The sequence below is a fragment of the Sorangium sp. So ce1036 genome (genome assembly GCF_051369805.1).
GTDB lineage: Bacteria > Myxococcota_A > Polyangia > Polyangiales > Polyangiaceae > Sorangium > Sorangium cellulosum_F.
The window spans coordinates 7,131,200-7,592,572 of record NZ_JBBMOX010000001.1 but is presented as its reverse complement, the minus strand read 5'-3'; the positions used below and the strand labels follow the sequence as shown (position 1 = coordinate 7,592,572).

The 461,373-nt window shown below is 72.6% G+C and carries 354 protein-coding genes, 3 tRNA genes and 3 pseudogenes (1 of these 360 running past the window's edge); 162 read left to right on the top strand and 198 right to left on the bottom strand.

Going from position 1 to position 461,373, the window contains the following annotated elements; genetic code table 11:
* Positions 1–206: the 5' portion of a hypothetical protein gene (locus WMF31_RS28505; protein WP_436604974.1), read on the bottom strand. The gene continues 1,432 nt to the left of window position 1, outside the view; the window shows 206 of its 1,638 coding nt (coding positions 1–206); its start codon is at positions 204–206; the stop codon falls past the left edge of the window.
* 121 nt (positions 207–327) lie between these two features.
* Between WMF31_RS28505 and WMF31_RS28500 the strand changes: the two genes are divergently transcribed.
* Together WMF31_RS28500 and WMF31_RS28495 are read left to right on the top strand one after the other, a co-directional pair.
* Positions 328–1,017: a thiamine phosphate synthase gene (locus tag WMF31_RS28500; RefSeq protein ID WP_436604973.1), complete on the top strand. Its 690-nt coding sequence runs from the start codon at positions 328–330 to the stop codon at positions 1,015–1,017.
* The gene (locus tag WMF31_RS28495) at positions 1,014–1,616 is read left to right on the top strand and encodes a hypothetical protein (protein ID WP_436604972.1); all 603 of its coding nucleotides are present in this window, start codon (positions 1,014–1,016) and stop codon (positions 1,614–1,616) included. Before WMF31_RS28500 ends, WMF31_RS28495 begins: the two co-directional genes overlap by 4 nt.
* Before the next feature lie 30 nt (positions 1,617–1,646).
* On the opposite strand, the gene WMF31_RS28490 is transcribed toward WMF31_RS28495, so the two are convergent.
* Positions 1,647–2,639, bottom strand: coding sequence for an ATP-binding protein (locus WMF31_RS28490; protein WP_436604971.1), 993 nt, complete (start codon positions 2,637–2,639; stop codon positions 1,647–1,649).
* A gap of 225 nt (positions 2,640–2,864) precedes the next feature.
* Here WMF31_RS28490 and WMF31_RS28485 point away from each other — a divergent pair, with 225 nt between their 5' ends.
* Positions 2,865–4,376, top strand: a complete 1,512-nt coding sequence (locus WMF31_RS28485) for a phenylacetate--CoA ligase family protein (protein ID WP_436604970.1) — start codon at positions 2,865–2,867, stop codon at positions 4,374–4,376.
* Here WMF31_RS28485 and WMF31_RS28480 read toward each other — a convergent pair.
* Positions 4,265–5,284 carry a toll/interleukin-1 receptor domain-containing protein gene (locus WMF31_RS28480; RefSeq protein ID WP_436606610.1) on the bottom strand — a complete coding sequence of 340 codons (1,020 nt, stop codon included), beginning with the start codon at positions 5,282–5,284 and terminating at the stop codon, positions 4,265–4,267. The two genes, WMF31_RS28485 and WMF31_RS28480, sit on opposite strands and share 112 nt — an antisense overlap.
* Before the next feature lie 190 nt (positions 5,285–5,474).
* Positions 5,475–6,860, bottom strand: coding sequence for a YecA family protein (locus WMF31_RS28475; RefSeq protein WP_436604969.1), 1,386 nt, complete (start codon positions 6,858–6,860; stop codon positions 5,475–5,477).
* Between the two features lie 301 nt (positions 6,861–7,161).
* Here WMF31_RS28475 and WMF31_RS28470 point away from each other — a divergent pair, with 301 nt between their 5' ends.
* Positions 7,162–8,043, top strand: coding sequence for an NAD-dependent epimerase/dehydratase family protein (locus WMF31_RS28470; RefSeq protein WP_436604968.1), 882 nt, complete (start codon positions 7,162–7,164; stop codon positions 8,041–8,043).
* Between the two features lie 281 nt (positions 8,044–8,324).
* Here the strand turns inward: WMF31_RS28470 and WMF31_RS28465 are convergent, their stop codons facing one another.
* Positions 8,325–9,404, bottom strand: coding sequence for an MFS transporter (locus tag WMF31_RS28465; RefSeq protein WP_436604967.1), 1,080 nt, complete (start codon positions 9,402–9,404; stop codon positions 8,325–8,327).
* Positions 9,317–9,742: pseudogene (locus WMF31_RS28460) on the bottom strand (GTP cyclohydrolase II); the annotation flags it as partial. The gene WMF31_RS28465 and the pseudogene WMF31_RS28460, both read right to left, overlap by 88 nt.
* 11 nt (positions 9,743–9,753) lie before the next feature.
* Here WMF31_RS28460 and WMF31_RS28455 point away from each other — a divergent pair.
* Complete coding sequence (locus tag WMF31_RS28455; protein WP_436604966.1) at positions 9,754–9,861, top strand: hypothetical protein; 108 nt, start codon at positions 9,754–9,756, stop codon at positions 9,859–9,861.
* A 255-nt stretch (positions 9,862–10,116) separates the two neighbouring features.
* Here the strand turns inward: WMF31_RS28455 and WMF31_RS28450 are convergent, their stop codons facing one another.
* From WMF31_RS28450 to obgE, 11 genes are all read right to left on the bottom strand, one after another.
* Complete coding sequence (locus tag WMF31_RS28450) at positions 10,117–11,097, bottom strand: PLP-dependent cysteine synthase family protein (RefSeq protein ID WP_436604965.1); 981 nt, start codon at positions 11,095–11,097, stop codon at positions 10,117–10,119.
* A complete protein-coding gene (locus tag WMF31_RS28445; RefSeq protein WP_436604964.1) occupies positions 11,094–12,278 on the bottom strand; it encodes an acyl-CoA dehydrogenase family protein in 1,185 nt (394 codons plus the stop codon). Before WMF31_RS28445 ends, WMF31_RS28450 begins: the two co-directional genes overlap by 4 nt.
* A gap of 57 nt (positions 12,279–12,335) precedes the next feature.
* The gene (locus WMF31_RS28440; protein WP_436604963.1) at positions 12,336–13,109 is read right to left on the bottom strand and encodes a thioesterase II family protein; all 774 of its coding nucleotides are present in this window, start codon (positions 13,107–13,109) and stop codon (positions 12,336–12,338) included.
* A gap of 57 nt (positions 13,110–13,166) precedes the next feature.
* Complete coding sequence (locus tag WMF31_RS28435) at positions 13,167–14,393, bottom strand: benzoate/H(+) symporter BenE family transporter (RefSeq protein ID WP_436604962.1); 1,227 nt, start codon at positions 14,391–14,393, stop codon at positions 13,167–13,169.
* A 76-nt stretch (positions 14,394–14,469) separates the two neighbouring features.
* Positions 14,470–15,912: an FkbM family methyltransferase gene (locus WMF31_RS28430; protein ID WP_436604961.1), complete on the bottom strand. Its 1,443-nt coding sequence runs from the start codon at positions 15,910–15,912 to the stop codon at positions 14,470–14,472.
* Between the two features lie 16 nt (positions 15,913–15,928).
* Positions 15,929–17,095 carry an alpha/beta fold hydrolase gene (locus WMF31_RS28425; RefSeq protein WP_436604960.1) on the bottom strand — a complete coding sequence of 389 codons (1,167 nt, stop codon included), beginning with the start codon at positions 17,093–17,095 and terminating at the stop codon, positions 15,929–15,931.
* Positions 17,096–17,171: 76 nt separating this feature from the next.
* On the bottom strand, positions 17,172–17,543 hold the full coding sequence (locus WMF31_RS28420; RefSeq protein WP_436604959.1) for a cupin domain-containing protein: 372 nt from the start codon (positions 17,541–17,543) through the stop codon (positions 17,172–17,174).
* Positions 17,540–18,529 (bottom strand): chlorinating enzyme, encoded by a 990-nt coding sequence (locus WMF31_RS28415; protein ID WP_436604958.1) that lies wholly within the window; start codon positions 18,527–18,529, stop codon positions 17,540–17,542. The genes WMF31_RS28420 and WMF31_RS28415 overlap by 4 nt, the downstream gene beginning before the upstream one ends.
* Positions 18,526–20,424: an amino acid adenylation domain-containing protein gene (locus WMF31_RS28410; RefSeq protein WP_436604957.1), complete on the bottom strand. Its 1,899-nt coding sequence runs from the start codon at positions 20,422–20,424 to the stop codon at positions 18,526–18,528. Before WMF31_RS28410 ends, WMF31_RS28415 begins: the two co-directional genes overlap by 4 nt.
* 845 nt (positions 20,425–21,269) lie before the next feature.
* Complete coding sequence (locus WMF31_RS28405; RefSeq protein ID WP_436604956.1) at positions 21,270–21,914, bottom strand: Uma2 family endonuclease; 645 nt, start codon at positions 21,912–21,914, stop codon at positions 21,270–21,272.
* 83 nt (positions 21,915–21,997) lie between these two features.
* On the bottom strand, positions 21,998–23,020 hold the full coding sequence (gene obgE, locus WMF31_RS28400; protein ID WP_436604955.1) for a GTPase ObgE: 1,023 nt from the start codon (positions 23,018–23,020) through the stop codon (positions 21,998–22,000).
* Between the two features lie 96 nt (positions 23,021–23,116).
* Here obgE and WMF31_RS28395 point away from each other — a divergent pair, with 96 nt between their 5' ends.
* Entirely contained in the window at positions 23,117–24,613 is a 1,497-nt protein-coding gene (locus WMF31_RS28395) for an ATP-binding protein (RefSeq protein ID WP_436604954.1), read from the top strand.
* A 381-nt stretch (positions 24,614–24,994) separates the two neighbouring features.
* Here the strand turns inward: WMF31_RS28395 and WMF31_RS28390 are convergent, their stop codons facing one another.
* The gene (locus tag WMF31_RS28390) at positions 24,995–25,678 is read right to left on the bottom strand and encodes a hypothetical protein (RefSeq protein ID WP_436604953.1); all 684 of its coding nucleotides are present in this window, start codon (positions 25,676–25,678) and stop codon (positions 24,995–24,997) included.
* Between the two features lie 620 nt (positions 25,679–26,298).
* Here WMF31_RS28390 and WMF31_RS28385 point away from each other — a divergent pair.
* Positions 26,299–27,297, top strand: a complete 999-nt coding sequence (locus tag WMF31_RS28385) for a diacylglycerol/lipid kinase family protein (protein ID WP_436604952.1) — start codon at positions 26,299–26,301, stop codon at positions 27,295–27,297.
* Positions 27,298–27,339: 42 nt separating this feature from the next.
* Here the strand turns inward: WMF31_RS28385 and WMF31_RS28380 are convergent, their stop codons facing one another.
* The gene (locus tag WMF31_RS28380; protein WP_436604951.1) at positions 27,340–28,653 is read right to left on the bottom strand and encodes an inositol-3-phosphate synthase; all 1,314 of its coding nucleotides are present in this window, start codon (positions 28,651–28,653) and stop codon (positions 27,340–27,342) included.
* A 376-nt stretch (positions 28,654–29,029) separates the two neighbouring features.
* Positions 29,030–30,244 carry a hypothetical protein gene (locus WMF31_RS28375; protein ID WP_436604950.1) on the bottom strand — a complete coding sequence of 405 codons (1,215 nt, stop codon included), beginning with the start codon at positions 30,242–30,244 and terminating at the stop codon, positions 29,030–29,032.
* Between the two features lie 12 nt (positions 30,245–30,256).
* On the opposite strand from WMF31_RS28375, the gene WMF31_RS28370 reads away from it, so the two are divergent.
* The 12 genes from WMF31_RS28370 to WMF31_RS28315 all read left to right on the top strand — a co-directional run bounded on the left by WMF31_RS28370 (position 30,257) and on the right by WMF31_RS28315 (position 44,347).
* Positions 30,257–31,675, top strand: a complete 1,419-nt coding sequence (locus WMF31_RS28370) for a PQQ-dependent sugar dehydrogenase (RefSeq protein ID WP_242516007.1) — start codon at positions 30,257–30,259, stop codon at positions 31,673–31,675.
* 200 nt (positions 31,676–31,875) lie between these two features.
* The gene (locus WMF31_RS28365; protein ID WP_436604949.1) at positions 31,876–32,331 is read left to right on the top strand and encodes a hypothetical protein; all 456 of its coding nucleotides are present in this window, start codon (positions 31,876–31,878) and stop codon (positions 32,329–32,331) included.
* Positions 32,328–32,945, top strand: coding sequence for a hypothetical protein (locus WMF31_RS28360; RefSeq protein ID WP_436604948.1), 618 nt, complete (start codon positions 32,328–32,330; stop codon positions 32,943–32,945). Before WMF31_RS28365 ends, WMF31_RS28360 begins: the two co-directional genes overlap by 4 nt.
* 516 nt (positions 32,946–33,461) lie before the next feature.
* Entirely contained in the window at positions 33,462–36,101 is a 2,640-nt protein-coding gene (locus tag WMF31_RS28355; RefSeq protein ID WP_436604947.1) for a HEAT repeat domain-containing protein, read from the top strand.
* Positions 36,102–36,125: 24 nt separating this feature from the next.
* Positions 36,126–37,886 carry a hypothetical protein gene (locus tag WMF31_RS28350; protein WP_436604946.1) on the top strand — a complete coding sequence of 587 codons (1,761 nt, stop codon included), beginning with the start codon at positions 36,126–36,128 and terminating at the stop codon, positions 37,884–37,886.
* 105 nt (positions 37,887–37,991) lie between these two features.
* Positions 37,992–38,318 carry a TerB family tellurite resistance protein gene (locus WMF31_RS28345; protein ID WP_436604945.1) on the top strand — a complete coding sequence of 109 codons (327 nt, stop codon included), beginning with the start codon at positions 37,992–37,994 and terminating at the stop codon, positions 38,316–38,318.
* A 115-nt stretch (positions 38,319–38,433) separates the two neighbouring features.
* Positions 38,434–38,937, top strand: coding sequence for a 5-(carboxyamino)imidazole ribonucleotide mutase (purE, locus tag WMF31_RS28340; protein WP_436606609.1), 504 nt, complete (start codon positions 38,434–38,436; stop codon positions 38,935–38,937).
* A 119-nt stretch (positions 38,938–39,056) separates the two neighbouring features.
* Positions 39,057–40,247, top strand: coding sequence for a 5-(carboxyamino)imidazole ribonucleotide synthase (gene purK / locus WMF31_RS28335; RefSeq protein WP_436604944.1), 1,191 nt, complete (start codon positions 39,057–39,059; stop codon positions 40,245–40,247).
* Between the two features lie 167 nt (positions 40,248–40,414).
* On the top strand, positions 40,415–41,131 hold the full coding sequence (locus tag WMF31_RS28330) for a hypothetical protein (RefSeq protein ID WP_436604943.1): 717 nt from the start codon (positions 40,415–40,417) through the stop codon (positions 41,129–41,131).
* A complete protein-coding gene (locus WMF31_RS28325) occupies positions 41,128–42,300 on the top strand; it encodes a hypothetical protein (RefSeq protein WP_242516009.1) in 1,173 nt (390 codons plus the stop codon). Before WMF31_RS28330 ends, WMF31_RS28325 begins: the two co-directional genes overlap by 4 nt.
* Before the next feature lie 66 nt (positions 42,301–42,366).
* Positions 42,367–43,311 carry a hypothetical protein gene (locus WMF31_RS28320; protein WP_129346563.1) on the top strand — a complete coding sequence of 315 codons (945 nt, stop codon included), beginning with the start codon at positions 42,367–42,369 and terminating at the stop codon, positions 43,309–43,311.
* 799 nt (positions 43,312–44,110) lie between these two features.
* The gene (locus WMF31_RS28315) at positions 44,111–44,347 is read left to right on the top strand and encodes a hypothetical protein (protein ID WP_436604942.1); all 237 of its coding nucleotides are present in this window, start codon (positions 44,111–44,113) and stop codon (positions 44,345–44,347) included.
* Between the two features lie 11 nt (positions 44,348–44,358).
* On the opposite strand, the gene WMF31_RS28310 is transcribed toward WMF31_RS28315, so the two are convergent.
* The 8 genes from WMF31_RS28310 to WMF31_RS28275 all read right to left on the bottom strand — a co-directional run bounded on the left by WMF31_RS28310 (position 44,359) and on the right by WMF31_RS28275 (position 51,655).
* Positions 44,359–44,655: a hypothetical protein gene (locus WMF31_RS28310; protein ID WP_436604941.1), complete on the bottom strand. Its 297-nt coding sequence runs from the start codon at positions 44,653–44,655 to the stop codon at positions 44,359–44,361.
* A complete protein-coding gene (locus tag WMF31_RS28305; protein WP_436604940.1) occupies positions 44,652–44,894 on the bottom strand; it encodes an addiction module protein in 243 nt (80 codons plus the stop codon). The genes WMF31_RS28310 and WMF31_RS28305 overlap by 4 nt, the downstream gene beginning before the upstream one ends.
* Before the next feature lie 619 nt (positions 44,895–45,513).
* A complete protein-coding gene (locus WMF31_RS28300; protein ID WP_436604939.1) occupies positions 45,514–45,780 on the bottom strand; it encodes a hypothetical protein in 267 nt (88 codons plus the stop codon).
* 118 nt (positions 45,781–45,898) lie between these two features.
* On the bottom strand, positions 45,899–46,462 hold the full coding sequence (locus WMF31_RS28295; protein WP_436604938.1) for a hypothetical protein: 564 nt from the start codon (positions 46,460–46,462) through the stop codon (positions 45,899–45,901).
* Between the two features lie 9 nt (positions 46,463–46,471).
* Positions 46,472–46,996 carry a 2'-5' RNA ligase family protein gene (locus WMF31_RS28290; RefSeq protein ID WP_436604937.1) on the bottom strand — a complete coding sequence of 175 codons (525 nt, stop codon included), beginning with the start codon at positions 46,994–46,996 and terminating at the stop codon, positions 46,472–46,474.
* 227 nt (positions 46,997–47,223) lie between these two features.
* Positions 47,224–48,492 carry an AAA family ATPase gene (locus WMF31_RS28285; protein WP_436604936.1) on the bottom strand — a complete coding sequence of 423 codons (1,269 nt, stop codon included), beginning with the start codon at positions 48,490–48,492 and terminating at the stop codon, positions 47,224–47,226.
* Positions 48,485–50,251: a hypothetical protein gene (locus WMF31_RS28280; RefSeq protein WP_436604935.1), complete on the bottom strand. Its 1,767-nt coding sequence runs from the start codon at positions 50,249–50,251 to the stop codon at positions 48,485–48,487. Before WMF31_RS28280 ends, WMF31_RS28285 begins: the two co-directional genes overlap by 8 nt.
* A gap of 615 nt (positions 50,252–50,866) precedes the next feature.
* The gene (locus WMF31_RS28275) at positions 50,867–51,655 is read right to left on the bottom strand and encodes an OmpA family protein (RefSeq protein ID WP_436604934.1); all 789 of its coding nucleotides are present in this window, start codon (positions 51,653–51,655) and stop codon (positions 50,867–50,869) included.
* Positions 51,656–51,870: 215 nt separating this feature from the next.
* On the opposite strand from WMF31_RS28275, the gene WMF31_RS28270 reads away from it, so the two are divergent.
* The 6 genes from WMF31_RS28270 to WMF31_RS28245 all read left to right on the top strand — a co-directional run bounded on the left by WMF31_RS28270 (position 51,871) and on the right by WMF31_RS28245 (position 58,276).
* Positions 51,871–53,283, top strand: coding sequence for an L-serine ammonia-lyase (locus WMF31_RS28270; protein WP_436604933.1), 1,413 nt, complete (start codon positions 51,871–51,873; stop codon positions 53,281–53,283).
* Between the two features lie 321 nt (positions 53,284–53,604).
* Complete coding sequence (locus WMF31_RS28265) at positions 53,605–54,177, top strand: hypothetical protein (protein WP_436604932.1); 573 nt, start codon at positions 53,605–53,607, stop codon at positions 54,175–54,177.
* A gap of 1 nt (position 54,178) precedes the next feature.
* Complete coding sequence (locus WMF31_RS28260) at positions 54,179–55,486, top strand: matrixin family metalloprotease (RefSeq protein WP_436604931.1); 1,308 nt, start codon at positions 54,179–54,181, stop codon at positions 55,484–55,486.
* 226 nt (positions 55,487–55,712) lie between these two features.
* Complete coding sequence (locus WMF31_RS28255; RefSeq protein WP_436604930.1) at positions 55,713–55,982, top strand: MoaD/ThiS family protein; 270 nt, start codon at positions 55,713–55,715, stop codon at positions 55,980–55,982.
* 9 nt (positions 55,983–55,991) lie between these two features.
* Positions 55,992–57,098 carry a WD40/YVTN/BNR-like repeat-containing protein gene (locus WMF31_RS28250; RefSeq protein ID WP_436604929.1) on the top strand — a complete coding sequence of 369 codons (1,107 nt, stop codon included), beginning with the start codon at positions 55,992–55,994 and terminating at the stop codon, positions 57,096–57,098.
* Between the two features lie 254 nt (positions 57,099–57,352).
* Positions 57,353–58,276 carry a Rieske 2Fe-2S domain-containing protein gene (locus WMF31_RS28245; protein ID WP_436604928.1) on the top strand — a complete coding sequence of 308 codons (924 nt, stop codon included), beginning with the start codon at positions 57,353–57,355 and terminating at the stop codon, positions 58,274–58,276.
* 117 nt (positions 58,277–58,393) lie between these two features.
* Here the strand turns inward: WMF31_RS28245 and WMF31_RS28240 are convergent, their stop codons facing one another.
* Positions 58,394–59,122 carry a hypothetical protein gene (locus tag WMF31_RS28240; RefSeq protein ID WP_436604927.1) on the bottom strand — a complete coding sequence of 243 codons (729 nt, stop codon included), beginning with the start codon at positions 59,120–59,122 and terminating at the stop codon, positions 58,394–58,396.
* A 220-nt stretch (positions 59,123–59,342) separates the two neighbouring features.
* Between WMF31_RS28240 and WMF31_RS28235 the strand changes: the two genes are divergently transcribed.
* Positions 59,343–60,020, top strand: a complete 678-nt coding sequence (locus WMF31_RS28235; RefSeq protein ID WP_436604926.1) for a DNA alkylation repair protein — start codon at positions 59,343–59,345, stop codon at positions 60,018–60,020.
* A 524-nt stretch (positions 60,021–60,544) separates the two neighbouring features.
* Here WMF31_RS28235 and WMF31_RS28230 read toward each other — a convergent pair.
* From WMF31_RS28230 to WMF31_RS28220, 3 genes are all read right to left on the bottom strand, one after another.
* Entirely contained in the window at positions 60,545–60,838 is a 294-nt protein-coding gene (locus tag WMF31_RS28230) for a type II toxin-antitoxin system RelE/ParE family toxin (protein ID WP_436604925.1), read from the bottom strand.
* Positions 60,835–61,089, bottom strand: coding sequence for an addiction module protein (locus WMF31_RS28225; RefSeq protein ID WP_436604924.1), 255 nt, complete (start codon positions 61,087–61,089; stop codon positions 60,835–60,837). The genes WMF31_RS28230 and WMF31_RS28225 overlap by 4 nt, the downstream gene beginning before the upstream one ends.
* Positions 61,090–61,820: 731 nt before the next feature.
* Entirely contained in the window at positions 61,821–62,207 is a 387-nt protein-coding gene (locus tag WMF31_RS28220) for a hypothetical protein (protein ID WP_436604923.1), read from the bottom strand.
* A gap of 36 nt (positions 62,208–62,243) precedes the next feature.
* Here WMF31_RS28220 and WMF31_RS28215 point away from each other — a divergent pair.
* A pseudogene (locus tag WMF31_RS28215) lies at positions 62,244–62,336 on the top strand (DNA alkylation repair protein); the annotation flags it as partial.
* 3 nt (positions 62,337–62,339) lie between these two features.
* Here the strand turns inward: WMF31_RS28215 and WMF31_RS28210 are convergent.
* Entirely contained in the window at positions 62,340–62,819 is a 480-nt protein-coding gene (locus WMF31_RS28210) for a hypothetical protein (protein WP_436606653.1), read from the bottom strand.
* Positions 62,820–63,201: 382 nt separating this feature from the next.
* Between WMF31_RS28210 and WMF31_RS28205 the strand changes: the two genes are divergently transcribed.
* The 8 genes from WMF31_RS28205 to WMF31_RS28170 all read left to right on the top strand — a co-directional run bounded on the left by WMF31_RS28205 (position 63,202) and on the right by WMF31_RS28170 (position 71,058).
* Positions 63,202–64,596, top strand: a complete 1,395-nt coding sequence (locus WMF31_RS28205; protein ID WP_436604922.1) for a DUF692 domain-containing protein — start codon at positions 63,202–63,204, stop codon at positions 64,594–64,596.
* Between the two features lie 3 nt (positions 64,597–64,599).
* Entirely contained in the window at positions 64,600–65,346 is a 747-nt protein-coding gene (locus WMF31_RS28200; RefSeq protein WP_436604921.1) for a nucleotidyltransferase domain-containing protein, read from the top strand.
* Complete coding sequence (locus tag WMF31_RS28195) at positions 65,343–66,431, top strand: hypothetical protein (protein WP_436604920.1); 1,089 nt, start codon at positions 65,343–65,345, stop codon at positions 66,429–66,431. The genes WMF31_RS28200 and WMF31_RS28195 overlap by 4 nt, the downstream gene beginning before the upstream one ends.
* Positions 66,415–67,899 carry a hypothetical protein gene (locus WMF31_RS28190; RefSeq protein ID WP_436604919.1) on the top strand — a complete coding sequence of 495 codons (1,485 nt, stop codon included), beginning with the start codon at positions 66,415–66,417 and terminating at the stop codon, positions 67,897–67,899. The genes WMF31_RS28195 and WMF31_RS28190 overlap by 17 nt, the downstream gene beginning before the upstream one ends.
* Entirely contained in the window at positions 67,896–68,921 is a 1,026-nt protein-coding gene (locus tag WMF31_RS28185) for a TauD/TfdA family dioxygenase (RefSeq protein WP_436604918.1), read from the top strand. Before WMF31_RS28190 ends, WMF31_RS28185 begins: the two co-directional genes overlap by 4 nt.
* A 172-nt stretch (positions 68,922–69,093) precedes the next feature.
* Complete coding sequence (locus tag WMF31_RS28180; RefSeq protein WP_436604917.1) at positions 69,094–70,449, top strand: AAA family ATPase; 1,356 nt, start codon at positions 69,094–69,096, stop codon at positions 70,447–70,449.
* Entirely contained in the window at positions 70,449–70,808 is a 360-nt protein-coding gene (locus WMF31_RS28175; RefSeq protein ID WP_436604916.1) for a hypothetical protein, read from the top strand. The genes WMF31_RS28180 and WMF31_RS28175 overlap by 1 nt, the downstream gene beginning before the upstream one ends.
* Positions 70,780–71,058: a hypothetical protein gene (locus tag WMF31_RS28170; RefSeq protein ID WP_436604915.1), complete on the top strand. Its 279-nt coding sequence runs from the start codon at positions 70,780–70,782 to the stop codon at positions 71,056–71,058. The genes WMF31_RS28175 and WMF31_RS28170 overlap by 29 nt, the downstream gene beginning before the upstream one ends.
* Before the next feature lie 208 nt (positions 71,059–71,266).
* On the opposite strand, the gene WMF31_RS28165 is transcribed toward WMF31_RS28170, so the two are convergent.
* Positions 71,267–72,103 (bottom strand): ferredoxin--NADP reductase, encoded by an 837-nt coding sequence (locus WMF31_RS28165; protein WP_436604914.1) that lies wholly within the window; start codon positions 72,101–72,103, stop codon positions 71,267–71,269.
* Positions 72,104–72,456: 353 nt separating this feature from the next.
* Between WMF31_RS28165 and WMF31_RS28160 the strand changes: the two genes are divergently transcribed.
* A complete protein-coding gene (locus tag WMF31_RS28160) occupies positions 72,457–72,669 on the top strand; it encodes a hypothetical protein (RefSeq protein ID WP_436604913.1) in 213 nt (70 codons plus the stop codon).
* Positions 72,670–72,813: 144 nt separating this feature from the next.
* On the opposite strand, the gene WMF31_RS28155 is transcribed toward WMF31_RS28160, so the two are convergent.
* Positions 72,814–73,848: an SGNH/GDSL hydrolase family protein gene (locus WMF31_RS28155; protein ID WP_436604912.1), complete on the bottom strand. Its 1,035-nt coding sequence runs from the start codon at positions 73,846–73,848 to the stop codon at positions 72,814–72,816.
* A 796-nt stretch (positions 73,849–74,644) separates the two neighbouring features.
* Here WMF31_RS28155 and WMF31_RS28150 point away from each other — a divergent pair.
* The 3 genes from WMF31_RS28150 to WMF31_RS28140 all read left to right on the top strand — a co-directional run bounded on the left by WMF31_RS28150 (position 74,645) and on the right by WMF31_RS28140 (position 78,884).
* Entirely contained in the window at positions 74,645–76,147 is a 1,503-nt protein-coding gene (locus WMF31_RS28150) for a hypothetical protein (RefSeq protein ID WP_436604911.1), read from the top strand.
* On the top strand, positions 76,147–77,331 hold the full coding sequence (locus WMF31_RS28145; protein WP_436604910.1) for an ARPP-2 domain-containing protein: 1,185 nt from the start codon (positions 76,147–76,149) through the stop codon (positions 77,329–77,331). Before WMF31_RS28150 ends, WMF31_RS28145 begins: the two co-directional genes overlap by 1 nt.
* Before the next feature lie 362 nt (positions 77,332–77,693).
* On the top strand, positions 77,694–78,884 hold the full coding sequence (locus WMF31_RS28140; RefSeq protein WP_436604909.1) for a PAS domain-containing protein: 1,191 nt from the start codon (positions 77,694–77,696) through the stop codon (positions 78,882–78,884).
* A gap of 33 nt (positions 78,885–78,917) precedes the next feature.
* Here the strand turns inward: WMF31_RS28140 and WMF31_RS28135 are convergent, their stop codons facing one another.
* The 6 genes from WMF31_RS28135 to WMF31_RS28110 form a co-directional block, all read right to left on the bottom strand.
* Complete coding sequence (locus tag WMF31_RS28135) at positions 78,918–79,652, bottom strand: hypothetical protein (protein ID WP_436604908.1); 735 nt, start codon at positions 79,650–79,652, stop codon at positions 78,918–78,920.
* 90 nt (positions 79,653–79,742) lie between these two features.
* Positions 79,743–81,224 carry a reverse transcriptase family protein gene (locus WMF31_RS28130; protein ID WP_436604907.1) on the bottom strand — a complete coding sequence of 494 codons (1,482 nt, stop codon included), beginning with the start codon at positions 81,222–81,224 and terminating at the stop codon, positions 79,743–79,745.
* Between the two features lie 408 nt (positions 81,225–81,632).
* Positions 81,633–83,510, bottom strand: a complete 1,878-nt coding sequence (locus WMF31_RS28125) for an SWIM zinc finger family protein (protein WP_436604906.1) — start codon at positions 83,508–83,510, stop codon at positions 81,633–81,635.
* Positions 83,507–90,226: a HEAT repeat domain-containing protein gene (locus tag WMF31_RS28120; protein ID WP_436604905.1), complete on the bottom strand. Its 6,720-nt coding sequence runs from the start codon at positions 90,224–90,226 to the stop codon at positions 83,507–83,509. The genes WMF31_RS28125 and WMF31_RS28120 overlap by 4 nt, the downstream gene beginning before the upstream one ends.
* Entirely contained in the window at positions 90,223–93,063 is a 2,841-nt protein-coding gene (locus tag WMF31_RS28115) for a hypothetical protein (RefSeq protein ID WP_436604904.1), read from the bottom strand. The genes WMF31_RS28120 and WMF31_RS28115 overlap by 4 nt, the downstream gene beginning before the upstream one ends.
* 199 nt (positions 93,064–93,262) lie before the next feature.
* Positions 93,263–94,162 carry a WGR domain-containing protein gene (locus tag WMF31_RS28110; RefSeq protein WP_436604903.1) on the bottom strand — a complete coding sequence of 300 codons (900 nt, stop codon included), beginning with the start codon at positions 94,160–94,162 and terminating at the stop codon, positions 93,263–93,265.
* Positions 94,163–94,383: 221 nt separating this feature from the next.
* Here WMF31_RS28110 and WMF31_RS28105 point away from each other — a divergent pair, with 221 nt between their 5' ends.
* Genes WMF31_RS28105 through WMF31_RS28090 form a run of 4 tightly spaced genes read left to right on the top strand, consistent with a single transcriptional unit; the run spans position 94,384 to position 97,498 of the window.
* Positions 94,384–95,106: a TetR/AcrR family transcriptional regulator gene (locus tag WMF31_RS28105; protein WP_436604902.1), complete on the top strand. Its 723-nt coding sequence runs from the start codon at positions 94,384–94,386 to the stop codon at positions 95,104–95,106.
* The gene (locus WMF31_RS28100) at positions 95,103–95,897 is read left to right on the top strand and encodes an ABC transporter ATP-binding protein (protein ID WP_436604901.1); all 795 of its coding nucleotides are present in this window, start codon (positions 95,103–95,105) and stop codon (positions 95,895–95,897) included. The genes WMF31_RS28105 and WMF31_RS28100 overlap by 4 nt, the downstream gene beginning before the upstream one ends.
* Positions 95,894–96,718, top strand: coding sequence for a hypothetical protein (locus tag WMF31_RS28095; RefSeq protein ID WP_436604900.1), 825 nt, complete (start codon positions 95,894–95,896; stop codon positions 96,716–96,718). The genes WMF31_RS28100 and WMF31_RS28095 overlap by 4 nt, the downstream gene beginning before the upstream one ends.
* 3 nt (positions 96,719–96,721) lie before the next feature.
* Complete coding sequence (locus WMF31_RS28090; RefSeq protein WP_436604899.1) at positions 96,722–97,498, top strand: hypothetical protein; 777 nt, start codon at positions 96,722–96,724, stop codon at positions 97,496–97,498.
* Between the two features lie 45 nt (positions 97,499–97,543).
* Here the strand turns inward: WMF31_RS28090 and WMF31_RS28085 are convergent, their stop codons facing one another.
* From WMF31_RS28085 to WMF31_RS28075, 3 genes are all read right to left on the bottom strand, one after another.
* Positions 97,544–97,840, bottom strand: coding sequence for a DUF2288 domain-containing protein (locus WMF31_RS28085; RefSeq protein WP_436604898.1), 297 nt, complete (start codon positions 97,838–97,840; stop codon positions 97,544–97,546).
* A 98-nt stretch (positions 97,841–97,938) separates the two neighbouring features.
* Positions 97,939–98,940, bottom strand: coding sequence for an alpha/beta hydrolase (locus tag WMF31_RS28080; RefSeq protein WP_436604897.1), 1,002 nt, complete (start codon positions 98,938–98,940; stop codon positions 97,939–97,941).
* A gap of 482 nt (positions 98,941–99,422) precedes the next feature.
* Positions 99,423–101,711 carry an energy transducer TonB gene (locus WMF31_RS28075; protein ID WP_436604896.1) on the bottom strand — a complete coding sequence of 763 codons (2,289 nt, stop codon included), beginning with the start codon at positions 101,709–101,711 and terminating at the stop codon, positions 99,423–99,425.
* Positions 101,712–102,263: 552 nt separating this feature from the next.
* Here WMF31_RS28075 and WMF31_RS28070 point away from each other — a divergent pair.
* The gene (locus tag WMF31_RS28070; protein ID WP_436604895.1) at positions 102,264–103,265 is read left to right on the top strand and encodes a DNA/RNA non-specific endonuclease; all 1,002 of its coding nucleotides are present in this window, start codon (positions 102,264–102,266) and stop codon (positions 103,263–103,265) included.
* 9 nt (positions 103,266–103,274) lie between these two features.
* Here the strand turns inward: WMF31_RS28070 and WMF31_RS28065 are convergent, their stop codons facing one another.
* The gene (locus WMF31_RS28065; RefSeq protein WP_436604894.1) at positions 103,275–103,688 is read right to left on the bottom strand and encodes a nuclease A inhibitor family protein; all 414 of its coding nucleotides are present in this window, start codon (positions 103,686–103,688) and stop codon (positions 103,275–103,277) included.
* A gap of 571 nt (positions 103,689–104,259) precedes the next feature.
* Between WMF31_RS28065 and fbaA the strand changes: the two genes are divergently transcribed.
* Positions 104,260–105,333, top strand: coding sequence for a class II fructose-bisphosphate aldolase (gene fbaA / locus WMF31_RS28060; protein WP_436604893.1), 1,074 nt, complete (start codon positions 104,260–104,262; stop codon positions 105,331–105,333).
* Positions 105,334–105,419: 86 nt separating this feature from the next.
* Here the strand turns inward: fbaA and WMF31_RS28055 are convergent, their stop codons facing one another.
* Positions 105,420–105,833: a hypothetical protein gene (locus tag WMF31_RS28055; RefSeq protein WP_436604892.1), complete on the bottom strand. Its 414-nt coding sequence runs from the start codon at positions 105,831–105,833 to the stop codon at positions 105,420–105,422.
* A gap of 384 nt (positions 105,834–106,217) precedes the next feature.
* The gene (locus tag WMF31_RS28050; protein ID WP_436604891.1) at positions 106,218–106,586 is read right to left on the bottom strand and encodes a hypothetical protein; all 369 of its coding nucleotides are present in this window, start codon (positions 106,584–106,586) and stop codon (positions 106,218–106,220) included.
* Positions 106,587–106,922: 336 nt separating this feature from the next.
* Here WMF31_RS28050 and WMF31_RS28045 point away from each other — a divergent pair, with 336 nt between their 5' ends.
* The 3 genes from WMF31_RS28045 (at position 106,923) to WMF31_RS28035 (ending at position 109,878) form a co-directional block, all read left to right on the top strand.
* The gene (locus WMF31_RS28045; protein WP_436604890.1) at positions 106,923–107,174 is read left to right on the top strand and encodes a hypothetical protein; all 252 of its coding nucleotides are present in this window, start codon (positions 106,923–106,925) and stop codon (positions 107,172–107,174) included.
* A gap of 347 nt (positions 107,175–107,521) precedes the next feature.
* Complete coding sequence (locus WMF31_RS28040) at positions 107,522–108,718, top strand: alpha/beta hydrolase family esterase (protein WP_436604889.1); 1,197 nt, start codon at positions 107,522–107,524, stop codon at positions 108,716–108,718.
* Between the two features lie 347 nt (positions 108,719–109,065).
* Complete coding sequence (locus WMF31_RS28035) at positions 109,066–109,878, top strand: response regulator transcription factor (RefSeq protein WP_436604888.1); 813 nt, start codon at positions 109,066–109,068, stop codon at positions 109,876–109,878.
* 324 nt (positions 109,879–110,202) lie between these two features.
* Here WMF31_RS28035 and WMF31_RS28030 read toward each other — a convergent pair whose 3' ends face one another.
* Positions 110,203–113,169, bottom strand: a complete 2,967-nt coding sequence (locus WMF31_RS28030; RefSeq protein WP_436604887.1) for a beta-propeller domain-containing protein — start codon at positions 113,167–113,169, stop codon at positions 110,203–110,205.
* Between WMF31_RS28030 and WMF31_RS28025 the strand changes: the two genes are divergently transcribed.
* Together WMF31_RS28025 and WMF31_RS28020 are read left to right on the top strand one after the other, a co-directional pair.
* Positions 113,156–113,422: a hypothetical protein gene (locus WMF31_RS28025; protein ID WP_436604886.1), complete on the top strand. Its 267-nt coding sequence runs from the start codon at positions 113,156–113,158 to the stop codon at positions 113,420–113,422. The two genes, WMF31_RS28030 and WMF31_RS28025, sit on opposite strands and share 14 nt — an antisense overlap.
* A 75-nt stretch (positions 113,423–113,497) precedes the next feature.
* Positions 113,498–113,734 carry a YdeI/OmpD-associated family protein gene (locus WMF31_RS28020; RefSeq protein WP_436604885.1) on the top strand — a complete coding sequence of 79 codons (237 nt, stop codon included), beginning with the start codon at positions 113,498–113,500 and terminating at the stop codon, positions 113,732–113,734.
* Between the two features lie 53 nt (positions 113,735–113,787).
* Here the strand turns inward: WMF31_RS28020 and WMF31_RS28015 are convergent, their stop codons facing one another.
* A complete protein-coding gene (locus WMF31_RS28015; RefSeq protein WP_436604884.1) occupies positions 113,788–114,453 on the bottom strand; it encodes a DNA-3-methyladenine glycosylase I in 666 nt (221 codons plus the stop codon).
* Between the two features lie 217 nt (positions 114,454–114,670).
* Between WMF31_RS28015 and WMF31_RS28010 the strand changes: the two genes are divergently transcribed.
* The 4 genes from WMF31_RS28010 (at position 114,671) to WMF31_RS27995 (ending at position 118,478) form a co-directional block, all read left to right on the top strand.
* Positions 114,671–115,372, top strand: a complete 702-nt coding sequence (locus WMF31_RS28010) for a helix-turn-helix transcriptional regulator (RefSeq protein WP_436604883.1) — start codon at positions 114,671–114,673, stop codon at positions 115,370–115,372.
* A gap of 129 nt (positions 115,373–115,501) precedes the next feature.
* On the top strand, positions 115,502–116,323 hold the full coding sequence (locus tag WMF31_RS28005; protein ID WP_436604882.1) for an NAD(P)H-binding protein: 822 nt from the start codon (positions 115,502–115,504) through the stop codon (positions 116,321–116,323).
* A 236-nt stretch (positions 116,324–116,559) separates the two neighbouring features.
* Entirely contained in the window at positions 116,560–117,054 is a 495-nt protein-coding gene (locus WMF31_RS28000) for an N-acetyltransferase family protein (RefSeq protein WP_436604881.1), read from the top strand.
* A gap of 635 nt (positions 117,055–117,689) precedes the next feature.
* Positions 117,690–118,478, top strand: coding sequence for a YbhB/YbcL family Raf kinase inhibitor-like protein (locus WMF31_RS27995; RefSeq protein ID WP_436604880.1), 789 nt, complete (start codon positions 117,690–117,692; stop codon positions 118,476–118,478).
* Between the two features lie 124 nt (positions 118,479–118,602).
* On the opposite strand, the gene WMF31_RS27990 is transcribed toward WMF31_RS27995, so the two are convergent.
* The 5 genes from WMF31_RS27990 to WMF31_RS27970 all read right to left on the bottom strand — a co-directional run bounded on the left by WMF31_RS27990 (position 118,603) and on the right by WMF31_RS27970 (position 123,459).
* Positions 118,603–120,684: a DUF2169 family type VI secretion system accessory protein gene (locus WMF31_RS27990; RefSeq protein WP_436604879.1), complete on the bottom strand. Its 2,082-nt coding sequence runs from the start codon at positions 120,682–120,684 to the stop codon at positions 118,603–118,605.
* A gap of 3 nt (positions 120,685–120,687) precedes the next feature.
* Positions 120,688–121,059, bottom strand: a complete 372-nt coding sequence (locus tag WMF31_RS27985; protein WP_436604878.1) for a PAAR-like domain-containing protein — start codon at positions 121,057–121,059, stop codon at positions 120,688–120,690.
* A gap of 62 nt (positions 121,060–121,121) precedes the next feature.
* On the bottom strand, positions 121,122–121,856 hold the full coding sequence (locus WMF31_RS27980) for a DUF3540 domain-containing protein (protein WP_436604877.1): 735 nt from the start codon (positions 121,854–121,856) through the stop codon (positions 121,122–121,124).
* 4 nt (positions 121,857–121,860) lie between these two features.
* A complete protein-coding gene (locus WMF31_RS27975; protein WP_436604876.1) occupies positions 121,861–122,937 on the bottom strand; it encodes a pentapeptide repeat-containing protein in 1,077 nt (358 codons plus the stop codon).
* A gap of 84 nt (positions 122,938–123,021) precedes the next feature.
* Positions 123,022–123,459: a hypothetical protein gene (locus WMF31_RS27970; protein ID WP_436604875.1), complete on the bottom strand. Its 438-nt coding sequence runs from the start codon at positions 123,457–123,459 to the stop codon at positions 123,022–123,024.
* A gap of 72 nt (positions 123,460–123,531) precedes the next feature.
* Between WMF31_RS27970 and WMF31_RS27965 the strand changes: the two genes are divergently transcribed.
* Entirely contained in the window at positions 123,532–125,475 is a 1,944-nt protein-coding gene (locus WMF31_RS27965; protein ID WP_436604874.1) for a hypothetical protein, read from the top strand.
* 74 nt (positions 125,476–125,549) lie between these two features.
* Here WMF31_RS27965 and WMF31_RS27960 read toward each other — a convergent pair whose 3' ends face one another.
* The 7 genes from WMF31_RS27960 to WMF31_RS27930 form a co-directional block, all read right to left on the bottom strand.
* The gene (locus tag WMF31_RS27960) at positions 125,550–126,995 is read right to left on the bottom strand and encodes a type VI secretion system Vgr family protein (RefSeq protein WP_436604873.1); all 1,446 of its coding nucleotides are present in this window, start codon (positions 126,993–126,995) and stop codon (positions 125,550–125,552) included.
* A gap of 78 nt (positions 126,996–127,073) precedes the next feature.
* Positions 127,074–128,750: a DUF2169 domain-containing protein gene (locus WMF31_RS27955; protein ID WP_436604872.1), complete on the bottom strand. Its 1,677-nt coding sequence runs from the start codon at positions 128,748–128,750 to the stop codon at positions 127,074–127,076.
* A 116-nt stretch (positions 128,751–128,866) separates the two neighbouring features.
* The gene (locus tag WMF31_RS27950) at positions 128,867–129,148 is read right to left on the bottom strand and encodes a transposase zinc-binding domain-containing protein (protein WP_436604871.1); all 282 of its coding nucleotides are present in this window, start codon (positions 129,146–129,148) and stop codon (positions 128,867–128,869) included.
* A gap of 268 nt (positions 129,149–129,416) precedes the next feature.
* Positions 129,417–129,686 carry a type II toxin-antitoxin system RelE family toxin gene (locus tag WMF31_RS27945; protein WP_436604870.1) on the bottom strand — a complete coding sequence of 90 codons (270 nt, stop codon included), beginning with the start codon at positions 129,684–129,686 and terminating at the stop codon, positions 129,417–129,419.
* Between the two features lie 119 nt (positions 129,687–129,805).
* Entirely contained in the window at positions 129,806–130,774 is a 969-nt protein-coding gene (locus WMF31_RS27940; protein WP_436604869.1) for an HTTM domain-containing protein, read from the bottom strand.
* Positions 130,771–131,250: a hypothetical protein gene (locus WMF31_RS27935; protein ID WP_436604868.1), complete on the bottom strand. Its 480-nt coding sequence runs from the start codon at positions 131,248–131,250 to the stop codon at positions 130,771–130,773. The genes WMF31_RS27940 and WMF31_RS27935 overlap by 4 nt, the downstream gene beginning before the upstream one ends.
* Entirely contained in the window at positions 131,247–133,751 is a 2,505-nt protein-coding gene (locus WMF31_RS27930; RefSeq protein WP_436604867.1) for a hypothetical protein, read from the bottom strand. Before WMF31_RS27930 ends, WMF31_RS27935 begins: the two co-directional genes overlap by 4 nt.
* A 278-nt stretch (positions 133,752–134,029) precedes the next feature.
* Between WMF31_RS27930 and WMF31_RS27925 the strand changes: the two genes are divergently transcribed.
* On the top strand, positions 134,030–134,737 hold the full coding sequence (locus WMF31_RS27925; protein WP_436604866.1) for a hypothetical protein: 708 nt from the start codon (positions 134,030–134,032) through the stop codon (positions 134,735–134,737).
* A gap of 138 nt (positions 134,738–134,875) precedes the next feature.
* On the opposite strand, the gene WMF31_RS27920 is transcribed toward WMF31_RS27925, so the two are convergent.
* Complete coding sequence (locus WMF31_RS27920) at positions 134,876–135,490, bottom strand: trypsin-like peptidase domain-containing protein (RefSeq protein ID WP_436604865.1); 615 nt, start codon at positions 135,488–135,490, stop codon at positions 134,876–134,878.
* Positions 135,491–136,019: 529 nt separating this feature from the next.
* Between WMF31_RS27920 and WMF31_RS27915 the strand changes: the two genes are divergently transcribed.
* The 3 genes from WMF31_RS27915 to WMF31_RS27905 all read left to right on the top strand — a co-directional run bounded on the left by WMF31_RS27915 (position 136,020) and on the right by WMF31_RS27905 (position 140,272).
* On the top strand, positions 136,020–137,498 hold the full coding sequence (locus WMF31_RS27915) for a hypothetical protein (protein ID WP_436604864.1): 1,479 nt from the start codon (positions 136,020–136,022) through the stop codon (positions 137,496–137,498).
* 358 nt (positions 137,499–137,856) lie between these two features.
* Positions 137,857–138,777, top strand: a complete 921-nt coding sequence (locus WMF31_RS27910) for a transposase (RefSeq protein ID WP_436604863.1) — start codon at positions 137,857–137,859, stop codon at positions 138,775–138,777.
* A 301-nt stretch (positions 138,778–139,078) separates the two neighbouring features.
* Entirely contained in the window at positions 139,079–140,272 is a 1,194-nt protein-coding gene (locus WMF31_RS27905; RefSeq protein ID WP_436606608.1) for an IS4 family transposase, read from the top strand.
* Between the two features lie 227 nt (positions 140,273–140,499).
* Here the strand turns inward: WMF31_RS27905 and WMF31_RS27900 are convergent, their stop codons facing one another.
* From WMF31_RS27900 to WMF31_RS27890, 3 genes are all read right to left on the bottom strand, one after another.
* Entirely contained in the window at positions 140,500–141,642 is a 1,143-nt protein-coding gene (locus WMF31_RS27900) for a response regulator (protein ID WP_436604862.1), read from the bottom strand.
* Positions 141,643–141,703: 61 nt separating this feature from the next.
* Complete coding sequence (locus tag WMF31_RS27895) at positions 141,704–144,532, bottom strand: response regulator (RefSeq protein WP_436604861.1); 2,829 nt, start codon at positions 144,530–144,532, stop codon at positions 141,704–141,706.
* A gap of 151 nt (positions 144,533–144,683) precedes the next feature.
* Positions 144,684–145,706: an ABC transporter substrate-binding protein gene (locus WMF31_RS27890; protein ID WP_436604860.1), complete on the bottom strand. Its 1,023-nt coding sequence runs from the start codon at positions 145,704–145,706 to the stop codon at positions 144,684–144,686.
* Positions 145,707–146,015: 309 nt separating this feature from the next.
* Here WMF31_RS27890 and WMF31_RS27885 point away from each other — a divergent pair, with 309 nt between their 5' ends.
* The gene (locus tag WMF31_RS27885) at positions 146,016–148,820 is read left to right on the top strand and encodes a beta-propeller fold lactonase family protein (RefSeq protein WP_436604859.1); all 2,805 of its coding nucleotides are present in this window, start codon (positions 146,016–146,018) and stop codon (positions 148,818–148,820) included.
* Between the two features lie 502 nt (positions 148,821–149,322).
* Entirely contained in the window at positions 149,323–150,807 is a 1,485-nt protein-coding gene (locus WMF31_RS27880) for a hypothetical protein (RefSeq protein WP_436604858.1), read from the top strand.
* A gap of 65 nt (positions 150,808–150,872) precedes the next feature.
* Here WMF31_RS27880 and WMF31_RS27875 read toward each other — a convergent pair whose 3' ends face one another.
* On the bottom strand, positions 150,873–151,337 hold the full coding sequence (locus tag WMF31_RS27875; protein WP_436604857.1) for a hypothetical protein: 465 nt from the start codon (positions 151,335–151,337) through the stop codon (positions 150,873–150,875).
* 174 nt (positions 151,338–151,511) lie between these two features.
* The gene (locus WMF31_RS27870; protein WP_436604856.1) at positions 151,512–152,135 is read right to left on the bottom strand and encodes an RNA 2'-phosphotransferase; all 624 of its coding nucleotides are present in this window, start codon (positions 152,133–152,135) and stop codon (positions 151,512–151,514) included.
* 160 nt (positions 152,136–152,295) lie between these two features.
* Between WMF31_RS27870 and WMF31_RS27865 the strand changes: the two genes are divergently transcribed.
* Positions 152,296–153,210 carry a LysR family transcriptional regulator gene (locus WMF31_RS27865; RefSeq protein WP_436604855.1) on the top strand — a complete coding sequence of 305 codons (915 nt, stop codon included), beginning with the start codon at positions 152,296–152,298 and terminating at the stop codon, positions 153,208–153,210.
* Positions 153,211–153,260: 50 nt separating this feature from the next.
* On the opposite strand, the gene WMF31_RS27860 is transcribed toward WMF31_RS27865, so the two are convergent.
* Positions 153,261–153,521: a hypothetical protein gene (locus tag WMF31_RS27860; protein ID WP_436604854.1), complete on the bottom strand. Its 261-nt coding sequence runs from the start codon at positions 153,519–153,521 to the stop codon at positions 153,261–153,263.
* A gap of 541 nt (positions 153,522–154,062) precedes the next feature.
* On the opposite strand from WMF31_RS27860, the gene WMF31_RS27855 reads away from it, so the two are divergent.
* Positions 154,063–155,178, top strand: coding sequence for a hypothetical protein (locus tag WMF31_RS27855; protein ID WP_436604853.1), 1,116 nt, complete (start codon positions 154,063–154,065; stop codon positions 155,176–155,178).
* Between the two features lie 271 nt (positions 155,179–155,449).
* The gene (locus WMF31_RS27850) at positions 155,450–157,417 is read left to right on the top strand and encodes a GNAT family N-acetyltransferase (protein ID WP_436604852.1); all 1,968 of its coding nucleotides are present in this window, start codon (positions 155,450–155,452) and stop codon (positions 157,415–157,417) included.
* 145 nt (positions 157,418–157,562) lie between these two features.
* Here the strand turns inward: WMF31_RS27850 and WMF31_RS27845 are convergent, their stop codons facing one another.
* Genes WMF31_RS27845 through WMF31_RS27835 form a run of 3 tightly spaced genes read right to left on the bottom strand, consistent with a single transcriptional unit; the run spans position 157,563 to position 160,691 of the window.
* Positions 157,563–158,711, bottom strand: a complete 1,149-nt coding sequence (locus WMF31_RS27845; RefSeq protein ID WP_436604851.1) for a lysylphosphatidylglycerol synthase transmembrane domain-containing protein — start codon at positions 158,709–158,711, stop codon at positions 157,563–157,565.
* Positions 158,704–159,705, bottom strand: a complete 1,002-nt coding sequence (locus WMF31_RS27840) for a glycosyltransferase family 2 protein (protein ID WP_436604850.1) — start codon at positions 159,703–159,705, stop codon at positions 158,704–158,706. Before WMF31_RS27840 ends, WMF31_RS27845 begins: the two co-directional genes overlap by 8 nt.
* Positions 159,706–159,722: 17 nt before the next feature.
* The gene (locus WMF31_RS27835) at positions 159,723–160,691 is read right to left on the bottom strand and encodes a class I SAM-dependent methyltransferase (protein ID WP_165373109.1); all 969 of its coding nucleotides are present in this window, start codon (positions 160,689–160,691) and stop codon (positions 159,723–159,725) included.
* An 85-nt stretch (positions 160,692–160,776) separates the two neighbouring features.
* Between WMF31_RS27835 and WMF31_RS27830 the strand changes: the two genes are divergently transcribed.
* Entirely contained in the window at positions 160,777–162,723 is a 1,947-nt protein-coding gene (locus tag WMF31_RS27830; protein ID WP_436604849.1) for a DUF6798 domain-containing protein, read from the top strand.
* Between the two features lie 161 nt (positions 162,724–162,884).
* Here the strand turns inward: WMF31_RS27830 and WMF31_RS27825 are convergent, their stop codons facing one another.
* Positions 162,885–163,667 carry a sulfite exporter TauE/SafE family protein gene (locus tag WMF31_RS27825; RefSeq protein ID WP_436604848.1) on the bottom strand — a complete coding sequence of 261 codons (783 nt, stop codon included), beginning with the start codon at positions 163,665–163,667 and terminating at the stop codon, positions 162,885–162,887.
* Positions 163,668–163,854: 187 nt separating this feature from the next.
* Between WMF31_RS27825 and WMF31_RS27820 the strand changes: the two genes are divergently transcribed.
* Positions 163,855–165,957 (top strand): hypothetical protein, encoded by a 2,103-nt coding sequence (locus WMF31_RS27820; RefSeq protein ID WP_436604847.1) that lies wholly within the window; start codon positions 163,855–163,857, stop codon positions 165,955–165,957.
* 750 nt (positions 165,958–166,707) lie between these two features.
* Here WMF31_RS27820 and WMF31_RS27815 read toward each other — a convergent pair.
* Complete coding sequence (locus tag WMF31_RS27815) at positions 166,708–167,133, bottom strand: hypothetical protein (RefSeq protein WP_436604846.1); 426 nt, start codon at positions 167,131–167,133, stop codon at positions 166,708–166,710.
* Positions 167,134–167,578: 445 nt separating this feature from the next.
* Between WMF31_RS27815 and WMF31_RS27810 the strand changes: the two genes are divergently transcribed.
* Entirely contained in the window at positions 167,579–169,513 is a 1,935-nt protein-coding gene (locus tag WMF31_RS27810) for a hypothetical protein (RefSeq protein WP_436604845.1), read from the top strand.
* Positions 169,514–169,545: 32 nt separating this feature from the next.
* On the opposite strand, the gene WMF31_RS27805 is transcribed toward WMF31_RS27810, so the two are convergent.
* The 7 genes from WMF31_RS27805 to WMF31_RS27775 form a co-directional block, all read right to left on the bottom strand.
* Positions 169,546–170,565 (bottom strand): S41 family peptidase, encoded by a 1,020-nt coding sequence (locus WMF31_RS27805; protein ID WP_436604844.1) that lies wholly within the window; start codon positions 170,563–170,565, stop codon positions 169,546–169,548.
* Between the two features lie 12 nt (positions 170,566–170,577).
* Positions 170,578–171,258, bottom strand: coding sequence for a DUF3540 domain-containing protein (locus WMF31_RS27800; protein WP_436604843.1), 681 nt, complete (start codon positions 171,256–171,258; stop codon positions 170,578–170,580).
* A gap of 11 nt (positions 171,259–171,269) precedes the next feature.
* Positions 171,270–173,012 (bottom strand): pentapeptide repeat-containing protein, encoded by a 1,743-nt coding sequence (locus WMF31_RS27795; protein ID WP_436604842.1) that lies wholly within the window; start codon positions 173,010–173,012, stop codon positions 171,270–171,272.
* Positions 173,009–175,435, bottom strand: a complete 2,427-nt coding sequence (locus tag WMF31_RS27790) for a DUF2169 family type VI secretion system accessory protein (protein ID WP_436604841.1) — start codon at positions 175,433–175,435, stop codon at positions 173,009–173,011. Before WMF31_RS27790 ends, WMF31_RS27795 begins: the two co-directional genes overlap by 4 nt.
* Positions 175,436–175,460: 25 nt before the next feature.
* Positions 175,461–176,570: a hypothetical protein gene (locus WMF31_RS27785; protein WP_436604840.1), complete on the bottom strand. Its 1,110-nt coding sequence runs from the start codon at positions 176,568–176,570 to the stop codon at positions 175,461–175,463.
* 39 nt (positions 176,571–176,609) lie between these two features.
* Positions 176,610–177,863 carry a hypothetical protein gene (locus WMF31_RS27780; RefSeq protein WP_436604839.1) on the bottom strand — a complete coding sequence of 418 codons (1,254 nt, stop codon included), beginning with the start codon at positions 177,861–177,863 and terminating at the stop codon, positions 176,610–176,612.
* A gap of 244 nt (positions 177,864–178,107) precedes the next feature.
* Positions 178,108–179,229: a DUF4419 domain-containing protein gene (locus tag WMF31_RS27775; RefSeq protein WP_436604838.1), complete on the bottom strand. Its 1,122-nt coding sequence runs from the start codon at positions 179,227–179,229 to the stop codon at positions 178,108–178,110.
* A gap of 459 nt (positions 179,230–179,688) precedes the next feature.
* Here WMF31_RS27775 and WMF31_RS27770 point away from each other — a divergent pair, with 459 nt between their 5' ends.
* Both WMF31_RS27770 and WMF31_RS27765 read left to right on the top strand, forming a co-directional pair.
* Positions 179,689–180,435: a Bax inhibitor-1/YccA family protein gene (locus WMF31_RS27770; RefSeq protein WP_436604837.1), complete on the top strand. Its 747-nt coding sequence runs from the start codon at positions 179,689–179,691 to the stop codon at positions 180,433–180,435.
* A 163-nt stretch (positions 180,436–180,598) separates the two neighbouring features.
* Positions 180,599–181,000: a cupredoxin domain-containing protein gene (locus WMF31_RS27765; protein WP_436604836.1), complete on the top strand. Its 402-nt coding sequence runs from the start codon at positions 180,599–180,601 to the stop codon at positions 180,998–181,000.
* A 49-nt stretch (positions 181,001–181,049) separates the two neighbouring features.
* On the opposite strand, the gene WMF31_RS27760 is transcribed toward WMF31_RS27765, so the two are convergent.
* Both WMF31_RS27760 and WMF31_RS27755 read right to left on the bottom strand, forming a co-directional pair.
* Complete coding sequence (locus WMF31_RS27760; protein ID WP_436604835.1) at positions 181,050–181,538, bottom strand: hypothetical protein; 489 nt, start codon at positions 181,536–181,538, stop codon at positions 181,050–181,052.
* Positions 181,539–181,598: 60 nt separating this feature from the next.
* The gene (locus WMF31_RS27755) at positions 181,599–182,153 is read right to left on the bottom strand and encodes a hypothetical protein (protein WP_436604834.1); all 555 of its coding nucleotides are present in this window, start codon (positions 182,151–182,153) and stop codon (positions 181,599–181,601) included.
* Between the two features lie 200 nt (positions 182,154–182,353).
* On the opposite strand from WMF31_RS27755, the gene rplC reads away from it, so the two are divergent.
* On the top strand, positions 182,354–183,055 hold the full coding sequence (gene rplC, locus WMF31_RS27750) for a 50S ribosomal protein L3 (RefSeq protein ID WP_436604833.1): 702 nt from the start codon (positions 182,354–182,356) through the stop codon (positions 183,053–183,055).
* 72 nt (positions 183,056–183,127) lie between these two features.
* Positions 183,128–183,751 (top strand): SAM-dependent methyltransferase, encoded by a 624-nt coding sequence (locus WMF31_RS27745; protein ID WP_436604832.1) that lies wholly within the window; start codon positions 183,128–183,130, stop codon positions 183,749–183,751.
* A 96-nt stretch (positions 183,752–183,847) separates the two neighbouring features.
* On the opposite strand, the gene WMF31_RS27740 is transcribed toward WMF31_RS27745, so the two are convergent.
* The 11 genes from WMF31_RS27740 to WMF31_RS27690 form a co-directional block, all read right to left on the bottom strand.
* Positions 183,848–185,032 carry an acyl-CoA dehydrogenase family protein gene (locus WMF31_RS27740; protein ID WP_436604831.1) on the bottom strand — a complete coding sequence of 395 codons (1,185 nt, stop codon included), beginning with the start codon at positions 185,030–185,032 and terminating at the stop codon, positions 183,848–183,850.
* A 124-nt stretch (positions 185,033–185,156) separates the two neighbouring features.
* On the bottom strand, positions 185,157–187,379 hold the full coding sequence (locus WMF31_RS27735; RefSeq protein ID WP_436604830.1) for a L,D-transpeptidase family protein: 2,223 nt from the start codon (positions 187,377–187,379) through the stop codon (positions 185,157–185,159).
* Between the two features lie 196 nt (positions 187,380–187,575).
* Positions 187,576–189,558, bottom strand: coding sequence for a DNRLRE domain-containing protein (locus tag WMF31_RS27730; protein ID WP_436604829.1), 1,983 nt, complete (start codon positions 189,556–189,558; stop codon positions 187,576–187,578).
* Between the two features lie 976 nt (positions 189,559–190,534).
* Positions 190,535–191,326, bottom strand: a complete 792-nt coding sequence (locus WMF31_RS27725) for a creatininase family protein (protein ID WP_436604828.1) — start codon at positions 191,324–191,326, stop codon at positions 190,535–190,537.
* Positions 191,323–193,020: a benzoate-CoA ligase family protein gene (locus WMF31_RS27720; RefSeq protein ID WP_436604827.1), complete on the bottom strand. Its 1,698-nt coding sequence runs from the start codon at positions 193,018–193,020 to the stop codon at positions 191,323–191,325. Before WMF31_RS27720 ends, WMF31_RS27725 begins: the two co-directional genes overlap by 4 nt.
* Positions 193,017–194,555 carry an NADH:flavin oxidoreductase gene (locus WMF31_RS27715; RefSeq protein WP_436604826.1) on the bottom strand — a complete coding sequence of 513 codons (1,539 nt, stop codon included), beginning with the start codon at positions 194,553–194,555 and terminating at the stop codon, positions 193,017–193,019. The genes WMF31_RS27720 and WMF31_RS27715 overlap by 4 nt, the downstream gene beginning before the upstream one ends.
* A gap of 2 nt (positions 194,556–194,557) precedes the next feature.
* Entirely contained in the window at positions 194,558–195,889 is a 1,332-nt protein-coding gene (locus WMF31_RS27710) for an acyl-CoA dehydrogenase family protein (protein WP_436604825.1), read from the bottom strand.
* Positions 195,886–196,782 carry an enoyl-CoA hydratase family protein gene (locus WMF31_RS27705; RefSeq protein ID WP_436604824.1) on the bottom strand — a complete coding sequence of 299 codons (897 nt, stop codon included), beginning with the start codon at positions 196,780–196,782 and terminating at the stop codon, positions 195,886–195,888. Before WMF31_RS27705 ends, WMF31_RS27710 begins: the two co-directional genes overlap by 4 nt.
* A gap of 33 nt (positions 196,783–196,815) precedes the next feature.
* On the bottom strand, positions 196,816–197,394 hold the full coding sequence (locus WMF31_RS27700; protein ID WP_436604823.1) for a MarR family winged helix-turn-helix transcriptional regulator: 579 nt from the start codon (positions 197,392–197,394) through the stop codon (positions 196,816–196,818).
* Complete coding sequence (locus WMF31_RS27695) at positions 197,391–197,927, bottom strand: RidA family protein (RefSeq protein ID WP_436604822.1); 537 nt, start codon at positions 197,925–197,927, stop codon at positions 197,391–197,393. Before WMF31_RS27695 ends, WMF31_RS27700 begins: the two co-directional genes overlap by 4 nt.
* On the bottom strand, positions 197,924–198,685 hold the full coding sequence (locus WMF31_RS27690) for an SDR family NAD(P)-dependent oxidoreductase (RefSeq protein ID WP_436604821.1): 762 nt from the start codon (positions 198,683–198,685) through the stop codon (positions 197,924–197,926). Before WMF31_RS27690 ends, WMF31_RS27695 begins: the two co-directional genes overlap by 4 nt.
* Before the next feature lie 108 nt (positions 198,686–198,793).
* Between WMF31_RS27690 and WMF31_RS27685 the strand changes: the two genes are divergently transcribed.
* Complete coding sequence (locus WMF31_RS27685; RefSeq protein WP_436604820.1) at positions 198,794–199,084, top strand: hypothetical protein; 291 nt, start codon at positions 198,794–198,796, stop codon at positions 199,082–199,084.
* A complete protein-coding gene (locus WMF31_RS27680; protein WP_436604819.1) occupies positions 199,081–199,863 on the top strand; it encodes a hypothetical protein in 783 nt (260 codons plus the stop codon). The genes WMF31_RS27685 and WMF31_RS27680 overlap by 4 nt, the downstream gene beginning before the upstream one ends.
* 45 nt (positions 199,864–199,908) lie before the next feature.
* Here the strand turns inward: WMF31_RS27680 and WMF31_RS27675 are convergent, their stop codons facing one another.
* From WMF31_RS27675 to WMF31_RS27665, 3 genes are all read right to left on the bottom strand, one after another.
* Entirely contained in the window at positions 199,909–200,544 is a 636-nt protein-coding gene (locus WMF31_RS27675) for a Uma2 family endonuclease (protein WP_436604818.1), read from the bottom strand.
* Positions 200,545–200,735: 191 nt separating this feature from the next.
* A complete protein-coding gene (sthA, locus tag WMF31_RS27670; protein ID WP_436604817.1) occupies positions 200,736–202,133 on the bottom strand; it encodes a Si-specific NAD(P)(+) transhydrogenase in 1,398 nt (465 codons plus the stop codon).
* A 59-nt stretch (positions 202,134–202,192) separates the two neighbouring features.
* Entirely contained in the window at positions 202,193–202,720 is a 528-nt protein-coding gene (locus WMF31_RS27665; protein ID WP_436604816.1) for a tetratricopeptide repeat protein, read from the bottom strand.
* Between the two features lie 72 nt (positions 202,721–202,792).
* Between WMF31_RS27665 and WMF31_RS27660 the strand changes: the two genes are divergently transcribed.
* From WMF31_RS27660 to WMF31_RS27650, 3 genes are all read left to right on the top strand, one after another.
* Positions 202,793–204,832: a hypothetical protein gene (locus WMF31_RS27660; protein WP_436604815.1), complete on the top strand. Its 2,040-nt coding sequence runs from the start codon at positions 202,793–202,795 to the stop codon at positions 204,830–204,832.
* Between the two features lie 189 nt (positions 204,833–205,021).
* Positions 205,022–205,792, top strand: coding sequence for an esterase/lipase family protein (locus tag WMF31_RS27655; protein WP_436604814.1), 771 nt, complete (start codon positions 205,022–205,024; stop codon positions 205,790–205,792).
* Between the two features lie 39 nt (positions 205,793–205,831).
* Positions 205,832–206,398: a hypothetical protein gene (locus WMF31_RS27650; RefSeq protein ID WP_436604813.1), complete on the top strand. Its 567-nt coding sequence runs from the start codon at positions 205,832–205,834 to the stop codon at positions 206,396–206,398.
* A gap of 369 nt (positions 206,399–206,767) precedes the next feature.
* Here WMF31_RS27650 and gcvPA read toward each other — a convergent pair whose 3' ends face one another.
* From gcvPA to WMF31_RS27605, 9 genes are all read right to left on the bottom strand, one after another.
* Positions 206,768–208,132, bottom strand: coding sequence for an aminomethyl-transferring glycine dehydrogenase subunit GcvPA (gcvPA, locus tag WMF31_RS27645; RefSeq protein ID WP_436604812.1), 1,365 nt, complete (start codon positions 208,130–208,132; stop codon positions 206,768–206,770).
* A gap of 38 nt (positions 208,133–208,170) precedes the next feature.
* Positions 208,171–208,569: a glycine cleavage system protein GcvH gene (gene gcvH, locus WMF31_RS27640; protein WP_436604811.1), complete on the bottom strand. Its 399-nt coding sequence runs from the start codon at positions 208,567–208,569 to the stop codon at positions 208,171–208,173.
* Positions 208,570–208,640: 71 nt separating this feature from the next.
* Positions 208,641–209,762 (bottom strand): glycine cleavage system aminomethyltransferase GcvT, encoded by a 1,122-nt coding sequence (gene gcvT / locus WMF31_RS27635; RefSeq protein ID WP_436604810.1) that lies wholly within the window; start codon positions 209,760–209,762, stop codon positions 208,641–208,643.
* A 114-nt stretch (positions 209,763–209,876) separates the two neighbouring features.
* Positions 209,877–210,419, bottom strand: coding sequence for a hypothetical protein (locus WMF31_RS27630; protein ID WP_436604809.1), 543 nt, complete (start codon positions 210,417–210,419; stop codon positions 209,877–209,879).
* A complete protein-coding gene (locus tag WMF31_RS27625; protein WP_436604808.1) occupies positions 210,416–214,048 on the bottom strand; it encodes a hypothetical protein in 3,633 nt (1,210 codons plus the stop codon). Before WMF31_RS27625 ends, WMF31_RS27630 begins: the two co-directional genes overlap by 4 nt.
* A gap of 23 nt (positions 214,049–214,071) precedes the next feature.
* Positions 214,072–214,752 carry a hypothetical protein gene (locus tag WMF31_RS27620; protein WP_436604807.1) on the bottom strand — a complete coding sequence of 227 codons (681 nt, stop codon included), beginning with the start codon at positions 214,750–214,752 and terminating at the stop codon, positions 214,072–214,074.
* Positions 214,746–216,134, bottom strand: a complete 1,389-nt coding sequence (locus WMF31_RS27615) for a PilW family protein (protein ID WP_436604806.1) — start codon at positions 216,132–216,134, stop codon at positions 214,746–214,748. Before WMF31_RS27615 ends, WMF31_RS27620 begins: the two co-directional genes overlap by 7 nt.
* Position 216,135: 1 nt before the next feature.
* Positions 216,136–216,729 (bottom strand): type IV pilus modification PilV family protein, encoded by a 594-nt coding sequence (locus WMF31_RS27610; RefSeq protein WP_436604805.1) that lies wholly within the window; start codon positions 216,727–216,729, stop codon positions 216,136–216,138.
* Positions 216,726–217,406 carry a pilus assembly FimT family protein gene (locus WMF31_RS27605; protein WP_436604804.1) on the bottom strand — a complete coding sequence of 227 codons (681 nt, stop codon included), beginning with the start codon at positions 217,404–217,406 and terminating at the stop codon, positions 216,726–216,728. The genes WMF31_RS27610 and WMF31_RS27605 overlap by 4 nt, the downstream gene beginning before the upstream one ends.
* Before the next feature lie 114 nt (positions 217,407–217,520).
* Between WMF31_RS27605 and WMF31_RS27600 the strand changes: the two genes are divergently transcribed.
* Complete coding sequence (locus WMF31_RS27600) at positions 217,521–218,702, top strand: DUF6599 family protein (protein ID WP_436604803.1); 1,182 nt, start codon at positions 217,521–217,523, stop codon at positions 218,700–218,702.
* A 50-nt stretch (positions 218,703–218,752) separates the two neighbouring features.
* Here WMF31_RS27600 and WMF31_RS27595 read toward each other — a convergent pair whose 3' ends face one another.
* From WMF31_RS27595 to WMF31_RS27580, 4 genes are all read right to left on the bottom strand, one after another.
* Entirely contained in the window at positions 218,753–219,469 is a 717-nt protein-coding gene (locus WMF31_RS27595; protein ID WP_436604802.1) for a peptidylprolyl isomerase, read from the bottom strand.
* Positions 219,470–219,509: 40 nt separating this feature from the next.
* Positions 219,510–220,361, bottom strand: a complete 852-nt coding sequence (locus tag WMF31_RS27590; RefSeq protein WP_436604801.1) for a MaoC/PaaZ C-terminal domain-containing protein — start codon at positions 220,359–220,361, stop codon at positions 219,510–219,512.
* A gap of 187 nt (positions 220,362–220,548) precedes the next feature.
* A complete protein-coding gene (locus WMF31_RS27585) occupies positions 220,549–221,451 on the bottom strand; it encodes a hypothetical protein (RefSeq protein WP_436604800.1) in 903 nt (300 codons plus the stop codon).
* A 10-nt stretch (positions 221,452–221,461) separates the two neighbouring features.
* The gene (locus WMF31_RS27580) at positions 221,462–223,813 is read right to left on the bottom strand and encodes a protein kinase domain-containing protein (protein ID WP_436604799.1); all 2,352 of its coding nucleotides are present in this window, start codon (positions 223,811–223,813) and stop codon (positions 221,462–221,464) included.
* A 127-nt stretch (positions 223,814–223,940) separates the two neighbouring features.
* On the opposite strand from WMF31_RS27580, the gene WMF31_RS27575 reads away from it, so the two are divergent.
* On the top strand, positions 223,941–225,422 hold the full coding sequence (locus WMF31_RS27575; RefSeq protein ID WP_436604798.1) for a segregation/condensation protein A: 1,482 nt from the start codon (positions 223,941–223,943) through the stop codon (positions 225,420–225,422).
* 22 nt (positions 225,423–225,444) lie between these two features.
* Entirely contained in the window at positions 225,445–227,067 is a 1,623-nt protein-coding gene (gene scpB / locus WMF31_RS27570; RefSeq protein WP_436604797.1) for an SMC-Scp complex subunit ScpB, read from the top strand.
* Positions 227,068–227,128: 61 nt separating this feature from the next.
* Here scpB and WMF31_RS27565 read toward each other — a convergent pair whose 3' ends face one another.
* Positions 227,129–227,473 (bottom strand): helix-turn-helix domain-containing protein, encoded by a 345-nt coding sequence (locus WMF31_RS27565; RefSeq protein ID WP_436604796.1) that lies wholly within the window; start codon positions 227,471–227,473, stop codon positions 227,129–227,131.
* 80 nt (positions 227,474–227,553) lie between these two features.
* On the opposite strand from WMF31_RS27565, the gene WMF31_RS27560 reads away from it, so the two are divergent.
* Both WMF31_RS27560 and WMF31_RS27555 read left to right on the top strand, forming a co-directional pair.
* Positions 227,554–229,152, top strand: coding sequence for a lamin tail domain-containing protein (locus tag WMF31_RS27560; RefSeq protein WP_436604795.1), 1,599 nt, complete (start codon positions 227,554–227,556; stop codon positions 229,150–229,152).
* 200 nt (positions 229,153–229,352) lie between these two features.
* Positions 229,353–229,982, top strand: a complete 630-nt coding sequence (locus WMF31_RS27555; RefSeq protein WP_129356527.1) for a helix-turn-helix domain-containing protein — start codon at positions 229,353–229,355, stop codon at positions 229,980–229,982.
* 325 nt (positions 229,983–230,307) lie between these two features.
* Here the strand turns inward: WMF31_RS27555 and WMF31_RS27550 are convergent, their stop codons facing one another.
* Both WMF31_RS27550 and WMF31_RS27545 read right to left on the bottom strand, forming a co-directional pair.
* Positions 230,308–231,648: a TldD/PmbA family protein gene (locus tag WMF31_RS27550; RefSeq protein ID WP_129356528.1), complete on the bottom strand. Its 1,341-nt coding sequence runs from the start codon at positions 231,646–231,648 to the stop codon at positions 230,308–230,310.
* 108 nt (positions 231,649–231,756) lie between these two features.
* Positions 231,757–232,506 (bottom strand): hypothetical protein, encoded by a 750-nt coding sequence (locus WMF31_RS27545; protein ID WP_436604794.1) that lies wholly within the window; start codon positions 232,504–232,506, stop codon positions 231,757–231,759.
* Between the two features lie 201 nt (positions 232,507–232,707).
* Between WMF31_RS27545 and larB the strand changes: the two genes are divergently transcribed.
* Both larB and larC read left to right on the top strand, forming a co-directional pair.
* Complete coding sequence (gene larB / locus WMF31_RS27540) at positions 232,708–233,460, top strand: nickel pincer cofactor biosynthesis protein LarB (RefSeq protein WP_436604793.1); 753 nt, start codon at positions 232,708–232,710, stop codon at positions 233,458–233,460.
* 68 nt (positions 233,461–233,528) lie between these two features.
* On the top strand, positions 233,529–234,989 hold the full coding sequence (larC, locus tag WMF31_RS27535) for a nickel pincer cofactor biosynthesis protein LarC (RefSeq protein WP_436604792.1): 1,461 nt from the start codon (positions 233,529–233,531) through the stop codon (positions 234,987–234,989).
* Between the two features lie 386 nt (positions 234,990–235,375).
* On the opposite strand, the gene trxA is transcribed toward larC, so the two are convergent.
* The 8 genes from trxA to WMF31_RS27495 all read right to left on the bottom strand — a co-directional run bounded on the left by trxA (position 235,376) and on the right by WMF31_RS27495 (position 246,384).
* On the bottom strand, positions 235,376–236,017 hold the full coding sequence (gene trxA / locus WMF31_RS27530) for a thioredoxin (protein ID WP_436604791.1): 642 nt from the start codon (positions 236,015–236,017) through the stop codon (positions 235,376–235,378).
* A gap of 361 nt (positions 236,018–236,378) precedes the next feature.
* Entirely contained in the window at positions 236,379–237,371 is a 993-nt protein-coding gene (locus WMF31_RS27525; RefSeq protein ID WP_436604790.1) for an ABC transporter permease, read from the bottom strand.
* Positions 237,368–238,900: an ABC transporter permease gene (locus WMF31_RS27520; protein WP_436604789.1), complete on the bottom strand. Its 1,533-nt coding sequence runs from the start codon at positions 238,898–238,900 to the stop codon at positions 237,368–237,370. The genes WMF31_RS27525 and WMF31_RS27520 overlap by 4 nt, the downstream gene beginning before the upstream one ends.
* Positions 238,901–238,915: 15 nt before the next feature.
* Positions 238,916–240,472, bottom strand: a complete 1,557-nt coding sequence (locus WMF31_RS27515; RefSeq protein ID WP_436606607.1) for an FHA domain-containing protein — start codon at positions 240,470–240,472, stop codon at positions 238,916–238,918.
* Entirely contained in the window at positions 240,472–241,545 is a 1,074-nt protein-coding gene (locus WMF31_RS27510; protein ID WP_436604788.1) for a S1 family peptidase, read from the bottom strand. The genes WMF31_RS27515 and WMF31_RS27510 overlap by 1 nt, the downstream gene beginning before the upstream one ends.
* A gap of 35 nt (positions 241,546–241,580) precedes the next feature.
* Positions 241,581–243,419: a Stp1/IreP family PP2C-type Ser/Thr phosphatase gene (locus WMF31_RS27505; protein ID WP_436604787.1), complete on the bottom strand. Its 1,839-nt coding sequence runs from the start codon at positions 243,417–243,419 to the stop codon at positions 241,581–241,583.
* Entirely contained in the window at positions 243,416–245,461 is a 2,046-nt protein-coding gene (locus WMF31_RS27500; RefSeq protein WP_436604786.1) for an FHA domain-containing protein, read from the bottom strand. Before WMF31_RS27500 ends, WMF31_RS27505 begins: the two co-directional genes overlap by 4 nt.
* A gap of 74 nt (positions 245,462–245,535) precedes the next feature.
* Positions 245,536–246,384 (bottom strand): hypothetical protein, encoded by an 849-nt coding sequence (locus WMF31_RS27495; RefSeq protein WP_436604785.1) that lies wholly within the window; start codon positions 246,382–246,384, stop codon positions 245,536–245,538.
* Positions 246,385–246,391: 7 nt separating this feature from the next.
* Between WMF31_RS27495 and WMF31_RS27490 the strand changes: the two genes are divergently transcribed.
* Complete coding sequence (locus WMF31_RS27490; RefSeq protein ID WP_436604784.1) at positions 246,392–247,006, top strand: hypothetical protein; 615 nt, start codon at positions 246,392–246,394, stop codon at positions 247,004–247,006.
* A gap of 57 nt (positions 247,007–247,063) precedes the next feature.
* Here the strand turns inward: WMF31_RS27490 and WMF31_RS27485 are convergent, their stop codons facing one another.
* The 4 genes from WMF31_RS27485 to WMF31_RS27470 are packed head-to-tail and all read right to left on the bottom strand — an operon-like array spanning position 247,064 to position 251,443.
* Entirely contained in the window at positions 247,064–248,173 is a 1,110-nt protein-coding gene (locus WMF31_RS27485) for a tetratricopeptide repeat protein (protein ID WP_436604783.1), read from the bottom strand.
* Positions 248,170–249,273: a threonine aldolase family protein gene (locus WMF31_RS27480; protein ID WP_436604782.1), complete on the bottom strand. Its 1,104-nt coding sequence runs from the start codon at positions 249,271–249,273 to the stop codon at positions 248,170–248,172. Before WMF31_RS27480 ends, WMF31_RS27485 begins: the two co-directional genes overlap by 4 nt.
* A 56-nt stretch (positions 249,274–249,329) precedes the next feature.
* Complete coding sequence (locus WMF31_RS27475) at positions 249,330–250,904, bottom strand: GMC family oxidoreductase N-terminal domain-containing protein (protein ID WP_436604781.1); 1,575 nt, start codon at positions 250,902–250,904, stop codon at positions 249,330–249,332.
* Entirely contained in the window at positions 250,901–251,443 is a 543-nt protein-coding gene (locus WMF31_RS27470) for a hypothetical protein (protein WP_436604780.1), read from the bottom strand. The genes WMF31_RS27475 and WMF31_RS27470 overlap by 4 nt, the downstream gene beginning before the upstream one ends.
* Positions 251,444–251,837: 394 nt before the next feature.
* On the opposite strand from WMF31_RS27470, the gene WMF31_RS27465 reads away from it, so the two are divergent.
* The 8 genes from WMF31_RS27465 to WMF31_RS27430 all read left to right on the top strand — a co-directional run bounded on the left by WMF31_RS27465 (position 251,838) and on the right by WMF31_RS27430 (position 259,064).
* Complete coding sequence (locus tag WMF31_RS27465) at positions 251,838–253,463, top strand: hypothetical protein (RefSeq protein ID WP_436604779.1); 1,626 nt, start codon at positions 251,838–251,840, stop codon at positions 253,461–253,463.
* Positions 253,464–253,700: 237 nt separating this feature from the next.
* Positions 253,701–254,246, top strand: coding sequence for a periplasmic heavy metal sensor (locus tag WMF31_RS27460; RefSeq protein ID WP_436604778.1), 546 nt, complete (start codon positions 253,701–253,703; stop codon positions 254,244–254,246).
* Positions 254,247–254,262: 16 nt separating this feature from the next.
* Positions 254,263–254,499 (top strand): hypothetical protein, encoded by a 237-nt coding sequence (locus WMF31_RS27455; protein WP_436604777.1) that lies wholly within the window; start codon positions 254,263–254,265, stop codon positions 254,497–254,499.
* Between the two features lie 55 nt (positions 254,500–254,554).
* Positions 254,555–255,241 carry a response regulator transcription factor gene (locus tag WMF31_RS27450; protein WP_129346709.1) on the top strand — a complete coding sequence of 229 codons (687 nt, stop codon included), beginning with the start codon at positions 254,555–254,557 and terminating at the stop codon, positions 255,239–255,241.
* Complete coding sequence (locus WMF31_RS27445) at positions 255,238–256,599, top strand: ATP-binding protein (RefSeq protein WP_436604776.1); 1,362 nt, start codon at positions 255,238–255,240, stop codon at positions 256,597–256,599. Before WMF31_RS27450 ends, WMF31_RS27445 begins: the two co-directional genes overlap by 4 nt.
* 70 nt (positions 256,600–256,669) lie before the next feature.
* Entirely contained in the window at positions 256,670–257,044 is a 375-nt protein-coding gene (locus WMF31_RS27440; RefSeq protein ID WP_129346711.1) for a response regulator, read from the top strand.
* A 206-nt stretch (positions 257,045–257,250) separates the two neighbouring features.
* The gene (locus WMF31_RS27435; RefSeq protein WP_436604775.1) at positions 257,251–258,381 is read left to right on the top strand and encodes a hypothetical protein; all 1,131 of its coding nucleotides are present in this window, start codon (positions 257,251–257,253) and stop codon (positions 258,379–258,381) included.
* Positions 258,382–258,587: 206 nt separating this feature from the next.
* Positions 258,588–259,064 carry a hypothetical protein gene (locus tag WMF31_RS27430; RefSeq protein WP_436604774.1) on the top strand — a complete coding sequence of 159 codons (477 nt, stop codon included), beginning with the start codon at positions 258,588–258,590 and terminating at the stop codon, positions 259,062–259,064.
* A gap of 18 nt (positions 259,065–259,082) precedes the next feature.
* Here the strand turns inward: WMF31_RS27430 and WMF31_RS27425 are convergent, their stop codons facing one another.
* From WMF31_RS27425 to WMF31_RS27400, 6 genes are all read right to left on the bottom strand, one after another.
* The gene (locus tag WMF31_RS27425; RefSeq protein ID WP_436604773.1) at positions 259,083–260,150 is read right to left on the bottom strand and encodes a hypothetical protein; all 1,068 of its coding nucleotides are present in this window, start codon (positions 260,148–260,150) and stop codon (positions 259,083–259,085) included.
* Entirely contained in the window at positions 260,147–262,789 is a 2,643-nt protein-coding gene (locus WMF31_RS27420; RefSeq protein ID WP_436604772.1) for a Kelch repeat-containing protein, read from the bottom strand. Before WMF31_RS27420 ends, WMF31_RS27425 begins: the two co-directional genes overlap by 4 nt.
* Positions 262,790–262,797: 8 nt before the next feature.
* A complete protein-coding gene (locus WMF31_RS27415; protein ID WP_436604771.1) occupies positions 262,798–264,471 on the bottom strand; it encodes a serine/threonine-protein kinase in 1,674 nt (557 codons plus the stop codon).
* Between the two features lie 184 nt (positions 264,472–264,655).
* Positions 264,656–265,684, bottom strand: coding sequence for a diacylglycerol/lipid kinase family protein (locus WMF31_RS27410; protein WP_436604770.1), 1,029 nt, complete (start codon positions 265,682–265,684; stop codon positions 264,656–264,658).
* Positions 265,685–266,860 carry a hypothetical protein gene (locus WMF31_RS27405; RefSeq protein WP_436604769.1) on the bottom strand — a complete coding sequence of 392 codons (1,176 nt, stop codon included), beginning with the start codon at positions 266,858–266,860 and terminating at the stop codon, positions 265,685–265,687. It lies immediately after the preceding gene.
* 165 nt (positions 266,861–267,025) lie between these two features.
* Positions 267,026–268,294 carry a hypothetical protein gene (locus tag WMF31_RS27400; RefSeq protein WP_129346717.1) on the bottom strand — a complete coding sequence of 423 codons (1,269 nt, stop codon included), beginning with the start codon at positions 268,292–268,294 and terminating at the stop codon, positions 267,026–267,028.
* 358 nt (positions 268,295–268,652) lie between these two features.
* Here WMF31_RS27400 and WMF31_RS27395 point away from each other — a divergent pair, with 358 nt between their 5' ends.
* The 3 genes from WMF31_RS27395 (at position 268,653) to WMF31_RS27385 (ending at position 273,379) form a co-directional block, all read left to right on the top strand.
* A complete protein-coding gene (locus WMF31_RS27395) occupies positions 268,653–270,011 on the top strand; it encodes an MFS transporter (protein ID WP_436604768.1) in 1,359 nt (452 codons plus the stop codon).
* Between the two features lie 312 nt (positions 270,012–270,323).
* The gene (locus WMF31_RS27390; protein WP_436604767.1) at positions 270,324–271,817 is read left to right on the top strand and encodes a M16 family metallopeptidase; all 1,494 of its coding nucleotides are present in this window, start codon (positions 270,324–270,326) and stop codon (positions 271,815–271,817) included.
* Positions 271,814–273,379: a M16 family metallopeptidase gene (locus tag WMF31_RS27385; RefSeq protein WP_436604766.1), complete on the top strand. Its 1,566-nt coding sequence runs from the start codon at positions 271,814–271,816 to the stop codon at positions 273,377–273,379. Before WMF31_RS27390 ends, WMF31_RS27385 begins: the two co-directional genes overlap by 4 nt.
* Positions 273,380–273,468: 89 nt before the next feature.
* Here the strand turns inward: WMF31_RS27385 and WMF31_RS27380 are convergent, their stop codons facing one another.
* From WMF31_RS27380 to WMF31_RS27370, 3 genes are all read right to left on the bottom strand, one after another.
* Positions 273,469–274,083 (bottom strand): hypothetical protein, encoded by a 615-nt coding sequence (locus tag WMF31_RS27380; RefSeq protein ID WP_436604765.1) that lies wholly within the window; start codon positions 274,081–274,083, stop codon positions 273,469–273,471.
* A 66-nt stretch (positions 274,084–274,149) separates the two neighbouring features.
* Positions 274,150–275,637: a DUF6600 domain-containing protein gene (locus WMF31_RS27375; RefSeq protein WP_436604764.1), complete on the bottom strand. Its 1,488-nt coding sequence runs from the start codon at positions 275,635–275,637 to the stop codon at positions 274,150–274,152.
* Between the two features lie 151 nt (positions 275,638–275,788).
* Positions 275,789–279,328 (bottom strand): Npt1/Npt2 family nucleotide transporter, encoded by a 3,540-nt coding sequence (locus tag WMF31_RS27370; protein WP_436604763.1) that lies wholly within the window; start codon positions 279,326–279,328, stop codon positions 275,789–275,791.
* A gap of 416 nt (positions 279,329–279,744) precedes the next feature.
* Here WMF31_RS27370 and WMF31_RS27365 point away from each other — a divergent pair, with 416 nt between their 5' ends.
* Together WMF31_RS27365 and WMF31_RS27360 are read left to right on the top strand one after the other, a co-directional pair.
* Positions 279,745–280,959, top strand: coding sequence for a hypothetical protein (locus WMF31_RS27365; protein WP_436604762.1), 1,215 nt, complete (start codon positions 279,745–279,747; stop codon positions 280,957–280,959).
* Entirely contained in the window at positions 280,956–281,759 is an 804-nt protein-coding gene (locus WMF31_RS27360; RefSeq protein ID WP_436604761.1) for an MXAN_2562 family outer membrane beta-barrel protein, read from the top strand. Before WMF31_RS27365 ends, WMF31_RS27360 begins: the two co-directional genes overlap by 4 nt.
* Positions 281,760–281,886: 127 nt before the next feature.
* Here WMF31_RS27360 and WMF31_RS27355 read toward each other — a convergent pair whose 3' ends face one another.
* Both WMF31_RS27355 and WMF31_RS27350 read right to left on the bottom strand, forming a co-directional pair.
* Positions 281,887–282,537 (bottom strand): serine protease, encoded by a 651-nt coding sequence (locus WMF31_RS27355; protein ID WP_436604760.1) that lies wholly within the window; start codon positions 282,535–282,537, stop codon positions 281,887–281,889.
* A gap of 114 nt (positions 282,538–282,651) precedes the next feature.
* A tRNA-Pro gene (locus WMF31_RS27350) sits at positions 282,652–282,725 on the bottom strand.
* A gap of 222 nt (positions 282,726–282,947) precedes the next feature.
* Here WMF31_RS27350 and WMF31_RS27345 point away from each other — a divergent pair.
* Both WMF31_RS27345 and WMF31_RS27340 read left to right on the top strand, forming a co-directional pair.
* Entirely contained in the window at positions 282,948–283,364 is a 417-nt protein-coding gene (locus WMF31_RS27345; RefSeq protein ID WP_436604759.1) for a VOC family protein, read from the top strand.
* Between the two features lie 199 nt (positions 283,365–283,563).
* Positions 283,564–283,636, top strand: a tRNA-Arg gene (locus WMF31_RS27340).
* Between the two features lie 454 nt (positions 283,637–284,090).
* Here the strand turns inward: WMF31_RS27340 and WMF31_RS27335 are convergent.
* Complete coding sequence (locus tag WMF31_RS27335) at positions 284,091–284,477, bottom strand: nucleotidyl transferase AbiEii/AbiGii toxin family protein (protein ID WP_436604758.1); 387 nt, start codon at positions 284,475–284,477, stop codon at positions 284,091–284,093.
* Positions 284,478–284,506: 29 nt separating this feature from the next.
* On the opposite strand from WMF31_RS27335, the gene WMF31_RS27330 reads away from it, so the two are divergent.
* The 4 genes from WMF31_RS27330 (at position 284,507) to WMF31_RS27315 (ending at position 288,645) form a co-directional block, all read left to right on the top strand.
* Positions 284,507–284,950, top strand: coding sequence for a hypothetical protein (locus tag WMF31_RS27330; protein WP_436604757.1), 444 nt, complete (start codon positions 284,507–284,509; stop codon positions 284,948–284,950).
* 98 nt (positions 284,951–285,048) lie between these two features.
* Entirely contained in the window at positions 285,049–285,525 is a 477-nt protein-coding gene (gene lspA / locus WMF31_RS27325; RefSeq protein WP_436604756.1) for a signal peptidase II, read from the top strand.
* 197 nt (positions 285,526–285,722) lie between these two features.
* Complete coding sequence (locus WMF31_RS27320) at positions 285,723–285,905, top strand: hypothetical protein (RefSeq protein ID WP_436604755.1); 183 nt, start codon at positions 285,723–285,725, stop codon at positions 285,903–285,905.
* 394 nt (positions 285,906–286,299) lie between these two features.
* The gene (locus WMF31_RS27315) at positions 286,300–288,645 is read left to right on the top strand and encodes a 2OG-Fe(II) oxygenase (RefSeq protein WP_436604754.1); all 2,346 of its coding nucleotides are present in this window, start codon (positions 286,300–286,302) and stop codon (positions 288,643–288,645) included.
* Positions 288,646–288,729: 84 nt separating this feature from the next.
* Here the strand turns inward: WMF31_RS27315 and WMF31_RS27310 are convergent, their stop codons facing one another.
* Positions 288,730–289,059 carry a hypothetical protein gene (locus WMF31_RS27310; RefSeq protein ID WP_436604753.1) on the bottom strand — a complete coding sequence of 110 codons (330 nt, stop codon included), beginning with the start codon at positions 289,057–289,059 and terminating at the stop codon, positions 288,730–288,732.
* 197 nt (positions 289,060–289,256) lie between these two features.
* Between WMF31_RS27310 and WMF31_RS27305 the strand changes: the two genes are divergently transcribed.
* The gene (locus WMF31_RS27305; protein WP_436604752.1) at positions 289,257–289,571 is read left to right on the top strand and encodes a hypothetical protein; all 315 of its coding nucleotides are present in this window, start codon (positions 289,257–289,259) and stop codon (positions 289,569–289,571) included.
* A gap of 79 nt (positions 289,572–289,650) precedes the next feature.
* On the opposite strand, the gene tssM is transcribed toward WMF31_RS27305, so the two are convergent.
* Positions 289,651–292,527 carry a type VI secretion system membrane subunit TssM gene (gene tssM, locus WMF31_RS27300; protein ID WP_436604751.1) on the bottom strand — a complete coding sequence of 959 codons (2,877 nt, stop codon included), beginning with the start codon at positions 292,525–292,527 and terminating at the stop codon, positions 289,651–289,653.
* 78 nt (positions 292,528–292,605) lie between these two features.
* Positions 292,606–292,971 carry a hypothetical protein gene (locus tag WMF31_RS27295; RefSeq protein ID WP_436604750.1) on the bottom strand — a complete coding sequence of 122 codons (366 nt, stop codon included), beginning with the start codon at positions 292,969–292,971 and terminating at the stop codon, positions 292,606–292,608.
* 284 nt (positions 292,972–293,255) lie between these two features.
* Between WMF31_RS27295 and WMF31_RS27290 the strand changes: the two genes are divergently transcribed.
* From WMF31_RS27290 to WMF31_RS27270, 5 genes are all read left to right on the top strand, one after another.
* Positions 293,256–293,771: a DoxX family protein gene (locus WMF31_RS27290; RefSeq protein WP_436604749.1), complete on the top strand. Its 516-nt coding sequence runs from the start codon at positions 293,256–293,258 to the stop codon at positions 293,769–293,771.
* 110 nt (positions 293,772–293,881) lie between these two features.
* Complete coding sequence (locus WMF31_RS27285; protein ID WP_436604748.1) at positions 293,882–294,307, top strand: VOC family protein; 426 nt, start codon at positions 293,882–293,884, stop codon at positions 294,305–294,307.
* Between the two features lie 195 nt (positions 294,308–294,502).
* The gene (locus tag WMF31_RS27280) at positions 294,503–295,453 is read left to right on the top strand and encodes a sigma-70 family RNA polymerase sigma factor (protein WP_436604747.1); all 951 of its coding nucleotides are present in this window, start codon (positions 294,503–294,505) and stop codon (positions 295,451–295,453) included.
* 249 nt (positions 295,454–295,702) lie between these two features.
* Positions 295,703–296,116: a VOC family protein gene (locus tag WMF31_RS27275; protein ID WP_129346740.1), complete on the top strand. Its 414-nt coding sequence runs from the start codon at positions 295,703–295,705 to the stop codon at positions 296,114–296,116.
* A gap of 185 nt (positions 296,117–296,301) precedes the next feature.
* Positions 296,302–301,293, top strand: a complete 4,992-nt coding sequence (locus WMF31_RS27270) for an AAA family ATPase (RefSeq protein ID WP_436604746.1) — start codon at positions 296,302–296,304, stop codon at positions 301,291–301,293.
* A 113-nt stretch (positions 301,294–301,406) separates the two neighbouring features.
* Here the strand turns inward: WMF31_RS27270 and WMF31_RS27265 are convergent, their stop codons facing one another.
* On the bottom strand, positions 301,407–304,202 hold the full coding sequence (locus tag WMF31_RS27265; protein ID WP_436604745.1) for a YncE family protein: 2,796 nt from the start codon (positions 304,200–304,202) through the stop codon (positions 301,407–301,409).
* 401 nt (positions 304,203–304,603) lie between these two features.
* On the opposite strand from WMF31_RS27265, the gene WMF31_RS27260 reads away from it, so the two are divergent.
* Positions 304,604–305,059 carry a helix-turn-helix domain-containing protein gene (locus tag WMF31_RS27260; RefSeq protein WP_436606606.1) on the top strand — a complete coding sequence of 152 codons (456 nt, stop codon included), beginning with the start codon at positions 304,604–304,606 and terminating at the stop codon, positions 305,057–305,059.
* Positions 305,056–307,686, top strand: coding sequence for a VIT domain-containing protein (locus tag WMF31_RS27255; RefSeq protein WP_436604744.1), 2,631 nt, complete (start codon positions 305,056–305,058; stop codon positions 307,684–307,686). Before WMF31_RS27260 ends, WMF31_RS27255 begins: the two co-directional genes overlap by 4 nt.
* A 16-nt stretch (positions 307,687–307,702) precedes the next feature.
* On the opposite strand, the gene WMF31_RS27250 is transcribed toward WMF31_RS27255, so the two are convergent.
* A complete protein-coding gene (locus WMF31_RS27250; RefSeq protein ID WP_129346744.1) occupies positions 307,703–308,365 on the bottom strand; it encodes a TetR/AcrR family transcriptional regulator in 663 nt (220 codons plus the stop codon).
* Positions 308,366–308,422: 57 nt separating this feature from the next.
* Here WMF31_RS27250 and WMF31_RS27245 point away from each other — a divergent pair, with 57 nt between their 5' ends.
* Positions 308,423–308,887, top strand: a complete 465-nt coding sequence (locus WMF31_RS27245) for a methyltransferase family protein (RefSeq protein ID WP_436604743.1) — start codon at positions 308,423–308,425, stop codon at positions 308,885–308,887.
* Positions 308,888–308,920: 33 nt separating this feature from the next.
* On the opposite strand, the gene WMF31_RS27240 is transcribed toward WMF31_RS27245, so the two are convergent.
* On the bottom strand, positions 308,921–309,886 hold the full coding sequence (locus tag WMF31_RS27240) for an OmpA/MotB family protein (RefSeq protein WP_436604742.1): 966 nt from the start codon (positions 309,884–309,886) through the stop codon (positions 308,921–308,923).
* 679 nt (positions 309,887–310,565) lie between these two features.
* Here WMF31_RS27240 and WMF31_RS27235 point away from each other — a divergent pair.
* The 9 genes from WMF31_RS27235 to WMF31_RS27195 all read left to right on the top strand — a co-directional run bounded on the left by WMF31_RS27235 (position 310,566) and on the right by WMF31_RS27195 (position 320,848).
* Positions 310,566–312,311, top strand: coding sequence for a nitrilase-related carbon-nitrogen hydrolase (locus tag WMF31_RS27235; protein WP_436604741.1), 1,746 nt, complete (start codon positions 310,566–310,568; stop codon positions 312,309–312,311).
* Positions 312,312–312,431: 120 nt separating this feature from the next.
* Positions 312,432–314,036 carry a cobyric acid synthase gene (locus tag WMF31_RS27230; protein WP_165373123.1) on the top strand — a complete coding sequence of 535 codons (1,605 nt, stop codon included), beginning with the start codon at positions 312,432–312,434 and terminating at the stop codon, positions 314,034–314,036.
* Between the two features lie 56 nt (positions 314,037–314,092).
* On the top strand, positions 314,093–315,022 hold the full coding sequence (locus WMF31_RS27225; protein WP_129346749.1) for an ABC transporter substrate-binding protein: 930 nt from the start codon (positions 314,093–314,095) through the stop codon (positions 315,020–315,022).
* On the top strand, positions 315,019–315,816 hold the full coding sequence (locus WMF31_RS27220; protein ID WP_129346750.1) for an ABC transporter ATP-binding protein: 798 nt from the start codon (positions 315,019–315,021) through the stop codon (positions 315,814–315,816). Before WMF31_RS27225 ends, WMF31_RS27220 begins: the two co-directional genes overlap by 4 nt.
* On the top strand, positions 315,813–316,775 hold the full coding sequence (locus WMF31_RS27215) for a FecCD family ABC transporter permease (RefSeq protein ID WP_242516052.1): 963 nt from the start codon (positions 315,813–315,815) through the stop codon (positions 316,773–316,775). Before WMF31_RS27220 ends, WMF31_RS27215 begins: the two co-directional genes overlap by 4 nt.
* A gap of 119 nt (positions 316,776–316,894) precedes the next feature.
* Positions 316,895–317,803: an AAA family ATPase gene (locus WMF31_RS27210; RefSeq protein ID WP_436604740.1), complete on the top strand. Its 909-nt coding sequence runs from the start codon at positions 316,895–316,897 to the stop codon at positions 317,801–317,803.
* Between the two features lie 31 nt (positions 317,804–317,834).
* Positions 317,835–319,178, top strand: a complete 1,344-nt coding sequence (locus tag WMF31_RS27205) for an MFS transporter (RefSeq protein ID WP_436606605.1) — start codon at positions 317,835–317,837, stop codon at positions 319,176–319,178.
* A 6-nt stretch (positions 319,179–319,184) separates the two neighbouring features.
* The gene (locus WMF31_RS27200) at positions 319,185–319,898 is read left to right on the top strand and encodes a phytanoyl-CoA dioxygenase family protein (RefSeq protein WP_436604739.1); all 714 of its coding nucleotides are present in this window, start codon (positions 319,185–319,187) and stop codon (positions 319,896–319,898) included.
* 2 nt (positions 319,899–319,900) lie between these two features.
* Complete coding sequence (locus tag WMF31_RS27195) at positions 319,901–320,848, top strand: aldo/keto reductase (RefSeq protein WP_436604738.1); 948 nt, start codon at positions 319,901–319,903, stop codon at positions 320,846–320,848.
* A gap of 35 nt (positions 320,849–320,883) precedes the next feature.
* Here the strand turns inward: WMF31_RS27195 and WMF31_RS27190 are convergent, their stop codons facing one another.
* Complete coding sequence (locus WMF31_RS27190; RefSeq protein ID WP_436604737.1) at positions 320,884–322,887, bottom strand: TonB-dependent receptor; 2,004 nt, start codon at positions 322,885–322,887, stop codon at positions 320,884–320,886.
* On the bottom strand, positions 322,878–323,066 hold the full coding sequence (locus WMF31_RS27185) for a hypothetical protein (RefSeq protein WP_436604736.1): 189 nt from the start codon (positions 323,064–323,066) through the stop codon (positions 322,878–322,880). The genes WMF31_RS27190 and WMF31_RS27185 overlap by 10 nt, the downstream gene beginning before the upstream one ends.
* 147 nt (positions 323,067–323,213) lie before the next feature.
* On the opposite strand from WMF31_RS27185, the gene WMF31_RS27180 reads away from it, so the two are divergent.
* Positions 323,214–325,028 (top strand): nitrilase-related carbon-nitrogen hydrolase, encoded by a 1,815-nt coding sequence (locus WMF31_RS27180; protein ID WP_436604735.1) that lies wholly within the window; start codon positions 323,214–323,216, stop codon positions 325,026–325,028.
* 172 nt (positions 325,029–325,200) lie between these two features.
* Here the strand turns inward: WMF31_RS27180 and WMF31_RS27175 are convergent, their stop codons facing one another.
* Together WMF31_RS27175 and WMF31_RS27170 are read right to left on the bottom strand one after the other, a co-directional pair.
* Positions 325,201–325,785 (bottom strand): malonic semialdehyde reductase, encoded by a 585-nt coding sequence (locus tag WMF31_RS27175; protein WP_436604734.1) that lies wholly within the window; start codon positions 325,783–325,785, stop codon positions 325,201–325,203.
* Between the two features lie 58 nt (positions 325,786–325,843).
* Positions 325,844–326,272, bottom strand: a complete 429-nt coding sequence (locus WMF31_RS27170) for a DoxX family protein (RefSeq protein WP_436604733.1) — start codon at positions 326,270–326,272, stop codon at positions 325,844–325,846.
* 77 nt (positions 326,273–326,349) lie between these two features.
* On the opposite strand from WMF31_RS27170, the gene WMF31_RS27165 reads away from it, so the two are divergent.
* Positions 326,350–327,336, top strand: a complete 987-nt coding sequence (locus WMF31_RS27165; RefSeq protein ID WP_436604732.1) for a LysR family transcriptional regulator — start codon at positions 326,350–326,352, stop codon at positions 327,334–327,336.
* A gap of 218 nt (positions 327,337–327,554) precedes the next feature.
* Here WMF31_RS27165 and WMF31_RS27160 read toward each other — a convergent pair whose 3' ends face one another.
* The 4 genes from WMF31_RS27160 to WMF31_RS27145 all read right to left on the bottom strand — a co-directional run bounded on the left by WMF31_RS27160 (position 327,555) and on the right by WMF31_RS27145 (position 330,903).
* Positions 327,555–327,965 carry a VOC family protein gene (locus WMF31_RS27160; RefSeq protein WP_436604731.1) on the bottom strand — a complete coding sequence of 137 codons (411 nt, stop codon included), beginning with the start codon at positions 327,963–327,965 and terminating at the stop codon, positions 327,555–327,557.
* Between the two features lie 129 nt (positions 327,966–328,094).
* Positions 328,095–329,216 carry an NAD(P)/FAD-dependent oxidoreductase gene (locus tag WMF31_RS27155; protein WP_436604730.1) on the bottom strand — a complete coding sequence of 374 codons (1,122 nt, stop codon included), beginning with the start codon at positions 329,214–329,216 and terminating at the stop codon, positions 328,095–328,097.
* Positions 329,213–329,812, bottom strand: coding sequence for an isoprenylcysteine carboxyl methyltransferase family protein (locus WMF31_RS27150; protein WP_436604729.1), 600 nt, complete (start codon positions 329,810–329,812; stop codon positions 329,213–329,215). Before WMF31_RS27150 ends, WMF31_RS27155 begins: the two co-directional genes overlap by 4 nt.
* Positions 329,806–330,903 carry a type III polyketide synthase gene (locus WMF31_RS27145; RefSeq protein WP_436604728.1) on the bottom strand — a complete coding sequence of 366 codons (1,098 nt, stop codon included), beginning with the start codon at positions 330,901–330,903 and terminating at the stop codon, positions 329,806–329,808. The genes WMF31_RS27150 and WMF31_RS27145 overlap by 7 nt, the downstream gene beginning before the upstream one ends.
* Positions 330,904–331,387: 484 nt before the next feature.
* Here WMF31_RS27145 and WMF31_RS27140 point away from each other — a divergent pair, with 484 nt between their 5' ends.
* The 9 genes from WMF31_RS27140 to WMF31_RS27100 all read left to right on the top strand — a co-directional run bounded on the left by WMF31_RS27140 (position 331,388) and on the right by WMF31_RS27100 (position 346,629).
* The gene (locus WMF31_RS27140) at positions 331,388–331,759 is read left to right on the top strand and encodes a DMT family transporter (RefSeq protein WP_436604727.1); all 372 of its coding nucleotides are present in this window, start codon (positions 331,388–331,390) and stop codon (positions 331,757–331,759) included.
* Positions 331,760–332,004: 245 nt separating this feature from the next.
* Positions 332,005–332,454 (top strand): DUF3574 domain-containing protein, encoded by a 450-nt coding sequence (locus tag WMF31_RS27135; RefSeq protein ID WP_436604726.1) that lies wholly within the window; start codon positions 332,005–332,007, stop codon positions 332,452–332,454.
* A 1,192-nt stretch (positions 332,455–333,646) separates the two neighbouring features.
* Positions 333,647–338,356, top strand: coding sequence for a copper oxidase (locus WMF31_RS27130; RefSeq protein ID WP_436604725.1), 4,710 nt, complete (start codon positions 333,647–333,649; stop codon positions 338,354–338,356).
* The gene (locus WMF31_RS27125; RefSeq protein WP_436604724.1) at positions 338,353–340,539 is read left to right on the top strand and encodes a YncE family protein; all 2,187 of its coding nucleotides are present in this window, start codon (positions 338,353–338,355) and stop codon (positions 340,537–340,539) included. The genes WMF31_RS27130 and WMF31_RS27125 overlap by 4 nt, the downstream gene beginning before the upstream one ends.
* Positions 340,536–341,174 (top strand): SCO family protein, encoded by a 639-nt coding sequence (locus tag WMF31_RS27120; protein WP_436604723.1) that lies wholly within the window; start codon positions 340,536–340,538, stop codon positions 341,172–341,174. The genes WMF31_RS27125 and WMF31_RS27120 overlap by 4 nt, the downstream gene beginning before the upstream one ends.
* Before the next feature lie 31 nt (positions 341,175–341,205).
* Positions 341,206–341,913 carry an SCO family protein gene (locus tag WMF31_RS27115; RefSeq protein ID WP_436604722.1) on the top strand — a complete coding sequence of 236 codons (708 nt, stop codon included), beginning with the start codon at positions 341,206–341,208 and terminating at the stop codon, positions 341,911–341,913.
* Entirely contained in the window at positions 341,906–343,600 is a 1,695-nt protein-coding gene (locus WMF31_RS27110; protein ID WP_436604721.1) for a cytochrome c/ABC transporter substrate-binding protein, read from the top strand. Before WMF31_RS27115 ends, WMF31_RS27110 begins: the two co-directional genes overlap by 8 nt.
* A 332-nt stretch (positions 343,601–343,932) precedes the next feature.
* A complete protein-coding gene (locus WMF31_RS27105) occupies positions 343,933–344,907 on the top strand; it encodes a Rieske 2Fe-2S domain-containing protein (protein ID WP_436604720.1) in 975 nt (324 codons plus the stop codon).
* A gap of 378 nt (positions 344,908–345,285) precedes the next feature.
* A complete protein-coding gene (locus WMF31_RS27100) occupies positions 345,286–346,629 on the top strand; it encodes a TCR/Tet family MFS transporter (protein WP_436604719.1) in 1,344 nt (447 codons plus the stop codon).
* Positions 346,630–346,636: 7 nt separating this feature from the next.
* Here WMF31_RS27100 and WMF31_RS27095 read toward each other — a convergent pair whose 3' ends face one another.
* The 12 genes from WMF31_RS27095 to WMF31_RS27040 form a co-directional block, all read right to left on the bottom strand.
* Positions 346,637–347,608 carry a decaprenyl-phosphate phosphoribosyltransferase gene (locus WMF31_RS27095; RefSeq protein WP_436604718.1) on the bottom strand — a complete coding sequence of 324 codons (972 nt, stop codon included), beginning with the start codon at positions 347,606–347,608 and terminating at the stop codon, positions 346,637–346,639.
* 101 nt (positions 347,609–347,709) lie between these two features.
* Positions 347,710–349,419 (bottom strand): glycosyltransferase family 87 protein, encoded by a 1,710-nt coding sequence (locus WMF31_RS27090; protein WP_436604717.1) that lies wholly within the window; start codon positions 349,417–349,419, stop codon positions 347,710–347,712.
* A 163-nt stretch (positions 349,420–349,582) separates the two neighbouring features.
* Positions 349,583–350,743, bottom strand: coding sequence for a hypothetical protein (locus WMF31_RS27085; protein WP_436604716.1), 1,161 nt, complete (start codon positions 350,741–350,743; stop codon positions 349,583–349,585).
* A gap of 197 nt (positions 350,744–350,940) precedes the next feature.
* Positions 350,941–352,320, bottom strand: coding sequence for an aspartate kinase (locus tag WMF31_RS27080; RefSeq protein WP_436604715.1), 1,380 nt, complete (start codon positions 352,318–352,320; stop codon positions 350,941–350,943).
* Entirely contained in the window at positions 352,317–353,189 is an 873-nt protein-coding gene (locus WMF31_RS27075) for a class I fructose-bisphosphate aldolase (RefSeq protein WP_436604714.1), read from the bottom strand. The genes WMF31_RS27080 and WMF31_RS27075 overlap by 4 nt, the downstream gene beginning before the upstream one ends.
* A 68-nt stretch (positions 353,190–353,257) precedes the next feature.
* Positions 353,258–354,535: a 3-dehydroquinate synthase II gene (locus WMF31_RS27070; protein ID WP_436604713.1), complete on the bottom strand. Its 1,278-nt coding sequence runs from the start codon at positions 354,533–354,535 to the stop codon at positions 353,258–353,260.
* A 38-nt stretch (positions 354,536–354,573) separates the two neighbouring features.
* Positions 354,574–355,800, bottom strand: a complete 1,227-nt coding sequence (locus WMF31_RS27065) for a phenylacetate--CoA ligase family protein (RefSeq protein WP_436604712.1) — start codon at positions 355,798–355,800, stop codon at positions 354,574–354,576.
* Between the two features lie 15 nt (positions 355,801–355,815).
* Positions 355,816–356,574 (bottom strand): amidohydrolase family protein, encoded by a 759-nt coding sequence (locus WMF31_RS27060; protein WP_436604711.1) that lies wholly within the window; start codon positions 356,572–356,574, stop codon positions 355,816–355,818.
* A 50-nt stretch (positions 356,575–356,624) separates the two neighbouring features.
* Positions 356,625–357,923 (bottom strand): phenylacetate--CoA ligase family protein, encoded by a 1,299-nt coding sequence (locus WMF31_RS27055; RefSeq protein WP_436604710.1) that lies wholly within the window; start codon positions 357,921–357,923, stop codon positions 356,625–356,627.
* A gap of 411 nt (positions 357,924–358,334) precedes the next feature.
* Positions 358,335–361,739, bottom strand: a complete 3,405-nt coding sequence (locus WMF31_RS27050; protein ID WP_436604709.1) for a DNA methyltransferase — start codon at positions 361,737–361,739, stop codon at positions 358,335–358,337.
* A 495-nt stretch (positions 361,740–362,234) separates the two neighbouring features.
* On the bottom strand, positions 362,235–362,753 hold the full coding sequence (locus tag WMF31_RS27045; RefSeq protein ID WP_436604708.1) for a YkgJ family cysteine cluster protein: 519 nt from the start codon (positions 362,751–362,753) through the stop codon (positions 362,235–362,237).
* A gap of 357 nt (positions 362,754–363,110) precedes the next feature.
* Positions 363,111–363,692, bottom strand: a complete 582-nt coding sequence (locus tag WMF31_RS27040; protein ID WP_436604707.1) for a 50S ribosomal protein L11 methyltransferase — start codon at positions 363,690–363,692, stop codon at positions 363,111–363,113.
* A 775-nt stretch (positions 363,693–364,467) separates the two neighbouring features.
* Here WMF31_RS27040 and WMF31_RS27035 point away from each other — a divergent pair.
* Positions 364,468–365,001 (top strand): cytochrome c-type biogenesis protein, encoded by a 534-nt coding sequence (locus tag WMF31_RS27035; protein ID WP_436604706.1) that lies wholly within the window; start codon positions 364,468–364,470, stop codon positions 364,999–365,001.
* 109 nt (positions 365,002–365,110) lie between these two features.
* Entirely contained in the window at positions 365,111–367,696 is a 2,586-nt protein-coding gene (locus tag WMF31_RS27030; protein WP_436604705.1) for a DUF3656 domain-containing U32 family peptidase, read from the top strand.
* A 93-nt stretch (positions 367,697–367,789) separates the two neighbouring features.
* On the opposite strand, the gene WMF31_RS27025 is transcribed toward WMF31_RS27030, so the two are convergent.
* On the bottom strand, positions 367,790–368,656 hold the full coding sequence (locus tag WMF31_RS27025; RefSeq protein WP_436604704.1) for a LysR family transcriptional regulator: 867 nt from the start codon (positions 368,654–368,656) through the stop codon (positions 367,790–367,792).
* Positions 368,657–368,753: 97 nt separating this feature from the next.
* Between WMF31_RS27025 and WMF31_RS27020 the strand changes: the two genes are divergently transcribed.
* Entirely contained in the window at positions 368,754–369,668 is a 915-nt protein-coding gene (locus tag WMF31_RS27020; RefSeq protein ID WP_436604703.1) for an MBL fold metallo-hydrolase, read from the top strand.
* 176 nt (positions 369,669–369,844) lie between these two features.
* Here the strand turns inward: WMF31_RS27020 and WMF31_RS27015 are convergent, their stop codons facing one another.
* Positions 369,845–371,098: a PAS domain-containing protein gene (locus tag WMF31_RS27015; protein WP_436604702.1), complete on the bottom strand. Its 1,254-nt coding sequence runs from the start codon at positions 371,096–371,098 to the stop codon at positions 369,845–369,847.
* A 1,091-nt stretch (positions 371,099–372,189) separates the two neighbouring features.
* Between WMF31_RS27015 and WMF31_RS27010 the strand changes: the two genes are divergently transcribed.
* The 6 genes from WMF31_RS27010 to WMF31_RS26985 all read left to right on the top strand — a co-directional run bounded on the left by WMF31_RS27010 (position 372,190) and on the right by WMF31_RS26985 (position 378,134).
* Entirely contained in the window at positions 372,190–372,558 is a 369-nt protein-coding gene (locus tag WMF31_RS27010) for a response regulator (protein WP_129346785.1), read from the top strand.
* A 100-nt stretch (positions 372,559–372,658) separates the two neighbouring features.
* Positions 372,659–373,171, top strand: a complete 513-nt coding sequence (locus WMF31_RS27005) for a chemotaxis protein CheD (RefSeq protein WP_242516061.1) — start codon at positions 372,659–372,661, stop codon at positions 373,169–373,171.
* A gap of 14 nt (positions 373,172–373,185) precedes the next feature.
* Entirely contained in the window at positions 373,186–374,874 is a 1,689-nt protein-coding gene (locus WMF31_RS27000) for a chemotaxis protein CheA (RefSeq protein ID WP_436604701.1), read from the top strand.
* Between the two features lie 55 nt (positions 374,875–374,929).
* The gene (locus tag WMF31_RS26995) at positions 374,930–375,484 is read left to right on the top strand and encodes a chemotaxis protein CheW (protein WP_129346787.1); all 555 of its coding nucleotides are present in this window, start codon (positions 374,930–374,932) and stop codon (positions 375,482–375,484) included.
* Positions 375,481–376,476 carry a CheR family methyltransferase gene (locus tag WMF31_RS26990; RefSeq protein ID WP_129346788.1) on the top strand — a complete coding sequence of 332 codons (996 nt, stop codon included), beginning with the start codon at positions 375,481–375,483 and terminating at the stop codon, positions 376,474–376,476. The genes WMF31_RS26995 and WMF31_RS26990 overlap by 4 nt, the downstream gene beginning before the upstream one ends.
* On the top strand, positions 376,455–378,134 hold the full coding sequence (locus tag WMF31_RS26985) for a methyl-accepting chemotaxis protein (RefSeq protein WP_129346789.1): 1,680 nt from the start codon (positions 376,455–376,457) through the stop codon (positions 378,132–378,134). Before WMF31_RS26990 ends, WMF31_RS26985 begins: the two co-directional genes overlap by 22 nt.
* Positions 378,135–378,380: 246 nt before the next feature.
* Here WMF31_RS26985 and WMF31_RS26980 read toward each other — a convergent pair whose 3' ends face one another.
* The gene (locus tag WMF31_RS26980; protein ID WP_436604700.1) at positions 378,381–379,718 is read right to left on the bottom strand and encodes an adenylate/guanylate cyclase domain-containing protein; all 1,338 of its coding nucleotides are present in this window, start codon (positions 379,716–379,718) and stop codon (positions 378,381–378,383) included.
* Between the two features lie 147 nt (positions 379,719–379,865).
* Here WMF31_RS26980 and WMF31_RS26975 point away from each other — a divergent pair, with 147 nt between their 5' ends.
* On the top strand, positions 379,866–381,116 hold the full coding sequence (locus WMF31_RS26975) for a metallophosphoesterase (protein WP_436604699.1): 1,251 nt from the start codon (positions 379,866–379,868) through the stop codon (positions 381,114–381,116).
* Between the two features lie 22 nt (positions 381,117–381,138).
* Here WMF31_RS26975 and WMF31_RS26970 read toward each other — a convergent pair whose 3' ends face one another.
* Entirely contained in the window at positions 381,139–381,405 is a 267-nt protein-coding gene (locus WMF31_RS26970) for a hypothetical protein (RefSeq protein WP_436604698.1), read from the bottom strand.
* A 259-nt stretch (positions 381,406–381,664) separates the two neighbouring features.
* Between WMF31_RS26970 and WMF31_RS26965 the strand changes: the two genes are divergently transcribed.
* The 3 genes from WMF31_RS26965 to WMF31_RS26955 all read left to right on the top strand — a co-directional run bounded on the left by WMF31_RS26965 (position 381,665) and on the right by WMF31_RS26955 (position 385,347).
* A complete protein-coding gene (locus tag WMF31_RS26965; RefSeq protein WP_436604697.1) occupies positions 381,665–384,058 on the top strand; it encodes a glycoside hydrolase family 9 protein in 2,394 nt (797 codons plus the stop codon).
* A gap of 220 nt (positions 384,059–384,278) precedes the next feature.
* Entirely contained in the window at positions 384,279–384,842 is a 564-nt protein-coding gene (locus WMF31_RS26960) for a hypothetical protein (protein WP_436604696.1), read from the top strand.
* Positions 384,843–384,972: 130 nt separating this feature from the next.
* On the top strand, positions 384,973–385,347 hold the full coding sequence (locus WMF31_RS26955; RefSeq protein WP_242516062.1) for a zf-TFIIB domain-containing protein: 375 nt from the start codon (positions 384,973–384,975) through the stop codon (positions 385,345–385,347).
* Between the two features lie 8 nt (positions 385,348–385,355).
* On the opposite strand, the gene WMF31_RS26950 is transcribed toward WMF31_RS26955, so the two are convergent.
* The 9 genes and pseudogenes from WMF31_RS26950 to WMF31_RS26910 form a co-directional block, all read right to left on the bottom strand.
* Entirely contained in the window at positions 385,356–386,192 is an 837-nt protein-coding gene (locus tag WMF31_RS26950; protein ID WP_436604695.1) for a hypothetical protein, read from the bottom strand.
* 68 nt (positions 386,193–386,260) lie between these two features.
* The gene (locus WMF31_RS26945; protein ID WP_436604694.1) at positions 386,261–386,557 is read right to left on the bottom strand and encodes a hypothetical protein; all 297 of its coding nucleotides are present in this window, start codon (positions 386,555–386,557) and stop codon (positions 386,261–386,263) included.
* A 67-nt stretch (positions 386,558–386,624) separates the two neighbouring features.
* Entirely contained in the window at positions 386,625–388,085 is a 1,461-nt protein-coding gene (locus WMF31_RS26940) for a B12-binding domain-containing radical SAM protein (RefSeq protein WP_436604693.1), read from the bottom strand.
* 306 nt (positions 388,086–388,391) lie between these two features.
* Positions 388,392–388,781: a DUF1016 N-terminal domain-containing protein gene (locus WMF31_RS26935; protein WP_436604692.1), complete on the bottom strand. Its 390-nt coding sequence runs from the start codon at positions 388,779–388,781 to the stop codon at positions 388,392–388,394.
* On the bottom strand, positions 388,684–389,172 hold the full coding sequence (locus tag WMF31_RS26930) for a hypothetical protein (RefSeq protein ID WP_436606652.1): 489 nt from the start codon (positions 389,170–389,172) through the stop codon (positions 388,684–388,686). The genes WMF31_RS26935 and WMF31_RS26930 overlap by 98 nt, the downstream gene beginning before the upstream one ends.
* A gap of 8 nt (positions 389,173–389,180) precedes the next feature.
* A complete protein-coding gene (locus WMF31_RS26925) occupies positions 389,181–389,663 on the bottom strand; it encodes a hypothetical protein (RefSeq protein ID WP_436604691.1) in 483 nt (160 codons plus the stop codon).
* Positions 389,664–389,864: 201 nt separating this feature from the next.
* Positions 389,865–390,320, bottom strand: a pseudogene (locus tag WMF31_RS26920) (N-6 DNA methylase); the annotation flags it as partial.
* Positions 390,321–390,722: 402 nt separating this feature from the next.
* Complete coding sequence (locus WMF31_RS26915) at positions 390,723–393,722, bottom strand: TonB-dependent receptor domain-containing protein (protein ID WP_436604690.1); 3,000 nt, start codon at positions 393,720–393,722, stop codon at positions 390,723–390,725.
* A gap of 12 nt (positions 393,723–393,734) precedes the next feature.
* A complete protein-coding gene (locus WMF31_RS26910) occupies positions 393,735–395,561 on the bottom strand; it encodes a protein kinase domain-containing protein (RefSeq protein WP_436604689.1) in 1,827 nt (608 codons plus the stop codon).
* A gap of 767 nt (positions 395,562–396,328) precedes the next feature.
* On the opposite strand from WMF31_RS26910, the gene WMF31_RS26905 reads away from it, so the two are divergent.
* Positions 396,329–397,687 (top strand): hypothetical protein, encoded by a 1,359-nt coding sequence (locus WMF31_RS26905; RefSeq protein WP_436604688.1) that lies wholly within the window; start codon positions 396,329–396,331, stop codon positions 397,685–397,687.
* A gap of 48 nt (positions 397,688–397,735) precedes the next feature.
* Here the strand turns inward: WMF31_RS26905 and WMF31_RS26900 are convergent, their stop codons facing one another.
* On the bottom strand, positions 397,736–398,509 hold the full coding sequence (locus tag WMF31_RS26900; protein ID WP_436604687.1) for an SMP-30/gluconolactonase/LRE family protein: 774 nt from the start codon (positions 398,507–398,509) through the stop codon (positions 397,736–397,738).
* Between the two features lie 86 nt (positions 398,510–398,595).
* Here WMF31_RS26900 and WMF31_RS26895 point away from each other — a divergent pair, with 86 nt between their 5' ends.
* The gene (locus tag WMF31_RS26895; protein WP_436604686.1) at positions 398,596–398,730 is read left to right on the top strand and encodes a hypothetical protein; all 135 of its coding nucleotides are present in this window, start codon (positions 398,596–398,598) and stop codon (positions 398,728–398,730) included.
* Between the two features lie 287 nt (positions 398,731–399,017).
* On the opposite strand, the gene WMF31_RS26890 is transcribed toward WMF31_RS26895, so the two are convergent.
* From WMF31_RS26890 to WMF31_RS26880, 3 genes are all read right to left on the bottom strand, one after another.
* A complete protein-coding gene (locus tag WMF31_RS26890; protein WP_436604685.1) occupies positions 399,018–399,254 on the bottom strand; it encodes an AMP-binding enzyme in 237 nt (78 codons plus the stop codon).
* Positions 399,255–399,272: 18 nt separating this feature from the next.
* On the bottom strand, positions 399,273–399,872 hold the full coding sequence (locus WMF31_RS26885) for a hypothetical protein (protein ID WP_436604684.1): 600 nt from the start codon (positions 399,870–399,872) through the stop codon (positions 399,273–399,275).
* Positions 399,873–400,212: 340 nt separating this feature from the next.
* Positions 400,213–400,587 carry a hypothetical protein gene (locus tag WMF31_RS26880; protein ID WP_436604683.1) on the bottom strand — a complete coding sequence of 125 codons (375 nt, stop codon included), beginning with the start codon at positions 400,585–400,587 and terminating at the stop codon, positions 400,213–400,215.
* Between the two features lie 1,215 nt (positions 400,588–401,802).
* Here WMF31_RS26880 and WMF31_RS26875 point away from each other — a divergent pair.
* Entirely contained in the window at positions 401,803–402,180 is a 378-nt protein-coding gene (locus WMF31_RS26875) for a hypothetical protein (protein ID WP_436604682.1), read from the top strand.
* A 153-nt stretch (positions 402,181–402,333) separates the two neighbouring features.
* On the opposite strand, the gene WMF31_RS26870 is transcribed toward WMF31_RS26875, so the two are convergent.
* The 5 genes from WMF31_RS26870 to WMF31_RS26850 all read right to left on the bottom strand — a co-directional run bounded on the left by WMF31_RS26870 (position 402,334) and on the right by WMF31_RS26850 (position 420,291).
* Complete coding sequence (locus tag WMF31_RS26870) at positions 402,334–403,656, bottom strand: hypothetical protein (RefSeq protein ID WP_436604681.1); 1,323 nt, start codon at positions 403,654–403,656, stop codon at positions 402,334–402,336.
* 195 nt (positions 403,657–403,851) lie between these two features.
* A complete protein-coding gene (locus WMF31_RS26865; protein WP_436604680.1) occupies positions 403,852–409,893 on the bottom strand; it encodes an AAA family ATPase in 6,042 nt (2,013 codons plus the stop codon).
* Between the two features lie 112 nt (positions 409,894–410,005).
* The gene (locus tag WMF31_RS26860) at positions 410,006–415,981 is read right to left on the bottom strand and encodes an AAA family ATPase (RefSeq protein WP_436604679.1); all 5,976 of its coding nucleotides are present in this window, start codon (positions 415,979–415,981) and stop codon (positions 410,006–410,008) included.
* Between the two features lie 214 nt (positions 415,982–416,195).
* On the bottom strand, positions 416,196–419,519 hold the full coding sequence (locus WMF31_RS26855; RefSeq protein ID WP_436606604.1) for a beta-propeller domain-containing protein: 3,324 nt from the start codon (positions 419,517–419,519) through the stop codon (positions 416,196–416,198).
* Between the two features lie 607 nt (positions 419,520–420,126).
* Positions 420,127–420,291: a hypothetical protein gene (locus tag WMF31_RS26850; protein ID WP_436604678.1), complete on the bottom strand. Its 165-nt coding sequence runs from the start codon at positions 420,289–420,291 to the stop codon at positions 420,127–420,129.
* A 402-nt stretch (positions 420,292–420,693) separates the two neighbouring features.
* Between WMF31_RS26850 and WMF31_RS26845 the strand changes: the two genes are divergently transcribed.
* Positions 420,694–421,695, top strand: coding sequence for a DNRLRE domain-containing protein (locus WMF31_RS26845; protein ID WP_436604677.1), 1,002 nt, complete (start codon positions 420,694–420,696; stop codon positions 421,693–421,695).
* 240 nt (positions 421,696–421,935) lie between these two features.
* On the opposite strand, the gene WMF31_RS26840 is transcribed toward WMF31_RS26845, so the two are convergent.
* Both WMF31_RS26840 and WMF31_RS26835 read right to left on the bottom strand, forming a co-directional pair.
* A tRNA-Gly gene (locus WMF31_RS26840) sits at positions 421,936–422,010 on the bottom strand.
* Between the two features lie 312 nt (positions 422,011–422,322).
* The gene (locus WMF31_RS26835; RefSeq protein ID WP_436604676.1) at positions 422,323–422,691 is read right to left on the bottom strand and encodes an MmcQ/YjbR family DNA-binding protein; all 369 of its coding nucleotides are present in this window, start codon (positions 422,689–422,691) and stop codon (positions 422,323–422,325) included.
* Between the two features lie 278 nt (positions 422,692–422,969).
* Between WMF31_RS26835 and WMF31_RS26830 the strand changes: the two genes are divergently transcribed.
* From WMF31_RS26830 to WMF31_RS26820, 3 genes are all read left to right on the top strand, one after another.
* Positions 422,970–424,577 carry a glycoside hydrolase family 43 protein gene (locus WMF31_RS26830; RefSeq protein ID WP_436604675.1) on the top strand — a complete coding sequence of 536 codons (1,608 nt, stop codon included), beginning with the start codon at positions 422,970–422,972 and terminating at the stop codon, positions 424,575–424,577.
* A 228-nt stretch (positions 424,578–424,805) separates the two neighbouring features.
* Positions 424,806–426,191 carry a response regulator gene (locus WMF31_RS26825; RefSeq protein WP_436604674.1) on the top strand — a complete coding sequence of 462 codons (1,386 nt, stop codon included), beginning with the start codon at positions 424,806–424,808 and terminating at the stop codon, positions 426,189–426,191.
* Between the two features lie 287 nt (positions 426,192–426,478).
* Entirely contained in the window at positions 426,479–427,609 is a 1,131-nt protein-coding gene (locus tag WMF31_RS26820; RefSeq protein WP_436604673.1) for a sugar ABC transporter substrate-binding protein, read from the top strand.
* 120 nt (positions 427,610–427,729) lie between these two features.
* Here the strand turns inward: WMF31_RS26820 and WMF31_RS26815 are convergent, their stop codons facing one another.
* The 5 genes from WMF31_RS26815 to WMF31_RS26795 all read right to left on the bottom strand — a co-directional run bounded on the left by WMF31_RS26815 (position 427,730) and on the right by WMF31_RS26795 (position 434,938).
* Positions 427,730–428,590, bottom strand: coding sequence for a hypothetical protein (locus tag WMF31_RS26815; protein WP_436604672.1), 861 nt, complete (start codon positions 428,588–428,590; stop codon positions 427,730–427,732).
* A 732-nt stretch (positions 428,591–429,322) separates the two neighbouring features.
* Positions 429,323–431,479: a bi-domain-containing oxidoreductase gene (locus tag WMF31_RS26810; RefSeq protein WP_436604671.1), complete on the bottom strand. Its 2,157-nt coding sequence runs from the start codon at positions 431,477–431,479 to the stop codon at positions 429,323–429,325.
* A gap of 17 nt (positions 431,480–431,496) precedes the next feature.
* Positions 431,497–433,026, bottom strand: coding sequence for a heparinase II/III domain-containing protein (locus WMF31_RS26805; RefSeq protein ID WP_436604670.1), 1,530 nt, complete (start codon positions 433,024–433,026; stop codon positions 431,497–431,499).
* A gap of 109 nt (positions 433,027–433,135) precedes the next feature.
* A complete protein-coding gene (locus tag WMF31_RS26800) occupies positions 433,136–434,278 on the bottom strand; it encodes a glycosyltransferase family 4 protein (protein ID WP_436604669.1) in 1,143 nt (380 codons plus the stop codon).
* 219 nt (positions 434,279–434,497) lie between these two features.
* Entirely contained in the window at positions 434,498–434,938 is a 441-nt protein-coding gene (locus WMF31_RS26795) for a nucleotide triphosphate diphosphatase NUDT15 (protein WP_436604668.1), read from the bottom strand.
* Between the two features lie 101 nt (positions 434,939–435,039).
* Between WMF31_RS26795 and WMF31_RS26790 the strand changes: the two genes are divergently transcribed.
* Entirely contained in the window at positions 435,040–435,732 is a 693-nt protein-coding gene (locus WMF31_RS26790) for a hypothetical protein (RefSeq protein ID WP_436604667.1), read from the top strand.
* Positions 435,733–435,861: 129 nt separating this feature from the next.
* Here WMF31_RS26790 and WMF31_RS26785 read toward each other — a convergent pair whose 3' ends face one another.
* The 3 genes from WMF31_RS26785 to WMF31_RS26775 form a co-directional block, all read right to left on the bottom strand.
* Positions 435,862–436,746 carry a tRNA1(Val) (adenine(37)-N6)-methyltransferase gene (locus tag WMF31_RS26785; RefSeq protein ID WP_436604666.1) on the bottom strand — a complete coding sequence of 295 codons (885 nt, stop codon included), beginning with the start codon at positions 436,744–436,746 and terminating at the stop codon, positions 435,862–435,864.
* Entirely contained in the window at positions 436,730–437,491 is a 762-nt protein-coding gene (locus WMF31_RS26780; protein WP_436604665.1) for a hypothetical protein, read from the bottom strand. The genes WMF31_RS26785 and WMF31_RS26780 overlap by 17 nt, the downstream gene beginning before the upstream one ends.
* 126 nt (positions 437,492–437,617) lie before the next feature.
* On the bottom strand, positions 437,618–438,505 hold the full coding sequence (locus WMF31_RS26775) for an SIMPL domain-containing protein (RefSeq protein ID WP_436604664.1): 888 nt from the start codon (positions 438,503–438,505) through the stop codon (positions 437,618–437,620).
* A gap of 246 nt (positions 438,506–438,751) precedes the next feature.
* Here WMF31_RS26775 and WMF31_RS26770 point away from each other — a divergent pair, with 246 nt between their 5' ends.
* Both WMF31_RS26770 and WMF31_RS26765 read left to right on the top strand, forming a co-directional pair.
* On the top strand, positions 438,752–440,929 hold the full coding sequence (locus WMF31_RS26770) for a serine/threonine protein kinase (RefSeq protein WP_436604663.1): 2,178 nt from the start codon (positions 438,752–438,754) through the stop codon (positions 440,927–440,929).
* 156 nt (positions 440,930–441,085) lie between these two features.
* Entirely contained in the window at positions 441,086–443,386 is a 2,301-nt protein-coding gene (locus WMF31_RS26765; protein ID WP_436604662.1) for a nitric-oxide reductase large subunit, read from the top strand.
* 4 nt (positions 443,387–443,390) lie between these two features.
* On the opposite strand, the gene WMF31_RS26760 is transcribed toward WMF31_RS26765, so the two are convergent.
* Together WMF31_RS26760 and WMF31_RS26755 are read right to left on the bottom strand one after the other, a co-directional pair.
* Positions 443,391–445,868: a SpoIIE family protein phosphatase gene (locus tag WMF31_RS26760; RefSeq protein WP_436604661.1), complete on the bottom strand. Its 2,478-nt coding sequence runs from the start codon at positions 445,866–445,868 to the stop codon at positions 443,391–443,393.
* A 36-nt stretch (positions 445,869–445,904) separates the two neighbouring features.
* Entirely contained in the window at positions 445,905–446,429 is a 525-nt protein-coding gene (locus WMF31_RS26755; protein ID WP_436604660.1) for a hypothetical protein, read from the bottom strand.
* 813 nt (positions 446,430–447,242) lie between these two features.
* Between WMF31_RS26755 and WMF31_RS26750 the strand changes: the two genes are divergently transcribed.
* The gene (locus WMF31_RS26750) at positions 447,243–448,601 is read left to right on the top strand and encodes a hypothetical protein (protein WP_436604659.1); all 1,359 of its coding nucleotides are present in this window, start codon (positions 447,243–447,245) and stop codon (positions 448,599–448,601) included.
* Positions 448,538–450,922: a tetratricopeptide repeat protein gene (locus WMF31_RS26745; RefSeq protein ID WP_436604658.1), complete on the top strand. Its 2,385-nt coding sequence runs from the start codon at positions 448,538–448,540 to the stop codon at positions 450,920–450,922. Before WMF31_RS26750 ends, WMF31_RS26745 begins: the two co-directional genes overlap by 64 nt.
* Before the next feature lie 102 nt (positions 450,923–451,024).
* Here the strand turns inward: WMF31_RS26745 and WMF31_RS26740 are convergent, their stop codons facing one another.
* A complete protein-coding gene (locus WMF31_RS26740) occupies positions 451,025–455,029 on the bottom strand; it encodes a serine/threonine-protein kinase (RefSeq protein WP_436604657.1) in 4,005 nt (1,334 codons plus the stop codon).
* 461 nt (positions 455,030–455,490) lie between these two features.
* Here WMF31_RS26740 and WMF31_RS26735 point away from each other — a divergent pair, with 461 nt between their 5' ends.
* Positions 455,491–455,970, top strand: coding sequence for a hypothetical protein (locus tag WMF31_RS26735; RefSeq protein ID WP_436604656.1), 480 nt, complete (start codon positions 455,491–455,493; stop codon positions 455,968–455,970).
* Here the strand turns inward: WMF31_RS26735 and WMF31_RS26730 are convergent.
* Positions 455,933–456,469 carry an N-acetyltransferase family protein gene (locus WMF31_RS26730; RefSeq protein ID WP_436604655.1) on the bottom strand — a complete coding sequence of 179 codons (537 nt, stop codon included), beginning with the start codon at positions 456,467–456,469 and terminating at the stop codon, positions 455,933–455,935. The two genes, WMF31_RS26735 and WMF31_RS26730, sit on opposite strands and share 38 nt — an antisense overlap.
* Positions 456,470–456,658: 189 nt before the next feature.
* On the opposite strand from WMF31_RS26730, the gene WMF31_RS26725 reads away from it, so the two are divergent.
* The 4 genes from WMF31_RS26725 (at position 456,659) to WMF31_RS26710 (ending at position 461,270) form a co-directional block, all read left to right on the top strand.
* Entirely contained in the window at positions 456,659–457,105 is a 447-nt protein-coding gene (locus tag WMF31_RS26725) for a CBS domain-containing protein (protein WP_436604654.1), read from the top strand.
* 165 nt (positions 457,106–457,270) lie between these two features.
* A complete protein-coding gene (locus tag WMF31_RS26720; RefSeq protein ID WP_436604653.1) occupies positions 457,271–459,478 on the top strand; it encodes a molybdopterin oxidoreductase family protein in 2,208 nt (735 codons plus the stop codon).
* Between the two features lie 69 nt (positions 459,479–459,547).
* On the top strand, positions 459,548–460,072 hold the full coding sequence (locus tag WMF31_RS26715) for a dihydrofolate reductase family protein (RefSeq protein WP_436604652.1): 525 nt from the start codon (positions 459,548–459,550) through the stop codon (positions 460,070–460,072).
* A 40-nt stretch (positions 460,073–460,112) separates the two neighbouring features.
* Positions 460,113–461,270 (top strand): CehA/McbA family metallohydrolase, encoded by a 1,158-nt coding sequence (locus WMF31_RS26710; RefSeq protein ID WP_436604651.1) that lies wholly within the window; start codon positions 460,113–460,115, stop codon positions 461,268–461,270.
* Positions 461,271–461,373: the final 103 nt, after the last annotated feature.

Below are 461,373 nucleotides of genomic sequence, written 5' to 3'. Positions count from 1 at the left end.
GCGGCCCTCGGCGCCCCCGGCGGCGCGGCGTTCGGCGTCTCCGGCGGGGCGTTCGACACCTCCACGGCCGGCGAGGAGGTCGGCTTCGCCTCCGCCCGCGCCGGGATCGACGCGACCCCCAGCGCGGCCATGGCGGCCGCCGCGATCGACGCCGCCGGCGCGGCCGACGCAAACAGACAGGCGATCCGGACGAGACGTGTGCGCATGGGGGATCCGTTCCGGAGCGAACGCTTCCGCTTTCTTTCTGGGGGCGTCAACCTTAGCGTACCCGGCGAGCCTGGGGCCCTCGGCGGGTCGAGGCGCCCTCCGGCGGCTCGAAGCGTGACCATGCGCGGTCTGTACGCCATCGTCGACACCGACTCGCTCGCGCGTCGCGGGCTCGATCCGGCGGCGTTCGCCGAGGCCGTCCTCGACGCGCGCCCCGCCGCCGTCCAGCTGCGCGACAAGCAGGGCGGCGCGGCGCGCACGCTCTCGCTCCTCCGCGCGATCCAGCCGCTCGCGGCGCGCGCGGGCGTGCCGCTGTTCGCGAACGACCGGGCGGACCTCGCGCTGCTCGCGCGCTGCGACGGCGTGCACGTCGGCCAGGACGATCTCCCCGTGCCGGCCGTGCGCAGCCTGGCCCGGCGCGCCGGCGCCCCCCTGCGCGTCGGGCTCTCCACCCACACGCCCGCGCAGCTCGAGGCCGCGCTGCGAGAGCCGCTCGACTACGTCGCGGTCGGGCCGATCTTCGCGACCTCCAGCAAGGAGCGCCCGGACGCCGTGGTCGGCCTCGGCGCGCTCGCGTCGCTGTGCGCCCAGGTCGAGCGGGCGCGGCCGGGGCTCCCGGTCGTGGCGATCGGCGGCATCTCGCTGGAGCGGGCGCCCGAGGTCGGCGCGCTCTGCGCCGTCGCCGCGGTCATCGCGGCGCTCCTGCCCGAGCAGGGCGGCCGGGGCGCCCTCGACGAGGTGAGCGCGCGGGCGCGGGCGCTCCACGAGGCCATCGCGCGCGCGGCGCCGCCCCGCGGTGGCGCGCGATGAGCCTGACGCTGCTGGCCGCGGCGGCCGCGGCGGTGGCCGCGACCGTGGGCTACCTCGCGTCGCGCCGCGACCGGGAGGCAGAGGGGGCGACGGGCGAGGAAGCGCTGCGCGCGGCCAGCGGCGCCCCCGGGGGCGCGCCGTGGGACGAGCTGCCGTTCGCGCTCGGCGACGTGGTCCTGGTCGGCAGCGAGGAGCGCTGGCTCGCGGGCGCGCTCGTCGCGCGCGAGCGAGGCGAGCTCGTCGCCGTGGTGTTCCTCGCGCCCGAGGGGGCAGCGCAGGGCGCGGTGGTGACCTTCCCCGAGCCGCGCCGCGAGATCCTGTGGCTCCTGCCCGCGGAGGTCGACGCGCCGGACGAGCCGCCGGCCACGCTGGAGATCGCGGGCATGACCCTGCGGCGGCGGGCGCGCCTGCCGGTCACGCTCGAGCGCGTGGGGCAGGGCGCGCCTCCGCTGGGGGACGCGGGGATCATCGCCCTGTACGAGGGGGGCGGGCACGACGCGGCCGTGGTGCTCGCGAGCGAGGGGCGGATCCACGCCTGGTCCGGGCGGCGCATCGACGGCGCGGGCTACGAGCGGCTCGGCGGCGGCGGCGAGGGCTGACGCCGGCGGCCCCGCCCGCGAGCCGGCGCGCTAGCCCGCGCCGCGCAGCTCGGCGATCAGCGACGCCATCGCGAGGCCCGGCGAGGCGTTGCGCTCGAGGTGCACCACGGCGCGGGAGACGGCCGCGTAGCGCCGGGCCGCGAGGCCGGCGCTCCTCGGATCGGCCGCGACCGCGGCGCGGGCCTCGCGGGCGAGCGCGGCGCCGAGCGCGCGGAGGTAGTCCTTGAGGGCGCCCTTGTCGCGGTCCATCGACTCCGCGAACGCGACGGCGGGCCCGAGATCCCGGGCGGCGGCGGCCGTGAGGACGCTCTTCACGAACGCGTCGCGCGAGGCGGTCTGCTCGTCGTCCGCGAGCTCGAGCGCCGTGGAGGCGCTGCCGGCCGCGAGCTCCACGGCGAGGTCGTGCCGCTCCTCCGGCACGCCGTGGTCGCGGAGGACGCCGCGGACGATCGGCTCCGAGAGCGGGGCGAAGCGGACGGGCAGGGTGCGGGAGCGGATCGTGTTGAGCAGGCGATCGCCGCGCGAGGTGAGCAGGACGAAGTGGGTCCCCTGCCGCGGCTCCTCGAGCGTCTTGAGGAGCGCGTTCGCGGCGCCGACGCTGAGGTCCTCGGCGTCGCGGACGATGAACACGCGCGCGCGCCCCTCGTGGGGAGGGTAGGCGGCGTGGGCGAGCACGATGGAGCGGATCTGGTCGACCGAGATCTCGGTCAGCTCGTCGCGGCTCCGGCCGATCACGGCGGCGGGGTAGAAGTTCTTCGCGACGATCTGCACGTCGGGGTGGAGCGGCGACGCGGGGCGCCCGGCGGAGCGCGCCGCCGCGCGCCGGCAGGCGTCGCAGCGGCCGCAGCCGAGCGGGTCGCCCGCGGTGCACACGAGCGCCTGCGCGAGCGCGACGGCCGCGAGCTCCTTGCCGACGCCGGGCGGGCCCTCGAAGCGGTAGGCGTGGTGCACGCGACCCGCCCTGAGCGCTCGCTCGAGCGTGCCGATCGCGGTGTCCTGGCCGAGGATATGGGAGAACGGCACGGCCCGCTGTCTAGCACGACCGGGGCGCGGCCGGGGCGCGGCCGGCGCGCCGGCGGCCGCCCGCTCCGCCCGCGCCGCGGTCCGGCGGCGTCCCCACCTGCGGCGGTGATAGATTGCCGCGCGTGCGCGTCGTCGTGCTCGGCGGAGCTCCGCCGCGACGCGGGGGCGCTGGCGAGCCGACCCGCGCGCTGCGCCGGGCGATCCGGGCCGGCGGAGGAGGGGACCATGATGCGAGAGGATCGATCCAGGCGGGTTCTATCGGCGCTCGACGCGTTCCTGAGCACGCCGCTCGACGCGGCGCTGTCGCGGCACCGCGAGGCCGATCCGGCGGCGAGCGCGCTCGCCCTGTTTCACGACGTCGCGGCGACCGTGCCGGCGTATCGCCGCTTCCTCGAGGAGCACGGCGTCGATGCTGCGGCGGTCCGGACCCCCGCGGATTTCGCGGCGCTCCCGGTGATCACGAAGCAGAACTACATCCTCCGGCACCCGATCGCGGATCTGTGCCGGGGTGGGCGGGTCGAGTCCTGCGACATGGTCGCCGTCTCGTCGGGGTCGACGGGCAAGCCGACGTTCTGGCCGCGCTCGCTCACGGACGAGCTCCCGGTGGCCTTTCGGTTCGAGCAGGTGTTTCACGACAGCTTCCGGGCCGACGCGCGCCGCACGCTCGCGGTCGTGAGCTTCGCGCTCGGGTCGTGGGTCGGCGGCATGTACACGGCCGCATGCTGCAGGCACCTCGCGGCGAAGGGATATCCGATCACGGTGGTGACGCCGGGCAACAACAAGGAGGAGATCTACCGTGTCGTCCTCGATCTGGGGCCGGCGTTCGAGCAGGTCGTCTTGCTCGGCTATCCACCCTTCCTGAAGGACGTCATCGACACGGGCCGGGCGCGGGGGATCGACTGGGCGCCGCTGCGGATCAAGCTCGTGATGGCCGGCGAGGTGTTCAGCGAGGAGTGGCGGAGCCTGGTCGGCGAGCGCGTCGGGTCGACCTCGCCCTGTTACGACTCGGCATCTCTCTACGGGACGGCGGACGCCGGCGTGCTGGGCAACGAGACGCCGCTCAGCGTCGCGATCCGCAGGTTCCTCGCCGGCAACCCGGACGCCGCGCGCGCCCTCTTCGGGCAGGACCGGCTGCCGACGCTGGTGCAGTACGACCCGGCGGCGCGGCTCTTCGAGCAGCGCGAGGGGATGCTCCTCTTCTCGGGCGAGAACGGCATTCCGCTGGTCCGCTACGCGATCCTCGACAGCGGCGGCGTCTACTCCCATGCGGACATGATGGCGGCCCTCGCGGGGTTCGGCTTCGAGCCGCGGCGGGAGCTCGACGGCGCGCGCGGCGCCCGGGAGCTCCCGTTCGTCTACGTGTTCGGGCGCTCGGATTTCACGGTGTCGTATTTCGGGGCCAACATCTACCCGGAGAACGTGGTGGTGGGCATCGAGCAGCCCGGCATCAAGGAGTGGGTGACGGGGAAGTTCGTGCTGGAGGTGCGCGAGGGGGCGGACAGGGAGACGTACCTGTCGGTGGTGGTCGAGCTCGCGCCGGGGGAAGGGGAGAGCGACGCGCGGCGCGAGGCGGCGGCGCGGTCGATCGAGGAGCACCTCGTCCGGCTGAACAGCGAGTTCAGGAGCTACGTGCCGGCGGGGAAGCGCGCGCCGCGGGTGACGCTGCGGGCGGCGGGGGATCCGGAGTACTTCCCGCTCGGGGTGAAGCACCGGTATACGAGACAGGCGAGTGGATGAGGGCGGCGAACGCTCAGGATCATCCTTTCCAACGGGCGGGGCCAGCGCAGCGGAAGCCGAGGTGCTCGTTCTGGTAATTCGTCTTGTATCCGATCCGGCTCGCCGAGCCCGGTTTTGGCTGTTTTCACGCTGCCACGCGTAGTCCCCCAGGCTGCGCCCGTCATCGCACGCCCCGCGTCGAGCGCACGCCACACGGTCGCGAACCCGCCGCGGCCGATCCGCTCCAGCAGCAGGCACCGGCCCTCGCTGAGCTCTTCGCCCACGTGGAGCTGGCCGCCTTCCCGGCGCTTGCGACGGAGGTCGACGATTTCCTGGTCCACCTCCGCGGTGCTCGCGCCCGCGGCCCTGAGCCGCACCCGCCGCTTCTGCGCCACGGCGAGCTGCCTGTCGATCGCGCGGATCGCCCCCTCGGCCTCGCGCAGGGGCGCCGCGAGCGCGCTCATCGGCGCTACCCTGGCGGGCCCCGCCTCCGGCCGCGCGCTCACGGCGGCTTCCTCCACGGCCGCGCGGATGCCCCGGACCACCTCGCTCCAGGCCTCATCCGGGTTCGCCCAACTCGTCACCGCCGCGCCGCTCTGCGGCAGCGCCTGGAGGTCCGCCAGGGCGGTGCCCTCCCGGTCGCACGCGCGCACCAGGATCGGCACCACGCGCGCCGCCCCGTGGCGATGCCGCTCCAGCGCGGCGCAGAGCTCCCGCTCGTAGCAACTATCCGAGGCGAGGAACGCCTCGCTCACCAGCAGCACCACCACCTCGGCGGCGGAGAGCCCCGCCGCGATCGACTCGTCGCGCGCCGCGCCGGCGCCGATCCGGCCGTGGTGCCACGTGCTCACCAGACCTCGCCGCTTGAGGGCGGCGAGGTGCGCCTCGAGCGCTTCCAGGTGCGACCGGTCCGCGGGGGCGTAGGAAATGAAGACGTCGATCGCCGTGCGCTGAGCGCGTCGTGGCGGCGGCGAGCACGCTGCGCCTCGGCCGCCCGCTCCGCGCCGACCAGGTTACCAGAGGTGGCGCTGAGACTCGACCATACAGGCGGTCCACAAAGGGTCCACATCAGGGCGAGCGACGCGGTCGCGCTCTCATGCTGGTAGGTGCCCCGGCCGCTCACGCGGTCTTCCCGCAGCACCGCTTGTACTTCTCGCCGCTCCCGCACGGGCAAGGGCCCTTGCGGGACGGTCCTTCCCGGCGGCGCGCCTGGACCTTCGGGTGATAGTGCTCGCGGAGCGGCGCGAGCAGCCGCATCGTGTCCTCCGGCGACCAGCGGGCATGGACGAGGCGGATGAACTCGCGCGGAAGGAAGAGCTGCTCTGGCTCGGCGCGCGCCGTCCAGGGGATGAAGAGCATCATCAGGGCCATGACCTCCGCGTCGTCGACGAACGACTGCCGGGTGTTCACCGGAAGGGCCATGGCGAGCGCCTCGGGCACGTCTTCCTCGCGCTCGAAGCGCAGCGGGTCGCCCGCGGCGAGCCCGCGGGTGAGCGAGACGGCCATCCGCGCCCCGAGGCTCCGCTGCATGGTGGCCGCCGATTCGGGCTCGTCGAACGCCGCCTCGGCGGTGCTCTGGAAGAGGGTAAGGAGCGCCTCCGGGAAATGGGCCCTGGAGAGATCCCGCGGCGCCGATAGCACCTTCCGCACCTCGGCGCGGAGCCTGGCATGACCCACGCCGAGCGCGATCAGGCTCCCGGCACTGGTCACGAGCCGGAGCTGCGATGCGGCCTCGTCGAACGCCGTCTTGCAGGCGCGGAGCTGCGCCTTGCCGACCTTCGCGACGCCCCAGAACCCGCGCAGGGCGAGGGCGACGCTCCCCTGGCGCGAGGCGCCCCACGCGAGGCAGGAGCTCGATAGATCGAGCTGCTCCGGGAGCGACGCGAGGAGCGCGCGACCGTCCATGAACGCGAGGACCGCGAGGTGCCCGATGGCCCAGAATAGGTCCCAGTACCGCCGGAGCAAGGGCGTCAGCGCGCGCTCCCGATGCCTGATGCGGAGGAGCGCGCCGCGCAGCTCATCGAGCTCGGTCACCGCGCCGAAGAAGGCGCGCAGGAACTCGAAGCCGAAGAGCGGCTGGAAGGCCGAGATGCCCACGAACTCCTCGCGCGACAGGTCCGGGCCGGCGTGGAAGATGCGGTCGAGGAGCTGCGCCGTGTGCCCCCTCGGCCCGGCGAGCGCGCTCGCCGCGGCCATGCGCGCGCGCAGATCCGCGACCTTCGCGGTGAGCCCGTCGAGCTGTCCGCGGGTGATGATCGGGAGGTCGCCCGCGCGCATCCCGGCGCCTAGGCAGGTCACGAAGCGCCCCTCGCGCGTGACGACGAGGAACGGCCCGCGCGTGGGATCGTCAAGCGAGATCGCGACCCGCTCTGCGCCGCCCGGGAGCTTCGCGCAGCGGAGGAGGTACTGGACGAGGCCGTGATCGCGGTAGAGCGTGAGCGCGAGCTCGACGTGAGAAAGCGAGACGCGATCGAGCCTGGACAGGAAGTGATGTTGATGTCCCACGGTCGCGGGCGGATCCTAGCGCGGACGACCGCTCGGGGCGGCGCCGGCGCGCACCGGCCCGGTGGCCGTCGCGGCGCCGGACCCAGAGGCCGGCGGCGACGAGCCGCGCCCGCAGCCCGCCGCAGAAGGCACGCCGGCGGGGCGCGGATAGCGGCCCGTCTTCCCCGCGCGGCGCGGGAGCCCCCTCCCCGAGCAGCCGCTTTCAAGCCTTGAGCGCGCCACCTTGGCCGTGGGCACCGAGCTTCGATGCGCGAGGCGCGAGGCGCGAGGCGCGAGGTGCTGGTAGAAGGGCGCAGAGACCATGAACGACCTCTCCCCCCCGCTCCTCGTCCTCGGCTGCGGCTTCACCGGCGCGGTGGTCGCCGGCCTGCGGAGGGCGTCCGGCGGCCGCGTCGTCGCGACCACGCGCTCTCCGGAGCGCGCCGCCGAGCTCGCGCAGCGAGGCGTCGAGGTGAGCGTCCTCCCGGCGCTCACCCCGGGGGCCGTCGACCGGCTCGTGCCGGACGGCGCGGACGTGCTCGTCGCCTTCCCGCCCGACGGCGCGACCGACGCCGCCATCGCGCCCTCGCTCTCCCGGGCGCGCGCGATCGCGTACGTCTCGTCCACCGCCGTGTACGGCGACGCGACCGGGCGCATCGACGAGGCGACGCCCACGTCGGCCGCCAGCCCCCGCGCCGCGGCGCGCCTCGCGGCCGAGGCCGTGTACCGCGAGCGCGGCGCCGTCGCGCTGCGCGCCGCGGGCATCTACGGCCCGGGCCGCGGCCTGCACCTGCGGCTCCTGCGCGGCGATTTTCGCATGACCGGCGAGGGCGCGCAGCAGGGCAGGAACGTCGTGTCGCGCGTCCATGTCGAGGACCTCGCGCGCCTCGCGCTCGCCGCCCTGGATCGCGCCTCCCCCGGCGAGGTCTTCGTGGTCGCCGACGACGCGCCGGTGCCGCAGATCGAGGTCGTCCGTTGGCTGTGCGCGCGGCTCGGCCTGGAGCTACCGGCGAGCGCGCCGCGGGACGCGGTGCACGAGACGCTCCGCCACGACCGCGCCGTGGACAGCGCGAAGATCCAGCGCGTCCTCGGCGTGGCGCTGCGCTACCCGAGCTACCGCGAGGGGTTCGAGGCGTGCCTCGCCGCGGAGGCCGAGGCGGCGGTGGCAACCGCCGCCGCGAGGGCTCCGCGAGGGCCAGGCTGAGCGTCGCGCGGCGCGCTCCCGGTCCGGTCGTCCCGCCGCGCGGGGGAACGAGGCGGCCTCGAACATGATGTCCGGCGGGCGTGCTTCACGTCGGAGCCGAGGACGAAGCCGCCGCGTGAGCTCAGCCAATCCCGGCAGGGGGTGGCTGCGCCAGGCAACGAGCCGCTCGTGAACACCTTCGGACTCCACGTCCTCAACCAACCGGCCGTCGATGAGCGCACCGGCGGCCGCATGCGCGCCCCGACCCCGAGCGGGACCGAGCCGCGGCGAGCAGGTCGCCCTCAGCGGCGGGAGAGCTGCGGGCGAGATCCCAGGGAGTCGGACGACGCGCTGGCACGAGGGCTGGGCGCTGGCCGGACGGTCAACAGCAACGCGAGCGCGCTCAGCATTCCGATGACCGCCACGCCGACGACGACCTCGACGCCGAGATCGTCGAAGAAGCGCCCGGCGCAGAAGGCAACGATGACGATGCCGAAGTTCAGGAGGCTCGCGTTCAGCGCGGTGATGGTGCCTCGGACATGGAGGGCGATCTGCACCAGGCCGGAGTGATGGACAGGGCCTGCGATGCCGTACCCCAGCGCCCAGACAATCCGTGCCAGCGCGGCCGTCGGCAGCGAGAATGGCGGGAGCACGCCCACCACCAGACATCCGGCGATCGTCGCGATGATGCCGCCGGCGACGACCCGCGAGCGCGAGCCGGCGAGCCTCTCCGTTCGGCCGATCAATGAATTCCCTATCACCGTCGCGAGCCCAAACGCGCCGACCATGATGCCTATGGATTCGGTCTGCAGGTGGAAGCGACGACGCAAGACCTCCGCCAGGACCGTGGTGACGCCGATCGAGAGCCCGAGCCACAGGAAGCTTGCGGCGAGCCGTCGCCGGACGCTGTAAATGGTGAGCGCTTCTCGGAATGTCCTCCAGAACCCGACGTTCCTGGCGATGGCGCGGCGAACGGACATCCGCCCTACCAGGACGGCTGCCACGAGCGACGCTGCCCCGATGAGGAGATACGCCGCTCGCCAGTCGACCCGCGCGGCGAGCAGCGCGCTGACGACCGGCACGACGACGAAGCTGATCGTCAGTCCCATGAAGACGCGGCCCGTCGCCGCCGGCTGGGCCTCCTCCTCGACGTTGTCGTTGATGATGGCCAGCGCGTTCGGCTGGACAGCGGCAGCGCAGATGCCTCCGCAGACGCCGCCCGCGAGAGCAGACGCAAAGGTGGGCGCGAGGGCGATGGAGACGGCTGAAGCGCCGAATCCGATGAGGCCTGGAATCAACAGGGGCTTACGGCCGAACCGGTCCGACAAGGGGCCGAGGAGCGGCGCGAGGGAGGCGTAGACGAGCGCGTAGCAAGCCGGCAACCAGGCAACTTGTGGGGGTTGTTCGTGAGGAGCCGGATCGACTCGATGCCCAGGTGCTCGATCATCGCGGCGGCGGGCTCATACCCCCGGGGATCATCGGGGAGCCCGAGGAGCCGGTTCGTGTCGATCGTGTCGTGCCCGAACGATTGCAGCTCATAGGCACGGATCTTGTTTGCGAGGCCGATCCCGCGTCCCTCCTGCCTGAGATGGAGGACGACTCCAAGCCCATACCGGCCGATTTCGGCCATCGCCGCCTCAAGCTGCTCGTGACAGTCACATTTCAGCGAGCCGAACACCTCGCTCGTGAGGCACTCGGAGTGGACACGAAGTGTGACCCCCGACTTCCGAGGTGCTCGTTCGATGGATTTGGGATCGGCTCGCGCCGTCGTTCCCCTTCTTGAAGCGGGTCACGATCTTCGAAACCTGCGACGCCCGCTGCGAGTACGAAGGCGACTAGGGCGACAAACGGGTTGAAAGCGCCTGAAAAGTGCAGAAACACGAACCGCCAAGGCGTCAAGGATGCCAAGGAGAGAATCAATTCTTGGCGTCCATGGCGCCTTGGCGGTTGAGCTCTCGCTTGTTCAATGTGATCGGTGCTCTAGCACCGCGTCGCGCGATTCCATTCCTGGAGCGACGACCATCGTAGGCCCCCGGCGAGGGGGCTCGTCGCGTGGATCGAGGTGCGCCGTTGGTCGATGTTGGGGGGCCATGCTCACGGGTACAGATCGGTGCTGAGGTACTTCAACCCCGAGTCGCAGGCGAGGCACACGACGGTCTCCCCGCGGTGCGGCCCTGCGAGCAGCTTCTCCGCGGCGGCGACGTTCGCGCCCGTCGAGAAGCCTCCGAAGATCCCCTCGCTCCGGGCGAGGCGGCGGGCGGCATCGATGGCCTCCTCGTCGCTCACGGTCAGGTAGCCGTCGCAAAGGGCTCGATCCAGCAGCGATAGCTCCCGGCTGTAGCCGCCGCCCTGGATGCGATGCCGCTGATCCGTGACCTCCCCGCCAGCCAGGAACGGCGCCGTTGCGGGCTCGACGACGTACGTGCGGATCGCCGGCAGCGCCCGCTTCAACGCCCGCGCCACGCCGGTGAACGTCCCACCCGTGCCCACGAAATCGACGAACGCTCTCACCCGACCGCCTGTCTGGTTGAGGATTTCTGCCCCTGTCCCGTGCTCGTGCGCTGCGATGTTGGCCTCCATCTCGAACTGGTCTGTCCGATAGGCACCCCGCTCGACGACGATGGCGCGGGCCCGCTCCTCGACGAGCTCGAGATCGCGCCCGCTCACCACGCCGCGCGCCGAGCCAGGGTGCTGCGGTACCAGCACGACCTCGGCGCCGAGCGCCATCATCATGCGCGCGCGCTCGATCGAGTTCCCCGCGCTCATCACCGCGACGAAAGGGTGCCCGAGGATCGCGCAGGCGATCGCCAGCCCGGCGCCGGTGTTGCCGCTCGTGAGCTCGACGACCGGCTGTCCGGGCCGAAGGGCGCCCGCGCGGCGGGCGGCGCGCACCATCGCCACCGCGATCCGGTCCTTCTTGCTGAGGCCAGGGTTGCGCGTCTCGAGCTTGAGCAGAATCGACCCCTCTTGCCCGCGGCACAGGCGATCGAGCGCCACGATCGGGGTATCGCCGATCGTATCGAGCACGCTCGCCACGACCCCCGCCCGCGCATCGCCCGGCCGCCCGGCCGTCACGGCGCACCACCCTGCCGATGGATGCCCTCGATGGCCAGCTGGGCGATGATGTCCCGCATCACCTCGCTCGCCCCGCCGGCGAGGGTCGCGGCGGGCGCGTCGCGGTAGATGCGTGAGATCGCCGACCCGTCCAGGTAGCCGGCGCTGCCGTGCAGATGCATGCACTCGGCGGCCACGCGGCTCGCGACCTCCGTGGCGCGGAGCTTGGCCATCGAGCATTCCGCGATGGGCAGCTCTCCCCGCTGGTACAGCCACGCGGCGTGGTAGACGAGCTGACGCGCCGCCTCGATGTCCGTCGAGAGGTCGGCGAGCCGATGCCGGACCGTGTGCAGGCCCGCGAGCGTCCCCTGGAAGGCGCGCCGGCCCAGGAGGTGGCGGCAGGTCTCCTCCATGCAGCGCACCATCCCGCCGACGGCCAGCGTCGCCGCGACCAGCCGCTCGAGCTGGAACCCGCGCATCAAGGAGATGAAGCCGCTCCCCGGTCTGCCGATCAGGTTGGCGGCGGGCACGCGCACGCCCTCGAAGCGGAGCTCCGCGGTATCCGAGCAATGCCACCCGATCTTCTCCTGCCGTGCCCTGGAGATGCCCGGGGAGTCGGCGTCGACGACCAGGAGAGAGAGCCCGACGGCGCCGTGCTTCGCCGCGGCCGACGCCGGCGCGGTGCGCGCCGCGAGCGTGAGGAAGCCGGCCGTCGTGCCGTTGGTGACGAAGGTCTTCTCGCCGTTGACGACGAAGCAGTCGCCGTCGAGCGTCGCCGTGGTGGCGATCCGGTTCAGGTCCGAGCCGGCGTCCCTCTCCGTGATCGCGAGCGCCGCGACCTTCTCCCCGGCGATCGCCTTCGTCAGATAGGCGCGTTTCAGCGCCTCGCTCCCGGACGTGGCGATGTAATGGGTCGCCATGTACTCATGCACGGACACGGCGGCGCGGAGCCCGGCGTACCCCGTGCGGCCGAGCTCCTCGAGAAATACGATGGAGTGGAAGAGGTCGAGCTCGGCTCCGCCGTACGTCCTCGGGTAATGGAGCCCGAGCAGCCCGCCCTGGCCCATCGCCTGCCAGGCGTGCCGCGGGATGCACCGGTCGCGCTCCCATTCCTCGGCGAAGGGGAGGACCTCCCGCGACAGGTACTCCCGCACGCGACCCCGAAACGCGTCGTGCTCGGGCGAAAAGTACACGGACTTCATGGCGCCTCGCGCTCCCTACCCCTGCTGTCCCGGTCCACGTGATGCCCTCCTCGCCCGTCAGCAGGATTCCAGCGTGGAGCGGATGTGACGCAACAACGCGTCTTCTGCCGTATGGAGGAAGAAATGCTCGCCCGGGAGCACATGCGCGGCGAACTGCCTCCTCGTGTAGTGAGCCCATTCCGGCATGCGGTCCGGCGGCGCGATCGCGTCGTCCGCGCCCGCGAACACGGTGATCGGGACGGCCAGCGGCTCGCTCGCCGTGCCCGACCACGTCTCCGCCAGCCGGATGTCCGCGCGCAGCGTGGGCGCGAGCAGCGCCATGAACTTCTTGTCTGCGAGGACCTCTGGAGGCGTCCCGCTGATGTCGCGCAACCCCTCGTAGAACTCCTCGTCCGGCAGGTGATGAATCGCCGGTATGTAGCGGGGGACGTGCGGCGCGCGGCAGCCGGCCAGCAACAGGTGCGCCGGGAGCGGCCTGCCCTTCGCCGAGAGCTGGCGGGCGAGCTCGTACGCCACCGCCGCGCCCATGCTGTGGCCGAAGAAGGCGAAGTGCCCGGTGAGCATGTCTCGCAGCGAATCCTCGATGGCTGCGAGCAGCGCGGGCCACTCGCGGTAAGCCGGCTCCTTGATCCGGCTATCGCGGCCAGGCAGCCGCACTGCCATGATGTCCACGTCCTCCGGGATGGCATCGACCCAGCGCCGGAACAGCGCGGGGCCGCTGCCGGCGTAGGGAAAGCAGAACAGGCGGAGGCGCGCGCTCGCCCGCGGGGCGGGGCGATAGATCCAGCGATTGGGGCCAGGGACCGCGGTGAGGATCTGCTCGATGCTCATGTGTGCCTCTCGGCGCGCGGCGGCCTGTCGCCGGCGGCCGTCCATCGCACGTTGACATCATCGGGGGTTGGCCCCCGCGGGGGCGCGGGCGGCGACCGTCTGCGCGGGCGCGGTGCGCCGGAACCAGCCGAGCACCGCCAGCGCGAAGACGCCGGCCACGAGCCCCCAGAACGCGGCGCCGATCCCGAGCAGCGAGACGCCCGACGCGGTGACCAGGAACGTGATCAGCGCAGGCTCGCGGGCACGCTCGTCGCTCATCGCGCCCGAGAGGCCGCTCGCGATCGTGCCGAGCAGCGCGAGCCCGGCCACGGCGAGCACGAGCTCTCGGGGAAACGCCGTGAACAGCATGCCGACCGCCCCACCCAGGGCGCCGACGAGCACATAGAAGACGCCGGCGGCCACGCTCGCCAGGTAACGCCGCCCCGGATCCTCGTGCGCCTCTTTGCCCGTGCAGATGGCGGCGGTGATGGCGGCGAGGTTGAGCGCGAAGCACCCGAACGGCGCCAGCAGGAGCGTGGTGACACCGGTCCAGGTGATCAAGGGAGACACCGGCGTCGTATAGCCAGAGCTGCGAAGGACGACCACGCCCGGGACGTTCTGCGAGGCCATCGTCACGACGAACAGCGGAACGCCCACCCCGACCAGGACGGGCCAGGAAAACGAGGGCATGGTGAATGTGGGCGTCGCAAGGACGAGCTGAGACGCCTCGAAATGGAGCAGGCCCTGCCACCACGAGAGCGCGACGCCCAGGAGCAGGACCGCGATCACCGCGTAACGAGGCCACAGGCGCCTGCAGAGCAGGTAGGCAAAGAACATCGCGAAGACCAGCAGGAACCTGGCCTTCATGGCCGTGAACACATCCATGCCGAAGCGGGCGAGGACGCCGGCCAGCATGGCGGAGGCGATCGGCAGCGGGACGCGCGCCATGACCCGCTCGAACCAGCCGGTGAGACCGCAAACCGTGATCAACGCCGCCGAGAACACGAAGGCGCCGATCGCCTCTGCCATGGATACGCCGGCGAGGCTCGTGGCGAGCAGCGCGGCGCCCGGCGTGGACCAGGCCGTGACGACGGGCGCCCGGTAGCGCAGCGAGAGGCCGATGCACGTAACGCCCATGCCCAGCCCGAGCGCGCCCATCCAGGAGCTCAGCTCGGCCGGCGTCGCGCCGGCGGCGCTGGCAGCCTGGAACACGATCGCGGCCGAGCTGGTGAAGCCGACGAGGACAGTGACGAACCCCGCGGCGACGACCGACAGCGGGATCGAGCTCGTCACGGACCTCGGCATGAACACACCTTCACGATGGCGTCAACCGGCCGGCGCGCCCCTGCGCGACCGGCGGGGGGCGCCGCGCCGCGCCGTATCACGCGGCGCCGCCACCCGCCTGGCGCGCCGCCAGCGCAGCGTCGATGGCGGCCGCCATGTCGCCGAGCCGGCTCGCCGTGAAGACGTCGTCCGGCGCCAGCACGTCGACCCCGAAGCTGTCCTCGATCCGCGCGAGCAGGCGCACTGCCGTCAGCGAGTTCCCGCCGAGCTCGAAGAAGTCCGTGTCATGGCGCAGCTCGCCCTCACCGAACAGCTCCCGCCAGATGCCGGCGAGGCGCGACTCGACCTCACCCTGGCTGCCCTCCGGCGCGCGCGGGGCGCTCCCTGCGCCGGACGTCGCCGCGAGCTCGCGCAGGCTCGCCTCGGCGGGGAGCGCGCTCACGAAGACGAAGCGCTCGGGCAGCGGATGACCGGGGAGCTGGCTGGCGATCGACGCGCGCAGGTCGTCGGCGAGCCTGCGTCGCGACGGCCAGCGCTCGGCGGGAGCAGGGGCCCAGGCCTTCGCGCCGGGGCGCCGCCCCTGAGCCCGGTGGGCGTACACGGTGTAGCAGCCCGTCTTCACCATGCGGGCATCACAGTCGTGCGCGACGACGAAGCCTCGGCCAGCGAGCATCTTCAGGACGTCGCCGAGCCGACCGCCGATGTCGTGGACCTCGATGACGAGCTGGGAGACCTTCGCCCACGTCGACTCGTCCATGCCGCGCAGGACGTCCATCTCGGCCTTCTCGACGTCGATCTTCAGCAGATCGATCTCCTCGATGCGCTGGAGCTCGACCACCTGCCGCAAGGTCATGACCTCGCAGCTCCGCCGCTCCATGACCATGCGATCCGCGACGAGGTCGTCCAGCTGGCGCCCGTCCTGCGCGCCCTCTCCCGTGACCAGGTACGCGCGCAGCACGTCGCGGTCCTCCGCGTCGGCGAAGCGGCCCGACATCACGGTGTTGTTCGGATAGAAGGTGAACTCGGTCCGACCCGCCTCGCTCCCCATGGCGCAGTTCAGCACCGTGATGTCGGCGCGGTGGATCTCGGCGTTGGCGCGCACCGCCCGGCTGAGCTCGGCGATGGGCTCGATCGCCACGATGCGCGCGTCCTTGCAGGTCTTCGCCGCGAGCGTGCTGAACATGCCGATGTTCGCGCCCACGTCGATGATGCACGCTCGCTCCGGCAGCTCGATGCCGTGCCGCAGGTAGGCGTTGTCGAGGAAGATCTCTCGATACAGGAAATCGGTCTCCGTGCGGTTCCGCTGCGCGACGAGCAGGTCGGCGCCCGGCTCGTGGAGCGACAGCCCCTCCAGGCGCCCGTCCGCCTCGAGCGCGCACGCGCGCCTGACCTCCCCCGCGCGATGCGCATCCGGGACGACGTACGCGACGAGCGAACGAGGTTCGCGGCCGCCGGACACGACGACGGCCTGCTCGACCCCGGCATGACGCCGGAGGCAAGAGGTGAGCGCTCCGATCAGATCCTTGTCATGGTGGCTCATGTTTCTGCCCGATTCTTCAGTTCGCTTCGGAAGCAATGAACCCGGCGGCCAGGTCGCCGAGGCGTGATCCGGCTTCGAACAGCGACAGGTGGTCCCCGTGCTCTCCGACGTGCAGCTCGGCGCGCGGCAGCTTGCCGGCGACATAGCGCGACCCCTCCGGGTGAGCCGTCTCGTCGTCATGGCTCGTCACCACCAGGGTCGGCTGGCCCGCTCGGTCGAGCAGAGGCCTGCAATCATGCTCCATGATCGTGCCGTTCAGTCGGCCGTAACGGTACAGGAGCTCGCCGCTCGCGTAGGGGTACATCACGTGGTGGGCCATGTCCGCGCGGACCTTGGCGAGCACCGACGGCCGCCTGAACATCTTCTGCAGCCCCGCGGCCTGAGCGCGCCCCCTGCCGGCCATCGCCATCAGCGTCTGGACGTCGCGCTGATGCTGCGTCTTCGGCGCGTCCTGGCCGAGCTCGTAGTCGCCGTGCCAGAGGCTCATCGACGAGATGCGCTCCGGCGCCATCCCCGCCGCGGCGAGCGCGATCACGGCGCCGCCGCACAGCGCCGCGGCGTGCGCGCGCTCGACGCCGACGTGGTCCATGACGGCGAGGAGGTCGCGCGCCTGCGCCTCGACGTCGTGCGCCCGCGCGTCGAACTCCTCCGCCGTGCCCATCGCGCCGAAGAGCCCTCGGCTCTCCCAGGTGACGACGCGGAAGTCCTGCGCGAGGCGGCGCATCCACGGCTCGCAGAGGCCGATCGGCATGCCGCACGCGGTGACGAGGACGACGGCCTTGCGGTCGCTCGGCCCGTCGACATAGATCCGGAGGCGGGAGCCGTCCCAGGACGCGATCTCCGAACGCGCGAGCACGGCCTCGACGCCGTGCGCGCGCGGGTGCTTTGCGATCTCGTCCACCTCACGGGGCATCGCGCGCAGCACCTCGGGCGGCAGCTCGAGCAGCGACGCGAGCGCCAGGCGATCGCTGATGATGAGCTCGAACGCGGACAGCGGGACGTCGTCGCGGTGCAGCAGGACGCGAGGCGCCGCGACGGCGTCTGCGAGCCGGTCGAGCAGCGCCTGGATCTCGTCACCCCGCTCGCCTCGCGTCGGGCGTCCGCTCGGGGCCGCGCCGGACCCCGTGGCCGCGGCGCGCACCGGCGCGTCGAGCACGCTCGCGAGCGGCGCGACGGACAGCATCGCGGCCGAGAGGCGCCGCACGGCCGCGCGGGCGCGCGCCCCGGGCTCCTCGCAGGCGCCCGCGGGCGCGCGAGGGTCAGATCCACTCAGAGGCGGCAGTAAGCTCATTGTCCAGCTCACCCGTGTTGACTGTGCTCTTCGGCTCGAAGAGCAGGACGTGCGCCTCACCCGTGGCCACCGGGAGATGGAGGACGCCGCGCGGCACGATGGCGAAGTCTCCTTCGCGAAGCCTGATGTCGCGGCCCTCGAGCTTGAGCGTGAGCTCGCCCTTGACGACCAGGAACATCTCGTCCTCGCTGTCGTGCTTGTGCCACACGAACTCACCGCTGAACTTGGCCAGCTTGACATACTGGCCATTCAGCTCGCCTACGATCTTGGGCGCCCAGTACCGGTCGATCAGCGCGAGCTTCTCTGCCAGCGACACGCGCTCGACAGCGTCGCCGCTCATGCGAGCGCTCCCTGCTGCGCGGGCGCAGCCGTGAGGTCTCGGCAGACGAAGCGGTGGCCTCGCGTGGTGCACGTCGCGATCCGGTTGTGGGTGAACTCGTTACGGCCGCTGACGAGCACCGCGCCGTACTTCTCCAGGCTCACCTTGCCGCCGTACTCCTCGATGATCTCGGTCTCGGGGTAGATCCTCACCGAGGTCGGCACGTAGCGCGAGACGAAGCCGAGCCGCATGTCCTTCGTCTTGCCGCTGTGCGGATGAGACGCGTGCATCAGCGTCGACCAGAACATGATGAACTGTCCCGGCCGCATCACCATCGAGACCGCCTTCGACTCCTCCGGCTTCCAGCTCGGATCGATCTGCAGCTGGCGGTAGTCGTAACCGAAGAAGCCGCGCCGTACGCTCCCCTTCTCGACGCTGTTGATCTGGCTCGGATCGTAGTGCATCCGCTTGGTCTCGTCGTAGAACATGGTGCGATGGGTGCCCGGGATGAACTGGAGGCAGCCGTTGTCCACCGTGGCCTCGGTGAACGCCGTCCACACCGTGATCGTCCCGCCAAACTCCTCGCTCTCCGGCCAGACGATCTGGGGTGAGCCGGAGGCGTTGGCGAAGGTGTCGGCCTGGTGCCAGTCCGTCCCCTCGTCGCCCGGGTACTTCGGGAAGAACTCGGTGCGCCAGCACAGGACGTTCGGTCCGAGGACGCTGGCGACGCGGTCGACGATCTCCGGCCGGCAGATGTGCGACGCGAGGAAGCTGTTGTCGAGGTGGCGGTCATAGTTGGCGATGTTGGTCACGCCGGACCTGGCCGCCTCGTCCTGGTAAATCGCGGCGCTGCGATCGAGCAGCTTGAGCCGCTCGCGCCGCCAGAGCTCCTTCATCTCGTCCGGCTCGTACAGCGTGAAGGGACCGGCATAGCCGAGCCGATGAAACTCGCTGGTCTCGTGCGGCGTCAAGGAGAATGCGGGGCTCGTCCCCGAAGCGATAATCATGACTGGAATCTCGACGGTTGTTTGTTGCTCAGTTCCTTGCCGATGCAGCTGGCCAGCTGCGCGATCGTCGCGCCGTCACCCATGACGGCGGGATCCAGATCCATGTCGAAGTGGGCGTTCACCCGCCCGAACATGCGGATGAGCGCGAGCGACGTCCCGCCCAGATCGAAGAAGTCCTCGTCCTTGCGGACGCGCGGCAGGTCGAGGATCTCCCGCCAGATCGCCTCGATCTGCGCCTCGATCGTGTCCCCCGCATCCGCGGCGTCGCCGTCCAGGTCCGCCACCCGCTGGCCCGCCGCCGGCGCGGGGAGCGCCGCGCGGTCGATCTTGCCGTGGGCCGTGAGCGGCAGCGAGGCCATGGCCACGTAGGCGGATGGCCTCATGTGAACAGGCAGCGCCGCGGTCGCGCGCGCCTGCAGCGCGGCCCCGACCTGCTCGGCCCAGGCCGGATCAGGCCGAGCGCCGGGCCTGGGGACGACGTACGCGACGAGCCGGACGTCGCCGTCGCCATAGTCGTGAGGTACGACGACGCTCGCGAGCACGTCGGGGTGGCCGGCCAGGCAGAGCTCGATCTCGCGCGGCTCGATGCGGAATCCCCGCACCTTGATCTGGTCGTCGGTGCGCCCGAGGTACGCGTACTCGCCGTTCGGCCTGCGCACGACCCGATCGCCGGAGCGATACATCGGCTCGCCGGAGGGGTCGCGCAGGAAGCGCTCGGCGGTCAGCTCCGGGCGGTTCAGGTAACCGCGCGTGACGCCCGGGCCGGCGACGTGGAGCTCGCCCGGCGCGCCGTCCGGAACCGGTCGCCCCCACTCGTCGAGGACATGGAACCGCAGGTCCGGAAGCGGGACGCCGATCGGGCTGATCTCGGGCGCAGCGAGATCCTGGCGGACGACGGGCCGGTACGACGCGTGGACCGTCGTCTCCGTGATCCCGTACATGTTGACGAGCTGCGGGCGCTGGTCGCCGCGGCGCGCGATCCACGGCGCGAGCGCCTCGGGGTCCAGGCGCTCGCCGCCGAAGATCACGAGCCGGAGCGAGAGCGGCGCCGGGGGATCACAGGCCAGATCGGCGGCGACGAGCTGGCGGAACGCGGAGGGCGTCTGATTCAGGACGGTGACCTGCTGGTCGCGGAGCAGCGCGAGGAACCTCGCCGGCGATCGCGACACGTCGAATGGAACGATCACCAGCCGTCCGCCATGGAGCAGCGCGCCCCAGATCTCCCATACGGAGAAGTCGAAGCTGATCGAGTGGAACATGGTCCACGCGTCTCGCTCGTCGAAGCCGAACCACGCGTGCGTCGTCTCGAACAGCCGGACGACGTTGCGGTGCTCGACGAGCACGCCTTTCGGCTTCCCGGTCGAGCCGGAGGTGTAGATCACGTAGGCGAGGTTGCTCTCGGAGGCGCGCGCCTGGGGCGCGCCGGGGAGCTCGGCGCCGGCGGGCGCCAGGTCGCGGTCGGCCAGGACGACCTTCGCCGCGCCGCCGCCCAGGCCGAGCGAGGCGATGCGCGAGACGCTGACGATGACCGATACGGCGCTGTCGCGCACGAGGAGCTGAACCCGCTCCGCCGGGTACATCGGATCGATAGGCACGTACGCGCCGCCCGCCTTCAAGATGGCGAGCAGCCCGACGATCATGTCGATGCCGCGATCCACGTGGAGTCCCACGAGCACATCCGGACCTACACCCAGCCCCAGCAAGGTGCGCGCGAGCCGGTCCGCGCGCGCGTTCAGCTCGCCATACGAGATGTCGCCCTCCGGCGCGCTGACGGCCACGCGATCGGGATGCTCCAGCGCCCTCGCCGTGAAGATCTCGTGCAAACATCTCCCGGACGACGGCTGCGTCCGCTCGCCCGGCGCCTGTCCTCGGGCGCCACTCCTGATTTCAAGCATTGCTATGTCCTCTGACAGAATGGCGATTGGCAGAGAGAGGGGGGCTGCCCATTCGTGCTGTCGCTCTCGCTCGAGACGGTCGACGCCCCGAGACCGCCTCCGCGCGATGCTTGCGCGAATCGCGCAGCAGATCTCGACATGGCGTCGACGCACGCCGTGGCGTGCGCGGGCGACGCGATGATGAGCCGTTTCCCCAGATCCCCAGAAGTATTTCGTTATCGAGGACAGACTATAGTGCGGATCTTGGTGGGTCAAGAAACAATTTTTGTCTCGGACGAGACGAACGGCGCGTGACTGCAATGCAGCGGTCGAGCGGACCGCGTGGAAATTCGTGCTCCTGTGCTTTGTTTCGATGATGTTTCATGGTCTGCACGATCTCGTCGCACGAATGCGCATCGGTCCTGGAGCAGGTGCCCTGTGCGCACATCGACCGATGAGAATAATTGATGGCGTCATGGTGCGGACCGGTCCGAGGCCGAGGGGATATCGACCCATGCGCTCGCCTCCGCCGAGCGCTCCGCATCTGAATCGCGGAGGGCTGCGCCGCGCCGCCTCGCGCTGGCGTCACCGTACGCCGGCGCGTCATCGTGTTTGCAGGGGGCTGCCTCGATACCTGCACCTGCACGCGGGGAAGGGCTGCGGCAGCTCGCCGAGGCAGACCGGGCGGCGGCTTGCTCAGGTACGCAGGAGGTCGCTTGTCGCAGGGGCGAGGCGGGCTGCTCGCCCGAGCGCGGGAGGCGACCGGACGGGCTGCCCTGGGTAGGAGCGCCTTGGAGGACCGCCGGTGCCGCAGGGGGGGTCGGGCGCGCGCGGCGCCCTCGCGGGGGCGCGCGCCGCAGCGCTGCTCACCCCTCGCCTTCTGCGCTGCCTTGCCGCTGTGACGTCTCCTGCTGGTCGGCCGCCTCGAGCTGATCGAGCTCGCGGAAGAGCGCGTCCAGATCGAGCGTCAGCCCCTCGCACCCCGGCACCGCATGGAGCAGGCCCCCGGTCGCGCCGAGGCGGTGCACGTAGCGCCCGTCCTGCGCGAGCCCGTAGATCTCGAGCGTGCGGAGCTGCGGATCGAGCAGCCAGTACCAGCGCACCCCGAAGGCGGCGTACTCCTCCATCTTCTCGACGCGATCGCGCCGGCCGTCCCGTGGCGCAGGGGAGACGGTCTCGATCATGATGTCCGGCGGGATCCCGACCGGCCCGCGGGCCGGGGGTTTCCGGGATCGCGAGAGGAACACGGAGACATCGGATTTGCGCCCGCGCCGCGGCTTGAGGGCGTACTTCACCTCGGAGCCGAAGACGAAGCCGCCGCGTGGGATGAGCCAGTCCCGCAGGGTCTGGATGAGCCAGGCGACGACCAGCTCGTGAACGCAATCGGACATCTCTTCCTCGACCAGCCGGCCGTCGATGAGCTCACCGGCCTGGTCTTCCGGCAGCGCTGCCCACTCCGCAACGGACAGAAGGCGGGGTGCCTGGGGCTCCGGGTACACGTTCTGGCTCACGCCGAGGAGGGTACCATCGCCGGGCGCCGCACGCCTCGATCACGCGCCAGTCGAGCCGGCAGGGCGCCGCCCTGCCGGCGCGCTCACCCCGCCGGCGCGCGCACGAGCGCCGCGAGCTCGCGGATGAGCTCGGGGACCCCCTCGCCGGTCGCGGCGCTGACGAGGTGGAGCTTCACCTTCGCCCGCGCGAACCGCGCCCTGAGCTTCGGGTAGGCCTCGCGCACCTCGGGCAGATCCGCCTTGGTCAGGGCGACCACCTCGGGGCGCTCGGCGAGCTCGGGGCTGAACTTCTTGAGCTCCTTGCGGAGCGCCCGGTAGTCGGCGAGCGGCTCGCGGCCCTCGCCGGGGTCGATCGTCACGAGGTGGAGCAGCGCGCGCGTGCGCTCCACGTGCTTCAGGAACCGGATGCCGAGCCCCACCCCCTCGCTCGCGCCCGGGATCAACCCCGGGATGTCCGCGATGACGAAGCTCGAGCCGCCCGACCGCACCCCGCCGCCGATCTCGACCACGCCGAGGGTGGGGGTGAGCGTCGTGAACGGGTAGTCGCCGATCTTCGGCCGCGCCGCCGAGACGGCCGCCACGAAGGTGCTCTTCCCGGCGTTGGGGAACCCGAGCAGGCCGACGTCGGCGAGCACCTTCAGCTCGAGGCGGATCTCGCGGGCCTCTCCGGGCTCGCCCGGCTCCGCGCGCCGGGGCGCCCGGTCGTGCGGCGACTTGAAGTGCAGGTTCCCGCGGCCCCCCTTGCCGCCCCGGGCCACGACGACCCGCTGGCCGTGCTCGGTCACGTCGGCGAGCAGCTCCCCGCTCTCCGCGTCGAAGATCTGCGTCCCCACGGGGATCTTCTCGACCCGATCGGCTCCGGCGCGGCCGTGGCAGTCGCTCCCCATCCCGTGCTCGCCCCGCTCCGCCTCGAGCGTGCGCGCGTACGTGAAGTCGAGTAGCGTGGACAGGCCTTCGTCGCCCACGAAGACGACGTCCCCGCCGCGGCCGCCGTCGCCGCCCGCGGGGCCGCCGAACGGAACGTACTTCTCGCGCCGGAATGCGATCGCTCCATTGCCGCCATCCCCTGCGACGACCTTCAGACGGCAGCTATCGACGAACCGCATGGTGGCGGCTCATAGCATAGAACTCAGGAAAGACCCCACTGCGGAAGGCGGCCCCGCGCCTCGGGTCGCCCGCCGGACCGCTCCAGGAGATCCCAGGTGCGCGCTCGAATCCTCATCGTGGACGACAACACGAGCCTCGCCGCCAACCTCCGCGACGTCCTCGAGGGCGCGCGCGAGCTCGACGTGGAGGTCGCCCTCGCCCCGGACGGCAAGCGGGGGCTCGCGGCCGCCCGCCGCGACGGCTTCGACGTCGCGGTCGTGGACGTCAAGCTCCCGGACGCGAGCGGCCTCGAGCTGATCGCCCCGCTCCGCGCGGCCTCCCCCCACGGCGAGATCGTCCTCGTCACCGGCTTCGCCACGGTCGACGCGGCGATGGCCGCGCTCCGGGCCGGCGCCTTCGCCTTCATCCTCAAGTCGTTCCGCCCCGAGGAGCTCATCTCGACGGTGGCGCAGGCGATCGAGAAGATCTCGCTGAAGCGGGAGCGGGAAGAGCTCGAGCGGCGGTACCGGGCGATCATCGACGCGGCGGACGTGCTCATCCTCGGCCTGACCGCGGAGGGGCGCGTCGCCCTGTTCAACCCGCGCCTGTCCGCGCTGACGGGCGTGGCCTGCGACGCCGCGATCGGCACGCCGTTCAGCGAGGCGCTGGTCGACGAGTCCGAGCAGCGCCGGTTCAACCAGTCGTTGCTCGGCGTCGTGGAGGGCGACGCCGCCGCCGAGGTCGAGGTCGGGGTCCGGGACGCGGTGGGCGCGATCCGCCGGATCCGCTGGCACCTGTCCGGCGTCCGCGACGGCGGTGGCGAGACCGATCTCGTGTACGGCATCGGCATCGACGTGACCGAGCGGCGCGCGCTCGAGCGGCGCGCCGCGGACGCCGAGGCCCTGAACGCCATGGCCCCGCTCGCCCTCGGGCTCGCGCACGAGATCAGAAACCCCCTGAACGCCGCGGTGCTCGAGCTCCACCTCCTGAGCCGCAGCATCGATCGTCTCTCGGACGAGGCGATCCGCGAGCCGATGAAGCGGCGGGTCGGCATCGTCGAGGCGGAGATCGCCCGCCTGGGCCGGCTCCTCGGCGAGTTCCTGGAGCTCGCCCGGCCGCGCGCGCCGCTCCGCGAACCCGTGGACATCTCGCGCGTCGTCCGCGACGTGCTCGACCTGGAGGAGGAGGCGTGCGCCAGCAACCGGGTCGAGGTCGTCCGCGATCTCGCGGACGACTGCTTCGCGCTCGGCGACGTGGAGAAGCTCAAGCAGGTCGTCCTGAACCTCGTGGTGAACGCGCTGGACGTGATGCCCGACGGCGGTGTCCTGCGGGCGTGCACGTCCGTGGACACGAACGAGGTATGGCTCTCGATCGGCGACACGGGCCCCGGGATCGATCCGACGATCCTGGCCGAGATCTTCGACCCCTTCTTCACCACGAAGGCGGCCGGCACCGGCCTCGGCCTCGCGATCGTCCGCAAGATCGTCGATCTGCACGGCGGCCGCGTGAAGGTCGACACGCACAGCGTCACGGGCACGACGGTCCGCGTCTGGCTCCCCCGCTTCACGGTCGAGCGGCCCGTCTCGTCCCCCCCCTACGGCGCCACCCTCTGACGCGCCGGCGAGCGGCGGCTCCCTACCCTCGACGTCGCCGGCGGGGGGAGGGGCACGTCGGGGGCTCACCTCCGGGGCTTGCGTTCCGGCGAGCCCCTTTCGTGGCTCGCCTCCACTCCAGCCCCTCCGGTGAGCCCCCGACGTGCCCCTCCCCCCGCCGGCGGGCAACGGTCCTCTCCGCACTCCGGTTGGACCGCCGAACGACGTCCGCCCGGCCACGAACTGCGTCCCGCCCCGGTCACGAAATGCGCCGCCGAACGGCGGTTTCCCGCACAGGAGACGGGCCCAGATCGGCGTTTTCGGCGCGCAGGCGTACGAAAGGACGCCGAGCACCGAGAACGTCGAGGTGGGCCCGTATTCGCAGCGGGGAACCGCCGTTCTTCAGCCGACGATGCGCATGGGGGGCTTGAGCGGCAGGGGGGGCTTCGAGCCGGGGGCCGACGGCACCGCCGAGGGCGCCGCCTTCGGGATCGCGTCGCCCTCGAGGGCGGCGAGCGCCACGAACAGCCGGTCCATGCCGTAGTCGAGCGCGACCTCGCGCTGGAAGACGTGGGCGACCTTGATGAGGCGCAGCGACGTCTGCTTGCCGAGGTCGATCTCGCGCTCGAGGAACGCCTCGAACGAGCCGTACCCCTTCGCCTGATACAGCTCCTGCTGCTGGATCTCGGCGAGCACCACCCCGATGTCGAAGAACCCCTTGTCGAGCCGCTTGCGGAGCGTCCGGATCTTCTGCGTCTGGTTGTGGAGCTCGGCGATCTTGGCCTTGATCTCCTCCGCGCCCGTCGGGACGCGGATCGTCGCCCGCGCGCTCCCGGGCGGCGCCGGCTCCGCGGCCCGAGCCCGCGCCTCGGCCGCGTGCTTCGCGGCGTGCCGCGCTGCCCAGGGCGCCGCACCCCGGAGACCGAGCTTACGCTTGGAGGCGCTCGCCGAAGATTTCGAGTCTTCCTTGATCACCGGATTCACGGGTTTCGCGAGCTGTGCTTCCGCGCCCCCTTTGGTGCTCGAAGAGGACTTCTTCTTCGTGCCCGTCGCCTTCTCGGAGCTGCCCTTTGTGATCTTCGCCATGTCGCTGCGTCCCCCGCTGGGTACGAGATCATCGCGGCCCCTCGCGCAAGCGCGCGCCGCCCGCGCGGCGGAAAGACCCGCACGGCTGTCAAGCCCAATTGGCTCGACAGGTCGTCGCCTTACCAAAAAATCGGCCTCCTCGTCCACTAACTTTCGGTGGAGGCTCCTCTCTTTCCCGAAGTCAGCATGACCCAAGATCGGCCCGCGAGCCAAAACCGACGAGCATTGCACGCTATCGAGCGCTCGAAAAGCGGTCGGCGGGCGCCGGGGGGGCGGACGCGCGCCGGCGCAGCGCAAGGTCCCGGCGGCGTGCCCCGCCGGCGGAGGCGCCGGCGAGCTGGCCGAGCCTGCTCGCGTCGCCGCGCTGCGCCAGGCCCTCCTCGCCCTGCCGTGAGGTGGATCGTCCTCCTGGTGCCTCCTCCAGGCACCCCCGGGACGCCGCACTCGCCATCTCGCGCACCCCTCCAAGCGCGGGGGGCCGTCGTGGTAGATCGCGGTCCATGCGCTCCCGGCCCCCCGCCTCCGACCCCGATGACGTGTCCCGCCAGGCCGAGACCGCTGATGCGTCGCGTCGTGCGGGGGAGGCACCGCGGGGGTCGGCGAGCGGTCGGATTGCCGTGGTGGTGAACGGCAATGCCAAGAGCGTGACCGCGGAGGTCATCGAGACGCTCGATCAGATCCTTGACACCGGAGACCTGTTCGTCTCCCGGCGGGTAGAGGAGAGCGAGGGCATCGCGCGCATCCTGGTGGACCGGGGCTACGGCACGATCCTGACGGGCGGCGGCGACGGGACGTTCACGGTGGTGGTGACGGCGGTCGTGAACGAGGCGAAGCGGCGCGGGCTGCCGCTGCCCCGGTTCGGGCTGCTCCGGCTCGGGACGGGCAACTCGCTGGCGTGGGTGCTCGGCGCGTCCGGGGGCGCGGGCGCGAAGGCGGGGCTCGCCGTGGATCTCCAGCGGCTGCGGGCCGAGGCCGGGAGCCGCAACCTGCGGCTGGTGGAGGCCGAGGAGACCCTGTCCCCGTTCTGCGGCTTCGGGATCGACGCGGTCATGCTCCGCGACTACAACGCGGTGAAGGCGCTGCTCGCGCGCGGCCCGCTGAAGCGGCTCGCGCCGGGGCCGGTGGCGTACGCCGTCGCCGCGACCACGCGGACGATCCCGAGCTACCTGGTGCGGCGCACGCCGCACTGCCGGATCATCAACGAGGGCAACGACGCGATCCGCGTGGGCGAGAAGGGGGCGATCCTCGGCGCGCCGATCCGGAAGGGCGGCGTCATCTACGAGGGGCCGGCCAAGATCGTGGCGCTGTCGACGATCCCTTACTACGGCTTCGGCTTCCGGATGTTCCCGTACGCGGACGACCGCCAGGACCGGATGCAGCTCCGCGTGTCGATGATCTCGCCGATCACCTTCGTCCGGAACTTCTCGAGCATCTGGAGCGGCGAGTACGGCGATCTGGAGACGGTGTTCGACTACTTCGTCGACGAGGTCACGATCGAGATGGACCCGCCGACGAGCTTCCAGATCGGCGGCGACGTCCGGGGGGAGCGGTCGCGCGTGCGGGTGCGGCTCACCGAGCCGATCCGGATCGTGGATTTCTACGCGCCGCCGCGGGGGTAGCGCCCCGGGCCGCGCGGCGCCTCCTCGCGGGCCGCGCCGCGGTCAGTCGTAGTACTCGTTGCCGAGGTGGGTGATGAGGTCCTCGCCCATGAGCCAGCGCATCGTGTTCTTGAGCTTCATCGACTGGATGAACAGGTCGTGCTCCGGGTACAGCCCGGGCGCGGTCATCGGGCTCTTCCAGTAGAAGCTCAGCCACTCCTGCGTGCCGCGCAGCCCGGCGCGCTGCGCGAGATCCAGGAGCAGCGCCAGATCGAGCACGATGGGCGCGGCGAGGATCGAGTCCCGGCACAGGAAATTGATCTTCATCTGCATCGGGTAACCGAGCCAGCCGACGAGATCGATGTTGTCCCACCCCTCCTTGGCGTCGCCGCGAGGGGGGTAGTACTCGATGCGCACCTTGTGAAAGAGCTTGCCGTAGAGCTCGCCGTAGGCCTCCGGGTTCAGGATGGTCTCGAGCACCCCGAGCTTGGAGACCTCCTTGGACCTGAACGACTCCGGATCATCGAGCACCTCGCCGTCGCGGTTGCCGAGGATGTTCGTCGAGAACCACCCCGTGATGCCGAGCATCCGCGCCTTGAGCCCCGGGGCGATCACGGTCTTCATCAGGGTCTGTCCGGTCTTGAAGTCCTTTCCGGCGATGGGCACCTCCTGCTTCTTCGCGAGCTCCCACGCGGCCGGGAAATCGACCGTCAGGTTCGGGGCCCCGTTCGCGAACGGGATCCGCTCCTTCATGCAGGCCCAGGCGTAGATCTGCGAGCTCGAGATCGCCGGGTGATCCTCGGCGAGGCCCGCCTCGAAGCGCGCGATCGAGGCGTGGACCTCCGCGGGCTCCAGGTAGACCTCGGTCGAGCCGCACCAGACGGCGACGGCGCGCGTGGCGCCGGTCTCGCGGAGGAACGCGCGGAGATCGGCGCGGACCTGCTCGACCATGTCGGCCTTGCTCGCGCCCTTCTTCACGTGGGTGCCGTGGAGCCTCCGCACGTACTCCGGGTAGAACACCGCGGGCATCGGCCGGATCCGCTCGAGCTCCTCGCGGACCGCATCGAGGTGCCGGCGCTCGAGCACGTCCGCGTGCCGCGCCGACTCGTAGGCGCTGTCCGGGAAGACGTCCCACGCGCCGAACACCAGATCCTCGAGCCCCGCGAGCGGCAGGAAGTCCTTGATCCTGGGCGCGCGATCGTCGGTCCGCCGGCCGAGCCGGATCGTGCCGAGCTGCGTGAGCGACCCGATCGGCGCCGCGAGGCCCCGCCGCGCGAGCAGGGTGCCCGCGATGGTCGTCGTGGCGACGGCGCCTAGCCCTGGAAGGAGGACCCCGAGCTTGCCCTCCGCCTTCCTGATCTCCTTCGGCTGCTTCACGTTCCCCCCCGTCGTGGGCGTCCGCCGGGCAGGGGCGGTGCGTCCGCCCGGTGCCGCGCGCCCGGCGAGCGCGACGTCGGCCGCGGTCGCGCGGCGCCGCAGCCGCCGGGAGCATGAAGCCCGGCGCGCGCGATCACCACGGTCCGGCGCGCGTCCGGCGGCGTTTCCGGCGCGCTCCCTTCGCCGGTCCTCCGACGCGCCCTTCAGCCCGGCGCCTCGGACGGCGATGCTCGGGCGCGTCCGGCTCTCGCGTCAGGATCCGCGCGGCGGAAGCCGCGGCAGGCCCGCGTGAGTGGTGCGGCCCCTTGGGCGCTCAGGCCCCTTGGGCGCTCAGGCCCCTTGGGCGCTCAGGCCCCTTGGGCGCTCAGTTGGGCGCTCAGGGGGCGGCGCGAGGGTATCCGGCGGCGGGGGTCATCGCCTCGATCCAGGCGCGGACCGCGGCCACCGTCGCCCCGTCGACACGGCGGGTCGCGAGCGGCGGCATCTGCTCGGGCGGCGCGCCGGGCACATCGCGCCGGGACATGGTGTAGAGCACGGCGCTGCGATCCGGATCGCGAGGCCTGATCCGGTAAAGAGGCGCTCCCGGCCGCGCCGTGGGCGGACGGAGCTTCGATGGCTGGTTGATCGCGGTCTGGACGACGCGCGTGTCGCGGACGTCGCCCACCCGGCCGCGCGCGTCGATGTCGAGGCGCATCTCGAAATGCGTCGCGACGCCGCGCGGATGATGGCACGAGACGCCGCAGTTGACGTGGAGCGCCCCGAGGGCGCGCCGCTCCACGGCGTCTCCGGGCACATCGAGCGCGGCCGCGTCCGGGAGCGGGCCGCCGTCGCTCCTCGCGAGCAGGCCGAGCCGGACGAGCTCGGCATACGTCAGCCCGCCGGCCTCCGGCGCGGCGAGCAGGACCGCCTCGAAGCCGAGCGGGTTGTCGGTCTTGCCCGCATGGCAGCGGATGCAGTCGACCTGCGCCGGGACCGCAAAGCCGGGCGCGTCCGGCACCTCCGGGACACCGGTCTTCACCTGGAGCGCGCGCGCGCCGTCCTCGGACCAGACGTAGGTGGCGCGCGTCCAGCGGTCCTCCGCGGTCTTCCACAGGAGCCTTGTCTCGATCCGACGGTGCGCCCCGGAGGCGGGCGCGCGGAACTCCTTCCACAGCTTCGTGCCGACCGGGAAGATCCAGTCGTTCATCCGGGAGACATCGATGGTCGAGCCCGGAGGGAGGTAGATCCAGCGCGTCTTCTCGGTGCCGTCGCTCCAGAGCTCGAAGGCGGGTCGGTACTCGCGCACCCCCGCCGCGAGCGCGCGCGCGCTGAAGTCGCTGTAGAGGCCGGTGCAGCGGAGATCCGCGGGATCCTCGTCGCCCTCCTCGCAGGGCGGCGGCGCCGGGGGGGCGGCGACCTGGCCGCTCCCGGCGCGCGCGTCTACCGCCGTGCCGGGGGCGGACGGCGGCGCCGCGGCGCCGGGCCGGGAGGGCGGCGCGGGCAGGGGCTCGGCCCGGGGCGTCTCCTGCGCGCCGCAGCCGCTGCAGCCCGAGAGCAGCAGCGACGCGGCCGCCGCTTGCCACGAGCGGCCTCTCGGGGCGAAGGTGAGCACGGAGGTTCCCACGTGCCCGAGAGACCGAGCCACCGGCGCGCCGCGGCGCGCGCTGCCTGCATGACGAGAGCGTACCATCGGACCGCCTGGTGCCTCCTGCTCGCGGGCAGTGTAGCCGCCTGCGAGAAGCGCGTGCAGGTCGCGGGGCCACCCGAAGGGCCCCGCGAGGGCGGCACGGTCGGCCAGACAACGGCAGGGAGCGCGGCCCAGGCGGCCACGGCGGCCCCCGCCGCGGCGCAAAGCGCACCGGCGCCAGAGAGGGCGACTGCGGCCCAGGGCACATCCGCGGCCCAGGGGGCGCCCGCAGCACAACAGGGCGCATCCGCGCCTCCGGCAACCGATCCGGGGCTCGCCCGGCCCGCGAAATGTAGCGGCATTCCGCCGCTGAAGCTCACCCTGGTCGCGAGCGGGCTCGACCAGCCGACCTACGTCGCCGCGCCGCCCGGCGACCCGGCGCGCCTCGTGGTGCTCGAGAAGACGGGGACCATCCGGCTCATCAAGGACGGCGCGGTCGTGCCCACGCCCTTCCTCGACGCGCGATCCCGCGTGTATTTCCCGGCGCCGAACGCGGAGGGCGGCCTGCTCGGCCTCGCCTTTCACCCCGATTACGCGACGAACGGGCGCTTCTGGATCCATTACTCGTCGAGCCCGCGCGGCAACGTCGTGATCCAGGAGTGGAAGCGCGCGGCGGACAGCGGCGATGTCGCGCACCCCGAGCCGGTCCGCACCCTGGTCGACGTGAAGCACAGCGCCTGGAACCACGTCGGCGGGATGCTCGCGTTCGGCAAGGACGGTCACCTCTATGCCGCCATCGGCGACTCCGCGCGATCGCCGAGCCCCGCGCCCGATCTCTCCTCGAAGCTCGGCAAGATCCTCCGCATCGACGTCGACCAGCCGGACGAGGCGCCGGCGGGCAACATGACGGGGGGAGATCCGATGATCTGGGATTACGGGCTCCGGAACCCGTGGCGGTTCAGCTTCGATCGGCTCACCGGAGACCTGTACATCGGGGATGTCGGGCAGAAGAGCTGGGAGGAGATCCTGGTGGAGCGCCCTGGTCAGGGCAGGAACGACTACGGCTGGGACGCGATGGAGGGCGCGCATTGCTATCCTCCGGGCGCGACGTGCGCGCCGCGCGGCGTCCCGCCCGCGGTCGAGCACCCGCGCAGCGAGGCGGGCTCGATCGTCGGCGGATATGTCTATCGCGGGGCGAAGATCCCGTGTCTGCGCGGCCGCTATCTCTATGCGGATTACGTGACGGGGCGCTTCTTCTCCTTCGTGTGGGACGGCAAGGCGGCGACCGACCGCGTGGAGCTCACCGCGGTCCTGCGCCCGAACGGGCTCCCGTCCTCGTTCGGCGAGGACGCCGCCGGGGAGATCTACGTGGTGATGTTCAACACCGGGCGGCTCTACCGGATCGACCCGGAGTGAGGCGGGGCGCCGCGAGCGCGTCGCCTGGCGGACGGGCAGCGTCCGCTCGTCCCTGGTCCAGCGGAGCCTGGCCGTGTGCAGCGCCTGACCAGCGCGCGAGCAGGCGCCCGGGGGGCTCCGCAGCCCCGAGATCCGCGCGAGCTGCCTGGGTTCCCCCGTCCGCGCTCGCCGGGGCCGCGCCGTGGAGGTAGACTCGGGGCATGAGGTCTGCTCCGCGCGGGAGTTTCCGGTACGACTTCGCCGTCTACGACGGTCAGGGACGCCTCTCGGCGCTGCTCGAGGCGAAGCGCCGGTTCGGGACCGACTCGTCCTGGGCCCGCTCGTGGCATGCGATGACCGCAGGAGGCACGGAGCCGCCGGCCGATGTGAACGTCGTGCTGGTCACGCCAGACCGCATCTATGCCTGGCGGCCCGGGGCCGGTGCGGCCGCGAATCCCGACTGGATACTCGACGCGGTCTCGTGGTTCGAGCCGTACTTCCAGCGGCTGCAAATTCCCGCTGCAGAGGTCGATCCGCACGTCTTCGAGGCGATTGTCGGGCTCTGGCTCCATGATGTCGTGCAAGGCGACATGCCTGCCGATAGCGATACCCAGCGTGCCCAGGGCTTGCTCGAGGCGCTTCGGGGAGGAGAGGTCGTCTCGCGGGTTGCAGCATGAGAGTGTACGCCGAGAGCAACTTCGTTCTGGAGATCGTTCTCGAGCAAGAGCAACATCTGGCGTGTGAAGAGCTGATGAGTCTGGCCCTCGGGGGCTCGATCGAGCTGGCGGTCCCGGCCTTCGCCACGCTCGAGCCTCACGGGACCATCGTGCGGCGCGAGGTGGAAGGCGATCGGCTCCGCAAGGAGCTCGCGCTGCGGATGAGGGAGGTTCAGCGTACGGCGTCGATGGCTGCCGACGCTTCGAGGCTCCGCGACGCGTCCGAGCTGCTGATTCGCGCGGAGCACAATGCTTCGAAGCGTTTCCTCGAGGTTCGCGCGCGGCTGCTCGATGCCGCGCGCATCATCGCGCTCGACGGCGCCGCGCTCCGAGCGGCGGCGGCGCTGGTCGATGAGTTCGGGCTCAAGCTACCGGATGCGGTCATGCTGGCCTCGGTGCTCGCAGACGCGACGGCGCGACCCTCCCCGAGCCTGTTCCTCAACCGCAACACGAAAGACTTCTATGACCCTGGCATCGTGGCGCGCCTCGGTGAGACACGGTGCGAGTTCGTCGGGAGCTTCGACGGCGGCCTTGCACGCGTGAGAAAGATGCTCGAGACGACATCTGCCGGTTGACCTCTGAGCCGGCCGCACTGTCGCGGAAGCGTGGTCGGCTTCGCCGGAGGTGGTGAACGGCGTTCCAGGCAATGTTCCGAGCCTGATCCGAGGTGGTCGAGCCCCGCCCCGGAAGTCCCGCGGGCTTCGTCGGAGGTGGTCGAGCCCCGCCCCGGAAGTGCGGCGGGCTTCGTCGGAGGTGGTCGAGCCCCGCCCCGGAAGTGCGGCGGGCTTCGTCGGAGGTGGTCGAGCCCCGCCCCGGAAGTGCGGCGAGCTTCGCCGGAGGTGGTCGGCCACCGCCCCGGAAGTGCGGCGGGCTTCGTCGGAGGTGGTCGGCCACCGCCCCGGAAGTGCGGCGGGCTTCGTCGGAGGTGGTCGAGCCCCGCCCCGGAAGCCCCGCGGGCTTCGCCGGAGGCGCGCCGGACTGTTGCTCGGCCAACGCGCTTCCGGAGCGCTCAGGAACAGAGGCGGCCCGCGGCCCTTGCGCCGACAGCATCGCTCATGACGCGGCCTCGCCCGCTGTATTACGCTCGCAGCGTGCGCCGTTCACCCCCCCTGCTGCGCCGCCTCCCGCAGGTCCTGCTCGTCGTCGCCGCCGCGGCCGCGACGCTCGCGCCGCACGAGGACGCGGCCGCGTTCCTCTGGCCCAACGTGCCGGAGCAGATCGCGCGCGCGCTCCGATCGGGCGACGCCTCCGAGCGCCGCCTCGCCGCGACCCGCGTCGGCGAGCTCCCCCCGGAGACCGCGCTCGGCCTCATCCAGAAGGGCATGGCCGATCCCGACATCGAGGTGCGGCTGCACCTCGCCCGCGCGGCCGTGCACTTCCGCATGCCGCGCGCGGGCGACCTCGTGATCGAGTGGCTCGGCGAGGGCGACCCGCGCCTCCGGCTCGCGGCCTGCGACGTGATCCGCGCGGCGCCCACGGATCGATCCGTCGTCGCGCTCGGGCGCGTGCTCGGCGATCCCGATCCACACGTCCGCCTCGCCGCCGCCGCCGCGATGGGCGCCGCGGGGCTCCCGGACGCGGTCTCGCCGCTGCTCGGCCACCTCGACGACGGCTCGCCGGAGGTGCGCGCCGAGGTCGCGCGCGCCCTCGGCAGGATCGGCGACGCGCGCGCCGTGGTGCCGCTCATCGGCAAGGTGCAGGACTCGGTCCCGGAGGTCCGCAGGGCCACGGCGCGCGCGCTCGGCGAGCTCGGCGACGCCCGCGCGGCCGGCGCGCTCACCCTCGCGCTGCAGGACCGGTCCCAGGACGTCCGCGTCGAGGCGGTGACCGCCCTCGGCCGGCTGCGCTCGGACGAGGCGACGCCCGCGATCGCGGAGCTCGCCGCGAGATCGCCGGGGTCTCCGGGCTCGTTTTCGGGAGCGCGCCGGGGCGACAGCGGCACCTCGAGCGACGACGTGCGGGAAGCGGCGCTCCGCGCGCTCGGCCGCATCGGCTCCGACGCCGCCGTGAAGGTGCTGCTCGCCGCGCTCGCGAAGGACGATCCCGCGGCGCCGCGCTCCGCGGTGCGCGACGCGCTCGTCCACGCCGGGCAGGCGGCGGCGGGCGGCGGGGCCGGCCCCGCCTCGGGCGGCGCGGGCGCCCCGCGGCGCGCGGTCGCGCAGGCGCTCATCGCGGTCCTCGCGGCGGCGCCGTCGCCGAGCACCGCGGCGGGCGCGGCCCTCGTGCTCGGTGAGCTCAGGGCCAGGGAGGGGCTGCCCGCGCTCGTCCGGGGGATGCAGCGCGGCGCCGTCCCGCTCCGCCACGGGCTCCGCGCCCTCGCGGCCCTCGGCGATCCCGCGGCCCTGCCCGGCGTGCTCGAGCTGCTCGGCGACGCCGACCCCTCCGTGCGCCGCGAGGCCATCCGGGCCGCGACCGCGCTGCTCGATCCGGCGAACCCCGACGGCCGCGCGGTGGACCCCGCGCGCGCCCTGCTCGTCGATCCGGCGACCCCGCCCGACGAGAAGCTCGCGCTCGTCCGGCTCCTCGGGCGCACCGGCTCGCCGCGCGCGCAGGCGGTGCTGCTGCCGCTCGCCAGCGCCCGCTCCGCGCCGCTACGGCTCGCGGTGATCGAGGCGCTCGGGGCGGCGCGCGCCGCCGGCGAGCTCGGCGCGGCCGTCGACGCCGCGCTCCTCGCGGCGCTCGACGACGAGTCGGGCGACGTGCGCCTCCGGGCCTCCGTCGCGCTCTCCCGCGTCGCCGGCCCCGGCAGCGCGCGCGCGCTGCTCCAGCGGCTCACCGTCGCCGCCGAGCAGGATCGCGGCGCGCTCGGCATCGCCCTGTCGGGCGCGCTCTCCCGCGCCGACGGCGCGCGCGACCGGGAGCTCGCCCGCGACGTCGCGGCCGCGGTCGCGAGCGCGCCCGACGCGGCGCGCGACGCGCTCCTGGAGGGGCTCGGCCGCATGCCGGGGCAGGCCGCGGGCGCCCTGCTCGCGCGGATGGCCCCGGCGGCGTCCATCGACGACCGGCGCAAGATCGCCGAGGCGCTCGCGGGGCACGCGGAGGCCGGCGCCGCGCTCCGCAAGCTCGCGGGCGATCCGGATCCGGGCGTCCGCGCGAACGCGGTCTGGTCGCTCGGCGCGGTGGGCGACCGGGGCGCGCTGGCGCCGCTCCTGCCGCTGCTCAAGGACCCCGACGCCGCCGTGGCGGGCAACGCGGCGGCCGCGATCGGCCGGATCGCGGGCCGCGTCGGCGAGCCTCCGCGCGCCGCCGCGGCGCTGTGCGGGGCGCTCGCGGACGCGCGGCCCTACGTGCGGGCCAACGCGCTCGCGGGCCTCACGGCCGCCGGGGCGCGCTGCGACGGCGCCGCGGCCCGGGACCTGCTCGCGCGCGACCCCGCCGAGGCGGTGCGCCTCGCCGCGGCCGATCACCTCGCGCGCGCCGGCGGCGAGGCGGAGCGCCGCGCGCTCGCCCGCTGCGCCAGCGAGGACCGGAACGCGACGGTCGCCGCGCGCTGCGCGCACCCCGCGGCGCCCCCGTCCGGCGCCGAGGACGTCGCGGTCTTCGTGGTCCCGTTCGACGCGGGCCGGGGCGGCGCGGGCCGCGACGCGCCGGTCCCGCGCGCCCCGTTCGCGCTCGTGCGGGCCGACGGGCTGATGCGCCTCGGCGTCGCCGATCGGCGCGGCGAGGTCTTCGAGCGCGGCGCGCCGAGCGGGCCGCTCCGCCTCGCCGTCCCCGCGCCGCTCGTGAAGTGAGCGCGCGGCGCGCTGGGCGGGACCATGCTGCGAAGCCGACCCGACGTCGAGCTCCGGATGTCCCGGATCGTCCACCCGGGCGACGTCGTCCTGGTCGAGCTCGTGCTCCGCAGCCGCGCGAGGACGCCGGTCGACGCGATCGAGCTGCACCTGGAGGGCATGCAGGTCGCCCGCGTCGACGAGCGCGTGCTCGTGCCGCCGCACTTCCTCTCGCTCGTCGCGCGCGTGGCCGGCCAGACGACGCTCCCGGAGGGGGAGCAGCGCTACCGCGCGAGCTTCCCGCTCCCGGCCGACGCGCCCTGCTCCTACCTCGGCACGCGCGCCGAGATCCGCTACGGGATCACGCTCTCCATCGCGATCCCGTGGTGGCTCGACGTCCAGGAGTCGTACGAGGTGCGGGTCACGCCGCGCCCCAGGGCCCGCCCGGCCCGGTCGCCGGTCGCGGGCACCACGGCGCGCGGGGACAGCCCCTTCGTCGAGGTCTCTCTCGACGATCAGGTCTTCGCGCCGGGCGACGAGATCTCGGGGGCGGTGGCCCTCGGCAACGTGCAGGGCCGCAACGTGCGGGGGATCGAGATCTCCCTGGTCGGCGTCGAGCGCCTGCTCGGCGCGGACCCCGCCGCGTCGAGCCGCGCGACCGAGGCGCACCGCTTCACCGCCTTCCGGCGGGCCGACAGCCGCGACGAGGGGCGGGAGCTCTCGTTCCGGTTCCGGATCCCCCGGTCCGTCGCGCCGTCGTTCGACGCCGGCTGGATCGCCCTCGTCTGGGGGCTCGAGGTGCGGGTCGAGCTCGCGCGCTCGGACGACATCACCCACACGACGCCGCTCGTCGTCGGCGTCTTCGACCGGCCGCCCGGGGTCGGCGCCATGCGCCGGCAGATCGGCTCGGGCAGGTGGCGCGCGGTCTGGGACGCGGTCGGCGCGCGCCACGGCCTCGCGCTCGACCCGCTGGAGCTGCGCCTCTCGGGCGCGATCGCCGGCTGCGCCGCGGTGGTGTCGATCGACGCGGGCGCCTCGTCGGGCGGGGCGCTGCTCGGCGAGCTGCGCTGGTCGTCGTGGGGGCTCGACCTGGAGGTCGGCGTGAAGCGCTTCCTGCTCGCGCTCTCGTCCGACGACGACGAGGGGTTCGGCCGCCGCTACCGCGTGCGCGGGCGCGACCCCGGCCAGGTCCGCGCCGTGATCGCGGGGCCCCTGCGCCGGGCGCTGCTCGCCTTCGACGACGTCCGGCTCGACGACGAGCGCGTGATCGTCCGCTCCCGCACGCCGGGCCACGATCAGCCGTGGCTCGGCGCCTTCCTCGAGCGCCTCGCCGCGCTCGCGGCCGAGATCCGCGCCGCGTCCGCCCGCGTCCCGCCGCCCACGCCGATGGCCGACCTGCGCCCCGCCTGGGAGCGGTTCGCGGCCGAGCTCCACGGGCGCCTCGAGGTGGGCCGCATGTGCATCCGGGACGCGCAGCTCGACGGCGCCACGTTCCACATCGACACCTGCTTCGAGCGCGGCCCGCAGCCCACGTGCTCCGAGGTGACGCTGGTGCTCGATCCGCCGCTCGAGGCGGCGCTCGACCCCGACGACCCGGAGCAGATGCGCCCTGTCTCGCCCGGGGCGCGCGAGGTGATCCGGGGGCTGCGCGCCCGCACGCGCGCGCTCCGGATCGCCCAGCACGCCGTCGCGGTCACGCTGCCGGCCCCGATCGAGGACCCCGCCGCGCTGCGCGACCTGCTCGGCACGCTGCTGCTCCTGTCGGCGCTCCTCCGGGGCGCGCGCGTCGCCGGCCCGTACCGCTGAGCCCGCGACCCGGGAGGGACGGGAAACGCGGGGAAAGTCCCCGCGCGGCGCCGCGCGCCGATTTCCACACAAAACGCAGGCTGATCCGGGCTAGAGTCCCCGCCCATGCTCGACAAGCTCTCTCGCGAAGAACGCCTCCAGCTGATGCGGTTCATCTGCTCGTTCGCCTGGGCCGATCTCCAGGTGCGCGAGCAGGAGCGTGAGTTCGTCCGGAAGATGATCCTGCGGCTCGACCTGGACGCGGACGAGGCCAAGGAGGTGCGCGGCTGGCTCGAGGTCCCGCCCGCGGCCGACGAGGTGGATCCGATGAGGATCCCCCGCGCGCACCGGCAGCTCTTCCTGGAGACGGCGCGCGAGATGATCTCGTCCGACGGCGAGATCGGCGAGGAGGAGCGCGAGAGCCTGAGCCTGCTCGAGCAGCTCACCCGCTGAGCGGGGCGCCGCGGCGGCGCGACGGGCCGCCGCGGCGTGATGGTATCGATGGATCGGTGAAGCGATGAGCACGACAGCGCAGGGAGGGGCCGGCGAGGACCGGGCCCCGGAGGACATGGAAGCGAGCTCGACCGGGAGGCCCTGGGTCGGCGTGATCATGGGGGGCAAGAGCGACCACGAGCACCTCGCGGTGACGAGCGAGCTGCTCACGCAGCTCGGCATCCCGCACGAGGTGCGCGTGGTCTCCGCGCACCGCACGCCGGACCGGATGTTCGAGTACGCGAGCACGGCCGAGGCGCGCGGGATCGAGGTGATCATCGCGGCCGCCGGCGGGGCCGCGCACCTGCCGGGCATGGTCGCCGCGAAGACCGTGCTGCCGGTGATCGGCGTGCCGATCCCCGCGACGGCGCTGAACGGCCTCGACGCGCTGCTCTCGATCGTCCAGATGCCGAAGGGCGTCCCGGTCGCCACGATGGCGATCGGCAAGCCCGGCGCGGCGAACGCCGCGCTGTTCGCGGCCGCGATCCTGTCGGGCAAGCACCCTGAGCTCCGCGAGCGCCTCGCGGCGTTCCGCGGCGCCCAGGAGGCGGCCGTGCTCCGCGACGCGAACCTCGGCTAGCGCCAGGCGCCCCTCGTCGGTCAGCGCTCCCTCGGTCCGCGCCCATCGGTCAGCACCCCTCGGTCCCCACGTCCCCGCACCCCCACCGGTCCCCACATCCCGGAGAGAGCCCCTCGGATATGCCCATCGCCCCCGGCTCCACGATCGGAATCCTCGGCGGCGGCCAGCTCGGCCGCATGACGGCGCTCGCCGCCCGCACGCTCGGGTTCATGGTCCACGCCCTCGACCCCGATCCGGACTGCCCGGCCCGCTCGGTGCTCGACCGCTGCGTGGTCGCGCGGTTCGACGACGCGGCGCAGGCCGCCGATCTCGCGGCGCAGTGCGACGTCGTGACGCTCGAGATCGAGAAGGTGGCGCGCGACAGCCTCGTGGCCGCGGCGCGGTTCGCGCCGGTGCGCCCGTCGGCCGACGTGCTCTCCATGGTGCAGGACCGCGGGGTCCAGAAGAGCTGGCTGTCGCGGAACGGCTTCCCGGTCGGGCCGTTCCGCGAGGTCGCGACGAGCGGGGAGCTGCTCGAGGCGACGCGCGCCATGGGCGGCGCGTGCTTCGTGAAGTCGTGCGTCGGCGGCTACGACGGCCGGGGGCAGATGCGGCTGTCGGCGGGCGTCGCGCCGGCGGAGGCCGGCGCCGCCGCGCGCGAGGCCGACGCGCTCTTCGCGTCGCTGGGCGGCCAGCGCTGCGTGGTCGAGCAGGCGCTCGATCTGGAGGCCGAGCTGTCGGTGCTCGTCGCGCGGAGCCCGAGCGGCAAGCTCGCGGTCTACCCGCCGGCGCTGAACCACCACCGCGACCAGATCCTGGACTGGTCGCTCCTGCCGGGCCCGCTCTCGGCCGCGGTGACGGGGCAGGCGGTGCAGATCGCGCTCGATCTCGCGGTCGGGCTGCGCGTGGAGGGCCTGCTCGTGGTCGAGCTCTTCCTGCTCAAGGACGGCCGCCTCCTCATCAACGAGCTCGCCCCGCGGCCCCACAACAGCTACCACGCCTCCGAGGTCGCCTGCGCGACGAGCCAGTTCGAGCAGGCGGTCCGCGCGGTGTGCGATCTGCCGCTCGGCTCGGTCGAGATCGTGCGCCCCGCCGCGATCCTCAACCTGCTCGGCGACCTGTGGCTCGGCGAGACGCCGCCGGCGTTCGAGGCCGCGCTGGAGATCCCGGGCGTCCGGCTGCACCTCTACGGCAAGCGCATCGCGCGCCCCGGCCGCAAGATGGGCCACCTCTCGGCCACGGGCTCCACGCCGGAGGAGGCGCTCGTCGCCGCGAAGCTCGCGATGGCCCGCCTCACCGCGCACGCCGGGCTGCCGCTGCCCGGGCGCTGACGTCGCGGGCGCCCCCGGTCCGCCCGCGCGGGATCGCTCGCCGCGGTCGTGCCGATTCCTGAGCCGTCGCGCCGCCGTGGCGCGACGGCACCGGGGTGGCCCCTTCACCGGCGCGGCGCTCGGCGCGTTGACCGCGGCCGAGATCCTCGCGTAGTTGTTTTTCATCGATGCAGATCACCGTTTCGACAGCCAGGCTGCGCGTCGCGCTCCTGGCCGTGATGGCGGTCGTCGCGGGCGCCGGGCTCGCGGTCGAGGTGCTCAAGCCGGTCCTCGGGCTGAGGGGCCGCAGCGGCGTCGTGCCGCTGTTCTCGCTGAGCTACGAGCAGAACGTGCCGACGTGGTACACGTCGTCGCTGCTGCTCGCGTGCTCGCTCGCGCTCGCCGTGATCGCCGTGGGCGCCCGCCGCGCGGGCGGGTTCGTGAAGCACTGGTGGGGGCTCTCCGCGGCGTTCCTGTACATATCGCTCGACGAGGTCGTCGAGATCCATGAGGCCGCGAGCTCCTGGCTCGATCTGGGCGGGGTCTTGTATTTCAGCTGGGTCATCCCGGCGGCGATCGTGGTGGCGGCGTTCGCGGCCGCGTACCTCCGGTTCCTCGGGCATCTCCCGCGGGACACGAGGAATCGATTCCTGCTCTCGGGCGGCATCTACGTCACCGGCGCCCTCGTCATGGAGCTGCCGCTCGGCTACTGGACGGAGCAGGCCGGGAGCGACAACCTCGTTTATGGCCTCATCGACTTCGTCGAGGAATCGATGGAGATGCTCGGGGTGAACCTGTTCCTGCTGGCCCTCCTGGGCCACCTCGCCGGCGAGGGGTGGGCGATCGGCTTCTCGCGGGCGGCGCCGGGGCCGCGGTCCTCCGTCGCGAGCGAGCGGGCGGCATGAGCGCGCGGGGCGAGCCCGCTTCGCCCGCGCTCCTCGCGGCCGCGGGGAGGGCCGCCGATGCCGCGGGGAGGGCCGCCGATGCCGGGCGGAGGGCCGCCGATGCCGGGCGGAGGGCCACCGATGCCGGGCGGAGGGCCACCGATGCCGCGGGGACGAGGGCCTACATCGTCGGCCCCGCGTACGACTGGGCGTTCTTCCTGCTCCCGCCGGTCGTCGCGCTCGCGGTCGGCGCCCTGATCGCGGGGACGCCGCTCACCGACACCACGTTCGAGCTCTCGGGCGAGCGGACGACGTGGGCGGGGCTCTTCATCGGCACGCTCATCCACGGCCACCTCGCCGCGGTGTTCCTCCGGAGCCACGGCAACGCGGACATCTTCCGGCGGCACCGGCTCCGCTTCGTCGTGGCGCCGGTCGCCGCGTTCGCGGCGATGATGCTGTCGATGTGGGCCGTGGTCTGCGTGACGGTCCTCGTGGTGTTCTGGGACGTCTACCACTCGGCGCTCCAGACGTTCGGCCTCGGGCGCATCTACGACGCGCGCGCGGGGAACGACCCCGCGCTCGGCCGGCGGCTGGATCTCTGGCTCAACCACCTGCTCTACGCCGGGCCCATCGTCGCCGGCGCGACGATGATCTTCCACTTCGAGAGCTTCGACGCCTTCGACGACGTGGGCGCCGCCCTCCTCTCCTCGGTCCCCGCGCGGATGGCGTCGAATCACCGCTACATCGGCTGGGCGGTCATCGCCGCGGGCACGGTGTTCCTGCTCTATTACGCGCTCGCCTACCGCGCGATGGCGAGGCGGGGCTACAAGGTCTCTTTCCCGAAGGTGTGGCTGCTGGTGAGCACGGGGCTGTGCTCCATCTACACGTGGGGGTTCAACCCGTGGGGACAGGCCTTCTTCATCATGAACCTGTTCCACGCGGTGCAGTACCTCGCGCTGGTCTGGTGGTCGGAGGGCGGCCGCCTCCGCCGGCGGCTGCGCCTCGACCGGCCGCGCGCTGGCAGGCTCGTCGCGGTGGCGGCCTTCCTCGGCGGCGTGCTCGCGTACGGGCTGTGGGCCGAGCTCGCGCCCGCGGAGAGCCGCGCGCTGTGGTCGCTCACGCAGACCGTGGCCCTGATGCACTTCTGGTATGACGGCTTCATCTGGTCCGTGACCCGGAAGCAGGTATGACGAGGGGGTTGCGCTCCGCGCCTTGCCAGAGAGGGATGTATGCGAATCCAGGGAGGTCTCCGATCCATGCTCGTCGCGCTCGCGATCGCGTGCGCGGGGCTCGCGTCGCCGGCGTGCAGCAAGTCGCCGCAGATCACGGCGGAGCGCATCGAGGAGAGCGGGGCGCTCACGGAGCAGCACGAGCCCGGCTCGGTCGTCATGACGGTGGCGCCGGACGGGCAGGTGACGGTGCTCGTGAAGGACAGCGACGGCAAGCCGATCGAGGAGGGGGTGTCGGGCACCCTCACCGTGAAGGCGCCCGGCGGGGGAGAGGCTCCCCTGGCGGTGGAGCTCGCGCCGCGGCCGGGGTCGGGCGGGCTCCTGGTCGCGAAGCTCCCGGCGCTGGAGGGCGACCTGACGGAGGTGGGCTACGAGCTCAAGGCGAGGGGCTCGTCGCTCAAGGGCGTGCTGCACGTGCCGCGCGGCGGGACCCCGGAGCTCGCGGAGAACGCGAGGGAGAACGAGGGCGTCAAGGTCGACGGGGTGAAGGGCCCGAACGGGGGCGTGCTCCAGCCGGTCGGCGACGACCTCGTGGAGATCGTCGCGGACCAGGAGACGGGCGATGTGCGCGTCTACGTGCTGGACCTCAACCTCAAGCCGGTCCCGATCGGCGAGCGCGAGATCAAGCTGGCGCTCACCGCGGGCGCGGGCTCCGAGGTGATAACGCTCGTGCCCGGCCCCGACCGGCTGTATTTCGCGGGCAAGCTGGCCGTGAAGGTCAATCCGACCAAGATCACGGTGGTGCTGAAGCACGGCGGGCGCACGGAGGTCGTGCTCTGCGGCTACCGTCCGGGCGCGGTGATCGCGGTCGGCCCGGGCGCGCCCGTGATCGCCATCCTGGTGGCCGCGCCGTGGGTCGTGCAGGTCGACGCCAGGCCGACCGTGGTGGTGCACGACGACCACCGGAAGGTCATCGTCGTGCGCAAGGGGAAGGGGAAGGGGAAAGGGAAAGGGAAGTGGCGCTTCAAGTGAGGAGAGGGGGCGAGCGGGAGGTGGAGGCGCTGCCCACGCTCACGCGTGAGGTCGGAGTCCCTGGCCAGATCGGAAAAGAATGCTCGACCGCCCGGCCGCGGCACGGACACACGGCGTGAGCGCATGGCGGCCGAACAGCCCGTGAAGGGTCAGTGCGGGGGTAGCGTACGGTCGACGGCAACGACATAGCGCACGTAGGGAGGTTGCGTGCCGGACGCCCGTGTTTCAGCATATCTTTCCTGCCGCGGGCGCCAAGGGAGGTTCTGCCGTACGTGAGCGTTCGTGGGCGCCTAACGTATCCGCGTTGACCTGCAGGCGCGACTCGGTGGGCTCGAAGGACCTGAAGGCGACCGTCGGAGCCAACGCGATATTAGCCAGCCCCCTCTGTGTCACGCAGCAGTTCATCGGGGATCCATCCCGCGCGGTTGCCTCTGATCAGCCCTCCTACCGCCCGGACCACTGAAGGCTTGGGCGTGCCCCCGGCGAACATCGCGTGCCACATGCCGTAGGAACCTGTGGGGTGCGCCACGCCCACGACAGGCCGCTCGCAGAACAGGAAGGCGGCCGCGCGATACGCGTCTCGACCAACGGCAAAGATGGGCCACGAGCTCGGAGTCGCGCCCACTTCGCGTCGCAAGAATGCGGCGGCGCACGTTCTGTAGGTCTCGAGAGGCAGTGAACCTCGCCAGTCCGCGGCGCTCTGGCACTTCGCGAGCTCCGTCCAAAGGAGGTGACCAGTGTACCCGCACCCATTCGCTAGGGATCGCAGTCGCATGTAGTATTGGTGCTTCAGTAGACGGTGCTCGCGCATGAACCGAACGGTTGCATCGAAAGAACCATCGTTCTTGAAGGCCCGGCGTTCGGCATCGTCACCCTGGCCAGGATTCATGCCGAGGAAAATGGCTCCCTGGCTCGCATCGTCGCGCAGTTCGAGCGTGAGCCCGCGAGGAATGATTCCTGCGTTTGGCTGCGAGAAGACACCATCGCATCCGCGACCACAGACGACGATTTCGCTCCCAATGAAAGAAATTTCTGACTCTAGTTGTTTCATTGGCAACCTCGATTGGTTAACAGTTTGCCAGTTCCCCGCGGCCGGCGTAGCCGATCGTCGGATGCAGCGTGCAGCGGGTGGTTGGGCGGCAGAACTGAGAATCGCTTGAGCAGCGCGCGCTGAACACCTCGACCGACGTCGGTGAACTGCGAAGGGAGCGTCCCGATCCGGCGGACGATGTACCGTAGCTCATCGACGAACTGTCCGTCCAGCCCGGCCTCCTCGCCATCGTACCAGCTTACCGCTTCCCGGATGTCCAGCTCGGCAGAAGAACGAACAACGAGCCGGATCATCGACGCGTCGCGAAGCGCGTACGGAGGTCCGCCTCGACCTCTTCCCACGACCGGCCGACCTCCGGTGATGCTTCGTATTCGGCGAGCCGGCGATCGAGCTCGGCCTTGTGCCACCCGGGTACCGGCACCTCGTCCTCCCTCGCCGCGATCCGCTCCCGGAGCATCTGGATGTACTCGATCTGCTCGTGCACGGTGAGGTCGTCGAAGCCGGGAGGCGGGTTCCGGATGGCTCGTTCCATGATCAGGAGGCTACCACGAGGACCGCGAACCGCAGGCGATCCCAGGGAAGCACTGCGGCGTAACCTGCGGCCGCCGCGGTCGAGAACGAGCAGCGCCGCCCCATGCCCCAGGCCGGCGCCGATCGTGGCGGCTTGGAGCGCGGCCGCGCGCGGCCGCGAGCGCCCAGGCGGTGAGGCGCGGCCGCGGCACGCGCACGAGCGTAGTGGCGTCGAAGCCCGGCCGAACGCGAGCCACCCGCCCGTCGGGTAGCGGACGGGGCGCGGCGAGACGATCACCCGCTACGGGTCGCAGGCGAGCGGGTTCGATGACTGCCTGGAGAACCCGTGCGGCGCCGTCGAGAGCGTGCGAGCGCCGAGGGCGAGCTGGTGCCTGGGGAGCGAATCGCCGCCGTTCATCTGGGGCGCGGACGCCATACGTGTCCCGGGGAGACACGCGCTCGAGTGGGAGGTCTCCACGCTCGCGGAGGGCGGGGTCTGGAGAATCTCGGCGGTGTGCTTCGCGCTCGGCGCCTAGGCTCTGTCCGGACGAACGTCGCGAGCGGCCCGGCCCGTCGGTCGAGCCGGCTCGAAATGCCTCAGGTTTTCTCGCTCGCTCTCCCCAGGCTCGGGCCGCTCGCGCCTACCGCCACGGGTTCAGGCGCTCCATGGACCGGCTCTCGATATCGACCCTGTAGTACCAGTCCATCCAGCCGTTGATCGCGTGGTCGGGATCGAACGAGACGACGGGGCACTCTCCGTGCACCGCGTGAACGGCGAACAGATAAAACACGGCGTGCGCCGGCGCCGACAAGGTGAACAGGATGGCCCCTCCGGAATCGACGATCTCCAACCTGGAGCCGTCACCGACGATCCGGCCGATATGGCCACCCTCTAGTTTTGCCTCCATCCCGGCTCCTTCTCTTCGTTGCGCGCTGCCGGCGTACCGGCGTTCCGCGGCGAGCGCCAGCGCGACGGCGGCGCCGGCGCGACAGGCTCGTCCGCTGTGTCGTCCTGTGGACGGCCCGCTACTGGTTGGCATCCACGAGCTCGCTCCAGAACCGGATCCTGCGCATTCCTTCGCGGACCGCATCGACGTAAGGCAGTCGATGAAATTCGCACCGTAAGTACGCCGCGAGATCGTTCCCGTAAACGATGATGTCGGTCTGGTAGACCGAGAAGACGGGGTTTCCGGCGCGCGCTGGCTCCACCGGGATGTAGCGGTGGCCCGCGATCGGAATCAAGCGAGGCGCCTCCGCGATCAGGGTCCGCGCGATCTGTAACGCTTCGGGCAGCTCCGAGGGCCGTGCGCCCCATGCGTCCAGCCAGAACGCGTTGTGCTCGATGTCGAACGCGATGCCGTCGAACGGCCAGTCGAGTCGCCGACGAACCTCCGGCGACTCTGGCGCCCGCCAGTCGGGAAAGCGGTCGCCCGTCGGGAGCCCTTCCGAGAGAAAGGAGCGCAGATCCGGCGGAAACCTGGCGCCGATGACGCGCTCGGCCCGGTCGAGCTCGGCTTCTGTCAAACCGGGCGCAATCGTGACGCCCGCGTCGATCAAGATCTGGTGTTCCGCTCGCCAGTGCATCCGCATCTCGACCCTCTAGCTCACCCTCAGCGCGGTCTCCGCGACGCAAGCCCAGCGGTCGACCGGCCCCGCCACGGCCCAGAGCTCCAGCCGCTCCGCCCAGCACACCTCCTGCCCGAGCGAGACCACCCGCGGATCGGCCGCGATCGCCCGCCGGCGCTCGGCGGCGAGGTCGCCGTAGACCAGGCTCACGTGCGGGCGGAACGCGCCGTCCCTCGCGCCGAGCGCGGCCTGCACCGCGCCGCGCAGCCCCGCGAGCGGCTCGGTCCGCGCGACGTCGAGGAACACGCATCGATGATACGCGTCCCCGACCGCGGGGCCTTGCATCCGGAGCTCCACCGGGCAGAGCGCGGGCCCGAGCCCGACGAGCTTCGCGGCGAGCTCGGCGCCGTCGCCGCGCAGCCCGCCGACGAGGGTGAGGTGCGGCGCGAACGCCGGCCCGCCGGTCTCCCGGGCGAGCGCCTCGATGAGCTCCCGCAGCCGCTCGCGCGCTCCCCCGCCGGGGACGAGCCATACGGCGAACGCTTTCTCGTGCGACATCGTCAACGTCTCCCCGATCCGGCGGGGCTCGACGACCAGCTGCCGTCAGCGGCCGCGCGCCTCGCCGGGCCGTCTCCATCCTGATTCCTGGTGTCTCGCGGGCGCCTGGTTGCGCTGCACCCCCGGACCGCGGTGAGCGCGGGCGAGACGCGGCCGTGAACTTCGATCGCGGCCGCGGCACCTCCGCCGCATCCGCCAGGGCGGAGGTGCCCGGTCACGTGGCACCGTCAGGTGGAAGCTGCACGAGCACGTGATGGACGCGGACGTGTCCTCCCGACGGCCGGGGATGCCGCGTGATGAATGCGGGATAAAACGCTCGCGAACGGAGATCTCCGTCGTGCGGCCAGATGAGATCGCCCACCGCTCCCGCCCGCAAGCACTCTTCCAGATAGCGATCGCGCAGCGGCCTCGACTGCCGGTCCACCATCACAACGCACGCGAAATCGTCCCCCGGAACAGTGTCCCCGAGCACCTGCTCGACGACGTCCTTGTAGCCGGTGCCTCCCCAGACCTTGAGGATGGTTCTGTTCGAGCCACGTCCGGAACAGAGCGCAGCGTGGAAGCAGCTGGCCGCTGTCGGCCCGCGCCACCCCCGTCGTGCTGAGGATCTCGACCACCGCATCCGGCCCATTGCCGAGCGTCGACGCCCACTCGCGCCGCTCCAGCGGCCGGCGCAGGCCGAGCAGCGTGCGATAGACCGACTGGCCGCGCGGCGTGAGGTTGTCCCACCAGATCGGGAAGAGGGTCGCCGCCAGATGGTGCTCGGCGAGGTCGCGCAGCGCTTCGTGAAGATGCCGCGCAGCGTCGGACCCCAGGGCTACGGCGCGCTCCATGAGCATCTGGAGCAGCAGAGGGTGCCCGCCGGTCTGCTCCCAGACGGCCTCGATGAGCGGATCAGGCATGGCGAGGTCGAGCGGTTCGCGGAGGAGCGCGGCCGTCTCGGCGAGGGACAGGCCGTGGAGCGGCGTCCACTGGGCCGTGCGGAGGAACGGGGATGCCTCGCTCGACAGGAGATCCCGCAACCTGCTCCCGCCGAAGATCACGATCCCGAGCCTGCCGCCGAGCTGCTCGTAAGCCGCCCGCAGGTTCTCGAGCAGATCGCGCCCAGCCTCCGAAGCGATCAAGCCATCGATCTCATCGAGCAGCAGCACCACGCGCGAACGGTCGAGCGCGTCGACCGCCTCGGCGATGGACTCCACTGGCAGGATGGGGTCGAGCGGGACGCCGAGGAGCGACCCGAGCTGAGACAGGAACGTGGCCGCGTCGTTCGACGGGCGACGCACGAGGTGCACCAGCTTGGTCGGGTCGGCCGCGATCCTCTTCTGGAGCTCCAGCGCCAGCGCTGTCTTTCCCATCCCGCGACCGCCCATGACCGCGGCGAGGGCGCGGCGCCCTGCATGGAGAGCGCTCGCGAGCAGGGCGAGCTCGTTCGCGCGCCCGACGAAGGGGCCAGCGCCAGGGATGTCCGAACGGTAGGGGTTCTCGCGGTCAGGCATTGGCCGCCGTGGGCATGCCGATCGGCTGGTTCTGGAGCAGCCAGGCGCCGAAGCTGCCGATGCGAAGCTGCTCCGGCGCCCCCGTCTCGTTCAGGATGCCATAGCGGCGCAGGGTGTGGACCGACTCCGGCTTCAAGAAGCTGTTGAGAGACTCCTCGGCGTCTTCCGGGTACTGGACGATGTAAGCGAGGACCTCCGGGGCTTGTGGGTCAATCGTCCGCACCGCATCGAGGATCTCCTGCATGGTGGGGACCGTTTCGCGCCTGAATTCTTCCAGGTGCTCGAGCGCGATGGCCCTATCGATGCGCATCGAATTGCGCTTGTGCGACGGGATCTGGCGATCGATGACGCGGCCGAACTCCCTGGCGAGATAAGGGTGCCCGCCGGTCTCACGCCAGATGACGTCCAGCGCGTCTGACTTGAAATGGAGCGAGAGCCTCCGCCCGATCTTCCGGATGAGCTCGTTCATTTCCTCACGCTCCAGTCCGGCGAGGGGATGATCGACGACGAAGTTGAACAGCGGGTTCTGTCGCTGGCCGTACCGTGACACCGACGCCTTCTGCCGATCCAGCCCGGCGATGAGGATGTTGAAGGTCTTCGGATAGCGCTGGATGAGGCCGCGAAGGTAATCGAGGATGTCCAGCCCGTCGGTCACCGGAAATCTGCTCGCCCCGAGGATGCGCTCGTACTCATCGATGAGAAGGAAGATCGCCGGTCTGGACGGCGTTGATCGAGCCCAGTCGATCAAACATTCGAGGGCCTCGGGGACGAGGCGTTCGAGATCCTCGCCGTCGAGCTCGCCCAGGCGCCGCCGGTCGGCGAAGCTCGCCGGGAGGCCGAGGTTCGTGGGCGAGAGGTCGAGGCGCTCGAGCGCCTCGTGCATCGAGCGGAGCAGGTAACGCATGAAGCCGGAGCGCTTCATCTCGGCGAAGCTCAACGAGAGTAGATCGACATGAATCGGGATGGCCACGATCGAGGCGTCGTCGGCGGTCGCGTCGCTGATGAGCTGGTCTCTCAAGGCGATCAGGACGGAGGTCTTGCCTGCCTTGCGCAGCCCGTAGAGCCCCACGGGGCGCCCGTCCAGGAGTCGGCCGCGGATCGAGCGGAGCTCTTGCTGCCTGCCGACGAAGTCCCACCCGAACACCGGCCGCCCCGCGGCGAAGAGATCCCCGGAGCCGATACGCTCCTGGAGCAGGTCCCGAAGCCATCGCTGCGGATCCTGGACCGTGAGCACCGCGTCCGCGGACACAAAGATATATAGCCGGCCGGTGCGCTGGACGGGCCGCGCGAGACGACGCTCCGCGGCGGGATCGCGCGCGACGACGAGCACGACACCACGATCCAGACGGTGATCTCGTCTCAGGGCCTCTTCCGCCAGAGACACATCCCGCGCCTGCGCCTCCTTCCATGGAGTCAGTATGACGAGCAGCTCCGGTGCGAGATCGAAGCTCTCGCAAAGGTGTCTCGGCGGTTCCCAGAAGAGCAACCATGTCCTCGTGCTGCCTGCGCGCTCGGCGGGTTCGACGCGACGAAGGGCAAGCCCGGCACGTTGGAGCTTGTCGACGATGCCTTGCGCATCGCTGACCTCGCCGAGCATCCAGCTCTTGAAGTCTTCCGGCGCTTCCAGCTTTCCGGTTTCCATGGCGCTTCCGTCCCTCAAGGTTACCACTGGCAGCGCTCCCGGTTCAGCTGCTTTGATGCGGGCCAGAGATATCGCGGCTCTCTCTCGCCGAGGTGCTCCCTGCAGCGCAACGCGCATCGCGCGCGTGCAGGCGAAATGCGCCGACGGGGACGGTGCGCGCAGCGGACGTTCGCGAGAGGGACCGCCGTGAGCTCGGCTTGTGCCCGCGGCGTCAGCTCAGCGGCCGCGCGCCCCCTGGCGCCGCGCCTCGACGTGCCGCTCGATGAGCGCGACCGCGGCGCCCACGCCGTCCTCGCCCCGGATCGCAGCGCCGAGCTCCTCCGCGCGCCGCCGCATGCCCGCGTCGGTCGTGGCCGCCTGGATCGCGGCCGCGAGCGCCCCGGCGGTGAGGCGCGGCCGCGGCCACCCGCGGATACAGCCAGTCGTGCGGCGCGGCGTCGAGCCGGAGGATCGTCTCCGGCAGCGCCGCGTCGCCGAGCCCCGCCCAGCCCGAGAGCAGGATCGCGCGCCGGCCGCTCCGCGCGACCGCCTCGATGAGGAGCCGGGTCGTGGCGCCGGGATCGTGCGACGTCATGCCGCCGAACCCGAGGGCGATCGGCGGATCTACGGCCGACAGGAAGCGCTCGAGGGCCTCGGGCGGCCGGTAGCCCCGGCGCCACACGGTCGGCTCGATCTGGAGCCTGCCGAAGAGGAGGTTCAGCGCGCTGTCGCCGCGCGGGACCGGGGCGGCCCTCAGAGCGCCTTCCAGGACGCCTCGCCCGAGGGCAGCCTCGGCGGCTCCACGCTCAGGATGTAGTCGACGCGGCGGTTGCGCGGCTCGTTCACCTCGTCGGCGGTCGTCACGAGCGGCGCCGACTCGCCGAGGCCCTCGTAGGCGATGGGCAGCGAGAGCCCGCGGCCCTTGAACCACGCGGCGATCGCGCGGGCGCGCCGGCGCGAGAGGCCGAGGTTGTGCTCCACGCTGCCGACCGTGTCCGTGTGCCCGACGATGAACAGCGTGATCTTGCCGATCTCCCCGTGCTGCGCGAGGAGCTCCGACACCTTCTTCAGGCTCGCCTCCAGCTTGGGCACCTCGGAGGGCCGGATGACATCGGAGTTGGTCTCGAACTGGACCTCCTCGTGGGGGATGCGCATGTTCCACGGGACGATCGCGACCCCCGCCCAGTAGCCCTCGGTGTCGTGGCCGTACACCTCGATGCGCGCGACCGTCTCGTCGCTCGCGGGCGACCAGGTCACGACGAGCGGCGTGCCGGCGGCGGCCCCATCGAACGGCGTCTCCTCTTCGGCCAAGACGGCGCCCGACTGGCCGAGGACCTTGAGGCGCACCTTGGCCGCGGCGCGCGACAGCTTGACCTCGATCTTCCGGTTCTTGAGGTCCACCTTGGACCGGTCGATCGTCACCTGGAGCGCGGGCGGCCTGGCCTGGGCGCCCTCTGCGGGCGCGGGCGAGGGGCCTTCGCCTCGCGCGGCGGCGGGGGCGAGCAGGGCAACGGCGAGGAGCAGGGCCGGGGCGTGGCGCATGGGATCCTCATCTCGGACGGCGAGGGAAGGGAGAAAAAGACGAGCACGAGTATACCACCGGCAGGGCGCGCGCTCACGTCGGCGCGACGCGAGGGGGCGCCGCGCCGCGCCCGCGATCGAGCGCTCCGGCCAGCCGCGGTGTAGTGTGCCCGGGAGCGGCGAGGACCGTCCGGCGAGGGCGCCCGGCGACAGGGCTCCTGCGCTCACCAGGGTACATGGCTGTCACCATTTTTGACCTTTTCAAGATCGGTATCGGGCCGAGCAGCTCGCACACGGTCGGCCCCATGCGCGCAGCGCGTCTGTTCGCGGTGGACCTCGACGAGGCCGGGCTGCTCGGGCGCACCGCGGCGGTCAAGGCGGAGCTGTTCGGGTCGCTCGGCGCCACCGGCCGCGGGCACGGCAGCGACAGGGCGGTGATCCTCGGCCTGATGGGGGAGACGCCGGACGGGGTCGACGTGGAGCGCGCGGGCGAGATCGTCGACGGCGTGCGGACGAGCGGCCGGCTGCCCTTGCTCGCGCGGCACGAGATCGGCTTCGAGGTGAGCGCGCACCTGTCGTTCCTGCACCGGAGCCTGCCGTATCACCCGAACGGCATGCGCTTCACGGCGCTGGACGCTCAGGGCGCTCCGCTGCGCGTGCGCGTGTATTACTCGGTGGGCGGCGGCTTCGTGGTGAACGAGGCGGCGGCCAGGGGCGAGAGCCCGCTCGAGGAGGACAGGACACCGGTCCCGTACCCGTTTCACAGCGCCGCGGAGTTGCTCGCGGCGTGCGCGGCGCACGGGCTGTCGATCGGCCAGCTCATGCTGGAGAACGAGAAGGTCTTTCGCCCCGAGGCGGAGATCCGGGCGGGGTTGCTCCGGATCTGGGGCGTGATGCAGGAGTGCGTGCGGCGCGGCCTCCGGACAGAGGGCGTGTTGCCGGGGGGCCTCAAGGTGACGCGCCGCGCGCCGGCGCTCCACAGGAGGCTCATCGAGAGCCCCGAGGTGGGCCTCCGGGACCCGCTCACGGCGATGGACTGGGTGAGCCTGTACGCGCTCGCGGTGAGCGAGGAGAACGCCGCCGGCGGCCGCGTGGTGACGGCGCCGACCAACGGCGCGGCGGGCATCCTGCCGGCGGTCCTGCACTATTACCGGCGGTTCGTGCCGATCTCGACCGACGACGGCGTCGTCCGGTTCCTGCTCACGGCGGGCGCGATCGGCCTGCTCTACAAGGAGAACGCGTCGATCAGCGGCGCGGAGGTGGGGTGTCAGGGAGAGGTGGGCTCGGCGTGCTCCATGGCCGCGGGCGCGCTGGCCGAGGCGCTGGGCGGCACGCCGGCGCAGGCGGAGAACGCCGCGGAGATCGCGATGGAGCACAACCTCGGGCTCACGTGCGATCCGGTGGGCGGCCTCGTCCAGGTGCCGTGCATCGAGCGCAACGCGATGGCCGCGATCAAGGCGATCAGCGCGGCGCGGATGGCGCTGCACGGCGACGGCGCGCACTTCGTGAGCCTCGACAAGGTCATCAAGACCATGCGGGACACGGGGGCGGACATGGAGTCGAAATACAAGGAGACGGCGCGCGGCGGGCTCGCCGTGAACGTGGTCGAGGTGCCCCTCGGGGTCGGCGTCAATCTGCCGGAGTGCTAGCCCTGGGGGCGGCGCGCGACGGTGATCGATCCGGACGGGAAGATCCCACGGAGGGGGGACTCATTTCAGTCCAGTGTCTATCCGGGGCGAGCCCGGCTCGCCGGGTGTTCCAATCGCGGTAGATAGATTTCCGCGGTACCGCTGTGCGCGCGGCGACGGGCGTATGCGCAGATGAGGGTATGCCATCGCGCCAGGGTGTGATGATCCGCCTCCATGACAGACCTGCTGCGCCGCGGCGCCGCGGCGCGAAGGCTGTGCTGATTCCTGCATCGTCACCGCGCTCGGAACGCGATAGAACAGGAGGTCGCAAGGAGTCATCCAATGAAGCGAAGCGTGAAAGCACTGTTCTCCCTGTCCGTGGCCGCCCTCGTGCTCGGCGCAGGCACGCCCGCCGACGCGACGACGGCCGTCCTGCTCTCGCGCGAGGAGCTCGTGCGCCGGTCGGCGGCGGTCGCGCGCGTGACCGTCGGCCGCTCGTACACGACGGAGTCCGACGACGGAAGATCGATCGTGACCCGCACCGAGCTCACGATCACCCAGCCGCTCAAGGGGGGCCTGGCGAGCAAGAGGGGCGCGACGACGATCGTGCTCGAGCAGATCGGAGGGACCTACAAGGGCATGACACAGCGCGTGCTCGGCGACGCCAGGCTCTCGCCGGGCGAGGACGCCGTGGTGTTCCTGCGCCCGGGCGACAAGGGGCAGTGGCATTTCACCGCGCTCGCGCTGTCGATCTATCACGTGGACGCGAAGGGCCTGGCGCGGCGCAGCCTCGAGGGGCTGAACCTCGTCCGGCGGAGCGGTCGCGCGCTCGTGCCCGTCAAGGCGCCCGCCGAGGAGGTCGAGCCCGTCGAGAGCCTCATGACGGACGTGGTCCGCATCGCGGGAGGGAAGTGAGGTGAGGCGCCGCGTCGTCCTCGCCGCGCTGCTCGGCGCCGCCTCGCTCTTCACCGCGGCGCGCGACGCTGCCGCGTGGAAGCCGATCGCCCCGAGCGCCCCCCGATGGGCCGAGATGCCCGTCCGCTATTCCATCAACCGCTCGACGATCCCGCGCGGGATCGCCGGCATCGCCGTCGACCGCATCGAGGCCGGGTTCGCCGCCTGGTCGAGCCCGGGGTGCACGGCGTGGCAGGTCGAGCTCCTCGGTGACACGAGCGACATGTACAATCAAGGAGACGGCAAGAACGTGTTTCACTGGATCAGCTCGGCCTGGCCGAGCTCGCTCGGTGACGTCGACTCCGTCATCGGCGTCACGATGCCGGTATGGAACCGGAACAACGCCATCGTGGACGCGGACATGGTCTTCAACAACGTCGGCTTCTGCTGGAACGACACGGGCCGCGACGGCTGTGTCGACACACAGTCGATCGCCACGCACGAGGAGGGCCATTTCCTGGGCCTCGACCACTCCAGCGACAACGACGCGACGATGGCGCCGTTCTATGCCGGGGGCTCGTCGCAGCGCACCCTGGCCGACGACGACATCGAGGGCGTGTGCGCTCTGTATCCCATCGATGGGAGCACGGCCGCGAGCACCGGGGCCGGGGGCGGGGGCGGGGGCGACAGCGGCTGCCAGGCTTGCTTCGACGGCTCGCTCGCGGATGACTGCAGACAGCAGCTCGACGACTGCGGCGCATCCGCGGCGTGCCGGGCATTCGCCACCTGTTCCTCCGGTTGCGGCCAGGACGGCGCGTGCGCGGAGCGCTGCGCGGCGCAGTATGCCCAGGGGGCCGGCATCTATCGCCGCATCATCGAGTGCGGTTGCAACGCCTGCGCGACGGAGTGCACCGTGGAGTGCGTCGGCATCGAGACCAGCGGCAGTGGCGGCGGCGGCGACAGCGGCGCCGGTGGCGGCAACGGCGCCGGTGGAGGCGGTGACGGCGGCAGCGGCGGTGAGGGCGGCCGCGGCGGTGAGGGCGGCCGCGGCGGTAGCGGCGGAACCGGCGCGAGCGGCACATCGAGCTCGTCCGCCTCGTCGGGCAGCGGCGAGTCGACCGTGGGGGTGACGGCGAGCTCGTCGGCCGCCTCGGGCGGCGGCGCGGGCGGCGCGGGCGGCGGCGAGCCGCCGAGCGCAACGAGCGGCGGTGAGGAGTCCGGCGGGGATTCGGGGTGCTCCTGCTCGACGGGCGGCCGATCGTCCGATCTCGGAGGGCTCGCGCTCCTCGGGGTGCTCGGCGCGCTGGCCTCGCGGCGACGCCGAGGCTGAGCGCTCCGGGGGCGTGCGATTCGGCGTCGAAGGCGGCATCTGCTGCCGCCGCTGACGGCGCCGCGGCTTCTGCCCTGCGCCGCCGCACGCCCACGGACCGGGCGCCGGCGACGCGCGGGTCGGCCGGCGACCCCTGTCGTCCCGCTTGCATCGCGCCCGATCCGGATCGACCATGCGCGGCGAGCAGGGAGCGCGCCGCGGAGCCCCGCTGCGCGAGACACGCGGTATGGCGCAGATCACCTTCACACGGAACCTCGCGCGGCATGTGGCGTGCCCCGAGCTCGTGGTCGCCGGCCGGACGGTGCGTGAGGCGCTCGAGGGCTACTTCGCCCTCCACCCCCGCGTGCGCGGCTACGTGCTCGACGACCAGGGGGCGCTCCGCAAGCACGTCGTGATCTTCGTCGATGGCCAGCAGCTCAGGGATCGCGCCGGCCTGAGCGAGCCGGTGCAGGACGGCACCAGCATCCACGTCATGCAGGCGCTCTCGGGAGGATAGGAGGAGGTCATGAGCTCGTTGCTCGTCGCGACCCGCAAAGGCCTGTTCCGGATCGACCGGGGCAGCGCGGGCTGGGACATCGCCCAGGTGTCGTTCCTCGGAGACTCGGTCTCGATCGTCCTGCCCGACGCGCGCGACGGCGCCGTCTATGCCGCCCTCGGGCTCGGCCACTTCGGCGTGAAGCTGCGCCGCTCGCGCGATCGCGGCGAGACGTGGGAGGAGCTCCCGGCCCCGGCCTACCCGCAGCAGCCCGAGGGAGAGGCGGATTGCCTGCCGGACGGGAAGCCGTGGCCCTGGCAGGTCCAGCAGGTCTGGTCGCTCGAGGCGGGGCACGCGAGCCAGCCCCGCACGCTGTTTTGCGGCACCATCCCGGGAGGCCTGTTCCGCTCCGACGACAGCGGCGCTTCGTGGACGCTCGTCCGCTCGCTCTGGGATCACCCGCGGCGCAAGGAGTGGTTCGGCGGCGGCGCCGATCTGCCGGGCATCCACTCGATCTGCGTCGACCCCCTGCGCCCCGGCCGCGTCACCGTCGGCGTCTCCTGCGGCGGCGTCTGGCAGACCGACGACGACGGCGCCTCCTGGGCGGTGCGCAGCAAGGGCATGTACGCGGAGTTCATGCCCCCCGAGCGCCGGGAGGACCCCGTGATCCAGGACCCGCACCGCGTGGTCGCGTGTCCCGCGCGGCCGGATCACCTCTGGTCGCAGCACCACAACGGGGTGTTCCGCTCTACCGACGGCGCCGCGTCCTGGCAGGAGGTCCCGAGCGCGGTCCCCGCGAAGTTCGGCTTCGCCGTGGCCGTCCATCCGCGCGATCCCGGCACCGCGTGGCTCGTCCCCGCGCAGAAGGACGAGACGCGCGTCCCCGTCGACGGCAAGGTCGTGGTGTCCCGCACCCGCGACGGCGGCGAGACCTGGGAGGTGCTCCGCAACGGGCTGCCGCAGCGCAACGCCTACGACCTCACGCTCCGGCACGCGCTCGACATCGACGACAGCGGCGATCGCCTCGCCTTCGGCTCCACGACAGGCTCGCTCTGGGTCACCGAGGATCAAGGGGACTCCTGGCAGGCGATCTCCACCCATCTGCCGCCCATCTACTGCGTGCGGTTCATGGCCTGACGCGGCGCGCTCCGTCGCTTGCCAGTACCCCGGCGCGCCCGGGTCTCGTAGGATGAGGAGAGCATGCCGCGAGCCCCGGGACGACGAGGCCTCCTTTCCACGATCGCCGGGATCACCGGGGCGCACGGGCGGCCGCGGCCTGGCCGACCTCGACGCCGGGCGTGCGCGGTCTCCCGCAACCAGCTCGGCGCGGGTGACCTGGATTTCGAGGAGGGCGCTTCCCCGACGGAAAACGCTGAGCTGAGGAGATCCATGTGAGCGCGCGCATCCCCCTTCCGCCCTTTCCCAGAGGCTGGTTTCAGGTCGCCTCGTCGGAGGAGCTGACCCCGGGCGCCGTGGTCCCGCTCCGCGCCTTCGGGCGCGATCTCGTGATGTTCCGGATGCAGGACGGAGCGGTCCGGATCCTCGACGCGTATTGCCCGCACATGGGCGCCCACCTCGGGGTCGGGGGCCGGGTCGAGCAGGACGGGATCCGGTGTCCCTTTCATGGATGGGTGATCTCCGGCGAGGGGGCGTGCGTGCGGATCCCCTATGCAGATACGATTCCTCCCAAGGCGAAGATCCGCTCCTGGGAAGCGCGTGAGCGCGACGGGCTGATCCTGGTCCACCACGCGCCCGGGGGCGAGCCGCCGTCGTTCGAGGTCCCGCCGCTGGCCGAGGCCCGCTCGGCGGCGTGGTCGTTTCACATGAGCCGGCGCTGGCGGATCCGGTCCCACGTCCAGGAGGCGCTCGAGAACATCGTGGATCCTGCGCACCTCGTCGCGGTGCACGGCATCCTGGAGTGGCCTCGGACCGAGGTCGAGGTCGACGGCCATGTCATCCGCGCCCGGTCGACGGTGAGGCAGAACGGCCCTGGCGGCCGGGGGGTCGACGGCGTGATCACGTGGGAAGGTCACGGCATGGGCTACGGGACCATCCGCTTCACGGGCATCGCAGAGGTCCTGTTCGTGAACGCGGTCACCCCGATCGACGAGGAGCTCATCGACGTCCGCGTCGCCTTCTGGCTCCCGAGCGACGGCTCGCAGCGGCTGGGGCAGGCCCTGGCCGCGGAGATTTGCCGGCAGATCGAGGAGGATATCCCGATCTGGGAGAACAAGATCTATCGCCCTCAGCCCGTCCTGTCCGCCGGGGAAAAAGGGATCATGACGCTCCGCAAGTGGAGCAGCCAGTTCCTCTGACCCGGGGATCAGATCAGGTCGCCCTGCGCCTCGTGGACGACCGATCGTGCCGCCGCGATGGACCGAGGAAACGGCGGAGCGGCGTCGGCAGCAGTGGCTTGTTGATCTTCTTGGTCGTCATCGGTCGACCTGCTCTTTCTGAGCGGTGACCAGCCGGGTCAGCGATTCCATCTCAAGCTCGGGGAAGGGCTGACGATACCTCTCGCTGAACTGTGACGCCGGCAAGCACGTCTGGAGTCGTCGAAGTGCGCGCCAGAACGCCAGGACGATCGCGGTCGCCGCTCCGTGGAACTCCAGGGCTGGCGCCGGTGTCAGCGTCCGAGATCGATCGCGGAACATGCGGAGGCTCAGGACGGACACCGTAGGTCCCTCCGGCACAATCGTCAGCTCGAGCTCCGCTGGCTCCAAGAGGAACGTGACGAGGCGCGACGGTCTACCGCCCAGCGCGTCGCAGAGGGCAGAGCAGAGATCCGGCAACGTCGGGTAGATGTGCGAGAAGTTCTCGTGGACGCACTGCTCCGCGGTTCGAATCTCTACCGCGAGCCAACCCGCAGAAGGCTCACCGAACGCGACATCAAGCCTCGGTTGCTTGTTCATCGGAGCCTTGGCGTGTGATCGCGCATAACCTGGACGGTTCGCTGCGAGGACCGCGTGGCCGAGGTCGTAGACGCCAAGCACGAAGAGCGGGTCCACGAGACAGCCCTGGGCCGCGGGCGGGTCCAACGAGGTGCCGCGGGCGAGATCGATGACCTGGAATGCGTCCTCATTGCGATCACGGCCTGGTCCCCGCTCGGAGCGGGCCGCGACCGAGCTCGAGATGTCGGCGGCGCGGGTCCGATGGATCACGGGCGAGATGATAGCCCAGCGCGCCGAAATGAACGCGACGAATCGAGGCGGCGGTGCGCGCAGAGCGCGCGCTCACCTACCACAGCAGCGACGCCTCGTGGGGGGCGCTCGCAGATCCGTCGCGCGCTGGACGCCGACCGCAGGCTGTGGACGCAGTACCCCGATTGAGGCGACGCCGCGCCGCTGGACGATGCCCGCGGGATACGGCTAGCTTCAGCCCATGAACCTCACCGACGTCATGCGAGAGCTCGCCGCGCTGGGCAACGAGAAGATGCGCGAGGTCAACGCCCGCGCCGGAGACGCCCACGGCGTGAACCTCACCCAGCTCCGCGCGCTCGCGAAGAAGCTGAAGACGGACCACGCCCTGGCCGGCGAGCTGTGGCGCACCGGGGACCCCGACGCCCGCCTCCTGGCGACGCTCGTGTTCAAACCGAAGGTCTTCTCGGCGGACGAGCTGGACGCGATGGTCCGGGAGATCGGCTACCCCAAGCTGCTCGATTGGTTCATCGTCAACGTGGTGAAGGCGTCGCGCCACGTCGAGGAGCTGCGTGTCCGCTGGAAGGACTCCGCGAGCGCGCTGGTCGGGCGCGCTGGCTGGAGCCTGACCACGGACCGCGTCGTGAAGCGCCCTGCCGGCCTCGATCTCCCTGCGCTGCTCGACCAGATCGAGGCGGAGATGAAGACGGCGCCGGGCCCGAAGCAGTGGTCGATGAACCACTGCCTCGCCGAGATCGGCATCCGCAACCCCGGGTTGCGCGCCCGCGCGATGGCCATCGGCGAGCGGCTCGAGGTGCTCAAGGACTACCCGGCATCGCCGGGCTGCACGCCGCCGTTCGCGCCGGTCTGGATCGCGGAGATGGTGCGGCGGCAAGAGGCCGAGAAGACGCGGGGCGGGTGAGGGGGCGGCTCGCCCCGCTCCAGACGTCGCCGGGGCGCAGCTCCGACTTGCCCGGGCCGAGAACGGCGGCGAGGAGTAACAACGCCGCGCAGCTCACCATCTTCCGCGTGCTCGATCCCTGTGCGGCTGGCGAAGTGTCCCCGAGCCCCGGCGACGTCAAGGGGCTCGCCTCCCGGCGTCCCGCGCCATTCCGCCCGCGCAACGACTTTTCGGTCTGCCGTGGCAGCCCGTCGGCCGTCCTGCGCCGCCCCGGTGGGTCTCCTGCGCAGCCCCGGCGTCGTCTCACGCGCCCTTTGGGGTCGCTGCGCAGCCCTTTCCTCTCCCGCGCACCCGTCGCCCGCTGCGGTGCCCGCAGCGCCGGGCACGCCGCTCCCCTCGATGCCGCGGCACACCGCCTCTCTCACCCTTCGGCCCCGGCGCCTCCCTCGCGACATGATACCCGTCCAACGCTGTCATTCACACGCGTCCGGAGGACGCCGGGGGCAATGCCTTGTTGGGCAGATGGCTGTCATTCCGGAGCTCGCTCACGCTCGGCGCTTCCACTCGCGAGGATGCCGGCGGCCGTGAATCACTCCAATGACGACGATGGCGTCGGGCAGAATCCGGTAGAAGACCGCATACGGGAAACGTTCGACGAGTACGCGCCGGATGTCTCGGTACAGCGGCGGGGACGCGAGCGGTGCGCTCCGAATGCGCTTGATGGAGTCATCCAGCTCTCTTCGGAAGACGGCGCCAAGCCCAGACCGCTGCTCCTCGTACCAGCGGAAAGTCTCCAGGGCTTCGGCGCGAGCTTCGGCGAGGAAGACAACGCGGCTCACGACTCGCTGGTGGTCATCTCGGCACGGACGTCCTCCCAGGGGACACCGATGGGGCCTTCGCGATCGAGGCGCTCCAGGCGGCGGTCGAGCTCAGCGCGAAGCTCGGAGCTCAGGGGAAGGTCGTCCGAAGAGAGGCTTCGCCAGAGGTCATCGATCAGATCGAGCTTCTCCTCGGCGGTGAGCTTGGAGAGGTCGAGCGCGGGCTTGCCCATGGCCGGATCCTGCACCAGCAGGGCCGGCGATGCCAGCACACGCGAGCCTGGGCGGGCGTCGACGGCCCCCGCCGCCTGCCGGCGTGGCGCGGGCCCCCTGAGGACTCCGGGGGCCGGCCGCCGCTGCGGCCCACCGGTGTGCCCTGGCGAGCGGCTCACCTCGCGTGCTCGGGGGGATGGGGCCTCGAACCTGGCCGGGCCCGTGCAGCATCGACGGCGCTGGCCGAAAGCATCGTCGACCGTGGTCGACGGGCCCGCCCTGCAGGGAAAGGTGTCGTTGACCAGACGGAACGACGCGCCGCAGTGTGGACGTATCAGGCCTTCTGGTTTCGCAAGACCTGCCCGGCTTTCTGCCCAACGGCCGGCCGATGAGCTGCGGGCGCCCGTCGAATCCATCCGCTGGTTGAGCGGCTTTGCGACGGGATCACGGGGGCGCCGCCCGGAGTCTGGCGTGCGCTCTCTGCTGAAGCTCGCTGAGCTGATGGTCCGGGTCGCTCCGAAGAGCGATGAGTCGCTCGAGTGCCACGCTCAGTGCTTCGAGGATGCAGCGATCGGATTCCGAGAGGGGTTCGCTTTCGGCGAGCGTATAGTCCAGGTCGAGGGACGAAAAGTCGTCGACAACTGTCTGGTACAGTCCAACAGCGTAGTCAACCTGCTGAATCGCCTCGCGATGGCGGGCGTTTCGAACAGCTCGAGGAAAGATCTCCTCTGGGTAATGACCCATCACTTGGCACGCCATCCCGGCCGCGAGGCGGCTCGCGAGCTCCTGCCTAGAGCGACAAACGGGTTGAAACCCCCTGAAAAGTGCAGAAATTCGAACCGCCAAGGCGCCAAGGAGAGAATCGATTCTTGGCGTCCTTGGCGCCTTGGCGGTTGATCTCTCGCTTGTTCAACGTGATCGGTGCTCTAGCGGCCTCGCTGCGACCTGCCAGCGCCTCGGTGAGGGCGTCGCAGGCAAGCGTGAGCGCCCGGCCGTCCGACCAAACCGCTCCGGAAACAGGGTTGCGCGGGTAGCCGTTCGCGAGGTCGCGGAGTTGCTCCAGTTGCTTCAGCAGGAAGCTCAGCGCCTCGTCCGCTGAGGCCGCGCGCTGGCGTGGCTCACGCTCCGCATCGAGCTGGCTGACAAGCGCCATCGCTCGTTCAGGATCCAGACGCATCGATGCTGAGCCTACCAGACTCGCCTGGGAGAAGGAATGGCCATCGGCGAGCGGCTCGAGGTGCTCAAGGACGACCCGGCATCGCCGGGCTGCACGCCGCCGTTCGCGCCGGTTTGGATCGCGGAGATCTCGTTAGGCCGCCCGCTTGAGAGCACTTCGCAGCCGCCGCAAGTGACGAGCTACCGCAGGCCAATGCCATGTGGACGGAGCTTCCATGTCTGGATAGGTTGCCGACCATGCGCGTGCGCGCTTCTCCGAGTTGGCTGAAATGGACGACTCTGGTCCTTCGGCTGGCGACAGCTTCAAGTACACCCAAATCAAGCCCCAGCCCTGCGCCTCATACCGATGCGTGTGTCCGTCGCACTCCTTGGGATCCAGGCTTATGCGAGCTCGAGTGAGCTTTCCTGCCATGTCCGGGTACAGGACTGCGAGGTGGATATAGCCGTCCGAGCTGCGTTTGGAGCGCGCGTGAGCGCAAATTTCTTGTGCGGATTGAAACTGAATCAGCGCTCGATCGAAGCCTGAATAAGCCTCTGCGACGGCAGCGGGGCGTTCTTTGAAGATGGCATCGGCGATCGCTTCGACCGTCGCATCAGATGCAGGTGTATCCATGGCGGCCTAACGTCTGAATTGAGCCGACCTGCGAATCAGGTTCGGCTTGAATGCAGCGCTCTACATGCATACCACCCAGCCCTGCGCCGGGCGCTTGCAAGAGACGCTCGACCGGCTGAAGGTCGATGGGTCGCGCGAGCCTCCAGCGATGCTCCGGCTCGCCGACGTGGTGCGGCCGCGCGGTCCAGCGTACGTGGAGCGCCATGACACCTCCATGATGCCGAGTCATATGCGCGCAGTAAAGGCCGTTCTGCGCTGCCGCACGCCGACCATGGGCGACCCTGTGGCGGCGTGCCCGCAGCGCGGGGGTACGCGGCGTCCCCGTGGCAGCGAGCCGCTCGGCCCTGCCCCGCGCGCCGCGCCGCCGGGTAAGATCGGCGAGGTGCCCCGGCCGCCTGAACGCGCCCCCAGCCCGCCCCTCTCCGGGGTCGGCATCGGCTTCCGCCCCGAGCTCGCCGCCGACCTCCTGTCCGCGCCCGGCGCGGTGGACTTCGTCGAGATCGTGGCCGAGGCGTGCTTCTCGAGCCAGGCCGCGCGGCGCGAGGCGTCCGCCATCGCGCGCATCTGGCCGGTGGTGCCCCACGGCGTGAAGCTCTCGCTCGGCAGCGCCGCGGGGATCGACCCGGAGCGAGCCCGCCGGCTCGGCGCGCTCTGCCGGGAGCTCGCGGCGCCCGTCGTGAGCGAGCACGTCGCCTTCGTGCGCGGCGGCGACCGGGAGATCGGGCACCTCACGGCGCTGCCGTACACGGTCGAGGCGGCCCGCGTCGTCGCGCGGAACGTCGCCGCGGCCCGGAAGGCGCTCCCGGATATCCCCCTCCTGCTCGAGAACGCGGCGTGCACGCTCCGCTTCCCGGAAAGCGCCCTCGACGAGGGGAGCTTCTACGCCGAGATCGTCGCCCAGACCGGCTGCGATCTGCTGCTCGACGTCGGCAATCTCTACGCGAACGCCGTCAACGCCGGCGTCGACCCGGTGGCGCTCGCGCGATCGTATCCGCTCGAGCGGGTGGCGATGATCCACATCGCCGGCGGCGTCCGCGAGCACGGCTTCTACTTCGACACGCACGCCCACCCCGTCCCCGAGCCGGTCTTCGCCCTGCTCGCCACGGTCCTCGACCGCGCCGGGCCGGTCCCGATCCTCCTCGAGCGCGACGGCGACTTCCCGCCCTTCGCCGCGCTCGCGGCCGAGATCGCGACCGCCCGGGAGATCGCCCGCGCGGCCCCGCCCCGCCCCCCGCCGAGCGCCCCCCGCGCGTTGCCGCAGGAGAGCTCCGCGGCGTCACCCGACGCGCCCGCGCCGGCGCTCGCCGCGGCCCAGGCCCACGTGGCCGCGCTGCTCACCGCCCCGCCGCCGCCGTCGCCCGACGCCGCGCGGCCGTTCGACGTCGAGGACGTCGCCCGGTCGCGCGCGATCCTCCAGCGCAAGCGCGTCGACGACGCGCTGCCGCTCCTGCCGCGGCTCTCGTCGCACCGCGACGCGGCCGCGCGCCTCGGGGCCAGGTGTGTCGAGGCGTGGCCGCGCGCCCCGCGCCTGACGGCGGTCGCCGACGCGATGCGGATCGCCGAGGCCGCGCAGGCCGACGCCCGGCTCGCGCCCGAGGCGATCGTCGATCGCCTGCTGCTCCGCGCCCGGTTCGTCGGCCCCGCGGGCGACGGGGGCGTGCGGCCCAGGCTCCTGCCGTTCGTTCGCCGGGAGCGGTTGCCCGGAGGTCGGGTAGTCTGGGCGCTGAAGGGGATCGGGTCGGGCGCCGATGTCCGGCTGCTCGAGACACGAGGGTAGCGCATGAACGACGGATCCATCGCCGCGGGGAGCGCCGTGTCCCGGTTGCCGGCAGGGGTGCAGGCGCGGCTCGCCGAGCTCAAGGGGAGCCTGGAGCGGACGCTCGGGGACGATCTCGAGGGCCTGCTCGTGTACGGGAGCGCGGCGCGCGGCGGCTACCGCGACGGCCAGAGCGACGTCGACGTGGTGGTGGTGCTCAGGGACGCCTCCCGGGAGCGGCTCGACGCGATCGCGAACGCGCTGAAGCTCGCGCGCTACGCGGCCCGGATCGAGGCGATGATCCTCACCGCCGACGAGATCCCGAGGGCGGCGGACGTGTTCCCGCTGCTCTACGACGACATCCGCCGCTGCCACGTGCTCCTCTCCGGGCGCGACCCGTTCTCGGCGCTGGTCATCGACGAGAAGAACCGCCGCCTCCGCGTCGAGCAGGAGCTCCGTGAGGCGCAGATCCGGCTCCGGCGCGCGGTGGTGGACGCGATGGGCGCGGACGAGGCGCTCCGGGGCGCCGTCGTCCGCAAGCTGAAGCAGCTCCGGGGCCCGCTGCACGCGCTGCTCGGCCTGCACGGGATCGCGTGCGACGACGATCTCGGCGCCGTGCTCGCGGAGGCGGGCAGGCTCCTCGGCGTCGACGTCGCCCCGCTCAAGCGGGCCCACGAGGCGCCCGGCGCGGCCCACGCGGCGCTCACGGCGCTGCTCGCGCGCGCGGTCCACGACGTCGATCGGCTGGACGAGCGGGAGGGCGCGCGATGATCCACGAGCTCGTCGACTTCTTCCCGTTCAACATGGAGTCGGGGCCGGCGTTCCTGGCCTTCTACCTGGCGCTCTCGGCCTCGGGCCTGCTCGCGGCGCACTGGGCGCGCCGCGCCCTCGGCGCCCTGCTCGATCGATCCGGAGCCCCGCGCGGCGCGGGGGCCGCGGTCGCGGCGACGGCGGGCGCGCCCTACCGCATGCCGGTGCAGGCGCCGCCGCGGCAGCGGCTCGCGGCGGGCTGGGTCCCCCAGCCGGACGAGTACTGGGCGATCGCGTACCTGCGGGACGAGAAGCGGGGCGTCGCCGCCACCCTGATCGCCGTCGCGATGGCCGCGGGCTGGCTCGTCCCCGCGGACGGCGCGCCGCAGTCCTTCCAGCTCGTCGCCGGCCCGCCGCCGCGGGACAGGGTGCTCGCGGCGTTCCTCGGCGCGCTCGCCGCGATGCGCTCGAGCAGCCCGCCGGGCGCGGCGCTCTCGATGGAGCAGGTGCGCGCCGCCGGCGACCAGGTCGCGGCGGCCCACGAGGAGGAGCTCCGCGACGAGCTCGCCGCCGCCGGCATGCTCCGCCCGCGGAGCACCGTGGGGGCCCTCTCCGCCGTGGTCTGGGTCGTGGGGCTCGGCCTGCTCGGGGTCGGGCTCATCCGCGTGCTCCGCGCGCAGGAGCTCAACAGGCCCCACACGTTCCTGGTGCTGGAGATGATCGCGCTCCTCTTCGCCACGTGGATCGTCGCGATGCGCACGAGCAAGTACGGCGCCGCGCGGTCGGCGTATCTCCGGTGGCTCGACGACGCGACGGTCTCGCTCCGCGCCGACGTCACGAGCGGGCGCCGCCGGGACGCGGCGGACATCGGCATGATGGTGGCGGTCGCGGGGTTCGCGGGCCTCGCCTCGGTCCCGCTCTTCGCGCCGATGGCGTACGCGATGATCCCGCCCGTGATCGTGTCGTCGGGCGGCTCCTCGTCCGGCGGGTCGAGCTGGAGCTCCTCGAGCTGCAGCGCATCGAGCTGCAGCGCGTCGAGCTGCGGCGGGGGCGGCGGTTGCGGCGGGGGTGGCGGCTGCGGCGGTGGTGGTGGCTGCGGCGGGTGACGCTCGCTTCGAGGTGCTCGACGCCCTCGGCCTCTGCCGGCTCACCCGGCGCACCGGCGATCTCGACGGCGCGGTGCCGCTCCGGGTGGCCCAGGCGTGCGCGCCGCTCCTCGAGGGCAACGCGTTCGGGCTGCAGATCACGCTGGCGCGGCCGATCGAGATCCAGCGGCGCCTCGGGTCGCTCCACGCCGAGCCCGTCGGCGAGCACCGCGAGGCGCTCCTGCGGGCCCACCGCGCCGCGCTGCCCAGGCTGATCTCGCAGGGGTTCCTCGCGCCGGAGGGCGCGTGGCACCGCGCGCTGCGCGGAGGGCTCGCCTGGGCGTGCCGCGCGGGGCTCGGGCGACCTCGCCTGCGGCTGTGGACGGGGCTCCTGGTGCGGCCGGACCCGGGCCTCTGGCTGCGGGTGGCCGGCGCGGCCAACCGCCGGAACGTGCTGATGGAGGTGAGCGAGGCGTTCCTCGCCGACGACCGCGCGTTCGTCCCGCTGGTGCTCGAGCTGCGGATCCGCGACGACGCGCCGCGGCCCCTCCGGATCGAGGGCGAGATCGGCTGCGTCGCGCCGGTGTGCCCCGACGTGCAGATCGAGCGGTGCTCGCTCGCGGAAGCCCCCGAGGTCGGGCGGGCGCACGCCGCGTTCTATGACGCGCGGTACTTCGCGGAGAAGAAGACGGGCGAGGTGACGCGCAAGTACCGGCGCCTCGTGGGCAAGGCGGGCGAAGGGAGCGGCGAGAGAGCGGGCGAGGGGAGCGGGGAGAGCGCGGGCGAGGGGAGCGGCGAGAGAGCGGGCGAGGGGAGCGGGGAGAGCGCGGGCGAGGGGAGCGGGGAGCGCGCGGGCGAGGGGAGCGGCGGACCCGCGCGCGTGCGGCTGGTCGTGGCTGGGCCGGCGGCGCCCGAGATCGCCGAGATCACCGAGGTCACGACCGCGGCCGGGCCGGAGCCGGTCCCCTTTCGCGGGGGGGCTCGGCGGCTCGCGTCCATCGTGGTGAGGAACGCCGTGCCGTTCCGCGCGACGTTCGACGGGCACACGCTCGCCGTCGCGCCCGAGGCGCCGCGCCTCGGCGAGGGGGCGGCCGCGGTGGAGCGCGCCTTCGCCCGGGCCTTCGGCGAGGGATTCCTCGCCGCGAACCGCGGGGCGCTCTGGTACCTGACGAAGTACTTCACGCCCCATCCGCCGGGCGAGCCGCACTTCTTCGTGAAGCCGTGGGCGTTCACCCGGACGCCGTCGGGCTGGTCGAGCCTGCTCGATGGTGTCCACGGCGACGGCTACGACGTGATGCGCGGGGTGGTCGCGACCGACGTCTTCTTCGCCACCCCGGCCGTGTTCCACGTGCGCCGGATCGGCGCGCCGATCGAGGTGCCCGAGGGCGCGCCGCTGCTGCGCGTCCTGCCCATCCCGCGCGCCCTGCTCCGCGCCGGCTTCCGGGAGGCGCGCTTCCCGGATGAGCGGGCGGGCTCGGGGCCGTCATGACGGAGCCGTGGATCTGGCCCGGGCCCTCGCGCGGCCCGGCGAGGCTCCTCGACGAGCTCGCGGCGCGCGGCTTCTCGGTCCTCCGCGGCGACGCGTCCTCCATGCTGTCCCCCGAGGAGGCGGCGCGGGCGCCGTGGAGCTTCGCCGAGCGGCTCCTCGGGGAGAGGCCGCTCCTGGTCGAGCGGCAGCCGATCAAGGCCGTGCCCGGGGGCAGGTCGTTCGCCGCGAGCGCGGTGGCGGCGCCGCTCCACACCGACAGCCAGTGCTTCGCGGGCGCGCCGCCGGCGGTGCAGATCCTGGCCTGCATCCGCCCCGCCGAGCGCGGCGGCGGCTGCCTGTTGCTCGACACGTGGCCGCTGCTCGCGGCGATCGAGCGCGCCGACCCCGAGCTCTTCCGCGCGCTCTTCACGGTGTACAGGCGCATCCCCTTCGTCTTCGGCGACGTCTTCGGCCCCACGATGGCGCTCCGCGACGGCGCCCTGGCGTTCACGCACGCGCCCGTGGCGCCGCCGGGGGATGCGGTCGCCGCGCGGCTCGCGCGGTTCATCGACGCCTCGCGGCCGATCGAGCTCTCGCTCGGCCCGTCCGACCTCCTGGTCGTCGACAACCGCCGCATGCTCCACGGGCGGCGGGCGTTCGAGGGGGGCCCGCGCGAGCTCGTGCGCCTGCTCGTCTGGATGGGGACGACGCTCCCGTCGCCCCGCGCATACCACGCGCTCGCGGCCGAAATCGCCGGGGCCGCCTCGCGCCGCATGGCCGCCGCACCGGAGGCGACGCGGCGGCGGCTCGGCCTCGGCGCGCCGCCGCCGCCCGAGGCCCGCCGCCGCCTCGGGCTGGTCCTGGAGATGCTGCGCGGCGTTCCCCCAGGCGTCCTCGCGGCCCGCGAGCGCATCCCCGAGCCGCAGCTCTACCGCCTCCGCGACGCGGCGCTCGCCGCCGCCGAGGCGGCGCTCGCGGGCGGCGTGGAGGGCGCGGAGGACGGCGCGCTCGTCGAGGCGATCGCGCGGATGGACCGGGGGTGAGCGGCGAGCGGGGACGAGCGGCGCCTGCGCTCGCCGACGCCCTGGGGCTGCGCGAGGAAGAGCCCGTCGAGCGGGCGGAGGCCGCGCGGAAAGCGCTGTGCATGTCCGCCCGGCTCATGCGAGCACCCGCCGCGCTGGCCCGGGCCGGTGGCCGTGTGTAGCATCGCGCCTCATGAGGATCGCGTCGTTCTGGGCGAAGGGCTACCGCAGCCTCCGGGATGTCCGCCTCGACGATCTCGGCCCGTTCAACGTCTTCTACGGCCCGAACGGGAGCGGCAAGTCCAACCTCCTAGAGGGAGTGAAGGCGCTGTTTCGGCTCGCCGCAGCCATGGCGGAGACGGAGCTCCTCTCGAGCCATGAGGCGGCCGGGAGGGCAATCGCCGCGGGGCTCATTGGCAGACGGGACCTCTGCGCCCGCGAGGCCTCGCGGCGTATCGCGCTGGGCGCTCGGATCACAGCGCTGCGATCCGAGTCGTTGACGCCGACCGGGCCGCTCCCCGCGGCGGACATCGTCCTCGAGGTCACCCTCGACTGGACTCTCGAGCACGAACCGAACCTCTCCTTCTCGGTCCTCGAATCAGGGGGAGAAAACCTTCGGCATCTCTGGTCGCCGCCCGAGCCGCCGCCCGGACATGGACAGGCGCACGGTCATCAGCTGAACCGGCGCGACCAGCTTCGGGCTCTGCTGATCGAGCTCTCGACCCGCGCGTACACGCTCGTGAGCGCGGACCGCCAGCCCCAGTACGAAAAGACAGCCTCTCCACCCGCCGCGGAGGACATCATCCCATGGCATCTCCGCGCCGGCCGCCTCAAAAGCGCGCTGCTCGCTGCCCAGCCAAGCCCGAACCACGAGGTCCGCCGCAAGCTCGACGCGTTCCGCGCCCTGCTCGCGGGCGAGCCGCTTCAACGTCCCCCCTTCGCCCCGGTTCAGGATCCGCGCACCGGCGAGATCGACCTGCGCGAGCTCCTTCCGGAGCCCAATCCCGAAGGCCGCGATGTTTCCATCGATCTCGCCGGCCTCGGCATTGCTCAGATCTATTCGATCTTGGCGCAAGCCATGCTCCTCCGCGCCCGCGCCGTCGGCATCGAGGAGCCGGAGGCTCACCTCCACGCCCCGACGAGCGGTCGGGCCCTGCGCCAGCTGCTCGTCCGCCTCGTCGAGGAGCAGCACATCGAACAGCTCTTCATAGCGACCCACTCCAACCTGTTCGACCTCGATCCCTCCGGGTATTACGACGTCTCGCTCGAGGGCGGCTGCACGGTGGTGGAGCGCGCGGATCTCCCGCGCATCGACCGCGAGCACCTCTATGAGCCAGGCCCGGCGAAGCGCGCGCTGGAGCATCTGCTCCAGTACGCGCCGGAAGACGAGATCATCTTCCGGCGTCCCGATGGCGCGGGCGTCACGGCCAGCGAAATGCTGCGGCTGCTTCAAGAGGACGATGCGGTCGCCCTGCACTTCCTGCAGGACATCCACGGCGCCGCCGTGCGCATGGTCAAGGTCCAGGCGAAGAAGCGTCAGGCGGGCTGATGGCGCGCTTTCTGGTCTTCGCGGCCTGGACTCCTGAGGACGCCGCGCTGTGGAACAGCCGCTGGATGGCCGAGCAGACCATCCGCCTGGCCGCAGGGGCCGAAGCCGTCGCCGTGCAGGGCGGCGCCGCTGTCCGCAGGACGCTGGAGTTGGCGCTGGAGGACGGCGCGCTCGATGGCCTGGCGCTCTTCGGCCATGGGCTGCCCCACGCCGTCATGGGTTCGGACGGGGGCGAGGCGCTGGAACGTTGCCAACGCGGCGTGCGTCGGCCCCCGCTGGGCACACGCCATGGCATGCAACACCGGCGCCTCACTCGTGCCCTCTTGCGCCGTGCAACCGGGCCTCTTCGTCGGATATGACGTGCGGCTCATCGTCGACTGGACCGTCGAGGATCTCCCCGGAGCGCTCCGGGATCTGCTCGCCCGGCTCGTGGCAGCCACCACGCTCGGGCTGCTCGCGGGCGTGCGGGCGCGGATCGACCTCCAGCGCCGCGCTGAAGCAGCGGCGGACGATCTCACCGCGTGGATCGTCGAGAACACCGAGGAGGGATACCTGGGCGTCCTCGTCCTCGCCCAGCAGCTCGTTCAACGCATGGTCGTGAGCCGCTGAGCGCGCGTGTCGCCAGCAGCGGCGTGGTGGCTCGAGGAAGAGCTCGCGCGGCGCCAGCGGACACTCGAACCCCGAGGACCCGGTGTCGGGCCCGGTGGCGCCGAGGATGTCCTTCGCGCAGCGCCGCCGTCGTCTCGCGGGCGCAGAAGGTCGCGCGGACGAGGGAGCACGCTGTCGCCGGGCGTAGCCCGACGCGCGGCGCGCGACGTCACGCCGCGCCGGGCGAGCTCGCGCGCTCGATCGGCGACGCGCTGGCGCGCGGGGCGCGCTTCTCGCTCGCGAAGGCCTTCTCCACGAGGTAGTCGCCCGGCTCGCCGCTGTTGCCCTCCTCGAAGCCGCGCGACTCCAGGAGCGCGGCGGTGTCGGCGAGCATCTCCGAGCTGCCGCAGAGCATCAGCCGGTCGTGCGCGGGGTCGAGCGTGGGCAGCGCCAGATCGGCGAAGATGCGGCCGGACTCGATGAGCGCGGTGATCCGGCCCTCGGTCTTGAACGCCTCGCGGGTGACGGACGGGTAGTAGCGGAGCTTGGGCCGCACGATGTCGCCGAGCAGCTCGTCCGCCAGGAGGTCGTGCTCGATGTAGCGCGCGTACGCGAGGTCCTGCACGCGGCGGCACGTGTGCGTGATGACCACGCGCTCGAAGCGCTCGTACGTCTCGGGGTCCTTGATGACGCTGAGGAACGGCGCCAGGCCGGTCCCGGTCGCCAGGAGCCACAGGGTGCGCCCCGGCCGCAGGTTGCCGATCGTGAGCGTGCCCGTCGCGCGCTTGCCGACGAGGATCGTCTCGCCGACGGTGATGTGCTGCAGGCGCGAGGTCAGCGGGCCGTTCGGCACCTTGATCGAGAAGAACTCGAGCGCCTCCTCGTGGTTCGCGCTCGCGAGCGAGTACGCGCGGACGAGCGGCTTGCCCGCGACCTCGAGCCCCATCATGCAGAACTGCCCGTTCGCGAAGCGGAAGCTCGGCGAGCGGGTGGTCTTGAGCGTGAAGAGCTTGTCCGTCCAGTGATGGACCTCGAGCACCGTCTCTTCTGTGTAGCCGGGTACCATGTCGTCGTTCATCCTTGTCGGTGCGAGACCATCGCGGCGTGGAGGTTCGAGGGACGCGCGCTCCCCGATCGCGACAGCGGGGCGGCGCCGCGGCGCGCGCGACCGAGGCGTCGAGAGCGGCGCCGCGTCGCCCGCGAGCGCGGCGCTCTCGATCGCCGAGCGCGCTGAGGTTCACCGCGAGGTCGTCTTCCATGAGTTCGCCATTTCACGTAGCATTTGTGCAAATGATAATCAAGATCAATATCGGTCCATGACGTACTCGCTGCGCGCGTCGAGCGCAGCGCGAGGCGCGTCGCCTCGTCCAGGTCCGCTGGCCTGCGGGCGCGCCACGCCGCCACGACCGTGGGCTCGTGATGTGGAGGTTGAACCCGGGGCGGCGCGCGTGGGCGGCGCTCGCCGCCGCCGGGGCGGCGCTCGCGGGCGGCGCGGAGGGCGCGGAGGGCGCGGAGGACGCGGAGGGCGCGGAGGACGCGGAGGGCGCGGAGGGCGCGGAGGACGCGGAGGACGCGGCCGCGGCGGACGACGGGGCGCTGGCGGAGGCGATCGCGCGGATGGGCCAGGGGTGAGCTGGTTTCGCGCGTCAGAGGATCGTCACCCCCCCGCCGTCACGTTCACGGGGAACGAGCGCAGGCCCAGGGGAACAGGGCAAGGGTCGGCGTCCGCGCGCGCATGCCACCCGTCAGCATGCCAGTATGCGCGGCCCGCCCTCGTCACTGCGCGACGCAGTTCTCCTTCATCACTTCCCAGACCGCGTCGCCGGTGGCGATGCTGCCGGCAGAGGTGGGGTGGATCCCGTCTTGCGTATACTCGTTGTGTCCGTTCCAGACCGGACGAAGGTCTAGCCAGTAACACTTCGGCGACGTGAGCCCGTCACACAGGGCCTTCATCTTCGGTCGGAGCGTGTCGAGGCAGGACTTGAGCGATGCGAACTGGTTTCCGATGGGGTCTGGATAGAAGAAGTAGACCACCTTCTCGACGTTGTCCTCGGCCATGGTCTCGAACAGCGACTCCGCCGCCGCGAGGGCTCCGTCGCCGTCCCCTCTCAGCAGGCAGTCATTCCCGCCCCCATCCATCAGCACGTACTTGATCATGCCGTTCTCCGCGGCTTTGCGGTACTGGCTGGGGATCTGGTCGTTGGCCAGCGTCGTGCCGCTGACCGAGTTGTCGATGTAGTGCTCGTTCTCGGCGAGGGAGCCGTTGGCCTTGGCCTGCTTTTCGATCTGTTGCGTGATGCCGTGCGTCGCGGCGATGAACGATTCGCCGATGACCGCGACCTGGTTTCCCCTGGTCTGGCCCGTGACGCACTCGCCCGAGCCCCCGCCTGTGCCGCCCGTCTCTCCGCCGCCGGCCGTGCTGCTGGCCTGCCCGGTGCTTGCGCCGCCGCTGCCCGAGGTGCCCTCGGCTGTTGAGCCGCCGGCCTGCCCGGTGCTTGCGCCACCGCTGCCCGAGGTGCCCTCGGCCGCTGAGCCGCCGGTACCGCCAGGGCCCGTGCCGCCCGTGCCGCCCGTGCCGCTCGTGCCGCCCGTGCCGCTCGTCGTCGTGGCCTCCGCGCCGCTGGTAGCCCCGTCGGAGGTGCCTCCGCTGGTCGAGGGCGTACCATCGTCATTCGCCTCACCGCAGGCCCAAATGCCAATGCTCAGGAGACCGAGGACGATCCAATTCGTAACGCAGCAACGTGTTGACCGCATATTATTTCTCCAGTATCCGCTTGGCGCCGAGGTCTCAGGGCGCAGATCTTCGTCCACCTTTGCGATTCATTGCTGTGGCCAGCGCCGATTCGAGAGGCTCTTGGTCGCATTTGAACGCGAGAGGGTGTCTCTGGCGCCCAGGGCGCGCCCTCTCGTGCCACTTCAAAACCGTGATGGAGAAGGGGCAATTGCCCCACGGTGGCCAGCCCGGGAGGGTTACCGACCGAGCCCTCCGGCGCTGCCGCTGCCGGGCGGTGCCTCGGTCGTCACGTCTCCCTGGCTGGAGCAGTCGAGCGCCGCGAGCGCGGCTAACCCTGGAGCGGTCGTGAAGAAATTGCGATGCGTCTCCATTCGCCCTCGCCCCTCAGTTCCGAAATCGCCGTCCGTCCTCGCATCGCCCGATGCAGGTGACTGCCACGACTTCGTACCCGAGCCAGCTGGATCGAGGTATAGGCATACTCGCCTATGCCTCGATGCGAGACGTCACGCCCATGTTGGTGGACTGAATAATTCGGGCGAGGGTCGAATTCGGTCGTTGGGTGGGAGGCGACCCGCGAGCCGAGCGCGTGCGCCGTTGGCCCGAGCGTGGTGTCTGGCCACAGCGCTTTCGGATCGCAAGGCGGGTGACATCATCAAGCTCTACGGCAAGCGGTCCACGAACCGAGCCCCGCTCACCGCGCCACATGGACGTTCCCGCCAGCTTCGCGACGCGCCCCCCTCCAGCCAGTTTTGCGAGGCGCCCCTCCCGAGGTAAGCTGCCCGTGCCGCCCGTGGGACTCCGGGGCGATTTCCGAGCCCAGTCTGGTAACTGTTGTAGGTAACTCGCCCCACCATTCCCCGGGCGGCTCTTCTCATGTCCCCCGCGAGAGCCGCGCCCCCCGCCCGCTTCCACACCGAGCGCGTCGAGCGCGAGGACCTCGTCATGTTCATCAACGCCTGCTTCGCGTGCACCGGGCAGGCCGAGTTCTACGGCTCCTCCGGCGGCCAGCGCGTCTCCGTCGAGTTCCTCCACGAGTACATCCTCGGCAACTACCGCCGCCTCTACGCGCGCACGCTCGCCGCCGGCATCAACCACTTCAACCAGGCTCGCATCGTCGTGAACCTCCTCGCGACCGGCGCCCGGACGCCGGCCGAAGATCGCCGCGAGGAGGGCCTGCTCATCGCGGCCGCGCTCCGCGAGCTCCCGCCGCAGCGCGCGCTCCGGGCGCTGCGCGAGCTGCGGGAAAGGCGCGTGAACAACCGCCGCGCGCGCGCCGCCATCCGCGGCTACCTCGCCGGCCGGAGCGACCCGGCGTTCGACGCCGTCAAGTACCGCGCCCACGTCCGCGCGCTCGCCGTCCACGCCCACCTCCGTTTCCCCGGCGAGATCGGGCCCTTCCTGTTCGATTCCAGGCGGCGCGCGCCGTTCGAGACGCCGCTGCTCGAGCGCGCGCGGCAGGCGCGCCACGCGAAGGAGGCGATCTTCGACCTGCCGCTGACCGTCGCCGAGGGGCTCGCCGCCGCCCGCGGCGTCCCGCGCGACGAGCTCCTGCGCCGCGCCGCCCCGCGCATGACCGAGGGCGAGCGCCTGCGGCTCCAGCGCGCCGCCGCGCGCGAGGAGGTCGACCTCGCCGTCGACCTCGGCCGCGCCCCGCTCACCCGCGTCGCCCTCTACGCCCTCTCCCTGCCCGAGGAGGCGCGGCGCGAGCGCCGCGACGAGCTCCACGCGGCGCTCGAGCGCGCCGCCGCCCGGGCGCTCAGGAAGAGCCCCGCCGCGCTCGGGCGCGTCGCCGCCGTGCTCGACCGGAGCTACTCGTCGTCCGGATCGAGCGAGAAGCGCCGCCGCCCGCTCGCGGTCGCGCTCGGGGTGAGCTACCTGCTCCGCGCCGCCGCCCGCGAGTACCGCGCGTTCTGGACCGCGCCGACGCCCGACGAGATCCTCGTCGACGCGCGCGGCCAGACCGATCTCGCGACGCCGCTGCTCGACGCGCTCGCCTCCCAGCCCGACGTCGTGGTCGTCCTCTCCGACGGCTTCGAGAACGATCCGCCGGGCGCCGCCGCCGAGGTCGCCCGCTGCTTTCGCGCGCGGCTCGACCCGGGGCAGCGCACGTCCATCGTGCACATCAACCCCGTGTTCGACAGCGAGCGCTACGCGCCCCGCGCGCTCGGCCCGTCGATCCCGACCGTCGGCCTGCGCGACGCGGAGGACCTGCCGACGGTCCTCGGCTTCGCCCGCTTCGCCGAGGGCACGGCGCCGCTCTCGGAGCTCGAGCGTTACCTCGCGCAGCGCGCGGCCGCCCTGCTGTCGCGGCACGGCCGGCCCGCGGGCGCCGCCGAGCCGGCCGAGGCGCCCGCCGCGTCGACGGAGGCGCCCTGATGGCCAAGGCGCCGGCCCTGCTCCGGTCGCTCGCGCTCCGGGGCCTCACGGCCACGCACGCCCAGGTCTTCGCGGGCGTGCGCCTCGTCCCGCTCCTCCGGGCCGCGCCGCGGGGCGACCTGCGCATCGCCCGCCGCGCGTACGCGGACGCCTGGTCGCTGGTCGACGTCGGCGAGGGCGCGGCCTACTGCTCGTACGTGCCGCACGCGCTCGTGGTCGGGTGGACCGACGACGGCTCGCCCGTCGCGTCCTACGGCGCGGCGCTCGCGGGGCCGGCCGAGCGCAACCCGCTCGCCAGACTGGGCTGCGGCGTCAACCTGCTCCACCGCATGGTCCGGCGCGAGGCGCGCGGCCAGGACCCGGCCGAGCGGAACCGCCTGCGCCTCCTGCCGCAGCACCTCGCCATGGAGGGCTTCCTCGCCCTGCACTTCAACGCCCCCGAGATCGCCTGGTCCGAGTACTCGCGGCGCGCGATCTCCCGCGGGCTCGATCCGCGCACCGAGGTGTCGCTCTCCGGCCGGGCCATCCCGAGCCTGGAGGACGCGCTGCGCGTGTTCGAGATCCACGAGGGCCAGTGCGGCCTCCTGCTCTTCGTCGGCGAGCTGCTCGCGTCGGTGTTCGTGGTGTCGCACCCCGACGACTACCGCGCGCTGCACCGCACGCTGATCGAGGATTTCTTCGAGCAGACGCTGCTCCACGCGGCCCGCTACAACGGCGACAGCCAGGCGCTCGTGCACACGTTCGACGCGGCGCAGGTCGGCTCGCTCGACGATCTGCGCGCCGCGCTCGGCCGGGCGCGGGCCGAGGCCGGCGCGCTGCACGTGGACACGGCCGCGGGCCTCATCGGCCGGCCGATCGCGGCGGAGCGCGTGTACCGGGCGGGGCCGTTCTCGCTGCAGCGGTTCATGACCGAGCTCGATCCGGCGCTGGACAACCACATCGGCGAGGCGATCGTGCGCGACGACGGCGCGCTGGAGTACGCGAAGACCTACCGGCTCTCCGCGGGGCAGGTGCGGCGCGCGCGGCTGCTCCAGCAGCTCGCCGCGCGCGGGTGGAGCCTGGACGCCACCGCGGCGGCGCTCCGGATCCCGCGCGACCAGCTCCTCCGGCGGATCGACGGGGAGGGCTTCGGCTACCTGATCGCGGAGCACGTGCTGAAGGCGGCGCTGAAGCGGACGCGCTGAGCCTGGGCCCGCGGGTGCCGAGGGCAGCGGGCGGCGGGCGTTCGAGGGGGCCCGCGCGAGCTCGCGCGCCTGCTCGTCTGGGACGACGCTCCATCGTCCGGCGCGTGCGCCCTGCACGGCTCCAATCCGTTCTCGGTGGGGTCGTCAGGGCCCATGAGACGCGCTCTGAAGCTCCAGATTCGACCGGAGCACATCGCTCCTGTCAGCACGGCCGACTCCGCTGTCATGGACGGTAGATGACTGTTGATGACGTGTGTCGACCGATAGGAAGAGCCGTAGACAAAGGGTGGAATTACAGGCATTGTCCTTGGTTGGCGGGACTGTGCCTCTGCCGCGTCGCGCGGGCCGCCACGGAGGTTTGCATGCGCGCAGACTTGGATGCGTTCCCCGAGCCGCTCGCGATCCTCGACGTGGACCTCCGCCTGCGTGAGGCCAACGGGGCCTGGCGCGCGGCGTTCGGGGAGGCGGCGCGGATCGCGCCAGAGGCCGAGGAGGCCGCGCGCGCGGTGCTCGACGGCGCGGGGCGCCGGGAGATCGAGGTCCCCGCGCGCGACGGGGCAGGGCCGCAGCGCTGGGCCTTTCTGCGCCTCGCCAGGGCCGAAGCGGCGCCGCTCGTGTTCGCCCACGTCCGCGCGCGCGAGGAGGCGGCGGCGGCGCGCGATCCGCAGCGGCGTCGCGAGGAGGAGCTCGCCGAGCAGGTGGAGCTCCTGCGCACCTTCCTCGATCTCGCGCCCAGCCTCATGTTCATCAAGGACCGGCGCAGCCGTTACGTCCTGGCGAACAGCGCGCTCTCGGCGTGTTACGGGATGACCCCGGAGCAGGTCGTGTCCGCGTCCCAGCACGAGCTCACCGCGAGCGCAGAGGAGGCCGAGCACTTCGCCAGCGTGGACCGGCAGGTCATCGACACGGGGCGGGAGGCGGTCATCGAGGAGAAGGAGACGCGGCCGAACGGCGAGGTGCACTGGTACCAGACGGTCAAGAGGCCGATCGTCCGCAGGGACGGCGAGGTCCAGGTCGCCTGCTTCAGCGTCGATGTCACCGAGCGCCACCGCGCCCAGGAGGCCCTCGAGCGCTCGGCCCGCGAGCTGCAAGCGATGGCCGAGGCCGCGCGGCGGGAGGCGGACGAGAAATCCGCGCTCGCCGCGGAGCTCGACCGGCAGCTCGCCGTCATCCAGGCGCAGCACCGGCAGATCCTGGCGCTCTCCGCGCCGATCCTGGAGGTCGCCGACGGGGTCGTCGGCGTGCCGCTCATCGGCGCCATGGACGAGGCGCGGACGGCGATGCTCACCGAGCGCCTGCTCGAGTGCATCGCGTCGCGTCAGGTGCGGAGCGTGGTGCTCGATCTCTCGGCGCTCGAGGCGGTGGACACGCGCACGGCCGACCGGCTGGTCAGCATCGTCCGGGCGATCGGGCTGCTCGGCGCGCGCGCCGCGATCACGGGCATCCGGCCGGCGGTCGCCCAGACGATGACCTCGCTCGGCATCGATCTCTCGTGCATGATCACGAGGCGCACCCCGAAGGACGCAATCCGCCTCTTCTCGGCGAGGCGCTGAGGTCGCCCGTGAGGCGCCCGCGCGGCCGGCGCGTCACATCGGCTCTTGAAGGTCCTTGTAGCTCGGCAGCGCGCCGAAGTTGAACCCGAGGCCGAAGTTGTAGACGAGCCCCGACCCCTCGAGGCTCTTCATCATCGTGATCTCGGGGTGGATCGCGAAGCCCTCGGAGACCCGGAACTGGAGGCCGAGGCCGCCCCGGAGGAGGAGGCCGTCCGCGGTCGCCGCGCTGTCCTCGTCCTCGGTCGAGAACTCGCCCGAGACGAGGCCGTAGGTGACGCCGGGGGTCACGACGATCGAGAACCAGTCCGTGGGGTTCACGCCCAGCATCAGCGGCGCGTGCAGGTAAAGGACGTGCACGGAGCTCTCGCCGCTCGTCACGTAGAAGTACTGCGCGCCGGGGTCGACGGCGAGATCGAACACGCCGCGGATCGGGTTCACCTTGAGGTCGAAGCCCATCGAGCTGAGGTTGTGGACGTGGGCGCCGATGTCGAGCATGTCCGTCAAGCCGACCCGGAGCTGGTACGACGGCAGCGTCGGCAAGAATCCGCTCGTCGTCTGTGCCTCCGTGACAGCGCCGGTCTCCGGGTCGACCGCGGCCGCCGTCTCGCCGACATACCCGAAGCTCTCCAGCGACACCGAGTGGGAGATCTTGCCTGGCTCGACGGTGCGCGGGGTCTGATAGGAGTTCGGGTTGGGGCACCCGAGGAGCAGGGAGCCGAGGACCACGACGGTCGGCAGCGGCAGCAAGCGAGCATATGATTTGCGCATGGCCGACCATGCTATCGAGCCGGCATCATCGATGTCCAGACATCCTCTCGACGAAGCAGCTTTGCGGCAGCGCGGCTCCGCGCAGCGGAGCTACCGCCCGGACTCGCCCGCTGGCGCCGCGGGGCTCCGCTCGAGCGCCTCGATCCGATCGAGGAACGCTCTCCCCCTCACCGGGTCCGTCATGTACACGAACGCGGCGAGCCCCTTGAGCTGCGCCAGCGTCTCGCCCTTTCCGGGCCTCCCGAGCTCCCGGTTGCGGATCGCCGCGCGGAGCGCGCGCACCCGCTCGCGCGGGACGCGCGCCGCCGGGACACCGTCGCTCGCCCCATTGACGACGAGGCCCGTCACCTTCTGGCGGCTGCCCCTCCGCATCACCACGGTCTTGCCCGGGTGCAGCCGGAACCCCTCGGCGCTGAGGATCTCCCGGAGGCCCCGGAGCAGCGCGCCGACCGGCGCGCGCGGGCGGGGGGCGCCGCGCGCGCCGGCCGGGCGGGGCGCGTCGGAGAGAGGCGGGGAGCGCCAGGAGAGCGTGAGATCGTCCGCGTAGCGCGTGTAGCGGAAACCCAGCTTGCGGGCGAGCCCGGACACGCGCCGATCGAGGCGCAGGCAGATCGCGTTCGTGATCGCCGGCGAGGTGGGCGCGCCCTGCGGGAGCGCGCGCGGGCCCGTCGCGACGTGGAGCGTCTGGCCACGGAACCGGACGACCTCGCGGGGCGCCTCCGTCGAGAGGAGCGAGACGAGCGTCGCCGGCCCCTCGGCCATGCCCGCCTTGCGGAGCAACCCGCGCACGCGCCGCCACGTGATCGTCGGGAAGAAGTCCTTGATATCCACCTTGACGACGGTGTCGGCGCCCGCGTGCGCGGCGGCGTTCGTCACGATGGATCGGCCCGCCAAGAAGCCGTGCGCCGCGGCGTGGACCGGGAGCCTCTCGAACAGGTTCCGGAGCGCCCAGCGCTGCGCGCGCTTCAGATCCCGCTTCGGCGACGAGATCGTGCGCGAGCTGCCGTCGCGCTTCGGGATGAGCCACCGCCGGTAATGGGTGCCCGTGTCGACCTCGCGGTGGTAGGCGAGCCAGCGGAGGCGCGAGATCGTGAGCCCGAGCGCGCCCGCGAGCTCGCCCGCGCCGGGCAGGTCGGGGAGGCCGTGCGCCCGCGCGCGCTCGCTCTGGCCGGGGACGTCGAGCCTGTCCGGGCCGGCGCGGTCCCGCCAGTACACGCCCGCGCCGAGGTGGTTCACGTGCGCGGCGAGGTAGGCCTCCCAGGCGAGGCGGCGCAGGGCGCGGCGCTCCCTGGCCTCGACCTTCTTGCGCTCCTTGTACTGGACGCGCTCCCGGTCCGACATCGCCCCGGGATCGCCGGTCGCGAGGGCGCCGCGGGCCACGAGCTCCGCGTGCACCCACGCGTCGATCCCGCCCGCCTCGGCGATCGCCTTCCAGCGGGCGAGGCGCTCCTCGAGCGCGGCGCGGCGCGCCTCCGCGCCGCCGCGATCGCCCCCGCGGGCGGCGGGCGGTGTCGTGATGGGGAGGACGACGGGGGCTCGGGCCTGAACGGTCGCGTCGATCTTCGCGGTCATCTCTCGATGGATGCGTGGGTGGGGATCACGACGGTGGGGGCCGGTCTCCGGTCGGTCGTGACCGGCGCTCCGGCCGCTGGTCAGCGGATCGCGGTCTCATGTCGCCAAGAGAGGCTCCGAGCGCATCACCTTCTTCCCTTGGGGCACGGTAGCCTCACCGGTTCTCCGGCTAGACCGGCTCTACGGCGCCGGGAGAAACGGCGGTTGCGAGGTTGTCTCAGCTCTCCCGGCGCCGTAGAGCCGGTCTAGCCGAAGAGAACCAAGAACAGGCTACCTTGCGGAGAGTGACTGGCGGTTCCTCCAGAGCGGCGCGACGCCGCTCCTACGCTCGAGGCGCGGAGGCTGGTGCGTTCAGAGCCTCTCCTGGCGACATGACCTGAATCTGCCTCTTGACCTCCCTCTCCCCGGTCACGCGGAGGACGCGTCCGCGTCGACGTAGCCTGACGATGTTAACGCATCCAGGCGCTTGAAATACGCGTCGCGCGCCTCGGCGTCCGTGTCAAACCAAATGCGCTGGTGGCGAGGCGCCTCGGCGCGCGCCCCCCACGCGAGGTGGACGACCCGGTCGTCCAGCGAGACACGATAGACCACCTCCGCGCCCGAGGCGTCGCGGCGCACGTAGGTGCGGGTCTCGGCGCGGATCAGCGCCCGGCCCTCGGCGGTCTGCCGCAGGGCGTCCTGCTCGGCGCGCGCGCGGGCGTGCGCGACGCGGAGCGCGATCAGGTGCTCGCACGGCCCCTCTCGAAGGCCGCTCCGGCGGAACGTGGGGCAGCTGCACCACGCGTCCGACACGCGGCCCTCGAGATCCACCGTGAAGCGGGGCGAGAACCCGCGGTGCGCCTCCCGGTCCGCGACCTCGCCGTGGAGCTCGGCGCCCTCGCCGGCGATCTCGTGCACCTTGGTCAGCCTCACCGCGTCGGGCGCGTCGAGCAGGCGGCGCGCCGCGGCCTCCCGGGGCGAGCCGTGGCGGATCTCGCGCTCGTCGACCGGCTCGGCGAACAGCTCGCGCGGGCGGTAGACGCGGCGCGCGACGTCGTAGAGCACCCGGCCGCGCAGGCACTCGAGCTGCAGCGCCGCGCGGGCGTCCTCGGCGCGCTCGCCCGCCGAGAGGGCGGCGAGCGAGAGCGGCCCCCGCGCGCGCAGGAGGGCGAGCTGTCGCGCCGCGAGCGCGTCGAGGGCCGCGCGCGCGCCGCCGCCGCGCTCGTCGCGCGGCGTCAGCACGTCGAACGAGGCGGCGCTGGCCCAGCGGCTGTCGGTCCAGCCCGTGAGCGCGACGGTCAGCGTCGCGCGGCCGAGATCGAGCACCCAGAAGACCGGCAGCCCCGGGCCCCGGAGCTCGGCGCGCGCGCGCTTCACGTGCGGCAAGAGCCGCGCGAGCGCGAGCAGCCGCTGCCGGCCGAAGGTCCTGACGACGCGCGGCGGCCCCTCGTACGGCGGGCCGTGGCCCTCGAGGAGGATCTCCCACGGCTCCAGGACGAGGCGCGGCGGCTGGCCGGGCACGAGCTCGAAGCGCAGGCCGCGGGGCGGCTTCCTCGCCTTGCGCGTGCGGAGCACGAAGAGCGCGTTGTAGAGGTCGATCGGGGTGAGCTCGCACGAGACGGCCGGGAGCGTCGCCGCCGACTGCACCTGGAGGAAGCCGCGGAGCCAGGTCGCCGGGACCGCGAGCGCGCGCTCGATCGGCGCCGCCGCGCCGCCGTCGCCGGCCGCGCCGGCGTCGAGCTCCACCTTCGTGTAGACGCGCAGGCGGTCGATCTGCTCGACGACGCGCGGCGAGAGGTCGACGAAGGCGGTGCCGTGGGCCGCCTCGCGATCCGCGAAGAGGTCGCTGGAGAGGGCGAGGCGAGCGTAGGCGCTCTCGTCCCGCGAGAAGACCTCGATCGAGACCTCGTCCGGGTGCACCGTGAGCACCGGATCGAGCGCTCCGGACGACCTCGGCGCCGCGGGGGCGCCGGCGCCCTGCTTCGCGGCGTCGTCGCCGAAGGCGCTCTCCAGGAACGCCTTCTGCGCCTCCCAGATGGCCGCGTTCGCGCGCTTGCCCTTCTTCATCAGGTAGGCGAGGTACGCGGTCCGGTCCCTGCCCTTGTACCGGAGGTCGCTCTCCAGCAGGGCCGAGAGCGCGGCCATGGCGTCGCGGAAGAGCGCCGCGTCGCGGAGGACGCCGCGCACGCCGACCGGGCCGCGGCCGCCGTCGAGGGAGAGGCGCACGCGCGCGTGGAGCGGGGAGGCGGCGAGCTCGCTCGGCGCGGCGTACCGGAGGTGGATCGGGCGTGCGAGGGCCGCGGTCATGCGTCGACTCCGTCGGGGGGCTCGGGGAGGGCGGGGGGGCGCCCGCCGCGCGCGCGATCGCGCGCCGCCCTGCGCTGCGCGCGGCGGTACGCCCGGTACGCGGCCTTGCGGACGGCGAGGTCGGCGGCCTTCCTGTCGAACGCGATCGCGGCCAGCGCCTCGAGCGCGCGCTCGCCGCCGGCGCGGCCGAGCGCCGCGATGGCGTCGAGGCGCGCCGTCGCGTCGGGGGGCGCCCCGGCGTCGCCCTCGCCCCGCGCGAGCGAGATGAGCGGAGCGATCGCGCCGCGGGCGAGCATCGACGGCAGCGCGACGCGCCGGCCCGGCGCGCTCCGGGCGAGCGCCGCGAGCGACCCGGGCGAGGCGGCGCGCGCGGTCGCCTCGAAGGCGACGGGATCGAGCGGCCGCACCGCCGCCGCGCTGGCCACGGAGGCGTCCGGCGCGAGCGCGGCGAGGGCGGCCGCGGCCGCGGCCCGGACGCCGGCGTCCGTGTCCACGAGGGCGGCCGAGAGCGCCGCGAGGCTGTCCGCGGGCGGCTCGCCGCCCAGGGCTTCGAGCGCGCCGAGCGCGCGCGCGGCCTCGCGGCGGATCTCGCCCGGCGCGCCGCCGTCCGCGAGCAGCGCGCGGAGCGCGGGCGCCATCGGGGCCGCGCCGGCGCGCGCCGAGGCCCAGAGGAGCTCGCGCCACGCCGCGGCCTCGGCGTCGCGCTGCTCGCCGTGCGCGGCGGCCCAGCGCTGCGCGGTGCGCTGCGCCGCGGAGGCGAGCGCCCCGGCGAGGGCCTCGCGATCGCCGCCCGCGACCGCGCCGGCCGCGATGAGCCGCGCGGCCTCCTGCCTCGCCGGGGCGCGATCGTCCGCGAGCATGCGCAGGAGCGCGGCGGCGGGCAGCGCCCCGCGGCGGAGCAGCCCCATCGCGAGGCGCCGGCGGAGATCCGCGTTCTGGAGCGAGGCGAGCCGCGGCAGGAGCTCCGCCGGGTCGGCCTCCGCGGCGAGGTAGCTCGCCGCCGGGCTGGCGATGTCGTCGTGCTCGCTCCCGACCGCGAGGAGCTCGACGCGGGTCCGCTCGCCCGGGAAGAGCTCCTCCAGCGCCTTGCGCGCGGCCTTGCGGACCTCGGCGCTCGATGCGTCGAGCGCGCGGGCGAGCGCGGGCTCGGCCGCGGCGTCGCCGAGCAGGCCGAGCTCGTTCACGGCGACGACGCGGAGCCGAGCGGGCGTGTCGCCGGCGCGCACGAGCTCCTCGAGCAGCACGCGGGCGCGCTCGCCGCCGAGCCAGCGCGCGCCCCGCGCCGCCGCCTCGCGGAGCTCGAGCGCGTCCGCGCGGAGCGCCTGCTCGACGCGCTCCGCGGCGCGCCGGCGGAGCTCGGCGCTCTCGAGCTTCGGGGCGATGCGGCCGAGCGCCTCGGTGGCGGCGGCTTGCATGCCGAGCTCGACGGGAGCTTCTTTGGTGCCGCCGGCGGCCACCGCCTCGAGCTCCTCCAGCGCGCGGGCGTCGCCGAGCGTGCCGAGCGCGAGCAGCGCCCGCTCCCGCTCCCCGGGCTCGCCCGCGCGCGCGATGAGCAAGAGCGGCCGGAGCGCCGCCGCGAGCCCCCGCTCGGCCACGCCCTCCGCGGCCGGCAGCAGGAGCTCGCGCGTGCCCGCCCGCACCACCGCCTCGAGCGGGCCGGGGGGCGCGCCCTTGTCCTTCACGCGCCGCGCGTACGACGTCACGGCCGCGACGCGCGTGGGGAGATCGCGGTCGGAGAAGAGCGCGGTGAGCAGATCGTTCTGCGCCGGGTCGTCGCCGAGATCGAGCTCGCGCGCCGCGGCGAGGCGGAGCGCCGGATCCTTCGCGCGCGCGGCCGCGGAGAGGAACCCGAGCGCGCGCGCCGTGTCACGCCTCTCGCGCTCGCGCCCCCGGTCGACGATCTCGAGGCAGGCCTTGAACGCGGCGCCCCGGACCTCGGCGGCGTCGTCGTCGAAGCGCGCCGCGAGGGCGCCCGTCGCCTCCGGGCTCCGTGTGCCGCCGAGGGCGCGCGCCAGCGCGGCGCGATCGGCCGGCGCGGCGGCTTCTTCCATGCGCGCGGCGAGGGCCCGCACCGCCGCGCCGCTCGCGAGCGCGACGAGCGCGTCGCGGGCGCGCGCCGCCGCCGCGGGCGCGTCGGCGCGCAGGAACGCCGCGAGCACGTCGACGGCGCGGTCGTCGCGGCGGCGTGCGAGGAGCTCCGCCGCGCGCAGGCGGAGGTCGTCGTGGTCGCTCTCCATCGCGCGGCAGAGGGCCGGCACGATGCGGGGATCGCTCGACGACGCGAGGCGCTCGAGCACGCCGAGGCGCAGGTCGGCGTGCTCGCTGCCGAGCGCCGCGAAGAGCGGCTCGAGGCTGCCCTTCGGGCAGAGCCGCGAGAGCAGCTCGAACGCGTGCCGGCGCACGTCGGGCAGCGGGGAGCTCAGCGCGCGGACGATCTCGGGGCGGGCGTCGTCGCCGCGCGCCGCGATCTCGTCGAGCGCGGCCCGCGCCACGTCGGCCGACGCCGACGCGAGCGCGAGCGCGAGCGGCTCGCCGGCGCTCGCGGGGAAGAGCGCCTTGAGCCCCGCGAAGGCCGCCCTGCGGACGAGGTGGTGCGGGTCGTCGAGCGCGCGGACGAGCGGCGGGATCGCCGCCGCGGCGCTGACGTGCCCCGTTGCGCAGGCGTCGACGATCCGGTCGATGGCGTCGCGGCGGGTGCGGTGCGCCTCGTCGTCGCCCGGCGAGACCTGCCGGAGCAGGCCCATGTACGCGCCGAACGCGAGCCACCGGAGCCGCCGCTGCTCGCCCTCGGGGACCGCGCCGCCGCCCGGCTCGCCGCCCGCCCTCTCCCCGGCCTGCGCGAACAGGCGGCGGAGCCACCCCTTCGCGGGCGCGGTGTCGGTCTCCGCCGCGGCGCGCGGGGTCGTGTCCGCCACGATGGACGCGCCGAGCGGGCGCAGCGCCGCCACGCGCTTCGCCTCGCGGAAGTACTCGACCGGCTTGCGCCGGAGGCGGAGCACCTGCGCGGCCGCGTAGCGCTGCTCGGGGTTGTCGCCCGCGAGCGCCTCCGCGAGGCCGACCAGGATCCGGCCGCGCGCGATCTCGGGCGGCCACTCCTTCATGGCCGCCGCCGGCTCGCCCTCGGGCGCGCGCTCGCGGTCCGCGTCCGGCGCCGCCGCGGCGTCCGGGCGAGGGGGCGTCAGCACCTCGATGAGGTGGGCGAGGTACGCCTCCGGATCGGCGCGCAGCTCCAGCGCGCGCGCCGCGGCGAAGCGCACGTCGGCGCGCTGCGACGAGAGCGCGCTGGCCAGGAGGTCCGGCGGATCGCCGCGGCGGAAGGCCCGGAGGTCGCGCGCGAGGACGATCGCGAAGACGAGCTCCTGGACCTCGCGCGAGCTGTCCTCGAGGCCCTGCAGCATGCCCCCGTAGCCCTCGGGGCCGAGCGCCGCGAACGACATGATCGTGGCGACGCGGATGGGCGGGTGCTCGTGGCGCAGCGTGCCCGTGAGCACCGGCAGCGCGCGCACGTCGCCGAGCCGCGCGAGCCCGTCGGCGGCCCAGGATCGCACCGCGATATCGGCGTGCCCCATCGCGTCGAGCAGGTAGCCCTCCTCCCCGCGGCGGGCGGCCATCGCGAGCCCGCGCGCGGCCTGCTCGCGCACGTCGGGGTAGTCGTCCTTGAGCAGCTCGGTGGCGAAGTACTTCACGAGGCGCGGCGCGCCGAGCGTCGCCAGCGCGGTGGCCGCGCGGGCGCGGAGCGGGCCCAGGATCTGGATGGGCAGCTCCTTGAAGATGATTTTGTCGGCGAGCAGCGCCCGCATCGGGTTGACGAGCTGCTCGTCGCGCCGCGCGGCGCACAGCTCGGCGGCGCGGACCCTGAGGTCGAGGTGGCTCGACTGGAGGCCGATGTGGAGCGGGCCCGCGTCGCCGGGCAGGAGCTTGTCGAGCGCCTCGATCGCGGAGGTGCGCGGCCCGGCGTGGTCGTCCTCGAGCAGGCGGACGAGGGGGCTGCGCACCTCGTCGCTCGCCGCCGCGTGGGCGGCCCCGCGCGCGCCGCGCTCGCGGACCGACGGGTGGACCGACGCCATCGCGGCGAGGTGCGGCGCCGCGGCGGCCTTGCCGCGGCGCTTCACGACCGCGTCGTACGCGGCCTGGGCGACGCCCGCGTCGCGGTCGCCGATCGCCGCGTGCAGCCGCTCCGCGGCCCACGCCTGCTCGCCGTGCGCCTTGAGCTCCTCGACGGCGCGGAGGCGCAGGTCGGGGAAGCGCGCGCGCAGCGCGCGGTCGAGCGCCCTCTGCGGGTCGGCGGCGTGCCACGACCAGAGCGTCCGGAATGCCTCGCCGCGGACCCTCTGCGACTCGTCCTCGATGGCGTCGGCGAGCAGCGCCTCGGCCTCGGGGGGCCGGGGGGCCTTGCCTTCGCCCGCGAGCTTCACCAGGAGCTCGAGCCCGCGGACGCGGATGTCCTCCTGCGACGAGCGGAGCGACGCCTCGGCCACGGCGAGCGGGGTCGACGGCGTGAGCCGCGCGTACGCGTCGAGCGCCGCGGCGCGCACCGACGCGTCCGCGTCGTCGAGCATCCAGACGAGCCGCTTCTCGGCGCGGGCGTCCCGGAGCTCGGCGAGCGCGGTCGCCGCCTGCCGGCGCAGCGACGGATCCGGCTCGCGCGTGAGCTGCAGCAGCGCGCCGAGGGCGCGCGGATCGCCGAGCTGGGCGAGCCCGCGCGCGCCGCGCACCGCCGTATCCGGCGTGCGGCACGCCATCGCGGTGAGCAGCGGCTCGAGGTCGGCCTCGGTGGGCTCGGCCCCCGGGCTCCCCGCGCCGGGGATCGCCGCGCGCGCGGCCTGGATGGCCGCATCGTCGGCCGCGCCGGCGCTCTCCTTCGCGTCCTGCGCGGGCCGCTCGTCGTCTCCGGCGCGCGCGCGCCGCAGCACCTCGGCCGCGCGCCGCCCGATGTCCAGCGCCGCGCGGCCGAGGTCCTCGTCGCGCGCCTCGAGCGCGCGGGCCAGCGGCCGCCGCTCCAGCACCTTCGCCGCGAACGCGATGCGGCGCACCTCGGGGTCGTCGTCGTCGAGCGCGCGCGCCGCGACCTGCGCGAACCCCGGCGCCGAGAGCCAGCCGGAGAGCGCGGCCCGGACGAGCGCCTCGGCCCGGAGGTCGGCCGGGCCGCGCTCGAAGGCGGCGCGGAGCGGATCCGGGCTTCCCGGGCGGAGCTCCTCCAGCGCGTCGAGGGCGGTGAGCCGCACCGACGCGTCGCGGGCGGAGAGCTTGCCCTCGATGAGCCCCGGGACGAGCGGCGAGCTGCCGCGCAGCTTCACGAGCTCGACGAGCGCCCGGCGCTGCACGTCCGCGGCGCGGGCCTCGAGCGCCGCCCGGAGCGGCGCGAGCGGCGCGTCGTGGTCGATCGCGCGGAGCGCCTCGAGGGCGGCGGCGCGGACGGTCGCGTGCTCGTCGTCGAGCGCCTCGCGGAGCTTCGCGCGCGCCCCGCGGCGACCGTGCGCCCCGAGCTCGCGGGCGGCGATCGCGCGCACCTCGGCGTCGGGGTCGGACCTGAGCGCGCGCAGCGCCGTCTCGAGCGCCTCGGGCTCATCGAGCGACGCGAGCGTCCTGACGGCGCCCTCGCGGGCCGGCCGCGCTCCGGAGAGCGCCTGGGCCAGGACATCGAAGCCGTGCGCGAGCTCCACGGCGCCGTCGGACGGGGCGCCGGACGCGTCGATCGGGAAGCGCCAGACGGTGCGCCGGTCTCCCGCGGCGAAGACGGCGCCGAGCCCGTCCTGCGGATCGGGCGCGCCGCGGCCGGCCTGCGGCCGAGCCCCCTTGCGGCCGGGGCCGCCCCGGGATGCCGGCGCGAACGCGAGCGCGTGGAGCGGCGCTGCGCTCGTCTCCAGCGTGCGCGGCTTGCGCCGGTCCTCGAGCCGGTGGATGCGGATCGCGCCGTCTTCGCCCGCGGACAGCAGGCGCTCGCCGGTCTCCTTGCCGTCCGCCTGCGGCGGCGGCGCGGGGAGGCACAGGAGCGCGCGCACGCCGCCCGCGTGCCCGCTCCCGCCTTCGCCGCGCACCTCGCACTCGACGTCGCCGACGAGGTACCAGAGGCGCACGGTGCCGTCGTCGCCGCCCGACGCGAGCCGCCCGTCGCGCGGCGCGAAGGCGAGCGCGGTGACCGGTCCGTCGTGGCCGGGCATGGCGCGCTCTGCGCCCGTCGCGAGCGTGATCACCCGGACGATGCCGTCGTCGCCCGCGGCGGCGATCCTCTCGCCGGCGGGGTCGAAGGCCACGGCGCGGAGCGGCGCTGCCGCGAGCGCGAACGACCGGAGCTCGGTCGCGGTCCCTGGCGCCGGGGCGGGGGGCGCGCCTCGCGCGCCGGCGCGCCACAGGCGCAGCGCGCCGTCGGCGCCGACGGTCGCGAGGTGCTCGCCGTCCGGCGCGGCCGCGATCGCCGTGGCGCCTCCCTGGTGCGCGTCGATCGCCCGCGCCTCGGCCCCGTCGCCGGCCACGAGGCGCAGCGCGCCGTCGGAGCACGCCGCCGCGAGCAGGTCGCCCACGAACGCGAGGCCGAGCACGTGCGCGGGCACGTCGATCGAGCGCGCCGGCTTGCCGGCCACGTGGTCGAACAGCGTCACCTGGCTCGCGCCGAGGGGGGCTCGGGCCGCGGGCGCGCGCACGCCGCCGACCGCGAGCAGCCTCGGGCCGATCGCGAGCGCGCGGACCTTCTCGTAGTGGCCGATCGCGTGGCTCATGCGCGGTCCTCTCCGACGCGAGGAGAGGATCGGCCTGCGCCGTCCTCTCCGATCCCCCCGAGATCGAGCCCCGGATGCGCGCGCCTGAGCCGCATGAGCGCCGCCAGGCAGGCCTGCCACTCGCCCTTCGCGATCGAGCCGGTGAACTCGGCGAGGACGGGGGCGGCGAGCGCCGCGAACGTCGCGTCCTCGACCGCGAGATCGCGCACGATCTCGATCACGTGCCGCTTCGCCTCGCTCGCGGAGAGGCGGCGCCGCGGCCCGGCGTCGTCGCCCGCCTCCGGCGATCTCCCGCCGGGGATGCCGGAGAGCACGTACCGCAGGAAGCTCCGCAGCGCCTCGACGTCCGCGAACCGCCCCGCGTCCTCGGGCGGCTCCGCCGTCGCGCGCGCCTCCCTGCGCGCGGCGCGCGCGGACCAGCCCGGCGGCAGGTCGCGCGGCCGGTGCTTCTCCCAGAGCATGCGCACCGCGAAGAGGCGCACCTCGCGATCGGCGCTCTGCATCAGCCAGCCGAGGCGCTCCGGGCCGCCGAGCCGCGCGTAGTGCTTCAGGATGAGCGACAGGCCGAGCTCGCGCGCGCTCTTCTTCAGGCTCTCCGTCAGCGCGAAGACCTGCGCCGGATCGAGCTCGTCCAGCGCGAGCGTCATCGCCGGATCCGCCGACGGATCTCCCGCCTTGCGGAGCGCGTCGAAGGCGATGTTGCGCACCTCCTTCGCGTCGCTGTGGGCGAGCTCGTAGACGCGGGTCTGGTAGCCCCACGCCCGGAGCTCCGCGCGCGTGATCAGCGCGGCGAAGCGCCGGACGTCCTCGCGCTCGTCGGAGAGCGCGGGCCATATCCGCTCGGCGCTGAACGCCGCGCGCGGCAGCATGGCGCGGGGATCCGCCTTCAGCCCGAGCTCCTTCGCCTCGGCCTGCTCGGGCCCGAGCGCGGGGTGATGGCAGCGCAGGTACGCCTGCGCGAACGCGCGCATCGGCTCCGGCTCCTTCTCGCCGAGCGCCAGCGCGAACAGCCTCGCGATGCCCGCCTCTCGGTCGCCGCGGCCGCCCTGGGCCTGGCCCGGGTCGAAGTCCTGCGGCTTCATGTGCGAGAGCAGGTAGCCGCGGGCGAAGCCGCTCAGCGCCGGATCGGCGCGCCGCGCGAGCGCGAGCAGCCAGGGCAGGGTGAGCTCCCTCGGCGTCACGATCTTCGGGTTGCCGAGCACCTCCAGGGCGATCGCGCGCGTCTCCGCGCTGAAGACGAGCCCCTTCAACCGCTCCACGTCCTCGGCGGTCAGGTCGGGCAGGGCGTCGGCCTTGCGGAGCCAGGCCGCGACGGCGTGCCCGATGCGCTTCCGCGTGAGCGCGCCGAGCAGCCACGGCGTCCCGATCGCAGCGACCGGGTACTTGCCGAGCGCGTCCAGCGCGGTCCTGGTCGCGCCGTCGTCGTCCTCGTGGCGCGGATCGTCGAGCACGCGCACCCAGAAGCCCGCGCCGAGCTCTCCGGGCCGGTACTTCGCCTTGAGGTACGCGGCGGCCCACCGCTTCTGCTCGCGCTCGCCGTAGATCATGTCGACGAGGAACGGCTCGGGCAGCTCCGCGCGATCGAAGCGCTCGCTCAGCGCCTTCGCGGCCCACGCCCTCGTCTCGTCGAACGCGAGCAGCCGCCCGAGGAACGCGTGGCCGAGCGCGCGCGGGCTCCGGCCCTCGACGGTCGACGCCGCGAACGCGCGCGCGTCCCTGTGCTCGGAGGAGAGCAGCGCGGCGAGGCGCTCCTCGTCCAGATCCGCGGCGTGGGCGCGGCCGTACTCGATCGCGAACGCGCGCGCCTTCGCGCTCGGCGAGTCGAGGAGCGCGAGCACCGCGTCGTGGAGCCCGAGGCTCCGCAGCTTGCTCTGGTGGAGCTCCGGCGAGCCGAGCAGCGTCTCGACCAGGAAATCGTGCGCGCTCGCGAGCGGCCGGTGGGCGAGGCGGCCGAGCCACGCCGGCGTGACGTCGCGCAGCGCCTCCGGGAAGTCCTTCCTGAGCCCCTGGATCGCGAACCTGGCCGGCGGATCGGCCTGACACTCCGACAGGAGGAGCATCAGCGCGTCGGGCGAGCGCCGCCACGCCTCGTCGAACGCGCGGTGCTTGGTCATGTCGCCCGGCGGGACGCCGCCGTGGAACGAGCGCCCGTCGTACTTGCGCGAGCGGTGCGCCCAGATGTGGTTCGCGACCCAGAGGCCGCCGAACCTCGTGTTCGGCGTGTAGTGGCGGAGGACCTCGACCGCGAACTGCGGGTAGAGCTCCGGCACGCTCCGGCCGAGCTCGCGCAGGAAGCGCCACGCGCGGCGGCGCATGTAGATCAAGGTCCCGCGGGAGACCTCGCGCCGCGCGCCCAGGGGCTCGGCCACCTCGCGATCGAAGCGGTACGCGAGCGCGCCGAAGAGCGCCGCGTCGAGGCGCGCCTCGGCCAGCTTGTAGATGCGCTTGAGCCCGCCCCACGCCCCGAAGACGAGCGGCGCGCTCCGGGCCGCCTCGCACAGCGCGCTGCGCCCCGCGTCCGTGCCGTCCTCGTAGACGCGCACGAGCAGGTCGGCGAGCTCGAGCCGCGGCGGCGGGGCGGGGTCGAGCTGCGCGAGGAAGCGCTTCCATGCGTCGGTCGACTGCTCGCGCCGCTGCTCGGGCGTGCGCATGCCCTGCGCGAGCGACAGCAGCCGCAGGAACGCCGGGAAGGTGAGCGCGCCCTCGCGGGGAGGCGCCTCGGGCGCGGGCGCCGGCTGCTCGAGGTAGGCGACGAGGACCTCGGCCAGGCCGGGGGATCCGCTCGCGGCGAGCTGCTTGACGTTCGCGATGTCGATCGGGTCCGGTGAGCTCGCCACAGCGCCCCCTCGCAGACGAATGACCTCGGAGAATCGCGAGGATGGCGCTCCTGGTCAAGCCTCAGTCGATCCAGCGACGACGGAGCGTGGGCGCCTGCGCTGTGGTCTATGCGCCCACGTCTGCGCCTTGCCACGGCCACGCGAGCGCCTCGCGTGGAGCACCCACGCGAGGCGCTCGCGTGGGTGCTCCACGCGCTGCTCACGCCGCGCGCATGCGCGCGATGCGCTCCGCGACGTGCGCGTCGCCGCCCGCGTCGAGGCGCGCGAGGTGGTCCTTCAGCGAACGCCCGCTGCCGGCGAGGTGCGCCTCGAGGTGGGGCGCGAGCGCCTTCCATCGCAGCGCCCATCCGGCCTCGGTGCTCATCGAGCCGCACCCCGGCCGATCGACGAGCAGCGCGCCGAGCCGGAGGCCGAGCTCCGGGTCGCCGAGCTCCTCGAGCTGGCGCGCGAGGAGCGCGAGCGCCGCGGCGGCCGGCGAGGTCGCGGGCGGGGCCTTCCACGTCTCGCGCACCGCGCGCGCGAACGCCGCGGCGTCGAGCTCCGAGAGCAGCTCGATGGCGCGCACGAGCGGCAGCCGCTCGGGCGCGCGCTGCGCGACGACGCGCGCCATGAGCGCGTCGATCGCGGCGGACAGCGCCGCGTCGGCCGCGGGATCGACGCCGCCGAGCGCGGAGAGCGCGCGGCGGGCGCGGCGCACGGCGCGCCCGAGCGCCCAGCTCCGCCGGCCGCGCGCGGCCGCGAGCGCCGAGAGCGCGTGGACGGCCGCCTTCCGCTGCGTCTCGGTGGCCTTGCCGGCCCGCACGCGCGGCGGCAGGTCGAGCTTCGGCGGGGGCGACGCGGCCTTGTCGGCGCTGGCCGCGGGGGCGTCGCTGGCGGGCGCGCCCCCCCCGGAGACGGCCACTTCCTGGTAGCCCTCCCGGAGCTTCTCCGCGATCTTCTTCTCCAGCTCGCGGGTCGCGGCCTCCGCGGAGGGAAAGGCCTTCTCCTTTCGTTGCCCTGCAGTGCCGAGCCGGCCGTAGACGACGATGAACGTCCTGTCGTCCACGCCGGCCATCCAGAATTTGGCGCTCGTCCCCTGCACGAACTCGAACCGGCGCATGGGGGGAGGGTACTACGGCCGCGTCGCAGCGCGCCTTGCTCTGCGGTCCCGCGCGTGGCGGGCGGGTCCTCCGCCGCGGCGCGACGAGCGCGGTCCCCGTGTCCGGCCCTGTTCCGCAACGACGCGCGATTCTCGCGTAATTCCATTGTAATTTCGCTGTGTTACCGTGCTTTGTGCGCCGCTGCCTTGAAACAGACCGACGGTCGGTCTATGTTTCGGCGGTGGTCAGAACGGTCCTGAAAGCCGATGAGCGGCGCTCCCAGATCCTCGACGCCGCGCGGGCCCTGTTCATGCGCCGGGGCTACGACGCCACCACGATCAACGACATCCTCGCGGCCACCCGCCTGTCGAAGGGCGCGTTCTATCATCACTTCTCCTCCAAGGCCGAAGTCCTGGACGCCCTCTGCGCGCGCATGGCCCATGAGGGGCTCTCGGCCGCCTCGCGCATCTTCGAGCGCGCGGAGCTCGGTCCCGTCGAGCGACTCCAGCTCTTCTTCGCGGCAGGCAGCCAGTACAAGGACGAGAACGCGGCCGCGCTCAAGGCGGTCCTGAGCGTCCTTTATCGCGACGAGAACCTCCGTCTGCGCCTGTCGGTCACCGAGCGCACGATCGAGCTCATCGCGCCCCGGCTCGCGGAGGTGCTGGCCGAGGGCCGGGCGAGCGGCGTCTTCGAGATCGACGACCCGGCCGAGACGGCGCGGCTCATCCTCCACCTCGGCCGCATGGTTCACGACGCGTTCGCCGCGGCGATGCGCCTCCCGCCCGCCCAGCGCGAGCAGGCGAGCGCGCTGTGCCGCGCGCGCGTCGACACGTACGAGCGCGCCATCGAGCGCGTGCTCGGCATCGCCAGAAACCGCCTCACCCTCGTGGCGCCGAGCATGATCGAGCGGTTCCTCGACGCGCCGGCGCCGGACCTCGACATCGGAAAAGGAGCTGAGTCATGAGCACCGCGTCTCTCGATGCTCCGGTGAACCCCGAGCCGCGCGCCGCCATCCGCGTCGAGCGGCTGAGCAAGCGCTACAAGGATGTCCTGGCCGTCGACGACGTGAGCTTCACGGTCGCGCCGGGCGAGATCTTCGGCTTCATGGGCCACAACGGCGCCGGCAAGACGACGACGATCAAGATGCTGCTCGGCCTCGTCCGCCCGACCAGCGGCATGGCGTCGGTGCTCGGCCACGACGTCGTCCGGGAGAGCCTCGACGTGCGGCGGGTGTCCGGCTTCCTCCCGGGGAGCTACGCGCTGCCCAAGGAGATGACGGCCGCGTCGTTCCTCACCTACATCGCCTCGATGTTCGGTATGTCGCGCGAGGCCTCGCGCGCCAGGGTCGACGAGCTGCTCTCGCTCTTCGGGCTGACCGGCGTCGCGCACAAGAAGCTCGGCGGCTTCTCGTCGGGGATGACGCAGAAGGTCGGCCTGGCGCAGGCGCTGCTCAACGAGCCGCGCGTCCTGTTCCTCGATGAGCCGACCTCGGGGCTCGATCCGATCGGGCGCCACGAGTTTCTGCAGCACGTCCGGCACCTCGCCAGGGACAAGGGGGTGACGGTGATGTTCTCCACGCACATCCTGAGCGACATCGAGAGCATCTGCGAGAGCGTCGCGGTCCTGCACCGCGGCCGGCTCGTCGCGGTCGGCCCGCTCGACGCCCTCAGGCGGCGCTACGGCGAGAGCAGGATGGACGATCTCTACCTGAAGCTCGCGCGCGCCCACGAGGCGCAATCCGGGGTGCGGTCGTGAGCGCGGCCGGGCTCGCCGTGACCGCGCGGCCCCTGCGCCCGGCCGCGGGCGGCTTCTTCCTCCGCGAGTACCTGCGCGTGCTGGGCGGCCGTCAAGCCCGGCTGATGAGCGGCTTCATGCTCTACGGGATCGTCGGGCTGCCGGTGGTGCTCGGGAGACCCGACGAGGAGATGCTCTCGGCGGTGCGCGCGTGGTTCGGCGGGTCGCAACTCGAGCTCAAGCTCTTTCTCTTCGCCTGGTTCGACCTCGCGATGAACAAGATCGCGATCTTCTCCGCCGCGCTGCTCGGCGCCGGGATCATCACCGACGAGCGCAGCAAGGGGATGCTCGACATCTACCTCGCGAAGCCGATATCGCTCATGCGCTACTTCGTCGTGAAGGTCCTCGCCGCGGCGGCGGCCATGGCCACGCTCCACGGGGGGGCGACGCTCGCCGGAGCGCTGTTCTTCGGCCGGTCGGTCCGCGGCTTCGCGCTCGCTCCCTACCTTCTCATGTCCTTCGTTCACCTGTTCGCGGCGGTCTTCGCGACGATCTTCGCGGGCGTGATGGCGGTGAGCGTGCGTCGCAAGCCGATCTCGCTGCTGACCTCCGTCGTCGTGCTCTCGGCGCTCGTCTCGCTGGCGTTCGTCGGCTTCTATAACCCGAGCTTGCGGGCGATCAGCGTGCTCAACCCCCTGTACCACGGCGTGGCCCTGATCGATACGGCCGAGGCCGCTCGCGCGCGCGACGCGGTCGCGCCCGTGCTCTGGCTCGCGGGGTACTCGGCGCTGGCCCTCGCGTACGGCGCGCGGCGCGCCGCCGCGCTCGCCGGGGAGGAGTGACTCATGCTCTCGCATCATGCGCGCCTCGAGCTCTGCTCCGCGTTCTCGCTGCGGCACGGCGTGCTGCTCCTGGCCCTCTTCGGCGGGGTGGTGCTCGACTCGTACCTTTTGCCGGCGATGCCAGCCGCCGTCTATCGCTTCTTCGAGCGGCTGTGCCGCATGAGGAGCTGGACGGAGATCGTCCTGTTCAACGACTACATGGCGGTGTTCGCCGGCCTGTTCTGGGTCGGCGTCGTCGACTCGCTGCGCGTCCACGTCGTGCCGGTCGAGGAGGGCTATCTCGACTTGCTCCTGTCGAAGCCGCTCGCGCGCTCCCGCTACCTCCTCGCGCGGGTGCTGCCGATCTTCGCCGTCATCGCGCTCATGGGCGTCGGGCTGTCGCTCTTTCTGCCGCTCAAGATCGCGCTCATCAACGGCCCCCGCGACCTCGACGTGCCGGGCACGATCGGCGCGGCGCTCGCGATCGTGGCGCTCGTCCTCGCGTGCGTGGCGGTGCTCAACCTCGTGTTCCTCTTCGCGAAGGAGACGTATCACGCCGTGCTGCTCTCCTTCGTGTTGTTCGCCGCCGTCGTGCTCCCCGGCGCGATGTTCATGTACCGGCCCGACCTCTTCGCCGGCCGGGAGGCGCTGCGCGATGTCGTCGTGTTCCCGGCGAACCTCGTGTGGCACGCGGGCGCGATGCCGGCGCTCGCGCCGGCCCTGTCGCTCGCGGCGCTGGCGCTCAGCGCCGCGATGATCCTCCTCGGCGCGCGCCGGCTCGAGCGCGCCGACGTGGGGTGAGCGCGCCTCCCGCGGTCGCCGAGCCGGGCGACGGCGACCAGGACCTCAGGACGGCGGCGGCGAGGGCGGCCGGCGCACGAGCACGAACGGCGCGACCACGAGCGAGACGAAGCGCAGGTCCACCTGGAGCGGCCAGCGCGCGAGCTCCTCGGCCGTGGGCTTGGTCAGCTTGCCGGCCGAGATCCAGGCCTGGACCGCGGCGGCGTCGTTCGAGGCCACGGCCACGCCGACGTCGACGAGGTCCAGGTCGGAGGCGACGAGGATGACGGCGTCACGCGCCACATGGGCGCGGAGATCGGTCCACAGGACCTCTCCGAGCGTCTCGGTGAGCTGTTCGCGCATGAGGGGAGCATAGAACACGGCCAGCGGACGCCAAGCCGGCGAAGCGCCGCGGCAGCGCGCCCCACCACCCCCGGATCATCCGGGGCGTCGTCCGGCCGTCACCAGCCGAGGTTGCGGTCCAGCCAGCGGTCGATCTGCTTCCAGCCGATCGGCGCGCCGAGGTGACCGTTCAGGATGTGGCCCGAATACGGCACGAGCGCCGTGGTGACGTGCTCGGCGCTCGTGTAGAGGGCCGCATCGGAGTCGACGTACGAGGCCGGCTGCAGCTCGTCGCCTTCCCCGAACTGGAGGAGCACCGGGCTCGTCACGCCGTCGAGGAGGGCGACCGAAGGATCGGCGGAGACCGCGAGGAGGCTGAGGAACTGCCCGCGCGTGTAGGTGCTGGCGATGGTGGTGTTGTCGTAGTCGATGACCGCCGGGTCCGCCGTCGCGGCGTCGTAGAAGACCTCCGTGCGGATCTCCGTCGGGATCGAGATATAGGAGCGCTCGAGCATCGCCGAGATCGCCTCGGGGGGCACCGGGATCGGGTGCGGCGTGAACGTGAAGCCGGTGTTGACGAGGACGTCCGCGTCATTGTAGGTGCTCTGCACGTACGAGCCGATGATGGCGCCGTTCGAGTGGCCGACCAGCGCGATCCGGTGGAAAGGCCACTTGAAGAGCCCTCCGGGGTTCCGCATCTCGGTGAGGATCTGGTGCACGCTGTCGGCGGTCTCGGCCAGATCGACGAAGTCGCCGTCCGGCTTGCTGCTCTCTCCGGCCCCGAGCATGTCGAGCGCCAGGACGGCGTACCCCTCGGCGACCATGTACCGGGCGTAGGAGTAATCGCGCCCGTTGAACGACGGCATGTCCCAGTACTTGTGCGTGTAGGTCAGGCCGTGCACGAGCACCTGAAGGGGGCGGTGCTTGTAGCTGCCGCGGTAGTAGAGATAGCCGACGACGTCGTACGTGTTGCCGTCGGAGAGGGTCACCGGGAACACCAGCCGTTCGACCTTGGTGTGCCGGCTCGACGACGACGCCTCGGCCTGGGCGGTGGGGAGAGCGGTCGCGGCGAGCGCGGCGGCGAAGAGCAACGTGCTGACTCTGCGAAAATACAAGTTCATCGCTTGACCCTCGTGGTTGCTGCGCGTGCACGGAAGGGAGGTGACGGCCCGCTGAGCGAGCGCCGCCGCTCGTCCGCAGCACGGACATCGGGAATTTCTCGCAAACACTGGACCAGGGGGCCTCTGCATCCGTCCAGCGGTGCGCGCTGGACGCTCGCCGCGCCGATCACCGCGAGCGCGGGAGATTTCGGCCGCAAGCGCGGGAGATTCCGGCCTTCTGCGCGCCCCCCCCGCCGTGAACGGCCGGACCCGCGGAGGCCGTGACCGTCGTGGGCGTCGCGCGAGCCATTGCGCTGTCCCGCAACGGATTGCGCACGTGAAGGGCACGGATGTCCTGGTTCCCGTGAAGGATCAAAAATGCAATGCGACCCGAGCCGCCGTGTGGGGTGTAAATTTGCTGTCTTGCTTGACGGGTCGTGTCGACGGCCACGACGAGAGCGCCGCGTTCGCTTCGGGTCGGGCGCTCCCCGGGCCGCCGCCGCTCAGAAGCTCGCTTCGCCGCCGATGCTGGGGATCACGATCGGGCCGAGCTCCTCCGGCTCGCAGCCGCGCAGGATCGAGCACTCGTATTGCAGCGTCTCCTTCCCGGCGGTCGCGTTGAGCACCTCGATCGTGAGCGCGATCCATCGTCCCTCGTTGAACACCCACCGCTTCTCCAGGCGCAGGTCGAGCCGGAAGAACGCCGGCAGCCGCTCCGGCAGGTCGAGATTGCGCACGTACCGGGCAATCTGCGCGCGCAGCCGCTCGCGGCGCCGGATGTCCTCCTCCGTGTCGGGGCGATCCTCGTCGTCGTTGTCGGGCCGCGGATCGGTCCTGTCGCCGTCTCCCCAGATGCGGTAATCGATCGCCATCGGGATGCCGCTGTAGAACACCGCCCGTCCGCCGAGCTTGAAGCCGCGGCCCAGGTCGTAGGCGGCGGCCAGGTTGAGCACGTGGCGGCGATCGAAGGCCGAGTCGAAGGTCTCCCGGCCGATGTGACGGACCGACCTCGAGAGGGTGTACGACACGAACCCTCCGAGCCGCTTCGACAGGCTGCGATGCGCGTGGAGCTCCACGCCGTAGGTGCTGCCCAGGCCGCGCAGCTCCGCGCGCTGCCCGAGGCCGACATCGGTGGCCGGCAGCCGGCTGCCGAGGGCGTCGCTCAGGTCGAAGAACCCGCTCCGGAACGCGGTGACCGTGGCCCGGATCCCCTCGGGCAGGCGGAGCTCGACGCCCGCGCTCGCGAGCAGGCCGGTCTGCACGCCGCCGCGCAGGCCGCCCACCTGCAGGCCGGGCACGGCGCCGAGGAAGCTCGGCGGCTGGTGGGTCACGCCGAAGGCGCTCAGCAGGGCGAGGCCGGGGGTCACCGCGAGCCGCGTCGCGAGCCGCGGATCCGCGGTGATCTCGGCGGCGCCGTCGGACGTGAAGAGATCGCCGCGCAGGCCCGGGACGATCTCGAGCTCGGGCGTGGCGCGCACGACGACATCGGCCCAGAGCCCCGCGGCGAGGTCCTCGCGGCTCGTGAAGAGGCGGGCGAACGCCCGGTCGTTCCGGCTCGGGAGGTCGCCGTCGTTCTCGCGGATGTCGATGTCGAACCGCTCGAGCTGCGCGTCGGCGCCGGCGCGCACCGTGATCCGCTCCGAGGCGGGCGCGGAGAGCTCCACGCGCGCGCCGACGAGGCGCGCGCGGCCCGCCCGCTCGCCGTCCTGGTTCGAGCTCTCGTCGTAGCCGAGCGTGACGGCGTGCCGCAGGCGGCCCCCGCCGCCGAAGAACCTGTCGTAACGAAGGTCGAGCCGGTGGAAGTCGCCGGCGAGCACCACGTCGGTGTCGCCGTCGTCCTCGATCTCGGCGAGGTAGTCGTGCGACCCGAAGGCGAAGAGCCCGAGCCTGTCGTACGGCGACAGATCGTAGGTGACGCGCGCCTGATAATCCCAGTACCCGAGCTCCACGCCGGGCGAGAACAGCGCGAGGAGCGCGCCCGGGTACGCGTAGCGCCCGCCGACGAGCGCGGCGCCGCGGCCGCCGGCCCACGGCGCCTCGACGAGCGCGCCCGCGTCGAACAGGCGGAGGTTGGCCTCGCCGTGGAACAGGCGCTCCGGCTCCCGCGTCTCGCCGGCGACGATGCCCCCGGTGTACCGGCCGAAGCGCGCCGGGAAGCCGCCGGGGTGGAGGTCGACCCGCTCGATGAGCGCCGGGTGGATCACGCTGGGGCCGAGCGCCACGTGATAGAGCAGGGGCACGCGCACGCCGTCGACGAAGTAGCCGACGTTGCCCGGCGGCGCGCCGCGCACGAAGAAGTAGGGCACGCCCGAGGCGATGGGCGTCACGCCGGGCATCGCCTCGATGGCGCGGAAGGGGTCGCCGAACGCTCCGGGCATCTGGCGCACCTCCTCGCGGGTCATCGAGGTGGTCATGGGCGCGGCGCGCTCGCCGAGCACGACGACGTCGATGGCCTTCTCGGCGGGCGGCTGTGCCCGCGGGCCGGGCGCTGCGCGCTCCCCGGGCGGCGCGGGCCCCGGGATGGCCGGCGGCAGGGGCCCGGGCGCCGGGGCGCGGAACGCCACGCGGAGCAGGATGCGCGCGGCGACAGGCCGCCCGTCGCGCCGGGCGGGCTCGAACTGCCAGGAGGGGGCCGCCTGCACCGCGGCGCCCGCGAACGGCTCCACGCCTTCCACCGCCTCGGCCTCGCCCACGGTTCCGTCGGCGCGCACGACGATGCGGAGCACCACGGTGGCATCGCCCGTCGCGCCGGGCGGGTAGGGCGGCTCCGTGGGGCCGAGCGGGGACGGCATGGTGACCGAGGCGGCCTGGGGCGCCGCAGCCGCAACCTGGGTCGGCGCGGCCGCAACCTGGGTCGGCGGCGCGGCCGCAACCTGGGTCGGAGCGGCCGCAACCTGGGTCGGAGCGGCCGCAACCTGGGTCGGAGCGGCCGCAACCTGGGTCGGAGCGGCCGCAACCTGGGTCGGAGCGGCCGCAACCTGGGTCGGAGCGGCCGCAACCTGGGTCGGAGCGGCCGCAACCTGGGTCGGAGCGGCCGCAACCTGGGTCGGAGCGGCCGCAACCTGGGTCGGAGCGGCCCTGGCCTCGTCCGCGGCGAAGAGGAAACCCGCGCCGACGGTCGCGGCCGCGGCCCTGCGTCCGGCTCGGCGTGCGAAGCCCCGGCAGCCTCCCGTGTCCTCCATCGGGCCTCTGGAAACCATGGAGAGTCTGCACGGAATGCTCAAGCAGAACACGCCGACACGCTCGCTGCCGCGGTGCGCCGCCCTGGGTGCGCTGCCTTGACGGAGGCGCGGTCGCGCTGGACGACAGGGCCATCGCTGCCGTAGATCACGTCCGGCGCTGCCGTGGGTTCCAGGAAAAAGCGAAAGAGGAAATCCTGGGGTTCCCGGGCGCTGGTCGCGCTGGTGGTGACCGGGCTCAGCGCTGCCGGGGTCAAGTGCGGCCTCGATCGCGGACTCAAGGAGCTCGGCCTGGATAGCGAGGGCGGCCCCTCGTGGCCCTCGCCCGGCCGCCTGGGCAGCTCCGCGCCGCCGGAGGGCTCCGCCCCTCCGCGCCCGCCCGCGGCCGGCGCGCACCTGGAACTCGGCGTCCCGGCCCGCGTGGACCTCCGGGCCGGCCAGGGCCACGCCGCGGCGTCCGACGATCACCTGATGATCAAGCCCCAGTACGCCCTCTCCTACAACCGCTCGAGGAACGTCGCGAACTGGGTGAGCTGGCGGCTCGACGCCGCGTCGTTCGGCGCCACGCCCCGCTACCGGGGCAAGTTCCTCGCCGACAGCGCGCTGCCGGACGGCTGGTACCGCGTGCAGCACGACGACTACACGGGCTCCGGCTTCGATCGCGGTCACATGGTCCGCTCCGAGGAGCGGACCCGGTCCGCCGAGGACAACAAGGCGACGTTCCTGCTCACCAACATCCTGCCGCAGCGGCACGACCTCAACGCCGGCCCGTGGCTCCGGCTCGAGGAAGAGTGCCAGGAGCTCGCGCAGAAGAGGCGGCGCGTGCTGTTCCTGGTCGCCGGCGGCCTCTTCGACGAGCGCCAGCGCGAGGCCCGGCGCGAGCTCCCCGCCACCATCGGCAACGGCGTCGCCGTGCCGGCGGCGTTCTTCAAGATCGCGGTGGTCCTGGAGCCGGGGCAGGGCGCGGCGGACATCGGGCCGTCGACGCGGGTCATCGCGGCGGTGATGCCGAACGAGACCGGGATCCTGGACGAGGGCTGGGAGCAGTACCGGACGACGGTGGACGACATCGAGCGCCGCGCCGGCTACGATTTCCTGACGGCCGTGCCCGAGGCAACGCAGCGGGTCATCGAGGCGCGCGTCGACAGCGAGCCCGCCGGCCGCTGAGCGGCGCGATCAGGTCTCGACGACCTTCGTCCTGAGCCCGAGCCACGCGCCCGACGGGTGGCGGCCGAGGACGTACACGTCGATATCGACGCTCCCCACCCGGTAGACGCGCAGGTCGGTCAGGTGGGCCTCCAGCAGCGCCACGAGCTGCCGGTACCGCCCGGCGTCGGTCAGCGCCGCGTCGCCGGCCTCCTCCGCAGGCTCGAGCACCGGGGCGAAGAAGTCGCCGACGGTCGTGACCTCGACCGGCGTCTCCGCGGCGGCGCCTCGCGCCGCGCGCAGCGCGGACGGCGAGGGGACGTCGCCGCCGTCCCACCGGAACGGGCGCAGCGGGTGGTCGGACTCGCTGGGGAACAGCAGCGGCTGTGCGGCCTCCTCCAGGGAGGCGAGGAGCTCTTCTGGCGACGCGCTGTGGACCTGCATGGGACGCTCCGGAGGCGGGCCGCGCACGGCGCCCGCCCATCGACTGGGACGAGACTGGGACGATCATTCCACCGTGACACTCCACGCCGCGCACCTCATCGCCGCACGAAGTCGGGATACGTGCGTTCCGCCCCGATCGGCTCCCCGGACGGAACCAGCCAGGCCGAGCCATGCGATGGGCGATCGTGTCCTCTTCATCACGGCGCGTCGAAGGGGCCCAGGCACCCGTGCGACATGGCCCACCTCCCTTCCGGCGTCAATCGCCGGCCCGCCGCGTGGGCTCCGGCAACGCACGGGGATCAAAGCTGCTTTCCACTGCCAGGCCCGGACCACGCCGCCGGGTCTTGACATCCCGCGAACAGCCCCGAGCCCTCGGTTCCGGGCGTGTCGCCGCCGACCGGACGGCGCTCCCGCGGGCGGCCGCTGCGCGGGAAAATCCGCTTGCTCCCGGAGGTTTGGCGATGGTACCGGGACGCGCCCACCCCCGGCGCGTCGATCCACCCTTCCGCTTTCCCTTCCTGCGTTGCATGCTCGGCGGAAACCCGAGCAAGGAACAAGGATTCAAGGTGCCATGTCCAAGATGAAGCTCAAGCCCGGCGTGATCACTGGCTCTGCCCTCCAGGAGCTGTTCGAGTACATGAAGAGCGTGGAGTGCGCGCTCCCGGCGGTGAACGTGATCGGCTCGCACAGCACGGTCGCCGCCCTCCAGGCGGCCCGGGAGGCCAAGAGCCCGATCATCATCCAGTTCTCGAACGGCGGCGCCCACTTCTTCGCCGGCAAGTTCCTGGACAACAAGGGCGAGAAGGCCGCGATCGCCGGCGCCATCGCGGGCGCGCATTACGTGCGGAACCTGGCCGAGGCCTACGGCGTGCCGGTCATCCTCCACACGGACCACGCCGCGAAGAAGCTGCTCCCGTGGATCGACGGCATGCTGGAGCACGGCAAGAAGTACTTCGAGAAGAACGGAGAGCCCCTGTTCTCCTCGCACATGCTCGACCTGTCCGAGGAGCCGCTCCACGAGAACCTCGAGATCTGCCAGAAGTACCTGCGGCAGATGGCGGCCATCAAGATGACGCTCGAGATCGAGCTCGGCGTCACGGGCGGCGAGGAGGACGGCGTCGACAACAGCGGCGTCGACAACGCCAAGCTGTACACGCAGCCGGCCGAGGTCCTCGCGGCCTACGACGCGCTCAAGCCGATCGGCAACTTCACGATCGCCGCGTCGTTCGGCAACACGCACGGCGTCTACAAGCCGGGCAACGTGCAGCTCCGCCCGCCCATCCTGAAGAACTCTCAGGACGTCATCCAGAAGGAGCGCAAGACGGGCGCGAAGCCGGTCGACTTCGTGTTCCACGGCGGCTCCGGCTCGTCGCGCGAGGAGATCCGCGAAGCCGTGTCCTACGGCGTCATCAAGATGAACATCGACACGGACACGCAGTGGGCGTTCACGCAGCCCATCAAGAAGTACATGGATGACAAGGGCGCTTACCTGAAGTCGCAGCTCGGCAACCCCGAGGGCGAGGACAAGCCCAACAAGAAGTACATCGACCCGCGCGGCTGGCTTCACCTCGGCGAGAAGGGCATGGCCGCGCGCCTCGTCGAGGCGTGCAAGGACCTGAACTCGTTCGAGAAGTTCGACTTCTGATCCGCGCTGCGGCGCCGGGGCCCCGCTCGCCCGGGCGGGGCCGCCACGGCGCCCCGGAGCGCCCTGCCCGTCGATGCCGCTCGCCCTCACGAGGGCGAGGGGTGCGCCGGCCCCATCGCGTGGGCCGAGCCGGGCGCGGTCGGGCGGCGCTGGGGCAGGCGGGACAGCGGCAAGCCGAAGAGACCGAAGGCGGTCAGCTCGAGACCCAGGACGGGAAGAAACGAGGGCACCGTCGCGCCGCTCGCGACGAACTGCACGAGGACGATCGGGGCCGCGAGCGTGAGGAGCGCGGTCCGGTACCGGATGCCGTGCAGGAGCGCGAGCATCACGCCGGCGATCCCGGCGGTCAGGCAGCCATCCATTGCGGCGGTCAATGCCAGCGTGCTCGGGGCGCTCAGCGCGGCGCGGATCCAGAGAAAGCTGCCGCTTCCCAGCAGGACCATCGCGACCAGCAGGTTCGTGGGGGAGCGGTCCGTCGTCACCTTGATCGGGCGAGCCATGTTCTCTCCGCGAGGCGAGAGCACTCCATGTGCCATCGCCGCTCGCCCGCCGGAGCAGCCGTCGACCGCGCGGTGGTGGTCACGTTTGGGGTGCTCCCCTCCGGGGCTGGAGTGCAGGCGGGCCACAACAGGGGCTCGCCGGAACACAAGCCCCGGAGGGGAGCGCCCCAAACGTGACCACCACCGACCGCCCCCCGGCGCATGAGCTGCGCGAGGGCGCACGCCTTGCGCTCCGCGCTCCAGGTCAGTGAGGTGGCCAATATTTCAGGCGGGTTCCAGGCGAGCTCGCGGGACCCCTGCGCCGCTCCACGAGCACCCGCTCCGGGGGCCGGGCGGCCCGGCGAGCGCTCCCGCGCGGCCCGGGACGACTGGACGACGGCGTGACTAGGCGCGAGCGGAGCTCGGCGGGGGGGCGTTGCCGCCGTCGGATTCTCCGGGGTCGAGGAACCTCTCGCGCTGGCCCGGCTCCTCGCGCAGGAGGCTCACGCCCAGGTTCATCAGCTTCACGCAGTGCTGCTCGCACGTGGGACGACCCTCCCGGGACTGGGACAACGAGCACCGCGCGATCCGGACGACCTCCTCCGAGCGCTGATCGACCACCAGGTGGCACCGGGCCGGGGTTGCGCTTCGCGGGCAGATCAGGGTGACCTCCGAGGTGCGATGATGCCGCTGCGCAAGGAGCTTCCGGGACCCGGCGGCGAGCGCCAGGATGCCGCCGGATGCCGCCAGGGCCAGGACGAGCCAGTCTGCCATCTTCAATCCCTCGGCATCGCCGCAGCAAGCGGCACGCCACCAGCGGATCGCCCAGAGGCGCGGTCGACGCGCGGGGAAGGCAACGCGGTCGCCGGTGCACGCCGTGCGCCCGCCGGCGCAGCGCGTGCGTGCCAGGAGGGCAGCGCGGCGGCCCGCCGTAGGGTCGATATCGTCTCGACGGAGCGGAGATCCCGGGGAAGGAGGACGAAACGGCAGGGAGAATCGCCGTGATGCAGCTCGGGCGGCTCGCGGCGGCCCCGAGGCGCGCTCGCCATCGCCCGGCTCGGCGCTTGCACCGCGTGACACATCGGCCAAAGGCCGCGGGAGGAGGGAACGATGACCTGGCATCTCGATGCACTGGAGATAGAGGCGCTGGAGCTAGACGCGCCGGAGAAGGTGGTCTGGCTCGAGATCGAGGGCGAGGGAGATGAGCCGCGGTGCGTGAGCTGTCCGCGGCGAGCGGAGGCGGTGGACGTGCGGGTGTGCTGCGCCTGCAAGCGCTTCACGTCGCTCGCCATCGACCCGAGCGGCAAGCATATCTACGTGGTCTGCGAGCCCTCGTCCGACCCGCCGCGCGACGGCGCGTAGCGCCGCGGCGCTCGCTCGGGGCGGCCTGCGTCCGAAGCGGCTGCTCCACCACCACCCTCCGACGCGCACCCGGACAAGGCCCAGGTGGTGCCAGGCACAGGCGCCGGGGCGCCGATCTCCTCCGTCAGTCGCCTGCGATTCCTGGATCCGAGCTTCGCCCGGCTCGCCCGATCCACCCGTGTGAGCGCGACCCCGCGCATCGAGGAATAGGCCAGTATGCCTATGCCTCGAGGGAGCGGACTCGTGTACTCACCCGCTGCAGCCTCCTGCACCCGATGATGCGAGGGCGGACGGCGATCTTGGAACAGAGAGGCGAGGACGAAACCACCGAGAGAAGGTGCTGGCCCATGGTGAGCAAACGAACGAGTCTACCGAAGAAGATTTTGCTGCTGGGAGCGCTCGGAGTCGGCCTCTGGAGCTGCGGCAGCGGCGGCGATGAGACCACCGGCGGCGACAGCGGCGGTTCCGGCGACGTTACCAGCTCGGGGGGCGGCACGAGCTCGGGGGGCACGACCGGCACCGGCGGCAGCGCAGCCTCGGGGGGCACGACCGGCACCGGCGGCAGCGCAGCCTCGGGGGGCACCGCGAGCACGGGGGAGACCTCGGGCAGCGGCGGCAGCACCGCGTCAGGGGACACGACGGGGGCAGCCGGCGGCGACAGCGCCGGCGGGGGCGGCATGGGGGGGAGCGCAACCGGGGGCGCGGGCACCGGAGGCAGCGACACGGGCGGCGGCGGCGGAAGCGTGACCTGTCCGACCCCCGCCTTGCGCGCTGGCGACACGAACGAGACCGTGCAGGTGGGCTCTCAGAGCCGCAGCTATGTGTTGCACGTCCCTGCGGCGTACGACGGCAGCAAGCCGGTGCCCCTCGTGGTGGACTTTCATCCTCTCGGCGGCTCCGGTCCGTCGGAACGATCGGGCTCGCCCTATCCGGCGCAGACCGATCCGGAAGGGGTGATCATGGCCTTTCCGAGCGGGATGCGCGGGCCCTCGGGCGGCGCCTGGAACGTGGGGCCCTGCTGCGTGGCCAACACCGACGACGTGGCGTTCGCCAAGGCGATGGTGGCCAAGATCCAGCAGACCGCCTGCATCGACCCCAAGCGCATCTACGCCGTCGGCTTCTCCATGGGAGGCGGAATGTCCCACTACCTCGCTTGCCACGCGGCCGACGTGTTCGCGGCGGTGGCGCCCGCCGCCTTCGATCTCCTGAAAGAGAACATTGACGACTGCAAGCCCTCTCGGCCCATCACCGTGGTCTCCTTCCGAGGTACCTCGGATCCCATCGTGCCCTACGCCGGTGGATATTCCTCGGTGGTGTCGGGGATGCCCATCACGTTCCTCGGCGCGAAGACGACCTTCGAGAAGTGGGCCGAAATCAATCAATGCACCGGTTCGCCGTCGGCCGAAGATGGCCAGGGCTGCTCGACCTATTCGAACTGCCAGGACGGCGTCGAGGTGGCTCTTTGCACGAAGCAGGGGGGCGGTCACGAGGCCGGTAACGCCGCGGTCGGCTGGCCCGTGCTGAAACGGCACACCATGCCGTAGCCCGCGCCCACCGTCCTCGAGGAAGAGCGGTGCTCGTGCAAATCAGCCAGCCGGCTCGGTAACAGCCCGGCTCGACGTCCGCGCGACTCCCTGCGCTCGGGGATACAACGCGCCGCGTGGTGCGATGACGCGGCGCGGTCCGCGAGCGAAGCGCTCGTCGTGTGGCGTCATCGAAAGAATTCGCTTCAGGCGTAGCCGTTTCCTTGTGATCATGGCTACTGCAGGATGAGCGAGCTCGCGCGCGTTGACCGCCGACGTCCTGATCGTTCATAATGGCCAGCGATAACTTGTGAACCTGCTCTCTGCGCGGCCTCGTCGCTCAGTGGCAGGAGCCGACCGGGCCGTTCATGAAGGTCAGCGGAACCACGATCCTGACGCGGAAGACCTTGGTGAGCCGGAGGTTCGGGTCGGAAGCGTGGCGCGGCTTTTTTCGTGACGTGGCGCTGACCAACCCGTCGTTCCGACGGCCGGTGACGGCCAGCAGCCTGGTTCCGCTGCCCGAGTTCCTCGCGTTTCACGACGAGCTCGTTCGGCGATTCTATCCGGACAGCAAGGAGGCGCACTTCGATCTCGGGGTCGAGTCGGCGCGCTGGGCGCTCGTCGACGGTCCGCTGAAGCACTTCGTCCCCGACCCGGAGATCACTTCGCTGGTCGCGACCATTCCGAACCTTTGGCATCGGTACTTCGCCGAGACGGACAGCCGTTCCGAGGCGATTCTGAGCGAATCCGGTGTCGAGTTTCGAGTTCGGGGCCTCCCTGCCTGGCACCCGTACTTCGAGGAGTTTGTGATCGGGTATACAAAGGAAATGCTGGAGCTCTACTGCGCCAACCCGGTGTGGACGCATCGCCTCACGGAGGTGCGCGGAACGACGTACGGCTATCTGCTCGCCACCGATCCTGTTCCGAGCGCTCCTCCGAGCAGTGAACGCTCCGGTGCCGGACGCTGTCGGCTGCTTCGGCCACGAAAGGCGCTCACGGCTCGCGAGCTGGAGGTGCTGCGGCTCGTCGGGGCCGGCAAGACCAACCGAGAGATCGCAATCGTCCTTCGCATCTCGGAGAAGACCGTGCAGCATCACGTTGCCCATGCATACGACAAGCTCGGCGTCTACAGCCGCGCCGGTGCGACGCTGTGGCTGGCCGAGCGGGGGCTGCTGGGCTGATCGGCGGCAAGGAAGCGCTGCTGGCAGGTCGGCGAAGCGCGTGCACGGCGGGCCGGGTCGCCCCAACCTGGGTGGGTCGCCGGGTCGCCCCAACCTGGGTGGGTCGCCGCAACCTGGGTGGGCCGGGTCGCCGCAACCTGGGTGGGCCGGGTCGCCAACCTGGGTGGGCCGGGCCGGGTCGCCGCAACCTGGGTGGGCCGCCCAACCTGGGTCGGGTGGCCCAACCTGGGTTGGGTCCAGGGGGCCCAACCTGGGTCGGGTCGGCCCTCTGCAACCTGGGTCGGGTTGGCCTACCTGGTCAGCCGCCGACAGGGCACCAGCGGCTCATGGCTCGAGGTCGACCACCTCCACGCCGGACATCGCGAGGGAGCAGATCGCGAGGTCCCCGTAAAGCGTGACCGCGCTTACGTACCCGGAGACGGGGACCGGCGTCCCGAGCGTCATGTTCTCCAGGTCCGTCGTGTCGAGCACCGAGAGGGCAGCAGGGGCATCGTCGAAGACGACCAGGCGCGCGCCGTCCACCGCCCTCACCCCGCCGTTTCCGAGCTCATCCATGTTGCGCTCGGCGCGCCGGAGCACGCCGTCCCGCAATCCCCCGACCACCAGGAGCGATTCCTCGCTCTCGTAACGATCCGCCTCGCCCGAGCTCACCTGGTGATATCTCAAAGTTTGAATGAAGGCGCGGTCGTCGCCGATGAGCGTACCATACGCGAAGACGGACTCGTCGACCGGGCTGGTGTCCCGGAGGCTCGCGCTCGAGCCGCCGATGTCCAGGAGCTTGAGCGTCCGCTTGAGCCCCAGGCAGGTGCCCCCACCCGAGGAGCCGCCCCGGGGAGCCGGCTCGAACTTCGCGGTATTCCCGAGGCGCCGCGAGCACTCCATTTGCGTCGACGCCGGGCGCCCGATCCACGCGTAATCGGTCGTGAGCAGCCGGCTCGAGGTGCGATCGAACAGGACCAGCGACCCAGGAACGTTGATCGGAACGCTCACGACCGGCGAGGACGGGTCCGCGACGTCGACCCGGTCGAGATAGAAGCGCGCCTTCGACGGGTCGCCCGGCAGGGGCGTCCAGTGCGACGTGAGCACGGTGGTGCCGTCGAGGAGGAGCCTCGACCGACCGGCCCCCGCCGGCAGCGAGACCGTCGCGGAGATCGCCGGCCGCGCAGGATCCGCGATGTCCACGAGCGTGAGCCACGGCGTCTCGCCCCCGGGCGAGCCCTCGACGCCTGCCTCGGCGCCGCCATGGAGGAGCACGAGGGTGCTGCCCGCCTGGACCACGTTCTCGCCCGAGCCGAGCAGCGCCCCGGCGCCTCCGGCGTAGAGGGGGCTCTCGCCGAACGGAAGATCGAGCTGGCTCGCGATGCGCGGAGCGGCCGGATCGGTCACGTCGATGACCGCCAGGTACGCGTGCTTCCCGTACTGGGCCCCCGCTCGCCCCCAGAGCACGTAGAGGTGCTGCCCGTGCGCGAACAGCTGGACGGGTATGGACCTGGCGCTGCCGCAAGACGCCGGCGCGAACGGGAGGACCACGGGCGTGAGGTCGAGCTTGCCGAGCGGCTCGATGCGGCCGGCGTCGGAGAGCGGCACCACCTCGATCTGCGGGTGTTCTGTAGACCCCTCGGCGACGAGCCGCGCCACCACGTCACCGACCACCTTCGTGCGCATGACGTTCTTCGCGAGCGTGACGTCCGCGAGCTCGGCCGGCGCGTCGCGGTCCGCGATGTCGAAGGCCGCGAGCTGCTCGCGGGCGAAGGCGAGCAGCCGGCCTTCGTGCACGAGGGCGCGCTGCACGGGCGCGCGGTAGCGAGCGGCGCCGCGCTTCGTGAGCGTGTCGCGCGTGAAGTCGATGAGCTGGACGCCGCCCGTGTGCAGGTCGCACTCCGCGTCGTCCTCGATCACGACCTCGGAGCTGACGTAGGGCACGATGAGGGTGCCCAGCGCGTCGAGGACGGTGAAGGCCCTGTGGATCCTCCTCCAGTCATCACCGATCCTCGACGCATGGTCGCCGAAGTCGACGTGATCCAGCAGCGTGGGGGCCGCGAGGTCGGAGACGTCGAGGAGCGAGACGCCGAGGGAGCCGCCGGCGTCGCTGTCGGTGAGCCCGACGGTCAGGAGGCGGTCGCCGCGCGGCTCCAGGTGAAAGCCCCCGGTCGGCATCGCGAGCTCGCCGAGCTGGGCAGGGGTCGCGGGGTCGCTGAGATCGAGGGTCAGCAAGATCTGCCCCGCCCGGTGCGCGATCACATAGGCCCGATCGCCGTCGAAGCGGACGCCGAGCAGGTTCTGGCGCTGGGGCGAGGGGAGCTCGAGGCTCGCGAGGGGGACGAGCTCCGCGGAGGACACGACGGCGAAGGTCTGCACGATGGGAACCGTCGCGCCCCAGGAGCCAGGCTGGCTGCTGATGACGCGGAGGACGCCGGCGTGCTCGTCCATTTGCCAGCGGGTCTCGATCGGCCCGCGGGCCTCCACCATCGCGCCCTGGACGAGATCGCCGCCAGGATCGGAGATGTCGACGACCTGGATGCTGGAGCGCGCTCCCTGGTGGGTCAGGGTGCTTTCCCGTGGCGCGCTGGCGATGTACAGGCGATCCTGGGCGGCGCTGACGGTGCTGAGCTGCCCCAGGTACTTCGTGGAGACACCGACGTCGAAGCGGAGCTCGTCGACGACGTGGATCGCGGTCGGGTCGGCGATCGAGAGGGAGGTGACCGTGGTCGTGGGGCCGTCCGTGCACCCCCGGCACGCGCCGCTGTTCCACGTGACGGCATAAAGCACGTCGTCGACGAGGTGCATGTCGGCGAGGGTGCCCGTCAGGGCGAGCGAGCCGAGAGGCCGGATGTCCGTCGGGTCGGCGACGTCCAGCGCCTCGATACGGCTCGTGTACGCGGTACCGGGCTCGTCGGTCCCGTCACCGGGGGGGAGCTCCTCCGCCGAGGAGAACAGGGCATAGACGACGCCGTCGCGCACGATCATCTCGAACGGCCTGCCGCTCGACCGGCGCTGACCGAGGAGGCTCAGGTGATCGGGCCGGGAGATGTCGATGACGCTCAGCCCAGCGTAACGCGAGAGCGCGTAGAGCTTGCCGTCGTCCACCTGGACGAGATCCGCCGCCTCGATGATGCTGACCCAGTTGGGCCATGGGTCGTCGGCGGGCGCGCTGCCGCCCTCGCCGTTGTCGTCACCGGCGGAGCTGTCGCCGCCGCCGGCGCCGCCGGCGGAAGTGTTGCCGCCGGCGCCGGTGACGTCGTGAGGCGCCTCGGGGGGGACCAAGGGATTGGCCGAGATGAACCCGGTCAAGTCGGTGTCCGTGTCGGTGTCCGTGCCGGTGTCCGTGGAAGGATCGGGTGCTGTCGTGCCAGGGGGTGTGCCACCGGTCGTGCTGCTGTTGCAGGCGGCCAGCGCGACCGACGCGGCGATCGCAGAAAGCGCCAGCCATCTGGCGCGAGCTCGATTCACGATGATCAAGGTGACCTCGCTGCAGCGGGCAAGGGACAGGGCGGCGGAATGCTGCCATCATGTGCCATCCCGGCTTTGTACCTCCGGAAATTAGCAAATTGAATGCCAGGATGGACGGCTCGCAAGGATCTTCTTCGAATGCGCTGCCCATGTGTGCCAAAATGAGCGGGTGGCGATTCGATCGACCAGAACGCCCTCGCCATGCATCAAGAACGCGCTGGACGAGCGGGGCTTGATGGAGGCTTACAGAGGGCGCCCTGCATATCAGCAAAACGATTACATCGGCTGGATCATGGGCGCCAAGCGCCAGGAGACGAGGGAGAGTCGACTCCGCCAGATGCTGGATGAGCTCGAGCGAGGCGGCGTGTACATGAACATGAACCACGCAGCGTCGGAGAAGAAGTAGCTGGCCGGGGGGCCCCGACGCGCCCACGCCGCGCGGGCTCGGCCACCGTGACGCTACGCCCTCGGGCGTCGAGCTCTGCCGCGCGGCTCCCGGGCGCCTCCCTTCGGGGTCACCGGGGGCGGAGACGGGGACGGGGCCGCCGGGGGTGGGGCGGCGCCGGCGAGGGCGGGGTAGCGGAAGCAGCTCACCAGGTGGTCGTTGACCATGCCGACCGCCTGCATGAGCGCGTAGCAGATGGTCGAGCCCACGAACTTGAAGCCGCGGCGGGCGAGGTCCTTGCTGAGGGCGTCGGAGAGCGCGGTCCTCGCGGGCACCTCGGCCATCGACCGGAAGGCGTTCACCAGGGGGCGGCCGCCGACGAAGCTCCACAGGTAGCCATCGAAGCTGCCGTGCTCGCGCTGCACCTCGAGGAAGCACCGCGCGTTGGTCACCGCCGACGCGACCTTGAGGCGGTTGCGAACGATGCCGGGATCCTCGAGCAGCCGCGCCACGCGCGCGGGCCGGAAGCGCGCCACGACGGCGGGATCGAAGCCGGCGAAGGCCCTGCGGTAGGCCTCGCGCTTGCGCAGCACGGTGATCCAGCTCAGGCCGGCCTGGGCGCCCTCGAGGATCAGCATCTCGAAGAGGTGCCGGTCGTCGTGCGCCGGCACGCCCCACTCCTCGTCGTGGTACGCGATGTACAGAGGATCGGCGGTGACCCAGCCGCAGCGCACGAGCATGGGGCGGACTCTACACCCCGGCTCGGCCGCCATGCCAGGAGATGTCCGGGATGGGCGGCAGCGACCTCCGATCCGCCGCGAGCTCACCATCGCCGAGATAGCGTGGAGAGAGCCCACGTTGAAGAGCCCGGAGCGGCCCTTGGCGACGAGATCGCGCGCCCACGTCGGCCCGCTCCTTGCTCGACGCCGGCCTCCCGTCCTGCGATCGTCGCCGCCGATGGACAGGACCGAGCGCCTCTTCGCGATCATGGACGCGCTCCGCCGCCGCCGGCGTCCGGTCACCGCGGCGGAGCTCGCGGAGGAGCAGGGCACCTCGGTGCGCACGATCTACCGCGACGTACAGAAGCTGATCGGGCTCGGCGCGCCGATCGACGGGGAGGCGGGCGTCGGCTATGTGCTGCGGCCCGGCTTCTTCCTGCCGCCGCTGATGTTCACCGCGGAGGAGCTCGAGGCGCTCGTCCTCGGCGCGCGCTGGGTCGGCGCGCAAGGCGACGAGGCCCTCGCGTCCGCCGCGGAGAACGCGATCGCCAAGATCGCGACCGCCTCCCCCGACGACCTCCGCGGTCGCATCGACGACACGGGGCTCTGGCCGGCCGTGCTCCGTGGGACCGGCGCCCCGCCGAGGCCCATCCTCGGCCTCGTCCGGCGGGCGATGCGAGGGGAGCGCGCGCTCGCGATGCGTTATCGGGGCGAGTCGGGGCACAGCACCGATCGCGAGGTCTGGCCGGTGCAGATCGCGTACTGCGAGGGCAAGCAGATCATCGCGGCGTGGTGCTGCTTGCGCGCGTCGTTCCGGCACTTCCGCGCCGATCGCATCGAGCGCCTCGAGCTCACCGCGCGGCCCTACGGCAAGCCGCGCCGGACGCTGACGGTGGCGTGGTTCGAGGCCCTTATGCGCCAGCGCAGCACGCCGGCGTGAGGTCGGCGAGGGCGTGACGCGATCGCGTGGTCCTCGCTGCTGACACGGGCTGTCAGGAGGGGCGGCGCAAGCTCGTGGGCGCACCCCGCCGGAGCATCGGCGGCGTCCACACACGCACAGGAGAGAACCATGAAGATCCTCGTCACAGGCGCGACCGGCACCGTCGGCAGCGAGATCGTCAAGCAGCTCGTCGAGGGCGGTCACCACGTCCGCGCGCTGAGCCGCGACCCGGCCCGGGCGAGCTTCCCCGCAGGCGTCGAGGCCGTGGCCGGCGATCTGATCGCGCCGGAGACGCTCGCGGCCGCCTTCGAGGGCGTCGAGGCGCTGCACCTGATCAACTTCGGCGGCGACGATCACGCGCCGCTCGAGACCGGGGAGCAGATCGTCGCGCTCGCCAGGCAGGCGGGGGTGCGGCGGATCACGCTGCTGCTCGGCGGCACGCCCACCGCGTTCGACGACGTGGTCAAGGGAGCCGGAGTCGACTGGACGTTTCTTCAGCCGGTGGAGTTCATGGCGAATCACCTCGAATGGGCGGAGTCGATCCGCGCCGAGGGGCTGGTGCGTGAGCCGTTCGTCGAGCGGCTGAGCGCGGTGGTCCACGAGGCCGACATCGCCGCGGTCGCGGTCGCGGCGCTGACGCAGGGCGGCCACGCCGGCAAGACGTACACCCTCACCGGGCCGGAGGCGCTCAGCCTGCGCCAGAAGATCGACATCCTCGCCGCCGCCGCCGGGCGCGAGGTCAAGCTCGTCGAGCTGACGGAGCAGCAGGCGCGCGCGCGGTGGGAGGCGATGGGATATCCGCCCGAGGCCATCGAGTTCTTCGTGGAGATGTGCAGGAACACGCCGGAGATCGGCTACACCGTCGTCCCGACGGTCGAGCAGGTGACCGGGCGACGGGCCCGCAGCTTCGCGCAGTGGGCGGCAGAGCACGCGGCGGCGTTCGCGGCGTAGGGCGAAGCGCGCACCCCCCCGGCCGGGCCTCTCCAACGAGAGAGGCCGGACCGGATCGGGCGGCCGAGGTCATCGACTTCGGTGCTCGCGAGGGCGCGCGCTCGGAGATCGCCTCGGAGCGCGCGAGGCGCGATGCGTCGCCCGTGGCTTGCGCAGGCCGCTCTGCCTTTCGGCCGGGCTTGCAATCCCCGCCTCGCGCAGGCAGGTTTCCTGGGCGCTCCTCGCGGCTCCCACCCATGCTGACCCTCCGGTCCTTTGAACAGCGCGACTGGCCGTCCGTCTGGTCGATTCTCGAGCCCGCGTTCCGCGCGGGGGAGACGTACGCGTTCCCTCCGCAGATCTCCGAGGCCGAAGCGCACGAGGCGTGGGTGGAGGTCCCCGCCGCGACGTTCGTTGCGTGCGCTCCGGGCGGCGCGGTGCTCGGCACGTATTTCCTCAAGCCGAACCAGCCCGGCCTCGGCTCGCATGTGTGCAATTGCGGCTATGTCGTCGCCCCTGAAGCGCAGGGCAAGGGCGTGGCCTACGCGATGTGCGAGCACTCGCAGCGCGAGGCGGTGGGGCGGGGGTTCCGTGCGATGCAGTTCAACCTGGTGGTGTCGACGAACGAGCGCGCCGTGAGGCTCTGGAAGAAGCTCGGCTTCACGGTGGTCGGCACGCTCCCCCGGGCGTTCCGGCACGCGCGTCTTGGCTTCGTGGACGCCTTCGTCATGTACAAAGAGCTCATCGCGTGACACCGGACTCCTTCGCGGCGGTCCTGTCCTGTTGAGCTTGCTGCGCCGCGCGGGATGGGCACGGCTCGGGGCATCCACGGCGCGGTGGTGGAGCGTGCCAGGCCGCCGTCCACAGGAACGTGCCCCACCACTCGCGGCCCCAGCGGGACCACCGCGCCCGCGACAGGTCACGTGACGTCGGCGCGCCGCGGCCGTGACAGGTCACGTGACAAGTATGACCTCCGTCATGGGAGATCTGACCTGCGCGCTCCTCGACACGAACCAGATCAAGTGCTGGGGCGACAGCCTCGGCCACCCAGGCTGTGGCGGGGGCACGGCCCATTGCAGCGATGAGCTCGGCGAGACGGGCGACTACCCTGAGATTGTCGACCTGGGCCCCAGCCACAGGCGCTGGGAGGCTGGCCCGCGAACCGCCGCGAGCACCCCGCGGCGCGCTCCGCCCACCAGAGGCCGACGGCCGAGCTCCTGCGCCGCTTCGCGGCGGCTGCGCTTCAAATGTACCGCGAAACTGCGGGCCTTTGTCGTGCGGCGAAGCGACCGCCATCGCGGCATGAGCGCGGATGTGGCATTATCCGCTCATGCGTACCATCTCGGATAGATTCATTCGTGGCGTTCGATGTCTTGTACTCATAGCCATGCCAGTCGCCGTACTGAACTGTTCCAGCGACGCTGAGACCGATGAGCCGTCGAGCACCGAGTCCGGCTCGTCGGGGGGCGGCGGAGACACCGCGACGAGCAGCGGAGCCGAGGGCAGCACGACCACCAGCAGCACGACCTCGGCCGGTGGATCCGACACCACGACCACCACGTCGGCGACGACAGGGAGCGGCGGAGCGGGTGGCTCGACGGGCGAAGGCGGCAGCGACGGCGCGGGCGGCTCCACGGGTGAGGGCGGCTCCACGGGCGAGGGCGGCGCGCCCTCCGGCGAGTTCACGCTCACGAGCCCCAGCCACCAGGAAGGCGCCGAGTTCGCCGACAAGTACACCTGCGCGGCCGCCGGCTTCGACAAGAGCCTCCTGCCGGAGCTCCGCTGGACCCCGGGACCCGCGGGCACGAAGAGCTACGCCATCACCTTCATCGACCGCACCCTGACGAACCGGACGCCGCCCAGCAACCTCGGCTATCACTGGGTCGTGTACAACATCCCGGCCGAGGTCACGTCGCTGCCCGAGGAGTTCAAGGACGCGGCGGCGATCGGCGCCGCGCAGAGCGGCCCCTACCTCGGCCCGTGCCCCAATTTCAGTGGCGGGAACGCCGAGAACCACACGTACGAGTTCACGATCTACGCGCTCGACACGGAGACGCTGACGGTCTCGGGGTCCAGCACGGCCGCGGTCGCCGATGCGGAGGCCAAGCTCGAGGCGAGCCACCTCGCCAAGACGACGCTCAGCGGGACGTCCGACGCCTCTCCTCCCCGGCCCTGATGAGCGGTCGCGGGCGTTGATCCTCGCCGGGCAACCCGACCGGGGTTGCCCGGCGAGGCGCCACGTCATGCTGCCTCCGGTCTCCGGCACCAATGCCGGCTCCGAAGGCACCCCGCCCCCCCGCCTAGCTCCTGGCGAGCTTCGAGCCTGCCAAGAGCGCCTGATCCAGGCGCGTTTGATCCAGCGTGGCCTTCAACGTCTCAGCCGAGTAGAGGTTCGCGCCACGAAGATCGGCATAACTCAGATCGGCGCTCTCGAAATCGGCCTCCATGAGGTTCGCCTTGACCGCATGGGCCCGGAAAAGCCTGGCATGCCGGAAACGAGCGCCCTTGGCCATCACCCGCTGGAGCAAGGCATGATCGAGCACGCTGTGCGAGAAGATCCCGGCGCTCAGATCCGCCTCCATGAAGTTTGCCGACCGAAGGTCGGCGGCCTGAAACGAGCATCCGGGCGCCCTGACGCGCAGAAACGAGCCCTTCGACAGCTTCGCATCATCCGCCCTGAACCGCACCATGGACGCGTCGTCGAAGCTCGACTCCTCGGCCGAGCAATCGTACATCTGCGCGTCGTCGAGGATCGCGCGCCGAAACGAGGCGAGGCGCAGCGCCGCGCCCGAGAACGTCGCGCCGGCGGCGCTGGCCCCGTCGAAGACGACGCCAAGCAGCGTCGCGTCGGCCAGGTTGGCGCGCGCGAGCTCCGCACCGTCGAACGCTGCCCCGGACGCGCTGGCATCGGCGAGCGTCGCATCGGCAAGCCTCGCGCCAGAGAAGATCGCGTTCGTCAGGTCCGCTCCCGAGAGGTTCGCCCCCGTGAGGTTCGCGCCCTTGAAGCTCGCGCGCGCCGCCGCGACGCGGTCGAGAGCGGCCCCCGCGAGATCCGCGCTGTCGAAGCGCGCCCCCTCGAGCCTGGCACCGGTGAAGCGCGCGCCCGTGAGGTCCTTGCCGCGAAAGTCCATGTCGGTGAGGTCGCAATGAAAGAAGCTCACGCCCGACAGGACGGCCCCGGATGCCACGAGCGCCGCTGCCTCCTCCCTCGGCATCGCGGGCGGAAGCTCGACCGGACCCGCCAGGAACCCGTCCTCGGCGCTGCCGACAGGCGGCGGCGCCTCGGGGCCAGGCGCCTTCGAGACCCGAGGAGCCACCTCGCTCTCGATCAGGGCAAAGAATCGCTGCTGTATCGTCTCGATGGCTGCCCTGGCATGAACATCATCCATGCACGCATGGAGCAGCGCTATCTCGGGCGCGTCCTCACGCGTGACATGGAGGATGCCACGCCACACCAGACAGACCTTCAGCGCGTCCGCGTCGAACCACACCGTGTCCAGGTTCAGCGGGATCTCCCTGAGCTTGCCGCCTGCCTCGCGGGTCTGCTGCGCGAAGGCCCGAGGCGCGAGGCCAGGGAGCTTGCCGTTGATGACCGAGAGCCTGGGGTGCACGCCCGCCAGATAGAAGTCCTCGTCGCCGCGCGGATAGGCGATCTGCTGCTCGGGCGGCGCCGCGTTGAAGTATCTCCAGTCGAAGTCTCGCGGGAAATACGGCCATCGCTCCTTGAGCCAGGTGCCGTCGTACGTGCCCAGCCGCGAAGCCCGGAGCGCCCATGTGGCGGGGACCGGCGCGAAGCACACGGGAGCCGGGCGATCCTGCTCGCTGCGAAGCAGCTTGTCCCCTCGCTCCAGGTTCGGCAGCCAGGGTCCGGCGACCCCCTGGACGAGGCCCCTGCCGACGGGGTTCTCGAGGTGCCCCGGTCCGCCAAAGGCCCGCTCGTAGCGGAGCGGGATGCGATCGAACGGGCTCGGCGCCGACGGCCCGCTCATCTGCCACTTCCGATCGCCGATCGCTGCCAGCGAACGCCGCAAGACCTGGCCGAAGGCGAGCTGCACGTTCGTGGAGCCGGATCGCTGCGGCTGTGCGTACGCGTGCCCCACCATCAAGACATCGGCGCTCGGCTTGAAGGGCGCATGGTCGGACGCGTACCTGAGGGTGCCTTGCGGATCCTCGTCGAAATACACGTCCCCGGTCGGGGGCTCCTGATCGCCCGGAGGGAGCGGCTCGGCCAGCCCCTCCGGGACGATCGTCATCGAGCTCTTGACCACCACGACGAGCGCCTCCTGCGGCGGCAGGAGCTGCCACGGGCGGACGGCCGCGGCGATGGGGCCATCGGTGACGATGGGCACCGTCTCCCTGCGACGAACCGGCAGATCGAGCATGGCTCAGGGCGCGACCAGGACCTTGGCCTGGCTCGGAGAGTCGTGGAGCCCCGCCGGCATGTTGGCGTTGGCGCCGTTATGTGCCGTCTGCGCCGTGAGGTACACGGCGCCCTTCCCCTCGATCTTGACCTTCGAGCTGCCGCGCTTGAACACCACCTTCTGCGCCACCGTCCCGGAGACGACACCCCCCGCGGTCCCCGCCTGATCGCCGGTGCTGGCCGGTATCTCGGACATCTCGACGACAGCGTGCTTGTTCTCGATCATCACCTTCGTCGAGGTCGCCGTGGCGTTGCTCACCATCGCCATGTTGGGGAACGGTATCGGAATGGGCGGGGCCGGCGGCGCCGGAACCTTGCACACATCGGGTATGCCCATGCACGTGCCCCCACCCTTCGATCCCGCTGGCATCATCGCGCTCACTCCTGCTTCTCCTGCCGCTAGCCGAGCAGCACGCGCTCGCCGTCGATGCGCGTGTCTTTCTCCGACGTGATCGTCGTCCGGCGCCCGAGCAGCTCGAGCGTGCTCGACACCAGCGTGCGAAGGCGCCCGGCGCGCGTCTCGAGGAGCCCTTCCACGTCGTGGAACACATCCATGGCGCGCTCGATGACGCGGCCGGCGCGCAGCTCCCACTGGCCCACCGCCCAGTCCGCCTTGACGGCATCAACCGCGAGCGCTCCCGCGGAGACGCGCGCCTTCTCGCTCGCCAGCGCGATCGAGTCCTGCGTCAGCTCGATCTTGCTCCCGTCCACGCCCGCCGAGAGGATCACGCGGCCGGCCGGCGCCGAGAGCTCGAGATCGGACGTCGCGGAGATCCTCAGCTCGCCCGTGGCACCATCCAGGCTCGCGACCAGCGCGCCTCCGGGATCGAAGAGCGCGAGCACCTGCCCCTCGACGGTCGCCCTGGCCCCGGAAGGCGCCACGAGCTGGGAAGGCTGCGCGGCGTGCACGACGCCCGTCACGTAGACGGTGCCCGAGTCCGCCTCTTGAACGAGCACACGATCACCCGTTGTAGGGTGATAACCCGGCACCGCGATGCGGGCCGCCCACTCGGTCTCCGAGCGCGAAACGCCGCGCAGGCGGACACGCCCCTCCTCCACGCCCAGCACGAGCGCCTCGACCACGGGCTGGACGGACACTCCTCTTCGCTGCGCTGCCCCATGTCCTGTCTTCATGACGTCACCCGCTGGTAGAGAAATCTTCCGCGGCCGCTCGGTCTGGATCGGTCCCGCGAAGGCCATTTCTGCTCGCGCCCGAGAGCCGTGCCTGGCTCATGTTCGCGCGGTGCGTGTTCGCGAAATCGAGGATGGCATGGGCCAGCGTGGCGTGGCTCAGGTCCGCGTGGGACAGGTCTGCCCACGCCAGCGAGGCGCCCTCCAGCGAGGCGCCCCGCAGATCGGCCTTGCCGAGCCTGGCCTGACCCAGCTTTGCGCCTCGAAGCTGCACCCCCGGCGCCGTGACGCGGACGAGCTCGGCGTCCTCGAGGATCGCCAGCGAGAGATCGGCCCCCTCGAGCCTCGCCTCGGTGAAGTCCGCGCGCTTGCCCTGGAGGCCCATGAGCCTGGCGCGCCGCAGATCCGCCCGCGCGAAGCAGCTCTGGGCCGCCTTGACCCCGCGCAGATCGGCGCCCTCGAGCCTGGCGTCGGACAGGTTGGCATCCTCGAGGCTCGCGCCATGAAAGCTCACACCCGTGCCCTCAACGCGTTCCAGCAGGCACTGACGGAGCTCGGTGCGCTCGTCCAGCTTGCACGTCGTGAGGTCCGCGCCGCTGAAGTCCGCCAGAAAGAAGCGCGCCCCCCGCAGATCGGCCGCGCCGAGCGCGGAGCTCCCCACACGGCACGTCGTCAGATCCAGCCCGGCGAGCGACGCGCCCGCGAGCGTGACGTCCGCGAGGTCCGTGCGGAGGAAGCGCGCCTCGCGCAGATCGGCGCCGGTCAGATCGGCCCCCGCCAGGTTGGCCTCCACGAGGAGCGCCTGCGCGAGGCGCGCGCCGAGGAGCTGGGCATCGGCCAGATCGGCGCCGGTGAAGTCGGCCCCGGCGAGCTCGACCCCCGAGAACTGCGCGCCCGTGAGCCGCGACCCGGCGAGCTTGGCGCCCGCGAGCGACACGCTCACCCACCGCGTTCGCTGGAGGTCCATCTCGCGCAGATCGACGCCGGTGAGGTCCACCGCCTCGACGTGCACCCCCCGCGCCCTGCCCTGAGCACAGAGCTCCATCAGATGAGCGCGGCTCGTGACGACGGTGGCTGCGGTCATCGTGGCTCCTCGGCGCCGACCCGGCGCACGCGCCATGCTACCAGAGACGCAGGGCGCCCAGGGGGAAATGTCCCCTCCTCCGCGTCACGCGCCGTCGTCTTCCTTGGGACGCTTGATCCCGTAGAGCTGCCCGTCGCCGGCGTCGATCAGCTTGAACCGCGGCTGGCGCATCTGCGGCGGGATATGCGCCTCCACGAAGCGGTTCCAGTTCGACGCCATCACGCAGAGCGCCTGGAAATACGTCTCGGGGTCGAGCCGCAGCGAGGAGACCACGCGCGCGCGCTCCGCTCCGGCGCGCCCATCGAGCGCGTTGCGGCCCGGGAACGGCGCGTGGTCGGTGAACACGACGGCGAACTGGCGCGGCGAGTGCAGGACCTGCACGCCGTTCGCCGCAGCGGGCGCCGCCTCCGTGGACCAGTCGATCGGCATCGCGCCCGGCTCGGCAGGGTTCACGGCGCCGCTCGCCTTCATGGCCTCTTGCATCGCTTTGATCGCGCTCTCGGCGTCCTCGGGGCTGCCCATCGGGCTCGTATAGCAGAGTGCTGCGCTTCGGGGTATGGGCCGGGGCCGTCTTCCGGCATAGTGGGCGCGCCCATGACGTCGACCCAGCCGAACCCCGCCTCCACCGGTAGCGCGAGCTCACTGACCTTCTCCCCCGCCGCGCTGCGCTTCGGGCCCGTGCCCGCAGGGGCGGCCGACGTGCGCGTGGTCGTGGTGCAGAACGGCACGGACGAGGCGGTGAGCCTCGCGCTCGATCCCGGCGCCGCCGAGTTCAGCGTCCTGGGCGACGCGACGACGGTCGACGCCGGGCAAGAGGCCGAGCTGTTTTTGCAGTATCAATCCGCGGCCGAAGGCACGCACAGGGCGGCCTTGACGGCGACTGGCCTGTCGGGCGAGCTCGAGCGCTGCGCGCTCTCCGGCACGACCATCCCGAGCCTGACGATCGATCCCAGCGCGATCGCCTTCGGCGACGTGCCGGTCGGGCAGAGCCGCGTGGAGGTGCTCTTCGTCACGAACGCGACCGGCAGCGACGTCGAGCTCGCGCTGAGCCCGGAGGTCGGGGGCACGTTCACGATCTCCCCCGCGAGGGTGCCGAGCACGTCGGTGCCGACGGTGATCGCGGTCACCTACGTGCCTGATGCGATCGGCCCCGCCCAGGCCACGCTCCGCCTCTCGGGCTCGCAGCTCTTCGCATCGATCTCGGGCGCCGGTGTCGTCCCCAGCGACATCGATTTCGTGGACGCGGACGCACAGCGCTTCAAGGTCGAGGTGCCGTTCGACCACGCGCGCCTGTTCCTCGGGGCCGGCGTCACCAGCAGCCCGGCGGGCACCTTCTCGAACGTCGACGGCTGCGGCCTCGACGCCGACTCGAACATCTATCTCAGCGCGCGCAACAAGCGCATCTTCGCGCAAGCGGGCGGAGACATCTTTCTCCAGGCCGACGGCGGCGAAGAAGGAGATGGCTTCGCGCAGCTGCACCAGCAAGGATCGAGCGGGAAGGCGATCCTCAGCTCGAACGGCACGGCGTACGTGGCGGGAAAGGGCGGCGTCACCATCAGCGCCGGCGTCAAGGTCAAGCGCGAGGACGGCGCAGCGTTCGACAGCACGCCAGACACCGGGACGATTGACACCCTTGCGATCACCTTCACCGCGTTTGACATGGCCGTCGCTACCAAGCTCTTCTGGGACGCGGGGCGGAGCTACCTGGAAGATCGCGCCGACACGCCGCGCTTGAAGCAGTTCGTGGAGATCGCCGGCGCGGTCGCGGCCCTCGCCGCCCCCGTCCTCGGCGGGTTGGGCGCCGGCGGCCTGGTCCCGGGTGTCACGCTCTTCGGGGCGGGCGGCATCTCGATCTTCAGCCCCGCGTATACCGTCGTCCACGGCGTGGCGGGGCTCGCGCTGGTCTCCATGTATCCAGCGATCTTCGGCCTGGTCGACGCGGGGATCTGGGCGGGGGACGACGTCGGCATCACGGCCTCGACGGGCGCCGTGAAGGTGTTCGGCGGCAAGGCGGTGAATGTGCACGCCGCGGAAGAGATCTCGATCGAGGCGTCGACCAACAAGCACCAGGACGGTGGCACGATCGAGCTCAAGGGGAGGGCGATCAGGATCGGCGGCGGCGAGGGTTCAGCGACGGAGCCACGCACGAGCAGCATCGAGGTGAGGGCGCAGTCGCTCGTGATCCGGGTCGGCAGAGGTGTTATCAGGATGGATGAAGAGGGCAACATCGAGCTCGGCAACGACCACAAACCGAACATGATCAGCATTGGTCCCGCAGGCATCGAGCTCGACGCCGTGAGCGTCGTCGCCCGCGGCCGCGCGTCCAGCCTGGAGCTCGACGACAGGCAAGTGAAGCTCTCCTTCGGCGCGAACGACTCCCTGATCATGAACCAGAACATCATCCAGCTGAGCCGGCTCAACACCGGCAGCGTGTCGATCGCGCCGAACCTTACCTCGCTGAACTACAAGGAAAAGGCAGCCGTTATCGCGGGCGCGAGCGGCCTGCAGCTCCTTGGCAAGCGGCACAACATCGTCTGACCCTGGTCCTCTATTATCGGTGGTCGTCGCTCTTTCCGAGATGTAGGCGCCGAGCGCTGGGCTCCGCGTCGTGATCAGACGTAATCGTCGAGCTCGACGATGATGCCCGAGACGGTCCTGATCTGATTGACGTGCGCGTTCGAGGCCGTGACCGGGGACGGCGCAGACTCGTTGGGGATGGCCCCGACGATGATGGGCCTGTCAGGATCGCCGTCGATGAACCCGAGCAGCACCTCCGTCCCCGGCTTGACAGGGAAATGCATGCCGTAGCCCGGTCCCGCGTGCGGCTGCGCCATGCGCACCGGCCGCGACGCCTTGGCGCCGCCGCCCGCCGCGGTGTCGAAATGGAACTGGACGGTGTACCTGCCCTTCGGATCGATCCGCGCGCGCCGCCCCACCGCGTTCGACTCCACGACCCCGCTGAGCAGCCCGTGGATCCGCGGCCTCGGCGTGATCCTGGGCGGCCTGTACGCGCGGCTCGCGGGGATCGCGCGAAACGAGTTCCTGTAGGAAGGCGCGCCCTCGACGCCGCCGTGCCCCCCCACGACCTGGTTCGCCTCGTGCTCGACCTCGACGAGCAGGAGGCCGCTCTCCTGCACGTGGCGGTGTCCCTCCAGCGTGAACCGCAGGCCCGCGCCGAAGGCGGGGACATCGCTCTCCCCGACATAGACATCGCGCGTGGACTGGCGCTCTTCGGCGCGGACCCGGGCGAAGAATTTCCCTTCGTCCGGCGTCTTGAAGTGCGTGCCGTACTCCACGACACCGCCTGCATACGCCGCAGGAAGCTCATGATGCGCGGTCAGGTCGATGCGCGGATTTCGATAGTTGTAGTCCTGTACGACGTACCCGGCCGGGATGAGGCGTGTCTTCACCTCCAGCGAGAAGACGTCGCGTTGCTCGCCCCTGGGCCGGAAAGGCACGTCGCCGCCATCGCCCACGGCGCCGAACCCCTCCATGTGATCGGTGAGCACCAGCACCTCGCGCTCCTCGCCGTGCTCGAAGAAGAAGCTGATCCCGAGGTGCTCCGCGAGGCGCGAGATGAACGCGAGGTCGCTCTCCCTGTACTGCACGACGAACTCGCGCGGCGGATAGGCCTCGAGGAGCCGCTGCTGGAAATCCGACGCGATGCCCACGAGCTCGATCTTCTGCTGGATCATCTGTGGGATGGTGAGATCCATCAAGATCTCCTGCGTCTCGACCAGCGTGAGGCGCCACGCGCGCGGGACGAGGAGCAGATCGTAGCTCCGGTATTCCGCCTCGACCTCCAGGCGGTCCACGAGCTCGGCGATCATGCCGTGAACACGCCTGAGCACGACGCCGTCCCGCTCCATGACGATCGTCACTTCGGCGCCCACGACCTCGTCCCTCGGCAGCCCCTCGGGATCGAGGCACAGAATCGAGAGCTGGAACGAGAAGAGCTGCGAGATGACCTCACGGCCGCGGAGCGCGCGGACCCGCACGAGATCGCAGCGGAACGCCGCGGATTCCAGGCGGATGGTGAGCGGGTGCTTCACCGACATGGATAGCAGGAGACCCCAGGATGACGACCACGTCAAGCGATACGGCGATTCTCGCCCGATGTTCCGCTGCGATAACCGTCACCGTGTGAAGCGGCCGTAGAGCACGTGCTTCACGTCCACCGAACGACCGGGAGCCTCCGGCGCTCGCGGCGGTGGCGGCGGCGCCGGCGGCGGCGACTCGACCTCCGAGAACGCCCGCGGCTCGGCCGCGTAAACCCTCCTGGGCGCGGCCCCGGCGGCTCGCGGCTCCGCGGGGCTCGGGGGCACCGCCGAACCCGCCGGCGACGCATCGGGGTCCGGCGCCGCTTGCGGCGGGCTATCCGGCCGCGGAGGCTCCGCGGCCGGCGAAGCGGCGCCGTCGCGTCCGGCGGCAGGCGCGCGGTGCGCTGGTGCTTCGAGCTCGGCGGGAGATGCGTCGCGAACGGGGTGCGGCGCGCTGTCTGACGGACGATTCACCACGAACGGCAGCGCGTCGCGCTCCGGCCCCTGCTGCATCATCCCCGTGGCGGTCGGGAACGGTTGCGTGAGGAGGAGGTCTTCGCGTCCCCGGCGCCGAGGTCGAGGCGCTGGCGCCGGTGGAATCGCTGGCGGCAGGTCCGGACGGAACGGCAGCGTGGCGGGCTTCAGGCGCGGCGCCCCCTCGGGCTCATCCTCCAGCGGCACGGTGTGGAGCAGGTGCGCTCTCGAAGGCACAGCGCCGTGCCGCGCAGCGCCGGCGGTGCCCCCGGCCTCCGACGTGCCGGAGACCGTGGGAATCGGCGCCGGCTGCGCCCTCGCAGCCGGCGTGGAGCTCTCGGGCCATGACAGCGGCTCTCCCTCGACCTCCACGGACGCGGCCGCCCGCATGGACGCGAGCGCCGAGCGGCTGGGCAGCGCGAGTTGCCCGCGCCACACGAGCGTGCACCGCTCCTCGTCGGCGTCGATACGGAGCGTGTCCGCGCTGAGCACGAGCGTCCCATTCGCGATGCCGTGCTCGCTCAATCCGGAGACCCTCGCGAGGCCGCGCGCGCGCGGCACCCTCGTGGCGAGGCGCGGCACGCCGGGGCGCACCCCGTGGAGCACGATCCACTCACCGCCGCGCAGGCGGTCGAGCCGCTGATCAGGCGGCGCTGCCTGGAAGTATTCCCACGCAAAATCATCGGGGATATCCGCGAACGGAGCTTCGATGCTCGTCCTCTGGCACGCGCCGAGGAGCTTGCGCCGGGAGGGCCATGTCCCGCCGATCGGGCCGAGACACGCGGGCCTGCGCGGGTCGGCCGGCGCGACGAGGTTGGGCTCCCCGTCACCGGGGAGCGCCCCCAGACCGACGGGGTTGTCGAAATACCCCGCCCCGCCGAACGCCCGCTCGTACACGAGTGGCATTCGCTGGAATGACGCGGTGTGGCGGACCAGGAGCGACTTCTGCAGGAGCGTGCGCCCCCCGTCGGCCACGGCCAAGCCCACCTGCACCGACTGCGCAGGTGCTCCGGTGGGTGAGTAGGCGTGTCCCGTCAGGACGACATCGACCTTGGTCAGATGAGGCGCCAGATCGCGGGCGATTCGGGTGCTGCTGCTCGGGTCGTCATGATGCGGGACGTCGTGCTCGACGATGCGCTCCGGCTCGATCCGTCGCATGGTGCCGTCGGGCACGAGGCGAAAGGTCGCCTTGACCACGATCGTCGCATGGATACGGCCCCGATAGCGCCAAGCGATGGCCGCGGCGGCGCAGCCCGGTGCGGTCACGATCGCGTCACTCGAAAACGGCCCGCCGCTCATTTCCTCTCCTCTCGTCGCCTCTCCAGGCGCCTGACCCGCGAGGCCTCAGGGGGCCCGGAGCCATCTTGACACCACGTTCCATAGAAGGAAATGGTGAACCTTCGCCCGCGTCAGGCTCAGCGCGGACGGGGAGAAGGAAGTCCAAACGTCTCAAAGACGTCGAGCCCCCCGCTCATCCGCCGCGCGTCGCAGCTCGGGCAGTGGCCGCGCCTCTTGCAGGAGTAAGCGACCAGGAGGTCGTGACCGCGTTCATCGCACTGGAACCGTGGAGATCCGTGCGCGAATACTCCGCAGCGCAGGTAACCGCGAAATGCCTGCTCTACGTACCGAGGTAGCGGTCGCTCGTAGGGTCCGCGGGCGTGCGAGGAGCGATTCGAGGTTCTCTCGAAGCAGCCCATGGAGGATTGTCTCCTCGGGGCGATGGGGCGCGTACCCAGCCGGAAATTTTGCCCACGGCGCAAGGTGCACCGCACACGGTCCAGCAGAAGCAACGGAGGCGCCGCTTGAAGCCAACATGGCCCCGCACCCCGCCGGCCTCCGTGCCAGGAAGCAGGAGCTCCCACGATCCCGGAGGCTCCGACGGAGCGCGACGGTTCGCCCCCCGCGGAGTCGTCCCGCCAGGGATTTCTGACGCGCGGAACTAGAGAGAGTCGCTCCCGTCTCGCCTCAGGTGTGCCCGACGCCCAAGAGCTCGACCTCGTTGAAACCGCTCACCGTGAAGAACAGGCGATTATAGCTCCCCAGATAGAGGTGCCACTCGTCCCCCGCGCCGCTGAGCTTCGTGCAGTCGATGTGCAGCTCCCTGGCGGCGTCGAACGGGCCTCTTTGCGGCACGAGCTCGATCCACTCGTTGAGCTTTCGCTCCTCGGAGCCCAGGAGCCCCGCCTTCGACAGCTGCTTCTCGTACTTTCTCGCCCACGTGATCGTCCAAGCCACGTCCGCCTCCTGTCCCCCCCGGCCAGCGCGTGGGGGCCAAAATTATCGAGGCCCGGTCGAGAGCCGTCAAGTCACGCCGGAGTCGCGCGGAAAAAACTCGCAGGCCGTTCACGGAGGGCTCATCGACGCTCCGATCGGCGGCCGAGCGGCGCCTCGCCGCCCCGCCTCGACGCGGGCGGCGGCCCCGCGCGGCGCGGGCGCCTCAGGTCGCGCATCTTCTCGAGCTCGAAGAACCCCGCGAACGCGACGCCGAGCAGCGGGTAGGGGAACAGGATCGCCATCGTCAGGAGCACGCCGAGGTGGAAGAGCCACGCGGCGCCGCAGAAGACGACGGCGATGCGCCGGCTGAACAGCGCGAGCGGGGCGCCGAGCTCCAGGGCCAGCGTCGCGGACGCGAGCGGCGGGAACAGGAACGGATAGCGGACCAGCGCGCCGCCGAGCGGAGAGTGGGTGTCGCCGAGCGCGAGCTTCCGCACGTTGTCGTGAGCGATGATGTCGCGCAGGATGTCGCTCGTCGCCCACGCGAGCCCGCTGTTCCGCAGCTTGGTGATCCCCGCGATGAAATAGGCGAGCACTGTGATCGCGCAGAGGAGCCGGATCGGCCAGCCGTAGCGGCCGTCCGGCTCCGGCGGCGCGGCGCCCGCGCGGCGCGCGGCGCGCGCGTCGAGCGCGTACGCGTCGGCGGCGGGCGCGAGGGCGAGCGCGATCACGTGGAGCACGAGCAGGTTCTCGGTGTGAAACACCATGCCCCAGGAGCTCCGGTAGCTCAGCACCCAGAGCAGGAGCGCGCCGAAGACCGGCCCGAAGGCGCGGAACCGGTAGCCCGCGACGAAGGCCGCGCCCGCCGCGATCGCCGCGGCGACGAGGCCCCGCACCGCCCAGAGCGGGAGCGGCGCGGACAGCGCCGAGACCACGCCGATCGGCCGGAAGCTCTCCGGCGGCAGGTGCCCGACCCGCTGGAGGTGCGCCGCGCGGACGCACAGGTACACGAGGGCGAAGCCGCCGACCAAGAGCCGCAGGATCGCGAGCCGCTCGGCGGGCGCCTCCGCGAAGAAGGCGCGGTCGAATCGCTCGAGGAGCCGCCTCATCGCGCGCGCACCTTGCAGCGCGCGTGGCGCTTCGCGTCGGTGGGGGTCTCGTGCCCCTCGAAGAACGCCACGGCGTCGAACGTGTCGGTCCGGATCTCCACCGCGACGAGATCCGCGAACCCGTCCTGCTCCGCGACCCGCGCCGCGATGCTGCGGCAGAGCGCGCGCGTGGCGCGGGGGCCCTGCCGGATGCCGTTCGCGAGCGTGGCCTTGGCCTGCAGGACCTCCTCGCTGCCCACGAGCCGCGGCGGGAGCGGCCGCCGCTTGCCCCGGGAGTCCACGCCCACCGCGCGCTCCACCGTGGTGCTCGCGCCGCGTCGACCGCGGGAGAACATGGGGTAGGTCGACAGCGGGAAGCTGTCCACGGGGGGACGTCGGAACAGCGGCGCCAGCATGAGGAGCAGCATCGCCGCGGTCACGCCGTACGCGTACGCCCTGCGCGCGGGCGCGCCGGCCGCCGCCGACCCCGCGCTCACAGCCGCCCCGCGGGCGGAGCGCTCCGCCCGGGCACGAGGCCCAGCATCCTGCCGCCGTGGCCGAGCGCGGCCCAGGCGTGCTGCACGTAGTCGATGCGGATCCGCGGGGAGGCCATGCTCTCGCTGAAGCCGCCCTCGATGGTCACGTCGCGCGCGCACGCGAAGCAGGTCGCGCGCGACCACTGCTGCCGCACCAGGAAGCCGAGCACCCGCTCCAGGAGCGCGCGGTCGGCCGCGAGATCCTCGCCGCGCGCCCCCTTGACCGCCATCGCCGCGGCCAGCGCCTCGCCGAAGCCCGCCGTCGCCGTGTTGTGCGGCGGCAGCACGTTGCCGAAGCCGTAGCCGCCCACCAGATCGGGCGTCACCCCGCTGTCCTCGTCGAGCACGAGGCGCGACTTGAACGCCACGTAGTCGAGGCAGAACCGCTCGTAGTCGTCCCGGCGGTGGTGGCCGAGCGCCGCGCGCGCCGCGAGGCAGTGCCAGTTCTCCTCCATGTACACGAAATCACTGGCGAAATGGTCCCAGTAGCGGTTCGCGTAATAGTCCATGGCCCGGTCGACGGCGGCGCGCACCTCGGCCGCGGGCGGGAGCGCGGGCCCGGGCTCGCTGGCGGCGAGCGCCTCGAGGAGGGTCAGCGCGAGCACCGACTGGCCCCCCTCGTAGAGCTGCGTGGGACCGAGGACGGGCGCGGCGCGCGCGAGGTCGAGCTGCGGGGCGAAGCCGCCGTCGTCCCGCTGCGTCGCGAGGATCATGCCGGCCAGGCGGCCGATGAGCGCGTCGTGCGCGTCGCCCGCGAGGTCGCGGCACGACAGGAACGCGACCAGGCTCAGCGCCGTGGGGTTGAGGTTCGCGACCGTCGTCGGGCTGTCGGCCGGGTAGACGAGCGCGCCGATCGCGCCGCCCTCGCCGGCCCGGCGCTCCAGCTTCGCGAGCAGCCCGAGCGAGCGCCGCACGGCCGCCTCGATCCTGGAGGGCGCCGGCGCCTCGCCCGCGTCGTTTGCGTCGCCCGCGCCGTCCCCGAGCTCGCAGAGGGCCAGCGTGGTGCCGGCCTGCCGCGCGATCGAGAAGCTGTCGAACGAGGCGCGCCCGCTGAACGGGTCGACGAGGTAGCGGAACATGCCGTCCTTCCGCTGCGCGTCGACGATGTAGCGCTCGGCCGCCGCCGTCGCGGCCTGGACGGTCGCCTCGGTGAGCGGGACCCCGGGCTCGCCGATCCGCGACAGCAGGTGGAGCGCGCCCGCGTCGTCGACCCCATAGCTCAGCGTCTCGATCCGCAGCAGGCCGTCGCGCAGCGCGGAGTCGTCGGCGCTCGAGGCGCCCCGGCCGCCAGGCGGCTCGGGCTCGCCGAGGGCGCGGCGCAGGACGGCGAGGTCCGCGCCGAAGCGGAAGTCGGGGACGCCGGCGAGCGGCGCGTGCGTGTTGAAGGCGTCGAGCGCGATGAGCTGCCACGGCATGAGGCAGCGCTCCGCGAGGCAGAGGCCGTCGAGCCCGGGGCGCAGCGACAGCCCGGAGAGGCCCGGTCCGGGCGTGTCGAGCGGTTGCACGGCCGAGACCACGTCGATCTTGAGGGGGCCGCGCAGCGCCCCGGCGAGCGCGTCGCGCAGCGCCGCCGCGGCGTCCTCGCCGGGCGCGGGCTGGAGGCATCGGGTGGCGACGTCGGCGGCCCTGGGCGCCCGGCCGCGGCGGGCGCGAGCGCGGGTGAGGTGGGTGATCACGAGGGTGGAGCGCCCCGGCCGCGGGGGCGCGTCGCACGCGGCCGGCGCCGTGGTCCTGAGCGAGGGCGCCTTGCCCCGCGGCGGAGGGCGCGCGTCGAACGACGCGAGCGCGTCGCGCAGCGCCGCCCCGGTGCGCGCGGGCGCGCCGCCCGGCACGGGCAGGACGTCGGCCTTGGCGGTGCGGTGGCGCAGGGCCAGCGAGAGCGCGGCCACGAGGGCGAGCGCGGCGAGCGCGGCGAGCGCGGGCGAGGGCCGACGGCGCGAGCGGAGCAGGCGGAGGCCGCCGGTCGAGGCGACGCCCCAGCAGGCGAAGGGCAGCGTGAAGAGCGCGACGACCGCCCAGACCGCGAGCAGGGCGGCCGCGATGCCGGCGCCGAGGCCGCGGTTGAGCGAGGCCACGTAGACGGCCGACGAGAGGAGGCCGTGGCTCAGGAACGCGAGGTAGCCGAGCGAGAAGAAGGACGTGACGCGGAAGGCGCGCGGCGCGAAGGGGTGGGGGAGGAGCGAGAGCAGGGCGGTCGCGGCGTGGAGCAGCGCGAGCGCGTGCGTGACCGCGGCGAAGAGCGTCCACGACCGGAAGGGGAGCGAGAGCGCGGCCCAGGCGAAGACGGGCGCGTGGAGGGCGCTGAGCAGCGCGACGGCCCAGCGCCGGGCCGGGCGGGCCTCTTCGCGGTCGCGGCGCTCGGCGGGCGCGGGGGCGGCCGCGCCCTGGGCTACGGCGTCCTGGGGCGCGCTGTCGTGGAGCGGCTCCGTGGGCGCAGGGGGGGCGGTGTCGGGCGCCTGCATGGTGCGGCGACGCTTACCACGACGCCGGGGTTGCACGATCGCCCCGCGGCGTACGGCGCGGCGCGTCGGGCGCGGGCGATGCGCGCGGCGCAGCGGGCGCGGGCGATGCGCGCGGCGCGGCGGGCGCGGGCGATGCGCGCGGCGCAGGCGATGCGCTCGACGCCGAGGGGCGCCGGAGGGGCGATGCGCTCGGGGTTTCCGTCGTGGTATCGTGGTATCCGCGCCGTTGTTCGCAGGGATCCTCCGGCTCGCCCCGCCGCCCGACACGACCTCGCCCCATGAACCCAGCACTCGTGTACCTGCAGGCGCGGCTCGGCGGGGCGCTGCACCGCCCGACCCCGGAGACCCTGGCGCTCTACGGGACCACCGCGGTCTTCTCTTACCGCTACAAGTTCGAGGCGACGCAGTGGCTCGAGACCGGGGTGAAGGGCCGCCGCGCGTTCGTGCTGATCGACCTGCGCCGCCGCGTCGGGCGTTTCGGGGTCGACGTCGCCGACGACGAGTCCGCCGAGCTGCGGGTCCGGCAGGCGGTCGCGGTGGTCCTGCCGGGCGTCGCGCTCGCGTCGCCGCTGGCGCCCGTCGACTGGCCGCCGGCGCCCATCGCCCCCAGGCGCGGCACGTTCTCCATGCGCGGCGCTACCCCGCACCTGTTCCTCCTCGATCATCCGATGCCGCCGTACACCTGGACGCTCGCCGGCGGCGAGGCGCCCTTGCTCGCCGCCGGGTCGTTTCACTTCGCCGGCTGCTTCCACGGTGTGCTCTACGCCGTGCAGGAGGGCCCGACGCTCGACGTCGATGCGGCCGTCCGGGCGCTCGACGAGCTCGCCGACCTGGCGGCGCTGCCGTGGCGTGCGCCGTCGCTGGAGGCCATCACGGTCTGGCACGCCGGGGTGCTCCGTGACCAGCGCAGGGCCATGTGCTTCGTCGTGGCGTTCCTCGTGGCGTTCGCGATGCTGAGCCTCGCGCTGTCGTACGCCTCCGCGTGACGCCGCCCGGGCGGCCCCGCCGCGCCCATCGACGTCAGCCCCCGCGACGACAGGAGCCTCGAGCGGTCACGGTGCACGGGGGCGAGGCGTGACCGGCGCGAGCCACCGTGCGGCTCGGCGGCGCAGGCCGTGTCCCGCTCAGTCGCTCGCGCAGTCGAGGAGGTCGCCTGCGTCCGCGCAGATCGCGGACATCTGTGTTCCCCCGTTCCTGCAGGTGAAGAGACCGACGTTGCCGAGATGGTGGAGGGCGACCACCTTGCCGCTCACGCCGTGGATGACCGGCGATCCGCTCGAGCCCCCCGCGGTGTCGCACGAGTAGCCGACCTGCGTTCGCGAGGTCGTGAGGTCGTAGGTCTGATTGCGCGTGTCGACCTGACAACGGAGCGTCTGCGCCGCATCCCTCCAGTAACCGACCTCCTTCGGGCCTCCGCCGGGATGCTGAACGTACCGAAACGACTGGGCGCCGTCGGGGCTCGAGACGGTGACATGATCGCCCTTCGCGAGGGAAAAACCGGTGAAGTGGACGCGCACGAACGTGGCGCCAGGCGACGTGATCGCCCGCTTCCAGCCCCCCACGTACGGGTGGGGCGTCTCGGCGCCGTAGGCGATGACATCGCCCGCGCGGACCCGCCCGGACGCTGCCTCGAATTCGCCTGCGCCGTCGGCTCCGTTCGCGCCGGGATCGTCCACGTTCGCAGCACACCCCGCGACCGCGACGAGCGACGTCGCGATCAGAATGCTTCTGTTCGTCATAACCCCCCTTCCGTCTCAGCTCACCGCTTGCGAGCTGTGCGAGCGAGCGGAACGCGTAGGATAGGAGTGGACGACGAATCCGGCAAACAGGTGGCCACCGGAGCGGAGGCAGGAAATATTCGTGTGCTCCGACCACAACCCGTGTGGCGCAGGGCGCAAGGGACGATGCGGCTGCGTTGATCCGGGGCAGGCGTGGCGGGTCGACCAGTAGGTCTCGCTTTGTTCAATCGGATTTGCTGGCCTGGCCGCGCCCGGCGCTCTGGAGCAGCTCGCGGCGCTGCTCCGCTGGCCCGGGCGGGCTCTGCCGCGACGCACGGAGGCGCCGGGCATCGGACGCGGTATGGAGACGCAGCGCGCAAAGGCGAGACGCGGCCGTGGTCGCCCGCTCGCGATGCTGCTGGTCGCGGCCCCGTTCGTCTGGGGAGGCTGTGGCCGGCCGCCCATCGCACGTCGCGTGGAGCCTCGGGTCCGCGCCGTCCTGGAAGCGCATGCGACGGCGGCGCGTCCGGCGCCGCCGCGAGAGGGGTCGGTGCCGCTGCTGCTCGTCGCCGACGGGGGCGGCAGCGCGCGTGCGCCCGAGAAGCGCGCGCCAGCGGAGGTCGTCGTGTCGGCGGGCGTGCCGTTCGCGCCGGGCGCGTTGCGCGACGTCCGCCTCCTCCGCCTGCGCGACGCGCTCGGCGCGGCGGTCCCGCTGCGCGTGAAGCCGCTCGCGGTCTGGCCGCTCGACCGCTCGATCCGCAGCGCGCTCATCGCGTTCCGCGCCGCGCTCCCGCCAGGCGCGCGCGCGATCTACGCGCTGGAGTACGGCGCTCGGGCGGGCTCACCCGGACAGCGGGCGGACGCGCCCGGCGCGCGGCCCGCCCTGCTCGACGAGGCGCTCCTGCCGAACCCCGACGGGCCGATCGCGGCCGTCCTGCCGCCGTCGTGGTACGCGGCGAGCCAGGTCTGCGGGCCGCAGCTGCCGGCCATGGACGACCGCCGCTTCCCGGGGTTCGAGAGCGGCATCGAGCGCGGGCTCGAGCGCATGACGCCCGCCTATGACACGTATGGAGTGAGCTGCTCGGGCGCGCACCGCACGTACTACGACGGGCCGCACGCGCTCTACCAGCGCTTCCTCCGCAACGGCGACGCCGGCCGCTACCGCCGGGCGCGCGCCGAGGCCCTCTGGTACCGGCAGCACGAGCTCAGGTTCTCCCCGGATCGCCGGGTCGCGGTCCACGTGTGCGAGCGCGAGGACTGGACGCCGGAGAAGCCGCTGTCCTGGCAGGTGCTCCGGCGCATGCTCGGCCAGGGGATGCTCGACGACCATCTGCTCACCGGCGACCCGGCGGCGAGGGAGGCCGTGCTCGCGATGGGCGAGGCGCTCCGGCGGAACCTGCCCGCGCTCACGGGAGGAAAGAAGGAGGACGTGCTGCGCGTCACCGAGCGCAACATGGCCTGGGCGATGATGACCCTGTCGAGCGCCTACGCGCTCGACCCGCGGCCGGAGCTGCGCTCGGCGCTGCGCGGGCTCATGGATCGCACGGTCGCGTGGCAGCGGCAGGGCACCTCGGGCGCGTTCGAGCACGATCTGCACCGCGCCGATCCGTCGGAGTGCGAGCGCGGCCCGCGCGGCGGGTCGCCGTTCATGACCGCGCTGCTCGTCGACGCGCTGATGGACTACCGCGCGCTCACGGGCGACGCGCGGGTGCGCGAGGTGGTCGTGCGCGCGGCGAGCTGGCTCTCGGAGCGCGCGATGACCTCGGACCGGCGCGCCTTCCGCTACCTGTGGGGCTGCGAGACGGACGCGTACGACGACAGCGGGACGGCCGATCTCAACCTGCTGATCGTGCCGGTCTTCGGCGCCGCCTACGCGCTGACGCGCGATCCGCGGTGGCTCGCGGTGGGCGACGCGCTGGCCGACGTCGGCGTGAAGGAGATGCGGGTGAAGCAGCCCAAGCAATGGAACCAGGCGATGCGCGCGTTCGGGCGCTACCTCGGGTACCGCGCGCGACCCGACCCGGGTTGAGCCCACCCGACCCAGGTTGCGCGCGACCCAACCCAGGTTGGAGCCCACCCGACCCAGGTTGAGTCCGACCCGACCCAGGTTGAGTCCGACCCGACCCAGGTTGAGCCCGACCCGACCCTGAGCCCGACCCGACCCAGGTTGAGCCCGACCCGACCCGACCAGACCCAGGTTGGGCGAGCCTAGGTTGGGCGAGCCTCAGCCTCAGGTCGGCTGCGCTACAGCGCAGGTTGGGCAGAGCTGCGCAGCGCGCACCGGCCCAGCATGGCGGGAACTGGCGGCCGCCACCCACCGAGAGGGGCAAATCCTCGAAATGATTCACGCTGACCTATGGCGCGGCGCTTGTCTGTGTTCGTCGGCCATGAGCCAGCCTCGCGAGATCGCTCCAGGCGCCACCTACCTGGTCACCCGGCGTGTCCTGCGCCGCCACCTCCTCTTCCGCCCCGATGCGGCCATCAACCAGCTCATGGTCTACGTACTTGCTGTCTCGGCCCGCCGCTACGGCGTCGAGGTTCATGCCTTGTGCATGATGTCGACGCATTTGCACCTCGTCGTGACCGATGTGCATGGCGTCCTGCCGCGATTTTTGCAGTTCTTCCATCGCATCGTGGCGCTTGGCACCAAGGTGCTGCGCAAGTGGGAGGGGCCGGTTTGGGACCATGAGGCCACGAGCGTGGTACGGCTGCTGACGCAGGCGGCGGTGGTAGAGAAGATCGCCTACGTCCTCGCGAATCCCGTGGCCGCTGGCCTCGTCCGGCATGCGAGGGACTGGCCGGGGGCCAAGGCGGACGTGGATGAGATCGGCCGTGGCATGCTGCACGCGGCGCGTCCCTCGGTGTACCTCGACCCGACGAATCCGCAGTGGGTCGAGGAGGCGACGCTCCCACTCGCGCTGCCGCCAGCCATTGAACAGGACAATGCGGAGGGTTTTCGGCATCAGGTCGCCGCCGAGCTCGAGCGCCAGGAAAGGGAGGCCCATGCGCAAGTGGAGCGGCAGGGGCTCGGGTTCCTGGGCGCCGAGCAGGCCAGCAAGGTCTCCCCGTACGAACGAGCCACGAGCTTCGAGGGCTTGCGTGAGCGCAATCCGACGTTCGCAGTTGGCCGTGACCAGGGCGACGCACGGCGCAATGCCGCTGCCGCAGTGCGCGCATTTCGCGCGTCGTACCGCGCCGCGCTCGAACGATGGCGTGCCGGCGTGCGCAGCGCGTTGTTCCCGGCGGGAACGTGGTGGATGTGCAAGTTTCACGGCGCCAGCGTGAACGACGTGGTGCTCGCCGTTTAGGACCACTCGCCGGAGCGTGACAGCGAAACGGGCAGGGGCGAGCGACGGCTTCGACGCGCCATCGTGGGGATGTGCGTTTGCAGGAGGTGGAGCAGGTGGCAAATCCTCCTCGCAGCATTGCGCGAAGAGGGGAGGCATGTGCCATGCCGCGCCGAGCGTGCTCGAAACGCGCGAGGGCCGGCTCGCTGGAGGTTGTCCTTGATCGAGCGGGGCTGTTCCGTAGCGGTTGGCGATCTGAGGGATCCCCTTGTTCTTCGCGGAGCCGGGAATCCATCGCCCGGCGGGTGGTTGATGCGGCATGATGCCGCCCGTGACCGTTGCCGATTCGCTTTCGACCCAGAAGCCCGACCGAGAGAAGCTCGGCCTGGAGCACACCCGCGAGTTCGTGGCCCGCGTCTTCGGCCCCGATCTGCATGCCCTGCGCGTGTTGTCGCTGGCCAACGGCGTCGCCGGGGTTCTGAACGCCGCCGTCCTGTCGATCCACGCCATCGGGCAGGCCTACGCGAACGTGGCGAAGATCGCCGCCAAGAGCGGCGTCAAGCAGGTCGACCGCATGTTGGGTAACGACGCCCTGTCGCTCGACATCGTGCTGGCGCGCTGGGTCCGGTTCGTCGTGGGAGAGAACGCGTCGATTCTCATCGCCCTCGACTGGACCGACTTCGACAAGGACGACCACACGACGCTCTGCGCCTACATGGTGACGACCCACGGTCGGGCGATGCCGCTGGCTTGGAAGACGGTGAAGAAATCGGCGCTGAAGGATCAGCGCACCGGACATGAACTGGAGATGGTCGAGCGACTGCACACCTGGCTGCCCGAGAACGTGAACATCACGCTCCTGGCCGACCGGGCGTTCGGCTACCAGGAGCTCTACGCGCTCTTGGAAGCGTTCGGCTGGAACTTCGTCATCCGGTTCCGAGGCTGCATCCTCGTCGAATCGGCCGAGGGCGCGGTGCGTCCCGCCGAGGACTGGGTGCCGTCGAACGGCCGGCCGAAGTTGTTGGTCGGCGCGCGAGTGACGGACAAGCGTGCCGCCGTGGGCGCCGTGGTGCTCGTGAAGGCGGCGCGCATGAAGGAGGCGTGGTGCCTGGCGACGTCGCTCGCGACCACGAAGGCGGCGGAGGTAGTCAAGCTCTATGGCCGGCGGTTCACGATCGAGGAGACCTTCCGCGACACCAAGGACCTCCACCTCGGCATGGGGCTGTCGGCGACGAACATCCGCGATGCGGCCCGGCGCGATCGGCTCCTGCTGCTGGTCGCCATGGCGCACACGCTCTTGACGCTGCTCGGCGCCGCCAGCGAGGCCTCCGGGCTCGATCGAACTCTGAAGGTCAACACGGTCAAGAAGCGAACGCACTCGCTCTATCGCCAGGGGCTGTACTGGTATCACTGCATCCCCACGATGCGGGAGGAGTGGCTTCGCCGCCTGGTGGATGCCTTTGACCGCATCGTCCGCGAGCATGCGTTCTTCAGCCATTTCTTCGAGGTCAAATGAGGGGATGCCTCAGGTGCTAGGGGGTCAGGAACACCGTCGCGATGCCCATCTGCATCTCGCCGAGGGGCTCCCTGCACTTGTCGTAAGCGCCGTCGTTGCGCTCCTGGCCGCAGACGTCATCGCAGTCGCCGAGCACCTCGATGGGGGAGCAGTCCTGGATCGAGGGCCCGGTTGGTCGGGTCGGTGCGCGCTGCGGCTCAGGCGCCCTCGTTGCGCCCGTCGTTCGCTCAGGCCTCGTCCTTGCGCGGCGGACGGAGCGCCAGGCTCGCCCTCGCCCCGTCGCACTGGAGGCTCGCCGCGCCGTCGCCCGCCTGCTTCAGCGCGTGATCGATGCCGCTCTTGAGCGTCCCCCGGGTCACGACAGCGCTGAAATCCAGGCCGAGCGCGACGAGCGTCTGCGCCAGCTCGGGGCGGATGCCGGTGATCACCGTCCTCGCCCCGAGCAGCCGCAGCGCCGTCGCCGTGCGCATGAGCGTGCTCGCGACCGCGGAGTCGAGCACCGTCACCCCGGTGACGTCGAGGATCACGACCTGCGCGCGGTTCGCCGAGACCCCCCGCAGCGCTGCCTCCAGCGCCTGCTGCGCCCGACCGGCGTCGATCGTCCCGATGAGCGGCATCACCATGATGTGATCGGTGATCGGGATGAGCGGCGTGGAGAGCTCCGCCAGGCGAGCGCTCTGCGCCCGGATGATCTCCTCCTGGAGCGCCGCGCGCGCCGCCTCGGCCCGCGCCCGCTCCGTGAGCTCGGTCTGCAGGCGCTCGTTCGTCCGGCGGAGCTCCTCGGTCTGGCGCGCGACCTCAATCTCCAGCCGCTCGTTCGACGCGCGGAGCCGCGCCTCTGCCCGCGTGAGCCCCTCGAGGGCTTGCGCGAGCTCGAGCGTGCGCTCCGCGACGCGCCGCTCCAGCTCGCGCGTGAGCTCCTGCAAGGCGGCCTCCGCCGCGAGGCGCTCGTTCACCTGCGACTCGAGGCGCTTCGTCAGCCGCCTCAGCGTCGTGTGCACCCGGACGCGCGCGAGCAGCTCCTCGTCGAGGAACGGCTTGGCGAGGTAGTCGACCGCCCCGATGCTCAGCCCCTTCACCCTGTCCGCGGGGAGATCCGTGCTCGCCGTCATGAAGATGACCGGAATCTCGCGCGTATCCGGCTCGGCCTTCAGGCGGCGGCACGTCTCGAACCCGTCGATCCCGGCCATCCTCACGTCGAGCAAGATCAGATCCGGCAGCCCCTCCCTCGCGAGCCGGAGCGCGCGCACGCCGTCCACCGCCACCGCGACCTCGAAGCCTGCGCCGTTCAGGGTATCGGACAGAAGCCCCAGATTCCTCGGATTGTCGTCAACGATCAGGATCGTCCCGGCCTCACTGGCGTCTAGCATTCGAGTCCTCCCGTACACACACGCTCACGGGTCGATGAGCAAAGCGCAGAGTCTCCCGGCGTTATTCATCGCGTGTGTGCTGCTTGATGAAACCTTCCACGGCGTCGATGTCGTAGTCCTTCATGACGTGCCGCAGATGTCTGGCGAAGGGCGCGAGCTTCGGGTCGGCCCGCTCGAGCCCGTCGATGTGCCGCTTCAGCTGGCCGAAGAGCCCTCTGTGCGCGAGATCGAACAGGACGCGGAGATCCCCGGCAGGCGGCGCGATCACGGGAGATGCATCCGGGGCCGTGGCCTCGCGCGGGCGCGAACGCGGTTGCGATGCGGAAGGCGCCTCGCTCGCTGCACAGGGCTCCTCCGGCGCTCGCACCCACGCGAGCTGGAGGTGCCGCTCCACCTTCTGGAGGAGCTCCTCGAGATCGATCGGCTTCGGGATGAAATCGTCCGCGCCCGCGTCGAGGCTCCTGTGCTGATCGGACAGGAACACGCTCGCGGACGACGCGAAGATCGTCATGCCCTCTCGATCCGGCGCCTGCCGCAGGCGCCTCATCGTCTCCCAGCCGTCGAGCCCCGGCATGGCGAGATCCGTGATGACCAGGTCGAACCTGCGCTCCGACGCCGCCTCCAGGGCCTCCTCGCCGCCCGCGGCCTCCGCCATCTCGAACCCGAGGGCGCCCAGCATCGCCACGAGCACCGCGCGGTTCTCTCGCTGATCGTCGACCACGAGGACCGTCCGCCGCCTGCCCTCGTACCCGACGATCGTCCCTGCCAGCGCGGGCGCCGCGGCCTGCTCCCGCGGCGGCGCCTCGAGGAGCGAGAGATCCATCCAGAAGACGCTCCCCTTGCCCGGCTCGCTCGTGACCTGGATGGAACTGCCGAGCATCTCCACGATCCGCTGGCTGATCGCGAGCCCGAGCCCCGTCCCCTCGACGCGGCCCTTGCCATCGTCGGCCTGCTTGAACGGCAGGAAGATCTGGCCCAGCAGGTCCGCGCGGATGCCGCTCCCGGTGTCCTCGATCTCGAAGCGGATCCTGTGAACCCTGCGCTGCAGGGTGAGGTCCGCGCTGGAGCGCGGCCGGGCTCCCGGTGGCGGTTGCTCTCCCTCCCCGAGCCGCGTGATCGTGAAGGTGACGGTGCCCTTCTCGGTGAACTTCACGGCGTTGCCGAGCAGGTTGATCAGCACCTGCCGCAGCCGCCGCTCGTCGGCGTGCACGTCGGTGGGCAGCGCCGGGTCGCGCCTGTAGACGAGGGCGATGCCCTTCTGCTCGGCCCGTATGCGGCAGAGCTCCGCCGTGGAGCGCAGGAGCGAGGGGAGGTGGAAGTCGCTCGCGTGGAGCTCCATGCGCTGCGCCTCGATCTTCGACAGGTCGAGCACGTCGTTGATCAGCGTCAGGAGGTGCGCCCCGGATTGATGGATGATCTCGACGCCGCGCAGCTCCTGCTCGCCCATCGCCCGCGAGCGCCGGAGGATCTGCGCGTACCCGAGGATCCCGTTGAGCGGCGTTCGCAGCTCGTGGCTCATGTTGGCGAGGAACTCGCTCTTCGCCTTGTTGGCGGCGTCGGCGGTGAGCTTCGCCTCCCTGAGCTCGGCGGTGCGCTGCTCGACCCGCTCCTCGAGCTCCTCGAACGAGGCCTGGAGTCGCCGCGCCATCTGGTTGAACGACGCGGCCAGCGTGCCCATCTCGTCCCGCGACCGCACGTCGACCGTGGTGTCCAGCTTGCCGCCGGCGAGCTCCGAGGCCGCGTGCGCGAGGCGGCTGATGGGCCTCGTCAGGAGCTGCGCCATGAGCACCGCGGCCGCCGTCACGATCGCGGCGATCAGCGAGCCGACGACGAGCGCGTCGCGCGTGGTCCTCGCCTCGATCGGCGCGAGGAACACCCGCTCCGGCCGGACGAACGCGACGGTCCACGGCGGCATGTTCATGTCCTCGAACGCGTCCACGCGCGAGAGGGCCACCGCGCTCATGGCATCGCCCGCCTCTGCCATGCGGGTGCGCAGAAAGCGCGTGGCCGTGGCGCGTGGGTCGGCTTCGCGCTCGAAGAGGCGGAGGCCGTCGTCGAGGCCCCGCGCGTCCGTCGACAGCGCCGCGACGGGCCGCTCCGGGAGCCGCCGCTCCGCCTTGAGCCGCTGGACCAGGCCCGGATCGAGCGGCGTGAGCGATCGGAAGACCAGATCGGGCGAGCGGCCGTGCGCCAGGCGGATGTGGTGCTCGTCGAGGAGGATCGCGAACGCCCCGGACTCCTCCAGCGCGCGGGTCTGCTCCAGGACGATGCGCTGGACGGCGGACAGGTTGTAGATGCACCGGAGCACGCCGAGCGTCCGCCGCTTGTTCGCCACGTCGCGGACAGGGCTGCTGAAGATGATCTGCGGCACCTCGCCGGCGAACTCGACCGCGGAGGCGTAGGGCAGGCCGGTCTCCATGGCGCGGCGGAAATGGTCCCTCCCGGACTCGTCGCTGCCGATGTGCGCCTGGATCGTGTCGAGGACGTTCCGCCCGCGGGAGTCGAGCAGCGCATAGGAGAGGATGTGGATGGTGTCTTTCCGGATGAGGCTCTGCAGCGTCCTCGTCGCAGCGTCCTCTTCCGCGGCACCGCCTCGCCGGGCCTCGCGGTCCAGGTCCAGGTAGTTGACGAGCCCGGGCAGACGCGCCTCGACCCGGACCGCATCCAGGTTGGTCTCCAGGAACGCCTCGATGCTGGCCGCGGCCTGTGACGCGGCCGCGGAGAGCGCCTGGTTGGCGCTCTCGGTGAGCACCGCCTCGTTCGTGCGCTTGTTCAGGAGCGTCAGGATGAGGAGGGGGGTGAGCGCGATCGTCAAGAGCGCCACGATCAGCTTCATCCGAAGGGTGATCCGCGGGGTCTCCGGCTGCATGGCGCGCCTCGCTGTCTTCATCGGAGTCAGCCTCTCGGGTCCCTGGTCGCTCGCCGCGGCGGCCGCTCCATCGCGCCCGGCGGAGCGGCGGGGCGCCGCCCGCGGGACCCGTCGTCCCGGCGCCGCGCCGGGCTCGCGCAGGGGAGGGCGCGCGCGTGCTGCATCGCCGCGGTCACTCGGGGTTCGCGGCGCGGGGCAGGAACGACGAGTCGAACATCTGATGGAGCTCCGGGCGGCGCCCGAGCTGCCCGTCCTGGACGAGGAACTCCACGTGCTTGCTGACGAGCGGGGCCAGCGACGTGGGGTCGTTGCCCGGGGCGAAATTCCGCTGGACCTCCTCCAGCGAGAAGAACTCGTGGCCCTCGGTGCTGATGTCCTCGACCGGTATCTTCAGCGCCCTCGCGATGACCTGATCGCCCTCCTCCGGGTGCGTCTTCCAGTACTCCACTGCCTGGAACCAGGCCCGGACGAACGCACGCACGTCGTCGGGCCGGTCGCGTAGGACCGCGCCGCGAAAGACCGTGAAATCGGCGAACAGTCCGGGGGTCTCCTTGCTCGAGAAGATCGCCCTGGCGCCGGCCCGCTGCGCCTGCGTCGCATAAGGCTCCCAGGTGTGGGCCGCCTGGATGGTGCCGTCCGTGAGGTGCTTGATGACATCGGTCTCGCTCGCGTCGACCAGCGTCACCTCGTCGAGGGCGAGGCCGTGCTTCTCCAGCATCTCCCCGACCAGCATCTCGCCGAGCGCGCCGCTCTTGGCCGCGATCTTCTTCCCCTTCAGATCCGATACCCGCGTGATCTCGGGCCGGGCCATGATGACGTCCGCGCCCGCGGTCTGGCCCAGGGGGAGGACGACGCGCGCGTCCGGCTCCTTCGCGAGGACGCGCACCACGGCCTCCATCGTCCACGGCAAGCCGTCGACCTTTCCGGCCGCGAAATCGGAGATCATGCCGTAGAGATCCGGATTGAAGACGAGCTCGACGTCGACGCCCTGCTCGGCGAAGAAGCCCTTCTCCTCGGCGATCGAGAGCGGAAAGAACCCGAGCCAGTAGCCGTGGCTGAAGCGGAGCGGCGGGCGCTCCTCGCCGCCGCCGCCGCCCGCGGTCGGCAGCTCGGGCTGGCAGGCCGACAGCAGGACGGTCAGCGCCGTGATCGTGAGCCAGCAGGTGGCGACCCCGGCGACGAGGCTCCGGTGCATGTTGGGCACCGTACCATGGACGGCCTGCGCATTGCGATGCTGTCATGGCCGACGGCCGTGAGATTCGCGCGACGCTCGGGGGCGCGCTCCAGCTCCGTCCGTCTCCGGTGTTAGGGGATACGGGTGGGTGTATCGGAGACGATACGCCGAAGTCCTCGATTCGTGCTTTGGGTGAAGGGTCGTACTTTACGATTGCAATTTGGACGAAACGGGCATAGGGCTTGTCGTGTCTGCGATTTTTTGTTTTCACGTCTCTCCCGACGTCCATTTTCACGAGACGCCGAGGAGACCGTCGCCCGGGAGGTGTTTATGGCCCTGCCGTTCGTCGCACGTAATGTCCTCTCTCGCCTCGCGTTCGCGCCGGCCCTGCTGGCGTGCCTCGCGGCCGGGAGCTCAGCCGCCGCGGCCTCGTCGTTCACGGTATTCGAGAGCGGCCAGGTGCGTCCGCTCGCGCTCTCTCCCGATGGCAGGCTGCTCTTCGCGGTCAACACGCCGGACAATCACCTCGAGGTCTTTCGCGTCAAGGACCATGGACTGGAGCACCGCGCCTCCATTCCTGTCGGCCTCGAGCCGGTGGCCGTCGCCGCGCGCAGCGCCACGGAGGTCTGGGTCGTCAATCACCTGTCCGACAGCGTGAGCGTGGTCGAGCTCTCGGACGGGGCGCACGCCGGCCGCGTCGTCCGGACGCTGCTCGTGGGCGATGAGCCGCGCGACATCGTCTTCGGCGGCGCCGGGCGGGACCGCGCCTTCATCACGACGGCCCACCGCGGCCAGAACGTCCCCTACGACCCCGAGCTCACCACACCCGGCGTCGGGCGCGCGGACGTGTGGGTCTTCGACGCGGATCCTCTCGGCCCGACGCTCACGGGCACGCCGCTCACGATCGTCACGCTGTTCAGCGACACGCCGCGGGCGCTGGCGGTGACCCCGGATGGCAGCAGGGTCTACGCCGCGGCCTTCCACTCCGGAAACCGCACGACCGCGCTCCATGAGGGCGTGGTCCCGAACGGCGGGGAGGAGGCGGGCGGCGTGCCCGGGCCGGCGACCAACTGGGAGGGCGTGCCGCACCCGGAGACGGGGCTCATCGTCCGGTTCGACGGCGCGCACTGGGTCGACGAGCTGGGGCGGAGCTGGGATCACAGCGTGAGGCTCTCGCTGCCCGACAAGGACGTGTTCGTCATCGACGCGAACGCGGACCCGCCGACGCAGCTCCCCGGGGCCGCGGGGTTCTACACCGGCGTGGGCACCATTCTTTACAGCATGGCGATCAACCCGGTGAGCGGGAAGGTGTACGTGGCGAACACCGAGGCGGGGAACGAGCGGCGCTTCGAGGGGCCCGGGATCTACGCCGGTCACAGCACGCGGGGGCACCTGCACGAGAGCAGGATCACCGTCCTCGGCCCCGGCGGCGGCGTCGCCCCGAGCCACCTCAACAAGCACATCGATTACGAGACCTGCTGCGCGCCGGTCCCGAACGACGAGAGCGAGCGGAGCCTCGCCCTGCCGCAGCAGATGGCTGTCACGCGCGACGGCGCGACGCTCTACGTAGCGGCGCTCGGCTCGTCGAAGATCGGTGTCTATGGCACCGCCGCCCTCGAGGACGATACGTTCACGCCGAGCACGGCCGCGCAGATCGTCGTGCCCGGGGGCGGCCCCACCGGGCTCGTGCTCGATGAGGAGCGGCGCCGTCTCTATGTGCTGACGCGCTTCGACAACGCGATCTCGATCCTCAGCACGGTCACCCGGGCAGAGGTCGCGCGCGTCCCCCTGCACAACCCCGAGCCGCCGAGCGTGGTCGCCGGGCGGAGATTCCTTTACGACGCGTCCTTCTCGTCGAGCCACGGCGACTCGTCATGCGCGAGCTGCCACGTCTTCGGCGATTTCGACAGCCTAGCGTGGGATCTCGGGAACCCGGACGCGGACGTGGCGCGCATCCCGGGCCCCTTCGAGTCACACCCCCTGGATTTCGGGATCCCGGACACGCATCATCCGATGAAGGGCCCGATGACCACGCAGAGCCTCCGGGGGATGGCGAACCACGGGCCGATGCACTGGCGCGGCGACCGCACCGACGGCGACCAGAGCTCGAGCGAGCACCCGGACAGCGGGACGTTCGACGAGGTCGCGGCGTTCAAGGAGTTCCAGTCCGCGTTCACGGACCTCCTGGGGAGGAGCGAGCCCATCCCCGACGCGGACATGCAGGCGTTCGCCGATTTCATTCTCCAGGTCACGTATCCGCCCAACCCCATCCGGGCGCTGGACAACTCGCTCACCCCGGACCAGCAGGCCGGGCGCGACTTCTACTTCAACAACGTGTCTGACTTCAGCGATCCGGGGACCTGCAACTCCTGCCACGTGCTCGACCCCCACGCGAACGAGGAGTTCGGCGTCGCCGCGCCGGGCTTCTTCGGCACCGACGGCCGGTACACGTTCGACCTGGAGACGGAGGCCTTCAAGTCGCCGCACTTCCGCAATCTGTATCAGAAGATCGGCATGTTCGGGATGGCGGACAACGAGCTGTTTCCGGGCAGCGACGAGCACATGGGGGATCAGGTCCGCGGCTTCGGGTTCAACAACGAGGGAGGGGTGCCCACGCTCTTCCGCTTCGTCAGCTCGGCGACGCCGGACATGGGGTTCAACCAGTCCCCGCTCACCCCCGGCGGGTTCCCGCCGGGGCCGGAGGGCGACGTGATGAAGCGCCAGGTGGAGCAGTTCCTGCTCGCGTTCGACAGCAACCTGGCGCCCATCGTGGGACAGCAGGTGACGCTCACCGGCGAGAATGCGGCGGTGGTCGGGCCGCGGATCGATCTTCTGATCGCGCGCGCCGAGGCAGGCGAGTGCGACCTCGTGGCCAAGCGGTTGCATGGCAGCCGCACGGAGGGGTTCCTCTACGTCGGGTCGGGCCTGTTCCTCGGCGACCGGCTGTGGGATCCGCCGATTGCTGACGCGGCGCTGCGGCAGCGGGCCACGCGCAAGCGCGGCGAGGTGACCTACACGTGCGCCCCGCCGGGCTCGGGGGTGCGTATCGGGATCGATCGCGACGGTGACGGTCACCGCGACGGCGACGAGATCGACGAGCGCAGCGACCCGGCCGACCCGTCGAGCACGCCGTGACGGGAGCCTCGGCGCCATTCGTCAGGTGCCGTCCCCGCGCATGGGCGATGGCTGTTCCATCGAGTCGCCCGAGCGCTGCAGCCTCGAACGTTCTGCGGAGCATGTGCGAACGCGAGGCGTCCAGAGCAATCATCATTCACGTCGTACGCTGACGGTCGTGCGCAGGCGATTGCGCTGATGCGCAGGAGCTTGCGGCCGTACGCGAGATGTTGCGGCGGTACGCAGGGGCTCGCGGCCGTGCGCGAGATCTTGCGGCCGTGCGCGGGCTGCCTCCTTTACGAGGAGAAGGCGGACGGGGAGATGCCGCGTGTTCTTTCCCCGCCCCCCGCCCCCTGGTCTCCCGGTTGATTGTTTCGAAATGGTGTTGCAATGGAGGGCCGGCTCGCATAATGGTGCGACCATGGGAGGCTGCGTTTGCGTGGTGCTCCCGGGCTGCGGGGGATTGCCGAGGCGATGGTGGCCTCTCCTGGGTAATGGCTCGTCTTGTGGAGGTGTAGAAATCATGAGTCACCGATTTGGGATCGTTCTCTCGACCCTGTTTGTCGCTGCGTCGGTGAGCGTGGCAGGGGTAGCCAATGCAGGCGTTACCATTTGGGGAAACGTGTCACCTGGAAATCCGACCGATCCCTGGGATCTGGGGCTGACCGAGCTCGTCGTAGACTATGGGGGCGTCGAGGTGACCGATGGCGGGACGTTGATCAGCCCCGGTGCATCTGTGGAACGGGAGGGAACCATCCAGGTTGTCGGGTATGGCTCGACCTGGATCAACAATGGCTCGATCAAGCTCGGTAGGAGCCTGGCCGAAAGCTGGCTCATCATCCGGAGCGGCGCCGAGGTGGTCACCGATGAGCTCGTGGTGGGCACCCGAGGCTCGACGGGTTATTCTCATGTGCTCGTCGAGGGGTACGACGCCACCCTGACGAGCAGCACGAATACCTATATCGGTGAGAGGGGGCAAGGTTACGTCGAGCTCAAGCAGGGAGCGAGCTTTTTCTCGCACGATGTCTATATTGGCGGAGTCAATGGCTGCACGATCTGCGGGGGTGAAGTCGCCATGACGGGCTCCGCGACGAGCTGGGTGAGCACGGGGGAGTTCGTTCTGGGGGTGAGGAGTCGTGGCTTGCTGAACATTCAGCGCAGCCAGCTCTTCACGGTGAACGCCAGCATCAACGGCAATGATTTGTGGATGAGCGCCGCGACCGTGAGCGGCTGGGGCGGCACGTGGACGAACCAGGGGCTCCTGCGCGTGGGGTCGACCACTGGGTACGGCTCGCTCACCGTCGGGGCTTACGGGACCCTCGTGACGGAGGACACCGAGATCCGCTCGGAGCTCGGCGGGGGATTCGTCCATGTGAACGATGTCCAGGCCTCGTGGCTCAACAGCGGCGACGTCACCGTATTTGCTACAGGAGCTCAGTCTCCATCGCTCCTGGTCGACAAGGGCGCCCTCGTGAGCATCGGCGGCCTCCTCCGGACTGCGCCGGTGGTCGGCGGCTATCCCTATCCCTACCTGGGTCCCTCCGTGCGCCTCGTGGAGGGCGACCTCGTCGCGGGCGCCATGGAGGTCCTGGAAGGAGCGTTCGGCTTCGCCGGCGGGCGCCTCGAAACCGGCAACTTCGTGGGCGATCTCGCCAACATGCAGGCCGGCGAGCTTTCTGTCGGGGAGGCTTACCCGTCGACTGGCATCGTCGGCAGCTACAGCCAGGGGCCAGGCGCTGCCCTGAGCATCACCGTCACGGGGACGAGCGCCGTGCCGCTCCTCCAGGTGGACGGGGACCTCAGCCTCGACGGGGCGCTGGTGGTGCTGCCGGCCGACGCGTCTGTATCGTTCCAGGTCGGGGACGCCATCGCGCTGCTCGGCTGGAGCGGCGAGCTCACGGGGACGTTCGCGGCCGTGGACATCGCCTTGCCGCTCGCCCCGGGGCTCGCCTGGGACACCTCTGCGCTGTACACGACCGGCGAGATCACCGTCGTACCCGCCATCTGATCCTTCTCCGGGGGCCAGCTCGCGTCTAGTCCCCGCGGATCTGCGCGGCCACCTGCAGCCGGCGCTCAGCCGGCAGGTCGGAGCCGGAATGCGCCGCACTCGGGGTGCTCGATGCGGCCGGCGAAGAGCGAGCCATCCAGGGCGAGATCGCCCTTCATGCTCACGGTGACGTAGTTGGGAGGGCGCTCGATCCAGGAGCCCGGCGAGAACGTCGCTGTCCGTGCTCGAGCGTCGTAGCGGCCGCGCATGAGGTACTTGCCGGAGACGCCCGACTCGGCGTGATGGAAGCCGAACACGGCCTTGATCCTGTTGCCGCGCACCTGGAGGATCCGGAACGTCATCTCGGTTGTCCCCTGCGGACAGTCATAATCGCCGATCCACGTCCGCGTGCGCTCGAACGGGTTCTCGCCGTGGTCCTCGTCCGGCACCCAGGCGTCGTCCGACGGCTCCGCGGCGGGGGGCGGCTCGCCGAGGACGATGTACACCGTCTGGGCGGGCGGCGGCGCGGCGGCATGAGGCTCGCCCAACATGGGTGCGGGGCCGCAAGCAGCGAGCAGCAGGGCCGCGCCCTGGACCCCGCGCAGGAGGGCTGAGCGCCAACGGGAGACGGGGGCGTTCGCGGGATCCATGCGCGTGAGCCTACCATGAGGGCGCGCGGCCGATCCCGGGCCGGCGCGCCGCTCGCGGCGGCGCCCCCACCCCGATCACCCCGCCCCACGCGAGCCCGCGCCGAGGAGCAGCGCGCGCAGCGCTGCCATGTTTCGCTTCGCCCGCGCGACGAGCGGCACGAGCCCGACGATGCACGCCACCGGCACCTCCCGCACGAGGATCACGCCGTTCTGGCTGCGAAACACGCGGAGATCGCGCGCCCGCAGCCGCTCGGGGCGGATCTCGAGCATCAGGTCGACCCTGGAGCGCTTGCCCACCGCGCTGTCGAGCGCGTCGGTGCAGTGCACATGCGTGCGCCTGGCAGGCCGGATGCCCTCCCGCGCGATGCCGTCGACCGCGTCCACGCTGGTGCCGTGCCAGATGGGCGCGTCCCCGTGGACCTCCTCCCACGACGCCTCCAGCCCGGCGAGCGTCACCGGCATCCCCTCGCGCGAGTGCCCCTGCGAGGCGCGCACCCGATCGCCCCTCAGCTCGAGGCGGTTCTTGGTGTTGTTCTCCACCACCGCCTCCAGCAGCGAGCGCGGCATCCCGAGGACCCTGAGCACGTCGTCCACCGCCACCCAGCCGGCGCTGTCCATGGCGACGCCCTGCGACGGCGCCCCGTGGCGGAGCAGCCAGGAGAGCTTCTTGCTCGTGTCGGTCAAGCGATCGCGGCCCATCGTCAACTCCAGTCCTTTCCAGTCGGTCCAGCCGGCGCCGCGACCCACGCGGCCGGGCTCCGGGAGAGATCCTCGCCGGCGGTGAAGGGTAAGCGCCCGGCTATCGTCCGGAAGCGGTATTTCTGGATAGGCCATCACGTTTCGCGATAGCGTCACCCGCATGCTCAACCTCGACTGGCTCAACGCCTTCGTGGTCTTCACCGAGCACCTCAACTTCACGCGCGCGGCGCGGGCGCTCCACCTCTCGCAGCCGGCGCTCCACGCCCAGATCGGCAAGCTCGGCGAGGCGCTCGGCGTCACGCTCTATCAGCGTCGCGGGCAGCGGCTCGAGCTCACGCCGGACGGCAAGCGCGTCGCGGCGTTCGGGCGCGAGGTGGGCGAGCGGACCCGATCGTTCGTCGATGTGCTCCGCAAGGGCGAGAGCCGGGAGCCGGTGGTGCTCTGCGCCGGCGAGGGCTCGTACCTGTACCTGCTCGGCGAGGGCATCCGCGCCTTCACTGCGCGCGCCGGCGCCCCGCTCCGGCTGCTCACGCGCGACCGCGAGGGCACGCTGGACGCGGTCACGACAGGCGAGGCGCACCTCGGCGTCGCGCCGCTCGAGGGCACGCCGGACGGGCTCGCCGCCGACCGCCTCGCCGAGGTGGAGCAGGTGCTGGTCGTCCCCGACGCCCACCCGCTCGCCCGCAAGCGCCGGATCAGGCTCCGCGATCTCGAGGGCGCCCGGCTGGTGGTCCCTGGCCCGTCGCGGCCGCACCGGGCGATGCTCGCGCAAGCGCTGCTCTCGGCGGGGGTCCGCTGGGAGCCGGCGGTCGAGGCCAACGGCTGGGAGCTGATGCTCCACTTCGTCCGGCTCGGCGTCGGCGTCGCGGTCGTCAACGCCTGCTGCCGCTGGCCCCGCGGCCTCGTCGCGCGCCCGCTGCCGGAGCTGCCGCGCAAGATCTTCTTCGTGATCCGCCGGCGCGGCGGCGAGCTGAAGGGCGCGGCCGCCGAGCTCCGGGAGACGCTGCTCGCGCACGGATCGGCGTGGCAGCGGAGAGGCGCCCAGAGGGCCCTCGCCGGCCGACCGCCCACGTGACGCGTCAAGCCCTCGCAATCCTGAACGACAATGGGTCGAGAGCAGCGCTCTCAGGCGGCCTTCCTGGACCTCGATTTGCCCTGCTTCGCCTTCTTCTTCCCGCCGAGGTCGTCCGGGCGACTCACCAGCTTGGAGAAGGTGCTCGGCTCGCCGCTGGCCTTCTCGTCCTGGTAGACGAAGGCGAGGTTCGACTCCTCGAACTTGGCGAATAAATCGTCCCACGAGATCTCCTCGAGGGTGTCCTCCCCGCTGTAGCCGGGGAAATCGATGCGGAGGATCCCGGGCTCGCCGTTCGTCTCGGTGCGCTTCACCGTCGCCGGGCGGCCGCCGCGCGCCTCCACCCACCTGCGGATCTCGTCGTGATCTTTCCCCCTGGCCGCGCCGCGGGGTTCCGCCTGGCTGGCCGCGCCGCGGGGCCATGGCCCGCGCCGGCGCGGCCAGCCCGCTGCGCGAGCGCCGGGCGGGTGCTAGCATCGCGTGTCGGGCCGCGCTGCGGAGGTTTCAGGGTTGACCGCGTACCACCTGCTTCTCCGAGCCGCTGTGCTCGCCGCCGTCACGGCCACGGCGACCGTCGCGGCTGCGCGCCCGCCTCGGCCGGAGCCCGTCCATCGGGCTGCGCCCTCGCCCCCGCGCCCCCCGCCGGCCGCGCGCGCTCGCACGCCCGCCTCGCCGGTGGGGCCCACCCCGCCGGTCGCGCGCGCTCGCACGCCCGCCTCGCCGGTGAGGCCCACGCCGCCGGTTGCGCGCGCTCGCACGCCCGCCTCGCCGGTGAGGCCCACCCCGCCGGTCGCCCCCTTGTTCGAGCCCGCTCCCTGGCGCGCGCTCGTCGTGGGAGGCGGTCCGAAGGCGACCATGAACCAGGTGGCCATCGAGGGCCACGTCCGCTATGTCCAGTCGCTCCTACCGGCCGCCATGGAGCGGCGCGTCCTGTTCGCCGACGGCAGCCGGCGCACGCGGAGCGTGCAGTACCTCGACGGCCACCGCATGCGCTACCGCGCGCCCAGGCTGCCGCGCATCGACGGGGCGACGACGCGCCGGGGGTTCGACGGGATCTGGCGCAGGTTCGTCAAGGCGCGCCCGGACGCCCCGCTGCTGCTGTACTTCGCCGGCCACGGGAGCCCGAGCCCGCAACGCAACCTCGACAACAACGTGTTCGACCTCTGGGGCGGCGGCGCCCTGTCCGTCCGTGATCTCGCCGCGCGCATGAAGGAGCTGCCCGACGACACCCCTGTCGTCCTCGTGATGGCCCAGTGCTTCTCGGGCGCGTTCGCGAACCTGCTCTTCGAGGGCGGGAGGCCCGACGGCGATCTGGTCGAGCGCGACGTCGTGGGGTTCTTCGCGGCGACCAGGGATCGCCCCGCGTCGGGCTGCACGCCCGAGATCAACGAGGCCGATTACAGCGACTTCAGCAGCTTCTTCTTCGCGGCGCTCTCCGGCGTCGATCGCCTCGGCCGGCGCGTGCACGGCGCCGACTTCGACCGGAACCGGTTCGTGGGCATGGACGAGGCGTATGCGTACGCCCTCCTTCACCAGGCGACGAGCGACGTGCCGGTCGCGACGTCCGACGTGTTCCTGCGGCGCTTCGTCAGAAAGCCGGACCACGAGACCATGGCCACGCCCTATTCCCGGGTCCTCTCGTGGGCGCGCCCGGCCGAGCGCGCCGCCCTGGAGGGGCTGTCGGACATGCTGGGCCTCCGCGGCGAGCACCGGCTCCGCGTCGCGTACGACCTCGAGTTCGGGGCCGGCGCGGGCAAGCGGGACGTGGAGGACGTGATCTCGGCGCACCGGCTGCGTTTCATCCGGCTCGCCAAGAGCGTGGTGCTGGCGAGGGCGCTCCGGCAGAGCGGCGACCGCGCCCGGATCGAGCGCTTCGAGCGGCTGCGCGCCGCGGAGGCGCGCAATCCGCTCGTCGAGGCCAGGGCGGCGAGTGTGGCGCGCCAGGCCATGCGACGGCGCGCCGCCCGGTGACGCCCGCGCCACGTTGATCGGTGGGGCACCCGGGTGCACCCCCAACCAGCGCTGGGCGATCGCGCCCAGGGGCTCCTCCCTCTCGTCCCCGGGCCTCGAGCTTGCCGTCGAGGACGGCAGCCTTCATCACGCTGCCGGCGAGCCATCCCGGGATAGCGCGCCGGTTGCGCGGCCGCTCGCCTCTGCGACGATACGGCGCCGAGGCGAGCCGGGGGCTCGGCGACCGCCCTCCGAGAGGCGGGCCGAGGGGTGCCCGCCTCTCGGAGGGCCGGTGAGCGAACGACTCGATGTCAGGGTGCTGAACCGCCGCGAGGAGCTCGAGGCGCTGCGCGAGCCGTGGGACGCGCTGTGGCAGCGCTGTCCGGCGGCGACGACGTTCCAGCGGCCGGAGTGGCTGCTCCCGTGGTGCCGCGAGCTCGGGCCCGAGGAGGTGCTCGCCCTCGTGCTCCGGTCCCCGTCAGCGCAAGGGCTCGTCGGCCTCGCGCCGCTCGCGATCCACCGCATCGGCGCGGAGCGGGTGGTCGCGCTGCTCGGCGCCGGGATCACCGACTACAACGATGTCCTGGCCGCGCCCGGGTACGAGCGCGCGGTCGCGGAGGCGGTGCTCGCGTTCCTCGGCGAGCGCGCGGGCGCATGGGACGTGGCGGATCTCCACGACCTCCGCGGGTCGTCGCCCCTGCTCGCGGCCGACGCGCCGCCCGGCTGGTCGGATGAGGTCGAGAAGCACGAGGCGTGTCCGCGGGTCGTGATCCCGGAGGGCGCCGGGCCGGACGATCTGTTCTCGCCGGGGATGCGCGCGCGGATCGCCCGGGCGCGGAAGCGGCTCGCGCGGGCCGGCGCCCTGCGCGTCGAGGTGGCCGGCGCGGACAGCCTGGGCGAGCTGCTCGACGCGCTGTTCGCGAACCACCGGGCGCGCTGGATCTCGCGCGGCGAGGGCGGCGTGCTGGACGAGGCGCTCCGGCCGTTCCACCGCGCGGCCGCGGCGGGGCTGTGCGCGCGGGGCGCGCTGCGGCTGTTCGGCCTGCGGCTCGATGGACGGATCATCGCGTCGCTTTACGGGCTCGCGGAGCGCGACGGGCTCGCGTCGTACATCACCGGCTTCGATCCGGAGTTCGCCTGGTACAGCCCGGGGCTCGTGATGCTCGCCAGCGCGATCGAGCATACGGCGCGCGAGGGCGCGCGGACCGTCGACTTTCTCCGCGGCCGCGAGCCGTACAAGTACGCGTGGGGCGCCGTCGACCGCTGGACGTACCGGCGGCGACTCCGGCACCGGGGCGCGCGCGGGGCCGCGGCGGTGGAGGGCGCGGCGCGACCGGACGGTCGCGGCGAGGTGGAGGGCGCGGCGCGGGCGAGCGGCCGCGGCGAGGTGGAGGGCGCGATGCGTGCCGTGATGTCCGGCGAGGTGTCGCCCGAGGTCGGGCTGGTGCGGCTGCTCGGCGCCGCGGGAGACCTCGCCGCCGCGGAGCGCGCGCTCGAGGCCGCGCAGGCGGGCGCGGGGGAGCCGGCGGCGCGCCTCGAGGCGCTGCGCCGCTGCGTGGCGGAGCGGCGCGCAGCGTGCGCGACGGTCGCGGAGATGCTGGGCGCGCACCGGGACGGGGGCGGCGCCGGGGAGGTCGCTCCGACGCGCACCGCGGCGCTCTTCGACGCGCTCTGCGCGCGCTCGGAGGAGGCGAGCGTCGCGGCGTACTCGCTCGGCGACCCCGCGCTCCTCGATCGGGCAACGCGGGAGGTGGTCGAGCTCCTCGAGCGGTGGGGCTTGCTCGATCAGGACCGCGCGATCCTGCAGATCGGCTGCGGGATCGGCCGCTTCGAGGCGGCGCTCGCGCCCAGGGTGCGCGAGGCCTGGGGGCTCGACGTCGCGCCGCGCATGATCGAGGCCGCGCGGCGGCGCTGCGCGGGGCTCTCGAACGTCGTGCTCGCGGTCTCCTCGGGCGTCGATCTCCGCGACGTGCCGTCCGCCCGCTTCGATCTCGTGTACGCGGTCGACTCGTTCCCGTACCTCGTCGGCGCGGGCGCGGCGGTCGTGGATCGGCACGTCGCGGACGCGCGCCGGGTGCTCGTTCCGGGCGGGGAGCTCGTCCTCCTGGGCTACTCGTACCGCGGCGACCCCGCGCGGGACGCGGCCGACGTCGCGCGGCTCGCGGCGCGCCACGGCTTCGACGTGCTCGTGAGCGGCGAGCGGCCGTTCTCGCTGTGGGATGGGCTCGCGTACCGGCTGCGGAGGATCGCGCACCGGTGAGGTCCTCTCGATTCGCGACGGCGCCAGAGGAAGCCCCGCACATCAACCCTCCTTTCCGCCACGCTCCTTGGGCAATCACGAGATCTTCGGCTCGCCGAAGATCATCACGAAATGCGCGGTGGTGTGGAGCGCGCGACGGCGGGGATCAGGCCGGCCCGGCGCCCGGCTCCCCGGCCTCGGCGTCGGCCTGCCGAGCCCCGGCGGCGGCCAGCGCGTCCTTCGGCGAGATCCGCTCGATGAGCAGCGCGGCGCCCGCGCCCAGGAAGGTCACCCCGATCTGCAGCACGTACAGCCAGAACACCGCGGCGGATCCGGGGCCGATCACGTCGCGCGGGGCGACGTACATCGACAGCCCGGCATAGACGGAGATCTGGAATGCGCCGAAAAACCCGGGCGCGTTGGGCACGAGCACCCCGAGCGCGAGCACGCCCATCACGACGCATGCCTGGCCGAAGGTGAGCTCGGGGACGCCCGCGCCCCGGCACACCATCCAGATGCCGGCCGCATTGACGAGCCAGTACACCACCGTGACCGCCAGGAACGGGCCGGTGTAGCGGAAGCGGGGCAGGAAGCGCAGGCCGTCGGCCACGTGCTCCACGCGGTCGGCCAGCCAGACGCCGAGCCGCGGCGAGACCAGCCCGAAGACCCGCTCGGTGGTGCGGCGGGCCCAGGCGCGTCGCCAGTAGAACACCCCCATGGTCACGAAGCCGGCGAAGAAGACGGCGAGCGCGGTGTACGCGGCGCCGGGGACCACCGCCGCCGAGACCTGCAGCTCGCCGATGCGGTCCGGCAGGGGGTCGAGGGGCCTCGCGATCCGCAGCGCGATGAAGAGCAGCGCGCTCAGGTAGAGGCCGTCGAGCACCCGCTCGGCGCCCACGCTGCCCGTGGCCGCCCAGCCCGAGATGCGGCCCTGCTGGCGGATGAGCGCTGGGCGCACCAGCTCGCCCATGCGGAAGGGCAGGAGCAGGAGCGCGCCGTAGCCGATGAACGAGACGGTGAGCACCCGCCGCATCGACACCGGGTGCAGCGGCCGGAGCAGCCAGTACCAGCGCATCGCGCGCAGGGTCAGCACGAGCAGCCACACCGCGCCGTAGGCCACGGGGATCCACACGGGCACGCGCGCGAGGTGCTCGGCCGCCGGCACGACCGGCAGGGTGCCGGCGCGCATCAGCCAGACGAAGCAGCCGGCGACGACGAGCGATCCGAGGAGCGCCAGCGCGCGGCGCCGCGGGAGGTTACTGGCCGCCGGCGTGGCGCGCGCGTCGCCCTCGTGAACCGGCGCCGGCTCAGCCATCGGCGCCGCTGTCCGCGCGGTCCGCGTCGGCCCGGGCCGGGGCGCCGCGGTCCTCGCGCGCGTCGCCGTCCTCCCCGGGCCGCGGGCGCCGCACCAAGAACATGGGCCGGTGCTTCACCTCGTCGTAGATCACCGCCACGTAGAGCGCGATGACCCCGACGCTGGTGAGCATCAGCCCGCCGAGGATGAGCTGGAGCAGGATCACCGTGGTGAACCCGCTGAGCGCCTCGCCGTGCAGGTAGCGCCACAGGGTCTGCGCGCCGAGCCCGGCCGCGAACACCAGGGTGCCGAAGCCCATGGCCGAGACCATCTTCAGCGGCAGCGCCGAGAAGGCGATGAGATTGCGGATGGAGTAGCGGATGAGGCCGACCAGCGACCACTTGGTGGTGCCGTGGAGGCGCTCGGCCACGGCGAAGGGGATCTCGATGGTCCGGAAGCCCACCCAGGTCACGAGGCCCCGGAAGAAGCGGTTGCGCTCCGCGCATTGCTTGAGCGCGTCGACCACCTGGCGGTCGATCAGCTTGAAATCGGACGCGCCCCGGAAGTGGCCCCGCGCCGCGCCGGCCATGAGCGCGTTGAAGACCCAGGTCATCATCCGGTAGAGGAGGCTCTCGCGCGCCCGCGTCTCCTTGACGGCGCTCACCACGTCGTAGCCCTCGGCCCAGAGCTCGACCATGCGCGCGATGAGCGAGGGCGGGTGCTGCAGGTCGGCGTCCATGAAGATGAGCGCGCGGCCCCGCGCCTCGTCGAGGCCGGCGGCCATCGCCGCCTCCTTGCCAAAGTTGCGCGCGAGCGGCACCGGGCGCACCCGCGGATCCGCCGCGGCCGCGGCCACGAGCCGCTCCAGGGTGCGGTCGCGGGAGCCGTCGTCCACGCAGACGAGCTCGTAGCTCCGGCCGATCTTGTCGAGGTGCCCGCGCACCACCTCGAGGCTGTGCTCGATGGCCGGCTCCTCGTTGTAAACGGGGATGACGACCGAGATGTCCACGCTCACCGCCGTGCCCTCGCCGGCTACCCGGGCCGCCGCGCGACGACCTTCATGCCGTGGCCGCGATCGGCGAGGCGGCCGGCGAAGTACACCGCCGCCAGCACCGAATTCACCAGCGGGCCCTGCCGCATCTCCGCCGAGCGGAAATTCTCCCAGAGCAGCGGGTCGGGATCGATCGCCAACACCTCGTAGCCGGTGTCCTCGAGCAGCGCGCGCATGGCCCGGTCGGTGAAGAAATAGAAATGCTCGGCGTGGTAGATCTTGAGCACCGCGTCCTTGTAGCGGCCGCCGCTCAGCCGATAGCTGAGGTCGGCCACCTTGTAGAACGGCGAGCGGAGCGTGGGCGTGCGCAGGAAGAGGATCCCGCCTGGCCGGAGCATCTCGCGCATCGCCCGGAGCGGCGACACCACGTCGTCGAAATGCTCGATGACGTCCATCATGGTGATGGCGTCGAGCGAGCCGCGCAGCCTGTCGAGGAGCGATTCCACCGGCCCGCACAGCACCCGGTCCTCGCCGAGCAGCGCCGCGGCCTTCTGGCAGGCGTCCTCGGAGATGTCGCAGCCGAGCGCGTCGTAGCCCGTCTCGCGGAGCTGGGCCGCGAACTGGCCGGTGGAGCAGCCCACGTCGAGCACCCGGCCCGACGGGGAGTAGCGCTGCAGCACGCCGATCCGCTCCTGGTTCTCCTTGCGGTACGCCTCGGCGCGCCGCGCGTCCTCCTCGCCGCCCATCCGCGCGTGGTACTCGGAGCGGTAGAATGCCGCGATCTTCTCGCGCGGCGCCGGCAGCCGGAAGCGCAGGCCCGAGGCGGGGCACTCGAAGATGCGCGCCTCGCTGGTGCGCACGCCCCATGACGACTCCACGCCGTCCTCGGCCTGCACGTCGAGGAAGACCCGCGCCCGCACGTCCGAGAACGAGGGAATGGGGCAGGTGGGCGCCTCCACGGACCCAGAGGAGCCGAATGAACGACGGCTCCGGAACAGCTCCGCGATCACGGCGGGAACTTGGCCGAACCCGCCGCGCGCTGTCAAGATTTCACGCACGCGATCGTGTGACCTGTGCTAGGGCTCGCGCCCCAAGATGGGGAACAAGACGGGGACCGGGCCCGGGGCGCCCGAGGCCGAGGCCGACACGGACGCTGCCGCCGGCGGGAATGACGAGATCCCCGCCGACGCAGACGGCGAGGGGAGCTCAGGCGCGGAGGGCGCAGACGGCGAGGAGAGCTCCCCGCGCGCCGCGGGGCCCGAGGCCGCCGCGCTGGCGGCCGGGCCGGCGCGGCCCTCGCCGCGGCAGAAGCTCGCGCCGCTCCTGCGCGAGCTGCCGGCCGCGCTCATCGCGCTCGTCATCTCCATCTGCTTCGGGCTGAGCTTCGGTGTCAATTACGGCGTCGACAACCAGGCGGCGTACATGCTGGGCTCTCTCCGGCTGCTCGATCCCAGCGTGCTCACGAAGGACTTTTATGCGGCCGGCGCGGCCAACTACCACCCGGCCTTTGCCTATGTAGGCTGGCCGCTGCTCGCCATCGACCGCGGCGGCGCGGCGGTGGGCTGGGGCCTCGTGGTCACCGTGACGCTCGGCGCCATGTGCATGTACTGGCTTGCGGCCGAGCTCCTGAAGCAGCGGCGCCTCGCGCTGGCCACCTTCCTGCTGGTGATGGCGATCGCCTTCGTCACCCGCACCCGCAGCGTCGCGGTCACCTTCATCTTCGATTTCATCCTGCAGCCCTCCACCCTGGGCAGCCTCTTCCTGCTCGCGGCGCTGCCGCCCTTCGTGGCCGGCCGCTATCTGCTCTCGGGCGTGTTCCTCGGCCTGAGCGGGCTGTTCCACGCCAATTACCTCATCCTCGGGATCGGCACCTTCGGCCTCACCCAGCTCCTGCTCGGCTGGAGGGACGGCTGGAAGGATCTGGCGCGGCGCATCGCCATGCAGGTCGGGCCGGCCATCGCGGTATTCCTGCTCCTCTCCCCGCTCATCCTCAGCTCGGTGCGCTCGCCCGACGCGGCGCTCGCGCACGAGATCCTCTTCAACATCCGCTCGCCGCACCACTACGCGCCCACGACCTTCAAGGGCCGCTTCTTCCCGGTGGCGGCGTGGCAGATGCTCGGCCTCGGCGCTGGCGCGTGGCTCCTGCGCGGCCGGGAGGGGCGCGGGCGGCGCTTCGGCGCGGCGGTGCTCGCGCTGGCGATCCTCATCTGGACCGGCACGCTGCTCACTACCTGGGTGCAGATCCCGCGCGTCGCGCAGGTCTTCGTGTGGCGCTTCGCGCCGTTCCTCGACCTCCTCATGCAGATGCTCGTCTGCGCGGCCTCGGCGAGCATCGCGGCCCGCCCCTCCCTCCTCCGGCGCATCCCGACCGCGGGCCTCACGCTGACGCTGGGCGGCTTCGTCGCTCTGGCCATGCTCGACAACGAGGGCGATCTGGCGCGGGCGCTCTGGCTGGTCCTCGCGCCCGGCGCCGCGGGCGCCCTCATCGGCGCGGCGGCGTCGCTGCTTGAGCGCCGGCGCGTCCGCCTCGCCCCGGCGCGCGCATTGTTGTTGCGCTTCGGCGCCTATGCGGTCGTTGCCTACGCGGCGTTCGCCTGCCTCCACTTCGCCGTGCCCGCGGTGAAGAGCTACCGGGAGCGGTCCAACGTGATCAAGGGTATGCGCGGGCCCGAGGACGATATGTACGCCTGGATCCGCGCCAATACCTCGAAGGATGCGCTGTTCCTCACGCCGCCGCAGCTGGCGCGCTTCCGGCTCATCGGCGAGCGCGCCATCGTCGTCGATTGGAAGGCCAGCACCTACGTGCCCAGCGAGCTGGTGGAGTGGTACCGGCGGCTGGAGGACGTCTCCGGGCGCAAGGGCTTCCGGAGCGCGAAGGAGCTGTTCAACGGCTACGGGCGTCTCGATGCCGCTCGGCTCGACTCGCTGCAGAAGAAATACAAGTTCAATTACGTGGTGGTGGCCCGCGGCCGGGAGAGGAACCTGCCCGGCAAGGTCGTCTATAAAAATTCGCGCTTCGTGATTCTCAGCCTCGCCGGCTGAGACGTGATCAGGACTCGAGGCTGCGCTCGGGGGGGGCCGGCGCCTCGCCGGCCAGTCCTTCGGCCGGATCGAGGAGCGCTTCGTGGGCGACACCCTCAGGATGTCCGCCTCCCGTTTCATGAGGATCCTCGAGGCGCCGCGGGTCGCGTAGCCTCCCCGGGCTATGCGCCGAACCGGTCCCAGCCGAGCTTGGCCGTGAGCACGAGGCCGAGCGCGACCACGAACCAGCGCACCTTCCTGGGCTCGATCCGCCGGGCGACCACGGCGCCGACGAACGAGCCAAGCATCGCCGCCCCCATCATGATCGGCGTGGCGACGGGATCCACCGCGCCCGCGAGGAGGAAGGCGACCGCGGCGACGCCGTTGATCAGCCCGGCGAGCACCGTCTTGATCGCGTTCAGCCGGTGGATGTCCGCGCCCCCCGCGAACGAGGAGAGGAGCGCCAGCATCATGATGCCGATGCCCGCGCCGAAGTAACCGCCGTAGACGCTCACGAGGAGCTGGAGCAGGAACACGACCCCCGGGCGTGTGGGCAAGGCGAAGTCGTCCGACGCGGAGGCCCCCGCGGAGGGCCGCGGCGGGCGCAGGTTCTGCCAGAAGAGCAGCAGCGTCGCGACGAGCACGAGCGCGGGCACGGCGGCGTCGAACACGCGCTGCGGCGTCACGAGCAGGAGCGCCGAGCCGGCGAGGCCGCCGAGCAGCGACGGCAGCAGCAGGACGCGGAGGACGCGGTGGTCCCGCGCGAGCTCGCGGCGGTACGCCCACGCCGACGCGAGCGACGCAGGCGTGAGCGCCACGGCGTTCGTCGCGTTCGCGGCGAGCGGGGGCAGGCCCGCCGCGATCGCCGCGGGGAACGACACCAGCGTGCCGCCCCCGGCCACCGCGTTGATGACGCCGGCCACGGCGGCGGCGCCGGCGAGGAGTGCGGCTCCGGTCAGATCCACGGCGCGACATGGCCCGACGCCGGCGTCGCTGTCAACCTCCCGCGCCGCGACGGTCCGGTCGCCGCGCTGGCCGCCAGCATGGCGGCCGCGAGGCCGTGCTGTTCGGCGCCGCGGCGTCGGCGATAGAATCGCGACGCCTCCGCCGCGGCGGCCGCTCTTTCCGCGGGCGCCAGGCGGACCGAGGGCCATGCCGCGATCCCATCTGCTCACCACCGCTGCGCTGCTCTCCGCGCTCTCCTCGGTCACGCTCCCGGCCCCGGCCGCCGCCGCGGGCGAGCGTGACCCGGGGCATCCGCAAGTCTGGGTGGTCGACGACGGCACGCGCGTGCGCAGGGAGGACGCCGGCCTGCCGCTCTCGCGCGGCGAAGGAAACCCGCTCTTCCGGCCCGGTGAGCCGATCCGCCTCGGCGCGCTCCGCGCGGAGGTCGTCGCGTTCCAGGTGATCGTCGAGGCCGGCGCGGAGCCCGTGCACGGCGTCACCGTGGAGCTCCCCGGCCTGACGCCCGCGGCCGGCACAGGCGCGCCCGCGAAAGAGCCCGGCGCGCCCGCGAAAGAGCCCGGCGCGCCCGCGAAAGAGCCCGGTGGGCCGCAGCACCCGCGACACGCCCAGGGCACCGCGGCCGCGCCGGCGATCTCGATCGCGCGCTTCGTCGAGCACTACGTCGAGATCAAGCGGCGCTCGCGCAACGAGCGACGGCACGCCGAGTCGCTCGGGTGGAGCCCGGCGGCGCGGCCGCCCGACGACAGGCATCTCGGCTACCTTCCGGACGCGCTCATCCCGGTCGAGCTCGCGCCGCCCTGGGCGCCCTATCCGCTCGAGGTGGGCGCCCGGGAGACCAGGGCGGTCTGGATCGATCTCCACGTCCCGGAGGACGCCGCCGCGGGGACCTACCAGGGGAAGGTGCTCGTCCGCTCGGCCTCCCACGGCGACCTCGCGGCGCTCGATCTCAGGCTCGAGGTCGCGTCGGCGACGCTGCCGTACAGCCCGGTCGACTTCATCGCGTTCTACGAGGCCGGCGAGGTCGCCGAGCGGGTCGGCGACGGACCCGCCGTCGAGCAGCAGCTCTGGCAGCTCCTCCACGAGCATCACGTCGACGGCTTCGCGTCGGTCAGGACGCCCGCCGAGGTGGAGCGGCTGCGCGCGGCCATCGACGGCTCGCTCTACACGAAGGAGCACCACTACCGGGGGCCCGGCGCGGGCGTCCCCCCGTCCGCGGTGGCGCTCGGCGCCTACGGTGGCTTCGGCGACCCCAGGGAAGAGACCCTCCCCCGCGTCGAGGCCGTCGCAGACCTCCTCCCGCCCACGGTGGACGACGTGATGCTGTACGCGGTCGACGAGCAGTGCGAGAGCCCCCGCGGGCCCGGGTGGCGCCGGCTGATCCGCGGCTCGCGCCTGTCGTCGCGCATCCTCGTGGGGCACTCGTGCGGCGAGGTCCACCCGCTGGAGCAGGACGTCGATCTCGTGCTCACGCCGGCCAACCGCTTCGACTCGGCGTGGGCGCGCGCCGCGCGCGAGGCCGGAAAGCGGCTCTGGGTGTACAACGGCGCGCTGCCGCGGACCGGCACCTTCATGATTGACGCACCGCTCACCGGGCTCATGGCCAACGGCTGGATCGCGGCCTCGCACGAGGTGGGCCGCTGGTTCCTGTGGGAGACCGCCTTCTGGCACGACGGCAACCGCGGCGGCAAGGGGCCGATCGACCCGTTCACGGTCGCCGAGAATTTCCACAACCAGGACGGCGACGCGTGCCTCGGCGACGGCATGCTGCTCTATCCCGGGACGCAGCGCGGGCCGTTCGCCTCCCGCTCGATCGGATTTCCCGGCGTGCTCCCCTCGATGCGCCTGAAGAGCCTGCGCCGAGGGATCCAGGACGCCGGCTACATCGCGCTGGCGCGGGCGGCGTCGCCCGGCGCCGCGGACGCGATCGTGAAGGAGGTGATCCCGGCCGCGCTCGACGAGGCGCTCGACACCGCGCCCACCGCGTGGAGCAGCGAGGGCGCCCCGTTTTTCGAGGGGCGGGCCGCGCTGCGCGCCCTGATCCCGGAGAATGCCTCGCTCGACGCCGCCTCCGTCCGCCGCGTCCTCGCCGAGGCGGCTGCCGCGCGGCGCGCGCTCGTCCCGCGCGCGCGAGGCGCGGGCGACGGGCGGGCGGACGAGGGCCCGGCATGGGGAAAGCCGGGCGCCCTCGGGCGGTGGCGAACGACGGGGTTGCTCCTCGTGGGTGTCGCGGCGCTCGTGGTGGCGATCGTTCTCTTCCGTTGGGGACGTTCGCGCCACCCGGCCGGGTGACCTCAACCTCGGGGGTGACCTCAACCTCGGTCGGTGACCTCCGGTGACCTCAACCTCGGTGGCCTCAGCCTCGGTCGGTGACCCCAACCTCGGTCGGTGACCTCAACCTCGGTGACCTCAACCTCGGTCGGTGACCCCAACCTCGGTCGGTGACCCCAACCTCGGTCGGTGACCCCAACCTCGGTGACCCCAACCTCGGTCGGACGCCGGTGCCCCCAACCTAGGTCGGATGCCGGGGGGGTGATCTCAACCCCGGTCGGGCGCCATTCCGCAAGGCCGGGTGACCCTCCGGATGATCTCGACCCGGTTGGGCGCCGACGACGCGTGCTCGAGATGTGCGTGTTTGGGACGGACGCCTGGGGTGCCGGCAACCTAGGTCTGGTGACCTCAACCCCGGTCGGGTGGGTGCCGGCAACCTAGGTCTGGTGACCTCAACCCCGGTCGGGTGGGTGCCGGCAACCTAGGTCTGGTGACCTCAACCCCGGTCGGGTGGGTGCCGGTCGGGCGCCGCCGGTCGGGTGGGTGCCGGTCGGGCGCCGCCGCCGCCGACCCTCTAGATGAGATGACCTCAACCTCGGTCGGCTCCGATGACGCGCGCTCACGATTGGCGTGTCCTGGACGGACGCCTGTGATTCACGTGCTCGGGATGGATGGGGGGAACGATCGTTCAAGCGGGACACATGGCGGCGCTCACCGCGCGGGACGGGCGGCGTCGCCGGCGGATCGGGCGATGGCCCGTCCGCGCCGCGCTCAGGACGCCTTCATGATGAGCTGCTGCGCCTGCCGGCGGTCGCCGACGAGCGAGACCGCCGTCTCGGACGCGAGCCCGGCCGCGCCCTGGGACGTGCGGCGGAGCATGCCGAGCAGCGCATACCAACCTTGTTCGCTGCTCGCCAGGGCGCGCGCGCTGATGCCGTCCATGCGCACGAGCGTCTTGCGCGCCACGCGGAACATGCTCTGGTTGATGCCCTCAAGCAGGTCGAGCGTGGCGCCGAGCCGCCCCTGCGTCTCGGTGCGGGCGTCCTCGAAGAAGCCGAATCCGGCGCGCACGATCTCATCCATGACCCCGAGGCTGCCCTCGACCCAGGTGGTGATCAGGCCCTCTCGCGGATCGCTGCTCTGCGCTTGGACTGGTCTGCTGGTGACGCTGGCCTGGCCCGACAAGCTCTCATCCATCGTGAACCCCCTTCCTGGATTGGCAGGCCGTTCGCCCGCCGATGGCAACGACTATCGATCTCCGAAGTCTCGGTCGGGTGATGGCGTGGCAACAAGGGCGTGACTTCCCGTCCACGGCCGGCCCATGGCGTGGCCATGGAACCTCCCCCCCAACGGAAAGCCCTCGCCGGAGCGCTCTTCCAAGCGCCCACCGCGTCCCCCCTGACGCCCGCGATTCCCGAAAGAACCTCGCTACAGGTAGGCATCATACCAGAATGGTAAGCTTGCGGCCCCAGGAAGATCCTTAATCCTTGGCAGGTGCCTCCCGGACGGCTAGGGTCCGGAGGTGCCGACGAGCAGCGATCGATTCGTGATGGGAACCACGCTGACAACGCTCCTTGCCGCATCCTGCGCATCCTCCAGGGTGCCGCAAAGCGAGGCGCCGTCCGCGCCGCGGGATCCTGGAATGCTGGTCTTCGACCTGCGCGAAGGCGACATTCACAACCACTTTTTCCGTCGTGGCAGCGTCGCTGCGCACGTCCTCACGAGGTCGGGCGCGTCCCCGCGGCTCATCGTCGCTTTCCCGGCGGGGAACATGGGAATCGCGGCGTGGTTCGACAACGCGGCGGCGCCGGCGGAGCTCTCGGTGGAGGGCGGCCTCTCGGGGGTGGAGCAGGCCGACGGGATGCGCGGCGTCTCGGCGCTCCTCACGAGCACGGCCCCGGCGCTGCGCGTCCGCCGGCTCCTGCTCGGGAGCGTGCGGACGATCCGCGACGTCGGCCGCGACGGCGAGGTCCCGGCCTGGCTCCACAGCGCCGTCGAGGTCGGCGACACCCCGCGCGGCGCCTCGATCGCCGCGCGGCGCACCACCCGGGACGGCGAGCACCACCTCGAGCTCCGCGTCGAGGCCCTGGACGGCACGACCGCCACGCTCGGGGCGGGCGGGCACATCGAGCTCACGGCGGGCCCGAAGGGGCTGCGCGTCCGGGTCACGGCGCTCTCGGACGAGCCGCCGCTCACGCCGGTGCCCGTCGGCGAGATCGTGACGGAGCGCGCCGGCGACGACGCGCGCCAGCGCCAGGCGCTCGCGTTCCTCACGTACCGTGAGAAGCTGCTTGCCGGCTCCTGGCGCTTTCTCACGTACTTCGGCCGGGACACGCTGCTCGCGGTGAGGATGCTCCTGCCCGTGCTCGAGCCGGCCGTCGTCGAGGCGGGCCTCGGCTCCGTGCTCGATCGGCTGAGCCCGACCGGGGAGGTGGCGCACGAGGAGGCGATCGGCGAGCTCGCGGCGCTGCTCCACCTCGAGGCGGGCCGCACCGAGGGCCTGCGCGAGCCCGTCTACGACTACAAGATGATCGACGACGACTTCCTGCTCGCGCCGCTCGCCGCCGAGTACCTCCTCGGCACCGCGGCGGGCCGGGAGCGCGCGGCGGCGTTCCTCGCGCGCCGGACGCCGGGCGGCGCGACGTACGCCGAGGCGCTCGCCCGGAACGTGGCGCTCGTCCTGCGCCTCGCCACCCCGTTCGCCGAGACGCAAGACGTGAAGGAGCTCATCGCGCTCGAGGAGGGCGAGCGGGTGGGGGAGTGGCGCGACAGCGAGGAGGGGCTCGGGTACGGCCGGATCCCCTTCAACGTGAACGTCGCGCTCGTGCCGGCCGCGCTCCACGCCTCGGCGCGGCTGCTCGCGAGCCCGCTGCTCGGGGCCGACGCCGAGGGCGCCGGCCGGGCCGAGCGGCTCGCGCGGGCGTGGAAGAGCGCCGGCGCGTTCTTCCGGGTGGAGCTCCCGGAGGACGAGGCGCGGCGGTGCGTGTCGGCCTATGCGGAGTCGCTCGGCCTGGACCCGGCGCCGGCGCTGTCGTCGCTCTCGGGGACGCTCTCGTTCCCGGCCCTCGCGCTCGACGGCGAGGGCGAGCCCATCCCCGTCATGCACTCCGACGACAGCTTCGTCCTGCTGTTCACGGATCCGCCGCCCGAGGCGCTCGAGGAGATCGCGGGCCGTCTGCTCCGCCCGTTCCCGGCCGGCCTGCGGACGCCGGTCGGCGTCCTGGTCGCGAACCCCGCGTTCGCGCCCGATCCAGAGATCCGGGGGCTGTTCACGGTCGCGCACTACCACGGCACGGTCACCTGGTCGTGGCAGCAGGCGATGCTCGCCGCCGGCCTCTCGCGGCAGCTCGCTCGCGCCGACCTGCCGCCCCGCGCGCGCGACGCGCTGGAGCGCGCCAGGGGGGCGCTCTGGGAGGTGATCCACGCGACGCGCGAGGCGCGCACGTGGGAGCTCTGGAGCTGGGCGCTCGAGGACGGCCGTTACAAGCTGGTCCCGTTCGGCGCCGAGCGGGCGCACCACGACGAGTCGAACGCCGTGCAGCTCTGGAGCACGGTGTACCTGGCCGTGCACCCCTGAGCCGCGCTCGCGGCGGGGCGGGCGCTACCGGCTCACGGGGCGTCCTGTGCGCCGAGCTCGATGTCCGGCTGCACGCCGGTCCCCTGGATCGGCTCCCCGCCGGGCAGGAGCAGCATCGCCGCCGGGACGAGCCCCGGGGCCCCCGTGGCCGGATCCGGCGCGAGCGTCAGCGCCGTGCCCTTGCCGTACGTGCGCGACCCCGCGACGATCGCGCGGCCGTGCCACTTCAGGCAGCCGGCGAAGAGCTCCGCCGCCGACGCCGTCCCGCCGTCCACGAGGAGCCACAGCGGCGCCCGGCACGGCTGCTCGTGATGCGCGCGGTACACGGTCTCGTCGCCGTCCGCGTCGAGCGCCCGGCAGAGGACGCTGCCGGGCTCCAGGAACTCCCCCGCGAGCTCCAGGGCGGCCGTGAGCTCCCCTCCCGGGTTGCCGCGCAGATCGAGCACGAGCGTCTCCAGCCCTTCTTCCTGGAGTGCAGCCACCGCCGTGTGCACCCGCGCCGGCACGTCCAGAGAGAACCTCCGGAGGCGCAGATAGCCGACGCCCGGCCCGAGCCAGGCCCGCTCGACGGGCGACGCGCTCCCCGCGGGGTGGAGCGCCTCGAGCAGCCCGTCGATATCGGCATCGGCCGGCATCGCCGCGCCGGCGGGCCGCGCGTCCCCGGCGTCCCCCGCCCTGTACGTGAGGAAGACGTTGGTCAGGCTCGGCATCACCTGGAGGCCGAGCATGCAGTTGAAGTTGTTGCCGAGCCTCGGGCTGAGCAGCGATGTCGCGGGGACGAAGTTGATGAGGACCCGCGGATTCCCGGCCGTGTGCCGCCCTTGCCCCATGAACGTCGGGTGCAACGTGCCCAGCTGATCTCCCAGCGTGATCGGGGAGAACGACAGCATGCTCAGCGCGGGCATCATCGAGAACCACACGTTGAACGAGAACGGGAACATCGTCGCGTTCGGGTGGAAGTTGGGGAAGGGGAACAGCCCGAGCGCTGGCGAGAGGCACACGTCCGGAAAGCCGGCGCTCATGCCGACGCCCTTGTTGTTCGCGGGGAGCATCGCGCCGGCCTCCTAGCCCAAGAGGATCTGCTTGCCGTTCACCGTGACCGTCTCCTCGGTCAGGATCGTGGCGTTCTTCGCCTTCGTGAAGGACGTCTTCTCGACGACCGTGTGCGCCTCGCCCGCGTGCACGCTGAAGAGCGCGCTCACCCGTTGGTACATCGAGGCGACCTTCTGGACCACGGCGTCGGCGACCATCCGCACCTTGCCCGCCTCGATCTCGAGCTCCGGCCCCCGGATCGCGACGCCCCGGTCCCCGGAGAGCGAGAGGGCGCCCTCCCTGGCGTGCACCGCCACGTCCCCCGGGAGGGACAGCACCGTCCGGCCCCGGCCGTGCAGCACGCCGATCACGTAGTAGCTCTCCTCTTTCCCGATGACGAGCAGCGTGTCCTCCACGGCGGGCTCGTACGGCAGCGCGAGCGCCATCTCGGCGGCGACCGACGGGCCCCCGGGCAGCTCCACCGTGACCCGGCCCGCCTCCGTCGCCGTGACGCGGCCGGGGCCCAGGTAGTCCCGCGGCGCGGCCAGCGCCCTGCCGAGGAGCGCGTCGTCGGCTCCCGTGGCGCCGGCCCTCACGAGCCCGATCCTGGGGAGCTCCGCGGTGCGGGCTCGCCTGTCGGGGTCCTCGCACCGCGGCGCGTCCACCGGCACGGCCGCCGCGCGCTCGCTCTCCTTCATGGCTCCCATCGACATGGCTCCTCCTCTCACGATGACGGCCGCCGCTCGGGCGGCCTCCAGGCCTCGGCCTCCAGGCGATCCACGTCCGTGCGCCTCGCCGTGGCGAGGTTCGCGTCGAGGTAGCGGGTCCTCTCGTCGCGGACGTGATGCAGGTTGGCCCAGTGCAGATCCGCGCCGCTGAAATCGGCGCCGGAGATGTCTGCGTGGGAGAGATCGGCGTGATGCGCCTTGACGCCCAGGAACAGCGCCTCGGTCGCGCGAGCCTCCATCAGCAGCGACTCCCTGAGGTCCGCCCCGGCGAAGTTCGCCGCCGTGAGATCGGCCCTCACGAAGATCGCGTTGCGGAGCATGGCCTTCTGGAGCATGGCGCCGGCGAGGACGCTCTCGCCGAAGAAGGCGGCCTTCGCCATGGCGCCCGACAGCGTCGCGTGCCGCAGGTTCGCTCCCTTGAAGTTCGCGTTGGTCAAGATGGCGCCGTCGAGGCGCGCGCGCTCCAGGTTGCACTCGGTGAAGTCGCAGTTCGACAGGTTGCAGCCCGAGAGGTTCATCCCCACGAGGTTCCCGAGCACGAAGAAGCACCGCGAGATGGACAGGCCCGCGAGCGGCGTCCGGGTCAGATCCACCCCCGAGAAGTCCACGCAATCGAAGATCGCCTTCTCGAAGCGGACGCCCTCGACGAGGGCGGTTCGCAGCGAGGTCTGCGTCACCAGCGCGCGGGTCAGGTCCGCGCCCGTCAGGTCGGCCCCTTGCAGCACGCAGCGCACGAGCCGCGCCCCGGTCAGGTTGGCGCCCGAGAGATCGGCCTCGGTGAAGACCATCATCTCGAGATCCTGGCCCGACAGGTCCACGCCCGGCAGGCGCGCCTTGTACAGCATGCACGACCTCAGCGTCGCGCCGCGGAAGTCCGCGCCGGTGAGGTCGCACCCGGCGAGCATCGTCTGGTCGAGCGTCGCGCCCCGGAAGCTCACGCCCCGGAGGTTCGTGCCCTGGAGCGACGAGAGCGTGAGATCCGCGCCCTCGAAGCTCACCCCGGCGAGGTCCACGTCCTCCAGCGCCGCGCCGGCGAGGTTCGCCCCGGAGAGATCGAGCTTCCCGAGGAGCGCGCCGTCGAACGCGGTCTTCGTGAGCTTCTTCGGGAGCGCGGCGTCCCGCAGATCGGCCTTGATGAGCACCACCGTGTCGAGCTCGGCGCCCGTCAGGTCGGCGCGCCTCAGGTTCGCCTCGGTGAACGTCGAGCCGTCGATCCGCGCCCGCGTCAGCGTGGCGCCCGACAGATCCGCCCTCGTGAACGACGCGTCCGAGAGGGTCGCGCCGTCGAGCTTCGCGCCCGACAGGTCGGCGCGGTCGAGCCGCACGCCCGACAGCGTCGCGCTCGACAGCGCCGCCCCCGCGAGCCGCGACTCGGCGAGGTTGGCGCCCTTGAGCCGCGCGCCGGTCAGGTTCGCGCCGCGGAGCTCGCCCCGGATCATGCGGGTCTCCGTCAGGCTCGCGCCGGAGAGGTCGGCGTCCGACAGATCGCTCTGGAGGAAGACCGTCCCCTCGAGATCGGCGCCCGACAAGTTCGCGCCGCGGAGCGCGCACCAGGCGATCTCGGCGCCGCGGAGGTCGGCCCCGGACAGGTCCGCGCCGTCGAGCTGCAGCCGGCCGAGCTTCGCGCCGCGCAGGTCGGCCTTGCGCAGCCGGACGCCCCGCAGATCGAGATCGCCGAGCGCCACGCCCGCGAGCGAGCGGCCAGACTGGACCAGCGCCTCGAGCTCGCCCGGGGTCACAGGCCGCGCTCCAGGGTCGACTTCTTGAGGTTCGCCCCCCTGAAATCGCAGCCGGATCCCGAGGTCTGGTAGAGCTTGGCGTCGTAGAGGCTCGCGTCGACGAACCTCGCCTCGGCGACGAGCGCCTTGCCCAGATCCGCGTCGAAGAGGTTCGCCCGCGTGAAATCGGCCCGCGTGAGGTTCGCCCGATCGAGCCGGGCGCGCCGCAGGTTGGCCCCGAAGAAGAGCGCCCCTTCGGCGCTGGCCTCCGAGAACAGGGCGCTGGTCAGCACGGCGTGGCTGAAATCGGCGCCCGTGAGGGTCGCGCCCATCCACACGCCAAAGTCGCCGCGCGCGTCCGTGAAGACCGCCTGGCTCAGGTCCGAGCCGGCGAAGCTCGTGCCGCTGAGGGTCGCGCCCGCGAACGTGGCGGACGCCGCGTTGCACTTGGAGACGAAGCAGCGGGTCAGCGAGGCCTGGGACAGATCCGCGCGCTCGAGCACGGTGCTCTCCAGGTACGTCGTGTGCCACCGCGCTCCCCTCGCCGTGGCCCCGGTCATGTCCGCCCGCGAGAGGACGAGCTGCGCCCCCTGGCTCCCGGAGAGATCGGCCCCCAGGAGGCGCGCGGCGTCGAACGAGGCGCCCTCCAGCGTGGCGCCGCGAAAGAGCGCGCCCTCTGCCCGCGCGCCCTGGAGCGTCGCGAGGCTCAGGTCCGCGTCCGTGAAGTCCGCCTCGCGCACGTCGGCCTCGAAGAGCACGGCCTTCTGGAGGGTCGCGCGCGCGAGCCTGGCTCCCCGGAGGTTCGCGCCCGTGAGGATGGCGCCGTTCAGGTTCGCGCCTGTCAGATCCTGACCGCTCAGATCCCGGTCGCTCAGATCCTGCCCCGACAGGTCGCACCCCGGCCCGAGCTTCTCCGGCTCGGGCGGGGCGGCCGGAGAGAGGCCCGTGGAGGCCAGCTTCGGATCGGCGAGGAGCTTGTCCCACGCCGCGAGCGCCGGGACCGGGGTGCCGCGCGCCGTCGCGAGCGCCCTGGCCTCCTCCACCGCCCGCGCGACGCTCCGGAAGGCGGTCCGGAGCTGCGCGTCCGTCACCGCGGGCGACGCGCCCGGGCTCAGCGGGGGGAGGCCGTGGGACGCCTTCGGCAGGCTGCGGAGCGCCTCGGCGATGGCCTCGCCGACGACCTTCCCTCCGGTCAGCGCGAGGCCCGACAGCGCCGCCATCGCGCGGCGGAGCCTGTCCTGCTGCGGCTTCGCGACGTCTCCGAGCCGCGCCTTGAGCAGCGCGGACAGCGGATCGAGCCCCGGCGCGTCGGGCGGCGCCGCCTCGGCGCCCCTCTGTTGCAGCGCGAGGAGCGCCCGCCATTCCTCCTTGTGCTCCGGCAGGAGCTGCTCCTCGATCTCGAGCGGATCGGCCTCGAAGCGGCGGAGGATGTCCCGGTAGTGCGCCTCGGGCAGCGGCGGATCGGCGAGCGCCTCGGAGGCGACGAGCGTGTTGGTGCGCGAGACGTCGTCGTCCTGGATCTCCACCAGGCCTCGCCAGGTGAGGAACAAGGCCTCGCTGTCCAGGTCGGCGAACAGCGTGTCGAGCTGCATCGGCACCTCCCGGAACCCGCCCTCCGCGTCGCTCACGAAGACGCGGACGCGGAGCCCCGGCAGGCGCGACCGGAACACCGCCGCGTCCGGGTGGAGGTTCTGAAACAGGAGCTCCTCGTCGCCGCGCAGGTAGGGGAGCCGCTGGTCGGGCGGCGCCGCGTTGAAGTAGGTCCAGTCGAAGTCCTCGGCGTAGTACGGCGCCCGCTCCTTGCGGTACGACGCGCCGTATTTCTTCCCGACCTTGGCGCGCCGCTCGGGCCGGTTGGGCGACAGGGGGCCGAAGCCCGCGGGGGTCGGGCGGTCCGACCGCGACAGGAGCAGATCCTCGAGGTGCTCGACGTTGGGGAGCTCGCGCGTGCCGAAGCCCTTGCCCACCGGGTTGAGCGGGTGTCCCGGGCCTCCGAAGCTGTACCGGTCGCCGAGGGGCATGCGGTCGAAGGGCACCGGATCGCTCATGGCCGGCCCGAGCAGGCCGTCCATCCACACGCGATCGCCGATCACGCGCAGGATCTTGGACCAGGACCCGACGCCGAACCGCACCGGGCACTCGGTCATGCGCGCCTTGCCCGGCGTGTGGCACGTGCCGCAGAGCAGCACGTCCGCGTGCGGCTTGTAGTCGGCGAGGTCGCTGGCATACAGGCACTCGCCCGTCTGGTCGTGGTCGTCCTCCTCGAACACGTCGCCCCGCAGCGTCTCCTGCGCGAGCACCGGGTGACCTTCCGGCAGGGAGAGCGGCGCTCCCGGCTTGAGCGTGAACTTCGCCCGGACGATCACGGTCATCTCGGGCTGGGGCGGCCTCCGGGAGGTGAGCTTCTGGCCGAAGAGAAAGGGGGTGAGGTTCTTGTTCGCCATCCGTGGGATCCGCCGCTCGTGGGCGTCAGGCCATGAGGTGGACGGCCGCGATGCTCGTGCGCACGGGCGCGGCCTTGCTCCGGTCCAGGGCGATCCTCTGCTTCGCCGTTCCGAGCTCGATGGTCGGGCCGGCGCTGGCCTCGACCGTCACCCCGACGCTGACGCTCGTCTCCATGCCGATCATCGCATCGACCGTCCCGGCGAGCGTGAAGGTCATCTCCGCGCCGACGGTCGCCTCGATCATCGACCCGAGGACGACCTCGTTGACCATCCCGAGGTTGACCGTCGTCTCGACGCCGAGGACCGTGGTCATGCTGTTCCCCTCGGTGTAGGAGTCCGCGTTGCCGTACATCTTGTCTTCGGTGTTGCCGCGGGTGACGGAGACGATCTCGTTCGCCTCGGTGGAGCTCTCGATCCTCTCGGCCTTGGTGGTGTCCTTCATGGTCCCGGTCACCGTGGTGGAGGACGTGATCGAGTCGGCCTTCATCGTGGAGTCCGATGGGCCCTCGACGGTCGTCTCGTCGGTCATCGACGTGGCGTGCGTCCTCGAGACCAGCTCCTCCGCCCAGGTCTCCTCCAGGATCGAGGGTACCGGCAGCTTCTCCGAGCCCGTGTAGGACGAGATGCTCTTGGCCCACGTCCTGTCGACGATCGTGGGGTTCTCCCCCAGGACGCCGCGCGGAAAGGGCGGCGGGATCTCGTCCAGGTTGCGCGGTGGGCTGTGGTGGCCGGTCACGCTCTCCAGCCTGCTGCCGTAATGGACCTCGAAGGCATCGCCATGGTAGGTCGTGTGCACCTCGCCCTTCACGGTCTTCTCGCGGAGTCGCTTCTCGCCGCGGGGGCCCTGGATGAAATCGAACTCGCCCGACCCCTGGAAGGTGATGCTCTTCTCCTTGATCTGACCGTCTTCCACCGTCCACCCGCTCTCGAACTCCCGGCGTCCGAGGACGGTCATCTTGTATTTCCCCCCGATGACCTCGATCTTGTCGCCGCGCGTGGTCGTGATCCGGTTGCCGTCCGTGTGATCTCGCCAGGTGTACGGGTCGTCCTCGGTCGCGCCGATGCGCAAGAAGGACGACATGCCGCCGTCGAAATCGGGCACGTGGAGGATCGCGTATTTGCCTTCACCGGCCATGGGGAGCTCTTCCTCGCGTGGACCTCGCGGCCCGCGACATCACATGAAGACGTTGAGCGCCGAGAGGATCTTGTTCGTGATCGCGATATCCGTCTTGCTCATGTGGAGCTCGACGCCCATCGTCCCGAGCTCGAGCCTCGGGCCGACGGAGAAGTCGACGGTCGGGCCCAGGCTGACCTCCAGCTTGGGGCCGACGGTCACGTCCACCACGGGCCCGGCCGTGACGGTGATCTCCGCGCCGACGGTCGCCTCGATCATCGACCCGAGGACGACCTCGTTGACCATCCCGAGGTTGACCGTCGTCTCGATGCCGAGGACCGTGGTCATGCTGTTCCCCTCGGTGTAGGAGTCCGCGTTGCCGTACATCTTGTCTTCGGTGTTGCCGCGGGTGACGGAGACGATCTCGTTCGCCTCGGTGGAGCTCTCGATCCTCTCGGCCTTGGTGGTGTCCTTCATGGTCCCGGTCACCGTGGTGGAGGACGTGATCGAGTCGGCCTTCATCGTGGAGTCCGACGGGCCCTCGACGGTCGTCTCGTCGGTCATCGACGTGGCGTGCGTCCTCGAGACCATCTCCTTCGCCCAGGTCACGTTCAGGATCGAGGGCACCGGCAGCTTCTCCGAGCCCGTGTAGGACGAGATGCTCTGCGCCCACGTCCTGTCGACGATCGTGGGGTTCTCCGTGGGGATCGACTGGCGCGGGGGCGGGTTCTTGTCGTCGATCTTGTCGTCGTCGACCTCCAGCGTGGGGAACGTGTCGGTGCCGGTCTGGCTCTCCTTGATCTTCCCGTAGTAGTAGTCGTAGACGTCGCCGTGGTAGGTGGTGTGCACCTCGCCCTTCACCGTCGTCTCGACGACCTTCCACGTCCCATCGTAGTTCTCCACCCACTCGATGGTGGTGCCGCCGCCGAAGGTCTCGCTGACCTCGGTGATGTGCCCTCCCGACACGTCCCAGCCGGCCTGGTGCTCCCCGCGGCCGAGGATGAGCAGGCGATAGTTCCCCCCGATCACCTCGACCTTGTCGCCCTGGGTCGTCGAGATTCGATTGCCGTCGGTGTGATCGCGCCAGCCGCCCTTCGTGTGCAGCTTCGCGCTCTCGGCCTTGCGCTCGGCCACCGGCACGAAGCCCGGAGAGCCGTCCCGCTTGCGGTCGTCGTCGGTGAAGGACTGAATCCGCTCCGCGAGGTCGTCGCCCGGGCTCTCCCCGAGCGGCGCGGCGGCCCCGAGGCGCAGGTAGGACGGCTGTCCACCCTTCAGATCCGGTACTTCGAGTAGCGCGAACTTGCCTCCGGACACAGGAGCCTCCGTCTCGAGCGCGGTGGATGACGCGCGGCGTCGCCGCGGCGTCGGGCCCATATCCTAGGTCACGGGGGACTGGCCGTCCATGCACAAACCGCTCACCGCGGCTGGGGGGTGGTCGCGTCTGGGGTGCTCCGCGGAGGGGCTGGAGCGCAGGCGGACCATAAAACAGGTCCGCCGGAACGCAGGCCCCGGAGGTGAGCACCCCAGACGTGACCACCACCCGCGGTCGGGCGGCGGTTCAGGAGGCCTCGGCGGGGCGCCGGGCCGGGAGCACGGGCCCCTGGTGCGCAATCGCCCACACGAACTCCGGAAGGAGAGCGAGGGAGTGCGGCGCCTGCGTGACGCCGATCAGGCCGCTGATGAGGTCCATGGGGTGCTCGCGGCCGGCGCCGTCGATGAAGCGCAGCGGGGCGCTCGTCAGCCCGGGAGGCAGCTCGGAGAGGCCGGGCCCCTGCGGGGTTCCCGGCCCGCCGAGCGCGCGGCCCCGGGCCTCCGCGGTCAGCCACCGATCGTGCCAGCCCTCGACGTACGGATTCGGGGCGAAGTAATCGTTCGGCCAGGCGCGCAGGTAAGGAAACAGCACGTGGATCCAGCCGGTGAGCTCGTCCGCCGGGGGGTCGTACCGGAAGAACGCGCGCCAGAACATCGTGTCAGGGCGCCCCTCGGCCGAGGCGGCGATCTCGTCGAGCACGGGCAAGAGCGCCCGGATCCACCGCTCTTGCCCGAAGGCGCCGAGCGTGGCCGCGCGCTGCCGCATCCAGCGCCAGTCGTCGGCCGTGCCGAGCAGGTAGACGCGCGGGATGCCGCGGCCACGCGCCGTGGCGTCGCCCGGGGGCGGCGGCTCCCCCTCGAAATGCGGCGCGAGCGGGGTTGTCACCGTGAGCTCCGACGCCACCCGCTCGACCGGCCCCGTGGTGGAGAAATGGGCGGTCACGAGCTCCCAGAGCTTGCCGACCCTCGCCGAGAGCTGCCTGGAGAGGTCCGGAAACAGGGCGGGCCACGGGTTCACGTCGCCGAGGGTGAAGTCGGGCCGCTCGACGAGGAGCGCGAAATCGCGATCCTCGGCGACGAACCGGCGCCGCTCTGCGACGTTCGCGGCGAGGTGGAGCGTGAAGCCCCGCGCCACGCAGAACCAGACCACGTCGGGAGAGAGCACGAGCGGATAGCGCCGGGTGAAGGCGGTACACGCGGCCTGGACGAGCGGGTGCAGGTCCGTGCGCCCGACGAGCGGCAGGCGATGGCGGTAGGCGGCCTCGATGCGCGCGACCAGGAGGCTCTGCACCACCGCCTCGCCGTCGAACCCGGGCAGTGGCGCCGTCGCGGGCTCGACGTCGGCAACGGCAATCGGCGTCACGTGCATGCTCTCTCGTCCTCCTGGCCCCGCGCAGGTGCTGGCGTGATCCGGCGCAATCCTCTGCTACACGAGCGTGCCGCGCGCGACAATCCGCCTCGGCGCGCGCCGTTCACCCCGCCCCGGCGTGCGCCGCCCCGGCGCGCGCCGTTGCCTCCGCCCCGGCGTGCGCCGTTGCCTCCGCCCCGGCGTGCGCAGCGCCGTCGCTCCCCAACCTGGGTGCGTCGCTCCCCAACCTGGGTGCGTCGCTCCCCAACCTGGGTGCGTCGCTCCCCAACCTGGGTGCGTCGCTCCCCAACCTGGGTGGGAGCGCCATTCAGTTCACCCGTGCCGTGGCAGCATGAATTTCTGGACGCAGCGCACTCCGGCGCGCGGCGCCGCGGGCGCTGTTGCGCATGGCGGGTGAATGGTGCACGACTAGGCTGGCTCGCGATCATCGCGGGTCGCCCGCAAGGAGGGGCGCAGCAGATGAATCTTCGCCAGGCGAGTTCCCTCGGTGCGAGCGCGCCGGCCAGACCGACCGTTGCGCTGCGTATCGGCTTTCTCAAGAAGGTATACGGCCTCTTCACGGCGAGCCTCGTGGTCTCCTCCCTCGGCGCGATGTGCGCGATCTACATCGGGGCGCCGGATCCGGAGGAGGCCGGCCTGGAGCGCGCGATGCCGCCCGTGGTCGAGCTCTTCGCGGCGCACCCGTTCCTCTGCATGGGCGCCACGCTGGCCGTCATGATCGGCGCCCGCGCGGCGCGCCGCGTGCCGGGCCTCAACCTCCTCGCGCTGTTCGGGATGGCGGCGTTCCTCGGCGTCGCCACGGCGCCCGCGCTCTACCTGGCCCAGGCGGCCGCCGGCCTCGGCGGCACCCTGTCGGCGGATCCCGTGCGCGACGCCTTCATCCTCACGGTCCTCACGTTCGGCAGCCTCACCCTCGGCGTCCTGCTCTCGAAGGACGACCTCTCGTTCCTGGCCAGCGGGCTCGTGATGGGCGCGATGGTCGTCCTCGGGGCGATGCTGCTCAACGCCCTCCTGGGGAGCACGCTGCTCGGACTCGCGATCTCCAGCGTCTCCGTCCTCCTGTTCGGAGGGTATGTCCTCTACAACACGTCGCGCCTCATCCACTCCGACGAGGAGGACCCCGTGGGCGGCGCGATCGATCTCTACCTCAACTTCATCAACCTCTTCTCCTCCATCCTGCACATCCTCTCTGGCCGTCACGTGTGACCGGCGCGCGGCCGGCTCTCTCGCGCGGGTGGGCTGCCTGGGCGGCCGGCGCTCTGCGGCTGAGGCCTCTCGCTGCGCCCTGCCGCCGAGCGCCGGGCGTGCCCGGGGCGGAGGCGGGGGGCGGCTTGACGTCCCTTGGGAGCCGGGTAAGAACGCACGCCCGATGAGCCGCTCCTTCTGCCTCGCCGCACTCGCCCTCGCCGTGTCATCGCTCGGTCTTCTGTCCGCTTGCAGCAAGCCCGCCGAGGAGGCGCAGGCGGCGCAGGTGGCCCCCGAGCCTGCCGCGCCGGCGAACGTCAAGCGCGTGGACATCGCGGTCACCGACAGCGGCTTCTCCCCGTCGACCATCGAGCTGAAGAAGGGAGAGCCGGTGGTGCTCCGCTTCACGCGGACCACGAAGAGCGAGTGTCTGAAGGCCATCGCGATTCCCGATCTGAAGATCGAGAAGGACCTGCCGCTGAACGTCCCGGTCGAGGTGGCCGTCACCCCGGAGAAGGAAGGGAAGATGGTGCTTCAGTGCTGGATGGCGATGATCAAGGCGACGATCAACGTGGTCGGCTCGTGACCCCGCGGCGCTGTTCCCCTTAGCGGCGCCGGCGCGGGCTGCCTGCGCCTCAGAGGACGAGCCAGAGCTCGGCGTCGCGGCGCCTCGCGTCGCCCCCTGCGTCCTTCGTCGTGCGGCGATCCCCCGGGGCGGCCTGCTCCGCGGCGCTGCCCTGCCCGGCGCCCGCGGGGCGAGACGCCTGCGCGGTCTCGTGGGCGAGATCGATGCGCGCGACGGCGCAGCGGGCCACGGCGAAGCGGAGCATCTCACGCACGTCGCTCGTGGTGAGCATGCCGTCGGTCCGGGGCCGCGCGAGCGCCACGGCGCGGTCCACGCACGCGACGCAGGGGGCCGTCTCGGACCTGAACCGGAAGAGCAGCGTCCCCTCGGGCCAGCCGAGCGCCGCTGCGTCGACGCTGACGACCACGTGCTCGCCATCGCGGACCACCTGCGTGCCGCCGGCGCCGAAGCGGGATCTCCCGCTCCGCAAAAGAAACCAGCAACGATCCACGAGGCGCTCGATGTCGCGCGGTTCGTCCTGGGCGATGATGTCTGTCATCCATGACCTCCGGCGACGGAATGTGAGGCCGGCGCCCCTGGACGGCGATGCGATGGAGAGTCAGGAAATGGCACATAAGACGGACAATGTCCGCATGGCCGTCGTCCTTGCGGGCGCCGGGACCCCGGCCGGCGCGCGGTCACGACCCGGGTTGGTGGGGTCCCGACCCGGGTTGAGGTTCCGACCCGTGAGGTCCCGACCCGGGTAGAGGTCCCGGAGGTCCCGACCCGGGTTGAGGTCCCGACCCGGGTAGAGGTCCCGGAGGTCCCGACCCGGGTTGAGGTTCCGGAGGTCCCGACCCGGGTTGAGGTCCCGACCCGGGTTGAGGTTCCGACCCGTGAGGTCCCGACCCGGGTAGAGGTCCCGGAGGTCCCGACCCGGGTTGAGGTCCCGACCCGGGTAGAGGTCCCGGAGGTCCCGACCCGGGTTGAGGTTCCGGAGGTCCCGACCCGGGTAGAGGTCCCGGAGGTCCCGACCCGGGTTGAGGTCCCGACCCGGGTTGAGGTCCCGCCGACCCAGGTTGAGGTCCCGCAGGTTGAGGTCCGAGATCCCGACCCAGGTTGCGCGCGGCTCATCGGGCCCCGTGGGATGGGTGCCCGGTGATCTACCCAACATCGGAAGCGGCAGGTTTCGCTTCCCTTTGGGAGCCCCGTGAGTAAGCTCTGCGCCCCCCAACGCGCCCGGCGGGTTACCGCCCCGGTTCCACGCTCCGAACCGGCTCGATGCGAGGCGCGCCGAGGGGATGGCCGCGCTCGGCGCGCCGCGCGCGGCTTCACGAACGGACACCCCAGACGGAGCGAGAAGGCGATCCCATCATGAACCAGCATCCCGGCATCATCGGCACGAAGATCGGCATGACGCAGATCTTCAACGAGAGGGGCGAGGTCCTGCGCTGCACGGTCGTGCAGGCGGGCTGCGTCGTCATCGGCAAGCGCACCCTCGAGAAGGACGGTTACAGCGCGCTCATCCTCGGCCTCGGCGAGCGGGCCGAGCGGCACACGAACAAGCCGATGGCCGGCGCCTTCAAGAAGGTGGGGCAGACGCCGAAGCGCGTCATCCGCGAGCTGCGCTGCAGCCCCGAGTACGCGGCGAAGTACGAGCTCGGGCAGGCGCTCAAGGTCGACGAGGTCTTCGAGGTGGGCCAGCGCGTGGACGCGCAGGGCCGCTCGCGCGGCCGCGGCTTCAGCGGCGTCATCCGGCGGTGGAGCTTCGCCGGCGCGGTGAACTCGCACGGCACGCACGAGTACTTCCGCCACGGCGGCTCGATCGGTACGAACATGACCCCGGGCCGCACGCTGCCCGGCCTGAAGATGCCCGGCCACTACGGCGACGAGACGGTGAGCGCGCTCAACCTCAAGATCGCGAAGCTCATGCCCGAGGACAACCTGATCCTCATCGAGGGCGCGGTGCCGGGCCCGAAGAACCAGGTGGTCACGATCCGCGGCGCCGTGAAGAAGAACGGCGGCAAGGGCATCGCCCCGGCGCAGCAGCCGACCGGCAAGAAGAAGGGCGGCTGAGCCCCGCCGCCGGGCGGGGCGCGCGCCGGCGAGCGAGCGCGCGCCCCGCCGGCGGAGCCCTCCGAGCAGGCCGTGCGTCAGAAGTCCAAGAACCCCTACAAGCGCCCTGACGCCTTCACGAAGGCGGCGAAGGCGCAGGGCTATCCTGCCCGCAGCGTCTTCAAGCTCGAGGAGATCGATCGCCGGGTGCGGCTGCTCCGCCCCGGGCAGCGCGTGCTCGATCTGGGCGCGGCGCCCGGGTCGTGGTCGATGTACGCGGCGCAGCGGATCGGCGCGTCGGGCAAGCTGCTCGCGGTGGATCTCTCGCCGATCACGTCGGCGCTCGGCCCGCAGGCGACGGTGGTGCAGGGCGACGCGCTGTCGCTGGCGAACGAGGCGCTCGCGCAGTTCGCGCCGTACGACGTGGTGCTGTCGGACATGGCGCCGGCGACGAGCGGCAGCAAGATCGCGGATCAGGCGCGGAGCTACGAGCTGTTCATGCGCGCGGCGGCCGTGGCGGAGGCGCTGCTCGCGCCGGGCGGCGCGTTCGTGGGCAAGATCTTCATGAGCGAGGACTTCGTGAAGGCGCGCGACGCGCTGCGCGGCCTGTTCGAGGAGGTCCGGAGCATCCGGCCCGAGGGGACGCGGACGTCGAGCGTCGAGATCTTCCTGATCGGGCTGCGGCGGAAGGCGGCGGAGAAGACCGACCAGGGCTAGCGAGGGCGCTGTCGCCCGGCGGGCAGACCGCTCACCTGGTGTATCCCCGGCCCTCGACGCTCAGCGGCGCCGCGCCCCCGCGCGTCCTCCCTTCCCTCAGAACGCGTTGTGTCCCGTGATCGCGTTGCCGAGGATCAAGCAATGCACCTCGTCGGTGCCCTCGTACGTGTACACGCTCTCCAGGTTGAGCATGTGCCGCACGACCGGGTAATCGAGCAGGATGCCGTTCGCGCCGAGCACGCCGCGCGCGGTCCTCGCGATCTTGAGCGCCCAGCCCACGTTGTTCCGCTTGCACAGCGACACCTGCACCGGGCTGATCCCCGTCGTGTCCTTGAGCCGCGCGAAATGCAGCGCCATGATCTGCCCCTTCGCGATCTCGGACGCCATCTCCACGAGCTCCGCCTGGATGAGCTGCCGCGACGCGATCGGCTGCCCGAACTGGATCCGCTCCCGCGCATACGACGCCGCCGTCTCGTAGCAGGCGCGGGCGGCGCCCAGCGCGCCCCACGCGATGCCGAAGCGCGCCTGCGTGAGGCAGCTCAGCGGGCCCTTCAGGCCGACCACGCCGGGCAGCACGTTCTCCTCCGGGACCCGCACCTCGTTCAGCACGATCTCGCCGGTCGGGCTCGCGCGCAGGCTCATCTTGCCGTGGATGAGCGGCGTCTCCAGCCCCTTCATCCCCCGCTCCACCACGAAGCCGCGGATCGACTCGGCCCCTCCGTCATCCACCTTCGCCCAGACCACGCAGAGGTGCGCGATCGGCGCGCTCGTGATCCACATCTTCGTGCCCGTGAGCACGTACGAGCTCCCGTCCTTGCGGGCCCGCGTCTTCATCGAGCTCGGGTCCGAGCCGCTGTCGGGCTCCGTCAGCCCGAAGCAGCCGATCAGCTCGGCCGCGGCCATCCTCGGCAGCCAGCGCTGCTTCTGCGCCTCGGAGCCGTATTTCCAGATCGGATACATCGCCAGCGAGCCCTGGACGCTCACGAAGCTGCGCAGCCCGCTGTCGCCGTACTCGAGCTCCTGCAGCGCGAGCCCGTAGGCGACCGAGCTCATGCCCGCGCAGCCGTGGCCGGTCAGCGAGCCGCCGAGCAGGCCGAGCGCGGCGATCTCGGGGATCAGGTCGGTCGCGAACTCCTCGCGGGCGAACAGGTCCGCGGCGCGCGGCAGGTAGCGCTCGCGCACGAAGCGGCGGACGGAGTCGCGGACCATGCGCTCCTCGTCGGAGAGCAGCGGATCGATCGCCATGAGCCGATCGAGCGAGAGGGGCTCCGGGGTGGCCATGGGCCAGCGTGTAGCGTGCCTGCGCACGGCAAGGAAGGGGCAGCGCCGGCGCGCGAGAGGGGCAGCGCCGGCGCGATCGGCGCGCGGGGGGCCGGCCCACGCTCGACGCGCGCGAGCGGGCGGATCACGGACGGATGGAGACGAGCGTGCCCTTCCGCAGCGAGAGCGCGGCGTGCCAGGCGGCCGGCACCTCGGGGGTCGTCCACTCGAACAGCCAGGCGGCGTCGAGCGGTGACATGTTCACGCAACCGTGGCTGCGCGGGGTGCCGAAGTCGTCGTGCCAGTACGCGGCGTGGAACGCGAACCCCTCGGTGAAGTACTGGACGAACGGCACGTCGCGGAAGTCGAACGGATCCTCGTCCTCCTCGTCGCCATCCATCGTCACCGTCACGTGCTTCGTGTGGATGCGGAACAGCCCCTGGATCGTCGAGCGCGTCGTCTTCGGATCGCCGAGGCCGTCGGCCCCGGTCGAGACCAGCGTCACGTAGACCGGGCGGGTGCCCTCGTAGGCGACCAGGCTCTGCCGCTCGATGGAGACGTCGATCCATTTCTGGCCGCGCGCCGCCCACGCGGGCGCCCGGGGGAGCGGATCCACGCGCACGACGTCGCCGGCGCGGACGAGCGCGCCGTCGCGCGCCTCGAGGTAGTCGACCCCGCCGAGCCGCCGGGTGCCGCCGGTCAGCGGGATCGCCTCGCGGAAGCGGAGCGGGGCGCGGGTGAAGCCGCCGCGCTTGCCCGGGACCAGGCGCGCGGCGTGGCGGCGCTTCGCGAAGGCCACGGGGAGCGAGACGTCCGCCTCGAGCTTCAGCCCGGAGAAGGCGCTCGGCCGGATGACCCGGGTGCGGTCGAGCGGCAGGACGGCGAGGTCGGTGGTCAGGCCGAAGCGGCGGCCGTCGTGATCGAAGGTCGACAGCAGCGCGAAGCCGGAGCGCGTCCGGGCGCGGCCGAGGACGAGCGCGTCGGGCGCCCGGCGGTCGCCGGCGAGGCCGGGCGCGGGCCGGCCATAGAGCAGGATTGAGGGCATGGGGTCCGGGGGCGGCGGCGCCACGAAGTCCGGCGCGCGCGCGGCGGTGGCGGCGCGGCGCAGGTGCGCGCCGAGATCGGGCTCGGCGCTCCGCTGCTCGTCCTCGCTCGGCAGGCGCGCGTAGAGCGTCGGGGTGGGGGAGCGCGACATCACGTAGACATAAGGTAGGCCGTTGAGCCAGGCCGCGCGCTCAGCGTCCGGCGAGGCGGGGAGGGCCTCGGCAGGGGCCGCGTACGGCGAGGCGGGGGCCGGGTCCGGCGAGGTGGGGGCCGAGTCCGGCGAGGTGGGGGCCGAGTCCGGCGAGGCAGGGGCCGCGTCGTGCGATGCGGGGGCGGGGTCCGGCGAGGCAGGGGCCGCGTCGTGCGATGCGGGGGCCGGGTCCTGCGATGCGGGGGCCGAGTCCGGCGAGGTGGGGACGAGAGCCCCGACGGGGGCCGCGTCCATCGCGGCGGGCAGCGCCCCTCGGTCTGCCTCGGGCGATGCGGGGACGAGCGCCCCGACGGGGGCCGCGTCCATCACGGCGGCGGGCAGCGCCGCGCGGTCCGCATCCGGCGAGGCGGGGACGGTCAGCGCAGCGAGGCGGGCCTCGGGGGCCGCGTCCGGCGCGCTCTGCGCGGCCTCCGCGCTCTGCGCGGCCTCGCCGCGGGGCTCCGGCAACGCGGGCGAGGTGGCCCTGGCGAAGCGGCGCACCGGGCGGCGCGACGAGGCCTCGACCGCGAGGTCGTGGATGTCGAGCGTCGCGCTGGCGCCGATGCACACGTAGCCGTTCGGCTCGATGCGGTACCAGCCCCCGCCGCACGACTTCCTGCCGGACGGCTCCGGACGGCGCGGCACCACGGCGCCGGCGCGCAGATAGCCGATGCGCCGGCTCGTCCAGCTCGGCTCGGCGAAGATCCAGGTCTCCCTGGCGATGCTCGCGAGCTCGTGGACCTCCTCTTCCGGCGCCTGCGGGGCGACCGGGGGCGGATCGAGCCTGGGCAGCTCGTCCGAGCCGTCGTCGACGAGCTGCGGCGGCAGCACCGGCACGGCGAGCGGGTCGACGCCCGGCGCCGCCAGGTCTGCGGCCGGATCCTCGGCTGGATCCATCGTGGCGCTCGCGTCGGGCGGCGCCGCGTTCCCTGCTGGCTCCTCGGCGGTCGCCGGGTCCGCGGCGGTCGGCGGGTCAGCGAGGGACGGCGCCGCCACGCCGAGCAGCGCGGTCACCGCGGAGGCGGGCGCGGGCGCAGAGGACGTCGCGGCGGGTTCGGGCGCCGGGCGCGGGCAGCTCACGCCGAGCGCGGAGAGCGCAATCGCCGGCAGCAGGAGGACGCCTCGCACGCGCATGGAGAGACGCGCGTACCAGGCGGCGCGGGCGAGGGCCAAGTTCGAGGAGCGCTGCGGGCCGGGCGCGGGCCGAGACGCGAGCGGCTCGTCGGCGGGAGGCGTTTGCCAGGGAGGCCGGGAGCGCCCGTGCGGCCCCGATGCGGAGGCGGGCGCGCCTGTCCGCGCCCGCCCCGCCTCCGGCGCACGGGGCTTCAGCTCACAGATCGCGCGCGCACATGGCGCCCACGTAGTAGCGGCGCGCGTTCGTTGCGTACGAGACGCGGTACGTGGTCGTCTGCTTGAATGCGGCGGCCAGGAAGCTCCCGCCGTGCATGGCGCGGGCGACGGAGTTGTTGTCGAGCCGCGAGCAGTCGGTGCAGGACGGCAGCAGGCCGTAGTTGTCGGCGCCGTCGCGGGTGGCCTTGTACACGTTACCGGCCAGGTCCATGTGACCCCAGCGCCCGGCCCCGCTCGGAAAGCTGCCGACCGCGGTGATGTCCGTGGGGGCGCACGGGTAGTTCGAGAAATCGTAATCGTGGAGGCAGGCCCCCCCGACGGAGCCGTCGCCCTGGCAGCACCAGGAGGCGTATCGAGCGACATCCGTGGAGCCGTCCTCGTTGACGGCGAGCATGTCCTCGACGCTCTCGCCGCCCCACGGATACAGGCGTTGCTCGCTGCCCCCGGCGGAGACGTAGTTCAGCTCCGCCTGGGTCGGCAGCCGGCCGCCGTCCCACGCGCAGAACCCGAAGAGCTCGAGCCATGTCGCGCACACGATGGGCTTGTCCTCCTTGCCTGCTGGATCGTCGCTCCAGGTGGACCAGTAGTTGTCGCCGCAGTCGAGCGCGTCCTTGAGCGCGTCCGTGTTGCCCGCGAGCATCGAGTTCCACGACGGATCCCAGCCGCTGTTCGGGATCTTCGGGTGGGCGCCCGTGCCGGCGGGCGGCGGGTTGAGCTGCGTCGGACCGCCGGTCATCTCGATATAACGCCGGAAGCGCCCGACCGTGATCAGGTACTTGTCGAGAGAGAAGCTGCTGATCGTCGCCGGATAGCTCGGGTCGTTGAGCCGGTTGAACGTGCCGCCCGGGACTGGCAGCGTCGAGCAGCAATCGTCGTTGCCGTCAGCGCCGCAGGTATCGCCTGCGCCCGGCGTGTTGCCGGCGCAGCTGATGGGCAGCCCGGGCACCCCGCCGCCACCGCCACCGCTCGCGCCACCTGAGCCGCCGGCGCCGGTCGCGTCGCCCGAGCCGCCGGCGCCGGTCGCGTCGCCCGAGCCGCCGGCGCCGGTCGCGTCGCCCGAGCCGCCGGCGCCGGTCGCGTCGCCCGAGCCGCCGGCGCCGGTCGCGTCGCCCGAGCCGCCGGCGCCGGTCGCGTCGCCCGAGCCGCCGGCGCCGCCCTCGCCGCCCGTGCTGCCCTCGCCACCTGCGCCGTCCGCGCCGCCTGAGCCGCCGGCGCCGCCCACGCCTGACGTGGAGGCGCCGGTCGTGCTCGCGGAGGAGCTGGAGCTGGACGACGCCGTCGTGCTGCTCGCCGAGGAGCTGGAGCCCGTCGCATCGTCATAACAGACGTACAGAAACGGCTGCTGTGACTCGTCCGCGATCTCGCTCGTTCTGAACTGGGAGCGATTCGCGTCCTGCTCGAACAGGATGCCGTGGTTCGGGACGGTCCCGTCGACCCAGCGCTGCACGAGCGACGTGAGGTCGATCGTGTACCGGCCGGCGCTCTCAACCGTGAGGTTGGCCTCGACATCGCCCTTGGCCAGCTCGTGGGAGTTCCAGTTGACCGTGGTCTCCTGCCAGGCCGCCGTGATCGGGAGCACGCGCACCACGTCGCTCCCCGGGAGCGCGACGTACTTGATGTAGACGGAGAGCTTCGCCGAGGTGATCGTGGCTCCGGCGGGGATCTGCGAGAGGTCGGCCTCCAGCATCGCGTACTGCCGGTTGCCTGACGAGTGGAGGCCGGAATACATGTCCGGTCCCGTGCCAAAGTTGGAGGTGGTCATTCCTTGATGCAGGAATGCATCCTTGAAGGCCGCGGCTCCCCCGATCTGCACACACGCCTCCGCCGCGAGCCGCGCCTCCCCGATCAGCTCGTCGCCCGCGCCCGGCGCGTTGCTGCACCCGGCGCCCGCCGCGCCGGATACGGCGGCGAGGGAGGCCAGGAGAAGATGCCGAGACCCTCTCACGAACGTGCGATTCCTCATGGTGCTCTCCGATCCGCGTCGTCGGGCGGGGTGCGCCCGCGAGGCCCGCTGTGATGCCGTCGCGCTGGAGCGCCAGAGAGCGCCCCTGCCAAGCTCCTCATCTGCCCGCGCGCCGTGAAGGATCAACTCTGATCAGGTCAACGGTCGAATCGTTCTATTGGCGATCGGCGCACGAGGAAAACGATACCGTTTTACGGTCTCTCCCGGTTCGCGTCAATTGTTAATCGGTGTTGTCGCGAAAAAGCTTCGCGGCTGGTCGCGGTTTGTTCGAATTGTGTTCGAGTGAAATCATCCAATATCGCTCAGGCCGCTTGCGGCTGTCCAGCCCTCTCGCAACACGGACGCCTGTACGGCGCGGCCCGGCGATGCCGCTCACGATCTCGCGCTGCTCATGATCCCGCGCTTTGGCGCTCGTTCGCGCCCCGCTGCATCGCGCCGTCCAATGGCCGGATTCACCCGTGAGCACAGGCCGTGGGAGCGGCCATGTCCGCTTCCGCCTACAAGGGCATCCAGCGGCCTACTTGCATGGCTGGCATGCCTGCATCCTCATCTTCTGCCACCGACCCCGGCCGCGCCGGCACCGCATCGTCCATGACGCCCCGGGGAGCTGTGCATTTTGCAGGCCCGAGGAACCCCTGTTCGCCGCGCGGGAGGGCCGATGTCATGTTCGACGGAAGAATCGGGGCGAGGGGCGATCCGTGGGTCCAGCGTAGGCCCCCGTGGAGGGTGTTCCCGGCGCGGGGTGGGGACGGGGCGATGTCCGATCCGAGGGAAGAATCGGGGCGAGGGTCGATCTGTGGGTCCAGCGTAGGCCCCCGTGGAGGGTGTTCCCGGCGCGGGGTGGGGACGGGCCGTGTCTGAGCCCAACAGACCTCTCTCCTCCGGCTCTGCCGGAGGAGAGAGGTCTCAGGCGAGTTCGGCGGGGCCCCACCCCGCGCCGGGAACACCCTCCACGGGGGCCGGGCAGTTCATCTACCTACCCGCGCCCGCGAGCCCCGTCGTGGGCCGCCGCGAGCCCCTCTTCCACCTCCGTGACGATCATCGTCGCGAGCAGCTCCAGCAGCGCGCGCCCCTCGTCCTCGGAGGCCTCGCGCGGAGCCCCGGTATACGCGGCGTCCATGCCCAGCGCGCGGAAGCTCGTCCCCCCCGCCTTGATCCCCTCCGACAGGCTCACGTCGAGATCCGGCAGCGCCCGCGCGACGTCCCGCCGGACGAGCCCAGGAGCGGCCGCGAGGACCAGCGACGTCTCGTACCGGCCCGCGTGGCACGCGCCGCTCCGGAACTCGTCCGAGAGCGTCCGCGCCCAGCGCCGCGAGAGCGGGCACGCCACCGAGGCGCGCCCCGGCGGCAGCCCGGCGACCGCCGCGCGCACGGCGCGGTCGTGCTCCGGCTCGAGGTGGTTGTTGATGAAGCCGACGTGCGACAGCCCCGCCGACAGGTAGGCCTCCGCGACCGCGCGCAAGAAGGCGGTGAGCGCCGGCGCCGGGATCGAGATCGCGCCCGCGAAGCCCGCCGCGAAATCGGTCACGCCGTAACCGACCGGCGGCGCGAGCAGCGCGGCGACGCCCCGCTCCCGCAGCCGCCGGCACGCCCGCTCGGCCGCGGCCTCGCTGATGAGCGTGTCCGTGCCGAGCGGCAGGTGCGGCCCGTGCGGCTCGACCGAACCGACCGGCACCAGCGCCACGCTCGGGCCCCCGGCCGAGAGGATCCCGGCGAGCTCCTCCGTCGTCAGCTCGGCGAGGCGCGGCGCGTCCTGCACGGCCGTCACCGGCCCGCCGGGCTCTCGCCGGCAGCATCGAGCTGCCGCAGCGCCTTGCGGTCGACCTTCCCGCGGTCGTTCCGGGGCACGTCGTCGACGAAGACGATCCACCGCGGGTACTTGTGCTTGCTCAGCCGGTCCTTCACGAACGCCTTGAGCTCGTCGGCGAGCGCGGCCTGCCCCTCCGCCGTGGCGACGCGGCCGCGCGCGTCGTCGCGGACCACCACGAACGCCTTCGGCTTCACGAGGCCCCCGTCCTCGGCCCCGATCACCGCGGCCAGGCCGACGGCCGGGTGCTCGGTGAGGCACTCCTCGACCTCCACCGGCGCGACCCACACGCCGCCCACCTTGAGCAGCTCGTCGGCCCGCCCGCTGAACCAGAGATACCCGTCCGCGTCCTTGCGAAAGAGATCGCCGGTGCGGCACCAGTGCCCGTGAAACGTGCCCCAGCTCTTCTCGCGATCCTGGAAGTAGCCGAGCGCGACCGAGTCGCCCTTCACCCACATCACGCCGGTCTCGCCGGGCGCGAGCTCGGGCGCGCCCGGCCCGTCCGCGTCCGAGGCGAGGATCTTGATCGTGTACCCCTCGACCGCGCGGCCGAGCGACCCGGGGCGCACGTCGCCGGGGCGGTTCGAGCAGTAGATGTGGAACATCTCCGCGGAGCCGATGCCGTCGTAGACGTCGGCGTGGAACCGCGCGCGGAAGCGCTCGAGCAGCGCCGGCGGGAGCGCCTCGCCCGCGGAGAGGTGAAAGCGCACGCTGGAGAGGTCGAGGCGCGGCTCGCCGCGCGCGGCGCGGGCGTCGTCGTGGTCGAGCAGCTTGCCCATCATCGTCGGGACGTTCGTGACCACCGTGGGGCGGTAGCGCTCGATGGTGTGCGCGAGCGACTCGGGCGTGGGCCGCTCCACGAAGAGGCCGGCCGTCGCGCCGACCGCGAACGGGAACAGCAGGTTCGTGCCCGTGGCGTAGCCGAAGAAGAGGCGCGGCACCGAGACGGTGATGTCGTCCTCGCGGTAGCCCACCGTCGCCTTCGCGTAACACTCGGTGTTGAACGCGAAGTCGCGGTGGGCGTGGATCGCCGCCTTGCTCTTGCCGGTCGAGCCCGACGTGAACAGCCAGATCGCGGCGTCGTCGCGCCGCGTGGGGCGGGGGCCCGAGAGGCCGCTCTTCGGCCCGAGCGCGGCGCGCCCCATCGTGAGCGCGCTGCGGAGCGACACCGCCCGCAGCGCATCCAGGGCCGGCGGGACGGCGATGTCGGCCTCGACGTCGCCCCCGGTCACGACCTCCGGCACGAGCACCAGCGTCCGGAGGTCCGCGGCGGCGAGCGTGTCCGCGATCGCCGCGGCCACGCGCGGGATCGTGATCACCGCCGCCGCGCGCGTGTACTCGACGAGGTACGCGAGGTCGGCCGCCGGCGCCTCGGGGTTGCCCATGGCCACGACGGCGCCGTGGTGGAGCGCCGCGAAGAAGGCCCAGACGAACGCGGGCGAGTCGTGCAGCAAGAGGAGCACCCGCTGCTCGGGCGCCACGTCCTCGAGGGCGAGGTGGGCGCGGAGCCGCTGGACCCGCTCGGCGACGTCGGCGTAGGTGTGCCGCTGATCCCCGAAGAGCAAGGCGGTCTTCTGGCCACGCCCCTCGCGCAGGCGATCGAACAGGTAGTAGTCGGCGAGGTTGAAGTGGTCGGGGAATGTCGGCGGGATCATCGGCGCGGGCGCTCCTCTCCGGCGTTGGGCTTCGGGCCTGGTCGGTCGTCGGCGGTCCGGTCGCGCGTCCAGGGGGGCGCGACGAGCCGCCGCTTGCCGCCGTCGGTCGTCGCGACGCCCGGCTCGTCGAGCCCCTCGCGATCCCAGAGCTGGCAGGTGACCGGCCGGTGGCGCTGATCGAGCGCCTCGCAGTAGTTCGAGTAGATGCAGCGGCGGACCTCGCCGCCGCGGCCGAGGCGCAGCTTCAAGAACCAGTCGGGGTCGGCGAGGGTCTGCCGGGCGGCGCCGATGAGATCGGCCTCGTCGCGCGCGAGGATCCCCTCGGCCTGGGCGAACGTGCAGATGCCGCCCACCACCACGATCGGGGTGGCGAGGCCGGCCGCGCGCACCGCGCGCCGGACCTCGGCCTGCTTCGGCACCTGCCGGCCGAACGGCCCGGTCGCGTCGGAGAGGGCGGTGGGCATGCACTCGTACCCGCTCGGGCCGGTGTACGGGTAGGCGGCCTCGCCGACCCTGGGCTGCTTCGCGTCCTCGAACTTGCCGCCGGTCGAGAGCGACAGGAAATCCATGCCCGCGGCCGCGAACGCGATCGCGAAGAAGGCGGCGTCGTCGACCCGGTTGCCGCCCTCGATGACGTCGTCGCACAGGAAGCGGCAGCCCACGGTGAAGCGGGACGATACCGCATCGCGCACGGCCGCGTAGACCTCGAGGGGCAGGCGCGCGCGGCGCTCGCGGGCGCCGCCGTAGCCGTCCGCCCGGGTGTTCAGCGCCGAGAGGAACGAGGCCATGGTGTAGGCGTGCGCGTAGTGGAGCTCGACGCCGTCGAAGCCCGCTTCGCGCGCCCTCGCCGCGGCCGCGGCGAAGAGGCCGGGCAGCGCGCGCGGCAGGTCGCGGATGTGCGGGAGCGCGACGTCGGTGACGCGATCGCGCTCGCCGTGGCGCAGCGCCTCGAGCTCGCGCGGCGTGAGCACGGCGGCGAGCCGCTCGTCGTCGAGCGCGACCAGCGCCCCGCGCACCTCGGCCTCCTCGGCGCCCCGGAGCCGCGGCTCCCCGAGCGCCTCGGAGAGCGCGCGCCGGTGCTCGCCCGTGATCGGGAGGAACTCCCGGAGGAACCTGTCCCTCGGCGGGCGCCTGCGGATGCGGAGGAAGTCGATGAGCTGGAGGAACACGCGCGTGCGGCCGGCGCTCCTCTCGCGGACCGTCCGGGCGAGCTCCGCGAGCCCCGGGATGAACCGGTCGTGGCCGGCGCGGAGCAGCGGGCCGCTCGGCACGTCGCGGATGCCGGTCGCCTCGACGACGAGGGCGCCCGGCTGGCCGTCGGCGAAGCGACCGTACCAGTCGAGCACCTCCCGGGTGACGAACCCCTCCTCGGTTGCCCGCCAGGGGACCATCGCCGGCACCCACGAGCGCTCGGCGAGCTCGAGGCCGGACGCGAGGCGGAGCGGCGAGAAGAGCCGCGCGCGCGCCGTCTCCTCCGCCGTCGGGGGCGCGTCGGGCGGCAGCGCGTGGCGGATCCTCTCCGGCGGCTTCCACATGGCTACGTGGCCTCGCCCCCCCGGCCCCCGCCGGGCTCCTCCGCCGGCGGCTCCGCGGCGGCGCGCTCCAGGATCCCCCTCGCGATGATGAGCTTCTGGATCTCCGTCGTCCCCTCGTAGATGCGGAGCGGCCGGATCTCGCGGTAGAGCCGCTCCACCTCCGTCCCCTCGATGACGCCCATGCCCCCGTGGAGCTGGACCGCGCGGTCGATGATCCGCTGCGCCGCCTCGGTGGCGAACATCTTCGCCATGGCGGCCTCGGTCGAGGCGCGCGCCCGCGCGGAGCCCGCGCCGCCCGCGCCCGCATCGCGCTGGCCCGCGCCCGCGCCGGCCGTGTCGCGGAGGTGGGCGGCGCGCGCGACGAGGAGGCGGGCCGCGTCGAGATCCGTCGCCATCTCGGCGAGGTAGGCGCGCACCATCTGCTGGTCGGAGAGAGGCGCGCCGAACTGCCGGCGGCGCGTGACGTGGGCGACCGCCTCGCGCAGCGCGCGCGCCGCCATGCCGTTCGCCGCGGCGCCGACCGAGATCCGGAAGGCGTCGAGCGTCTGCATCGCGAGCCGGTAGCCGCCGCCGACGTCGCCGAGGCGCGCGCTGTCCGGCACGCGGCAGCCGTCGAAGCGCAGCCTCCCGATCGGGTGCGGGACCGACATCGGGAGCGGCGCCGAGGACACGCCGGGCGCGCCCGTGTCGACGAGGAACGCGGTGATCTCGCCGCGCCCGCCGCGGCGCGCGGCGGCGCCGACCGCGCCGGGGCCGGCGTGGTCTTCGCGCGCCGCGCCCGTGCGCGCGAAGACCACGGCGTGGTGCGCGAGCGGCACGTTCGAGATGAGCACCTTCTCGCCGTCGAGGACCCACCCGTCGCCGTCGCGGCGGGCCTCCGTCCTGAGCGACGCGACGTCGCTGCCCGCCTCGGGCTCGGTGAGCGCGAAGGCGCCGACGCGGCGCCCCGAGATCACGTCGGGCAGGAGCGCGCGGCGCTGCGCGTCGCTGCCGGCCAGCACGATCGGGTACGAGCCGAGCCCCTGCACCGCGAAGATCGCGTCGGCGAGCGGCGAGACCTGCCCGAGCGCCTCGCGCACGAGGACCAGCGAGCGCACGTCGACGTACGTCGGCGACGCCGGGCCGCCCGCGCAGAGCGGCGCGCCGCCGAGCGCCTCGGGCACGAGGTGCGCGTAGAGCCCGAGCGGCTCGCCCAGGCAGCGCGCCACCTCGGCGGCGTCGCTCGCCCGCGCGAGCGGCGCGAGCGCCTCGGGGGTGAGCCGCGCCGCGAGCGCCGCGTGGCGGGCCTCGAAGAAGACCGGGAGGTCGGCCGAGGAGAGGGCGAGCCGCGTCATGAGCGGGGCGTCGCCGGGCCGGTGGAGCGGGGCGTGGGGACGGCGTCCTCCGCGGCGGGCGCGGGCGGCGCCGGGGCCGCGGCGGCCTCCTCGGCCAGGGCGCCCTCGAAGCGCGGCGGGCGCTTCGCCTTGTGCGCCTCGTGGGCCTCGCGGAAGTCGGGGTGCGCCATGCAGAGCGCCTGCGCCTGCGCCTCCGCCTCGATCGCGGCGGCGAGGGACATCGTCCGCTCGGTCTCCAGCATCTGCTTCGTCATCGCGTGCGCGAACGCCGGCCCGCGCGCGAGGCGATCGGCCCAGCCGCGCGCCACGTGCAGCACGTCGCCGTCGGGGACGACGCGGTTGACGAGGCCGATGCGGAGCGCGTCGTCGGCGCCGATGAGATCGCCGAAGAAGAGCAGCTCGGCGGCGCGGCCGTGGCCGACGAGGCGCGGCAGGAGGTACGAGGCGCCCATGTCCGCGCCGGACAGGCCGACCTTGGGGAAGACGAACCCGAAGCGCGCGCTCGCCGCGGCGATGCGCAGATCGCAGGCGGCGGCGATCACCGCGCCCGCGCCGACCGCGACCCCGTTGACCGCGGCGACGACCGGCCGCCGGAGCTCGCAGATGCTCTGGATCAGCGCGCCCGTCGCGCGGGTGAACTCGAGCAGCCCCCGGGCGTCGCGCGAGAAGAGCTCGGCGATGATCCCCTCGACGTCGCCGCCCGAGCAGAAGCCGCGCCCCTTGCCGGTGAGCACGACCGCGCGCGCGGCCGAGCGCTCGAGCGAGCGGAACGTGGCCGCGAGCTCGCCGTACACCTCGAAGGTGAGGGCGTTCAGCCGCTCGGGGCGGCTCAGCGTGATCTCCGCGATGCCGCGGCTGATCTCGAGCTGGAAGGAGCGGGGTGTGAGGGTCATGAGGCCATTCGGTGCCGTGCGCCGCCCAGGCGGTCAAGGCTTGGAGCGCGCGCGTCGCGACGGGGCGCGCGCGCTGCGCTCCGCGTGCGCGCGGGCGCTGCCTGCCCGGGACGGGACCGCGATGTCCGGCGTGCGGAGCGTGGTGCGCAGCTTGTCGAGCAGCCGCGTCAGGGTGGCGATCTCCGCCGGGCTCAGCGCGGAGAACACCTTCGCGACGCGCGCGGCGTGGCGCCGCTCGGCGTCGCGGAACGCGCGCTGCCCCTTGGGGGTCAGGTGCACCCGCCACGCGCGGCGGTCGCTCGGGTCGGCCCGCCGCTCGACCAGGCCGTCGCGCGCCGCGCGGTCGACGAGCCCGGTCAGGTTGCCGGCCGTGACGAGCATGCTGCGGGAGAGCGACGCGAGCGTCTGCCCGTCGCTGCGCACGAGGTTCGCCAGGAGATCGAAGCGCGGGAGGGTCATCTCGTGCTCCAGGTCCTCGCGGATCGCGGCGAGCGCGCGCTTGTGGACCGCGAGGATGCGCACCCAGGCGCGGACGGCCACCTGAGCGCCGCGCGCGCTCTCGGGCGAGGGGGCGGGGGCGAGCGGTCGCCGCGCCGGCGCCCCGCGCCTCACCGGCCGCCCTCGCCCGCGCCGTGCGCGCCGCCCGTGCCGTGCGCGTCCGCGCCGTGCGCGCCGTGTGTGCCGCCCGCGCCGCCCACGAGGGGCGCGCCGTCCGCGCCGCCCACGAGGGGCGCGCCGTCCGCGCCGAGCGCCGCGACCGCCTCGATCTCGACGAGCGCGCCCGGCTCGACGAGCCCCGCGACGCCGACGAGCGCCATCGCAGGGAAGTGCGCGCCGAGCCGCGCTCGCCAGGCGGCGCCGATCGCGCGGCGCGAGCTCCTGTAGGCGTCGAGATCGGTCACGTAGACGGTCATGCGCGCGACGTCGCCCGGCCCGCCGCCGGCGGCCGCCACGACGGCGAGCACGTTGTCGAGCGCCTGCGCGAACTGCTCCACGAGGCCGCCGCCCCGGAGCCGCCCCGACGAGGGATCCCACCCGATCTGCCCGGCCACGTGCAGCGTCCTCCCGCGCGTCACGACGCCGTTGGCGTACCCGCGGGGCGCCGGCCACCCGGCGGGCTGCACGATCTCGATGCCGCCCTTCACCGCATCACCTGCCCGCCGTCGACCGGGATCGCCTGGCCGTGGATGCTGCGCGCCTCGTCGCTGCAGAGCATCGCCACGACCATCGCCACCTCCTCGGGCTCGACCATCCGGCCCTGGGGCGACATCGCCTCGAGCGAGCGCCGCGCCGCGTCCTCGCCCCGCCCGGTCTTCTCCGCGATGCGCGCGATGGCCTCGTCCGCCATCCGGGTGTTGACCCACCCGGGGCAAATGCAGTTGATCGTCACCGCGGTCCGGGCGATCTCCAGCGCGATGGCGCGGGTCATCCCGACCATGGCGTGCTTCGACGCGCAGTAGGCGGTCGAGTACGCGCACCCGGCGAGCCCCGCGGTCGAGGCGACGTTGACGACGCGGCCGAAGCCGCGCGCGATCATCTCCGGGATGACGGCGCGGCACAGGGCGAAGGCGCCGGTCACGTTGACCGCGAGCATCCGGTCCCACATCGCGTCGGTGGTCCTGTCGAACGGCGCGCTCTCGGCCGTGCCCGCGTTGTTGACGAGCACGTCGACGGGCCCGACCCGCGCGGTGAGCGCGGCGAGCGCCGCGAGCGCGCCCTCGCGGTCGCCCACGTCGAGCCGGACGGCGACCCCGCCGATCGCGCTGGCCGTCTCGTCGATCTCGGCCTGGGTGCGGCCGGCGACGGCGACGCGCGCCCCGCCCTGCGCGAGCCGCTCGGCGATCGCGCGGCCGATGCCGCGACCCCCGCCGGTGATGAGCGCGATCCTGCCTTCGAGGGACATGCGGTGCACCTAAATCATATATATATGAAGCACAGGCGGAAGTCACCCTCGGCGGGCGCGGCGCGGGCTGTTCGGACGCCTCGTCCGGAGCGCGCCGGCGCGGAGATCTTGGAAATTTCACCCGGCGACTCGCGCGCGCAATCGATCGTCGACGTGGTCGATCCGATCCACTACGATCGGCGGCCGTTCGTCGCGCCCCGCGACGACGTTGCGCCGAAGAGCATCCACATGACCGAGGGCACCCACCCCGACGACGGCAGCGGGGACACGCACGCGCCCCCGCGCGGCATCGAGATGCACGCGCTGGCGATGGGCTTGCCGCCGCGATCGCCCGCGCAGCGCCCGATCCGGGGGCTCGGCCTGGGCGCTCCTCGGCCGGTCCGGGTGCCGGCGCCGTGAGCGCGGCCGCCGATCTCGCGTCGCGCGTCGCCGCGCTGCTCGCGCAGGGCGGCGTGGAGGCGCGCCCCCCGTCCGGCGGCGCGGGCGGCTGGCCCGCGGACGCCGCCGAGCCGGCGGACGTCGCGGCGCTCTACGGGGCCACGGACGGCGTCGAGCTCCCGGACGGCACGCGGATCCTGCCGCGCGGCGACGTCGCGCGGGCGACGGCGTGGCTCGTGGAGGAGCGGTCGCTCGACTGGGAGGACGACCTCCTGGTCGTCGGCGAGCGGGAGGATCTCGTGATCGTGCTCGACCTCGACGTCGCCGGCGTGCGCGCCGGGGGCGGCGTGCTGGAGGTCCCGACGGACGGGCTGGCCTCGTTCCAACGCGTCGCCCGCTCGGTGGTCGGCTACCTGGAGCGCCGCCTCGGCGTCCCGGGCGCGGAGGCCGCGTCGCCCGAGGTGCGGGCGCGCGAGGCGGCGGCGCGCCGCGACCTCCCGGCGCTCGCCGCGGCGCTCGCCGAGCCGATGTACCCGGGCGCGGAGCGGCAGGTCGCGCACGCGGCGCTCACGCTGGGCGCGCTCCTGTCGGAGCGCGGGGACGAGGCCGCGATGGATGCCTTCGCGCGCTCGGTCGAGGCCCGGATCGCGGCCGCGCCGCGGGGCGCGGGGGCGCCGGAGCGGGCGGCGGCGTGGCGCGCCTGCGAGATCGCGGCGCGGGAGGCGGGGGCGGAGGCGATCGCCGCGGCCTGCGCGGCGCGCGCCAAGGGCGAGGTGGGGACCGCATCGGACAGCGCCTAGGGGCTGCTCCCCGGGGCTACTGTCCGCTGCCGTCGGGTCGGGCGGCTACCTGCCGCCCCGCTCCCGGAGCCTCGCGCGATACGCGCGCACCACCGTCGTCTGGTCCCCGTCGCGCTGCACGAGCTGCGTCAGCTCCGCGACGTCGATCCCCGGCATGAGGCGGCTCCGCCCGGCCTCGGCGTACCCCTCGGGCCCGAGGAGGTATATCGAGAGTCTTCCTTTCTTCCAGAACCAGACCTCCGGCACGCCAAGCCCCGCGTACACGGAGAGCTTGTCGATCGTCCCGCTCTTCTCGATCACCTCGATCGCGAGCGCCGGGATTCCCCCGTCCTCCACCGTCCCGAGCACGTAACACTCATCCGGCTCCACGCCTCGCTGCGCGAGCCTTCTGCGGACGGTCATGCTGCCGTACCCGCTGAGCGGCAGCGCCGTCTCCTCCGCGTACGCCTCGACCAGGCGGGCCAGGATCTTCTTCCGCCCCTCGTGCGGTCCACCCGGGCTCATCAGCTCCAGCACCCCCTCGCAGTACGTCGTCCGTACGCCGGCTCGGTTGCCGAGGGAGGCGAGGATCGCCTCGTACTCCTCCCACGAGACGTCATGAACGACCAAGAGCTGGTCCTCTTCCGCGACCGTGCCCGCGCGTTCGGTGAGGGGGGGGATGAGGGGTGCAGCGGCGACCATGACAGCGTGCTCCTCCGGGGAGTATCACCGCGGCGCCGCGGGCATGCAACCATGGATCCAGGCGCGCTCGCGGCGCCCCCCCGCCCCGCGCAGGGCGGCCCCGGCGGGCGCCGCCGCCTCGCGGAGCGCCGGCAGCGCTCGCTCCCGGGCTCCACGCGCCGGCCATCGCGATCGGGCCGCGCTCCGTCCGGTCAGAACACCCGCCCGAGCCCGTCGAGCGCCGCGACGCGGTACGCCTCGGCCATGGTGGGGTAGTTGAACGTCGTGTTGACGAAATAGCGAATCGTGTTGTTCGGCGCCGGCTGCGACATGATCGCCTGTCCGATGTGGATGATCTCGGCCGCGTTCTCGCCGAAGCAGTGGATGCCGAGCAGCGCGAGCGTCTCGCGGTGGAAGATGAGCTTCAGCATCCCGACCTGATGGCCCGTGATCTGGGCGCGCGCGAGCGTCTTGAAGGTCGATTTCCCCACCTCGTAAGGCACCTTCTCCTCGGTGAGCTGCCGCTCGGTCTTGCCCAGCGACGAGATCTCCGGCGTCGTGTAGATGCCCGTGGGGATGTCGTGGACGAGGTGGTAATCCGCCTGGCCGCAGTAGTGGCTGGCCGCGAAGCGACCCTGGTCGTACGACGCGCTGGCCAGCGCCGGGAAGCCGACGACATCCCCGACCGCGTAGATGTGCGGCTGGCCCGTCTGGAAGCTCTCGTTGACCTCGAGCTGCCCGCGCCGGTTCGCGGCGAGGCCCACGTTCTCCAGGCCGAGCTCGGCCGTGTTGCCCGTCCTGCCGTTCGCCCAGAGGAAGACATCGCTCTTGATCTTCTTCCCGCTCTTCAGGGAGAGCACGACGCTCTCCTTGGAGGGCTCGACCTTCTCGTACTCCTCGTTGCTCAGGACGCGGATCCCGGTGTCGCAGAAGTGGTATCCGAGCGCGTCGGTGATCTCGTCATCGAGGAACTCGAGCAGGTGGGCGCGCGTGTTCACCAGGTTCACGGCCACCTGCATGTTGCGGAGCATCGACGCGTACTCGCAGCCGATGACGCCCGCGCCGTAGATCGTGATGCTGCGGGGGGTGCGATCCAGGCTCAGCAGCGTGTCGCTGTCGAGCACGCGCGGGTGGCTGAAGTCGATGTCGTCCGGGCGGTACGGGCGGGAGCCGGTCGCGATGACGAAGGCGTCGGCCGTGAAGCGCCGGCGCTGGCCGCCCTCGGCCTCCACCTCGACCGTGTGCGCGTCGACGAACCTGGCCTGCCCCGGGATGAGCCGGACGTGGTTCCGATCGTAGAAGCTCTCGCGCAGATCGACCTGCTGCGCGATGACGTGGCTCGCGGTCGCGAGGAGCTCGGCGAACGGGTACTCCGGGACCACGTCCATCCGCTTGTAGACGGGGCTCTGGTTCACCAGGTTCATGTGGTAGATCGCCCGGCGCAGCGCCTTGCTCGGGATCGTCCCCCAGTGGGTGCACCCCCCGCCGACCCGCGTGTAGCGCTCGATCGCCGCGACGGACTTGCCGTGCTTCGCCGCCGTCATGGCGGCGCCTTCGCCGCCCGGCCCCGTCCCGATGATGAGGAGATCGAAGTGCGGAGTGGTCGCCATCGCGTGTCTTTCCTCCCGGCGTGTCGCGCGCTCCCGGCGCGTCGCGCGCCCCGGAGAGGCTACTCGAACCGGAGCGGCTCGTCGTCATCGCCGACGCCGAGCATCTCGAGGATCTGGCGCACCTCCATCGCCGCCTCGAGCTCCGGGCCCGCGTCGAGGAAGCCCTGGAGGTGCTTCCTGGCGAGCGCCCGGTTGCCGCGCGCCGCGTAGGCGAGCCCCATCGCGTGCATCGCCTCGCCGTCCTTCGGGAACCGGCGCAGCGCCTCCTTCGCCTGCGCGAGGGCCCCGTCGAGGTCGCCGAGCCGCCGGAGCGCGTGCGACAGCGCGACCCGCGCCCCGAGGAAGCTCGGCGAGATCCGCACGGCGGCGCGGTAGGCGTCGCGCGCCGGCTCGATCTGGCCGAGCTCGTAGAGCGCGTGCCCGAGCAGGTTGTACGCGTACGGGTTCGACGGGGAGGCCTTGATCACGTCGCGCAGCGCGACGAGGGCCTCCTGGAACTGCTCCTCCTGCAGGAGCTCGGCCGCCTCCTCGACGGCCTCCCAGTGGGCGGCGTCCACCGATTCGTCCACCACGGCTCTCAGCACCATGGCCCGCAGTCTAAGCACAACCGGGCGCGATCGGCGCGCCGTCCCGACCCCCTTCGTGGTACCGGCCGGGGCGTGACGCGTCCGCCGCCGATCAGGCTGCTCCTGTGGCGCGCCAGCGCCGCGCTCCCGGTCCTCTGCGCGGCCGCGGCGTTCTACGGCCCCGCCCTCGAGAAGACGGGCGGCGTCTGGCCGGCGCCGCTCGACGACGTCTACATCTACTTCGGCTTCGCGCGCGCCGCGGCCCTCGGCCACCCGCTGTCGTGGATCCCCGGCAACGGCTACTCGTCGGGCGCGACCAGCGTGGCGTACCCCCTCGTCCTCGCGCCCGGGTACCTGCTCGGCTTCCGCGGCGTCTGGCTCGGCCTCTTCGCCGCGCTCCTCGCGTGCGCCGCCCTGCTCGACCTCTGCCGCTCCCTCCGGCGGCTGCTCGGCCGGGCGCCGCACCTCGAGCCGGCCGCCGCCGGCGGCGGCTCCTCCGGCTGGGTCGCCTGGGCCGCGCCGCTCTTCGTGGTGGCCGTGCCGCTGCTCGACTGGAGCTGGTTCTCCGGGATGGAGGTCGCGCTGTTCGGCGCCGTGCTGGGTCGAGCGCTCGTCGCCGCGCGGCGCGCGGAGCTCGCCCCGCCCGCGCGCCGGCCGGCCGAGCAGCTCCGGGCGGGGCTCTTCTGCGCCCTGCTCGTCGCGACCCGACCCGAGGCGATCGCGCTCGCGGCGCCGCTCGCCGTCGCCGTGGCCCACGCGGCGGGCTCGCTCGGCGCGGCGGCCTCGCTCGCGCGCGCGTCGCTGCCGACCGCGCTGCTCCTCGCCGCGCAGGCCGTGACGAACCGCGCCCTCACGGGCGAGTGGAGCGCGGCCGGCGCCGTGCGCAAGCTCGTCCTCTCGAACCCGTACCCCACGCCGCTCGAGAAGGCGGTGGAGGTGATAAGGAACCTCGCCGCGCTGCGGGTGCAGGCGCTGGAGAGCGCGCTCGGCGGCCCGACCTTCTCGTGGATCCTGCCGCTGCTCGGCGCGCTCGCGGCGCTCGACCGGCGCTCGCGGCGCCTCGCGGCGCCGCTGCTCGTCGGCGCGTACGGCTCGCTGCTGCTCGTCGCGCTCAACGCGACGGCGCGGTACCAGAACCTCCGCTACGCCGCCCCGGCGCTCGTGATGCTGCTCGTCGCGGCGGCCCTCGGGGCGGAGGCGCTCGCGCGGCGCGGGCGGCTCGCGGCGCTCGTGGCCGGGGCGCTCGCGCTCGCGGGGCTCGCCGCGCCGTCCCGGTGGTTCGGGCGGCAGATCGATCACTTCGCCCGCGCCTCGGCGAACATCGCCGGGCAGCACGTCGAGGTGGCGCGGCGCCTCGCCGCGCGCGCGCCGAGGCCGCGGCGGGTGCTGCTCGGCGACGCGGGCGCGATCCCGTACTTGTCGGGGATCCCGGCCATCGACGGGCTCGGGCTCGGCGGGTACCGGGGCATGCCGTTCGCGCGGGCCTCGGTGCACGGGGTGCCCGCGGTGGTCGAGCTCATCGAGCGGCTCGGCGCCGACGAGCGGCCGGACGCCTTCGCCCTGTACCCGTCCTGGTGGGGCGGGCTCGCCGACGTCTTCGGCCGGCGCGTCGACGCCGTGAAGATCGAGGACAACGTGATGTGCGCCGCGGACGAGAAGGTGATCTACGAGGCGGACTGGTCGGCGCTCGCGCCGCCGGGGGAGCGCCGCGACGGCGCCGTGGACGAGGTCGACATCGCGGACCTGATCGACGAGCGGGCGCATCGCTATGCGTTCCCGACGCCGCGCGGCGGCTGGGTGGTCGGCGCCGTGCTCCAGGACGACCGCGGGGCGCCGCGGTTCGACGCCGGCAGGCTCATCCCCGAGGGGCGCGAGCAGTCGTTCACGATCGGCCAGGTCGCCCGCGGGCCGGCCGTGCTCGCGCTGCGCACGGACGGCGGCGGCCCGATCGCGATCGGCGTGACGGTCGGCCGCGCCGCGGGCGAGGAGCGCGTCGAGGTGCCCGAGCGCCCGGCGGACCGCTGGTCCGAGATCCGGGTGCCGCTGCGCGACGTCGCGCCGGGCGACGTCGTCCGCGTCCGCGCGCTCCAGGGGACATTCCGCAGCTTCCACGCCTGGCTGCTGCGGCCGTGAGGTGCTCCGCCGCTTCCACGTCTGGCTGCTGCGGCCGTGAGGTGCTCCGCCGCTTCCGGGTCCGTCCGCTGCGGCCGTGATCGCCCGGAATGCGCGCGGCGCCTGCGGCGTCCGCGACGCCCGCAACGCGGCGCGTCCTTCGGGCACAGGTCCGTCGTGCGGGGAATTCGTGGTAAGGACCCCTGCGTGGTGAAGTGGCTCCGTGCGTCGTCCTTCGCGGCGACGGCTGGCAGGGAGGTGGCCTCGTTCGCGCGGCAGGCGGTCCTGCTCCCGTACGACATCCGCTCGCCGGTGATCCCTCCCGCGGCGCGCGACGGCGATGACGTCGTGATCGTCCTGCACGGGCTCTTCGCGTCCGCCGGCGTCCTGCGGCCGTTGCGGGCGGCGATCGAGCGCCACGCGTCCACCGCGCGCGCGGTGCGGGCGGCCGGCCGGCCGGGCGCGGCATCCAATGCCGCGTCGTGGTCGGTCCACACCGCGACGATGTCGTACGCGCCGGGGCCCGGCGTCGAGGTGCTCTCCTCGCGCCTCGCCGGCGTCGTGGCCGCGCTGCCGGCCGGGGTGCGCCTGCACCTCGTCGGTCACAGCCTCGGCGGCATCGTGTGCCGCTTCTTCGCGCAGGAGATCGGTGATCCTCGCGTCGTGCAGACGATCTCCATGGCGAGCCCGTTCGGCGGCATTCCGCGGGCCGCGCTGCTCGGCTTCGGCGGCGCGCGGGACCTCGACGCGTCGAGCCCGCTCCTGCGCCGCATCCTGCTCGGGACGGCGCGCTCCTGCGTCCCGCACCTGTCGATCATCGCGGGCGCGGACACGCTGGTCCGCTCGCCCATCGCGCACGCGCTGCCGGGCGGCGAGGTGCGGGTGATGGAGGCGCGCGGCCACAACGCGCTCCTCTTCGACCCCGAGGTGGCCGCGCTCGTCGCGCGGCGAATCGTCGACCGGCGCCTCGGCGCGCGCTGACCGGTATCGCCGCTCGGCGCTTCGTGGTAGCTCGCACGCGTGCGCTCGCCGATCGCCTCCCTCCTCGCCCTGGGCTCTCTGCTCGCCCCGCTCGCGTGGTCGTCGCCGTCGCGCGCGGACGCCTCCGCCTGGGTCTTCACCGGCGCCGGCGCCGTGGGCTGGAAGCAGGGCGACGCCGATCTCGTCGTCGACGGCGCGCTCTCGCTCGACGTCGGCGTCGGCACCACGCCGGACGCGCCCTTCATCTTCGGCGGCCTGGCGCGCGCGACGCCGATCCTCGGCAGCGGCGTCGATCTCGCGCTGCTCGCCCGCGTCGCGACCCGCGGCTTCCAGGCGGGCCAGCTCGGCCTGGCGCTCGACGCGGGCGGCTACGCGCGTTTCTGGGGCGAGCGCTCCACCGGCTTCACCGGCGCGCTCACCCTCGGCGCCCCGCTCGGCATCAGCCTGTCGCTCCAGGGCAGCGTCGGCACCGGCGACGCCGTGGCGTTCGGCGCCGTGGCCGGTATCGACCTGCTGCGCCTCACGGTCTATCGCCAGTCGCTCCTGCCCGTGTGGCCGAACCCGTTCCCCGCGCAGGAGCGCCCCCAGGACGTGGCCCGCCGCTGACCCGCGCCAAAGCCACGCCCCCCTGGCCTCTCCTCCACGAGTCAGCGCCGGCGGGTGGGTCTGCCTCATCCACGAGGTCAGCGCCGGCGGGTGGGTCTGCGCGCGCCGGCGTGGCGCGGGCGGGCGCGCCGAGCACCGACCGAGGTGCCATAAGGTCTCAGCGGGCTCCACGTTTCAGGCGCGCCTCGTGTGGCGCGCAACGAAACGTCTCAGTCGGCAAGGCCCGAAGGGAGACATGCCGGGCGGTGTTGTATGCGCGAGCTCCCCGGCCCCCGTCTTGGCGGATGGCCGAGCGCCCGCCCGCGCCACGCCGGCGCGCGCAGACCCACCCGCCGGCGCGTGCAGCTCGGAACGCCCCCCTGTGCCCCCTCAGCCGCTGAACCCCGCCAGCGCCGTCACGAGCCGATCGAGATCCCCGCGCCCATGCCGCTCGGTCACCGCGACGAGGAGCTGGTCGCGCCGCTGCGGATCGATCCGCCCGAGATCGAGCCCCGCGATGATCCCCTGCTCCGCGAGCGCCCGCGTCAGCCTCCCCGCGTCCCCGCCGCGGACCTTCACGACGAACTCGTGGAAGGTCGGCGCCGGGAGCGGGAGCGCGTACCCGTCGAGCCGCGCGATCTCCCGCTTGAGGTACTCGGCCTTCGCGAGGCACTGCCTCGCCGCCTCCACGAACCCGCGCTTGCCGAGCATGCACATCCGCATCGTGACCGCCGTCGCGCAGAGGCCGCTGTTCGTGCAGATGTTGCTGGTCGCGCGCTCGCGCCGGATGTGCTGCTCCCGGGTGGCGAGCGTCAGCACGTAGCCCCGGGTCCCGTGCTTGTCGACCGTCTCGCCGACCAGCCTGCCGGGCACCTGCTGCAGGTACTTGCGATCGTTCCTGCACGCGAACAGGCCCACGTTGGGGCCGCCGTACTGCGGCGGCAGCCCGAGCGGCTGGCCCTCCGCGACCGCGATGTCGGCCCCGAGGGCGCCCGGCGACTCGAGCAGCGCCAGCGCGTACGGATCCGGCGTGACCGTGATGAGCAGCGCGCCCTTCTGGTGACACGCCTCGGCCACCTTCCGGATGTCGCCGACCACGCCGAAGAAGTTCGGGTAGCCGACGACCACGCACGCCGTCGTCTCGTCGATCGCCCGCGTGAGCGCCGCGACGTCGGCCGCGCCGTCCTCGCCCACGTCGACGCGGGTCAGCGACGCCTTGCCGGTCCCGATGCCGTGCACGTAGGTCTCGACCGTGCCGACGTAGTCGGGGTGCACGCCCCCGGACAGCACGGTCCGCTCGCGCCCGGTGAGCCGGCGCGCCATCAGGACCGCCTCCGCGAGCGCGCTCGCGCCGTCGTACATCGACGCGTTGGCGACGGGCAGCCCGAGGATCTCGCTCACGATCGTCTGGAACTCGAAGATCACCTGGAGCGTGCCCTGGGCGACCTCGGGCTGGTACGGCGTGTAGGCCGTGTAGTACTCGCTGCGGAGCAGCAGCTGATCGGCGGCCGGCGGGAAGTGGTGCTCGTAGGCGCCGGCGCCCAGGAACGAGAGCATGCTCGCCGCGCGGTTCTTCTGGGCGAGCTCCTCGAGGTGCCGCATCAGCGACGCCTCGTCGAGGGGCGGGTCCAGCGACAGCGGGCCCTTGACGCGCGCCTCCTTCGGGATGGCGCTGTAAAGCTCCTCGAGAGACGACAGGCCGACGGCCTGCAGCATCGCGCTGATTTCCTCGGGCGTATGGGGCAGGTAACGCATGATCTTGCTGCGGAGAGGGGGAGGCGGGGGCGCGGCGCTCAGTGCGCCGTCTTCAGGATCTCGGTGTAGGCGGCGGCGTCCAGGAGCCCGCCGAGCTCGCCCTGGTCCGAGGGCACGATCTCGATCATCCAGGCCTTGCCGTAGCAGTCCTCGTTGACGAGCTCGGGGCGGCTCTCCAGCTCCGCGTTCACGCGCTGGACCTTGCCGCTCAGCGGCGCGAACAGATCGCTCAGCGTCTTGACGCTCTCGATCGTGCCGAAGGCCGTGCCCGCGGTGATCGTGTCGCCCGGCTTCACGTCGAGGTTGACCAGCGTGATGTCGCCGAGCTGGTCGACCGCGAAGGCGGTGATCCCGACGACCACGCGGTCGTCCTCCTGCTTGGCCCACTCGTGGTCCTTCGTGTACCGCCGGTCCGTTCGGACATCATCGCTCGCCATGTGACTCTTCTTTCTCCCTTTACGTGATCCCGGGGCGCCTGCGCGGCTCCCCCGCGGGGCTCGAGCGCGGGTCAGGCCCGCTTGTAGAACGGGGTCTTGACCACCACCGCCTCGACCGAGCGACCCCGGCAGTCGACCTGGAAGGTGGTCCCGATCTTGGCCATCGAGGCCGGCAGGTACCCGAGCCCGATGTTCTTGCCGACGGTCGGCCCCGGGCTGCCGCTCGTGCAGACGCCGACCTTCTCGCCCGCGGCGTCGAGCAACGGGTAGCCGTGGCGCGCGATGCCGCGCCCCACCATCTCGAAGCCGACCAGCTTGCGCGAGGGCCCCTCGTCCTTGACGCGCTGGAGCGCGGCGCGCCCGATGAAGTCGCCCTTGTCGAGCTTCACCACCCAGCCGAGGCCCGCCTCGATCGGGTTCGTGGTCTCGTCGATGTCGTTGCCGTAGAGCGACAGGCGCGCCTCGAGGCGGAGCGTGTCGCGCGCGCCGAGGCCCGCCGCCTCGATGCCGAGCGGGCCGCCGAGCTCCATGAGCGCCCGCCACAGCCGCTGCGCGTCCGAGGGGGAGCAGAAGATCTCGATGCCGTCCTCGCCGGTGTAGCCGGTGCGGGCCACCGTGCAGCGGATGTTGGCGAGCGTCGCGTCGCGGAAGTGGAACGCCGGCAGATCGCGCAGCGCGGCGCCGTCGCCGCTCGCGAGCGCCACGATGTCGAGCGCCTTCGGCCCCTGGAGCGCCATCATCGCCGTGCGGTCCGAGGCGTCCTCGAAGCTGCAGTGGCCCTGCGCCGCGCTCCGGAAGTGGGCGGCGATCTTGTCGCGGTTCGAGGCGTTGCAGACGATGAGCCACTGGCGCGCGTCGATCCGGTAGACGAGGAGGTCGTCGAGGATCGTGCCGCCCTCGTTGCACGCGCAGGTGTAGAACGCGTGGCCGTCTTCCAGCTTCGAGGCGTCGTTCGTGATGAGGTAGTCGACCACCTGCCCGGCGTGGTCGCCGCTCAGGATCATCTCGCCCATGTGCGAGACGTCGAAGAGCCCGGCCGCCGTGCGCACCGCCCTGTGCTCCTCGGTGACGCCTTTGTACTGGACCGGCATCTCCCAGCCGGCGAACGGGACCATGCGCCCGCCGAGCTTGATGTGCTCATCATAGAGCGGGGTCCTTCGGAGGGGAGCGGAGGGGAGCGGCTTGGTCGACACGGGCGCGATCTACTTCGAATGGTCGAGGATGTCGACTGGCGCGGCGCCCTCTCGCGGCGCATGGTGTCGACGCGGCGCGGGTCGCGCAAGCGAGCGCACGCGCCGGCGTCGCGCTCACTCGAGGCGGGTGGGATCGAGCACCTTGCCGTCCGGCGTGAGCCCGTGGCGGCGCCAGCGCTCCTCGACGGACAGACCAGGCTCCGGCGGCGGACGGGTCTCGTCGCGGACGACCAGCTCCGAGACGTGCGCGCGCGAGACGACCTCGATCCGGACCTTGCGCTGCGGCGCGCTCTTCACGGTCGCCTGCGCGAAGATCGTCTTGCCCGGGCCGGTCTCGACGCGGCCCGCGAGGACGCGCGTCCGGACGTAGTTCGCCACCCGCTCGGCCGAGATTTCCCCCGTGGCGAAGACCGCATCGGAGAAGCGCGCGCTCACCCTCATGCGCCGCGGGATGGGGAGCCCGAACGCCTGCTCGACGCCCTCGGCGAGCTCGCCCGGCAGCACCTGATCGACGGGCGGCCTCGGCGCCGGGGCCGCGGTCGGCGCCGGCGGCGGCGGCGGCGCGTCCGCGTCGCCGCGGCACGAGAGCGCCGCGGGCGCGGCGCACGCGGCGCACGCGGCGAGCGCCGCGGCGCGCGACAGCCGGGCCCGCGTCATTCGACGATGCCCGCCCACGAGTCGATCCTGACCACGGTGCGCGGCGGCTGCAGCGTCCTCGTCGTGGTGCGCGCCTCGCCCCCCTGGGCGTCCTCCGCGCCCGCGGCGCCGGTGTGATAGACGAGCTGGTACTCGGGCGCGGTGGCTTGCCGGACGATGGTCTGCGCGCCGAAGTGCGGATCGGAGAACGACTCCACCTCCACGCACGTCGGCTTCTGCGTCACGGCCACGCCGAAGATGATCGAGCCCGGCGGCTCGTCCACGTGGTCGGGGAGATCGTCGCCGTCCTCGGGCGGCGCGTCCGGATCGGGCACGAGGCACCCGTTCGGGTACGCCGCCGGGGTCCCGTCCTCGCCGCGCAGGTAGTCGACGCCCCAGAGCGAGCCGAACCCGTCGGCGCACGCGTGGGCCCCGGGCGCCGTCGGCGTGAACGTCGCGAAGTACGCGCAGCCGTTGAAGAGGGAGATGGGCCCGGTCACGCGCTTGCCGTTCGTGAACGAGATGACCCAGTTCTCGCTGACGCGGAAGCTCCCGTTGTGCGGTCGCTCGGTCAGCGACCAGACGCGCGTGTTGATGTCGCCGCCCGCGGTGAACGTCTCCTGATCGCCCGTGGAGAACAGGATCACCCGGTTGCCCTGCGGGTCGAGGCTCACGACCGGCACCGTCTGGATCGGCTGGCCGCTCGTCGCGGTGTCGCCCGGGATCGAGTACGCGTCCCAGGCGAGATCCACCTCCCACTCGCCCGGCTTCGCCCCCGTCAGGTTGACGCGCCAGAGCGCCCCGTCGGCGTCGCCGACGTAGACGCGATCGGCCACCTGGCCGACCTGCGACGGGAACGGCACCGGGACGCCGCTGATGGGCGAGTCGAAGTCGACCACCTGGGTCCGCGACGCGAGCCCGCCCGGCGCCTCGGAGAGGTGGCCGCGGAACGTCTGGAGCACCTCGCCCGTGTCGAGCCGGACGATCGTCAGCGAGCGCGCCGGGCCGACGGGGCCGCCATCGCTGGCGTTGCCCCAGCACCGCACCTCGTCGCGGACATCGAGCGTGCCCGTCGGGGCGAAGAGCGGCGTCGTCGTGTTCTTCCGCGCGCACGTGCCGGGGCCGAGCCCGGCGGAGCCGCCGGCCAGGATGGCGACCGACACCTCCTTGATCTCGCCCTCGTCCTCGAGCTCCACCATCGCGATCGCCGGCGTCGGCGGCCTGTCGCCGAACAGCGGCGCGCCGCCGTCGTCCGTGGAGAGCTGCCAGAGGAACCGGGGGCTCCGCGGGTCGGTCACGTCGAGCGCGTAGTAGAAGCTGCCGTTCACGACGCCGCTGCTGGCGACCAGCACGGTGCGCCACGTCGCGCCGCCGCCCGTGCCCGCGGCCGCGGCCTGCTCGGCCGTGCGCTCGAAGATGACGTTCCTCACGACGGGCGCGCCGTCGAGCAGCAGCGACTGCTGGTTGAACGTCGGCAGGAGGCGGGGCAGGACGTGGGGCGGCAGGAAGGACCAGAGCTCGTTGTTCTGGACCCGGTCCACCTTGAGCGAGTCGGTCGGATCGGTCGTCGCGGCCACCTGGAAGGCGTGGAGCTGCCCGTCGGTCGTGGCCGTGTAGAGCACGAGCGGCCGGCTCGCCTGGGCCTCCGCGAAGAGCTGGTAGGACTCGTCGGGGATGAGGTCGCGCGGCGGCCCCACCACCACGGGGGTCGAGTGGTAGATGCTGCCGAGCTCGTTCCCGTCGCGCGACGGGAGGTTCGACGGCATCGACTCGCCGGTCTGCCACCGGACGATGCGCTCGGCGCAGATCTCGGGGGTGCTGGCCTGCAGCCCGCCCGCGCACTCGGAGCGCACGGCGAGGGTGGCGTTGTCGGCGACGTCGAGCGCGCGCCACGCCGAGGCGAGCTCGCTCGCGAGCACCGACGCCGTCGCGGGCGCGCCGCCGCCGGTCACCGTGCCGGTGTAGCTGCCGAGCCCGTCGTTCACGCCCGCGGGGCGGATGCTCCGCGTCGAGTGGATGTCTCCGCCGTCGAGCGCGCCGATCACGGTGAAGAACCTGCGCGGCCGCTCCAGATCGTTGGAGTTCACGTTGGCCGCGAAGTCGTCGCCCTTGCCGGGGTCGATGTCCTCGAGCTGCGTCTCCAGCGGACCGTTCCCCGGCTCGCTGCAGACGAAGCGCTTGCGCTCGAGGTTGCCGGTCCAGAGCGAGCCGTCCGGCGGCGGGTTGAACGACGCCGAGAACTGGTACGCGACCCCCTCGGCGGTGCTGCCGGTGGGGCCGGTCGCGGCCGCCGTGGCGAAGACGGGGAGGGTGCGGCTCGTCGAGTTCGCCGCGATGTGCGCGAAGATCTGCGACATCACCGCGGAGAGCTCGTTCGCGTCGTCCGGGAAGTAGCCGTGATCGGTCCCGCCCTCGACGGCGATGCGCGCGAGCGTGCAGCACGCCTTGGCCGCCCCGGTGGGGGCATCACAGCGCCCTCCGGGCAGGAAGTCGGACTGGGCGATCGTCGCGCAATCGAACCCCGCCTCGGTGGACAGGCCGAACCCGACCGCGTAGGTCCGGACGCGCAGGTTCGGGTTCGTGTGGCTGTTGAGCGCGTGCGCGATGGTGTGCGGCTCCTCGTAAGGACAGCCCGTCCCCTCCGGGCCCGGGCCCGCGGCCTGGGCGCAGCTCGGGCGCAGGTCGAGGTTCGGCTCGCCGTCGGAGATGAGCACGATCGAGCTCTTGCGGCAGCCGCCGCTGATGTACGGGTCGGCGCGAGGGCCGAGCGGCCGGCCGTTCCACTCCGACCCGTCGTCCAGCAGGTAACGGCGCGCGTCCTCCAGCATCCCGGCGATCGGCGTCGCGCCGTACGGCCGCATCGCGATGAGCGCCTGCTGGATGCGCTGGTTGGTGGCGCGAACGTCGGTGACCGGCGCGCTGTAGTCCGGGAAGGGGATGAGCGGCCCTTCCCAGAGCGGCGCGGCCGGGTTCCTGGCGCCGACCTCCACCTCCTGGGGCGCGCAGTCGGGCGGGTTGCCCTGCGCCGGATAGCCGCCGGTCTGGAAGTCGGGGAAATAGCTCCACATGCCCTCCACGCCGTCCGCGGGGTTGGGCGCGCCGCCGAGCCACCCGGTGCTCGCGTCGGGGAGCGTGTCGAACGTCATGAGCGAGAACCGGATCCGGTCCTCGTAGATGTCGAGCAGGCCGGATGTAGCCGGCCACGCGCAGCTCTGGGTCCGGTCGTTGTAGAGGTGGAAGCTCACCTGATCGTGGGTCGCCCCGGGGCCCGCCGTGCAGCCGTTGGAGAGCAGGCGATGAAACGGGATATGATAGTTGCTGTCGTAGGGATCCACCGTCCCGAGGCGGAACTCCTCGATGAACTCGCTGCTCGTGCGGGGCTGCGCGTAACAGGAGAAGTTCTCGATGGGGCCGGTGAGCGACTCGACGAGCTTCGCCCAGCGGCTCTTCCGGTCCTCGGAGGCGGGGGGAGAGAGCGGGTTGCAGTCCGGCTCCTGGCCAGAGACCGTCCTCTCCATCGAGCCCGACGTGTCGACGAGCAGGAGGACGTTGGGCAGCGGCGGCTCCACGTCCATCGCCTGCGCGCGGGCGCGCGCGGCGAGGAGGCCGATCGTCGTCGCGGAGCCCGTCATGACAAGTACCTTCGTCAAGCTTCGCATCGTGTGCTCCGGGGTCATCGGGCCGTACAGGGCAAGGTGACATAGGCGCTCAGGGACGCCTGGCTGCCGGCCCTGGCGATGGTCAGCTCCTGCGAGCCCATCGCGTCGAGCGCCTTCGGCCAGAGGAGGCCGCGCGCGTTCAGGGTGACCGTGCAGTACTTGATCGTGGGGCCGCCGTCGGGGCTCTCCGGCATGCCCGGGGGGCTCGTCATCGCGTTGGTCTTGTCGGCCAGCTCGACCCTGAAGCTCCAGCCGATGTCCGCGTGCCCGAGGCTCCCCGGCGCGGCCGGCGTGCTGGCGTCGCCTGGAGCGGGCGGATCGAGGAGGTCCTCCGTCGCCTTGTGGTCGAGCGTCTGCGGGAGGAACGAGAAGCAGTAGGGCGTGCTGTCGAGCGACGGGGTCGAGCACTGCGGGGGGGAGCCGGCGAGCCTCGAGTGGAAGACCGCGGCGTCGACCTCGTTCAGGCTCCCGGCCCGCTCGAGCTCGGCGAGCGCCAGCGAGAGCGCGTATTCCGTGAGGTACTGCGTCTGCGTCATCTGCCGCTCATGGCCGCTGGCGACGGTCGACAGCGTGGCGGCCCGCGCCGCGAAGAGGCCGATCGCGGTGAGCATCGTGATGACCAGCACGACGACGAACACCGCGGCGCCGCGCTCGCCGGCGCGCCTGTGGGACCGGGCGATCCTTGCGTTCACCATGGGACGTAAGCCTGGTTGGGGAGCGCGACGTCGGCGTAGAGCGTGCGCATTCGAGCGTACACGGGCGGGGAGCCGGCCGGGGGCGTGTTGTCGAGGGTGCTGACGCCATCGACGACGCCGGGGATCAGGAACCGGTACCTGCGGCCGTCGGGGCCCGTGACGGGGCCCGCGGGATCGTCGGCGTCGAACGGGAGGTTGACGTCGCGATCGGGCGCCCGGGTGCGGGTCGAGAGCCGGACCTGGACGGCCCGGATGCGCTCCGGCACCGCGCCTGCCGTGGTGTTGTCGCCGGCGCGATCGTACACCGCCGCGTTGTTGGTCGCGGTGATCGGATATCGCGTGAGCTGCGGGTTGGTCACGCCGGGGAGGCCGCTCTCCTCCGCGGTGACGATCCCGAACTTGAGATCCACGGCGTACTCGGCCACGAGCTCGAGCGTCGCCGGGATCTCGCCGCCGTTCTCGTCGAGCTCGACCCGCACGAGCTCGGTGCGGCCGCTGTCGCCGGTCATGCGTTCGACGTCGGCCGCTGCCGCCGGATCCCCCGGGTAGGCGGGCCCCACGAGGGCGCCGTAGCTCGCGTGGCCGATCAGGCTCCGGATGTCGTAGCGGACGCGCGAGACCGGGTTGGCGAACCCGCCGGTGCCGTTGAATCCGGTGGTCACGCCGCAGTCCCCGAACGCCTGGAGCTGCGGCAGCCCGTACGTGGCCATCAGCGTGACCTGGATGGTGTTGACCGGGTCGCCGGCCACGGTGGTGCCCTGGATGACCCCGTACATGTACTTGCTCTGCCCGAGGATCTTGAGGCGCAGGAAGCGGTTCGGCCGGAAGATGTCGTTGAGGCTCGCCCCGCCGCCGTTCGCGCGGGCGAGCGTGCGCTGGACGGCCCCGCTGAACGGATCGATGTTGACGACGCAGCCGCCGGCCGTGCAGTTGATGGAGTTGAAATAGAACTGCTCGGTGGTGTTGAAGCTGCCCCCGATGATGAGGGCGTCGGGCGAGAGGCCGTTGGCCGTGAGCTGGTCGACGCCGGAGCCGCCCATCGACCCGTCTTGCACGATGGTGACGCCCGCGAGGCGCTTCAGCCCCTCGGGCCAGGTGTCGATGTCCCCGCAGAGGAACGGGTCTCTCTGGACGTTCGGGGACGACTGGTGGGCGGCGCGCTGCAGGTCCGCGACGATCCGGTTCAGCCCGAGCGTCGCGGCGAGGTGCGAGGCGGAGGCCCGCGCCTCGTTCTGGAAGAAGCGGGTCGCGTTCTTCGAGAGCAGGAAGGCCGCCATGGACACGGTGAGCCCGGCGGCCATGGCGACGAGCAGCTCCACGAGCGTGAAGCCTCGCTCTCGTGAGGCGCGCGTTCGGGCGGACAGGGGGCGACAGCGGACCATATCAGTACTGGCTCGTGTTCCGGAGGACGCTCGTTGTCAGGTGGACCGCGCCGTAGCGGCCCGGGTTCGCGTCGACGTCGAGCGGGTCGGTCGCGCAGTCCATCGGATCGCCGCCCCGCTCCCAGACCACGCGGATCTCGGCCCGCAGGAGGTTCGGCCAGAGCGTCGCGCCCGCCTGATCGGTGAACCGGCGAAAGCGGAGGTGCGTGCAGAACGCGGTCTGCGAGGGGTCGCCCTCGTAGATGTCGGCCCCCATCAGGTCCGCGTCCGGCATCCCGAACCCGACGATCGGCGTCGGCGTCACCCTGGCCGGGTACGGCGCCGCCGCGCTGAGCGCGATCCAGTCGGTGTTGGCGATATCCGACGCGCCGCCGGGGTCGTTCCACTGGAGCGCGTCCGCGCGCAGCCGCTCGGCCCAGGTCATCGCGATGGCGTTGGCGAGCGCGAGGTTGCGGGCGTTGATGTTGCTGAGGAGCGTCGCCTTCTGGAGCGCGACCACGCCGGTGGCGCCGATCGCGAGCACGCCGAGCGCCGCCATGACCTCGATGAGCGTGTAGCCGCGCCCCGCCGCGCGCGCCGCGCGCCTCGCGCTCACAGGGTCAACCTCGCGACGCCGTTCGGCGGGACGAAGACCGTGCGCAGGAGGCCGGTCCGGCTGTTGGTGACGTTCACCCGGACCGCGCCGACCAGCGGCGTGAAGGCGCCGCCGGCGTTGTAGCGGACGAACGTCCGGCCCCGCGGCGTGAAGCAGACGTCGGCGAACGTCTGCGCGGCGTCGGAGGTATCGAGCAGCTCCACGGTGGCCAGCTCGACCCCCGAGGTGTCGAGCGTCGAGACCAGATCGGTCAGGGTCGGGTCCGCCCAGTTCGCGATGTTGAGGCAGCTCGGCGCGATCAGCGGCCCGCCGACATCCTGGACACGGGCGTCCCGCACCTCGAACACCCCGGGGTCAGCCGTCCACCGCACGAGGACCGCCGTCCCGCGCCCGATGGCCCGGTGGCGCGCGAGCCGGTAGACGCCGCTGATCTCCATGGCGGCGCGGTTCACGCGGCGGTCGCGCATCGCCTGGACGAAGCTCGGCGACGCCGTGGCCGCGAAGATGCCGATCAGGATGACCACCGTGAGCAGCTCCGGGAGCGTGAAGCCGCGCGCGTCGCGGCGGCGTCGGCCGCGCTCCCCCGGAGAGACCGCGCGCGCGCGGTCGGGATCACGGGGCGAGGGGCGCGAACAGGGAGAGGGACGCACTGGAATGCCCTCAAAGGCAAACCGCATGCCCTTGATGATTCCCGCCAAGCTTTTGATTTGCATGATGAATCCGCTCAAAGCGCCCCGCGGCGGGCGCTAACGATTGCGGCGCTATGAAAAAAGGTGCAAGGCGAACGGGCCATGCGATTTCCGCCGGAAAGGTGTTCATCGAGAGGTCCGTCATCTGCCCACATCGCGCGCGCGGCGTGCCGGGCGAGCCGCGCCGCGCGCGGGCGCCTCGCGCGGCTCGTCGGCGCCGGCGTGCTCGCGGCCGCGCTGTCGGCGGGCTGCAGCAAGAAGGAGGAGCGCCAGGGCGCGCCGCCGCCGCCTGCGCCGGCCGCCAGGCCCGACGCCTGCGCGGACGGCGGGGGGACCCTCAACGACGCGGCGAGCGCGCCGTTCTTCCCGCGCACCACGGGGGGGTTCTGCCTCGACCCGAACGGCGCGGCGAAGGCGTTCGGCGAGTCGGCGCCCCTGCCGCTCGACAGCATCTGCGACATGTTCGACGGGGAGTGCGAGATCTACAAGGGATTCGGCGTGCGGCGGGTGGTCGAGGCGCGGTACGTGAGCGGCGCCGGCGGCACCGCGACGGTCGACGTGCACCTCTCGAAGTTCGGGTCCACGGAGGGCGCGTACGGGATGTTCACGAAGCGCACCGTGGGCGACGGCGACCCCGCCGACGAGGCCACGCCCCGGCCCATCGAGGGCGGCGGCGCGGCCGCGATGGGGATCGGGAACGCGTACCTCTGGCGCGGGCAGTACCTCGCCGAGATCACGTACAACGACGAGGCGCTGGCCGAGGCGACGCTCAAGGCGGCGAGCGAGAAGGTGCTGCCCGGGCTCGTGAAGGAGATGGGCGAGAAGCTGCCCGGCGAGCCGTCGCTGCCCCCTGCGGCGCTCGCGCTGCCCGGGGACAGCAGGATCCCGCTCGGGATCCGGTACGAGACCCGCGACGTGCTCGGCGTCGACGGCGCGGGGCCCGGCGCGTTCGGCTACTACAAGGAGGGCGACAAGCGCTACCGGGTGCTCGCCGTCGTGCGCGACGACGTCGACCAGGCCAAGGACGTGCTGTCGACCCTGGCGAAGCAGCCGGGCGCGGTCCGGGAGAAGGGCATCGGCGGCGGCGCGGTGCGCCTGATGCACAAGGAGGGCGAGGGGCCCGCCACCGAGTGGCTCTTCGCCCGCGCGGACAAGGCCGTTTACGGCGTCGGGGACGAGTCCCGCGTGCTCCGCAACGGCATGACGGCCGACGAGCACGCCAAGGTGACGCTGGAGAAGGACGCGAAGGCGGCGCGCCTCAAGAAGCTCGTGGCGGCCCGCTGACGGGTCAGGCTCCGCGGCGCGGGGGTGGCGCGCCGCGGAGCCCCGCGCGCTCACTGCGTGCGGAGGATGACGTGGTAGCCGAACGCGGTCTCGACGAGGTCGCTCACCTCGCCGACCTTGATCTTCTCGAGGCCCGCCTGGAACTCCGGCACCATCGCCCCCTTCGGGAACCTGCCGAGGTCGCCGCCGCGCCGGTCCGCGCCCGGCTCGTCCGAGTACTCCTTCACGAGCTCGGCGAACTTGCTCGGGTCGGCCTTCGCCTTCTTCATGGCCTCGGTCGCGCGGGCCTTGGCCTCGTCCTTGGTGCGCTCGATGCCCGGGGGCGCGCGGCGGCTCCCCTTGTACATGACGAGCAGGTGCTTCGCGCCGAACATCTCCCGCGGCGGCTGGGCGGTCCGCGCTGGGCGCGGCTGCGGCTTCGGCTCCGGAGGCGCGGGCGAGGGCGGCGCGGCCGCGTGCGCCGCCTCGGGCTCGGGCGCGACCGGGGCCGCCAGGCGCGCGAGCGGCGTCTTGTTGAACATGCCGAAGAAACCGAGCAGGCCGATCAGCACGAGCGCGCCGAGCACCGCGTGCGGCGCCCACCAGGACGGATCCTCCGGCTCGGCGCCGTCGTCCTCCGCCTCCTCGTCGTCGTCGTCGTCCGCGTGCGCGCGGCCGCGGGCCGCGGTGGTCTTGTCCTCCTCCCCGTCGCCGCTGCCGTCGGTCGAGTCGTCGTCCTCGAGGTCGTCCTCGTCCCTGGCCTTGTCGTGCTCGCTCGTCTTGCTCATATCGCTTCCTTGCGGCCTTACCACGCGACCGCGGCGGCCGTCAGCCGATCTCCGCCCAGGCGCTCGTGAGCACGGGATCGGGGCGCTCCTTGACGGAGGTGACCACCGCGATCCTGCCGCCCTCGAGCGCGTACCCCTTCGTGATGAGGGTGTCGCCGGGCCACACCGGCTTGCGGAACTGCGCGCCGTAGGCCCGCAGCCGGCTCGCGTCGCCGCCCGCCGCCTTCCGGATGATCGCCCGCGCGGCGAAGCCGAACGTGCAGAGGCCGTGCAGGATGGGCCCCTGCGAGAAGCCCGCCTTCGCCGCGACCTCCGGGTCGGCGTGCAGCGGGTTCTCGTCGCCCGAGAGCCGGTAGAGCAGCGCCTGCTCCGGCGACGTCGCCTCCTCGACCACCCAGTCGGGCTCGCGGTCCTTCGGCACCGGGGCCGGGGTCTCGGTCTGCGGCGGGCGAGGCCCGCCGAACCCGCCGACGCCGCGCACGATGATCGACCACACCGTGTCGAAGATCGGCGCGTCGTCGAGCGTCGTCTTCGTCTCGACGAGCACCTGCGCGAACTTCTTGAGATCGTAGATGCCCGCCACGGTGGCGCGCGTGGTGAGCGTGCCGCCGCTCGTCGGGAGCGGGCGGTGGACCCGGAGCGTCTGCCCCCCGTGCACGATCAGCGGCAGCTCCGCGCCGACCGCCTCGAGCGCCTCGAACACCGCGCCCTGGGACGGGATGACGCCGAACGTGGGGTAGACCTTCATGCCGCCCGGCGCGCCCTCGTAGACGTATTCGAGCTCCTCGCGCCGGGCGCCGATGCCGAGCGCGTAGGTGGCGAGGGTCTTCCAGGTGTAGGTGAACGCGCTGGGCTTGGTCGTGTGGCCGACCATCGACGAATTCAGCGGCATTTTCGCTCCTCGAAGGTGGAAACCGGCGAGAAGGCGTACAGACCCGGCGATGTCGCGTCAACTGCCGCCCGCGCGGCCACCTCCCGCGCGTGGGCCACCGGGGAGGTGAGCCGCAGGCGCGGCCGGAGCATCTGGCGGCCACCTCCCGCGCGTCGGCCACCGGCCGCCGGCGCGGAGCGCCGCGGCGTCAGAGCGCGACGTAGTAGGCGATGCGCAGGCCGATGTTGAACATGTCGACCCGGTCCGAGAGCGAGGCGCGGTCGCCGGTCGGCGAGACCTTGCGCTCGCTCGGGAGGAACCAGCTCGAGTAGCGGAGGTGGCTGCCCAGGCTCCAGTTCGGGGCGAAGGTCCACTCGCCGCCGATCGTGAGCCCCGCGGCGACGCCCTCGGTGCCGATGGTCGCCGCCCTGGGCCCGACGTACGCCGTGTCCGAGTACGGGTTGCGATCGGCCTCGACCGACCAGGAGTCGTTGACGACGACGCCGCCGAGCGTCGCGCCCGCCCACCACTCCCAGGAGCGGCTCCGGAGGAAGTAGTAGCGGAACAGCCCCTCGACCATGAAGTAGCTGCGCTCGTGATCGCGCTCGAGCTCGGGCGCGCCGCGCGCGGCGTCCGTGCTCAGCGACGCCGCCCAGAAGATGCCCGCGCCGAAGCCGATGTAGCGCCAGCGGTAGATGTTGTGGATGCCGACGGAGATGCTCGTCTCGCCCTGCTCGCAGTCCCGCGGCGCGACGGAGATGGGGCAGACGTCGGCGCCGGGGAGCGCCATCACCCCGCCGCTCACCTCGACCATGGTGTACGGGCGATCCTGCTCGCGCGCGGCCGCGGCCCGGCGGGCGGCCCGGCTCTCGTCGGCCCGACCGGGCGCGGCGAGCAGGAGCAGGGCGAGCGCCGCGCCGCCGGCGACGCCGCGGATCGCCCGGGCCCTCGCGCCGCGGGGCGCGCGGACGTTCGCGCCGCGGGGCGCGCGGACGCCCGCGCCGCGGGGCGCTCGGGCCCCCGCGAGGCGCGGTGGTCCGGCGCTGTCGCTCTCCCCGGCGCGGACGTTGGAGCGCGTTCGCGAGGCTGGGTGCCGGTCGCCGGGGTTCACCTTCGGTCGATTATAGCCAGGGACCCGCCGCCGGGGGGAGCGGCGCGACAGCGTCCGTGGGCAGCGGCGGCGGCGGCGGGGGCAGCACCGGCGAGGGCGCCGTGGCTGGCGAGGGCGCCGTGGCTGGCGAGGGCGCTGGCGGCGAGGGGGCGCTCGTCCCTCCGGGCGGGCGCCCGGCCGAGGTGGGGACCGGCGGCGGGGTCGGCGCGCCCGGCGACGCCGGCTGGGCGGCGGGCGCCCCCCGTCTCCCGGCCGGCGCGGCCTGGCGCGGTGGCGGCCTGCGATCGGGCCCCGTTCCGGGGCGCCCGGAGCCCTGCGGCGCGATCGCCGGGGGCAGCGCGCCGGCGCCCTCCTGGCCGCCGGAGAGCTCGGCGACGAGGTGCTGGGCGGTGGTGAGCTCCGGCTGCAGCTCGAGCGCGAGCTTCGCGAGGTGGATGGCCCCGGCCCTGTCGCCCGCGTACTTCCGCCCGAGGGCGTCGGCGACGATGCGCTCGGCCGACTCGCGGCGGAGGTCGGCGAGCCGCGCGTCCCTCGGCCATCGCGCGAGCGCCTGCGCGACGATCTCCTTGACGTTCTCGCCGGGCGGGGTGTCCCACGCGTGCCTGCCCATGCAGTCGCGCGCGCGCTCGATGTGCCGCTCCAGCGAGTCGCTCGCGGCCGACTCCCCGAAGGCGCCGAGGTGCCGGCCGCCGAGGAACACGACGAGCGCCGCGGCGCCGGCGAGCGCGAGGACGGCGGTCGCGCGGGCGATCACCGCGCGGCGAGGGCGCGGCCGCGCCGCGGACGCGACGCCCTGCATGGTCGACGGCGCGGCCGCGGCGTCGTGCGTCGGGTCGCCGCCGCGCCCGAGCGCCGCCCGCGCGGGCTCCGCCGGGGCGCCCCCGTGGCGCGCCGCGCTCCACGAGGCGCGCACCTCCGCGGCGAGGTCGTCGCCCGGGTCGACGAGCGTCGGCGACGGGGGGAGCGCGTCGTGGGAAGGCCGATCGACCAGGGTCGCGGCGGGGCGCAGGGGCGGCCACGCGGGCGCCGCGCCCCCCGGCCACGCGGGCGCCGCGCCCCCCGAGGAGGCGCGCTCCGCCGCGCCGCTCGCCCCCGAGGACAGCGCCGCGGCGTGCCCGCTCGCGGGGTCCCCGCAAGGCTCGGTGCCGGCCTCCGGGAGGCGCGGGTCGAGGTCGCGCATGCGGGCGCTCTCCAGCGTGGGCGCGGCGACGCCGCCGATCTGCGAGGCCAGGGCGGGGGACAGGTCGAGCGACCGGGTGCGCGACTTGGAGGCCAGCTTCATGACCGCGCTCGGGCGCAGGAGCCCGGACTGGGCCGCGATCTCGTCGGGATCGAGGCCGCTCGCGCGCACGGCGAGGGCGAGGTCGCGGCCGAGGGCGCGCGCGTCCGGGGCCCGCTCGGCGGGCTCCTTCGCGAGGTTCTGCATCACGACCTCCGCGATGGGCGCGGGCACGTAGTTCGCCCGCGCGATGCTGCGCAGGTCGGCCGGCGGGGCGTGGGTGTGCTGGACGAGCAGCGCGACGGGCGAGTCCCCCTCGAAGGGCGCGCGGCCCGCGAGGCACTGGTAGAGCATCGTCGCGATGGAGTAGACGTCGGCGGGCGGGCCGACCGGCTTCCCCTCGGCGCCCTCGGGCGAGATGTACTTGGCGGTGCCGAAGATGAGCCCGGCCTGGGTGGCCGTCGCCCTGTCGGCCCAGTCGAGGCGGGCGATGCCGAAGTCGAGCACCTTCACGTAATCCGGGTCCTCGCCGCGGCGGACGAGCATGATGTTCTCGGGCTTGAGGTCCCGGTGGACGATGCCCTGCGCGTGCGCCTCGCCGACCGCGTCGCACACCTGGAGGATGACGTGGAGCGCCCTCGGGAGCGGGAGCGCCTCGCTCTCGCCCCCCGCCCCGGCCGCGGCGAGCGCGGAGAGCAGCGAGATGCCGTCGAGGTGCTCCATCACGAGGTAGAGCTCACCGCCGATCCGGGGGTCGACCGTGGCGGGGACGCTCCCGGTCATGAGCACCTGGACGACGTTCGGGTGGACGAGCCGGCTCGCGATCCTGGCCTCGCGGTGGAAGCGGCTCACGAGCTCGGGGTTGGTGCTGAGCTCGCGGTGGAGGATCTTCACGGCCACGTCGCGCTCGATCCCCGCCTGGAACGCGCGGTAGACGCGGCCCATGGAGCCGATGCCGATGAGGTGGCGGACGTGGATCTGGCCGCCGAGCAGGAGGCCCAGGTAGGGATCGCCCGCGTCGGCGCCGAAGGCCGGGCCCCTGCGCGAGCTCGCGAGCGGGGTGCCGTCGCGCGGGCAAAAGAGCACGTCGGCGTCGTAGCGCTCGCCGCACGAGGGGCAGCTCTTCGCGGGGGGCGGCTTCATCGACAGCGCCGAGTCTAGCACCGCTCCCGCGGGAAATTCTCGGGCGGGGCGGCGTTCCGGCGCGGCGCGTCGCCGGGGAGATGGCTGGAACGTGGACCGATCGGCGCCTTGCGATTACGGTCGCGGCGTGAGCGGTTCGAAGGCGGGCGCAGCGAGGGCGCGCGGCGGCAAGGGGCGTGGTGGCGCGGGCGCCGCCCCTCGGCCCGCGGCCCCTGCCGCCCGCGAGGCCGCGGCGACGCCGGCCCCGGGCGTGGCCGAGGAGGCGGGGCCCCGCGAGGGCGAGTACGTCGTCCAGCTCCCGACGTTCGAGGGGCCGCTCGATCTCCTGCTGCACCTGATCCAGCAGCACGAGCTCGATATCCTCGACATCCCCGTGAGCTTCGTCACGGAGAAGTACCTCGAGTACCTGAGGATCATGCGCTCGCTCTCGATCGACCTCGCGAGCGAGTACCTCGTGATGGCGGCGACGCTGGCGCACATCAAGTCGAAGATGCTGCTGCCCAGCGTGCCGGCGGGGCAGGACGACGACGGGATGCCGGGCGAGGAGGAGGATCCGCGGGCGGAGCTCGTCCGGCGCCTCCTGGAGTACCAGAAGTACAAGGTCGCCGCGGCCGAGCTGGGCGAGCGCGGCACGCTGGGGCGCGACGTGTTCACGCGCGGCATGAGCGAGGCCGAGGTGCCCAAGGGGCCGGCGCCGTTCGCGCCGACGAGCATCTTCGGCCTGCTGGACGCCTTCGAGCGGGTGCTGAAGCGGACGAACGTCCAGATCGATCACGAGGTCGTGTTCGACCGCATCAGCATCACGGATCGCATCGTGGAGCTCACGGAGAAGCTCTCGGCGCGGCGGGCGATGCGCTTCGAGGATCTGCTGCTCGACAGCGTCTCGAAGGGGGGCGTCATCCCTCGCTTCGAGGTCGTCATCACGTTCCTGGCGGTGCTCGAGATGTGCAAGCTGAAGCTCATCCGGGTCCACCAGACGGACCCGCTGGCGCCGATCCACATCGAGCTCGCGGTGGCCGACGGGGCGGCGCCGGCGGCGCCGGAGCTGCAGGACGGAGCGGGGGCGGCGGAGGCGCAGCCGGTCGAGGCGACGCCGGGCGAGGCGCGCGGGGCGCCGCCTGCCGGGGAGCCTCTCGAGGCCGAGGTGGGTGACGGTGGTCCGGCGGGAGCCGAGGCCGCCGAGGTGGGGCCCGTCGAGGCGGAGCTCATCGAGACCGAGCTCGCCGGAGCGGAGCCTGTCGAGGCGGACCCTGTCGAGGAGGAGCCCGTCGAGGCGGGGCTTGCCGGGGCGGAGCTTGCCGGGGCGGAGTCTGTGGAGATCGAGTCGGTCGACCTCGCGGAGGTAGTGAGCGCCGCCCCGGCCGAGACCGGGGATGAGGCAGCGACGGAAGAACCGGCTGAGAGCGCCGTGCTGGAGCAGGAGAGCGTCGCGCGGGGCGAGTCAGCAGCGGAAGGCGAGGTCGCGACGGAAACGGAGGCGGGCACCGCGCTGGAGGGCGCAAGTCGCGACGTGGCCACGCGCATGAGCGACGTGACGCTGGAAGCAGCGGCGACGCCGTCTGCGGGCGTGGACGAAGTGGACGCAGGGAGTGGCCGTGACGGTGGCTGATGCCGCGACGAAGCGACGACGCGTGGCAAGATCGACAGGGCAGAGCGCGTCAGCGCAGCTGAGGGCGGCGGCGCACGCGTGGCTGGGTGGGGCGAAGCGGCCACGCGCGCCGAAGAAGGAGCCGCGCGCGCCGAGGGGCGCGGGGCAGGGCGCGCGCGCGAAGGCCGGGCCGAGCGCGTCAGCGCGGCTGAGGGCGGCGGCGCACGCGTGGCTGGGCGGGGCGAAGCAGCCGCGCGCGCCGAAGAAGGAGCCGCGCGCGCCGAGGGGCGCGGGACAGGGCGCGCGAGCGAAGGCCGGGCCGAGCGCGTCAGCGCGGCTGAGGGCGGCGGCGCACGCGTGGCTGGGCGGGGCGAAGCGGCCGCGCGCGCCGAAGAAGGAGCCGCGCGCGCCGAGGGGCGCGGGGCAGGGCGCGCGCGCGAAGGCGGGGCAGAGCACGCCGGTGCGGCTGAGGGCTGCGGCGCACGCGTGGCTGGGCGGGGCGAAGCGGCCGCGCGCGCCGAAGAAGGAGCCGCGCGCCCCGAAGGGAGCACGGCAGGATCCGGCCGTTCGCCTCCGCGCCGCCGCGTGGGCCCAGCTCGGTCACCCGTCGCGGCGGTCCGCGATCCCTGCCCGGAGCGCAGCGGCGTCCGCGCAGGCGCCGGGGCTCTCCGCGGTCGTGCGCAAGCACCTGAAGGGCGTCCTGGAGGCGCTCATCTTCGCCTCGGAGCGACCGATGCCGGCGCGCGAGCTCGCGCGCGCGTCGAACGCGGAGCACCGCGTCGTCCGGGAGCTGCTCGCCGAGCTCGTCGCCGAGTACGACGGGCGGGGGTTCCGGCTCGACGAGGTCGCCGGAGGGTTTGTCTTTCGAACGAGCCCTGCGTTCGCGCCCTTCGTCCGCGAGGTGACCGATCAGAAGCCCGTGAAGATGTCCCGCGCCCAGACCGAGACGCTGGCGATCGTGGCGTACCGGCAGCCGATCACGCGGCCCGAGATCGACGAGGTGCGCGGCGTCGACTCCGGCGCGGCGCTCAAGTCGCTCCTGGAGCGTGATCTGGTGAGGATCCTGGGCAAGAAGGACGAGCCTGGGCGCCCGATGCTCTATGGCACGACCGCTCAGTTCCTCGAGTTCTTCGGCCTGAAGGCGCTCAGCGAGCTGCCGACCTTGCGGGAGTTCACCGAGCTCACCGAGGAGTCGCGCCGCGCCTACGAGCGCGAGCTCGGCGAAGAGCCGCCGGAGGGGCTCGCCGGGACGGCTGGACAGGAGAGCTTCGCAGGCGCGGAGGGATCCATCCGGACGAACGTCGCGAGCCCCGAGGAAGGCATCGTCCCGGACGAGGTCGTCGCGCCCGCGGAGGGCGAGGTTACAACCGGCGCAACAGCAGAAGCAGACGAAGCGCGCGAGGCGGAACCGACGGGCGAGGCGGAGGCCAGGCCCATCGAGGCTGGCGAGAACAGCGCGGTCCAGGACGACAGGGATATCGAGTCGGACGAAGTGCTCGAGGACAGCCAGGAGGACAAGGCCGAAGAGGACGAGGACGACGAAGACGACGACGACGAAGACGAGGACGACGAAGGCGACGAAGACGAGGACGACGAAGACGAGGACGACGAAGACGAGGACGACGAAGACGAGGACGACGAAGACGAGGACGACGACGAGGACTGAAGCCTCCAGTCCCGCTGCCCTTCGCGTGCGCGGGTCCGTCGCTCAGCGGCCGAGCCGCTGGTCACGGAGACGGCGCGTCCGTCGGCTCCGGATACGTCTCCGCCAGCTTCAGCGCAGCGCTCCTCAGCTCGGGGTGGGCGAGGAGCTTCCGGAAGAGCCGCCAGAGCTCGGGATCGGCGAGCAGCTGGAGCGGCGACGAGGCCGCCGCTTTCTTCTTCTTGCGGGGGATCGCCTCCGGTCCCTTGCGCCGCAGCTCGGCCATCATCCCGACGAAGCGCTTCGTGGGAAACAGGTCGCCATGCTCCCACGCGAGCACGGTCTCCTGCTCGATGCCGAGCGCGCCAGCGAGCTCGCGGGCGGTACAGCCGAGCTCCTGCCGGAGCTTCTTGATGTCCTCGGGGGTCATGCGGGGCGAGGGTAGCGGCCTCGACGAAAAAAGCGACGGGGCGGAGCAACCGGCAGCGAGCTGCCGCCGAACACCGCGTCATGACCCATCATCCCCTCGCTCGCTCCTCGTGCTCCGCGCGCGCCCTCGGCGCCCTGCCGCTCGCGCTCGCGCCGCTCGTCGCCGCCCCCCTTGCCTGCGCGCCGGACCTCGTCGCTCCCCCGTGCCTCGACCGGGCAGACGACGAGGAGGGCGACGCCGCAGGCGACGCGAACGCGGGCAGCCTGCTCCAGATCGAGCCGGCTGCGCCGCCGGACGCAGCGCCGCCGGTGCTGCGGCTCCGGGTGCGCCTCCCGGGCGCCTCGGCCGAGGCGATCGACCTCGATCGCGTGTTCGTCTTCCACGGGAAGATCGGCGCGGTGCACCTCCGGCAGATCGAGCAGGACGATCTGTCGAAGGCGCTCTCGGAGCGCGTCGTCCCCTCGATCGCCTGGCTGGACGAGCCCTCCCCGGGCGATCTCTGGATGACGGTGGCGCCGCTGGCCCCGCTGAACCCCGGGGAGGCCTACGCCGTGGCCAGCGGCAGCCCCGTCTTCTCGCACCCCATCCAGATCGCCAGCGAGGGCGCGCCGCCCGTCGTCCCGAGGCTCTGGCCGCCCATCGACGCCGGCGCGACCCTCGCCCTGGGCGTGTGGTGCGGCGATGCGCCCCTCCCGGAGATGGCGGCCGCTGCGACGCTCGCGCCGGGCGGACCGGCCGGCGCGCTCCGCCGCGGCGCGGTCGACGGCATCGGCGCGCGCTGCCTGCGCTTCGAGGCGGAGCCGGCGCCCGCGCCGGACGGAGCGAACGGCGCGCGCCTCGTGGGACCGCCCGCCGCGTTCGCGGGAGAGCCGGCGGTCGTGAGCCTCGACCCGCGGCCGTTCGCGCTCGAGTCAGAGCCGCTTCGGGCCCCCGCGGTCGCCTGCGAGCCGGACGAGGTGCCCCTGGGGCCGGGCTGCGCGCGGGTCGCGGACGACCGGATCCAGGTCCGTTCGGCGGACGCGCCGCTGCTCTGGGCGATCGCGGGGGAGGGGCTCGATGAGGTCCTCGTGGTGCCGCCGGGGGAGCCGTTCGTCCTCGCGCCCCTGCCGCCCCTCGCGCCGGTCGCGCTCTCCGTCGCCACCATCGACAACGCGGGACGCGTGGAGCGCCAGCCGTTCTCAGCCATGACGCGCGCGCCCATGTCTCACGTGATCATCAACGAGGTGCTGGCGAACCCGATAGGGGCCGAGCCAGCTCAGGAGTGGGTCGAGCTCTACAACGATGGTGATGTCTCCGCGGACCTTACAGGGTATGTACTCGTCGATGTGGGAGGAGAGACGGAACTGCCGTCCATTTCCCTGGAGCCGGGAGCGTACGCGCTGGTCGTCAGCGAGGGGTATGAGCCCAACGATGAGCTCGATCCGCCGCCGTCACCCGAAGCGCTGCTGGCTCGCGTGCCAAGACTTGGCAACCATGGGCTGTCGAACACGGGAGAACCGCTCAAATTAAAGGATGGAGGAGGTGTGGTCGTGTCGAGGTCGCCCGCTTTGCCCGAGCCCAAAGCGGGGATGAGCCTGGCCCGCGTGGGGCCACGGGCTCCCGACGGCTCAGCTGGCGCTTTCGTGACCAGCTGGCCGACACCCGGCCGCGAGAACATAATCAACCAGGAGATCCCCTGAAGGATCGGGAGTTTGCCTCCGCGCGGGGCGTTTCCTCTCAGGGGCTGAGAAAATTCGAGCAAAGCGGGTGACGGACCCGTCCGTGAGAGCTAGGTTTCAATCGAGTAAAGAGACGGGTGGGGGGGGCCGCCACCTGAGGAGACGCTGCCGCGCTGTGAACGCGAGCTGTGCGGCGGGTGCCTTTCGCGTGGAGTTCGGCGATGGCTGGTGTTCGTGAAAAGCTGTTGACGGCGTCGGACCTCGCAGCCTTGTGCGAGGTCGATTTGAAGACAATCCACAACTGGGTAGATCGAGGGAGAATCGCCCATTTTCGTACGCCAGGGAGACATTTGCGCTTCAAGGCGGCGGACGTGGCCGAGTTCCTCCGTGCATGGGGCTACTCGGTGCCCCGGGAGCTCGCCAAGGCGACCTCCAAGTCGATGATGGCCATCGGCACCAAGGACACGATGGCCCACGTGGCGCGGGCCCTCGGGGAAGGCGTGCCCATCCGGCACGCCACCCACCCGTACGACGCGCTGATCTACGCGGGAGCCGATCCCGCGGACGTGTACATCGTCGACGTGCGCTCGGTCTCCGGCGACGTGGACGTGACGTCCCTCTTCGAGGCGCTCCATCGAGCGTCGTCCCAGGGGACGTTCGTCGCGCTGTCGGACGAGCCGATCAGCCTGCCGTCGTTCGTGACCCGGATCGGGCGCAACGACGGGCAGCAGCTGAAGGCGTTCCTCCTTCCTGAAGCGGCTGCGCAGGCGGGGACGCCCTTGCAGGCGGCGTCCGGCGCAGCCTCGGAGGAGCCGCCCCGGAGCCTGGCCGCCGGCGGGTCCTCGCGCTGAGCGAGGGCCCCGGCCGTCCTGCGCGGGGCGGAAGAAACCCGGGCAGGACGGCTGCAGGCGGACAGATCGGTGGCTCCGACGACGCCACCGGAGCCAGGCGCAGGATGAGGCATTGAGGCGCTGCAGAGCGACCCGCTGAGACGGAATCCCCCCCACAGCGAAACCTGGGGCCGGTTGAAGGTCGCTCGCAGCTCCACGGCCGAGTCCGCGCCTGGAGTCCTTTCCCGGAACGAACAGACCGAAAGAGAAAGAGCCTTTACGTAATAGCCTTTGTATAAAAGCTCTTTACGTAAAGGCTCTTTCTGAAATGAGCCTTTGGGAGCGATCAGCTTCCGGCGATGGTCATCGCGGAGACCCGGAAGGTCGGAGAGGCCGTCGCGGTCCGGAGATCCAGATCATCGCCGACCGCGTCGATCCGCTGGAGGAGATCGTCGATGTTCAGCGAGATCGTGACCTCGCTGACCGGGTGGGTCAGCTGGCCGTCCTCGATCCAGAAGCCGGATGCGCCCCTGGAGAAATCGCCGGTCACGGCGTTGAAGCCGAAGCCCATCATCTCGGTGACGTACAGGCCGCGCGGCGTGGAGCGCACGATGTCCTGGGCCGGCGTGGACGTGGGCTGAAGGATGAAATTCGAGGTGGACGGGCCCACGCCTCCGCCGGCGCCGCGCGAGGCGCTGCCGGTCGGCGGGCGCCCGAGCTTCCGGCCGCTGTAGCTGTCGCACAGGTAGGTCTTCAGGATGCCCTGCTCGACCACGACGTTGCGTCGGGCCGGGAGCCCCTCGCCGTCGAACGGGCGCGAGCCGGGCGCGCGCGGGATCAGCGGGTCGTCGACGACCGTGATGAGATCGCTGGCGACGCGCGTCCCCTCGCGGCCGACGAGGTAGCTCGATTTGCGCCAGATCCCGCTGCCCATGATGCAGGAACCGAGCAGCCCCAGGATGGAGCGGGCGACGTCCGGGTCGAAGATGACCGGCGCCTCGCAGGTGGGCACCTTGCGGGCGCCGAGCTTGCGCAGCGTCCGCCGGGCGGCCTCGCGGCCCACGTCCTCCGGCGCCAGGAGCTCCGCGAGGTGGCGCCGGGCGCTGAAGTAGAAGCCGCGGCGCTTCTTGTCGCCGCTGTCGTCGGCCACCGGCGAGACGACGAGCGACGCGTACGAGCCGGCGTAGCCGCCGCGGAACCCGCCGGAGAGGACGAGGGCGAAGGCGCTCGCGGTGCGCGAGAACGTCGCGCCGTCGCTGTTCGTGATGCGGGGGTCGGCGTCGCGCGCGGCCTGCTCGCCGCGGCGCGCGAGCTCGATGGCCTGCGCCGCGGTGACCTCGCCGCCGGAGGGGTCGTACAGATCGAGCGCGGGGAAGGGGCCCTTTCCGATGAGCTCCGGATCGGCAGGGCCGGCGAAGGCGTCCTCCTGGGAGATGTCGGCGAGCTCCAGCGCGTCGGCCACGAACCGGTCGATGCCGCGGGGCGTGAGGTCGGACGTCGAGGTCAGCGCGACGCGCTGCTTCTTGATGATCCGCATGCCGAGGCTCTTGTGGACGGCCTCCTCGACGAGCTCCGGCTCGCCGAGGCGCACCTTGGTGGAGAGCTCCGACCCCGAGCGGGCGATCGCCTCGGCGACGTCGGCGCCGCCTTGCCTGGCGCGCTGCACCACCTGATCGGCCAGCTCCATCAGTTCTTGTATCTGCTGATCCACGCGGGCTCGTTCGGACATGGGGCGACAGCGTGGTGGAGCGCTGTGGCTCCGTCAACGCGGTGAGCGACCCGCTGGCGGATCCTCTCAGCCCGGCCGGTTGGGCCGGCCGCCCTTGCCGAGGCCGAGCCGGCGCGGCGGGTGCTCCGAGGCGGGCCGGGGCGGAGCGGCGGCCGGCGCTGGCTCGCTCGGGACGGCGCGGGGCCGCGCGCCGCGGTGGGGCTCGGTCTTCGGGGCGCCGCCCGGCTCTCGCCGGAGGAGGGCGCTCACGGTGACCGCGAAGCCGGCGGCGAGCAGGGTGTACATCCAGAGGAGCGCGTAGCCGAGCGGACCGCCCGCGACAGGGTGGACGCCGAAGTCGCCCTCGACCTGCCGGTAGGTGCCGTCGAGCGCGAGGCGCCGGGACAGGGCGATGACGGCGATCAGGGCGATCGAGAGCGGCGCGCCGGCGAGCAACGCCAGCGCGCGCACCGAGCGCTGCGCGGCGGGCCCCGCGCCGGCGGTCGCGACGAAGGCCTGGACGGCCGCGAAGCCGGCGGGCACCGAGGCGGCGTCGAGCAGGAGCAAGAGCAGGTCGATCGCGGAGGGGATGCGGCGGGTGTCGACGAGGTACGCGAAGCTCCAGTCCGGCGCGAACACGAGGAAGTAGGCGCAGACCGGCGCGAAGACGAGGACGGCGAACAGGGTGACGAGCGCGAGCGGCCGGCCGCTCGGGTCGGGCGAGAGCCGGGGCTCCGCCGCGCGCAGCGCGCCTGGGCGGTGAGCGGCGACCGCGCTGAACCAGGCGAGCAGCGCGCCGAGAGCAAAGCCGACGAGGGGAGCGACGAAGGCGGGCACGCGGCGCGGAAAGTAGCCCCGCCGCCCCCCCGTGCGCAAAGAGCTGGAGGATTTGCTGGTCTGCGCGGCCCGGGGCGCGGCGCGGCCATGATGGAGGCGCAGCGCCGCCGCGCCGGGGGGCGCGGCGCGGCAACGGGGAGACGCGCCGGGCGCAGCGGAACGTTTGCCCTGCCGGCCCGGCCGCGCTAAGCGGCTGCGCTCATGGATCCGCGCCTCGTCCGGGAGATGCTTGAGCGCGTTCGTTCCGGGGAGCTGGCCGTCGAGGAGGCGCTCGACGCCCTCCGAGGGCTGCCGTTCCGGGAGCTGGGCGTCGCGACCGTCGATCACCACCGCGCGCTGCGGCAGGGCGTGCCCGAGGTGATCTTCGGCGAAGGGAAGACGCCCGAGCAGATCGCCCTGATCGCCCAGGAGATCTCGGGCGCCGGGCAGAACGTGCTCGCGACGCGGGTCGACGCCGCGAAGGGCGCGGCGGTCGCGTCGCTGTTGCCCGCGTTCCGCTATGTCCCCGTGGCGCGGACCGGCAGCGTCGAGGTCGCGCCGCCGCCGAAGCGCAGCGCCGGGCCGGTCGCGGTCGTGACCGCGGGCACGAGCGACATCGCGGTCGCCGAGGAGGCCATCGAGACGCTGCGGGCGGTGGGGCTCGACGCGACGCGGATGTACGACGTGGGGGTCGCGGGGCTGCACCGCTTCCTCCATCGCGTGGAGGAGCTGCGCAACGCGGCCGCGGTGATCGTGATCGCGGGCATGGAGGGCGCGCTGCCGAGCGTGGTCGGCGGGCTCGTGGCGGCCCCGGTCGTCGCGGTCCCGACCTCGGTCGGCTACGGCGTGGCGCTGAACGGCTTCACCGCGCTGTTCTCGATGCTCACGTCGTGCGCCTCGGGCGTCGTCGTGGTCAATATCGACAGCGGCTTCGGCGCGGCGATGGCGGTCCACCGCCTGTTGCCGAAGGCGTGAGCGCGGAACGAGCGTGATCGCGGGAGCGCCGCGGCGCGCAGGCGCCCGGTGAACGGAGCAGGCGAGACATGGGACACGGGCACGACCACGACCCTCACGCGCACGGCCACGGTGATCGCGGGCACGCGCACGACCACGGGCATGCGCACGACCACGGCGATCACGGGCACGCGCACGACCACGGCGATCACGGGCACGCGCACGGCCACGACCACGGCGATCACGCGCACGGCCACGACCACGGCGATCACGCGCACGGCCACGACCACGGCGATCACGCGCACGGCCACGACCACGGCGATCACGCGCACGGCCACGACCACCCGCGCGCGCCGCTCCTGGAGGAGGGCGCCGGCGCCGGGAAGATCCTGTTCTTCGACGCGTTCAGCGGCGTCGCGGGTGACATGACCATCGCCGCGCTGCTCGATCTCGGGGTGCCGCTCCTCGTGATCGAGCGCGCCGTCGCCGCGCTCCCCATCGACGGGTTTCACCTCCACCGCGGGCACGCCCACCGGAGCGGCATCGTGGCGACCTCGTTCGATGTGCACGTCGAGGCGCCGCAGCCGGAGCGCACCTACGGATCCATCGACGCGATGCTCGCCGAGGCGCCGCTCGATCCGCCCGTCGCCGCGCTGGCGCGCCGGATCTTCCGGCGCCTCGGCGAGGCGGAGGCCTCGGTGCACCGGATCCGCCTCGAGGACGTGCACTTCCACGAGGTCGGCGCCGTCGACGCCATCGTCGACATCGTGGGCACCGCCGCCGCCATCGTGCACCTCGGGGCGGAGGTCGTCGGCTCGCCGCTGCCCATGGGGCGCGGGTTCGTGAAGGCGCGACACGGGATCCTCCCGCTGCCGCCGCCCGCGGCGGTCGCGTGCCTCCGCGGTGTCCCGACCTACGGCGTCGATCTCGACGCCGAGCTGGTGACGCCGACCGGCGCGGCCATCGTCGCCACGCTGGCGAGCCGGTTCGAGCGCTGGCCGACGTTCGCGCCCGAGCGGATCGGCTTCGGCGCCGGCCAGCGCGAGCTGCCCGATCGCCCCAACCTGCTGCGCGTGGTGCTGGGGACGCGCTCGGGCAGCGAGGAGGACCTCGGGAGCGCGTCGCACGTCGTCCTGGAGGCGAACGTCGACGACCTCACGGGCGAGGTCGCAGGGCACGCGATCGAGGCGCTGTTCGCGGCGGGCGCGCTCGACGCGTGGGCGGTGCCGATCACGATGAAGAAGGGGCGCCCGGCGCTGACCATCGCGGCGCTCGCGGCCGTCCCCCAGGCCGACGCGGTCGCGACCGCGCTGCTCCGCGAGACGACCAGCATCGGGCTCCGCAGGATCCCGGTCGCGCGCACGGAGCGCCCGCGGCGCATCACGACGGTGAGGACCCCTTACGGCGCGATCCGGGTGAAGATCAGCGAGGGCCCGTTCGGGCCGCCGCAGATCAAGCCGGAGTTCGACGACTGCGCCGCCGCGGCGAGGACGCACGGCGTGCCGGTGAGAGAGGTCGTCTCCTCCGCGCTCTCGGCCGCCAAGGGCTGACGCCGCCCGGTCCTCCGTCTTCCCGTCTCTCGTCTTCCGCTCCGCCTCTCCCGTCTTTGTGCGCGTGCGCGTGCTCGCTCGTTCGTCTCACATCGACGTGCTCGGTTGCTCGCCTCGCGTGCGCGTACGGGGTCCTGTCGCGACTCGCTCACCTGCGTGACGGAGTGGATCGGGGAGTGGGGCGGGATCGCGCACGAGCACGTGCACGCGAGACGTGAAGCGAGCACGCGCACGCCAGACGAGGACGGAAGAGAGAAGACGGACCGGCTCCCGGCCTCTGCCATCCCGGACGCTCCCCTTGAGCATCCGGACACCCCCCGGGACCCATCCGGACACCCCCCGGGCCATCCGGACACCCGCGGCCATCGCCCGCCGCGCGGGAGCGCTCAGTCGGGCCGCTGGATCGGCAGCGCCTCGGCTTCCCACGAAAGGAAGCCCCCTTCGAGGAACGCGACGGGAACGCCTTCTTCCGCGAGCTTCGCGGCGATGTCCTTCGACCTGTCGCCGGCGCGGCAGTAGAGGACCGGCGCGCCGGCGAGCATGTGGAGCTCGGCGAGCCGTCCCTCGATCTCCTCCAGCGGGATGTGCACCGCGCCGGGGATGTGGGCGCGGCCGTAGGCGCCGCCCTCGCGCGTGTCGACCGGGACCACCTGACCCTCTCGGATGAGCTGGGCCAGCTCGGCCGCCCGGATGGCGCCCTCGGCGCGCGGGAGGAACGGCTCGATCAGCTCGCGGAGCTGGTTGCGGCGGAGGACGCCCTGATCGGCGGCCACGGGGCGGCCCTTGTGAAAGACCATGAACGTCGGGACGGCCTGGATGCGCAGGGTGGCGGCGATGCGCTTGGACCGGTCGATATCGACCTTGACCACCTTGGCCTTGCCCTCGAGCTCGCGCGCGATGGCCTCGACCTCGGGCGCGACCGTCTTGCACGGCCCGCACCAGGTGGCGGTGAAATCGATGAGCACGGGCAACTCGCTGCGGAGCACCTCGCGCTCGAACTCCTGCTCGCTGATCTCGGGAACAGCCATGGCGGGCGAGTTCATAGCGGTCCTGGCCATCGAGATCGAGGGGCGCGAAGCGCTCCCCGCTGCGATCCCGGAAATACCGCCAATTTCGGCGAGAAAAACCGTCGCATCGCCGGCGGGGGGCGGGGCCCTCCGGGGGCTCACCGGAGGGGCTGGAGTGGAGGCGAGCCACGACAGGGGCTCGCCGGAACGCAAGCCCCGGAGGTGAGCCCCCGGAGGGCCCCACCCCCCGCCGGCGGCCTGGAGTGGAGGCGAGCCACGACAGGGGGCTCGCCGGAACGCAAGCCCCGGAGGTGAGCCCCCGGGGGCCCCACCCCCCCCCGCCGGCGGCCTGAACGGCCGTCGCGAGCCGCGGGGCGCGGCCTCAGCGCGGCGCCTGCGAGCGCACGGTCCGCGTGTCCACGGCGTCGCGCAGCGCGTCCGCGATCAGATACGAGCCGCCGACCGTGGCGAGGAGCAAGAGGCCCGGGAGCACGAGCAGCCGGATCTCGCTCGGGTGGCGCGCCGCCTGGCCGAGCGTCTCCCCCCAGGAGGCCACCCGGGAGGGCGAGCCCATCGCAAGGAACGAGATCGCCGCCTCGAGCAGGACGACCGACGCCACGCCGAGCACCGAGCTCACGATCGTCGGGCCGAGCGCGTTCGGCAGGATGTGCCGGTAGAAGACGCGCAGCCGCGTGCAGCCGAGCGCGTGCGCGGCCATCACGTACTCCTCGCTCGACGCGCGCAGCACCTCGGCCCGCACGAGGCGCGCGATCTCCGCCCACCGGACGAACGCGACCGCGAGCACCAGCGACAGCGCGGACGGCTCGCGCTCGATGGCGCGCACGATGCCCACGACGAGGATGGCCGGGAACGTGTCGACCGTCTCGACGAGGCGGACCAGCACGTCGTTCCAGACGCCGCGCAGCGTGCCGGCGAGCCCGCCGAGCACGACGCCGAGGAACATGCCCACGAGCACCGCGCTGAGCGACAGGCCGAGCGCGGTGCGCGCGCCGTAGATCAGCCGCGCGGCGAGATCGCGGCTCTCGAAGTCCGTGCCGAGCGGGTGGAGGAGCGACGGCGGCGCGTTCGGGCCGGCGTCGGTGCGCTGCTCCGGGCCGTAGCGGATGGGCGGCCAGATCGCGAAGCCGCCCTCGAAGCGGGCCGCGAGCTCCGCCTCGGTGAGCGTCTCGAGCGTCGTGTCGGTGACCGCCGGCAGGATCTCGGCGCCGTCCGGCCCGAAGCGCGCGATGGGCGCGGGCGCGGCGAGGAGCTCGGCGAAGATCGCGAGCATCGCGAGCAAGCCGAGCACGACCGTGCCCGCGGCGACCCGCTTGCTCCCCACCATCCGGCGGAGGAACGCCGCTGCGTGCGTCACGCGTCGCTCCTCCGGGAGAGCACCGCGGGGCCGAGCCGCGGATCGATGAGCACGTAGGCGAGATCGGTGGCGATGACGCCGAGCGCGGCGATGCCGGCGGCGACGATGGAGATCGCCATGAGCCAGCTCACGTCGCGCGCCTGCACGGCGAGCAGGGTGAGCTCGCCGAGCCCGTGCAGCTCGAAGACGCGCTCGACGACGAAGGCGCCGCCGAGCGCCATCGGCGGCTCCAGCACGGCGAGCGTCACGACCGGGAGCACGGCGTTGCGCAGCCCGTGGACGACGATGGCGCGCGCCGTGCCAGCGCCGCGCGCCCGCGCGGCCCGGACGAAGTCCTGCGTGAGGACCGCGACGAGCGCGGCGCGCTGCTGCCGCGTCGGCGCGGCGATCAGGCCGAGCGCGAGGATGCTCGTCGGCAGGAGCAGCGACGCCCCGCCGCCCGAGAGGAGGACGGCGGCCACGGCCACCACGGCGATCGGGAGGACCGCGAGGGTGAGCACGGCGGCGGCGATCGCGGAGTCGCTCCGCCGGCCGCGCGAGGCCGCGCTGAGCGCGCCGAGCGGGACGGCCACCGCGTAGGCCAGGGCGATCGCCCCGAACACGAGCGTGAGCGTGATCGGCGTGCGCCGGGCGAGCTCGTCGAGCACCGGCTCGCCGGTCGCCGCGACGCCGAGCCGGTGGGTGACGGCGCCGAGCGCCCACTTGCCGTAGCGGGTCTCGAGCACCGTCGCCGCGAGCCGCGTCGGGCCGGTGAACACCTCGAAGTCGCTGCGGTACACGTTCCAGAACGACTTCCACCGCGTGACGCACGCGCGCGCCGCCTCGAGATCGTCGCCCGGGCCGATCCTGTCGTCGATCTCGGTGACGTGGGCCGCGACGTCGGCGAGGGCGCGTGCCCGCTCGAGCGTCGCCGCGTCGCGCGGCGGCTGGAGCGCGGCGAGCACCGGCTGCAGGGCGAAGGTGTCGACCTCGTGCAGCTCGGCGGCGCGCGACGCCGAGCCGTAGCGGACCAGGCGCCGCACCGCGCTGCGGACCGACGCGCTCCGGAACTCGATGCCCCGATCGTCCCAGAACCGCGCCCAGAAGGCGACCGCGTGCGCCGGGTCCGCGGCCTCCTCGGCCCTCGGCAGGCCCATGCGCGCCGCGACGGGCGCGAGCGCGAGCGCGACGCGGGTGCGCGGCTCCGGCGCGAACCCGTCGAGCGCCGGCAGGAGGTGCGGCAGCGCGGCGCCGCCGAGGCGCCTGAGCTCCGCGGCCGCGGCGGCCGCGTCCTCGCCGCCGGCCGCGATGGTCTGCGCGGCCGCGAGCGCGCGCAGGCGCACGTCGCGCGGCTTCATGTTGAGGAAGCGCGGCAGGTCGAGGAAGCGCTCCCGGCGGAGCCGCGCGAGCTCGGCGCTGGAGAGCGACGTGGCGAGGAGCGGATCATCCGTGGGATCCGGGACGAACGAGAGCACGAAGAAGGTGAGCAGCGAGACGCCGAAGAGGGTGGGCAGGGTCCAGAGGAGCCGGCGGAGCGCGTGGCGGAGCATCTCTCTCGCGCGAGGTCAGCGCAGGATGGCGTCGAGCAGATCGATGCGCATCCCGAACTTGTAGGGGGAGGTCTTGACCACCTCCGTCTTCTGGCCAGCGATCGTCTCGTCGTTCTCCTCGAGGTAGCTGCCCGCGTTGATGCCGATGACCTTGCCCTGACCGTTGAAGATGGGGCTCCCGCTCATGCCGCTCGTGCTGCGGGCGTCGTGCTGGATCAGCCAGGACTCCGCCGCGGCCGCGGGCCGGCCGTTCGCGGCCGTGATCCGGCCGACGTTGGCGGCCAGGAAGGTGGCGACCGGGTTCGAGGCGTCCGTGAGCCGCTCCGGGAAGCCGATCAGGTACACGTCGTCGCCCGCGCCGGCCGCGGCGAGCTCCTCGCGGCTCGCGAGCGAGAGCACGGCGGCGGCGCGCCCGGAGATCGACACGACGCCGACGTCGGGGGTGAGCTGGTCCGCGCTGTCGCGGTACTGCGGGTGCGTCCGCATGCTGGTCACGGCGAAGCTTATCTGGCCCCGGCCCTCGTTCTCGAGCGCCACGATCGTGCCGCCGCGGCGCCTGGCGGCGGAGATGCAGTGCGCGTTCGTCGCGAGCACCGAGGGCCGCACCGCGAAGGCCGTGCAGAACCCCTCGCGCCCGGACGCGAGCATGAAGATCCCCTTTCTGGATCGGTCGTGGAGGTTGCGCCCGAAGTTGGCGTTCGAGGGGTGGAGCGTCCCGAGGCGCTGCTCGATCTCCTTGCGCCGCGGATCCTCCGGCGGGAGGCGCGCGAGCTCCGCCCGGAGCCGGCTGATCTCGTCGTGGGAGGCGCGGTTGTAGAGGATCAGCCCGGCGAGGCTCGCGAGCGCGAGCACGAGCAGCGAGGCGAGGATGTAGGTGGTGCGGCGCTGCCCGGCCGTCGCGGCGTGCACCTCCCTGTGGAGCATGGCGTTGAGCTCGACGGTGCCGCGCGGCCGCGCGCGCCCGGTGGCCGCCGCGACGGCCGACGAGATCATCATCGCGATCGTCCGCTCGCCGACGCGGCGCGCGCCGGCCGGCGGCGCGAGCGCGGCGGGGCCGGGGTGGGCCGGGGCGGGCGCGGGATAGCCGGCCTGCGCCGGGAACGCCGCGGCGGGGCCGGGGTAGCCCGCGGCGGGCGCGGGGTAGCCCGCGGAAGGCGCGGGGTGACCCGCGGCGGGCGCGGGGTAGCCCGGCGCCGGGGCCGCGTGGCCTCTGGCGGGCCCGGGGGGCGGCGGCGCCGCGTGCGCGTGCGACGGACCGGGCGCGCGGTGCGCGACGAGCTCGATGCGCACCCGCGGCCCCTTCGCGCCGAACGTGACCTCGTCGCCCGACGCGAGCGGATGACGCTTGATCCGCTGCCCGCCGACGAACGTCCCGTTGCGGCTGTCGAGGTCGTAGAGCACCCAGCCCGCGGCCTCGAGGCGCGCCTCGGCGTGGTGGCTGCTCGCGTCGCGGTCGTGGTTCGGATCGAACACGACGTCGTTGTCGGGAGCGCGACCGAAGCGCACCACGCGCCTGTCGTGGAGCGCCACGGCGCCCGCGTTGCGCCCGAAGGTGTGCACGACACGCAGCATCACGGCGCGGGGACCCCCTGCAGCAGATCGATCCGCATCCCGATCCGGAAAGGCGAGCTCTGCGTCACCGTCGCCTTGCGCCCGCCGATCGTGACGTCGGCCTCGTCGTCGATGTGCGCCGCGTGGATGCCGATCACGTGCCCGTACTGGTTGAAGATGGGGCTCCCGCTGTTGCCGCCGCGCGTGACCGCGTCGTGCTGGATGAGGACGGCGCGGTCCGGCGTCGCCGCCTCGCCGTCGAGGCCGGTCATGCGCCCGATGCGGCCCTCCAGGAACGTCGCCGAGGGGCTCAGCGGATCCATCAGGCGACCGGGGAAGCCGATGACATAGGCGTCGTCGCCCGGCCCGATGGCCCGCAGCTCGGCGTCGTTCGCGAGCTTCACCGTGTGCGGCGCCTCGCCGTCGATGCGGAGCAGCGCGACGTCCGGCGAGCCGGCGCCCCTGGCGTCGGGCGCGTACCCGGGGTGGGGCGACATCGCGATGATGCGGAACCGCGTCCTCCCCATCGAATCGTTCAGCGTGACGATCGGGGTGCCGCCGAGCGCGCGGCAGTCGCGGACGCAGTGGGCGTTCGTGGCGAGCAGGTCTGGCGCGACGGCGAACGCCGAGCAGCAGCCGCCGATGCGGTCCTCTAGCCTGTACCCCATCACGTAGAGCGCGCGCCGGTTCTGCTCGAAGATGGCGCGGCCCGAGAGCACCTGCTCCGGGATCTGGCCCGACGGGCGCGCCGCGGGCGAGCGCCCGAGGCCGACCTCGCGCGCGAGCGCGTCCGCCGCGACGCGCGACCGGTAGGCGGCCACGCCGGCCACCGCCACGGCGGCGAGCGCCGCGGTGACGCCCACCCCGAGGAGCAGGTTGTGGCGCGTCACCTTGCGCCGCGCCTCGTCCGCCTTCGCGCGCACGAGCGCGACCGCCTTCTCGTCGCGCCGCATCGCCTGCACGACGGCATCGTGGACGATGCGCTGCGCGGTCTCGACGTCGACGCGCCCGTCCGCGTCCGGGCCGCGTGGCGGCGACCCTCCCTGCTCGACGGCCGGAGCGTGCCGGCCACGCTTGTCGTTGCTGCGCAGCATGGCGATCGAAGGCGCGCGCATCCGCCGCGCGCGCCCTAACGGAGCAGGTAATAGCCGGCGATCGTGACGCAGGCGACGGCGCTCGCGATCATCAGGATCACCAGCCACTGCGGCGCGCCGTCGGTCGGGATGAGGATCGGCTCGTCACCATGATGGACGGGCGGCCTCGCGGCGCGCTCGTCCCTGGCCTCCTCCGGCGACAGCGCCGAGAACACGCGGTCGTACTCGTCGCCGTCCTCGTCCATCTCGGAGTCCGCGTGGCTCAGCCACGACTTCGGCGAGGGGGGGCGCTGCGAGATCTTCTTCTCGTCGAGCTCCTTCACCCGCCGCGCCGGCTCCGACGCGACCGCGCTCTGCGCGAGGAGGTGCTCGGGGAGCTGGTACTTCTGGTAGCGGAGCTCCTCGATGTCCTCGATCTCCGGCAGCGCGAGCCCCTCGCCGTCGAACTTCGCGACCACCACCGTGATGTTGTCGTGGCCGCCCGCCTGGTTGGCGCGATCCGTCAGCACCTTGCAGGCCTCGATCGGATCGTCGACGGTCCGCAGCACCTCGCGGATCTCCTCGTTGCGCACCATGCCCGAGAGCCCGTCGGAGCAGAGCATCAGCGTGTCGCCCCGCCGGAGGTGCACGTAGGTGAGGTCGACCTGCACCGAGTCGGCCGTGCCGAGCGCCTGGAGGATGATGTTGTTGTGCTCGAAGGTCTCGGCCTCCTCCTCCGTGAGCTGGCCGGCCTCGATGAGCTGGTTCACGAGCGACTGATCGCGCGTCACCTGCACGAGCCTGTCGCCGCGCAGGATGTACGCGCGGCTGTCGCCGACCTGGCCGAGGAACAGGTGATCGTCCATGAGCGCGGCGATGGTCGACGTGGTCCCCATCCCGCGCCGGGTCCGATCGAGCTTCGCCTCGCTGAAGATCCGGAGGCCGGCCGCCTCGATCGCCTGCACCAGCCGCGCCGCGAGCTCGTCGTGGTCCTCCGGCGGGCCGCCGGCGCTCATCCGCTGGTAGATGATGTCGACCGCGAGCTGGCTCGCGACCTCGCCGGCCGCGGCGCCGCCCATGCCGTCGCACACGCCGAGCAGCGCTCCCCGCTCGCCGATGACCTGGTAGCGGTCCATCTCCATCAGGCCGCGGCTCGCCTTCGTGAGGTCCGCGACGATGAAGTTGTCCTCGTTGTGCTCGCGCACCTGACCCACGTCGGTCCTGCCGAAGAGCCGCAGGATGACCTTGGGGCGACGCGGCGCGTCCGGCGCGGCGGCCTGGCTGTCCATGTCCTCGCCTCGCGGCGCGCCCTCCGCGGGCTCGTCGCCCGCCTGCGCCTCGCCCGAGAGCCCGTCGGTGAACGCGCGCCCGGCCGAGCCGTGGTTGTGAACGACCTCTGCGGCAGGGGTCTCGTCGAGCGCGCCGTCGCCGTGGGAACCACGCCTCGCCGGCGCGGTGACGGTGACCGCTGGCGCGTCGGGGGTCGCCGCATTCGCGAGGTCGTCCGTCCTCGCTGCGCTCGCATCCGGGTCGTCGTCGCGCGATCCGCTCGCGGTGAGCCGCACCCGCGGGGGCGGAGGGAGCTTCCTCGCGCCCCGGTCGGGGCTCTGGGCGCCGGGCGCCTTCGCGGGCTTCACGGCCGCGAAGGCCTTCTGCTCGCGCGCGGCGTTCGCGGCGGGACGCGTCTTGGGCGGCGGGGATGGCTTCCAGTTCACGGACTTGCCTGCTTCCACTGACCCCGCCCTGCCGGCCTCGAGCGACGCGGCGCCGTGCGGGGAATCACCAAGGGCCTTGCCCGCCTTGCCGCTCGAGTCGGTCCCCACCGACGCCGCGCTCGAGAGCCCATCGACTTCCAGCGCCTCGGTGGGCGTTTCGCGAACGGTCGGGTCGCTCATCGGGAAAGATCCACACGGAACAGGTGCTGCCCGATGCGCACGTAATCGCGATCCAGGAGTGGGACGTCCTCGCGGATGGCGACGTACGTGCCGTTCGACGAGTCCAGGTCCGCGAGCGTGAACTCCCCCGTGGCCGGGTTCCTCCGGATGGCGGCGTGGCGTCGCGAGAGGAACGGATCGGCCGTGAACACGATGTCTCCCGTTTCCCGTCCGATCACCGTCTCGTCCCGGTAGAGGTGGTACACGTCCCGCGTCACGCCCTCCACCGTCTTCTGGCAGAGCCGCGCCCGCCGGTGGATGGCGGGCGAGCCAAACAGCAACGTTCCATGCTGGATCGCATGGCCGAGGCCTCGCTCCCCGTCGCTCACGGTCTGAAACTGTAACACCTCGAGCCCCAGGAGGAGCAAGTCGCCATCTCGAAGGGCGTGCGTCTTCCGGATGCGCAGGTAGATGCGGTTGATGCTGCCCAGGTCCCGGAGAACCCAGGTCCCGTTCCGCGGAATGAGCCGGGCGTGACGCGGAGAGACGTACAGGTCGTCCTCGAGGAGGATGTCCCCCTCGCTGCGCCCGATGTCGACCTGCGGGCCGTCGAGCGGAAAGCTCTTTCCCTCGGTCCCGTCTTCGACGATCACGATGAGCTTGCCCACGGGGGCCGGGATCGGCCGCGTGTCGCTCGGGGTCCAGGCGGGCGGCCGCGCCGAGTGGGACGCCCGCAGCGGAGCGAGCTGGAGCGGCGAGGGCGGCGGGGAGCCGCCCGTGTCGGCTGATCTCGGCCCGGCGGCCTCGGCCTGCGGCGGCCGCGGCGGGGTGGGCGCGACCTCCGGGGCGAGCGCGGGCGCGGGCTGTGGGCGCTCGGGGGCCACCCTGGAGGGGCGCTCGGGGGCCGCGCGCTCGCCGTCGAGGGGGGCCCCGCAGTACTTGCAGAACCGCGTGCCCGAAAGGCACTGGCCGTGGCAGCGCGCGCACGTGACCGGCGGGACGGGCGCATTGCGCGACGACGCGATGTCGAGCACCGGCGCGCCGACGATCTTGTCGGAGGTGCTCCCGCTGGCCGGAGGGGGGAGCCGCGGCGGCGGCTGGGCGACCGGCGGCAGCGGGGGACGGGCCTCCTCGTCCGGCGCCGGGCCGGCGCCCTGCTGCTGCGTGTTCCCGCCCTCCGCGCGGCCGTCGCGCGGCGGCGGCCCGGCCTCTGTCTGCGTGAGCGACGCGCCGCATGTCACGCAGAAGCGGTAGCCGGGAGGGTTCGAGGCGTCGCAGGTGGCGCAGGGGAGCGCGCGGTGCGCGTCGGCGGACACGGGCGGCGGCGCGGACGGCTGCATCGGCGCGGACGGCTGCATCGGCGCGGGCGGCTGCATCGGCGCGGGCGGCTGCACGGGCGCGAACGGCTGCGTCTGCACGGGCGGCTGCGTCTGCGCGGGCGGCTGCGTCTGCGCGGGCGGCTGCGTCTGCGCGGGCGGCTGCGTCTGCGCGGGCGGCTGCGTCGGCACAGGCGGCGGCGCGAACGGCTGCGTCGGCACAGGCGGCGGCGCGAACGGCTGCGCCGGCGCGGGCGGCTGCGCCGACGCCGGCGGCTGCGTCGGCACAGGCGGCTGCGCCGGCGCAGGCAAGTCGATCCGGTCCGCGAGGCTCGACCCGCGCACGGCCGGCGCCATCTGGATCGCAGCGTCCAGGGCGCCGGGCGGCGGCGCCGCGACGCCATCGCGTGCGGGACGGGAGCTCGCCTCCGATCGGCCGTGCACCGCCGGCATGGCGGGCTCCGTCCTCGCCGAGCCGATCGGGCTGAACGAGAACACCGGCGCCTCCGGGCGGAGCCGCCCCGGGGCGTTGCGGGGCCCCGACGCCCTGGCGGGCGGGCGGCCGTCGGTCGTCGGCGGCGCGTCGGCCGGCGCGGGCGCTTTCAGCTCCGCGATCGACACCCGGGGCAAGCCGCTCGGCGGCGTCGGTGGAGCGACGCGCGCCTCGCGCGCCTTGAGCCGTCGGCCGCAGTCCTGACAGAACGTCAGATCGTCGGCGTTGTCGCGACCGCACACATCGCAGATCACGCTGCCGAGGGGACCGCGGAGCGACGGTCGAGTCAAGTAGCCGGTGCGTTCTCTCGAGCGGACAGGGGAGGCGCTCAGCGCCGCCCGAGCTCCGTGCGCACCTCGAGCAGGAACTCGAAGCCGACGAACTGCGCGATGGCGGTCTCCCGCTCGTGGTGCGCCGTGTCCCTCCAGCCCGCCAGCAGCACCGGCCGGTAGACGCAGCTGACCCCGATCACCGCGCGGCGTGAGACCTCCAGCTCGATCCCGACGCCGGCGAAGATGAGCGCGCCGCCGGTCTCGACGCCCCACTCGTTGCCGTAGACGACGCCGCCGACGCCGGCGGAAAAATACGGGGCCGCGCGGTAGCCGGTGTCGGGCAGGTACCTCATCTCGGCCCGCAGCTGCTGGAAGATCCCGAGCCGGTAGAGGTTGCTCGAGTCCATCTTGGTGAACTGGTACGCCCCGCCGAAGTACCAGGGGCCCGGCGAGCGGTAGCCGCCGCGGACCGAGAGCCCGCCCCCGCTGCCCAGGATGCACGGCACGAAGCGACCCGGCTGCTCCCTGCAGGTGGCGCCCGGGTCAAGGCTGATCTCCGCCGCGAGCGCAACACCGTACTGCGCGTACTCGACGTGGAGCGGCGGGGGCCGGGTGGCGATCTCGACGCGAGGCACGGCCGGAGGCGGCGGCTCCGCGGCGGTCGCGCCTCCTCGCGCCTCCGAGGCCGCGCCCGCGGCGGGCGAGGCGAGGGCGCCTCCGGTCGCCGCGTCCGCTTCGGCCCGGGCGTCGACGGGAGCGCCCGACGCGTCGGGGCTCGACGCGTCGGGAGAGAGGGCGCCCTGGATCCGGCCCGCCGGCGGCGCGGACGAGGCTGTCGGGGACAGCAGCGCGATGGCCACGGTGATCGCGGCCGGGAGCGCGCCGGGCGGAGGTCGTAAACGCACGACTTGGTTGAGATACGCGAGAGATCCGCCGCCGGCAACGCTCCACCGGCTGCCGCGCGACGGCGCCGGGGCGGCCCGTCCGGCGTCCCGGCGCGCGGTCGGGCTCGCCGCGGCGCCGGAAAGGGAGGGGAGGTGGACGGGGAAAAGGAGGGGAGACGGACGGTCTCTTGATGCTCACCGCCATACGCCGCTTGACGGCGGCTGCGAGGGTCGCCTAAACGAAGCCACCTTCATGGAGATTCACCTCGACAAGCGTGCCGTAAAGCAGATCCGCCTCTCTGCGGCGGATGCCGTTGAGGAAGGCGACACCGAAGCGCTGCGCGAGGACGTCCTCGAAGCGTTCTCGGAAGAGCAGGTCGAAGAGATCGAGCGTCGTCTGGACAGCGGTGATTTTTTCGAGTTCCTGACCGACGTGCTCGACGAGTGGGGGGGCGACGATGTTGACGAGCTCTTCGAGCTCCTCGAGACGCAGCTCGGCGACATCGGCATCGACCTCAAGTACGAGCCGCGCGAGGACGACGACGACCTCGACGAGGCCGACGAGGACGACGACGACGACCTCGGCGATGACGACGAGGACGAAGACGCCGAGCTGGAGCCCGAGGACGACGAGGACGACTGAGCGCGGGCGCCCCCCGGCGCGGCGCCGCGCGGCGCCACGCCGTGCGGCGCTCCCGCGTCAAGGCTCCTCTCGGCCGTCGAGCTCGCGGAGGATGTAGTCAGCGCACGGTCGCTTCGCCGCCGGGAGCGACGGGCAGAGCGCCTGCGCGCAGCGCGCGTAGCGCGAGTCGGGGAGCTCCCGGGCGAGCAGGGCCACGGTCGCGCAGGCCTCCGCGGGGAGTCCGTCCGCTCGCCACAGCTTCGCCTCGGCCCACAGGGCGTCGTCGCGCAGGATGGACGTGCGGTGGTCCGTGTAGAGCTTGCGTAGCTCGCGGCGCGCGGCCGCGTGGTCGCCGAGCGCGTCGCGGTAAAGCAGCGCGATCTGGAGCTGCGCGTCGTCGAACCGCTCGCGCTCGTAGCTGCCCGTGATGGCGGGCTCGCGCGACGCGAGCAGCTCCCGCAGGTAGCCGATGGCCTCCCGCGGGCGACCGAGGGCGGCGGCGAGCTCCGCCGCGCGGAAGAGCGCGTCGTCCGTCAGGTTGCCGGCCGGGTACGGGTGCGCGCGCGCGGCGGCGACGAGCGCGCGGAGGGCGCCCTCGCGGTCGCCGCTGCGCTCGAGGAGGAGCCCCGTCTGGTAGCCGACGTCCTGATCGAGCGCCGTCTTCCGGAGCGCGGGGCCGTGTCGCCGCAGCCACGCGAGCGCGCCGCCCGCGCCGGCGCGCTCCTCCTCGCGCTGGATGAGCCGCTTCAGCGCGCCGCGCGCGAGCCCGTGCGACGGGTGTCGCCGCGTCGCCGCGAGGAGCATCGCCCAGCCAGCGTCCGCGTCCCCGTGCGCGATCGCGAGATCGGCGAGCTCGAACTCCGCGCGCGCGGAGCGCGGCCCTCCGGGCGACTCGGCGAGCAGCCGCTCGTACGACGCGCGCGCCTCGCCCCAGGCCTCCGCGCGCTCGAACGAGCGCGCCTGCAGGAGCCGCGCCTCGTCGCGATCCTTCACGCGCTCGGCGCGCGCGGCGGCGCCGTCGAACGCGCGCGCCGCCTCGCGGTAGCGGCCGGCGTGGTACGCGCGCGAGCCTTTGGCCATCGCGTCGAGGTAGGCGTCGCCGGGCGCCGCCGCGCACGCGGCGCCGAGCAGCGCCGCGAGCGCGAGGGCGAGCGCCGGCGCCGCGGCGTTCGAGGCGCGGCGGCTCACGCGCGCCCGCCCGCGCCGCGCGGCGCGCGCGGCGTCGCCAGCACCTCGGCGAGCGCCTCGGCGAGGGCGCGCGCCGCGGGCGCGACCTGGTCGGGCGCGAGATCGAGGTGGGTCACGGCGCGGACGGCGCTCCGGCCCGCCGCCCCCACGAGCACGCCGCGCCGCCGCGCGGCGTCGACGAGCCGCTCGGCAGGGCGCCCGGGCGTGTCGACGTAGACGATGTTCGTCTCGGGCTCCTCGATCGTCGCCTGCGGCGGCTCCGCCGCGGGCGGCGAGGGCGCGCTGCGCGCGGCCGCGCGCAGCGCGAAGGCGATCGCGCGCGCGCTGTCGTGATCCTCGGCGATGCGATCCCGGTGGTGCGCGAGCGCGTGCAGCGCGGCGGCCGCGAGCACGCCGGCCTGCCTCATCCCGCCGCCGAGCATCTTCCGGAAGCGGAGCGCGGCGCGCACCGCGTCGGCGCCGCCGGCGAGCGCGGAGCCGACCGGCGCGCCGAGCCCCTTCGAGAAGCAGACGCTCACCGTGTCGAACGGCGCCGCGAGCTCGGCGACCGTCCTGCCGGAGGCGACCGCCGCGTTCCAGAGGCGCGCCCCGTCGAGGTGGAGCGCGAGCCCGTGCGCGCGCGCGACCTCCGCGATGGCGAGCACGTCGCGCTGCGGGAAGACGCGCCCGCCCGCGCGGTTGTGCGTGTTCTCGATCGCGACGACGCGGGTGCGCGGGCGGTGGTACTGGGGCGGCTTGATCGCGTCCTCGACGTCCTCCGCGGTGAAGAGCCCGCCGCGCCCGGCGAAGGCGAACTGCACGCCGCTCCAGGCGGGCGCGGCGCCGCTCTCGTCGTGCGCGCAGTGCGCCCCCTCGCCCGCGATCACCTCGTCGCCGCGCTGCGTGTGGCAGAGGAGCGCGATCTGGTTGCTCATGGTCCCGCTCGGCACGAAGAGCGCGGCCTCCTTGCCGGTGAGCTCGGCGACGCGCTCCTCGAGCCGGCGCACGGTCGGGTCCTCCCGGTAGACATCGTCGCCGACCTCGGCCGCGGCCATGGCCGCGCGCATCGCCGCGGTCGGTCGGGTCACCGTGTCGGAGCGGAGATCGATCATCGCTTGCATGCTCAACCCTCGGCCGCCGGCCTCCGCCGGCATCGTAGCACCGCGCCCGCCGCCCCCTACGCGGGGCCCTCCGCCGCGAGCCTCGGGAACCGCTCGGCCATCCGCCACGCGATGCGCGTCGCCATCGCCATGATCGGCACCTGCGAGTTCACGCCGATGCTCGTGGGGAGGACGGACCCGTCGGCCACGAACAGCCCCGGCAGCTCGAAGCACTCGCCGCTCTGATCGACGATCCCGCGCCGCGGATCGTTCGCCATCCGCGCGCTCCCGAGCGGGTGGAACGCCATGCACTCGATGCGGCGCGCGTCCATCGGGGCGCGCTCGAGCGCGCGCGCGGCGTCGACGGTCGTGATCGGCGGGGCGCCGAGGATCGAGGAGTAGACCTCGCGCGCGCCGGCGGCGAGCGCCACCTCGCCGAGGACGGTGATCGACCGGCGGAGCCGGGCGAGATCGCGCGGCGCCATCGCGTACGAGAGCAGGGGCTCCCGCCCGGGGCCGGGGCGGACGCGGCCGCCGCCCTCGTCGTGGATCATGGCGCCGAAGACGGCGCAGCGCGGGAGCGCGCGGACGCGCCGCCGGAGCGCGGGCCCGACGCCCGGCAGGCCCGCCGCGAGCACGTTCACCGCCGAGTACACGCCGACGAGCTTGATCCCCTCGGCGTCGAAGTGGTCGGAGTACACGCTCTGCAGCGCGCCGTCCCAGCCGTTCAGCGCGTCGTCGAACCGGGCGACCACGCGCACCGCCGGGTGCAAGGTCACGCCGTCGCCGAGCGCGCCGCTCGCCCTGAAGGCGCCCGCCGTGCGGAGGAGCAGCGGCGTGTGCAGCGTGCCGCACGCGGCGACCACGGCCTTCGCGCGCACCCGGAACCTGCGCTGCGGGGCCCCCGGCTCGCCGCCGAGCAGCGTCCCCTCGACGCCGGCGGCGCGCCCGCGCTCCACGACGATCCGCTCGACCAGCGCGTCGGCGACGACGCGCGCGCCGCGCGCCGTGGCCGACGGCAGGTAGGCGACGTCGACCGAGCGCTTCGCCCCGGCGGGGCAGGTGAAGTTGCAGCGGCCGTTCCCCTCGCACGCGTCGCCGGTGTTGCGGCGCAGCGGCCGCATCGGGATGCCGAGCCGCCTCGCCCCCTCGACGAACCGCGCGGTCGACGCCGAGCGCATCGCCTCGGGGACCTCGCGGACCTGGAGCCTCTGCTCGACGCTCTCGTACGCCGCCTCGAGCGCGCGCTCCGACAGCTCGTCGAGGCCGAGCTCGCGCACCCACCGCGCGTGGACGGCGCCCGGGATGCGGAAGCAGACCCCGCCGGTCACGACCGACGATCCGCCGACGGCGCGCCCCAGGGTGATGGAGATGATCGGCGTCTGGCCGAGGCCGAACGCCGTCACCATCCCGCCCTCCCGGAACAGCCGCCGCAGCGACTCGCTGGGCTTCCAGCGCTGGTAGTCGTCGGGGCGGTGGTAGGGGCCCTCTTCCAGCACGATCACGCGGCGCCCGGCCTCGGCGAGCAGCGCGGCGACGACCGCGCCGCCCGCGCCGGAGCCGACCACGACGACGTCGCACGGCTCGTCGAACCCCGCCGGCAGGTCGCGCCCGCGGACGATCGGATCGCTCGACGCGATGGCGGCGCTCACGCGGCGCCCTCCGCGCGCTTCGCGGCCGGCCCCTGGGCGGCGCGCAGGCCGGGCAGCCGGCGCCGCGCCACGGTGCTCTCGCGATCGAGGCCCGTCATCGCGAGCTCCTCGCCCTCCTCGAAGGCGGGGATGCACAGCGGCACCTTGAACGCGAGCAGCAGCACCGCGAGCAGCCCGACGCGGCTCGACTCCAGCGCCTCGAGGTACGCGAGCCGCCGCGCGAGCGGGAGCCGGCTCATCCGGCCGAGGGCGCCGATCACGAAGAGCGGCAGGAGCTCCAGGCACGCGGCCAGCAGCGAGAAGCCGCGCCGGAGCTCGGGGCTGCCCTGCCCGAGCGACCGATCCAGCGCCGTGACCGCGCGCTCGCACACGTCGGCGCCCGGCGCGACGAGCTCGCCGCGCTCGTCCTCGTCGCACAGCATCGCCTCGGCGGCGGCCCACGCGACGCGTCGCGCCCAGGGCGCGAGCCCGCGGCCGGGGCGGTCCAGCCGCTCGGTGCCGGCGCCGCGTTCGTGTGCGTCCTCGACCGTGTCCTGCATGGGCGCGAGAGCGTAGCCCGGATCGTGCCAGCGCCGAGATCCAAGGCGGCGCGCGCGCCGCGGCCGGGTGATCTCCGGCGCTGGCCTCGGCCACCGGCAGGGCGCGCCCTCTGGAGATTTGCTTCCGGACCCGCGGCCGCGTCCGCCAGCGGCCGGCCGCGCCTCGCGTAGACCGGTCGCGCCTCACGACGGCGGATCGCGCACCACGGGTGAAGTGACGGCGAGAACTTCGCGCGTCGCTGCAGGACTTCGCGCGCTCGACCCGCGCGAGGCGCGGCGCGCGCCGGCCGGAGGGGATCGCGTCGACCGGGATCGGATCTCGCGACCGCGCGGGCTGGCCGCCGCGGATCCGGTTCTGATATGCCAGAGAGAGCCGGGAGAACACGGAGGAACGATGGTGGAGCGATCGCTGCAGCACCGAGATCCTGACAGCAAGGACGACGAGACGCTGAGGAGAGAGGCGCGCGTGCACCTCGCGAGCGAGCCCGCGTTGCAGCTCGTGGCCGAGCTGGTCGCGCAGCTACGAGAGCTTGACCTGCCGTGGTGGACGCCGGTCAAGCTGCGCGAGCGCTGGGGCGCGATCGAGCGGATGGGCTGGTTCCGCGAGCGGAGCGACATCCGCCAGCAGATCACGACGTCCCTCACCGGCCTGTCGCCGCGCGCCGCGCGACGCAAGACGCCGGACTTCCAGGGCGCGCTCATCGACTCGGTCATCGACGAGGGGGACATCACCCCGCGCGCGTTCGAGGTCGCGTACGACCCGCGCGATCTCGCCGTGTACGGGCCGGCGGCCGCGTACTGGCAGTTCTTCTGCGAGTCGATGCCGTGGGACGAGGACACGCCGCAGCACCAGGAGATCGTCGCCTGGCTGCTCAAGGCGCTCCTCGCGGACCGGAGCCCGTTCGAGGGCATCGGCCGCAAGCCGATCCTGACGCCGTGGGACGTGCGCACCGCGATCGACGGCCGGCTCTGGCAGACCCGCATCCCCCTCGAGGTCCGCGTCGCCATCGACAGCGCGCGGCTCAAGCAGGAGCGCGAGCGCCCCGGCGTCCCGTTCCACGCCGCCGCCGAGCTCGCGATCGCCGGGCCGGACGTGATCGCCGCGAACATCCCGCCGCGCGAGATCCTGCCGGTCGTGCAGCTCGCGCAGACGGCGATGCGCTTCGACCCGCCGCGCGCCGCGCAGAAGGCGGACGCGCCGAAGGCGGCCGCCGTGGAGCTCTCGTCGGGCCGCAGCGGCAGCGCCATCACCGCCGCCCCGTCGAGCAGCGCGCCCGCGGCGTCCGCGCCCGCGGCGTCGGCCCCTGCCTCGTCCGGCGGCGCGCCCGCGGCGTCCGCGCCTGCGGCGTCGGCCCCGGTCTCCTCCGGGAGCGCGCCCGCGTCGGCGCCGTCGGCGTCGGTCCCCGTCCCCTCCGGCGGCGCGCTGAACGGGGGCCCGGCGGGCAAGCCGGCCGGCGGCCCCGCGCCGGCCGGGGCTCCCTCGGCGCCGACGGGATCGCCGCCGGGAGGTCTCCCTGCCGCCGTGAGCAGCCCGCCCGGCGCGTCGTCCTCGGCGCCGAAGCCCGCCGGCGCCCTCACGCCGCCGAGCGGGGCCGCCGGGGCAACGGCGGGCGCGCTCGCCGCGCGGCCGCCGTCCGCGGCCGGGTCCTCCCCGGGGGGCGCCTCGCCGCCGCCCGCCGCCGAGCCGGCGCGCGCGTCGACGCCGTCCGCGCCGCCCGCGCCGCGCGCCTCGACGCCACCCCCGCCGCCCGCGCCGCGCGCGTCGACGCCGCCCGCGCCGCCTGCGCCGCCTGCGCCGCGCGCGTCGGTGCCGCCTGCGCCGAGCATCGCGGTGTCCGCGCTCGGGATCGAGTCGCTCGACGATCTCGAGGAGGAGAGCGACGGCGACGAGGGAGAAGAAGTCGAGAGCGAGCGCACCAACCCCTGGGCCGTCGCCGGCCCCGACAGCGTTGACGCCGACCTCGACGACCTCGGCGCGGCGGAGCCGCTCGAGGACGGAAAGCCGTCCGACAAGACGTAGCGCCGCGCCGCCACGAGGCAGCGCGCCGCGCGGCACGCCGCCGCCTTCACACTTCTTCACCCGCTACCCGGCACATCCTTCACACGCCCTGCGCAGCTTCAGCGTGGCTCGGGGCCGCGCGTCTGCGGCGCCGGGCCCCGTGGCTCGGGGTCGCGCTCGCGTTCGGGAGAACGGAGGTCGCGCGCTCACTCCCGGTGCACGGCTCGACAACGACGACGCTCACGGAGGGTATTCACCATGCTGGGATTCGTGTTCGGAACGGCCTGCCTGATCGGCCTCTTCATGGCGCTCAAGCGCGGCCGGCACGCTTGCGGCGCGCCCTGGGACGCGGGGCCGCCGTTCTTCGGCCGGCGCGGCTTCGGCGGCCGCGGCTTCCGCCGGCGCTTCTTCCTGTCGTTCCTCTTCGACCGGCTCGACACCACCCCGGCGCAGGAGAAGGTCATCGTCGCCGCCTTCGACGAGCTCCGCGCCGCCGCCGACGCGCAGCGGGGCGAGATCCGCGGCACGCGCGCGGACGTCGCGGCCGCGATGCGGAGCCCGAGCTTCGACGAGACGCGCCTCGGCGAGCTCTTCGCGAGGCACGACACCGCCATCGAGGCGCTGCGCAGGGCCGCCGTCGGCGCGCTCGGGAAGGTCCACGCCGTGCTCGAGGACCGGCAGCGCGAGCAGCTCGCGGACCTCATCGAGATCGGCCCGGCCGCGTTCCGCGACGTGGGACCCGGCGGCTACGCGTGGCGCGGCCACCGCGGCGACCCCTACAGGACCCACGGCCGCTGGGCGTGAGGAAGGAGGCGAGACCATGCGACGCAAGATCACGATCGCGCTGCTCGCGCTCGGCACCGTCGTCGGTTACGCATCCGGCTTCGCCTCGCTGCGCTGCCGGGCGGAGGCGCGCCGCGACGCCTTCCAGCGCCACGTCGCCTCGCTCTGCGTGAACGCCGCGAGGGACGCCGAGCGCTCCGATCGCGCCGCGCCGCGGAGCGCCGCGCCCGCGAGGCCCGGGGCGCCGCAGGCGGACACCGGCGAGGGCCGCTGAGCTATAAAAAGGACGGCGGCAGCCGCGCGCTGCCGCCCCTTGACCCGGGACTCTCATGGCGCTGCGGATCCTTCTCATCGACGATGACACCCGGCTCCACGGCTTGCTCGCGAGCTACCTGGAGCAGAACGGGTTCGCGGTGACCGTCGCGAGCGACGGCGCGCGCGGCCTCGCCGCGCTCGCCGCGGGGACCTTCGACGCGGTCCTGCTCGACGTGATGATGCCCGGCATGGACGGCATCGAGGTCGTGCGCCGCATCCGGCTCAAGAGCTCGATGCCCATCCTCATGCTCACCGCCCGCGGCGACGAGGCCGATCGCGTCGTCGGCCTCGAGATCGGCGCCGACGACTACATCGCGAAGCCGTTCAGCCCGCGCGAGCTGCTCGCGCGCCTCCGGGCCGTGCTCCGGCGCGCCACGCCGGACGCCGCCGGCGAGCGGATCGTGGCCGGCGACATCGCCATCGACGTGCCCGGCCGCGTGGTCACGGTCGCGGGCAAGCCCGCGGATCTCACCGGCATCGAGTTCGACATCCTCGTCGCCCTCGCGCGGCGCGCCGGCCGCGTCGTCGCCCGCGAGGCGCTCCTCGAGGAGGCCGGCCGCGGCGACGTCAACGTCGGCGGCCGGACGGTCGACGTCCACATCTCCCACCTCCGCCAGAAGCTCGCCGACGACCCGAGGTCGCCGAAGCTCATCAAGACGGTGCGCGGGGTCGGCTACGTGCTCGCGAAGGACCGCGCGTGAGGCGCTACCGGTCCTGGCTGCACGAGAACAGGCGAAAGGTCTCGATCGGCCGCTTCCTCAGCGCGCGCCTGCACCGCCGGCTCTTCATGTGGTTCGGCGCGACCATCCTGCTCACCGCGCTCGCCGCGTTCGCGACGGTCGGGATGCTCAACCAGCTCGGCAACTCCGGGTGGCGGCGCGAGCACGCGAGCGCCAGGAACTTCGTGGGCCACCAGTTCCAGGGGGTCTGGCGCGACCCGATGGCCCGCGACGCGCTCGCCCGCGTGATCGCCGAGGATTTCGACACCGACCTCGAGCTCCTCGACGCGAGCGGACGGCGGCTCGTGCGCTACGGCCAGATCTGCAGCAGGTCGCGCGCCCTGGTCGCGCCGGTCCGCGACGGGGGCGCGGTGCTCGGCACCGTGCTCCTCTGCCCCGGGCGGGGCCGCTCCGGCGCGTCGCTCCGCTTCGCCCTGCCGCTGCTCGCGGTCGCCGTGGTGCTGTGGGGGGCCTCGGGCGTGATCTCCCGCCGCCTCGCGCGCCCGCTCGTCGATCTCGCCCACGTCGCCCACGAGATCGGCGCGGGCAAGCTGTCGAGCCGCGTCCGGCTCGATCGCCACGGGCACGGCGAGGTCGGCGTGGTCGCCGAGGCGGTCAACGACATGGCCGCCCGCATCGAGCGCCAGATCGCCGACCAGCGAGAGCTCCTGGCCGCGGTCTCGCACGAGCTTCGCACGCCGCTCGCCCGCATCCGCCTGCTCACCGAGATGGCCCGCGGGAGCGGCGCCCCGAGCGCGACGGTGCTCGACGACCTCGACCGCGAGGTCATGGAGATCGACGCGCTCGTCGGCGACCTCCTGGCCAGCTCGCGCCTCGACTTCGCCGCCCTCACCGTGACCCGCCTCGATCCGGCCGAGGCCGCGCTCCGCGCCCTGGAGCGCGCCGGGCTCGATCCGACGCTGCTGGAGGTCGCGGAGGGGACGCCGGCGTTCGAGGCCGACGCGACGCTGCTCGCGCGCGCCCTCGCCAACCTGCTCGAGAACGCGCGCGCGCACGCGGGCGGCGCCGACCGTCTGCGCGTCCGCCCCGGCGGCCCGCAGCGCATCGTGTTCGAGGTCGAGGATCGCGGGCCAGGGTTCGCGGAAGGCGAAGAGACGCGCATCTTCGAGCCGTTTTTCCGTCGTGAACGGGCCCAGGGCAGCGGCGCCGAGCGCGGGTCGCTCGGCCTCGGCCTCACGCTCTGCAAGCGCATCGCCGAGGCGCACGGGGGCCGCGCCTTCGCCGAGCGCCGCGAGGGCGGCGGGGCCCGTGTGGGCATCGAGCTCGCGCTGCGTCCGCCGGCCGGCGATCCGGGCACCGCCGCCCGCCGCCGCGCGTAGCGGCGCCGCGCGCGCGTTCCCGCTTGACCACGCGACGGCGCGGGTGCGACGCTCCTTCTGGCTCGCGACCATGCGAATCCTCCTCTGCGAAGATCAGGACGCGATCCGGCGCATGATCGAGGCGCTGGTCGGCGCGAGCGGCCATGAGGTCAGCGGCGTCGGCACGGGCCCCGAGGCGGTGGAGCGCGCGCTGACGGGGCAGTTCGACGTCCTGCTGCTCGACCTGATGCTCCCCGGGAGCATGGACGGCTTCGAGGTGTGCGCGCGCCTCCGCGCGGACCCGCGCACCGCCAGCCTGCCGATCATCGTGATCAGCGCCCTCGACGACCGCGAGGCGCGCCTCCGCGCCGAGGAGCTCGGCGCGACGGCCTACTACGCCAAGCCGTTTCGCCCGCTGGAGCTCCTGGAGCACATCGGCGGGCTCAAGCCGCGCGGGCGGGGCTGAGCCGCGCGGCGGGGCTCCTCCTCGCGGGCTGAGCCGCGCGGCGGGGCTCCTCCTCGCGGGCTGAGCCGCGCGGCGGGGCTCCTCCTCGCGGGCTGAGCCGCGCGGCGGGGCTGACGCGGCAAGCCTCTTCGTGCCGAGCGGCCGGCCGCCGTCTGGCCGGCGAGCGTGCTGGAACGCGGCGCCGGTTTTGACTACACCCCGCCGTCATGCACACAGGTTGGCGCGCGATCATGGCTTCGGGGCTCGCGGCGGTCGTCCTCTCGGGGCTCGCCGCGGGCTGCGAAGAGGAAAAGAGCAAGGCGCAGGGGGCCGCCGACGCGGGCGCGCTCGACGCTGGCCCGCCGCAGCCGGTCATCGGCGGCAAGCTCGGCGCGGTGGTGGCCGAGGCCGCGTCGGGCAACCCCGCGACGTCGCCGCCGGCGCAGGCGCAGGGCGACGCGGCGAACGCCCCGCCGGAGAACGGCGTGTTCACGCTGCCCAGAGCGGCCGCGGCGCTCCCGAAGGACGTGCCCTACAAGCTGGATGTCGTCCACGAGGGGAGCGAGCCGCGGTCGAGGCTCGCCGCGAAGATCGACCCGAAGGCCGAGCAGCAGCTCGGCGTCACGCTCGGGCTGCGCATGGGCGGGCCGCAGGGGCTGCCGAAGCTCGAGCTCGGCGTGAGCCTCCAGGCCGACAAGCCCAAGGACGGCGCGGCCGCGACCCCGGTGACCGCGAAGATCACGTCGGCGACGCTCGCCTCGATGTCCCTCGGCGGCCCGCCGAAGGAGCTCTCGGACGCGCTCGCCAAGCTGAAGGGGAGCGCGCTCCGCTACGAGCTCTCCCCGGCGAACGTGGCCAGCGGCTTCAAGGTCGAGCTGGCGAAGGGCGCCGATCCGGGCTTCACGCCGGTCCTCGCCGCGCTAGGAGAGGCCGTCGGCCTCCTCACGCCGCCGCTGCCCGACAAGCCCGTCGGCGCGGGGGCCTACTGGATGGTCGCCGACCGCGCCGTGGCGTCGGGCGCGGCCCTGCCGGTGCTGCGGTACCGGGTCTACAAGATCGACAAGATCGAGGGCGACGTCGTCTCTTTCACCGTGGATACGCGCCAGTACGCGGAGGGCGCCGACCTCAAGCTGCCGGGCCCGAACGGCGACGTCACGCTGACCATCGACCAGCTCGAGTCCTCGGGCAAGGGGTCGCTCACCTGGTCCCCGTCGGGCGTCGCGGCGGGCACGGCCGACGTCGCGCAGCGGCTCCAGGCGCTCCTGGTGCCGCCCGGCGGCCAGCAGACCGCCCAGCGCAGCGTCGCCCAGGTGGAGCTCACGGCAAAGCTCGTCACGCCGGCCGCGGACACGCCGTAGCGCACGCCCTTCTCACGATCGACGGCGTGCGTCCTGGTCGCTGCGCCGAGAGCGCCGAGAGCACGGAGGTTGGGGCCCGCCCCGAGCGGCGCGGCCGCGCAGGGCGCGTTGGCTAATCCCGTGCATGAGCGCCCCTGGGGGGACGCGTTTCGTCTGTCCGACCCGGCCGACACGGCGGGCGGGCGGCGGGGGGGCGGTGCGGGCGCATGAGGTACGACGTCGAGCGGAACATGCACGGGTGCAGCCTGGAGGCGGTCCTCGAAGAGCCGGGGCTGACCGAGGGACAGAGGAGCCGGCTGCGCCTGTTCCAGACGGTGGAAGCGCTCGTGTGCGACCGGGTGGAGCAGCTCTGCGCGCGCGGCGGGCTCGACGTGACGGACACGGCGATCCTCGTCGTGTCCCCGGCGGCGCACCGGCTCTTCTTTCGCGGCGCCGCGCCCGGCAACGCGGAGCCATCGGGCGCGAGCGTCGTGCTCGGCCACCGGGAGCGCCTGCACGGCCTCCTGCACGCCGTGCTGCCGCCCGCGGCCGAGGCGCCGTTCGACCCCTACGCCGATCTGCTCGCCCCGTCTCCGCCGCAGTGCGTCCGGGTGCTCATCGTGGACGAGGGCTCGCTCACGATCCTGAACTACGGCGCGTTCGTGGTGGTGCGCCTCGACCGGAGCGAGATGCCGAGGGCGTAGCCGCGGTTCCGGGGCGGCTCAGAAACGCACGGTGACACCGCGCGGGCCGACGACGGCGCGCGGCGCGGGCGGCGCGCGCCGCGCGCCCGCGGCGGCGCGCGCCGGGCCGCCGTCGAGGAGCAGCACGAGCACACCCGCGCCGGCCACGGCGAGGCCGGCGCCCGCGACGATGTCGCCCGCGAGCGCCTGGGCGCGCGCGGCGTCGGCCTCGTCCCCGTCCCGGGTCGAGGCGTCCGACGCGCTCGCCACCCCGAAGAGCCCGAGCACCACGCCCGCGGTGAAGGTGGTCAGGCCGCCGGCGAGCAGCGCGATGGGCACGGCGTGCCCGCCGTCGGCCTCTGGCGCGGGGCCCAGGGCGCCCGGCGGACCGCCCAGCGCGGATGTCCGCGGTCCACGCGCGGCGCTCGAGGGGGAAGGCGCGGCGCTCGAGCGTGGCGGCTTGGTGCTCGAGCTCGAGGGCGCGGCGCTCGCGGGGGAGGGCGCGGCGGCCTCGCGCTCCAGGCTCAGCAGCACCACGGTGCGGCTCCCGGGCGCGGTGGAGAGGTTCCGCCGCGCCTCGCGGTGGCCCGGCGCGGTCGCGGTCACCTCGTGGTGGCCGGGGTTGAGGGGCCGCGGGCGGTCGAGCGCCGCGGCGGGCACGGCGACGCCGTCGATCTTCACCACGAGGCCGGCGACGTCGGCGGGCGACATCCTGAGCTCGATCTCCGCGACGCGGCGCTCGAGCTCCTGGACCGCCTGCCGCGCGAGCGGCTCGTACTCCTTCGTCGCCGGCGCGGACGGCTCGGCCAGGAACGCGCGGAAGCTCTCCAGCGCCTCGACGAGCTGCCCCGTCTGCTGCTGGGCCACGCCGAGGCTATAGAGCGTGATCGGCGCGCGCTTGAGCTCGAGGGAGCGCTCGTACCGCTCCCGCGCTTGCTCCCAGCGGCCCTGCCTGGCGAGCTCGGAGCCCTCGATGAACATCTCGCGCGCGACGGCGACGTCGGCCGCGCTCTGGGCGCCCGCGGGCGCGGGCGCGGCGAGCAGCGCCGCCGCGATGGCGAGGAGGGCGAGGGGGCGCGCGCGCGCTCGCGTCCGCCGCTGCGTCATGGCCTGAACCGCTCCCCGGCGGCGGTGAGCGAGGACCCGTCGAGCCCGGACCACAGGATGAGCTCCGCCCCGGTCCACACCCCCACCCCGTAGCCGTGCTGGCGGTCCGCGGCCGACATGCTCGCGGCCCACCCGGTCAGCGGATCGTAGAGCTTGCCGTCCCGCCGGGTCGTCGCGCCGTCCCGCCCGCCGGCGATGAGCGCGCGCGCGCCGGTCCAGCCGCTCCATCCGGTGCGCCGCTCGTCGCGGCTGCGCCGCGACGGGCGCTTCGCGTTGTCGATCGCGACCCACGCGTCGGCCGCCGGATCGTAGCGCGCGCCGTCGTCGAGCGTCTCTCCGCCCCCGGCGCGGCCGCCCCAGACCAGCAGCTGGTGGCCCATCCAGACCGCGAACGCGTCGCTCCGCGGGCCCGGCGCGCCCGCGGTGGGCAGCGCCCGCCACGCGTTGGTCGTCGGGTTGTAGGCGTACGCCTGGTTCGTGACCGCGCCGCCGGAGCGCCCGCCGAACACGTAGAGCTCCGCGCCCGACCAGGCCCACGCGACGCCGTCGCGCGCCGGGGCCGCGCCGGCGCTCGAGACCGCCGTCCACGCGTCGGTGAGCGGGTTGTACAGGCCACCGCCGGCCGCGGGCACGCCGCCCTCGGACCCGCCCCAGATCAGCAGGCGCGTCCCGGTCCACACGGCGACGGGCATGCGCCGCGCCGAGGGCGCGTTCGCGGGGCTCATCGCCCGCCACGCCCGCGCCGCCGGATCGTACTGGGCGCCGGTGGACAGGCCCCTCGTGCTCGCGAACGGGCCGCCGCCCCACACGAGCACGCGGGAGCCGGTCCACACCGCCGAGGCGAGCACGCGCGGCGAGGGGGCGCCCTCGCGGGGCAGCGGCGACCACGTGTCGCTCGCCGGATCGTAGAGCGCCCCGTCGTCCACGTCCGCGGTCGCGGTGCGGCCGCCCCACACGAACAGCGCATCCCCGGCCCAGGTCGCCGCCGCCATCTGGCGCGGCGCGGGCGCGCCGCTCCTCGTCATCTCGACCCACGCCGGCCAGCACGCGCCCTCATCGCAGCGGCGCCCGCTCAGGCAGCTGTTCCCGCACGTGCCGCAGTGGGCGTTCGACTCCAGGCTGACGCACGCCCCGTCGCAGGCCGCGAGGCCTCCGGCGCACGGCTGGATGCAGGCGCCGCCGGAGCAGATGTCGCCGCCGCTGCAGTCGGCGCTGGTGCAGCACTCGCGGCACGCGGCCAGGCCGCAGCACTGCGTGCCGGCCGCGCACCCCGTGTGCCTGCACGCCGCGCCGCCGTCCTCGCACACGTCGGTGGTGCACCCGTCGCCGTCCGAGCAGTCGTCGTCCGAGCAGCAGGCGCGGCACGCCGCGCCGCAGTCGCGCGGCGTGGACGCCGCGCACGCGCACGCGCCGGCCGCGCACACGGCGCCGGGCTTGCAGGCGGCGCCGCACGCGCCGCAGTGCGCTGGATCCGAGGCGAGATCGACCTCGCAGCCCGGCGCGAGCGGGTCGCAGTCGGCGAAGCCCGGCTCGCAGACCAGCTCGCCGCCCTCGCAGCGCTGGTGCGGCCCCGCGGCGACGCCGCAGGCCCCGCAGTGGATCGAGCTCTCCCGCGTGTCGACGCACGAGAGGCCGCACTCCGCGAGGCCCGCGCCGCAGGCGACGGCGCACGTCGTCCCGTCGCAGCGCGGCGCCTCCGGCGGGCACCGCACGTCGCACGCGCCGCAGGTCGCCGGGCTGATGGTGCTCGACTCGCAGCCCGGCACGTCGTCGCAGTCGAGGAGCCCGGGCGCGCAGGAGCACCCGCCGGTCGGATCGCACACCATCCCGGGCGGGCAGGCGTTCCCGCAGGCCGTGCAGTTCGCGTCCGTGCCGAGCGACGCCTCGCAGCCGTCCTCCGGCGAGAGGTTGCAGTCGGCGTACCCGGGCTGGCACGCGCACGCGCCCCCCTGGCACGCCATGTTCGGCCCGCAGGCGACGCCGCACGCGCCGCAGTTCGACGGATCCGAGGAGCCGTCGACCTCGCACCCCGTGTCGTCGAGATCGTCGCAATCGAGCAGCGGCGCCGCGCAGGCGCACTCCCCCCCGCCGCAGATCGCCCCGGCGGGGCACCGGAGGGAGCAGCCGCCGCAGCGCTCGGGATCGCTGGAGAGGTCGGCCTCGCAGCCGTTGATGACGATGTTGCCGTCGCAGTTGTCGAAGCCGAGGAGGCACTCGGCCGCGCAGTGGCCGCCCCCGCAGAGGGTGTTGGGGCACCGCGCGCCGCAGGCGCCGCAGTGCGACGGGTCGTTCAGGACATCGACGCACGAGCCGTCGCAGCACGACTCGGTGGCCTCGCAGGCGTTACCGCAGGCGCCGCAGTGCTGCTCGTCCTGGCTCGGGTCGACGCACCGGCCGTCGCAGCAGGCGCCCTCGGGGCAGCCCGGCGCGCAGCCGCTGCCGGTCGACGCGTTGCCCGCCGCGGCGCCGCCCTCGCCGCCCTCGGACGGCTTGTCCGAGAGGGCGCGCTCCGCGAGCAGCGAGCAGGCGCCGGTGAGCCCGGCGATCGCGAGCAGCATCGCCCAGCGCGCGCGGGCGCGCGCCTGGATCGCGGGCGCGGGGTGGGGCCTCTCGTTCGCGGACCTCTCCTGCGTGGGCATCGCGATCGTCAGAAGTTCGGCCGCGCCGGGACCGGCAGGGCGGAGCCGGGCGGCCTGGGGCTCGTCCGCGTGGATCCGGCACGGGGCGCGGCCCGTCGCGCGCCGGCCGTCCGGGTCCGGGAGGCCGCCGCGGGCTCGCCGGCGGCGGCGCTCGTGCCGCCGTCCGCCGGCTCGCGGCGCGGCGCGCCGGCGGCGCTCGTGCCGCCGGGCTGCGGTCCGGCCTCGCGCGCCGGCCCGGGGGCGCTCGCGGCGCCGTCCGCCTGCGCGGGGGCCGCCTGCGCGGGCGTCGCCTGCGCGGGGGCCGCCTGCGCGGGGGCCGTCTGCGCGGCTTCCGGCGCTCCGGCGGGCGGCGCGAGGGCCGGCGGGGGAGCAGGCGCCGCTCTCGAGAGATCGGCGCTGCCATCGCGCGCGGCGCCCGCGCGCAGGGCGACGAGCGCGGCGCCGGTCGCCCCGAGCACCGCGAGCGCCACGAGCGCGAGGACGAGGAGGCGCCACCGCCGGGGGGGTTGATGGAGCGGCCGCTGCGCGGCCTCCTGGTGCGCGACCTCCCGGCGCGCGGGCGGCTCCTCGGCCGCGGGGCTGCTCGGCCTCGGCGCCCGCATGGTGGGTCGGTCGGAGAGGGGGCGCTGCCCGCCGTCGCTCAGCCAGTGCGCGGCGAGCGACGTGCCGGTCACGTCGTCCTCGACGCCGTTGTCGAGCGCCCACCGGGCGAGCGCCTCGCCCATCTCGCGCATCGTCCCCCAGCGCGCGGAGCGCTCCTTCGCGAGCCCGCGCGCGATGATGCCCCAGAGCGCGGCGTCGCCGACGCCGAGCGCGGTGATCGGCGCCGGATCCTCCCGGAGGATCGCCTTCACGAGGTCGTGGTAGTTGCCGCCCTGGAACGGCTTCTGGCCCGTGATCGTCTCGTAGAGCACGACGGAGAAGGCCCAGATGTCGGTCTGCCCGTCGACGTCGGAGATGCCGCGCGCCTGCTCGGGGGACATGTAGTCGGGGCTGCCGAGCACCGTGCCCGTCATGGTCACCTCGCCGCTCGACGTCTCGCTCCACACCTTGGCGATGCCGAAGTCGACGATCTTCGGGGTGACGTCGCCGCGGTCGTTCTTCACGAGCAGGATGTTCTCGGGCTTGAGATCGCGGTGGACGATCTTGCGATCGTGCGCCGCGACGAGGGCGCTCGCGATCGGCAGGAGGATGCGGAGCGCGGCCGCGGGGGAGAAGCGCCTCTTGCGCTCGAGCGCCTCGACGAGCTGGTCCCCCCGGAGCATCTCCATCACGATGAACGGGTCGAGGTGCTCGGACTCGCCGAAGTCGAGCACCCGGACGATCGACGGGTGGTCGATCCGCGCCGCGGCCCGCGCCTCCTGGAGGAGCCGCATCGTCGCCTCGGGCGAGTTGACCTCGCGCCGGATGAACTTCACCGCCACGTCGATGTGCAGGACATCGTTGCGGGCCAGCCACACCATCCCCATGCCGCCTTCGCCGAGGACGTAGCGCAGCCGGTACTTGCCGCCGATCACGTCGCCCTCGCGGTAGCTGCGCCGCGTCGCCCGCCCCGGGCCGGGCGACGGCGTGCCGGCCGGCGGGGCCTGCGCGAGGGGGGACGTGCCCGGCGCCTCCGGGGCGTCCGCGTCGGGGACGCTCCCGCGAGGGAAGGCCGCGGAGGAGCGAGAGGCGCGGCTCACGCCCTCAGCCCGCAGCGTCGGGCCCGTCGCTGGCGCGGGCACGGAGATTGGGCGCGGCGACATGAAGAGAGGGCATTCTAACTTTGCCCGCCTCCTCTAGCCACGGTCTCTCGCGCCGGCGCGGGTCGATCCGCGCCGCGCCTCGTCGCGCCTCGTCACGCCTCGCCGCGCCCCGCCACGCGCGTCAGAGCGCGCCGAGGCCGCGCGGCACGCCGTCGTGCGGCGCGCGCGCGGCGCGCAGCACGCGGCGCCGGGTGGGATGATGGCCGGGCCTGTGCTCCACGAGGATCTTCACCCGGGGGCCGATGCGCACCGTGAGCGGGCCCACGTGCTCGTGGACATCGCCGTCGCACACGTAGTGGACCACGCCCGAGCGGGCCTCGAGCACCGCGCGCTGCGCGAGCTTCTCGAACGTGTGCGCCTCGCCCATGGGCTGCGCCCGCCACACGTCCTGCAGCTTCCGGACGAAGCCGAGCGCGGAGGTGTGGATGCCGAGCATGTGGAAGGTCTCCGGCCGCTCGCTGTAGCGGTAGAACGGCCGGAACCCGAGGCCGATCTGGTCGACGGTGCCGGCGGCGACGGCGAGATAGTCGCGGTCCGGGAACGCCGAGCCGTCCTCGAAGTGCACCCGCCCCTCCCAGCGCGCGGCGACCTGGGTGTCGGCCTCGAGGAGCACGGCGGCGCTCGCGCGGGCGAGGACCTTCGCGGCCCAGAGCGCGTTCCGCTCCTCGCTGCGGTTGTACTCGGCGATGAACCCGTGGACGCAGCCGGTGCCGAAGATGAACCCGTAGTGCGCGCCGATCTGCATCACGTGCCGCTCGACCCAGCGCAGCGGGTGGTGGCTCCGCTCGGCGTAGCGCGCGATGAGCCCGGCGAGCAGCCCCTCGGGGCCGCCGCGGGGGACGCCGACGGCGTTGGCGACGGTGTTCATCGTGCCGCCGCGCAGGAAGGCGATCGGCGGCAGCGGCTGGTCCTCGTAGACCTCGAGGAAGCCGGTGATGGTGACGTGGTTCGTGCCGTCGCCCCCGGAGATGCCGAGCACGTCGATGGAGAGCTTCCTGAAGTCCTCCGCGATCCGGGCGAGGTCCTCCCGGGACTGCGCGGTGCGGACAACGCCGTGGTCGCCGAGCGCGCGCGCGAGCCGGACGGCGGCGCGCGGATCGTTCAGGTTCCGGCGCGAGCGGGGGTTGAGGACGATGCCGATTCCGCCCATCTAGCGCCGGCCTTTCGGCGTCTTCCAACGCGGCTTGATGTGGACCCGCATGACGTCCGCCATCAGGCCGAGGTGGGCGCAGTGGTCGGGCTTGTCGTCGCCGCTGTAGCCGCGGAGGTGGAAGCCGCCGCGGTCGTAGCGCTGGACCAGGTCGAGGCCGAGCACGTCGCGCCGGGAGGCGCGCCGCGGCTTGCCCCGGAGCTGCCTCACGATGAAGCTCGCCGTCTCCCCGGTCGACGCGTAGCCGGGCGGCACGATGGAGGAATGACTCATGAACATGAACGCCTCTCCCGCCGCCGCGCGGCGCGCGAACGCGATGAACGGCTCGATCTGCGCGACCTTGAGCGTCCGCTGCCGCTCGTCGGCGTACCCGGCGTGCAGCGCGTCGAGCAGGATGAGCGCGTCGACCCGCTTGCCGGCCGGCTGGCGCAGGATCCGCTCGACGGCGCCGTAGCCCGCGCTCCAGGCCGAGAGCCCGAGCTTCCGGACGTAGGCCCTCTTCTTGCCCGTCTTCTTCGCCACGGCGCGCTCGACGCTGTCGAGGAGCTGCTTGAAGGCGTAGGGCGACGCGAACGCGCTCGAGTACGCGCCCGAGCCGATGCCCAGGTCGATGCCGACGAGGACGACGCCGTCGGCCGCCTTGACGAACTCCTTCCGCAGCGCCTCGTGGCCGTGGAAGTGGATGAGGAGGTCGAAGCCGCCGCGCTTCGTGACCCCGCCCCGGTGGGGCATGATCATCTGCCCCATCGACGGCGCGCGGGACCACCGGTCGTAGACGCCCCAGCCCGGATCGGGCGTCATGCACGGGTTGATGCCGCCGCGGCGCTTCTTCGCGGGCGCGGCGCGGCTGCTCGTCGCCCCGGGCCTGTCGCGCCGCGACGGGGCGCGCTCGGCGGCGCCGCGCGGGCCGGCCTCCGCGGCCGGGCCGCCGGCGGCGGGGGGCGAGCCGCCGGCGTCGGCGGCCGGCGGCGTTCCGAGCGGTAGGGCGAGCTGCGCTGCGGGGGGCCCGTCGGCCGGCGCTGCGGCCTGCTCTGCGGGCGGCGGCGCCGGCTGCGCCGGGGCGGCGGCTGCGTCTTGCGCCGGCGCCGGGGCCGCGGCGAGCCACCAGGTGGCGGCGAGCAGCGCGGCGAGCGCCCAGCGCCCGGGGGGCCGGCGGGCCTGCAGAGGATGTCTCATGTCGGGGTGGGCCTCCATTCCATGGAACCGTGCGCGGATCGAGCGCTGGCTGTAAGCGGATCGAGCGCTGGCTGTAAAGAGCGTCGGCGCCGCGCCGCCGCCCGGGCGCCCCCGCCGGGCCGGGGGACAGCGCTGGCGGCGCGCGGCGCTCCCCCCTCCGTGGCGTCAGCCCGGCGGCAGCCTGCCCTGCTGGAAGGTGGCGCCCGCGTCGGCGGCGGCGAGGATGCGCTCCTCGGCCTGCGAGGCGAGCTTCTCGACCGCCGCGGCGGCGTCGGCCGGGGGCAGCGAGCGAAGGAACTGGATGAACTCCGGCTCCAGGCCGGGCTTCACGCCGCTCAGGACGAGCACGATCGGGATGGCGGGCTTCTCGACCTCGGCGAGCTCGATGGCGCGTGCGCGCCAGCGGCTCGCCCCGATGGCGAGGCGGAAGGCCCACTGCCCCCCGAGGCCGATGAGGAGGCCCGCCATGACGCCGGCGACGAAGAGATCGGCGTCCTTCGGCGCGAGGAGCGCGGCGGAGAGCCCGCCGAGGGCCGCGCCGATGACGATGCCGGGCTCGCCGCTGTTGTGCGCGGCCGCGGTCTGGAGGATCTCCGCCGCCTGCACGCCGGGCCGCCCGCTGCGCACCGCGTCGCGCAGCGGCAGCAGCGTGGCGAGCCGGCGCATCGAGGCGGCGCGCACGCCGAGGTAGCTGATGAGCAGGGCGCAGACCGTCAGCCCGACGCCGACGCTCACCGCGACGCGCCGCGAGAAGACGCCCTGCGGCAGCGGCTCGCGGACCATGGCGGTGTTGGCGCGCTCCCGATCGCGCTCGGCGGTCGCCCTGAACGCGGCCTCGGCGTCCTTCGTGGCCTGCGCGACCTTGTCGGCCGGGATGTCGGAGAGGAGCGACAGGAGCTTCTTCGCCGCCTCGAACTGCTCGGTCTCCGCGGTGCCCGGCGGCGAGATCGCGGCGGCCGCGGCGATGGCGTCCCACGCGGGGGTTGCGCTCGCCCGCACCCCCACGCTCGCCTCGGTCGCCTCGCGGCAGCCGGCGAGGATCTTGGCCTGCTTGTACGACGGCTGGGCCGAGGCCCACGCGAGCTGCCTGTCCGGCTCCCTGGGCTTCGGCGCCGGCGCGTTGCGCCGCGCGCGCGGGGGCGGGGCCTTCGGCGCCTCGACGGCCTCCTCGCCCGGGTCGGGCATGCGCGCCGACTTTGCGAGCTTCTTGAACACCTCGATCTCGGCGATCAGCTGCTCGCCGGCGACGGCGCACGCGCGCGCGGGCGCGAGGCGCGCCTCGGACTCCTCCGCCTGCCGCCGCGCGACCGGATCGGGGACGAGCTTGCCCTCGACGGTCACGAGCCGCAGGACCGCCACGGCGATGCACAGGACGAGGATGGCCGAGGCGATGAAGGTGGCGCGGACCTCCTCGCGCCGGGTGTACTCGTTCACGCTCGCTCCCTCGGAAAGACCGGAGATGGGTAAGGCAGCGTCCTGCTCGGCGCGCGAGCGGCCCGCGCGCGCGCCGCCCGGACGAGCACGGCCGTACGGACGATCCGGCGCGGGGCGCCGCGATCGGCGTCGCGGCCGTCACGGCAGGGGGACACCGGAGAAACGCGAGCCCATCGCATGCAGTTCACCGTTAAACCAGATGCCGGACCGATACCACAGCGTCGCTCGCGATGGAGTCCGCAGCGCCCTCGCGCTGCCGTTCGAGGTGACACAGGACCGGTGCGCGGCCGTCGACGCGCCGTATCTCCCGGGAACTTGCTCGGCCCCGGGGTGGCTCGTGTAAGGGTGCGGAGAGCGCGTGGAGGCTGCCGTCACATCCCACAAGTCCATCGAGCCCGCCGCCGTTCCCCGCGGCGCGCCGTCCGAGCAGGGCGCGGCGGTCGCGACGCAGCAGGGCGCGGCGGTCGCGGCGCAGCAGGGCGCGGCGGTCGCGGCGCAGGGCGCGGCGGTCGCGGAGCGATCATCGCGCCGGGGTCTCTGGATCTCGTCGACGTATTTCGCCGAGGGCCTGCCGTACGCCATCGCGCACAAGGTCGCGGGGGAGTTCTTCACCGCGGCGGGCGCGAGCCTCCAGATCATCGGGCTCGTGTCGCTCTACGGGCTGCCGTGGAACCTCAAGTTCCTCTGGAGCCCGCTGGTCGATCTCCACGGCAGCTCGCGGCGCTGGCTCGTGGGGGCCGAGCTCGCGCTCGCGGCGATCCTCCTCGCGCTCGCGGCGGCCGCGGACCTCGGCGCGCTCGGGCTGGTCGCGGCGCTGTTCGGCGTGGTCGCGGTGGCGGCGGCGACGCACGACATCGCGGTCGACGGCTTCTACCTGCAGGCGCTCGACAAGGACGCGCAGGCCGCCTTCTCCGGGCTGCGGGTCGGCGCGTACCGGATCGCGCTGCTCGTGGGCGCGCTCCTGGTCGCGTTCGCGGGCTGGGCGTCGTTCGGCGCGGCGTTCGCCGTCGCGGCGGTCGGGTTCGCGCTGCTCGCGCTCGCGCACGCGCTCTCGCTGCCCCGGCCGGCCGCGCCCGCCGCCGCGGGGCCCGGCGCCGCCGGAGAGCTCGGCGGCAGCGCCGGGCTGCTCTTGCGCTACGTCGAGCCGTTCCGCGCCTTCCTGCGGCAGCCCCGGATCGCGTCGAGCCTCGCGTTCATCCTCTGCTACCGGGCGGGCGACGCGCTCATGTTCGCCATGTCGTCGCCGCTCCTCAAGGATCTCGGGCTCGACACGGCGATGCGCGGCACCGTGGGCGGGGTGGGGACGGTCGCGTCGATCGCGGGATCGATGCTCGGCGGCGTGGCCATCCAGCGCTGGAGCCTGGCGAGGACCATCTTCCCGATCGCGCTCCTGCAGAGCCTCGCGATCCTGCTCTACGTCGCGCTCGCCTGGCTCCGGCCGGCGCTCCCGTGGATCGTCGCGCTCGTGACGCTCGAGCAGCTCGCCGCCGGGATCGGCACGGCGGTGCTGGTGGTGTTCCTGATGCGGCGCTGCGCGGACGGGTACAAGTCGTCGCATTTCGCGATCGGCTCGGCGCTGATGTCGGTCTCCGCGACCGTCGCCGGCAGCGCGAGCGGCTACCTGGCCGACGCCGTGGGGTTCACCGCGTTCTTCGCGATCGCGTTCGCCGCGTCGATCCCGGGGGTGGTGCTGTCGCGCTGGGTGCCGAGGGAGTAGCCGCGCCTCGCAGGGCCGCTGCGCGAGGTGCACCGCCGAGGTGAGACGTGAGGGCCAGCGCTCTTCCGTTCTTGCGCCCGGCGAGTCCTGCCCTTCTGGACCTGCTCGTTCCCCATCTGGACACCCGAGGCCGCCATCTGGACACCCGAGGGCGCCATCTGGACACCTCACCCGGCTATCTGGACATCCCCCCGGCCATCTGGACGTCCCTTCCTCGTGACAATCTGACACGCGCACCTCGCGGAGCTCGCCGCGCCGGCCGCGCCCCGGCCCGCTTGCATCCCGCCCCTGGCCGGCGCAACGCTCCCGGCCATGAAGACCCGCTCGCGTCACGCGCCGCCCCCGCGCTCCGCCCGACCGATCGTGGCGGCCGTGGCGGCGGCCCTCTTGCTGTCCGTGCCCGACGCCGCGCCGGCGGCGCCGCCCGAGCCCGCCCCCTCGCCGCCGAAGGCCGCGCAGGCCGCGGCCCCGAAGGCCGCGCAGCCGGTGGCGCAGAAGGCCGACGCGCCGCCGCCGAAGCTCGACGTCCCGTTCACCAAGTACGCGCTCCCGAACGGCCTCACCGTGATCCTGCACGAGGACCACGCGCTGCCGATCGTCGCCGTGAACGTCATGGTCAAGGTCGGCTCGCGGTTCGAGGAGCCGGGGCGCACCGGGTTCGCGCACCTGTTCGAGCACCTCATGTTCATGGGCACGCGGCGCGTCCCCACGAAGCAGTTCGACGCCTGGATGGAGGCCGAAGGCGGCTGGAACAACGCGTGGACGAGCTCGGACCGGACCGACTACTACGAGGTCGCGCCGGCCCACGCCCTGCCGCTGCTCCTCTGGCTCGAGGCCGACAGGTTCTCGTCGCTCGCCGAGAGCATGGACGCCGCGAAGCTCGACGCGCAGCGCGACGTCGTGCGGAACGAGCGCCGCCAGACGAGCGAGAACGAGCCCTACGGCAAGGTCGAGCTGCTCCTCCCCACGCTGCTCTACCCGGAGGGACACCCCTACCACCACCCCGTGATCGGCTCCCACGAGGACCTGAAGGCGGCGACGGTCGACGACGTGACCGCGTTCTTCCGGCGCTGGTACGTGCCGAACAACGTCTCCCTGGTCGTGGCGGGCGACTTCGATCCGCAGAAGACGCGCGAGCTCATCGACCGGTACTTCGGCGGCATCCCGGCGCGGCCGGTCACCGAGCCCGCCGCGCCCCCGCCGGTGAAGCTGAAGGGGGTCACGCGGGAGACGATCGAGGACAACGTGAACCTCCCCAAGGTGGTCATGGCCTGGCACAGCCCCGCCCGCTTCGCGCCGGGCGACGCCGACCTCGACCTCCTGGCCACCGTGCTCGTGGACGGCAAGGCGAGCCGCCTCTACAAGGCGCTCGTCTACGATCGCCCGCTCGCCCAGGAGGTGCGCGCCATGCAGTCGTCCGGTGACCTGGGCTCGACCTTCACCGTCGAGGCGATCGCGCGGCCGGGCGTCCCGCTCGAGAAGCTCGAGGCCGCCATCGACGCCGAGCTCGCGAGGGTGCGCGACCAGAAGGTGACCCGCGAGGAGCTCGACCGGGCCAAGAACCAGTTCGAGACCGCCTTCGTGCGGGGGATCGAGTCGGTGGCGGGGCGGGCCTCGATGCTCAACCGGTACGAGACGTGGACGGGTCAGCCCGGGTTCGTGGAGCAGGATCTGCAGCGCTACCGCGACGCGACCGCGGCGTCGCTGCAGACCTACGCGAAGAGCACGCTCGACCCGGATGCGCGGGTGATCGTGCGCGTGGTGCCCAGGGGCAGCGGCGAGGCGGGGAAGGCGGTGACGAAATGAGCGCGAGGCATGGATGGGCGATGATCCCGCTCTTCGCGGCGGCCCTCGGCTGCGGGTCGAGCCCGCCGCCGCAGCCCGCGGCCCGGGCCGCGGCGCCGCAGCCGACGGCCCCGGCGCCCACGCAGCCGGCGGACCCGCTCGGGCCGAAGCCCGCGCTGCCCGAGCCGAGGCCGTTCACGCCGCCGTCGCCGGTGGTGTTCGACGGGCCGAACGGCACGACGATCTGGCTGCTCGAGCGCCACACGCTCCCGCTCGTGTCCGTGACCATCGCCGTCCCTTCGGGCTCGGCGGACGATCCGAAGGGCGCGGCGGGGCTCGCGCACATCACGGCGGACATGCTCGACGAGGGCGCCGGGACGCGGAGCGCGGTGGCGCTGTCCAGCGCGGTCAACGATCTCGGCGCGACGCTCGTGACCGGCGCGCGCGTCGACGGGAGCTTCGCGACGCTCTCCGTGCTGAAGAAGAACTTCTCCGAGGCGTTCTCCCTCCTCGCGGACGTGGTGGCGCGCCCGCGCTTCGAGGCGAAGGAGTGGAGGCGCGTCAGCGAGCTCTGGCAGAACGACCTCCGGAAGCGCGGCGACGATCCGGTGCGCGTGTCGGGCCTGGTCTCGACGGCGGCGCTCCACGGGCCCGGCACGCCCTACGGGCATCCGGTCGAGGGGCTGCTCGCGGACGCCCGGTCGGTCAAGCTGCCGGCCGTGCAGGCGTTCTACCGGACGGCGTGGCGCCCGGACCGCGCGGTGATCGTGGCGGTCGGCGACATCACGCAGGACGAGGTGACGCAGGCGATCTCGCGGGATCTCGGCGCGTGGGCGGCGAAGGGCGCCCCGCCCGGGGCGCAGCCGGGGAAGCCGGGGAAGGCAGCGCAGGCCGGCGCGCCCGCGGCGGGGGCGCCCGCCTGGAAGCCGCCGCGGGTCGTGCTCGTCGACCGCCCGGGGGCGCCGCAGTCGGTGATCGCGGTCGTGCGGGAGGGGGTCGCCGCGAGCGATCCGCGGCTGCCGCTGCTCGAGCTGATCAACACCGCGCTCGGCGGCTCGTTCACGTCACGCCTGAACCAGAACCTCCGCGAGGATCACGGCTGGTCGTACGGCGCCCGCTCGGCGTTCACCGAGCGGAGGCGAGGGGGCGCCTTCACGGCGCGGGCGGCTGTGGTCAAGGAGGCGACCGGGCCGGCCCTGAAGGAGATGCTCGCCGAGCTCGACAAGATGGCCGAGTCCGGGCTGACCGAGGACGAGCTCGCGAAGGTGCTGGCGCACGACCGCGCGGAGCTCGTCTCGACCTACGAGACGGTGAGCCACACCGCCTCGCGCCTCGGGTCGCTGGCCATCCTCGGGCTGCCGGCCACGTTCGACGCCGAGGCGAGCCAGGCGCGCCAGAAGGCGACGCTCCCGGGCCTCGCGGAGCTCGCCAGGGCGGTGGATCCGAAGCAGGCGACCGTCGTGGTGGTGGGGCCGCGGCAGGAGATCCTGCCGCAGCTCCAGGCCATCGGGCTGGGCGAGCCGGAGGCGTGGGACGTCGAGGGGCAGCCGGTGCAGGGGGCGCTGGGGAAGAAGACGCCCTGAGCGGCGCGGCGCCCGCGTCGCCGCCCGCGCCGCGGGCGGCGGCGCCGGGCGGCGCTGCACGTCGCCGCCGCGAGGCAACGAGGGAGCCCTCAGGGCGAGGTCGGCTCGAAATCGATCGGGTTGCTGGGCGCGCCCTCGTGCAGGACGCCGTCGCCGAACCAGTAGATGAAGCGAGGCTGCGGCTCGCCGTCGAGGTACGCCTCGAGCCGGACGATCGCGCCCTCGGTCGTGGTGAACGTCATCGCGTCGACGTCCGAGCCGGTCTCGGCGTGGAGGTACGCGATGCCCTCGTCGACGAGGCGCGTCGTGTCCGTCCTCTCGAGCTCGCTCCCCGCGATGTCGAACAGCTCGGACGAGGTGTCCACCGAGGCGTAGAGATCGAAGCTGCAGGCGACCCTGGAGGTGTTCGTGTCGCAGGTCGTCCAGATGGTCCAGGTGCCGCCGGCCGCGTACTCGACGAAGATGCCGACGCCCTCGCCCGGCTCGCTGCTCACCAGCGCGTCCGTGTCGATGGAGACGCGCCAGGGGTCCTGATCAGGCGGCGCAGGCTCGTCGTCCCAGTCGTCCCCGTTGTCCCAGTCGTCCTCGTCGTGCCAGCCGTGGTGGTCGTGGTGGCCGTCGTCGTCGACGATGATGCAGCCGCCAAGCGCAAGGGGCGCGCCGGCGAGAAGGAACCACCACACCCCGAGTGAACGAAGCTTCACAAAGTCAGCGGAAAAAGTCATCGGATCTGCTCCTGCTCGTGGGCTTCGCAAGACGTGGGCCAGGCGCTACCGCGATCGCGGACGGCTCGGCGCCGGCGCCGTCCTCCCCGGAGGCGGGCTCGACGGGCGGTGGATGCGCCGGCGCTCGTGCGAGGGCGGCGCGACCGGGGTGAAGCGCGGCTTCGCGGGCGGCGCGCTCAGCTTCGGCCGGGGCGCGGCCGGCGGCGGCGCCGGGTGCGCCGGGGCGGGCTGCGATCGCTCCGGGACGGCGCGCGGCGAGGGGGCGACGCGCGGCGCCGCGGGGCGCGCCGGGGGCGCCGTGACCGTCCGCGGGGCGCGGTGCGGCGCGCTCGCGCCGGGGCGGGGCGGCGCGCCCGCGTTGTGCAGGCCGTGCGCCGGCGCGGCAGGCCTTGCGGCCGGGGCGGGCGCCTGGCTGCCCGGCATCCTCGGGGTGCGCAGCGAGGGCGCCTCGCGCCGCTTGCCGCCGGGAGCGGGGGGCGCCGTGAAGCGGCGCGCGGGCGGGGGCAGGGTGCGTGCGTGCGGGGTCGTGCTCTTGCGCGCGTAGGCGAGGGCGCGCGCGTCCGGCTTGCCGCGATGCCGCGGCGCGGCCGAGGCGGGGACGCGGGCCTCGGCCAGCGACGGCGACGCGGGGCGGTAGCTGCCGGGGCGCAGCCGGTGCGGCGCCGCGTCTCGAGCGCCGTCAGGGCGCCCCGGGCGGGCGCCGATCCGCGCCGGCGCGCTCGCGGTCGGCCGCGCAGGCCGGTACGTGTGCGAGTGCGCGGCGATGCGCCGGACGATCGCGCGGTCGCGGACGACGTGCCTGTGGATGTGGCGGTGAAACACGTGCGTCGTCGGGCAGAACACGTACGGCGCCGGGGGCACGGTCCACAGCGAGACGGCGACGCCGCTGCGCCAGACGTACGTGGGCGGCATCGGAGCCCAGCCGACGTAGCCGTGATCGCCGACGCGCCAGACGACCCACGCCGGGGCGTACACGCGCCCGGGGATCCAGGCCCAGCGGTGGGTGGAGGTCCAGACCCACCGGCCATAGTGGAAGGGGATGTAGCCCCACGCGTAATCGCTGACCCAGAGCCACTCGCCCTCGTCGGTCAGCGTCCAGCGACCCGCGGTCTGGTACGGCGCGAAATCGGGGCCAACGACGACGACGGAAGGCACCCAGACCCTGCCGTACGTCGGGTCGTCGACCCAGGTGCCGTAGGGGGCGAGGGGGCGCTCGAACTCGATCAGCGCGCTCGGGTCGGTGTCCGCGTACGCATCCACCGAGATCTCGGCGCTCACGCCCACCTCGACCTGGACCGGCCGGGCCTCGACGGGCTGTGAAGGCGCGGTCTCACCGGCCGCGGGGGGATCGTCGGTGGTGTAGCCCTGAGGGAGGCCCTGGGCGGCGCCGGTCGACGGCGCGGCGACGAGCGCCGCGAGCAGCAGCAGCGCGCACCCGAGCCGGCAGAGCCGGGCCCTGGTGATGCCTGGCACCCCGGCGGGCGCAGGGCGCGAAGGGGGAGCAGACAGCGGCAGAGGCATCGAGAGCATCATGGGTCCTTCTCGGGGTGGATGCCAGGGAGAGGTCGGGTCGACCCCGGCCTCGGCCCTCGCCGCCATGCAAGGGGTGTGCGCGCTGCGTGCCGGTGCGTGTACCGGCGCGCGGGACGGCGCTAGACGCAGCGCTCCATCGGGCCCGTGACGCTCAATCGAGGTCGCCGTCGTCGAGCGCCGGGGTCTCCCCGTCGGGCGGCGGCTCCCGGGCCGGCAGCGACGGCGGCGACGGCGCCGGCTTCGGCACGAGCGACAGCCGCGCGTGCGCGTCGGCCAGCCTCCGCTCGGCCTCGCGCAGGCGCCGGTTCAGCACCCGGATCACGGCGTCGGCGATCTCGGCCGTCTCCCGCACCGCCTCGCGGAAATCCTCGGCGGAGACGCGGAGCAGCTCCGCGTCGTCGGTGACCACGGCGGTGGCGGCGCGCGGCTCGTTGTCGAACAGCGACATCTCGCCGAAGACGTCGTTCGGGCCGAGCCGCGCGATCTCGCGGCCGTCGAGCGTGAGGCTCACCTCGCCCGAGATGATCGAGTAGAGCGCGCCGCCGGTCTCGCCCTGGCGGAAGACCACGTCGCCCCTCAGCAGCGAGACCACGAGCGAGCCGCGTGCCAGGCCCACGAGATCGTCGCCGGCCACGCGGGAGAAGAGCGGAACACGCTGGAGGAACAGGATCTTCTCGATCGTGGTGTACATCTCGTCCTCGGGATCGATGCCGGTGCCGCCGGTGACCGCCCAGTATCGTGCGTAACGCGCCACCGCGGGATCCGGATCGGCCCGGAGGGCGGTCAGGCGCTCGCGGGCGCCAGCCGGGTACGTCACGGCGGTCGCGATCGCGGCCGCCTCGCGCACGAGCGGGTCGGGGTGATACGTCGCGGCGAGCGCGTCTTCGGCGGCGCCGAGGATCGCGTGCCGCGCGACCGCGTCGAGCGCGAGCGCCGCGCTGTACGGCTCGCCCCGCGCCATCTCGCCGCGGACCCAGGCGAGGACGTCGGCCTCCTCCGGCATGGGCCTCGCGGGGAAGGCGGCGTAGAGCTCGAGCAGGCGCTCGACGAGCGAGACGAGGCGCTCGCGCAGCGGGCGATCGAGCAGCGACTCCAGCACCTCGAACGCGTTGGCCCGCAGCGCCGGGTCGGGGCCGAAGACGTGATTGCGCACGAGGGCGACGACCTCGCGCGGGTAGGCGAGCTCGCACAGCCGGAGCACGCGGATGAGCCCCTTGCGCAGCCGGCGGAGCATGTGCTGGTCGAGCAGCGGGCCGGCGACGCGGGGGCGCACCGCGATGTACGCCTCGCGCTCGCGGACGTGCTCGACCGTCTCGCGGTCGATGGAAGCGCGGATGACGCGGAGGGGCGCCGGCGGGGCGCGCAGCGCGAGCCGCAGGCGCGAGGCCGACGCGAGCACCTTCTGGCGGAGGGCCTCGTGCGGGTGGTCGATCCGGGCGAGCAGCGCGTCGAGCGCGCCGCGGCTGCCGAGCCGCGCGAGCACGCGCGGGATCACGAGCCGCGCGGCGCGCGGCGTCTCGTCGCTGTCGAGGCGCGCCGCGAGCTCGGGGATGACCTCGTCGCCGAGCGCCTCGATGGCCCGGGCCGCGGCCGGCGCGAGGGCGCGCTCGGCGAGCGCGTCCGCGAGCAGGGGGAGGAGGCGCGGATCGGCGACGCTCGACGACGACCGCACGGCCTCGCGGCGCACCGCGGGATCCGTGTCGCCGAGGAGCCGGGCGAGCGCGCGCTGGAGCGACGCGCGGCCGGCCAGGCCGAGGATGCGGGCGGCGGCGACGCGATCGCGGGGCGACGGGCTCTCGAGCAGCGCGCGCAGCCGGGGCGCGCCCTCGAGCATGCCGTCGAGGCCGCAGTAGCGGAGGAGCGCCGCGATCGCGGCGTTGCGGAGCGCCTCGTCCCGGCGCGCCCCGCCGCGGGGGGGCCCTGCGGCGGGGCCCTGGGGCGCGGCGCCCTCCCCGGCGAGCGCGAGCAGCTCGTCGTGGGCGTCCTCCCGCAGCAGCGCGGCGAGCGCCTCGACGGCGGCGACGCGCACGGCGGTGCTGCGGTCGCGGATCGCGGCGCGCGCGATCTCGGCGCCGTCGTCGTGCCGGAGCTCGGCGGCGAGGCGCACCGCGAGCGCGCGCACCCGGGCGGAGCCGTGGCGCGCGAGCGCGGGCAGGGCCTCGCGCACGACGTCCGGCTCGTAGAGCCGCAGCTTTTCGACCGCGAAGAGCGCCTGGGTCGCGGCGGCGCTGTGGAGCGCCTCCCGGAGCACCGCGCGCGTCTGCGGGCCGAAGGCGACGATGTCCGCGTCGAGCTGGCGGCGCATCAGGGTCCGGCGCATGGCGTCGAAATAGCCGCGCCGCACGAGCGGGATGAGGGCGATCGTGGCGATGCCGAGCGGGATGGAATAGAGGCCGAGCGCCGCGGCGTCGCGCGCGAGCGCGGCGCCGGTCGAGGCGGTGGGCGCGATGGCGAGCAGGATCAGCGCGCCGACGCCGTAGCCGAGCGGCTTGGCGATCGCGGAGACGAGCATCCTCGCCCGCTCCCGGAGCGCCGGCGGGAACGGGAAGAAGAGCAGCTGCATCGTCGCGTCGTGGATCGTGAACTGGAGCGCGTTGTCGCTCAGCTTGAGGATCGCGGCGAAGGCGAGGGACGGGCTCGCGAGGAGCGCGGCGGTGCTCGCGGTGAACGCGGCCGGCATGGCGAGCAGCCCGCCGAGCACGCCGTGGCGCCGGAGGACCACGGGCGTCGCCACGAGCTGCACGAGCAGGCCGATCGCGCCGACGGCGCCGTAGAGGTACGCCATGAACCGGGCGAGGTCGTCCCGGGCGGGGTAGGCGGAGAGCGCGACCGCCTTGAACTGGTAGTCGCCGACCGTGAGGACGGTGAAGAGCAGGAGGGTGAACAGGGCGATCGTGAGCGCGTAGCGCGAGCGCCACACCGCCGTGCGCGGCAGGCGCGCCTGCAGGATCTCCTCGTCGCCGGAGGGGGGCCGCGCCAGGGGGTGACGCCGGGCGAGCCACGTCGTGAGCGCGGCCATGACGAGGAGGGCGGCGACGAGCACGAGCAGGAGGTTCTCGGTGCCGATCCACGTGACGACGGCGCCGGTGGCGAAGCCGCAGGCGACGGTGCCGATGACGCGCCCGGTGCCGATGAGGCCGAAGAGGCGCTTGGCGCTGCGGGGATCGTGCAGGTCCTGGGCGATGGCCCAGACGAGGACGCCGGTGAAGTTCGCGATGATCTCGGACCAGACGTAAAAGACGAGGTAGGCGGCGCGCACCTCCTGGCCGATGAGGACGCGCAGCACCGCGAACGTGGCCGCGCCGAAGAGGGCGAACGCGACGCACAGGCGGGCGCGCGGCAGGCTGTGGGCGACGCGGTTGTAGGCGAGCGCGGTGAGCGCGGAGGCGACGCCGTACACGATCCACATCGGCGCGATCCAGGTGACGGGGAACCTGGTCAGGAAGAGGGCGTCGCGGGCCGAGCGGCCGACGACGAACACCAGCGCGGCGAGGAAGAGCAGGCAGAAGAGCAGCGCGGTCCGGTGGAGCTCGACGCGGGTGAGCGTGACGCCGAAGACGGCGGTGTCCGCGCCGGACGCGGCGCCGCCCGGCGGCGTCCGGCTGGGCCGCGACGACGGCGACCGCGGCGCGGGGGCGGGCTTCGACGTGGGCGCGCCGTCGGTGCGCGCGCCAGGCTGTCCCGAGCGCATCACTTCCACGGCAGAGGTGCGCTCCCTGGCGCCCGGCTCGGATGGGGCGTCGTCGTTGACTCCACCCCGCTCAGGCTAGCCGAGGTCTCTCGAAGCGCGCGTACCGAGGGCCACCGAGCTCTTCCGGTGGCCGGGGCGCCGGCGCCGCGGCGCTCCGGCGCGCCGGGGAGTCCGCGCCGGCGCGCCGGGCGGCGGGGCGTCCGCGCCGGAGCGCCGGGGCGTTCGCGCCCGCGAGGCGTCGAGCGCCGGAGCGCTGGCGCCCTGGCGCGCGGGCGCTGCTGACAACTTGTCAGGAACGGAGCGCGCCGGCAGCCAGCTCGTCATCCGGCGAGGGCGGTGTGCGGCGTTTCTCCCGCCGGAAAAGGCCGTGCGAGGTATTTGCGGCGTGGTACGAGCTGTGCTGAAAGGACGCGCGCATGGATGAGACAAGCTTGATCGTGCGGCCGCCCCTGCGGTGGCGGCGGCTCCGGGTCCGGGTGTGCGCGGCGACCCTCGCGACGGCGTCGCTCGTCGGGGGCGCGGGTCAGGCCGCCGGCGCGACGGTGGCGATCAGCTCCGACGTCGAGCGCACCGAGATGCCGATGCGCCCGACCTCGCAGTTTCCGCTGTGGATCAGCCGCCAGGACTGCCTGACGGACAACGATCTGGAGTTCACGATCACGCTGTCGCGGGGGAGCTTCTCGCCGGGCGATACGCTGTCCGTGTGGGTGAGCCAGTCGTCGGATTGCAAGGTTGGAGCCGTGCGCACCGACCCGAACGGCCGCTGCATCCCGATCCTGGCCCAGTCCGACCTGAAGGATACGATGGGCATCCGCGTGCCCGCCAAGGAGATCGCGAGAGCCCTCGACGCCCCGGACTGCGAGGACCGGAGCGCGAGCACCCTCGCGCGTCCCGTATCGATCTACTTCCTGCACCACCCGGCGTCCCAGGGCACCGAGGGAGATGTGGATGGTAACCACGCCGTCGTGTGGACGGACACCAAGATGGATTTGCAGGGCCCGAAGCCGCCGTCGGGCTTGAAGGTGGGCAGCGGCGATACCCGGTTGATCCTCGAGTTCACGCAGCCCGTGGACGAGGACCTCAACGGCTATTACTTCTTCTGCGACGGCGGTGGCGCGAGCGCGCCGGGCGCTGGCGCCGGCGGGACCTCCGGCGCCGGCGGGACCTCCGGCGCCGGCGGGGGAGAAGGGACGGGCGGCGGGGCCGGGGGCTCGACGGCCGCGGGCGGCAGCGCTGCGTGCGGCTCCTCGGCGCTCGTTCCCGGGGAGATCCCCGATCTCGACGCCACGTATCGCTGCGGCAGCACGGGCAAGGGCAGCGCGGGCGAGGCGACCGGGCTCCGGAACGATGTCCCCTATGCCGTGGGCATCGCGGCGTACGACACCATCGGGAACCCGGGCGTGCTGTCGGCGCTCGCCTGCGGGACGCCGAAGGACGTGGACGGCTTCTTCGAGCTGTACCGTGAAGCCGGGGGGAAGGCGGGCGGGGGCTATTGCAGCGTCACGGGGCCGGTCGGGGCGGGCCGGTGGGTCCCGTTGCCGCTGGGCGCCGTCGCGGCCGGGGCGGCCCTGGGACGATTGCGCAGCATTCGGCGGCGGCGCTCGCGCTCCTCCGCAGAGGAGCATGGATGAGCCTCCACATCGGTCTTCCTCGCATTGCCGCGGCGTGCCTCGCCGGCGGCGCGGCGGTCCTCGTGGCCAGCGCGGCGTCCGCGCAGGTGACCGCGACGCACAACGACTGGCGGCAGAGCGACCGGTCGAGCCTCCGTGCCAGCGAGAAGTACGCCTCGCCGCAGAGCTTCGCGTTCGAGCTGCGCTTCGGTCCCTATTCCCCCGAGGTCGACGAGGAGTTCTCGGGGATGGGCCCTTATGAGAGGACCTTCGGGGACGGTCAGCGGTTCTATTTCGGGCTGGAGGTCGACTGGCTGCCGCTCCGGATCCCGTACGTGGGCGCGATCGGCCCGGGGTTCGGCTGGGGGTACACGTCGGCCTCGGCGAAGGGGTTCCTCGCCGAATCCGGTTTCAGCGAGCGGTCCGACGAGGAGACCTCGCTCACCATCATGCCCATGCACCTGTCCGCGGTCGTGCGCCTGGACGAGCTGATGCGCAGGACGGGCGTGCCTGTCGTGCCCTATGCCAAGCTGGGTGTCGGGATGGGGGTATGGGCCGCCGGGGCGGGGGCCGGCGACGCGAAGCACGAGGGCGTCCTGGGAAAGGACATCTCCTGGGGGACGCACCTCGCGCTGGGCGGGATGCTCTCGCTCAACTGGCTGGATCCCCGCGCGGTGTCGCGGCTCGACGAGTCGACGGGCGTCAACCACGTCTATGCGTTCGGCGAGTGGATGTACGCGAACCTCGACGGGCTGGGCTCACGGCCGCAGATGCACGTCGGCACGTCGACCTGGATCGTGGGGCTGGCGCTCGACATGTGAGCGGGGAGGCCGTGGGGGCGCTGGCCGGCGCGCGCGGGATGGGGGCGCGGCGGCCGGGCGCCGGGTCACGGCAGTTGGCCGCGGCGGGCGCCGGGGTCAGGGGGCGTCGCCGCGGCGGGCGCCGGGGTCACGGCGCGCCGCCCTGGAGCGTCGTGCTGCTGTCCTGTTCCTCGATGACCAGGGTGCGGCGCGGCCGGGTCGCGGTCGAGCGGCGCGGCGGCGGGGCGTCGCTCTCGAAGGCCGCGACCACGTCCTTGGAGGGGGGGCCGAAGATCGGCAGGACGAGCTCGCGCGCGCTGCCCTCGCGCTCGTAGGCGATCTTGAGCTCGTTCGCGCTGGCCACGTTGCGGTAGGCCGCGAACAGGTCGTCGGGGCGCTCGAGCGATGCGCCGTTCACCTGCATCACGACGTCGCCGGGCTTGAGCTCGATATCGGTCCAGTCCGGGGGCAAGGCGAGGATCTTCCATCCGATGAACGCGCCCGCCCGGATGACCTCCTCGACGGGCACGCGCCGCAGGATCCAGGGCGGGCCCTGCAGCAGCACCCGCTCGACGTCGGCGCGGGCGAGCTGCCCGGGCGGCGCCACCGGCTTGGGCGGGGCCGGGCGCGGCGCCTGCGGCGCCGGGGCCGCCGCGGGCGCGGGCGCCTGCTGACCGCCGCAGCCCGCCGCGAGGCCTGTCAGGCCGGCGAGGCCGGCGACGCCCGCCAGGCCGGCGAGGCCTGCGGAGGCGGACAGGGAGAGACAGGCGCCGAGCAGGAGCTTTCCGGACGTCGACATCGCGGGGACTATGCGCGGGAGGTCCAGGGCGGCCAAGTAAGATGCGGGCCCGCAGCAACACGGACACCGCTGGGCTCGCGTGGCCGGCGGGCCGTCGGATTCCGTCGGAAGCGGTCGGGGAGGCGGGATTTGAACCCGCGACAACGAGCACCCAAAGCTCGTGCACTACCGGACTGTGCGACTCCCCGGGCGAAGCGTCGCAGGCGGGGACCATAGACGAGGTGCACTGCCAGGGCAAGACACGTCGCGGCAGCGGCCGGGCGGCACAGGGCCCGTGAGGCGCGGGGCGCGCTCCACCGGGACGCGCAGGGCGGGGGAGGCGAAGGGCGTGCGCGCCGTTCGAGGCGATGCGGAGGGGCGCGCCTTTCCAGGTGCGGCGCCACGGGAAAGGCGCTGGGATGAAGCGCTGCATGAGCGAGCCGCTGTCGTCCCGGTCGTCCCTGTCGGTCCACCACCTGGCCGTGGTCGTGCGCGATCTGCAGCGGGCCGAGGCGTTCTATCGGGGCGTGCTCGGCCTGCCGGTGGTGCGGCGCTGGACGGACGAGGCGGGCGCGCCGCGGTCCGTGTGGCTCGGGCTCGGCGGCGGCGCGTTTCTGGCCGTGGAGCGGGCCACGGCCGACGGGCCGACGCGCGCGGACGCGGCGCCGGGCTGGCACTGCGTCGCCCTGGGGATCGCCCCGTCCGAGCGGGAGGCGTGGCGCCGCCGGCTGGCCGCCGCGGGCGTGCGCATCGAGCGGGAGAGCCCCTACTCGATGTATGCGCGCGATCCCGAGGGGAACCTCGTGGCGCTCAGCCACTATCCGGACGAGCAGGGCAGCACGGGCTGAGGGCGCGCCGTGGGGCCGGGCGGGGAGGAGGGCGGGGGCGGGGAGCGGGCTGTGGAGGGGGGCGGGGAGGAGAGTAGCGGACGAACGGTCTGGACCGGTCGATCGACCGGCCAGGAACCATGAAGGAGAACGCACGGCGGGAATCTGGCTTGATGTACGCGGCCAGGTGTGCCAGGGTCCGGCCGCGCCTGCTGACATTGCCCCCGTAGCTCAGTGGATAGAGCAGCGGTTTCCTAAACCGAAGGTCGCAAGTTCAATTCTTGCCGGGGGTGCTCGAAATCCTGAGGGATTTTGGATACGCACCGGATGGGTGGAGCAGCCGCAGGCGGATCGCGCCGCGGCCCCGATCGTCTGGTGTTGGTCGCGGACCACAGCATGCGGCGCCGACGCGACGAGGTGGCGGCCAGCGGCGGTAGCAGGAACTGCGTGGACTGCCGGAAGGACCGCCAGCCGGCCGCGAGAGTGACGATGCGCGCGGGGTTGGAGCGCCGCGCGTGCGCAACTCGCGGGAGCGGTGGCGCAGCGCGAGGACGGGGCAGGTTCTTGTTGTGTTACTGGAATAATTTGACTGAGTGGCACATGGAAGGCTCCGGGTCGAATTTCAATTCAGGCCGGAGGCTCTGGAGAGGCTCCGGGTCGAATTTCAATTCAGCCGGCGGGTCTCGAGAAGCTCCCGGTTGAATTTCAATTCAGGCCGGAGGCTCTGGAGAGGCTCCGGGTTGAATTTCAATTCAAGCCGGCGGTAGCGCGACCGCATTCTCTTGATCCAGCGCCACCCGTCAGGGGGGTCAGCACTTCCTCCAGGAGCCGGCGAAGATCCCGGCCTCGGGCGAACCCCCGTTGCTCGATGAGCTCGACGGCAGATCGCGCCATCGCGATGTCCGTATCCCGCGCTATCGCCAACAGGGTCCGGATGTCCACGAGATCCTGGGGGCGGCGACGATCATCACGGGCCAGCACCTTCAGCGCGAGCAGGTGCCCGGTCTGCGCGACAGGGACCGTGACGTCTGGAAATCTTTCTCCTCCTGGCTCGCACGGCGCAGTCGCCGCCGTGACCGCAACCCCCGCCGGCGGCGACCAAGGTGCACCGCAGCCCGCGCGTCGGACTTCCATCTTCCTCGACTCCTGTGTAATCTGGTCAGATGCTCGAGGCGCTGGATCTCGACTCGCCGTCGGCAAGCTCCTCTTGGTTGCGAGCAACATGTGACCTGACCGCGAAAGGTGTTCCAATGGATCAAGGATCGTCGTCGGCGCGTCTGTCCAGGAGCCGCATCGGGGGCTCCCTGTCCGTCCTTCTCTGTGCGCCCGCGGTGGCGCTCGTGCTCGTCGGTTGCGGCGGCATGGATCCCTCCTCATCCGAGGCTGACGAATCCACGCCGAATGTAGACGCCTACATGACCTGGGAGGAGTTCAAGGCGAACGCCCACCACGACCCGGAGCGCGGGATCTACATCATCGATGGCGACGTGCGGGGGCTCAGCAACGCGGAGCTGCGTATCGTTTACGAGCGCTATGTTCGGACCGGAGCGCTCGTCGTGAACCGCTCGGACGGCGCTGACGATACCTTGCAGCGTTATATCCGATAGCTCGATCTGACGTCTCTCGCGGGCGGGTCTCGTCCTCGTGAGATACCGGGAACAACCAGCCGCCGCCCCGCGTTCCATCGGCCATGGCGCGACGCGCGATGAGCTGGATCCTTATCCTGTTCACGATGGCCCTGGTGGGGTGCGACCATGCGACCAAGGCGGTCGCGCAGGCCGCGCTCGAGCGGCGAGCGCCGCTGTCGATCGTGCCGGGGGTGCTCGATCTCCGCTACACCGAGGACCGCGACATGGCCTTCAGCCTGCTCCGGAGCATCCACTCGCCGGCGAAGGTGACGATCCTCTTCGCGTGCTCGATGGTCGTTCTCGGCATGATGATCCTGGGCTGGTGGTACAGCCGCCGCGCCTCGGCCACCGAGCAGGCCGCGTATGCGCTCATCGTCGCCGGCGCGGTCGGGAACGCGATCGATCGCGCCGCCCGCGGCTACGTCATCGACTTCATCCACCTCCATCATTGGCCGGTGTTCAACGTCGCCGACATCGCCATCGCGGCGGGCGGGATCCTGCTCGGGGTCGTGATGTTCCGGCGTGCGCGCCGGGAGCCGCGCGAGGTGTCCTGAGCTCCGCCTCGTGCGCCAGCTTCGCCCGTGTTACCGAGCGCTCTCCCGGGGGGACCCCGGGATTCCGGGCGCTTATGTGCCTCGTCAGCCCGAAGGCGCGTCGCGCCCCGGGCGAGCTGCGGGGCCCGCGCGCCGGCACGCCGCTGCGCCCCGACGCCGTCGCCTGACAGCCCCCACCCCGTGATAGGCTCGTGGCCGTGCCCCGCCGTCGCCCGGCTGCTCAGATCCTCCGCGAGGTCCCTCCGCGCGTGCGCGCAGGGCTGCTCCGGCTCGGTCTGGACCCGGACGACCCCGCGCAGGCGAGGCTCTTCGTCGAGGGCGTCCGCGTGGCCGACGAGCTCATCGCGGAGGAGGCCACGCGGGACGCGGAGCGCGCCTGACACCGCGCATTCCCTCCAGCCGCGCACATTTTCCATGCCGGGTGCCGCCGCTCCCACGCGGACGCCGTGGCCGCCTCCTGGCATGAGCCCTCGACGTGACAGCGCGAAGGTGGCTTTGAGGAGCCTCCGCGCAAGCCAGGTCGGCGCACGCATTACGTTCAGACGCGCGCATTTTCCATGCACAACCCACTCGTTCTTGCACGGGCGTCGTAGTAGTTGCTGGCCCATGAGTCCCGGACCCGACAGTCCCGTCCTCGCTCGGCACCCGGTCACCCCCGAGGAAGACCTGGCGCGGTGCGCCTTGCTGCGCGCCCCCGCTCGCCGCCGTGGGCGCGTCGAGCGAGGCGCCGTCAACTAATGCCCGCGCGCGGGGCACCTGCCCGCGAGGTGAGCCATGCTGGACGCGGTCACGGCGGCGCTCGCCGCCATCGAAGCAGAAGGTGAGTTCGCGGTCGAGCTCACATGCGGCTCCGACGATCTGCGCATCGAGGTCGACGGGGTCGGCCCCATCCGTTTCCCGATCTCGGCGGTCACGGCGCGGAAGCTGTGCGCCGTGGCCCGCCCGGCGCCGTACGGGCGGCGCGACAGGACGCTGCATGACGTGCGCGTGCGCGATACGTGGGAGATCCACGGCCGCCAGATCGAGATCGACACGCGAAGATGGCAGCGCACCCTCGAGCCCATGCTCGCGATCCTCCGGCAGCGCCTCGGGTTGCCGGAGGGAGGCGAGCTCGAAGCCGTCCTCGACAAGATGCTCGTGTACGGCCCTGGCCAGTTCTTCGCGCCTCACCAGGACTCGGAGAGGGCCGACGACATGGTAGCTACCCTCGTGGTGGAGCTGCCGTCCAGGCACGAGGGCGGTGCCATCCTTGTCCGGCACCATCGAGAGACGAAGCTCTTTTGCGGCGCCGCGCAGGGGCCGAAGGACCTGTGGCTCCTCGCCTTCTACGCAGATTGCCACCACGAGGTGAGACCCGTCGAGGCCGGCTACCGGATCTCCCTCACGTACCATCTCCTCTACCGCGGGCCGGCCACGGAGCCCGCGCCGCTCCGCCTCGCTGCCCTCGAGCGCCTCTGCGCGGGCGTCAAGGCGTACTTCTCGACGCCGGCCGCGATCCCGTACTCGAGGTCTGCCCCGGAGCGGCCGGACCGCTTGATCTACCTCCTCGACCACGAGTACACGCAGAAGAGCCTGGGCTGGGGCCGCCTCAAGAACGCGGATCGGCTGCGCGCCTCCGCGCTGCGAGAGGTCGCCGCGCGCCTCGACTGCGAGGCGTTCCTCGCCCTCGCCGACGTGCACGAGTGCTGGTCGTGCGAGGGAGATGACTGGAACGGCGGGTACGGCCGCCGCGCCCTCGGCCGCTGGGGTCACGATGGCGAGGGAGCCGGCGACGCGGACGACCACGAGCTCGTCGAGCTCATCAACACCGACGTCGAGCTCCGTCACTGGGTCGACGCGGACGGGCAGGTCGCGCCGGGCATCTCGACGCGGACGGCGATGCACGAGGTCTGCTTCACCAGGGCGTCGACCGAGATCGACCCGTTCAGGTCGGAGCACGAAGGCTACATGGGCAACTACGGCAACACCGTGGACCGCTGGTATCACCGGGCCGCGATCGTGATGTGGCCGCGGGCCAGGAACTTCGTGATTCGAGCGAAGGTGTCCCCATCCTGGGCCGTGAACGAGCTCGCGTCGCGCATCGAGGCGGGCGCCACGGACGAGGCGCGCGACAGGGCGAAGGAGCTCCTGCCCTTCTGGCGTCGCGTGGCGCCGAACGAAGCGAGCGAGGCGTTCGTCCGGGACCTGCTCTCGGTAGCAGCGTCACTCGGCGACGCCGAGCTCGCCCTCGGGCTGCTTTCCCCCTTGGGGCCGCACCGGCTGAGCCCTCGCACGACGCCCGCCTTCGTCACCCTCGTCCAGCATCACGACCTCTCGTGGTCGCAGCGGCTCTTCTCCGCCTGGCAGGCGGACGCGCGCCATGACACGCCGCCCTGGCGCTCGCTCCTCCCTCTCCTCTGTGAGGCGCTCTCGGCGGGCGGCGAGCACGGCGAGGCGCTCGCCATGTGGCTCCTTTCGCGCGAGGTGACCTCGTTCCAGCAAAGCCATACCGGCGCGCATAGCCTGCCCCAGGCGCTCGGCGAGGTGGGGCTCGACCGGCTCCTCGATGATGCCGTTGCCCTGCTGGAGACCGCTGCCGTGATCCGGGCGCCGGCCGTGCGCGACGACCTCATCGCCTTCTTCACGGCGCCCGAGACGGCGCTGCCGCTCATGACGGCCGGCGCGCTGCTCAGGCGCTGCCGGGAAGGGCGCGCGCCGGCCGCGGTCAGGGCCCTCGGCCTGCGACCGCTGTATCGCCGCGTCGTGGAGCTGCTCGAACGCGCCGTCGCGGCAAGGCCGCGCAGCCCGGAGGACTGGTCGATCGAGCCTCCGTCCGGGTGCACCTGCCCGCTGTGCCGAGAGCTCTCGGAGTTCCTGCGCGATCGGACCCGGATCCAGCTTGCCTGGCCGCTGGCCAAGGAGCGGCGGAGCCACATTCATGGGGTGATCGATCTCAACCGCTTGCCTGTGGCACACACCACGCTTCGCCGTGGGCGCCCGTACACGCTCGTCCTGACGAAGCAGGAGGCGCTCTTCGAGCGCGACGCGGCGCTCCGGGCGCAACAGAAGGCGCTCCTCGGGTGGCTCAAGGAGCAACGGAGCGCGTTCTCGGAGGTTCGCCCGAGCATCGCCCCCTCCTGAGTCGTTGGCCGGACGTTCGAGTCGCCTCGGGCGCCCGGGCGGTCGGCGGGCCGCGCTCGGCACGAGCGCGCGGCGCGGCGGGCGTCAGGGCGAGGTGATCTCTTGACAGCGGCCCGCGATGCACTCGAGCGGGCGCGGCGCGACGCACTCGTACGCGCACCCCCGCCACCAGCGCTCGTAGTCCTCGATGAGCTCGCGCGCCTTCTCTTCCACATACGCTTCCCTGGCGCGGTTCACGGGCACCGCACACCCGAGCGGGCATCCGGCCGACGCAAGGACGCACTCGGAGGCGTCGTTGCACGCGTTCGACTCGGCGACGATCGCGTCGAACTCCTCCTGGATCTCTTCCTTGCTCCTGGCGCAGCTCGCGCAGCCGAGGCCGACGATCAAGAGCACCATCCCTCGCAAGCGCATCGACATACCTCTCTTCCGGCGGCGGGCCGCGAGCCCCGCGCCTCCAGGGAGCGTTCGCCGCGGCGCTCTGCTTGCGCACAGGTATATCATCCTTCCCGGCCCGAGCCTCGCCGGCACGAACGCGGCCCGTGCAGATCGATGGTCGCGTCTTTCGTGCAGCCCGCACTCTCTCTCGCTCCCGCCTGCTCCGGCAGCCGTTGGCCCTCGAACCAGCCCGCTGGGCGCCGGTCCCCGCCCTTCGGCACCCTGGTACCCCGGCGCGGGGGGCGGTCGATTTTTTTTGCGCCACGGACGAGGCGCGCGACAGGGCGAAGCAGCTCCTGCCCTTCACCACGCTTCGCCGTGGGAGCCCGTATACGCTCGTCCTGACGAAGCAGGCGGCGCTCTTCGAGCGCGACGCGGCGCTTCGAGCGCAACAGAAGGTGCTCCTCGGGTGGCTCAAGGAGCAACGGAGCGCGTTCTCGGAGATCGACCCGAGCGGCTCGCGCAGGCGCTCCTCGTCGATGCGGTAGGCGCCGCGCCCGCCCGCGACGATGGCGCACGCCTGCCGATCGAGCTCGGCCGACATTGCGTGGGATCTCTGACCGTGAGCTACTGAGCAGCCGCGGGGCGCCATGGCTGGGCCTCCGCGACGTCCAGCGGGCTCAAGAGCAATGGCTGGAGCAAGGACCTGGTCCTGTCGTCGAGCGGCTGCAGTAGCGCGTCGACCTGGCGTCGAGCCTCGATGAGCTTGATGCGGAGGTTGTGCGGCTTCGTGGCTGGATCCGCGCGCTCGAGCGCCTCGATGTCCTCGCGGAGCGCGCCGAGGAGGGAGATGTACCGTGCCAGCGGGGGGGCGATGAGCGGCGCGGCGCCGCTCGCACCCGATGGCACGCCGAACTCCACCAGTCCCTTGAACTCATCCCGTATACGAAGCAGCGATCGGCCGATCTTGTCTGCGTCGATCTTGAGCTTGAAACGCGACCCGCCTGCTGCCCGCTTCCGATCGTCGTTGAGCATCGCGCTCAGGTATTTTAGCCACTGCTGATCGTCGAGCACCGTGTCGCCCTGCTTCCACTGGGTGTTGTCCTCCAGGGTGCGGAGGATGAGCAGGTAGGGGGAGACGGTCCTCTCGATCTCCGCGTAGCTTTTTATTGCATCTCTTGCGCTGGCCGGGGGGCGGATGACGATGTCTTGCATCCACGCGGTCCACTGCTTCTTGTAGTTCTCGGCGTAGTCGTTCGCCATGTCCTCCAGGTGCGCTGTGGTCCTCTCCATCGGCTCGTCGTGATCGGGCGGAACGAGCCAATGCTCTTGCTCCAGGAGCTCGGCGCTCCTCGCGATGTTGTTCAGGACGGCGGAGCGGCCCTTCTCGGTGTAAGGTCCACCGACCTCTTTCCAGCGCCTTTCGCGGTCGTGCTGCTGGCTCCCGATCACCGTCAGCGCGCCGGCGCGCCACCGGAAGACGTCCTCCAGCGTGATGGCGGGATATTTCGGGTCCGCGTGGTGGAGGTCGTATCGTTCCTCGGTGAGCGAGTCGATGAAGATGCTGTAATATCGCTGCGGTGCTGGCACGCTGCGAAGCGCCTCGCGCACCCTCTCGATGAGCTCATCCCTGAGGGGGATCGCCGCGATCTCCTGCCTTTTTACGAGCGACAGGTAGTGGCTCACGTGCCTGCCGAGCTGCTCCTTCAGCTCGGCGTCGGACATGTCCGCGAGCGGCCCGATCTCCTCGGCCCCGAGCGCCGTGAGCTGCTCGGTCGCCCAGTCGACGTCCAGGTGATCGACGTCACGGAGCATGAGGTACATCATGAGCGCTCGTCGATTGCGCAGGTAGCGCTCCCCGCGCGCGCGCTCGAGGCGCACCTCGAGTCGTTGCTTGCAAGGGAGGATGAAGGTGCGTTCGATGAACGAGGCGTAGAGACGACGCAGGGCCGGGTATACCGTCTCGCCCTGGTACATCGTGAGACCCACCCCGCTCCGCGTGCCTTCCTTCCTGACCCGGTCCATCTCGCGCAGCCGCTCCAGCATGCCCCGCGCGGCGGCGAGCTTCTCCGAGAGGGGCTGGCCGCCCCCCCTGGGTGAGCCCACGGCGCGCGCGTGGTCCTCGGTCTCCCGGAGGAACCTGCGGTTGTTCGCGAAGGAGATGGCGCTCGGCACCACGAGGACGACGCCGAGCGCCGCCGCCGCCGCGCTGATCGCGAGGCCCATCAGCCGCTGGCGGCGCACGTTGCCCGCGCTCCGGGCGGCGATGTGGCGATCATGGAATACGATGTTGGTGAAGATGTCGTGGAGGAAGTAGCCCTTCGATCCCGCAGCAGGATGCGGAGCGCCCTGGTGCGGAGGAGTGCCCAGGTGCTGCGCCATGGCCTGTCGCTCGCGGCCGTTCGGTGCGTCTTCCTGCGCGCCGCTCGTGAAGTAGAAGCCCCGGAAGATCGGGGTGCCCCGGTACGCGTTGACGGCGAATACGGAGTCGACGAGCCTGGCCAGGTTCTGCCGGACGCTCGACAGCTCCAGAGGGAATCGGTAGATGCGCTCGCGCGCCTCCTGGCTGCGCTCCGTCACGAGCCGCCTCAGCATGCGCGCGTGGACCTGCTTCATCAGCGCGTCGATCTCGGCATCGAAGCGCCTGCCTGGACGGGTCCTGTCGGCGTCGATGGGCAGCGTCGCCCCCCACGCCTGGGCGCGATCGCTGCGCCGCAGGTCGCCGAAGAACTGGGTGAATCCGGCGATGCGATCGCACTTCGTGAACAGCAGGTAGACCGGCAGCGTCATCTCGAGCCTGTCCATGACCTCGCCGATGCGCGCGCGCAGCCGGCTGGCTGTCTCGTCGACCTGCTGCTCGCTGGCGCCGATGAGCTCGGCCACGCTCACGACCACGAGGATCCCGTCCAGAGGACGTCGCCCCCGGTACCTGTGCAGCATCGCGAGGAACGCCATCCACTCCTCGTGATCGCCCCGCTCCGTCGCGTAGCGACCCGCGGTGTCGAGGAGGATCGCCTCGTTCGCGAACCAGAAGTCGCAGTGTCGGGTGCCGCCGACGCCACGAACGCCGCCGCCGCTCTCCGGATCGACGCAGGAGAATACCAGGCTCGAATGCTTGAGGGCCGTCGTCTTCCCCGCCCCAGGCGGACCGATGATGACGTACCAGGGCAGCGCGTAGAGCGCGGCGCTGCCGCTTCTCCTGCTTTTGCCCATCTTCGAGCTCTTCAGCGCTCGGATGCCGCTCTGGATCTGGCGCTGCAGCGCCTCGATCTCACGGTGCCGTTCAGGCTGAACAACGGCGGCCTGTTGCGCGCCCTGGTCGAGGATCGCCCGCTCCAGTCCCTCGCCGGCGCGGCTCGAACGGATGCGGCGGAACACCAGGAGGGCTGCCGCGCTGAGCACGACAAGGACGCTCGTCGTGAACGGAATCACGATGTTCAGGTTGAACGTCAACCACGTTGCCCACGAGGCGAGGAGGACCAGCGCGAGGAGGATCCACCACATGACGGCGAGTTTATCATCGCTCGACGCGACCGTGCGCGCGGGCAAGCCGCGCTTGCACCCTGAGACGAGCCCCCGCCGTCACTTCGGCGTGGACGCCGCGCGCTGCCTCGCTCGCTCCAGATCCTCGTCGCTCGGCATCTCCGGCGCGTTGTCGCGCCGATCGCCCTCCTGCTCCGCGGCGAGCCCCGCGCCCGCCTCTGGCCGGAACTGCGCCTCCGCGAGCGGCCGTTTTCGACTGGCCGGCTTCGTCGGCGCGAGCGAGGGCGGCTCGAGCTGCGACGATCGGAGAGGCTCGGGCTCGATCGGCACCCCCGGCCCGGGTGCCTGCGGCAGCGGCGCCGCCTCGTCCGGGACAGGCGCCTCTCCCTTGCGCTCGAGCGGCGCCCCACCGGTCCTGGGCTCGGCCGCACCGGGGGCTCCTGCGCTTGATTGATTCCAGCTCATGTGACCTCCTCGGAGCTCCTGTCGCTCCTGAACGGGGGCACCTGGGGCCGCGACGCCCGCATCGCCAGCCTCCGCGACGCTCCGGAAGCGCCCGCTCGGCGCGTCCGCTCTGACGGGCGCTCCCTCCTGCTTCCGGGCGGTCGCGACGATGGCGCCGCGCAGCGCGACGTGATCCCGGCTCGCGTCGGCCTGGCTCGGGGGCGGTCGATTTTTTTTTCGCGGCACCGATGATTCCGGTCGGGCGCGGGGGTCTGTAGCTCCGAACCCCGACCGACGAGGCCCCCATGACCGCGATCTCCACCTCCTTTCAGCACGCCGCGCCGACCCGAGACCAGGACGAGACGCCCGAGACCGCCGCCGCCCCTGCGGCCCCCCTGGCCGCCGCGCCGCGCGACGTCCAGCGTTCGGCTCCACGCTCGAGCAAGGCGCTCTGGGCAGGCCGGACCCTGAGCGGGCTCGCCGCGCTGTTCCTGGGCTTCGACGCCGCGGGCAAGCTGCTCCAGCCGCCCCAGGTCGTGGAAGGCACGACCAGCCTCGGCTACCCGGCGAGCGTGATCTTCTCGCTCGGGGTGGTGCAGCTCGCGTGCCTGTTCTTCTACCTCGTCCCGCGCACGGCGGTCCTGGGGGCCGTGCTCTGGACGGGCTACCTGGGAGGCGCCATCGCGACGCACGTGCGCGTCGGCAACCCGCTCTTCACCCACACGCTGTTCCCGATCTACATTGCGGCGCTCCTCTGGGGCGGGCTCTGGCTGCGCGACCACACGCTGCGCGCGGTCCTCCCGCTCCGGGCCGCGAAATGACGAGAGACGACGTCCGCAACGACCGATGAGCTGGGGCTCCTCACGGAGTCAACGCATCGAACCAGGCCCCGGGGCGACGCCGCTCGCGCCGGGGCCGCATGGAGGCACACATGTCGATCAAGAGCCTGAACCCCTATCTGATGTTCGACGGGACCGCCGAGAAGGCCATCAAGCTGTACGAGCGCGCGCTCGGCGCGAAGTGCGAGGGGGTGATGCGGTACGGCGACGTGCCGGGCGACGCCCCGTGCCCCGGGGAGGTCAAGGACCGGATCCTCCACGCCACGGTGCACGTCGGCCCGAGCGTCATCATGGTCAGCGACGGCATGCCCGGCACGCCGGTCGCGAAGGAGAGCAACACCGAGGTCTGCCTGCATTTCGATGACGTGGAGTCGATGGCGAAGGCGTTCGACGCCCTCGCCGCCGGCGGCAAGGTCACGTCGCCCCTGCAGGACATGTTCTGGGGCGCGAGGTTCGGCACGCTCACCGACGCGTTCGGCATCCGCTGGATGTTCAACTGCGATCTCCAGAAGGCCTGACGCCGGGGCGGTGAGCGCGGCGAGGCGTCCAGCGCATTCCGGTTCATCACCTCGGTTTCTCACGCTCCGAGCCTCTCTCTGTCGATCCCCGGTAGATCCGCCCATCGCAGGTGGGCACGACCACACGCGCCTCGCGCCGAGGATGCATGACCGTGGATCTGCCGAGAGCCCGGTGATACGCTGCCGCCTCACCCGATGTCAGGAAGCGTAGCCCAGCTTGAAGAACACCGCACCGCGCTCACCGGGCACTGCTACCGGATGCTGGGCTCGGTGGTCGACGCCGACGACGCCGTGCAAGAGACGATGGTGCGCGCCTGGCGGAGCCTCGACCGGTTCGACGGGCGCTCGTCGCTGCGCACCTGGCTGTACCGCATCGCCACGAACGTCTGCCTCGACGAGCTGGCCGCTGGCTCGCGCCGGATGCGCCCCCTCGAGGAAGGCCCGGTCGGCACCGTGGACGACCAGCTCGAGACGCGCCCGCGCACGCACTGGCTCGAGCCCGTCCCCGACGCGCGGGCCATCCCGGCGGACGCCGATGCCTCGGAGCAGCTCGCGCTCCGCCAGAGCATCCGCCTCGCGTTCGTCGCCGCCCTCCAGCACCTGCCCCCGAAGCAGCGCGCCGTGCTGCTGCTCACCGAGGTGCTCGGCTGGTCCGCCGCCGAGGTCGCCGCCTGCCTCGAGACCTCGGTCGCCGCGGTCAACAGCGCGCTCCAGCGGGCGCGGGCGACGCTCGCGGGCCGCAACCTCGGCGAGGCGCGCACCCCGCTGTCCGACGCGCAGTCCGCCCTGCTGGAGCGCTACGTCGACGCCTTCGAGCGGTACGACGTGGACGCGCTCGCGACGATGCTGCGCGACGACGCCATCCTCTCGATGCCGCCGTACACGCTCTGGCTCCGCGGCCCCGAGGCGATCCGCACCTGGTTCCTGGGCCGGGGGGCCGGCTGCCGTGGGTCGCGGATCGTGCCGACCGCCGCCTGCGGCTCGCCCGCGTTCGCGCAGTACCGCCCCGCGCCCGAGGGCGGCCACCGCGCCTGGGCGCTCATCGTGCTCGATCTGTCCGGGGACCGCATCGCCAGCATGACGTCCTTCCTCGACACCGAGACGCTCTTCCCGCGCTTCGGCCTGCCGCTCGAGCTTCCGGTCTAGCCGCACCGGAGCCAGGCCAGGCCCGGACCTCCCACGATTTTTTTTCTCCAGCGATCGATGATTCCCGGCGCCCGGGGGAGTCTACAGGGGCGAATGCAGCTCGGAGGCCCCATGATCGCGATCGCCGCCGGCAGGCGCGCCGGTCGGTGCCGCTGAGCTCGCTGGACGTTCCACAGGACGAAGCGCTGACGCCCGGGACCTGCAACGGGCCGGACCACCGCAACGACTCCACAGCATCACGAGGGAACCATGGCGACGAGCAACTCTCGAAAGGTCTTCATCAACCTGCCCGTCCGCGACCTCAAGCGGTCGATGGACTTCTTCTCCAGGCTCGGCTTCGAGTTCAACCCGATGTTCACCGACGACAAGGCGGCCTGCATGATCCTCAGCGAGGAGGGGTATGTCATGCTGCTCACCGAGCCGTTCTTCAAGACGTTCACGAAGAAGGAGGTGTGCAACACGAGCACACACACCGAGGGGCTCTTCGCGCTGTCGTGCTGCAGCCGGGCCGAGGTCGACGAGCTCGTTCAGAAGGCGATCGCGGCGGGCGGCAAGCCCGCGATGGATCCGCAGGATCACGGCTTCATGTACGCCTGGAGCTTCTACGATCTCGATGGGCACCACTGGGAGGTCCTCTGGATGGACCCCAAGGCAGCCCAGTAATCACGCGCCACGCGCCCGAGCGTCAACGCACGTTGCTTGACGCTCGGGGCGCGTTCTTTTAAAAGACTTCCGCGTCGTCGAGTCCGCTCCGCGCGACTCGTCCACAAAGCTGAATCCGTGCGGCCGCGCAGGACGGGCGTATGGGGCTTGCCGCGGCCGCGGAACCCATGCAACCATCGCTTGCGATGCGGAACGTCAGGGGCGGAGAGCTCTCCTTCACGCAGCGCGAGCTGCTGTACGAGACGGCGGATACCCTCCTCTATCGCGGCTACAGCGACACCGATGGTGTGCCGGTGACCATCAAGGTGCTGAAGGGTGAGCACCTCGGCCCGCGGCGCGTGGCGCAGCTCCAGCACGAGTTCGAGATCACACGCCACCTCCAGGGCGAGCACGTGATTCGAGCGTACCGGCTGGAGAAGATCCCGGGCGGGGCGGCGCTCCTCCTGGAGGACTTCGGCGGCGTGCCCCTCCACGAGCTGGCCCGCTCTGCCCGCCTCGATCTGAAGGCGAGGTTGCGCATCGCGTCGGCGCTCGCCGCGGCGCTCTCGGCCGTGCACGGCAAGCACGTGATCCACAAGGACATCAAGCCGCAGAACGTCCTCGTCCACCCGACCACCGGGCAAGTCAAGCTGACGGACTTCGGGATCTCGACCTGGCTGTCCGAGGAGACGCAGGCGGCCCAGAGCCCCGATCTCCTGGAGGGGACGCTGGCTTACATGTCGCCGGAGCAGACCGGTCGAATGAACCGCGTCATCGATTACCGGACCGATCTCTACTCGCTGGGGGTGACGCTGTACGAGCTGTTCTCGGGGGTGCTGCCGTTCCAGGCCACCGACCCGGTGGACCTGATGCACAGCCACATCGCGCGGATCGCGACGCCGCTGCACGAGCGGTCGCGGGAGATCCCGAGGGCGGTGTCCGACATCGTGCAGAAGCTGATGTCCAAGGTCGCCGAGGAGCGATACCAGAGCGGGAGCGGGCTCAAGGCCGACCTCGACGCGTGCCTCTCGGCGCTCGAGGCGACCGGGCAGATCCCGCCGTTCGAGCTCGGGGCGCGCGACGTCCCGAGCGAGCTCAGGATCCCGCAGCGGCTCTATGGCCGCGACGCGCAGATGGAAGAGCTGCTCGCGGCCTTCGAGCGGGCGCGCGGGGGCCGGTGCGAGCTCCTCCTCATCGCGGGCGGCGCGGGGGTCGGCAAATCAGCGCTCGTGAGCGAGGTCCACAAGGAGGTCGCGCAGCGCGGCGGGCACTTCATCGAGGGGAAGTTCGACCAGCTCAGCGGCACCATGCCGTACGCGCCCGTGGCGGGGGCGCTGCGCCAGCGCGTCCGGCAGCTCTTGACCGAGCCGGCGGAGGTGCTCGAGCAGTGGAAGGACAAGCTGCTCAGGACGGCGGGAAAGAACGCGCAGATCCTGGTGGACCTGATCCCCGATCTCGGCCTGATCCTCGGGCCGCAACCCGAGGTGCCGCCGCTCGGGCCGAGCGAGGCGCAGAACCGGTTCAACCTCCTGTTCCAGGACTTCTTGCGCGTCATCACGACGGCGGAGCACCCGGTGGTGCTCTTCCTCGACGATCTGCAGTGGGCCGACCCGGCCTCGCTGAAGCTCCTGCACCTCGTCGTGACCGATCCCGGCGGCGCCTACCTGCTCATCATCGGCGCCTACCGGGACCAGGAGGCGATCGCCGGAAAGCCGATCACGAGCTGGCTCGGAGAGCTGCGCGCGGCGGGCGTGGCGCGGCGTGAGCTCACGCTCGCGCCGCTCTCGCTCCCGGACGTGCGCAAGCTCGTCGTGGACGCGCTGAGCCTGCGCGAGGAGCAGGTCGAGCCGCTCGCAGAGGTGGTCCACGCGACGAGCCAGGGGAACCCGTTCTTCTTGAGTCAGCTGCTCAAGGAGCTGTACGCCGCGCGGCTCGTGTCGTTCGACCCCGAGGCCGGGCGGTGGACGTGGCAGCTCGAGCCGATCAAGGAGCGGTGGGGCGCGACCAACGTGCACGACCTGCTCGTGGACAAGATGCAGCGGCTCCCGCCGGCGGCGCAGCGCGCGCTCTCGCTCGCGGCGTGCATCGGGCACCAGTTCGACCTGAAGACGCTGTCGATCGTGAGCGAGAAGCCGCCCGCGGAGGTCGCGGCGGATCTGTGGGACGCGCTGCGCGACGGGCTCGTGGTGCCCCTCGACCCCGGCTACCGGCTCCTGCACACGCAGGAGGGCGCCGTGACCGAGCAGGCGCTCTCGGTGAGGTACCGGTTCCTGCACGACCGGGGGCAGCAGGCGGCCTACGCCCTCATCGCGGACGAGCGGAAGGAGGAGGTGCACCTCCGGATCGGCCGGCTCATCCGCGCGCAGGTCGAGGGGGAGCCGCGCGATGACGACCTGTTCAAGGTGGTGAACCACGAGAACATCGGCGCGGCGCTGATCACGGACCGGGCCGAGCAGCTCGAGCTCTCGCGGCTCAACCTGGCCGCCGGCAAGCGGGCCAAGGACGCGATGGCGCACACGGCGGCCGCCGGATACTTCAAGGCGGGGATGGCCCTGCTCGGCGACGGCGGGTGGGAGGAGGACTACGCGCTCTGCTTCGCGCTGCACAGGGAGCGGGCGGAGTGCGAGTGGCTGAACGGCAGCGAGGCCGACGCCGAGGCGCTGATCCGCGTGCTGCTCTCGCGGGCGAGGTCCCGGCTGGAGCGCGCGGACGTGTTCAGGCTCCGGATCCTGGTGCACACGATGCGCGGGGAGTTCGCGGACGTGCTGCGCGTGGGGCGCGAGGGCGTGGCGCTGTTCGGCGTCGAGCTGCCCGAGGCGCCCGAGGCGATCTCCGCGGCGCTCGGCGCCGCGCTCGCGGAGATCCCGGTCCGCCTGGGCGGGCGCCCGATCGAGGCGCTCGCGGAGGCGCCGTGGGTCGGGGACGCGGACCAGCTCGCCGTGCTGCGGCTCCTGGCCGCGATGATCCCGGGGGCGTACACGCTCGATCCGACGCTGCTCGGCCTCGTCGCCGTCACCCAGGTCAACATCTCGCTCCGGTACGGCAACTCCCCCGCGGCGGCGTGCGCTTACGGCGTCTATTGCCTGATGCTCGCGGGGGGGATGGGCAAGTACGAGGAGGCGCGGCGGTTCCAGAAGGTCTCGCTGGAGCTCTGCGAGCGGCCCGACGTGGAGCTGCAGTGCAAGGCGTACCTCGTGTGCGGCGCCCCGTCCCACTTCTTCGAGCCGACCCGGGCGTCGGTCGCGTGCCTCTCCAAGGCCTACCAGTCCGGGCTGACCACGGGCGATTTCAGCTTCGCGGCGTACACCAGCCTGAACCTCGCGACGATCATGCTGGCGTCGGGCTACGAGCTCGCGTCGCTCAAGGAGGAGCTGGCCGGGTTCCTCGGCTTCCTGCAGCGGACGAACGACCCGCTCGGCGCGCCCGTGATCCTCGTCACGAGGCAGATGGTCGCGTGCCTGGAGGGGAGGACGAACGGGCGCCAGAGCCTGAGCGACGCGGCGTTCGACGAGGGCGCGTTCCTCTCCGGGCTCGGGCCCGCGCAGGATCTGCCGAGGTGCTGGTACTTCGTGAACCGGCTCGCGCTCGCGGTGCTGTACGGCGACCCCGCGGGCGCGCTCCACTTCGCCGAGCGGGCCCAGAAGCACAGCGCGAGCGCCATGGGCCTGTTCCTGCTGAACGAGATCCCGCTCTACGCGAGCCTCGCGCTGCTCGCGCGCTGCGCGACGGCGACGGAGGAGGAGCGGGCGCGGTTCCTCGCGACCGCGGCGGAGCACCGGGCGAAGTTCGCGGGCTGGGAGGAGCACGCCCCGGAGAACTACGCGCACAAGGAGCGGCTGATCGGGGCGGAGCTCGCGCGCGTCCTCGGCAAGGACGCGGAGGCGGCCGAGCTCTACGATCAGGCCATCGCGGCCGCGCGCGAGGGCCAGTTCGTGCACCACGAGGCGCTCGCCGGCGAGCTGTGCGCGCGGTTCTACCTCGCGAAGGGGCGGGAGCGGATCGCGCGGTGGTACCTGATCGACGCGTACCGGGCCTACCGGCGGTGGGGGGCGACGGCCAAGGCGGAGCACCTCGCGGAGGAGCACGGGCGGCTCCTGGAGGGCGTCGTGGCAGGCGACTCGGACGAGGTCAGGGTCGTGGCGTCCACGGTGACGCGCCGGGGGACCACCGAGTCGTTCGACGTGGCGACGGTCGTCCGGGCCATGCAGGCGGTCGCGAGCGAGAACGTGCTCGAGCGGCTGCTCGACCGGCTGATGCGGAGCCTGATCGCCAACGCGGGCGCGCAGCGGGGCGCGCTGATCCTGGAGCGCGAGGGGAGGCTCGTGATCGTGGCGTCGATGCGCGTCGACCCGGACGTCGTGGAGACGGGGCTCTCGATCCCGGCGCTCGAGAGCAAGGAGATCGCGACCAGCGTCGTCCAGCTCGTGGAGCGGACGCGGGAGCCGGTCGTGCTGAACGACGCGCGGCGGGACACCCGCTTCGCGTCGGATCCGTACATCGCGGCGCGGCAGCCGCGCTCGATCCTGTGCCTCGCGATGACCCACCAGGGGCGCTCTGCGGGGATCCTGTACCTCGAGAACAACGTGGTGCAGCGGGCGTTCACGCCGGGGCGGGTCGAGGTGTGCGGGCTCCTGGCCTCGCAGGCGGCCATCGCGCTGGAGAACGCGCTGCTCATCGCGAGCATCCGCGAGGGGACCGAGGCCTTGCAGCGCTCGAACGAGCAGCTCCAGCGGGAGCTCGAGCTGCGCGCGGCGTCCGAGGCGGAGCGGGCGCTCCTGGAGCAGGAGATCGTGCGGCGGCAGACGCCGATCATCCCCATCACGGACGACGTGCTGGTCATGCCGATCGTGGGCGCGATGGACGGCGCGCGGGCGCAGCAGGTGCTCGAGACGGCGCTGACGGGGTTCTCGGCGCGCCAGGCGAAGGCGGTGATCCTGGACATCACCGGCGTGGCGCGGGTCGACGCCGCGGTGGCGGAGGCGCTGATCAAGATCGTCAAGGCGCTGCAGCTCCTCGGCGCCAAGGCGGTGCTCTCCGGGGTCCGGCCGGAGGTGGCCCGCGCGCTCGTGGAGCAGGATGTCCATCTCGGCTCCATCGTCACGATGGGGACGCTGCAGAGCAGCATCGCGTACGCGCTCGGGCAGAACGGCCTCCGCGGCGCGTCCGGCCCGCGGGCGGGCTCGTCGCGGTTCACCTGAGTCCCCCCTTCAGGCCCCCCCGGAGAGCGCGCTCGCCGCGGGGGGGCCGGGCAACCCCGCAAACCCCCCAACCAGGGATGGACCTAGGGCGAAGCAGGACTAGCCCACCCGGGTCACGGAAGGCTGCTCGGATCGGCGGGGTTGCTGCCGGCGTCTCGCTCGTCCCCGTCGAGGTACCCGTCGCCGTCGCGATCGATGCCGATGCGCGCCCCCGAGCCGGGCGGCGTGCACGTGTACGTCAGATCGTGGTGCGTCTGGGTGGCCAGCAGGCGGAGCACCGTGTCGCTGATCGGCGGGACGGCCTGCCGGTCGGAGAGGAACATGCCGTTGCCCACGTAGAGGAACCCGATCTCGTGGAGGAACCCCTGCGTCTTCGCCACGAGATCGCACTCCCCGGCGTCGGCGCGATCCATGAGCAGGTCCACGCGCGGCGCGGCCACGGCGCTGTTCGAGTGCTTGAGCGTCACCTGCTGACCCACGATCGGCGCCATGTTGGTCTCGATGGCGAGCACGTACGCCTCGAGCTGCCGGCGGATCACGTCGCCGGCCGGCGTGAACGGGATGGCGTCGGGGTTGTTCGGGAACTGGTCGGAGAACCCGATCGCGGAGAAGAAGCGGTACATCGTGTCGACGGTGCCGTTGTTCAGGATGCCGTAGCCGCGGATCTGGTCCCCCATGTGGCCGTTGTCGCGCGAGAGGAAGACGAACGGGATGTCCGCCAGGCCGAACGCGCCGACCTTGGTGTACACGTTGCGGAGCTGCGGGATCTTGAAGAGCTGCGTCTGGAAGTCGAAGACGGAGCCGCCGTTCGTCCCGAAGAAGCCGGGGAAGTCGTCGCCCGGGTTGGCGTCGGGGTCGACCACGTGGCACCCGCCGCAGCTCGCGATCGAGTTCACCACATCACCGTTGAAGAAGTCCTTCCCCGCCTGCTGATCGGGCGTGAGCGAGTTGTCGAGGGCCCGGATCGGGTTGGGCGGGTAGGTGACCTGGAGCATGAAGTCGGTGAACGCCTCCATGTCCTCGTCGGGGATGGGCCCGCTGCGCCCCATCAGATCCGGGAACGCCGCCTGGAACTGCTTGAACGCGGCCCGCTCGTCGAACGACCCCTCGTCCGGCTGGGCGCTCGGCTCGCTGTAGCCGCCGGTGCGGTCGCCGCGCCAGTGCATGGGCCCGTGGTTGGCCAATCCGCGCAGGCTCTGGGTCATCATCGGCCCCTTCATCGGGTGGAAGATGGGGTTCGTGATGGGCTGCTGGGTGATGACGTCGACGAGGCCGAAGGGGAAGGGGCCCGGGTTGGCCACGACCAGGCCGTCGGGGTTGCCGAGGTTCCAGGCCAGGTCGTCGAGGTCGCCGTAGATGTGGCAGCTCGCGCACGCCGAGTCGCCGTGGCTCGACGAGAACGAGGCGTCGTAGAGGAACCGCCGGCCGTTCACGATGCTGGCCGGCTCGGGGTTGTACATCGGGATGTGCCCCACCTCGGTCCTCGAGGTCGTGTCGATGATCGAGATGGAGTTGTCGAAGCGCGTCAGCACGTAGAGGCGACTCCTGCTCTCGTCGAGCACGACGCCGGTCGGCCCGCCGCCGGTCACCGGGATCTGGTCCGCGGCGCTGGGCACGAACGTGTCGTTCTCGAGCTGGGCCGTGCTGAACACGCCGATCTTGCTCGAGCCGAGCGCGGCGACGTACAGCGTCGCGCCGTCGCTCGTCACGGCCATCTCCTGCGGGAAGGCGAGGCTCTTCTCGTTCTCCGCGTTGGGGATCGGCGCGCAGCAGGTGCTGTAATCGATGTGCTTGTTGAGGTGCCTCGGCGCGACGCTCCCCGGGCTGAGGACGGTGATCCGGCTCTCGGCCAGGTGGCCTCGCAGGCTGCTGCCAGCGTAGAGGCCGGGCCCCTCGAAGCTCTGCATGTTGTTGGCGTCGGTGTTCGCCACGTAGACCTTCCCGTTCACCGGGTTGACGGCCATGTTGAAGAGGATCGTCCCGACGCCGGCGAAGAACCCCTCGGCGCCGCTGATCTGCTGCGGGGGATTGGCCATGGCGTCGAGGACGAAGACGTCCTTGTCGGGCAGCGAGAACCGCATCTGGTCGTCCCAGGTGCGGCCCAGCTCGTCGTACCAGTGCCCGCCGTCGTACTGCACGATGATGGCGGTCTCGGGCGCCGGGATCCCCTCGAAGTTGGTGCTGGGCCCGGGGACGCCGTCCAGCCCGAAGCCGTCGGGGACCAGCGCCTCGTTGACGGCGGCGGTGGCGTTGCCGGAGTGGAAGGCGGCCGCGTACACGCGGGTGCCGTCCGGGGTCACGGCGAGCGCGCGCGGGGTGTCGCTGAAGAGGGTGACGATGTTGAGCGGATCCCCCCCGAGCGACGCGCCGAGCTGGCCCGCGTCGAACACCCAGACGTCGGCGCGGCCCACGCCGGGCGTCGTGAGCTGCGGATCCACGAGGCCGTTCTGGCCCCGGTGGGCGGTCGTGATGAAGGCGCGGCTCCGCCCCGGGCCCGCGAACACGATGTCGCGCGGCTCATCGCCCACGAGGAGCGTGCGCGAGACCCGCGCGGCGTAGCCGCCGAGACCCAGCGTGACGACGCTCACGCTGTCCGACAGGTGGTTCACGACCCAGACCTCGTTGTTGCTGCGCGCGGCGACCGCGACCGGCTCCAGGCCGACCGGCACCGACGCGCGGTGCTCCAGGCCGCTGCTCCTGATCCGGAACACCTCGAGCCGGTTATCCGGCGTGTTGACGGCGAAGAGCAGCGTCCCGTCCGGCGAGAGGGCCAGCGGGCGGACCTGACCGCTCTCGAACGCGGTGAACGACGGCGCCGCGAGCGCCGGAGCGCCGAAGAGGGCTGATGCGGTCAAGGATGCGACGAAGGCACCTACCTGCGTCGGACGTGGAACAGGCAATCGAATCATGATCGTCTCCCCGGTGTTGAGCCGCGCCAAGGCCACAGTGCACGGAACCATGATTCTAAGTTTGGATGATTGGATAATACAAGGATGCCGTGGGGTGCGGCTCAGTTTGTTCCAGAAATGAAGTCTCCGCGCCGCTGATGTAGTCAATGGCGCGAGGGGCTCGTTGCGATGCGTCACCGTTGCTCGGAGCGCGCGTCATCGGCCGGGCTCATCCACGGATAGCGATGGTAAGCGAGAGGACATGTTCGACATTTCCCGCGCGCCTCCTGGGCATCCTCCGGGATGTGGTCACCGGGGCATCGAGCGTGTTGCTTGCACAGTCGCTCTCCGGAAGCGCGCGATCGGGGTCGAGTAGTGTCTACTTGACAGTTGTAGTGTCATGATCTAGCCTGGGCCTCGTGATGACGTACAAGCTCGACGAGCTCGCGGGCGAGGCGGGCGTGGCGCCGCGCACGGTCCGGTACTACGTGCAGCGCGGCCTGTTGCCGGCGCCCGAGTTCCGCGGGAAGGACACCTCGTACGGGCGGGAGCACCTCGCCCGGCTGCGCGCCATCAAGGCGCTCCAGCAGGCCCACTGGCCGCTGGAGGAGATCCAGGCGCGCCTCGCGGGCGCGGGCCTCCCCGAGATCGAGCGCCTCGCCTCGGGGGCGCCGCCCCGCGCGGCCCTCGCTGGCTGTCCCGGCGCGGAGGTCGCGTGTCCGCCGCCCGCGCGCGGCGGCGGCGAGCGCTGGGAGCGCATCCCGATCGCCGACGGCGTGGAGCTCCACGTGCGGGGCGACGCGCCGGAGCGCTCGCGGCGCATCGCCCTCGATATCGCGTCCCGTCACTCCACCCTTGCCCCGAGAGGCTCACGATGAGCTCGTCCCCCGAAGCGCCGCGTCCGACGTCCTGCCTGTGCTCCTCGGAGGGCCGCCCGGTCCCGCTGCGCGGCGTCTCTCTCTCCGGAGAGGTCCTCGGCGGCGCGGCGCGGCTCGTCGTGCGGCAGCGTTACCGGAACGAGGAGCGGCGGCCCATCGAGGCCGTCTACACCTTCCCGCTCCCGAGCGAGGCGACGATCGTCGGCTTCGCCATGGAGTGCGCGGGCCGGCGGCTCGAGGGGGAGGTCAAGGAGCGGGAGGAGGCGTTCCTGTCCTACGACGAGGCGGTCGCCGCCGGGCACGGCGCGGCGCTGCTCGACGAGGAGCGGCGCAACGTGTTCACCGCGAGCGTGGGCAACCTCCTGCCGGGGGAAGAGACGGTGATCGAGGTGTCGTTCGTGCAGCCGCTCCGGGCCGAGGACGGCGCGCTGCGGCTCATGATCCCGACCGTCGTCGCGCCCCGGTACATCCCGGGGGCGGCGGGGGGCGACCGGACCGGGCACGGCGCCGCGGATCCCACCGATCGCGTCCCCGACGCGGATCGCATCTCCCCCGAGATCGCGCGCGTGGGCTACGGGCTCTCCCTCGATCTCGTCTTCGACCTGGGGCGCGACGTCGCGATCGAGAGCCCGTCGCACGCGATCGAGGTGCGCTGTGAAGAGGGGTATCGCCGGCGCGTCTCGCTCCGGAGCGACGAGGCGGCGCTCGATCGGGACCTCGTGCTGCTCGCCGCGGGCGCGCCCGGCGTGCAGGCCGGCGTGGTCTGCGACAGGCAGCCCGGCCAGGAGGGGACGTTCGCGGTCACCGTGGTGCCGGACCTGTTCGACGCGAAGCGGGCCCCCGCCCGGCGCGACGTCGTGTTCGTGGTCGACGTGTCGGGCTCGATGGAGGGCGAGTCCATCGAGCAGGCGAGGCGGGCGCTCCGCCTGTGCCTCCGGCACCTCGCCGAGGGCGACCGGTTCGGGGTGATCGCCTTCTCGAGCGACTTCAGCGCCATGGATCCGTCGCTCGTGCCCTACACCCAGAAGACCCTGGAGCGCGCCGACGGGTTCGTCGCGGGCCTCGGGGCGCACGGCGGCACGGAGATGCTGGAGCCGCTGGTCGCGGCCGTGGGCATGCTCGGCGACCCGGAGCGGGACCGCGTGATCGTGCTGCTCACGGACGGCCAGGTGGGGAACGAGGCGGAGATCGTCGATCGCGTCGCCTCGCTCGGCGAGGGGGTGCGGGTCTACACGTTCGGCATCGGGACGAACGTGAGCGACCTGCTCGTGCTCGACCTCGCGCGGAGGACGCGGGGCGCCGCGGAGCTCATCCATCCAGGGGAGCGCATCGACGAGAAGGTCACGGCGCAGTTCGCGCGGGCGACGGCGGTCCGGATCGACGGGGTCGAGGCGCGCTTCGAGGGGGTCGACGTGGGCGAGCTCGCGCCGGCCGAGCCCCCGGCGCTCGTCGACGGCGAGCCGTGGGTGCTCCACGGCCGTTACGCGCAGCCGGGCGTGGGGCGCCTCCAGATCCGCGGGCGCCTGCGCGGCGAGCGGTTCTTCCTGGAGGTGCCGGTGGAGCTCGCGGCGGAGGCGTCCCGGCCCGGGCTCCCGGCGCTGTGGGCGGGGGCGCGGGTGCGGGAGCTCGAGGAGGCGGAGCGAGGGCTGTCCGGCAAGCGCGCCGAGGTGATGCGGAGGCGCATCGTGGACCTCGCGGTCCGGCACCGGGTGGCGTCGAAGCACGCGTCGTTCGTGGTGATCGAGCGGCGCACGGGCGACCGGCGGGCCCACGGGCAGCCGGAGGCGCGGCCCGTGCCGGTGAGCGCCCCGGCGGGGTGGGCGATGTCCGGTCGTCCCGACCCGAGGATCCCGACGATGGCGATGGCCGGCGCCGCGGGCGCGTTCGGCGCGGGCGCGGCGGGCGCGTTCGGGGCGGGCGCGGCGGGCGCGTTCGGCGCGGGCGCGCGCTTCATGATGAAGGCCGCCGATGCGATGCTCGCCCGCGGCGTGGCGCCCGCGGCGGCGCGGGCCGCGAGCCACCTCGTGCCCCCGGCGGGCGGCGCGGTGATGCCGTCGATCGCGCGGGCGAGCTTCGACGATCGCGACGCGGCCGCCCTGCCGCGCTCCTTCGCCTCGAGGGGCGCCGCCGCGCCGGCCGCCCCCGCGAGGCCGCAGGTCGCCGCCGCGCCGGCCGCGCCCCCGGCGCCCGCGCCGGGCGCGGCGCCCGGAGGGGCCTCTGCCGGCGGGGTCGACGTGGGGCGCGTCTTCGAGGAGCAGCTCGCGTCCGGGCTCTGGGAGAGGGGAGAGTCGACCGATCTCGGGCGACTCACCAGCACGGCGCTGTGCCTCGCGACGTGCCATGCGCAGGGCGTCGACTCGGCCCATCCCATCTACGGCGCCCAGGTGGCCAAGGCCGTGGAGGCGCTCGCCGCGCTCTCGGCGTCACTGCTCCAGCGCGGCGGCGCCGACCGCGAGGTGGCCGCGGCGCTCGCGGCGGCTTACCTCGTCGCGAGCGGGCGGCGGCTCAAGGCGCGGGTCCAGGAGGCCGCGGCGGCCGCCGCGTCGGGGCCGGCGCGCGCGCTCCTCGGCGAGCTCGGGGACGCCGGCGCGCTCAGGAGGCGGGTCGAGGCGCTGCGCGGCGCGTGACCGCCTCGCGCGTCGCTCACCGCACCGGCGGCGGATCCGCGGGAGTCCCCGCCTGCGCCGGCGTCGCGGCGCCGGTGAGGTAACCCAGGATCGCGTCGGAGATGGCCCGCCGCAGCGCGTCGTCGTCGACGCCAGGCGGCGGATCGAGGGCCGCGGCGTGGACGAGCTCCTCGAACATGCGCAGGACCACGTAGGTGGCGAGCTCGAGATCCGGCTGGACGATCTCCGGCCTGTGGCTCGATAGCAGGCGTCGAGTCCGGTCGAATACCGCCTGGCTGGCCGCGCTCAGCGCGCGCCGCTGCTCCAGCGTCGGCAGCTCGGCGTGGAGGAGCTGCGCGAGCCGCGGCTCTGCCCGGTGGAGCTCGAGGCTCCTCGCGACGATCCTCTCCGTCGCCGCCCGCAGCGAGGCGCCGGAGGTGGCCTCGTCGACCTGCTCGATGAGCTCCAGCATGTGGCGCACGTGGCGCTCGTGCAGCGCGGTGACGAGGGCGTCCTTGTTCGGGAAGTACTGGTACACCGACCCGACGCTCACGCCGGCGATCCGGGCGATCTGGTTCGTGTTCGCCCCGTCGTAGCCGTGCGCGTCGAAAACGCGAGCTGCGGCCTCGACGATGGTCTCCACGAGGAAGCGTGAACGCGCCTGGCGAGGCTCCTTGCGCGGCTTCTGCGGGCCCCTCATCGTCCCTCTCCCCAACGCGAGTTTCCGTGGTTTGCCGGGTCGCTAGGCTGGCGGATCATGAACACGTCGAACGCATCCTCGCACAAGCTGCTCCCGCCGATCCTCCTCCTCCTCGTCGTGGCGGCCATGGGGCTGACGCACGCCGTCCTGCCGCGCCCCTCGGTGCTCCCGGCGGCGTATCGCTGGAGCGGCCTTGTGCCGCTCGCGCTCGGGATCGCCGTGGCCGTCGCGGCGCGCGCGCAGTTCGCGCGGGCCGCGACGGAGATCAACACCTTTGCCGAGCCCACGCGGCTCGTGACCGGCGGGCTGTTCCGGCTGTCCAGGAACCCGATGTACCTCGGCATGGGCCTCGCCGCCGCGGGCGCGGCGATGCTGAGCGGCACGGCGGCGGCGTTCCTGCTCGCGGCCGCCTTCGTCGTGGTCGTCGACCGCTGGTACATCGCGTTCGAGGAGCGCCGGATGCGCGCCCGGTTCGGCGTCCTGTACGAGGCCTACGCCCGCTCGACGCGGCGCTGGTTCTGACCGGGGGCCGCGCCCGGGGCCGCGGTGGCGCGCTCAGGGATACGTGTCGTCCCGGCCCGCGGCGCCGGCCCCCGGGCGGGCGCCGCCGTCCGGGCGGGCCTCGCCGCCAGGGCTGCCCGCCTCCTGCGCTGTCCCGCTCACCACGATCTCGAGGCGCGGATCCGGCGGCTGCGCGGGGGCGCCGCCGGCCGCATCGGCGGGGGGCAGGTCGGCGAAGCTCGCGAGGCTCAGGCGCGCGGTGGGCAGGCCAGCCTCCTTGGGCTGCGCCAGAAAGAGCATCACGGCGCGCGCCCGCGCGACCGTCACGTCCCAGCCGTTGCGCCACGCCACGGTCGGCGCGCCGCTCACGGTGTGGCCGACGACGTGGTAGCCGAGCGCCTGGAGCGGCTCGCTCCCGCGGACGATCGCGGCCAGCTCGCGCAGCGCCTTCTCCCCTGCCGCGGAGAGCGCGTCGCGGTTTCCCTTGAACAGGAGCCGGGTCGGGATCGAGATCACGACATCGCCGTCCCGCGGCGCGACCGTGATCTCGCCGGTGGCGAGCGGCTGGAACGCCCTCAGGACGGCGCTGTCCGGCTCCGGCCGCGCTCCGGCCGGCTCGCCGCGCTGCGCGCTCGCGCCCGGGTCGATGCCCGAGACGTCCAGGCGGTCGGCGTCCCCTGGCACCGGCGCCGCGGCGCCCGGCCGCGAGGCTTGCTCTTCGAGTCGGCGGATGCGCTGCTCGCTGCTCTGCAGGTCGCGCTGGAGGCGATCGATCTTGTCGAGCTGCGCCTGCCACTCGAACTCGGTGTAACCGCACCCGACGAGGAGCGCGGGCGCGAGCAGCGCGAGCAGGCGCGCGGCGGCGCGGCGCCTGCCGCCCGGGCCCTGCCGCCGGCCGGGGCGCGCTCCGGCCGGGGAGCCGACGCGCGCCGTGCCGCCCTCGGAGACAGGGAGGGGAGGGGAGAGCCCCACACGTCCCTTCGCGCTCACCGCGGTGACACCCTGGGCAGGCCAATGCACGTGACAGGCTCCTTCCTCGTTCCTCGCCGGATTCTTCGGGTCGGTCCTCGGCGCGCCGGTGCGCCGTCGCGCCGAAGGGAGCGGGAGCCTATCCGAGCCGCCCTGGTCCGACAAGACGCGCGCCGCGTGGAGGCCCAGGCGAGCAGGCGCTCGATCTCGGTCGTCAGTCGTCACATCGCTGGTGGCTGGAGGTGCCAGTGGAGCTCGCCGCGGCGGCGTCCCGGGCTCTCGGCGCCGTGGGCGGGGCGCGGGGTGGGCGATGTCCGCCCGCTCGCGGGTGGTGCGGCCCTCTGGGGGCTCACCGGAGGGGCTGAAGTGCAGGCGAGCCACAAAAGGGGCTCGCCGGAACGCAAGCCCCGGAGGTGAGCCCCCAGAGGGCCGCACCACCCGCGAGCGCCCGGTGGGGATGGCCGCCGTCCCGGCCGCGATGGCCGCGCCGCGCGGGCTCGGCGAGCTCGTGGATGCGGGGCGCTCAGGAGGAGGGGCGATGCGCTGCGGAGCCGCCGGCGCGATCCTCGACCGCAGTGACGACACCGGCCCGTCCACGACCGTCCTTGAAAAACGCATGTCGCGTCCTGCTCACCATTCCGCCATCGGTAAAACGAGCGAATCCCTGCTATCCCAATGCTCCTGATCGAGAGCCCCCCATCATGGATCTCGTGGTAGGATGGAAGGTGATATGAACGGAATTTCAATAAAATTCAGCGCGTGCGGCATTGCGTCGTCGGCCCTCTTGCTCGCCGTGAACGCGGCGGCCGCCTCGGCCAAGGTCGCGCTCATTCATTCCAATCCGGGCCTGGGAGAGGTCACCGCGAACGTCGCCGCGCTCGACGCCCTCGTCGAGGAGGCGTTCCAGAATGGCGCCGATATCGTGGTGACCCCCGAGCTCGCCACCACGGGCTTCTCGATCACCAGGGAAGAGGCGGTGGACAGCCTCGGGTTCACCTCTCCGTACCCCGAGCTGGACAACGTCCGCGATCTCGCCATGGCGTACCACGGTTATGTCGCCGTCGGCATCGCCGAGGTGACCCCCTCGGAGGGCGTATACAACACCATGGTGCTCTTCGGTCCCGACGGGCTCATCGAGACGCAGCAGAAGCGGGGGCTCTCCGGCTGGCACGACGCCGGCGACATCCCCTTCGACGTCATCACGACGCCTTACGGGGACCTCGGAATGCTCATCTGCTCCGATTCGTACCTTCCGGACTGGACGCGCATCATCGCGCTGGAGGGCGCGGACATCGTCCTGGTGCCGGCCAACTGGTGGGGGCGCGACGGGCAGGAGGAGATCTGGCAGACGCGCGCCAGGGAGAACGGCCTGTGGTTCCTCGCAGCGAACCGGTGGGGGACCGAGGTCGACGAGCGCTTCGGCGCTCCCTTCACCTACTACATGAACGACGCCCCGTCCGCCGCGATCAGCCCGGATGGGGACATCCAGCTCATCTACCGGACGGAGGACGACCCGCTGTCTCCCGGCGACACGATCCTGTACCAGACCGTGGTCGTTCCCGACGAGCGGATCGGGAACGCGAGCAACCCGGCCTACTCGCTCAGCCACCGGGAGCCGAGCGCGTACGGCGCGATCGCGAACCCGTACTACCGGCGCGATCTCGGCTACGAGCCGGCGCCCGGCCTGCCCACCGCGGGGCCTGTGCGCGTGGCGTCGATGGCTTACGAGCCGGCGCTCTTCCCTGCGCACAACATCACGACCATCAACCAGCTCTGGTCCATGCGGAGCCAGGACGCCGACGTGCTCGTCCTGCCGGGATTAGGGGTCTCCGTCCTGCCGGTGAGCTCGTCCAGCTCTGGCTGGCACTCGGCGTTCCCCTGGTCTGCGCTCCAGGGCTTCGTCGAGCAGAACGGGCTCTCCCTGCTGGTCACGACGGCGATCGAGTACGAGCACCAGGCGACATTGCGCGAGTCCCTGGTGCTCGTCCGTCCGGGGATGCCTCCCTCGCTGCACGCCCAGATCCACGACACCCCCTTCCTCGCGAACGGCAGCGGGGCCGAGCCGGTGCTGCTCGATCTCCCGAACGCCCGCGTCGGCGTGCTCACCGGGCAGGACGCCCTGTTCCCCGAGACAGGGACCCACCTCGCCAAGGCAGGAGCCGACCTCGTGCTCATCACCTCGACCTCGGGCTCGCGCGCGCCGAACGACCCGCTGAGCAGCATCGGCTACCACTGGGACGTCGACGCGCTCCGACGCATGTGGAAGACCCGCACGAACGAGGTGGTGCACCTGGCGGCCTCTGACTGGACGGGCAACGGCATCCTCGTCGCGAACGGCGGAGGCTACATCAGCAACATGGAAGACGTCGGCGCCGGCGGCCGGCTCAAGATCATGAGCCTGGACACGAGCACGGTGCGCCAGAAGTTCCTGAACAGTTACTATCCATTCGATCTCGCGGCCCTCCTCGACGACTGACCGCGCGATGCGCCGTCCCGTGCCGCGCCGGGCTGTCGCTGGGCGCGGCGCCGGCGCCGCCCGGACGTCCTCCGCCGAAGGATCCCCCCGTGCTCCGCGAGACGGGGTATACTCCGCGGTATGGTCAAGCCCTCGACGCGCGAGGCACGCCACGACCGGGCGAGGCGGAGCCCCGCCCGCGCCTTGATGGTCCTTGGCACGGCATCGAACGTGGGAAAATCGTTGTTGGTCGTGGCGCTGGGGCGCTGGCTGCGCCGCCGCGGCGTCGATGTGGCGCCCTTCAAAGCGCAGAATATCGCCCTCAACTCCTATGTGACGCCGGACGGCGCCGAGATCGGCTGGGCTCAAGCGCAGCAGGCGTTCGCGGCCGGCGTCACCCCTCACGCCGACATGAATCCGGTGCTGCTCAAGCCGGGGGCCGCCGCCTCGGTGCAGGTCGTGGTGCGCGGCAAGGTGTCTCCGGAGCTCGGCGAGCTGCCGCCCGATCGGCGGCACAGCGCCCTGCGTCCCATCATCCTCGAGAGCTACCGCCGGTGCTCGACCCGCCACGACGTCGTCCTGATCGAGGGGGCCGGCAGCGCGGCGGAGATGAACATCAAGGCGCGGGACGTCTCGAACCTCTGGGTGGCGAGGGCCGTGGGCGCGCCGTGCCTGCTCGTGGCGGACATCGATCGAGGCGGCGTCTTCGCGTCGATCCTCGGCACGCTCTCGCTGCTCACCCCCTCGGAGCGGCGCCTCATCGCGGGGTTCGTCATCAACAAGTTTCACGGCGATAGCCGGCTCTTCGCCGACGGCGTGCGCTTCTTGGAGGAGCGCAGCGGCAAGCCGTGCCTGGGCGTGATCCCTCACCTGCCGGACATCTGCCTGAAGGCCGAGGACAGCGTGGCGCTCGCCGACGGGCCGCCCAGCGCGGGCGCGGACGACAGCCAGGCGCTGGCCATCGGCGTCGTGCAACTCCCCCACATCGCCAACCACACCGATTTCGACCCCTTGACGCGGGAGCCGGGTGTGCGGCTGGTCTACGTGACGCGCCCGGAGCAGGTGGCCAGCGTCGATCTGCTCATCCTCCCCGGCAGCAAGGCGACCGTCGCGGATCTGAGGTGGCTGCGCGAGCGCGGGCTGGCGGACGCGCTCGCCCGGCGCCGCGCGCGCGGCGGCCGCATCCTCGGGATCTGCGGCGGCATGCAGATGCTGGGGCAGAGCATCGAAGATCCTCACAAGGTCGAGGACGAGACCGGCGAGCCTGTCCAAGGCATCGGGCTGCTCCCCGTGAGGACGATCATGAGCGCTCGCAAGACGACGACCCAGGCGACCGCCGTGCTCGCCGAGCCGCGTCCGGGCGTGGGGGAGCTCGTGGGCTACGAGATTCACATGGGCTCGACCGAGCGCACCGACCCGGGCTGCAGGCCGCTGTTGCACCTGAGGCGGGCCGGCAGCGGAGACGTCGTCCTGGACGGGGCGCAGACGGAGGATGGCCGCGTGTCCGGCACCTATCTGCACGGCCTGCTCGACAACGACGCGTTCCGCCTTCACCTCGTGAACACCCTGCGAGGAGAGCGCGGCTGGCCGGCTCTGCCGGGCGTGCGCTCCTATCTCTCGGGCGGCTATGACGCCGAAATCGATCGCTGGACAGGCCACGTCATGCGGCACCTGGACGCGTCCTCTCTCTCTGGGATGCTGATCGGCGATGCGCCGCCGGGCATGCAGCCGGGGGGGCAAGGTTGACGTCTCATCGTCACCGGGACATGTTCGCCCCACACGTCGCGGCGGAGGGGCCAGCGTTGGCGAGGTCGAGCGGCAGAGCCGGGGCCACGGAGGAGGCGGCGCGGCACCCCGCCAGCCGCCCGGCCCGTCGCGCCTTCGTCCTCGGGGCGGCCTCCTCGGCGCTGCTCGCCTGGGCGTGCGACCCGCGCCCGCCTGCGGAGCGCGCCGACGCTCTTCGCATCATCTCGCTCGCCCCTTCCATCACCGAGACGCTCTTCGCCATGGGCGCGGACGAGAGCGTCGTGGGCGTGAGCGATTACTGCGACTACCCCGAGGGCGCGCAGCGCCGGCCCAGGGCGGGCACCGCGCTGACCCCGAACATCGAGGCGATCGCGAGCCTGCGCCCGACCCTCATCCTCAGCCAGCGCGCCCAGGGCTCGCGCGTGGAGGCGCTCAGGGCGATCGCGCGCACCGAGCTGCTGCCCTGGCTGACCCTCTCGGAGGTGCTCAGCAGCACGCGAGCGCTCGGCCGGCTGACGTCGCGTGAAGCCGCCGCGGAGGCGCTGGCCGCCACGCTCGAGGAGCGGCTCTCCCAAAGGCCTCCGGAGGGGGCCCCGCGCGTGCTCATGGTGCTCGGCTCCACCCCAGGGAAGATGAGCGAGATCTGGTTCCTCCGGCGCAACGCGCTCCACGGAACGGTGCTCGAGGCGGCCGGCGGCCGCAACGCGGTCGCAGAGGATATCTCCCGAACTCCCAACCTGCCGCTGGAGCGGGTCATCGCGCTGGACCCGGAGGTGGTGCTCATCCTCGTCGGCGTCGATCGGATCGAGGACAGCGTGGAAGCTCGCTATATCGCCGACTGGAAGGCGCTGCCGATCGCCGCGGCAAAGCGGGGTGCCATCCGTGTCATTCACGGCCCTGAGGTCAAGTCGACCGGGCCGCGTATACTGGGGCTCCTTGACAAGGTCACCGCGGCCATCCACGATGCGACCGCACATCCCCGATGACAGTCCTCGAGTTCGACCATGTCACGGTTCAGGTGGGCGCGCACAGGCTGCTCGACGACGTCACGCTGCGCCTCAGCGAGTCCGAGTTCGTCGCGGTCGTGGGCCCCAACGGCGCCGGAAAGACGACGCTGGTGCGCGTGGCGCTCGGTGTCATCCGGCCGTCCTCGGGCCGAGTGCTCGTCGATGGCGAGGCGCTCTCCTCGCTGTCCGGGAGGAGGCGCGCGGCGAAGCTCGGGTGGCTGCCGCAGCGCGGGGTCGTCCTCGAGCCGATCCCGGCCGTGGACTTCGTCGCCGCGGCCCGGTTTCGCTTCAGGGAGAGCCGGGGGCGCTCGCTCGCCGCGGCGCAGGAGGCGCTGGCCTCGGTGGGGGCGGCGGCGCTCGGGGGCCGCCTCATCACCGACATCTCTGGCGGCGAGTTGCAGCGCGTCCTCGTCGCGGCGCTCCTCGCCCAGGAGACGCCGCTCGTGCTGCTGGACGAGCCTGCAAACCACCTCGATCCGGCGCAGCAGTTCGAGCTCTACGGGCAGCTCGCGCGCCTCTGGCGCTCGGGCCGGAGCGTCCTCTGCGTCACCCACGACGCGAACGCACTCGCGTACTCGGTCCACCACAGCGAGATCGATCGTCTGAGCGTGGTGGGGATGAAGAACGGGCGCATCGAGTTCGTGACGAGCTATGGCGCGGCGGAGTTCGGGGCCTCGCTCGGCGCCCTGTTCGGCGTCCGGATGCGGGCGGTGGACGTGGGGGGCCGGCGCCTGTTCGTGATCGAGCCGCCCGGCGCAGCTCCGCTCGCATGAGCCCCCGCGCCCGCGCCGGGGCGAGAATGGTCGCGCTCGTGCTGGGCGCCGCGCTCATCGTCGGCGTGTCCCCCTTCGTCGGCCCTCCGCTGGTCGGAGAGAGCGCTGAGTTCATCTTCTGGCAGCTCCGCGTGCCGCGCGTGCTGATGGCGGTCCTGGTCGGGGGGACGCTCTCGCTGGTCGGCGCGACCTACCAGGTGATCTTCTTCAACCCGCTGGCCACGCCCAGCACCGTCGGGACGACGGCGGGGGCGACGTTCGGCGCCCTGGTGGCCATCGTGTTCGGGGTCCGCAGCATGGTCTGGGGAGAGCTGCCGGTCCTCACCCTGTCTGCGTTCCTCGGGGCGCTGGGGGTGAGCGCGGCGGTGACGTTCGTCGCGTTGAGCAGGCGGGCGCGCAACAATGACATCATCCTCGCCGGCATCGCCAGCTCCCTCGCCGTCGGCGCCGCGTCGTCGGCCATCCAATTCTCTGCCGACGAGACCGCCGCGCTCGCCGCGGTGCGCTGGTCGCTCGGGTACCTGCCGCAGGTGGGATACCGTGGCATCGCCCTCTTGCTGCCGTTCGCCTCGATCACGGCGCTGGGCTTGATCGGCCTGTCGCGCTCCCTCGACGCCCTCGCGGCCGGCGAGGAGCTCGCGCATAGCCGGGGCATGAACGTCCCGCTGGTCCGTGCGATCGCGATCGGCTGCGGGGCGCTCGGCGTCGCCGGGTGCGTCGCCTGGTGCGGCCCGATCGCCTTCGTCGAGCTGATGGTGCCCCACGTCGTCCGGCTCACGCTCGGGAGCAACCGGCGCGTGCTGCTGCCCATGTCCCTGGTCGTGGGCGGCGCATTCCTGGCGCTATGCGACACGATCGCGCGAACCCTCATCGCAGGCGCCGAGCTGCCGGTCGGGGTCATCACCGCCGCGCTCGGCGCGCCGACCCTGGTGTACCTGATCGCGCGACAGTACAGGTGAAATAATTTGTCGTTGTTGTATCATTGTCGTGCGACAATGGTAATGATTGATACGGGTTGAGCGTTGCTTTAAAGTGGTCATCTCGGCGTCCACGATCTTCCTGGAGCGACGTATCAACCATGGCGAGCAGGAACTCCGCGAATGTTCTTGTCCTCGGTACATCCTCGTTGGTCGGGAAGACGCTGGTCACGCTGGCCATCTGCCGCTGGCTCAGCAGCCAGGGCAAGGCCGTGACCCCGTTCAAGCCCATGTCGATGTCGTCTGGACATGGCTCCTATCGCACGGCCTCGGGCGGGGAGATCCACGTCCACCAGGCGCACCAGGCCATTGCGGCGAACCTCGATCCCCACGTCGACATGAACCCGTTGATGTTCAAGACGGTCGGGGACAAGCTCGAGATCATCGTCTGGGGAGCACCTTCTCCGGGGCTATCCGAGATCCCGGTCTCGAATCGGTGCACCTCGCTCCGCGCCGTCATCACCAAGTGCCACCGCCGGCTCGCCGACAGGTTCGATCACATCATCATGGAGGGCTGCGGAAGTCCTGTCGAGCTGAACATCAAGGAGCGCGATCTGTCGAACTGCTGGGTCGCGGAGACCTTCGACGCCCGATGCGTGCTCGTCGGGAGCGCGGAGCAGACCGGCGTGTTTGCGTCCATCATCGGGACGCTGGCCCTCCTCACGGAGCGTGAGCGGTCGCGGGTCGTCGGGTTCATCATCAACAAGTTCCACGGCGATCCGGGCGGGTTCGCCGACGGCGTCCGCATTCTCGAGGAGAGGACCGGGATCCCCTGCCTCGGCGTCATCCCCTTCCTGTCCGGCATCACCATGGTCGGCCAGGAGAGCGGGGCGGCCCCGGCGCCGGAGATCATCGCATCGAGCGAGGCCTTCGCCAGAGAGATGGATCGCTGCGCGGATCACATCATCAAGCACCTGAACCTCCGGCTCCTGGCGGAGCGCGTCCTCGCCGGCTCTCCTTCGATGTCCCTCGCGGAGCCTGAGCCCATGAGCGCCCGCGCGGTCCAGTGAGGCGGCAGCGCCCGGCGAGGTGATCGGTAGGATGCTCCGGGCGCTGCCGAGGTCATTTCTCGCGATCTGGTTCGGTCAGCTCCTGTCGACGCTCGGGACCGGCGCCAGCAGCTTCGTGATCACCCTGTGGCTCTGGGACCGGACGCAGCACGCCGTGTCCATCACCACCCTCGAGCTGTGTTCGTTCGGCGTCGTCGTCCTGGTCAGCCCGCTCGCCGGCGTGCTCGTCGATCGCCTCGACCGGCGGTGGGCGATGGCGCTGGCCGACCTGGGGGTCGCTGCGGTGACGGTCGGGCTCGTGTGCATCCACAGGACCATCGGGCTGGAGCCGTGGCACCTCTACGTGGCCAAGCTGCTGACCGGCGCCTTCGTCGCCTTCCAGGCCCCGGCCTATCTGGGCGCGGTGACCGTCCTCCTGTCCAAGGAGTCCTATGCGCGCGCCAGCGGCATGATGTCGCTGTCGCTGTCGCTCTCCGGCTTGGTCTCCCCGGCGGCAGCGTCGGTGCTGTACCGCCACATCGGCCTCGACGGCGTTCTCCTGCTGGATGCGGCCACCTTCGCGATCGCCGTCGTCCTCCTGTTCCTCGTTCGTGTCCCCGAGCGCGCGCTGGCTACCGAGCCCAGGGCCCGCCCCCGGTTCGTCGAGGAGGCGATCTACGGTTTCCGGACGGTCTTTGGCAGCAAGAGCCTCGTCGGGCTGCTGTATGTCCTCGCGGCCAACAATTTTCTGAGCATGTTCGGGATCCTGCTGCCGCCCTTGGTCCTCGCCCGGACGGGAGGTCACGAGGCAGCGCTGGCGTCGGTCATGGTCGCAGGCGCGGCTGGAGGCGTGGCCGGAGGCATCGCGATGGGCCTGTGGGGAGGGCCACGAAAGCGCATCCAGGGAGTGCTCTTGATGATCTTTCTCAACGGCCTCTTCGGTCAGGTGCTGCTCGGCCTCGGTCGCACGCCTGTGACCTGGGGCGTGGCGTCCTTCCTGACGTCTTTCTTTTTTCCGATCCTGTACGGGTGCAACCAGGCCATCTGGCAGTCGAAGATCCATCCCGACGCCCAGGGGCGGGTCTTCGCCGCGCGGCGCATCGTCGTCGATGCGATGGTTCCCGTCGCCATGCTCGTCGCCGGCCCCCTCGCGGACTACGTGCTGGAACCGGCGCTATCTCCGGGGGGGACCTGGGTCCCGTTCCTCTCTTGGCTCGTCGGCTCGGGCCCGGGCTCTGGGATGAGTCTCCTCTTCATCGTCGCGGGCCTGGCCACCATGGGGCTCGCTGCAGCCGCGTACAAGGTCCGCTCGATCCGAGAGATCGACTCTCTCCTCCCCGACGCCAGCGATTCTGCTTGCGCGCGGTACGAAGTCCTGTCAAGAGACGGCGCGTAGCGCTCGATGAAGTGCACCCTGACCGAGCAGCTCTCGCGCAACGGGTATGTCGACCCCGTCCCGGTCTTCGACCGGGCCGAGGCCGACCACTATCGACGCAGCTTCCTCGACTCGCTGGGCGAGAGCGGAGGTCGCCCCGATCCACACACGCTGTCGGGGTACCACCTCAGGCATCGATGGGCGTACGAGCTCGCCACGACACCGGCGCTCCTCGACTGTGTGGAGGCCGTGCTGGGACCGGATCTGGTGCTGTGGGCGAGCCACGTCTGGTACAAACCGCCGCGATCGGAGGACATCGTCCCCTGGCACTGCGACGCCGTTTACTGGCCCGTCTTGAACCGCGACATCAACTTGACGGCCTGGATCGCGTTGAGCCCCTGTCATCGCGGCAACGGCGGCCTGCGGGTGATTCCCGGCTCGCATCGGACGATGCCCCACGACTCCCATATACCGGACATCGACGACTCAAACGTCCCGATCGTCGAGCTGGAGATGACCCCCGGCCAGGCGACGTTCTTCTCCGGATACCTCTACCACGGCTCGGAGAGAAATGGGAGCTCCAGTCCGCGTATCGCCTACGCGCTGCGGTTTACGAGGCCGGAGGTTCGGTTCGAGCGCGCTGCGGTGGAGTCGAGCTTCGGCTATCTGAGGACCATCGTCGTCCGAGGGGTCGATCGCTACCACCACAATGACTTCATGAAGACGCCGCCCCCTTTCTAGCCATGGAATATCGCCCTCTCGGCCCGACCGCCATCAGCGTCAGCCGCCTCGGTCTGGGGACAGTGAACTTCGGGCTGCACACCTCCGAGAGGGACGCGCATCTGCTGCTGGACAGGGCGACCGACTGCGGGATCAACCTCGTCGACACGGCCGAAGTCTACAGTGAGGGGCGAGCGGAGGGCTTCATCGGGAGCTGGCTGGCGCTCGGGCAGGGCCGACGAAGCAGGATCGTGCTGGCGACGAAGGTCTTCCGAGGGGCGGACGAGCGGCGCCTCTCGGCGCGTCACATCGTGGAGGCGTGCGAGCAGAGCCTCCGGCGGCTGAGGACAGACTGTATCGACCTCTACCAGGTGCACCACGTCGACCGGGCCTGCCCGTGGGAAGAGCTATGGCAGGCCATGGATCAGCTCGTGAGGGAAGGGAAGGTCTCGAGCGTCGGGAGCAGCAACTTCGCGGCATGGGACATAGCATTGGGCAACAGCGTCAGCCGACAGCACCAGTGGCCTGGATTCGCCTCGGAGCAGAGCGTCTACAACCTCCGCAGGCGGTTGATCGAGCTCGAGGTCATCCCCTGCTGTCGGGCCCTCGGCATGGGGCTGCTGGCGTACAGTCCGCTGGGCGGCGGGCTGCTCTGCGGGGGCCTGACGAGCCCAGCGCCGGGGCGCCGCGCGGATGGCTGGGTCCGGCGCATCGCGGAGCAGCATCGAGAGCAGCTCAGCGCGTTCGAGGGCCTGTGTCGGCAGGCTGGGCATCGCACCGCCGACGTCGCGCTCGCCTGGGTTCTGCGCAACACGGCCGTCACGGCGGCGATCATCGGGCCCCGAACCGTCGAGCAACTGGCGCAGAACGTGGGCGCCATGGATGTGGCGCTCCGTGAGGAGATCGTGGCGAGGCTAGAGCAGATCTGGCCCGGCCCCGGCGGCGAGGCCCCGCAGGCGTACGCCTGGTGAACCCTGGGGACTCATCGGGAGGGCCGACCTCACCATCACCACCATACCTCCAGGCCGCCATGCACGCTGCGCCCTGGCAGCGGGAGCCCGACCACGTCGTAGTTCTGCGCGTCCAGTGCGTTGCTGAGCCTGGCGCGGGCCGAGATTCGCTTCTGCCAGAAGAGCGCGGACAGCTCCACGTCGACGCTGACCTGCTCGGCCATCACGATGAGCCCTGCCGGGTCGGCGACCCTGGAGGACCGGTAGAACAGGCGTGTGCCCAGCGCGATCCTGTCGATGGGCAACCACCGGAAGGGCTCCTGATAGACCTCCAGGTACGGCGCCGCGACGAGCCTCGCCTGGAAGGGGAGGACATCGTTCTTGAGCTGGCGACCCCGCGACGTGTCCCGCGGATCGAGCGCGGTGAGCGACACCTCGGCATGGACCGCGTCCAGGAAGGAGGTCGACGCGGTGAGCTCGACGCCGAGCAGCCGGGCGCTCCCGATGTTGAACGGCCGAACGACGCCGAGCGAGGAGCGCCGGAAGCCGATCAGGTCGGTCGCCAGCCGGGTGAAGCCGAACACTTCGATGCGCGATCGATGACCCGTGAGCCGGGCGCCGACGTCGGCGGTGTACCCCTGCTCGACGCGGAGGTCGGAGTTGCCTCGCACGATCGGCGATGTGCCATAGAGCTCACCGAGGGAGGGGACGCGCACGTACCGGCCGACGTTCGCGAGGAGCGTCATGTTCCAGGGGAGCTCCAGGCGCGCCCCGAGGCGCGCGACAGGCTGGAAGGGCTCGCAGGCTCGATCGCCCTCCGGGCCGGCCGTGGTGTGGCACTCGATCGCCGCGAGGCCATGGATCTGGAGCGTCGGGGTCGGGGAGGCCGCGATGGAGGCGCCCGCGCGCGTGAACGACCGGCTCGCGCGGAGGGGCTCGCCCTCCGGATGGTCGAGCCCCAGATGCTCGAACTCCTGCACCAGCGAAGCGCCGAGATCGAATCCCTGCAGGCGGTAACGGAGCCGCGCTTGCTGCGAGAGGCGGGCGCCGGCGCTCGCGGTCCACGGGAACAGCAGCCCGAGCTCCATCTGCGGATCGGCGATCCGGGTGCTCGCCAGGATCGCCGAGGTGGTGAGCTCGAGCCAGCAGCGATCGTCGGGCTCGCCCGGGCGCGGCGCCGCGCACGGCAGCTTCGCCGAGGCCGCGCCGAGCCACCGCTGGACGTGCGAGCGCGCGGCGTGCGCCGGGATCACCGAGAGGCCGGTGACGCCTCGATCACGGACAAAGGCGTTCGCGAGCAGGGTGATCGCGCTGCGTCCGAGCCGAAGGCGGCCGATGCTCCAGAGGTCGTAGGCGGTGTGATCGGCGTTGAACCGGTCGCGCATCCGATCGTCGGTCCGGTCAAACGTCGTGCCCCGATCGTCGACGTAGGGATAGTCGTTCCTCGCGCTCTCGCGCCGGGCCGCGATCATCGCGCCCCCTCGCGCGTCACCCGTGGACGCAGCCGCCCACGTCGCGAGCTCTCCGAAGCTGCCCACGCTGCCCCCAGCGCCAACCCTCGATCCCCGAGGCAGCACGGGGTCGAAGAAGATGGCGCCTCCGATCCCCAGCCGGTCGGCCTCGATGGGGGCGTTGCCGCGGTAAATTTCCACGCGGTCAATCATCCATAGCGGAACGGCGGAGAGATCGGCAGTGCCGGTGACGTCATCGTTCAGCCGGATGCCGGCCAGGTAGATGGGCGTCTGGGCGCTGGTCGCGCCGCGAATCGACGCCGTCGAGAGATCGGAGCTTCCGCCGCCCTTCGAGAGCTGCACACCTGGGACCCGCTCGAGGACGTGGGCGGCGCTCTCGCCGGGCTGGCGTAACCGCTCCCTCGAAACTTTGCTCGATGCAGCGCTCGGATCGCGCGAGCCCGGGCCCGGGGCGCGCTTGTCGGAATGAACGGTCACCTCAAGGACGGGCTCCTGCTGGGCCGCCGCGCCCGCCGCCAGCGTGACCACGCTGGCGAACGACGCCGCCGCGAGCGCGCGGCGCAGCGCGATCGGCGGCCTCAGGCCCATTGAGCGCCGACGCTCCACGTCACGGCCAGATCAACGACCCGAGGGGGGTCCCAGCAGTCGGTGATACGAACGGAGCGCGCCCGGGCGACGTCGCCGCCGAGGTGGTCCACGGCCACGATCGTCAAAATGGAAGCCCGGGCATCGGAGGAAAAGTCAATGCGTCGCAGCCGGAAGACCATGGCGGTGCGATGTTGACATAAAATGGGACGTTCTGGTATGGCCCTTCCGAGGCGGATGCGCGGCGGGCAGCGACCGAGGTAGGCGCTGCGGCCCTACGTCTCTTCATCAAAAATTACGGATCCCGGTGTTCTCTGGGAGGATGACGCATGGACCTCCGAGGTTTCGTCGACAGGATCGGGAGCCTTGTGCGCGCCAGCTACGCGAATCACTCCGTGGCCTGGCCAGCCACCCTCGTGCTGGCCGTCGGCTGCTCGGGCGGCGCCTCGGGCAACACGCGATCGCCGCTGCCGACACCCGAGGCGGACGTGACGGTGACGATCGCCCTCCTCCACATGGCCCCGGAGCTCGGCCGACGAGACCACAACGTCGCGAAGATTGAGCAGCTCGTCGAGGAGTCGCTGAGCAAAGGCGCGAAGATCGTCGTCGCGCCAGAGCTCGCCACCACGGGATACTCGATCACGGCGCAGGAGGTGAGCGGGAGCCTGGGCTCGGTCTCGCCCTTTCCGGAGCTCGATCGGATCCGAGATCTCGCCGCGAGCTACGCCGCGTACGTGTATGTCGGCGTCGCCGAGCGGACGCCATCGACGCCGGCGTTCAACTCGGTGGTCATCTTCGGTCCAGGCGGTCTCCTGGGCGTGGAGCGCAAGCGCGGGACGGCGCCGTGGCATGCCCGTGGAGACCTTCCGTTCAAGGTCGTCCCGACGCCGTACGGCGAGCTCGCCGCCGTGATCTGCTCCGACACCTACCTGCCGGACTGGGTTCGGATCGCGACCTTGCAAGGCGCCGACGTGGTCGTCGCGCCGGCCAACTGGTGGGGGGCCTACGAGCAGGAGGCGATCTGGGCGACGCGGGCACGGGAAAACGGCGTCTGGATGGCCGTGGCGAACCGCTGGGGCAAGGAGATCGATCGCCGCGGGCCGGAGCCGTACGTCTATGACATGAACGACGCGCCGTCGGTGGTGATCGACCCCCAGGGGAGGATCCGGCTGCGTCACCGGGCGATGGACATGCCGGCCCCGGCCGACGAGATCCTCTATGCCACGCTGTCGATCCCGCGGGCGCGGATCGGAACCAAGAGCAACCCGACCGACACCGTCGCGAACCGGCGCCCGCAGGCTTACCCGGATCTCGCGGGCCCCTGCTTCGCGCCATCGGCCCCCGCGTCCTGCGAGACCGGCCTGCCTCCTGCCGGGAAGGTCGGGGTCCGCGTCCTCTCCTACGTACCTCGGGCCGATCCGGCTGCGAACCTCGACGTCGTCGCCGCGAGGTGGGGCGACGCTCCAGCCGAGCTGGTCGTGCTGCCGGCGCTGGGGATCTCCGGAGGGGCCGCGCAGACGCCGCTCCCGGACTGGAGCCATCCCCCGTGGTCGTCATGGCGGGAGTTCGTCGAACGGAAGGGCGTCCAGCTGCTCGTCACCACGATCCTCGAGAGGCCATCTGGCACCGGCGCGCGTGAGTCCTTGCTCGTGCTGGAGAAGGGGAGGCCGCCGCGGACGATCCCCGCGATCCACGCCGCCGCAGCGGACCCGGGGAGCGGCAGGAGGCCCGAGCTCGTCGACCTGCCCGGTGCGCGCGTGGGGCTCTTGACGGGGCACGACGCGGTGTTCCCCGAGATCGGCGTCGCGCTGGCCAAGGCCGGTGCGGACATCGTGGCGATCTCCTCGAGCCTCGCGTCGGCTGGTGGCGTCTGGGACAAGGAGGCACTCCTGTCCGCCTGGAAGACCGAGACGAACGCCGGCTTCCACCTGGCGGCGTCGGATGCCGCGGGCTTCGGGCTTCTCGTCGAGAGCGGCGGGACGTACAGGATCTCGACGACGGAGCTCTCGGCCAGGGATCCGGTGAAGGTCCTCGCGCTCGACACCCCCCCGGTGCGCGGCCGGAAGCTCAACGTGTATTACCCGTTCGATCTGGGCGTGCTCCTCGGGCAGCGCGCTCCTCCAGGACGAGGGCAGGGGCCGTGAGCGCTCCGAGCCGCCCTGGGCCGACAAGACGCGCGCGCCGGGAGCGCGGCGCGCGCCGCAGCCGGCCGCGCTCGGGTTGGATTGCCTCCTTCCTCCTCGCCCGCGATCGGCCATTGGGTGTCCCGCAGGCTGTGGCGTGAGCGCGGCCCCTTGGATGCATGGATATCCCTGGCTACGCGATACGGCAGGCCTCTTCGAAATCGAGGCGGGGGTTGCGCGGGTAGAGCTTCGCCGGATCGCCGTGGCCCAGGTTGATGAGGAGGATCGATTTCCACGGCACGTCGGCCAAGAAGGCGGCGTCGACCTGCTCCCGGTCGAAGCCGGCCATCGGCCCGCAGTCGAGCCCGAGCGCGCGGGCCGCGAGGATGAGGTAGCCGGCCTGGAGCGAGGCGTTCTGCAGGAGGAAGAAGTCGCGCTGCTCCGGCGGCATCCCGGCGAGGGCCTCGCCCATCGTCGGGCGCGCCGGGAAGAGCTTCGGCATCTTCTCGTGAAAGCGCGTGTCGTAGGCGATGATCGCGGTGACGGGCGCGCTCATCGTCTTCTCGACGTTGCCCGGCGCGAGGCAGGGGCGCAGGCGCTCCTTGGCCTCCGGGCTCTTCACGAAGACGATCCGCGCCGGCACGCTGTTGGCCGCGGTCGGCCCGAGGCGCAAGGCCTCGTAGAGGCGGTGCAGGGCCGCGTCGTCGATGGGCTCGGCGAGCCAGCCGTTGTGGGTGCGGGCTTCGAGGAGGATCTGCTGGAGGAGTCGGTCGTTCATGAGGCTTGCTCCGTGGTACGTGGGCGAGGTGGGGCGAGTCGCCCCGTGAGATCCGGCGTCAGGTCGCGAGCGCGGGCTTGCCGACGCGGGCCTCGGCCTCGGGCTTCGGGGCGCTCGCGAGCCTGCGGCTCTCGGGGCGCAGCGCCCAGGAGGCGGCGGCGATGGCGACGAGGACGAGGGGCGTCATCACCTTGCCGGCGGCGTCGCCCACGGCGGCGTGGGAGGCGGCGGCGCCCGTGAGATCGAAGAAGATGCCGGCGTACGCCCACTCCTTCAGGCGCGGGAAGCGCGGGGCGAAAAGGGCGATGGCGCCGAGCACCTTCCATACGCCGAGGATGGTGGCGAAGTAGGCCGGGTAGCCGAGGTGCGCCATACCCTCGAGGACCTCGGGGGAGCCTGCGAGATCGCCGAGCCCGCCTGCGGCGAAGGCGGAGCCGAGGAGACCCGTCGCGATCCAGTAACCGATGGTGCGTGCCTTGTCGTTCATGAGCGAGCATCCTGAGGCCTGGACGCGCCTGTATCAATGCATCAACAGTTGGAAGAACCTGCCAGGATTTGATCCAAATGGACGAGCCCCTCGAGACCTCCGAGCTCCTCGCCTTCTCGAAGACCGTGGAGGCCCGATCCCTGTCCCGCGCCGCCGCCGAGCTCGGCGTCCCTCGCGCCACCATCAGCCGCCGCCTCGTGCGGCTGGAGGAGCGGCTCGGGGTGCGCTTGCTCCGCCGGACGACGCGCAACCTCGCCCTCACCGACGCGGGCGAGGCGCTCTACCGCCACGCCCGCGTCGTGCTCGACGCCGTCCACCACGCCGAGGCGAGCGTGCGCGAGGCCAACGACGTCGTGCGCGGCGAGCTGCGCGTCTCGGTGCCGCCGGGGCTGGGCGCGAGCTTCAGCGCGATGCTCTGCGATTTTGCGCGGCGGTACCCCGAGGTCCGCCTCCACGTCCACAGCACGACCCAGTACGTCGACCTCCAGCGCGGCGGCTACGACCTCGCGCTCCGCGCGAGCTCCGCGCTCGAGCCCGGCCTCGTCGCCCGGAAGCTGGCGCGCATACCGCTCCTCGCGGTCGCCTCGCCCGCCTACCTCGAAGCCCGCGGCACGCCGCGCACACGCCGCGATCTGCGGAGCCACCGCTGCATGATGGGCTTCGCCCGGGGGGAGCTGCCGCAGACGCACTGGCCGTCCGTCGGCGGTAAGTTCCAGGTCGAGGGCGCGCTCTTCACGAACGACATGTATCTGCTCTGCGACGCCGCGCTCCAGGGCCTCGGCATCGCGCTCTTACCGCAACAGGTTGCGCGCCCGCACCTCGAGAGCGGCGCGCTCGTGCACGTGCTGGCAGGCGCGATCCAGGCGGACTCGCACCTCGCGGTGATCTACGCGGAGCGGGAGTTCATGCCGCCGCAGCTCCGCGCCTTCATCGACGCGGTGATGGCGTGGGGAGGGGGGGATCTCCTCCCACGGGCGGACGCGCCGAAGCCGAAGCGGGCGGCGAAGAGCGACCTGCTGCCGCGATCGAGATCGCCCGGCGACACCCGGCGCGGCTCCGGATAGCCTCCCCCCGCAAGCGGTCGAGTGAGCGCGGCCCGCGCGATGCGTGGATAAGCTCTTGATACAGCGTCACGAGCTGCCCCTCATCCCCGAGCTGCCCGGTCCGCTCGCCATGCGTCCCGAGGCGGAGCGATCCTTCGCCACGCCGCCCTGAAGTCCCGATCACCGGCGGACGCCGCCGGGGTCTCGATCTGCGCGCCGTGCTCGCCGGGCGCCCCGGCTCACTGCGCGCCCGGCTTGCCGGGATCGTCGCTCCAGACATTGGCGTTGCCGTGCGCCTCGAGCGGGCCTCGCTGCGGGCGGACGACGCAGAAGCGCTGGCCTGTCGGCGCCTCCATCACCCACCAGCGCTGGATGAACTCCACGCGCCGCGCCCCGAGCGCCTCGAGCCGGCGCACCTCGGCGTCGAGGTCGTCCGTCTCGATGTCGAGGTGCGTCCGGCTCGGGTGATCGACCTTCTGCACGAGGACGATAGGCTCATCGGCCCGGGTCTCGAGCTCGCGGTAGCCGCCGGCGATCGGCGCGTTCTTCTTGACGGGTTTGCCGAGGGCGCGGCCCCAGAAGTCCGCCGCGGCGTCGATGTCCTCCACCTTGCAGTCAATCACGAGAGCACAAAGGCGACTCCGGTGCATGCGATCTCCCTCCTGCTGGGCGGCGCCGCGAGCTTAGCGTATGGCGGCACAGTCGCGCACGCGCACGAGAGACGGGGGCGGCAGACGGAAGACGGAAGAGGGAGATGAGAATGCCTCACCCCGCGGCCATCATCGCGGGCCGAGGACCGCGCCGACCGCGCAGCGAAACAGCCCGGGCGCGAGGGCGAGCGCGGACAGGACGCCGTCCCGGAGGCGCGGGCGCCGCGCCACGAAGAGCACCGCGCGCGTCGCCACCGCGTAGCGCCGGTAGGCCCGCCGGAACACGCGCTCGTACGCCGCGAGCGGGGCGGCGCCGCCGCCGCGCAGGGCCGCGTCGAGCGCGGTCGACAGCGCCGCCGCGCCCACGAGCGAGAGCGAGAGCCCCTCGCCCGTGATGGCGTCGATGTAGCCGGCGGCGTCGCCGACCAGCGCGAAGCGGTCGTCGTGGAGCCGGGCCGACGCCCGCTCGAGCGGGCCGCTGCCCCGCGGCGTCGAGTCGGCCTGTGCCCCGGCGACTTGCTCGGCCAGCGCCGGGAAGCAGCGCACGAGGCGCCCGGCCGACGCGCCGCCCCCGAGCCGGTCGCGGTCCCACAGGAACGCCACCCCCACGCGCCGCGGCCCCGCGGGCGTCACGTACGCCTCCACGCCGTCGCCGAGGTGCACCTCGACGAAGGAGGTCCACGGCGCGCACCGGAAGTGCTGGCGCAGGCCGAGCCGGCGCGCGCCCGAGGGCGGCGCGTCCCAGCCGAGGGCGCGCCGGACGCGGGAGCCGAGGCCGTCCGCGCCGACCACGTACCGCGCCTCCACCACGCGTCGCCGCGTCACGAGGCGCGCGCCGCCCTCGGTCCGCTCGACGCCGAGCGCGGGCTCCTCCGCGCAGAGCTCCGCGCCGGCGCCGCGCGCCCGCGCCGCGAGCGCCGCGGAGAGCGCCGTGCGGCGCACGCCGAGCCCCCCGGGCGGCGGCAGCGGCGCCTCGACGCGGAGCCCGTCGGCCCGGAGGTACCGGATCCCCTCGATGGGCGCCCGCTCGGCCGGATCGATCCCGGACAGCACGCCGAGGTCCGCGAGCGCGCGACACCCCTCGGGCATCACCCCCTCGCCGCACGCCTTGTCGATCGGCCACGCGGCCTGATCCAGGACGATCACCGCGTGCCCCCGCGCCGCGCAGCCGATCGCGACCGCGAGGCCCGCAGGCCCCCCGCCGACCACGGCGACGTCGCACCGCGCGCTCACGGCCCGCCCGGCGCTCACGGCCCGCCCGAGAGCTCCCCGGCCCCGGGCGGGCGGCGGCCCGGCACGAGCCGCGGCAGGCCGCGCATCCGCGCCGCGTAGGCGGGCCCGAGCGCCTCCTCCTCGGCGCGGATGCGCACCGCGAGCACGAGCGCGTTGAGGGCGCTCCACACGAGCGCGGTCAGCCACGCGCCGTGGATCATGGGGATGGCGATCATCTCGACGATCACGGCCGCGTAGTTCGGGTGGCGCAGGTACCGGTAAGGCCCGCCCACGACCGGCGGCGCCCCGGGCACGACGATGATCCGCACGTTCCACCGGTCCCCCAGGGTGTCGATGACCCAGTACCGCAGCGCCTGCGCCAGCAGCGCGAGCGCCAGCGCCGCGAGGCCGACGGGCCCGGGGAACGGCCGGCCGAGCCAGAGGACCTCGAGCGCGCAGGCGGCGAGGAAGGCGCCGTGCATCCCCGCCATCACCCGGAAGTGCGCCCGCCCGACCTCGACGCCGCCCCGCGCGAAGGCGCGCCGCGCGTTGCGGCGCGAGAGCGCGAGCTCGGCCAGCCGCTCGACCGCCACCGCGCCCAGGAAGGCGAGGTACAGCCGCTCCGAGGTCACCATCGGAGGAGCGCCATCTCCGAGCAGAAGCCCGGGCCGAACGCCATCATCACGCCGTGGTCGCCGGGCCGGGCGCACGGCTCGTCCAGGAAGTCGCGCAGCACGAACAGCACCGACGCCGAGGACACGTTGCCGATCTCGCGCAGCGACCGCCACGAGCGGTCGAGCGCGTCGCCGGGCAGCTCCAGCGTCTCGGCGACGGCCTCGAGCACCTTGGGCCCGCCGGTGTGGACGATCCAGTGGCGCACGTCGCGCCGCGACAGGCCGTGCCGCGCGAGGAACGTGTCGACGTCGCGCCGCACGTGCTCGCGCACGAGCGCGGGGACGCCGGCGGAGAGGACGACGCGGAAGCCGGAGTCCACGACGTCCCACCCCATGACGTGCTCGGTGTCGGGGTAGAAGACGGCGTGGGTCGCGAGCACCGCGGCCCCGCCCGCGCGGCCGCTCTTGCGGGCGGCCTGCGCGCCGCGCGCCACGACGGCCGCGGCGCCGTCGGCGAAGAGCTGGGCGGCGATGACGTTCGCGGCGGAGGTGTCGTCGCGCTGCAGGGTGAGCGAGCAGAGCTCGACCGACAGCAGGAGCGACGTGTGGGCGGGGAAGGCGCGCAGCGTGTCGGTGACGCGCGCGACGCCGGCCACGCCGGCGACGCACCCGAGGCCGAAGATGGGGGTGCGCTTGACGTCGCGCCGGAAGCCGAGGCGGTTGACGAGCCGGGCGTCCAGGCTGGGCGCCGAGATGCCCGTGACCGAGACGAAGACGATCTGGTCGATGTCCTCGGGCAGGAGCCCCGCGCGCTCGAGCGCGGCGCGACAGGCGCGCTCGCCGAGCTCGATCGCGCACGCGTTCCAGCGGCGGTTCTGCTCGGCGAACGTCGAGGCGGCGTGGTAGGCCTCGACCGGCATGGCGAGGTGCCGCCCCCGGACCTCGATCGACCGCTGGACCCGCTCCACGAGCGCGAGCGCGTCCCCCTTTCCGGCCCAGAGCCGGCGCAGCCCGGCGCACGTCTCTTCCTGCGTTGCGTAGTGCGGCGGCAACGCGGTGCCCACGGCGGCGATCATCGGAGCGAACGGCATCTCGTGGCGTCCGGTGCTCATGGCAGGCGGCAGTCTCTCATCATGTCATGCAGCGGGCCATGACGATTCCATCTCGTCGCGTCGCCAGAGCGCCTGTCGGCACCAAGGATGACAGGAGAGTCAGGGTTCTCCCGAGCGCGAGATGTGGGGTTTTCCGGAGCCTGGTCGCGCGCGCGGACACGGCGCGTCGAGGCGACTCGAGCGTCGCGCGCAGCCCGCCCGCCCAGACGGCGCGAGCGCGACGGGGCGCGAGCGCGGCGGGGCGCGAGCGCGGCGGGGCGCGAGCGCGGCGGGGCGCGAGCGCGGCGGGGCGCCGGCGCGGCGGGGCGCGAGCGCGGCGGGGCGCCGGCGCGACGGCGCCGCGGCAGGAAGGGAAGGGAGCTGTCCTCGTCCCTCGCTTGCCCGTGTTCCTGCAAATCTGCGCTTGATCCGCGCGGTCCGCTGCGCCAGAGGTCTCGCCGGGAACGGCGAGCCTCCGAGCTCCGGCGCTCGTCCACCAATCGACATGGCTCAAGGTTACCTCTTCCTGATCATCGCCCTCCTGTTCAACGCGACCGCGAACATCCTGATGAAGCTGGCGTCGCGGCGGGTCCCCTCGATGGAGGGGCTGTCGCTCGTCCAGAAGGGCGTCGCGCTCGCGACGAATGTCCACCTCGTGCTCGGGCTCGTGCTCTTCGCCTCGAACATCCTGTTCTATGTGCTGGCGCTCAAGCGCATCAACCTGTCGGTCGCCTATCCGATCATGTCCTCGGGCGGGTTCCTCATCATCTCGGTCTTCTCGGTCTACTACCTGCGCGAGACGCTGACGGCGCTGCAGATCGGCGGCATCGTGTTCATCGCGGCGGGGATCGCGATGGTCGCGTACAACATGAGCTAGCTCTACTGCGGGAAGTCGGCCTGGAAAGCGAGCCGCCATGCCGCCAAGGGGGCCAAGAAATCCTCTGTGGCTCACGCCCCTCTCAACTCCTCGTGGCTTCAACCCGCTCGGCGCTCTGGCGCGACAGCGGGGTGAGCCGCCGGAGCGTCGAGAGGAGAAGATCTCCTCCTCCACCTCCGTTGTGATACGCTGTCGAGCATACGTCGCCGGCGTGCCCGGATCGCTTCACCCTGGAGAGTGCCTCCATGCCCACCCGCTCGCTCCCGTGTACCCTCCTCGCCACGCTCCTCGCGACCGCCGGCTGTGACAGCGCCGCGGAGGACGACGGAGTGCAGCCCGCGCCCACCGCCTCCGAGCTCCCCTGCGAGGCCGGAGAGCCGATGATCCGGACCGATCTCTTCTTCGGCCTGGATCGGCTCGAGGCGCCCCCCGTCACGGCCGAGGAGTGGCAGGACTTCGTCGACACCGCGGTGACCCCCCGGTTCGAGGACGGGCTGACGCAGTTCGACGTCGACGGCCAGTACCTCGCGACGACCGGGGAGCTCATCCACGAGGACAGCCGGCTGATCATGCTCCTGCACGACGGCGGTCAGGCCGCGTCGGACGCCATCGACGCCATCCGCGAGGAGTACAAGGCTCGCTTCGACCAGGAGTCCGTGCTCCGGATCGACGAGCCCGTCTGCGTCGATTTCTGACGGCGGAGCGCCGCCGCCGCCCCGCTCGGCCGCGTCGGCGGCAGGTCCTCGACGATCTGCCGCTGTGCCATGGAGCTCGTCGGCGCGTCTGCCGTGGCCCCGCGGCCCGCGACGCCGCGGGCGACCGGCCGCGGCGAGGCGTTGAGCTCGGAATCCGTATCTGCCGACGCCGGTCGCCGCATGCAGGCGAGCGCGGGCCTCGTGGCGCGCGGGCGATCGGCCGACGATCACGCCTCGGCGGGAGACGTGGCTCTGCGCGGCGCTGGGCGTCGAGCGCGCACGCCGTCGTCCGGACGCCGCTCTTCGTTCTGGTTGCTCGCCAAGATGGTATGTGTTGTATTCGATTCTAGAGCGATAAACGGGTTGAGGCCGCCTGAAAAGCGCAGAGACTCGAACCGCCGAGGCGCCAAGGACGCCAAGGAGAGAATCGATCCTTGGCGTCCTTGGCGCCTCGGCGGTTGAGCTCTCGCTCGTTCAACGTGATAGGTGCTCTAGGCTATCAGTCGGATCTGCTGTGCGCAACCGACGCCACATGATGGGTCGCGAGCTCCTTTGGGCATACGTGTGGTGGGCACAGGGGTGGAACCTGCTGGCGCGGTCCGACGTCGACGGCCAGCGCCGCGCGGCCACGGCCCCTGCGCAACGCCGGGTCTCCGGCCGTCATCACGCTCGATCTCCGCGCGCGCCGGGCGCGACCGAGGCGCGCCCCGAGATCGGGCCCCGCGCGTCGATCGCGCCCCGGCAGGCGTGCGCCCGAGACGTCTCCCTCGCCTGCGTCGCCTCGCCGTCGCCGATACCCGCCCAGCATGGTCCTCCCGACGGCGGCAACCCTCGTCGGCCGCGCGCTCCGCGATTCGCGATTCGCGTTCTCTCCGCGTTCTCCAGGAGGGCGCGCGACCACGAGGGCAGAACGAGCATGTCAGTTGGGCAGTCGTTTGACCCGAACAGCGCCTCTTGGTGATGGGCTTATTCGTGTATTGAGGGAAAAGTCTTGACCCGGGGGGATCGTGGGGCCAAACCAGCATCCCTGCTGATGGGCTCAGCAGATGGGCGCCGCGCGCTGCGTTCAAGCTGGGTTGATGCGCTCGCGGCGCTCGGGCGGTAAGCGTTCGAATCGAGCGCGCCCTCCGGCTCGGTCTGGCATAGGGAGGCCTACGTGCGGATGAAGCTCTACTGGCTTTGGGGATGTGCGATGGCGACGATCGCTGTCGCAGGATGCTCGGACGCCAGCGCGCCTCCGGCGACGGAGGGGGTCGCCCCAGGCGAAGAGGCGATCGTCGGATCATCGCATTCGCCCGGATCGGGGAGGACGGTTTACGCCGACGTCGTCGCGATAGATCAGACGGTGGTCTATGACCGCTCCGGCGCGTTCAACCCCGGGGGGATGGTCTATGCCCTCCGGCGGGACGTGGTGGCCGCCGACCCGTCACGGCCGGTCGGCCCGGGCAACGCGACGCTGAGGCCCGGAAAGCGCCCGAGGCCGCTCGTCCTGCGGGTCAACGCCGGCGATGAGCTCGTCCTCTCGTTCACGAACTGGCTCGCGCCGAGCGGCGCGACGCTCCGGGCGCTCTCCCCGACGACCCGCCACGCCTCCATCCACGTGGTCGGGCTCCAGATCCGGAACATCGACGCGCTCGGCGGGAATATCGGGCAGAACGTCAGCTCGCTTGCCGCTCCGGGCGAGACGCGCACCTATGAGCTCTTCGCCGGCCGCGAGGGCACGTTCCTCATGCACAGCGCGGGCGCCATGGCCGGCGCCGACGGCACCGGCAGGCCGCTGCGGCAGATCTCCCAGAACCTCTTCGGCGCCGTCCACGTCGAGCCGCCTGGCGCGATAGCGTACCGCTCGCAGGTCACGGCGGCCGAGCTCGAGGCCGTCACCTACGACACCAACCCGGACGGCACGCCGCGCATCGACTACGAGGCGGTCGATCCGTCCGGCGTGCCCATCCTGAGGATGATCGACGACGAGGGCGAGATCGTGCACGGCGATCTCAACGCCATCATCACCGGCTTCGACAGGACCGAGGTCGGGACCGCGGCGTCCGTGAACGAGGGATATTTCCGCGAGTTCACCGTGATATTCCACGACGATCTCGGCGGGGTCCAGGCCTTCCCGGAGCTCCAGAGAGACCCGGTCTACCACGGCGTGCGCAGCGGCTTCGGCGTCAACTACGGCGCGGCCAGCCTGGGCAACGCCGTCCTCGCCAACCGGAGCAAGCTCGGCCCGAGCAAGGACTGCGCGGAGTGCAAGTTCGAGGAGTTCTTCCTGAGCTCGTGGGTGAGCGGCGATCCGGGGCTGAACATCGAGCGGGACCCGGACAACAACGCGGTCCGCGCGCTGTACCCGGACGATCCCTCGAACGTCTCCCACAGCTACCTCGGCGATCCGGTCCGCATCCGGAACCTGAACCACGGGCCCAACGACACGCACGTCTTCCACGTGCACGCCCACCAGTGGCGGCGGTCGCCGGGCAACGACAACAGCGCTTACATCGACTCCCAGACGATCGGGCCCAAGGCGGCCTTCACCTACGACATCAGCTACGGCGGGGGCGGTAACCGCAATCTCACGCCCGGAGATGCCATCGTTCACTGTCACCTGTATCCCCATTTCGTGCAGGGGATGTGGGGGCTCTGGCGCAGCCACGATGTCTTCGAGGCGGGTACGCCGGACCGGTCCCTCCCGGACGGCGAGATCGCGGAAGGTACGCCCACGCCCGCGGTCGTGCCCATCCCGGACGTGGCGATGCCGCCGATGCCCACGTACGCGCCGACGAAGGTCCGGCTGCCCAGCGGGAGGAAGGTCGTGCGCCCGGCCCTGCCCGGGTATCCTCACTACATCGCCGCGCTGCCCGGGCACCGGGCGCCCCAGCCGCCGCGCGACATCGAGCACGACGGCGGCTTGCCGCGCCACGTCATCACGAGCGTCCCCCCGGGCGCCGTCGAACGCGGCGTCCGCGGCCCCTTCGATGTGCAGATCTACGAGGCCAACGTGAAGCTCCTGCCGTCCGACGGCACCCGGGCGGAGCGCGCGGCGAGCAGCTTCCATGCCGGGCTGTTCCCGGGGGCCGTGCGGGCCACGACGCGCTACGGCTTCCCGGCGAAGGGCTACCCGGCCTTCACCCCGAAAGGCGAGCCGGCGCTCTTCCTCGTGAACGGCCAGCCCCCCGCCCCCGGCGCCCCCTACGCCGACCCTTGCCCGCCCGGGGCGCCGGTCCGCACCTACCGCGCGGCCTACGTCCAGATCGACGCCACGGTGAACCGCGCCGGCTGGCACGATCCGCAGGCGCGCACGATCGTCCTCGAGGAGGACTACGACGCCACCCTCGAGGGCACGAGGCCGCCGGAGCCGCTCTTCATCCGCGCGGAGTCCGGCGAGTGCGTCGTCTTTCACGCGACGAACACCATCCCGGACGCGCTCGAGGCGGACGATTTCCAGATGTTCACGCAGACCGACGTCATCGGTCAGCACATCCATCTCGTGAAGTTCGATGTCACCTCGTCGGACGGCGGGGCCAACGGCTTCAATTACGAGGACGGGACGCTCGCCGCGCAGGAGGTGGTGTCGCGCATCAACGCGGCGAACGCCGCCGGCGGCGCCTTCGTCGCCGACGGCGCCGTCGCCGAGTCGGGCAGGCGCGTGATGCTCGAGGCGAAGCCGCACCCGCGCCTCTCCAGCGCGCCGCTCGGGGCGCAGACGACGACGCAGCGCTGGTTTGCCGATCCGATCGTGAACAGGGCGGGGAAGGACCGCGCCCTCGGCACGGCCTTCACCCACGATCACTTCGCCCCCTCGTCCCACCAGCACCACGGCCTGTACGCGGCGCTGGTCGTGGAGCCCGCGGGCTCGTCCTGGCGCGACCCCGAGACCGGGGAGATCTTCGGCACACGCCGCGACGGCGGGCCGACGAGCTACCGCGCCGACATCCTGTTTCCGCCCGGCGACGGGCGCGCGCCGTTCCGCGAGTACAACCTGAGCTTCGCCGACTACGCCATCGTCTACGACGAGTGCGGCGATCCGGTGAACCCGCCGTCGTACGAGCTCGCGCCGCTGCCGGAGGCGGTCGCGCACGTGGGCGTCCTCCGGGAGCCGGTCTCCTGGCGGGATCCGGGGGCGGGGCTCATCAACTACCGGCACGAGCCCATCCCGCTGCGGATCGCCAGGCGGAGCTGCGCCACGGGCCGGGTGACCCCGAAGCGCGGCGCCGCCGGCGAGATGCACAACGTCTTCAGCTCGAGGGTGCACGACGACCCCTTCACCCCGCTGCTCCGGGCGTACGAGGGGGACCGCGCGATCATCCGCCTCACCCAGGGCACGCAGTCGGAGCAGCACGTCTTCTCCTTGCACGGGAAGAAGTGGCTCAACGAGAGCGCGGATCCCGACAGCGGCTACGCCAACGGGCAGGCCATCGGCGTCTCCGAGCAGATGGATTTCGAGCTCGCCGCGGATCCCGTGTTCACGAGGGACCGGCGCGGCGTCGATTACCTCTACCAGAGCGCGACGACGGACGATCTGTGGGAGGGCATGTGGGGGCTCATGCGCGTCTACAGCGAGCGGCGGCGCGATCTCCTGCCGCTCTCCGCCGACGCCCCGCCGCCGAAGTCGCGGCGCGCGCGGCATCGTGTCTGTCCGCCGGACGCGAAGGTGAGAGAGTACGTCGTCCACGCGATCACCGCGCAGGGCAACCTGCCCGGCGGCCGCCTCACGTACAACGAGAAGTACGGGCTCTATGATCCCGACGCCATCCTGTTCGTCGACGAGGACGAGCTCGACGACGTCAGGGCAGGAGCGCGCGCGCCGGAGCCGCTCATCCTGCGCGCGGCGGCCGGCGAGTGCGTCGAGGTCACGCTGGTCAACGATCTGCCCGACGAGCCGCCGAAGACGCCCCACTGGAACTACAACCCTCCCATCGTCGCGGGCTTCAACGTCAACCAGGTGAGGACCTCGAACCGCGTCGGGCTGCACCCGCAGCTGGTGGCCTACGACGTCATGACGAGCGACGGGGCCAACATCGGCCAGAACCGCGATCAGACGGTCGCGCCCGGGAGGCGGCGGAAATACACCTGGTACGCCGGCGACGTCGCCGTGACGCGCCGGGGCCACCTCCGGTGGCAGCCCATCGAGCTCGGCGCGATCAACCTGAAGGACATGGCCGACGTGGTGAACCACGGCATGCACGGCGCGATCGGCGCGCTCATCGTCGAGCCCGAGGGCGCCACGTGGCACCCGGAGCCGGGCACGCGCGCGTCGGCCCATGTGGTCTATCGAGACGAGTCCGGCGCCGAGCGGGGGTTCCGCGAGATCGTGCTCTTCTACCAGGACGAGGTCGCCCTGCACTCCGACGATCCGCGGTTCCAGTGCGACGACCCGTCGCTGGGCTGCGGGACCGCCCTCCGGAACCTCGTCGGCGACGTCGACGCCGACGGCACCGGTCACAAGGCCTTCAACTACCGCACCGAGCCGCTGTGGGCGCGCCTCGGCGTCGCTCCGGACACGCGGCTCGGAGGGGTGGAGGACCTCGACCTCAGCGCGATCTTCAGCTCGGCGGAGCACGGCGATCCGGCGACGCCGCTCTTCACGGTGGGGCGCCACGACACCTTGCGCCTCCGCGTGCTGCAGCCCTCGGGCCACCGGCGCCAGCACTCCTTCGGCCTCTGGGGCGCGGAGTGGGCGTTCAACCCGTGGGCGAAGGGCTCGTCCTCCCGGTTCATGGGCCCGAACGACGCCTCGTTCGTCATCGGCGCGCAAGGCGGCATCGGCCCCATGACCGCCTGGAACGTGAACCCCTTGTTCCGGGCAGGAGGGAAGTTCGCGGTGCCGGGCGACCGCCTGTACCTCGACCAGGGCGCCGCGGCGATGGCCGACGGGCTCTGGGGCATCGTGCGGGTCACGCCGTGAGCGACGGGAGGGGACCTGTGGCGCGGCGGATCTGGACGAGCGTGCGCGGGGTCGGCTTCGGCCTCAGGCTGGCCTGGCTCGGCGCCTGCGCGGCGGGCGCCTGCGCGGGGCTCGGCTGCGAGCGGAGGGCGTCTCTCCCGGCCTCGCCGGGCGACGGCGCCGCCCCGGCCGGAGCCCCGGCGCAGCCGGGGGCGGCGCCGCCTCCGGCGAGCCGGGTCGAGCGCGATGGGCTCACCATCGCGTTTTCCCTGCGCCCGCTGGAGCGTGACCGGCGCCGCGGGGGGACGGATCGCGGCGCGGCCGCCGTCGCGGGAGCGCGCGCGGCGCCGGCGTTCGCCGACGCCGTGGCCGAGCTCACCATCACCGACGCGGAGACCGGCGCGCCCGTGAGCGGCCTCTCGCCGCTCGGGTGGATGTCGAGGCGAGCCGGCGAGGCCGAGGGCGCCGCGGACCCGGCCGCCGCTGGGCCCACGAGCGTGGCGGGCGGGGCGCCGGACGAGGAGGCCTGCCGGGCGAAGATCAAGCGCTTCATGGCGGGCCTCCTGTCCGTGCGTCCGGAGGTGGACATGAACACCTACCTCCTCTGGACGCTCAACCAGGACAGCACGCTGTCCGTCATCAACCCGCAGGTCGCCCTCGGCAGGACGAAGCTCCGGAGCCTGGTCAGCCTCGCGGGGCCCGGCGTCTCGCTCGCCCTCCACCCCGACCGCGGGAGCCTGTACGTCTCGCTCCAGGGCGGCCGCCTCGCGGTCGTGGACACGCAGCGGGGGCTCGTCCGGGCGAACGTCCCCGTCGGCGAGGACCCGGGCCGCGTCGCGGTCGCTCCCGACGGGCGCACGGTCTGGGTCGGCAACGACGGCGACGGCACCGTGAGCGTGGTCGACGCGCGCTCGACCGACGTGCTGAAGACGCTGCGGGTGGGCCCGGGTCACCACGAGATCGCCTTCACCGGCGGCGGCCGCGCCGCGTGGATCACGAGCCAGCAGGGAGACTCGGTGTTTGTGGTGGACGGCGCCACGCTCGAGCCGCTCGGCGAGATCGCCGTCGGCGAGGGGGCCGTGGCCATCGCGGCGAGCGACGCGTCGGGTGTGGTCTACGTCGCGAACGGCGCGCGCGGCGAGGTGGTGCTCCTCGACGCCGCGCGCCGCGCCGTGGCCGGGCGCGTCGCGCTGAAGCCGGGGCTCGGCGCGCTCCAGTTCGAGCCGCGCGGGCGCTTCGCCTTCGCGCTGAACCCGGCGGCGAACGAGGTCACCGTGATCGACGCCTCGACGGGCGCGGTGGCGCACGCGCTCTCCGGGTTCGCGGCCCCCGACGCGGTGGCCTTCACCGAGGCCTTCGCCTACGTCCGCAACCGCGGCGCGGCCAAGGTCTCGCTCATCGACCGCGCGGCGCTCCGCGGCCCCGCGGCCCCGCCCGTCGTCGACGTCACGGTCGGCCAGGACGCGCCCGCGGCCGCGGGCGCAGGTCCACGGACGGGGCCCGGCGCGCTCGGCGCGCCCATCGCCCCGGTCCCCGAGGGCAACGGCGCCCTCATCGCGAACCCGGCCGACAGGGCCTTCTACTTCTACGTGGAGGGCATGATGGCGCCGATCGGCACCCTCTCGAGCTACGGCCGCGAGCCGAGGTCGATCCTCATCGAGGATCGGTCGCTCAGGGAGGTGCGGCCGGGCGTGTACGCGACCACGGTGCGCCTCGGCGCGGAGGGGCTCCACGACGTCGAGCTGCTCCTCGACCGGCCCCGCATCGCCGTGTGCCTCGAGGCCACCGTGGCGCCCGCGCGCTGCGCCCAGGGCGGGGGCTACGGCGGGCAACCCGGCTGCGGCGGAGGAGCCGCGCCCGGCATCACGCTGGAGCCGCTCTTCGAGCCCGGCCTGCGGCTCGAGGCGGGCGCGCCGGCGACGCTCCGCTTCCGCGCGACCGCGAAGGAGGCGGGGTCTGCTCTGGACGCCAAGGAGATGGAGATCATGATCGTTCGGTTCCCCGCTGGATATCGCTGGAGCGGCGCGCCGCGGCCGGAGGGCGACGGCGTCTTCTCGGTCGCGTTCACCCCGCCCGAGCCGGGCGAGTACCGCTTCCTCGCCACCGCCCCGCACCGCGGCGCGCCCCTCGGCGCGTTGCCCTTCGTCCCGCTGCGCGTGCACGCGCGCGGCGCGGCCCGCGCTCCCGAGGGAGGTGCGCGATGAGGCCCGGCGCGGCCCTCGCCGCGGCCGCCCTCGCGCTCTCGCTCACCGCCCTCGCGCCGGCGGAGGACAGGGCGCCCCGCGGCGCGCCGGCCGACGACAGGGCGCCCCGCCCGGAGCGGATGAAGATCGGGGGCGTCTCCAGGGAGGACGACGCCGCCGCGGAGAAGTACTTCACCAACACCGAGCTCGTCGACCAGCACGGCCGCCCGCACCGGTTCTACGCGGGGTTGTTGCGGGGCCGGAAGGTGCTGATCAACTTCGCCTTCACCTCGTGCAAGGGCGCCTGTCCGGCGATGACGGCGAACCTCGCGCGCGTGCAGGCGCTGCTCCGGGCCCGCGGAGAGCGGGTGACGATCCTCACGATCACGGTCGACCCGGAGAACGATACGCCGGCCGTGTTGAAGCGGTATGCGGCGAGGTTCAAGGCGGGGGAGGGCTGGTATTTCCTGACCGGCACCCCCGCGAACGTCGCCGCGGTGCTGCGCCGCCTCGGCGGCCAGGTGCGGAGGCCCGACGAGCACACGATGACGCTGCTCCTCGGCGATGCGTCGACCGGCATGTGGCTCAAGACGCTGGCGACCGAGCCGCCGGAGGCGCTCGCGCACATCGCCCAGCACATCAACGATCCGCGGTGAGGCCGAGATGCGCTCTCTCTCATGGCATGCGATGAACGTCCTGCTCCTCGCCGGCGCGCTCGCCGCCGCCTCGTGCGGCCGCGGGGGCGAGCGGCGGGACGGCGAGGCGCGCGCCGGCGGCGGCCCCGCGGGGCCGGGGCTCCCGGCGGTGGACGCCGCGGCCCTGGTGCGCTCGGCGCCGGCGCGGGGCGTCGTGGTGCCGGACGAGGAGCTCGTGGACCAGGACGGCGCGCCCGTCCGCCTCCGCGAGCTCTCGAAGGGTCGCGTGCTCGTGGTCAACTTCATCTTCACCGCCTGCACGACGATCTGCTCGCCGATGACGGCCATCTTCGGCCGGCTCCAGGCCGAGCTCGGCGACGCGCTGGAGCGGGACGTGCGGCTCGTCTCCATCTCGCTGGATCCCGCGATGGACACGCCGGAGCGGCTGAAGGCGTACGCGGACCGGTTCGGCCGGCGGCCGGGCTGGGTCTTCCTGACGGGCAGCCGCGAGCGCGTGAACCGGGTGCTGGACGCGCTCGGGGGGCGCGCGCCGATCAAGGAGCGGCACACGCCGATCACGCTCATCGGTCGCGAGGCGGAGGGGCGCTGGACGCGCGTCGACGGCATCGCGCCGCCGCGGCGCCTCGCCGAGGAGGTGCGGGCGTTCCTTCCGGGCGGGGCGGCGGCGCGGGGCGCGGGCGAGCCGCGGGGCGCGGGCGAGCCGCGGAGCGCGGCGGCGCGGAGCGCGGGCGGTGGTTGAGCCGCGGCTGCGGTTCACCCTCCTCGCCGCGGCGTCGGCGATCGGGCTCTCGGGGGTCGCGCTGCGGGCGCTCGGCGTCGGCGACCGCGCGCCCGAGGCGCGCGCGCCCGGCGGGGCAGAGGTCGCGTCGTGCGACGAGCTCACGCCCGCTGCCCGGCGCGGCAAGCGCATCTACCAGCGAGGCGCGACCGTCGACGGCCGGACCATCGAGGGGGCGATCGCCGGCGGGGCCGCGGCGCTCTCGGGCCGGGGCGCCGCCTGCGCCGGCTGCCACGGCCCGAGCGGGCAGGGGACCGACGAGGGCGGCATCGCGGCGCCGGCGCTCGCGCGGGACCGGCGCGTCGCGTCCGGCCGAGAGCAGGACGCCCCCACCACCGCCGCGGCGCTCGCGGCCGCCATCCGCGAGGGGCGCGGGCTCGCGGGACGGCCGCTGAATCCGGTGATGCCGCGGTACCGCCTGGAAGACGCGGATCTGTCCGATGTGATCGAATATTTACGCTGCGTCGGGCGCGACCTGGACCCGGGCGTCACGGCGGATTCGGTGGCGCTGGGCGCCGCGCTGCCGCTCTCGGGGCCGGCAGCGCCGGTGGGCGCGGCCGTGCGCGACGTGCTCGCGGCGGCGTTCGCCGAGGTGAACGCGCAGGGAGGCATCTACCGGCGGAGGATCGCGCTCCGCGTGGAGGACAGCGGCGGGTCGGCGGGCGAGGCCGGGGCGACGGCGCGCCTGCTGGACGGCGGGGTGCTGGCGCTCGTGGGGAGCGTGTGGAGCGGGGATCCGGCGCTCTCGGCGCGGCTCTCGGAGGAGCGGGCGCCGCTCGTGGGGCCGATCGAGGCGGGGGAGACGGCGGTCGACGGGGTGGTGTTCCACGTCCAGCCGGGGCCGGACGTGCTCGCGCGCGTGGCGATCCACCACCTTGCCGGTGCTCGTCCGGGCGGGGAAGGCAAAGACGGCAACAAGACGGACGGGAAGCCGGCTGTCCTGGTCGTGCACTCCCGGGACGAGGCGGGAGAGGCCTGGCTCGCCGGCGCGCGCGCGGAGGCGGCGCGGCGCGAGCTCCCCGCGCCCGCGGCGGTCTCGTTCGAGCCGGGCCGCTTCCCCGCCTCCGCCGTGGTCGAGGCGGCGCGGCGGCACAAGGCGCGGGGGATCCTCTTCTGGGGGCCCGGGGCGGATCTCGCGCGCTGCGCGGCGGCGGTCGAGCCCGCGTCGCTCGGCGGCGCCATCTACGCGCCGCTGGCGTCGGCCGGCGAGGTCGCCGAGGCGCTCTCGCAGGCCTCCGATCGCGTGCTGTTCCTGTACTCCGGCCCCCTCGGCGACAGGGCGCGGCACGCCGGCGAGGCGCTCCGCGCCTTCCTGCGACGATCCGGGGCGGCGCCGGGGGTGGGCCGGCCGCGCGGCGAGGCGACGGCCGAGCCGGCCGCGCGGCCGGCCCACCTCGCGGCGCAGGCGAGCGCCTATGTCGCCGCGAGGATCGCGGTCGAGGCGCTGAAGCGCGCCGGAGCGCACGTGACGCGGGAGGGGCTCATCGCGGCGCTCGAGGGCCTGCGCGACTTCGACGCGGGCCCCGCGCCGCTCGTGACGTTCGCCCGGAACCGGAGGACCGGCGTGCTCGGAGCGAGCCTCGTCCGGCTCGATCCGGCGTCGGGCGCGGCGGTGCGCGCCTCGGCGTGGATCGATGTCGTCCCGTGAGCGCGCGCGCCGCCCCACCCGGATGCTCCTCGTGGCCGAATCATGAAACCCCCGGCCGCACGGCGTCCGGGTCGGCGCCCCGGACGTGCCTTTGCGCCGGCGTCCTGGCCAGTTTGCATGCGTCCGGCGCTGCGCGCGGGGTGCAGCCGGCCAGGCGGACGAGCTTCGGGGACGGCACGATGGATATGCCGTGAGGGCGCCGTGCGCGCCCCGGGATAGATTGACATGTTCACTCTGGTGGCTTAAGAATCGACGTTCGATAAAGTGGGGGAGTTTGCGTGTGCGCGCTCGCTCGCGATTTCGAGCCGCGTACGCGTGTGCGGGGAGGGCGCATGAGTATCGTCAGCACGAATCTCAAGAAGCGAGGGCGTCTGCGCGAGCACGGGGAGGAGCAGGCGTATCACCTGGGCTGGTATCCGCTGGCCCTGTGCAGCGAGCTCAAGAGCGGAGAGGTGCTCGGGAGAGACTTCCTGGGCGGCCGCGTCGTCCTTTACCGAGATGCCGCGGGTCAGCCGGTCGTCCAGAGCGCTTTTTGCCCGCACCTCGGCGCCGACCTGTCGGTCGGCGACGTCGTCGACGGGCAGATCCGCTGCGCGTTCCACCACTGGTGCTTCGACACGTCGGGCAAGTGCGTCCAGATCCCCACGGAGGGCAAGATCCCGCCCGGGGCCCGGATCTTCACGTACCCGAGCGCCGAGGCGTGGGGGCTCGTCTGGGCGTTCACGGGGGAGAAGCCGCTGTTCGACCCGCCTCGCGTCCCGAGGGCCGAGGAGAGCGGGCTCGTCTACAGGACCCAGTCGAACGGCATCGTCCCGTACGAGCCGTGGCTGCCGGTGACCAACGGGCTCGACTTCCAGCACCTGCGCGCCCTGCACAACATTCCGATCGTCGAACCGGACATGATCCAGGTCAGGGAGTACGGCATCGAGTACACCATCACCGAGCCGAACAAGCAGCGGCACGGCCTCATCACGGGGGCGAACACCTTCTCGCTTTACCGGAACGACGGCGGCCGCGAGTCGTTCACGCTCTTCAGCGGGACGCCGCTCCGTCCCGGGGAGACCCTGGTCTTCTCCGTGGTCGCCGTGCGCAAGGAGGACCCGCAGTCCGAGGAAGAGCGGCTGGCCGCCGAGCGGCAGCTCGACGCGATCGGCGCGCTCACCGCGAGGCTCCTGGAGGAGGACGACCGGGTCCTCACCACGATCCGCTTCCGGCAAGGCGTGCTGGTCGCCGCCGACCGGCACCTCGCCAAGTACCTGAAGTACGTGCGCGAGTTCCCGCGCGCGAGCTTCATCGAGGCGTGCTGACGTCTGCATCGACGACCTCGTCGGGCGGATGGGGCGGCCCGCGGCCTCCGGTCGCCTCGCATCCCGCTCGCGGTAGGCGCCGGTCGCGCCGCGCTGGACTCGTATTCTGTAGTATTTGGCTAGGGCGACAAACGGGTTGGAACCGCCTGAAAAGTGCAGAAATTCGAGCCGCCAGGACGCCAAGGACGCCAAGGAGAGAATCAATTCTTGGCGTCCTTGGTGTCTTGGCGGTTGAGCTCTCGCTTGTTCAACGTGATCGGTGCTCCAGGGGGGTGCTTTCATGGCCATTCCGTGTGCCTGCGCATCTCCAGCGTTCGCTGGAGATGATGCCTTGCGGGCCCTCGTCGCACGGCAGCTTTCTCCAGGCGGGCTCGCGCCATGAGCCCGGGACGCCGCGCGAGCGTCGCATTCATCCTGGCGACGGTGCTCCTCGACAGGCTGGCCATCGGCGTGATGCTCCCTGTGCTGCCGCAGCTCGTCAGCAATTTTCTGGGCGGCGACGTCGGCGCCGCGTCGGGGTATTACGGCGCCTTCATCGCCCTGTACTCGGCGATGCAGTTCCTCTTCGCGCCGATCCTCGGCGCGCTGAGCGACCGCTTCGGCCGGCGCGCGGTGATCTTGAGCTCCCTGCTCGGCGCAGCGATCAACTACGCGCTGCTCGGGGTCGCGCCGGGGCTCGGCTGGCTCTTCGTCGGGAGGATGATCGCGGGGATCACCGGCGCAAGCTTCTCGGCGGCGAGCGCGTATATCGCCGACGTCACCCCGCCGGAGCGGCGCGCTCAGAGCTTCGGGCTCATTGGAACCACCATTGGCCTCGGCTTCGTCCTGGGTCCGGCGCTGGGTGGGCTCCTCGGCGACATGCACCTGCGCATGCCGTTCTTCGTCGCGGCGGGGCTCAACCTCCTCAACTTCTCCTATGGGCTGTTCGTGCTCCCCGAATCGCTCCCACGCGAGAGGCGCCGCCCCTTCTCCCTGCGCCGCTCCAATCCGCTCGCGTCTCTCGCGCGCCTCGGGCAGCGACCCGTCCTGCTCGGCCTCGCCGTCACGATCTTCTGCGTTCAGATGGCGCAGCAGATCCTGCAGTGCGTGTGGCCGCTGTTCACCGCAGCGCGCTTCGGATGGCGGCCGCTCGATATCGGCATCTCGCTCGCGGCGGCGGGCCTCGGCATGGCCGTCGTGCAAGGCGCGCTGATCCGCGTCATGGTTCCCCGTGTCGGTGAGCATCGCTCGTTGCTCTTCGGGCTCGCGCTCGGCGCGGTGAGCTTCGTAGGCTTCGGCCTGGCGGACAGCGGCTTGTGGATGTACATAGTCCTCCTGCCGAGCTCGCTCGGGTGCGTCGCCGCGCCGGCTGCGCAGGCGCTGATCTCGAGCGAGGTCGAGTCCTCCCAGCAGGGCGAGCTCCAGGGATCGCTGGCCACCATGGCCAGCTTGACCGCCATCGTCGGGCCGCTGCTCGGTGGCGGCCTGCTCGCGCGCTACGCGCCTCCTGGCGCCGAACCCCATATCCCTGGCGCGCCGTTCTTCGCCGCCGCCTGCTTCAGCGCTGCCGGGCTGCTGCTGGCGCTCCGGATGTCAGCCCCGAGTCGGCCTGCTGCCGGGCGTCGAGGTGGCGCGCTCCCCGGGCGCGGAGCTTCGGCCGCGGCACCGGGGGCGATCGACAGCGCGCCCGGCCGTCGCGGACTCCGCGACGCGGGCAGCGATGCCGCGTCGCGAGGACGGTGATGAGGGCTCAGCGGAAGAAGGCGAGGATGACGCCGGCGCTCGACGCCCAGAGCAGGATGGCTCCAATGAGCGGACGGTCGTGCAGGAGCACCTCTTCGGGGCTGCCCCCCTCCTGGCGGAGATGTATCAGGTATAGATACCGAAACACGCCGTAGATGACGAACGGGATCGTCAACATCATCAGGTGATTCGCGGGGAGATTGGCGGCGGTGAAGGTGTAGAGCGAGTACGCCATGATCGTCCCCGCGGTCACGATCCCGATCAGCTGGTCGAGCATTCCTCTCGTGTATTCCTTCAGGATCGGGCGGTGCTGTGCGGCGTCGCCCAGGACGACCAGCTCATGTCTGCGCTTCGCCAGGCCCAAGAAGAGCGCGCCGAGGAGGGTCACCGTGTAGAGCCACGGCGAGATGTCCACGCCGAGCACCACCGCGCCGCCTACCGCCCTCAGGACGAATCCCAGCGCGATGACGAGCACGTCGAGGATGACCATCTCCTTGAGCGCGAACGTGTAGAGCAACTGCATGAGGAAGTAGCACGCGCACAGCGCGGCGAAGAGCGGGCTCAAGGCGTAGCCGAGCACCGCGGTCACGAGAGTCAGCAGGACAACCGCGCGCTGGGCGAGGCGAGGGGGCAGCGCCCCCGACGCCAACGGCCGGTTCCGCTTCACCGGGTGGAGGCGATCCCGCTCGATGTCCTTCAGATCATTCAGCAGGTAGACAGCGCTCGACAGGCCGCAGAACAGCAGGAATCCGCCGGCCGCGCGCCCGAGGTGGGTCCACATGCTCTCGGTGAACGGGGTCCACCGCTCGTTCACCGTGAAGAGGAAACCGCCGAAGAGCAGCAGGTTCTTCGTCCATTGTCTCGGCCGCATGGCGCGGAGGAGCGCGACGGCCGCGCCCGGCCGAGGCCCCACCGCCAGCGTGCCGGCTCGCGCACCAGGATCGAGGTTTGTTTGGCTGTGTGGTGATGTGGGATGCATGATCCTCCTGGATGGGAAAGGTCGTCGTCTGGTCGGGCGTGGAGACAGCGGTCCACCGTGGGGCGACCAGCCCGCTTGAACCGCTTCTCCATCACCGCTGCTCAGGCCGAGGATTCCAGCGCAAGATCATACCGGTCGGCCGCTCGCGGCTCGGTGACCGGCCTGCGCCTTCGAAGGATGCTCCAGAAGAGGAGCGCGAAGCCCGTGCCCTGCGCCACCATGGAGAGGACGATCCCGACGGGCAGAGCCATCGGTGGGATGGTGGTCGAGATCATGAGCCATGTCGCGACGAGGGCCAGGGCGGCGCGACGGTCGTGCACCTCCGCCGCGAGCAGCGTCATCAGCCACTGCGTCGAGACGATGACGTAGCCGGGCGCGAACGGCGCGCGCAGCGCGCCGAGGCTCAGCAGCGCGAGCCACGCGCACGCCTTCAACCTGCGGTCATCGGGCAGCCTGCGGTCGTCGAGCCGGCGCGCGGCGATCACCGCGAGGGCGAGCACGAGCACCGTGTAACACCAGGTGACGGAAGAGGATAGCGAAAGCGACATACCGGGCACGCCGAGCGCCGACAGCTTCAATGGTATTCCGAAGACCGAGTAGTTTCCGACCAGGGCTGCCGCGGACCGGCCCATGAACCCGAACGCCTCACCGCTGGCGAGGCGTGGAACCTGGTAGCTCACGAACGCGACGAAGGGACCTGGTCCGAGCACGATGAGCGAGGCGACCGTGAGGAAGATCGCGAAGCCAAGAACCCAGGCGGCGTCCCGCCAGCGCCGCTGAGCGAGCAGGTAGATCACGAGCAGGCCGGGCCAGAGCTTGGAGAGGATGCTGAAGGCGAGCAGCGCTCCCCCGATCGCCGGACGGCGATTCTCAAAGGCGACCATGGCCAGGACGGACAATGCGATCGCGCTGATCTGGAAATTGCCGAGCTGGATGCCCAGGAGGCTCGGGAGCGAGACCCATGCCAGCGGCGCGAGCAGCGCCGCAACCTTGCCCTCCCTCCCGCCGATCCAGCGGGCCAGGCCGAGGAGCGCGGCGGCGAGCAGCGTCGCCTGGACAGCGAACCATACTGTGCGAAGGACGAAGAAATCTCGCGTGAAGAGGGTGGCGAGGCGCGGAAGGAGCAAGAAGGGCGGAGGATACTGGTAGGCCTCGAGCATGAATGGCGCGATATCAATGGCCGACGGAGAGGGCGAGGGGAGGCCACTCGACGCGAGCGGCTCCTGGTAGACGTTCGCGACGCCATGACGGCTGAGCTCGGCCGCGTTGATGTATGCGCCAAGGCAGGCATGGCGCACGAAGAACGCGCTCTCCGGTACCAGCGAGGCGCTCACGGATGATGGATCGGCCATGAAAACGCTCAATCGCGCGGTCTGGAGCACCACGACGACGCCGAGCGCCGCCCACAGCCCTGCGAGCAGGCGGCGCCGCCGAGCCGTGATGTCGATCGACTCCGGCAGGTGGCTCGCGACCCAGGGCAGGCCGAAGCCGGAGATCGCGAGGACCGCGGCGAGCGGCACGAGGAGCGGAAGCAGGACGCCGCGAGTCGCGCCGATCCCTATCGCGGCAGCGCCGGCGAGCAACACCGCTGCTCCTTGCGTCGCGCGCCCGCCCGATGGGTGGTTTGAGAGGATCGCGAAGACGATCGCGCAGGCGAGCGGGATCAGGACTGCGACGAGCGTCAGGAGCGATACCGAAACGCGCTCGAAGGCCCCGGACGCGGCGCCGATCGGTCGCCACAGCGCGTGCAGCACGATCGGCGACGCAGTGCTGGTGGCGACCAGCGCGATGAAGATCCTAGCATATCTCATGGACGTGCTCTCCTTGATCGCAGTGCTCGGATGAGCTGACAGCGAGCCGTGCGCGACGCCGCCCGCGCGTCGGTCCAGTCGTCGCGCCTCGCGGCGGCGTGCCGACCCGGAAGGCCGGCTCGCCGCGGGCTCATCGGCTTGTGGCTCACGCATGAATGCACGCTCAGGGCTCGCCAGTTTGGCTGTCGATCGAGTAAACGCGCCGCCTCAAGGTCACGGAGGCAGTCACGGTTTGGCTCGCGGTCCAGGGCGGCTCGACGGGCTGCAGAGTCCATACCGTTTGCGCGCGCTGCTCGGTAGGAGAGGCGATGCCGGTCACGAGATCCGCGTGCTCATCCAGGGATATCGAGAAGCCGCCGGGGGCCGACAGATCCAGCGTGAGGCCCTCCGGCGCGGGTGGAATCGGGAGTTCGTCTCCGACACGCCCCGTGGCGCGGACGGAGCGGAGCTCGAGCTGTCCGCCCACGATCCCTGCGGTGAGGATCTCCTCCGTCAAGGCAGGCGAGGTGGTCGTCTTGTGTACCGTGAGCTGCTCGCCGTCGATGTCGGCGATCTCGTAGGTATGCCGGTTTCCGAGGTTATCCCGGTACACCCACCGCTCACCCACGGCGATGCGGCGCGGAGCGCTGATGGGCCGTAGCTCCAGGTGCCCGTCGTAGAAGGCCCCGATCTGGAAGCCCGCGGAGTAGAAGCCGGCGGCGCCGCCGAACGCCGGGTTGCCGAGCGCGAAGGGCACCCCGTCGATGGTCAACACGCTCTCGGGGCTGACCGGCGCGCTCGCTTCGGCCCACAGGATGGCGAGGTCGCCGCCATGTCCGCCGGGATTGATCAATCCGCCCAGCTCCGGCGATGGCGGGGCCAGCCCCGCGGCGTCGAGGACGATGCTCTCGTCCTGGTAAGAGCGGAACCGGACCTGCACCCTGGGTACGCCGTCGCCCTCGCTCACCTCGAAATGGATGGGCCGGTACAGTATCTCCCGCTCGGTCAGGAGCGCCGCCCGATCGCTCACGAGCTCGCGATCGCTGGAGTGATCGATCTGGGTCCCGTCGCGCAGCGTGATGAATGCTCGGATCAACGGCTGCTGACCGGCGCGGTAGGTTATCATGGATTCGACCGCCTCGTAGTCCGGATGGTCCGCGAGGAAGACGATCACATGATGGTCATACCGATGGAAGGCGTTGAGGAACGGCTGGAGGAAGCCCTGCAAGCTGCGCGGTTCCTCGCAAGGCATCGCCGGCGCCTGGGCGGGGACGCCGATCGGGAGCCCCAAGGCGAACACCAGCAGAGCGAAGCGGTTCCGATACGAGCGCATGAGGTACGCCATGGCTATCTCATCCTTGCCGGGGATCGGTTGTGGGAATTCTCGTGTTCGATCGCGCCGTGTGACTCGCGGCTTCCGGGCGTGAGCGCGCGGCTGTGGCCGCGGCGATCCGGAAGCCGCTGGCTGGTCTGCGAGGCGAGACGAGCGCGGCCCGCCCCGGGCGGCGCGCTCCTCGGCCCGGGCCGCGTGCGCGGCCTCGCCTACGGCTCGGTCGTGTCGGCGCCAGCGTGCGCGCCGTGCACGCCATTCGACCCGCGCGCCGTGCTCACGGGGGATCCGTGCCCCGCCTCTCCCTCGACCCCGCTCGCCCACTCCCTGGCCGGACCGAGCTTGAACTCCTCGTGCAGCACATTGACGGCGTGGTCCGCCGCGCGCTCGTCCACGAGGCAGCTGATCCGCAGCTCGTTCGCGATCAGCCCCGACACGGCGATGCCGTGCCGGGTCAGGCTGCGGCAGAGGCGGGCGGCGATCCCCGGGTGCGAGCGGATCCCGATGCCCACCAGCGACACCTTGGCGAGGCCCCCCGACACCCGCACCTCGCCTCCCCCCTCGCTCGTCACGAACTGCTCCAGGCGCTGCCTGGCGCGCCGCAGCTCCCCCGCGGGCAGCGTGAAGGCGATGTCCACGCGGGCGCTCTCCGGGGCGCCGCCGGGGTGGCAGAGCATGTCGACACAGACGTTGAGCTCCGCCAGGATGCCCGTCACCTCCGCGATCAGCTCCGGGCGGCACGCCACGCCGGCGAGCTCGACCCGCACCTGATCGCGGCTGCAGGCGAGCCCCGTGAGCACCTTGCCCTCGAGCGTGCGCTCGCGGTCGACGACCCACGTCCCTTCCTCGTCCGTGAACGAGCTGCGCAGATGCACTGGAACCTGGTACTTCATGGCAATCTCCACGCTGCGCACCTGCAGGACCTTGGCCCCCAGGGACGCGAGCTCGAGCATCTCTTCGTAAGGAATGGTCCGGAGCTTCCGGCCGGCCGGGCAGACGCGCGGATCGGCCGTGTAGATGCCGTCGACATCCGTGTAGATCTCGCAGACGTCCGCCCCGAGCGCCGCCGCCAGGGCCACGGCGGTCGTGTCGGAGCCGCCGCGGCCAAGGGTGGTGATGTTCCTCGAGCCGTCGGTCCCCTGAAACCCCGCGACCACCGCGATCTGCCCCCGCCCGAGCGCCCTGCGGATCGGGCCGTCGTTCACCCCCTGGATGCGCGCCCTGGTGAACGCGCTGTCCGTGAGCACCGGCAGCTGGTGCCCCAGGAACGAGCAGGCCTGTCCCCCCTCGGCGTGGATGGCGAGGGCGGTCAGCGCGACCGACACCTGCTCTCCCGTCGAGACGATGACGTCGAGCTCCCGGCCGTCCGGGAGCGGGAGCACCTCGTGCGCGAGCGACAGCAAACGATCCGTCTCCCCGCTCATCGCGCTGACCACCGCCACCACGTCCGCGCCCGCCTGCTGGCTCTCGAGCGCGATGCGCGCCACGTTGCGCATGCGCTCGATGCTCGCCACGGAGGTGCCGCCGAACTTTTTGACGAGCAGCGGACGGCGCGCCCCGCGCTGTGGGAGCCTGTCCGACGATGGCCTCACTTCGTCGCCTCTCCCAGGCCGAGCGACAACCTGCCGTTGGTGCCGTTGGCGCCGCCGCGGGACGACGACCGGGGCGGGGCCTCGGACGCCGGCGCCTCGCCCGCGGCGAGCACCACCTTCTGGAGCTGCGTCAGGACGGCGGACGCCGACTCGCGCTGGAAGACGTTCCGCCCGACGCATAGCCCGGTCGCGCCGCGCGCCACCACCTCCTGGGCCAGCCGGATCATCTCGTCCTCCGAGCGCAACGCGCCGCCCGCGAAGAACACGGCGGTGTGCTCCACGATCCCCGAGAGCAGCTGGTGCACGTGCGAGGGCTGGGCGGGCGCCTCGAGCTTGAGGGCGTCCGTCCCGAGCTCCACGCACGCGCGCATCAGGTGGCGCAGCCGCTGCAGCCGCGCCTGCTCTCCGTCGCTCGGGACCTTGTCGTAGAGCATGGTGAGCACGGGCATCCCGAAGCGCTGCGCCTCGTCCACGACCGCCCCGAGCTGGCTCAGGTTGTGGGCGTCGTTGCTCCCGTCGAAGTTGAGCTGCAGCGAGACGGCGTCCGCGCCGAGGCGCAGCGCGGCCTCCACGGACGTCAGCCGCTCCTTGACGTTCGGGTTCGGGGCGAGCGACGTCATGCCGTTGAGGTGGATCATGAGGCCTGCGCCCCGGATCAGCCCCGCGGTCGCGAGCCGCTCCACCATGCCCTTGTGGGCGATGATGCCGGTGATCCCGGGGTGCCCTATCCAGCGCGCCACCTGCGCCACGCTGTCCAGCCCCTCCACCGGCCCGATCGTGAGCCCGTGATCGATGGGGACGATGATGCCGCGTCCGCACCGCCGATCCAGGAAGCGAGACCAACGAATCTTCTTCGGAAATCCATCCATGGCAAGAGCCCCCCGTCGTTGCGAGCGCGCGCGTGGTGCGCGCGCGGCGAGCGCGCGTGTCCGCGCGCTCAGGTTTCGATGATGTGCTCGTCGACCTTGATGCCCACGTGGCGCCCGGGGTTGGCGAGGTGCGCGAGCACCTCGTCGCCTTGCCGGAGCTCGGTGATGTTGAGCGGCTTGGCGTCGTCCGAGAAGATGCGTACGTGCCAGTCGTCCTGCATGATGACGTTGATGCGCTCGCCGGTCTGGAACTCCGCCTCGATGAGGCGCAGCGGGCGGACCTCCGTCTTCATGCGCCCGACGCTCGCCCGGCGCGCGCTGCCGGTGCGGTCGACGATCATCACGGGGGAGCCCGCCCTGAGCTCGGTCATGTAATCCGTGCGATTGCCGAAGTTGTAGACGTAGCTGTGGACGGCGCCCGCGTTGACCCGGAAGGGCCTGAGCTCCATGTACGGCAGGAAGAAGACCTCGGGACAGCACAGGATCCCGCCCTGCGAGGTCGACCCCACGAGGATGCCCTCGGTGGGCGAGAACAGCGTGGTCGTGTCGATGCAGCTCCGCTCGCCCATGCCGATCGGCGCGCTCTTCACGATCGTGGCGACCTCGAGCTTCACCGCCGCCCGATCCAGCCGGCCGAGCCGCGAGACGAACTCGCTCAGCGCGCCGTGGGAGCGCGGCGAGAACATCACGCCGTCCGCTCCGACCTCCATCACGCCCAGCGTGACGATGGCGTCGTCGACGTCCGTGGGAGAGTTGATCTCCTTGATGAGCATCGTGTTCGTCGCCTGCAGCGTGGCGATCACGAGCTCGAGCGGGATGTTGGTGGGGTCGCGGAAGCGGATCATCAGGTACGCGTGGCGCTGCCCCTCCGCGATGGACTGGTGCAGGCTCTCCCCGTCGTCCACGTACGCGCGGAAGCAGGTCTTGTGCCCCAGCTCCGCGGCCTTCCCGAGGAGCTGCACGTCGGGGCTCGCGATCACCACGTCCTTGCCGCCGTTCGGCAGCGGGGCGAGCCGCGCCAGGTCCTCGGCGCGCTCGGCGTGGTAGACCTTGAGGATGCGCGACGGGACGGCGGGCGCGAGCGCGGCCAGGTTGTCCGGATAGAGGACGATCCCGGTATAGGCCAGGTTGACCACCCGCTCGAGCATCCCGTCGCAGTCGCTCGGGGTCGCGAGCTTCGTCGAGTCGAACCAGACGACGAGGGCGTCGGACGCCGCCATCCGGTTGCGGTCTCCCTCGACGCGCTCGAGCCGGATGCGCTCGCGCTTCTCCATGGTGACCGCGACGCCCTTGTCGCTGCCGAGGCTCGCGGCGCCGCCGCCGTTGGTCACAGGTGTCATGCTCATGATCGTTCCCCTCCTCCAGTTGTCATGCGATGTCGCGCTCAGACGCGCGCGACGGGCTTGTCCACATAGACCGGTTTGCCCAGCATCCCGAACGAGACGGGCTCGCCCCTGTCGTAGAGCGTCCCCTTGGGGACGAGCTCCACCTGCACGCGGGCGCCGTGCGCTCGCGACAGCTCATCGAGGAGGTCCGGCGCGATGCGGTCCTCCTCCCGCTCGCGCTCCACGATGAAGCGGAGCCCGTCCTCTGCCGGCGAGGCCCTCCAGAACCGGCGGCTGGGCAGCCTCGAGACGATCGCGTCGAGGTCCCAGAGATCGAACGGCTCGCCGCGCACCCAGAGCGTGTCGTCCGCCCGGCCGCGGATCTCGAGCGTCGTGCGCTCACCGCACGCGCAGCGCTCGTCGAGGCGCCTCGCCCGGTCCCCCGTCACGTACCGGATCACCGGCGTCGCCCGCCGCGTCAGCGACGTGACGACGAGCTGCCCTGTCTCCCCCGGCGCCACGCTCCGCTCCAGCCGGTCGTCGAGGAGCTCCATCAGGAAGCAGTCCTGCCAGGGGTGCAGCCTGCGCTCCCGGCAATCCATCGCCTGAGGCCCCGTCTCGGTCATCCCGAAGTTGTCGTACACGGGGACTCCCCAGATCCGCTCCACGAGCGCCCGCCGGTGGGGCGAGAGCGGCTCTCCGGCGCAGCAGATGGCGCGCAGCCGAGGGAAGTCGCGGCGCGGATCGAGGCCCGCCATATCGGCCGCCTCGGCGATCATCACCGCCGAGAGCGAGATCGTGGCGAGGACGGTGACGTCGAGCTTCCTCATCAGCTCCAGGACGCGCGGGAGCGGGGTGATCGTGGTCCGGCTGTCGGCCGCGATCGCGCACGCCCCCCGCTGCTGCGCGGCCATCTGGACGAACGGCCCGATGGTGGACAGCGCGTAGGGAAAGCGGATGAGCACCCGGTCCTCGCTCGTGAACCCGACCCCCCACCGGGAGAACCGCTCCCGGATCTCCGCGAGATCCCGGCCCGTGTACCACACCGAGACGGGGGCGCCGGTCGTCGCGGAGGACTCGTGGTACTGGAGCAGCTCGCGCTCCGAGACGCACACCACCCCGTGCGGCGATTGCTCGCGCAGCTCGCGCTTCGTCATCAGCGGGACTCTCCCCCACTCCTCCCACGACCGGAGCGGGGCCTCGGGCAGGCGCTGCCGGTAGAACTCGGAGCGCCGCGCGTGCGCGAGCACCTGGTTGACGGCCGCAAGTCGATCCGGAAAGACCATGGTCCGCCCCCTCGCTCAGGCGCTCTCCAGGTGGAGCAGCGCGCGGATGTTTCCGCCCAGGATCTTGTCGCGCTCGCCGCCGGAGATCGGCAAGAGGAGCACCTTGTGGATCTCCGCGGCGGGGTGCGACAGCGGGTACTCGGAGCCGAAGATCACCTTGCTCGCGCCGGCCTGCTGCACCGACAGGAGGATCTGCAGGTAGCTGCTGAGCGAGGTCTCCAGGAAGAGGTTGTCCAGCGTGGCGGCCGCGGTCGACGCCTCGTTGTCGACGTGCCCGGCCCCCATGTGCTCCAGGATGAAGCTCGTTTTCGGGAACCGCCGCGCGAGCGCCACGTAGTCGGACGTGTTCGCCCCCGGCCTGAACGCCACGTGGGAATAGATGGGCACCTCCCGCTCGCCGCAGAGGCGGGCCAAGGGGGCCATGACGTCATCGCAGAACGAGAACCTGTGGACCAGCGGCGTGACCATCAGCCCGCGGAGCCCCCTGTCGAGGTACCGCTCCGCGACCTCCACGGCCCCCGGATCGCACGGGTCGACGCAGGCGAGCCCGCGCAGCGCGGGGCTCGCCTCCACGGACTCGACGACGTAGTCGTTCTTCGGGACCGCGTCCGGCTTGTTCTTGCCGGTGATGTACGTGTTGAACCGCCGCACGTCCAGCATCCCGCCCGGGCAGACGACGCCCTGCTGGATGCCGCCTCGCTCGAGCTGCTCCAGGTAGTTCTCGGCGGAGCCGTAGCTCGTCGGAGACACGTGCGCGTGCGCGTCGATGATCATCGATGACCCCCTGTCTCTCCTCGGGTTGCCTGTCCTCTCGCGGCTCCCTCTCACTCCCGGACGAGCCGCGCCACCTTGACGCCGGCGCGCGGGAGCGCGTCCACGAGCTCGAAATCGAAGGGCAGGGAGGTCGCCGCCCGCATCCTCGTGGACAGCGCCTCTGCCAGCGCCGCGCTGCGCTCCACGCCGCGCGCGAGCTCGCAGCGGACCGTGATGCGCCCCTCGTCCGAGGCCGGCAGGACGAACTGGAACCAGTCCCCGACCTCCGGCATCCGCAGCAGGATCTCCTCCAGGTGGACGGGCGAGATCGCCTTGCCACGGAGCCGGATCTGGTCGAAGGCGCGACCTCTCATGTGGAACCGGGGCATCGTGACCCCGCACGGGCACGGGGCCGGGATCATGCAGCCGAGATCTCCGGTCCGGAAGCGCAGGAGCGGGCTGTCGTAGCGGAGCAGCGCTGTCACGACGATCTCGCCCGTCTCGCCCGGCTCGAGGGGGCGGCCGGTCTCGGGGTCGACGATCTCCATCATGACGTGCGCCTCGGGCACGTGATAGCCGTCGTGGTGGTCGCACTCGATGCCGAGCACCCCGCACTCGAGCGATCCGTAGAAGAAGTTGGCCGTGGTCCCCCACATCCCCTCGATGCGCCGGCGGAGGGTGGGGGAGCACCCCTCGCCCGTGAGCCACATCTTCCTGAGGCGCAGGCCGGTCAGGTCGAACGAGCTCCTCGCCGCCTCCTCGGCCAGCACGATGGCCCAGGAGGGGCTCGTGACGACGATGCTGGGGCGCAGATCCCGCATCGTCTTGACCGTCTTCTGGGGCGTCGAGTAGGCCCCGCCCTTGCCGGCCGGGACGACGGTGGCCTGGTAGCCATCCATGAACGTCTTGTGGAAGGCGAGCCCCGCGGTGCTCATCTCGTACGGGAGCGCGTTCAGGCAGATGTCGCCGGGGCCGACGGGGAACAGCCTGGAATACCGCGGCGCCAGATCATAAAGCAGGTAGTCGTTCCACGTGTACGCCATGTAGATCTCCTCGCCGCCGGTGGTCCCGGTGGAGACCTGGATGAGGGCGATGTCCCGCCTGTCGCAGGCGAGGAGGCGGAAGGGCTGCCCGCGGAGCTCGGTCTTCGTCAGGAACGGGAGCTTGGCCACGTCGGACGGCTGCTGGATATCCCCGGGTGTGACGTCTGCCTCGTCCATCTTGGCCCGGTAGAACGGCGACCTGCGGTACGCTCGCTGCACGATCGTCCTGAGCGACTCCGCGCGGTAGCGCGTCAGGGTGTCAGGCGAGAGGCCGTCCGCCTGCTCCGCTCCGGAGAGGAAGCGAGAGATGGCGGGCGGGGGCGTCATGGACATCAACCTTTGTTCAAGAAGGGAGCTCATGCTCGTGGCACCTCGTTTCCGGGAGTCGACGTCTCGCCGCCCTGCGAGGCGCGAATCCTCACCCCGCTTCCGACCAGAGGGCGCGAGGTGCGCCTTCCCCCCGAGTGGCCCATTCCTGCCATGGGGGGTCGTGTGGCGCCAAGGATTTATTATTTGCGTAGATTGGCTCTCAACGCGAAAGCTGCGTCGGTCGGGCTATATCGACGTCGCCCGCTCATCAACATCGGTGTGCCCGGGGCGCCGCGGCGGCGCCTCGCGTCGCGTCGCCCAGGGCCTCGTGTCCGTGAGAGACGCTGGCGAGCGCGCATCGGGCGTCCTGCCTGACACCGCCTCTTTCCCGGTTGTCCCGGTCCACGGCATGTCCGGCGATCGGTCCGGTCAGAGCCCTTCCGGCCGTTCCGGCGCGCGCCGTCGTTCCGCCGCGGCGCGCTCCTCGTTCAGCGCGAACAGCCGATCGATCACCTGATCTTCGAAGTCTGCCCACGCCTGCCGCTCGAGGGGCGTGGTCGGCGCGGCGTAGGGGGGGACCCGGATGTCGTCGAACCCGTATGCGGCGAGGACGGCGCGGTCCATCTCCTCGTGGAGGCGGCGGAGCTCGACGATGGACGGGACCTCGCACGAAGGGTCCTTGAGGAGGTTGTAGGTCGCGGTCAGGCCGTCGCGCTGCTCGACGAGGACCCTCGCGCGGGCCGTGTAGAGGCGCTCGCCGGCGGCCTCGAGGGGGCCGCCCGCGGCGAGGTGCTCCGGGCGTGGGAAGGGGAACGTCTCCACGCAGTCCGACGGCGCATACCGGAGCCCCTCTCCCATGGTCGAGGAGAGCAGGCGAGCCCACGACTCGTGGGCCCGCGACTGGAGGACCGCGAAGCGCGCATGATCCTCGATGGCAAAGACGCAGAGCTGGTCCGAGAACGTCCGGTCCGTGGGCTGGAACGCGAAGCAGAGGTGCTTCGTCACCCGCGCCGCGACAAGGCACCTCCGGAGCGGCGTGAGCTTGCGCCGGAGCTCGGGGCGCGGGTTGGCGAACTGCCACCATCGCGCCCTGTGGCTCGCGTCGATGCCCGTGGATCGCAGGCGATCCCGCTCGGGCTTCACCCGGCTCCGGACGATCGCCAGCAGCGCGGGCCACCGGCCGGCGTCCTCGAGCCCGCGCTCGCCGAAATCGATGACGTAGCGGTGCGGGCTGTGCGAAGGGGACGAGTTGACCTCCTCGCCGCCGAGGAACGGGCGGAGCACCTCGCCGGCGGGGGGATCCTCGCCGGCCGCGCGGAGCGCCCGCCCCTCGCCCTCGGTGAGGACGAAGCCCTCGCCGCGGAGGAAGCAGCCGATGAAGCAGAGATCCTGGCTCTCCCGCAGCGGGCGCGGGTCGGGCCGCTCCGGCATGGCGCGCAGGAGGGAGTTGATGTGGCCGACGGGGCGGCCGTCGAGCCGCGGCGGCGGCGCGCCGTCCTGCGGCGACATGCCCACGGCGAGGTGCACGACCGCGACATGGACCGCGGCGTCTCCAGGCCACGGGAGGCTGCGCAGCGCGTGATAGATGGTGGCCCGCCCCCCCTCGACGAGCGGCCGAAGGCCCGAACGCCGGGTATCGCCCTGAGCTATCGTGTTCGTGGCGATGAGGCCCACCGTCCCGCGGCGCCCGAGGAGCGTGTCCGCGCGGCGAAAGAAGTGGGCCGCGAGGTCGGTGTTCTTCGTGGCGCCGTGGAGCTGCCCGAGCCACGCGGCGTAGAGGTCGCCGTGATCCGTCGAGATCCGCTTGCCCCCGAGGAACGGCGGATTCCCCACGAGCGCGTCGAGCCCGGCCCGGCCGCGCCCCTGGCCGGCGGCCGCGCCGCGGTCGTGACCGCCGGCCGCGCCACCGTTCTGGCCGCGGGCCGGCCGGTCGGAGCACGCCTCGTGGAACACCTCCGGGAATTCCAGCGCCCAGTGGAACGCGGGCACCGGCGGCCGCTCCCCCGGCTTCCCCTCGCGGAGCTCCCGCTGCATCGCGAGGAGCTCTTCCGGGGGCGGCCCCCCGCTGTCGAGCCACGCGGTCACGCGCCTCGCGCGGAGCTCGCGCTCCTTCTGTCGATCCCTGTCCTTTTCGTGCGAAAAGAACGCCCCCACCACGAGATCGCCGAGGAGCCGCGCCCTGCCGATCGCCTCCTCGGCCTCCCCGAGGAGCTGCGCTCGCCGCCGCGCTGCGCCGGCGCCGCCGGCCCCGGCGAGCGCCGCGATCTGCCGGCGCAGCGCGAGCGCCTGCCCGATGGCGGCGTCGATCGCCTCGCCGCAGGGGGACATCGGCCCGGCGGGCCTCCAGTGGAAGCCGCGCAGCTGGTCGAGGTCGAGCCCCACCAGCGAGTCGCCGTGGCGCAGGGCGTGATCGACGAACGTGAACGGCTCGCCCCTGGCGCGCGCCACGAGCCAGAGCGAGAGCCTGGAGAGGCTCACCGCGAACGGGTTCTTGTCGGCGCCGTACAGGCAGCGCTGCGCCACGAGCCGCCGCGCGAGGTTCACGGCGTCCTCGCCGCCGCCCGTCGACGCGAGCCGCGCCGCCGCCGTCGCGTCGCCCCGCGCCGCCTCGCGCGTCCAGGCGGCCACCACCTGGTCGGCCAGGAACCGGCACGCCTCCATGAGGAACGCCCCGGACCCCATCGCCGGATCGCAGATCCTGAGCCCGAGGAGCCGCGCCGACGGCGGGTCGTCCCCCATCTGCCGGAGCAGCGGCTCGAGCGTCCGCGCGACGATGGGCGCCGAGAGGCTCCTCGGTGTGTAATGGGAGCTCGTCCGCCGCCGCTCGGCGCCCGGCTGGAGGTACAGGCGCCCCGCCGGGAGCACGTCGGTCTCCCGCGCGCGCAGCGGGCCGAGCGCCTCGAGGATCTCGGCCTCGGTCCGGGCCGCGGCGAGCGCGTGGCCGAGCTTGCCCGCGTCCCGCCGCGAGAGCCGGGCCTCCTCGACGAGCCACGCGGCCCGCCGCGCCGTCGGCCGGGAGAGCACCTCGGCCGCGCTCACCCAGACCTTCTCGGGCCGGAGGCACACGGTCAGCCCGGCGGCGCGCTCGACCCGGTAGCCCATGAGCGCCTCGTAGAGGCCGCCGAGGTGCTCGACCTCGAGCGCGCGGTACGACAGCCGCCGCCCCTCGAGCACGAGGAGCTTCTCGAGCACCTGGAGCACGGTGCGGTCGTCCACCGACGGCGCCCGCGGCTCGGGCGCGGCGCGCGGCTCGGGCGCGGCGCGCGGCTCGGGCGCGGCGCGCGGCTCCGGGGTCGCGCCCGGCGCGCCGCACGGGGGGCCCGCGCGCTCCAGGAACGGGTAGCGGGCCGGGTCGAAGAGCTCACCCCGCCGCGCCGGCAGGGTGAGAGCGCCGAGGCGGCCCCCGGCGTGCACGGCGCGGAACAGCGCGGTGAGCCGCGTCCACGCCGTGAAGCGCCGCGGCAGCGCTTCCGGGTGCGCGCGGCGCTCCGCATCGAGCTCCTCGAACAGCGCGCGCACGCCGACGTGCGCGGCGTACTCCGGGGGGTCCACCGGCAGGAGCCCGCGGTCCTCCGCGTGGAGCAGGAAGACGAGCCGCAAGAGCGCCGTGAGCAGCCCGCCGTGGAGGTGGTCCGGGCCGCGGGCAAGGGCGTCCTCGAGCGCGCCCGACCCATCGCGGGCGGCGGCGTCCTCGAAGCCCCGGAGCAGGACGCCGAGCGCCTCGAACGCCTGCGCCGCGAGCGCGCTCGCGACGTGCGCCGCTCTGGCCCTCGTGTCGTTCAGCGCGGCCTGTCGCGCGGATCGTCCCGGCGGCGCAGCGTGGACATGCCGCACGGATTCATGCGCCGCGTGGTCGCGAGCGCAGCAAGATCCGCTCCGGTCGGAGTGCCCTGGTCCTCGGCGTCGCGTGCGCGCTGGCTTCGCGGTGCTGACCGTCTTCATCATGGGCATGTCGTTCACCAGGTATCCTGCCCTACGTGCCCGCGGTCGGGTATCCCCGGCGACCCACGGGGCATGCCGGACGGGTCGTCACGGTGCCCGGCGACCCACGGGGCATGCCGGACGGGTCGTCACGGTGCCCGGCGACCCCCGGGGCCTTGCGGGACGGGTCGGCGTGATGGTGGAGCAGGCCGATCGGCCTCTTTCCCCGTCTCGCCGGCGTGTTTCGACAGGCCGAGAGGGGTCCGGAAGCGGGTCATCGTCCTGCTCCGCAGGCCGGGAGGGTTCCCGCGCCTGCGGGGCGGGGGGCGGCGGGCCCGCCCGACGGGAACACGTCGTGGCGCCCGACGGCGGCGGGGCGGGGCGAGCTCGCGGCGCGTCCGTGCGCGCTCAGCCGGCCCCGTCGCGCTCGTCGCCGCGCAGCCACGCGCCGAGCGAGCGGGGCGCGCCTGCGAGGCGCTCGAGGCGCACGTCGATCGACGCGTGGTTGCCCCAGACCACCGGGCGGCCTGCGGCGTGGCGCTCGACCTCGTCGCACACGAGATCGTGCTCGCGGCGGACGTAGAAGCCGTAGGTGCGGCAGGCGATCGGCCGCGCCTCGTAGACGCGGCAGCGGCCATGCTCGTCGTCGAGCAGCGGACAGACGAGCGGGCCTGCCTCCGGCATGGCGGCCATCCGCTCGCGCACCTCCGCTCGGACCGACGCCGGCAGTCCGTCGATCGCGGCGCAGAGGCGCGCCCACTCGATGCGGGTGAGCTGCGGCGGGCGCGCGAGGCGGCGGCAGCAGAGGTCGCAGCCGGCGCGGCACGGCCAGCCCCCGGCCGCCTCCGCGGTCGCCTCGGCCCGCGCTGCGATCTCCGCGTCGAGCAACGCGAGCGCGTCGCCGCCGTCGTCCGTCGACCGACCCATGCCGGGACCCTAGCACTGCTGCGGGAAGTTGCCCCGGAGCAGCAGAAGAACCGCCATGGCGCCAACCACGCCAAGATGAGAGGGGAAGCATTGTCCCTCCGGTCGCGCTCGGGGCCCGAAGCCCGAACCGCCGCCCCCTCAGCGCTCACCAACGTGAACGTGGACGTCTCATCATCCGTCACATCTCGCTCGAGCCCTCGAAATAATTGGACTTTGCTCCCAGGCCAAATGCGAGGATTTTCACAAGCTTCGGTGAGATGTGATGGATGCCCAGACGTCCACGACCACGTTCAGGCTCGGCGACGGAGACGCCGGGGGCCACAACCTTTGAACTCGTACTTCAGGCTGTTCGGTGATCTAGACGAGGCGCCAGACGAGCGTCCGCCATGTATCACGCTCGAAGATCTCCGGTCGCCGCCCGGCGAGGAGCGGCGAATACCGCGCGACGAGCTCCGGGACGTCGGTGAACACGAGGCCGGAGAGGATCAACGTCCCCCGCGGCGCCAGGCGAGCCACGATCCGGGGAGCGAGCTCCGTGAGCACGTCACGAAGGATGTTGGCCACGACGACGTCGAACGTCCCGCTCGGCCACGTCGTCGCGAAGCGCACGCGAGCCTCCACCGCGCTCCGCCGCGCGTTCTCTTCCGCGATCGCGATCGCGGCGGCGTCGATGTCGACCCCGATCGCCTCACCGCCGAGCTTCGCGGCGCCGATCGAGAGGATGCCCGTCCCGCTCCCGACGTCGAGGAGGCGGAAGCCGCCTCGCGGCGCGAACGACGCGAGCGCCTGAAGGCACATCCGCGTGCTCTCGTGCCGGCCGTCGCCGAACGCGTGGCTCTTCCCGAGGACGATGGTGCGCTCGTCGACCTCCGCGTCCCACGGACCCGTGACCACGCGAAAGCGAGGCGGTACCTCGATGAGGATCGGACGGTCGCTCATGCGTCGTCGAAGGTTGCCACCGCGCGGCCTCCGCGTCATCCGGGGCGCGGCGGCTCGCCTGCGACGCGCGCGGCCGCAGCGCGCGCCCCCCGTGCGCTCGGGCTCCTCCACAGGCCACGCGCCGAGCGCGCCCTTCCACGAGCGGCGGCGCGGCGAGCCCGGTGGTCTGCTCCAGGGCGGGCGTCTCCGTCGTGCTCCGATACACGAGCTCTGGACGAGCTCCCGCAGGCTGGGATGGCGCGGCGGATCTCGACGTTCGACCAGAGCCTCAGCCCCGACAAGCCCTGCTGGCCGAGCCGCGCATGGCGTTCTCCGACCGGCTGCACGCGAGCACCGGCGCGATCCCGGTCATCCCCGCGCTGGCCTACGACGTGGGCTCGAGTCCATGAAGAGATCCAGCCTGCCGGCCATGGGCGACGTCATGAGTCAGGTCCGGGGCGTGAGCGTCGCCCGCGCCGGCGGATCCGCGCTCCCTCGCCGGCAGGTGATGACCCTGGGGACATGGAGCGGAGGACCTGGTGTGACATGCGCGCGACATGACGTGATGCAAGCCGAGGCGGGCAATGCGTCACGGTGTCGCATCCGTTCGAGCGACGCGGCGGTCTCCTTGCCTTCGAAGCGCAGCTGGCCGCGCGTCGACCAGCGCGACATCATGTCGCAGGGCCCTGGCGGGCCGGTGGCGCTAGGGTGGTACGCGATGACCCAGCGAGAGCTCGGCGGGGCCGCGAATGCCCCGGCCCGTTCCCCGCACGGCGCGCGCGAGGTGAGCTCGCCCGTGCGTCTCCGTTCCCTGCGGAGCTCGCGCTGGCGCCGGGCGGCGGCGCTGGCCGCCGTCCTCGTGGGCGTGGCGCTCAGCGACAGGGCCGAGCCCGCGACGTCCGGCCAGGCCGCGGCCGAGCTGGCCGACTCGACCCCGGCGCCCGGCGAGAGGGCGCTCGCGGCGCGCCTGCTCGCGCCTTGCTGCTGGGATCAGACGCTCGATGTCCACGAATCCGAGGTGACGCGCGACCTTCGTCGCGAGATCCGCGGCCGCCTTCGCGGGGGAGAGTCCGCCGACACCATCGAGCTGGATCTTGTCGCGCGTCATGGCGAACGCATCCGCGCGGCGCCTTCGGCCGGCATCCTCGGCAAGGTCGCGCTGGGCCTGATGTCGGGTATCGCCGTGACCTTCCTCGGGGTGTTCGCCCTCTTGCGCTCGTGGAGGCGCAGCGCCGCGCAGCCAGCCTCGTCCAGTCTCGCCATCTCGACGGCTGCTCGCGACGAGTACGACGAGCGCCTCGACAATGAGCTCCGGGAGCGGGACGCATGAGCACACCCTTCCCTGGACGCCCATGGCGCGCCGGATCTCCATGATGGCGCCATGGCGGTTCTTCTGCTGCTCCGGGGCAACTTCCCGCAGCAGTGCTAGAACGCCGCCGATGATGCGCCCTGCGCGCCCTGAGGTCCTCGCCCCGGCCGGTGATCGCGCCTCGCTGGAGGCCGCCGTGCGCGGCGGGGCGGATGCCGTCTACTTCGGCCTGCGCGGCGGCGCCGCGGCGGCGCCGTCGCCGCTCAACGCCCGCGCCCGCGCCGCGAACTTCGACGCGGCGGAGCTCGGCGAGACGATGCGCTTCCTCCACGCCCACGGCGTGAAGGGCTACGTCACGCTGAACACCCTCGTGTTCGACGAGGAGCTCCCCGCGGCCCAGGCCGCGATCGAGGCGTGCGCCGCGGCCGGCGCCGACGCGATCATCGTCCAGGATCTCGGGCTGATGCGCCTCGCGCGGGCGCTCGCGCCCGGGCTCCCGATCCACGCCTCCACGCAGATGACCTGCACGGACGCGGCCGGCGTCGCGCTCGCGCGGGAGCTCGGCGCCGCGCGCGTGATCCTCGCGCGGGAGCTCTCGCTCGACGACATCGCGGCGATCCGGCGGGCGACCGACGTCGAGCTCGAGGTGTTCGTGCACGGGGCGCTCTGCATCGCCTACTCGGGGCAGTGCCTGACGAGCGAGGCCATCGGCGGCCGGAGCGCCAACCGCGGCGCCTGCGCCCAGGCGTGCCGCCTGCCGTACCGGCTCGTGGTCGACGGCGCGCTCCACGATCTCGGCGACGCGGCGTACCTCCTGTCGCCGGAGGACCTCGACGCGACCGACGTCATCCCGGATCTGATCGCGCTCGGCGTGGCGTCGGTGAAGATCGAGGGGCGGCTCAAGGGGCCGGAGTACGTCGGGGCCACGGCGCGGCTCTACCGGGCCGCGATCGACGCGGCGCTCGGCGAGGGCGGCGGCCCCTCGGCCGCGGACCGGGAGGCGGCGCTGCAGGCGTTCTCGCGCGGCTCGGGGCCGGGCTTCCTGCGCGGCGTGGACCACCAGCGCCTCGTCGACGGCCGCACCTGCGACCACCGCGGCGTCGAGGTCGGCGAGGCGCGCGGCGTGGCGCGGCGGCGGGGGCACGAGGTCGTGGTCGTGCGCGCGACCCGGCCGCTCGCGCGCGGCGAGGGGATCCTCGTGGAGGGCGGCTTCGCCGGCGAGGGGGAGATCGGCGGCCGCGTCTGGGGCCTGTGGCGCGACGGCCGCGAGGTCGAGCGCGCCCCGGCCGGCGGCGACGTCGAGGTGTGGCTCGGCCCGGAGCGGCGCCTGCCGGACGAGCGCCGCGGGGCGCGCGGGCTGCGCGGGCGCCGGGTCTTCCGGACGAGCGATCCGGCGGCGCTGCGCGGGATCCGGGAGGCGCTGGAGCGCGATCCGCGCCGCGTGGCGATCGACGTCCGCCTGGAGGGCCGCCTCGGCGAGCGCCCGCGGCTCTCGGCGGCGACCGAGGGCGGGGTGTCGGCCACGGTCGAGGTCGACGCGCCGCTCGCCCGCGCCGAGCGCTCGCCGCTGGACGAGGCGGCGCTGCGGCGGCAGCTCGATCGGCTCGGCGACACGCCGTTCACCCTGCGCGGCGTGGCGCTGTCGCTCGGGGATGCGGACGTGGGGCAGGGGGCGGCGGAGCAGGCGACGGCGGGGCAGGGGGCGGCGGAGCAGCCGGCGACGCCGGTGGTCCTGCCGCCGTCGGCGATCAACCGCGCCCGCCGGGCGCTCGTCGCGGCGCTCCTCGAGGCGTCGCACCGGGCGCACCCGCGCGCCCGCGTGTCGGCCGGGGAGCTGCTCGCCGAGGCCGTCCCCCCGGCGGGTGAGCCGCCGCCGGGCGGTCTCTTCGTCCTGTGCCGCAACGTGGAGCAGGCGCGCGCGGCCCTCGAGGCGGGCGCGAGCGGCGTCTACCTCGATTTCCTGGAGATGGTCGGCCTCGGCGCCGCGGCGCGCGAGCTCTCCGCGGCCGGGGCGTTCGTGGCGGTGGCGCCGCCGCGGATCCGCAAGCCGGGCGAGGAGAAGATCGACCGGTACCTGCGCTCGCTCGGGCCGGCCGCGATCCTGGTCCGGAGCCTCGGCGCGCTGCTCGACGCGTCGCCGGACACCCCCCGGATCGGCGACTTCTCCCTGAACGTCACGAACAAGCTGGCCGCGCGCGAGGTGCTCTCGCGGGGGCTCATCGCGTTCACGCCGTCGTTCGATCTGGACGCCGCGCAGCTCGTTTCACTGCTCGAGTCGCCGTTCGGCCCGTTCGCCGAGGTGGTGGTGCACCACCCGATGCCGCTCTTTCACATGGAACATTGCGTGATCGCGGCGACGCTCTCCGAGGGCAAGGATCACCGCACCTGCGGCCGCCCGTGCGAGCAGCACGCGCTGTCGCTGCGGGACCGGGCCGGGATGGATCATCCGCTCGAGGCCGACGTGGGCTGTCGCAACACGGTGTTTCACGCCGCCGCCCAGAGCGCGGCCCACCTCGTGCCGAAGCTCGCGAGGAGCGGGGTCCGGCGCTTCCGCGTCGAGCTCGTGCGCGAGGACGCGCGGGGGACGCGGCGCGTGGTGGACGCCTACCGGCGGCTGCTCGCCGGGGAGGTCGCCCCCGCCGAGGTCGCGCGCGGGCTGCGCGCCGAGGGGAGCTACGGCGTGGTGCGGGGGTCGCTGCGCGTGCTGCAGGCGTGAGCGGCCGGCGGGAGCGGGAGCGGGGGAGCATGACGCCGCGCCGAGGGGGGCCTGGCAGCGCGCGGAGGGCGCCGCCCCTTCCAGCGCAACGACTCAAACGATGGAGGATGCATTTCCTGGGCCAGCAAGGAAATCGACCAGCGCCCGCACCCGCGCGGGGACATGGGCTCTCGAAGGCATCACCAGATAGAGCGGCAGCGGAGGGATTCGATGGGTGGAGGACAGCCTCGCCAGGGCGCCGGCTTTCACCTCCTCGGCGCACAGGCTCTCCGGCAGCAGGGCGATCCCGCGCCCTTGCAGCGCAAAGGTCTTCGCGAGCTCGAAGCTGCGCGTGGCGAGCGGTGCCGGCCGCAAATTGGAACGGGCGCGCTTCGGCAGGCGCTGCGCGGGGTCGTAGATCGCATGCTCGTGCAGGTGGACGAGCGCCTTCCCCAGGCGCTGCCTCTTGATGTAGTCGGGGCTGGCGTGGAAGGCCAGCCTGCTCTCGTCGAGCTTGCGCGCCACGAGGCCCGGGGTGCCGGGGGAGCCGCCACGCAGGGCGAGGTCGATGTTATGGGCCACCAGGTTCAAGGGCTCGTCGCTGACCACGGTCTCGATTCGGATCGCGGGATGCCGCTCGACGAATGCGCCGAGCAAGCGTGCCAATGGCGGCTTGGGCATGTCGATCGGCACCGTGAGCCGTAGGGTGCCGGCGAGCTCGCTCGACCGCGTGAGCTGGCTCTCGGCCTTCGTGAGCAGGTCGATGGCCTCTTCGCACTGCTCCATGTAGGAGCGGCCTTCGTCCGTCAGGGTGACGCGGCGGGTGGTTCGGTGCAGCAGGCGGACGTTCAAGCGCTCTTCCAGGGCACGCACCCGCGCGCTCACCGTGGACCGCGGCAAAGACAGGCGCTGGCTCGCCGCGGCGAAGCTGCCCGTTCGTGCGACCTCGATGAAGGCCTGGATCTGCGGGAGGCTGAGCATTGAACAGGTTCTTTAGTCAGTGTCGGCGAGATTGTCCATCTCGTCTGCTGCACCGGAAGACACTACGCTTTTCCCGTCACCACCACGGAGCGAGCCAATGACTTCCACTCGACGCGATTTTCTCCAAGCGCTGTCACTGCTGGCGCTGCAAGGCTGCGCGCTGCTGCCTGACCGCACCTCCGCGGCCCGGCCGAGCGATGCCGGGCAGGCGCCCGAGTGCCGTATCACCTGGGCCGGCGGGCCGACGATGGCGATCTCGTTCGCCGAGCTGACCATCCTGACGGATCCGGTGCTGGGCGAGAGCTTCTCGATGGGCGACCCCAACGAGCCGGTAAACTTCCGAGAGGTCGTGCAGCACCCTCGGTCGACGCCGCTCGGCGGCGTCGACCTCGCGGGGGTTGGCCTCGTGCTGCTCAGCCATGCCCATGAAGATCACTTCGATCAGCAGGCATGGGCGGATCTCGATCGTTCGCTGCCGATCCTGCTGCCGGTGGCCGACGTGAGGACGGTGACCGCCAAAGGGTTCAGGCGCGTGGACGGTCTGGCGTGGGGGGACACGCGGCGGCTGGCCCCCGGTGCAGGGCGCGCGGTGAGCATCACCGCCATTCCAGCGCACCACTCGAGCGACGCGAAGATCGCCGAGGCTCTCGGCAAGGGAAACGGCTACTGGATCGAGCTGACCGATGGCAGCTGGCGGCGAACGATCTACTGGACGGGGGACTCCATGCCGACCGAGGAGGTGATCGCCGCCACCCGGTCGCGGGGCAGGCCGGATCTGCTGGTGCCCCACGTCGGCGGGGTGGGCGCGACCGGGCCTTTCGGGCTGATCAGCATGCGGGCGTCGGACGTGGTCACGCTCGCCCGGGCCCTTCGGCCGCGGCGCGTGCTGCCGATTCACCATTCCACCTACGAGCTCTACCGCGAGCCGATCAGCGAGCTCGCCGTGCGCAGCCAAGGCGAGGCGTACCGGCTGGATCTGATCGCCGCCGGGTCGACGGTCGTGTATCGGTAGGCGGCCCCCGGGGGGGCGGGCGTGCTGCGCTCTATTGCTCGCTCGCGCTCGACGCCGTATCAACAACGTATCCAGAACAACAACGTATCCAGGCGTCGAAGGGGCCGTTCCCCGCACAGCCAGCCTGCAGGGCGGCCTCCACGGGCGCGGGGGCTCGGTGGTGAGCCGCGCCGCGGTCAGCGCAGCGCACGCCGCTGCTCGACGATCGCCTTGCCCTGACGCGCGAGGGCGTAGAGAATACCGGCCTGCAGGTCGCGCTGCGTGGGGAGGTTTCCCAGATCGATCCCCTGCGCGACCAGCGTCCGGGCGACCTCGGGGGAGGCCCCCACGAGGACGCTCGTGGCGCCCAGGAGCGCGGCGGCCCGCGTGGCCTGGAGGAGGCGGGCCGCCACCTCGGCGTCCATGACGGGCACGCCCGTGATGTCGATGAGCACCGTCCCGGCCTGGTGGCGCTCCACGCCCCGGAGGAGCGTCTCCAGGAGCTGGGCGCCGCGGGAGGAGTCGATGCTGCCGACGAGGGGCATCACGAGGATCCCCTCGTGGACCGGGATGACCGGCGTGGACAGCTCCTGGATGACGGCGCGGAGCTCCCGCTGCGTCTCGAACCACGCGAGCTCTCGCTGCTGCGCCTCCTCGGCGCGCTTCTTCTCCGTGATGTCCTCGAAGATGCTCAGGAGATAGCGGGGGACGCCCTGCGCGTCCTTGAGGGGCATCTTCACGGTCCGCAGCACCAGCTCCTCCTGGGCTGGCCCGGTGATATGCATCTCGGGGTCAATCGAGATCTCCCCCTTCTCGATCACCTCCCGATCCATGCGGTCGACCAGGTCGGCCTCGTGTCGTTGCTTGAAGAGATCATGGGCGCTCTTGCCGAGGAGAGCCGCCCGGGACATGCCGATGAGCTCCTCGTAATGGCGGTTCACCCGGACGAGGCGAAGCTCCTTCACCTCCTTGATGAGGACCGTGACCGGCAGGTGGTCGATGATGGTGTCGAGGAAGCCCTCGACGGGCGCGGGCTCTTGCTCGTCGCACGGCGCGGCCAGGGGGCGGACGCAGACGAGCGCCCCGCGCGCGCCGTCGACGCCGAGCGGCGTGATCGCGATCTCGCGGCGAGGTCCGCCGGGCGCGCCGCCCGGGAGCTCGATGTCGACCTGATCGCGCTCGCCTCGGAGGACCGCCAGGAGGCCCGCGAGCACGCCCTGCGCGCCACGGGCGAGCCCGTCGGGCGACGCCGGCTGGACGGCCGGCGCGCGCGGGAGGGAGACCGGCCACGCCGGGAGCGCGCCCTCCGCGAGGAGCTGCTCCAGGCGGGGGTTGGCGCACAGGAGCGCTCCGTTCGCATCGAAGATGGCGGCCGCCGTCGGGAGAGCGCGCAAGAGCGGCAGGGGATCGACTCCAGCGCTCGGGCGGCGTTCATCGAGGTCTATGGTCATGCGGGATCCTCCTCCAGCGACACGGGCAGTCCGACATTCTCCGTGCCGGCCGCTCGGCCCGAGATCCTACCTCCCGAAACGCTCTGTGGATATCGCCATCCGCTCGCGCCTGGAGCACGCGGGCAAACAGGTGGTTGATGATGATCCCCGCGCTCGATCCGTTCGCGGGGAACATCGCATGAGGCCTGGGCTTCCGTGAGGGGGCGCCTCGGGGCGCGCCCACCGTGCGCCTGTCGCACGACCCCGCGCACGCGCTGCCACCGCGGCGGCCGGCTCCGTACCACGTGGCATTCCTCAGGACATCGAGGAGGCGACCTGTCGAGCGCGCGGCGGCGCGAGCGCGCGTGTCATGAGAGCGCGAGAGGCCATGGTCCGCTCGCCGGAGCGAGCTTGACCACCCTGGCGCGTGCGTCCGTGGAGGTGAAGTGGGTGAATCCCGAGCTGCGGCGCCGATCCCAGCCTGGGTCGGGTCGCTCCAACCAGCGGATCGCTCGACCGGGGTCGGGTCGCTGCAGGCTTGAGATGCAGAATCGTCGGGTCTCGCTCACGACCGACCCGCCCCCGTGCGCCGGCGGAGCGTCGTCCGCTGGCGGCGGCCGGTGACGCCCGCCGGGACGCGCGCGCGTCGGGCGGCGCCCCGATGTCGCGGCGGTGTGTCGATTCGCGGTGCGCCGGACTGGCTATCCGAGGAGCATGATGTGCGAATGCCGTAGCGACTGGGCACGTCGATGAGCTCGGCCGCCTGGGCGCAACCCGCGCATCGCTCCTGCAGGCGCGCCGCGCGTTGCGGCGCACATCCTACGTCGACCGGTCCTGCTCTCCTTCACCCTGCACCAACGTCGCGAGCGATCCGAGCCGAGGACGCCGAACCTCTCGATGAACCGCACGACCGGCGGGGCCCAGGGACCGGAGCGTAGATCTGTGCATGCTGCAATTTTTAACGTGGAATTTCGACGGAGCCCCGTGGTAAGGTGATGCCTGCCAGGGGGAGATGCCCTGTAGGTAGGAGCATGAGGGGGGGATCCAGCCTGCCACGCATAGCGGCGCGGTCTCGTGTTGTGTCCTCTGCATCGGACAGGAGGGGTCGAACGGTGTCTCGGAAGAAGATTCTGCTGGTCGACGATTCTCAGACCATCCTGCGCATCGAGCAGATGGCGCTGCGCGAGCACTACGACATCATCACGGCGAACGACGGCGGCGAGGGCGTCGCCGTGGCGATGGATGAGCGGCCTGATCTCATCCTCATGGACGTCGTCATGCCGCACGTGAACGGGTTCGACGCCTGCCGGCGGCTGCGCGCCGATGAGGCGACGCGCAGCACGCCGATCCTGCTCGTCACCAGCCGAAACGATGTCGCTCACATGGAGCAGGGCTTCCGATGCGGTTGCTCCGATTTCATCTCCAAGCCCATCGACACGATGGAACTCATGGAAAAGGTGAGAAACTGCCTTGGCGACTAACGCAGCGACCAAGGCATCGGGGGGCGCACATCGCGCTTCTTCCGGCGACGCCGATCGATCCGGATCTCCGTACGACGACGTCGGTGGAGAGGACATGGCCATGCCGTCCAGCGCCACGGCACTGTCGGTGTCTGCCGGACCGCCCAGCCGGCGCGCGCTGCCGGTGAAGACCCATCACGTCATGCCGGGCCAGATATTCGCCTCGTCCGACTCGACCGCGGTGACCACCATCGTTGGATCGTGTGTGGCCATCTGCCTCTGGGACGCGACGACCGGCGTCGGCGGGATGAACCACTACGTGCTCCCGGAGTGTCCGAGCCCGGGGGAGGCCTCCGCCCGCTTCGCCGGTACCGCATGCCAGCGCCTCCTCGAGCAGCTCAGGGAGCTCGGGGCCTCCACCCGGGCGCTGCAAGCGCGCGTCGTCGGGGGCGCCTGCCTCATCTCCGCGTTCCGGGGGCGCGGCACACACCTCGGCGCGCAGAACGTCAAGGCCGGGCTCGCGTTCCTGCGAGCGGAGGGAATCCAGGTCGCGCAGCTCGACACGGGCGGTGACCGGGGGCGGAAGATCGTCTTCCGGACCGACGACGGCGACATCTCCATCCAGCCTCTGTGAGCCGCATGGGCCGCATGGATAGAGAGCGCGACGAGCTGCTCCACACGTTCGTTGCAGAGGCGCACGAGATCCTCGACGAGATCGAGCGCGCGCTGCTGCAGCTCGAGACCGGGGGCGACGTGTACGACGTCCTCCAGCGCGTCTTCCGCGCCACCCATACGCTCAAGGGGAGCGCCGGCTCGGTGGGCCTCGGCGGCCTGAGCGATCTCGGGCACGCCGCGGAGGACGTCATCGAGGCGCTCTGCAGCGGCGACCTCCCCCTGACGACGCCTGTGGTCTCGCTGCTGCTGGAGACGGTGGACGCCGCCCGGCGGCTCGTGGCCGAGGTCGACAGGGGGCAGGCCGACCGCAGCACCTCCCACCAAGAGGTCGTCGCGCGCCTCCAGGAAGCGCGGCGCGGAGGGCTGGGGGCGCCGCAGGACGCGCGGGAGACGAGCGCGCGCCGCGCGATCGAGGACGACGCGGAGGGAGCGACCAGCATCAAGAGCATCCGCATCGCCGTCGAGAAGCTGGATCGGATGGCGGATCTCATCGGAGAGCTCACCCTCGGCCGGAACAGGGTGCTGCGAGAGCTCCGCGCGGTGCGCGGGGAGGCCGGCGCGGCGCTGCGCGACGAGATGGAGGAGCAAGATCGGCTCTGCAGGGAGCTGGAGGAGGCGGTGCGCGCCGCGCGCATGGTGCCGGTCGGCCCCTGGTTCCGGCACTACGAGCGCACGGTGCGCGATCTCGCCCACGCGCACGGCAGGCTGGCGCGCCTCCTGGTCGTGCACGGCGACGTCGAGGTGGACACGGCCGTGGTCGAGCGGTTCCGGGACGCCCTCACGCACCTCCTGCGCAACGCCATCTGTCACGGCATCGAGGCGCCCGAGGCGCGGCGCGCCGCGGGCAAGGACCCCTGCGGCACGATCACCCTGCACGCCGCGCACGAGCGGGGCGGCATCGCGCTCCGGATCTCCGACGACGGCGCCGGCATGAGCCGCGAGCGCATCGCCGCCCGGGTCCGGGCGCTGGGGAGGCACCCCGCGCCCGACGCGCTCTCCGATCATGAGCTCTTCAGCCTCGTGTTCGAGCCGGGGTTCTCCACGGCGACGGAGTCGTCCCACCTGGCGGGGCGCGGCATGGGCATGGATGTCGTGCGGCGCCGCGTGGAGTCGATCCAGGGCACGATCCGGATCGACAGCCGCGAAGGGCACGGCACGTCGCTGCTGATCCAGCTCCCGCTCACCCTGGCCACCATCGAAGGGCTCTCGGTCGGGATCGGCGACGAGCGGTACGTGATCCCGCTCCGCGCGGTGCTCGCCTGCTGCGATCTGCCCCGCGGCGCGCTCGCGCACGGCGCCGCCCAGGGGCTCATGGTCCGGCGCGGGCGCGCGCTGCCGTGCGTCCGCCTCCGGGCGCTCTTCGGGCTCGGCGGATCGCCCCCGCCGGACGAGCGCGTCGTCGTCGTCGCGCTCGACGGCGCCGAGGCAGGCCTCGTGGTCGACTCCCTCGAAGGCGAGGGGCGCACGGTGGTCAAGCCGCTCGGCCAGCTCTTTCGCCGCGTTCCGGGCATCTCCGGCTCGACCCTCCTCGGCGACGGCAGCGTGGCGATGATCCTCGACGTCGACGCGCTGCTCGGTGGCGTCCTCAGGGACGCGGTCCCGGTCGACACCCTCGACGAGCGCAGGTCAGCGCCATCGGCCGCCGGAGGCAGCCCAGGATGAGCCGGCGCCCCGGCGCGCAGCGCGCGCGTCTCCCATCCCTCTCCATGGAGCCATCATGATCTCCGACACGTCGAGCCCCGTGTCGCAATACATCTCCTTCATCATCGCGGGGGACGAGTACGCGGTGAACATCCTCCGGGCGCGGGAGATCGTCGAGCGCAGCGTCACGTCGCGGGTCCCGATGATGCCGGCGTGCATCGTCGGCGTCATGAACCTCCGGGGCCGCGTCGTGCCGGTCATCGATCTCGCGGTGAAGCTCGGGCTGCCGCCGACGAGGGTGAGCCGGTGGACCTGCGTCCTCATCGTCGAGACCGAGCTCGACGGCGAGAACACCCGCCTCGGCCTGCTCATCGATGGGGTGGGCGATGTGCTCACGCTCTCCGAGGACGAGATCGAGCCCGCGCCGACCTTCGGCACGCAGGTGCGCGTCGATCAGCTGCGCGGGCTGGCGAAGGTGGGCGAGAAGCTCGTGCTGCTGCTCAACATCGACCGCATCCTCTCGCCGGCCGAGCTCCTGGCCTCGACGGCGCTCGGCCCCTCGTCCTCCGGGGCCCCGCCGGCGCTCCCAGGCAGCCTCGGCGCGCCGGCCGGTGAAGGGGACGGGCGATGATCTCGATCGCCGAGCCGAGCCCGCGCACCCTCAGCGACGAGGAGTTCGCGATGTTCCAGAGGCTCGTCAAGCGCCTCTCGGGCATCGCGCTGGGCCCGCAGAAGAAGCCGCTCCTGCTCTGCCGCCTCGGGCCCCGGCTCCGCGCGCTCGGGCTCCGCAGCTTCGGCGAGTACTACCGCCGTGTGACCGCGGCGGGCGGCGAGGGCGAGCTCGTGAACATGCTCGACTGCATCTGCACGAACGAGACGCATTTCTTCCGGGAACGCGAGCAGTTCGAGCTCCTCGAGCGCGAGATCCTCCCGGCGTGGCACGCGAGCGCGGGCCACGGAGCGCCCTCGGCGCGCGGCGGCCGCCCGCTGCGCGCCTGGAGCGCAGCCTGCTCGACCGGGGAAGAGCCCTACTCGATCGCGATGGCGCTGCTCGACAGCCTGCCCTCCCCGGATCGCCGCGCCGCGGCGGGGCAGGCGTCGCCCTGGGCAGGCGCCGCGCCCGTGGGCGCTCCGGGGATCTGCATCCTCGCGACGGACCTGTCCGCCCGCGCGCTCGACCAGGCGCAACGCGCGGTGTGGCCGATCGAGCGGGCCTCGGAGATCCCGGAGCAGCGCCTGCGCACCTACATGCTCCGCGGGACGGGCGCGAGCGCGGGCCTCATGAAGGCCCGGCCCGAGCTGCGCGAGCTCGTCACCTTCCGGCGCTTCAACCTGCTCGACGCGGCGCCCAAGCGATTCGGTCTGTTCGATCTGATCTTCTGCCGGAACGTCCTCATCTACTTCGACGCCGCGACGAAGGCGTCGATCGTGGCGAGGCTCATCGCCAGCCTCGCGCCTTCAGGGTACCTGTTCCTCGGGCACGCCGAGGGCCTCCACGGGGCGGACCACCGCGTGCGATGCGTCGCGCCATCCGTTTATCGGCTCCAGCCCCCGGCGGGGCTCGAAGGGAGCCGAAACACACCTAGCCCGGAGCATGCATCATGCTTGCGCATATCGGAGTAGGCCGGAAGCTCTACCTCGGCTTCGCCGCCATGGTCGTCATCGTCCTCGCACTGGCGGGCACGGCCTACAAGAGGTTCGCGGAGCTCGACGAGGCCCGCTCATGGGACCAGCACACGTACGAGGTGATGCTCGCGACGAGTGAGATCATGGAGTCGCTGCTCGACACCGAGACAGGGGAGCGCGGCTTCGTCATCACCGGGGTGGAATCCTTCCTGGACCCGTACCGCAGCGGGCACGATCGGTTCGAGAAGAGCCTGAGTCGCGTCCGGGAGCTCACCAAGGACAACCCGCGCCAGCAGATGCGCCTCGAGAAGGTCGCCAAGGACCAGAGCGAGTGGGTCTCCACCGTGCTCGAACCGGCGATCCAGCTCCGCCGCCGCGCGGACGAGGCGAAGATGCCGTCGGATCGCACCGACGAGGAGGTCAGGCGGGGGCGCGGGAAGACCCTCATGGACCAGATGCGCGCGACGCTCAAGGAGATCGATGACGAGGAGCTCGCCCTCCTCGGCCAGCGGCAGGCGGCCACGAACGCGCTCGTCACGACGATGTACGTGACGCTGCAGGCGGGAGGTCTGCTCGCGCTCGTCGTCGCCGTCGTGCTCGCCATCTTCTTCAGCAGGATGATCCTGCTGCCGCTCAACCAGGCGGTATCGATCCACCAGCGCATCGCCGGGGGCGACTTCACGGGCGACGTCACGGTGAAGAGCTCCGACGAGTTCGGCCAGATGCTCGGCGCCGTGAAGGCCATGTCGGATCGCCTGGCCGGCCTCATCGGCGAGGTCAGGAGCGGCGCGGTCTCGGTCTCCTCGGTCTCGGTGCAGCTCTCGGCGACAGCGCAGAGCCTGTCGCAGGGCACCAGCGAGCAGGCGGCGTCCGTGGAGGAGACGATGACCAGCCTGCAGCAGCTGAGCGACACGATCGCGAAGAACGCCGCCAACTGCAAGCAGGTCGAGGAGACGGCGCACCGGAGGACGAGGGACGCGGAGCAGAGCGGTCAGGCGGTCCGGGAGACGGTCGAGGCGATGAAGGCGATCGGCGAGCGGATCGTGATCATCGAGGAGATCGCGTACCAGACGAACCTGCTCGCGTTGAACGCCGCGATCGAGGCGGCGCGCGCGGGCGAGCATGGCAAGGGCTTCGCCGTCGTCGCCACGGAGGTGCGGCGGCTGGCCGAGCGAAGCCGGGACGCGGCGAAGGAGATCGGCTCGTTCGCCGCGTCGAGCATCGTCGTCGCGGAGCGCTCGGGACAGCTCATCGCGGAGCTCGTCCCGTCGATCCGGGAGACCGCGGAGCTGGTGCAGGGCGTCGCCGTGGCATCCAAGGAGCAGTCGAACGGCGTGGCCCAGATCAGCGGGGCGGTGGAGCTGATAGAGCAGGCCACGCAGCGCAACGCGGCGATCTCCGAGGAGCTCGCCAGCACGGCTGCCGAGCTCTCGGCGCAGGCAGAGCAGCTCCAGAATGTGATGGCGTCGTTCCGGCTCTCGCAGGAGGGCGACGGCGACTTCGGCCACAAGCCGCCGGGGGCGGGCCGTCTCCCGGAGCGCCATGGCGGTAAGCCGCTGTGGAAGCCGCCGCTCAAGGGCCGCTCGAGCGGCGGCGCATCGGGCAATGGGCGCGCGCCGCACGCCGCGGGCGATCACGACTTCGTCTCGTTTTGACACCCTGCCTCATCGAGCCGATGCCCGCTCAAGAAGGCACCACGCCGCGCTGGAGGAGCAGCACGTCGCCGAGCGGCGTCGGCGTCTCGAGGATGCGCTCGCAGCCGCGCCGCCGCAGCCGGCTCATCCGTCGAGCGGCCCCCCGTCAGCGTGGCGCGGACACGCGGGACGCCGCGAGCCCAACCTGGGTCGGGTGCGGCGAGCCCACCCTGGGTCGGGGTGCGCAACCTGGGTCGGGGCGTTCCCTCACCGGACGAAGAACGCGCGCACCGGCGCCGCGACGCCCTTGAGCCGGAGCTCGCAGGCGGGCTCGAGCGGCACCGCGCCGTCGAGCAGCCTCGCCGTGGCCTCGCCGACGAGGATGCGGCCCGGCTCGCTCGCCGTCTCGAGCCGCGCGGCGACGTTCACGGCCGGCCCGATGACGGTGTAGTCCGACCGCGAGAGCGACCCGAAATTGCCGACGACGGCCTCGCCCGTGTTGATGCCCGCGCGCGCGACGAGCCGCACGTCGCCGCCCAGGAGCGGCAGCGCGGCCTGGAGGTCCTGCGCGAGCGCGACGCAGCGGCGCGCCTGCTCGGCCGGATCGAGCGGATCGGGGGCCCCGAACACGATCATGACGGCATCCCCGACGAACTTGTCGACCGTGGCCCCGTGCGCGTGCGCGACGTCGGCCATCATCGACAGGTACCGGTTGAGCAGGCGCCCGACGGCCTCGGCCCCGAGCGTCTCCGAGAGCGACGTGAACCCCACGAGATCGGTGAACATCACGGTCACCACCCGCCGCTCGGGCTCGGCGTCCATCCGCAGCTCGCCGTGGGCGGCCCGCTCGACGAGCGAAGGCGGCAGGTAGCGCCGCAGGACCGACTCCGTGAGGTAGCGGTGGAGCCGCTCGGCCTGATTCACGGCGTAGTTCGACGCGAAGAAGACCAGGAAGACGCCCGCCGACATGGTGGCCAGCAAGGTCGCCGCCGCCGCCGGCTCGGCATAGAAGAGGTGCGGCACCGGGGAGCTGAAGAGCGGGTGCGGGCGGATCACGTGGGCGAGCTCGAGAGCGCCCACGCCGCAGTACAGGACAGCGCCGAGGACCGCGGCGAAGCGGCCGAGCCGGAAGTCGAAGAAGACCCGGTACACCGCCACGAACATCACGATATACAGCGCCGACGGGGACACCAGCGTGCCGGTCGCGTGCATGGCGAGCTGGTTGGTCACGAGCTCGACGGTCAGCACGGCATACGTCAACGCGCGCGCGATGCCCGAGGCGTCCCGGCCTCCGCGCCGCGTCACCGCCAGCAAGGCCGCGTTCGCGACGAGGTAAGCCGATTGCAGGAGGAGCCAGGCGGCGATGACCCGGCGCGCGTGCACCGGGTACGGCGCGCGCGCCGCGTACGTCGACAAGACGAGGCCGGTCGGGACGAGGACGAGCGGCGCGCTGAGGAGCCTCACCCACGCGGAGGCGTGGAGCCGCTGTCGGGGGGCGCGCCGGGCGCCCGTGTCCGTGAAGAAATCGCGGCAGAACTCGCGCACGGGCGCGCCGAGGTGGCCAGGGCCGCCGCGCGTCTGCATCGCATCGGCGGGGGCGCGCACCGGACGAGCGTACCGGTCGGGTGCCGACGCACGCAAGCTTGATTGGGGGGCCGCCGTCCCCGGCGCTGGCGACCACCACCCGTCCCCGCTGGCGCGCGCGCGCGGGACGCGGGACACTCGTCCGCCGACCCGGCGCAGCAGACCGCGGTGGTGCTGAGCGCCCGCGTCGCCTGGAGCCGCTGCTTGACGTTCCTCACGCCCCTCGTCCTGTTCCGCGTCGCCTCGGTCCTGGCCTGGCTCGCCGTCGTGGCGACGGCGCGGGCCCGCCGCGGCCGGCTGTACGCTCAGTTCGTCGGCGTCCTGCTCGGGATTCACACGCTGAGCGCGTGCGCGGTCTTCCGCCACGTCGGCCCGCTCGCGCCGGCGTTCGCGTACCTCCACGCCGCGGTCTACCTGCACTTCTTCCTGCTCTCGCGCCCGCGCATGCGCCCGCTCGCCTACAGGGCGCTCGTGAGCATCCCCGCGTCGTTCTTCGTCGCGGCCGTCTTCCTGTCGTTCCCCTGGGCCATCGCGGGCGCGCTCGGGGCGACGCCGTACGGCCTCTGGGTGCCGTTCGCGCTCGCGGGCGTCGGCACCCTCCAGTCGCTCACGGCCCGCCGCGAGGAGGTCGAGCTCGTCGTCGACCGCGCCCACGTCGAGGGGCTGCGCCGCCACCCGCTGCCCCGCGAGGAGCCGCCCGGCCCGCGCCGCCCCCTCCGCATCGTCCAGATCACCGATCCTCACCTCGGCCCGTTCATGTCCGTCGAGCGGCTGCGCGGCATCTGCGAGCGCGCGGTGGCGCGCGAGCCCGACCTCATCGTGCTCACCGGCGACTACCTGACCATGGAGTCGCAGCACACCGCCGACCACCTCGCCGAGGCGCTGTCCCCGCTCCGCGCCCTCGAAGGGCGCGTGTTCGCGTGCAACGGGAATCACGATCACGAGGCGCCCCGTCACGTCGCGACCGCGCTCGCGCGGGCGGGCGCGCGCCTGCTCGTGGACGAGGCGGCGCTGGTCGAGACCGCCGCGGGGCCGGTCCAGGTCCTCGGGATGGACTTCCACTACCGCGATCGCGACGCCCGCATGGCCGAGGTCTGCGCCCGACACCCGCGCGTGAAGGGCGCGCTCCGGCTGATCCTGCTCCACGATCCGGGCGCGTTCCGCCACCTCGGCGAGGGGGAGGGCGATCTCGTGCTCTCAGGCCACACCCACGGCGGGCAGATCGGCGTGGTCAGCCTCGGGGGCACCTGGACCGCGCTCCGGCTGTTCGTGAAGATGCCCGATCACGGGCTGTGGGCCCGCGGCCCGGACCGGCTCTACGTGCACCGCGGGACAGGGCATTACGGCTTTCCGCTCCGGCTCGGCGTGCCCGCGGAAGAGAGCGTCCTCAAGGTGCACCTCGCCGGCGACGGCGCCTGAGAGCGCGACGGGACGCCTCGACTCAGGCCTTGTCGAGGAACTTGCGCACCTGGGACTCGATCGCGCTGCCAGGCACGAGGAAGGGCTTGTCCGTGATGTCCACGGAGAAGCTCTGCGCCGCGATCGAGTAGGTCCCCTTCACGGCCCCGGCCGGGGTGGGCACCGTGAAATCGCCGTTGCCATCCGTGCCGTTGAACTGACCACCTGCCTTCTCGATCGCCGCCCTGGCCTTCGCGACGATCTCCGGCGCGGAGCCGCTGAAGGGTACTGAAAAGCTGTGCTTTGCCATGCCGCCTCCTTGATCTCGGTCGCGCCCTGCCGCGGCGCGAGGCCGTGGAGAGCGTAATGCGACTGCTCCGCCGGCACCAGCGCGAATCGATCCGCGCCGGGCGCGGGGAGGCGACCCGGCGAGGCGCCCGCACGAAGGATGAGCGCATGACGCCGGGCGCCCTCCCGGCGGCGCCGCTCGGCGAGGATTGTGTTTGACAAGCCGGACGGATCCTCCGCACCTTGTTCCCCTCTTGCAGGAGATGGTGACCCGAGGACTTATGCACGAACCCTTTCTCAAGCGATGGATCCTGCGCCGGACGACGACGGCGTCCGCGCTCGTGCTCGGCGCGCTCGCGCTGGGCGCCGGATGCGCCGGCAGCCAGGGCTCCGGAGCCGCGCTCCCCGCGGGCGCGCCTCCCGCGGGCTCGACGCCGGGCGCGGGCGACCCCGCGACCGCCGGGCCGGCGCAGCACAACCTGCTGAAGGCCTCCGACTTCAATGACAACAGGAGCCTGCCCTGGACCACCTCGTTCAGCGCGCCGGGCGCTGGCAGCGCGGAGGTGAAGGACGGCGCCTATTGCGTGACGGTGACGAACAAGGGGACCAACAACTGGGACGCCCAGTTCCGCCACCGGGAGATGGTGATCCAGAAGGGTCACAGCTACTCGATCCAATACAAGGCCTGGGCGTCCGCGCCCACGAAGGCGCGCCCGAAGGTAGGCATGGCCGGGCCGCCGTACGAGGAGTACTGGTCGGACACCGTGGTGCTCGGGACCGAGCCGAAGACCTACACCGGCAAGTTCTCGATGGCGAAGGCCGACGATCCCACGGCGGAGCTCGCGTTCCACATCGGCGGTGAGATGGCGTCGGCCAAGGAGCCGTTCGAGGTCTGCATCGACGACATCCGCCTGGATGATCCGGAGTTCCGCGCCAGCGCGCCCGAGGCCGCCGCGGCGGCGCCGAAGGTCGCCGTGAACCAGATCGGGTATCTGCCCGGCGCCATCAAGATCGCCAGCGTGAACGACGCGGCGACCGCCCCGCTCGCGTGGGAGCTGCTCGACGGCGCCGGCAAGGCGGTCGCGCGCGGAAAGACCCGGGTCTTCGGCGAGGACGGCGCGTCCGGCGATCACGTCCACCTGGTCGACTTCACGGCCGTGAAGGCGCCGGGCGAGCGCTACGTGCTCAAGGTCGGGGACGAGAAGAGCTTCCCGTTCGACATCGGCGCCGGCATCTACCAGAAGCTCAAGTACGACGCGCTCGCGTATTTCTATCACAACCGGAGCGGCATCGAGATCAAGATGCCGTATGCGGGCAAGCCGGAGCTGGCGCGCCCGGCCGGGCACCTCCAGGACAAAAGCACGCGCTGTCTTCCGGGCAGCGGGTGCAACTACACGCTCGACGCGTCGCGCGGCTGGTACGACGCGGGGGATCACGGCAAGTACGTCGTCAACGGCGGCATCTCGGTGTGGACGCTCCTCAACTGGTACGAGCGCACGAAGCACCTCGGCACGTCGAGCGTGGATTTCGCGGACGGCAAGCTCAGCATCCCCGAGAACAAGAATGGCGTGCCGGACCTCCTCGACGAGGCCCGCTGGGAGCTCGAGTTCCTGATGGGCATGCAGGTGCCGGAAGGCAAGCCGCTCGCCGGCATGGTCCACCACAAGATGCACGACGACGCGTGGACCGGGCTCGGCCTCGCGCCGCACGAGGACAAGATGACGCGCTCGCTGCACAAGCCGAGCACGGCGGCGACGCTCAACGTCGCCGCGGTGGGCGCGCAGTGCGCGCGCATCTGGAAGACGGTGGACGCGGCGTTCTCGGCGCGGTGCCTGAAGGCCGCCGAGCGCGCCTGGGCCGCGGCGAAGCAGCACCCGGCCCTCTACGCGCCCCCCGGCGGCGACAAGGGCGGCGGCCCCTACGACGACACGGACGTCAAGGACGAGCTGTACTGGGCCGCGGCCGAGCTCTTCGTCACGACGGGCAAGCCGGAGTACAAGCAGGTTGTCCAGTCCTCTCCGCTCAACGCGCGGTTCCCGATGGAGGTCGACGGGGTGGTCTCGTCGATGAGCTGGAAGGTCACGGACGCGCTCGGCCAGATCTCGATGGCGATCGTGCCCGGCCACGTCGACGCCGCGTGGCAGCAGCAGCTCCGCGGCCGCATCGCCAAGGCCGCCGATCGGTACCTCGCCATCGCCGAGAAGGAGGGCTACCGGACGCTCCTCCAGCGGACGCCCGCCGGCAAGTACGAGTGGGGCTCGAACTCCTTCGTGCTGAACAACATGCTCGTCGTCGCGCTCGCGCACGACGTCACGAAGCAGCAGAAGTACCTCGACGGGGTGGTGCTCGGCATGGACTACCTGCTCGGCCGTAACCCGCTCGGGCAATCGTACGTCACCGGCTATGGCGACAAGCCCCTCCAGAACCCGCACCACCGGTTCTGGGCCCACCAGGCGAACAGCAAGTATCCGAAGGCGCCGCCCGGCGCCGTGTCCGGCGGGCCCAACTCGTCGCTCCAGGATCCCCACGCCCAGGCCGCCGGCCTCAAGGGCTGCGTCGCGCAGCGGTGCTTCGTGGATCACATCGAAGCCTGGAGCGTGAACGAGATCACCATCAACTGGAACGCGCCGTTCGCGTGGGTGACAGCCTTCCTCGACGAGAAGGCGAGGAAGTAGCGCCCGGCGGCGAGGGCCTATCGATACGGCATCGCAGCGGCGACATGACCGGAGAGCGATGTCAAGCGGGCAGCACGGATCCTGTGCCGCCGCCCGACCTCGGGACACCGGAGTGCGTGAGCGCAGGGGCGCGGGTTGCCCGGGCGCGCCGCATGATCTAGGGACAGGGACTCGCCCTCTCCGGGGCGCTGCTGTTTTTTTCTTGTGAGGAGGTCTTGGGATGAAACTTTTTACCACACGTCACGGGTTTGCCTTCACGCTGCTCCTGCTCTGCGCCCCCCTGCTCGCCGGCGCGAACGCCGCCGGCCGCAGTCATGAGGTCCCCGCGATCGACGACGAGGGCAGCGCGTCCGCAGGCGTCGTCTCGGCGGCGGCCGGGCGCATCAAGCCCCGCCCTTGCATGGTGACCGGCTGCAGCGGGCAGATCTGCGCGAGCGAGCCCGTGTACACGACGTGCGAGTGGCGCGAGGAGTACGCGTGTTACGGCGAGCACGGCATCTGCGAGCGCGATGCGTCGGGCCGGTGCGGCTGGCGCGAGACGCCGGAGCTCGAGGCGTGCCTCGGCGGCGGGGAGGCGCCGGGCGGGCCGTCCGACGGCTGCGTCGTCACCGGGTGCAGCGGGCAGATCTGCGCGAGCGATCACGTGATCACGACGTGCGAGTGGCGCGAGGAGTACGCGTGTTACGGCAAGCTCGGCGTCTGTGAGCGCGACGCGTCCGGCGCGTGCGGCTGGCGGGACACCCCGGAGCTCGACGCCTGCCTCGAGTCCGCCTCGGGGATCTGAGCGCGCCGAGGCCGCTCCTTGCTGGAGCGACCGCGTCCGAGGTTCTGCGCATCGCGGCGAGCCCTTCACGCGATCCGGCGCGTCTGGTAGCGTCGGCCCGACCGCGGCGCCTGCCGCACTGGAGCGCGATGTGAACTGCCCGAAATGCATGGCCAGGATGCAGACCATCACCTTTGGCGGGATCGACGTCGATCGCTGCACCGCGTGCGGCGGGATCTGGTTCGACAGCCGGGAGAAGGAGTCGCTCAAGGCGGTCGAGGGGTCCCAGGCGATCGACGTCGGCGACCCCGCGGTCGGGCGGCGGAACAACGAGATCCGCAAGGTGCCGTGCCCCCGCTGCACGACGCCGATGGTGCGCATGGTCGACCCGCAGCAGCCGCACATCTGGTACGAGAGCTGCAGCGTGTGCGGCGGCGTGTACTTCGACGCCGGCGAGTTCCGCGATTACAAGGAGCACACGCTGGGCGACTTCTTCCGGGACCTGTTCGCGCGACAGCGCGCCTGACCGCCGCGCTAGAACTCGCCCATCAGCCCCAGCGTCGGATAGACGATGAAGCTGTCGAGATCGATCTCGGCCACCGGCTTCCCGAGCGCGGCGAGCTCGCCGGTCGAGAAGAGCTGCGCCAGCGTCAGCTCGAAGCCGAAGAAGACGTGCTTGTAGCCGAGCGCGACCCCGACCTGCCCGCCCAGGTAGAGGCCAGTGCCCGAGAACGAGGCGATCTCCCGCTCGCCCCCGTACCCGGTGAAGGCGGGCAGGTTCATGACGAGCTCGGTGCCGAAGCTCGTGAGCATCAGCCGCGGGCCGCTCCAGACCCGGTACCACGTGCCCGCCTTCCCGATCTGGAGCGGCAGGTCGATCTGCCATCGCGTGAAGTCCGTGAGCTCGACGAGGTCGAGGAGGTTCCCCACGGGGAACCCCATCACGTAATAACCAAAGCCGACGCCGGCCGTCAGGTCGACCCCGTGCTCGTCGCCCTTCAGGAGCTGGTACCGGGTGCCCAGGCGGAGCGCGCTGACGCTGTAACGGAGGTTGATCTCCCACGCGTCGAGCGCGGTGTAGCCGATCCCGAGGTGTGGAGTGACCGAAGGGGGGTTCAGCGCGAGCGCGCCGCCCGCCTCGAAGAGCGTCCGCCGCTCGCCCTCGGACAGCTCGCGCGAGGCGGCGGCCTCCGCCAGCACCGCGCCGGCGTCCACCACGGAGGCCAGCGTGCCGGTCGGGATCGAGACATCCATGCCGAGCTCGGCCTGGACGTGCCCCTTGGGGGCCACGTGGGCTGGCTGCAACGTGGAGAGCGCCGGCGCGCAACCGCACGTCCAGGCGACGAGGAGAGGGAGAGCGTGGCGGAGCATCGACCTGCGACGCTATCACCCCGCGCTCGCCCCGCGCCCGGGGAGCACGCCTCGGTACGGCGGCGGGATCAGCCCCGCCCCTTCTTCACGCCGATCTCCTCGTAAGGGTTCGGCCTGCCCTCGCCCTCGTCGCCCCCGGTCGCGCCCTTGCCGCCGAAGTCGCCGTGGCCGTGGATCGCGCCCACGGCGCCCTCCGTGTCGCCCCCCTGGTGCGTCCCGCCCGGGTTGTCGCCCTTCTGGTACGCCTCGGCGCTCTCCTGCGAGCTCTTGCCGCCGTGGCGCTCCTCGCCGGCCCGCCGCTGCGTGCGCTCGTCGACAGGCTCCATGCCCTTGCCCTCGGTGCCCCGCTTGTTCTGGTTCTCCATCGGCGTCTCATGGAGCGGGGGTCCGCGGCCGCAACCCCCCGCCGCCCCCGGCGGAGCTCCGCCGCGCTCACCCCGATGAGGTGGCCGGGTCTCGTGACCCGCCTCGTGGCCCTTCCGGGGGAGCGACGGCGGCCTCCGCCCGCTTCAGGCCGAGGCGCGCGAGCCGGGCGGGGGCGTCCCCGGGCGCGGGGTGCCGGATCGTCCCTCGCGGCTCGAGCGGCGGCGCGGCCGGCTCGTTGCCGGTGACCTGCTTCAGGCCGTAAAAGCCGTTCATCGCCGCCGACAGCATCATCCCGCCGCGGCTCAACGACCGCGCGCCGCGCGCGAGGCGCTCGAGCACCGCCGCGGGGCCGAAGGCGCGATTCCACATCTGCCGGTGGGCGGCGAGGAGCTGCTCGGGGGACATGCGCGCCGGCCGGAAGGCGACCCCGTAGCCGCTGTAATGGGGCCAGTCGCGCTCCTCCAGGATGCGCCCGTCTCGCCGGTGCTCGTCGTACAGCGGCGTGCCCCGGAACGGCGTCAGGATGCTCAGGAACGGGACGTCGACGCCGATCTCGTTCAGCCGATCGGCCGTGGAGGCGATGACCTCCGGCGTCTGATCGTCGAAGCCCGAGATGAAGCCTGCCATCACGCAGATCCCGCGATCGTGCAGCTTGCGGATGGCCTCGCGGTACTCGCCCACGCGGTTCTGGCGCTTGTCGACGCGCTTCAGATCGGCCTCGTCGAGGCTCTCGATGCCGAGGAAGATGCCGATACAGCCGGATCGCTCCATCGCGTCGAGCAGCTCGCGGTCCTTGACGATATCGATGGAGGCCTGCGTGAGCCACCAGCGATCGAGCCCGGCGAGCTCGCGCAGGAGCTCCTTGGCCCAGCGGCGCTGGACGAGCAGGTTGTCGTCCCAGAACCACGCGACCTTCTCCTGCCAGAAGCGGGGGAAATGCGTGGTGGCGATGTCGCGGATCACCTCGTCGACGGGGCGCACGCGGAAGCCGGGGTTGAGGTCGGGCACGGTGCAGAAGCCGCACGTGAACGGGCAGCCGCGCGTCGCCTGGAGCACGCGGGGGACGAGGAAGCGGCGCTCGAGCAGGTCGTAGCGGGGGGTCGGCAGCCCGGCGAGCGGGGCCGGCTCGCCGTGATAGACGCGGCGCTGCGTGCCGCGCGCGAGATCGCGCAGGACCGCGGGCCAGACCGCCTCGGCCTCCCCGGTGACCACCACGTCCACGTGCTGGAGCGCCTCCTCGATCCAGTACGAGACGTGCGGCCCGCCGGCGACGACGCGCACGCCGAGGGCGCGGTAGCGATCGGCGAGCGCGTAGGCGCGGCGCGCGAAGCCGGAGAAGAACGAGAGCGCGACCACGTCCGGCGCGGCGTCGACGGGGACGGGGCGCACCTGCTCGTGGAAGAGCTCGACCTCGTGCTCCGGCGGGGTGATCGCCGCGAGGTGGATCCCGGTGACCGGCGGGACGAAGTGGAACCGGTGCCCCCTGCGATAACGGGGGACGTAACTCACGACAATCCTCACCTTCATGAGCGCCTCCTCGGGATCGTGCGCCTCGTCGGACCGGACCCGCGACGACGACGAGGCGCCGCGGGTGGGCGGAGATCCGATGAGACGCGCCCGGAACAACGCAGGAGCGGGAGGAGCCACCGTGGAGGCTCGGTGGTGGGTGCGTGCGGGAGCCGAGGATGGGAGCGCCCCGGAGACCGGAGGCTCGCTACCGGGGTGGACAATCCCCACGCCCGGCGGCTCGACCGGGGCGGCGCCTCCCGGCCGTGGCACGTCGAGTGCAGGAACGCTCCACGGTGGTGCGGTCTGGCGCGCGCGTCGATCGCCTCAGCAGGGCGGCGTCGACCTGTAGAAGCGGCGCTGGAGGGGGTCGTCGAGGGCAATGATCTCCCGGAGATGGGTCCAGCGGAGATGGGTCCAGCTCAACTGTGCACGCAGCGCGTGCACAACCTCCGGGTCGGGGAAAACCTCGGCGAAGCGCGGCATGTGGTGGAGGTTGCGCTTGCTGAAGCCGCGGCCGTGCTCGACGATGCGGCTGCCCAGCGCCCTGACGCTCTGCCGCGCCGCGCAGCGGCGTCGGCAGCAGCGGCGGGTTGGGCAGCATTCGCGTTGTAGTGCTTCACCCCAGCGCGCGGCGGCGCCGCAATCGAGCGTTGTACCATGCTTGCACGTCCGCCACGACGTGCTCGAGCCGCTCTTCGTCAAGGGCAGCAACATCAATCGATGACTGCAATGTAAGGCCCGGGCTCACGCTGCCGGCGACACGCGGTTGCAGAACCCACCCGAAGTACCCCTCGTCTGTCCTCATGTCGAAGATGAGTACGCCAATGGGAAACGTCGCGTGCTCTACCTGTTTCCTCAATGCGGTGGCGACCGTCGCCCGCACCCGGCTACGGTCGCTGAGGAGAGTTTTTTCGACCTCAATGTCCCCCTTGACCACTACCCCAAATAGCTCCGCGCTCCGCTCTGAGGACTTGACGCTGACGAGGAGATCGATGCCGTAATCGTGGGAGGGACGTTCGACGGACACGTCCGGGGGCCGCGTCAGAAACATCGTCGCCAGATATTCAGCGCGCTCTGCGAAGAACCTTGCCTTGTCGCTCGCCATGGATACCCCTAAACATCTGAAAATGCGGATGCTCTTGGTGTTTTGACCACGCCGAGGCCGTTCCAGAAGGCGAGCACCTCGTCGTGCAGTGTTTGACGGACCGTGGCGTTTTGGAGAGAGAATTTTGTAGGAATGCTCGATATGCGTTGCGTCCTCTTGATGTCGACGGTCACGATGTAGGGCTGCTCGCTCGGCTCGTGAATACCCACGACAAAACTGGGCAATGGCGCTCCATAAAGAGCATTGGCTCGCGCGATTGCAACCCCTATCGGAAGCCTCTTCTTGTGGTTCACTGCCGTTGAGGTGGCTCTTACTTGAACGAGGAAGAGCTTGCCCGGGTGCCCCCATAGCTCGATTCCGAAATCTGCGACCGGCCACTTTTCGCCAAGGAATGCAGGGCGAAAAAGTGGCTTGTCACCGTGGAGCTTCGTGATGACGCTGCGGAAAATGCTTTCACCGCGCTCTCCCAGTGCGTCCTTGTCGACGGGCACTGTGCACTCTCCGGTCGCCCTCTATTATAACACGGACTATGCCGACATCGCAACCCCCGTGCGCGCCGGCAGGCTCAGGATGCTCGACAGCGGATGAGTGGGACGGGGGGGATTCCAGGAGGCTGAGCCCGCCCGCGGACGGCACTACGAGCGCGCAGTTCAGAACTCCAGTCCGGCTGCCCTACGCCGATTTGTGGTTCATCTCGAGGCCATGTTGGCGAAGAAGAGGAGCTGCCCGTCGCTCGATCGGGGGACCAGGGACAGCTCCTCGCCCTTGTGCACCACCTTGAAGCGCGGGTCGCGCATCCCGTCCTTGCCGCCCAGGAGCTCCAGATCCTTCTTCCAGCTCTTCCCGCAGGGCGGGGTGGCGAGCATGAAGTCGAACGCCTGGGCCGGGAAGGCGTCGTGCGAGAACGTCGAGTGCTCGTAAGCGCCGCCGATGATGTGCTCGGGCTGATCGCCATCGCCCTTCATGAGCAGGTCGGCCTTGCAGATCGCGTAGGGCTCGGGGCTGGTCTCCTGGCCGTAGAGGTGCGTCTTCACCGACTGGCCGTGCTCGGCGGCGATGGGGCGGAACATGAGCGTGGTCATGAGCCGCACCCCGTCCCGGGGCGTCCAGTGCTCTCCGGCCTCCTCGTTGTTCTCCTCATTGAACCTGTGGGTTGCTCCTCGTTCCGTCGCGTGGCCGCTCCGCTCCGGTCCCCGCGATCGACCTGCGCCCCCTCCGAGGCCGCTCCGTGTCGGTTCCGGATCGACCCGTGCCCCCTCCGAGGCCGTCCGTGTCGGTTCCGGATCGACCCGCCCCCCCTCGCGGGGCCGCTCCGCCACGTCGCGACCTCTCCTGCGCCCCCTCCAAGGCCGCTCCGCCACGTCGCGACCTCTCCTGCGCCCCCTCCGAGGCCGCTCCGCCACATCGCGACCTCTCCTGCACCCCCTCCAAGGCCGCTCCGCCACATCGCGACCGCTCCTGCGCCCCCTCCGAGGCGGCCCGCCTCGGTCTCGACCCGATCCACCCTGCTTGCGAGGCCGCGCCGGCACATCGCGACCTGGAGCGCGCTGCTACGGATAGCTGACGACGATCTCCGCGAGGAACGTCCGGCCGTTCTGGCGGCTCCGGGACGACAGGTACGTGTCCGCGACGGGGTAGTCGTACCGCGCATCCATGGCGTTGTAGAGGCCAAGGACATAGCGGGTGCGAAACCGCTCGACCTCCCCCGACACCGTGAGATCCGCCACGATCGCCGGCGACGTCACGTCGTCCGCGCTGCGCGAGATCCGCCGCGGCGCCTCCAGGTTGACCCGGAGGCCCGCGGAGAGGTGCCGGTCCACCACCGGGATGACCCCGCGGAACGACGCGAGGTGCTCCGGCGCGTTCACGAGCCGCCCCCCGTTCGCGTGCCGGGTGTGCTGGTACCCGTAGCTCGCCGCGAGCATCCAGCCCTGGCGCCACTCGCGGCGCAGCTCGACGTCGCCCCCCGCCACGACCGCGGGGCTCTCGCTGTTCGTGTAGCGCACAAAGGCGGGATCGTCCTCGTCCTTCGCGAGGGTGATGGTCCCCGAGAGGCTGCTCGCGTGCACGGCGCCGAGCGCGACCCACTCGTCCCCCAGCCGCTGCGAGTACTCGACCTCGCCGGACAGGATGTACTCCGGGTCGAGCTCGCGGCCCCGCGCGGGGTCGACGGCGGGGAGCTGCGTCTTGCCGTCGGCGTAGAACTGCTCGGAGACGCTCGGGGCCCGGAACGCGCTGCCGCCCATGATCTTCAGCACCCCGCCCGGCGCCGGCCGCAGGATGATCGCCCCGCGCGGCACCGCGATCGGCCCGGGCCCCAGCGTGCTGTAGAAGTCGAGGCGCGCGCCGGCCGAGAGGCGCACCCAGGGCGCGGGCGAGCCGTCGAGGATGAGGTAGCCGGCGCCGAAGCGGAACGGCTTCGAGGTCGCGCGGGTGCCGCCGCCCGCAAACTCGGTGCGCAGCCTCGCCTCGGGGTGCGCCTGCGCCTCGCCGCCCCCGGTGACCCTCAGCCAGGGGAGCGGCGTCCACGCCACCCTGAGCTCGCCGCCCAGCCAGGTGCCGAACTGGTGCTGGCGCTCCGTGCTCTCCTCGTCGAACGCGTAGACGCCGTGCCACACGAAGCGGTTCGCGTGGCCGCGCGCCATGAACCGCACGCCGGGCGCCAGCTCGGGCTCGTAGCGCACCTCCGCCATCATGTGCACGTCCTCGAACGTCGAGCGGAGGTCGTTGAGCCGCGTCCCCACGTAGCCGGTCGGGACGATCTGCTTTCGCTGGTGGTACATCCACTGCGCCGTGATCGGCCCGTACCAGGCGCGCCCGAAGGTGCCGCCCGCCCGGAAGGCCTCGGCGTGCTCGGCGACCTGCACGCGCGGGCCGCCGCCGGGCATCCGCAGCGCGACCGGGACGTCGAACCCGTCGGAGCTGGCCGCGGACGCGCTCGCCCGCACGCCCGCTTCCTTGCCGGCGTTGTAGTGAAAGCCCGCGCGCGCGTGGCCCACGCTGTCGTGGTAGGTGCCGGCGGCCGCGTGCGCGCCCGTGGGCTCGTCGCGCCCGCGCGGGACGAGGTTGACGATGCCGGAGAGCGCGCCCGTGCCGTAGAGCAGCGAGCCCGGGCCGCGGACGATCTCGATGTGATCGACGTCGTGCAGGTCGTCCCGCGCGTCCGAGCCGACGAACGAGGCGTTCAGGATGTTGTCGTTCGTCGAGTGCCCGTCCGAGAGGACGAGCAGCCGGTTGCCGTAGTCGAGCGGCTCGCCGAGCCCGCGGATCCCGGCCGAGTACACCACGTGGTCGTTCGAGAGGTAGACCCCGCGCGTGCCGCGCAGCGCCTCGGCGAGGGTCGGGTACCCGAAGGCGCGCAGCTCCTGCCGATCGATGACGCTGACCGAGGCCGGCGCGTCCTCCACGCGCTCGACGACGCGCGAGGCCGCCGACACCTCCCGGAGCGGCTCGAGCGTGAGGTCGCGCAGCTCCGCCTGCTGGCCCGCGGTCACCTCCACGGTCCGCTCGACGGGCGCGAAGCCGCGCAGGCTGACCCGCAGGTGACGCCGGCCCACGGGCACGCCCTGGATCACCGACGGCGTGAAGCCCATCGGCCGGCCGTCGATCTCGATGAGCGCGTCGCGCTCGTCGGCGTGCACGAGGATCGAGCCCGTGAGCGGGCTGAGCGTCGCGGTGACCGGCACGACCTCGCGCGCGGCGACGGTCAGGGATCGCGGCGCCGCGTGGTAGCCCGGCCGCGAGAAGTACAGCACGTGGCGGCCGGGCGGGAGGTCGACGTCGCAGGGGGCCACGCACGCGGGCGGCGCGCCCTCGCTGTCGACGTGCACCGCGGCCTCGCGCGCCCCGCGCAGGTCGACGCGCACCGTGCCGACGATGCGGCGGAGCACGAACATCACCTCCTTGGCCTGCCCCAGCTTCACCTCGGTCGCGTCGACCGCGACCGGCTCGTACCCGTCGAGCTCGACCAGGATCCGGTAGCGCCCCTCGTCCACGGCGAGCCGGCGCGGCGCCCTGCCGCGCGGGCCGAGGTCCTTGCGGTCGATGTAGATGCTCGCCCCCGGCGGCGACGTGGTGATCTGCAAGACGGCCACGCGCGGCGCGATCCGCTGGAGCGCGGCCTGGATCTCGGCGGCGACCTCCGGGTCCGCCTCGCCCTCGAGGGCGTCGTCGTAGTACCGGTGCGCGTCCGCGAAGCGGCCGAGCTCCTCGTACGTGAGCGCGATGTTGAAGATGACGTTGCGGTTGGGCACGAGCCGGTTGGACGCGAGGAAATGCTCCAGGGCGGCGCGGAACTCGCCCTTCTTGAACAGCTCGCGGCCGAGCTCGAAGTGCAGGTCGGCCTCGTCGGCCTGGCCCTCGCCGTCCGCGCGGGCGGCGGAGGCCTGGAGCAGCGAGCCCACGAGGAGGGGGAGCGCGACGAGCCACCACGCCCTCCGCGCCCGCGGGCGCCGGACCGCGCGCGCGCTCCGCTGCGCCGGCGGCGCGTCGGAGGACCGCCGGCCGGGCTGGAGCGCCGCGCGGGAGATCGCCTTGAACCGGGCCCTCAAGCGCTCGATGCTCTAGCGGTGCTCGCGCAGGCGCGCGGTCCTCGTCGTGGGCTCGGTGGGCTTGCCGCTGCTCGTCGGCGGCGGGGGGGCGAGCACGGCCCGCGGGCGGGGCGGCCTCGCCTTGCTCACGGGCGCGAGCGCGGCGCTGGCCGGCGCGAGCCCGTCCGCCGCGGCGGCGCTGGCCGGCGCGAGCCCGTCCGCCGCGGCGGCGCTGGCCGGCGCGAGCCCGTCCGCCGCGGCGGCGCTGGCCGGCGCGAGCCCGTCCGCCGCGGCGGCGCTGGCCTGGCCGGGCGACGCGGCCGCGGCGGGCGCGGGGAGGAGGGTATACGCGAGGTCGGGCTCCGCGTGCGCCGGCTCCGCGTGCGCCGGCTCCGCGGCCGCGGCGGGCTCCACCAGCGACGGCGCGGCCAGCGACGGTGCGGCCAGCGACGGTGCGGCGAGCGAGGCCGCCGCGCTGGACGGCAATGCCACGCCGGCCGAGCGCGCCGCGTTTCCGAGCCACGCGACCGCCGCAGCGCCCCCGAGCAGCGCGGCGAGCGCCGCCAGGGCGGGCGCGGTGCGGCGCCGGCCGGGCGCTTGCGATGGGCCTGCGGCGGGCGCGAGCGACGGGCCCGCGGCGGGCGCTTGCGACGGGCCCGCGGCGGGCGCTTGCGACGGGCCCGCGGCGGGCGCTTGCGACGGGCCCGCGGCGGGCGCTTGCGACGGGCCCGCGGCGGGCGCTTGCGACGGGCCTGCGGCGGGGGCCAGCGACGCGGGACGCGTCGGCGGCGCCGGCGCGAGGCCGTGCGGCGCCGGCGGCCCGCCGGGCGGTCCGGGGAGCGTCTGCGCATCCTCGTCGACGAGCCTCGGGCGCACCGGCGCCGCGGGCGCGTCGAGGGTCTCGTCCCCCATGGCCGCGCGCAGGATGCGCGCCACCTTCCGGCGCGCGGACTCCGACCCCAGCGGCTCGAGCAGCGTCGCCAGCTCGGCGATGGTCTGCGGGCGACGGGCCGGGTCCTTCTCCAGGCACATCAGGACGACGCGCTCGAGCTCGACCGGGAGACCGGGCCGGTGCGCGGTCGGCGGCGCCGGCGGATCGGTGGCGATGCTCACGAACAGCGCCGAGACGGGCTCGGTGTCGAACGGCAGCCTCGCGGTCAGGAGCTGGTAGAGCGTCACGCCGAGCGCCCAGATGTCGCTGCGGGCGTCGACCGACCGGGGATTGCGAATGTGCTCGGGTGACATGTAGCGGGGAGAGCCGAGCACCACGGACGAGGAGGTCGTCAGCTTGCCGCCGGGGCCGAGCACGCCGGACTCGCACGCCTTCGAGATGCCGAAGTCGAGCACCTTGATCAGGGTCGACCCGTCGCTGCGGCTCGCCAGGAAGAGGTTCCCGGGCTTGAGGTCGCGGTGCACGATGCCGAGCGCGTGCGCCTCGGCCACGGCCTCGCACGCCTCGATCACGTGGCTGACCGCGCGCTCGACGGGCAGCGGGCCCTCGCGGTCGAGGAGGGCCTCGAGATCGATGCCACTCAGGTACTCCATCACGAAGTACGGCACGTCCTGGTCGGTGTGCCCCACATCGATGACGCGGACGATGTGCTCGCTGGCGATCGCGGCCGCGGCCTGGGCCTCGCGGAAGAAGCGCGCGACGGCGTCCGGCGCGCCGCGCCCCTCGGGGAGCAGGAACTTCAGCGCGACGCGGTGGCGCAGCGAGACATGGTGCGCCGCGACCACGAGCCCCATGCCGCCGCGCCCGAGCACCCGCTCAACGCGGTACTTGCCTGCGACGATGTCCCCGGCCCGCGGGATCCTGCGCCACGAAGCCGGTTCCGCTGTATCCGAGCCTGCTTGGGCCATCGGTCGGCGAGTATACACCAGCGATACCTTGGGTCTCGGGCAGAATCTCGCCCCCGACCCCCTCCGCGCCTGAGCGCGTCTTCGACGTGACGCGCGCGCTGGCGCCGTGACGCGCGCCCTGACGACGCGGCGCGCGCGCCCGCCGGACGATGCCTGGCGTCATGCCCTGAACGAAGCGCGCCGGCCGCGCCAGCGCCGTGTGCGACACCCGCGCTTTCACCCCCACCCGCCCCGTCGGGGAGGACGTCAGGCAGGTTGGGTCGGCGTGCGCTCTCGGCCGGATCGTCGCGACGAGGCGCCCCCTTGTCACGGCCCGGGAGGGGACACCGCCTCCGGCGCGGCGCCCTCGCTCCCGAGCTCGTCATCGAGCCGCACGGCACCCCTCTCGATCTCGGTCGAGAGGTCCCGGCGACGCGGAGCGCGTCCTCGTCGTCCTGTGGCGATTCGTGGCGATCCTGCCGAGAGAGAGCAACATCTCGTGGTCGAGGAGTCGAGAGAATCGAGGAAGCCGAGTGAACCGAGCGAGCCGAGCGACCCGGTGCGCGCGTGAATCCGATCGTGAATGAAGCCAGGAATGGATCCACGGATGGATCCACGAATGGAAGCTCCGGCGCGCTGACCGACAATGTCCATTGCCGACAGCTCGCCCTTGCCGCGCGCGTGCGCGCGATGTAAGGACTCTTTCCTGACGCACAAAGCCGGCCGCGCGCGCCCGCAGGCTGGCATGGAAGAGGCTCCGGCCCGCACCGGAGCCGGGAGAGCGAGTCATGGAGAGTTCATCCGCCCCCCTCGTGGGGGCGACGCTTGGTCTTTGTCTGCTGTCCGCCTGCGTCGCGCCGAGCAACGACGCCGGCCTCGCCGCCACCGACTCGGCCGCCGAGGCCGCGAGCCACGATGAGCCGGCGTTCGAGGTCTGGGCCGTCGATCAGTCGGATACGAGCGGGCTCAGCTACGGTGGAACCGTTCATATCTACAGCGGCTCGAGCCTGACGGGCAAGATGGGTGTCGGGCCGGTCCCGGCGGAGGTCATCGACCTCGGGGCCCAGACCTCGACGCTGTGCCTCGAGCAGACCGGCGAGCGACCGGTCCGGCCGCACATGGTCTTCTTCAACGCCGAGCACACCCACGCGGTGCTCTCGTTCGTGGCCAGCGGCCATGTCGCGATCTTCGACGCCGCCGCGCGCGCCCCCGTCGCGTGCCTGCGCACGTCGGCGGGGGTCGACGGGGCGCGGCAGGCCCACGCCGCGGTCCCGGCGCCGGACGGCTCTTACATCCTCGTCGCCAACCAGAACGGCAAGCGGCTCGAGCGGATCGCGACGGACTACGCGGCGGGGACGTTCGCGTGGGAGCCGGCCGCGACGCTCGACCTCGCGACGTGCGTCACGCCGAGCGGAGATCCGTGCCAGTTCCCGCAGATACGGCCCGACAACGCGCCCATCTGCCCGATCATCGACGCCACGGGGGCCCACAGCTTCATCACGCTGCGCGGGGGCGGGCTGCTCGTCGTCGACGCGGCCGCGACGCCCATGCAGATCGTGGGCGAGTACGACGCGGCCACCGTGCACGGCAACGGCTGCGGCGGCGTCGAGGCCGGAGGCTCGATGTTCATCAACTCCGGCGGGGCGACGCCGGCGAACCTGGATCAGTTCGATGTGTACCGCTTCCCGCTCACCGGCTATGGGCCCGAAAACCCGGCCAACACGCCCGCTCCCGAGGTGGTGTTCGCCGACGGCTCGCCGGATCGCGACGCCCACGGCACGGCGCTCGTCAAGGGCCACGCCGTCTGGGTGCTGGACCGGATCCAGGGCGTGGCCGAGGTCTTCGACGTCGCGACCAGCGCGCACGTGAACACCGTCGACCTGAAGGGGACGTATTCGAGCGATCCCGCGCCGGACCTCATGGACGTCTCGCCGTCGGGCCACCGCATCTTCGTGACGCTGCGCGGCCCGACACCGCTGAGCGGCGATCCGCACGCCTCCGTCGGCAGCACGCCGGGGGTCGGCGTCATCCACGTGACCCAGGGCGGGCGCAGCGGCAAGCTCAAGGCCATCGTGCCGATCACCAACCTGGATGCGGGCGGCGTCGAGCGCGCTGATCCGCACGGGATCCGGGTGCGGCGGCTCTGAGCGGAGGCTCATCGCGGCCCCCCTGGACTGGGATCGTTCGTCCGCGGATCACCTCAGCTCGTAGACGTCGACCGTGTCCACCATCACGTGGGGCACGAGGACGCGTCCACGCTTCGTGTCATAACCGATATCGGCGGGCGTCTTCTGCTCGGGGATCGCGATCTCGAAGGCGCCGCCGAGGTCCCCGCGGAGCACCGCCGACGCGTCGTGGCTGGTCACGAGGAGCGAGTCTCCGAGGGAGATCAGGCCGTCGAGGCGGCCGCCGGGCGCCGTGGTGGTCACGTCCTGCCTTGCGCCCTCCTCGTCGAGGCGGAAGATCTTGGGAGCGCCGCTCGAGCAAACCACGAGCCCCTCGTCGGTCCACGCGAGGCCGTTCGGCATGCGCAGGTCGGTGGTCTTCACCAGCGCTCTGGCCTTGCCCTTCTCGATGACGTAGATGGCGTCGCTCGACGTCGCCTCGAGGTTGCCGGTCGCGCCGATCGTGAAGCCGGAGTCGGACACGTAGACCTTGCCGTCCGGAGCCGCCGCGACGTCGTTCAGCAACGTCGCGCCGGGGATGGCGAGCTCACCCTTCGGCGCCCCGGTCTCGAGGTCGAACCTCCGGACGGTCGTGAGGTCGGCCACGTAGAGCACGCCCTTCACGATCGCCGAGCCCGTCGGCGCGTCGAGCCTGACGTTGTTCTTGCCGCCCTCGATCCACTTCAGGTTCGTCACCTGACCGTCGGGCGAGAGGACGGAGATGAAGCCGTTGTCGTCCCTGTCGCCCGGATTGCCGTTGATGTTCGAAACGAGGTAGCGGTCGTTGTCCACGTCGTAGAGCACGCTCTCCGGCTTGGCGAAGCCGGTGTACCGGACGAGTATGCAACGCGTGGGGGCTCTGCTTGCGGTATCTTGGATTCTTCCCGGCCGTGGAGCCCGGGGTAGCCTACCCATCGACGCAGCACGTGGCGATCGTGGCGACGTGCGGTGTCCGCATCATCGAGACGGTCGCGTGGTCCGGCGTCGGCGTGGAGCCGGCCGAGGCGGGTCGGATCTTCTGGTAGGCGAGGACATCCGACGTCCCCAGGGACCCCAGGGTGCGCATCGAAGCCCACAGCATTCCAGTGAGCTCCGACGGGCGTGGCCACCGACCGTGGCCGGGCCTTCATCACCTCGTCGCGCCCCTGCGTCAGCGGCACCGGTGCGGACCGTGTCCGGTGCCGGGGAGGCGGCCGAGCTGCCCGGCGCGGACCGCCCCCTCTCCTCCGATGGAAGGCGGCGGCCCCATGCAAGCTACCCGGTCCGGTTGGCGACGCATGTTCGACCAGGGGTCCGGTCGTTGGCCGACGGCCTATGCTGTCTTCTCCTCCGGGGTATTCGTGAAGATGAACTCGATGTTCTGTAGGGCACCGGACCCAAGTTGCTGGCGCAGATAGCTCCAGACCGTTTCCTGCCGCTGCGCCTCGTTCTGGCCGCGGAACGAGCCGGACACCACGGTAGCGATGAGGCTCTGTTCTCCGACGACGTTCGCTTCGTCGACGTTGGGCATCGTGGTGAGTGCCTGCTCCAGCTCTGCTCGCGTCGCCATGTGCAACCTCCTAACGTCCTACAGTTGAGCCAGCACATCCGTGCCGAATCGTTTCAACGCCTCGCTCCAGACTTCCACGGTTTCTTGCTGGAGAGCGCGCGCGGCGTGATGACCGCGCCCCGTCGCGGTGTTGCGGTCGGCACGGTGAACGATCCAGTGCCGACGCTTCATCATGGGACCCAGCTTGTCTCGGTAGGGATCCAACAGACCCTTCGGTAGCCCGATCCGCTCCAGGACACCCTCCACCTCGCCCGGATCGTTGAAGTTCGAGCGTTCGAGGTTCTCCAGAACGGAACGAGCAATGAGGTCGTCCACGCTCGTGCCTCGAAAGGGCGCGAGATCGTCCAGGGTGAAGGTCGATCGTGGCTTCTTCCCCGCCAGCGGTACGTCTTCGAGGTGTACCGCGGCGGCCAACGGGAGCTTCCACTCCAGGAGGTTGCGTAGGAGGTCTTCGAGCGTAGCGTGCAGGAAGACGACCGCCGCGCGCAGGACGTCGGTCGTTTCCACCGGGCGGCGTCCCGACCCTGCCGTTGCGCCTTGGTAAACGGCCGCGAGGTGTCGGACGCGGTCTGGGTTCGCGGCGAAGCAGGTCTCGATCTCGACCTTTACGCCGTCCATCCTGGAACCAGCCTGCCGCACTGTCGAGCGAGCGAGCCGCGGCAGCGAGCCCGCTGCTGATGCCGCGGGGGAGGGGGGGAGAGCGGGACCTTCGGGGCGCAATCGTTCCCCTCCCGCCGCCAACGGTGACATCGGCGGTCGATGAGATGTGTCCGCGCTGCGGCGGGACCGCGTCCGGTGCCGAGGAGGCAGCTGAGCTGCCCGGTGCGTACCGAGAAGCAGCTGAGCGGCTCGTCAGGCATCGGCCAGGCTCGGCGGGATCGAGTGTCCCGGTCGGTCCGGGAGGCGTGTGCCCGTCGGGGGGCTTCGCGGAGCCGAGAAGGGCGGACGCCAGCGCCGGTCAGCGCTCGTCCTGCGCCAGGGCGCGGCGGGCGGCTCGCCGGCGCTCCGCGGCCGCGGAGATCGGGAGCGCGAGCGCGCGGGCGATCCAGGTCAGCCCGTGCCCCGCCGCGGCCAGGAGCGCCACGCCGCGCACCCTCCAGGGCACTGCGGCGGCTCGATCCAGCGCGCGGCGCGCCTCGATCTGCGCGCCGGGGCCGGCCCGGTCCAGGGGCGGCGCGGCGCCGCGCTGCGCGTCGGGCTCGAACGAGGGGGCTTCAGGCGAGGGCGCAGGGACTGCGTGCGGGGCCGCCGCCGCCTCGGGGGCGCTCTCCGGAGCTCGCCGCGCGTCGGCCAATCGCACCTCCGTGCTCGGCGCGCCGCGCACCTCGGGCACGGAAGGGGAATGAGCCCGAGGACGAGCGTGGCGAATGAACAGGCGATGAGGTGCCGGGCCCCGCCGAGCGACGGTATCCACGGGGATCGCCCGGGGCCGGCGAGCGGCACGAGGACGACAGGCGCGATCCCGCGTGGACGCCCGTGCGCTCGCCAGCGCTCGACCGTGGCGCGCATCGCTTCGAGGGCGCGCTGACGCCGCTTGGCCGCGCTCGCCTCGGTGATCCCGCGGGCAGCGGCGATGTCGCCGAGCGGGATGCCCTGGCAGTCGTGCAGCACGAGGATCTCGCGGTCGAGCGGATCGCGCGGCTCGAGGGGGCGCTTCCAGCGTCCGCAGCGTCGCGACGTCCGCCTCCTGAGGCGCCTTTTGCGCAATCTCGATCTCCTCCTCGGCGAGCCGCTCGTGGCGCCGGTCGCTCCTGCGCCGGAAATCGCGGACGTGACACACGCGGTCAGCGCGGTGGCCGCCACGTGGTTCATCAACGATCCGGGCGTCGGCTGCGTACCGCGGGGGCGCGGCGAGCCCGCGGGCGCCGCGGACCGAGACATCTACTGCTGCGAGAGAAGGGAACGCGAATGATGCGGGATCAGCGTGGCGGGAGCAGGGAGGTGCCGAAGCATGGGGACCGCATGGACGGCTGGAGGGCGGTGCTGGGGGGGACGCTCGCCGTGGCCTGCGGCGGGTGCGCTCCGTATGACTTCGGCGACGCGACATGTCCTGGCGAGTGCCTTCCCTTGGCGGACTACGAATACGCCTCGCCCGAGCTCGTCTGGACGGGGGACGCGGACAAGGCGCCCGAATGCCCGGAGGGGTTCACCAGGAGCGTGGAGGGCTGGATGGATCGGAGCGCGGAGACGGTGTGTCCCGAGCGCGCGTGCGGTGAGCCGCAGTGCAAGCTCCCCTCCCAGCTCACCGCGCACTCCAGCGCCTCCTGCGATGGGTTATCGGGTTCCCTGCGTGCGGAGACGGTGGACTGGAGCGGGAGCTGCCATCCCATCGCCTGGCCCGTCCCGGGGGTGGGGTCCTTCGAAGCTCAGACCGGCGCGGCGTGCGAGCCGATCTCCGCGCCTACCGTCGAACAACCCGCCCCCGCGCGGAAGACGTACGGTCAAGTCTGCACCACGCGCAGGTTCGACGAAGCGGTGTGCGAAATCTGGGAGGTTTGTTTTTCCCGACGCGGATCCACCCCCGCGCCAGTTCAGGCGCTGTATGCGGATGCTCCAGCGGCCGAGCTCGGAATGCCCGCAGGACTACCCGGAGCGGGTCGTGCTCTACCGGGACGCGGAGGACACGCGCGGGTGCGAGCCGTGCACGTGCGAGCCGCAGGGGGCCACCTGTACGGCGAACATCACGATGTTCACCGGGTCCAACTGCGATGTGGATCTGGATCGGTTCTCGGACGTCGTCTCCGAGGAGGGAGCGGGTGTCTCCGCCGGCGCGGCCCCCCTTGCGGCCAAGACGATGAGGGCCGAGTGGATCGAGAACGACCCCGGGACCGGCTGCATCCCGCGGGGCGGCAGCGAGGAGCCCGTGGGCGAGGTGAAGCCGGCCGAGCCGGCGGTCTACTGCTGCCAGCCGCTCGAGGAGGAATGAGCCGGGCGCGAGGGCGCGACGGCGAGGCGCCGCGACCCGCGCCGGCCCATCCCATGCGGCGGGCCGGTCTATCACTCCTTCGGGAAGTTGCCCCGGGTCAGCAGAAGAACCGCCATGGCGGTTCGCCTCTCGGCCCGGCTTCCCGCAGGAGCGCTATCCGGATCGCCGGAAGAGGTTCATCAACCGGCGGAGCAGCCCAGGTTTCTGGGCGGGGGTGTCCGCAGCCTGCTCCTTCCCGCGGCGCGCTGAAGAGGGCGCCGCGTCGCGGGGCTTCGCGGCGGTAGCGCCGCGGGGCTTCGCGGCGGCGGCGTCGCGGGGCTTCGCGGTGGCGGCGTCGCGTTCGGCGGGGGGCCCGGGCTCCTCGCGCCGGGGCTCCGCGGCGTGGGCCGCCGCCCGGTTCGGCGCAGGCTTCGGTCCGTGCTTGCCGGCCCGCGCCTGGACCCTGGCCTTCATCGCCTCCTTGGCGGTGAGCGCCGGCTTCTTCTTCTTCGGGAACGCGGCGGTCGGCAGCGGCACCCATACCGGCGGCGGCGGCTGGGGCGGAGCCGTCGGCTCCGGGCTCGGCGTCGGCTCCGGCGGCGGGGCGGCGGCCGCCGCGGCCGGCGTGCGGGAGCGCTGCGGCTCCCGGGAGCCCTCCCGGGGAGCGGTTGCCACTCCAGCGGCGGGCGCGGCCTTCGCCGCGGCGGGCCCGGTGCGCCCCTCGCCGCCCCGCTCACCCTTCGCGGCGGCGGCGGGCGTGCGACGCTCCCGTGCGGCGGCGTCCGAGCCGGGTTGCGGCGCCGGCGCGCGCGGCCGCGGAGCGGCGCCGTCGGCACCCGCCCAGGCCCGGCGGGGCGCGCCGGTCCTCGGCGTCCCGGACCTCTCCGGCGGGCGGCCCTCGCGCGCCGCGCGCTCGACAGGTCCGCGCTCGCGCGCCTCACGCACAAACGATCCGCCCTCGCGCTCCGCGCGCGCTCGCGCTCCGCGCTCCGCCGGGCTGGTCGAGCGCTGCGGCGAGGGGGCCTGCGCGGCGGCAGGCGTGCGGGGGCGGCGCATGTCGATGACCCGCCGCGGGCGCGCGGCGGCGGGCGTGACGGGCGCGGTGGGCGCTGCGGGCGCTGCCACGGCCTCCGGGCCCGCCTCGGCGGATGCCGCTGCGCCGCCTTCCGTTGCTCCCTCGGCCGCCGTTTCCGCTGCTCCCTGCGCGGCCTCCGCCGCTCCCTCGGCGGCCGTTTCCGCCGCTCCCGCCGTGGCCTCCGCTGCTCCCCCGGCTGCCGCCTCCGTCGCTCCCGCGGCGACCTCCGGCACGCCCGCGGCGACCTCCGTCGCTCCGGGCGCGACCTCCGGCACGCCCGCGGCGACCTCCGTCGCTCCGGGCGCGACCTCCGGCACGCCCGCGGCGGCCTCCACCGCGCGCGGGTCCGTCGCGCGCTCCTCGACGGGCGCCGCGTGTTCCGGCTGTCCCCCCTCGTTTTCTGCTGTGTGCTGCTCGACCATCGGCCCCCTCCATAGCGTCCTCCGGCGCTTCGCGAAACCGGATCCCTCCGCGCTCCCACGCTCCCGCGCACCCCGCCCCCCGCGCACCCCGCCCCCCCGCGCACCCCACCCACCCCGCGCGGCAGCGCCCCTCGCCCCCCGACCCGGCGCCCGCGCTCGCGGGAGCACGCCGGCCGCGCGCCTCACCGGGCCCGGTCAGCTCACCGCCAGCTCACCGCGCACTCCCGCGGGCTCCGGCGGCTCCGGCGCCTCCAGGGGGAGCTCCACGAAGAACGAGGCGCCGGCGCCCGGCACGCTCTCCACGCGGATGGATCCGCCGTGCGCGGCCACGATCCAGCGCGCGATGTAGAGCCCGAGGCCGAGGCCGCCGAAGTTCCGGACCGACACCGCGCGCTCGAAGCGCTCGAAGATCCTGCCCTGATCCGCCTCCGCGATCCCGATCCCCTGATCGCGGACCACGAGCAGCGCGCGATCGGCCTGCCGGCGCACGCCGACCTGAACGAGCTTGCCGGCGCCGTACTTCATCGCGTTGGACAGCAGGTTGATGAGGACCTGCTCCAGGCGCGACGGATCCCAGCGCCCGATCACCGGCTCGTCCAGCTCGAGCCGGACCGGACAGCCGGCGTCCGCGAATTGCTGGCTCATCCGCTCGACCACCTCGCGGGCCAGCTCCGCGAGGTCGACCGGCGCGCGCACGATCGCGAGCCGCCCGGCGTTCAGCTTCGTGACGTCGAGCAGCTCGTCGACCAGGCGCCCGAGCCGCGCGAGCTGGCGGTCGAGGACCCGCAGCGTCGCCTCGAGCCGCTCCGGCGGGAGCTGCGCGCGCTGGTGGCGGCGCAGCAGCCGCTCGACGAGCTGCGCCTGCATCTGCAGCGACGTCAGCGGGGTCTTGAGCTCGTGGGAGGCGACCGTGAGGAACTCGTCCCGCCGCCGGATCGCCTCCTGCGCCTCGGCGAAGAGGCGCGCGTTGTCGAGCGCGAGCGCCGCCCGGCTCCCCAGCTCCTCGGCCAGCCACCGCTCGGCGGGGCCGTAGCGGCGCCGCGGCGCGGTCGACAGCAGCGTCATGACCCCGAAGCACCGGTCGCGCGCGAGGAGCGGGACCCGGAGGAACGCCTGGACGCCGAGCGGCTCCAGCGCGGGCGCGGCGCGGAGATCGCCCACCTCGGCCCGGACCGGCGACGCCGCCGTCAGGGGGCGCAGCGCGCGCCTCACGGCGTCCACCCGCCCGTCCGGGATCCCTGCGACGGCCGCCAGAGGGCCCGGCGCGTCGCCGTCGGAGCGCACCTCGACGAGGCACTGATCGGCCAGCTCGGGCACGGCGAGCTGCGTCACGCTCTCGAGGGTCGCGCCGTAGCCGAGGGCCATCAGCTTGCGGCTCGCCTCGGCCAGGAAGCGCTCGGCCTGCTCGGCCCGCTTGCGCTCGGTGATGTCCGTGGAGATGCCGCAGACCGCGCGAGACTCGGCGCCCTGGCCCAGAGGGAACTTGACCGAGAGCGCGGTGCGCGGTCCGCTGGCGAGCGGCACCGTCTCCTCCCACTCCATCGGCGCGCCCGCCTCGAGCACCTTCCGGTCGTGCTCGCGGATCATCTCGGCGACGGGAGCAGGGAAGAGCTCTGCGTCGGTCCTCCCGAGGAGCTGCTCGCTCGGCACGCCCAGGAGGGCGCCTACCTGCCGGTTGGCGAGCAGGTAGCGACCCTCGTGATCCTTCACGTAGACGCTCGCCGCCGAGTTGTCGACGATGGCCTGGAGCATCTCCTGGTTGGCTTTGAGCGCCTGCTCCGCCCGCCGCCGCTCGGCGTTCTCCTGCTCCAGCTCGGCATAGAGCATCGCGTTCTCCAGCGAGATCGCCGACTGCGAGGCGAGCAGCTCGACGACGCTCAGCCGCCCGGGGGTGAAGGCGCCGGTGACGAGGTTGTTCTCCAGGTAGAGCAGGCCGATCAGCCGGGCCTGGCGCACGATCGGGAGGCACAGCACCGATCTCGGGCGCCTGCGCCGGAAATACTCGTCCTCCATGAAGGGGTGCCTGGCGGCGGCGTCGTCGAGCAGCACGCGCTCGTGGCTCCGGCGAACGTAGTTGAGGACGGACTGCGGCAGCGCGACAGAAGGCGCCTCGCTCGCGCCGAGCAGCCGCACCGCTTCCCCCGGCCTCTCGATCGCCGCGGTCCACAGGCGGTCATCCCGGATCAGGAGGACGTGTCCCTCCTCGGCGCCCGCGTGCTCGACCACGACGCGAAGCAGCATCTCGAGCAGCCGCGGGAGCTTGAGCTCGCCGGAGATGCTCTGCGCGGCCTTCACCACCGACAGGACGTCGAACTGCTCGGCCCGCACGGCGAAGGTGACGGTGGGGGCGATCGGCTTGCGCGGGGCGAGGTGGGGGTAGCGCTGATCGAGCTGCTCCACCTTGGCGTGGGCGCCCCAGCGGAAATAGGCGGAGCGAGCCTCTCGCAGGTAGCTGTCGGCGGGTATCGTGAGGCCGCGTGCGCGGTAGAGCCCCGCGGCGAGCTCGCAGGCGATGGCCTCGTGCTGGACGAAGCCGCCCTCGCGCGCCGCCGCGATGGCCTGCTCGTAGAGCCGGCTGGCCTCCGGCTCGCGCCCCAGGAGCCGGGCGATCTCGGCGCGCACCAGGGCGTGCTTGTGGAGGAAGTTGTCGGGGCCGCTCCTGGCCCACTCGCCCAGCTGCCGCTCGCACTCGAGGAGCTCCTCGGGGGCCGCCCGCAGCGGGGATGGCTCCGCCTCGCGCGGCGCGTCGAAGAGGGCCGCGAGCGCGAGCGCGCGGTAATAGAAGCTCTCGGCGATGAGCGCGTGCGGCCCGACCCTGGGGGGGTGCTCGGCGATCGCGCGGGTCGCCGCCGCGAGCGCCTCTCGGGGAGAGCCGAGCACGAAGAGCGCCTGGGCCTTCAAGCTGTAGTAGAAGTCGCGAGCGGTCTCCAGCTCCCCACCCTCCTCCAGCCGCGCCTCGAAGGCCGGCGGATCCAGCTCGGACCCGTCCGGCATCGCGAGGCGGACCGGCCTCCCGCGCAGCGTCTGGATCATGGCGTGGCCGCCGAGGAGGGCGTTGTGCGCGAACGCGTGGCCGACCCTGCGCACGAAGCCGAGGCGCTCTTCGACCTCGTGAAGCACGCCGTCCAGCGCCTCGCCGGCGAGCAGCGGGAACAGCGCGGCCCAGATGCAGTTGAGGCACGCGTTGTTCACATCACCGGACTCGACCGCGGCGCTGAAGCCGTCGCGCGTGGTTGGATACGTCTCTCGGTAGTGGCGTGTCCAGAAGACGACATAGTGTCCGAAGAGGATGACCACCAGCGATTTCGTGGTGAGGAGGCCGCTCCTGTCCGCCAGGTCGTGGCCGAGCTTGCCGAACAAGTAAGCCTCCCGATATCGCCCGAACCTCGAGCTCATCACCATCGCGAAGGCGGCGTACGCGACCGCGGAGTGCTCGGCGTTGCCGTGGCGCAGGCTGAGCTTGACCATGCGCATGACGGCGAGGTGGTACAGGTTCACGTCCACGAAGAACGAAGGGAGGGACACGCTCTGCAGCACGCCCATCGTGATCTTGATCTCCGGGTGCGTCATGGGAGGCAGGTGGATCAGGTCCTCGATGGCCCGATCGCCCAGGGCCTGCCAGACGCTCTCGGTCTCCTTCTCGACCTGCGCGTCGGTGGGGTGGAGCGGCAGATCGACGTCGCACGCGCGGAGGCACGAGAGCCCGATCTCCACCGCGCGTGCGTAGCGCCCGCGGGTGGCGTTCAGCGCGGCGACGAGCTCGACGACGGCGGCCGTCTCGTGCCGGGTCCGCGCGCGATCCATGAGCTCTTCCAGGCGCCGCTCGGCTTCCTCGAAGCTGCCGGTGATGTACGCGATGTGCGCGCGCTCGAAGGCCAGGCCGTAGGTCAGCTCGTGACGTGTCTCCCAGGAGGCCGGCGCGAGCAGGGAGAGGCCAGCCGCGAAGAGCGCGGCGGCGGACTGGAAGGCCGCGGCCGCCTTGGCCTTCCTGCCGGCGCGGAGGTTCAGCGCCGCGACCTCCTCCCGCTCGGCCTGGGAGCGCAGGAGCGCGGCGCCGCGGTTCATGTGGCCGACGACGTCGAAGAGCGCGTCGTCGCGCTCCTCGGCGCGTTGCGCCGAGAGGAGCAGCTGCCCGATCCGGAGGTGCATCTCGGCGCGCTGTCCCGCCGGGATGAGCGAGTAAGCGGCTTGCTGCACCCGATCGTGGAGGAATCGATAGGCGCCGTCCCGGCGGAGGAGCAGCCCCTCCCGCACGGCCTCCTCGAGCGCGTCGCGGAGCTCGGCCGCCGGGCGGCCCGCGACCACCGCGAGCGTGTCGAGCTCCAGGCTGCTGCCGAGGCACGCGGCGAGCGTGAGGGCGTCCCGCGTCGGAGCCGAGAGCCGCTTCAGCTTGCCCGCCATCAGCTCGACGACGTTGTCGGTGAGCTCCTTGCCCCGGATCGCGGCGATGTCCCACCGCCACCTGCCCTCCTCCGCGTCGAAGGTGATGAGCCCCTCCTGATGCAGCGCGATCAGGAACTGGAGCACGAAGAACGGGTTGCCGCCGGTCTTCTCGTGAACCAGCCGCGAGAGCGGCTCGACCTGCTCTGCGGACGCGTGCGGCGCGTGGACCGCCTCGGCGACGAGCGCCCCGACATGGGTGGCCGAGAGGGGCGCGAGGACGAGCTCGGAGACAGCGGCGCCGCGCCTCCGCGCCTCGGCCAGCGTGAGCCGCAGCGGGTGTGCGGGGCCGACCTCGTTGTCGCGGTACGCGCCGATCAAGAGGAGGCGCTCGGACCCGGCGTAGGTGGCGAGCTGCTCGAGCAGCTGGAGGCTCCCCGCGTCGGCCCACTGCAGATCGTCGAGGAAGAGCGCCACGGGGTGCTCCTTCTGGGCGCACGCCGCGACGACGCGCTGGAGGGTGGCGTGCAGCCGGCTCTGCGCCTCGGCGGGCGGCAGCTCGGGCACGGGCGGCTGGGGGCCGAGGAGCAGCGTGAGCTCGGGGAGCACGTCGGCGAGCAGCGCGCCGCTCTCGCCGAGCGCCTCCCGGAAGCGCTGTCTCCAGCGCTCGACCTGCTCCTCGCTCGCGCAGAGGATCTCCTGAAAAAGCGCCCGGAACGCCTGATGGAAGGCGCGGTAGGGGACGTCCCTCGCGGTTCGATCGAACTTGCCGGAGAGGAAGAAGCCCCGCTCCCTCACGATCGGCCGGTGCAGCTCGGCGACGAGCGACGACTTGCCGATGCCCGAGTAGCCCGACACGAGCACGAGCTCTGACCGGCCTTGCGCCACCACCCGCTCGAACGCGGCGAGCAGCGCCTCCACCTCGCGCTCGCGCCCGTACAGCCGCTGCGGCACCTGGAACCGGTCCGAGAGGTCGCGCTGACCGAGCGCGAAGGGCTGGATGGCGCCGCGCGCCCGCCACCTCGCGAAGCACTCGTCGAGGTCGTGTCGCAGGCCGGCCGCGCTCTGGTAACGCTCCTCGGCGGCCTTGGAGAGCAGCTTGAGCACGACCTCCGACAGGAGCGGGGGGATCGAGGGGACGCGCGCGTGCGGCGGGGCCGGCCTCCGCGCGATATGGCAATAGACCCACTCGACGGGATCGCTTGCCCGGAACGGCAGGGTGCCCGTCAGCATCTCGTAGAAGGTGACGCCGAGGGAGTACAGATCGGTCCGCTCGTCGATCCACCGATTCATCCGGCCCGTCTGCTCCGGCGCCATGTAGGCCAACGTCCCCTCGATGAGCCCGGCGTGCGCGAGGTGCTGGTGCTCGCGCGGTACGCGGGACGCGATCCCCAGGTCGGTGATCTTCGCCTCGCCGCTCATGGGGTGGATGAGCAGGTTCTGGGGCTTGATGTCCTTGTGGATGACGTGGCGCCGGTGCAGCTCGGCGAGCGCGTCGGTCAGGCGGAGGGCGAGGGGGAAGAAGCGCTCGAGCGGCATCGGACCGTCCAGGAGCCGGTCGAGCGACACGCCGCCGAAATCCTCCAGGACCAGCGCCGGCTGATCGCCGAGCACCTCGATCGCATAGGGCTTGACGACGGCCGTTGTATCGAGCGCCCGGGCGACCTCGTATTCATGATGCAGCCGCTCGAGGGCGCGGGGGCTCGCGTGATCGCGCCGGAGGACCTTGAGCACCACGGGGAGGCCGTCGTCCTCGCGCACAGCCCGGTAAAGCAGCGTGTCCGATCCCTCGTAGAGGGCCTCCTTGACGGTATAACGGAAGAGACGGGCTTGCTCGGAAACGTCGGAAGTGGCCACTGTGAAGGCCCCGGGGTTGGCGGATCTCAAGCTCAGGAATATTCCCAGACACGCCTCACGGTGTCACGGCTTTGATTGGCCTGTGGACCGCGGGCCGCCCGGTCGAGCTCACCTATGCAGGAGCGAGGTGGACGCCGTGATCGAGCGCCTCCGGTGGGTCGATCGGGAGCTCCACGAAGAACGAGGCGCCGGCGCCGGGCGCGCTCTCCACGCGGATCGATCCGCCGTGCGCAATCACGATCCAGCGCGCGATGTAGAGCCCGAGGCCGAGGCCGCCGAAGTTCCGGACCGACACCGCGCGCTCGAAGCGCTCGAAGATCCTGCCCTGATCCGCCTCCGCGATCCCGATCCCCTGATCGCGGACCACGAGCAGCGCGCGATCGGCCTGCGCGCGCACGCTGACCTGAACCAGCTTGCCGGCGCCGTACTTCACCGCGTTCGACAGCAGGTTGATGAGGACCTGCTCCAGGCGCGACGGATCCCAGCGCCCGATCACGGGCTCGTCCAGATCGAGCTGGGTCTGGCAGCCGGCGTCCACGAGCTGATGGCTCATCCGCTCGACGACCTCGCGCGCGAGCCCCGCGAGGTCGACCGGCGCGCGCACGATCGCGAGCCGCCCGGCGTTCAGCTTCATGACGTCGAGCAGCTCGTCGACCAGGCGCCCGAGCCGCGTGAGCTGGCGGTCGAGGACCCGCAGCGTCGCCTCGAGCCGCTCCGGCGGGAGCTGCGCGCGCTGGTGGCGGCGCAGCAGCCGCTCGACGAGCTGCGCCTGCATCTGCAGCGACGTCAGCGGGGTCTTGAGCTCGTGGGAGGCGACCGTGAGGAACTCGTCCCGCCGCCGGATCGCCTCCTGCGCCTCGGCGAAGAGGCGCGCGTTGTCGAGCGCGAGCGCCGCCCGGCTCCCCAGCTCCTCGGCCAGCCACCGCTCGGCGGGGCCGTAGCGGCGCCGCGGCGCGGTCGACAGCAGCGTCATGACCCCGAAGCACCGGTCGCGCGCGAGGAGCGGGACCCGGAGGAACGCCTGGACGCCGAGCGGCTCCAGCGCGGGCGCGGCGCGGAGATCGCCCACCTCGGCCCGGACCGGCGACGCCTCCGCCAGGGAGCGCAGCGCGCCCCACACGGCGTCCTCCCGCCCGGCCGGGATCCCTGCGAAGGCGGCCGCAGGGCCCGGCGCGTCGCGGTCGGAGCGCACCTCGACGAGGCACTGATCGGCCAGCTCGGGCACGGCGAGCTGCGCCACGCTCTCGAGGGTCGCGCCGTAGCCGAGGGCCATCAGCTTGCGGCTCGCCTCGGCCAGGAAGCGCTCGGCCTGCTCGGCCCGCTTGCGCTCGGTGATATCGGTCGAGATACCGCAGAGCACGCCGGGCATCCCCCCCTCGCCGAGCGGGAACTTGACCGACAGGAACGTGTGCACCCCGTCCTCCAGCGGCACCTCCTCCTCCCACTCCATCGGCGCGCCCGCCTCGAGCACCGCCCGGTCGTGCTCGCGGATGACCTCGGCCATCGGCGCAGGGAAGAGATCGGCGATGGTCTTCCCGAGCAGCTCCTCGACCGGCATGCGCAGGAGGTGGCCCACGTGCCGGTTGGCGAGCAGGTGCCGGCCCTCGCGGTCCTTCAAGACGATGGCCGCCGCCGAGTTGTCGACGATCGCCCGGAGGGTCGCCTGGTTGGCCGTGAGCGCCTGCTCCGCCCGCCGCCGCTCGGCGTTCTCCTGCTCGAGCTCGGCATAGAGCATGGCGTTCTCGAGCGAGATGGCCGACTGCGAGCCGAGCAGCTCGAGCACGCTGAGCCGCGCGGGCGTGAACGCCCCGGTGACGAGGTTGTTCTCGAGGTACAGCAGGCCGATCAGCCGGGCCTGGCGCACGATCGGGAGGCACAGCACCGATCTCGGGCGCTTGCTCCCGAAATACCCGTCCTCCATGAACGGGTGCCTGGCCGTGGCGTCGTCGAGCAGCACGCGCTCGTGGCTCCGGCGAACATAGTTGAGGACGGCCTCTGGCAGCGCGGCCGCCCCCGCGTCGCTCGCGTCGAGGAGCCGCACCGCGCCCCCCGGCGCCTCGCTCGCCGCGATCCACAGGCGCTCGTCCCGGACCAGGAGGACGTATCCCTCCTCGGCGCCGGCGTGCCCGACCACGATGCGAAGCAGGGTGTCGAGCAGGCGCGGGAGCTTGAGCTCGCCGGAGATGCTCTGCGACGCCTTGACCACCGACAGGACGTCGAGCTGCTCGGCCCGCACGGCGAAGGTGACGGTGGGCGCGATCGGCTTGCGCGGGGCCAGGAAGGGGTAGCGCTGGTCGAGCTGCTCCACCTTGGCGTGGGCCCCCCACGCGCAGTAGCCGGCGCGGGCCCTGCGCAGGTAGGCGTCGGCCGGCGTGGTCAGCCCGCGCGCGCCGTAGAACCTCGCGGCGAGCTCGCAGGCGATGGCCTCGTGCTGGACGAAGCCGCCCTCGCGCGCCGACGCGATGGCCTGCTCGTAGCGCCGCATGGCCTCCGCCTCGCGGCCCAGGAGCCGGGCGATCTCGGCGCGGACCAGGGCGTGCTTGTGGAGGAAGTTGTCGGGGCCGCTCCTGGCCCACTCGCCGAGCTGCCGCTCGCACTCGAGGAGCCGCTCCGGGAGCGCCTCCTCGGGGCGCGGCCGCGCGTCGTCGCGGCGGGCCGCGAGCGCGAGCGCGACATAATAGGTGTTCTCGGCGATGAGCGCGTACGGCTCGGTCCTGAAGGGGTGCTCGACCATCACGCGGGTGCCCGCCGCGAGCGCCTCGCCGGGAGCGCCGAGCAGGAAGAGCGCCTGGGCCGTCAGGCTGTAATGGAGGCCGCGAACACCCTGCATGTCCCCCTCGTCCAGCCGCGCCTCGAAGGCCGACGGGGTGAGCTCGGACCCCTCCAGCGTCGAGAGGCGGACGGGCCTCCCTCGCAGCGTCTGGATCATGGCGTGGCCGCTGAGGAGGGCGCCGTGCGCGAACGCGTACCCGGCCCGCTGCACGAAGCCGAGGCGCTCCTCGAGCCCGTGGAGCACGTCCTCCAGCGGCTCGCCGGCGAGCAGCGGGAACAGCGCGGCCCAGAGGCAGTTGAAGCACGCGATGTTCAGATCGCCGGACTCGAGCGCGGCGCCGAAGCCGGCGCGCGTGTACGGATACGTCTCCCGGTAATGGCGTGTCCAGAAGACGACGTGCTGCCCGAAGAGGGTGAACACGAGCGATCGCGTGGTGAGCAGGCCGCTCCTGTCCGCCAGGTCGTGGCCGAGCTTGCCGAACAGGTAAGCCTCCCGGTATCGTCCGAGCCTCGGGCCGATCAGCCTGGCGAAGGCCGTGTACGCCTGCGCGGAGCTCTCGGCGTTCCCGTGGCGCAGGCTGAGCCTGACCATGATCATGACCGCGAGGTAGTGCAGGTCCTGGTCCACGAAGATCGCGGGGCCGGACACGCCGTGCAGCACGCCCATCGCCACCTTGAGCTCCGGGTGCGTCATGGGGGGCAGGCGGATCAGATCCTCGATCGCCCGGTCGCCCAGGGCCTGGAAGACGCTCCTCGTCTCCTCCCGGATCTGCGCGTCGGTGGGGTGGAGCGGAAGATCGATGTCGCAGGCGCGGAGCCACGAGAGCCCGATCTCCACCGCGCGGGAGCATCGCCCGCGGATCTGGTAGAAGGCGACGGCGAGCTCGACGACGGCGGCCGTCTCGCTCCGGGTCCTCGCGCGCTCCAGGAGCTCTTCGAGGGGCGGCTCGGCGTCATCGAAGTTGCCCGTGATGTACGCGGAGCGCGCGCGCTCGAGGGTCAGGTCGTAGGCCAGCCCGCGCTGCGCCTCCCAGCGGTCCGGCGCGAGCAGGGCGAGGCCGGCGGCGAAGAGCGCGGCGGCGGACTGGAAGGCCGCGGCGGCCTTGGCCTTCCTGCCGGCGCGGAGGTTCAGCGCGGCGAGCTCGTCCCGCTCGGCCTGGGAGCGCAGGAGCGCGGCGCCGCGGTTCATGTGGCCGACGACGTCGAAGAGCGCGTCGTCGCGCTCCTCGGCGCGTTGTGCCGAGAGGAGGAGCCGCCCTATCCCGAGGTGCATCTCGGCGCGCTGCCCCGCCGGGATGAGCGAATAGGCGGCTTGCTGCACGCGGTCGTGGAGGAATCGATAGACGTCTCCCCGGCAGAGGAGCAGCCCCTCGCGCACGGCCTCCGTGAGCGCCTCGCGGAGCTCCGCCGCAGGCCGGCTCGCGACGATGGCGAGCGCGTCGAGATCCACGCTGGCGCCGAGGCACGCGGCGAGCTTGAGCGCGTCCCGCGCCGGGACCGGGAGCCGCTTCAGCTTGCCCGCCATCAGCTCGACGACGTTGTCGGTGAAGCCCTTCTCGCGGATCGCGGCGACGTCCCACCGCCACGCCCCCTCGCGCGCGTCGAAGGCGATGAGCCCCTCCTCGTGCAGCTCGAGGAGGAACTGGAGCACGAAGAACGGGTTGCCGCCGGTCTTCTCGTACACCAGCCGCGAGAGCGGGCGCGCCTCCTCCTCGCCGGCGTGGACCGCCTCGGCGACGATCGCGCCGACGTCGGCGGCCGAGAGCGGCGCGAGGACGATGTCGGAGACGACCGCGCCACCCTTCTGCGCCTCGGCCAGCGTCAGCCGGAGCGGGTGCGCCGGGCCGACCTCGTTGTCCCGGTAAGCGCCGATCAAGAGGAGGTGCGCGGCCCCGGCGTGGGTGGCGAGCTGCTCGAGCAGGAGGAGGCTGCCGGCGTCGGCCCACTGCAGGTCGTCGAGGAAGAGCGCCATGGGGTGCTCCTTCCGGGCGCACCCCGCGACGAAGCGCTGGAGCGCCGCGTGGAGCCGGCTCCAGGCCTCGGCCGGCGGGAGCTCGGGCACGGGCGGCTGCGGGCCGAGGAGCAGCTCGATCTCGGGGAGCACGTCGGCGACCAGCCCGCCGTCGGGGCCGAGGGCCCCCCGGAGGCGCTGGCGCCAGCGCTCGAGCTCGTCCTCGCTCGCGCACAGGATCTCCTGCACGAGCCCCCGGAACGCCTGAAGGAAGGGGAGATAGGGGACATCCCTCCTGAGCTCCTCGAACTTGCCCGAGAGGAAGAAGCCCCGCTCCCGCACCACCGGCCTGTGCAGCTCGGCGACGAGCGACGACTTGCCGACGCCCGAGTACCCGGACACGAGCACGAGCTCCGGCCGGCCCTGCGCGAGCGCGCGCTCGAACACGGCGAGCAGCGCCCGGACCTCGCCCTCGCGCCCGTGGAGCCGCTGCGGGACCTGGAACCTGTCGGACAGGTCGCGCTGGCCGAGCGGAAAGGCCTCGATGGCGCCGGTCGCCGCGAGCTGCGCGGCGCACCGGTCGAGGTCGTGCCGGAGGCCGAGCGCGCTCTGATACCGCTCCTCCGCGGCCTTGGCGAGCAGCTTGAGCACGACCGCGGAGAGCGCCGGGGGGATCGAGGGGACGATCGCGTGCGGCGGCGGCGGCCTCTTTGCGATGTGGCAATGCACCCACTCCACCGGATCGCCGGCGTGGAAGGGCAGGGTGCCCGTCAGCATCTCGTACAAGGTGACGCCGAGGGAGTACAGGTCGGTCCGCTCGTCGATCCAGCGGTTCATCCGGCCCGTCTGCTCGGGCGCCATGTACGCCAGCGTCCCCTCGATGAGCCCGTCGTGAGACGGGCCCTGGGGCTCGCGGGGCGAGAGCGAGGCGATCCCGAGATCGGTGATCTTCACCTCGCCGGTCTCGGGGTTACAGAGCAGGTTTTGGGGCTTGATGTCCTTGTGGATGACGCCGTGTCGGTGCAGCTCGGCGAGCGCGTCGGTCAGGCGAACGGCCAGGGGTAAGAAGCGATCGAGCGGCATCGGCCCGGCCTGGAGCCGATCGAGCGAGCGGCCGCCGAAGTCCTCCAGGACCAGCGCCGCCTGGTCGCCGAGCGATCCGAGCCCGTGGGACCTGACGACGGCCGTCGTGTCCAGCGCCCCGGCGATCTCGCCCTCGTGGTGCAGCCGGCCGAGGGCGCGCGGGCTCGCGTGATCACGCCGCAGGACCTTGAGCACCACGGGGAGGCCGTCGTCACGCACCGCCCGGTAAAGCAGCGTGTCCGATCCCTCGTGGAGGACCTCGATCGCGGTATACTGAGACATACACTTGTGTTGTGCCGGGCCGGTCGCGACGAGCCCCCGCGGGGGCCCGGGCCTGGCAGCCACCAAGTGCAGCTAGGCTGCCAGAGGCGCCGCGCCTTGCCACCGCTTTGAGCGGCCCGACGGGCTGGACCGGGCTCGGCGCGCGGGCGCGTCTCCGGCGCTGGCCGGCGGGCCGCCGCGCCGCGGTCGACGCGGCGACGCGCGATCGAAGGTGCTACTCGCCGAGGTAGGGGATCAGATTGACGGTATCGCGATCGAGCTGGTGGATACCGTAGCTCCGGCCCGCGAACAGGATCTCCTCTCCGCTGACCACGAACGTGTCAGGCCGCCCCGCGAGGGGGAAGTACGCCTGCGCCCTCGGCTGCTCGGGCTGCTCGAGGGAGATCGCCAGCACGCCGCCGGGGACCCCGAACAGCGCGCGGCCGTCGGCGGTGCCGGTCAGCGACGCCCACGACGCGATGCGCACCTCGGAGAGCACGTTGAACGCGCTGCTCGCCGGGGGATCGTCCTCGTCCTCCGGGGGCGGCGGCTGCTCCTCCGCGGGCACGGGCGCGAGCGTGGTCAGCTTCTGGTTGGGATCCCACCCGTGATACCACGCGTACGTCGGGCGCCAGATCAGCCCGTGGGACAGGACGGGCAGGCCGCGATCGTCGATGGAGATCGCGTTGATCTGGCGGTTCGGGAACCGCCGGTAGTCCTGCAGGTACGCGAGCCCCTCGTGCACCTCGAGCCGCGCGATCGCCGTCTCGATGAACTGCTCGCCCCACACCTTGTCGCTCGCGAAGATCGTCGAGCCCTGCACCGCGAGGACCTCGCCGGGCACGTTGACCGCCGGCGCGAGCGCGGGCTCCATGGGGTTCGACCGATCGAGCCGCGTGAGGAAGTACTGCGTGTGCGGGCGCGGGTCGTCGTTCGCCCTGACCAGCCGCTTCACGGTCATGTACAGCTCGCCGTCCTCGGTGAACAGGCTCACGGCCTCGTCGCCGGGCGGCAGCGCGACGGGCGGCGTCAGGCTGGGGGCATCCGGGTCGGTGAGATCGACCCCGTGGATATCGAGCTGCGCCCAGGTCCGGCGCGGCACGTATTCGCGGCAGCTCGTCTGGGTGACGCCCGGGAGGTCGTCCCGGCCGACCTCGATCGGCGTGCAGGTCGTGTCCGCGCCGGCGTGATCCACGCACTCCGCGAACCCGCCGTGGCAGTACTCGTCGCCGCGGACGTTGCGGCACGTCCGCTCGCCGGCCACGTACGTGCAGCCTTCCTGGCCGAAGCAGCGGGTGTCGCCGATCGTGACCGTCCGGCACTCCCAGCCGTTGCCGAGCTCCTCCGCGTGGCTGATGACGCGCAGGAAAGCGAGGGAGTCGGCCAGGGCGTGCACGGTCGGGAACGACTTCCCGCCGACGTGGTAGGTGCCGAACGACGGCAGCTCGCCCGTGTCGAGCGCGCCCGCCTCCCGCGGCGCGGTCGGATCGGAGAGATCGTACACCTGGAGGTGGCTCACCTTGCCCACCCAGTTCTCGAAGGTGGTGGTGAGGGTCACGAGCAGGTCGCCCACCTGGAAGAGCTGCGCGTCGGCCGGCACCTCGAAGCGCGCCACGGGCGCGGCGATCTGGGTGAGCCCCGCGCTCGGCACGACGTCCACCTGGGCCATGCGGGGGGTGTCGTCCCAGTAGAGATCGCTCGGATACTTCACCCGCACGCGGTGATCGCCGAACGCGAAGACCCTCACGTAATCCGGGGCGAGCTCGAGCCGTCCGAGCTCCGCGGGGCTGTCGAGGTCGCTCTGGCTGAACAGGCTGAGCTCCTGGTCGGACACGTTCGCCGTGGTGTCGCCCTCCGCGTGGAACGTGCGGCGCACGGGGGTCCCGTGCTCCATCACCCCGCGGCGGGTGAGGGTCGTGTCCGAGAAGGTGAAGATCTGCACGCCGGAGAGCGTCCGCCACCGGTTGTCGACGCGCATGCGCGTCGAGAACGGGAGCAGCACGATGCCCGTCTCGGTCTCTCCGGTCGGCGCCGCGACCGACACGGCGTCGTCGAGCACGGAGAACGCGCGGTGGTCCCAGCTCGCCTCGGACCAGCTCCAGCCGCTGCCGTCGCCCGCCACCTCGGCGCGCGCCACCAGGGGATTGGCGTTCTGCAGGTCGGTGATGTCATAGAGGCTGGCCGCGAGCTTGCGGGTCCCTCCCTCGTCGTTCACGCCGATCCCGATCAGGCGGGTCGCGCCGAGGACCGGGCGGAAGAAGTCGTTCCACCCGGACACGATGAACTCGCTCTCCTCGGCGACGTTCCCCGCCGGATCGATGGAGAAGGCGTGGAACGGATCCTGGCGGAGGTAGGTGACCGCGAACGCCCTGTCCTCCAGGAAGATGGCCCCGAAGAGCGACTGTCCGGTGCCGAACTCCTCGCTGTCGACCGGCACGAGGTCGTCGGGATCGGCCGCGTTCCAGGTCTCCAGGTGGCTGGACGCCCCGCCGCTCCACCGCGGCCCGGAGAACACACGCAGCGTGTCGTTGCGGAAATCCATGTGGAACTGGGAGCGCACGTAGCCGGCCGTATCGACGGTGTCGCGCAGCGTCATGGAGCCGTCGTGGCTCGAGATGTCGATGACCGAGACCTGGCTGGCCTCCTCGGACCAGCTGGAGCCGCTGCGCGCCACGAGGAGCACGTCGGCCTCGGCGTGGATGGCGGTCACGGTGTCGCCGAGCTCGATCTCGGTGCGCTCGACGAGGCCGTCGTCGCCGATATCGAAGCTCTTGACCCGCGTCTTGCGGACATACTGCCACTGGCCGGCGGCGACCTCGACCAGCTCCGACCCGTTCGAGGCGACGTAGAGCGAGCTCGTGCTCGCGCCGCGCGCGACCCGGCTGGTCATGATCGAGCCCGCGACGGGCAGGTGCGAGAGGAGCTTGGGCGCGGCGCGGTCGGCGATGTCGATCAGCAGGACGGTCCCGCCCGTCTTCCTCTCCACGGTGAGGCCATCGGCCTTGAGCTGATAACCCGCCCAGTCGTTCATGAGCACGACGGCGCGGTCGCCCACGACGTACATCTCGACCGGGGTGCCGGTGATCGGCATCTGGCCGAGGAACTGCGGGCTCGACGGATCCTGGATGTTGATGACCTGGAGGCCGCGGTAGGGGTTGAGGTTGAGGAGATGTCCGTTACCGAGGACACGGTAGATGTCGCCCTCCTCGATGTCGCGCCCGGACTCCTCCTCCTCTTCTTCTTCCTCTTCCTCCTCTTCTTCCTCCTCCTCACCGAAGTAGCCCTCGCTGAAGGGCTCATCGGCCGACACGAAGTCGGTGGGCCCCTCGGGCGTCTCTGCCGGCGGGTCCTCGTCGGGCGGGTTCTCGTCGGGCGGATTCTCGTCGGGCGGATTCTCGTCCGGCGGGTTCTCGTCCGGCGGGTTCTCGTCGGGCGGATTCTCGTCCGGCGGGTCCTCGTCGGGCGGATTCTCGTCCGGCGGGTTCTGCGTGGTGGGATCAGGCGGGTTGTCGTTGCCGCCCCCGCACCCCTGTCCAAAGAGCAAGAGAAGCGCGGCCATCACGCTGGCCGGCCCCAACAGCACACGTCTGCAAGCAGCTCTCTTCGCCACGGACCACTCCTCCTCTACCTCGACCGAGGTATGGAACCTGCGTACACCCTGTGTTCAGCCGCGGTCTGCGCTCCCCGGGGCAGGGACGCCGGCGCGCTGGGTCGTCCGGCCGCGGGCCGAGAGCCCGGGCCGGCGCGGCGCAGCGCGCGATCGGCCTTGCCTCCCGGTTTTGGCCTTCGTGGACCGGGGAGTCGCATCGCGCAGAGTATCCAATGGCTGGAGGAATTGCTCAACGTGGAACGCGGCGAGGGGAAGGTGAGGACAGCGGCTGTCCACACGCCCCGAGGATGATGTCTGGACGGAGCGGGGGCCCGACGGCTCACAGGGGCGGCCCTCTGCCCACACCCCGTGCTCGTCCGTTCACGCGGGTCACCCGGGGCGTCGGGCAGGGACGTCGTTGCCGCGCGAGGCGTCACGCCGAGGGCCCTCCCCTCATCGTGGCGCCGGGGAGGAGCGGTGATGTCGAGCGCGAGAGGGGCCCGATGACCTGAGTCCACTTCGCCTGTGACGTCGTCCGTTGTCCCGTGGCCGCCATTCCGCGGGCCGCCGCGCGCGCTCAGGGCTCCTGGCCGCCGCCGTGTCGCCAGCGAGCGAGCGCGCGCGCTGCGCCGCCGGCGCGGGCTCTGTCGTCGAGGAGCGCCGCGGCGACCCGGTGCCCGGTGCGCTGGAGCTCCATGCCCGCATGGCGGGGTCCGGCGATCTTGACGACAACGTGACGCATGACACCGTGACACCGTGACAATTCCAGGGGGCCTTCGAAAGAGCCGCCGGAGCGCACGTTCTCCCGCGTCAACCAGGACATGCGCGGGCAAGACCAGGCAAAACGGGCACGATCGGGGATGACCGGGCAAGACCGGGCAAGACCGGGCAAGACCGGGCAAGACCGGGCAAGACCGACACGTGGACATGCGAAGGTCCGGGTCCAGGAAATTGTTCGTGGCCTTCGAGCTTGCTCGTTGACATTGCGGTTCGATTGCTGTCAATTGCACGATTGCCACGATGTCTTCTGCTCGCGATTCTTGACGATCGACGTCGCACGACGCCGATCGGCCAATCGTCTCCGGGCAGCGGACAGGGGCATCGGGGATAGATCCGTCTTGCGGACTGGTAAGGAGAATTCGAGATGAAGAAGATGATTGCGGCCGCGATCCTCGGCATTCCCGCGACGTTCGGCTTCGCCGGATGCAGCTCGTCCACCACGGCTCAAACAGGAGATTTCAACAGCGATCTTGGCGAGCAGACCGGGCGGGCGAAGCAGGCGCTCTCGGTGTGCGTGGACGTCCAGCGCGGGCTGCCCGGCAGCGCGGTGGAGGACACGTTCCTCGACGAGTCCTCGGCGGACAACCCGAGCGGCGCCAGCGGGACGCTGTATACTGGCCTGTCGAACGGCTACGAGAAGCGCTCGCTGCTCAAGTTCGGCCTCGACTTCATCCCGGCGGGCTCGATCATCGACTCGGCCACGCTGAAGCTCCACCAGAACTGGCGCGACGGCGAGAGCACGGTGCGCGTCCACCAGGTCACCGCGCCGTGGTCGGAGGATACCGCCACGTGGACGAGCTCCGCGAGCAGCTATGACGCCACCGTCGTGAGCACCATCGCGACCCAGAGCCAGGTCGCCGGCATTGTCACGGCCGACCTGACGGCGGTCGTTCAGGGCTGGACGGACGCCGGGAACAACCATGGTATCGCGCTCGAGGAGGATCTGGTCCTGAAGACGGAGTTCAAGAGCAGCGAGGAGGCGAACGCGGCCAGGCGCCCGATGCTGAGCGTCTGTTACACGGCGCCGACCTGCGATGACGGCATCCAGAACCAGGGGGAGGAAGGGGTCGACTGCGGCGGGCCCTGCGCCGCCTGCCCGCCGGTGGGCGTGATGATCACCCAGCCGGGCGAGGCCTACGGGCACCACGGCGCTTGCGGGGGCTGGAACGGGTGCGGCGACGCGGCCACCTGCGCGCAGTGGGCGTGCGAGGTCAACGGCTACGCCCAGCTCGTGTCGCACGGGGCGGACGCGCCGTGCACCGAGCTCGACAACTGCCACCTGTTCTACTCGCGCGGGGACATCCAGTGGAACTGGGGCAACTGGTGCGAGGTCAGCGGCGTCACCGACATCGTCTGCTCGAACTAGCCGGTCGCCGGGCCGGGCTCCCCGTGGGCGCCGGGCGCGCGTCGTCCGGCGCTCCGGGATCGGGGGCGTCGCGCGCGGCGATGCGGGGGACGCCGTGGCGGCTCGCGCGGTAGATCCGCGCCGCGCACGGCGCGGGCGCTCCGGCCGGACCGCGGCCACGCCGGAGCGTGGTTACCCCGGCAGGGGGGCGCTGTCCTGGTCAGCGCCCCCGTCGCCGGCGTCTCGTGATCCTGGCGGTGCTGGAGCGGGAGACGGGATTTGAACCCGCGACGTCAACCTTGGCAAGGTTGCACTCTACCACTGAGTTACTCCCGCAAACTCCGACCTTCGGGCGCGCGGCTCGACGTGGAGCCCACGCCGGACCGCCTTCGCCCGACGTGAGGGGGCTGCACTTAGCCGCCCCTTCGCGGACTGTCAAGCCCGTTCCGCACGGAGGCGCGCGGTCGCGCTGTTCGGTGGCGTGGCGCCCGCGCGCGCCGCCGCGGTTCTGCCGCCGGCCGACGGCGGTCGCCCGGTCGGGCCGTCGCGATGTCCGCCCGGCGAACCGCCCGCCTGCTCGGCGCGGACCGGCGAACCGCCCGGCTGCCCGGTGAGCCGCCGCGCCGCTCGCAGCGCGGCCGCCTGGCCTCAGGCGCGTCGCCGGGCGGGCTTCGCGGGCGGGCGCTGGTCGAGCTGCTTCACCAGGGTCCTCGGCGCCTTGAGGCGCCACGCTTGCTCGAGCCGCATGCGGCACTCGGGCGCGCGCAGCGCCCGGAGGCGCGCCAGCACGGCCGGATAGCCGCGGTAGTGGTCGGTGATGAAGTAGATGTCCGGCCGCGCCTCGATCAGGAATTCCTGCTCGTCGACGCTCTCGAGCAGGAAGACCACGGACTCGCCGTCTTCCTTGAGGCGCACGAACGCCTTACCGCGGACCTTGAGCGCGGGCGTTCGGAACCACACGTCCTCCACCACCTCGGGCAGCGCGAGGCCGAGCTTGCAGAGCTGCTCCCAGTTCATGGCCTGTCACGATCGCTCACGTCGACCCCTCTGCCTCTCCGCGGCGGGGAGGCCATCACCCACCCCCGACGGGGACGAGGATTGGAGCACGAGGGGGGGAGAAAGGAAACGGCCAGGGCGCTTCCGGCCAGGTCTCGCCCTGGCCCGGCGTGTTTCGTTGCGCGGATCGACCGGCCCGCTGCAAGATGCCCGGAAACGGGGCGCGCCGCGCCGGGCGGCGCCGCGTGGCCGGGCGCCATCGATTCCCAATCGATTCCCATCGGAGACCGCGACGGGCCATGACCGACGACACGACCATGATCGAGAACCCGATCCTCCGGGGCTTCCATCCGGATCCCTCCATCGTCCGGGTGGGGGAGGACTACTACATCGCGACATCCACCTTCGAGTGGTTCCCGGGCGTGCGGCTCCACCACAGCCGCGATCTCCGGCACTGGCGGCCCATCGGCCACGCCCTGGACCGTCGCTCCCAGCTCGACCTGGTCGGCAATCCGCGGTCGGGGGGCGTCTGGGCGCCTTGCCTCACCCACGCCGACGGCGTGTTCTACCTCGTTTATACCGACGTCAAGACCTGGGCCCGCGGCTTCGTCGACGCCCACAACTACCTCGTCACCGCGAGCCGCATCGAGGGGCCGTGGTCCGAGCCCGTGGCGCTCAACCGGGGCGGGTTCGACCCCTCGCTCTTCCACGACCACGACGGCCGGGCGTGGCTCGTGAACATGGTGTCGGACCACCGCCCCGGCCGCGATCCGTTCGCCGGCATCGTGCTGCAGGAGCTCGACAAGGAGCGGCGTCGGCTCGTCGGGGAGCGCCGCCTCATCTTCTCCGGCAGCGGCCTCGGCTGCACCGAGGGGCCGCACCTCTACCGGCGCGGGGAGCACTACTACCTCCTCGTCGCCGAGGGCGGCACCGCCTACGAGCACGCGGCGACGCTCGCGCGCTCCCGCCGCATCGAGGGGCCGTACGAGGTCGATCCGGACGGGCCCTTCCTGACCTCCCGGCACGACGCGGGCCTCGAGCTCCAGAAGGCCGGGCACGGCTGCCTCGTCGAGACCTCGACGGGCGAATGGTACCTGGCCCACCTCTGCGGGCGGCCGCTCCCGGGCGAGCGCCGCTGCATCCTCGGCCGCGAGACGGCGCTGCAGCGCGTGCGCTGGACCGACGGCGGCTGGCTCGCGCTCGACGGCGCGCCGGGCCCGCGCGCGCCTGCCGTCCGCGTGCAGGCGCCCCGGCTGCCCGCCCACCCGTTCGAGGAGCCCCCGGCGCGCGACACGTTCGATCGGGAGACGCTCGGCGTCGCGTACCAGGTGCTGCGCGACGTGCCCGACGAGCGCTGGCTCTCGCTGCGCGAGCGCCCCGGCTTCCTGCGCCTCCGCGGGCGCGAGTCGCCGCACTCGCTGCACCGGCAGAGCGTCGTCGGGCGCCGCGTGCAGTCGCTCCGCTGCCGCGTCGAGACCTGCCTCGAGTTCGAGCCGACCTCGTTCCAGCAGATGGCGGGGCTCATGTGCCTCTACGACGACGAGAATTTCTTCTATGCGCTGCTCAGCCACGACGAGCGCGTGGGGCGCTCGCTGGCGCTTCTCGGCAGCGAGCGCGGGAAGCTCACCTGGCTGACGGACGCCCCGCTCCCCGTCGCGGCGCCGCGGGTCCACCTCCGCTTCGAGCTCTCCGGCAAGGACCTCCGGTTCTCGTGCTCCGAGGACGGCGAGCGCTTCGACGCGCTCGGCCCGGTGCTGGACGCGTCGATCCTGTCGGACGAGCGCACGTCGGTCGGCATCGGCTTCACCGGGACGTTCGCGGCGCTGTGCGCCCACGACCTCACGGGCGCGTTCCTGCACGCCGATTTCGATCACCTCGATTACCAGGAGCTCCCGCCGGAGCGCTGAGCGCCCGGCGCCTCGGCCCCGGGTCGCCCGCGGCGCGGAGCGCGACGCGGGCGTGGCCCACGACCCCCTCGTCCCGCTCGCGCGTGACGCTCGCACGGCACGAATCTTCCTCGGTCGTACTCGGGGCGCCGCGGGAGGTGATTGCGCGACACGCGGCGCACCATGCCTTATCGGCGCGGGCGATCGGCCCTACGCTGCGCGTGCTGTCCAGGAGCAGAAGGGAGCAGCATGAAACCTCATGTCCTGATCGTCGACGGCAGCCTCACGATCCGCATGGATCTCCGCGGCCTGCTCCGCGGCGCCGGCTTCGTGGTGACGGCGTGCGAGACCCGGGCGCTCGCGCAGAAGGTGCTGCGATCGAAGCCCTTCTCCCTGGTGATCCTCGACGCCCTCCTGCCGGACGGCGACGGCATCGAGCTCCTCCGGGAGATCCGCGCCGGGGCCGAGCGCGTGCCCGTGATCGTCCTCTCCACCGAGGCCGAGGTGAGGCACCGGCTCCAGGCCCTGGGCGTGGGCGCGGACGAGCACGTCGAGAAGCCGTACGACGGGGGCGCGCTCGTCCTCCGGGCGACGGAGCTCGCGAGCCAGCACGGCGCGGCGCTGCGGTCCCCGGGCGGCGGTGCCTCCGCGGTGACGGGCAAGAGGATCCTGGTCGTGGACGACAGCCCCACGTACCGCGCCACGGTCGCGCAGCTCCTGAGGCAGGACGGCTGCGACGTCGTCCCGGCGCAATCCGGGGACGAGGCGCTGAGCCTGCTCGCGGTGGAGCGGGTCGACGGCGTGATCATCGACCTGCTGATGCCGGGCATGGGCGGCCTCGAGACCGCGCGGCGGATCAAGAGCGCTGACGCCCTGCGCCACATTCCCGTGGTCATCCTGGCCGGGCACGACGACGCCGACACCCGGGCGGAGGGCGTGCGCATCGGCGTGGACGACTTCGTGTTGAAGACGCCCGAGATCGCCATGCTGAGGACGCGGCTGCGCGGTCTGTTCCGGTCCAGGGCCGTCCAGGGCGCGGAGGGCGGAGCGCCCACGAGGGGCACGGGGAGCAGCAGCCCGCCGGACGGGGCGTCCGCGAGGCGCGCGGGGAGCAGCAACCCGCCGGACGGGGCGCCCGCGAGGCGCGCGGGGAGCAGCAGCCCGCCGGACGGGGCGCCCGCGAGGCGCGCGGGGAGCAGCAACCCGCCGGACGGGGCGCCCGCGAGGCGCGCGGGGAGCAGCAGCCCGCCGGACGGGGCGCCCGCGAGGCGCGCGGGGAGCAGCAGCCCGCCGGACGGGGCGTCGTCGAGGCGCGCGGGGAGCAGCAGCCCGGACGAGGTGCCGTCGAGCCAGCACGCCGGATCAGGCCCGGGGAGCGCGGCGCCGCCGGCGGGCTCGCTGTTCGACCAGGTGGTCGCCGCGAGCGGGCTCTCCAGCGTGAGCGGGCCGAGCACGATCGTCCGGGCGTGCCTGCGCGCCGGCATCGAGCCGCGGTCGATGTCGCCCGAGGACCTCCACCGCGCGTTGCCCGCGATCCACGAGACGCTGCGCCTGTTCCTGACCGAGGAGGACTCGAACCGCGGCATCGCGGCCATCAGCCAGCTCGCGCGGGCCGCGGCGCCCGCCGCGAGCTGAGCCGCCGCAACGTATCGTTACCATGTCGCTTGACATTTCCGTCCCCTTTGCGATGTCATCCTGAGGCCTGCGGGGTCGCGCTCCGGCATGTCGGGGCAGCCGACGAGCGCGAGCACGGCGCGAGCAAGCATCGTCTCATGAGGAGATGGACCATCGACGAGGACACCTTCGTCGATCGTACGCCCGTGCCCGTCACGCGCCGTGACGGGCGATGATCTCGCGGCGAGCTCGACGATCGATCAGGGGCACGGCGGGCAACCAGACGGGCCACGGACGAGGAGGGACTCTTGGCGAGGATTGCACGATGGGGGACGACGGCCCTTGGGCTCATGCTGATGACGGCGGCGTGCGGATCGGGTGAGACCGCCGACGCGGGGGCGCAAGGCACGCCGATCCGACGCGTCCCGGCGCCGGAGAATGAGTTCACTCCCGCGGAGCTCGAGGCGACGGTCGACAGGCTCGTCGCCGCGATCAACGGGAGCTCGCACCGGCCGATGCAGATGGCGGTCCTCCTGAGGAACGCCACCGGCTTCTGGGCGCCGGTCGTCGCGGCCGCGAACCGGGCCATGGGGGAGCTCGAGGCCACGGGGAGCGTGATCGGGCCCGTCGCGCCGTCGGAGGACGGCCCTGGATCGGACGAGCTTCAGAACCTGCAAATCCAGCAGGCGGTGGAGGACGGGGCGGAAGGGATCGGCCTCGCGCCCATCAGCGACATCCAGAGAACCGCCGTCGACGAGGCCGTCGCGAAGGGCGTCCACGTCGTGACGCTCGACGCCGACGTGGCGGCCTCGAAGCGCGCGATCTACGTCGGGACCCTCGACAGGTCCGCCGGCGCCAAGGCGGCGAGCACCCTGCTCGCGATGCTGCCCAAGCCGCCGGGGACGGTGATCCTCCACGGCAGCGTCAACACGGCCGGGAGCAGCGGGCTGGAGCGGACGCAGGGGGCTCAGCAGGCGTTCGAGGAGGCCGGCTACGAGGTCCTGGTGCGTCAATCCACCTGGGCCCCCACGGGCGAGACCGAGGACGTCGAATGGATGAAGACCCAGATCGGGATGGCGAATCCGCCCGTCGTGGGGTTGATCGGCCTGTTCAACATCTCGTATCGGTGCGCGATGGCCGCAGAGGCGGCGGGCAAGCCGGAGCTCCCCGTCGTGGCCTTCGACTTCGATCCGAAGACCGTCGACTACATGCGCGAGGGGCGCATCCAGGCCACGCACGTCCAGCGGCAGTACTACCAGGGCTATCTCGTGCCCTATATCCTCTATGCCATCAAGAACATCGGCCTCGACGCGACCAGGGAGATCCTCGCCCGCCAGATGGTCGATGGCAGCCGGGTCAACACGGGGGTCGATGTGGTCCCGGGGGGCAAGATCGACGCCTACAACGACTTCCTCGGCTCGATCGGCGCGAACCAGTAGCGCTACTTACTGCGGGAAGTTGCCCCGGATCAGCAGAAGAACCGCCAGGGCGCCAGGGCCGCCAAGAGGGGACGCGCCCTGGAAGGGAAATGCCGCGCGCGCGGGGCGGGCCGGCCTGGATTACGAGGGTAGAGCGCCTGTCGATGTCGACGGGGGCGCGGGGGTCGCGGATGCCGCCGCCGGCTGGCCCTGGGCCGGTCCTGCCTCGGCGGCCTTGCGGGCCTTCTCGCGCCGCGCCGCCACGCGCCGGCGCCGCTCGTAGGCGCTCGTGACCTCACGGACGATCTCGGGGTGGCGCCGGAAGACGTGCGCCGCGGTCTTCCGGATGGCGGCAATGCGGCCCGTCATGAGGTGAAGCATCTGGTTGCGGATCGTGGTCGCGGCGGCCGATGCGCCGCCTTCGGGGGCTGTTTCGATCGCGCGCCGTTGCAGATCGTCCGCGAGCTTTCTGGCCTCGGCGAGGAGGCGGACGTCGAACTCCTCATCTGCCTCGAGCAGGCGGTCCTTGAGCGACTCTGCGAGCCCCGCGTAGTCCCGGAGCGCCTGCGAGAGGGCGCTGGAGCGCTGGCCGTCCTGCGCGTGGAACTCCTTGATGCGCGTGAGCTGCGCGTCGGCGGGCTCATCGACGTCATCGTCGAGCAGGAACTCGAGCGCCGACTCGAGCTCGTCGACGACGAACCGGGCGCGCTCCCCGAGGTCGGTCACCGCGGGATCGATGATGAGGAGCAGTCGTGTCTGGGCCTCCTGCACGGCGCGGACGATGGAGAGCAGCTCCTCGCTGCTCGACGCGGGCAGGCGGCTCTTGACCCGCTTGAGGCCCGGGCGCTCACCGTCGGGCTCCCAGTACTTCGTCACGAACGCCGCGGCGGCGACCGCCTCGCGCACGGCGACGTCGTACGGCACCTTCAGCGGGTTGTCGGTCCTCCCCGTCCCGGCGGCGGCCTTGACCCAGCGAGCGTAGTCCTTTCCCTGCTTTGCCATGGCGATTGCTTGTTCCCTCCTCCTGCGTCCCGCGCCTTTCCCGGCGCGGCGCGAAGCGGCAAGGATGAGAGCGCTCGCCGGGGTGTCCAGCGCGAAAACGTGCTGGTCTGGATGCGAGAGGGGGAAACCCGGGGGGACGAGATCGCGCTACGGCGTGCTGAGCGCGGGGGCGCGCGTCCGGATGGCGGGGAGGAGTGTCCGGACGGCCGGCGGGGTGTCCGGATGGCGGGGGGGAGTGTCCGGATGGCCGGCGGGGTGTCCGGATGGTGAACGTGGACGTGAACGTGGACGTCTCATCATCCGTCACATCTCGCTCAAGTCCTCGAAATGATTGGACTTTGCCCTCTGGGCAAATGCGAGGGATTTCGCGAGGTTAGGCGAGATGTGATGGACGCTCAGACGTCCACGTCCACGTCCACGTCCACGTCTCATCATCCGTCACGTCTCGCTCAAGTCCTCGAAATGATTGGACTTTGCCCTTGGGCTAAATGCGAGTAATTTCGCGAGGTTAGGCGAGATGTGATGGATGCTCAGACGTCCACGTCCACGTCTCATCATCCGTCACGTCTCGCTCAAGTCCTCGAAATGATTGGACTTTGCCCCGAGGGCAAATGCGAGGGATTTCGCGAAGTTAGGCGGGATGTGATGGACGCTCAGACGTCCACGTCCACATTGGTGGTTGGTGGCCGCGGGGGGATTCGGGCTTCAGGTTCGCCCGAATCCCCCCCCTCGCTACAGCTCCACGCTCACGTTCTCCAGCCGAGCCCTCTCGATCGCAAACGTCGCCCGCGTGGTCGCCTCGATGCTCGCCCAGGGGATCGGGCTCGACCCCCCGGTGTTGCACGCCCTCACGAACGCCGCGAGCTGCGCCGCATGCCCCTTGTCCGCCCGCAGGGCGCGCGTCGTGCGCGTCTTTCCGCGCTCGGTCAGCGACAGCGCCCGCCAGTCGTTGAGCCGCGCGATCTTGCCCTCGCAGAACACCTCGTAGCTCTCCTTGGGCACGCTCGGATCGCCCATCGCCGTGTAGATCAGCGTCCCCACGCTGCCGTCCGCGAACGTCAGCGTCGCGATGACGTTGTCGTCGCGGCGGTACGCCCCCTCGGCGCCGAGGCCGTGCGCGCTCACCCGGACCGGCGAGGAGCCCGCCCAGTACGACATCAGGTCGACGAAATGGCAGCCCTCGCCCACGATGCGCCCCCCGCTCTCGGCCGCGTCCGCCAGCCAGCTCGTGTCGGCCACGCGCCCCGCGTTGATCCGCGCGACCATCACGAGCCCCGCGCGCCGCCCGGAGAACGCGTCCCTCACCGCCACCGCGAACGGCGCGAACCGGCGATTGAACCCGACCTGCAAGCGACCCCTCGCCCCGGCCACCGCCTCCGCGAGCGTCGCGAGCTGCGCCTCGTCGATCGCCGCGGGCTTCTCCAGGAACACGTCGCGGCCCGCGGCGAGCGCCTTCGCCGCCTGCGCCGCGTGGCTCGAGTGCCGCGTCGCGATCATCACCGCGTCGACCGCCGGAAGCGCGAGCGCCGCGTCGATGTCGCTCAGCACGTGCTCGGCCCCGAACCGGTCCGCCGCGTGCCGCGCCGAGAGCCCGCGCCCCGACACCGTCGCCACGAGCTTCGCGCCCGGGATCTTCGCGAGCGCCGGCAAGAGCACGCCCGACGCGAACGCGCCCGTCCCCACCATCGCGACCCCCAGCGTGGACCGGTCGCGCCGGACGTGCTCCGACCTGACCTCCGCCGCCGCCGCCGGGCGCGCTGCGCGCTCCGGATAGGTGAGCAGCACGCCGAGGTGCGGCTCCGGCCGCTCGCCGGTCACCACCGCGTACGCGTCGAGCGCGTCCTCGAACGGGAAGCGGTGCGTCACCAGGCTCAGGACGTCGAGCCGCTTCGTCTCGATCGCGCGCAGCACCGCCTCGAAGTTGCGGCGCTCCGTCCAGCGCACGTAGCCGATCGGGTAGTCGTGCCCGCGCTCCTCGTACGCGGGATCGTGGCGCCCCGGGCCGTAGCTGCGCGAGACGACGAGCTCGAGCTCCTTGTCGTAGTAGGTCTTGCGCGGCACCTCGATCGGCATCACCCCGACCGCCACCACGCGGGCCCTGTCGCGCGCGACCTCGCCCGCGGTGACCAGCGGCTCGTTCGTCGGCGACGAGGCCGTGACCACCACCGCGTCCGCGCCGATCCCGCCCGTGAACGCGCGCACGACCTCGACCGGATCGTCGCTCGAGGGCACCACGCCGGCGACCGCCCCGCGCGCCTTCGCCCGCTCGACCTTGGCCGGGTCGAGATCGACGCCGATGACGTCGCAGCCGTGCGCCGCGAGCAGCTGCACCGTGATCTGCCCGAGCAGCCCGAGGCCGATCACCACCACGCTCGCCCCGAGCGTCGGGCGCGCGAGCCGCACGCCGTGCAGCGCGATCGCGCCCACGGTCACGAACGAGGCCTCCTCGTCCGTCACCCCGTCGGGCACCCGCACCACGAGGTTCAGCGGCACCGCGTTGACCTCCGCGTGGTTCGCGAAGCCCGCGCCCGCGCACGCGACCCGATCGCCGCGCGCGAAGCCCGGCGCCCCGGCGCCCACCTCCGCGACGCGGCCCGCGAGCGAGTAGCCGAGCGGGATCGGGTTGTCGAGCTTGGTCCGGACCGCGTCGAACGCCGAGAGCACGCCCTCGCGCTTCGCCTTGTCGAGCACCTTGGCGACCAGGTCCGGCCGGTCCTTGGCCTTCACGAGCAGGTTCTTGCGGGCCATGTCGACGATGGCGCGCTCCGTGCCCGCCGAGATCAACGAGACCGTGGTGTCCACCAGGACGCCGCCGGCGGGCGCCCGCGGCGTCGCCGTGTCCACCAGCGCGAGCTTCCCCGTCCGATAACTCTGAGATACCTGACGCATGCCGATTCTCCTCGGACCTACCAGTCCAAAACCCAGCGGAGCACGCCGCCTCGAGGGATCTCCCGCGCGAGCACGACCGCCGGGAGCGGGTCGCCGTGCCGCGGGTACCAGCGCCCGGGGCTCGGCGGCGCGGGGGCGCCGTCCGCCGTGACGCGGACGCGCGCCGCGGCGCCGGCGTCGAGCCGGAGCCGCGAGACCGCGCGGCGGAACGGCCCGGTCACCGTGTCGGTGATCTCGAGCCGGCGGGGCCGGAGCTCGACGCGCCGGCGGTGCGCCGGGCCGCCGGGCATCCAGGCGTAGCCGTCGTGCGACGCCTCCGCGCGCGCCCCGCCCGCGTCCGCGCCGAGCGCGAGCAGCCGCGCCCGCGCCCGGCGGCCCACGCGGAAGCCGCCCCACACCTCGCACGAGTCCGTGTCGTCGATCTCCACGGTGCTGTGCGCGCGCGTCGCGCGCGTCGCCGCGCGGGCCGCGGGCTCGCCGTAACTCTCGACGCCGTAGTCGACCACGGTGCGGACGCCGTCGATCCAGAGCTCGAAGCCGAGGGCGTCGGCGTGCGCATGGCCGGGCTGGTAGGGCGCGCCGTCCGGCCCCGCGTCGAACGCGAGCCACGCGCCGGGCACCGAGAGCAGCGCCCAGCCCGTCGGGTCGAGCAGCGCGGCGCCGGGCTCGGCCGCCGCGGCCGGCGCGCCGCGGTGGACCGGGAGGCCGCACGCCTCGCCCAGCGAGAGCACGTCGTCGAGCGCGGGCGCGGCGTCGAGCGCGGCGTCGTTGAAGAGGGGGTAGGCGCCGTCCGGCGCGCGCACCGCCGAGGCCCACGCGAGCGCCGCCCGGGCCGTCTCTCGCCACAGCGCGGGCGCGCCCCGCCCGGAGGCGTCCGCGAGCTCGATCGCCTCGAGCAGCCCCGCGAGCAGCCAGAGGTGGTAGCTGGCCGAGCCCTCGAAGTGCCCGCCGTCGGCGAGGAACTGCTCCGGGAGCTGCCACGCGAGCAGCGCAGAGCCGGCGCGCCACCAGGCGTCCGCCTCGAGGCCCTTGGCCACGGCGCCGCCGCACGCGAGCCCGAGGCCGTTCTCGAGCAGGTGGTTGCCGAGCAGGTGGAGCTCCGGGTGGACGAGGATCGCGCGGCAGGCGCGCGCGAGCTCGCCGCCCGCGCCGCGCGCGCCGAGGCGCGCCGCGAGGGCGAGCTGCCGCGCGCGCACGGACGAGGGGTAGGGGGCCAGCGCGACGCCCGACGCGGCCAGCAGGGCGCGCGAGAGGGGCGCCGCCTCGCCGAGCGCCTCGAAGCCGTACGCGGCCTCGTAGGCGCGCAGCATCGAGCCGGGCGGGAGCCGCGCGAGGCGCGCGCTGGCCCGCTCCCGGTCGCGCGCGGCGAAGGCGCGGAGGCGCGGGTCGGCCGGCGGGAAGGCCGCGCGGATCGCCGGCGCGCCGGCGCACGGGACGCGGCGCACGACGCGCGTGAGCGCCGCGCTGGCCGGGCGCGCGAGCACCTGGAGGGGGTGGAGCGACCGCACGGTCCGCGCGAGGCGCGCGGCGCGATCCGGGAGGCTCATCGGCGAGCGCACGCCGCCCCCTCGCCCTGCGACGCGGCGCGCTGAGCGCGCGCCGCCCCCTCGCCCTGTGACGCGGTTCGGTTCATCCCGGAGCGCCTCCGTGCCGTGCTCACCCGGCGCCGGCCGCGCCGGGCAGCTCGATCCCCCGGTCGCGGCCGGCGTCGCGCGCGGCGCGCGCCAGGATCGCCGCGAACCGCGGCCAGATGGTCTCGATCGCATGGTGCTGCTCGACGTGCGCCCGGCACGCGTCGCCCATCGCGCGCGCGAGCGCCGGGTCCTCGAGCAGGGTGGAGAGCGCGTCGGCCATGGCGTCGGTGTCGCCCACGGCGGTGAGGAAGCCCGTGCGGCCCGGCGTCACGACGTCCGGGATCGCGCCGACGCGCGTGGCCACCACCGGCAGCGCCGCGCTCATCGCCTCGAGCATCGCGTTCGGCAGGCCCTCCATGTGGCTCGGCAGGAAGAACACGTCCGCCTGGAGGAGGTGATCGAAGACCTCGGCCTTCGAGACCCACCCCGTGAAGCGCGCGCTCGCCGCGAGGCCCTTCTGCGCCGCCGCGGCGCGGAGCTCGTGCTCGTCGCGGCCGCCGCCGACGAACGTGAGCGTCGCGTCCGGCACGCGCCGGACGACCTTCTCGAAGGCGTCGAGCGCGTCGAACGCGCCCTTCGGGCGGAAGAGCCAGCCGAGGTACACGACGCGCTTGCCCGGCGCCCCCCGCTCGGCGAGCCGCTCGCGCGGGAGCAGCGGGATGCCGTTCATGATCTCGACGACCTTGCCGCGCCCCTCCGGGAACGCCTCGAAGTAGGCCTTCCAGAACGGCCCCTGCGCCACGACGCCGTGGCTGCGCTCGAGCACGCGCGCCACCCACCACCGCATGAAGCGGCTGCGCTCGCAGTCCTCCGCGATCGCGCCGGAGCCGAACCGGATGACCACGCCGCGCCCGCACGCGCTCGCGACGATGCCCATGAGCCCCTTCTCCACGGCGCCCAGGCCGTTCGCCGAGAAGATCAGCGCGACGTCCGCGGAGGGCAGGAGCGCGCCGAAGGTCACGAGCCGGCGCGCCGCGCCGAGGACGCGCTCCGCGAGCGACGGCGGCGGCGACGAGGGCACCGTGGTCGACAGCGGGATGATGTCCACGACCTCGGGGAGCGGGCTGCTCATCAGCGAGGTGGCCGCGGCGAGCTGCCCCCCCGTGTCGCCGTTGGCGAGCGGCTTCAGGCCGGACACGAAGAGAACGCGAAGTTTCCTGGTCATCGGAAGGTCCGCGGCGCGCCGCCCTGCATGGGGCGCGCCTGGCGGCGCGGCACTCTAGCCGCGCACCGGCGGGTCGCAAGCGGGTCCAGCGCTGGTCCCAGCCGAGGCGGGCCCGGGCTCCTCCGCGCCCACGAGCACGTCGATCGCATCGCCCTGCTCCCGGCGCAGACGAGGGGCCGCGGAGCTCGCGTCGATCGCGGGGCGGGGGGCGCGGCGGGATCAGGGGTTGTATCGGTGCCCGCTTCGGTAGCTCGCGATCGCGAGCTCCACCGGGCGGAACAGCGGCCGGGGCAGCGCGTCGAGCGGGTACCAGGCCCAGCCGCCGATCTTGTGGGGCTCGCGCTCCTCGGGCTCGCCCTCGAACTCCTCGGCGAGGAGCTGGACGTCCACGTAGTGCTTCCCGTAGGCGAGGATGTTGCTCAGGCACAGGAAGGAGAGCCTCTCGACGACGAGGCCGCTCTCCTCGCGCACCTCGCGGATCGCGCAGGCCTCGAACGACTCGCCGAGCTCGAGGTGCCCGCCGCACCAGGAGTACGTGCCGTCGCCGTGGCTGCCGCGCCGCCGCGCGAGCAGCACGCGCCCGTCGCGCACCAGCATGACGCCCACGCCCACCTGCGGCCGCTCCGCGGCGCCCGTCCCGTCCATCGCCTCCGCTCCCACAGCGCACCTCCACGGATCGCGACCGCGGCCGTGCCCGTGGCCGGTCCCCATAGCACCGTCCGGATTGACTTTTCAGTGAACGCGCGTACCGTGCCCGGCCGATGGATGCTGCCCTGCCCTGGGAAGTGAACCCCGCGCTCCACGAGAGCCGGCTTGTTCTTCTGGCGCAGACCGCGGTCAACGTCCGCAACAAGGCGTTCAGCGAGGCGAACCGCGAGGAGGGCGACACGAGCTGGGGGATCGGGTGCAAGGCGCACGAGCGGCTCGGCCATTCCCTCTGCCGGCTCGCGGAGAGCGGCAAGCACCCCTGGCTCACCGTGCACCGGGACGGGCTCTATCTGATGCCGCTCATCGAGGGCGTCGCGGTGCGCGTGTACCGCGGCCCGGCCGACAAGCCGTCGCAGCGCCACCTCGAGGCGGCCCGCAGCGAGCATCACCGGCGGCACGAGCCGCGCCAGATGGCGTTCTCGTTCATGGGGGAGAGCGCCGAGCCGGACGGCCCGTGGTTCTGGATGATGGCGATCGAGACCGACGTCGAGGGGAGGGCGCTGCGCGCCGTGTTCTTCCAGGCCAACGAGGCGGGCGGGACCCGGAACGCGTGGGAGGCCCCGGTCGAGGGCATCTCGTCCGCGCCGTCGCCCGCGCCGTCTGCGCCCTCGCCCCCGGAGAAGCCGGCCCGTCCGGCGCGCCCGCGCGCGGCCGCCTCGGCGAAGGACGCGCTCCTCTCGCGCGACGGGCGGCCGCTGTTCCAGGCGCAGACGATGTCGCTCCCGCTCGTGTCGCAGCCGAGCTGACCGTCGCGGGCGCCGGGAGAGAGCGAATGGCTCCCTCCCCCAGAGTGGCGTGAGAGGGAGGCGCTCGATGCTCACGATCCGCCCTCTCCCGCGCGCTGGCGATCCTCGAGATACGCTATCTCCCGCCCGTCACACCGGAATCCCCATGTCCCGCCGGAGCGCGTCGAACTCCTCCGTGAATCGACCATTGCTTCCGCGGAGCAGCAGCGGCGGCTCGTCGCGCGCCACCCCCTCGCCCGCGCGGCCGCGGCGCAGCGCATAGACCGAGAACAGCGCGGCCTTGCTCACCTTCGGGACGACATCGCGCCACGCCGCGAGCGCGAGCCCCGCGGCCTTCGCCGCCGCCTCGACCCGCGCCCGCTGCCGCGCCGCCGCGCACGCCACGAACGGCGCGTCGGGCGCGAGCAGCCGCGCCGCCGCGAGGCAGTACGCCTCCACGCCGCCGCGGTGCTCGAAGCGGCACGGGCCGCACTGGACCCTCCCGGACTCGATGCCTGTCCCGACCGGCAGGTACGGCGGCGTCCCGGTCACGAGGTCCGCGGGGCCGAGCCCCTCGAGCGCCGCCGGGTCGCGCAGGTCCGCCCACCGCACCTCGCACCGCCCGTCGAGCCCGTTCCACCCGACCGAGCGCCGCGCCATCGCCGAGCTCACCTCCTGCGCCTCCACGCCCGCGCAGCGCGCCTCCGGGAAGCGCCACGCGGTGAACAGGAGCACCGTGCCGATGCCGCACCCGAGATCCACGGCGCGGCGCGGGGGCGCGTGCTTCACCTGCTCCGCCGCGAACCACGCGGTCACGAGGTCGTCCGCCGACCAGCGGTGCCCGTCGCGCCGCTGCAGGATGCGGAAATCGCCCGAGAGATAGCAGAGGTCCTCGCCCGGGCCGGGCCAGACCTCCGGCCGGTCCGGCGTCACGGGCCGCGGCCCGGGGGCGACCCACCCGGGCGGCCGGCGCGCGGGCCGGACGATCCCGCCGGCAGGCGCGATGAAAGGCTGGGCGTCAGGGGGAGCGGTCATCGGTCTCCAGGGGCCACGCCGCGGAGGCCTCGGAGCCATCGCACCTGGCGTCGCGGAGCTCGGGATCGTCGCAGAAGAGGCACTCCGTCAACTGGCAGTTCACCGGCGGACAGGACTCAGGACAGGGGATGTCGTCCGGGTTGGACGGGTCGTGAGGCTCGTTCGGATCGCAGTCGATGATCTGCCAGGTAATCGCGCTCATGTCCTTCGGGTCCTCGGGACACACGCACCCGCCGGCCCTCTGATTGAAGGCGTGCGTCGCCATCATGGTGATGGTGTGGCACCGGTCCGTCGCGGTCTCCACGGCGTCCGGGAGGTTCATCTGGCTCAGGAGCCAGCGGAGCAGGACGGGGCGCGGCCCTCCGGCGATGGTCCCCGGCTCGATCCACCCCGGGGTCGTGTTCCTGAGGTACGGGCTGTTCCACGGCGTCCTCTTCCCGTAGTCGATGTAGAGGGCGACCTGCACGGGATCGCCGTTGTCCTCGGACAGCACGGTCGCCTCGAATTCCTTGAGCGTGTCCTGCTCCGTGATGTGGATGGGCAGGAAGACGGGAGGGAACGTCGGCGTGAGCACCGGCGCCGTCCGCGCGGGCTCCTTGTACTCCGGCGGCTCGATGACGAGGCAGCCGACCGCGGAGGTGGCGAGCGCCGCCGCCGCGAGCGAGCGCGCGAGCGCGGTCAGGGCGCGCGGGCGCGAGGGGAGGGCGGCGGCGCGGAGGCGGGGAGGGCAGGGCGGAGCGGGCATGATCGGTGGGGTGCGCGCCTCCGGCGTGGCGCCGCGCTGGATACGGCGCCGCGCCGGACGCAGGGACTGTATCCGTTCGGGCGCGGCGCGGCACACCGAACCGCATCCCCGCCGGCCCGGGCGATGTCAGCGGCCCGGGGCCGCGGGCGCGCTCCCCAGCGCGTAGACGACCTTCACCTGCGTGCTGAACGAGACCTCGCCCGGAGCGAGCGGGGTGCCCGCGCCGCGGTCGTACATGGCCGCCTTCGCGGCGAAGACCGGGCCGCCGCCGTCGATGATCTCGCTGATCGCGACCACGGGGCCGAGCGGGACGCCCTGGAGCCGGGCGAGCGCCTCGGCCCGCGCGCGCGCGTCCGCGATCGCCTTCTCCCGCGCCTGCGCCTCGAGCGGGTCGGTGTTGTCGAGGCCGAACGAGACGCCCCAGACGTTGTTCGCGCCGGCGGCCACGGCCGCGTCGAGCACCGCCCCGACCTGCGCGAGGTTGCGGATGGTGGCCGTCACCGTGTTGCTCACCCGGTACACGTACCTCGGCGGAGCCGGCTGGGCCGGCGCCAGATCAGGGGGCGCCGGAGGCGGCGCCGCCGGCTTCTGCGCGGGCGCCGCCTTCGGTCCGCGCCCGGCGGGCGGCGCGGCCGGCGCGGCCGGGGCCGCGCGAGGCATCGGGGGCGGCACGTCCGGCTGGCGCTCGAGCTGGATGGAGTAGTTGCTGGTCTGGATGTCCTTGTCGGCGAGCCCAGCCTTCCTGAGCGCCCCGAGGATGTCGGTCATGCGCGCCGCGGCCGTCTGCGTGGCCTCGGCGACCGTGGGCGCCAGCACCTCGATGCCGAGCTGGGCGCGGGCGATGTCCGGCTTCGCGCTGACCTCGCCCTGACCCACGACCGTGATGGTGCGCGCCTCGGGGGCCGCGGCCTGGGGCGGCGTCGCCTGGGCCGCGCAGGCGGCGAGCAGGGGCGCGGTCGTCAGCAGGAGGCCGGCCAGGGTCAGCCGGCGCCACAGAGATGTCGGGATGGTCATGCCCGAGCAACGCGCGACGCCGGCGCCGGCTTACAGCGCACCCCGCGCGGCTCCGCCCGCGCACCTCGGCCCGCGCACCTCGGCCCGCGCGCCCCAGCTCGCGCGCCCCGGCCTGCGCGCTCTGCGCCAGCGCGGACGGCCGCGGACGGCAGCGCTCCAGGAACGCGCAGCGCGGTCCGCGGCGAGGCCGTGGCTCCGCCGCGGCAAGCTGTCCCGCGGCGTGTCCGGTGCGCTATGGTCGTTCACGTGCTCACACTACCCAGCGACGAGGAGATCCTCGGAGGTCTGCAGGGAGCGACGATCATCAGCGACCTGTCGTCCGACATCGGCTACCGGATCGTGTCGCTCGCCGGGGCCGGGGCGATGTTCATCTCGCACTACGCGCTCCGCACCGCGCCCGAGGGCGAGACCCCCGTCGTCGTCAAGATCCTCCGGCCGTCGCTCTTCCGGCAGCTCGGCCCGTCGGCGGCCGTGATCGTCAAGAAGGAGGCCGTGTCCCTCGGCCGCCTCAACGAGCAGGTCCCCCCGACGCCCTTCGTGGTCCGGCTCATCGACACCGGCACGTTCGCGGTGCGCCGCGGCACCAAGACGCTCGATCTGCCGTGGATCACGATCGAGTACGTTCACGGCGGCGTCCAGGGCGTGACGCTCCGCCAGCGGGTGCAGGGGACCATCCAGTCCACGGGGTTCGCCTTCGATCCGGCGCGGGCGACGCGCGCGATCGAGTGCATCTCGAGCGGGCTGTCGGCGGTGCACGAGGTGGGCGTCATCCACCGCCAGCTCACGCCGGAGAGCATCCTGTGCTGCGGCTCCGGCGACGAGGAGCTGTTCAAGATCAGCGACTTCGGCATGGCGCGGCCGCGGGGCATCCGGGAGACGATCATGGCCGGCGTCGTCGGCGGCTCGGGGGTCGTGCCGCCGGAGATGCTCTCCGCCGATCCGGGCACGATCGGCCCGTGGACCGACATCTTCAACCTCGCGTCGGTCATCTTCTTCCTGCTCACGGGCGAGGAGTACATCGTCGCGGAGTCGCAGGCGCAGGCGCTCATGGTCGCGATGGCGCGCACGCGCCGGAGCATCCTCGAGACGCGGTGGCTCCACCCCGCGCTGCGCGCGAACGACCAGGCGTGCAAGTCGATCGACTTCGCGCTGCGCTGGGCGTCGGCGGGCGAGGCGCAGGAGCGCCTCCAGGAGGCCGTGGCCGTGGCCGCCATGCTCTCGCCCTACCTCCGCCCCGCCTCGCCGATCTCCGCGCTGGAGCGGCGGATCGTGGCGAGCGCGGGCGAGCAGCGCGTCCGGTCCCAGGACGAGATCGGCCCCATGACGATCCCGTCCACGCTCGTGAAGGCGCCGGCGCCGCCCAGGGGAGATCTCGGCCAGACGCTGCTCTCGAAGCGCTCGTCCAGCGCCGTCCGCCCGAGCCCGGACCGGGCGAGCCCGGATCGCGCGATCGAGGCCGAGGTCATCAGCGCGAGGCCGCGCGCCCTGAAGGAGGCGCCGCAGCGGGTGTCCGTGGTCGAGCGCTGGACGTGGAGCGTACTGCACAACCCGAGCCTCGAGGCGGTCCTCCGGAGCGTGGCCTGGGACGGCTACGGCCGGTGCCTCGCGGCCGCGACGGGCGGGCTGCTCTTCTGGAACGGGACGAGCTGGAGCGAGGCGTCGTCCGGCGGCCTCCCGAGCCCTCAGGGCGTGCGCTTCGTGCACCGGATCGGGCCCGGCCGCTGGCTGCTCGGCGGCGACGCCTCGACGCTCGCCGTGTACACGACGGGCGGCGTCACCGGCGTCTTCCAGCTCCCGGGCGAGCCGCAGTCGCACGTCGCGCTCAGCGGCGATCTCGACGACATGGGCATCCTCGTCTCGACGACGCCGAGCGATCCGCGGCCGCTCTTGCACGCGTTCATCGCGAAGCGATGGCTGCGGCCGATGCCGGCCGACGGCGTCGCGTTCCTCGCGGCGGTCGCGCGGGTCGAGGACGAGCGGTGGCTGGTCGTCGGCCGGTCGACCACGGGCGAGGGGCTGGTGGCGCTCTACGCCCCGCTCGACTGGCACCTGGAGCGCATCCCCGCGCCGCCCGCGCGGGCGTTCGTGGCGTGCGCCGGGCGGCCGGACCTCGGCGTGGGCATCGCGGTGGGCGCGGAGGGGAGCGTCGTCTGGCGGTACGGGCAGAGCGTCTTCGCGGAGACGATCGAGCCGCGGCGCGCGCTCTCGGCGGCGACGATCGACGCGGAGGGCCGCGCCTGGGCGGGCAGCGCGGGGCGCATCTGGGTGCGGCGCGGCGGCATCCCGCCGATGGCGGGCACGTGGGAGTGCGTCTGGGAGAACGACGCCTGGGTCGGCCCGGTCGTGTCGCTGTTCGTCGACTCGGAGGTCGTCGTCGCCATCACGGCCGACGGGGGCATCATCGAGGGGCGCCTCGCGGGCTGAGGATCCCGGCCTCCCGCCCCGCCGGCCGAGGGGGTGCGTCCTCGGTCCGTTTCCTGCTTGCCTGCACGCCACCCCCATCCACGCCGCCGCTTCGTGAGCTCGGCTGCGCCTGCGGCGCGTCCCGCCGGCGCGGGGCGGCGCAGAGGAGCATTCACGATGGAGTACCGGAAACTCTGGATCGCGCTCGCGGTGGTGGTGCTGGGATCCTTCGCCGTGCTCAGCGGCGTGGGGCTCCGGGCCGTGAGCGCCGGGCCTCCGATCCCCGCGCGCGTGGTCAGCGCCGACGGCCGGACGCTGTTCGACGGCGAGACGATCCTGGACGGCCAGAACGTGTGGCAATCGATTGGCGGCCAGGAGATCGGGTCGATCTGGGGGCACGGCGCCTACGTCGCGCCGGACTGGACCGCCGACTGGCTCCATCGCGAGGCGGTCTTCGTCCTCGACCGGTGGGCGCGGGAGGAGGGCGCCCCGGCGTTCGCGGCGCTCGACGCCGAGCGGCAGGCGGCGCTGCGGGCCCGGCTCGAGGACCGGATGCGCCGGAACACCTACGACGCCGCGCAGGGCACGATCACCGTCGATCCCGCGCGCGCCGCGGCGTTCGACGCCCTGGCCGCGCACTACGCGAGCGTCTTCGGGGAGGGGCGCGACGAGTACGCCATCCCGCGGGGCGCGCTCGTCGACCCCGACAGGCAGCGGGCGATGGCGGCCTTCTTCTGGTGGACCGCCTGGGCCTCCGCGACGGAGCGCCCCGGCGAGGACGTCTCGTACACGCAGAACTGGCCGCACGAGCCGCTCGTCGGCAACCGGCCGACCGGCGAGGCGGTGGTCTGGAGCGTGGTGAGCTTCGTCCTGCTCCTCGCCGCCGTCGGCGGCATGGTGTGGTATTTCGCCGCACGTGAGCGCGAGCCTGAGCCCGCGCGCCCACCCGGCAAGGATCCGCTCCTCGGCCTGCGCCCGACGCCCTCGCAGCGGGCGACGGTCCCCTACTTCTTCGTGGTCGCGGCGCTCTGGGTCGTCCAGGTCGCGCTCGGCGCGGTCACGGCGCACTACGGGGTCGAGGGGTCCGGCTTCTACGGCATCCCGCTGGATCGCTGGCTGCCGTACTCCGTGACGCGGACGTGGCACGTGCAGCTCGGCATCTTCTGGATCGCGACGTCGTGGCTCGCCACGGGGCTCTATGTCGCGCCGGCGGTGGGCGGCGTCGAGCCGAGGGGGCAGCGGCTCGGCGTCCTGCTCCTGTTCGGCGCGCTGGTCGTCGTGGTCGTGGGATCGCTCGCGGGCGAGTGGCTGGGCATCCACCAGCGGCTCGGCGACGCGTGGTTCTGGTTCGGCGCGCAGGGGTACGAGTACGTCGATCTCGGCCGCTTCTGGCAGATCCTGCTCTTCGGCGGGCTCGTGTTCTGGTTCTGGCTCATGATGCGCGCCCTCCGACCGGCGCTCGCCCGCCGCGACGAGAGCCGCCCGCTGCTCCTCCTGTTCGTCCTCGCGAGCCTCGCCATCCCGCTCTTCTACGCCGCCGGCCTGCTGTACGGACAGCGGAGCCCGCTGGTCACGGCCGAGTACTGGCGGTGGTGGGTCGTCCACCTCTGGGTCGAGGGGTTCTTCGAGGTGTTCGCCACGGTCGTGATCGCGTTCCTCTTCGCCCGCCTCCAGCTCATCGGCCTGCGGCCGGCGACGTACGCCGTGCTGTTCTCCACCGTGGTGTTCCTGTCCGGCGGCATCATCGGCACCTTCCACCACCTCTACTTCACGGGGGTCCCGAGCTCGGTGCTCGCGCTCGGCGCGGTGTTCAGCGCCCTCGAGGTCGTGCCGCTCGTGCTCATCGGCTTCGAGGCCTGGGGGAACCTCCGTATCGCGCGCGGGAGCGAGCTGACCGCCTGGATCGGCGCCTACAAGTGGCCGATCTACTTCTTCGTGGCGGTGGCGTTCTGGAACTTCGTGGGCGCGGGGCTGTTCGGGTTCTTCATCAACCCGCCGATCGCGCTCTATTACATGCAGGGGCTCAACACGACGCCTGTCCACGGCCACACGGCGCTCTTCGGCGTCTACGGGATGCTGGGCCTCGGGCTGACGCTCTTCTGCCTGCGCGCGCTCAAGCCCGGGCTCGCCTGGAAGGAGCGCGCGCTCTCCGCCGCGTTCTGGCTGATCAACGGCGGGCTCCTCCTCATGGTGCTCCTGAGCCTGCTGCCCATCGGCCTGCTCCAGGCGTGGGCCGCGGTCGAGCACGGCACCTGGTACGCGCGCTCGGCGGAGTTCCTGCAGACCGGGCTGATGGACCGGCTGCGGTGGCTGCGCGTGATCGGGGACACGCTGTTCGCGATCGGCGCGCTCCTGCTCGGCTGGTTCGTCCTCGGCCTCTGGACCGGCCGGTCGTTCGATCGGGCGGGGGGGCGCGTGGAGGAGGGAGAGTCCGGGATCCACCCCGCCCCCACGTCGCGCGGGCCGGCCGCGGAGTGACCCGTCAGCCGCGCGCGTCCCGCGGCGCGCGGTACCTCGCCACGACCACCGTGATGTCGTCGTCGGGGCTCGTCGACCAGCTCTCGACGTCCCGGAGGATCCGGTCGCGGATGACGTCGACGGGCGCGGCCTGCGTGGCCTCGACGGCCGCGCAGAGCCGCTCCACGCCGAACTGCTCCCTGTGCGCGTTCCGCGCCTCGGTCACCCCGTCGCTGTAGAGCACGAGGACGTCGCCGTCCTCGAGGACGAACTCGGCGTCGCGCGTCATCGCGTCGATGGCGGGCAGGATGCCGACCCAGACCCCGGAGCTCGGGATGCACTCGCAGCGCCCCGTCCTCGCGCGGCACACGAGGAGGTCCTCGTGCGCGCCGGCGAACGTCACCCGACCGCCGCGCTCGTACCGGAGCAGGACCAGGGTCGCGTGCTCGTCGCGCTTCAGCCGATCGCGGATGTTCTCGTGGATGGCCCGGTTGAGCGCCGAGATGACCGCGCCCGGGCTGGCGGTCGGCTCCCGCCGCGTCAGCGCCGCGACCATGCCCTGGATCATCAGCATGACCAGCCCCGCCGCGAGCCCGTGCCCCGCGACGTCGCCGATCCCGAGCCAGCCGCCCTGCGGCGTCGGGAGCACGTCGTAGTAGTCGCCGCCGACCTCGGCCGTCGGCTTCATGGCCGCGCTGAGCTCGAGCCCGTCCACCCGCAGCGTCGCGGGCAGGAGCGCGGTCTGGATGTGCTCCGCGACGACGCTCTCCTGGCGGGCCCGCTCCTGCTCCAGCCGCTCGCGGATCTCCACCTGCCGGACGATCTCCCGGTGCATCGACACCGCCTTCATCGCGGAGCCGATCTGGAGGCGCACGCCGTCGTAGACCACCTCGTTGGCGCCGCTGTTGACCACCGCGACGCCGAAATTCTCGGCGTCGCCGAACGCGAGCGGCATGGCGATCACGCTCCAGCGATCCACGGAGCTCAGGAAGCCGGGCGGGGCGAGGGAGCGAGACGGAAAGCTCGCGGGCGGGGGCTCCACCTCGCGGCCGTGCTCCATCAAGAAGAGCGACTTCAGCGTGGCGCGCTGCGGGTCGTCGTAGAGCGACACGGAGACGTGCGTGAGATCCAGCCTGGGCAGCTCCGACGCCAGCGTGCGCCGGAGCAGGGGCAGGCTCAGGCACGTCGAGAAGCACATCCCGGTCCAGCTCAGGTTGATCGAGGCGCGCTCCAGGTAGAGCCGCCTCTCCCCCTCGGCGCGCACGGACGCGTGGCTGATGAGGACGCGGCTTTCGTGCCAGAGCCGCTCGAGGCCGCCCCCGGGCGCGCCCTCCGGCGCGCCGATCCGCTCGCGGAGCAGCGTGATCGCGCGCTGGAACTGATCGAGGGCGACGCCCTCGCGCCCGGCCGCGTCGAGGAGCGCCTGCAGGGCCAAAAGGAAGCGGCCCTCCCGCCCCGCGAGCTCCTCCTCGAGCGCCGAGAGCAGCTCGCCCGGCCAGCCCTCGAGCGGGGCGGCCGAGTGCGTCACGACCTGCGCGAGCGCGCGCGCGAGGTCCTCCCGCTGGCCTCCGAGCGAGCGGGAGGGCGCGGCGCGCGCCGGGGCCTCCGCGCTCGCGCGCGGGGAGGCCGCCGCGTAGTACCCGCAGCCGCACGACTCGCGCCGCGTGACCTCGACCGGCAGGAGGCTGCGCTCGGGGACGCGCTCGCCGCCGAGCTGGCGCAGGACCGTCGTGACCGCGAGCGCCCCGAGCTCCTTGATCGGCTGGCGGACGGTCGTCAGGGACGGCCTCGTGACGCGCGAGACGGCGACGTCGTCGAACCCGCACACGAGGACGTCGGCCGGGACGTCGAGGCCGTGCGCCTTCAGCGCGTCCATCGCGCCGAGGGCCATGTTGTCGTTCCCGGCGACGACCGCGTCGAGGTCGACCCGGCGCGCGAGGAGCTCGCGCATCGCGCGGCGGCCGCCGTCGATCATGAAATCGCCGAACACGAAGAGGCGCTCGTCGCAGGGGAGGCCGCGCGCCGCGAGCGCCCTCCTGTAGGCGTCGGCGCGCAGGTTCGCCTCCTCGTTGCTGGCCGGCCCGCTGATGTACGCGACGCGCCGGCAGCCGTGGTCGTCCAGCACGTGCGCGACCACGGCCTCCGCCCCGCGGGCGTTGTCGACGATGACGCTCGGGATGCCGTCCACGGCGAGCCCCACGCTGCACAGGGGCAACGGCGCGTAGGACCGGCAGAACGCGCGCGCGTCCTCGACGCCGAGGTGGTTGGTGAGCGCCGACGTGACGACCACCACGGCGTCGACCGCGTCGGCGCTGATGAGCGGGTAGATGTTGCTCCGGGCCGTCAGGGCGTAGCCCGGGCGGGCGAGCGACTCTCCGAAGGCGACCACGAGGTTGACGTCGTGCGCCTCGGCGGCGCGCTCGACCCCGAAGCGCACCTCGGACTGGTACTCGCCGCACAGGTAATCGATGAGGAGGGCGATTGTCGGCCGCTTCGCCGCCATGGTACGTGGCTCTTCGTACACCTTCTCGCGGCGGGCTCAACCCTCTAGCCGCCCCTCGGCCCTCCATCGCTGGAGCGGCGCGTGCGCGATGATCGTCAGCTCGTTGCCCTCGATCTTGTAGTCGACGTCGAGCCCCCCCTCGGCCCGGACGCGCGCCAGGCCCAGGCCCGAGACCCCCTCGAGCGTCGCGGTCTCGGTGATGAGCTCGTCGTAGTGCTTCAGGGGGTCGATCGCGGTCTTGAGGTCCAGGAGCCTCTTCTCGACCTCGCGCAGGCGCTCCGGAGACGCCTCGTTGCGCGCGCGGATCTTCATGATGTGAGACGTGTCGTCCTCCTCCAGCGCGAGCTCGAGGCTGACGCGGGGGCCGGTCGAGTACTTGGTGATGTTCTCCGCGAGCTCGTGCGCGGCCATGTAGAACCGCGAGCTCACGTTCGCGTCGTCCAGCACCGCGCCGCAGAAGCTGGACACCAGCCTCAGCACCGCGGTCGCCAGCCGTTCACTCGGAAAGAAGGTGATGCAGAGGAACAGCGAGGCGCTCTGCGTGGGTTCGGGCGATGACACAGCAGTCGAGTCTACGCCGTCCGCGCGGCAGCGCCAACCACGACCTCGAGGCGACATGAGGACGGCGCGCATGTGGGCGGTGCCCGGCCGCGAGGCAGACAGTCCTCCCACCCCGCGCGCGCTGCGTGCTGCCCCACAGCGCCGCCGCGCCGCTCTCAGTAGGCCAACGATGCGATGTGCTGGAAGGCCGCAGCGGCGCCCACACGGCCCCCAGCGAGCTGCGCGCACATCGCGGCATCAGACCGGCGCGCGCCCCCCTGCGCCGCCGTGCCTGGACGCTGCGGCGGGGTGCGGCGAGCGCGCGAGATCGCGTGGAGAGCGCCGGAGATCTCGGTCGAGCCAGCCGGCGGCGTGTACCCGATCGCGGCACCGATCACCTGGCGGGTGAGCTCGTCTCGCCCGGGCCCCACCTTCTCTTTCACTGTGCCCTCTGCGTCTCTGCGATTCATTCCTGTTCTTTCGACACGATGGATGCTCCGGTTGCGTCGCTCCGTGCGATCTTCCAACCATCACCGGTCGCCGCGCTCATCACAGCAGGAAGGAGCGCCGATAAGCTGTCGATGCAGCGCCATTTTGCCCGCGGAGCGAGGCGCGAGCGGCCTCTCGCCGCTGACGCGCCCATGGATTGGCGCCCTGTTCTGGCCGTCGACTCGGCGGCGCAGCGCACGGGGGGCGGATCGTGGCGCCGGCGGCGCCGTTCGAGCCGCTCGTGCGGCCCGCGGAGCGGTGGCCGGGGGCGCGGCGGGCGGTGCGGAGCGCCGGCGCTCCGCTCGGCTCGCCGCCGCGCGCCGTGGTCTGTGCTAGTGTGGCGCCGTGTCACGGCGAGACGTTTGGGAGCAGATCTACCGCCGCTTCGATCCCGTGGAGCCGGTGAAAGACCCCGCCTGGCGTGCTCCCCGGTCGCATACGCCGGTCGACGTTATCGCGCGACGACTCGACCTGCCCTTCGCAGATCCGCGCATCCTTCTGGTCGGGACGGTGGGCACCGGCAAATCGACGGAGCTGCTTCGCCTCAGGGAGGCGCGGGAGACCAAGGAATTCGTCCTGCTGCTCGATCTGCACCGGCACTTCGCGTGGATGGGCGACGGTGAGGCGATCCAGCGCGTCGCGTCCTGGGAGGTCATCTTCCTCGTGGGGCTCTCCGTGCTCGGCGCGGCGCGGGAGATTCTGCCGTACGAGGTGCCGCCGCAGCACGTCGAGGAGCTCAGGCAGGCCTGGGAGCAGGTGGCAGACGCGACCGGGACACCGAAGACGAGCGAGCTTGACCTGGGGAAGGTGGCCTCGGGCATGATCACCACGGCCGGCTCGGTCCTCGTGCCGGCGCTCGGGTTGTCGGGAGGCGCAGCGGCGGGCGCGGCGGTCGGCGTCGGCGTGACGAAGGCCATCGCGGAGGGCATCCGCCGCATGGTGCCTATCGGGCGCAGCGGACGTACGCTGCCCGACCAGGACGACGCCATGCAGACGCTGCTCGGGGCGGTCAACGTCCTCGTCGGCCACATGCAGCAGCAGCACCGACGCGTCTTGCTGCTCATCGACGGCCTCGACCGCATCCGCGATGAAGAGCGCGCGCTCGACCTTTTCCTGCGCTCCGAGCTGCTCAGTCAGATCGCTTGTCCTACCGTCATCTGCGCTCCGTTCGCGCTCCGGAGCGCGCCTGTCGGCGCGGCGATCCCGCGCTTCGATACGGTCGTGCTCGCGAACGAGCCCGTGCTGGACAAGGCTCATCCGGAGCGTCCGGGCCCAGGGGTCCCCTTCTTTGCCGAGGTGTACCGCCGGAGGACACAGGATCTGCCCGCGCCCGATGCGATCGGACAGGACTCGCTGGAGCGCCTCGCCTACGTGTCCGGCGGTCGTGCGCGGGACTTCGTCAAGCTCGTGCGTGGCGTGGCCGAGCGCGCCTGGACGATGGACGTGACCACGGCGACGGACGAGATCGTGGCAGACGCGGTGGATGAGGCGCGGCGAGATCGAGAGCGCGGGCTCGACGTGGGGCACCTCGGCGTGCTGCGCGCGGTCATGGCGGACGCGCAGCGGCAGCTCCCCGAGGACGCCCGCGCGCGACAGCTCCTCGATTGGGGGCACCTGCTCCCGTATCCCAACGAGTCCGAATGGTACTACCCGCATCCGCTCCTCACGCTGCACCTCCTGCGCGCCCCTGGCTCGACCGGCTGAGCCTGATCCTGCGCCTCGCGGGGCGCGGGGTGATCGTGCTCATGGACCGGGCGCGACCCGAGCGGCTGGGTGAGCTCGTGCGCCATGTGCTCCACGAGCGGCCGGACACGGAGGTGCTGACCGAGGCACGGGCGCTCGCTTCGATGCCGGAGGGGAGCACCGTCGTCCTCTGCGTGCGCGCGGCCGACGCCGCGTGGCTCAACCAGGAGCGGCCGGTGGTGCAGGAGCGGGCGCTGCGCCTCGTGCTGTTCAGCGACGAGGCGACGACCGTGAATCTGGCTCGGTGCGCGGTGGATTTCTATGACTGGATATCGCACCGCATCGACTGTCCAGACGGGCCGCCCGCGTTCGCCGTGCATGCGCTGCGGCGCGCGGCCTGCGCGCGCGCGCCTGCCATCGCGTGGACCGGCGGCGAGCTCGAGGAGACCTTCGCGCGGGCGCTGCCGGGCCGGAGGCTCCAGCGCGTCTCGGCCGCGCAGCCGTACGCGGCGCTCGTGGAGGCGCTCCGCCCGAACCCGAGGACGTGGAGCGCGGTCGAGGATGCCGAAACATCCATCCGGCTGCGGCGCACGCGCTGGGCCGCCGCGGAGGCCGGGCGCAGGGGGCGAACGCTGCTGGTTCAGCCTCCGACCGGCCTGTCCGCGCTCCCCCGGGTGGGAGCGCGTGCGCTTGCGCTCGACGAGGGCGCGGGACGCCTGCGCGCAGCGGGGATCCAGCGTTGCGTGCGGCTCGCGGCGATCCTGGAGCTCGCGCCGGATGCCGTCGATGACGCCGCGAGCCTGGCGCGCGCGGGGGTACCGGAGGCCGAGCTCTCCGCCATCGCGCTCCGGGAGGACGACCCGGGCGGCGCGCTCGCGCGCCTCGTGCAGCAGCGCGGGCGAGAGCGCGCGGCCACGAGGGAGCCTGGCGGCGGGGAACCGGGCTCCGAGCTGAAAAAGGACGCCTATCTGCCCGACTGGCCTGGTCGCATCGATCTGGCGTTGCGCCACGGCGACGTGGAAGTGGCTGCTCGCTGGGCCGCCGGCTGGATGGCAGCGACGGGCGACAGCGCACGAGCGACAGCAGCGCTCGCCCGTGTACGCGCGTTCTCGGTCGATCTCTGCGAGGCACGCGCGCTGCTCGAGCGAGCTCGCGAGCGAGCGAAGGCCGGCGTCGACGAGGAGACGCGCTTCGAGCTGCTGTGGGCAGAGGGGATCCTGCTGTCGTCTGAGGGGCACACCGGGGCGATACCGGTGCTGCGGGATGCGCTGGAGCTCGGGCGGCGGCTCGGGCGTTCGTTGCAGGAGCTGAGTGAGCTCTACGACGCTTCGGTGCAGGCCCTCCTCCGAGCGGGCCGGCTCGTGGATGCGCAGCGGCTGCTCGATGAGTGGACAGGGCTGCTAGGGCGCGCGCACGTGGATGTGTCGCTCGATATCCTGCTTGCGCGGCCGACCGCGGAGCTCATGCTCGCGCGAGGGGACGCGCACGGCGCCTCCCGGCTGCTGGAGTCGGTGCTCCCGCGATGGCCCGATCCCGACCACCCGAGCCTCGGGGTGCTCGAGCAGCGCCTCGCTCAAGCATGGATCGAGCAGCGGCGATTCCGTGAGGCGGAGCGCCTCCTGCGCAAAGCGCTCGAGCGCCATCAGCGCCTCGGGCGTCCGACCCTCTTCCTGCGGCACGAGCATGGCCGCGCGCTGCTGGGGCTGGGCCGCTTCCAGGAGGCCGAGCGGGAGCTCCGCCGGGCGCTCGCGGAGGTGCCCGAGACGAAGAGCGCTGCGCCGATGCGCCACGAGCTCGCGCGCTGCATCGAGGCGCAGGGGCGGTTCGACGAAGCCGAGGCGCTGCTCGACGAGATCCTGGCCGAGCTGCGGCGGGACCGCGCCGTGGACGGGGCGCAGTATGCTGCGTCTCTCTACGAGAAGGCGCGTATCCGTCGGCTCCGAGGCGAGCTCGGGACGGCCGAAGCGTTGCTGCGTGAGGTGCTCCGCGTCGAGGAACGAGCTCTCGGTCGCGCGCACCCGGTGCTCCTCTCGACGCTCTCGGAGCTCGGCGGGGCGCTGATCGAGCTCGGGAAGTCGCGAGAAGCAGAGCCGCTGCTTCGCCGCGCCGCGCAGCTCGCCGAGCAGAAGGCGGACCGGTCGGCCCTCGCCGCGTCGCTGGCGCAGCTCGCCCGAGCGCAAGCTGCCCGGGGCTTCGTCCATGCGCGCGATGCCGCGCGTCGGGCCCTTCAGGTGTCGAGCACGGCGGACGCCGAGCTCGCCCCGGCGCTCCTTCGTGAGGTGGAGGCGATCGCGGCGGGCGCGATGCGGCGTACGCCGACCGGCTCGCCCCCGACCCGGTAAGTACGCTGGACCTGCGCCTCGCAGCGCACGCAGCGCGCTTGCGATGCCGCAGGACCTCGGCGCGACCGCGTTGCAGCCAGGGGTGAGCTCGGGCGACAGCGCCTACCCCGCGAGCTGCTCGTAGCTCGCGCGCAGCTTCGCGAAGCGGGGGCGCCAGGGCCGGCTCTCGGCGAGCAGCTGCGCGATGCGCGGCAAGAGCAGCGCCAGGTCGTTGCGCCGGCCGGCGTCGAGCAGCGCGCGCGCGCGCCAGTAGAGCAGCTCGACCCGCTCGTCCGCGCTCAGCGCGCCGAGGTCGCCGGGCGGCTCCGGCTCCTCCCGCATCGCCGCCCGCGTGCGCGCGCTCTCCATGCCGTACCTCGGGTCCTTCACGGCGAGCTGCATCACGCCGAGCAGCGCCTGCGCGTAGGGCGGCAGATCCGTGACCGACCCCTGCGCGCGGAGCCACCTGAGCTGCCGGCTCGCCTCCGCGTGCTCGTCGCGCATCGCGTGGATCCGCGCGAGCAAGAGCGCGCTGTCGTGCACCGGCCGGTCCAGGAACTGCTCGTCCAGGAGGCGCACCTGCCGCACCAGCGGCAGCGCCTCGTCCTCCCGGCCCCAGAGGTAGAGCAGCTCCGCGAGCTTGATCGTCGCCTCGCGCTCGGCCCAGGCGTTCGCCTCCTCGCGGGCGAGCTCGGCCGCGCGCCGCAGATCGGCCATCCCGCGCGCCGGATCGTCGAGCGCCGGCCAGAGCTCCGCGCGGCGGACGAGCGCCGCGGCGAGGTGGACCCGGTCGCCGCGCTCCTCGCAGCGGCGCACCGCCTCGTCGAACCGCCGCTCGGCCTCGTCGAGCTGGCCGCAGCGCAGGAGGGCGCACGCGAGCAGCATGAGCCCGATCACGTGCGTGTCGTGATCGGCGTCGCGCACCGTCTCCACGCCCCGCGTGAGCTGCTCGACGGCGTCGGCGAGGTTCCCCCTGCGGAGCGCCGAGCGGCCGGCGGCGACGTCGAACCGCGCCGCGAGCGCGGCGCCCCCGCCGCCCTCGCGGCCGTCGAGCAGCGGGATCACCTCCTCGACGCGCGCCGCCGACTCCTCCCAGGCGCCGGCCCAGTCGAGCGCCGTCGCCTCCTCGAGCAGCGCCTCCGCGATCATCCGCGGGTCCTTCATGGTCCGCGCGAGCGCCCCCGCGGAGCGGAGATCCTCGAGCGCCTCCGCGGTGCGCAGCACGCGGTAGCGCACGCGCGCCCGGCCGAGCAGCGCGAGGTACCGCTGGCGCTGATCGTCGCCGTCCGCCCAGAGGAGCGCCGACGAGTAGTGCCCGTCCGCCACGGTGTTGTTGTGCCGGTCGCGCTGGAGATCGCCGAGGATCAGGTACGCGTGCGCCGCGCGCGAGCGCGCCCCGGCCGCCGCGGCGTGGCGCGCGATCGGCTCGAGCAGCGCGGGCTCCCTCGGCCGCGCCTCGGCCAGCGACTCCCAGACCGCGAGCGCGTGCCGGTGCATGCCCGCGCGCTCCTCCTCCGAGAGGAGCGCGCAGATCGCCTCCTGCTCCAGGGCGCTCCGGAACGCGTAGCGCGGCGCCGCCCCGCGCCCGGGCCGGGCGAGCTCGCCCCGCGGCACGAGGATCCCCCGCGCGGCGAGCGCGCGCAGGCTGCCCGCGACGTCGACGGGCGAGCCCGGCTCTCCCCGCGCCGCGCGCGCCCTCTCCAGCGCGCGCTGCGCGCCCTCCGCGACGTCCTCCGAGAGCTCGAAGCCGAGCACGGCGCAGAGCCGCGCGCACGCGCCGAGCTCCGGCGGGAGCCCCTCGAGCCGCCGCGCCGCGAACCACTGCCACGCGGTCGACGGCGGCAGCTTCTCGAGCTCGGCGAGCGCGAGCTGGTAGCCGCTCGACCGCGCCCGCTGCCGCACGTAGCCCGCGTGCTTGAGCGCCCGGGTGAGCTCCACGAGCGCGCGGGGGTTGCCGCCGGCCCACGCCCAGATGCGCCGGAGCGCGGCGTTCGGCGGGGGCTCCGCGGGCCTGAGCAGGTCCGCGCAGAGCAGGAGGCCGGCGTCCTCGTCGAGCGGCGGGAGCGCGATCTCGTCGCGCGCGCTCGCCCGGGCGCCGAGCCCGTGGCGCCGCGCCGCGAGCTCCGGCGCGCCGGCGAGCAGCACCCAGAGCGCGCGCTGCGCCTCGCGCCGCGCGGCGAGCTCGAGCGCGTCGAGCGTGAGGCGATCGGCGAGGTGCGCGTCGTCGAGGATCACGAGCACGGGCCGCTCCTCCGCGCGGCGGCGCAGCCCCTCGGCGAGCGCGCGGATCAGGCTGCCGCGGCGCGCGCGCGGCGCGGGCCTTTCGCGGGGGGCCTCGCGCGCGCCGAGGCACGCGGCCACGGCGGGCCACACCTCGTCGCCGAGCGGCTGGCCGAGGCGCTCGGCGCAGCGCGCGCGGAGGTCGCGGGGCGCCGCGCGCTCGCCGCCTCCGGGGCCGAGGCCGAGCAGCTCGGCGAGCAGGGCGGCCGCGGTCGTCGCGGCGCGCGCCCCGGGGGGGCCGGCCTCGGCGCGCAGGGAGATCACGAGCGCGCCCGGGTGCGCGCGGCGGCTCCGCTCGGCGATCTCCTCCGCGAGCCGCGACTTGCCGGCGCCGCGCTCGCCGACCAGGGCGCAGAGGCCGGGCCCGAGGCCCGCGAGCGCGCGCTCGCGGCTCTCGGCGAGCGCGCTCAGGGCGTCGCCGCGCCCGACGAGGGGCAGCGGCGCGGCGCGGGTAACGTCGCGCTCGCCCGAGGCGGGGGCCGCGTCCTGCGCGAAGAAGTAGCGGCCGTCCTCGGTCGCGGCGACGACCTCGAACCCCGGGTGGGCGGTGACGAGCTCGGCGCTGAGCGCGATCCCGCGCCACGGCTCCGAGGGGAGCCACGCCTCGGGCCGCTCCACGGCCATGCCGGCGGCGACGTGGGGGCCGTCGGCCTCGCGCCGGAGCTTCAGCGGCGCGACGTGGATCGCGAGGGGCGCGCCGACGGACGCGACGATCTCCCGCCCCGCGAGCAGCGCGCGCTCCGCGGCCGCCTCCTTCGGCCCGGGGAAGATCGCGACGAAGCGGTAGCCGCGCTGCCGGGCGAGGTGCCCCGCGTGCCGGGCCACGGCGGCGCGGACCTCGGCCTCGGCGCCGCGGGCCTCGAGGGCGAGCACCACCGTGTCGTGCCGGTCGCCGGAGGTCGACGCGGCCTCCTCCGCGGCGCCGATCTCCCGGGGCGCGGCGGGGCCCGCGCCCTCGGCGGACGTGAGCGCCGCGGCGCCCGCGGCCGCGAGCGCGGCCCGCAGCGCGGCGGCGTCGCGCGGCCGGTGCGCCCGCTCCTTGGCGAGGCAGGCGAGGACGAGGGCCTCGATGGGCGCGGGGACCTCCGCGAGGTCGCCCGGCCGGGGCGGCGTCCGGCTCAGGTGGCCCTGCGCGATGTCCGCGCCGCTCCCCGTGAACGGCGCCCTCAGCGTGAGCAGCTCGAAGAGGAGCGCGCCGAAGGCATAGAGGTCCGCGCGCCCGTCGACCGGCTCGGCGCGGAGCCGCTCGGGCGACGCGGCCTCGGGCGCGCCGAGCATGGCGCCGAGCGTGGTGAGCGCGCTGTCGGCCGGGTGGCAGCGGACGCCGCGGTCGCGCTGCGACAGGCCGAAGTCGAGGAGCCGCACGCCCCCTCCGCGCTCGAGGACGACGTTCTCGGGCGCGAGATCCTGGTGGACCAGGCCGCGCTCGTGCACCACCTCCAGGCAGCTCAGCACGCCGAGCGCGACGTCGAGGGCGGAGCGCAGGTCGAGCGCGGCGGGCAGGCGCTCGAGCCGTGCGGCCAGCGTCTCGCCGTCGAGCCGCTCCATCGCGATGTACGCGCGGCCGTCCTCGAGCACGCCGTTCTGGAGGAGGCGCGGCGACGCCGGCGGGCCGAGCTGCTCGAGCGCCGCCGCCTCGCAGCGGAAGCGCTCGCGCGCGAGCAGCGAGCACGCCGTGCTGACCTTGATCGCGGCGGGGGCGTCGTCCTCGAGCCGCGTCGCGCTCCACACGATCGAGAACGCGCCCGCCGCGAGCGGCGGGCCGACGTGAAAGCCCGCGAGCGACGGCGGCGGCTCGGCGCCGGGATCGAACGGCGCCGCGCGGGGCGGCGCCTGCGCGCCGTCCACAGGGCAAGCGGCGTGGGCTGCGAGTCGACGATGACAGGAGGGGCAGCGTGGCAAGAAGACCTCGATGAGCTCGGATGTGTCCGGCGCGATCGGTGACCGATATTACCGGGGGTCCACGTCGCCATGAATTGGAAAAGGAATTGGAAAAGCCGAGGTTCTCTCGCATTGGCGTATGCCCATGGCGAAAGCCTACGGCGCGGGTTGCGTGCGACAGCGTGGGCGTTGCATCGACACCGCCGGACGGGGGCGGGGGGTGTCGTGCGGCGCACGGGGCGCGTCGGGCGGGTCGCGGCGAGCGCCTCGGCGGGGCGCGGGCGGAGGTCGCGTGTGCGGGTCGGTGTGCGGAGGTCGCGGTGAACCCGAGTCACGGCGCCTCGGGCCACGGCTGGGCCCGGTGATCTGCGGGCTGGCTCGGGTACGGGAGCTGTGGTGTATGCTGCTGCGACCGGCCGGAGGGATGGATGATCCATCGACAGACGGGCGAAATCGAGCTCTCCTCGGGGCTCCGCATCGGCCCCTCGTACTCGGAAGCGCAGTTCCTGTCGTCGTCGCTGGCGCGGATGGCCAAGGCCCTGAGCCGGGCGCAGCCGTGGAGCGGATACCGGACGTCGCGCCAGCGCATTGGCCACAAGACGTTCCGCGTCACGCTGCATTTCTGCGGCGGCAAGCTGGCGTCGCTCGAGCTCTTCGAGGTGGGCGCGGAGTCGAAGGCGTCCTGGAACGACTGGTCCGAGCGGGAGGAGGCGGAGCGCAAGGCGAGCCACGATGCCTGGCTGGCGTCGATGCTCGGCGCGCCGCCGTACGAGTATCCGTGGGGGAAGATCTCGTCGGAGCACGACCCGCAGGGCGGTTACAGCAGCATCGTCGTGCGCTTCGGCCCGGGCGAGGGCGAGGCGGGCGGGGTCAGAGCGCTCGCCGGTAGCGGATCTCGGGAAGGCTGACGGTGCCGACGCACGTGGGCCGCCGTGCGCCGTCGCGGGAGAGGCCGGCGAGCTCGTAGAAGCGGCGCGCCCGGGTGTTCCCCTCGAGGACCCAGAGGGTCATGGTCCGGTAGCGGCGTCGCGCGAGGTCGGCCTGCGCGGTGTCGAGCAGGGCCGCGCCGAGCCCGCGGCCCCAGGCGGCGGGCAGGAGGTAGATCGTGTAGAGCTCGCCGACGTCGAGCGGGGCGTCGTCGGGGTCGCGCGTCGGTCCGGCGCTCGCGAAGCCGAGCACGGCGTCCCCGGCGCAGAGCAGCCAGGTCCGCGTGCCGGTCGTGGCGCTCCGGGTGAGGATTCGGTGCCAGCTCGCCTGGCGGGCCGGCACGGACAGGGCGTTGAGGACGGCTGCAGGCACGAGGCCGAGGTAGGCGGATTGCCACGAGTCGACCTCGGTGCGCGCGATCGCGGCGGCGTCGGCCGGCTGGGCCCGGCGGATGGATGCCCTGGAGATCCGCTCTGACATGGCGCTCACGCTCCGGGTTGGACGGCGTCCTGGCGTCGTGCGGCTCTGCTCGCCGGCGCGGCGGCCGTCCAGCGGGGCCTGACACCGCATTCATCATACCGCTCCATTCTTTGCCCGCGCCGGTCCTCTAAGGTCCGGCCATGCGCGGCGACGCGACAGCGAGCCGCCGATGAGCCGGAGGAGGGAACGATGCTGTGCCGGGATATCATGAAAAACGAGGTCCAGTGCATCATGGCCGAGGACACGATCCAGACGGCCGCACGCAAGATGCGCGACGCGAACGTCGGGTTCCTCCCTGTCTGCGACAGTTCTTTTCGGGTGCTCGGCGCGCTGACGGATCGTGATCTGGCGATCCGGGTTCTGGCGGACAATCGCCCGTTGAGCACGCGGGCCGGCGACATCATGACGCGCGGGGCGGTCGCCTGCCGGCCTGACGACGACGTGTCCCGCGCGGAGCAGCTGATGGGGCGATACCACAAGTCGCGGATCCTCTGCACGGAGGCGGATGGGCGGCTTGTGGGGGTGATCAGCTTGACGGATATCGCGCAGCGGGAGGATGATCGGAATACGGCGCAGATCGTCCGCCGCGTGACCGAGCGGAAGGCCTCGCGCAACGGGGCGCCCTCGGCGGACTAACGGGGTCGCCCGCTTGAGCGGGCTCCCTCCGACCACGCCTACGATCACGATCACGGCCACGGCCACGATCACGTCCACGTAAACGTCCACGATCAGGGCTATGGTGGCGCGGGGAGGTCGCGTTGGGGGGAGGGGCGGGCGGGGAGAGTGGTAGGCTGTCGCGCCATGGGGAGCTCTGGGAACGCGCGGACGCATCACCGCACCTGCAACCTGTGCGAGGCGATGTGCGGGATCGCCATCGAGGTCGACGGCGACCGGATCACCGCGATCCGCGGCGATCCGGACGACCCGTTCAGCCGCGGGTACCTCTGCCCCAAGGCGCTCGCGCTGCAGGACATCCACGAGGACCGCGACCGCCTCCGCCACCCGGTCCGCCGCACCGGCGCCGGGTTCCAGCGCATCTCGTGGGACGAGGCCTTCGACGAGGTCGCCGCCCGCCTCCGCGAGACCCAGGCGCGCCACGGCCGCGACGCCGTCGCCGTCTACCTGGGCAACCCCACGGTGCACAACCACGGGGCGCTCCTCTACCTCGTCCCGTTCCTGAAGATCCTGCGCACGCGCAGCCGCTTCTCCGCGACCTCGGTCGATCAGCTCCCGCACCACCTCGTCGCCACGCTGCTCTTCGGGCACCAGATGCTCTTGCCCGTGCCCGACATCGACCGGACCTCGTTCCTGCTCGTCCTCGGCGCCAACCCGGTCGTGTCGAACGGCAGCCTCATGTCCGCCCCCGGGATGCCGCGGCGGCTCAAGGCGCTCCGCGAACGCGGCGGCTCGCTCGTGGTCGTCGACCCGCGCCGCACCGAGACCGCGGCCCTCGCCGACCGCCACCACTTCATCCGGCCCGGGACCGACGTCTTCCTGCTGCTCGCCCTGCTCTCCACCCTCTTCGCCGAGCGGCTCGCCGCGCCCGGGCGGCTCCGCGACGTCACCCGCGGGCTCGACGAGATCGAGCGGCTCGCCCTGCCCTTCACGCCCGAGCGCGTCGCGCCCGCGGTCGGCATCGAGGCCGCCGAGATCCGCGCCCTCGCGCGCGCCTTCGCCGCCGCGAGCCCGGCCGTCTGCTACGGCCGGATCGGCGCTTGCCTCCAGGAGTTCGGCGCGCTCTCCACGTGGCTCATCACCGCGCTCAACCTGGTCACGGGCAACCTGGACCGCCCCGGTGGGGCGATGTTCACCCGGCCAGCCGCCGACGTCGTCGCGCTGCAAGCGCTGCTCCGCCAGACGGGCCACCTCGGAGCGAGGCGCAGCCGCGTGCGCGGGCTGCCGGCGTTCGCCGGGGAGTTCCCGGTCGCCGCGCTCGCGGAGGAGATCGCCACGGAGGGGCCGGGGCAGATCCGGGCGCTCTTCACCGTGGCGGGCAACCCGGTGCTGTCGACCCCGAACGGGCGCGCGCTCGATCAGGCGCTGGCCAGCCTGGATTTCATGGCCTGCGTCGACTTCTACATCAACGAGACGACCCGCCACGCGCGCGTGATCCTCCCGCCGACCGGCCCCCTCGAGCGCGACCATTACGATCTCGCGTTCCACGCGCTCGCGGTCCGCAACACCGCCAAGTACTCGCCCGCGCTGTTCGCGCCGGCCGACGACGCGCGCCACGACTGGCAGATCCTCGTCGAGCTCGGGGCGCGCCTCGCCGCGCCGCGGGGCCGCGGCGCAACGCTCGCCGGCCCCGCGGCGCGCGCGCTGTCGCGGGCGCTCCCGCCGGCGCGGCTGCTCGACGCGGCGATCCGCCTCGGGCCCCACGGCGACCGGCTGAACCCCCTGTCCTGCGGGCTCTCGCTCCGCAAGCTCGAGCGCGAGGCGCACGGCGTCGATCTCGGGCCGCTCGAGCCGTGCCTGCCGGGGCGGCTGTTCACGCGCTCCGGGCGCATCGAGCTCGCGCCGGCCCCGCTCGTCGCCGATCTCGAGCGCGCGCGGGAGGCGCTCGAGCGCGCGTTGGGCGAGGCGGGCGACAGGGCGGGTCGCACGGACGGCGGGTACGACCTCCGGCTCATCGGCCGGCGCCAGCTCCGGAGCAACAACTCGTGGCTGCACAACAGCCCGCGGATGGTGAAGGGGAGGAACCGGTGCACGCTGCTCATGCACCCGGAGGACGCGGCGCGCCGGGGCATCGCGGGCGCGCAGCGGGTCCGGGTGAGCTCGCGGGTCGGGAGCGTCGACCTCGAGGTCGAGGTGACCGACGAGGTGATGCCCGGCGTGGTGAGCCTCCCGCACGGCTGGGGCCACGGCCGCGGCGGGGTGCAGCTCCACACGGCGACGCAGCACCCTGGCGCGAGCGTCAACGATCTGACAGACCACCTCGCCGTCGACGCGCTCTCGGGCACCGCCGCGCTGAACGGCGTCCCGGTCCGGGTCGAGCCGGCGCCGCCGTGACGGCGCAGGGGCGGCGGAGGTCCTCCCGTCGCGCCGGCCGTCGAGGAACACTTGCCCTGGAGATCATGAATGAGAAAGCTCACGTATCACGTGGCGGCCACCGTCGACGGCTTCATCGCGCGGAGCGACGGGGGCGTGGATTGCTTCGCCCACGAGGGCGATCACGTCACGGAGTACCTCGCGGCGCTGAAGGCGTATGACGCCGTGGTGATGGGCCGCCGGACCTACGAGTTCGGGCTGAAGCTCGGCGTGACCGACCCGTATCCGTGGATGGACACCTACGTCGTCTCGCGGACGATGAAGGAGAGCCCGGACGCGCGCGTGAAGCTCGTGGCGGAGGACGCGGCGGGCGCGGTGCGGCGGCTCAAGGAGCAGCAGGGCGGGGACATCTACCTCTGCGGCGGCGGGGAGCTCGCGACGTGCCTGTTCGACGCGGGGCTCGTCGACGAGGTGATCCTCAAGGTCGCCCCGGTGCTCCTGGGCGGCGGCATCGCGCTCTCGCCCGGGCTGCGCGCCGCCGCGCAGCTCGATCTCGTGTCCACGAAGGTCCACAGGAGCGGCGTCATCGTCTCGCGCTACGCCGTCCGCCGCTGAAGCCAGGGCGCGCCGCGCGACGCGTGCTACACATCCATGGATGTGGCGCGGCTCCGACCCGACGCCGAGGGCCGTCGCCCGCAGCGTGAGCCCCGCGGCGGCGCGGCGGCGCGTGCCCCGGGCCGCGATGGCGGCGGTCGCGGCCGCGGCCCTGGCGATGCTCGGCCGCGCGGACAGGAGCCCGGTCGTCGCGCCGGCTGGCGCGCTCGACGTCTCGCGGGAGCCGCTGCCCGCGCGGCCCCCGCGGTTCGTCGAGCGGCTGGACGTCCGCGTGTTCCAGCGCGGCAACCTCCACGCGCACTCCGCACGTTCCGACGGCGACAGCCCGGCGCAGCTCGTGTTCGCCTGGTACCGCGACCACGGCTACCAGTTTCTCGCCCTGACGGATCACAACAGCTTCCTCGACGCGACGCGCTCTCCTGCGGTGCGGGTGCAAGGCTTCCTGGTCCTCCCGGGCGAGGAGGTGACGATGGGCGCCGCGGGGCAGCCGGTGCACGTCAATGCGCTCTGCACGAGGCGGCGAATCGGCGGCGGGACCTTCCGCACCGTGCGGGACGCGCTCGCCTGGGCGACGTCGGCGATCCTGGCGCAGGGGGGCGTGGCGCTCGTGAACCACCCGAATTTTTACTGGGCCATCGGGCCCGAGGACATCGCCGCCGCCGAGGGCGCGCAGCTCCTCGAGATCTTCAGCGGGCACCCGCACGTCCGGAGCGACGGCGACGCCAACCACACGTCCGCGGAGGAGAAGTGGGAGCAGGCGCTGTCGTCGGGCCAGCGCATCGCCGCGGTCGCGGTCGACGACATGCACGCGCTCACCGGCGCGAACAGGCACGTGCCCCAGGCGTTCCCGGGCACCGGGTGGGTGGAGGTGTTCGCCGAGGAGGCGTCGCAGGAGGCGATCTGCGCCGCCCTGAGCGCGGGGCGGCTCTATGCCTCGTCGGGGCCCCGGCTCACGCGCATCGCCGTCGAGGCGGACACGTTCACGCTCTGGGTCGAGCCTCCCGACGTGATGGTCGAGTTCCTCGATCGGTGGGGCGCGCTGCTCGCGTCCGAGCTGCCGACCGCCGAGGCCGAGGCCTCTGGCGTGGGCCACCGCGCGGCATACCGGCTCCGCGGCGCCGAGCACTACGTGCGCGCGCGCCTGACGGCGCCGGACGGCTCGCGCGCCTGGACGCAGGCGTACTGGGTCGCGCGCTGACGTCGGCGCGCGGCGGCCGGCGGGGGTCGCGCCGCGCCGCGGCAACGAGCGCGCGTGCGGGCTCAGCGGGCGACGCTGCTTGATGAACCCGGCGCCGTTTCAC

Excerpts from the sequence above, each read along its gene's own strand:
- WMF31_RS28500 (WP_436604973.1), top strand. The coding sequence starts at position 328 with ATGCGCGGTCTGTACGCCATCGTCGACACCGACTCGCTCGCGCGTCGC.
- WMF31_RS28495 (WP_436604972.1), top strand. The coding sequence starts at position 1,014 with ATGAGCCTGACGCTGCTGGCCGCGGCGGCCGCGGCGGTGGCCGCGACC.
- WMF31_RS28485 (WP_436604970.1), top strand. The coding sequence starts at position 2,865 with ATGATGCGAGAGGATCGATCCAGGCGGGTTCTATCGGCGCTCGACGCG.
- WMF31_RS28470 (WP_436604968.1), top strand. The coding sequence starts at position 7,162 with ATGAACGACCTCTCCCCCCCGCTCCTCGTCCTCGGCTGCGGCTTCACC.
- WMF31_RS28445 (WP_436604964.1), bottom strand. The coding sequence starts at position 12,278 with ATGAAGTCCGTGTACTTTTCGCCCGAGCACGACGCGTTTCGGGGTCGC.
- WMF31_RS28440 (WP_436604963.1), bottom strand. The coding sequence starts at position 13,109 with ATGAGCATCGAGCAGATCCTCACCGCGGTCCCTGGCCCCAATCGCTGG.
- WMF31_RS28435 (WP_436604962.1), bottom strand. The coding sequence starts at position 14,393 with ATGCCGAGGTCCGTGACGAGCTCGATCCCGCTGTCGGTCGTCGCCGCG.
- WMF31_RS28430 (WP_436604961.1), bottom strand. The coding sequence starts at position 15,912 with ATGAGCCACCATGACAAGGATCTGATCGGAGCGCTCACCTCTTGCCTC.
- WMF31_RS28425 (WP_436604960.1), bottom strand. The coding sequence starts at position 17,095 with ATGCTGTCCGTCGCGCCGCTCGCGAGCGTGCTCGACGCGCCGGTGCGC.
- WMF31_RS28420 (WP_436604959.1), bottom strand. The coding sequence starts at position 17,543 with ATGAGCGGCGACGCTGTCGAGCGCGTGTCGCTGGCAGAGAAGCTCGCG.
- WMF31_RS28415 (WP_436604958.1), bottom strand. The coding sequence starts at position 18,529 with ATGATTATCGCTTCGGGGACGAGCCCCGCATTCTCCTTGACGCCGCAC.
- WMF31_RS28410 (WP_436604957.1), bottom strand. The coding sequence starts at position 20,424 with ATGCTTGAAATCAGGAGTGGCGCCCGAGGACAGGCGCCGGGCGAGCGG.
- obgE (WP_436604955.1), bottom strand. The coding sequence starts at position 23,020 with ATGCGGTTCGTCGATAGCTGCCGTCTGAAGGTCGTCGCAGGGGATGGC.
- WMF31_RS28390 (WP_436604953.1), bottom strand. The coding sequence starts at position 25,678 with ATGGCGAAGATCACAAAGGGCAGCTCCGAGAAGGCGACGGGCACGAAG.
- WMF31_RS28365 (WP_436604949.1), top strand. The coding sequence starts at position 31,876 with ATGAGGTCTGCTCCGCGCGGGAGTTTCCGGTACGACTTCGCCGTCTAC.
- WMF31_RS28360 (WP_436604948.1), top strand. The coding sequence starts at position 32,328 with ATGAGAGTGTACGCCGAGAGCAACTTCGTTCTGGAGATCGTTCTCGAG.
- WMF31_RS28350 (WP_436604946.1), top strand. The coding sequence starts at position 36,126 with ATGCTGCGAAGCCGACCCGACGTCGAGCTCCGGATGTCCCGGATCGTC.
- WMF31_RS28345 (WP_436604945.1), top strand. The coding sequence starts at position 37,992 with ATGCTCGACAAGCTCTCTCGCGAAGAACGCCTCCAGCTGATGCGGTTC.
- purE (WP_436606609.1), top strand. The coding sequence starts at position 38,434 with ATGGAAGCGAGCTCGACCGGGAGGCCCTGGGTCGGCGTGATCATGGGG.
- purK (WP_436604944.1), top strand. The coding sequence starts at position 39,057 with ATGCCCATCGCCCCCGGCTCCACGATCGGAATCCTCGGCGGCGGCCAG.
- WMF31_RS28330 (WP_436604943.1), top strand. The coding sequence starts at position 40,415 with ATGCAGATCACCGTTTCGACAGCCAGGCTGCGCGTCGCGCTCCTGGCC.
- WMF31_RS28325 (WP_242516009.1), top strand. The coding sequence starts at position 41,128 with ATGAGCGCGCGGGGCGAGCCCGCTTCGCCCGCGCTCCTCGCGGCCGCG.
- WMF31_RS28320 (WP_129346563.1), top strand. The coding sequence starts at position 42,367 with ATGCTCGTCGCGCTCGCGATCGCGTGCGCGGGGCTCGCGTCGCCGGCG.
- WMF31_RS28310 (WP_436604941.1), bottom strand. The coding sequence starts at position 44,655 with ATGATCCGGCTCGTTGTTCGTTCTTCTGCCGAGCTGGACATCCGGGAA.
- WMF31_RS28305 (WP_436604940.1), bottom strand. The coding sequence starts at position 44,894 with ATGGAACGAGCCATCCGGAACCCGCCTCCCGGCTTCGACGACCTCACC.
- WMF31_RS28300 (WP_436604939.1), bottom strand. The coding sequence starts at position 45,780 with ATGGAGGCAAAACTAGAGGGTGGCCATATCGGCCGGATCGTCGGTGAC.
- WMF31_RS28295 (WP_436604938.1), bottom strand. The coding sequence starts at position 46,462 with ATGCGGATGCACTGGCGAGCGGAACACCAGATCTTGATCGACGCGGGC.
- WMF31_RS28290 (WP_436604937.1), bottom strand. The coding sequence starts at position 46,996 with ATGTCGCACGAGAAAGCGTTCGCCGTATGGCTCGTCCCCGGCGGGGGA.
- WMF31_RS28285 (WP_436604936.1), bottom strand. The coding sequence starts at position 48,492 with ATGCCTGACCGCGAGAACCCCTACCGTTCGGACATCCCTGGCGCTGGC.
- WMF31_RS28280 (WP_436604935.1), bottom strand. The coding sequence starts at position 50,251 with ATGCGCGTTGCGCTGCAGGGAGCACCTCGGCGAGAGAGAGCCGCGATA.
- WMF31_RS28275 (WP_436604934.1), bottom strand. The coding sequence starts at position 51,655 with ATGCGCCACGCCCCGGCCCTGCTCCTCGCCGTTGCCCTGCTCGCCCCC.
- WMF31_RS28270 (WP_436604933.1), top strand. The coding sequence starts at position 51,871 with ATGGCTGTCACCATTTTTGACCTTTTCAAGATCGGTATCGGGCCGAGC.
- WMF31_RS28265 (WP_436604932.1), top strand. The coding sequence starts at position 53,605 with ATGAAGCGAAGCGTGAAAGCACTGTTCTCCCTGTCCGTGGCCGCCCTC.
- WMF31_RS28255 (WP_436604930.1), top strand. The coding sequence starts at position 55,713 with ATGGCGCAGATCACCTTCACACGGAACCTCGCGCGGCATGTGGCGTGC.
- WMF31_RS28250 (WP_436604929.1), top strand. The coding sequence starts at position 55,992 with ATGAGCTCGTTGCTCGTCGCGACCCGCAAAGGCCTGTTCCGGATCGAC.
- WMF31_RS28235 (WP_436604926.1), top strand. The coding sequence starts at position 59,343 with ATGAACCTCACCGACGTCATGCGAGAGCTCGCCGCGCTGGGCAACGAG.
- WMF31_RS28220 (WP_436604923.1), bottom strand. The coding sequence starts at position 62,207 with ATGCGTCTGGATCCTGAACGAGCGATGGCGCTTGTCAGCCAGCTCGAT.
- WMF31_RS28210 (WP_436606653.1), bottom strand. The coding sequence starts at position 62,819 with ATGGATACACCTGCATCTGATGCGACGGTCGAAGCGATCGCCGATGCC.
- WMF31_RS28200 (WP_436604921.1), top strand. The coding sequence starts at position 64,600 with ATGAACGACGGATCCATCGCCGCGGGGAGCGCCGTGTCCCGGTTGCCG.
- WMF31_RS28195 (WP_436604920.1), top strand. The coding sequence starts at position 65,343 with ATGATCCACGAGCTCGTCGACTTCTTCCCGTTCAACATGGAGTCGGGG.
- WMF31_RS28185 (WP_436604918.1), top strand. The coding sequence starts at position 67,896 with ATGACGGAGCCGTGGATCTGGCCCGGGCCCTCGCGCGGCCCGGCGAGG.
- WMF31_RS28180 (WP_436604917.1), top strand. The coding sequence starts at position 69,094 with ATGAGGATCGCGTCGTTCTGGGCGAAGGGCTACCGCAGCCTCCGGGAT.
- WMF31_RS28175 (WP_436604916.1), top strand. The coding sequence starts at position 70,449 with ATGGCGCGCTTTCTGGTCTTCGCGGCCTGGACTCCTGAGGACGCCGCG.
- WMF31_RS28165 (WP_436604914.1), bottom strand. The coding sequence starts at position 72,103 with ATGGTACCCGGCTACACAGAAGAGACGGTGCTCGAGGTCCATCACTGG.
- WMF31_RS28160 (WP_436604913.1), top strand. The coding sequence starts at position 72,457 with ATGTGGAGGTTGAACCCGGGGCGGCGCGCGTGGGCGGCGCTCGCCGCC.
- WMF31_RS28150 (WP_436604911.1), top strand. The coding sequence starts at position 74,645 with ATGTCCCCCGCGAGAGCCGCGCCCCCCGCCCGCTTCCACACCGAGCGC.
- WMF31_RS28145 (WP_436604910.1), top strand. The coding sequence starts at position 76,147 with ATGGCCAAGGCGCCGGCCCTGCTCCGGTCGCTCGCGCTCCGGGGCCTC.
- WMF31_RS28140 (WP_436604909.1), top strand. The coding sequence starts at position 77,694 with ATGCGCGCAGACTTGGATGCGTTCCCCGAGCCGCTCGCGATCCTCGAC.
- WMF31_RS28135 (WP_436604908.1), bottom strand. The coding sequence starts at position 79,652 with ATGCGCAAATCATATGCTCGCTTGCTGCCGCTGCCGACCGTCGTGGTC.
- WMF31_RS28130 (WP_436604907.1), bottom strand. The coding sequence starts at position 81,224 with ATGACCGCGAAGATCGACGCGACCGTTCAGGCCCGAGCCCCCGTCGTC.
- WMF31_RS28125 (WP_436604906.1), bottom strand. The coding sequence starts at position 83,510 with ATGACCGCGGCCCTCGCACGCCCGATCCACCTCCGGTACGCCGCGCCG.
- WMF31_RS28120 (WP_436604905.1), bottom strand. The coding sequence starts at position 90,226 with ATGAGCCACGCGATCGGCCACTACGAGAAGGTCCGCGCGCTCGCGATC.
- WMF31_RS28110 (WP_436604903.1), bottom strand. The coding sequence starts at position 94,162 with ATGCGCCGGTTCGAGTTCGTGCAGGGGACGAGCGCCAAATTCTGGATG.
- WMF31_RS28100 (WP_436604901.1), top strand. The coding sequence starts at position 95,103 with ATGAGCACCGCGTCTCTCGATGCTCCGGTGAACCCCGAGCCGCGCGCC.
- WMF31_RS28090 (WP_436604899.1), top strand. The coding sequence starts at position 96,722 with ATGCTCTCGCATCATGCGCGCCTCGAGCTCTGCTCCGCGTTCTCGCTG.
- WMF31_RS28085 (WP_436604898.1), bottom strand. The coding sequence starts at position 97,840 with ATGCGCGAACAGCTCACCGAGACGCTCGGAGAGGTCCTGTGGACCGAT.
- WMF31_RS28080 (WP_436604897.1), bottom strand. The coding sequence starts at position 98,940 with ATGAACTTGTATTTTCGCAGAGTCAGCACGTTGCTCTTCGCCGCCGCG.
- WMF31_RS28075 (WP_436604896.1), bottom strand. The coding sequence starts at position 101,711 with ATGCCGTCCCCGCTCGGCCCCACGGAGCCGCCCTACCCGCCCGGCGCG.
- WMF31_RS28065 (WP_436604894.1), bottom strand. The coding sequence starts at position 103,688 with ATGCAGGTCCACAGCGCGTCGCCAGAAGAGCTCCTCGCCTCCCTGGAG.
- fbaA (WP_436604893.1), top strand. The coding sequence starts at position 104,260 with ATGTCCAAGATGAAGCTCAAGCCCGGCGTGATCACTGGCTCTGCCCTC.
- WMF31_RS28055 (WP_436604892.1), bottom strand. The coding sequence starts at position 105,833 with ATGGCTCGCCCGATCAAGGTGACGACGGACCGCTCCCCCACGAACCTG.
- WMF31_RS28050 (WP_436604891.1), bottom strand. The coding sequence starts at position 106,586 with ATGGCAGACTGGCTCGTCCTGGCCCTGGCGGCATCCGGCGGCATCCTG.
- WMF31_RS28045 (WP_436604890.1), top strand. The coding sequence starts at position 106,923 with ATGACCTGGCATCTCGATGCACTGGAGATAGAGGCGCTGGAGCTAGAC.
- WMF31_RS28040 (WP_436604889.1), top strand. The coding sequence starts at position 107,522 with ATGGTGAGCAAACGAACGAGTCTACCGAAGAAGATTTTGCTGCTGGGA.
- WMF31_RS28035 (WP_436604888.1), top strand. The coding sequence starts at position 109,066 with ATGAAGGTCAGCGGAACCACGATCCTGACGCGGAAGACCTTGGTGAGC.
- WMF31_RS28025 (WP_436604886.1), top strand. The coding sequence starts at position 113,156 with ATGAACCCGGTCAAGTCGGTGTCCGTGTCGGTGTCCGTGCCGGTGTCC.
- WMF31_RS28015 (WP_436604884.1), bottom strand. The coding sequence starts at position 114,453 with ATGCTCGTGCGCTGCGGCTGGGTCACCGCCGATCCTCTGTACATCGCG.
- WMF31_RS28010 (WP_436604883.1), top strand. The coding sequence starts at position 114,671 with ATGGACAGGACCGAGCGCCTCTTCGCGATCATGGACGCGCTCCGCCGC.
- WMF31_RS28005 (WP_436604882.1), top strand. The coding sequence starts at position 115,502 with ATGAAGATCCTCGTCACAGGCGCGACCGGCACCGTCGGCAGCGAGATC.
- WMF31_RS28000 (WP_436604881.1), top strand. The coding sequence starts at position 116,560 with ATGCTGACCCTCCGGTCCTTTGAACAGCGCGACTGGCCGTCCGTCTGG.
- WMF31_RS27995 (WP_436604880.1), top strand. The coding sequence starts at position 117,690 with ATGCCAGTCGCCGTACTGAACTGTTCCAGCGACGCTGAGACCGATGAG.
- WMF31_RS27990 (WP_436604879.1), bottom strand. The coding sequence starts at position 120,684 with ATGCTCGATCTGCCGGTTCGTCGCAGGGAGACGGTGCCCATCGTCACC.
- WMF31_RS27985 (WP_436604878.1), bottom strand. The coding sequence starts at position 121,059 with ATGGGCATACCCGATGTGTGCAAGGTTCCGGCGCCGCCGGCCCCGCCC.
- WMF31_RS27980 (WP_436604877.1), bottom strand. The coding sequence starts at position 121,856 with ATGAAGACAGGACATGGGGCAGCGCAGCGAAGAGGAGTGTCCGTCCAG.
- WMF31_RS27975 (WP_436604876.1), bottom strand. The coding sequence starts at position 122,937 with ATGACCGCAGCCACCGTCGTCACGAGCCGCGCTCATCTGATGGAGCTC.
- WMF31_RS27970 (WP_436604875.1), bottom strand. The coding sequence starts at position 123,459 with ATGGGCAGCCCCGAGGACGCCGAGAGCGCGATCAAAGCGATGCAAGAG.
- WMF31_RS27965 (WP_436604874.1), top strand. The coding sequence starts at position 123,532 with ATGACGTCGACCCAGCCGAACCCCGCCTCCACCGGTAGCGCGAGCTCA.
- WMF31_RS27960 (WP_436604873.1), bottom strand. The coding sequence starts at position 126,995 with ATGTCGGTGAAGCACCCGCTCACCATCCGCCTGGAATCCGCGGCGTTC.
- WMF31_RS27955 (WP_436604872.1), bottom strand. The coding sequence starts at position 128,750 with ATGAGCGGCGGGCCGTTTTCGAGTGACGCGATCGTGACCGCACCGGGC.
- WMF31_RS27950 (WP_436604871.1), bottom strand. The coding sequence starts at position 129,148 with ATGGGCTGCTTCGAGAGAACCTCGAATCGCTCCTCGCACGCCCGCGGA.
- WMF31_RS27940 (WP_436604869.1), bottom strand. The coding sequence starts at position 130,774 with ATGAGGCGGCTCCTCGAGCGATTCGACCGCGCCTTCTTCGCGGAGGCG.
- WMF31_RS27930 (WP_436604867.1), bottom strand. The coding sequence starts at position 133,751 with ATGCAGGCGCCCGACACCGCCCCCCCTGCGCCCACGGAGCCGCTCCAC.
- WMF31_RS27925 (WP_436604866.1), top strand. The coding sequence starts at position 134,030 with ATGAACCCAGCACTCGTGTACCTGCAGGCGCGGCTCGGCGGGGCGCTG.
- WMF31_RS27920 (WP_436604865.1), bottom strand. The coding sequence starts at position 135,490 with ATGACGAACAGAAGCATTCTGATCGCGACGTCGCTCGTCGCGGTCGCG.
- WMF31_RS27910 (WP_436604863.1), top strand. The coding sequence starts at position 137,857 with ATGAGCCAGCCTCGCGAGATCGCTCCAGGCGCCACCTACCTGGTCACC.
- WMF31_RS27905 (WP_436606608.1), top strand. The coding sequence starts at position 139,079 with ATGCCGCCCGTGACCGTTGCCGATTCGCTTTCGACCCAGAAGCCCGAC.
- WMF31_RS27900 (WP_436604862.1), bottom strand. The coding sequence starts at position 141,642 with ATGCTAGACGCCAGTGAGGCCGGGACGATCCTGATCGTTGACGACAAT.
- WMF31_RS27895 (WP_436604861.1), bottom strand. The coding sequence starts at position 144,532 with ATGAAGACAGCGAGGCGCGCCATGCAGCCGGAGACCCCGCGGATCACC.
- WMF31_RS27890 (WP_436604860.1), bottom strand. The coding sequence starts at position 145,706 with ATGCACCGGAGCCTCGTCGCCGGGGTCGCCACCTGCTGGCTCACGATC.
- WMF31_RS27885 (WP_436604859.1), top strand. The coding sequence starts at position 146,016 with ATGGCCCTGCCGTTCGTCGCACGTAATGTCCTCTCTCGCCTCGCGTTC.
- WMF31_RS27880 (WP_436604858.1), top strand. The coding sequence starts at position 149,323 with ATGAGTCACCGATTTGGGATCGTTCTCTCGACCCTGTTTGTCGCTGCG.
- WMF31_RS27875 (WP_436604857.1), bottom strand. The coding sequence starts at position 151,337 with ATGTTGGGCGAGCCTCATGCCGCCGCGCCGCCGCCCGCCCAGACGGTG.
- WMF31_RS27870 (WP_436604856.1), bottom strand. The coding sequence starts at position 152,135 with ATGGGCCGCGATCGCTTGACCGACACGAGCAAGAAGCTCTCCTGGCTG.
- WMF31_RS27865 (WP_436604855.1), top strand. The coding sequence starts at position 152,296 with ATGCTCAACCTCGACTGGCTCAACGCCTTCGTGGTCTTCACCGAGCAC.
- WMF31_RS27855 (WP_436604853.1), top strand. The coding sequence starts at position 154,063 with ATGAACCAGGTGGCCATCGAGGGCCACGTCCGCTATGTCCAGTCGCTC.
- WMF31_RS27845 (WP_436604851.1), bottom strand. The coding sequence starts at position 158,711 with ATGGCTGAGCCGGCGCCGGTTCACGAGGGCGACGCGCGCGCCACGCCG.
- WMF31_RS27830 (WP_436604849.1), top strand. The coding sequence starts at position 160,777 with ATGGGGAACAAGACGGGGACCGGGCCCGGGGCGCCCGAGGCCGAGGCC.
- WMF31_RS27820 (WP_436604847.1), top strand. The coding sequence starts at position 163,855 with ATGCCGCGATCCCATCTGCTCACCACCGCTGCGCTGCTCTCCGCGCTC.
- WMF31_RS27815 (WP_436604846.1), bottom strand. The coding sequence starts at position 167,133 with ATGGATGAGAGCTTGTCGGGCCAGGCCAGCGTCACCAGCAGACCAGTC.
- WMF31_RS27810 (WP_436604845.1), top strand. The coding sequence starts at position 167,579 with ATGCTGGTCTTCGACCTGCGCGAAGGCGACATTCACAACCACTTTTTC.
- WMF31_RS27805 (WP_436604844.1), bottom strand. The coding sequence starts at position 170,565 with ATGCTCCCCGCGAACAACAAGGGCGTCGGCATGAGCGCCGGCTTTCCG.
- WMF31_RS27800 (WP_436604843.1), bottom strand. The coding sequence starts at position 171,258 with ATGTCGATGGGAGCCATGAAGGAGAGCGAGCGCGCGGCGGCCGTGCCG.
- WMF31_RS27790 (WP_436604841.1), bottom strand. The coding sequence starts at position 175,435 with ATGGCGAACAAGAACCTCACCCCCTTTCTCTTCGGCCAGAAGCTCACC.
- WMF31_RS27785 (WP_436604840.1), bottom strand. The coding sequence starts at position 176,570 with ATGGCCGGTGAAGGCAAATACGCGATCCTCCACGTGCCCGATTTCGAC.
- WMF31_RS27775 (WP_436604838.1), bottom strand. The coding sequence starts at position 179,229 with ATGCACGTGACGCCGATTGCCGTTGCCGACGTCGAGCCCGCGACGGCG.
- WMF31_RS27770 (WP_436604837.1), top strand. The coding sequence starts at position 179,689 with ATGAATCTTCGCCAGGCGAGTTCCCTCGGTGCGAGCGCGCCGGCCAGA.
- WMF31_RS27765 (WP_436604836.1), top strand. The coding sequence starts at position 180,599 with ATGAGCCGCTCCTTCTGCCTCGCCGCACTCGCCCTCGCCGTGTCATCG.
- WMF31_RS27760 (WP_436604835.1), bottom strand. The coding sequence starts at position 181,538 with ATGACAGACATCATCGCCCAGGACGAACCGCGCGACATCGAGCGCCTC.
- WMF31_RS27755 (WP_436604834.1), bottom strand. The coding sequence starts at position 182,153 with ATGTTGGGTAGATCACCGGGCACCCATCCCACGGGGCCCGATGAGCCG.
- rplC (WP_436604833.1), top strand. The coding sequence starts at position 182,354 with ATGAACCAGCATCCCGGCATCATCGGCACGAAGATCGGCATGACGCAG.
- WMF31_RS27740 (WP_436604831.1), bottom strand. The coding sequence starts at position 185,032 with ATGGCCACCCCGGAGCCCCTCTCGCTCGATCGGCTCATGGCGATCGAT.
- WMF31_RS27735 (WP_436604830.1), bottom strand. The coding sequence starts at position 187,379 with ATGCGCGTGCGAGGCGTCCTCCTGCTGCCGGCGATTGCGCTCTCCGCG.
- WMF31_RS27730 (WP_436604829.1), bottom strand. The coding sequence starts at position 189,558 with ATGAGGAATCGCACGTTCGTGAGAGGGTCTCGGCATCTTCTCCTGGCC.
- WMF31_RS27720 (WP_436604827.1), bottom strand. The coding sequence starts at position 193,020 with ATGATCCCGCCGACATTCCCCGACCACTTCAACCTCGCCGACTACTAC.
- WMF31_RS27715 (WP_436604826.1), bottom strand. The coding sequence starts at position 194,555 with ATGTGGAAGCCGCCGGAGAGGATCCGCCACGCGCTGCCGCCCGACGCG.
- WMF31_RS27710 (WP_436604825.1), bottom strand. The coding sequence starts at position 195,889 with ATGACGCGGCTCGCCCTCTCCTCGGCCGACCTCCCGGTCTTCTTCGAG.
- WMF31_RS27705 (WP_436604824.1), bottom strand. The coding sequence starts at position 196,782 with ATGACCCTCACACCCCGCTCCTTCCAGCTCGAGATCAGCCGCGGCATC.
- WMF31_RS27690 (WP_436604821.1), bottom strand. The coding sequence starts at position 198,685 with ATGTCCCTCGAAGGCAGGATCGCGCTCATCACCGGCGGGGGTCGCGGC.
- WMF31_RS27675 (WP_436604818.1), bottom strand. The coding sequence starts at position 200,544 with ATGGTCGCCGCTGCACCCCTCATCCCCCCCCTCACCGAACGCGCGGGC.
- sthA (WP_436604817.1), bottom strand. The coding sequence starts at position 202,133 with ATGGCGACCACTCCGCACTTCGATCTCCTCATCATCGGGACGGGGCCG.
- WMF31_RS27665 (WP_436604816.1), bottom strand. The coding sequence starts at position 202,720 with ATGGTGCTGAGAGCCGTGGTGGACGAATCGGTGGACGCCGCCCACTGG.
- gcvPA (WP_436604812.1), bottom strand. The coding sequence starts at position 208,132 with ATGCGTTACCTGCCCCATACGCCCGAGGAAATCAGCGCGATGCTGCAG.
- gcvH (WP_436604811.1), bottom strand. The coding sequence starts at position 208,569 with ATGGCGAGCGATGATGTCCGAACGGACCGGCGGTACACGAAGGACCAC.
- WMF31_RS27630 (WP_436604809.1), bottom strand. The coding sequence starts at position 210,419 with ATGACGCGGGCCCGGCTGTCGCGCGCCGCGGCGCTCGCCGCGTGCGCC.
- WMF31_RS27620 (WP_436604807.1), bottom strand. The coding sequence starts at position 214,752 with ATGGTGAACGCAAGGATCGCCCGGTCCCACAGGCGCGCCGGCGAGCGC.
- WMF31_RS27615 (WP_436604806.1), bottom strand. The coding sequence starts at position 216,134 with ATGGTCCGCTGTCGCCCCCTGTCCGCCCGAACGCGCGCCTCACGAGAG.
- WMF31_RS27605 (WP_436604804.1), bottom strand. The coding sequence starts at position 217,406 with ATGCGGTTTGCCTTTGAGGGCATTCCAGTGCGTCCCTCTCCCTGTTCG.
- WMF31_RS27600 (WP_436604803.1), top strand. The coding sequence starts at position 217,521 with ATGCGATTTCCGCCGGAAAGGTGTTCATCGAGAGGTCCGTCATCTGCC.
- WMF31_RS27595 (WP_436604802.1), bottom strand. The coding sequence starts at position 219,469 with ATGAGCAAGACGAGCGAGCACGACAAGGCCAGGGACGAGGACGACCTC.
- WMF31_RS27590 (WP_436604801.1), bottom strand. The coding sequence starts at position 220,361 with ATGCCGCTGAATTCGTCGATGGTCGGCCACACGACCAAGCCCAGCGCG.
- WMF31_RS27580 (WP_436604799.1), bottom strand. The coding sequence starts at position 223,813 with ATGAAGCCGCCCCCCGCGAAGAGCTGCCCCTCGTGCGGCGAGCGCTAC.
- WMF31_RS27565 (WP_436604796.1), bottom strand. The coding sequence starts at position 227,473 with ATGACCCCCGAGGACATCAAGAAGCTCCGGCAGGAGCTCGGCTGTACC.
- WMF31_RS27560 (WP_436604795.1), top strand. The coding sequence starts at position 227,554 with ATGACCCATCATCCCCTCGCTCGCTCCTCGTGCTCCGCGCGCGCCCTC.
- WMF31_RS27555 (WP_129356527.1), top strand. The coding sequence starts at position 229,353 with ATGGCTGGTGTTCGTGAAAAGCTGTTGACGGCGTCGGACCTCGCAGCC.
- WMF31_RS27550 (WP_129356528.1), bottom strand. The coding sequence starts at position 231,648 with ATGGAGCTGGCCGATCAGGTGGTGCAGCGCGCCAGGCAAGGCGGCGCC.
- larB (WP_436604793.1), top strand. The coding sequence starts at position 232,708 with ATGGATCCGCGCCTCGTCCGGGAGATGCTTGAGCGCGTTCGTTCCGGG.
- larC (WP_436604792.1), top strand. The coding sequence starts at position 233,529 with ATGGGACACGGGCACGACCACGACCCTCACGCGCACGGCCACGGTGAT.
- trxA (WP_436604791.1), bottom strand. The coding sequence starts at position 236,017 with ATGGCTGTTCCCGAGATCAGCGAGCAGGAGTTCGAGCGCGAGGTGCTC.
- WMF31_RS27520 (WP_436604789.1), bottom strand. The coding sequence starts at position 238,900 with ATGCTCCGCCACGCGCTCCGCCGGCTCCTCTGGACCCTGCCCACCCTC.
- WMF31_RS27515 (WP_436606607.1), bottom strand. The coding sequence starts at position 240,472 with ATGCTGCGTGTCGTGCACACCTTCGGGCGCAACGCGGGCGCCGTGGCG.
- WMF31_RS27510 (WP_436604788.1), bottom strand. The coding sequence starts at position 241,545 with ATGCTGCGCAGCAACGACAAGCGTGGCCGGCACGCTCCGGCCGTCGAG.
- WMF31_RS27505 (WP_436604787.1), bottom strand. The coding sequence starts at position 243,419 with ATGAGCGACCCGACCGTTCGCGAAACGCCCACCGAGGCGCTGGAAGTC.
- WMF31_RS27480 (WP_436604782.1), bottom strand. The coding sequence starts at position 249,273 with ATGCAAGCGATGATCGATCTCCGCTCCGACACGGTGACCCGACCGACC.
- WMF31_RS27470 (WP_436604780.1), bottom strand. The coding sequence starts at position 251,443 with ATGCAGGACACGGTCGAGGACGCACACGAACGCGGCGCCGGCACCGAG.
- WMF31_RS27465 (WP_436604779.1), top strand. The coding sequence starts at position 251,838 with ATGGTGGAGCGATCGCTGCAGCACCGAGATCCTGACAGCAAGGACGAC.
- WMF31_RS27460 (WP_436604778.1), top strand. The coding sequence starts at position 253,701 with ATGCTGGGATTCGTGTTCGGAACGGCCTGCCTGATCGGCCTCTTCATG.
- WMF31_RS27455 (WP_436604777.1), top strand. The coding sequence starts at position 254,263 with ATGCGACGCAAGATCACGATCGCGCTGCTCGCGCTCGGCACCGTCGTC.
- WMF31_RS27450 (WP_129346709.1), top strand. The coding sequence starts at position 254,555 with ATGGCGCTGCGGATCCTTCTCATCGACGATGACACCCGGCTCCACGGC.
- WMF31_RS27440 (WP_129346711.1), top strand. The coding sequence starts at position 256,670 with ATGCGAATCCTCCTCTGCGAAGATCAGGACGCGATCCGGCGCATGATC.
- WMF31_RS27435 (WP_436604775.1), top strand. The coding sequence starts at position 257,251 with ATGCACACAGGTTGGCGCGCGATCATGGCTTCGGGGCTCGCGGCGGTC.
- WMF31_RS27430 (WP_436604774.1), top strand. The coding sequence starts at position 258,588 with ATGAGGTACGACGTCGAGCGGAACATGCACGGGTGCAGCCTGGAGGCG.
- WMF31_RS27425 (WP_436604773.1), bottom strand. The coding sequence starts at position 260,150 with ATGACGCAGCGGCGGACGCGAGCGCGCGCGCGCCCCCTCGCCCTCCTC.
- WMF31_RS27420 (WP_436604772.1), bottom strand. The coding sequence starts at position 262,789 with ATGCCCACGCAGGAGAGGTCCGCGAACGAGAGGCCCCACCCCGCGCCC.
- WMF31_RS27410 (WP_436604770.1), bottom strand. The coding sequence starts at position 265,684 with ATGGGCGGAATCGGCATCGTCCTCAACCCCCGCTCGCGCCGGAACCTG.
- WMF31_RS27405 (WP_436604769.1), bottom strand. The coding sequence starts at position 266,860 with ATGAGACATCCTCTGCAGGCCCGCCGGCCCCCCGGGCGCTGGGCGCTC.
- WMF31_RS27390 (WP_436604767.1), top strand. The coding sequence starts at position 270,324 with ATGAAGACCCGCTCGCGTCACGCGCCGCCCCCGCGCTCCGCCCGACCG.
- WMF31_RS27385 (WP_436604766.1), top strand. The coding sequence starts at position 271,814 with ATGAGCGCGAGGCATGGATGGGCGATGATCCCGCTCTTCGCGGCGGCC.
- WMF31_RS27375 (WP_436604764.1), bottom strand. The coding sequence starts at position 275,637 with ATGATGCTCTCGATGCCTCTGCCGCTGTCTGCTCCCCCTTCGCGCCCT.
- WMF31_RS27370 (WP_436604763.1), bottom strand. The coding sequence starts at position 279,328 with ATGCGCTCGGGACAGCCTGGCGCGCGCACCGACGGCGCGCCCACGTCG.
- WMF31_RS27365 (WP_436604762.1), top strand. The coding sequence starts at position 279,745 with ATGGATGAGACAAGCTTGATCGTGCGGCCGCCCCTGCGGTGGCGGCGG.
- WMF31_RS27360 (WP_436604761.1), top strand. The coding sequence starts at position 280,956 with ATGAGCCTCCACATCGGTCTTCCTCGCATTGCCGCGGCGTGCCTCGCC.
- WMF31_RS27355 (WP_436604760.1), bottom strand. The coding sequence starts at position 282,537 with ATGTCGACGTCCGGAAAGCTCCTGCTCGGCGCCTGTCTCTCCCTGTCC.
- WMF31_RS27345 (WP_436604759.1), top strand. The coding sequence starts at position 282,948 with ATGAGCGAGCCGCTGTCGTCCCGGTCGTCCCTGTCGGTCCACCACCTG.
- WMF31_RS27335 (WP_436604758.1), bottom strand. The coding sequence starts at position 284,477 with ATGGAAGTCCGACGCGCGGGCTGCGGTGCACCTTGGTCGCCGCCGGCG.
- WMF31_RS27330 (WP_436604757.1), top strand. The coding sequence starts at position 284,507 with ATGCTCGAGGCGCTGGATCTCGACTCGCCGTCGGCAAGCTCCTCTTGG.
- lspA (WP_436604756.1), top strand. The coding sequence starts at position 285,049 with ATGAGCTGGATCCTTATCCTGTTCACGATGGCCCTGGTGGGGTGCGAC.
- WMF31_RS27315 (WP_436604754.1), top strand. The coding sequence starts at position 286,300 with ATGCTGGACGCGGTCACGGCGGCGCTCGCCGCCATCGAAGCAGAAGGT.
- WMF31_RS27310 (WP_436604753.1), bottom strand. The coding sequence starts at position 289,059 with ATGCGCTTGCGAGGGATGGTGCTCTTGATCGTCGGCCTCGGCTGCGCG.
- tssM (WP_436604751.1), bottom strand. The coding sequence starts at position 292,527 with ATGTGGTGGATCCTCCTCGCGCTGGTCCTCCTCGCCTCGTGGGCAACG.
- WMF31_RS27295 (WP_436604750.1), bottom strand. The coding sequence starts at position 292,971 with ATGAGCTGGAATCAATCAAGCGCAGGAGCCCCCGGTGCGGCCGAGCCC.
- WMF31_RS27290 (WP_436604749.1), top strand. The coding sequence starts at position 293,256 with ATGACCGCGATCTCCACCTCCTTTCAGCACGCCGCGCCGACCCGAGAC.
- WMF31_RS27285 (WP_436604748.1), top strand. The coding sequence starts at position 293,882 with ATGTCGATCAAGAGCCTGAACCCCTATCTGATGTTCGACGGGACCGCC.
- WMF31_RS27280 (WP_436604747.1), top strand. The coding sequence starts at position 294,503 with ATGTCAGGAAGCGTAGCCCAGCTTGAAGAACACCGCACCGCGCTCACC.
- WMF31_RS27275 (WP_129346740.1), top strand. The coding sequence starts at position 295,703 with ATGGCGACGAGCAACTCTCGAAAGGTCTTCATCAACCTGCCCGTCCGC.
- WMF31_RS27270 (WP_436604746.1), top strand. The coding sequence starts at position 296,302 with ATGCGGAACGTCAGGGGCGGAGAGCTCTCCTTCACGCAGCGCGAGCTG.
- WMF31_RS27265 (WP_436604745.1), bottom strand. The coding sequence starts at position 304,202 with ATGATTCGATTGCCTGTTCCACGTCCGACGCAGGTAGGTGCCTTCGTC.
- WMF31_RS27260 (WP_436606606.1), top strand. The coding sequence starts at position 304,604 with ATGACGTACAAGCTCGACGAGCTCGCGGGCGAGGCGGGCGTGGCGCCG.
- WMF31_RS27255 (WP_436604744.1), top strand. The coding sequence starts at position 305,056 with ATGAGCTCGTCCCCCGAAGCGCCGCGTCCGACGTCCTGCCTGTGCTCC.
- WMF31_RS27250 (WP_129346744.1), bottom strand. The coding sequence starts at position 308,365 with ATGAGGGGCCCGCAGAAGCCGCGCAAGGAGCCTCGCCAGGCGCGTTCA.
- WMF31_RS27245 (WP_436604743.1), top strand. The coding sequence starts at position 308,423 with ATGAACACGTCGAACGCATCCTCGCACAAGCTGCTCCCGCCGATCCTC.
- WMF31_RS27235 (WP_436604741.1), top strand. The coding sequence starts at position 310,566 with ATGAACGGAATTTCAATAAAATTCAGCGCGTGCGGCATTGCGTCGTCG.
- WMF31_RS27230 (WP_165373123.1), top strand. The coding sequence starts at position 312,432 with ATGGTCAAGCCCTCGACGCGCGAGGCACGCCACGACCGGGCGAGGCGG.
- WMF31_RS27220 (WP_129346750.1), top strand. The coding sequence starts at position 315,019 with ATGACAGTCCTCGAGTTCGACCATGTCACGGTTCAGGTGGGCGCGCAC.
- WMF31_RS27215 (WP_242516052.1), top strand. The coding sequence starts at position 315,813 with ATGAGCCCCCGCGCCCGCGCCGGGGCGAGAATGGTCGCGCTCGTGCTG.
- WMF31_RS27210 (WP_436604740.1), top strand. The coding sequence starts at position 316,895 with ATGGCGAGCAGGAACTCCGCGAATGTTCTTGTCCTCGGTACATCCTCG.
- WMF31_RS27205 (WP_436606605.1), top strand. The coding sequence starts at position 317,835 with ATGCTCCGGGCGCTGCCGAGGTCATTTCTCGCGATCTGGTTCGGTCAG.
- WMF31_RS27200 (WP_436604739.1), top strand. The coding sequence starts at position 319,185 with ATGAAGTGCACCCTGACCGAGCAGCTCTCGCGCAACGGGTATGTCGAC.
- WMF31_RS27195 (WP_436604738.1), top strand. The coding sequence starts at position 319,901 with ATGGAATATCGCCCTCTCGGCCCGACCGCCATCAGCGTCAGCCGCCTC.
- WMF31_RS27190 (WP_436604737.1), bottom strand. The coding sequence starts at position 322,887 with ATGGGCCTGAGGCCGCCGATCGCGCTGCGCCGCGCGCTCGCGGCGGCG.
- WMF31_RS27185 (WP_436604736.1), bottom strand. The coding sequence starts at position 323,066 with ATGGTCTTCCGGCTGCGACGCATTGACTTTTCCTCCGATGCCCGGGCT.
- WMF31_RS27180 (WP_436604735.1), top strand. The coding sequence starts at position 323,214 with ATGGACCTCCGAGGTTTCGTCGACAGGATCGGGAGCCTTGTGCGCGCC.
- WMF31_RS27175 (WP_436604734.1), bottom strand. The coding sequence starts at position 325,785 with ATGAACGACCGACTCCTCCAGCAGATCCTCCTCGAAGCCCGCACCCAC.
- WMF31_RS27170 (WP_436604733.1), bottom strand. The coding sequence starts at position 326,272 with ATGAACGACAAGGCACGCACCATCGGTTACTGGATCGCGACGGGTCTC.
- WMF31_RS27165 (WP_436604732.1), top strand. The coding sequence starts at position 326,350 with ATGGACGAGCCCCTCGAGACCTCCGAGCTCCTCGCCTTCTCGAAGACC.
- WMF31_RS27160 (WP_436604731.1), bottom strand. The coding sequence starts at position 327,965 with ATGCACCGGAGTCGCCTTTGTGCTCTCGTGATTGACTGCAAGGTGGAG.
- WMF31_RS27150 (WP_436604729.1), bottom strand. The coding sequence starts at position 329,812 with ATGGTGACCTCGGAGCGGCTGTACCTCGCCTTCCTGGGCGCGGTGGCG.
- WMF31_RS27145 (WP_436604728.1), bottom strand. The coding sequence starts at position 330,903 with ATGAGCACCGGACGCCACGAGATGCCGTTCGCTCCGATGATCGCCGCC.
- WMF31_RS27140 (WP_436604727.1), top strand. The coding sequence starts at position 331,388 with ATGGCTCAAGGTTACCTCTTCCTGATCATCGCCCTCCTGTTCAACGCG.
- WMF31_RS27135 (WP_436604726.1), top strand. The coding sequence starts at position 332,005 with ATGCCCACCCGCTCGCTCCCGTGTACCCTCCTCGCCACGCTCCTCGCG.
- WMF31_RS27130 (WP_436604725.1), top strand. The coding sequence starts at position 333,647 with ATGGCGACGATCGCTGTCGCAGGATGCTCGGACGCCAGCGCGCCTCCG.
- WMF31_RS27120 (WP_436604723.1), top strand. The coding sequence starts at position 340,536 with ATGAGGCCCGGCGCGGCCCTCGCCGCGGCCGCCCTCGCGCTCTCGCTC.
- WMF31_RS27115 (WP_436604722.1), top strand. The coding sequence starts at position 341,206 with ATGAACGTCCTGCTCCTCGCCGGCGCGCTCGCCGCCGCCTCGTGCGGC.
- WMF31_RS27105 (WP_436604720.1), top strand. The coding sequence starts at position 343,933 with ATGAGTATCGTCAGCACGAATCTCAAGAAGCGAGGGCGTCTGCGCGAG.
- WMF31_RS27100 (WP_436604719.1), top strand. The coding sequence starts at position 345,286 with ATGAGCCCGGGACGCCGCGCGAGCGTCGCATTCATCCTGGCGACGGTG.
- WMF31_RS27095 (WP_436604718.1), bottom strand. The coding sequence starts at position 347,608 with ATGCATCCCACATCACCACACAGCCAAACAAACCTCGATCCTGGTGCG.
- WMF31_RS27090 (WP_436604717.1), bottom strand. The coding sequence starts at position 349,419 with ATGAGATATGCTAGGATCTTCATCGCGCTGGTCGCCACCAGCACTGCG.
- WMF31_RS27085 (WP_436604716.1), bottom strand. The coding sequence starts at position 350,743 with ATGGCGTACCTCATGCGCTCGTATCGGAACCGCTTCGCTCTGCTGGTG.
- WMF31_RS27075 (WP_436604714.1), bottom strand. The coding sequence starts at position 353,189 with ATGGATGGATTTCCGAAGAAGATTCGTTGGTCTCGCTTCCTGGATCGG.
- WMF31_RS27070 (WP_436604713.1), bottom strand. The coding sequence starts at position 354,535 with ATGAGCATGACACCTGTGACCAACGGCGGCGGCGCCGCGAGCCTCGGC.
- WMF31_RS27065 (WP_436604712.1), bottom strand. The coding sequence starts at position 355,800 with ATGGTCTTTCCGGATCGACTTGCGGCCGTCAACCAGGTGCTCGCGCAC.
- WMF31_RS27060 (WP_436604711.1), bottom strand. The coding sequence starts at position 356,574 with ATGATCATCGACGCGCACGCGCACGTGTCTCCGACGAGCTACGGCTCC.
- WMF31_RS27055 (WP_436604710.1), bottom strand. The coding sequence starts at position 357,923 with ATGACGCCCCCGCCCGCCATCTCTCGCTTCCTCTCCGGAGCGGAGCAG.
- WMF31_RS27045 (WP_436604708.1), bottom strand. The coding sequence starts at position 362,753 with ATGGGTCGGTCGACGGACGACGGCGGCGACGCGCTCGCGTTGCTCGAC.
- WMF31_RS27040 (WP_436604707.1), bottom strand. The coding sequence starts at position 363,692 with ATGAGCGACCGTCCGATCCTCATCGAGGTACCGCCTCGCTTTCGCGTG.
- WMF31_RS27030 (WP_436604705.1), top strand. The coding sequence starts at position 365,111 with ATGATGCGCCCTGCGCGCCCTGAGGTCCTCGCCCCGGCCGGTGATCGC.
- WMF31_RS27025 (WP_436604704.1), bottom strand. The coding sequence starts at position 368,656 with ATGCTCAGCCTCCCGCAGATCCAGGCCTTCATCGAGGTCGCACGAACG.
- WMF31_RS27020 (WP_436604703.1), top strand. The coding sequence starts at position 368,754 with ATGACTTCCACTCGACGCGATTTTCTCCAAGCGCTGTCACTGCTGGCG.
- WMF31_RS27015 (WP_436604702.1), bottom strand. The coding sequence starts at position 371,098 with ATGACCATAGACCTCGATGAACGCCGCCCGAGCGCTGGAGTCGATCCC.
- WMF31_RS27005 (WP_242516061.1), top strand. The coding sequence starts at position 372,659 with ATGCCGTCCAGCGCCACGGCACTGTCGGTGTCTGCCGGACCGCCCAGC.
- WMF31_RS27000 (WP_436604701.1), top strand. The coding sequence starts at position 373,186 with ATGGATAGAGAGCGCGACGAGCTGCTCCACACGTTCGTTGCAGAGGCG.
- WMF31_RS26995 (WP_129346787.1), top strand. The coding sequence starts at position 374,930 with ATGATCTCCGACACGTCGAGCCCCGTGTCGCAATACATCTCCTTCATC.
- WMF31_RS26990 (WP_129346788.1), top strand. The coding sequence starts at position 375,481 with ATGATCTCGATCGCCGAGCCGAGCCCGCGCACCCTCAGCGACGAGGAG.
- WMF31_RS26985 (WP_129346789.1), top strand. The coding sequence starts at position 376,455 with ATGCTTGCGCATATCGGAGTAGGCCGGAAGCTCTACCTCGGCTTCGCC.
- WMF31_RS26970 (WP_436604698.1), bottom strand. The coding sequence starts at position 381,405 with ATGGCAAAGCACAGCTTTTCAGTACCCTTCAGCGGCTCCGCGCCGGAG.
- WMF31_RS26965 (WP_436604697.1), top strand. The coding sequence starts at position 381,665 with ATGCACGAACCCTTTCTCAAGCGATGGATCCTGCGCCGGACGACGACG.
- WMF31_RS26960 (WP_436604696.1), top strand. The coding sequence starts at position 384,279 with ATGAAACTTTTTACCACACGTCACGGGTTTGCCTTCACGCTGCTCCTG.
- WMF31_RS26950 (WP_436604695.1), bottom strand. The coding sequence starts at position 386,192 with ATGCTCCGCCACGCTCTCCCTCTCCTCGTCGCCTGGACGTGCGGTTGC.
- WMF31_RS26945 (WP_436604694.1), bottom strand. The coding sequence starts at position 386,557 with ATGGAGAACCAGAACAAGCGGGGCACCGAGGGCAAGGGCATGGAGCCT.
- WMF31_RS26940 (WP_436604693.1), bottom strand. The coding sequence starts at position 388,085 with ATGAAGGTGAGGATTGTCGTGAGTTACGTCCCCCGTTATCGCAGGGGG.
- WMF31_RS26935 (WP_436604692.1), bottom strand. The coding sequence starts at position 388,781 with ATGTTGCTGCCCTTGACGAAGAGCGGCTCGAGCACGTCGTGGCGGACG.
- WMF31_RS26930 (WP_436606652.1), bottom strand. The coding sequence starts at position 389,172 with ATGGCGAGCGACAAGGCAAGGTTCTTCGCAGAGCGCGCTGAATATCTG.
- WMF31_RS26910 (WP_436604689.1), bottom strand. The coding sequence starts at position 395,561 with ATGGCCCAAGCAGGCTCGGATACAGCGGAACCGGCTTCGTGGCGCAGG.
- WMF31_RS26905 (WP_436604688.1), top strand. The coding sequence starts at position 396,329 with ATGGAGAGTTCATCCGCCCCCCTCGTGGGGGCGACGCTTGGTCTTTGT.
- WMF31_RS26890 (WP_436604685.1), bottom strand. The coding sequence starts at position 399,254 with ATGGCGACGCGAGCAGAGCTGGAGCAGGCACTCACCACGATGCCCAAC.
- WMF31_RS26885 (WP_436604684.1), bottom strand. The coding sequence starts at position 399,872 with ATGGACGGCGTAAAGGTCGAGATCGAGACCTGCTTCGCCGCGAACCCA.
- WMF31_RS26875 (WP_436604682.1), top strand. The coding sequence starts at position 401,803 with ATGCTCCAGCGGCCGAGCTCGGAATGCCCGCAGGACTACCCGGAGCGG.
- WMF31_RS26870 (WP_436604681.1), bottom strand. The coding sequence starts at position 403,656 with ATGGTCGAGCAGCACACAGCAGAAAACGAGGGGGGACAGCCGGAACAC.
- WMF31_RS26860 (WP_436604679.1), bottom strand. The coding sequence starts at position 415,981 with ATGTCTCAGTATACCGCGATCGAGGTCCTCCACGAGGGATCGGACACG.
- WMF31_RS26855 (WP_436606604.1), bottom strand. The coding sequence starts at position 419,519 with ATGGCCGCGCTTCTCTTGCTCTTTGGACAGGGGTGCGGGGGCGGCAAC.
- WMF31_RS26850 (WP_436604678.1), bottom strand. The coding sequence starts at position 420,291 with ATGCGTCACGTTGTCGTCAAGATCGCCGGACCCCGCCATGCGGGCATG.
- WMF31_RS26845 (WP_436604677.1), top strand. The coding sequence starts at position 420,694 with ATGAAGAAGATGATTGCGGCCGCGATCCTCGGCATTCCCGCGACGTTC.
- WMF31_RS26835 (WP_436604676.1), bottom strand. The coding sequence starts at position 422,691 with ATGAACTGGGAGCAGCTCTGCAAGCTCGGCCTCGCGCTGCCCGAGGTG.
- WMF31_RS26830 (WP_436604675.1), top strand. The coding sequence starts at position 422,970 with ATGACCGACGACACGACCATGATCGAGAACCCGATCCTCCGGGGCTTC.
- WMF31_RS26825 (WP_436604674.1), top strand. The coding sequence starts at position 424,806 with ATGAAACCTCATGTCCTGATCGTCGACGGCAGCCTCACGATCCGCATG.
- WMF31_RS26815 (WP_436604672.1), bottom strand. The coding sequence starts at position 428,590 with ATGGCAAAGCAGGGAAAGGACTACGCTCGCTGGGTCAAGGCCGCCGCC.
- WMF31_RS26810 (WP_436604671.1), bottom strand. The coding sequence starts at position 431,479 with ATGCGTCAGGTATCTCAGAGTTATCGGACGGGGAAGCTCGCGCTGGTG.
- WMF31_RS26805 (WP_436604670.1), bottom strand. The coding sequence starts at position 433,026 with ATGAGCCTCCCGGATCGCGCCGCGCGCCTCGCGCGGACCGTGCGGTCG.
- WMF31_RS26800 (WP_436604669.1), bottom strand. The coding sequence starts at position 434,278 with ATGACCAGGAAACTTCGCGTTCTCTTCGTGTCCGGCCTGAAGCCGCTC.
- WMF31_RS26790 (WP_436604667.1), top strand. The coding sequence starts at position 435,040 with ATGGATGCTGCCCTGCCCTGGGAAGTGAACCCCGCGCTCCACGAGAGC.
- WMF31_RS26785 (WP_436604666.1), bottom strand. The coding sequence starts at position 436,746 with ATGACCGCTCCCCCTGACGCCCAGCCTTTCATCGCGCCTGCCGGCGGG.
- WMF31_RS26780 (WP_436604665.1), bottom strand. The coding sequence starts at position 437,491 with ATGCCCGCTCCGCCCTGCCCTCCCCGCCTCCGCGCCGCCGCCCTCCCC.
- WMF31_RS26775 (WP_436604664.1), bottom strand. The coding sequence starts at position 438,505 with ATGACCATCCCGACATCTCTGTGGCGCCGGCTGACCCTGGCCGGCCTC.
- WMF31_RS26765 (WP_436604662.1), top strand. The coding sequence starts at position 441,086 with ATGGAGTACCGGAAACTCTGGATCGCGCTCGCGGTGGTGGTGCTGGGA.
- WMF31_RS26760 (WP_436604661.1), bottom strand. The coding sequence starts at position 445,868 with ATGGCGGCGAAGCGGCCGACAATCGCCCTCCTCATCGATTACCTGTGC.
- WMF31_RS26745 (WP_436604658.1), top strand. The coding sequence starts at position 448,538 with ATGGTACTACCCGCATCCGCTCCTCACGCTGCACCTCCTGCGCGCCCC.
- WMF31_RS26735 (WP_436604656.1), top strand. The coding sequence starts at position 455,491 with ATGATCCATCGACAGACGGGCGAAATCGAGCTCTCCTCGGGGCTCCGC.
- WMF31_RS26730 (WP_436604655.1), bottom strand. The coding sequence starts at position 456,469 with ATGTCAGAGCGGATCTCCAGGGCATCCATCCGCCGGGCCCAGCCGGCC.
- WMF31_RS26725 (WP_436604654.1), top strand. The coding sequence starts at position 456,659 with ATGCTGTGCCGGGATATCATGAAAAACGAGGTCCAGTGCATCATGGCC.
- WMF31_RS26720 (WP_436604653.1), top strand. The coding sequence starts at position 457,271 with ATGGGGAGCTCTGGGAACGCGCGGACGCATCACCGCACCTGCAACCTG.
- WMF31_RS26715 (WP_436604652.1), top strand. The coding sequence starts at position 459,548 with ATGAGAAAGCTCACGTATCACGTGGCGGCCACCGTCGACGGCTTCATC.
- WMF31_RS26710 (WP_436604651.1), top strand. The coding sequence starts at position 460,113 with ATGTGGCGCGGCTCCGACCCGACGCCGAGGGCCGTCGCCCGCAGCGTG.